Below are 461,373 nucleotides of genomic sequence, written 5' to 3'. Positions count from 1 at the left end.
TGGAGGTTTTAGATTCTTTGATAGGGCTGAGATTAAGGATACTTTAGCATATCTAAGGATAGCTGCTACAAATAGCGATAACTTAGCATTTGAGAGAATTATTAATACGCCAACGCGCGGAATTGGTAATAAAACATTAGAGATAATTAGAAATTATGCGCAAATAAATTCATTATCATATTGGCAAGCTACTTTGGATGTTATCCAAAAAGAGCTTGTAACTAAAAGAACAGCAAGTTTACTTTTAAAGTTTATTAAACTAATTAATGATATTTCTGCACAAATAAGCCAACTCAGTTTAGATAAACTCTTAGAATTAGTAATAAATCAAAGTGGTCTTTTAGCATCATATCAAGAAAAAAATAGTGAAAAGGATCGTCAAAAGATTGATAACTTAAAAGAGTTAATAAGTGCTGCTAAAGATTTTGAACCACAGATTGAGTTGCTTGATGATAATACTGATATATTACAAGATTTTTTATCATTTGCTGTTTTAGAAGCGGGTGAAATGCAAGCTGATGAGACTGCAGATAGTGTTCAGTTAATGACTATTCATGCCTCAAAAGGTTTAGAGTTTTGTTATGTGTTTTTGGTTGCTGCAGAAGAGGGTGTCTTTCCACCAAGTTCAATTGTTAACTCTGAAGAAGTATTTGACAATACAAACTCTAAAAAAATGCAAGATAAGCTCGCTGAAGAACGCCGACTTTTTTATGTGGCAATAACAAGAGCTATGAAAGCCTTAACTATAAGTTATGCACAAGTGCGCAATATCTTTGGTCGTAGTAGTTTTCAAGTTAAGTCACGCTTTGTTGCAGAGATAGACTCTCAGCATCTGAATCAAGATAAACTAGAATTTACAGCAACTAAACATCAAACTAAACAAAAAGCAAATTTTGGGATGTCGCCTTTTGATTTTCTTAAATCAAATAATACTACTAATAGCTTTAAACCAGGTGATAAAGTATTTCATAAGGTTTTTGGCAAAGGAGTATTTGTAAAAGTACAAGCACAGGGTGCAAAAGAGTTTTATACTGTAGATTTTGGTGTCGATGTAGGCCAAAAGATACTACTAGCAGATATTGCAAATTTAGTTAAGATTTAATATTTTTGACCATGTTTTTCATAATTATAAATGCTAAAACTAAAACAACAATAAATGTTAAAGTTATGCTTGTATTTGCTTGGATATTAAAATGAGCGCCGCTATCAATAGCTAACCCAGCACCAAGTTGGCCAATCTCTATAACTAAAGTTATTAGCATATTTGTAATAGCAATACCTACAGCTGCAAAGCTTGGTGGACATATTTTATTAAAGTAATACCAAACTAAAACTTGTGAAGCAGAAAAAGTTCCAAATAAAAAAGCTATGATTATTGCATAGTTTTTTAACATTTGTGCATTTATCAATATAGATACTAACAAAATACCGATTATTGAAATAGCAATAATTTTTTTATCGTTAAACCTATTACAAAGGTAAGTCATAATTGGTGAGAAAATAATCCACCCAACAAAAATGGCGGTTATCATCGTTGTTGAGTAGATACTATCAAAACCATAAGATTGTTTGAAATATAGTACACCGTATTGTGATGTTAATATAACTGTTGGTGTATAGAGTAATCCAGCCCAGATTGCATTTTTCCAGATTAAACTATTTTTGATTAGTTGCTTACCTCTGCTAAGAATTTCACTAAATTTTGGCATTAGTGTTGCAGAGTATTTCTCATGTGGAATGATAATTTGAAAAAGTAGCGCTAAAGGTATAGATATAACTCCAGAGTAGATAAAAATATTTATCCATGAAGTATCATAATGAGAAATTATAACGCTAATGTTTTGTGAGAATGCTGCTGCAAGGGTGCCCAAAGATATTACCAAACTTGTGATAATTGGAAAATACTTGGATTCGAAGTTTTCTAAAGTTAGTTTTAGTATACCAATAAAAGCAAAAGATGAACCTAACCCTACTAAGAGTCTACCAAATAGTGCTAATTCATAATCACCTGTGACAAAAATTACATTACCAATACCACACAATAAAGTAGCGCTAATAAGTACTTTTTTGCTACCAAATCTATCAAGTAGCACTCCAGCGGGGATTTGCATTAAAAGATAAGTGATATTATAGCTTGATACTAAGAAAGAAAATCCTATATGTGTTGATAGATGAAAATGCTCGACTATCTGTTCTTGATATGCGCCTGTTAATATCCTTAAAAAGAATTCGTAGCAGTAAAAGCTAATACCAACCACTAAAATCAACGAAAGTTTAAATTTTTGCATCTTAAATATAAGTGAATAATTTCTATAACTTAATTTACCTTTTTAGAAAAAGATTGTCTAATTAACTTTTTTAATATAATCAAAACATTTTAAATTGTGATAAAATTATCTATTTACTGAGGAGGAAAAATATGAAAAAAGTATTAGCTTTTTCAGCATTATTCTTTTGCTCTATTTTTAGTTATAGTGATAACAATCTAAACCCCCAAACGGGTATGTATTATATCACTGCTAATAATTTCTTTTATCGTCCAAGTACTGAAAGAGGCAATGAAGTTATTGATAGAGAAAATGCCGCAGAATTCTCAGATAGAATATCAGGTAGCGCTATTAATATCACTGATTCGCTTGTTTTTGATGCATATACAAGCTCTACTAGTCTGATTGCGCAAGGATCAAGGGGAGATCTCAAAGATACAAAGTTTTATACCCAAGAGACAAAATTAGTCAAAAAGCTATGGAATGATAAGCTTGAGCTTTATGGTGGAACAGTTTTAGGAGCAAATCCATATCAGTTAAATAATATGAACTCAGCATATGATCCTGGTTCTAGAATAGCAGCTTTCGCAAGTGGTCGTACAGGTGCTAAATATAATATTTCAAGTAACTTTGGTTTATTGGTTGAGGGACAATATAATCTCACAGGTGAGATGGCTGATAATACTGATATGTTTTCTGGCTTTAACGGCGCGCAATATCGCAATTCAACACTAGTAAAGACTGGCTTTGAGTGGAATTTCTAGTATAGATAAATAAGCTTCTAGCAAACACTACATACTTGATTGATGATTAGAGTATTTATAACTAATTGATTAGTTGGTAGTTAAGAAATTATTTATATTTACATATAAGGGCTTTTGGAGCATAATTTTGAAATATCAAAACACATTTTCAGTTACTCTATGCAAAAAGTTACTAAAGCTGGTTTTATTATATGGTTTATATGTGCATTCTTTTATGCTCTAGAATTTATCATTAGAGCATCAGGAAACTCTTTATATAATGATTTCTCGATTGTACCATATAATCTTAGTCCCAAGCAAATCAGTGTATTAAGTTCGGCATTTTATTGGGCTTATGTGGCTTCACAGCTTCCAGCGGGAATCTTGATTGATAAATTTGGTGTCAAAAAGATTATGCTAGTAAGTACTTTGCTGTTTTCTATTGGTGTTTTTATTGCTACAAGAGCAACATCGCAAGAGTATCTAATTGTATATAGAGTTTTAGCTGGTGTTGGTGGTGGTTTTGCGTTTTTGTCGGCATTGAAATCTATTGCAATATGGTTACCAAAAAGAACATTTCCATTGTTTACCGGTGCTACGCAAATGCTAATGTATGGCGCTGGCACTCTGACAGGCTTACCATTGGTTATTCTTGCAAATCATTTTAGTATCCAAGTGATTATGTCAGCGATATTAGTTGTTTCAATATTGCTATTTTTGAGTGTGATATTCTTCATACCAGCTGTTGAACCACATAATCAAAAAGATACTGATGAGTTAGCAGATACACACACAAAGATAGAAGATATCCCTATTGTATTTAAAATTAAGCAAATTCTGTTAAATGGTTTCTTCTGTTTCACTATTTATGGAACAACGGCTATTTTCGCTGATTTATGGAGTTATAGGTTTTTAAGTTTAGATGGATACTCAGTACATTATGCAGGTCTTGCCTCATCGATGATATTTATTGGTATTGCTATATTTAGTCCACTTTGGGGCATTATTGCGACACTTCTAAACAGGCAAAAATCTTTACTTACTTTAGCTTCAATCCTAGGGTTATTTATAGTTATTGCTATTGTGTATATGCATGTTAATCCGATAATAATGTGCATACTGTGTATATTATGGGGTGGTATGCAAGCTGTGCATGTGCTTAACTTTACAATTTTACGTATGCATATAAGCCCACTATATATCGCAACAGGTATTGCAGCTGTAAATCTTTTTATACCACTTAGTGGCGCGGTGTTACAACCATTTGTTGGATTTGTTGTATCTCTGCTAGAGAGTTACGGCTTTGAACAGCTTATAGCATTTAGGTATGCTTTATTTATTTTGCCAGTATTAATGCTACTATCAATAATCTTATCTCTTTTTATTAAAGAGAAAAAAAATTAAAATACTCTTTAATAATATACAATTTGTATTAATTTTTACCGAAAGGAATTTCTATTATGTCAAAAGATTTCATTTTAGCTTTAGACCAAGGTACAACAAGTTCACGTGCGATTATTTTTGATAAAAAAGGTAATATAAAAAAGATTGCCCAAAAAGAATTTACACAATTATATCCTAAAAGTGGTTGGGTAGAGCATGATGCAATGGAAATATGGGGAACTCAAAGTGGCGTAATGCGTGAAGCATTAGAGTTTGGTCGTGTCAAGCCAAATCAAATTGCTGCGATAGGTATCACAAATCAGCGTGAAACAGTTGTGGTTTGGGATAAAGAAACAGGTGATCCTGTCTATAATGCTATAGTATGGCAATGTCGTCGTACTTCGAGTATTTGTGATGAAATCAAACAAGATCCTGAGTTTGTCAAATATATCAAAGAAAATACTGGCTTGGTTATTGATGCATATTTTTCAGGTACTAAAGTTAAATGGATTTTAGATAATGTTGAAGGTGCTAGAGAAAAGGTCGAGGCTGGAAAGCTACTAATGGGTACTATAGATACATGGCTGATTTGGAATTTAACCCGCGGCGAAGTACATGCAACAGACTATAGTAATGCTTCACGCACCATGTTGTTTAACATTAATACTTTAGAGTGGGATAAAAAAATCCTTGAATATTTAGGTATTCCTGAGTCAATGTTGCCACAAGTTAAAAACTCAAGTGAGGTTTTTGGAGTGACAGATAGTCATACTTTAGGTGGTGCAGAGATTCCTATCGCGGGTGTTGCAGGAGACCAGCATGCAGCATTATTTGGTCATTGTTGTTTTGAAAAAGGTATGGCAAAAAATACTTATGGTACTGGTTGTTTTGCGCTTATGAATGTTGGTGATAAGCCAGTATTTTCTAATGCAGGGCTTTTGACAACTATTGCATGGGCAGAAAATGGTAAACCAACTTACGCTTTGGAGGGCAGTGTCTTTATTGCTGGAGCTGTTATTCAGTGGATTCGTGATGGGTTAGGGCTGGTGCGTTCTGCTGAGGATAGTGAGTACTATGCTACTAAGATTGATTCTACCAATGGTGTATATTTAGTGCCTGCATTTGTTGGGTTAGGTACACCATATTGGGATATGTATGCTCGTGGTATGATAATTGGTATTACCCGTGATACAAGGCGTGAGCATATTATTCGCGCTGCACTAGAGGCTATAGCATATCAGGCAAAAGACGTTTTAGAATGTATGAAAGAGGATACTGGACTTAATCTTGCAGGTTTGCGTGTTGATGGCGGCGCGGTGCAAAATAACTTCCTAATGCAGTTTCAATCTGATATTTTACAGTCTGAAATCTCAAAACCAAAAATAAATGAAATCACTGGTTTAGGGGCTGTTTTCCTAGCGGGGTTAGCAGTTGGTTTTTGGAAAGATAAGGAAGAACTAAAATCTATCCTTACAATAGAGAAGACTTTTAAGCCACAAAAAGATCCTCAAACAGTTATTCATGATTATAAAGGTTGGAAAAAAGCAGTTGAAAGAAGTAGGGCGTGGGCAGAGTGATAAGTGGCTACATCCTGTGGGACACATTAGATAAAAGTTTCGTTGCTTACTTCGTAAGCTGTAATGCATAAATCAACTCCTTTCAAGCTTGTTGAAAGAGGTTGACGAGAGAACAATAATGGTGATAAGTCTAGATTAAATTTTTAATAAAGATTATAAAGAAATGAAAAAAGAATACGATATAATAATAATTGGTGGGGGCGCAACTGGTTTTGGTTGTGCTATTGAGGCAGTTTCTCGAGGTTACAAAACTCTACTTCTAGAGGCAAATGATTTTGGTAAAGGAACCTCTTCAAAGTCAACAAAGCTGATTCATGGTGGTTTAAGATATTTAGAGAACCTCGATTTTGCTTTAGTCAAAGAAGGCCTTGAAGAAAGATTCTCTTTTTTACATAATGCACCACATCTGACACATAAACAATCTTATCTTATTCCAACGCGTAGTTATTTTGAGACTATTAAATATACTATTGGCGTTAAGCTTTATGAGTTTTTATCAGGTAAATATAAGATTGGTAAAAGCTATAATCTAAATAAGCAGCAAACTCTTAAAGAGCTTCCTAATATAGATGATTCGAAGTTAAAAAAAAGCTTAGTTTACTATGATGGCCAGTTTGATGATACTCGTCTTTTAATCTCTTTGATGAAAACTTTTGAGACAAAGGGTGGTACAGCGCTTAATTATCATCAGGTCGAAAAAATATACAGCTCAACAAATTCAAAATTAGATACTGTTAAAGTTATTGATGTTTTAAATGGTGGGCACAAAGAGTTCACAGCTAAGCATATAATTAATGCTACAGGTACATTTAGTGATAAAACTATAAGTCTGGCAAATCAGCAAGATGCACATAACTATGTCTCTGTTGCTCAGGGGACACATATTGTTTTTGCTAGGGATAAGTTCCCAACTGAACATGCAATTTTGATACCTGAGACTGAAGATGGTCGTGTACTGTTTATCTTGCCATGGCATAACCATCTAATAGTTGGTACTACGGATATCAAAAAAGAAGCACCATGTCTTGAGCCAAAAGCTGATAAATCGGAGATAGATTTTATATTAGGGACTTTTAATCAATATACTAAAGACAAAGCAACTATTGCAGATATTAAGTCAGTTTACTGTGGTCAGCGTCCTTTAGTAACGCCAAAAAAAGCTAAAAACTCTGCAAAAATATCACGCAAGCATGAAATTGTTGAGTCAAAATGTGGCTTAATTACAGTTGTTGGTGGTAAGTGGACTATCTTTAGAAGAATGGGCCAGGATACTCTTGATTATATTGAAACTAAGAAAATTGCTCAAAAAATCTCAAAAACATCACATCAATCACTTGTTGATGCTATTGAGCCTAAAGAGAGTTATCCTTTAAAAGTTTATGGTAAAAATGCCGAGGATATTAGAGCTATTCAGAATGAGCTTAATAATTTTGAACTTTTAGTTAGAGGTTTACCATACTATCAAGCAGAGGTTATATATCATGTCAGACATGAGAAAGCTAAAACTGTCGAAGATGTCCTTGCGCGTCGCACAAGGGCAGTATTTTTGGATATAAAAGCAAGTTTGGATGCAGCGCCAATAGTTGCTGAGCTTATTGCAAAAGAGCTTGGCAGAGATGAAGCTTGGCAAAACCAGCAAATCGAGAGTTTTATAGAGTTTTCTAAAAACTTTAATGTAGAAGAGTTATATAAGTAGGGATTGATTATGTTAGCAGCATGTATCGCAGAAGTAATAGGCACAATGCTACTTATCCTATTGGGTAATGGTGTTGTTGCTGGGGTGGTTTTGAATAAGTCAAAAGCACATAATGGCGGCTGGATAGTTATTACATTCGCTTGGGGCCTTGCTGTTTTTATTGGCGTGTTAGTTGCTGGGCCTATTAGTGGCGCCCATATGAATCCTGCTGTGACATTAGCTTTAGCTCTTGCAGGTAAGTTCTCATGGACTTGGGTGTTACCATTTATTATAAGTCAGATTATAGGGGCTATGATTGGTCAACTATTAGTGTGGATTATGTATTATCCTCATTATTCAGTTACTGATAATTCTGAGCTAAAACTAGCAACTTGCTGCACATCACCAGCAATTAAGCATTTACCATCAAATTTTGCCAGTGAAGTAGTTGGGACATTTGTTCTAGTCTTAGCTATTTTAACTATGCATGGTGTTGTTGTTCAAGTTGGTAATCATAATATAATTACAGCTTATCCAATTGATATGGGTGCTTTAGGTGGTATTCCCGTGGCATTTGTGGTTGTTGTAATTGGGATGTCTTTGGGTGGAACTACAGGTTATGCAATCAATCCAGCTAGGGATTTTGGTCCAAGACTGTTTCATGCTATTATGCCAATACAAGGTAAAGGTTCTTCACAGTGGAGTTATGCGTGGGTGCCGATAATTGGTCCTGTGGTTGGAAGTGCGATTGCTACAGCTTTTTATTTATTGTTAAAGACAAAAGGGGTTTTCTAAGAATGATGTGTGAAATAAATTTTATGCCACTATTAGCAGATGATCTTTTACGATTATTTATTTCTTTTATTTTATTCTTGTGTTGTGTAATTCTAAGCTATATTTTCACTAAAAAAAAGCCTTGGGATATTGCCTTTTGGATTTGTTTTTCAATATTTTTATTTAGCATGAGTGGCTACGGCTATATCATCCATCATATCTATCAAGAAAATACTTTTTCATATGATGGCTTTATCTCCGGAGCTGCTTTTATAACAGTTTGTGGGCTGTTATTTTCAAGAAGGAGATATATTGGTTTTGCTGATACTTTTGTAAATAAAAATACAGCTATTTTGTTTGCAACTTTTTTTGTTTTTGCTTTCATTTATATTTTAACAATAAAATATAATTTAAGCTGCGTTAAAGAACCTCATCAGTTTTTTATAGATACATTACAAATACTTATTTACCCTTTGTTACTATTGTTTGCGATCTCAGCTTTTTTATATAGGTTTTCTATATGTTGGGCGTGTTGAAAACTAGCCATATATAGAATAATATTTGTTAAAATATAGTTATATTAATTTTCATATGCTTATCTGATGAATCAACTAGAGATGATAAGTCTTAATGACTTAGTACCGAGAAATCATATATATCGTAAGTTTGTATCGATTTGGAATTTTAAAAATGTTGCTAAGAAATTAAAGAAGTTTGAAAAAGATAACCCTTATAAAGGTTATGGAATGCTACGTTTATTTAAATGTTTACTATTACAATTTATGGAAGATCTTAGCGATAGAGAATTAGAGAAATATCTACAAGAGAATAACGCAGCAAAATGGTTTTGTGAATTTACATTATTAGAAAAAACTCCCGATCATAGTGTATTTTGTAAATTTAGAAAGAATATAGGTACTCGTTTTATATCGGAAATTTTTAATGATTTAAGAAAGCAATTAAAACAACAAGGATTTATCAATGAAGTCTTTAGTTTTGTTGATGCTAGTCACTTAATAGCTAAAGCTAATCTTTGGAAAGAAAGAGATAAAGCTATCAAAGAGAAATATGAAAAGTTAAATAATGAAATACTTCCTAAAGTAGCTATAGATAAGCAAGCACGTATAGGCTGTAAAGGTAAAGATAAATTTTGGTATGGTTATAAGAAACATACTAGTGTAGATATGCAGAGTGGACTGATTAATAAAGTAGCTGTGACACCTGCCAATGTTACAGACGCAAAGGGTATAAAATATGTTTGCCCTGATGGTGGTGCGATTTATGCTGATAAGGGATACTGTACAAAATATGCTAACAAAACTGCCAGGGATAACTGTTGTGACCTTAAAGCTATAAAGAAGAATAATATGCTTGGTAAAAATCATGATCAAGACAGTTGGTTTAGTGCTATACGTTCACCTTATGAAAGAGTGTTTGCTCATCAGGATAAACGTGTTAGATATAGAGGAGTTTCAAAAAATCACTTTGCTGAACTGATGAAATCTATTTGCTTCAATCTTAAGCGACTTGTAGTGCTTGACCCACTCAATTTGTGCTTGAACTAGGATACGTGTATCCAAATATCAGAAATATTAATAAAACATAAAGAAAAACTTTAGAATAGTGGCCTAAGATGCACAGCGTTAAAGAATTAAGCTTTAAACACACAAATTGGGTAAGCTTTCAACAGCCCCATGTTTATCTGCGTTTGCTGTAAGTATGGCTTTATTTATAATAGAAAATATTTTGCTTATAGCTCATTCTCTAGCTACTCAGCATCAATATGAGGTAATATTTGAAGAGATATTGTTTGCGATTATATCGATAGTCTTAAGTACTATAGCTGTGTATATGCTCACCCGAGCAAAAAGAATATATAAGGAAAATAAGGATGTTTGATCAGGTAAGTAATAGTGATTCATTTTTTATCAATCTTTTCGTCGCAGTTGTGATTTTAGCTGTTGGTCTCTGGGCATCTAAATATATAAAAACTTTTGTGTATGGCTTGTTGAAAGAATATGATAAAACTGTATCACAATTTTTAGCTAGACTAGTTTATACAATATTTTTAGTACTTGTGATTGTGATTTCCTTAGCAAAATTAGGAGTACCAATATCGCCTGTGACAGGTGTTCTAACTGGTATAGTTTTTGGTATCTCAATGTCCCTAAAGACATCTTATAATACGATTGCCTCTGGTTTTATGTTGGCATTTAGTAAGCCTTTTGAGGTTGGCGAAAAGGTTGATTTAGGTGGTGTTAAAGGTACTGTCAAATCAATTGGTTTTTTATATACTAAGCTTGATGATGAAGATGGTAATGAAGTCGTAATCTCAAATAATCTTATTATGTCTAAAGTAATTATTAGGTTCACTCAAGCAGATAAGTAATGCAAAAAAGTTTTCTTTCTTCAGAAAAAATCCTTTATTTGTCTAATGGTCAAAAGATAGTTCTTAATGGGCAGCAATTAGAAGCGGTAATTCGGATTAAAGGTTTTCTTAAAAGTGAAGATCGTTATTTTTTATTATCAGGCTTTGCTGGTACCGGCAAGACTACTGTGGTAAAAAAAATTCTAGATGAGTATTCTGAAAAAGCTATAGTATCTGCTCCTACACGTAAAGCTAAAGCTATTATATCTCAAGTAACAGCGATACAAGGCTATACTATCCATTCATTGCTAGGTTTACAACCGGATGTAAATATTGAAGATTTTAATCCAAATGATCCTGTCTTTGGCCAAATCAAAAAAGCGACTATCCAAAACTACAATCTTGTCGTTATAGATGAAGCAAGTATGATAAATGCGGCGCTTTTTGAACTTATTGATTCAGAGGTAAACAAGTCATTAGTAACAAAAGTGTTGTTTTTGGGCGATCAAGCCCAGATACCACCAGTTGGTGGCCAGCTAAGTCCAATCTTTAAGCTTAAAAATAGCTACGAACTAACGCAGTTGATGCGTCAGGCAAGTGATAATCCATTAGCACCATTAAGCCAGCAGCTTCGTCAAGTGACCGATGAGTTACCAGAGTTCTTAATTAAAAAAGAAACTCTTTTAAGTGAATCAGCAGAAGGGATACTTTTTGTAAATTCAAAGTTAGAGTTTCGTGAGCAATTAATCGATGTATTTGGCTCTATTTATGCAAAAACTGATCCAAATTATGCTAAATTGATTGCTTGGCGTAATAAGACTGTGATGCAATCAAATCGCCTTATAAGAGATTTGGTATTTGGTGAGAATGTAAGGCTTATTGAGAAAGGTGATATATTAACAGGTTATCGGGCAATAAAGGCTAATTCAAAAGAAGCTTTTTTAATAAATAACTGTGTAGATTATAAAGTGGTTGATGTATCTCAAAGGCAAAAAAATGCAAGTGGATTATATGGTTATATAGTAAGAATTTTAGAGAAAGCAAAAATATTTAAAGGTTTTGATGAGAAAGATATTTTTGTGATAGATTCTCAAGATGAAGCTAATTTGCATGATTATGCAGAAATACATGATGGCTTATTAGCAATTGCAAGGTCGGATAAATTATGGAATACATATTATGAGTTTCGTAAAAATAATCTGTTGTTAATTGATATCGATAAATATCGTGATGGTAGACCTAGATCTAAAAACAATTTAATTAAAAAAGATCTTGATTATGGTTTTGCTGTTACAGTGCATAAGGCTCAAGGTTCAACCTATAATAAGGTATTTGTGCTACTAAAAGATATTGAGCTAAATACAAATATTAGTGAAAGAAATCAAATCTTGTATGTTGCGTTGACTAGAGCAAAAAAATTATCAATAGTTTTATAAAAAAACGGCGCATTACTTTACATTTATAGTTAGGCATAGTAAGATAAGAATAGTTTTTTTGTGAAACAATATTGTATATATGCGAAAGTAAACAATAAGTGCAAAAAAGCTTGATTTTTAGTCAAATAAACTTTATAGTTATCTAAAAGTTTTAGGGGAGGGATTCCCGAGCGGCCAAAGGGATCAGACTGTAAATCTGACGGCTCAGCCTTCGCAGGTTCGAATCCTGCTCCCTCCACCATGCGGGTGTAGTTCAATGGTAGAACTTCGGCCTTCCAAGCCGATAGTGTGGGTTCGATTCCCATCACCCGCTCCACCCTAAACTAGTTTTGTAAAATTATATAAGCTCGCATGGCTCAGGTGGTAGAGCACTCCCTTGGTAAGGGAGAGGTCACCAGTTCAAGTCTGGTTGTGAGCACCATATTTGAAGTTTTTGTTTTTTGTTGAAAAAAAATGGAGTAAAAAATGGCTAAAGAAAAATTCGAGCGTTCGAAGCCGCACGTAAACGTAGGTACAATCGGTCACGTTGACCATGGTAAGACTACTCTTACAGCAGCTATTACAAAGGTTATGGCTGAGAAAAATGGTGGTTCAGCGCGTAACTTTGATGAGATTGATAGTGCCCCAGAAGAAAAAGCGCGTGGTATTACTATTAATACTTCTCACGTAGAATATGAGTCGCCTAATAGACACTATGCTCACGTTGACTGCCCAGGACACGCGGATTATGTTAAGAATATGATTACTGGTGCTGCTCAGATGGACGGCGCTATTCTAGTATGTTCTGCTGCGGATGGTCCTATGCCACAAACTCGTGAGCACATTCTACTTTCTCGTCAGGTTGGTGTACCAAAGATCGTTGTTTTCTTAAACAAGTGTGACATGGTTGATGATGAAGAGTTATTGGAGCTAGTTGAGATGGAAGTTCGTGAGCTTCTTGATCAATATGAGTTCCCAGGTGATGACACTCCAGTTATTATGGGTTCAGCTCTTAAGGCTATCGAAGGCGATGAGGCTTATGTTGAAAAGATCGTTGAACTAGTTCAAGCTATGGATGACTACATCCCAGCTCCTGAGCGTGACACAGAGAAGCCGTTTATTCTTCCAATCGAAGATGTATTCTCAATCTCAGGACGTGGTACAGTTGTAACAGGTCGTATTGAGCGTGGTATCGTTAACGTTGGTGATGAAGTTGAAGTTGTTGGTATGCGCCCAACTCAAAAAACTACAGTAACTGGTGTTGAGATGTTTCGTAAGCTTCTAGATAGAGGTGAGGCTGGTGATAACGTTGGTATCCTGGTTCGTGGTCTTAAGAGAGACGACGTTGAGCGTGGACAAGTATTATGTAAGCCAGGTTCAATCACTCCGCATACTAAGTTTGAAGCTGAAGTGTATGTTCTATCAAAAGAAGAGGGTGGTAGACATACTCCTTTCTTCAAAGGATATAGACCTCAATTCTACTTCCGTACTACAGATGTAACTGGAGCTGTTGAGCTACCAGAAGGTGTAGAGATGGTGATGCCTGGTGATAACATTAAGATGACTGTTACACTAATCGCTTCTATCGCGATGGAAGAAGGTCTACGTTTCGCTATCCGTGAAGGTGGTAGAACAGTAGGCGCTGGTGTTGTATCTAAAATTATTGAGTAATTGATAATTTGATAAATATTGTAGGTCAGTAGTTCAATTGGTAGAGCAGCGGTCTCCAAAACCGCAAGTTGGGGGTTCGAGTCCCTCCTGGCCTGCCACATATAATTAAGGCAGTGTTGTAAAATTTATGCACTGCCTTTTTTATTTCTTGATATTATATTCTCTGTATGTTATTTTATAGGCTACATTTATAATTTCCCTATGTATAAAATTACTTTTTTTGAAGGATTGTTTTGTGAAAAAGAATCAAGGTTTTAATAATAACAAAGTATGGATAAGTGGGGCTACCAAGACCACTGAGGCTAAGAAAATTTCTAAATCAAGTAATATGCTTTTGTGGCTGGCGGCAACAGCTATTATCGTTCTTGGAGTAGCTATTACAATGTATTCTGATGTTTTAGGTGCTAGTTATAGCACTTATAATACATCTTTAGCTGTGATTATTGTATTGCTTGCTGTTGTAGTAGCTAGATTTACAAACCAAGGACGCCGCTTTTGGGCCTTTTTTCAAGCATCAAGATTTGAGTTGGCAAAAGTTGTATGGCCTACACGCAAGGAGACAATGACTATTTCTGCGATGGTGATAGTTGTGGTAATGATTTTTGCACTAATAATATCTTTATTTGGTGTTATATTTGAGAATTTTATTCAGTATTTTCTGGGTTAATAAAAGGGATATAAATATGCTTTGGTATGTTGTGCAGGTGCACTCAGGTTATGAGAAGAGAGTGAAAGCTCAGCTTGAAGAAAATATAGAAATAGCTGGATTGAAAAATAACTTTGGTAGAATTCTTGTTCCTACTGAAAATGTGGTTGAGATGAAAGGTGGCCAAAAGCGTAAGAGTGAAAGAAAGTACTTTCCAGGTTATGTTTTGATTGAAGCAGATCTAACTACTGATGCTTGGAACCTTGTCAAATCTGTCCCACGTGTTTTAACAGTGGTTGGTTCTAAAGGTAAACCAATACCTTTAAGTAAGGCAGAAGTGGAAAGAATACTTGGATTCGTCGAAGGAAGTAAATCTACTATAGAGCCAAGATTAAGAAAATCGTATCATGTTGGTGAGGTTGTACGAGTTCTTGAAGGACCGTTTAATGACTTTACTGGTGTTATCGAAGAAGTTAACTATGAAAAATCAAGATTAAGAGTTGCAGTATCTATCTTTGGTAGATCTACACCTGTTGAGCTTGAATTTTCACAAGTTGAAAAAGAATCTTAGTATCAGGCTAAGATATTGGGGAGCTTATTATTAGTTTATAAGTGCTACTAACCTAAATTTGGAGAAAAACAATGGCTAAGAAGAAAATAGAGGCTATTATTAAGTTGCAAGTTGCAGCAGGAAAAGCTAATCCAAGTCCACCAATTGGTCCAGCATTGGGTCAGCATGGTGTGAATATTATGGGATTCTGTAAAGAATTTAATGCTAAGACACAAGGTATGGAACCAGGTATGCCTATCCCTGTAGAAATATCTGTCTATAGTGATCGTAGCTTTACATTTGAAATGAAGACGCCACCTGCTTCTTACTTAATTAAGAAAGCAATCAGTGTAAAATCAGGTTCATCAAAGCCTTCTAAAGAATTTGTTGGTACTATAACTCGTGCGCAATTAGAAGAGATTGCAAAGGTTAAAGATCCTGACCTAACAGCTGCTGATTTAGATGCTGCTGTTAGAATTATTGCGGGTTCTGCTCGTAGTATGGGCGTAAAAGTAGAAGGGGTTTAATGATGGCTAAGATTTCAAAAAGAATGAAAGAAATTTCAGCAAAAATCAATGCTGAGAAAAAATATCCAGTATCAGAAGCTTTTGATCTTTTAAGAGAAGTTTCTTCTGTTAAGTTTATTGAGTCTGTAGATGTATCTGTAGCTCTTGGTGTAGACCCGCGTAAATCTGATCAGGTTGTAAGAGGTGCATCTGTACTTCCTAATGGAACTGGGAAAACTGTTAGAGTGGCAGTTTTTGCAAAAGGTCCTGCAGCTGATGCAGCAAAAACAGCTGGTGCTGATGTTGTTGGTATGGAAGATTTAGCTGATGAAGTTAAAAAAGGCAATATGAATTTTGATGTTGTAATAGCTTCTCCTGATTCTATGAGAGTGGTTGGACAACTAGGTCAAATTCTTGGTCCTAAAGGTCTTATGCCAAATCCTAAAGTTGGTACTGTAACTATGGATGTTGCTAAGGCGGTAACTGATGCTAAAGCGGGTCAGGTTAGATATAGAGTTGATAAGGCTGGTATAATTCATACTACAATCGGTAAAGTTAACTTTACTAGTGATGCACTCAAGCAAAATTTGGAGCAGTTGTTAACTGATCTGAAAAAAGCTAAGCCAGCAGTATCTAAGGGCGTTTATCTGAAAAAAGTTTCTGTATCTAGTACAATGGGTCCAGGAATAAATGTTGACTTTTCAGATTTAAACATATAACATACTGTTTTGCAATTTCTTTGGGTTGTATGCAAATGCAACGATCAAAGACCGTAGGAGCTAAGCTTGCTTGGCTTAATAATTATCCTACGCAGACGATGTTGACAACCTTTTTTGGTCTAAATATCGTGTTAATTAAATAAAGTGTGGACAATAAATAAGGAGTCGATATGGCACTTAGAATAGAGGATAAAAAAGCAATTGTTGCTGAAGTTGCTGAACAAGTGTCCTCAGCATTGTCTGCAGCAGTAGCAGACTACCGTGGTTTGACTGTTAATGAAATGACTTCATTAAGAAAGCAAGCTCGTGAGTCTGGAGTTTATTTAAGAGTTGTGCGTAACAACTTAGCACGTTTAGCAATTAAAGGAACTGATTTAGAGTGTCTTGCTGATGCTCTTAAAGGTCCTCTTGTTCTTGCTCTTTCTAAGGATGAGCCAGGTGCAGCAGCTAAGCTATTCAAAAACTTCCAAAAAGATCATAATGCTTTTGAAGTTAAGAATTTAGCTATGTGTGGTGAACTGTTTGGTCCTGAAAAGTTGGATGACTTTGCTAAGCTTCCTAGTAGGGAAGAGGCACTTGCTACATTACTTAATGTTATGCAAGCACCAGTTACTAAGTTTGTTCGTACTCTTAATGAGATTCCGTCTCAGGCGGTACGAGTATTTGCTGCTGTTGGAGATAGTAAATAATTGCACTGGCTTATTAGAAAGCTAAAAAAAGAATTAATTGTTAAGTAAATAGGAGTTATAAAATGGCTGTAACAAAAGAAGATATCTTAAATGCTGTTGCTGAAATGAGCGTTATGGATGTATGTGAATTAGTTAAAATGATGGAAGATAAGTTTGGTGTTTCTGCTGCAGCCGCTGTTGCTGTTGCTGCTGGTCCAGTTGCAGGCCCAGCTGAAGCTGCTGAAGAGAAAACTGAATTTGATGTTGTTTTAGTTGATGCTGGTTCAAACAAAATTGCTGCAATTAAAGCAGTAAGAGGCGCAACTGGTCTAGGTCTTAAAGAAGCTAAAGATGCTGTAGAAGGTACTCCTTTCACAGTTAAAGAAGCTGCTTCTAAAGAAGAAGCTGAAGCTCTTAAAAAGCAACTTGAAGAAGCTGGCGCTAAAGTTGAGCTTAAATAATAAAATTCTAAACTATAGTTTTTAGAAATTTACGACTAGTGGTCAGTTTTTGGCCCCTAGTCTTTCTAGTATTGAAAGATACATAGATATTGGTGCAAATATAGTCATATTTGCTTTTTATTTTGTGTAAACAAAATCTCGAGGGTTTTTGATGTCTTACTCATACGCTGAGAAAAAAAGAATTCGTAAAGAGTTTGGGGTTCTTCCTCATATCTTAGATGTGCCATATTTACTTTCTATTCAAACAGAGTCATACAAAAAGTTCTTGACTGCAGACGCAGCAAAAGGAAGAGTTCACTCTGGACTTGAAATAGTTTTAAAACAGTCTTTTCCTGTTGAGAGTAAAAATGGTCAATATGAACTTCACTATGTTAATTATCAAATTGGTGAGCCTACCTTTGATGAAACTGAATGCCAGGTTCGTGGTGCTACTTATGACGCACCATTAAATGTGAAGTTAAGATTAGTTGTATATAATAAAGATGCTCTTCCAAATGAGAAAATTGTCGAAGACATTAGAGAAGAGTATGTATACATGGGCGATATTCCGCTGATGACAACTAATGGTACTTTTATCATTAATGGAACAGAAAGGGTAGTGGTTTCTCAGTTGCATAGATCACCTGGGGTGTTCTTTAGTAAGGATGACTCGGAGGAAGGAGCATTCTCAGCACGTATTATTCCATATAGAGGTTCATGGCTTGATTTCGAATTTGACTCAAAAGGTATTATATGGGCTAGGATTGACAGAAAAAGAAAATTCTGTGCTACAGTTATTTTAAAAGCTCTGGGCTATACCCAAGAGCAAATATTAGAGAATTTCTCTGATAGTAAGACAATTACCTTTAACAGTAAAGGTTTTGCTCTTAGGCTTGATAACCTTTCAAATATGAAGGGTGAGCTACTTAAATTTGACATCATCGATGATCAAGAAAAAGTTATCGTCAAAAAGAATAAAAAATTAACTTCAAGAGACATTAAAAAAATTAAAGATGCTGGGGTTGACTCTGTTGCAATTGATTTTGATTTAGTAAGCACTCTTAGAGTAGCAAAAGATATCGTTAATGAAGCTACTGGTGAAGTTATAGCTTATGCAAACGATGATATCACAGAAAGTTTATTAGAAGCATGTGCAGAGATTGGCATGCTTGAACTTGAGGTTATTGATTTTATAACCACAGAAAGAGGCAGATATATATCTGATACTCTAAAATATGATCTTACAAGAAATACTGATGAAGCTCTTGTTGAAATATATAAAGTTTTAAGACCAGGTGATCCTCCTGCTGCAGCTTCAGTTAAGGCTTTATTTGAAGGTTTATTCTTTATCGAAAGTAGATATAGTCTTTCTGATATTGGTAGAATGAAATTAAATGCCAGATTAGGTGCGGATAAAGTATCTAAAGATATCTATACTTTAGAAAATAGTGATATTGTTGGTGTAATTGAGGAGCTTATAAATATTCGTGATGGTAAAGGTAAAGTTGATGATATCGACCACTTAGGCAATAGACGTGTGCGTTCTGTTGGTGAGATGGTTGAGAACCAGTTTAGAATAGGACTTTATCGTGTTGAAAAAGGTATTCGTGAAAGTATGTCTTTGGTACATAAAGATAAACTTATGCCAAAAGATATTGTTAACTCTAAGCCAATTACAGCAGCAATTAAAGAATTCTTTACTTCTGGTGCTTTATCACAATTTATGGATCAGGATAACCCGTTATCAGAAGTGACACACAAAAGAAGAATATCTGCCCTAGGCCCAGGTGGTTTATCACGTGATAGAGCTGGTTTTGAGGTGCGTGATGTTCACGCGACACACTATGGTAGATTATGTCCAATTGAGACTCCAGAAGGTCCAAACATTGGTCTGATTAACTCGTTAGCAAGTTATGCTCGTGTTAATGACTATGGTTTCTTAGAGGCACCATATAGAAAAGTTGTTGATGGTAAAGTTACAAATGAAATCGAGTACTTATCTGCCATAGATGAAGATAATTATGTAATTGCACAAGCGTCCACTAAACTTGATGAAAATAACCACTTTGTTGAAGACCTTATTCAGTGTCGTTCTGGTGGTGAGGCGATATTTACTGAATCAAGTAGGGTACAGTATATGGATGTTTCTGCTAAGCAGATGGTTTCAGCAGCTGCAGCTCTTATTCCTTTCCTTGAGCATGATGACGCTAACAGGGTATTGATGGGCGCAAACATGCAACGTCAAGCTGTACCAACTCTTAAATCTGAGAAGCCTTTAGTTGGTACAGGTATAGAGAAGATTGTTGCTAGAGATTCTGGTAACTGTATTATAGCAAGAAATGCTGGTGAAGTAGCCGAAGTAGATTCTAATAGGATCGTTATTAAGGTTGATACTGAAAAATCAAAAACTAGTAATTTAGTTGACATTTACAGTCTAACTAAATTTAAACGCTCAAATAAAAATACTTGTATTAACCAGCGTCCAATAGTAAACGTTGGTGATAAAGTAGAAGCTGGTGATATTTTAGCTGATGGTTTTGCGACTGATTTTGGTGAGTTATCTTTAGGGCATAATTTGATGGTTGCATTCATGCCATGGAATGGTTATAACTTTGAGGATTCAATCTTACTATCTGAAAGAATAGTAAAAGATGATAAGTATACTAGTATCCATATTGAAGAATTTACATGCGTGGCTCGTGATACTAAGCTTGGCCCTGAAGAGATAACAGCAGATATCCCAAATGTTAGTGAGTCAAGTTTAGCGAAACTTGATGAATCAGGTATTGTGCATATTGGTGCTAATGTTGAATCTGGTGATATCTTAGTGGCGAAAATTACACCAAAAGCAGAACAGCAATTAACTCCAGAAGAGAGACTACTTAGAGCAATCTTTAATGAAAAAGCATCTAATGTTGCTGATAGTTCATTAAGAATGCCAAGTGGTACAACTGGTACTGTGATTAATGTTCAAGTATTTGAGAATGACAAAGGTGGTAAGAGTAAGAGAGCTCTTAAAATTGAAAAAGAACTAATCGATAAAGCTCGTAAGGACTTTGATGAGGAGTTTGCAGTAATTGAATCTGTAGTTAAATCATCAATTGAGCAAGATGTAATTGGTGCTAAAATTCAAAAAGCAAAAGGCCTTAAAAAAGGCGCTATCCTTACCAAAGAGTTCTTAGAGAAGTTACCATTTGCTAAGTGGTTAGAGATTTCTTTTGAGGATGAGAAACTTGAAGAGAAAGTTCAAAACGCTAGAGAGTATTATGAAGAAGCTAAAATTGCTATAGACGCTAAATTTGAAGCTAAGAAAAAATCTATTACTCAAAGTAATGAATTATCTCCAGGTGTGCTTAAGACTGTTAAGGTTTTTGTTGCGATTAAAAAGCGTATTCAGCCAGGTGATAAAATGGCTGGTCGTCACGGTAACAAAGGTGTGGTTTCGCGTGTACTACCTGTTGAAGATATGCCGTATATGGAAGATGGTACTCCTGTTGATGTTTGTCTAAACCCTCTAGGTATTCCATCGCGTATGAATATCGGACAGATTTTAGAGGCACACTTAGGTTTAGCTTCTTACGGATTGGGTAAGAAGATAGAAAAAACTCTTGAGAAAACTAAAAAAGCAGCGGAGCTAAGAAAGACTCTAGAGGAAGTATATAATAGCGTTGGTGATAAGAAAGTTAATCTTGAGGCTTTAAACGACGAAGAAATATTAACTCTTTGTGAAAACCTAAAAGGCGGCGTACCTATTGCTACTCCAGTATTTGATGGTGCTAAAGAAGAAGACATCAAATCACTACTAAAAATAGGTGGTTTTGCAACTAATGGGCAGATGAAGCTTTTTGATGGTCGTACTGGTAAGTCTTTTGATAGGGATGTAACAGTTGGTTATATGTATATGCTAAAACTAGATCACTTAGTAGATGATAAGATGCATGCTAGATCAACTGGTTCATATAGCCTAGTTACGCAACAGCCATTAGGTGGTAAAGCACAGTTTGGTGGACAAAGATTCGGTGAGATGGAAGTTTGGGCATTACAAGCATATGGTGCTGCTTATACATTAAGAGAGATGTTAACAGTTAAGTCAGATGACATAGCAGGTAGATCTAAAATGTATAAGAATATAGTTGATGGTAAATTAACTATGAATGTAGATGTTCCAGAGTCATTCAATGTTTTAAGGAATGAAGTTAGAGCATTGGGTATAGATATGGATTTTGACTATTCATCTGAGGAAGAGTAAGCATCTTAATTAAAGCTACTTATTTTTTTTATTAAAATAAAAAGTATAGGAGAATTACCTGTGAATAACGGTATCCTACATCAAAATTACAATAGTAAAAAGTTTGATATTATTAAAATATCTCTAGCATCTCCTGAGGTTATTCGTTCATGGTCTCATGGTGAAGTTAAAAAACCAGAAACTATAAACTATAGAACATTTAAACCCGAAAGAGATGGTTTATTCTGTGCTAAGATATTCGGCCCGATAAAAGACTATGAATGTTTATGTGGTAAGTACAAAAGACTTAAGCACCGTGGCGTAGTATGTGAGCGTTGTGGTGTTGAAGTAGAACAAGCTAAAGTAAGAAGAGAAAGAATGGGGCATATTGATTTAGTATGTCCTGTTGTGCATATTTGGTATCTGAAGTCTTTACCTTCTAGAATTGGTTTATTCTTAGATATGCCATTAAAGAATGTTGAGAAGGTTTTGTACTTTGAGACTTATATAGTTACTGATCCGGGTATGACTCCATTAGAAAAAAAACAACTTCTTACAGATGAAGAGTATACAGAAGCACTAGAGAATTATGGCTATGAGTTTGAAGCTTCTATGGGTGCTGAAGCTATTAGAGATTTATTGGCAGATACTGATATTGAGTCAGAGATTGAGTTACTTCAAGCTGAGTATGAAGAAAGTAAATCTACAGCTAAGAAAGAAAAAGCTATCAAGAGATTAAGACTTCTTGAGACTTTTCAAGCTTCTGGTAATAAGCCTGAGTGGATGGTGATGACCGTATTACCAGTATTGCCACCAGATTTAAGACCATTGGTGCCGATCGAGGGTGGTAGGTTTGCTACTTCTGATCTTAATGATTTATATCGTAGAGTAATTAATAGAAACAATAGACTTAAAAAGCTATTAGATCTAAATGCTCCTGATATCATTGTCAGAAATGAAAAGAGAATGTTACAGGAAGCAGTTGATGCTTTATTAGACAATGGTAGACGTGGTAGAGCAGTAACAGGCTCTAACAAAAGACCTCTTAAATCATTAGCAGATATGATTAAAGGTAAGCAAGGCCGTTTCCGTCAAAACTTATTAGGTAAGCGTGTTGATTACTCTGGTCGTTCGGTGATTACAGTAGGCCCATCGCTTAGACTACATGAGTGCGGTTTACCTAAGAAGATGGCACTAGAGTTATTTAAGCCATTTGTATACTCTAAGCTAAGATTAGGCGGTCATGCAACGACTATCAAACAGGCCAAGAGAATGGTTGAGCTTGAAGAAGCAGTGGTATGGGATATTTTAGAGATTGTAATTAATGAGCATCCAGTACTGCTAAACCGTGCTCCTACACTACATAGATTAGGTATTCAAGCGTTTGAGCCTAAGCTTATTGAAGGTAAAGCTATACAGTTACATCCACTAGTTTGTGCGGCGTTTAACGCTGACTTCGATGGTGATCAAATGGCTGTTCACGTACCTTTAACGGTTGAGTCTCAACTAGAAGCTAGAGTGCTGATGATGTCAACAAATAACATCTTATCACCTGCATCTGGTCAACCTATTATTACTCCTACTCAAGATATTGTATTAGGTCTATACTATATCACTAGAGAAAAAGAAGGGGCGCTTGGCGAGGGTAAATTATTCTCTAGTTATGAAGATGTAAGTAGAGCTTATAACTCAGGTAATATAGATATCCATGCTAAGATTAAACTAAGAATAGATAGACAAGTATTTGATACTAAGAGTAACACTTATAATGAGAAAGGAGTAGTCAATACTACTGTTGGTAGAGCCCTTCTACTAAATATATTACCTGAAGGATTATCTTTCTCCTTACTAAACAAAGTGTTAGTTAAGAAAGAAATTTCTAAAATTATTAACCAGGCATTTAGAGTGTTAGGTGGTAAGGCTACGGTAGTTTTAGCTGATAAATTGATGTATGCAGGTTTTAAATATTCAACTTTATCTGGTGTATCTGTTGGTGTTGATGATATGACTATCCCTGATACTAAAGAAGCTAAGATTGAGGAAGCAGAAAAAGAAGTTAAGCACATTACGGAACAGTATCAGTCCTCATTAATTACTGAAAATGAAAGATATAATAATATCATTAATATTTGGAGCAAGACCTCTGATGACGTTGGAGCTTCGATGATGGATGCTATATCTAAAGATACAATTACTGTTAATGGTGAGACAAAAGAAATAGAGTCATTTAACTCAGTTTATATGATGGCTAAATCTGGTGCGAGGGGTTCTTATAATCAGATGAGACAATTAGCTGGTATGCGTGGTCTAATGGCAAAACCAGATGGTACGATGATTGAGACTGCGATTACGGCAAACTTTAGAGAAGGTCTGTCAGTATTGCAATACTTTACATCTACACACGGTGCGCGTAAAGGTCTAGCTGATACAGCTCTTAAGACAGCTAACGCAGGTTATCTAACGCGTAGACTAGTTGATGTGGCTCAAGATTTAGTTGTTATTGAAGAAGACTGTGGCACTGATGATGGTCTAATGTTCTCAGCTATCGTTGAAGATGGTGAAGTCAAAGTTGCTCTTGTAGAGCGTGCTTTAGGAAGAACTTTAGCAGCAGATGTTGTTACTGAAAAAGGAGTTATATTACTCGAAGCAGGTACTCTATTAGATGAAAATCTTGTTGAGTTACTTGATGATAACGGCATTGATATGATCAAGGTCAGATCACCAATAACTTGTAAAACGCGTAGAGGGTTGTGTGCTAAGTGTTATGGTCGTGACCTGGCTCGTGAGAGAAAGGTCAATGTTGGTGAGTCTGTCGGTGTGATTGCAGCACAATCAATTGGTGAGCCAGGAACACAGTTAACAATGAGAACATTCCACACAGGTGGTGCTGCGTCTCTAGGTATTACAGTTTCTGACATCAAAGTTAAGACTGCTGGTAAGATTAAGTTTAAGAATATTAGAACTGTAACCAATAAAGAAGGTCAAGAAATTGTTATATCAAGAGCAGGTGAGATCATTGTTTCTGATACTATGGGTAGAGTAAGGGAGCAGCATAAGATTCCTATGGGTGCAGTTGTTCCTCTAGCTAGTGGTAAAAATGTAGAGATTGGTGATGTGATTGCTACATGGGATCCGCATGCACAGCCATTAATTACAGATGTAGCTGGTAAAGTTGTTCTTGAAGATGTCATAGATGGTATAACATCTAAGCATACTTATGATGATCTAACTGGTCAACAAACTATTGAGATAACTTCGATATCACAAAGAACAACATCTAAAAACTTAAAACCAGTAGTTAAGGTTGTTGATGAAAAAGGTAATGAGCTTAAAACAATACCTCTAGCAGTTGGTGCGGTGTTAAATGTTGCTGATGACTCTAAGCTAGAAGTTGGTGATGTCGTTGCCAAGATTCCTTTAGAAGGTTCTAAGAATAAGGATATTACTGGGGGTCTTCCGCGTGTTGCTGAACTTTTTGAAGCTAGACGTCCTAAAGATGCAGCAATACTTTCTCCATGTGATGGTATGGTTAGACTTGGAAACAGAGACACTAAAGAGAAGCAGAGAATTGAAATTATAGATAAGAATGGTCATATTGTGGAAGAAATATTACTACCTAAGTCTCGTCATTTAGTAGTCTTTGACGGTGAACAAGTTTCTAAAGGTGATGTTTTAGCTGATGGGCCTACTGATCCACATGATCTTCTTAAGTACAAAGGCCTTGAGGAATTTGCTGATTATATCCTTATTGAAGCACAGTCTGTATATCGTATGCAGGGTGTTGTGATCAATGATAAGCATATTGAGACAATTGTAAGACAAATGTTGAGAAAAGCTGTGGTTCTTGATGAAGGTGATAGTAAGTTTGTTAAAGAAGAGAATGTTGAGCTAGTAAGGATACTTGAAGAGAATGATAAATTGCGTAAACAAGGTAAAAAAGAAGTGGAGTATGAGCTTGTCTTAATGGGTATTACACGTTCTTCTTTATCTACAGAGTCATTCTTGTCAGCTGCTTCTTTCCAAGAAACAACAAGAGTACTTACTGAGGCTTCGATAAATTCGCAGGTTGATAATTTAAGAGGACTTAAAGAAAATGTTCTTATCGGTAGATTAATACCAACAGGTACTGGCCTAGCAGTAAGAAAAGAGTCATCTAAAATTGAAAAAATGCGTGAAGAGCTAGGGGTTGAGGATAATATGATGTTTACTGATTTATCATCTTTTAAGCCTGAAGAAATTTCTTTTGACAGTATCCAATCTGAAAAAGAAGATAAAGATATTAATGAAGATATTGAAGAGTCACTAAGAAACGCTCTTGAGTCTTTAGATTTCTAATTTTTAGTTATTTTCTCAATTTTTCAATTCAAATAAAATTTTATTATTCAATTAATTTAAATTATAATAAAGAGCATAATCTAGTATTAATAATTGTGGTAAATGTTTAATATGTTAGCAAAGCTCTTCTGGCAAATATTCTTTGGAATTTTAATAATACTAATAGTTATATTATCAATATTAAATACTGATAAAGTAAGCTTTGATTATATTTTTGGTACTACTACGTTACCATTAATTGTCTTAATGTCTATAGCTTTTGTTTTAGGTTTATTGCTCGGTTCTTTTATAACTAAGTTTATTCAGATAACTAAAACAAGTGGTGGCGCTAAAAAATAATGCTAGTACTTGGTATTGAAAGTTCATGTGATGAGACAGGGTTAGCTATATATGATTATTCAACAAAGACTTTGATAGCTGATGCTTTATACAGTCAAGTCAAATTACATAAGAAATATGGTGGTGTTGTTCCTGAGCTTGCTTCACGCGAGCATATTGCTAAGCTTAATGTTTTAGCTAAGAAGATATTCAAAGAAACTGATCTTAGCTTTAAAGATATTGATTGTATAGCATATACTGCGATGCCTGGCTTAGTTGGGGCATTGATGGTGGGTGCTACATTTGCCAAAACATTAGGTTTAATCCATGGTATTGATACCATTGCGGTGCACCATCTAGAGGGCCATTTACTATCACCATTATTAGACCAAAATAGTGATATAAAATATCCTTTTGCAGCTTTGCTAGTCTCTGGGGGTCATACACAACTATTTGAAGTAAAAGAGTTTGGTGAGTATAGTCTATTAGGTGAATCTATTGATGATGCAGTAGGCGAAGCGTTTGATAAAACAGCTAAGCTCTTAGGTATAGGTTATCCTGGTGGAGTTGAGGTGGCAAATTTAGCTGGTCAAGCAACTGATAAGGCTAAGTATACACTGCCAAGACCAATGAAAAGCAAGCCCAATCTGGATTTTAGTTTTAGTGGTTTAAAGACAGCAGTTCTAAATACTTGGTATGATGAGCAAGATCGGTCATTAGATAATAAGGCAAATCTATGCTATGCTTTCCAAGATGCAGCTATAGATGTCTTAGTCTCTAAATGTGCCAAAGCGTTACAAAAAACCAAAAATACAAGGTTGGTTATTTCAGGTGGAGTCAGTGCTAATAAACTGTTACGTCAGCGCTTAGGTTTATTAGCTATAAATAAAGGCTATCAAATATTTTTTCCACCAATGAAATATTGTACAGATAATGGTGCAATGATTGCTCTGGCAGGGGCATATAGATATGTAAATGGTTTTAAGGATTCTAGCCTAGAGATTAATGTCAAAGCAAGATCGACAATCTAGACTTTGTATAAAGTACTATCAAAAAAAACTGTGATGTGCTATTATTAAAGTGTAAATAAATTTTCCATATCCATATAAAGTGGATCAATTCAAAAAAGGGTTACAAAGGTTCCAAATGAATAATAATCAAATAATACACCAAACCATAGAAAAAGAAGGTAGCATAGTCTGGAAAAGTGTTTTCGGGCTAATAATTATTCCGCTATTTACTTTGATAGCAGTACCTTGGTATGCTATGACTTATGGTTTTACGACTTCTGACTATGTCTGTTTAGTCGTTTTTTATGCTCTAACAGGTATTGGTATTACAATGGGGTATCATAGGTTATGGTCGCATAAAACTTATAAGGCAAACAAGATCGTTAGCTACATACTTTTAGTTTTTGGTACTGCAGCACTACAAAATAGTGTGATTCAGTGGGCTTCAGACCATAGAAAACATCATAAAGATGTTGATGATCCTGTCAAAGATCCATATGCTGCTACACGTGGCTTCTGGTTTTCTCATTTTGGCTGGCTACTAAGGCATAGTAGTCCTGATGTCCAAGAAATCAGAGGTGTAAATGATCTTCTAAAAGATAAGGCTCTAGTATTCCAGCATAATCATTACACTATCTTAGCTATTCTAGCATGTTTTGGTTTGCCGGCTTTAGTTGGTGTATTTACTGGTCATATATTAGGTTGTTTACTGCTAGGTGGTTTCGTAAGGGTTGTGCTTGTGCATCATGCAACGTTCTGCATTAACTCATTAGCACATACAATCGGTAAAAGACCTTATTCTACGAAAAATACAGCTAGAGATAGCTGGATTACAGCTATTGTAACTGGTGGTGAAGGCTATCATAATTACCATCATGCTTTTGCTGGTGATTATAGAAATGGTATTAGATGGTTTGATTTAGATCCGTCTAAATGGTTTATTGTTGGACTATCTAAGTTAGGCTGGTGTTATGATCTTAAGACGACACCTAAACACTTAATTGAAATTGCTAAAGCAAAAGTTAAGTTAGATGAAGCATTAACTAAGGAAAACAAAACTTTCCATCTTGGTATCGAAGAGAAGTATACTAAGCTTGTTACAAATGTCAAAAATATGTATAACGCTAAGCAAGAGTACTTAAAAGCTAAGAAAGACAAAGTTTTATCTAAAGCTGACATTAAAGAGATTAAATCAAAATATAAAGATTTAAAAATTGAGTTTATCCAGGCTAAGAAAAAATACAATAAAGCTAGTACTATTGCTTAAATATCAACTTTATACTTTTACTAATCTCATCAGTAGATTAGCCCTATAAAAAATTATTTTTTTATTCTTAGAGATCTTTAAACTAATAAATTATAAAGTTAGTTGGTTTATTTAAAGATTATTATAATAAAAACAACCTTGCTTAGTACAAATTGAAGCCTTATTTTATTAGATTGTAAAAGACATTTCAACAAGCTCAATGACTTTTTTCTTAATAAATCAACGGTCGCTTATCGAAGTACTCGATGCCATTTTCGGTAATAAGCACAAGAGAATGATGTGAAAGATTTAATGAATAAATCTATTATATTTTGGCTGCTGATTTAAGAATGTCAGCTTTATCGATTTTTTCCCAACGAAACTCTGGTAGTTCACGTCCAAAGTGACCATAGTTAGAAGTCTTGCGATAAATTGGTCTTAATAGGTCGAGATTTTCGATAATCTTACCAACTCTAAGATCAAAAAACTCAGCTACGAGTTTTTCTATTTGATTATCAGCAATTTTACCAGTACCAAAAGTATTAACCATCAAAGAAACTGGCTTTGCTACACCAATGGCATAAGCTACTTGTACTTCACACTTATCAGCTAATTCCGCAGCGACAATATTTTTGGCTATATATCTACCCATATATGCACCAGAACGATCGACTTTAGAAGGGTCTTTACCAGAAAAAGCCCCACCACCATGATGAGCAGCACCACCATAAGTATCGACAATAATTTTTCTACCAGTAAGGCCACAATCGCCTTGTGGGCCGCCAATTAGGAAGACTCCAGTTGGATTGATGTGATATTTGGTATCCTTAGTAATTAGTTCAGCAGGGATAACTCCCTTAACAATTTCATCAATCACCGCATCATGTAGTTCTTTTTGAGAAATTGACTCATTATGCTGCGTTGATAATACTATTGTATCGATAAATTTAGGTTTATCATTCTCGTAAGCTAGAGTTACTTGAGCTTTTGCATCAGGACGTAACCATGCTAGTTTACCAGTTTTTCTAAGCTCAGCTTGTTTTCTCATCAATAGGTGAGAGTAGTAAATAGCTGATGGCATTAATGTAGGTGTCTCATTTGTAGCAAAGCCAAACATCAAACCTTGATCACCAGCACCAAGATCCTCTGGAGAGCCACGATCTACACCTTGGGCAATATCTCTAGATTGTTTACCAATAGCATTAATTACAGAGCAAGTTCTACCATCAATACCTTTATTAGCATTATCATATCCTGTTTCTATAATAACATTTCTTACTAACTCTTCAATATCTACCCAAGCAGAGGTGGTAATTTCACCAGCAACTAAGGCCATACCAGTTTTTACTAAAGTTTCACATGCTACACGAGCATTTTTATCTTGTTTTAGAATTTCATCTAAGATTGCATCTGATATTTGATCAGCCAGTTTATCTGGATGTCCTTCTGATACAGACTCAGAAGTAAATAGATAATTTTTTGACATTTTGTGTTCCTTTTAGTTTAGCTAAAAGGCTTCTAGAAAATTTTTTAGGCAAAAATTTGGTAGAAACGCTTTAGCTTATTATTTAATGTCGCAAGCAAGTTGTTTGTTAAATACAGCGACTTGCGCTATTATATATTTATGTTTATATCAAGTCAACTATTGACATTTTAGCTAAGAGACTTTAAAGTATTGCTATTAAATTTTTGCATAATTTTTTGCTAAGTTGATGGCTGCTAAGCTTAGCTAATGAATATTAGTAATTTAAAAATTAAAATACAAAACCGGAGAATAATAAATGGTAGTAATTCGTATGGCTCGTGGTGGAGCTAAAAAGCGTCCTTTCTATAGAATCGTAGTTGCTGATAAAAGAAGTCCAAGAGATGGTAGATTTATCGAAAAATTAGGTTTCTTTAATCCTTTAGCTAAAGGTGGTGAAGAAAGATTAAAGCTTGATCTAGCTAAAGCTGAAGCATGGTTGGCAAAAGGTGCGCAGCCTTCTGATAGAGTAGCTAGCCTAATCAAAGAAGCTAAGAAAGCAGCTTAATATACTATTTTATTTCTTAATAAATTTTATCTTTCTATGTCACAGGATTTTGTAGAAATAGCTAAGATCGGTGCTACTTATAAGCTTGATGGTGAGCTTAACTTATATCCTTTGGCGAATTCAATAGAAACACTTCTAAGCTATGGTAGTTGGTATATTCAACTACCTGCAACTAACATTTGGCAACAGCTCAAAGGCGAAAGTGTACTAAAGAGAGCTGATAAAATTTATATTAAACTTGCGGATATCAATGATGTTGAGACTGCCAAGAAGTATGTAAACTCGCTGATTGGCGTGCCAAAGCAAGCATTACCAAAGCTAACTGAAGATGAAGCATATTTTAAAGATCTAATTGGTTGTAGTGTCAAAAATACTAACAATGATTCATTTGGTGTTGTAGTAGATATTATCGAAACTGGTGCTAATGAAGTTTTGGTGTGTAAAGAAGATGGTAGTGAATATTTGATTCCTTATGTTAAGCAATATATTGTTAGTGAAGATCTTAATTCTAAAAAAATAGTTGTTGATTGGGAATACTATTATTAGTCAATTATTATAATTTTATAAGGTTTCACTACTTACTGCGTAAAGTATTAGCGACATACTTTTTTCATGGCGGAAAAAGTATGCAAAACCGCCTAGCGCTACACTATCTCATTTTAAAATCAATGAAAATAGAAAACTCACTTCGCTCAAACATTTCTATTTTCTAGTTATTGATTTTATAAAATGCTATTCGCTAATGTGCATTCCTTACTATAAAAGTTTATTTTATTGCTCAAATATTTGTGTTTGCTTTCTCTAAGAACTACAATTAAGACTGTTTAGCGAAAGATTAAATGTTAGAAGATGAAATTCGGAATAATATCAATATTTCCAGAAATGTTTAAAGCTATAAATGATTTTGGAGTTACTGCACGAGCTATAAAAGTCTCTAAAGTATCGATAAACTGCTTTAATCCGCGTGACTATACCACAGATAGGCATGCAACTGTAGATGATACTAGTTTTGGTGGTGGTGCTGGCATGGTAATGAAGTATGAGCCTTTGGCAGAGGCTATCAAAGATGCAAAAAATACTTTAGGTTGTGGTGCAAAAGTAGTATACTTGTCACCTCAAGGTGGTATATTTAATCATAAAAAAGCTTTAGAGCTTTTGCAAAATGATTCATTGATACTACTTTGTGGTAGATACGAAGGGGTTGATGAACGCCTAATACAAGATTACGTTGATGAAGAAATTTCTGTAGGCGATTTCGTGTTAAGTGGTGGTGAGCTCCCTGCTATGCTAGTTATGGATAGCCTAATTAGGCTATTACCAGAAGTGTTGGGCAATAAAGAATCTGTTACTGAAGATTCCTTTTATGATGGTCTTTTGGACTACCCACACTATACAAAGCCAGCTATTTTACCGAATGGTAATGCAGTACCTGAAGTTTTGTTATCTGGTAATCATAAAGAAATAGCTAAATGGAGGCGCAAACAAAAGTTAATAAGGACTTATGAGCGTCGTAAAGATTTAATAGAGTGCCTATGCCTATCTGCACAAGATAAGCAAATTATAAATGATTATAAAATGGATAAGGTAAGCACAAAAGGAGAAGAATAATGAAAAATAAATTTGTTGAGTTAGTAGAAAAGTCACAATTAAGAACTGACCTTCCAGAATTTAACCCAGGTGATTCTATAACTGTTAATTTATGGATTAAAGAAGGTGATAAGCAAAGAATTCAGGCTTTCAAAGGTTTCGTTCTTAGAAAGAGAAATAGAGGTCTTCACTCTGCTTTCACAGTAAGAAAGATGTCTTCAGGTATGGGTGTTGAAAGGACTTTTCAAGCACATTCACCGTTAATAGACAGTATCATTGTAGAGAAGAGAGCAGATGTGCGTAGAGCTAAGCTTTACTACATGAGAGGTCTTACTGGTAAGGCTGCTAGAATTAAAGAAAAAGTATAATTCTAGGATTGTTAAAAAGTGTCTTCAGCTGTTGATGCTTTTCTTGATAATCTTTGGCTTGAGCATGGCTTAAGCCAAAATACTATCTCATCTTATCGTACCGATCTTAAATTTTTACAAAGTTATTTCGCAAAAATTGACTTGATTAGATTAGATTTTGAACAACTATATGCGTTTATTTCATATCGTTCAAAAAATGGTTATAGTAGCCGTTCTAATGCTCGGTTGATATCGACATTGCGTAAATTCTATGCCTGGCTTATCTCAACTGGTCAAATTAATAATAATCCTACAGCTAAGCTAACATTACCAAAAGTAGCTAAGAAGTTGCCGAAAGATATGACAGAAACTGATGTTGAGAGATTGCTTCAAGCTCCTGATATGACAGAGGATGTCGGTATTCGCGATAAGGCAATGCTTGAGTTGATGTACGCCACCGGTTTGCGTGTAAGTGAATTAGTTGGGTTAAATATAGGTGATATAGATATCAATATTGGTGTAATTCAAGTAATCGGTAAGGGCTCAAAAGAGCGCATAGTACCAATAGGTGAATATGCGCTAGAGTATTTGCAAAAATATTTTAATGAATCTCGCTCGAGCTTATCTAAAAATTTCAAAGAGAAAGCAGTTTTTATTAGTAAGCACGCAAAAAGGATAACACGCCAGACATTTTGGCACCGTATCAAAAATTATGCGCTTATTGCAGGTATAAATACTGATATTTCACCTCATACCCTAAGACACGCATTTGCTACTCATTTATTAAATCATGGTGCTGATTTAAGATCGGTACAGTTATTGCTTGGTCATAGTAATGTTTCAACAACAACTATTTATACACATATATCTCAAAATCGTCTACAAGAGATTTACCAAAAGCATCACCCAAGAGGGTAATATCTTTGCTGGTAGTACTTTATTTTTAAACTTCATATTTTGCTTGAACTCATAAACTAGCAGTAATTACTAAATCTAGCTAATGCAACAATAAAGCATTATTGTTATAATAATAACCGAAAATTTAATTTTTATTGAAAATAATGGAGTGATAATGAATATTCTTAGCGTTGATTATTATGCAGATGATGCGGCTGAATTGTTTACTAGATCTTTAAAAGAAACTGGTTTTGCAGTTCTTAGAACTCATCCGATTGATTGGAATCTAATTCAAACAGTTTATAAAGAATGGCAAGAGTTTTTAAAATCAGGTGCTGCTGATAAGTATATCTTTGATGTTGAGAAGCAAGATGGTTATTTTCCTAAAGATGTCTCAGAAGTTGCTAAGGGTGAAACTATAAAAGACATTAAACATTTTTATCATTTATATTTTCCAAATGGTAGATATCCAACAGAAATCAGTAGTGCTGCTAGAGAGATGTTTGAGAAAATGATGAAGCTTGGTGAAACGCTTCTACAGTGGATTGATGATCATATGGATCCTGCATTAGCAAGCAAGTTACCACAAAGATTAAGAGATACAGCATCTTATGAAAATACCTTACTTAGGATATTACACTATCCAGCTATACAAGGTGATGAAGAACCAGGTGCAGTTAGAGCAGCTGCACATGAGGACATTAATCTTATCACATTGTTACCAATAGCATCTTCACCAGGTTTACAAGTATTATCACCATTTAATAATCAATGGTATGATGTACCTTGTGATAGTGAATCTATAATTGTTAATATCGGTGATATGCTTCAAGAAATGACAAATGGAGAATATATAGCCACTAAGCATAGGGTTGTTAAGCCTGAAGATGAAAAGGAAAATCTTGATAGGATTTCGACACCATGCTTTATACATCCTAAGTCAGATGTTTATCTCTCCGATAAATATCCAAGAGCAGAGATATTTCTTAACGAAAGACTTAAGGAATTAGGTCTAAAATAGTTTTATGACACAACAACAAGTTATTAGTTATTATGAAAGACTCATGAAAATGAGTTTAGGCTATTTCTTGAGGAAGCTAAAAGAATAATCAAAGCACAATAATCATTACTACAAGATTATGTAATAGTGCTTGGTATGACTGAGACATCCCTAAACTCTTATTATCCGTTTAAACAAGGTGGTTTTCCACAAGATGAGAATCATTGTATTTAATATCAATTAACTTCAAGCACAAAAGCGATGCCAATAAAATTAACGCTAGATTTCTATTACTATGTCTTGATAAGAGAGAATTTAAAGTATTTTTTATAAGCACGCGTTTTGCACAATATAGCCTACTAGGCATAAAAGTAGTATATTCTTTCATCTTGAACTCGTTTCAGGATCTCAATAAAATCAATACTTATAGTGAGATGCTGAAATAAATTCAGCATGACATTTTTATATGTAGTTAGCTGTATCTTGACTCAATAAAACAAGCGATGTAAAAAGTTAATTATATTGTTTTTGAGAATGTGTTCGTTTTTCCTAAAAAATATTGCTGAATATAATTTCAAAGATTTTAAAAAATTTAAAGCTCAAACAAGAGCATATATAGCTAGCTGTGTATAAAATCAGTATACTACTTTTATCTGTATTTTAAGTTTTAATAAAAATTTATCAAAATGATATCAAAACGTAATTATGCTTTTAATAGCTTAGGCGCTTAGTTTTACAAAAATAATATTATCTTTTTTAGTTATAGAACCTTTTTCTGGAAAGATTGGTAGTGAAGGGCTGATTTGCCTTCCAAGCTCAATTTGTTGCTCAGTTGGTAGTTTATAGAATAAACCAAGCCATTGCATAAAGTAATATACACGATGATTTATACTGCTTGTTTGCCACATCTTATCAGGGAAAATATTACTTAGAAAATCTTCATTAGTGTTAAAGTAAAAAGGCTGAGAATAAATGTGCTTTATATAAAAGCTATCATTAGCTTTTGGGCTAGCGATAAAAACAACAGGGGTGTGATAGAGTTTATTACCGAATTTATTATGTAGGGTAGAATATATGTGTTCTAGATTATATTCATTATATTTTTGCGCCATAGTTTGACTATATGTTAGTTGGCAGATTTGTTTAAAGTTAACAAATAAACATAAACAAGCTATAGTGATAAATATCTTTTTTTTAGAAGATGTTCTAAAGAGTAAAAGCATAACTATAGCTATACTTAAAGGGATTGGAAATAGTATTCTAAGTGGTATTGGAGCACCTAAAACCACCGCAAAAGCAAATGGTAATGCTAAACATCCTAATAAAGCTAGTATTATGATGAAAGAAAATTTTCTAAAAAAGCAGATAAGTAATGCCACTGCTAACATATATGTAAAATTAAAAGGAGATATTAGAATATTAGCAAAGTAAAGTGCTAGTTGTTTTACTACTTGGTAAAAACGATCACTATACCAGCCTTCGTAAACATTAGATAGATAATGGGATTGACCAATAAAAATATAAATTAATTTAGATATTAAGAAATAGCTGATAAGCGCAATTAAAGAGACAAAGAAAATTTTTGTTAAAATATGAGTAATATCTCTTAAGCTAGGTCTTATATGATTAAATAGTTCGAGAACCAGTAAAAAAATAACTCCTTCTATAAAGAGTATTATAAACGATTGATATATTCCAATAGATAAAAATAAATAAGCTATAGATGCTAGGTAGTTTTTAAATTTCTCACAGTTATGATTAAGTATAAGTAAGAAATGATATATAGCTAATGTTGTTAATACAAACCCTATACCGATACCAATTGCTTGATTAATAAAATTAAATTGAAATATATAAATAGGTGAGACAAGGTAAAAACTACAAAAAACCGAAGTTTCGATTATAGAGAATTTTTTCTCATGAAGAATAACAATCCAAATAATTCCCGATACAAATAGTAACAACATACTTAACAGTAAAGTAAAATATGGAATAGCAACTTGACCTAATACATAAGTTATAATTGCTAGAATAGGTCTGTCTAAAAGAAAGTACTGGATATGTAAAGGATATAAATATTCACTATTTCCTAGGCCATAGGTTGCAAGTTCTGTATCCATACCAATACTCCAAGATAAAATGAAGTAGGCATAGATTACAACAAACAGAGAAAACAATACAATTATGCTATAAATAATCTGGTTTGGTAAATTTCGCAAATCTTTTATTAACTCTTTCACTATCGCTATTATTTTTTAATAATTTATCATTTAAACTCATAATAGCTGATATTCTCCGCAAAATAAAACTTTTAGTTATTTTTTAATATCTTTTATAAATGCAATATAAAACCAAGAGGAATTAGTTTAGAATAAATAATTAGTTAGAAGAAAGTTTTCTTTGAGTAATGATAGATAAAAGTGGGTATCGAGCAAATGTAGCGATAGTTTTACTTAATAAGCAAAATAGAGTATTTTGGGGGCAGAGAAGAAATCGAACATCTTGGCAGTTTCCTCAAGGTGGTGTAGTTGCTGGAGAAACGCCTCTGCAGGCAATGTATCGAGAACTGCATGAAGAGATTGGCTTGCGCCCTCAAGATGTTGAAGTAATTGCCTCAACACGAGATTGGTATAAATATAATATTCCTGATTCATTAGTTAGAACTAGAGAACCTATATGTATTGGTCAAAAACAAAAATGGTTTCTATTAAGGTTAAAGACTTCCGAAAGTAATATCGATTTAGATGCTAATGATTCACCTGAATTTGATAATTGGCGTTGGGTAAGTTATTGGTACCCAATCAATCATGTGGTTTATTTCAAACAGGATGTTTACCGCAAGGCTCTGACTTGTTTTAAGGATTATCTAGAGTAGTAATTATTCTACTTTCAACAAATGCCTTGGACCATAAATATGTAAATATTCCTATATAGGCAGCGATAATAACATCAGAAATAAAATGTTCTAATATAATAAACCTACTTACTGCAACTAAACAGCTAATTATTATAGCTATTAAGGTTATATATTTTTTGTCAAAAAAGTTAGCTACTGCTAATAAGCCAGCAAAAGTTATTGCAGTATGACCTGATGGCATAGAGTTATAAGCTCTTTTAAAAGAGAAGAAGTGAAAGCCATAGTGATTATCAAACAGCAGCATTGCAGGTCTATATCTAGCAAGTATAAATTTAAGGATAGTTGTAATTATAATAGTCATTATCAATGATAGCGACATTATATATAATTTTTCTGAAGGTTTTTTTGTTATATGTTTGTAGATGCACATTACTGTGACTATAACTGTAATAACAGTCCAGATTTTAGGAGAAAAAATCTTAGAAATTAAAGCTGCTACTGTACTAATTCCAGTACCAAAGAAATCACTAGTATGTACTAGTGTCGCAACTTTGATATCCAATAGATTATAACTAAGGATTACAATTATTAGGGTTAAAAATCCATATATAACAGTTTTTTTTGCGAGTTTACAATCAAAGCAATTCATATTTAAATTTGTTCAAAAACATCAGATTAGTTGATAAAGTATAATATTAGCATAACTAACTTCTAAAAACTAAAATGTTTAATCAAGGCTGGTACAAAAAAGCTAAATGTATTAAGAGTCAAAACTTTAATCAACGACCTAATAAAAATGATATTAGTTTAGTTGTAATACACTGCATAAGTTTACCTGAAGGACAATACGGTAATTATAACGTTGAGAAATTATTTACCAACCAATTAGATTGTAATCTGCATCAGAGTTTTGCAAGTCTTAAAAGCGTCGAAGTTTCTGCCCATTTTTACATAAAACGCGATGGTGAAATTGTGCAATTTGTTTCAGTTGATGATAGAGCCTGGCATGCAGGAGTAAGTGAGTTTCAAGGTAGACAAGGATGTAATGACTTTTCTATAGGAATTGAGCTAGAGGGTACTGATAAAACAGCTTATACTGAGCAACAGTATGTTAGCTTGAATACTTTATTAAAAGATCTTAGAAAGGCATATCCAACATTGATAAATATTACCGGTCATCAAGATATCGCGCCACACAGAAAAACTGATCCAGGCAATTGTTTTGAGTGGACTAGGATTATATGGTAGGGATTAAATTATGGGTTGATAAAAGCAGCTGAATAATATTATAATTTAAAAAAGGAGCGAATTGGCTTATTCGACTTCGGCTCTATCACCATAGTTCTCGAGCCAGTCACGACGATCTTTAGCTCTTTTTTTAGCCAAAAGCATGTCTAGCATTTCAGCATCATCGTATACATCAGAGATAGTAAGTTGTAAAAGCCTTCTTGATGATACATCCATTGCTGATTCACGCAGTTGCGTAGGGTTCATCTCACCAAGACCTTTAAAGCGCATGATATTTAATTTACCTGGTAATTTAGAGTTTTTAGCTAAGATAGCATCTCTTTCATTTTCATCAAGAGCATAGAAAGTGCTTTTGCCAATATCAATTCTAAATAAAGGAGGTTGAGCTATATAGATATGACCATGCTCAATAAGTTTTCTAAAATGTTTTAAAAACATTGCACACAGTAGTGTTGCGATGTGTAATCCATCAGAGTCAGCATCTGCAAGGATACATATCTTATTGTACCTTAGACCAGTAATGTCATCACTATCAGGATCAACTCCAATTGCTGTAGCAATGTTATGAATTTCTTGGGAGTTCATAATAGTATTAGCATCAAGCTCCCAGCTGTTAAGAATCTTACCTTTAAGAGGTAATACAGCTTGAAAGTTCTTATCACGCGCTTGTTTGGCAGAACCTCCAGCAGAATCTCCCTCGACAATGAAAAGCTCAGTAGAGTTAATATTAGAACTAATACAGTCTGTAAGCTTACCTGGTAAACGAATAGTTGTATTCATTATACGTTTACGCGTAGTTTTTTTATCAGCGTTAATTCTCTTTTGTGCAACTTTGCTGATATTCTCAACAATTTGGCGCGCTTCATCGGGATTTTGGTTTAGCCAGATAGTCAGTAAATCTCTAACAGCTGTAGTGACAAAAGTAGTAACGTCTTTATTAGAAAGTTTTTCTTTAGTTTGGCCAGCAAATTGGGGATTTGTAATTTTTACTGATATTACATAGTTTAGTTGAGCAAAAGAGTCATTTGCAGTAATTTTGATATTTTTTGCACCAAGAGAGTTTTTCTCAATGTAGGCCTTGATTGCATCATAGACACCATTTTTAAGCCCGGTAACATGTGTACCGTCTTGAGGTGTAGGAATTAGGTTTACATAGCTGTTTTTAATACTTTCAGTAGGATCTTCACACCAGCAAAATACAGCATCTAAATAAGAGTTGCCATTGGAAAAGTTATCAATCATAAATGGTTCGGCTGGTAGTGTTCCGGCAGCTAACTTATGATCAAAATAGCCTTTAAGTCCAGTTTCAAAATGCCATGTGAGTTTCTCTTTTTTTATCTCATTTGAATAATTTATTGTAAGAGCTTTGCAAAGTATCGCTTTTGCTTCAAGTAGGTTCTTAAGAGTCTTAAAGTTGACTTTGATATCATCAAAATATTTTTTGTTAGGCCAAAATCTAATCTTTGTACCAGTATTTTTCTTACCAACACTATCAATAATTTCTAAATCTTTTGTTTTAAAACCATCTTCAAAGACTATGTGATAAACATTACCATCTCTTTTAATCTCTGCTTCAAGTTTAGTTGATAAAGCATTAACAACAGATACCCCAACCCCATGAAGGCCGCCAGAATGAATATAGTTTTTGTTACTAAATTTACCGCCAGAATGAAGCTTAGTCATAATAAGTTCAATACCAGACATTTTATGCTCAGGATGAATATCTACTGGCATGCCACGACCATCATCTGCTACTTCGATACTGTTATCATCGTATAAGGTGATATTTATTTTGCTAGCAAATCCAGCAAGAACTTCATCAACACTATTATCAATGATTTCTTGGATTAGGTGGTTTGGATTTTCTGTATTAGTATACATTCCTGGTCTTTTTTTGACAGGGTCTAAACCAGTAAGGACTTCAATAGATTTAGCATTATAGTTTTGCATTGATAATTTTTAGATAAGTAAAATTAGATTAAGTTAATCTAGATTTTACCATATAATCGATTTAATTCGTAAGCTTAGGGTAACTGTAAAAACTTATTTCTTCAAAAAGTAGCAACTATAAGGTAAGAATATTATTAAACCAATAAGTGGTAATATTACAAATGCAAAAGATAAAATAAACTCACTACCTAAATTAATTTGACTCATAATAGCTGTGGTTATTGAAGCTATGCCCATTTGCATAAATCCCATCACAGATGAGGCAGCACCTGCTGTAGTAGTAAAGTTCTCTAGCGCAATAGGAGTTAGTAAAGGAACACTAAATGATATTCCTATAAATGTCAGTGATAATATCGCAGTTAAAGCTAGAGATAACTCTGAACCACTAAGCTTTTTGAAGGCATAGATACAGAGTATTCCTGAAATCAAAGTACAAAACATGCCGAAATTTACAAGATGTTTGTAGGCAATTAGGTGGCTTAGTTTTGAGCAAACAAGAGATCCTAATACAACAGCTGTAACCATTATCGTTAGTAAGTATAAAAAGTTAGATTTCTCAAGTTTGAGAATATTGACAAATATATCTGGAGCTGTGACTAGACATGCGTACATTACGCTAATATTTATCCCTAGGACAAAAGTAGCAAAGAAAAATTGATGGTCTTTAAAAAGTGAAAAGTAGTTCTTAAAGAAAGACTTAAAAGTTAAAGCTTCAAAGTTTTTTTCTCTAATTGTTTCTGGAAAAAATATTGCTACTTTTATAAATAATATACTAGCTGCAACTAATAATACCCAAAAAATTAACGCTGGGCTAAGAAATACTCCAAGTACTGCACCAAATGCTGGAGCTAGAGCAAAAGCTATATTCATAATAGCAAAAACCGCGCCTTGTTCGTTAACTTTGAAAGCATCTTTGACAGCAACTGTAGCAATAACACCACCAGCAGCAGCACCAAAGCCTTGTATCAATCTAGCATATATTAAGGTGTCAATATGGTTACTTAATATACATATTATTGAACTAATTATGAAAAAACATGATCCTACTAGCATTATTGGCTTACGCCCGAATCTATCAGAAAATGGCCCATATAATAACTGACTAATTGAGTAGCCAAGTAAATATGAAGTTATAGTAAGCTGGACATGTGGGTAATCAGTAACTAGGATATCTTTAAGCTCAGGTAGTGCTGGAGCGTAAATAGTATCGCCAAATGGCCCTAGAGAGACCATGAAGATTAAGATAAATATTGATGGTCTGATGCCTTTATACATTAGCTAGGTTTACCTTTACTAAAATCACCAATTATTATAGTAGCATTGATGCCTTTTGGTTTAGCTTCTGTTGTTTTAGCTGCTACAGTATTTGCTGCTTTACTAGATTTGTCTTGTTCAAGCGGATAAATTTGCGCAACACTCTTACCTTTGTCAACTTGATAATCACTTAGTATACTATCATAGATAACTTTATCGCTATAAGCATCAACTAAGTATGTCGTTCCATTATCAGCCTCGATAATAATTCCTTTCTCAGTTGGGACTAACTGTCCAGAGATGCCATAATCAAAAATATCGCTTTCAGGGGTTAATTTATATCTGCCAAGATACTCACCATTTAATGAGTTAAAAAAGTGTAGGTAACCTTGGTAGTCGGCAACAACTATTAAGCCTTTATAGTAGACTGGAGCAGTTATTTTACGCCATTTCAGCGTATCTTGAGTCCAGACGGTATCACCAGTTTGTATATCATAAGCTTTTAGCTCACTATTATCTTGGGTAGTAAAAATAATACCGTTGTTAATCGCCATGTTATTGATAATAGAGGCTTTTTTAGCCCAAAGCATTTTACCAGTATCTTTGTCTAAAGCAACTATAGCTCCTTGGTAAGCAGCAAAAATAAGGTAGTGATCATACAACATTGGATTGGCAGTGATATCTACCATTTTGTCAGCAGGTGATGAGCCATGAGAAATTGCTATCGGTATATTGATGGTTCTATCACCACTTTTTATAGTAAAGCCTAAAACCGCACCAAAAGCATTACCAACCATTACGGTGTTATTAAGAACTATTGGTGATGAGTTACCAGGTAATGTAATTTCAGGTATATTATTTGAAACACTCCATTCTTTAGAGCCATTTCTTGCATCAAATGCTGAAACTGAGCCATCATGGGTGTGTAGATAAATCGAATTATCATAAATGGTCGGTTGAGCAAAAATGCTGCTTGGAGCATCTGTGCGCCATAGGGTTTGGCCATCTTTATCATCTATCGCAGTCAATGTTCCTTTTATAGAGCCGAAAATAACAGCGTTTGCTATAGTGTTTGGTTGTGCTGAGAGATTTGTGCCAGTATCATTTTTCCAAATTATTTTGCCATTGGTAATTGCTAAGCCATATGCCATACCATTTTGGTTAGGGACAAATACTGTATCATTTGCGTAAGCTGGAGCAACATTATAATTTGCTAATCCACCATTACCATTTCCTGTTTTTCTCTTCCATATAACTTTTATATAAGTTTCTCGAGGAGGTTTTTCAGCTAATGGTGTAGGAGGTGGGACATTGCTCTTAGAACAACTAGCTGTTAATACAGACAACAGCAAAGGAGTTGTAATAAAAAATAGTTTTTTCATAACTAGTTTGTATTGTTTATAAGTTGACTAATAATCTGTTTGAATTCGGCAGAGCTATTAGGATCTTGTAAAGCTTTTTGCCAAATTTCAATCGCTTTTGTCTTATCTTTTTTCTCACTAAATGCTTGCCCTAATAACATCAAAGGATAGGCATTATCTTTAAAAGATTTGATACTTTGAAGTGTTTTGATAGCTTGATCAGGCTGATTTGCTACGATGTATAGCCGAGCAAGCCTTACTTTGCTAATATCACTAAGGTTATCTTTAGGGTTATTCTCTATACTTTGTTGTAGTACAGCGATAGCTTTTGGTAGATTATTAACATTTATATTGAGGTTTTTTGAGTCTGGTTTCGTTGCCGTAGTATATAAATCGACTAATTGCCAACTTGCGAATATACCAAAGCTAGTATTTGGATAGTCGTTAACAACTAGTTCAAATTTAGCAATTTTTGTTTCAGGGGATGATTTTGGATTCTCGCTAGCTATTAGCGCTTTTTGATAAATTGTTGCTGCTTCGAGCATTTTTTTATCATTGCTAGAGTTGTAAAACTGCAAAATTAGTGCGCAAATTATAGCAACTATAATTATTCCAGCTATTGTATATAGAGCTTGAGTTTGTTTCTTGGATAAGTTTTTCATATTCGTGACGTCTACAAATTTATTGAGTTTCTAGTAAACATATAACATCTTAACATAAAAATTATCAACGTTGTAAGTTTATTAATCAGATTAGAATGTAATGTCTTAGTCTTTTGTGTTAGAATATGTTTTTGTTTTTCTAGGTTAATTTATTTTATTACGTTTAATAATATTTGAATATGGCATTAATATCTTTAGCAATTGATTATAAAAAGTCTCCGATAGAAGTTCGTAGTGAGTTTGCACTCTCTGGTTTAGATGTATCTATGTTGTATAGATCAATACTTGCTATAGATGATGTTGTACATGCTGTAATATTATCTACTTGTAATCGTACTGAAGTGTACCTTGAAATATCTGATTTAAGAGTTGTCGATGATGTTTTGGTATGGTGGCAAAGCTATGTCAGAAATCCTAATTACAAAATCAAAGATTATTTTAAATTAAGACAAGGTACAGAAGTAATCATGCACCTTATGAAATTAGCTTGTGGTTTAGAATCAATGGTTTTAGGTGAACCACAGATATTAGGGCAAGTTAAAGACTCTTACACTCTTAGTAAAAAAAATCATGCCATTGGTAAAGAACTAGATAGAATTTTTCAGAAGGTTTTTGCAACAGCTAAAAGAGTACGCAGTGAAACTAGAATTGGTCATTGTCCAGTTTCAGTTGCATTCTCAGCAATCAATTTAGCTAAGAGGCAGTTAGATAATATTTCTAGCAAAAATGTCCTTATTATGGGTGCTGGTCAAACAGGAGAACTTTTGTTTCGCCATGTTACAGCGCTTGCTCCTAAGCAGATAATGTTAGCAAACAGGACTATCGAAAAAGCACATAAGATTACTTCTGCTTTTAGAAATGCTAGTGCTCATTACTTAACAGAGCTACCGCAATTGATCAAAAAAGCTGATATTATAATTGCGGCAGTGAATGTTTCAGAATACATTGTCACACGCAAAGATGTTGGTGACAAGCCTAGAGTTTTTATTGATATATCAATACCACAAGCTTTAGATCCTAAATTAGGCGAGTTAGAGCAAAATGTCTATTATTGTGTTGATGATATTAATGCGGTTATTGAAGATAACAAAGATAAAAGAAAGCATGAAAGCTCTAAAGCGCAGAAAATTATTGTAAAATCTCTTGAGGAATACCTTGAAAAAGAAAAAGCTATTATCTCAAATAGCGCGATTAAGGAACTTTTTCAGAAGGCTGATGGACTTGTAGATTTATCTTTGGAGAAAAGCTTAGCAAAGATTAGAAATGGTAAAGATGCCGAAGAAATAATTAAAAGATTTGCCTATGAAATTAAAAAGAAAGTATTACACTATCCTGTCGTAGGAATGAAAGAAGCTTCTAAGCAGGGTAGAAGTGAATGTCTTGTATGTATGAAACGTATGTTTGGTTTAAATGTGGAAAAATAAATGAAAGATTCTATTAAAGCAAAATTACAAAGTTTGATAGAAAGGCATGAGGAGGTTAGTGCCTTATTAAGTGATGCAGAGATTATCTCTGATCAAAATAAGTTTAGGGAATTATCAAAAGAGTACTCTCAACTTGAGCCGATCGTGAAAACCTTTAAAGAGTATTCTCAAGCTTTAGAAGATAAACAAGCCGCTTATGAAATGCTTAATGAAAAAGAAGCTGAGCTTGTTGAGATGGCAAAAGAAGAGCTAAAGTTAGCTAATGAAGCTATTGAAAAACTTGAGAGTGAATTACAAATACTTCTTTTACCTCGTGATCCTAATGATGATGCTAACGTTTTCTTAGAGATTAGAGCTGGGACTGGTGGTGATGAGGCTTCGATATTTTCAGGTGATTTGTTTAAGATGTATTCAAAATATGCTGAGCAAAGAGGTTGGAAAATTGAGGTGATATCAGCTAGTGAAGGTGAGCATGGTGGCTACAAGGAAATTATCTCAAGAATATATGGTGATGGTGTGTATTCTCAGCTAAAGTTTGAATCTGGTGCTCATAGAGTACAAAGAGTTCCTGCTACAGAATCACAAGGTAGAATTCATACTTCAGCATGCACTGTTGCGGTTATGCCTGAGGCTGATGAGGTTGAAGGAATTGATATTAATCCAGCAGATCTAAAAATTGATACTTTTAGAGCATCTGGGGCTGGTGGACAGCATGTTAACAAAACTGACTCAGCGATTAGGATTACTCATATTCCAACGGGGGTAGTTGTTGAGTGTCAAGATCAACGCTCTCAACATAAGAACCGTGCAGCAGCGATGTCGATGCTTAAATCAAAACTTCTACAAGCTGAAATTGATAAACAACAAAAAGAACAATCTGATACGCGTAAGAGCCTAGTAGGTAGTGGTGATAGATCAGAGAGAATTAGAACTTATAATTATCCTCAAGGTAGAGTTACTGATCATCGTATAAACTTAACACTTTATAAGCTTGATGAAGTCATGGAAGGTAGTTTAGATAGTATTATACAACCATTGGTTCTAGAGCATCAGGCCGACCTTTTAGCAACTATGTCTGATGAGTAAATATAAAATTTCATCATTTATTTCTTCAGTAGTTGAGAATTATAAAATGTATGGCTGTCTTACCTGCAAAGGTGGGCATCTTTCGAATATTTCTGTTAACTCTAGAGGTTCCCACTTGTGTGGGAATGACCATGGGATGGTTGATGATTTAGCAACATTTAAAAATGATATTCAAACTATAGTATGTGATGTTTTAAATTTAGATAAAACCTATCTCTATTTAAATCCTGATAAGATCTTAAAAGATAATCATATTAAAGAGATAGATGCTAAAATCTCGCGTCTTTTAGCTGGTGAGCCATTGGCTTATATTCTTGGGTATAAGTATTTCTGGAATCAAAAACTTTATGTAACTAAAGATACGCTTATACCACGTGCGGATACTGAAGTATTAGTATCTACAGTTTTAGATAACATAGTTGATAAAAATGCTGATGTTAAAATACTTGATCTTGGCACAGGTACAGGGGCAATAGCCTTAGCTTTAGCAGCTGAGCTAGCAAATAGTCAAGTTGTCGCGGTTGATTTGCACCAAGAGACTCTAAAAATCGCCAGTAAAAATGCTCAAGCAAATAATATTGCTAATGTTAAATTTATCCAAAGTAGTTGGTATACAAGTCTTGACGATGGTAAATTTGATATTATAGTTTCTAATCCACCATATATAGATTTAGCGGATACAAATATTGATCAGAGCGTCAAAGACTATGAACCTGCAGAGGCTTTATTTGCCAAAAACAATGGTTTGGCAGATATTAAGATAATTATATCTCAAGCAAAGAATTTTCTAAAACAAGGTGGCTGTATTTATATAGAGCATGGTTTTACTCAGGCAAATGCTGTCGCAGCGTTATTTTCACAGTATAATTTTACTGGTATTAAGAAAATTAAAGATTTAAATAATAACGATAGATGTACTAAGGCACGACTTAACTATTTATGGTAGGGATGACCTTCTAGTATTGTATAAGCCCTATAGAGTTGTTCGGCAATAATAATACGTACTAAAGGGTGAGGAAAAGTCATTTTTGAAATCGATATTTTTTCTTTAGCAATTTCTTTAATACTTTGGTCAATACCGTCAGGACCACCAATTAGAATCACAACATTTGGATTATTAAATTTCCAATTTTGCATTTTATCTGCTAACTCTTCTGTTGAGATGATTTTAGAATTAACATCAAGTATCACCAAGTGATCAGAATGATTGAGTTTATTAATAATTGTTTTAGCCTCTTGTTCCATCCATAGTTTAGGATTACCAGTTTTGCTGCGTTTAGCTATTGGCAGCTCGATTAGCTCAAGAGATATTGATTTACTTAAACGTTTCTTATATTCACCATAGCCATCACTAACCCATTTAGGTGGATTTTCACCAAGAGACATTATTTTAATTTTCATTTCTATCTATTAGTTTGTTGTTGGTTTAAGATTGTGTTTCGCTACTTACTTCGTAAGCTATAGCACCATACTTTTTTCATTAGCAAAAAAAAGTATGCAAAAATGCTAGCACTACGCTATTGTAGTTTTAGAATAAATGGAAAATAAAAAACTCTCCTCGTTCAAACAATTTTATTTTCCATTTATTCTTTTAAAACTACCTTCCACTAATGTGCATTATTAATATGGCTAGGATATTAAATAGTATATCATTCTATCAAGCGAATCACTAAGTAGATTGAAGTGATTGGCTGTGGAATATAACGAAATAGTTTGGCTTCAAGCAATTTCATCTAATAGTAATTTTATCTTAGATATGTATTACATGATTATCTTGTAAAACAGAGTAGGTTTTCTTGTGAAAAGTCTGGATTAAATTGGTAACCTGCAACATTGAAGTTTTTGATATCGGTGATATCTTCAATCCTATTTTCTAGAATAAATCTAGTCATTAAGCCTCGGGCTTTTTTAGCATGGATTCCGATAGTTTTATATGTACCAGCTTTATTTTCTTTAAAGTCAATATCTAACCATTTCGCATCTAAAGATTTTTTATCTATAGCTTGAGAGTACTCATTAGAGGCAAGGTTTATTAAAATTTTATTTTGCTGTTGGCTAAAATACTCATTTAATTGAGTTGTGATTTTATCTTGCCAATACTTATGCAGAATTTTGCCGTCAATTTTAATGTTTGTGCCCATTTCGAGTCTATAAGCTTGTATTAAATCAAGAGGGCGAATTAATCCATATAGACCAGATAGCATTAGTAAATGATTTTGTGAATACTTTATAGTTTTGCTATCTAAAGTATTTGCTTCTAAACCTTTGTAAACATCGCCACTAAAAGTAAATATTGCAGCTTTTGCATTTGAATTATCATATTGATTAGGGTCAAAGTCGTTGTGTTTAGCAAATACTTCTTCAGCTAATTTGGGACTAATTTTCATTAGTTTTTCGATTTCTTCAACTTCATAATGCTTTAGAGTATTTATAAGTTTTGTTATTTGTTGTTTAAATATTGGCTGCGTGAATTGATAGTCTGTTTTTATAGGTTCAAAATTTTGACTTTTAGCTGGTGATATTACTATAATCATTTTTGTTAGTTGTGTATTTTTTTACTAACTCAATGATACCAATTTATCTTAAATAATGGAATTTGCTTTGACAACTTGTAATTTCTAGTTATATTTAGTATTATATACATCGCTGACTTGGTTTCCACGCAATGATAGATTGTGAACCCCGCCAGGTCCGGAAGGAAGCAACGGTAACTTTTGATTCATGTGCCGTGTCAAGGCTAAGTCAGCATTTCAGAAATTTTTACCCTCAAATTTTGCTATTTATTTACGACATGCGCTTTTCCATTATCTAACTGTTTTATCGAAATTACATTGTGTGCATCGTGCTGATATAGCTAATCCGAAAGGATTATGTCATTGTGCGGCTTGATCGGAGAATCCAATTTTTAAACTATACCTAAGCAAAATAGGTGGATCCTATGGTCAAGCCATAGGATGACCAATAGGTGTTTTTTCTAAAGACTACAAAATATAGTCAGACTAACTATATGGAATATTATGTAACGGTAGGAATATGCTTTTACCCGATTGAGATTCTTTTAATTACGATTATTAAATTTGTTATGGTAATTTTTATAGGAGGAACAACCAGTATTGGCAGTAATTATTTTTGCAATAAAGCTATGCTATACCTATGTTTAATCATAGTAATGTTAAAGAGTGTAAACTAAAAGATAGATAAAGCCATTTGTTGAAATCTATCAATTGATAGTGAAGCTTCTCAAGTCGGTTTAGACGCAAAAGCTCATTATATATATAGCGCTTAATCTTATTTTTCTTTCTTTTTCCCTGTGGAAAACTTATAAATACGCACCTTATTTGCACCTTGATAAATTAATTACCACACTTTATTATTAGTTAAAGCCTTATATTTAAAGGCTTTGAGGCTATTTACTCTTATTATATCTGGCACACCCAGAGGGACTCGAACCCCCGCAACCGTCTCCGGAGGACGACGCTCTATCCAGTTAAGCTATGGGTGCTTGTATCAAGTTATCTACTTGCGGATAATTATATCAAAGTATACCTTATCAAAGATATAATTATACACAAAAGCATATATAAGGTAAAAAATAACAAAGCCAATATCAACTAAAAGAGCGGCTAATAAGCTCATATTGAGTATATAAGCTACTAATGGAATCGTGACTATGAGTAACCCCAGTTCAAAAAGCAAAGCATGTAGGGCACGTGGCAGTAGTCTTCTTTTTGATCTACACATCCCTAGTTTTATCTCTATGATGTCAAAAATGTAGTTATAAATGAAATTCCATAGCATTGCTATTAGTGAAATTATAATGGCTAAGCCGGCAATATGAAATACACCTTTATGTAAAATAAACATTGCAAAAGGTGTGAATATTACAATACCAAAAAACTCAAACCCTATTGTGTGAATTATTCGAGCTAAAAAGCTCATACTTTTTACACTCATTTATAGATCCTTATTTATAAGCTTAATCATTATATATTTTATTGCGCTAGTTTTTTATTTAAATTTGAAAGCTTCTCTATAATATTGATTAGAGACTAAGGCAATTTAACTTTAAAATAATATTAGTTTAGAGCGTTTATTTGGCAAAAAAATAAAAAATTTCCTTGAAAAATGTTTTTTTGACTCAATATGTAGAGTTGCATGAACTTAGAACTATAGAGTTGTTCTAAGATGCATAGAAATTAAAAAACATTTAAAGAAAAACAGTTAATTTAACAAAGGAGTAAGATTGTTATGAACATTCGTCCATTACAAGATAGAGTATTAGTACGTCGCGCAGAAGAAGAAACAAAAACTGCAGGTGGAATTATCTTAACTGGTAGTGCTCAAGAGAAACCTAGCCAAGGTGAAGTTGTTGCTGTTGGTAATGGTAAGAAATTAGATAATGGCTCTACACTACCTATGGATGTAAAAGTTGGTGATAAAGTACTATTTGGTAAATACTCTGGTAGTGAAGTAAAAGTTGGTGATGAAACTCTTCTGATGATGAGAGAAGAAGATATCATGGGTATTATCGGATAATTTAAATCTTATAAATTTTAAAGGAGAAATTAAAATGGCTGCAAAACAAGTTTTATTTTCAGATGAAGCTCGTACAAAAATGCTAGATGGTGTTAATACTCTAGCAGATGCTGTAAAAGTTACCTTAGGTCCAAAAGGTCGTAATGTTGTTTTAGATAAATCATTTGGTGCGCCAACTATCACTAAAGATGGTGTATCTGTTGCTAAAGAAATTGAATTAGAAGATAAATTTGAGAATATGGGTGCTCAGATAGTTAAGGAAGTAGCTTCAAAAACTGCTGATGTTGCTGGTGATGGTACTACTACAGCTACTGTACTTGCTCAAGCATTATTAACAGAAGGCCTAAAAGCAGTTGCCGCAGGTATGAATCCTATGGATCTAAAAAGAGGTATCGATAAGGCGACTGCTAAGTTAGTTGAAGAACTAAAAGCACTTTCTAAGCCATGTTCAGATCCAAAATCAATCGAGCAGGTTGGTACTATCTCTGCTAATTCTGATGCTACTGTTGGTAAGCTTATCGCTGATGCCATGGCAAAAGTTGGTAAAGAAGGTGTAATTACAGTTGAAGAGGGTAAAGGTTTTGAAGATGAGCTTGATGTTGTTGAAGGTATGCAATTTGATAGAGGCTATCTATCTCCATATTTTGCAACAAACCAAGAGAATATGACTACTGATTTAGAGAATCCATATATTCTAATAGTTGATAAGAAGATCTCTAATATTCGTGATCTATTACCAGTATTAGAAGGTGTTTCTAAATCTGGTAGAGCGTTATTAATAATTGCAGAAGATGTAGAAAGCGAAGCTTTAGCTACTTTAGTTGTTAATAATATGAGAGGTGTAGTTAAAGTGTGCGCTGTCAAAGCTCCTGGTTTTGGTGATAGAAAAAAAGCTATGCTAGAAGATATCGCTATCTTAACTGGTGCTACACTTGTATCTGAAGATCTAAGCATGAAGCTAGAAGAAACTAACATGGAGCATCTAGGTACAGCTAGTAGAGTACAAGTAACTAAAGATAATACAACAATCATCGATGGTGCTGGTGAAAAAGAAGCCATCGCTAAACGAGTAAATATAATCAAAGCTAATATTGCTGAAGCTAGCTCTGACTATGACCGTGAGAAGCTGCAAGAAAGACTAGCTAAACTTTCTGGTGGTGTTGCAGTTATCAAAGTTGGTGCTGTTACAGAAGCTGAGATGAAAGAGAAAAAGGATCGTGTAGATGATGCTTTACATGCTACTCGTGCGGCTGTAGAAGAAGGTATCGTTGCTGGTGGTGGCGTTGCTTTAATTAGAGCACAGAAAGCATTAGATGGCTTAACAGCTGAAAATGATGATCAAAACCATGGTATAGCGCTACTTAGAAAGGCAATAGAAGCTCCACTAAGACAGATAGTATCAAATGCTGGCGGTGAGTCTTCTGTAGTTGTTAACCAAGTTAAAGCTAATCAAGGTAACTATGGTTATAATGCTGCAAATGACACTTATGGTGATATGGTTGAAATGGGTATCTTAGATCCTACTAAAGTTACGCGTTCAGCTTTACAACATGCTGCATCAATTGCTGGCCTTATGATTACAACAGAGGCTATGGTTGGTGAAATCAAAGAAGCTGCTCCAGCTATGCCTATGGGCGGTGGCATGGGCGGTATGCCAGGTATGATGTAATAGTCTTTATATTATAATTAATCTAATAATACTTTTATATTATACTCAACTAGCTTATTTTTATTTAATATTATTTCTTCTATTACTTTAGCTCCAGACTACTAATTAACTAGTATTCAAATTAGATAATAATTAAGTTTTACAATAAATTACATGTTTTAACATCTTTTTAATAAGGAAAATATATACTTATCAAAAAAAGTGAGATTTAAAAAATGAAAAAAATACTATTAAGTTTTACATTACTTTCTGGAGTTGTTTTTGCTGGCGATGAACTAAAGTTCAACATAAAACTACATACTAATACGCAAGAGCAAAATAGTCTTATGCCACAAAGTAGGTATATTTCGGATAATATTAGTTGTCCACAAGGTAAATCTTGGATACAACAAGTAGGACAAAATGTATTTACTGCAAATGTACCTTTAATCTCGACATATGATTCAGAGCCATTTGGTTTATTGTGGCCTGCACTATCGCTGCATAAAAGGGTAGGTGATACTAGTTTATATTTTGTGGTGCAGGAGAAAATAGATAGGGAGCTAACGAAAGGACCAGGAGATAATGTCACAGTAAAATATCACTCACTAATTGCCGATGGTGTTAATACTGGAGTTGGGGAGCCAAATAATAAAGTATTAAAAGGTAAATTTAATCTTAGGGATTCGGAAGGTAATAGCTTAATAGGTGATTATAGAGATATGGAAGTGTCGGCACATGATAATCTTTGGTCTGGCCCAGAGAATGATGATGTATTAAGAGAAATGATTAGTAGTTATACTTCTAAAGATAATTCAGTGATTATTTCAGAACTTCTAATCAGTGATGATACTCAAAATGCAGATTTTATAGATCCTATTAATTCAGGTATTAAAAATATACTTACGGTTCATGTGCTTTTAAATGAAAAAGATTTCGAGAGTTTTGTAACAGATATGGATAACTATCAAGTTACCAAAGATGATTCTTTTCTAGAAAATTATCTAGCCAATCAAAATGCTATCCAAGCTATTCGTGATGGTTTAGAACTATATACAAAAGAAATTAACAAAAGTGATTTTCAGTTTGATGAATATTTTTATCTTAAAGAATATCCGGATGTAGCAGAAGCAGTGAAATCTGGATTTTTCAAAAATGGGCTTGAACATTATATGAAGTATGGTATTAATGAGGGTAGGAAGCCTATTTTAGATTTTAAAGAGGATTTTTATCTTAAAGAATATCCGGATGTAGCAGAAGCAGTGAAATCTGGATTTTTCAAAAATGGGCTTGAACATTATATTAAATATGGTATTAATGAGGGTAGGAAAACAAATAATGCAATCTAAGAGATAACTATGAAATTTAGTTGTCTTTAGCATCATAAAGAGTATTATTTGTAAACTCACTAATTTGGTTTTCTTACTTAATTTACATATAATATTTCTATTATCAAATGATGTTTGTAAATATTTTCTTATATATCTGTTTTTTATTACATATAATAACCCTTATCAAATTTTAAGATAAAGGTTTAATGATATGGATATAAGTTCTAATCAAGATAAAATTCTAGGTTTAAAAGATGTTACAATCATGGCTGTCACAGCTAATTTTGGTATTCGTTGGATACCTGTAGCAGCTTGCTTGGGAGCTTCAGCAATATTCTTTTGGGTACTTGGTGCTGTAATGTTTTTCTTACCTTTGGTTATAATCGCAGTTCAGTTATCCAGAAAACATCCTGATGAAGGTGGTATTTACTCATGGACTGTAAGAGCTTTAGGGCAAAAGGCAGGTTTTATGGTAGCGTGGTTATACTGGGTAAATACGATATTTTATTATCCAGCTGTACTTATTTTTTTAGCTACTAACTTTGCCTATTTCATAGGTCGGCCTGATTTGGTTGATAATCATTATTATATAACTACAGTTGTTTTAGTAGCTTTTTGGTTAGTTACAGTGATTAGTTTTTATGGCTTGAGAGCTAATAAATACCTCGTTGATATTGGTGGTATTTTAGGCTCATTTTTACCTGCTATAACAATAATTGTTCTAGGTTTTCTAGCATATTTAATCGTCGGAAAAAGCGCTACAGATTTTTCTTTAGCTAATATTGTTCCACATAATAATATTTGGCATAACTTATCAACATTGACTATTATAATGTTTGCAATGGCAGGTATAGAAATTATCCCAACTTTTGCTAATTCAGTCAAAGATGCTAAGAAAAATCTATATTATGGTCTAATGTTTTCTGCATTTATTTTGTTGGGTTTGTATATACTTGGGACAATTGCTTTGAATCTTGTTGCGTCACCTGACACAATAAATAGCACTTCAGGGTTGATGGAGGCATTTGAAATAATTGGTCATAGATTTGGTTGGGATTGGTTTCCAAGATTAATGGCATTTTTACTGACATTTGCAGAGCTGGCTGCTGTGAGTATTTGGCTTTTAGCTCCAGTTGTAATGTTCTTTAAATGTACACCTAAAGGAATATTGCCAGAGTGGTTACACAAAACCAACAAATATGATTCTCCTAAGAATGCTCTAGTATTTATGGGTGTATTAGTAACAGCTATAGTATTACTAACTAATTTCTTACCATCAGTAAATTTGATGTATCAAGCTTTAATACTTATGGCTACAGTACTTTATTTTATCCCTTACTTATATCTAGTAGTTGCTTACATCAAGCTTATGGATAGTACTTATAAGTATTTATTAGGATTTTTAGTATTTATATCGACATCACTTGGGATTATATTTAGTTTTCAACCATCTAGTGATTTAACGGGTGGATATGATATTTTTATATATGAGTTTGAATTAATTCTTGGACCAGTGATTTTTATATTTATTGGTTGGTTACTATATAAATTCAAGCGATAACTGTTCAAAAACATAGCTTTACTAATATCTATTAAGGAAATTATCTAGAATATGTGTTGGTAGTATCCTTTTTAACGATGCCATAATCCAAGTTGCTTTGGTAATATAATATCTAGGTTTTGGCTTATTGGAATTTATTATTTTCTCAACAAATTTTGCAACTGAAATGGCCGGTTCATTAAATGGGACTTTTTTATGTTGGCGTGCAAGTATTTTTTCATATTGTTGTTTATGCACCGAGGAGTCATAATCAACATTGGAGATTGTTTTGATAGAATTTTCTCTAAACTTGCTGGTAATAGGCCCTGTGTTTAGACTAGTTATAAAAATATTAGAGTCTCTTAGTTCTAGACGCATGGTATCTGTCAGACCTTCAATAGCATATTTACTTGCGTTGTATGCACCACGGTACTTCATCGCAACCAGTCCTAATACTGAACTATGTTGGATGATTTTGCCATAACCTTGCTTACGCATTATTTTCAAAGCTTTGTATGTTAAGTTATGTAATCCAAATACATTTGTTTCAAATTGTTGTTTGAGAAATTCTGTATCAATATCTTCTAAAGCACCAGCCTGACCATACCCTGCGTTATTAAACACTACATCTAGAGTGCCACCAGTTTTATTTAAAATATCAGCTAAAGCATTATCTATATGTTCATAGTTAGTTACATCTATAAGATAAGTTTCAAAGCCTTCTTGGCTAAGTGCTTCGACATCTTTTTGTTGTCTTGCTGAGGCAAAAACTCTGTGGCCTAGGTTTTTAAGATGGGCAGCTGCAGCGTAGCCTATACCGCCATGGGAGCATCCAGTTATGAGGATTGTCTTGCTATTGTTTGCCATGATATGAATTACAGTGTTTTATCTAGTATTGATTAGTTTAGGTTAAAATACCTACTATGTAAATTTATCTTATCTAAAATATTTCTAAATAACTGTTGATTTTGTGGTATTTAATAAAAATCAAACTTAAATTATCTTTTTGAATTTTCCGAGAATCTTTTTGAAAAGTCCTTTATCTTGATTGGCAGCATTTTGTTGTTGTAACTGGATTTGTCTGATTTGTTGCAGCTTTTGTTGAATCTTTATTTCAACATGATTGGTTTCAAACTGAGGTTCATTTATTACAGGTTGCTGTATATCTTGATTGATAGTTTGTTGAGTTTGCTGTGACGGATCTTTAATATCATCATCTAAGTTAAGTTTGCCAGTTTCAGGCATTCTTGGTTTGATAGAGAATTTATTTTGTGTTATAACGTAGATACTATTTTCATTTTTTCTTATGAAACCCTGATCTCTGAGTGCTCTACGGTACTTATAGATTAAACTTTTAGATACACCAAAACCATCTGCTAACTGAGCTGGGCTATAACCATGTTCAATTGCTTTTAGAATTGCTTTTTTTATTGCAAATTCTTTCTCAGCAGGAATTTTCATACCACAAAATATAATTATTAAAATACTTAGTTAATTATAACGTAGGTTTGGTACTTATACAACTTGACCAGCCGCCCAACCAGAAGCCCAAGCCCATTGGAAATTATAGCCACCGAGCCAACCAGTGACATCGACAACCTCACCAATAAAATAAAGACCTTTGACTTTATTTGCTTCAAGAGTTTTAGATGATAGCTCATCACAACTAACACCACCTAAAGTAACTTCTGCAGTACGGTAACCTTCAGTCGTTTGGGGATATACTAGCCATTGATGTGCTTTCTTAGTAATAGTATTAATCTCATCGATTGTTAAATCACAGACTCTTTTTTCGAGAATATCACTATTGAAAAAAATACCTACAAAATTCTTAGGTAATAATTCTGTTAGGTTGTTCTTTAGTGTAGCTTTTGCGCCTTGTTCTTTTTTTGTGCTTAGAAAATCAGCAATATTAGCATTAGGTGATAGATTAATCTCAATACTTTCTCCAGAGTTCCAATACGAGGATATTTGTAAAGTCGCTGGGCCGCTTAAACCTTTATGAGTAAAGAGAATATTTTCATCAAAACTAGCTTTGTGATTAGACACACGACAGAAGATTGAAATACCACGTAATCGTCCGAATTTTTGTTGATCTTTTGAATTAAATATAAAAGGTACAAGTCCTGCACGTTGTGGATTTACTTTTAGCCCAAATTTTTTGGCAATCTTATAACCAAAACCTGTAGCACCCATTGTTGGGATAGATAATCCCCCTGTAGCTATTACAAGTGATTGGCAGGTATATTCATCAGTTTGGGTCAAAATATCAAATGAATCTTGTTTTTTTATAATGTCTGCAATAGTTGTATGTAGTTGTATTTTGGCATTATATTTATTACATTCATCTAAAAGCATATTGACGATATCTTTAGCTTTGTTATCACAGAAGAGTTGTCCTAAAGTCTTTTCATGAAATGGGATATTATAATCATTCACTAAAGATATAAAATCCCATTGTGTATATCTAGATAGTGCGGATTTCATGAAATGTTGGTTATCAGCTAGGTATCTATCAGCAGCTATATTATAGTTGGTAAAATTGCAACGTCCACCACCTGACATTAGTATTTTCTTGCCAATCTTATTAGCATGATCTAGTACCAAAGTTTTACGACCTCTTTTAGCGGCTTGTATAGCACACATAAGTCCAGCAGCACCGGCACCGATTATTATTACATCATAGTTGTTGTTTTGTGTAGTCATTAAAAAAATCAAAGATACTTTGTGTACTAAATGTAACAAAGTATAACAGTTGTTTGAAATTTTTAGGAAAAAAAGAAATATGAAGAAATATAAAGAATTAGTATCTACCTTGTTGAATCATAGCTTCTGCTACTTTTTCAAAACCAGCTAAGTTTGCACCAGCAACTAGGTTGTAGCCAAGGTTGTATTTGCTACTAGCAAACTTACAAGCATGGAAAATATTAGCCATGATTTGTTGAAGTTTAGATTCAACTTCTTCAGCTGTCCAAGATAATCTAGCTGAGTTTTGGCTCATTTCTAGACCAGAAACTGCAACACCACCGGCGTTAGCAGCTTTACCTGGAGCTAGAATTATACCTTTCTTCATTAAGAATTCAATTGCTTCATTAGTTGTTGGCATGTTAGATGCTTCAACAACATACTTAACACCAGCATCAATAAGTTTTTGAGCTTCTTCAACATCTATCTCATTTTGAGTAGCTGCAGGGATTGCGATATCTGCTTTTATACCCCAAGGTTTTTCACCCGGATGCCAGCTTGCATTGAATTCTTTGGTGTAGTCTTGCATGGTTTTTTCACCGTTACGGATTTTTAGCAAGAACTCAATTTTCTCATCAGTTGTAATACCTTCAGGATCATGAACAAAACCTTTTGAACCAGAGATTGTAACAACTTTACCACCTAATTGAGCAACTTTCTTACATACACCCCAAGCAACATTACCATAACCAGATGTTACTACAGTTTTACCTTGTAGGGTTTCACCATCATGCTCAAGCATTTCATCTAGGAAGAATACCGCACCATAACCAGTAGCCTCAGGACGAATTAAGCTTCCACCTGACTCTAGTGACTTACCAGTTAATACGCCATTCTCGAAACATGCACGAATCCTTCTGTATTGTCCGTACATATAGCCGATTTCTTTACCACCAACACCAATATCACCAGCTGGTACATCGATGTCTGGACCAATATGACGTTGTAATTCCATCATAAAGCTTTGGCAGAAATTCATGATCTCAGCGTCAGTTTTACCTTTAGGGTCGAAGTCAGCACCACCTTTACCACCACCCATAGGTAGAGTAGTTAAGCTGTTTTTGAAAACTTGCTCAAAGCCTAGGAACTTAATAATACCTGAGTATACACTTGGGTGGAATCTAATACCACCTTTGAAAGGACCTATAGCACCATTAAATTGATATCTGTAACCACGGTTTACTTGTACATTGCCATTTCTATCAACCCATGGCACTCTAAAAGAGATACCTCTTTCAGGCTCTACCATACGCGCTAGAATATTTTCTTCGATATATTTAGGATTGTGTTCTAGAGCCGGTTTAAGAGTAGAAAATACTTCTTTTACAGCTTGAATGAATTCTTTTTCATGACCATCTCTTTTTTCTACTTGAGCAATTATGCTATCAATATATTTTTGGGCATTCATTTATGCATCTCCTTTATGATTTGAAATTTATTAGAATATTTTTTCATATGTTTAAAACAAGTCTCTTTATGTTTGGTATAAAGAAGCTTATGAATAAATATCCTGCTTGTACAAGTTTGCATTGAACTAAGTCAGTTTACAACTAACTTGGTTTAATTAATACGATTCTATAATAATTTTTTATTATTAAAAATCAAATAATTTAATTTCATATATAAAAAATATTTTACAAATTAGATGCTATTATTTATAGTCTTTAGATAATTAAGTATTTTCTCTGTCAAATAAGAGGATACAAACATGAGTATGTCTTTTGGTTTTAGTTTTATGAGTGTTGTTTGGAATATCTAAAAAAAGGAGTTGTCTATGCGCATGTTAAGTAATTATTTTAATCAATCCTATTCACCACTAAATATAAATCGCCTAAAGTATATACACCAACAAAATCTCTTTGAATTATCTTTTAAGTAGCAATTATAGGCAGAGGTTAGCGATTTATGAATCCTCAACAACTAGCTTTAGACAAAATAGCTCAAGCTCAACAACTGATTGTTGTAGTGGCAGATAGCTGGCAAGGTATAACGGCGAGATTATGGTACTTCAACAAAATTGGTGATAACAATTGGATAGTTGTTAAATCAGCTAGAACTGTTGTCGTCGGCAAGAATGGTCTAGCATGGGCAGATAGTTCGTACCAAAATTTAGCAAAGGCGCCATTAAAGCAAGAGGGTGATAGTAAGTCTCCAGCAGGAATTTTTAGTTTAGGTAAAATTTTTGGTGTTGCTAATATGACATTAGCTAACTATATTCAGTTAAAAACAGGCATAATATGTATCGATGATAGTAATTCAAAGTATTACAATCACATAGTTGATAGCAAACAAATTAGCGATAAAGATTGGCACTCAGCAGAAAATATGTCAAAGATTTCACTTTACAAATATGGCATAGAAGTTTTATATAACGCCAACCCAGCAATACCGAAAAAGGGTTCATGTATCTTTATGCATATCTGGAAGTCTGCAACTATTGGTACAGAAGGGTGTACAGCTATGGCTGAAGATGATATTAGCGATATTCAAGCGTCACTAGACTCAAGTAAAAAACCGGTATTAGTACAACTACCACAATATATCTATGAACAAGTTAAAAATGATTGGCAATTACCTGATTTATCATAAGGGCATAAATTAATGAATAAATATATAATTTTTGATAATACAAAATTACTTAACTATATAAGAGATAACTCTCTTACAACACCTTGCTATATCTATGATTTACAGCTTTTAGACGATACTTTTGCTATTGCAAAAAAAGCTTTGGATAAGAATTTCAAAAATGCTGAAATTCATTATGCAATTAAGGCAAATCATCATCCTAAAATAATAGCTATAGCTAAAAAGTATAATATGGGTATAGATTGTGTCAGTGGTGGCGAGCTAAAAAGAGCTTTAGAGCAAAAAATAGCTCCTGAGCATATTGTCTTTGCAGGTGTTGGTAAAGCAGACTGGGAGATTGAGTTAGCTATTGATAATGATATTTTTGCTTTTAACTGTGAGTCGTTACAAGAAGTAGAAGTTATTAATCAAATAGCCCAAAGCAAAAATAAACAAGTTAATATCTGTCTACGCGTAAATCCAAATATAGATGCACAAACTCATCATTATATAAGTACAGGGCAGTTTGATGATAAATTTGGTATCGCTTTTGTTGATATTCTTAACTGGTTAAAAAATGAATTTCAGAAATTTAATAATATAAAACTGATTGGTTTACATTATCATGTTGGCTCACAAATACTTAACTCCCAAGTTTTTCAATCACTTGCTATCACTGCAAATCAACATATTAAACTCTTAAAGCAAAATGATGTTAATATTGGACATGTTAATTTCGGTGGTGGTTTGGGGATTGATTATCAAAATCCTCAACTAAACCCAATTGTTGATTTTGCCGAGTTTTTTGCCAAATTTACTAAGTTTTTTGAATATTGTGATGAAATTAAATTACATTTTGAGTTAGGTAGATCATTAGTTGGCCAGTCAGGAATTCTACTATCGCAAGTTTTATTTAATAAAGTTACTCAAAATACACACTTTGCAATAATAGATGCAGGGATGACAGAGCTTATTAGACCAGCACTTTACCAAGCCCAGCATAAAATAGTTGCATTAGCTGTAGCTGATGAAAATCCAGCTGGAAAACAACATTATCATGTAGTTGGGCCTATTTGTGAATCAAGCGATATATTTGCAAAGCACTATCTATTACCAAAGTTAAAACGCGGTGATTTACTCGCTATCTATTCGGCAGGTGCTTATGGTAAGGTTTTAGCTAGTGAATATAATTTAAGACCAACTGTTCAAGAGTATTTTATATAAGGTTACAGTCATGCATATCTCAAACAAAAAAATCTCGACACTCTCATTAACAATGCTAAATATTTCAGCGATAATTAGTCTAAGTTCAATAGCCTATATGGCAACAATTGGCTTACAGAGCATTTTCTTTTACATAATTGCTGCGATTACATTCTTATTGCCAACATCACTTATTTGTGCTGAGCTTAGTAGTATGATTACGCAAAATAATGGCGGGGTTTTCAGTTGGGTCAAAGCTGGCTTGGGTGAAAAAGCAGGTGTGTTAGCAATGTGGTTAGAGTGGTTTAATAATGTTGTAGGTTTTCCTAGTTCAGTGACAGCACTAATCGCAACATTTTCTTATATTGGCTTTAGAGGTTTTGCTGAGGATGCTCATACAAGTGTAGCCTTTTGGTTGATAATGGTAGCTGTTTTTGTTGGCATAAGCTTATTTAACTGCTTACCATTAAGAAAAGTAGTAATCCTTAATATTATTGGTGCAGTATTTGGAATGATAATTCCGGGGGTGTTATTAGTTTCTGGGGCAATATACTTTGTAGTTACTGGACAGAGCAATTTAGAGTATCATGGTTTTAGCGATATTTTACCAGTATTTTCTTTAGGGACTTATGCACTATTAGTGAAGACATTATCATCATATTCAGGTATTCAATCGGTAGCTTTCCATATGACAAATATCGAAAAACCAGAAAGAAATATTCCTAAATCGATATTAATAGCTACTTTGATAATTGTATCTTTGACTATCTTAACAACAGTTGGTTTGACTATCATTATCCCAGTAAAAGATGTTAATGTTTTAAATGGTTTGATACAGGGTATTTCGCAAGTACTGAATATAATCGGTTTAGGTGATGTTAAGCCAATAATTGTGATAATGATAACTTTAGGTATGCTGGCGGCACTTAGCACATGGATCTTAGGTCCTGCTCGTGGTATGCAAACGGCAGCAGAGCAAGAGCTTTTCCCAAAAATTATGGCGGGTAAGAATAAATTCGGCATGCCAGTAAATACGCTGATGATACAGGTAATAATTGTAGTTGTATTATCATCGGTATTTCTAATAATGCCATCAGTATATGCCGCATTTGCTTTATTGATTGCCATCACTTCACAGTTTACTGTAGTAATGTGGATAATGGTGTTTGTCGCGGCGATTAGACTTAGATTTACACGACCAGATACTTATAGAGTTTTTCATGTAGGTAAAAGAAATTCTAATTGGCTGCTTATAACAATGTCATTAGTAGCTATATTTATGTGTAGTTTAGGTTTTATACTTGGGTTATTTCCACCTAGCTTCTCACATGTTAAAAATGTATTCCAATACACTATGATAATGGTTGTAGCGGATATTATAATTATCGCAATACCGCTTATCTGGATTTGGTTACATAGAAAAAGAATTTTGTAATTAAAAGCTTATTCTTTATTTTGTTACTTACTGCGAAAGCTATAACGACATACTTTTTCACGGAGCTCTTCGACTTTGCTCAGGAATCGGCATGCAAAATTGTCTAGCACTATGCTAACTTAGCCTAAAACAAATGCAAAATAAAAAACTCAATTTGTTCAAACCTAAAAATCACAGTTATCTTCGCGCTTGACACGGAGATCTTTATACTATTTAAGAGATTCCCACCTGCGTGAGAATGACAATAAATATTAAAGAACAGTCTTTGCTAATGCGCTTTTTACTATTAGATAGTTTTTTCTAAATTTAGTAGATATTCTTTTTTATCTAATCCACCAGTATAACCACCAAGTTTACCATTTGTATTGATTACCCGATGACAGGGGATAATTATTGGCAAAATATTTTTACCATTTGCATTAGCTACGGCTCTAAAAGCTGTTGGTTTGCCAATTTCTCTAGCTTCTTCAAGATAACTGATAGTCTCACCATAAGGAATTTTTATTAATTGTTGCCAAACTTGTTTTTGAAAATTAGTACCTGTTAGTTGTAGTGGGATTGAGAAGTCTCTTAACTCTATTTTAAAATATTTATCTAACTGATCTTTTGTTTGACTAGTTATTTTATTTGTTTTAAAAGTAATTTTTGCATTATAGGTTTTTAGTAGTTTTTCTATTGACTTAATAATTGAATCATTAGTAAAAAAACAAGCATATAGATAACTATTATCAGCAACCGCGATTAAACAGCCAATTGGTGTTAGTACTTCTTGAGCGTAAAATATAGTTTTATAGCTATTTTTGTTTATTGCAGCTAAATAAATTTGATGAGTTTCTTTTAGCATGAGTATATTATGTATTTTATGTCTCTTAAATAATAACTCAAATTATGTTTAATAGTAAATTTTATAAGTTTTTACCTCTAGCATTTTTAATTATTGGCATTATTGCATTCTTTAGCTTTGGTGGACAAAATTATTTATCACTAAATGAACTAAAAGAGAATTATCAAAGTATTATAGCTTTTACTAATAGTCATTTCTTACTAAGTATATTATTTTTCTCTTGCGCTTATATAGCTGTCGTGGCGCTTTCAATCCCAGGAGCTACTATTATGACCTTGCTTGGAGGACTATTATTTGGTTTGCTGTTAGGATCTTTTGTCGTTGTAGTTGCAGCTACACTTGGGGCTAGTGTGGTTTTCTTTGCGGTAAGAACAGCTTTAGGAGATTTTCTAAAGACCAAGGCAAAAAGAAGTATAGAGAAAATGCGCCGCGGTTTTGAGAAAGATGTTTTTAATTATCTGCTAGTACTGAGGTTAATTCCAATTTTTCCTTTTTTTATTATAAACATCTCAGCTGGTCTGTTGGGCGTTAAGTTTAGAGATTTTTTCTGGGCGACTTTTCTTGGTATAATCCCTGGTAGTGTTGTCTATATATGGGTTGGTACTAGTTTTGCCTACGTAATCCAGCAGGGTGATGAGGTCAACTTAGGTATTATATTAGAGCCACAATTTATTTTGCCAATAATCGCTTTGGCAATCTTATCAGTCGTTCCTGTGTTTATCAAAAAACTTAACAAAAAGGTTTACTAATTATGATTAAGACAGATATTTGCATTATTGGTGCAGGTTCAGGCGGGCTTTCTGTGGCAGCTGGTGCGGTACAAATGGGCGCTAAAGTTGTCTTGTGTGAAGGTAACAAGATGGGTGGTGATTGTCTTAATTATGGCTGTGTACCTTCTAAAGCAATTATAGAAGCCTCAAGAATTATCACAAAAACAAATAAGGCACAAGATTTTGGCATAAATATAAATAGTATTAATGTTGATTATAAAAAAGTCCAGCAGCATATTAAAGACACGATAGCGAAGATAGAACCACATGATTCTGTTGAGCGTTTTGAAGCTTTGGGTGTCAAAGTTATCCAAGAATATGGTCAAATAATCGATCAATATACAGTCAAAGCAGGTGATAATGTTATTAAGGCTAAGTATATTGTTATAGCAACAGGGGCAAGCGCAATTATACCTAAGATTAAAGGCTTAGATGAGGTAGATTACCTAACTAATGAAACAATCTTTGAGCTTAAAGAAAAACCTAAGCATTTGATGATTATTGGTGGTGGACCTATCGGTGTTGAGTTAGCGCAGGCTTATGCTTTATTTGGTATCAAGGTTACTATTTTTGAGGCATCAGATGCTATTTTAGGGATGCTTGATAGTGAATCTAGAAAGATTATTCTTAAAGAATTTGATAGGCTAGCTATGAATGTGATAACAAATGTAAATATTAGCGAGATAGTGCAAGATAACCAAGAGATAAATCTTTACTGTGGTGATAAGCTTTATCAAGGTTCACATTTGTTAATTGCTGCTGGACGAGCGCCAAATTTACATAAGCTTAATTTAGACAAAACTGGCATTAAATATACCGTAAGAGGCATAAGGGTTGATAAGCGCCTAAGAACAAATTACAAAAATATTTATGCAATGGGCGATGTTATAGGTGGGTATCAGTTTACTCATGTTGCTGGCTATCATGCAGGTATTGTGATTCAAAATATTCTTTTTAAATTACCAGCAAAAGTTGATTATGCTAGTTTACCCTGGTCAATATATATAAGCCCAGAAATAGCCCATGTAGGACAAAATATCGCACAAGCGCAAAGTCACGGGGCAACACTTCTAAAGCTGTCATATCAAAATAATGACCGTGCAGTAGCAAGTTTAGCAACTGATGGACTGATAAAGGTGGCTGTAAGTAAAAAAGGCTATATATTAGGTGCTACAATCATTGGTGAGAATGCTAGTGAGTTAATTGTACAATGGACTATAGCTATTAAAAATAAGCTAAAAATAAAAAACATGACATCACACATAGTTGCATATCCTACTCTAAGTGAGTTAAATAAGAGGCTAGCTGGTAGCTACTTTACTCCCATTTTGTATAGTACTAAGGTTAAAAAGCTAGTCGGTTTTTTAATGAAAGTATTTGGCAAGAAACTATGATTGAGCAAAGAATTAGACCAGTATTTCAAAAATTATTTGTTGATAGTGTAGCTAAACTTGTGATTTCTAGAGCAGATCCTAATGTGATTACACTGACATCTTTGATTTGTGGTTTATTTGCAGCAGGATTACTTTTTGTAAACGAATATTTCTGTGTAACTTTGCTTTTGTTATCTGGGTATTTTGATATTCTTGATGGTTCAGTTGCGCGGCTACAAGGTAGCTCTTCATCACTAGGAACTATGTTAGATATCCTAAGTGATCGCTTTGTTGAAAGTTTTATTATTATCGCTATTTTTATTAATCAGCCACAAATAGCTTGGGTTGGTTTATTAATGATGATGTCTATAATTGCCTGTATTAGTAGTTTTTTGCTAGTTGGTATCTTCAGTCAAAAAGAATCAACAAAGAGTTTTTATTATAGCCCTGGCTTGATTGAGAGAGCTGAAACATTTATATTTTTTATCTTGATGATTTTATTTCCTAATACAGTATTTGTACTAGGATTGATTTATACATTATTGGTTTTATGGACAACACTGTACCGTTGCTATGAATTTTATGTTTATGATAAACAAAGGAGTAATCTTGATGAGAAAATTTTTGAATAAAACTTTTGTTGGTTTTATGGCTGGCTTAATTAGTGCTTGTATCTTGTATTTTATTTTTACCCTTATTCGTCAGCATAGTATTGAACTGAATGATCAGTTTAAGTATACACTTTACCGCTTAATGGTATGGGGTGGAGTTTGGGCTATCCTATTTGCGCTACCATTACCAAAAAATATTTTTATTAAAAGCTCAATTATAGCTTTAGCGGTTATTTTATTTAATTTTCTAGTTAAAATGCCATTAGCAGGGCAAGGTTTTTTTGCTGCAAATGCAGGTGCTGAAGTATTCATTATGAATATTGTCTTTAACTACCCCTGGGGGATATTGGCAGGTCTTATATATAAAGTCGTTAGCCTTAAATGATCTTTTGGCGGATTCGCTGATAGTTGTTTTTTACATAAATCTTTGAGAATTAAGTTATATTGCTTGTTTTTTGTCAATTAACCCTTATATCTTCTAATAGCAGAAAAATTTTATAACATTAATCAAGTAGTTTATATTTAAATTAGATATATTATTACAGCATTATTTAGAGTATTTAGGAGTTTCAGTTATGGCAGATTATTATTCTTTACTAGGGGTGAGTAGAGATGCATCAGAAGCAGATATAAAAAAGGCATATAGAAGGTTAGCAAAAAAATATCACCCTGATGTTAATAAAGAAAAAGGTGCTGAGGATAAATTTAAAGAAATCCAGGTCGCATATGATGTTTTAGGTGATAAAGAAAAAAGAGCACTCTACGATAGCTATGGAGAAAACTGGGATAAAGTTCAACAAGGTGGTTTTGGTGGCCATGGTGGTGGCTTTGGTGGTTTCTCGCAAGGAGGTGGACCACAAAGTTTCAATTTTGAAGATCTAGGTGATATCTTTGGAGACCTTTTTGGAGGCGGTGGTGGCACCAGAGGCTTCGGAGGAGGACAGCCAAGAGCAAGGAAAGGTGAGGATATAAATATATTATTACGCTTAAATGTCGAAGATGCGATTAAAGGCGGTAAGAGAACAGTTTCGTATAGTTATCAAGAAATAGGTGCTAATGGTGTGCCGACAATGCAGCACCAAAGTGTTGATGTTAAAATACCACCAGCGATGGGTAATGGTAAGAAACTTCGTGTAAAGGGTAAAGGTAGTGCAGGTATTGGTGTAAATGCTCCTGCAGGTGATCTTTATATCAAAATAGAAGTTGTCGACCATAGTAACTATAAAGTTGATGGTAATGATATCTATGAGCATATCAATATTGCACCATGGGAAGCAGCTCTTGGAACATCATTAGAAATAGATACTCCTTATGGTAAGAAGAAAATGAAAGTGCCAGAAGGAAGCCAGTCAGGACGCAAAATGCGTATAAAAGGCAAAGGTCTTGGTGATGGCGATTTCTATATTGTTTATGATGTTAAGTTGCCTCTAGCAGATACAGAGGAGAAAAAAGAGTTCTATAGACAAATGCAAGAGAAGATGAATTTTGATCCTAGAGTGTGAGATTCACAATTTATAAGCTTCCCCCCCCCGTCAACAGAGATTACCTGACCAGTTATAAAGCCAGCGCTACTAGATAGTAAAAATGCTATGGTCGCTGCTATTTCATCAGAAGAAGAAATCCAAGAGATTTTAGCAGATTCGACTATGCCAGTTGCTGAAGAGTGGGCAATACATGATTATGAAGATTTTGATAGCTTAGGTTTGCCCAGAGTATGAAAGTTTAGAAACTATTTCTCAAGTAGCTGAAAACATTGTAGAACATGGTAAGCTTTTCATAGAAGCTTATAAGTATACAAATAGCATGGATGAAGCTATCGAAATGATAAAAGATCTTTTCATAGGTTTATATAACTCAGTTGAAGACCATGCAGAAGAAACTACTTATATTTCATCAGTTCCAGAATATCTAAGATACTAATCGATTTTGAATCTTTAGCTCGTGATATTGAGCTATCAGGTGACATCACAACTTTTACAGTTAATAATCAAATAGCTGTTTTCTTTTAATATTTAGTTTATCCTTTTATACAAGCTACACATCAAATTTAGGGCGTGTTGAAAACTAGCCATATATAGAATAATATTTGTTAAAATATAGTTATATTAATTTTCATATGCTTATCTGATGAATCAACTAGAGATGATAAGTCTTAATGACTTAGTACCGAGAAATCATATATATCGTAAGTTTGTATCGATTTGGAATTTTAAAAATGTTGCTAAGAAATTAAAAAAGTTTGAAAAAGATAACCCTTATAAAGGTTATGGAATGCTACGTTTATTTAAATGTTTGCTATTACAATTTATGGAAGATCTTAGCGATAGAGAATTAGAGAAATATCTACAAGAAAATAACGCAGCAAAATGGTTTTGTGAATTTACATTATTAGAAAAAACTCCCGATCATAGTGTATTTTGTAAATTTAGAAAGAATATAGGTACTCGTTTTATATCGGAAATTTTTAATGATTTAAGAAAGCAATTAAAACAACAAGGATTTATCAATGAAGTCTTTAGTTTTGTTGATGCTAGTCACTTAATAGCTAAAGCTAATCTTTGGAAAGAAAGAGATAAAGCTATCAAAGAGAAATATGAAAAGTTAAATAATGAAATACTTCCTAAAGTAGCTATAGATAAGCAAGCACGTATAGGCTGTAAAGGTAAAGATAAATTTTGGTATGGTTATAAGAAACATACTAGTGTAGATATGCAGAGTGGACTGATTAATAAAGTAGCTGTGACACCTGCCAACGTTACAGATGCAAAGGGTATAAAATATGTTTGCCCTGATGGTGGTGCGATTTATGCTGATAAGGGATACTGTACAAAATATGCTAACAAAACTGCCAGGGATAACTGTTGTGACCTTAAAGCCATAAAGAAGAATAATATGCTTGGTAAAAATCATGATCAAGACAGTTGGTTTAGTGCTATACGTTCACCTTATGAAAGAGTGTTTGCTCATCAGGATAAACGTGTTAGATATAGAGGAGTTTCAAAAAATCACTTTGCTGAACTGATGAAATCTATTTGCTTCAATCTTAAGCGACTTGTAGTGCTTGACCCACTCAATTTGTGCTTGAACTAGGATAAGTGTATCCAAATATCAGAAATATTAATAAAACATAAAGAAAAACTTTAGAATAGTGGCCTAAGATGCACAGCGTTAAAGAATTAAGCTTTAAACACACAAATTGGGTAAGCTTTCAACAGCCCCATTTATTAAAAATGTCTATAAGCTCAATTATAAATGTTTCTCTTTATTTAGATAAATTCTTTCTATCTAAAAAAGAGAAAAAGCGAAGAAAACTGGAAGTGATCAATACTTTAAATGAGGCATCAAATTTAATACAAGAGATTTTAGATTTAGAAGAAAATATTGAAGAAATGGCTCATATATTAGAATCAAATTATAAGAAAGCTAATGACTCACTTGATAAAGCCAAAGACTTGATAAGAGTATATTTCAGTAAGAGAAAAGCTAACAAAACTAAAGAAATGTATTTAAGGTTATCAAAACTTAAAATAGAAATTGCATATATAAGAGATAATAATTATGAGACAGAATTTATACAAGGATATATGTCTGAACTGATTACAGCTCTTACTAACTTCATTTATGCGAAAGATAACTATATAAATCAATACTTCTAGCAATAGCCAAACCAATTAAATATAATAAATTTATATACTTATTTTCTACTTAAAACTCAAGCAAATGGCAAAAACAAAAAAGACAGTTTCAGAGTCTATCGAAGTCACTCTATGGAAAGCAGCAGACAAACTTAGAAAAAATATCGATGCTGCAGAATATAAACATGTTGTATTAGGTTTGATATTTTTAAAATATATCTCAGATAGTTTCGAAGAGCGATACGCAGAGTTACAAAGTGAAGAGTGGGCAGATCCAGAGGATAAAGACGAGTATTTAGAGTCAAATATCTTCTTTGTGCCTACTAAAGCAAGATGGTCGTATCTTTTGGCAAATGCAAAGCTACCAGAGATTGGTAAGCTAGTCGATGAGGCGATGGATGAGATTGAAAGAGAGAATAACTCACTAAAAGGTGTATTACCAAAAGTTTATGCACGCGATAATCTTAACTCGACAACACTAGGTGAGCTAATCGATATAATCGGTAATATCTCAATTGGCGATACTCAAAGCCGTAGCGCAGATGTGCTTGGTCATGTATTTGAGTATTTCTTGGGAGAGTTTGCACTAGCAGAGGGTAAGCAGGGCGGACAGTTCTATACACCAAAATCTGTAGTTGAGCTACTTGTGAAAATGCTTGAACCATACAAAGGTAGAGTATTTGATCCATGTTGTGGTAGTGGCGGGATGTTTGTTCAATCTGAGAAATTTGTTGAGTCACATCAAGGGCAAATCAATGATCTTTCTATCTATGGACAAGAGTCAAACCAAACTACTTGGCGACTATGTAAGATGAACCTAGCAATACGAGGTATAGATAGCTCGCAAGTTAAATGGAATTCTGAAGGCTCATTTTTGAATGATGCACATAAGGACTTAAAAGCTGACTATATCATTGCAAATCCACCATTTAATATATCAGACTGGAGTGGTGAGCTATTGCGAAATGATGCAAGGTGGCAATACGGCACACCACCAGCAGGTAATGCTAACTATGCTTGGATACAGCACTTCTTATATCATTTAGCACCTACGGGAGTAGCTGGTTTTGTATTAGCAAAAGGAGCATTGACATCAAACACTTCTGGTGAAGGTGATATCCGCAAAGCTTTAGTAGAGGCAAATTTGGTTGATTGTATAGTTAATTTACCTGCTAAGTTGTTTTTGAATACACAAATCCCAGCTTCTCTATGGTTTATCAAAAGAGGTCGAAAGACAAAAGATATACTCTTTATAGATGCTAGAAATAAAGGGCATCTAATTAATCGTAGAACTAAAGAGTTTAGTGATGATGATATTACAGAAATAGCACAAACATATCATAATTGGAAAGTCGACAAGGACTATGAAGACATCAAAGGCTTTTGTAAGTCAGCAAGCTATGAAGAGGTGGCAGAGCTAAACTATGTGCTAACACCAGGTAGATATGTTGGGCTAGAAGAGGTTGAAGATGATTTTAACTTTGCAGAGAGATTTACAAGCCTAAAAACTCAACTAGCAGAGCAAATGCAACAAGAAGAAGCTCTAAACCAAAGGATTATGGATAATCTTGAAAAGATAAAAATAGCGGATGAATAAACCACCCCACCGACAAGTCGGCACCCCTCCAGCGGAGGGAAATTTGTACTAGCTAAATTTAGGACATTCCCCTTCTGTGAAGGGGTGGCAGTCGCTAGACTGACGGGGTAGTTTAGTACCTTGCTCGCAAGGGGAGGTGGTTTTGTATAGATTGTGAAGCAAGACGGGGTAGTTTTAAAATATAAAAATGGATTCTATGGTCGAGCCATAGAATGACCAAATAAAGGTTATATATGAGTGATATAGTTATTTATGAAAATGGTAATATAGAGTTAAAAGCTACTGTAGAGAATGAGACTGTTTGGTTGTCTCAGAAACAAATAGCAGAGCTTTTTGATGTTCAAAGACCAGCTATTACAAAGCATTTGAGTAATATATTCAAAAGTGAAGAGCTAGATGAAAATGTGGTATGTTCCATTTTGGAACACACCACTAAACATGGTGCAATTCAAGATAAAAAGCAATCTCAAAAAACAAAAATTTATAATCTTGATGTCATTATATCTGTTGGCTATAGGGTAAATAGTAAAAAAGCTACTCAATTTCGTATATGGGCAAATAAAGTTCTAAAAGAATACCTTATCAAAGGCTATACACTAAACAAAGACAAGCTCAAGCAACAAAAACTGCAGGAGCTAGAGCAAACTATACAGCTTATAAAACAAAGCTTACAAAATAATGCTATAGGTACAAATGAGGCAAAAGGCTTTGTAGAAATAGTCTCTAACTATGCTAAGAGTTGGGCACTACTACAAGGCTATGATGATCAAAGCTTAAAAGAGATTACACAAACTAAAGAGTCAAAATTCATACTTGATTATGATGAGGCTAAAGCAGCTATAGCAGAGCTAAAAAATACTCTAATAGCCAAAGGCGAAGCTACAGAGCTTTTTGGACAAGAAAAAGCAGGCGAGCTAAAGGGTAATTTACAAAATATCTATCAAAGTTTTGCTGGTGAGGATCTTTTACCGTCGGTTGAGGCAAAGGCTGCAAACTTACTATACTACATTATCAAAGGACATCCATTTAATGATGGTAACAAACGCATAGGTGCCTATCTTTTTGTATTGTTTTTGCATAAGAATGGCATCTTATATAAACCAAATGGCGAGACTAAGATAAATGACAATGCTCTAGCTTCTATAGCTCTACTAGTGGCGCAATCAGCCCCTAGTCAAAAAGAGATAATAATTAAACTAGTAATGAATATGCTATATGAGGGAGAGGCTAATGAGTAGTTTAGAATTACCAAATGGCTGGAGAGAATGTAAGTTAGATTCTTTAATTGAAATAAAATATGGTAAAGATCATAAACTCCTAGATGATGGAGATATACCTGTTTATGGTAGCGGTGGAGTTATGAGATATGCCAATCAAGCTTTATATGATAAAGAGTCTATTTTAATTCCAAGAAAAGGAACTCTAGGAAATATATTTTATATTGATAAACCATTTTGGACTGTTGATACTATTTTTTGGAGTAAGATAGATAGTAATAAAATTTTTGGAAAGTTCTTATTTTATAAATTAAAAACTTTAGATTTGGCTTCTTACAATGTAGGCTCTGCTGTGCCAAGTCTTACAACAAAAATTTTAAATGAAATAGAAATCAATCTCCCACCACTAGCCGAACAAAAAGCCATAGCCGAAGTACTATCTAGCCTTGATGATAAAATTGACCTACTCCATAAACAAAACCAAACCCTAGAAGATATGGCACAAACTCTATTTAGAGAGTGGTTTATCGAAAAAGCTGATGAGGGGTGGGAGGAGGTGCCTTTGAGTGAGATTGTTTATCACAGAAAAGATAATGTAAAACCCCAAAACACGCCTTCTGGCTTATTTAAGCATTACAGTTTACCGAGTTTTGATAATGGTAAAGTACCTATAAGTGAAACTGGTTCTGATATAAGAAGTAATAAATATAGATTGTATTCTTATAGTATATTAGTTTCTAAGTTGAACCCTAAAACTCCTAGGGTTTGGGATATTTATTTTGAAGTTGAAGACAATGAGATATGTTCAACAGAATTTCAAGTTTTACAGCCTAAAAAGAAAGAGTATTTTCCATTCGTTTCGATGTTCTTAAAATCTAATGAAACAACAGAAATCTTATCAATGTCTGCTTCTGGAACGAGTGGTAGTCATCAAAGAGTAACAGCAAAAGATATGCTTTCTTTAAAAATTTTAAAACCATGTGATAGTGTAATATTGAATTTTTCAGAAGCTGTATCCCCAAATTTTGAAAAAATACATCAAAATAAAAAACAAATAAAAACACTAGAACAGACTAGAGATACTTTATTACCTAAATTGATGAGCGGGCAGGTGAGGGTGTGAGTATGTGGGCTGCCATTTTTACAGGCGTATTATCTGCTTCTTTACCAGGAATATTTACTTTATTAGGCGTGTATATTGCAAATAGATCAAATCTGAAAAGATATGAGCTTGAGCAACGAGATAAAAATTTAAAATTGAGATTAGATAAGTTAGAGCAATTATATTTATTGTTTAATGATTGGGCTAAATGGCAATACTCTTTATATTTATCATATCTAAAATATACAGATATTAAGAGTGATGTCTCAAGACTCAATAAGATACTTAATGAATTTGATAAAAAAGATTTGATAGGTGACAACAGACAAAAACAAGAAATGCTAATAAGTCTGTATTTTGCTGATGAGTTACAACCGTATTATAACAATATATTAGAAATATTGGATAAGCACTTGTATAAGTACAATTTAGATTTGCCTAAAAATACAGAAGGTAACACTAATTTCCTAAAAGACCTAGAGATATTTAAACAGAGTTGTGAGATATTTAAAGAAAAGATTTCTGAGCATTCTAAGCTTATTATTACAGTCTGAAGCTAAATAACAGGATCATTCTTGTATTATAATCACAGAATTAAAAAAATATATTACGACATTCAAAGACAAGCATATAAAAGAAGATATAGATAAATCGAGTAGGTAATAAATAAAGGTTGTATATATGGTAAGAATAGGCGATTTAAACTTATATGTTGGTACTAAAGAAGAATATCTTCAAGCGAAGCTTCAAGGAATGAGAATTGTTTGTGCATTAAATAGAGCAAATGCTTTTGTTACGCATCAATCAGTAGTTGGTTGGAGTGGTAGAGGGTGTGATAAGCGAAATCCATATTATCTATTTAAAGAAGAGCAAGATGCTATATATCTGAATATGATAGATGGAGATGATCCAAACTATGTAAGTGATAAAATGATAGATTCAGCCTTAAGTTTTATCAAAAAGCATATTGATAATAATGATAATGTTTTTATATATTGTAGTTTGGGTGAGTCTAGAAGCCCTTCTATAGCTTTGATGTATCTGCTTGAATATGGTTTGTTAGCGAAAGAGAATGCCCTTTATGAATTTAGAAAAATGTATCCAAACTATAATCCTAAAGCGGGTAACTGGTTATATATACAAAATAGATGGCTATTGAAATAATCACTAATTAGATTAAGAAAAGTTGGAAATTCCGATTTTCTTAATTTGATTTATTCTCTTTATAAAAGGGGTAACCTTTTGTATTAAATAGCTTATAAATATCTGTCTTTGGATTTTCAGTATCATCTTTTCGACAATTCTCTTCCGCTAATATAGCTTTTTCTATAGCAGTATCTTGATTTTTTGCTAGTTCATTTTTATAAAAATTTGACCATGTTTGAGTATCCATAGATTTCTCATAAGATTTAAATCTATTAGTAGTTTCTCTAATGCATTCTTTTGCATTCATGGGTCTATAGCAATCTTTGTTATGATGTAATATTATCCAATATTCAAAACAAGGAAACGATGCGATAATTTCTAAATTTTTGATTTTATTAGCATCATTAATAGCTTCGTCAAAATGCTCATGTGTATCTCTATCTATAATGCAAAATGAAAGTTCTGCATCTTTTGCTTCAGCTAATTTTTTAGTAAATGAGATAACTTGGTCAGGAGCTGATTTTTTAGATGGTTTGACTTCTATATTTAGAGTATGCAATCTATTTTCTTTTCTTAAGATCTGAAAATAATTATATGCAGATTCTGTATCTTCAGTAACAATCAGAAAAATTTTATTTTCCTGTCTAGATTTGTTCTTTCTTTTATCTGTATGGTTTCTTCTTGCCACTTATATTAGCTCCTTTAAGTCATCTAATATTGGCACAGCCCCATACCTACCTTCAAGATATCTTTTCTCAAACATATTACTATCATCTTTTCTTTCGCCAAAATCTGCTAAAGAATATAGCTCACTCTCTTGATCTTTATTTCTATCAATAAACCAAACTTGTTCTCTTTCAAATATTCCTTTAGAGAGCAAAGATGTATTATGAGTCGTAAATATAAGTTGATTATTATATTTATTTAACTTGTCATTATTAAATATTTCAACTATTTGCTTAACTAGGTTAGGGTGTAGATGTATATCTAGCTCATCAATAAAAATAGGAGCAGGCATTTTATCATTTTCAAGAACCTTCAAAAATAATCCAGCATCATTGAATATGGTTCTAGTACCATCAGATTCTCGCTCAAAGTCTAAACTAAATGTTCCGTGTTGATTGGTATGAGAAGTAGATATATTAATTTGGATACTCTTATTTGCATTAGATATATTTTTGAAGTTTTGATCTGCTACTCGTGGTCTAACTTCAGTTTCTTTTTCATTAATATTAAAGTCTGTAATAGCAAAATCAGCATTTTGTATAAAATCTATAATTTTACTTTTATTTTCATTAGATTCTTTATAGTAAAAAAAAGTATTAAAAATATTATTTTTAGTATTTGATCTATTAATGACACTTAGTTTTAGAAACCAGTTAAAAATTGGCTTTAATTGTTCAGAATTAAGCTTTATAGCAGTTGTTAAAAAAAGAGAATCTTCTCTTGTGGAATTTTCCCATGTTTTTTTCTCACCTTTGAATTTTGCACTATAGTTATATTTATCATTTTCTCTTACAAACCATTTTTGTGGGAGATGACTTTCATAAACATATAGCCATTCTTCCATAATTTTATTATTTAAAATTTTAAAACCATACTGATATTTAGTTTCGCCAATAGCAAATACCACTTCAAATAGGCTAGGCTCGTCTTTTGAACAATTGTCAAAAAGATACGGCTGGAATTCATTATATTTTTGTTGTGAATTATCATCTGGTAATTTATCAGATGTTAAAACTATTTCTTTCATAGTTGCTATAGCTTTTAGAAGGTTACTTTTCCCGCCAGCATTTAATCCATAAATACAAGATGATTTATATAGTGATGTATTTTTATTAGCAATACTTTTTTCAAAAGTATTTTTGTTTTCACTTTTGCTTGAGATCATGCTAAAAGAAGTTTCCTCTTTTATTGATCTAAAATTAGACACTGAGAATTCAATAAGCATTTTATATCCTTTTTTAATCATTATTTTTGCAGAAAAAATGCAAAAATGGTATTTAAAATGAATTGTATTGACTTTTTAGCTAAATATCAAATATTTAACTAAATTTGTGATTTAGTTTTATAGTCAATAGTTTAAAATGTATATATAAGCTTTTTATTTACTCAAATATATTAATGAAAGAAGACCATATAGAAAACTACGCAATAGATTTATTTAAATCTCTAGGCTATGAGTATATATTTGCTCCTGATGTAGCACCAGATACTGATACTTCGATAGGCTCAGCAACCGTATATAAAAGAGCTACATTTTCAGATGTGGTATTAGAGAATCTTCTGCGTAATAAGCTTCTAGAAATTAACCCACAAATTCAGTCAAACTTAATAGATGATGCGATTAAAAAAGTTTTGCGTACTTCTTCTGATGAGCTTTTAGCCGATAATGAGCTTATTCACAAATATATTACTCAAGGTATAAAAGTTGAGTATACAGTAACAGGTGATACTAGAGGTGAGATTGTCAAACTTATAGATTTTGATAATCTTAGTAATAATGAGTTCACGGTAATGAATCAGTTTACAATTATTGAGAATGATAATAATAAACGCCCAGATTTAATTATCTTTGTAAATGGTTTGCCATTGGTAGTTATAGAGCTAAAAAATGCTACTGATGAAAATGCAACTATCAAGTCAGCATTTGACCAAATCCGTACTTATAAGGTAACTATTCCAAGCTTATTTAGATATAACTGTATTTGTGTAATTAGTGATGGATTAGAGGCAAAAGCAGGGACTATTTCAGCTGATATTAGCCGTTTTATGACTTGGAAATCTAGTGATGGTATAGCCGAGAGCTCAAAACTTGTACCACAGTTAGAAACTCTAATTTTAGGGATGTTAAATCCTATCACTTTGCTAGATCTTATCAAAAACTTTATCGTATTTGAGAAAGATAAAAAGCAAGATGAGAAAGGACAAACTCAAGTTTTCACAATTAAAAAGCTAGCAGCATATCATCAATACTATGCGGTTAATAAAGCTCTTGAGAGAACGTTACAAGCTAGCCATAAAGATGGCGATAAAAAAGGTGGGGTAGTATGGCATACTCAAGGCAGTGGTAAATCACTATCTATGGTTTTTTATACAGGTAAAGCTGTACTAGCTCTAAATAATCCAACTATAGTAGTTATCACAGATAGAAATGATCTTGATGATCAGTTATTTGATACATTTGCAGCCTCAAAAAGCCTACTTAGACAAACTCCAGTACAGGCAAACACTAGAGAGGATCTCAAAAGGCTACTCAAAGTAGAAAGTGGTGGTATTGTATTTACAACTATCCAAAAATTCCAGCCAGAAGATGGTAATGTTTACGATACATTATCAGCAAGAGATAATATTATCGTAGTAGCAGATGAAGCACACCGTACCCAATATGGTTTTAGTGCAAAAACTGTCGATGATAAAGATGAACAAGGCAATATAGTTGGTAAAAAGACAGTTTATGGCTTTGCTAAATATCTGCGTGATGCTTTACCTAATGCTACATATCTAGGTTTCACAGGTACTCCAGTTGAGGCTAATGATAAAAATACCCCTATGGTTTTTGGTGATTATGTCGATATTTATGATATTTCACAAGCTATAGATGATGGTGCTACCGTACCGATATTTTATGAGTCTCGTTTAGCTAAGATAAATCTAAGTGAAGAGGGCAAAGAACTTGTCAAAGAATTAGATGAAGAGATTGGTGAGTTAGATGAATCACAAAAGGCAAAAGCTAAATGGACAAGGCTAGAGGCTTTAATTGGTAGTGAGAATCGTATCAAAGAAGTAGCTAATGATATTGTTAATCACTTTGAGGCTCGCCAAGAGGTATGCGATGGTAAAGCTATGATTGTCGCTATGAGCCGTAGAATTGCTGTGAGGTTATATGATGAGATTATCAAACTTCGCCCAGCGTGGCATGATAAAGATTTAGATAAAGGCGTTATAAAAGTTGTAATGACAGCTAGCTCTAGTGATGGCCCAGAAATGGAGCAACACCATACGAGCAAGCAACAACGCCGTAATCTTGCAAACCGTATGAAAGATACCAAAGATGAGCTAAAACTAGTGATAGTGCGTGATATGTGGCTAACAGGTTTTGATGCACCATCTATGCACACTCTATATATTGATAAACCTATGCAAGGTCATAATCTAATGCAGGCTATAGCAAGAGTTAATAGAGTCTACAAAGACAAGCCAGCAGGATTAGTAGTTGACTATCTAGGTATTGCAAGTGATCTTAAAAAAGCTCTATCCTTCTATAGTGATAGTGGTGGTAAAGGTGATCCAGCACAGACACAAGAAAAAGCAGTTAGCCTAATGCTTGAGAAATTAGAAGTAGTCTCACAAATGTTTCATGGTTTTGACTATGAGAAATATTTTGATGCTGATACTAGGCAGAAATTAGCTATTATCCTAGAAGCAGAGGATTTTATTTTAGGTTTAGAAAATGGCAAGAAACGCTTTGCTAATGAAGTGACAGCTTTATCGCAAGCTTTTGCAATAGCTATGCCACATGATGAGGCAGTAGATGCAAAAGATGAAATAGCATTTTTCCAAGCTATTAAAGCAAGATTGGCAAAATTTGACTCTACAGGAACAGGCAAAACTGATGAGCAGATAGAGACAGCTATTCGCCAAGTTATTGATAAGGCTCTAGTAACAGATCAAGTTATAGATATATTTGACGCAAGCGGTATCAAAAAACCAGATATATCAGTATTGTCAGATGAGTTTCTAGCTGAAGTTAGAGATTATAAGCACAAGAATATTGCTTTAGAAACACTCAAGAAGCTTCTAAACCAAGAGATAAAAGCTCGCTCAAAAACTAACCTAGTCCAAGCAAAGACTCTTAAAGAGATGCTAGAGGATTCGATTCGCCGTTATCACAGCAAGGCTATTTCATCAGTTGAGTTTTTAGATGAATTAATAAGCCAAGCTAAAGAAATTAAAAATATGGATACTGAGTATCAAAAGCTAGGTTTGACAGAGTATGAGTATGCTTTCTATACAGCGGTAGCAAATAATGAGAGTGCTAAAGAGATAATGCAAACTGATAAGCTAAGAGAGTTAGCAATCGAGCTATTTAATCGTCTAAAATCATCAGCGTCTATAGATTGGACAAAAAAAGAATCTGTAAGAGCTAAACTTAGGGTTACTATCAAAAGGACTCTGCGTGAATTTGGCTATCCACCAGATATGCAAAAGTTAGCTACTGATACCGTCCTTAAACAAGCAGAACAATTAGCAAAAGAGCTTTTGAAATAAATATTTATATCGTTCGCCCTTAGCTGGTAGCAGGGCGTTAAAACAAGCGGGTATAGTTATATTCTTTCAAATATCTTAATAAATCTAAACTAAAAATATCGTGAGTTTCAAACTTGTTCAAAACTGTACTATTTCTACTAATGATTATTTATTGATAGTTAATATATAAAGGTTTGAAGGAATTCGATGGTAGCTATGACTGGACTTGAACCAGTGACCCCAGCATTATGAATGCTGTGCTCTAACCAACTGAGCTACATAGCCACAAATGTAAGTCATATTATACTTAATTTATGAAAATTGTCAATATAATTGATATCGATAGCAAAAAAAAATATTAGTAATGTTTTATTGCTTGCTAAACATATTAGTTTTGTAGTACGATATAACTCAAGTGTACAAAGGGGTTTTCCCTATATAACTATTAATAAAATAAAAATGTCTGAAGGTAGAAATAAATTAAACGATTTTTCACTATTACAATCTTTGTTGGGTAGCTCTTCTAAGATAGAAGAAAAAACTTCTAGAATGAAGCAAGCTAGGGATAAGAATATTTCAAAGAATAAGAATATTTCTAAGGCTCCAGTTAAGAAGGACGAGGAGAGAGATACTTCTTTTATTCGTATTCCGCAGTATGGTCATAGAATAAATAATAAAATAGTTGATGAGCTTCAAAATCCTCAGCTTGAAGATGCTCAAGAAATCTTAGTAACGGTTGATATTGAGAAAGAAAGACAGAAAGAAGAAGCTAAACTATTTAAATGGTTATGCCATCGTTTTCCTAAATGTTTTGATCCAATCAATAAAAAACCACTTAAAATCGGCATAAGCGAAGAAATTGAAATAATTTACCAAAATGAGCACTTTGCGCCAGTTGATAAGATGGTGCTTAGAAATGTATTGCGTCGTTATGTTGGTGATACGCGTTATCATAAGGCAGTTTTTGAGCTTAAGCAGAGATTTAATCTACAAGGTCAACCAGTTGAGGACTATGCTCCTGAGCATGTTGAGTACTCTAAGAAGCGTCTAGATGAGATAGCTGAGAAAGCTGAGTTTAGAGCTAAAGGCTTAACAATGAAAGACTACTATGAGTATAAAAAACAGCAACAACAGGAGAAAGTTGATACTGAGGAATAATTCGCTAAAATCACTATAAATTATTGCCTCTTTACCTATTTAGGTTTATTCTTTTATCTAGTGTCATTACAGCTTTTATTTACAAATATGCGTTCAAAAATAGCAAAAATAGTTTTCTTAAAGAAAATAATTATAATTATGTTTATGGTTTTGCTAGTAACTAGTTGCTCAACTGACAGTTATCAAGCTGAAGAACTTCCTTTGCTAAAGCATGGCTACTCAAAAAAGAAGTTAACGGCATATAATATTTTTGGGTTTCGTTTTGATAATACACCACAAGGAATTTTTAATATTATTGATAAAAAGCCAACCGAATTCTTAGTAAATGTATATGTTGGTGATAACCAAGACTGTAAGTTTATTTATACTGCAGATATAAAGGGTAAACAAGGAGAAATTACCCAAACTGGCTCATTTGTAGCATACTTATCTGGTAGAAATGAGTTATTAAAGCTAGAATGTAAAGGTAAAGGTTCTAATATAGATTATAAAATTATCACATATGCAAATGCCATTGAGTATGATAGTTTAGGTAGTCTATCTTACCTAGTTGAGTCTGGAGGACTTTAAACGATACTTATTATTTTCTCCAAAAATCTGGCATAAATAATACTAGAATTGTAAATATCTCTAGACGCCCAGCTATCATCGCAAAGTCACATATCCATAAGGCTTCTTTAGGGAGATTTTTGAAATTTGAGCCTATATCACCTAGTCCCGGACCTACGTTAGATAAAGTAGTGGCAATTGTTGAGAATGCTGTAGTAGTATCTAGGCCACAACCTAGTAAAGCTAGCCAGCCACAAGCAAAAATTATGATATAAACAGAAATAAATCCGGAAACTCTATTAAGTGCTTGTTCTGATATATGGATATCACCTAGTTTAACAGTAAAAACCCCTTGTGGGTGGATGACACGCTTGGCCTCAAGTATGGCTTTTTCTTTGAAAAGAATTGCTCTAATCATCTTTAGACCACCAGCAGTAGAGCCACCGCAACCGCCAATTATGGCGATAAACATTAGCATAATAGGCAAAAAGCTAGGCCATAAGTAATAGTTATTATCAGAAACAAAACCTGCACTTGAACTGATTGATATTACCTGAAAGATACTGTTAGTAATTATAGATAAGATATTTGAAAGGTCATTTGTATAAGCAATCATTGTGATACATACAATAAATGAGGTAAAAAATAAGAAATAAAAATATGCTTTAAACTCAATATTTTTAAGATAGTGACTTAATTTAAATTTTGAGAGAGCTATATAATGAGCTTTAAAACTAGTAGCACCTAAAAAAAGAAAAATCGCACATACGACAAGCATGCCAAGTGGTTTGTCGGTCATGCTTGCATCTGAAGGTGCAAAGCCGCCAGTCGATACTGTCGAGAATGTATAGCACACAGCATCAAATGGTTCTACTCCAACAAGTAAATAAGAGATAAAGCATAAAAAAGTGAGTAACAGATATACCATCCAAAGCGCTTTGGCGGTGCTTGAAATTTTAGGTGCAATTTTATCATCTTTCCATTGGCCTGATACCTCTGCTTTATATAGCTGCATGCCACCAACACCTAGTAAAGGTAGAATTGCCACTGATAGAACAATGATACCCATACCACCAAAAAATTCAGTTTGTTGGCGATAAAATAAAATGCTATGAGGTAGTTTATCAAGTCCTTCAATTACAGTACCACCAGTTGTGGTAAAACCAGAAACAGACTCAAATACCGCGTTAGTAAAAGATAGATTTAGACCAGGAAATGACATATAAGGTATTGCGCCAAAAACTGTTACGAACATCCAGACAAGTGTAACTATAAGAAAGCCATCTCTATTTGAAAGTTTCTTATTCGTTTTACGTGAAATAAACCAAAGCAAAAAACCGCATAAAAAGGTTACTGTAAAGCTTAAAAGAAATGGATAAGCATTATCTTCATCATATATGTAGTCAACCAATAAAGGACTAAGCATGGTAAGACTTAGGAACATTAGAAATATACCAATTATTTTTGGTTTTTGGCTCAACATCATCTGCTAATACTTAAAAGCTTAATGTTTATGGGTGACTTTGATGTTTAGTTTAGTATAATTACTCACAAGCTACAAGATAATTTATAATTGGTATCTAAGAGAGGTCGTTATATGATGAAATTTATATTGCGCTTAGCTCATTTATTTGATAATAAGAAAGATAGAGCCTATGTGAGTGAAGCAGATAAATTTTTACAAGAGTTTGATAAAGCAAATCCACAGAAATCTGAATCACAAAAAAAAGAAATATTAAAGCATAGAAATATCTTCAAGAGAGAAACAAAGCCTAAAACTGGTTTTCTTGATGGCGAGTAATTTTGCTTTTGATATTTTTCTAAGCTGTCGCTTGAGTTTGCTTGTAATTTTTAAGGAGATTTTTAGAAGCTAGTTTTAAATATCTTTGAAATAGTCGTATGCTGTTATATATCAGTTTTTTAGGTTAAAAGTTTGTGCTTGTAATCAAATTAGTTTTCTTGGTATACTCAAGTCTATAAAAGTTTTATGTTATATTTTATATGAGGAAATGCTATAAATTATTAATAGTTGCTGGATTACTTATGTCGCTAAATAGTTGTATTTGGTTGGCGGTTGCTGGTGTTGGAGCTGCTGGTGGGGCTGCTGGCGCTTATATGGTCGAGAAAAAGTAGTTAAATCTTTATGCAGATTTGGTTTCATCGATTATATCAGTACCTTTAGGTGCTTTAAAATCAAAACTTGTATCACTTATATCTACATCAGTTTTTACATTTGTAAACTCAATTTTGGTAAATTGATTTAGTGAGGTTGAAATTTCTAAATATTTAAGTTGGTTATTTGGGGAAAACTTAATTTTTATGCTATCGATCATTTGGTCATTTTTAGGTTTTAGAATATAGCTATTGTTATTTTCCTCTTTGACAGTGAAGAGTTTGTTAATGTTGTTAGTACTTTCTGATAAAAGGATAAGGTAAGGAAATTGGGCTATATCATTAGAAACTTTCTTTATGATAAGTTGATCTAAATCACCATCATAAATCCAAAGCTTTGTACCATTAGAGACAATTTCTTGGTTATTTGGAAAAGTTGTTATCCATTTAAAATATTGCGGCTTTTTGAGACTCATTTTGCCTTTTGAATTAAGATTGTTGCTACTTTGTCCATCTATGAGTTTTTGACTGAAGTTAGCAGTCATAGAGTGGATATTTTTTATCTTTTCTATAAGGTCTTTAGCTGCATCAGCAAAGCTAATATTGATGCTAAAAAAAAGTGTTAAACATACAATTATTTTTTTCATCTAAGAGTCTCTCTTTACTAGAACTTCACGCATACCATTTTGATTCATCTCTGAAACAATACCGTTCTCTTCCATTTCTTCCATTAACCTTGCTGAACGGTTGTAGCCTATTTTTAGTTTACGCTGTACTGCAGAGATTGATGCCTTTTGGGTTTTGATAACAATTTCTACTGCTTCGTTATAGAGTGGATCTTCACTACTATCACTATTTGTTGAAGTACTACTTTCAGCTTCTTCTGATGATTCTAAGATATCTTCAATATATTCTGGTTCACCATATTCTTTCCAAGATTCTACGACTCTATGGACTTCATTATCATCAACAAAGGCACCATGAATACGCATAGGAGCACCAAAGCCTGGTTTAAGATAAAGCATATCACCTTGTCCAAGAAGTTGCTCTGCACCTTGTTGATCAAGTATCGTCCTAGAGTCAATTCTTGATGATACTTGAAAAGACATTCTAGTAGGAATATTTGCTTTGATCAAACCAGTAACTACATCTACGGATGGTCTTTGTGTTGCTAGAATTATATGAATACCAGCTGCCCGTGCTTTTTGAGCAAGTCGGGCAATTAATTCCTCAACTTTTTTACCAACAACCATAATCATATCAGCAAACTCATCTGCAACAACGACAATGTATGGCATCTTGGTAAGTAATGGTGCTTCATGAGCTCTTTCTGGATTCATTTTGATAAACATTGTATCTTTAAGAGGTCTGCCAACTTTTTCTGCCTGCTCAATCTTATCATTTAGTAAGGCAATATTTCTTACTCCAGCTGCTGACATTAAGGCATAGCGGCGCTCCATTTCTTTAACACACCAACGCAAAGAGTTAGCAGCCTCTGTCATATCAGTAACAACTGGTGTTAATAGATGTGGTATACCATCATAGATTGAAAGCTCCAGCATCTTTGGATCAATCATGATGAATTTAAGCTCATCAGGGCTACATTTGTATAGCATGCTAAGAATCATAGCATTGACACCAACAGATTTACCTGAACCAGTTGTCCCAGCTACTAAAAGGTGTGGCATTTTTGCAAGTTCTGCAAAAGTTGGTTTACCAGATATATCTACACCTATTCCCATTAGTGTAGGGGCTTTAGATTTTATAAACTCAGGTGATGCTAGTACTTCTTTGATACGCACCATCTGTCTAGTTGGGTTAGGTAGCTCTAATCCCACATATGGTTTACCAGGAATTACTTCAACAACTCTAACTGCAGTAGTTGAAAGTGCTCTGGCTAAATCTTGAGCAATATTTGTCAGTTTGCTGACTTTTGTACCTCTTGCAAGATCTATCTCATATCTTGTGATTACTGGTCCAGGGTATGCTGCAACAACTTTTGCATTAATATTAAAGTCATTTAAGGTTTGCTCAAGTAATGAAGATGTTTCATCAAGCTGTGCTTGAGAGATAACAGTTTTTTTTGCTTCTGGTTCTATAAGTAGATCAAGTGGGGGAAGCATGTTTTTCTTAAGAGCTTTACTGACGCTTGAGCTTGAAGTCAATTTAGCCGTAGATGTCGTTGTTATTGCTTTTAGTTGTTCTTTTGTCATTGCTGATTTAGTTTCACTAATTAGCTCTGATGGTAATTCTGGTTCTAAATCGACATCTAAGTCTAAGACTGAATCTGATGCTAGATTTAAATCGGGTTTTTGTTGTTGCTCAGTTTTAGGATCTTTAAATGAAAGTTCATTTGCTACTTTGGTATTACCTAATACTTCTTTAAAAATGTCTTTTTTAATAGTTTCTTGACTAGTTTCAAGTGTGACTAATGTTGTTTTATTATTCTTGTCAAGTGGGCTTATTAGGTTACTTTTTCCTTCAAAAGTTTCAAAGCCACTTATGTCTGGGATATTTTTATCATTATTAGGTTTTGCTTTTGTAATATGGCTAAATACTTTAGCAACAAATACGGCAAGGCTTTTGAAAAGATATATCCATGTTGTACCTGAGTATAGCGTTAGACCTACAAATAAAGCTATTAATAATGCAAAACAGCCACCTACTGAGCCTAAATATTTGATGGTGAGTTTGGCTGTTTCATAACCTAGAATCCCGCCCGAGCGTTGAGGCACCCAGTAGTTAGCAAAGCTAAGATAAAGCTCAGCAAGCCCACAGCAAGAAAGTATGAAAACAATAATTCCAACAGTCTTTATTGTAAATAAAAGGTAACTAAGACTTTGTTGTTTTCCCTTGATAAGTAGAATTCTAACAAAATCGATAAGCAAAAATGGTAAGATAAAGCCAATAACACCAAATATCGAGAGTATAAAACTTGCTATGTATGCGCCAACTGGTCCAGCATAATTTTTTATTGTGATTTCGGAGGAAACACTACTCCAGCCTGGGTCATTAATATTAAAGCTAAATAATGCGATAAAAAGGTATATTATGCTAGCTGTTAAAATGACTACGAGAGTTATCTTTAACCTACCAACTGCATGATTAGTTTTGTTTGTATTGTTATCTGCCATACTTTTTCTAAAATAAATTACACTTAATAAGTAAAACCAATTGATAATTTTAACAAAAAAAACTCTAAAAATGTTAGACTATACTACTAATTTATTAAATTCGAAAGTTTAGAGGGATAGATTTTGGCAAGATTTCATATAATATTAGGTTTAGTTATTTGTTTTTCTGCATGGGTTTTCTTTCTTATATTTCCAAATTTAGATATACAATTAGCAGGACATTTTTATAATTCATCTGCACATCAATTTATTGGTGGCTATGGTGGCTTTTTAGGATTTTTGCATTGGTTTGCAAGATTCTTTCCAATATTTTTCTCAATAATAGTGATTTTATTTCTTTTAGGATCATTGTTTATCGATAAGTTTAAGATTAAGCATAGAAAAGCTATATTGTTTATAGCGGTGTGCTTATGGATAGGCCCAGGCTTAGTTGTTAATTATGTATTTAAAGATCATTGGGGACGCCCGAGACCAGTTATGGTCGAGCAATTTAATGGCGATAAAATCTTTCAGCCACCGTTTGTTATATCTTCGCAGTGCGACAAAAACTGCTCGTTTGTATGTGGTGATGCGTCAATGGGATTTTGGCTTTTTGCATTTATGCCACTAGTAGCTACAAGGAGAAAAAAGCTTATTGCATTTGCAGCTGCGCTAGTTGCGGGTGGAGGTTTAGGGCTGATGAGAATGTCGCAGGGTGGGCACTTCTTTAGTGATGTAGTTTTCTGTGGCATATTTGTGTATATATCTACATGGGTGGTTTATGCACTAATGTATCGTAAAAAAGAATATTGATTTATATCTCATAAACGTAGATAATTAAAAATTGAATATATTGGAAGAGGTATTTGTGATGGACTTGGGTTTTATTTTTATGGCGGAGATTTGGAATGTTTAGAGAGAAATTTAACTCTTTAATTTTATTTTTGTCGTTTAAATATTTATTAATTTTTCAAAGCTTAACTCAGTCGTTAAGAGTTAAATATACTAAGTTCTTTAATTTTTTTGATTAATACCTTTTTGGGGGTAAATAAAATAGATGTCGCAAAAACTTAAACGTGGTTTACATACTCGTCATATGTCAATGATAGCTCTAGGTGGCTGTATTGGTACTGGTTTATTTGTAGCGCTTGGCGGAGCAATTGCAGATGCTGGTCCTGGAGGAACTGTCTTAGCATATGTAATCATAGCTATAATGGTTTACTTCTTGATGGCAAGTCTTGGTGAAATGGCTGCGCATAGTCCTGTTAGCGGGACGTTTTGTGAATATGCTACACGTTATGTTGATCCAGCATTAGGTTTTAGTACTGGTTGGAGCTATTGGTTTAATTGGGCTATTACAGTTGCTACAGAAGTTATTGCTGCGGCATTAATTATGCAGTATTGGTTTCCAGGTAGCTCAATTCTGTTATGGAGTGGTTTTTTCTTTGTATTAGTTTTTGCTTTGAATATATTTTCGGTGAAGATATATGGTGAAGTAGAATATTGGTTATCTTTTATAAAAGTCTCAACAGTTATTATATTTATAATTGTCGGTTTCTTATCAATATTTGGTCTAGTAGGTAATCATGCAAGCGTTGGATTTGAAAATTGGCATATTGGTGACGCTCCTTTTCATAATGGTTGGTGGGGCTTTATATCAGTATTTATGATCGCAGGCTTTTCTTTCCAAGGGAGTGAGCTTATAGGTGTCACAGCAGGAGAGGCTAAAGATCCAAATACATCAATACCAAAAGCAATCAAACAAACATTTTGGCGTTTATTTATATTCTACATACTAGCTGTAGTGATTATTAGTTTTTTGATTCCATATAATAATCCATCTTTAATAAAAGCTGGAATGAGTAATGATGTTTCTGTTAGTCCATTTACGATAGTTTTTGAAAATGTTGGCTTAGGTTCAGCTGCAACTATTATGAATGTGATTATATTAACTGCAATAATCTCAGCATGTAATGCAAGTATGTATAGTGCAACAAGAGTATTATGGCATTTAGGTAAAATTAAGCAAGCGCCACAAGTTTTTGCTAATACGAATTCAAAAGGTACACCAATGGTTGCTCTTTTGATTACAGCAGTTATAGGGTCATCATTCTTTTTTGTAAACTTTTTTGGTAGTGGGCAGATATTTACATGGTTAGTAAATGTTTCAAGTTTAGCGGGATTTATCGCATGGTTTACAATTGCGCTTAGCCACTATCGTTTTAGAAGAGCGTATATTAAGCAAGGTAAAAGCTTAGATGATTTGCCTTATGTGGCAAAGTTTTTCCCATGGGCACCTATTATCGCTTTAGTTATGGTCAGTATAGTGATTGTTGGTCAGGGTATTACGATATTAACTATGGAAGGTAGAACTTGGCTTAGTGTAATATTAGAGTTCGTATCAACTTATATAGGTTTCTTTGCATTTGTGATACTATATTTTGTATATAAGTTTATTAAAAAGACAAAATTGATAAAACTAGAGAATTGCGATCTTACTAGAGAATCTTAATTATAACAATTATGAACACTTTTTTTATTCAAGGTAAAGCTGGCCGTATTGAAGCAGCTCATGATAAAATCAAAGATGCCAACAAAGACATTGTTGCTGTGGTATGCCATCCTCATCCATTATATCAAGGTAGCATGCATAATAAAATTGTCACTACCATTGTTAGAGCGATGAAAACTTTTAATATAGAGTCTTATAGATTTAATTATCGTGGCGTTGGCGAGAGTCAAGGTGAGTATAGCAAGGGTGTTGGTGAGTTAGAAGATTTGCTTGCAGTATGTGATTGGATTAAACATAATGCAACAGCAAAAAAGATAATATTGTGCGGCTTTTCATTTGGTGGTGCTATAGCCTATAAAGGTTTAAGTAAGCTAGATAATATTGTAAGTTTAATTACAATAGCGCCAGCTGTAGATAGATTTGATCTAAACAAATTTAGCCAACCACGGGATATTCCATGGCTTGTGGTACAGGGTATAGATGATGATATAGTTAATCCAAACTCTGTCTTTGATTTTACTCTTAAAACTATCAAATCTGATTTAACTTTGGTTAAAATGAATCAAGTTGGACATTTTTTTCATGGTAAGCTTATAGAGCTTAAGAAAGTAATAGAAAACTTTTTAACGCCAATAGTTGATAAACTTTAAACGAAAAGGACCAAAACAAATGAATAGAAAAGTAGCACTTGAAGCAGTCAGAGTTACTGAGCTAGCAGCATTAGCATCATGGAGCCAGATGGGTAGAGGTGATAAGATTGCTGCTGACCAAGCTGCCGTTGATGCAATGAGAAAAGCACTTAATGAGGTTGATATTGATGGTACAGTTGTGATTGGTGAAGGTGAGCTTGATGAGGCACCAATGTTGTATATTGGTGAGAAAGTTGGTGCTGGTGGCTGTGAGGTTGATATTGCTTTGGATCCTTTAGAGGGTACTACAATTACGTCAAAAGGTGGCGCTAATGCACTTACTGTTTTAGCTATGGCAGACAAGGGCGGTTTTTTAAATGCTCCTGATGTGTATATGCAAAAGATTGCTGTTGGTGGTATTAATGCGCCTAAGGGTATAGTTGATCTAGATGATTCTGTAACAAATAATCTAAAGAGAGTTGCTGAATTCAAAGGTGTACATATGTCTGCATTAGTTGTTTGTACTATGGATAGGCCTAGACATGAGCATATCATCAAAGAGGCTCGTGAATGTGGTGCTAGGGTAATACTGATAAATGATGGTGATGTATCAGGTGTAATAGCTACAGCAACAGAAAACTCTGGTATAGATGTGTATATCGGTACTGGTGGGGCACCTGAAGGTGTTCTTGCAGCGGCAGCGCTTAAATGCTTAGGTGGACAAATGCAAGCAAGACTGGTATTCAATGATGATGAAGAAATAAAACGCGCCCATCGTCTTGGTATCAGTGATCTTAATAAAAAATACGATATTGATGATTTAGCATCTGGAGATATTGTTTTTGCTGCAACTGGAGTAACTGATGGTAATATGCTTCAAGGCGTCAAAAGAGTTAATAGCACCCGCAGAGGTTCTTATGCTGTTACACATAGTGTGGTTATGCGCTCTACAACAAAAACAGTTAGACATATCACAGCAGAACATAGTTTTGACTTCAAAGATGGTATAGAAAAATTTATGTCATAATTGGTAGGTAGTTAATTAATTTAATTCGATTCAAAAAAATAATTCAAAAAAGTTTATTAAGTATTTGTCTAGTTTAGTAAGCAACTACTTAACGGTGTATTCTTCAGAAAACGCTATGAATTATGAAGCTCAAAGTTTTTTTATATGATTAGTTGTTTTGAGTTGCATAATGATAACAGTTAAGCTGATTAAATGAGAAACGTTGACTAGTGTTTCTTATAATTTCTAACTAAAAAGTTCTTTCAAGAAGTTCTTGTAAATTTTCTAAACAAACTTTCAAAAAGTTTATAAAGATGTTAAATTGATGTAATTGTTTTTTAAAAAATCTTTACTAATGAATCAAAATAGCATACTTTGGGTTACATTTATAATATACATAATAATCATTTTTGGTATAGGAATATACTCATATTTTCAAACTAAAAAAGTCTCAGATTATATGTTAGGCGGGCGTTCTTTAAGTGCCCCAATTGCTGCATTAGGTGCTGGAGCTTCTGATATGGGGTCATGGTTATTATTAGCCCTTCCTGGAGCTTTTATGGTATCAGGTATTAATCAAATATGGCTACCGTTAGGATTAACAATTGGGGCATTTATAAACTGGGGTGTTATTGCTAGAAGGTTGCGAATATATACTGAAATAGCAAGGGATTCTATTACAATACCTGCCTATTTTGAAAATAGGTTTCATGATAAAGGGATGATAAGATCATTAACTGCTGTAGTCGTGGTAATCTTTTTCACGATATATATCGGAGCAGGTTTTGTCTCTGGTGGGGTATTATTTAGTTCAATGTTTGGTATTTCATATCATCAAGCTTTATTACTTACAGCAGCAATAATATTTATTTATACATGTGTGGGTGGTTTTTTAGCGATATCTTGGATTGATTTTTTTCAAGGTAGTTTGATGCTACTAGCTTTAATTGTTGTTCCAATCGTGGTGTATTTTGATATTGGTAGTGTAAATATTGGGTCAGCATTATCAAACATTGATGTTAAAGGATTTTATGATGTTACATCAGGAGTACCCTTGATTACGATAGTTTCTCTTTTAGCATGGGGACTGGGATACTTTGGTCAGCCACATATTATCGTACGCTTTATGGCGATAAAAGATCCAAATAAAACTCCAAAAGCGATGATTATTTGTATGACATGGATGATTTTAGCATTAATTGGTGCTGCTTGTGTTGGTATTTTAGGAGCGGCATATTATAAAGATGGAATTGCAAATCCAGAGTCTGTATTTTTGAAATTATCTGCGGTATTTTTTAATCCATGGATGGAAGGTGTTTTATTAGCTGCAGTATTATCTGCGGTAATGAGCACTTCTTCGGCACAGCTTTTATCATTATCTAGTGCTTTTTCGGTTGATGTCTATGCTAAATTTATCCGTAACAAAGCAAGTCACAGAGAGCTTTTAAATGTCAGTAGATTGATAGTGTTTTTGGTAACAATTGTTGCAATTATTTTGTCATACAATCCAAATACTACTATTTTAAACTTGGTTGGTTTTGCATGGGCTGGACTTGGTAGTTCATTTGGCTCTGTAGTGATCTTTTCTCTTTTTTGGCCAAGAATGAACAAAAGCGGGGCTATAGCAGGAATACTATCAGGCTCATTAGCTGTTTTAATCTGGCCATTGTTTGGATATTTAGGTGGTTGGTTTAAGGTATATGCTATGGTTCCTGGTTTTGCACTAAGTAGTATATGCATAATCGTATTTAGTTTGTTAACTTCTAAACCAGTAGAGTCAGTTCAGCTAGAATATCAAAAATACAAACAATCATTATAAATTGTTATTGTTAGTCTAATTTTTTTCAAGTAAAATTCTCATCATTTGACCTTAATGATCTTTTATGAAAAAATCACTACTGTTTGTTTTGGCTATGCTAGTATTGTATTATCTTTCACTAGCTGGGAAGACTTTCGCTGGAGTAGTTATGTTATTGTTACTATTCTGCTTTGTTTTTTATCTATTTATTACTTCAAAATCTCGAGATTTTAATTTTATAACTAGTATTTATGTTGTGTTAAGTTTTGCTTTTGTGGTTTGTACCACAGAAGTTTTACTTAGTGTTGAATACAGCTCACATCCATTTATATTGATGCTGATCTTATTTATTTTATTGCCGACTTTTTTCTTGCTAGGATATCGAATAATTTTAAGTATTCATTGTTTTATTGATAGTCTCTTAGTTCCAAAAAAGGCTTTTGTCGAGCAGGCTGCTGAGCTTGAATGTTCTATAGTCATAACAACGCGTAATGAGCCTTTTGATGTTTGTAAATTGACATTTGATTCAGCCTATAGTTTAGACTATCCAGCAGAAAAACTAGAAATAGTTGTTGTCGATAATAGTGATTTAAGCCATCAAGATTTTGTTAGATGGCAACAATATGTTAGCCACCGTAATATGCTTGATGGAATTAGTTGTAAGTTTATCCATAGAAGTGGTACGGAAGGTTTTAAGCCGCGTAACCTTGATATTGCTATGCAACATATTAGTTTTAATTATGTGTTATTTTTAGATGCAGACTCGACATTACCCGAAAATGCATTGAAAGTAGCTTTACCTGAATTTAAACAAAATTCCAAACTTGGATTTGTTAGTTTCTTAATAGAAAGTACTAACTACAGTACAAATTTAGTTACCAAAGTTGCAAGTATCTTCCAAAACACAATTCGCTATTTCAATGAGTTTGTTGGTAAGTATGGCTATTGTAATTACCAAGGCCATAATGGTATATGGAGTAGAAAGGCTTTATCAGCAACATCTAAGTGGGAAGAGTATTATAGATCTCAAGTGATGGTGACAGAGGATATCGCTGCAGGGTTTAGATGCTATGAGGCAGGCTTTACAAGTAAACCAGTATTTCTTAAAACTGGAGAATGGGTTCCAACATCTCTTAAAGAGTTTGAGAAAATGTGGCTAAGATGGTCTTTTGGTGGTATGCAAGTAATGCATAAATATATGTCAAATATTATCAGTTCATCAAACTTATACTTTAGGGTAAAGCTAGATATGCTATATCTGTTGTTCAAAGTTGTCGCATCTGGCTTTCCAATATTTGCATTATTATTGGTTCTTTTCCCAAGAAGTAATTCAGCTTTTGTATCAATGGTTAATGTAACACTTGTACCATTATTGATTTTAAGTTTATGGTATTATTTATATGGTGATATAAAAGGAAGCTTTTTGAGTAAAATCTCGCAAATTTATATTGCAATGTTTATGTTATCGTCATTTGTATTTTGGTGTGGTATCAAAGCAGAAATAAACTACTACCTCAATAAACCACAAGGTTGGAAGCCAACAAGTAAGGTTTTTGATAAAGTAGATGGTTGGACAAAAGTTATTTATGATAATATTGGCAAGCTAAGCTTTTCGATATTTGGATTAATAGTGTCTGTATATTCTATTTGTAAATTTTATTCGCAATCAAATTTTTATATGTATTTGTTATGTATGTTGCCAAGTATTTTACTTTTTTTAAATACTGTTTTATGTGTTATGGTACTAGGTAGAGCAAAATATTAGCTAAATTATTATGATTGGCTACGGTATATATTTTATATAAATACTATATGGCAGCATGATAGATTTACACTCAAGGCGTATAAAGTTGATAATAGTATCTTAAAAGATATTGTCCTACGAGTTAAAGCAAGTCGTTAGATGAAACAAAATTTCACTAGCAAAAAGTGATTTAGAAAAAAGTATGCTACTATATCAAAAGAGTTTCAATATTGAAAAAGATTAAGTCGTGAAAGCTAGGTTTTCGTGTACGAGTAAACAAAGAGGATTATCGCTGGTTGAGAGTATAATTTCAGCAGGCTTAATCCTCTTTGTGTTATCATCATCTTTTTTAGTAATAAACGCAGCGGTTAAGACATCTGTTACAGTTGAGAAGAAGGTTCAGTTAACCCAGCGGTTAGATAAAAAAATAGATCAGTACATTTTGACAGGAAGATTTAATACTATAGCTATAGGTAATAGTGACTTTTTACAAGTAAAATCATCAAACTCAAAGCTAATTAAGTTTGTTGGTGTAGATAAAGACTTTGGAATTAGGATTTCCAAAGAAGTAATAAGATATGGCACAATATTCTAAGAAAAATCTTAACAGGGAGAGTACTAGAGGTTTTACTTTAGTCGAGCTTATGGTAGCAGTTACTATATCAGCTATAGTCATAGTTATGGCTATAAATATTTATTTCTCGGCAAAAAAGAATTATCAAAAGACAAAACTAGAAGCAGATCAAGATATTAAAGCACTAACTACTAAAAAAATATTTTATGATGCAATTATCAATGCTGGATTATCGTGTAAGTATGGTGCTAAACAACAATATATAAATAGAACAGCTGTGAATCAGGGAAACGCTAATTTTATCTATAATGGCTCAGCTATTAGGGTAGGTGAGATCTCTAATATAACAAATTTTATACAAAACTCTTTGGGTGATAATAAAGGATTTTTGTATCAGAATAACACAAACTATATAATGATAAAAAGTGAAAAATCATTCACAAGCTTAGCTTCAAGGCCGATAAATTTAAGTTTACCTTTAGCTACTAGTCAGCAGTGGCATAGTGGTGATTATTTAGCACTTTGTAATAATGATTATGTCGATATTGTCAAAGTAGCATCGATTGATAAAGATAAAAGTAGAGTTAATCTAGTTATTGCTCCTGCTAATGAATTTGATAGAGGTGATTATGTTGGTAAATTTAGTGTACAAATATTTTATATAGCAGCAATTCATGATCAAAAAAATTCACAAAAAATAATTTATTCGCTGTATATGTATAACAAAGAGGGTTCTAAATCTGCTGCTATATATCCACTTATAGAAGGAGTTTCTAATCTTAATATAAGTTACTCCATACTTAATAAAGATAATTTAATTTGGAAACATATCATTAAAGATACAGATGTTGATGATTTAAAAATTAAAGCGCTGAAAATATCGTTTAGATTAAATGATAAATACTTTGAGAAAATAATTTTGCTATAGAGAATATGAAATTAAAAAAATCTACAAAACTATCAGGTTCTTCGCTTGTCTCTGTAATGATATTTAGTTTTGTTATTTTAGTAGTTGTTTCAAGCCTTGTTTATGTGGTTAGATTTAATCTTCTAGGTATTAAAAGTCTAAATCAACAAGAGGCTGTGATAACAGCAGAGCAGCAATATATCCAAGATATATTTGCCAAAGGCTCAATCGAATTTGGTAAAAATAACATAGGTAATTATGATTTCGAGAATATATTAAAAAGTAGCCTAGCTGTTTTTTCTAATAAAGATGTTGATGTATTACTTTATAACGCTGAGCCTGCTGCTATAAGTAACAATATAATTCATAGTTTGTTTTATAAAAGTAACCTTAAGCTAACAAAAGATATTATCTATAAAGAGCTACCTAAGCATTCAATGATTAATTATGATTCTGAGTTTGTGCCAATTAATGTCCCTTATATTGATATTAGTAGGATGAATACTTCACAGCAGTTTTATCACCTAAATCAAGAGCAACAAATCAGCGATAATCAGAGTGGCTTTATTGGTGTTATCGAGAAAGAATATGATTGGATATTAGTATCGCTAAATGATGGTAAAACCCAAGTTATAAGTCTAAGTGGTTTAAATATCGCTGGGGATTATAAAATTGATATTGGTTGGCAACTTAGCAAAGGTCATTGGCAGTTATTATTAGCTATATATGATAGTGAGCATTTGTATATTTTTAAGACGACACTTAATGAGCTTATCAATAACTTTGATAAGGCGATACTAGATTTATCGATACCTAGAGAGGTTGTTGATTCACCAGCAAATATTGTTGCATTAAGCTGGTATTATCAGCATGATAATTCACAGCCAAGTTTAGTTGTATTATCTAAGCGTAATGATAGCGCTGGAAATACTAGCGTTATTGTAGAAGATATTGAGTATGAAAATTTTAATAATACTTATAGAGCTTCAGTCAAAGATGCTATAAATGATTTAGGAACGCTTGATGATGCTAACATTTATGTCGAAGCTTTAGATCCAAACTACACTTTAGCAAAAAGTCCACTATATGTATTTGCTGGAGATAAGTTAGTAGTATATAACTTAGCTAACTCTAATAAAACTGACAGATTAATAGTGCCACTAAATAGCATAGTTGAGCATAAACCTGTAATAGTAAAAAAAGATCTTTATGATTATTATATTTTGATTTATAGTGGAGATCGTTATTACCAATACAAATATACTAGTAATACTAATATTATAAGCCTTGCTAACACAGTGATTTATCCTCGACAAACAATCGAAAATATAATTGTCAAATATGGTTTAAAATTTATAATTACAAATAAAAATATATATGTTGATGATTTTGCTAATAAACAGCTCAGTGAAGTTGCTATATAGGTATTATTAAATGTTAAAAATAAGCTTGTTTTTTTGTGTGTTAATTGTGAGTATTTGTAATATTTATGCAGCTAATTGCCAGCTTATAGATGTGCAAAATGGTTTTAGTGGTTCAGTAGAGTTTGCTTGTGATCAAGATATTTCGCTAGATGATAATAAAGTAATTTTTTATATCCTGGGAAAAGGTGTTGATATTGATTCTATCAAGGTATCACGTGGAGATGTTAATTTTGAAATTGATCAAGTCGCTAAAAATGTTAAACGAGTAAGTTTAAATATTGTTAAGAAAACTATTTTGGATTTTGAATTAGACTACATTGCTTATAAGGAGCAACCAGTTAAATTAACGATACAAGCTAAAAAAGATAGTAGCCTTGACTATCAAATTCTATGGGGTGGGATAGTAAAAAACTCTTATACAAATAAAAATAATAAAAATAATAATTTTCAGTTTTATAGGACAAAATCAAAGCTTTTTGCAGTTAAAAATGGCTTAGAATGTTCAATCAAAGATGATTGTGATGCTAACATCAATATAGCAGACCAAAATGATCCAAGACAATCGAGAGAATTAATACAAAAACTAGCTACTTATTTCGATTTTGGCATTGTTCACCAAAGGTTAGTTTAATTAAATCTAAGGGTAAGATATATAGCCTACTAGGCATAAAAGTAGTACATTCTATCATCCTAAACTTGTTTCAGGAGCTCAATAAAATCAATACTTATAGTGAGAGGGGCTGTTGAAAGCTTACCCAATTTGTGTGTTTAAAGCTTAATTCTTTAACGCTGTGCATCTTAGGCCACTATTCTAAAGTTTTTCTTTATGTTTTATTAATATTTCTGATATTTGGATACACGTATCCTAGTTCAAGCACAAATTGAGTGGGTCAAGCACTACAAGACGCTTAAGATTGAAGCAAATAGATTTCATCAGTTCAGCAAAGTGATTTTTTGAAACTCCTCTATATCTAACACGTTTATCCTGATGAGCAAACACTCTTTCATAAGGTGAACGTATAGCACTAAACCAACTGTCTTGATCATGATTTTTACCAAGCATATTATTCTTCTTTATAGCTTTAAGGTCACAACAGTTATCCCTGGCAGTTTTGTTAGCATATTTTGTACAGTATCCCTTATCAGCATAAATCGCACCACCATCAGGGCAAACATATTTTATACCCTTTGCGTCTGTAACATTGGCAGGTGTCACAGCTACTTTATTAATCAGTCCACTCTGCATATCTACACTAGTATGTTTCTTATAACCATACCAAAATTTATCTTTACCTTTACAGCCTATACGTGCTTGCTTATCTATAGCTACTTTAGGAAGTATTTCATTATTTAACTTTTCATATTTCTCTTTGATAGCTTTATCTCTTTCTTTCCAAAGATTAGCTTTAGCTATTAAGTGACTAGCATCAACAAAACTAAAGACTTCATTGATAAATCCTTGTTGTTTTAATTGCTTTCTTAAATCATTAAAAATTTCCGATATAAAACGAGTACCTATATTCTTTCTAAATTTACAAAATACACTATGATCGGGAGTTTTTTCTAATAATGTAAATTCACAAAACCATTTTGCTGCGTTATTCTCTTGTAGATATTTCTCTAATTCTCTATCGCTAAGATCTTCCATAAATTGTAATAGTAAACATTTAAATAAACGTAGCATTCCATAACCTTTATAAGGGTTATCTTTTTCAAACTTCTTTAATTTCTTAGCAACATTTTTAAAATTCCAAATCGATACAAACTTACGATATATATGATTTCTCGGTACTAAGTCATTAAGACTTATCATCTCTAGTTGATTCATCAGATAAGCATATGAAAATTAATATAACTATATTTTAACAAATATTATTCTATATATGGCTAGTTTTCAACACGCCCTGAGATGCTGAAATAAATTCAGCATGACATTTTTATATGTGGTTAGCTGTAACTTTTAAAAGCTGTCGATTTAATTGATCAAAGACGAATCAAAGATAAGTTTTGTGAAATTTTTATCATATTTAGCCATAACCTCTATGTTTTAACCTATATCTGCTGTTTTTGGCAGGTGTAGATACAAATAGCACAAAGATTTAGCAAAAAATATCTAAATAAATTAAAAATAGAGTGAAAGTAGCTTATTTAATCAACTGTCTTTTTTATGTTAAAATAATTGTGGTTGGATGTAATTAACAAAACTAGGTTATTTTAAGATAAGCTGTAAGAGTGATACAAAGCATATGAGAAACAAAAGCAATAAAGGATTTACAATAATCGAAGTGCTTATCGTTGCAGCTTTAGGTCTATTTGTGTTTATGACAGCGTTCTATGCTATAGGTAATATATTGGCAAATGCAATTCTCACAGAAAAAAAAGTAGAACTAGTTGATGAATTAGAAACTAGAGTTGATGAATATATGCTAACAGGGGATTTTAATGATAGCTCTTTTGGCGATATTAGTTTTTCTAAGGTTAATAGTGGTGGTGGCATTCGCGAGTTTACCGCTACGAATAATAAATTTTCTATTCAAGTAATCAAAAGAGCGTACTCTAATGTAAGCCCTCTAGTAGAAATAATAAATCAACAGCTTGGAGCGTATATGCAAGCTGCTAATGAAATTTACGTTAATGCAAATGCTAGTGTAATTGATGATCCAGCCGTTCTATCAGATATAGAAGTTGCTAGAAACACTCTTTTATCGCCAAGTACAGAAAAATGGTCATCGAATACTGGTGTGCTATTAAACTTAGGAGGTACTCAAATTAATACATCTGTACCTCTAGATGATCCTCCGCTTGGTTCTGGTGCTTATATAACTGTAGCGCCATTTACTAATAATGATATAACTCCACAGGGTGTTGTATGGCGCTGTACTGCTCATGGATTTGATAGTGAGTTACTGCCTTCATGGTGTGTTTTGTAGTTTAAGGTGGAAAATTAATGTCATTAAAATTTAGTCAAAAAAAGCTAGCGGGTTTAACAATGGTAGAGCTTTTAATCTCTACTGCTATAGCTGTAATGATACTTTCTGCTTTAATCACTACTTATATTGCGGTAAAGAGTAAGTATACTGAATATAAAGATAAGACCACAACTGAAGCCAAGGAGTTATTAGTCAAAAATATACTCTTTAATTTTATCAAAGATGTTGGTTTTGCATGTAATTTTGGCTCTTCACAACAAACATACTATGATAGAACATCTGATTCTTTGGATAGCTTTTTTTATAGTCCTACTATGATTCGTGTTGGTAGATTACCTTTAGCTAATTCAGCACATATTCCTCAATCATTAGAAGAGAATTGTTCAGCAGGATGCTATCAACCTGAGACAGACTATATAATGATTAAAAAAGAAGAAAGTCATTCTAGCCTTACTCAAATAAATTCACTTAATTCAACTTTGCATCTTCGTTCTGTAGATGGAATAACGGCAAGTGATTATTTATTTTTATGTAATAAAAACAGTATTAATTTAGTTAAAGCATCAAATGTGAATAGTAACTCAAATACCATTAACCTATCACAATCACCCCAAGGAAGTGATTATTATCCAGGCGATTATATCGGTAAATATTCGCTTGAGATTCTCTATGTCAGAGATACTGGTAAACAAGATAGCCAAGGTCAAAGTATTTACTCATTATATGTATATATCAAAAATAGTGGTGCTAATGGAATGTCATATGAGCTTGTAAGAGGAGTTGAAAACTTACAGGTTGAGTATGCAACAGTTAGTAATAATGTTATAACCTGGAATAATGTTGCTGCGGATATTGATATAAATAGCTCCAATTATCCCGCATTGAAAATATCTTATAGTATTGCAGGTCAGACATTTAACAAAATAATTACTTTATAGGTTTATATAATATGATAAAGAAAATGAGAGGTTCTTCATTACTGGCGACTTTAATTTTTGCTTTTGTATTAATGATAGTAATATCAGCTCTTGCTTATAACTTTAACGCGGATTCTCTAGCTATTAATACCTTAGTAGATGGGAAAAAAAATTTAAGTGTACATGAGGGATACTTTGGTAATATTATAGGAACAGTAGACTTATCAACCACTACAGACGAAAATATTGGCGATTTTAGATTTGTAACTACACCTAATTCAATTACCCCTAGATTTGAGTATGAAAATGCAAATGCTAGATTATATAGTGCCGAACCTTATCTAATAAGCTATGATGTTACACATCAGTTTTTTGAGAATAGTGCACTTAGATATATTAGGAATTTTATTTATAATTTACTACCAACTTTTACAATGACTCAATATGAAAAAACGGTAATTCCTTTAAATCTGCCTTATGTAAATATTGATGGTATGAGTGATTCAGCATTGAGTTACAGAATAGGAAATCAAAATAATAGATCAACTAGTGAGGGAGGGTATATAGGATACCTTCAAAAACCTATAATAGATGGCTATGATGGTAGTGGATCAAAGTCAGATTATATTGTTGAGCAGGGAAATGGTAATATAAAATACATTATATGTCATAATCCTGGAGATGGTGGAAACAGAATAGTTGTTTCTGAGAATTCTTGGGACGCTCATCACGATCATGGTGATTATAGAGGTCCTTGTTTAAATAATAGCTCACAGAGTTTTACAATTAAAATTTATGAAAATATATTAAGTATTAGTTATCCTGAAGCGCTAGCTTTAAGCTATTATGATTTTAGTGTCGGTTGGGAGCTGAAAAATAATGAATGGACTCTACTTTTAGCAATACATGATTTAGATAGGGTTTATACGTCATCAGCAGCTTTAAATGATATCAAAAATAATCCACAAACTGCAGAACTTTCATTGTCTGATTGGAAAGAGGTTTCGGGTCTAGAGGAATTTGATGGTGGGGATATAGTTAATGTGAGTTGGTATTTTGATAATAATCAGAGTAGTCCAAAGCTTTTAATTTTAGAAAAATTTCTTAGAAATGGTAATTATGATATAGATGTCTACAAAACAACTTATAACACTATTACTAAAACTTATGCAGCTGAATTTACCGATAGATTAATAACTGGTACAACAGATTTTGATGAGAATGGTGTTTATGATTTAGTTCCTGATAGTTTATTTACATTACAAGGTAATGCTCCATTAATCTTTCAAGGTAAGAATATTGTAGATTTTAATTATGCTATGCCTTATAAGTTAGGAGATGGTAATGGTTCAACAAAATCAATGCTAATAGCTGATGTAGTAAATGAACCGATTTTAATAAAGAGAAACGCGACACAGTTGCTTATAGTATATTTTAACGGTAGTACATATTATAAGTATTTGTATAGTCTAGGAGTAGCTACTCCGACGCTGTTATCTTCACGAACTCTTACAGGTGAAAATATTCAAAAAATAATAGCAAAATTTGGCGCTTTGTTTGTGATTACGAATAATAATATCTATGTTGAAGATATAGCTAATAATTCTTTGATCAGTAGAGTAGCTATAGGAGGTTCAAATTATCAGATACTTAGGGATGGAGAAGGACGAATATATGCTATAGCAGATGGTTTAAGTTGTACTATAAATTCAAATTGTAGTAATGCAGCTAGAATTTATTTTGACTCTGGATGCGCTACTTATAATAGCTGTAATAGATTAGATAGTTTAAATAAAGTTCAGCCATACCTTAATATGGTTTACAAAAGTTTTCAGTATTAGGCTTAATCGTATAAAAGAAGCTTATGAAAAAGATAAGAGGATCATCATTAGTAGCAGCTTTAATTTTTGCTTTTGTATTAATGATAATAATATCAGCTCTTGCCTATAACTTTAAAATGGATTCTCTTGCTATAAATACATTAGTAGATGAAAAACAAAATTTAAATGTAGATGAAGGGTATTTCGGTAATATCATTGGTGCAGCGGATTTTTCGACAACTACAGCTGAAACTATCGATAATTTTAGTTTTGTAACAACACCTAATTCAATTGTTGCTAGGTTTGAGTATGAAAACAGTAATGCTGAGCTGTATAATGCCGATCCTTACCTTATAAGTTATGATGTCAAGCATGAGTTTTATAATAATGATGTAATTAAATATGTTAGGAATTTTATTTATAATACATTGCCTAGTAGCTTGATGACACAATACGATGATAATACATTTCCTCTAAATGTACCATTTGTTAATCCTGACGCTATGAATGGTAATTTAGCAAATTATAAACTTGATGTTGACAGCAAAGTGTTAGATAAGCAGCAAGGTTATATTGGATATATACAAAAAAACGCTAATACACTAAATATTTCTACTAGTTCAAATTTATCAGTTAATATTCCAAGCGATTTAAATGTTAATGATTATAACTTAGCTATTGGTTGGAATCTCAAGAATGGTTATTGGAGTATTTTTTTATTAGTTTATGATGGGAATAAAGCTTATACATCCTCAACTACGCTTAGTAATTTAATAACTAATACTATTCAAGCACAGACAGATCTATCTAATTGGCAGCAAATACAAGAGTTACCCATACATTATCCAACTTATGTGGCTGGTACACAGTATCAGAATGGAGATATAGTAGCTTCAGGTAATAATCTATATATATGTAAAGAATCAGGATGGTGTTCGAGTGTAGCATCATCATATTACGAACCAGGTTCTGGTTCAGCATGGCAAGAGGCATGGGATTTATATGGTAGTTTAGATCCAAATCAAGTAGGTGAACCGGGCAATATTATATTAGCTAAATGGTATCATGATGCTAATAAGCAAGAGCCTAAGCCTTTAATACTGAGAAAGACCCAAAGATCAGGTAATTATGATCTTGATGTATATAGAACTACATACAATATTACTACAAAGGTTTTTATAGCAAGCTTAGCCGATAGCTTTACTACTGGTTCAACAGACTTTGAGGATTCACAGGTACATGTTGTGATTCCGGATAGTTTATTTGTTTTAGATGCGAGAGTACCATTAATTTTTCAGGGTATAAATATTTTTGATTTTAATGCTTTGGGTACTTATTTGTTAGGTAATGGCACAGGCTCAACTAGGGGAATATTAACAGCTGCGGCTACTGATAAACCAGTGTTGATAAAAAGAAATGCGACTCAATTTTATATAGTTTACTTTAATGGAGATAGATATTATAAGTATTTGTATAGTTTGGGTATAGCAACACCAACATTGTTATCTTCTCCTGATTTTCCAGGTGAAATTATACAGAAGATAATAGCTAAGTTTGGAGCACTATTTGTTATAACTAATAGTAATATTTATGTTAGAAGTATAGAAGATGATTCTACTATCAGTAGTATAGTAATAGCAGGTTCGAACTATCAAATTTTTAGGGATGGAAGTGGGCAAATATACGCTATAGCGGATGGTTTAAGTTGTACTATAAATTCAAATTGTAGTAATGCAGCTAGAATTTATTTTGACTCTGGGTGTGCTACTTATGACAGCTGTAATAAATTAGATGCTTTAAATAATGTTCAGCCATATCTTAATATGGTTTATAAAAGTTTTCAGTACTAAGATTTTTTCCAAAAATACTAAAATTTAGTTATACTGATAGCTTATAATTATAAGATTCAAAAGATGGATTTTTTACTTTATGATTTTTTATAACTCTTTATCTGGTAAGAAAGAACAATTTAAGCCAATTGAGGCTAATAAAATCAAAATGTATGCTTGTGGTGTGACAGTTTATGATGATTGTCATATTGGTCATGCTAGGACTTATATAGCTTTTGATGTAATCAATAGATACTTTAAATACCGTGGTTATGATGTCATATTGGTGAGAAATATTACTGATATTGATGACAAAATTATCAAAAGAGCTAATGAAAATGGTGAATCTACTACTGAGTTAGTTGAGAGAAATATCAAGGCAATGCACGATGTTTTTGATAGGCTGAATATTCTCAAGCCTTCTAAAGAGCCAAGAGCTACAGAAACAATTCCGGAAATGATAGCAATGATTGAGACTTTGATTAAGAAAGGCTATGCTTATCAAGGAGCTAATGGTGATGTTTTTTATCGAGTTACTAAGTTTGCAGATTATGGTAAGTTAAGTAAGCAAAACCTTGAAGCTTTACAACAAGGATCAAGAGTTGATGTTGTTGAAGAAAAAGAAAATCCAATTGATTTTGTGCTGTGGAAAACAGCAAAAGAGGGTGAGCCTGCTTGGGATTCGCCATGGGGAGCTGGTCGTCCAGGTTGGCATATTGAGTGTTCTGCAATGTCGAAGAAACTTCTAGGTGATACTTTTGACATCCATGCTGGTGGTTCTGACCTTAGATTCCCACATCATGAAAATGAGATAGCTCAATCAGAAGCTTGTAATGGCTGTAAATTTGCAAATTATTGGCTACATTCAGGTATGGTTAAAGTTAATGCTGAGAAGATGTCTAAGTCTTTAAATAATTTCTTTACAATAGTAGAGGTATTAGAAGAGTATCATCCTGAAGTGGTTAGATATTTCTTAGCTTCGACTGTGTATAGAAGTGAGATTAACTACTCAAAAGAAAATCTTGAAAATGCTAAAGCTTCAGTTGAGAGGTTATTTAATACCCTAAGAGATATTGAACCTATTGAAGTAAATCTTCCTGATGATGCTAGCCAGTATGAGGAGAAATTTATAAAGGCGATGGATAATGACTTTAATACTCCAGAGGCCTTAGCGATATTATTTAGTCTAGCAAAAGAGATAAACACGCTAAAAATTACAAATAAATATAAAGCTAGTGGTTATGCCTTCTTACTACGTAAGTTTTGTGATGTATTGGGTATTTTATTCACTGATACTGAAGAATACTTCAAGCAGGGTGATGGCATGGATACTAGCAAGATTGAAAAGCTTATAGCTGAGCGTGCTCGAGCTAAAAAAGACAAAAATTATGCGCGTGCGGATAAGATAAGAAATCAGCTCCAACAGCAAGGAATAATTTTAGAGGATAGTGCAACTGGTACTACATGGAAAAAAGGTTGATAAATGTATAGTCAAGAAAAACAACAAGATATTATAAATAATCTGCATACGATTAGAGATTATATTCGTTGGTCAATTTCTGAAATGACAGCAAATCATGTTTATTTTGGACATGGCTCGGATTCAATGTGGGATGAGGCTGTACATCTGGTACTTAGCGCCATAAATGTATCACATGATATCGATAGCAATATGGTAGGTTCGAAACTTCTCACTGAAGAGAAAAAAACAATTATAGACTATGTTTATCAAAGAGCATTTCTGCGTAAACCATTACCTTATATTCTTAAAAAGGCTTGGTTTGCTGGTATGGAGTTTGATATTGATGAGAGAGTTATTATTCCACGATCGCCAATAGCAGAGCTTATACGCAATAATTTTTCGCCATGGATTAATGATATTGATGATGTTACAAATGTACTTGATTTATGTACTGGTAGTGGTTGTATAGGTATTGCTTGTAGTAATGTCTTTGAAGAGGCAGATGTAACTTTAGTTGATATTTCGGATGATGCTTTAGCAGTAGCAAATCACAATATAAAAAAACATCAGCTAAGTGATAGAATTAAGGCAGTAAAGTCTGATCTATTTAATAATCTTAAGGGACAAAAATTTGATTTAATAATCTCAAATCCTCCATATGTTGATAAAGAAGACTTAGATAGTATGCCAAAAGAATATCGTTATGAACCAAAGCTTGCACTTGAGGCTGGCGATGATGGTCTAGATCTTGCAAAAAGAATTATTTTAGAGGCAGATCAATACATGACAGAAAAAGGTGTCTTAATTGTCGAAGTCGGCAATAGTCAATATGCACTAATTGAAATTTGCCCAGATATTCCTTTTACATGGCTTAGTTTTGCTGATGGTGGTGATGGGGTGTTTTTGCTTACGTATGCTGAACTAGTGAAGTATAAAGATTCATTTAAAGAATATTTTCGTAACAAAAATCCGTGAGAAAATTCTTTTAAATCTTTTAGGCCTTAAGTTAAATAAAGATTAGTGTATGTTACAGGGCTATTGACTATTTACGTGTATTTTTAGCTATTTCTTTTAGGCTATCATTGATTTTGAAGAGTACAATAAGTGTCTCACAGAAAACTTTAGCAGTTAAAGATCCTATGATTATGTATAATAAACCATATATGATTTGCAATTGATTAACACCATAGTAGTAGTTAGTAAAAGCGCTCACTATAGTACCAAGTCCCGATAAAATTATAATTATTATCATAAGCCAAAAAAGAAAAGTAATAATATTTGGTGTTATCATACTATCAAAACTAAAGAATTTTTTTAGAAAATTTATAGCGCGGTTTTGGTTTGTTTTTGTTGTTTCGTTCATGTTAGTATTTCCCTTATTTCATTTAATTAATTTCAATTAATTTTTCATTATCATTTTAATAATAATTTATAATTAATTAATTTTCAATATGTATATTATTGCTGATTTAGTAAAATAGTTTTGTTCATGGTTAAGAAAAAGCTAATCCTAATCCTCAATTATATTATCTTGATTAGCAGTCCTTTTACAATAAGCTACATAGCGTTTGTCTGTAACTATTAGATAGAATATAGCCCCAATTAAACCTTCAAAGTATGTATGATCGATAGGTGATATAATACATACAAAAATTATGAAAGGCATAACTAGGATTATTAAACTCTTAAATCCAACTCTACGATATTCAAAAGCGCCGAAGATCGACATAAGAATAACAAGAATTATACTTAGATGTATATTAGTTTTTACCTCAACAGTATTTAGTAGCATGGTTAGTAGCACAAAAACAATCATGCCAAATATTCTTGCCCTAGGAGCAATCGCTCCCATACTAATAGGTGCTGCCATATAGCCAATAATGTTAAATCCTGTCACAATAAGCATCAGTGCAGCCCAGTTATCAGAAAACAGTAAGAAACCAGCACAAATTAAAAAGTTAGCGATTAGTGATCTTCTTGAAATATTCACTTTTTTGTTAATTTTGGCAAAATATCTTGGCATTTGACCTTCAGCTGACATCGCGTATAGCATTCTTGAAGAAGCACCAAGATAGCTATAACCTGTTGCAGAAGGACTTACAATACTGTCTATAATTAATAAAACAGCTATATAACCAAGTCCTATCAGTGTAGCTACTTGTAGTAAAGGAGATTCAAAGTCTAGTCCAGCCCAACCACCTTTTGAGATTAGATACTCATGTGGAACTGCTTGCATAAAAGCATATTGTAATCCCATATAAAGTATTAATACCAAAACTAGTGATAAGATAATTGCAAGTGGAACATTTCTTGAAGGATTGTTAATCTCACTACTATATGCTACGACAATCTGAAAACCGTTAAATGTATATACTAAACCACCGGCAACTATTGCAGTCAAAGCATTACTAACAGTAAAATTGTTGTTAGGTATATCTGCAGAAATCAAACTATGATGCTCGGTACTATGAGTGAAAGCATATACAATAAAGATTATGACTATTGCGGCAGGTACAAACATTTTAAATACTGTTATACCATTATTTATACTAGCAAGTAGTTTGACACCATAGAAGTTAATAATTAAGTAAATAACCAATATAAATAAAGATAATAACATTCCATAAGTTGATATAATGCCATTATGCATTAGCCACTCTAAACCTTTAATTCCAGCAAGATATTGTGTTGTTGCTTGCGCTTCTGTAGATATCATTACCACAATACCAAACCAATTAGCAAAAGCAAATGGCATCGCAAAGACACTATTATGTGATAGTGCACTTGATCTTGTTGTAGCACCTCTTACTGGAAATACTGATACCACTTTAGCCAAACATAAGCCAACCATCATAATCATAATCGCAGCTAATATCCAAGCTAGAAAAGCCCAGTTTCCCGCTGTCTTTGCTGTAAGTTGAGCACTAAATAGCCAGCCTGAGCCGACCATTGATGTCACACCAATAAGAATCGCACTAAACAAAGACATTTTTTTGGAAGTATTGATTTCCATTACAAAAAATCCTATATTTAAAATACCAATATAATTTAACTATATACATAAGTAGTTCTGATTAGCAATATAATCTCTAGCTAAAAATACTAAAGAGATTAGTATTTTGACTATAGTAATTTTAGAATAAGTATATTATCTAAGCCTGTTTTACAAAATGGCTTTTAAAGCTTTATTCAAAAAGACAAGCTACTCGTCATACCGATATAACCGCCACGAGTTTTATTTTGAGCTTGAATAGTGAAATTGTTTTTTTTATGGTCGGTTTTTAGATTATTATTAATATCAGAGTAGAAATTAGAGCTAGCTAAATATGGTGGTGAAGAATTAGTAAAATCATAATCATTGGATATTGTTGTAGCAGGAAGCTGTAAAAAACTAAAAAAGAATATCAAAAACAACAGTTTCTTCATAGCGAATAAAAAAGTAAATTTAAAGGAGAAAAGTCTAGGGCTGCCCTAAAAGGGTTATCGATACTTTTAATGTATTTTATCACCATTTTATGATGGATTTTATTAATTTTTTTTAGTGGTTTAAGCTTTTTATCAAGAGTTGTTTTTTTATAAAGTTCTAACCATTGAGTAGTTATATCTTTGAAATCTTTACTAGACATAGTTGGTGTAATTTTATTATCAAAGCTGATTTGATTGTAAAAATGCTTAGGGATACAGAAAATATGTCTAACTATTTCATTATTAGCATTTATTTGCTCAATTTTGCTACTATCAATTGCTGCAAAATCATTTAGGTATAAAGCCTTGAGAGTTTCAATACCTAAGAAATTCTTTGAGAAATGTTGTTTGAAGTCTCTTTGTGTAGCACTACTGTTATCAATAGAAAGGCTAATATCTTCAGTTAGCTTTTGATAGAGAGTTCCTTGATCAAAGATTTCTGCTAATTTTTTTAGCTGCGGAGAAGCTATATTGTTTTTATTATTGAGGTTATTTACTTCCTTTAACCACCAATTCATTTTCGCATTGGCTACTTCAAGGTTGTTATAAAGTTCGGTACATGAAATTATTTGTGATTTAATTTGGTCAAGTAAATAAATTATCTGTTGTTTATCAGTAGCTAACTTGCGATATGCAAAGTACATTACAGAACCATAGGGTGGGAGTTTTTCATTAGGGTAGCTAAAATAGTTGTATTGCATCTTTATACCTTTCTGAAAGCTATAATATAATTAACATCAACACCATTCCCAAGTTTGAAACTATTTGTAAGTGGGTTGTAATGCACACCTATTATTTCTAGTGCTGTAAAACCATATTTCTCAGCAGTTTTTATCAGTTCATAAGGCTTGATAAATTTGCTATATTGATGTGTACCTTGTGGTACCATTTTTAGAATATGCTCAGCAGCAACAATTGATAGTAGATACGATTTGAGGTTTCTATTTAAAGTAGAGGTAAAAAATAAACCATCTTTTTTTATTAACTTTGCGATCGAAGCGATGATACTCTCTGGGTCTGGAACATGTTCTAACATTTCCATACAAGTTACAATGTCAAAGTTTAAATTACATTGTATGACAAAATCTTCTACAGTTGAGTTTATGTAGTTAATTTTGAGCTTATTCTGCTTAGCATGCTCCTTGGCTATACTTATAGCTTGTGGAGAGGCATCCAAACCATAAACATCATTGGTCTTTGTTGTTAGTGATTCGCTCAGTATGCCACCACCACAACCAATATCGATAATTTTTTTATTATCAAGACCTGTGAATTTCTTGATAAATTCTAATCTTAGTGGATTGACTTGATGGAGAGTTTTTAATTCACCATTAGGATTCCACCAACTACTAGCTAAGCGAGAGAATTTATCAACTTCATTATTATCTATATTGTTCATATGATTTTGAGAGATTTTTGATATTACTCTCTAAATAATATCAAAGATAACCTGCTAAGAAAATTTTTATTAGAGTTTTGTACGCTAATTTACTATAATAGCTCTTGTATTTTTTTGCCAACCTAAATAAGAGAATAATTTTGATGAAACTAAGTGCTAAGTCTGCTTTGCTATTATCACTATTAAGCGCGACTTTGAGTAGTTGTTCGAGCTGGAAAACTACTACTGATAACCGTGATCCTTTTGAGAGTTATAATAGATCAATGTATGCTTTTAATGATAAGGCTTATGAGACTTTGACTCCTGCTGCTAATGTGTATGACGAATTTGTCCCAGATTCTTTCAAGAGCGGGATATTTAATATATTCCAAAACTTAGCTGAACCTGCTAGGGTCGCAAATGATATGTTCCAAGGTGAGTGGGATTATGCTGGTGATGATGGTTTTAGATTCTTGACAAATACTACTTTAGGTTTAGCAGGTTATTTTGATGTTGCTGATAGCTGGTTTAATAAGCCGATGAGGTATCATCAAAGCTTTGCCGTTACATTACATAAATGGGGTGTATATAAGGATAATGAAGCATCACCATATGTAGTGTGGCCTCTTATTGGTCCAGGGACACTAGAAGATATTACTACAGGTGTTGATGCATTATTTAATCCTTTAACTTATATATTTTTCTTTGCTCCTGTTGGTACTGCAATATCTTGGGGAGTCAGTGTTGGTACGACAGGTACATACTATATTAACCAAGGAGTATCTTATCTGCCGTCATACTCAAATCTTAAAGAAGTATCTATAGATCCTTATATAGCGATGAGAAATGCTTATCTACAGAGCTATGATTATGGTATGGCTAAAGTACTAAAACAGCAGTTAAATAAAGATGATGCAGCTATCCAGACTGACCAAGCAGTATTAGGAGTATTAGGATTAGATAGTGATAATATCAATGCACAAATTGCTACTACAGGTGGTACTAAAGTTAAGCCTTCTGAGCCTCCAGTTATATTCAAGAGTAGCATTAGTACTGTTAACAAAGCATCACAAGTTGAGGAAGCATTTGATCAAGTATACTCGAATGATAGTAGAGCTCTTGATTTAGCTAATGTTGACTATGATGATACAACACAAAGCGAAGCTAGTAAGCTAAAAACAGAAATCAGAGATGCCAAAGCAGATCTTCCAGGTGATGCAGACTCTCCAGCGTCAGCAATTCAAACTCTTGCAGAGCAGAGTTAGTTTTTGATTTATTGATATTCGAAAAAATTTTTTTACCTACTAAGTAAAGTTTACATAGCGTAACTTTAGTTTATATTTAGTGGTATTTTAGTTCTATAAAAATTCAAGGATAGAAAATAAAGAAGAAAAATAAAAACTTATTTAACTTCATTAGTGGCTATAGTTTTCATTGCTATAGCATGTAGCTCGCCAGAAAGGATATATTCATTTATTTTTGAGTAGACTAATTGTTGCCTTTTAACTTTACTAGCTATGTCATTAAATTCTTCGGCAATTATAGTTGCTGAGAAATGTACATTATCATCACTTTGGACATCTGCTGTACAGTTTTTTAGTGAATTCTCTAAGATATCCTTAAGTTGTTCCTTTGTCATTTTTTCTCCTAAGATACTAATTAATATATTCTTCTAAAATAGCTTTAGCACCATGTACTTTTGCTAAAGAAAGTGTCTTTTGGTCAATATTTTTAAATATGATTTGTATATTATTTTTTTGAGCATATTTTATATATTCAATCATTAGCGATAAGCCTGCACTATCGATTCTATTACATTTAGCAAAATTGATAATCCAAGTTTTATCTAATTTTTTTAGATTTTTCCTAGATTTTTTATATATTTTGGCAACGGTTTTGAATGTTAGTTCTGTTGCTATAGTCCATATATTATTATCTACAGTTATCATTGTATATTCTGAAGATTATAGTTTTTATCTAAAAGTTTTGGATATGTTTTTTCTTTGATTTTTTGAGTAACTTTTTGAGCGGCTTCTGTCATTTCTGGAACAGTCTTATAGGCTGCAAACTGTTGTTGATATGTTCTTAGAATACTTACACCAGCCACATCAAAGTCATAGATATGCCATTTATCATCTTTTTGGAACATTTTTACAGCAAAATCTGAACTTTGATTATTATCTATGTTTGTAATTTTGCCATTTACGATAACAATAGGCTTTTTTTCCCAGCTTTTATCATTGTTATTAAAAGGAAATAATGTAAGTTTGTACTTGCCAGCATATGCAACGTTTTTAGCATACATAAATGCCAGCATCTCTGTAGCTGAACGGATAAACTGTTTTTGTTCAGCTGGTGTTGCCTTTTCCCATTTTGAATTTCCAACAATAAGCTGAGCAATTACACTAGGTGCAACTATTGGAATGATTTCGTTATCAACAAGACGCAGCAGCTTGTATGGATCTTGTTTGTATTCATCAGCATGCTTTATAAGTTCATTTTGAGTTTTTACGATAGTTCCGTTAAGCATACCAACAGGATTTACTATCGCCCAAGCACTTGAGGTTGTTAATATTATTAAAGATAAAAAAATCGAAATTTTACGTAGCATAACCGAAAGCTCTCACAGTTAATTTATGACCCTAGATTTTAATACAAAAAAAATATATTTAAAAGCGGCAATTATTATTCTTTACTCTTACCATCATCCTTTCCTGCGATAAAAGTATTAATTAAAGATCCCAAATCAATCGCTGATTCAGTATTTTCTAGCGGTATCACACTTCCTTGGTGTAAATATTTATCTTGTTCTGAGGAGCTAGTAGAATCACCTATACCAGCTATAGCCATTATATCCTCGTTAGAAGGACTTAAGGCTATATAGTTATCACCTAAGATTCCTGACATGGCAATTGATGCAGAGTAATTGGCGGGGATTTTTTTGTCACTATTTATCGACATAGTTACAACAGCCATAAAACCATTGTAGCTCTTCTCAAGCGTAATTTTAGTTACTCTACCAATTTCTACACCAGCTACCTTTACAGAAGCATTTGTGCGTAATGATCCTACATTTTTAAATTCTGCTTTGACACTGTATTCTTGTGAATTAAACACTTTAAATGATGTACCGCTAACTTTAAATGTTAAAAATAATAGGCACAATACACCTATTATTATAAAAATTCCTACTGAGGTCTCAAAATATTTGTTCCTCATTAAACGCCTCCAAACATAATCGATGTTAAAATAAGATCTGCACCTAAAACACTCATACAGCAATAAACAACAGTTTTTGTAGTAGCTTTAGCTATGCCATTTGAGTCTGGTATACAATAGTAACCTTGGTATAAAGCTATCCATGCGGTTATAAAAGCAAATACAACACTCTTTATAATTCCGTTAGATATATCTGAAGCTGTAACAGACGATTGGATATTGCTCCAAAACTCTCCGTAACTGACTCCTAAAGCTGCTTCTGCAAGTATGAAACCTGCGAGTATAGCAACAGTTGCAAAGATAATTGCTAAGATTGGGCCACTTATCATACAAGCCCAGAATCTTGTTGATAAGATAAAACTTATTGGATTAACATTCATAACCTTTAAACTATTAATTTGATCTGTAGCCTTCATTAGTCCAATTTCAGAGGTTATTGAACTACAAGCTCGCCCAGCAAAAAGCATAGCTGTAACTACCGGACCAAGTTCTCTAAGGACACTAAGAGCGACCATTACCCCTAATAGAGAATGAGCACCAAATTTTGATAATGTATAATAGCCTTGTAGACTTAAAACTAGTCCTATAAAAACTCCAGATGTAACTATAATTATAATTGAGTTAACTCCTACAGCTTTTATCTGAACAATACAATCTCTAATATTTAATTTACTAATAAGTATCCTAAGTATTAAGCTAAGAGACTTTACTAAGCTATAAATTAAAGAGAATGTAAGAGTATATATTTTGCTAAATATTGTCACAATCTAGCTCCTTAAAATCTCTTTTTTAAAAAAATTTTTCTCTAAATCATCATGGTTCTCATGATTATGATCTAGTGGTTTACCAGCTAAGAAGTTTTGTATTTGTATATCAGAGCTATTTTTTATATTCTCTGGTGAGTCGCTCGCGATAATCTTTTTATTTGCGACAATAATAATGTGATCAGATATGCTAAGAGATTCTTGGATATCATGCGAAACTATTATCGAGGTCATATTTAAAGACTCATTTAAGGTAGAGATCAATTCTAATAGCTTGTTAAATGATGCTGGATCTTGTCCAGTAAAAGGCTCATCATACATCATAATATCAGGATCCATTGCAATCGACCTTGCAAGAGCTACCCTACGTGCCATACCACCAGAAAGCTCGCTTGGCATCATATTGATTGTATGAGCTAATCTGACAGCTTGAAGCTTTAGTAGTACAATATTTCTTATCAGTTTTTCATCAAGATTAGTATTTTTGCGCAATGGAAAAGCAATATTATCATAGACACTTAAATGAGTAAAAAGTGCACCTGATTGAAAAAGAAAGCCCATTCTACAGCGTAGCTTTTCTAGTTCTTTTTCTTTGGTATTTTTCTCAACAGTTGCATTATTAATACAGATTTTGCCTAAGTCTGGTTTAATTAGCCCAGCTATAAGCTGTAATATAGTAGTCTTCCCAGCACCAGAAGGACCTAGTATTGTGGTTATTTTATTAGCTGGAATTGTAAAAGTAATATCATCATAAATACAGCGATCATCTCTATAGAAAGAGACATTTTTGAAACTAATATTATTCATTATCAAAATAGTATTAGTTAAAAGGAATATTAACTTCTATAGTTGAGTTTTTGCTACTATCTTCGACTTTTAGGTCAATATCTCTAATATTTTCCTCAGATAAAGCGACATATTTTTTGACAACTTCGATGATTTCATCTTTTAGTTCTGCAAGTAAGTGGCTACTTATCTTAGAAGATCTTGGGTGTAGCTCGCTTCTTTGGTGAGCAACTATAATCTGTAGTCTTTCTTTAGCTACTGAAGCACTCTGTTGTTTTTTATTTAATCCAAAAAGTTTAGCTAACATAATTATGATTTACCTATCAATTTTTTGAAGAAACTGGTTTTTTGTTCTGTATATCTCATTGGTATATCTTTACCAAGCATTCTATCTACAGCATCAAAATATGCTTTAGCAGCAATAGAATCATTGAAATGTGTGATTGGATGGCCGCTATTTGAAGCTTCTAGGATATCTTTAGACTCTGGAATAATACCTGCAATAGGTGTGTATAGTATTTCACTAACATCTTCAGCTTTAAGCATCGCACCAGCTCTTGCTCTAGCTGCATCATATCTATTAAGTAATAAATGAATTTCTTTGAATTCACCTTCTCTTTGAGCTTTAAGAGTTTTGCTAGAAAGCATACCTAGTATTCTATCAGAGTCTCTTACAGATGATACTTCAGGGTTAGTGACTATAATTGCAGCATCTGCACATCTCATAGCCATTAATGAACCTTTCTCAATACCTGCTGGAGAGTCACATAAAATAATGTCAAAAGAGCTTCTTAATTCCTCAATGAGTCTATCAACACCTTCTTCTGTTAGAGCATCTTTGTCTCTAGTTTGTGATGCTGGAATAATATACAAATTATCAATTCTTTTATCTTTGATGATAGCTTGATTGATAGTTGCTTCTTCCCTGACAACATTTATCAAATCATAGACAACTCTTCTTTCGCATCCCATTATAAGATCAAGGTTTCTTAAACCAACATCAAAGTCAATAACAACTGTTTTAAGGCCTTTTTTAGCAAAAGCATATGCAACAGCGGCACTAGAAGTGGTTTTACCAACACCACCTTTACCAGACGTAACTACAAATACCTTGCCTTGTTTTTTTTCACTCATTTTAGCCTAAGCCTCTTTTTTTTTTTTTGAATTTTTTAAAAAAGTTAAAAACCTTCTATATGTATTTTATCATCCTGCAGATAGACTATATATCCATCAGTATTTGTTGTATTTTCTACAGGTATGCTCTCATTATTTAATGTGACATACTTACCTGCGATTGATACTAGTTCCGCTCTTAGATCTTTACAAATTATTTTAGCATCTTTGTTGCCAGAACTACCAGCAATTACTCTGCCTCCAATTCTACCATACACAATAATGCTACCATCAGCAATAATTTCAGCACCATTATTAACATTTGCGGTAACAATTACATCGCAGTCACGTGCATTTATCGATTGACCAGTGCGCACCGGGGTAGTAACAATTTTAGCAGAGGTGAAGTTTTTATCCTCATCAACGCTAGCTTCTTTAACTTTACCACTTTTTAAAATATTATGACCAGCTTTAGCTAATTTTGTTTTTAACTCTTTATTGTCAACAACAAATCCTATAGGAATCATTCCATTAGCTTTAAAAGTGGCGATTACTTTTTCTAAAAAGTTAACGGTGCACTTTTCATTTTGATCAATATCGCGAATATCAATAGCAAAAGGAGTGTTATGAAAAAATGATTTAGATTGAGAGATTTTTGAATTTAATAAACTCTCAATCTGAGTAAATTCAGTTACATTGATATTAATTGCACTGATAGTGTAGTTACCACCTTTGAAATGAAAAGCTTGCTTCATGTGTAAGGCCTTAAGATTAAGAAGGTTATTTCAATTATTTTATTTTAGCTTCTTTATACATTACATGCTTGCGAATTACTGGATCAAATTTTTTAATTTCCATTTTGTTTGGCATTTCTCTTTTGTTTTTTGTAGTAGTGTAGAAATGTCCTGTTTTCGCAGAAGAAACTAATCTGATTTTCTCTCTCATGGTATTTTCCTTATAAGAAGCTTTTATTAAATTTTATGACCTTGAGCTCTAAGGTTACTAAGAACAGTATCAATACCTTTCTTGTCGATAATTCTCATACCTTTAGAACTAACTTTTAGTTTTATATACCTATTTTCACTTTCTACCCAAAATCTATGCGTATGAAGATTTGGTAGGAATCTTCTCTTCGTTTTGTTTTGAGCATGTGAAACATTATTTCCAGTAGCAGGTCTTTTACCTGTAACTATACAAACTTTAGACATTTAGAAACCCTCCCTGGGCAAATTTTATTATTTTTATAAAATATCTCAACGATTTTATTATTTTTTGGTTTAAAAGTAAACCAGTAATATAAATAAGTTTTGTTGTTTTGTGTTAGATAATATGATTTACAGCTATAGAGTTGGCGTTCCTCCAGCATTTTGGGAGTTCTGAATATTGTTGTTATAGCTGAAGTTGTTATTTCCTTCAAATAGTTCACTAGGGCTAGGATTATTATTGTGTGCAGGGGGAGTTGGGTCATTATCAACTTTTGTTGTAGTATCACTTTGATTATTATTTGCTGAAGCGGCGCTACTTTGTTGATTTTGATTCATCATGCTAGAACCAGATTTTGCAATAGTTGATCCAGATGTGATATTTTTTTCTTTAGGTAAGTATAAAGGGCCTGTCTGACCACATGCGCTTAGTACTAGAATTGCAGCTGTTATTGAAATTACAAAAAGTTGTTTCTTCATAACTTAGATAATAATTAAATTATTGATAACTTAAAATTTAACAATAAATATTTAGTTTGGCAAATGAATTATCTATTTAAACTCTAAAATGTTAAAATTTTAGCTAGTTTATTTGTTATTAGATAATCCTATGAAGTTTATTGATTTTAGTGGAGTTGGTGAGGCAACTGTTAAGGCATTAGCTAAATATAACTTACATAGTCTAAGTGATCTTTTAACAGTTTTCCCTAAAGAGTACAAAGATACGCGTTTTATAACTCCTATTAGTTCTCTAGTTGCTGATAAGAAAAGCTTAATTCAAGGACGAGTTACTAATCTGACATATAAAAAAATTGGTAAAAAATTTTTACGCTTTATTGTCAGTGATAGTACAGGTTTCTGTAGTGTGGTGTTGTTTAAATTTTATCCTAGTCAGATAACAATGCTTGAAAAGGCAGATTATGTACGCTGTTATGGCAAGGTTGAGCTATCTTTGAATCCACAAATGATTCATCCGGAATGGGCTGTTGTTAAAGATGGTGAATGTGTTTTGAAACAGAGGTTTTCAGCAGTTTATCGCCTTAAAAAGATTTCTGATAAACTGATCACTAAGCTAGTTTTGAAGCAGTTACAAGATAATAAGGTTGAAAATATTATCCCCGCCCAGCTGTTACGCAGATTTAATTTAATCAGATTTTCTGATGCTTTATATTATATCCATGCTTTGACAAATTCTATTGATGAGAAATACATAAACAAAGCGAGATTTTCTATTAAATTCGAAGAGATGCTTGCCTACAAACTGGCTGAGCAAAGCATTTGTAAAAATACTATAAAAGCGCATGCGCCACAACTGAATTTAACTGCACCACAACAAAATAAATTTTATGATAAGTTACCATATCAACTAACTAGTGCACAACAGCGCACAATCAAAGAAATTCTCAATGATATTAAACAGCCTAATGCGATGATCAGACTTTTACAAGGTGATGTCGGAGCAGGTAAAACTATTGTTGCAACTATAGCGGCATATGCTGCGGCTGAATCTGGTTATCAGGCTGCTATAATGGCACCTACTGAAATTTTAGCTGAACAGCATTATATTTTTCTTTCTCAATATCTAGCTAATTTTGATATAGAGGTCATCCCATTGATAGGTAAATTAACAGCAAAGCAAACTCGAGAAAATTTAGAGAGAATTAAGAATAAAAGAGATTGTGTTGTCGTCGGTACTCATGCGATTTTTCAAGAGCGAGTTGAATATTGCAGTTTAGGCTTAGTAGTTGTAGATGAGCAGCATAGATTTGGTGTTGAGCAGCGTTTAGCATTGATAAATAAATCATCATCAAGCGCTAACAAACTAACGCCACATCAATTAATAATCTCAGCAACACCCATTCCTAGAACTTTAGCGATGACTTTATATGGTAATCTAAAACTCTCGATTTTAGATGAGTTACCACCTAAGCGTAAACCAATAGTTACAATTGTGTTAAATAGGACTAAAAAACAAAAATTGATCGAAAAAGTTAAACAAGCGGTATCACGCGGCGAGCAAGTATATTGGGTATGTCCATTAGTTGAAGAGTCCGAAAATATGGATTTTTTGCAAGATGTCAAAACCTTATATCAAGAATTGCTTGAAGCTTTAGGTAAAGAAAATGTCGGCCTTGTTTATGGTAGTATGAAATCTAAAGATAAAATTGAGGAAATGGCCGCATTTAAGGCTAAAAAATATGCAGTACTTGTAGCAACAACTGTTATAGAAGTTGGTGTAGATGTGCCAAACGCAACTATTATGATAATAGATAATGCTGAAAGGCTTGGTATATCACAACTTCACCAGCTTCGGGGACGGGTAGGTAGAGGTACTAAAGAAAGCTATTGTATCCTGCTTTATAGTGATAGAATTAGCGAGGTTGGCAAAAAGAGATTGTCATTAGTAAGAGGGTCTCAAGATGGTTTTTACTTAGCAGAAAAAGATCTAGAGATTCGTGGTGCTGGCGATATTCTTGGTAAGGAGCAATCAGGAATATCAACCTTTAAAACTTTTGATATCAATGAGTTTTATGATAATTATGATAAAGTTTTAACGGTTGCTAATTTGTTAGAGAAAGACTACCCAGAGTCAGTTAGCAAACTAATTCAACGCTGGTTTGATAAAAGAGTAAATTATGTGGAAGTTTAAAAGATGATTTTACTAAGTCTAGTATCTATACTTATAACCTTGTTATTTACTCTTGTGTTAGCTAAAGTGCTGTATAATTCTAGTTTTAGAAAAAACAAGCTTAATTCAACTAAAGAATTAGTTATAAATGCAACAATAGTTGCTTTTGTATTTTTCTGTGTTTGTAGTCTGATATATGTATTTTTGCTAAATGTTGTTTAGTTTTTGTTGTTAATCCTTTATTAAAATATTAATATCAACGCTTTATTATCTTACTTGATTAAGTTTGTAAAAATGTACTTGCTAATAATATTCTTAATTGTACTGCTGACAGCATTATGCTCATTGTATATGCTATATAAGTTAGTAACAGGTCATGATCAGTATCCATTGCAAAAGCTTTCACAAAAGATTGCTTTAGCATTTACTGGGATTATATCTTTTACAGCTGATACTATCGGTGTTGGAAGCTTTGCAATAAACATTGCTATCGCAAAAACTTTAAAGTTGGTTAAAGATAATGAGCTTCCAGGCTTTGTTAATGGTGCCCAAGTTATTCCAGGAGCTATAGAGGCAGTGTTTTTTCTTGGTGCGTTACATGTGGATTTTATAACTTTGATAGTCTTAGTTATAGGCGCGACACTAGGTGGCTTTATTGGGGGAATATTTGCTTCAAAAATAAACATATCAACAATTAGGTTAATAATGATTGTTGCGTTTATTTTGATGTTTTTTTTATTAATTGGTAAGCTGCTAGAGATTTTACCTATAGGTGGTTCTTTAGTAAAGTTAACTGGCTACAAACTTATATTAGGGTTTATCGGGATGTTTGTTGCTGGTTTTCTGGTTTGCTTTGGCGTTGGATTATTTGCCTTAGTTCAAGCGATACTTTTTTTACTTGGAATGTCTCCAGTGGTGGCTTTCCCAATCATGACTACGGCAGGGGCAATACAGCAACCTGTGACAACTTTTGCTTTTTTAATTAACAATACAGTACCGATTAAAAAAGTTCTGATAGTTAGTTGCTTCGGTGTAGTTGGAATTTTTATTGGCTTTAACATCGTGACAACGCTTTCTGTAAATCAGCTACAGTGGTTATTAGTGATTGTGATTACATATAATGTAGTAAGCCTAACTAGATCTTTTATCAAAACAGAGCAGCCTTAATTTATTGATTTATGCTAAAAGATAATCTAGCTTAAAAATTATGGTATTACTGTTATAATAGACAATGAATGTCAGTTTTTTAAAACAAGAGGATTTAATAAATGGCTGTTATTAAGAGCGAGGATCTAATAAATAGTGTTGCAGAAGCATTGCAATACATATCTTACTATCATCCAAAAGATTTTATCGATGCGATGTATGAGGCATATCAGCGTGAAGAGTCAAAACCAGCAAAAGATGCGATGGCGCAAATTCTAATAAACTCAAGAATGTCAGCAATCGGTAAGCGTCCAATTTGTCAAGATACTGGGATGGTGTGTGCTTTTGTCAAAGTAGGGATGGATGTCAAGCTTGATAAAACTGATAGAACAATTACAGAACTTGTTAATGAAGGCGTACGTCGTGGTTATAATGACCCACATAATCCGTTAAGAGCATCTATGGTTTTCCCTCCGCATGGAGCTAGAAAGAATACCAAAGACAATACTCCAGCAATCGTGCATATTGATTTGGTTCATGGTGATAAAATTGAGGTTGATATCGCGGCAAAAGGTGGCGGTTCTGAATTTAAATCTAAATTTAAGGTGCTAAATCCTAGTGACAGTATTATTGATTGGGTTGAAGAGATGCTGCCTAATATGGGTGCTGGCTGGTGCCCACCTGGTATTATTGGCATCGGAATCGGCGGCACTGCTGAAAAGGCAATGCTTTTGGCTAAAGAATCCCTTAGTGAAGAGATTAATATCCAAGATATTATCAAAAATGGTCCACAAAATGACACAGAACAGCTAAGGCTAGATATTTATAATCGTGTTAATGCTTTAGGTATTGGTGCCCAAGGTCTAGGTGGTTTAACAACTGTTTTAGATGTTAAGATTAAAGAATACCCAACACATGCTGCATGTAAACCGGTTGCTTTGATTCCTAACTGTGCTGCTACTCGACATGTTCATTTTGTTTTAGATGGTTGTGGGGCTGTTGATTTACCCGCACCTAAGATAGGTGATTGGCCAGTGATCGAGCAAACACAAAATGATGATGTTAAGAGAATAAACCTTGATACAGTTACTAGGGAAGAAATTCAGTCATTAAGGTCAGGGGATAATGTCTTAATTAGTGGTAAGATTCTAACTGGTCGTGATGCTGCACATAAGCGTTTACAAGATATGTATAACGCCGGGGAAGATTTTCCTGTGAGCTTAAAAGATAGGTTTATCTACTATGTTGGCCCTGTAGATCCAGTTGGTGATGAAGTTGTCGGTCCAGCTGGCCCGACTACTGCTACACGTATGGATAAATTTACGCCATTTATGTTAGAGAAAGCCGGGATTATGGGTATGATAGGTAAGTCAGAGCGCGGTCAGGCAACTATTGACTCAATCAAAAAAAATAAAGCTATCTATTTTATGGGTGTAGGTGGAGCTGCTTATCTGATATCTAAATCTATCAAAAAAGCTGAGGTTGTTGCTTTTGAAGACCTTGGTATGGAAGCAATTTATGAATTTGAGGTTGAAGATATGCCAGTAACAGTTGCTGTTGACTCACTTGGGGTATCGGCTCATCAGCAGGGTCCTAAACTTTGGAAAGCAAAAATTACTAAGATAAACAAAGGCTAATAGACTATGCAGGAATTAGTATTTTTTATTATAAAAATATTTTTTGTTTTATTAGCAGTATCCGTACTAGGTATAGTAGCAGCAATAATTATTAGGAAAGATAAGCAAGATAAACAGTATCAAGATAAAAGTCATGATATTTGATTTAACTTAGATATTAGTCAAAATGCGAGTGCTTATATGGATATTATAAAAATAGATCAAAGCAATATTCATATCTATTATAACTTATCACAAATTTATGAAGCAGAATTTGCTCCTTTAACTGGTGAGATGCCTAATCAGCAAGGTTTATATACAGTTCAAACAGAAGTTTTAAATATTAATGATACTTACGGATATCTAAAATATCAAAATCAGATACCCGTAGGCTTTATGGTTATCAAGGACTTAGGGAAATATTTTGATGTTGCAGAATTCTTTATATTGCCTAGTTTTAGAAGGAAAAAACTAGGTAGTAAGTTTGCGCAGAATATTATTAAAAGCCATAAAGGTCGCTGGCAGATAAGGCAAATACAAGGTGCTGATTATGCAGTTAACTTCTGGCTTAGGGTTATTAGTGAGTTAGTCGGTGATAATTATCGGATATCAAGTGTAAATGATTCTGAGTGGGGAAGAGTAACAAGGCAAGAGTTTTACATATACTAATGATGTTATTATGAAAGATAAAATATTTGAATTTATAAAGAAAGTCCAAGCAATAGCTCATACAGGGGTTGTTTATTCAAAGTGTCCATATGCTTTAGATAATTATCATGAGCTTTTAGAGCTTAGTTCAAAAATGCTACATCAATATATCAAATCAGATGTACAGCCTTATGATATTTATAGAGATATGTGTTATCCTACACCGCAACCTGGTGTCAGAGTGGTTATCTTTAAAGACAATAAACTTATGATGGCTGAAGATGCTGATACCCCAAACGAATGGACTATTCCAGGTGGCTGGTGTGATATTGATCTCTCGCCAGTTGAGACATGTGTCAAGGAGGTCAAAGAAGAAACAGGTTATGATATTAAGGTAGTCAAATTTTTAGCCTTGATGGATAGAAATAAGTATACTCAAAGTGAGATATATAATGTTTATAGTTTGGTGTTTCTAGCAGAAATTATTGGCGGTAAAAATAATCCAAATTTCGAAGTTAATAAGGTTGATTTTTTTGACATTGATAAGTTACCAAAACTATCACATAAGCTTACAAAAACAGAGCTTGAAATTATTTTAGAAGCATATAAGCAAGATACAATATATTTTGAATAGTAAGTGAGGAAATGAATATGATAAAGGTATTTGGGATAAATAATTGTACTAGTGTTAGAAATGCACTTAAATTCTTTGAAGAAAAGGGTAAAAAAGTTGAGTATGTCGATCTTAAGAAAGAAAAGCCAACTTGGCAAGAAATGCAAAAGATAAAGCAAATTGGTAATTTTGAGACTATTGATCTATTTAATTCAAATGGTAAGCTTTTTGCAAAAATGGGACTCAAAGAGAAATTTGCTAGTTTAGCAGAAGAAGAAGCATTTAAATTATTAGTTACTGATGCATTATTGTTTAAAAGACCTCTAGTGGTAGATGGTAACTATGTTCGAACTGGATGGAATAAAAAAGAATATGAACAAAAGTGGGGTTAAATAGATTTGTAGCTTTTTTAAATTTAGCCGTTTTTTATTCTGTGGCATCAGATTTTGCTTTCTCAATCTGAGCATCTAGACTAGCAGCTTTTGAAAGATTTTGTTCTGCTTCTGCATCTAGTACTTTTACTTGGTCTTTCTCATATTGAGATTTAGAGCTATTAACTTTAGCCTCTTTATCAAGGTTGCTAGCATCTGTAGTGAGATTATTCGCTTGTAATTGATCATCTTTAGCTTTTTGATTAAGCTCCTGTTGTTGTTGCTCAAGGTCTTCTAAAGCGCGCTCCTTTTTGCTTTGCCCGCAAGATGCAAGCAGCGTCACGCATACAAGTGATGTTAATAGTATCGTTGAAAAATTCTTTAAATTCATTGTTAATTCTCCTATAGTTAATTAAGAAATTAGTGGTAGAAAATTTCTATCAATTTTAATTATGCTAAATAAGAACTTGGTTGTAAATATAAAAAGACTAATGATTTGTCAGTTGGCTATAGTGAGAGTTTATTAACAGTCAAGAAATTTTCGCCAATGATATTAACTAAATTATTAAGAAATTCCAAAACTTACTCCGCCATCAGATGCTAAACTTGTCTCATTTTCTTGATTGTTGAAGTTATAAGCGCCATTGCTAATGAATTCTGTAGCTTGAGATGTAACTTTTCTTCTTGTGAATAAACATTATTTGCTTGTTCAACAAAGCTTGTATCTTCTTTGCTTGGACTACAATAGGTAATTAAACTTGTAATTGACAGAGTTAAAGTAGTGTTATTAATCTATTTTTATATTCATATTATCTATTCTTAGCGTGCTGTAATTTAGCGTAACAGTATTATTTTAATTAAGCTTAAGAAAAGTCTTTTAGTAAAACAAAAGTAAAACTTTTTTAGAATAGATTAACTGCATGAAGAAACATAACAATACAGAAAAGTGTAATAATTCCTGCTGTAAAGTTTAACTCTTTTTTATTACAGAAGATTGAAATCAAAAACCAGACTATAATTCCAGAGGCGATACCTGTAGATATTGATGATGCTAGAGTCATCATAATGATGGTGAAAAATGCAGGCGTAGCTTGTATAAAGTCACTCCAATCAACATTTGCCACTTGCTGCATCATCATTATACCGATAAGTACTAAAGCTGGAGAAATTACTTCTATTGGGATAGAGCTTATTAATGGCGATAGAAATAAAAAAGGTAAAAACATCAGCCCAGCAAAAATGGCTGTCAGACCTGAGCGAGCACCTTGAGCAATACCTACTCCAGATTCAACAACCACAGTTGATGGACTTGAGCCTAATATCCCAGATATCATTGCACTTGTAGCATCAACTAGAAAAGTTTTCTTTAGTTCCTTATCTCTATGATTATGTTCTTTGTTCATACTACCATATAGGCTTGATATAGTTCCAGTACCATCAAATAAGCTTAAGAAGCAAAATGTAAAAATCGTGGGTAAAATAGCAAATTTCAAACCATTAACAAAATCGATTTGGCCAATTAGAGAAAAGTCAGGCAGGCTTATTATATGTGCAGGTAGAATTACTATTTTTTCGTGAGAAAAATATTCTAAAGGTAATGAAAGTATGTATCCAAAGATAATAACAATAATAATAGGTGCAGGAATTCTCTTGATAAATAAAATTATCAGTATAATTAAGCACGCTATAAATAGTAGAGTATGTACATTTAAACTATTAAGGGTTAGTAAGCCCTGATTAGAAGTTATAAAGCCACTGTTCATAAAACCAATATAGGCGATAAAAAGTCCAATGCCGGCACCTAAAGATTGTTTGATTGATTTGGGTAAGCTAAGCATGATCTTGGTGCGGATGTTTAGGATTACTAGTAAACTAAATATTATTCCTGACCAGAAAGTTGCTCCTAAAACAGTTTGCCATGGTAAGTGGTATACTGAGACTGCGGTATATGCGAAAAAAATATTCATCCCCATTCCAGGTGCAATCACAAAAGGATTACGTGTAAATAATCCTGTCATTATACTACCAAAAGCAGAGATTAGAATTGTACTAGTAACTAGCGCATTACTGGGCATACCTGTTGTTGCTAAGATTTTGGGATTAACGACGATAATGTAAGAGATTGCTAAAAAAGAGGCTAAGCCAGCTAAAAATTCTTTTTTTATCGATGTATTATGTGCCTTTAGATCAAAAAATGACTCTATCTTATTTAACATGTTAGTTGTAGATAAATAACTAAAAGTTATATTTTAGTGATTAGTAGCAAAAAAGTCTATTTACTTTGTTATTATTGTACTTTGCCACGTAAAGTTATATCCAATATATCAAGTCTTAATTAGTAAATTTTTATTGCTGCTTTTGCAAGTTCTAAGGCTTTGTTAGGTTTCGTGATAGAAATTTCTATACTTCCATGGCCTAATTGTAATTTACAAATATCAGGACATTTGTGAGTTTTGGCATGAATTTTTGTCTCTTTATCTTTGGCTTAATTAAATTCTTGCATAAGCTTAATATTATCTATGAGTTTTATTTTACCTATGACTAGGCATGGAGTATCAAGTTCAAACTTATGGTTACCCTGATATACTGTCATTCATTTAAGTTCCCTCTGGTTTATTATGATAAATGTTTTACTAAAGTTTTATATATCCGCCAGGAATAGTCTCAATTAATGATTTAAGTTCTAGTTCAAATAAAATTGATGTTATTTGATTATATGGGAGTTTTGATTGCATAATAATTTTATCAATAGTAGTTAGTTCTTTATTTATAGTATTTAAAATTATTTTTTCGGATTCGCTGAGGTTGAAGGTTTTGTTGTCTTGTGTGTTGGAGATTGGTGTTTGAGCAGCACTTGAGGTTATATTTATCTCTTCAAGAATATCATTAATGTTACAAACAAGCTTAGCTCCTTGTTTTATAAGTTCATTACAGCCTTGGCTAGTAGTACTAAAAATACTGCCTGGTATTGCAAAAACTTCTTTATTTTGCTCTAATGCAAGTTCAGCAGTTATCAAAGAGCCACTCTTACTAGCAGCTTCTACAACAACTACTCCTTTAGATAAGCCACTAATTATACGATTTCTTTGAGGAAAATTATAACGTAACGCGCCTGTTCCTAACGGAAATTCGGAAATTACTAGACCATTGGAGTTGATTATTTTATTGTAAAGCTCTCTATTTGCGCTTGGATATATAACATCTATACCAGTACCTACAACTGCAATAGTATTAAGATTATTATCAATAGCATACTTATGAGCTAAAGTATCTATGCCGTATGCTAGCCCACTTGTTATAGATATCTGTGAGCCTTTGAGCTCTGTACAAAGCCTTGCTGTGACATTTTTGCCATAGCTAGAATGATTTCTGGCGCCAACTATAGCTAACTGTTGACTATTAAGAAGATCTATATTACCGCTGCAATATAGTATCAAAGGAGAGTTCACTATTTGTTTAAGGTTAAGTGGATAACGAATATCTAAGTATGATATTATATGGTTTTTGTTATTCTTATCCAACCATTTAGAAACTTTATCTAAATACGTCAAATATTTTTTTTCATTAAGAAAATCTAGACTCTCTTGACGCAGAGATAAACTTTTTATGTATTTGCTTGGTGAGCTAACAACTTCATTAAAGTCAAAGTTATTTTCTCTAGCCTTGAGAAACCTTATATTTCCAAAATAAGGTGTAATAGAAAGAGCAATTAAGCTTTTGGTAGTATTATCAATCATTATAAAATAGTTGTTGCCATTGATTCACTTGTGATTTCTTGTAATGAGTTGACAATCAGTGCTATAGAATAGTGTCGAGACTCTCTATAAATGAAGCCATAGCCAATATACTTGGGCGGGACTGGAAAACCATCAGTTCTAGTTTCTGGTTCATATAAAATCATTTCTGCGCCAACTTTTAAACCATCTGCAGAACCTTTATTGAGTAAGACACTGTTATAAGAGGATGAGAATGTATTTGTGTTCATTACATCTTCAAGGACATTAGCTGTTATCTTACTTTTCATTTTGAAAGTTTGTTCTGGCAGTTTTTGTGAAACAATTTCATTAGGAATTACATAATCACCAACACTAGCTTCTCGATTTAGGTTAGAGATTGTCATGGCTGTAATACCTTTGAATGTATAATCATATTTTGCTGTACCTAGTCTGTAGACTTTTTTATCATCATTAAATGCAGATATTGGTTTTGGCTCAGATATTATTATAAAGTTGCTATTATCCTTAGCTGCAGTATATTGTTTATCAGCAAAAATTTTAAAGTTAATACCTAATATCGGGCGTTTCTCTCTAGAATCATATATTCTAGAAACATTATTTAGTTGATCATTATTAAGTAAATAAACATTTGAAAAGAATTTTGTATATTCAGCAGGTTTGACATGCTCTAAGTTGTTTTGTATATTTTCAATTTGCTCAATAAGTCTACTTTTTAGCGTGATTTCAACTCTTTGATTTATAGCTCTACTTGAAGTTGAATCATTTGGTGCGATAGGATCTTGGTAGCCTAATGCTTTAATTGTGATTCCATCAACAGAATCAATCCCCTTATTTACAAGATATTCTTCAACACTAGTAGCTCGATTTTTTGATAATCTGATGTTATAATCAGTTAAAATCTTTTGATCCGTCAAAATTTTTGATTCAATTTTTCCAGCGTAGCCTCTAATTGTAAATGTTGTTGTATCAGATAGTTTTAGGTATGCAAAAAGCTTATTTAATACTTCTTTAGCTTGAGCATTTAGCGTGTAGCTATCAGCTTCAAATTTTATATTTGTTTCAATTAGATTAGGACCTGTTTGCTCTTTTACACAAATAAATGATTTACTCGATTGAAGTAACTCGGGAGTACATGGTTCTAAATTAGGAAATGTGAGCGGTCCATTGTTTTTATCTTTGTCGCCATCTAGTGATTGGCAGGCTGTGATTGTTGTAATTAATGATAACGCTAAACCTAATTTTAGTAATTTTTTCATATCATAAAACCTAAAATGGTATTTTATAGTCTTAAGTTTACTATAAACTTATGAGTGTGAATAGTATTTGTCGTAACTCTAATTAATTTAATAATCTAACGATATGAAAAACCAGCATGGATGCAAACAAAAGATGACTAAAGTATTTAAATATGGTATCTTAGAGTGCAAAAAGTATATAAATAAAATAGCATGAAAATTGCTCCAAATATTTTTGTAAAAATGCACTTTAAGTTTAGACTTAAAGATGGTTCTATTGCCGAGGATACAGAGAATTATAATAGGCCTTTTGTATTTCAGATGGGTCAGGGATGTTTTACTGAAAAAGTAGAAAATGAACTTATGGGGACATCAATTGGTGAAATCAAACGAGTAGTTCTAATGCCAGAAGAAGCATTTGGTGAAAAACATCCTGCAAGCATTTACTCGGTACCTAAATATAGATTTCCTAAAGATATGCAGTTAGAAGAGGGGCTTATAGTTTCTTTTAGCCAAAAAGATGGCTCTAAGTTACCAGGGTTGATTACAGAGATTAATGAGCAAGATGTTACGGTAGATTTTAATCATCCATTATCGGGTCAAATAATCGTGTTTGAAGCTAAAATTTTAGATGTGGCTGAGAAAGAGGAGGATTTAGGTGAAGATATTACTAGCTAATCCAAGAGGCTTTTGTGCTGGCGTAAGTCGTGCTGTCGAGACAGTAGAAAAAGTCTTAGAAGTTGAAAAATCGCCTATTTATGTGCGCCATGAGGTTGTTCATAATAAAGTTGTCGTTGATTCACTTAAGAAGAAGGGTGTAATCTTTGTTAAAGAAGTTGTTGAAGTACCAGATGATGCTGTATGTATTTTTAGTGCCCATGGAGTTTCTTTAAAAGTTGAAGAGGCTGCAGCGAAGAAGAACCTGGTGCTTTATGATGCTACATGTCCTTTAGTTACCAAAGTGCATAGGGGAGTGCGTTTAGCAAGTAATAACGATGCAGAATGTATCTTGATTGGGCACAAAGGCCATCCAGAAGTCCAAGGTACTATGGGGCAGTATCGTAGTAAAAAAGGTGCAATATATCTTATAGAAAGTGAAGAAGATCTCGATAAGCTAAAAATAAATGACCCAGATAACCTTTATTATGCAACTCAAACTACTTTATCTGTAGATGAGACACTGGGAATAATACAAGCCTTAAAAAACAAATACCCAAATATTAAAGGGCCTAAAAAAGAAGACATTTGTTATGCAACACAAAATCGTCAAACAGCAATAAAAGCAATGCTTAAGTATATTGATGTTTTAGTTGTAGTAGGTTCGCAGAACAGTTCTAACTCTAACAGATTAAAAGAGTTGGCTACTTTAGAAGGCATAGATGCGTATCTTGTTGATAATTCTTTAGATGTCGATAAGTCGTGGTTTGAGAATAAAAAAGTCTGTGGTGTGAGTGCTGGTGCTTCTGCGCCAGAATACCTGGTTCAGCAAATAATTAGCCAGATATCTAAAGTTTGCTCGGCAGAAGTTGAGGTTGAGGAGTTTGAAGGTATTAAAGAAGAGGTTTATTTCCCACTGCCAAGGCTTTTGAAGCAAAAAATTGGCTCAATTAAGGTAAACTGATATGCAAAGATCAATTAGGGGTGCTACTACTGTAGACAAAGATAGTAGAGAGGATGTCATAAATGCTACAAAAGAGCTTTTGCAACAAATTATTAAGCATAATGATGTTAGAACTAGTGATATTGTAAATATAATATTTACTGCAACTACTGATATCAAATCAGAGTTTCCAGCTGTTGCAGCGCGTGAGATTGGTTTGGTTGATATTCCATTAATAGATTGTCAACAGATGATGCGTGATGGAGCTTTAGAGCATTGTATTAGAGTTATGTTGACATATAATACTGGCAAAACTCAAACAAATATTAAACATATCTACTTGCGTGGAGCTGAAGTGTTAAGGCCTGATTTATTAAGAAAATAGAAGGTGAAATGATTATGTGGTTATTAGAAAATATAGATATGAAAAGATCGAAGTATATACTACCTAGTTTGTTTACTAGTGCTAGTTTACTATTTGCTTTCTTGGCAATTATAGCAGCTTTTAATGGTAATTTTGTCTCATCTGCGGTGTATATGCTTTTAGCAGGTTTTGCAGATGCTTTTGATGGTAGAGTCGCTAGATATACACATACTCAAACTGAGTTTGGAGCTGCTTTAGATAGCTTAGCAGATGTAGTTTCATTTGGAGCTACCCCAGCTTTAGTTATGTATTTTTGGAGTTTGCATAACATCGGAGCATTAGGTGCAGCTATTTCATTTTTATACTTACTTGCTGTAGCGCTAAGATTAGCTAAGTTTGATACTATGCCTGCTGGCGATAATTCAGAGGAAAGTATAATTGAGCGTCGTTTATACTTTTATGGTATGCCATGCCCAGCTGGTGCTGTGACTATATCAGGATTAATCTGGATGGGGCAAAGAACATTTGTTGGTGATTATGCTTTTATAACTGTAATCTTAACTGTTTTCACAGCTTTATATCTTGCTTTTATGATGGTCAGTGATATTAAATTTAGAAGTTTCAAAGATAGTGATGGTAAAGGTAATATCAGTAAGCTGTATGTGATTTGTTTTATTCTGATTATTCTTATGTTATTTACGATGCCTGACAAATTGCTTTATTTGATTATGATAGGCTATGCTCTAGCAGGTCCGATATCTCATTATAGGTATAAATCTAAAATTAAAAATAGTGATCTAAATGAAGTATCATCAGTCGATGGCAAGAAAATAATAGATATTGAAAAATAGTCTTTATTCTTTGATCGTTATAAAAGCATCATGGTTTGTGTGACCTTGCTCAGCTATGATTCCAGCCGATACTCCTCCAGGTTGCTGCATAGGTCCTGGCTCATTTGACTCTAAGTCTTGTTGAGTTGGTGGCGGAACTACATAACCAAATGAATCACCTTGAGAGCTTGCGCATGATATTAAAGCCGTAGTAATTATAGCTAAAGTCAATAAAGTCGTTTTCTTCATGGTATACCTTATAAAGTTTTTGTGCCTTAATAATAACAGATTTATATTTAATTTAGATGCATTAAATGGTTTATAATTGATAGTAGTTTTCGTATAATTAACTGCAGTGTGCTTGGGAAAATAAATAATTACAATTTTTTGGGAATATTTATGGATAATTCTATTTCTTTAGTTGAGCTAGTACTACATGCAAACTTTATAGTTCAAATTATTATGCTAGCTTTAGTTGCGATGTCTGTCTACTCGTGGGCAATCATGCTTGAAGTCAATAATCGTGTTAAAAAGTATCGTAATGAACAGGTGCAGTTTGATAAGCTATTTTGGGCTGGCCACCATATCCAAAAATTATATGATTATTATTTACAACATAAAGAAAATATTTTTGGTAAGTCAATAATATTTTGTTCGGGTTTAAGAGAGTTTAATAATCTTAAAGATACTTGTATGTTAAGGGGAGATACTATCCTAGAGGGTATGGAGAGGACTGTCAGTATAGCAATATCACAAGAAGCAAAGGAGCTAGATAAAAAACTTCCAGCGCTAGCAACAATAGGAGCGGTGGCACCTTATATTGGTCTAGTTGGAACTGTATGGGGAATTATGTCATCATTTAATACTCTTGGTGGTGTCGAACAAGCGACAATTTCGGTAGTTGCACCACATATTGCTGAGGCTTTGATAGCTACAGCATTAGGCCTTTTTGTTGCGATTCCTGCGGTTATTGGTCATAGTAAACTGTCTAACCAGGTTGATGATATTTTATCAAGCTATGAGTCATTCCAAGATGATTTGTGCATCTTACTTCTAAAGGAAGCTCACCGAGATGAAATCCAACATCAAAATCAAGAAAGTTTGTAATAAAGACTTTTGCTTATGAAAAAAAGAAATAAAAGATTTTTTAGAAAACAGCGGCCTATGGTGCAAATCAATGTAGTACCTTACATTGATGTTATGCTGGTACTACTAGTAATTTTTATGATTACAACACCTATTTTAACTCAAGGTGTAAAGGTTGATCTACCTAAAGCACAATCAGAAAAGATACCTTCAAACGATAGCAAGCCAATAGTCGTTACAGTAAATAAACAGGGTGAGTATTTTATCAATCAAGGAGTTAATGATACTAAAACACCTTTAAGTTCAGGAGCATTAGCAAATGCAGTAGTGAGTTTGTCACAGCAGAATCCTGGTAAGCCCGTTTATGTGAGAGGTGATAGTAGTGCAAGTTATGGTGAGGTTGTAAAAGCTATGGCTCTTATTCAAAGAGCAGGAGTTGATAAAGTGGGGTTAGTCACAGAAGATGGCAAATCTTAATTATCATAAATTCTTACGCTTTTGTAACAAGCAAATAGAGGAGAATCCATTTTTAGTTAAGGCTATATTAATCCATATTGCTTTGATAATTTTGTTGTATATTTTATCTTTTGTCAGTAGTCTAAGATTTGAATCAACACAGGCATCTTTGAGTGCGCAAGTTTCAAATATGCCAAAGAAATTTGAGATTATCCAAGCCACCTCAATAAGTAGCAGTGAGTTAAATAAACAAATCTCTGCTTACGAAAATCATCAGCAAGAATTAAAGCAAGCGAAAGAAGAAATCAAACAAGCTAAGCTACAAGCTTTAAAGCGTCACCAGCAAGAGATGAAGGAAAAAGCTGAAGCTGAAAAGAGAGCAAAACTTGAAGCTAAAAGAAAAGCTAATTTAGCAGCAAAACGCCAAGCAGAAGAGAAAAAGCAAAAAGAAGCTGAACAAAAGCGTAAAGCTGAAGAAGAAAAGCAAGCTAAACTTGAAGCAGAACACAAGGCAAAATTAGAGGCAGAGCAAAAAGCTCTACAAGAGGTACAACGCAAAAAAGAACAAGAACTTAAAGCAAAACAACAAGCAGAGCAACAAGCAGAGCAACAAGCTCGCCAAGAGAGATTAGCAAAAGCTAGAGCAGAAGCAGAAGCCGCTGCTAGGAAACAAATTGAGCAAAATCAGGCGCAATCAGCTATTTCTAGCTATATTGCTGAGTATCAAGATCGAGTTGGTGCTAACTGGATTAAAGACTCTTGTAGAGGAATTTATGATTTACCCCGCGCAATTATTAGAGACGGTAAATTTATTAAGCTTACAGGCACATCGGGTAATTATAGATGTGATCAATCATTAATTGATGCGATTAAGAATACTACACCGCCTGTGATTACGAATAATGTGGCAAGAAAAACTATACAAACAGAAAATATAAGCTTTATATTTAAACAAAGTTAAAGAGGAATATTATGAGAAAAATCATTGTTAGCTTTTCAATAATTGTTTTTTTTATCTCTAATCTCTATGCCAATCTTGTTGCGGAGGTAACTACTGGAATAATTCAAAAACCGTTAGTTACAGTTGTTAGTGATAATGTTGTCGATCAATTTCCACAACAGCTAAATTCTGTAATAGTTGCAGATTTAAACCATAATGCTAAATTACAGGGTAATGATACGATTAAGTATGAAATTAAGCAAAAGCAAAATATTCCTTGGAAAAGCCTAAAATCTGACTATGTTGTTTTAACAAAATATACAAAGAATTCATATAATAATTATAGTGTAGAAGTACAGATTCTTAAGAGAAATGATACAAGTTATTTACAAGCAATTACTTATAAAAATATAAATGTTGCTCTAGTGAGAACGTTGGCGCATAAGATTTCTAACTATATTTATCATAAGCTTACAGGTGAGCAAGGCTTCTTTTTAACTAAGTTAGCATATGTCAAGGTAAGTAATCCATATGCAAGATATGGTAGAGTATATGAGCTTATTATATCTGACTATGATGGTTACAATAAGCATGTTGTACTAAGACAAACTGATAACCCAATAGCAACGCCATCATGGTCAAATGATGGTCGATATATCGTTTACTCAAGTTATAGCGGTGGCAGTATGGGTGTCTATACTTTAGAAATAGCAACTGGTAAAGTCACACGTATAACTAATTACAAAGGTATAAATAGTGCACCATCGTTTTCACCAGATGGTAAAGAAATCACCTTAGCGCTATCGAAAGGGTATTCTGATCAAACTAATATCTATATCATGAATTTAGCTACAAAAGCATTAAAGAGGATCACGATAAATGGTATAAATACAGCACCAAAATTCTCTCCAAATGGACAAAGCATAGTGTTTACATCTGATAGAGATGGTCGACCAAATATGTATGTAGCCTCTGTAAACTCAAAATATCCACAATCATCAATATTAAGTACAAAAATATATCAGGCATACGAGCCAAACTATACTCTAGATGGCAAAAATATAGTATTTATGAACCAAAGTTCACGTTCAAGTGGCACACAAATTGCTGATTTTAATTTAGCTAGTGGAAATATTACTATATTGACAAATGGCAAAGCAGATAGTTCACCGACAGTTTCGCCATATGGTGATATGGTTGCTTATATCTCAACCAACACTAGAGGTTATAGCTCGTTAGATATGGTATCATTAGATGGAGATAACCATTTTAATATTGAAAGCGCTGATAATGGTAATATTCTAATACAATCACCAAGTTGGTCACCAAAAAACTTTTAAGGGATGAATATGCAAGTTGCTATTAAGATATGTTTGATTGGCTTTTTCGCTTTGTTAGTTACAAGCTGCGCATGGTATAAAGGGCCTAGTTTGATGCCTAATGCAAATGCTAGCTTAGATGGTTCTTCTCTTAATGAAAGCAGTGGTCCAGGTTTTATTAGTACACTTAAATCAGCTGATAACTATGGTGCAAGTGATACAGGGTTTGCTGATGGTGGCGGTAATTATGTTGTTTCAGGATTCGATAATGATTAAAAAATAATAGGAGTTAAAAATTATGAAAAAGAATATTATAAGCTTAGCAGTTATAGGTTCTATGCTTATGTTGGCAAGTTGCTCTAGCACTAGACCAGATAATAGTGATTTAATCAAAGATAAATATGCTGGGGTAGATAGTTCACAAGCTCTAGAAATGTCTTCGCAGATTTATGGTTCTGATAAGATGAACTCAGATCAAGTTGAGCAAATGAAAAAAGAACTTATGAATATTAACTGTAGATCAGTATATTTTGGTTTTGATAGCTATAATATTACTGATGATGCTAAAGAGTGCCTTGATAAAACCGCAGACTATCTAATAGCTCATCCTGATCAACCAATTAAGTTATCAGGTAATACTGACCCAAGAGGTAGTGATAAATATAACTTTAACCTTGGTCAGAAACGTGCTGAAGCTGTATATAACTACTTACTAGGTAAGAATGTTAATAAAGATCAAATCTGTGTAGTAAGCTACGGTAAGCTAAAACCAGCTGCAGAGCCAACTCAGTTCTATGATGAGTTCTGTAAAGATGGTGTCAATGATTCATGTATGTACAAAGCATCTGAAAAAGCTTTTTACTTAGATAGAAGAACAGAGATTGATTTTGGTGCTAAATGTGATGAAAGCAATTCATCAAATTAATCGCTAATCTAAATCTAATTTTACAATTTTATCTTTTACTATTTTTTTATCTTAAATTGTTCTAAAATAGTCGCATAATTTTTTGTTTGAATTAAATACGATGATTAAAATCCCTAAAATTGGTTTTGTCAGTCTTGGCTGTCCTAAAAACCTTGTTGACTCTGAGCGTATTATAACTAAGTTAAAAGCTGAGGGTTACGATCTAGTTGATAGCTATGATAACGCTGATATGGTTATTGTTAATACTTGTGGATTTCTAAACTCTGCTATTGATGAGTCATTAGAAGTTATTGGTGAAGCAATTGCTGAGAATGGTAAAGTTTTGGTAACAGGCTGTTTAGGTAATAAGGCAGAACTAATCAAAGAAAAACATCCAGAGGTTCTAAGTATTACAGGCCCTCAAGATTATGAGAATCTAATCGAAGCTGTGCATAATCATGCGCCGATATTTGCTAATGACTTTGTTTCACTAGTGCCACCACAAGGGATAAAACTAACACCAAGACATTATTCATATCTGAAAATATCAGAAGGATGTAACAATACATGTACTTTCTGTATCATTCCTGATATTCGTGGCAAACTCAAAAGCCGTACTATTGATAATATAATGAAAGAAGCTGAAAAGCTAAAAAATGCCGGGGTTAAAGAGCTGCTTGTGATATCTCAAGATACTTCTGCTTATGGTGTAGATATCAAATACAAATCAGGTATTTGGAATAATAAAGAATATCAAAGCAACGTTATTGACCTTGCAACAGCTTTAGGTGAGCTTGATATGTGGACAAGGCTGCACTATGTTTATCCATATCCACATGTTGATAAAATTGTACCACTTATGGCTCAAGGTAAAATCTTACCTTACCTTGATGTACCATTACAGCATTCATCGTCAGAGATTCTAAGGCGAATGAAGCGTCCAGCACATACGCAGAAAACACTTGATAGAATCAATAAGTGGCGTGATATCTGTCCAGATATAACTATTCGTAGTACGTTTATCGTTGGATTCCCGGGGGAGACAGAAGCAGATTTTGAACATTTATTGGATTTTGCTGAAAAAGCGCAGCTTGATAGAGTTGGTTGCTTTAAGTACTCCGAAGTTGAGGGTGCAAAGGCTAATCAGTTTAATAATCTGATTTCTGAAGAAGTTAAGCAACAAAGACTAGATGAGTTCATGGGTTTACAAGCTCAAATAAGTGCTGATAAGTTACAACGATTCGTTGGAACAGCACAGCAGGTAATAATAGATGGGGTAAATAAAGCTGAAAACTATGCTATAGGGCGGACTAAATATGATGCACCTGAAGTTGATGGTCAAGTAATTATTGGTGATGCACTAGAAAGAAATCTACAAGTAGGTGAATTTGCAACTGTGGAGATTACCGACTCTACTGAATATGATCTAATTGCTGATTAGTTTCTCTTTATTAAATTTTCTTAATATTCGTATTGTAATAAAATAACTTAAGCTTATTTAAATCAGGAGCTATAAGCTAACTATGTATAAGAGTAGTATGCTGATTTTATTTTATGACGTATTCTCATCATTTTATAAATAAGTTATTAAATCTCAAATTAGAAGAGCTTTTTAAAGCTATTAAATAAATTCAACATAAGTGTAAGAAGCATTCAAGAATAGTTAAAGGGCAATTTACCTAAAGGTATAAGAAATAAGCCTAATACCAAACTTGATTTAGCTATATGAAGTAAAATATTGTTCTGAAAGATGTCGTAGTTCAAAAACTAAAAAAAATCTATTGACATATGTGTCTAATTTAGAATAAAATATCTAAAAAATTATTTTTAAATATTGAAATGAGAGCCGAGTTGAAAGCATTTAAAAACATTGCAGAGGCTATAACTAAGCTGTTACATCCTTTTGCAGAGGTCGTAATTCATGATTTAGTTAAGAATAAAATAGCTGCAATATTTAATCCTATATCTAAAAGAGATGTTGGTGATATATCATATCTAGACCATATAGATTTAGATGCTTATGATGAAGCTGTAATTGGACCATATGATAAGATAAATTATGATGGTCGTAAGATGAAATGTATCATTACGGTTATCAAAGATAGTCAAGATCTAGCTATAGGAACTTTATGTATAAATTTAGATGTTTCAGTGTTTGATAGATATCAAAATTTGATAAATGTATTTCTAAAGAATAATGATATACAAATGTCGCAGCAGAAACAGAGTCTTTTTAGGGATACTTTTTATGAGAAAATTAATATTTTTGTTCAGAAATATTGCTTAGATAATAATTTATCAGTCGATAATCTAACTAGAGATCAAAAGAGGGATTTGATTCTGGAACTTAAACAACAAGGAGCACTAGACGGTAAAAACGCTAGTAAATATATTGCTAATGCATTAAATATTAGTAGAGCTACTGTCTATAACTATCTTAAATAAATCATAGGAAAAATATATGTTAATTGTATTAGGAGCAATTGTAGGTTTTGTAGCTAGTTTTATTTCTACGCTACTAGGAGGAGGGGCTGGGTTAATAGCTGTGCCAGCTTTCTACTATATTATAGTTCATACTTATGGGCCAAACTTTGCGATGCAAATAGCTATAGCAACTTGTTGTGGGATGTCGATATTTTTAGGTGCAATAGCCACATTCAAACATTATAAAAAAGGCAATATTGATCTAGGAGAGCTAAAATACTATTTATTCTATCTATCAATAGGAGCTTTGATAGGTTCAATAATAGCTAAAAATATAAATACTGAGTTGCTAAAAATAGTTTTTGCAATATTATTATTTGGTAGTGGTATATGGATGATACTGCATAATGATAATAAAATCATAAATTTGACAAGAAGTGCTAAATATACTATTTTCAGTTTTTGTGGTCTTTTAAGTGTCTTAGCAAGCTCAACAACTTTTGCAACGATGTTTTTTGTCAAAATAGGCACAAACATAAAAAAAGCTATAGCAATAACTAGTGTGTGCGTAGTAATTAATGCATCTGTAGCTACATTTATACTTATATATGGGGTTAACGTTAATGTACCACTAACGTTTGGTTACCTAAGTATACCATTATTAATCTCTTCAGGTTTATTTGCTTTGGCTGGAAGTCTTTTGGCAGTTAACTATCTAGGTATAATCTCACCAAAAATTTTAAAGAGCTTATTTATCACCTTGATGTTTGTTTCTGGTATTGTGATGATCGTCTAAAAAGTTGAAAATATAAGCTTTTACTGTATACTTAATATCTCTTTGGAGAGGTGTCCGAGTGGTTGAAGGAGCACGCCTGGAAAGCGTGTATAGTTTAACGACTATCGAGAGTTCGAATCTCTTCCTCTCCGCCATTTTTATTATATTTGGTCTGTATTTTACTAATAATATCTAAAAAGGCTATAAATAATATGATAATCCCTATAATAGTTTTAATTGGTGTTTTTATACTCATTGCGATTAGACAAATTGGTAATATAAAGCTTCAAATCTGGCAAATAATGCTTTTAGGTGCAATTACTGTCTTAATCACACACCAAATTTCTATTGCTAATGCCTTGAAGTCGATAAATTTAGATGTGATGATGTTTTTATTTAGCATGTTTGTGATTGGTGTGGCGCTTGAGGAGAGTGGTTATCTTAGTTATTTATCTTATAAAATATTTAAAAGAGCAAAAAATATAAATCAACTATTATTGTATATTTTGTTTGGAGCAGGGTTAGCTTCAGCACTTGTTATGAATGATACTTTGGCTATTATTGGTACTCCGATGCTGTTATTAGTTGCGAGAAAATATGCTATTAATCCCAAAGTACTTTTATTGACATTAGCATTTGCTGTGACAATAGGTAGTGTGATGAGTCCTCTTGGTAATCCGCAAAATTTCCTTATTGCGACACAAGCTAATTTAGATAATTCATTTATAACTTTTTTTAGTTATTTGTGTATCCCAACACTGGTAAACTTGTTTGCAGCATTCCTGCTGATAAAAATTTTCTACAAAAAACAACTTAATAATAACTATCGGCTTAATCACATCCACGAATCAATAAAAGATCCGCACTTAGCATTATTAGCTAAAGTATCTTTGACTATATTACTAAGCTTAATATTTATCAAAATTATTTTGGCATTTCTACATTTTCAAATGCAAATTAAATTAGTTTATATCACTGTTATTGCAGCCTTACCGATTTTGCTTTTTAGTAAAAACAGAGTTAGGATAATGACTAAAGTAGATTGGCATAGTTTAATTTTCTTTGCAGCAATGTTTGTATTAATGGCGAGTGTGTGGCAAAGTGGATTTTTCCAATTAGCTATAAATCATCTTGATATAAACCTTGTTTCTATTCCTGTCATATTAGTGGTAAGTGTTGTGCTTAGCCAGTTAATTTCAAATGTGCCATTAGTAACTATTTATTTACCATTACTTAGTCATTTAGGCGCAACTGACAAAGAGATTATGGTATTAGCGGCAGCTAGTACTATAGCTGGTAATTTGCTAATACTTGGAGCTGCAAGTAATATTATCATAATCCATAATGCAGAAAAAAAAGCAGACCTAACAATAACTTTCTTAGAATTTGCTAAAATTGGTATTCCGATGACAGTAATTAATATTTTTGTCTATTGGATATTTTTAGCCTAATTGTTTATATCTGTATTGTAAAACTATCTTGATAGATACTTTTTCAGAGAGATGGCTGCTATCGCTAAGCTAATCCAAGCTAACATTAAAATAGTTCCACCTATAGGAGCAAGTTTCATAACATTTTGTATATTGCAAACTATAGAGATATAAATACTAAAGCTAAAAAGTACTGTACCGATAATAAAAAGAAAACTACTTAATTTAAGCATTAAGCTTTGAGATAGATGTTTACTACTTAGTAGAGCTAGACCTATACCACTAATTACAATAGCATAGATTTGATTATAGCGTAGAGCAGTCATGATAAAATCAAAATGCTCAGCTGAGATTTGTACCTTTAGACCATGCTCGGCATATGCCCCAAAAGCTACTGATATAAAACCTAAGATTGCACCAATTATTAAGTTCATTTGTTTTCCTCTTTAAAGCTATTTTATCTTACAGTGATCTAAATGTTTAAAAAGCCATTTTGCAAATAGACTGTAGATGATTTTAGCAAAATTGTATATCAGCAGTAACTTTATATTAATCCAGCTAAAAACATCCTCTAGAGCTATCTTTTTGTAGTGGTTTATTTCTGCTTAAAGAATACATTTACCATCATAAAAACTCCTTTAACAGATATATTGTATCGCGATTATAATAAAAATCACCAAACCAACCCAATGATTAGCAGAAAAAGCATTTATACAGTTAGTAATGCCTAATTTTTTATATAAAAAATAATTTCTAATGAAAAATAAACTGCAAACAATAACACCTAGATAAAAAAATATATTAAAATCACAATAAATACCAAGAATTATCAGAAAAACCAAAGCTAACAAATTAAATAAAAAGATATATCTAAATACTTTGTCACCGAATAAAACAGCAGATGAGTTAATACCTATCTCTAGGTCAAACTCTCTATCAGCAAGCGCATAAATAGTATCATAAGCTATGGTCCAACAAATTGTCGATAGATAAAATATCCAGGCTTCTAGAGGTATTTTATTTTGTATAGCTGCGAACGCCATAAAAATACCAAAATTAAAAGCTAAGCCAAGTACTAGCTGTGGTAGCGCAAAAAATCTTTTACAAAAAGGGTAAAGGATAGCTAAAAACATTGCCACAAAAGACAATAAGATTGTAAAGATATTTAAAAAAAGCACACAAATAAAAGCAACGAGTATGAGAATTAGACAAAGGTAAATAGCATTTTTAACACTTAGTTGCCCACTTGTAAGAGGGCGAGTATTGGTGCGAGCTACATGTTTGTCAAAATCTATATCTGCTATATCATTAACAATACAACCTACAGTGCGCATCACTACAACGCCAATAGTAAAAATAACTAGATACTTAATATTTGGTATCCCATGGCTTGCTAAGACTAATGCTGTAAGTGTTGGCCATAAAATCAGTAATATTGGTATAGGGCGATGTAGCCGCATCAGCATAAAATATGCTTTTAGTTGTTGTTTATTCATAATTAGTAGTGCTCCGGTAAAATTATAAAATATTCTGTAATCAAAAATTTAAGTTTTGGATTAACTTTATATTCAAATATAGAGCTGCGTGAGAATATTTCCTTAGCTATATTTCTACCAGTTTCATTATAAAAATCTTCAACTGTAAGTTCACGGATTATAAATTCATCTCTAGCAAATTTAGCTTTATCAAAAAGCAAATTATCACCAATAGGTTTAGTACCAAGTTTATCTAACTCTTGAGTGAAATACTCATAAGTGTTATCAGGAATAATTGTCCTAGCAAAAACTAAGGTTTGGTTGATACTTGAAAGGGTAATTTGTCTTACTAGCGCGCTTTGAATTGCTAAAAGAGATTGTTCAAGAGCATTTACATCAGTAAGTTGTTGTGAAATCTTATCTAGTTTAATTTCACCATAAAATTTAGATAAGCTTGTAACTAGGTTTTTAGCATCATTAAGCCAATATCTTTGCTGTTTGCTTAGATTATCTTTGTTAATAACATTCATATATTAGAAATACCTTAAAGTTAAGGTTTCTTATTTTAATTTCGATTTGTATAATTATACACTTATAAGGCTATGAAATTAATTAAAAGGATTCTAAAATGCGTCCAAGTGGTAGAAATAATGATCAACTACGCAATCTAAAAGTTACACATAATTTTACAAAGCATGCAGAAGGCTCTGTTCTTATTGAGTTTGGTGATACTAAAGTTCTCTGTACAGCCTCTGTAGTAGCAGGTGTACCAAAATTTAAAAAAGATAGTGGAGAAGGTTGGCTAACAGCAGAATATGGGATGTTGCCGCGCTCAACTCATACTCGCATGGATAGAGAAGCAGCACGTGGTAAGCAATCTGGAAGAACTCAAGAAATTCAGCGTCTAATAGGTAGAGCATTACGTGCTAGTGTTGATCTTACAGCTATAGGGGAAAATACTATTAAGGTTGATTGTGATGTGATTCAAGCTGATGGTGGTACGCGTACTGCATCGATCACTGGAGCATCATTAGCTATAGCAGATGCTATAAAATATATGAAACAAAATGGTATGTTAGATGAGCAGGCAAAACCTCTATTATCACAGGTTGCGGCAGTATCTGTTGGTATTTACAATAACGAGCCGGTACTTGATCTTGATTATGATGAAGATTCAAACGCAGAAACTGATATGAATGTGGTTATGAATTCAAATGGCGGCATAATAGAGATTCAAGGTACCGCAGAAGGCAAAGACTTCTCTGAAGAAGAATTTGCGAAAATGCTTGGACTTGCTAAAAAAGGTATCAAGGAGATTTTTGCAACAATATTCTAATCTATGTTGTAATCCTAAAACACTTAATTTACTAATTGAGAAATTAGAGAGTATTTATAAAAGAATTAATTTTTACAAGTAGCTCAAAATCTTTTGATTTTAATTCAAATAAAAAATCTTGTAATGGTTCACTTTTAGCAAACAGTAGTCTTTGTTCTATTTGCTTGATCTGCTCCTCAAGTGTTTGTCTTTGTTGGTACAGCTCTCTAAGCTCTTTATTAGTATTTTTAAAAAAGCTTTGTATATTATCTTCTTTTTTTGTTTGTAGCTTAGTTTTAAGATTAACACTAAGACTAGACACTCTAGTTGTAGAGGGTTTTTTTCTATCGCCTAATGATAGTTTTTTACGTGGTTGTTGCTCTGACATTTATTTACTTCTTTCGTAGTTAGTTAGTGTTTATTGTTTAGAGTTATATAGTTTTGAGTAAAAATTCTTAGCTATTATAGTATATTTAGAATAGAAATTATAGTTTAAACAATCTTTCCGGGAGTGATTTTTAGAGAATTTAGATCAATAAGAGCTACATAACTTATCATCTTGTTCTGCTTCTTTTATTGATAGTTTTGAGGGATCTGCATTTTCAGCATTAGCTTTGATAATATTAGCGCCAGATTCACTAATATTTTTGGTAACTGCACTATAATCATTAACTATATATAGAATGGCCAAAGATTAGATAAAAATCCTGCCGTCTTTTTTAAATCTATATACTTGACGAGTATATGCAGTTACTAGAGATACTTGGTTAGCTATTTTTGTTCTAGTTGCATAGTTTGAGTAAGTAGAAGTTACAAATACTGCTAAAATACTAGTTATAGTCAAAGCTACAGCTAACTACATATAAAAATGTCATGCTGAATTTATTTCAGCATCTCACTATAAGCTCAGAAATTGTTACTCTTTTTTGCAAAAGCTTTAAATACTTTCTAATCATTTCTAAATCTGTTTTTTACATATTTATTATAGCGTATTTTTCTACTAACACCATGCTAAAAAAAACTAGGTATTAAGAGGTTTCTATTGATAATAAGCTTCTAGACTATCTAAGCTTAACACCAATTGAAGTGAGTCTTTTCTCGATAGATGGGTGAGTAGAAAACAAATCAGACATATCACCATTGCTAACTCCGGCACTAAGAGGATCAAAAATATATGATGCACGGCGTAGATTTTCATTTTTATTATGCTTATAGCTATATTGAGCTTCTACAGATTTGCTATCGTTTGCGATCTTTAGTAACGCATTTGCCATTGGCATATTGGTACGCATTAGTTCAACAGCGCCAGCATCTGCCATATACTCTCTTGTACGGCTTAAGAACAGCATCATAAATATGGTAAAGATCTGTAACACATATCTTAAAATCATAATTATGATAAAAAATACGGCAGCATTATTATTACGGTTGTTATTGTTGTTATTACTATTACCTGAGAAAAGCGCTGAGTAAAATAAGAAATCCATAATGATAAGCATCATATTAGACAAAACCATAGTGAATAAATTTAGCTTAATATCTTGGTTTCTAATATGCGTTAGCTCATGAGCCATTACAGCCTGTAGTTCATCACGATTAAGCGCATTGGCAAGCTTTGTTGTGATAGCTACCATCGCCGATTTCTCTGAATATCCTGATGCAAAAGCATTCATATAGTTAGCATCAATTAAAAATACCTTTGGCATATACCGCATCCCAGCAGCTACTTTCATTTCTTCAACGACATTATAAACACGACGTGCAAGAGGATCTTGATTATCTGCAGTAATCTCTTGATATTCTGTACCTGAGAGCATGATTTTGTCATACATACTAAAGGTTACAAATATCCAAATTACTGCTACAACAGAGATTATCAAAGTAGCATAAGGCGGGATCTGAAAAGTTGCTAACCACCAAAACACTTGTCCTATCGGTAGTTGAGCACCATAGTGACTATAGTAAGCATTTGCAAACTCACTATAACGCCATATTGTATCAACAAAAATTCCTAACAAGAAAAATACTACTAAAAAAGTTGCAATTACAAAATAGGTGCGATAAGTATTTTTACGCACAACTTCACGCCAATTTACAGAGCCATATTCTAAATTATCAGTAGCTGGCATTTTCTATAGTTCCACTCTTGAATCTTCTAATTGTTGTTTTTTCTCTTCAGAAATATTCCAGTAAACAAAGTCTTCATTAAGCTTTTTAAATATATTAACTACAATTCCAGCAAAAAAAGACTTTTTATGAGCATTATATCTTTCAATTGAGTCATTAAGTGCTTGTTTAGCAAAAGCTAGTTTGTTTTCAGTAGAGGTGATTTCTTCTTGTAATTGAATTACATTTTGGTTAGCTTTTAGCTCTGGATAGTTTTCAAACTGTACATTTATACCTTTAGCAAGATCAGAAATTTTATTTTCGGCATTTATTCTTTCTTGAATATCACCATTTTCCTTGGCAAGATTAGCTTGGTTTCTTAGCGCTACTACTTGCTTTAAGGTTGTTTGCTCATAGTCCATGTACTTTTTGACAACATTAACTAACGAGTCAAATACCTTAGCACGTCGATCTAGTTGGACATCTATTTGTTTTTCAGAGTTCTTAACAGTCTCGATTTCTGCTATTAGTTTGTTGTATGTTATAACCAAATATACAACTATTACAGCTACTATTATTAGTAGGATTAATCCTATAGACATTTTATTATCTCCTTACATTGAATTTTAATTACTCATATACAAAGATGGCGCTAAATGCTAAAATTTTCAAGGTTTATCTCAGCAACTATTTAATATCTTCTGCTATAAAATCACAGAATGCTTGGGTTAGGGCAGTATGATACTTCTTTTTGTGTAGTAATTTGTAGAAATTTCTCGTTAGATCAAGATCTGTAGCCTCAAGAATACTATATTTAGTCGCATCTAAAGCTTGGGTTGTAATCACTTCAGATATGCAAGCTAAGCAATCACTGTAAGCAATATATTGTTTTATAGCTTCTGAACTGCGTAATGTTATTGCTTTCTTTATACTAGAAACTTTATCTTCTAAAGCATTAAAAAATATCTCAAATGTGCCAGAGCCTTGTTCTCTTGTAGCCCATTCGTATTCTAGCAAATCTTTTATCTTTATATTTTTTTTATCAGATAATGGATGCTTCGCACGACAAATTATTTTTAAGTTATCTTTTGACCATAAAGTTGTAGCTATTATCTGACTATTACATTCACCTTCAACAAAACCAACATCACAGTTTAGTGATTCAACACTATTGATAATCTCTTTTGTATTGCCAGAAATAATTTCAAAATCAGTATCTGGATGGAGTTTTCTAAACAATGCAACATATTTAGGTAAGATATAATTTGCTATTGTTGTACTTGCACCAATAACTATTTTTCCAGATAGCAAAGTGTTATTAGAGCTAAATGTTTCAAACTCCTCTATCTCATCTAAAATCTTAATAGCTTTAGCTAATAGACCTTTACCGTTTGCATTTAGTTTCATACGCTTACCAACACGGTCAAATAGTGTTGTCTCAAGCATATTTTCAAGTTGTGACAGCGACATACTTGCCGCTGCCTGAGAGATGAAGCACTTTTCTGCACCGGCACTGATTGATTCTGATTTTGCAGTATTGACAAAAACTTGAAGTTGTTTTAAGGTGATACGCATTTGTATATTTTAATAATTACTTAAGCTATATGATTCTATTATAAGTTTTTCTGATATTCAATATCATTAATATCTATTTCAGTAGTTACCAAATACTTGGTTATAATAGTCTCTAGTTAAAATAATCGAGAAGTTGTATGAAAAATCTCATAAAATATAAATGGGCTGTAGTTGGCGCAGGCCCTGCTGGCATCGCTGTTGTTGGTCAGCTTTTAGATAATGGCATAAAAGCTAGTGATATACTTTGGTTAGATTCAAATTTTAGTGTCGGTGATTTTGGTAGTAAATGGGGCGAGGTCAGCAGTAATACAACTGTAGAATTATTTCTTAGGTTTCTTAATGAAACACAAGCTTTTGAATATACAAAAAAAACACAGAAATTTGCTATTGATGAATTTGCTAAACAAGGTTTTACGCAATTAAAAGATGTTAGTGAACCATTACAGTGGATTACAAATAACCTAATGCAAAAAGTTGATTATAGCTTTGATACTATTAGTGATATGAAAATAGCTCAAGGTGTTTGGAATCTATATGGTACGAGAAAGAATTATATGGCTGAGAAAGTTGTTCTAGCTACAGGTTCTTTAGCAAAATCTTTAAATATCCATAATTGTGAAATTACTAAAGAAATATATCTTTCTAAGGCCTTAGCACCTAGTAAGCTAAAAAATGAGCTTCTCAAGGATGATAATGTTGCAGTTTTTGGTTCATCTCATTCAGCGATGATAATTATTAGAAACTTACTTGAGCTTGGAGTTGAGGATATCGCGAATTTTTATCGTCAACCTTTAAGATATGCCGTTAATATGGGTGATTGGATCTTGTATGACAATTCTGGCTTAAAAGGTGAGACAGCTAAATGGGTTAGAGAAAATATTTCTCAAAACCTTGATAATCGAGTTAAAAGATATCTATCAACAGATGAAGAGATAAATAAGCATCTACATAAGTATAACAAAGTTATCTATGCGGTAGGTTTTGAGCAAAGAGTACCTGGTGTTGAGGGCATTGATGTTAGGATATATGATCCTGCAACTGGGATTATTGCTCCAGGACTTTTTGGCGCAGGTATAGCTTTTCCGCGTAAGGTTACTGATCCTAACGGTAATGTTGAGTTAAATGTTGGCTTATTTAAGTTTATGAAAGATATTAGACATTTTTTACCGTTATGGATGAAGTATGATATTTAGCTTATTTTAGTAATCTTAATGAGTTTATTATCACAATCAGGGTAGCTCCCATATCAGCAGCTATCGCCATCCATAAAGTAGCTAAATCAAGCATAGCTAAAGATATAAATATAGCTTTTATGGCTATAGCAAAGCTTATATTTTGTTTTATTATTTTAAGGGTTTTTTTTGAATGCTTGATAAGCCAAGCAAGCTTTGAGATATCATCTGTCATCAAGGCAATATCTGCTGTCTCTATTGCGATGTCATTACCAATTGCAGCCATTGCGATTCCTAATTTTGCTGTTGCTAGAGCTGGAGCATCGTTAATACCGTCACCAACCATTGCAACACTAGCATAGCTATTAACTAACTCCTCAACCTTAGTAACTTTATCTTGTGGTAGTAGTTCAGCATAAAAACTATTAATTCCAGCTTGTGTTGCAATAGCTTTTGCAGTTGCAGGATTATCACCTGTAAGCATTATAGTTTGACTAATTCCGAGACTTTTTAGTTGTTTTAGACAGCCATTAATGTTGTCTTTTATCTTATCTTGTATAGCTATAATACCAATTATATCTTTACTATTACCAATAAATATAAGCGTCAAACCGCTATCTTCAAGTTTCGTAGCTTTTTGGTGTAGCAGGCTATTATTACAAAGCTGTTTTTCATGAGCAAAAGCATGGTTACCAAGCCAAAAACTATTATTGTCAATTTCTCCGGTTACACCTTTACCACTGATAACTTCAGTATTACTAGCTTGTGTGAATATTATATTATTGTTGTTAGCATAGTCTAAAACAGCTTGGGCAATCGGATGATCAACTGTGCTTTCAAGACTTGCCGCTATAGTGATTAAGTATTGTTTAGAAAAGTTCTCAGCTACAACTATTTCTGTAATGCTAGGTTGCCCTAGAGTTAATGTACCAGTTTTATCAAAGGCAATAGCTTTAAGTGTAGCTGGTATTTCTATAAACTCACCACCTTTTATCAAAATACCATTTCTAGCGGCTTTTGCTAAACTTGAAACTATCGAAATTGGTGTTGATATTACTAACGCGCAAGGGCAAGCTATGACAAGTATAACTAGTGCCTGATATATCCATTTAAGCCAAGCTTGACCTAGAAATAAAGGGGGTAAAATGGCTATTAGTAAAGCTAAAACTATCATTGTAGGTGTATAAATTCGCGCGAACTTATCGACCCATTTTTCTGCTTTAGAGCGTTTTGCTTGAGCATGTTCAATCGCTTGGATTATTTTTGCAACTGATGAGTTATCAGCAGTTTTTGTCGTTTTTATTTCAATAGTAGAGCTGCCATTTATACTTCCTGCAAAGACTTCATCATTGATTGTTTTCTCTACTGGAATGGATTCACCAGTAATAGGCGCTTGGTTGATATAGCCACTACCTTTGATAATAACTCCATCTAAAGCAATTCTTTGTCCTGGCTTTATAAGTACTCTTTTACCTATATTTATTTCTGCTATGGGTTTTTCTTCAAACTGCTTATCATGGCAGCAGTAAACTAAGGCTTTATCTGGAGTTAGTTGCATAAGTTTTGTTATTGCTGAACGAGCATTATTGATACTCCATGATTCAAGTAAAAGTGAAAAGGCAAATAAAAAGCTCACTACAGCTGCCTCAAATAATTGACCGATAATTAGCGCGCCAATTATAGCAATTAGCATCAATAGATTCATATCAGCAGCAAGTCTCTTAAGCGAAGCTAAAGCCTTAGGCACAACAAACCAGCTACCAAACACTATAGCTAGTAAATAAGCCATTTGTGGTATAAAAGGAGTTACTTGCTCAGAGTTATCATTAGCAATAAAAGCATGTATAAATCCACTAGCTATACCATGATAAATATAACCAAAAACAATAAAGATACCACTAATTATTGTTGTAATTAATCTTGAATGTTTATTGTAAAAATTAGTATCGCGATTTTTTGAAATATACTCATCCCACGTTGATGCTTTTAGTCCTGATTTCTTTATCAAAGCGATAATTTCTTTTGTAGAGATATCGCTAGCATTGATTGAAAGTTTGCCATTAAGTAAATCAAACTGCATACTCTGCTCGGCAACTTTCTTAGCTAATGCTTTTTTGATGATATTGACTTCTTCGATACAATCTAAACCGTATACTTTGAATTTCAAATATTGCTGTGTATTATTCATAGGATATTCTCCTTTGCGTGTATTTCTGGTAGATGCTCAAGTTCTTGCGCTATTAGCTGTTTTACAAGCTTTTGATCAGATTGAATAGTCTCATCATCAGCAAGGATATCTAAAAGCCAATTTAACTGTTGTTGGTAGGCAGAATTAAAATAGAAGTAATGGAATCTACCTTGTTTGCGTTTATGAATAAAACCATTACGCCTAAGTATATCTAGGTGTTTTGATAGGGTTGAGTTAGCAAGTTTAAAAATATGTGCTAAATGACAAAGGCATAACTGATGTTGATAAACTACCATTAGAATTCTAATTCTAGTTTCATCACCCAAAGCTTTTTGAAAGTCGACAATATTGGCTAATTTCATTTTTATAACTATGTTTCGCTAAATAACGAAATTATATAGCTAAAAAATTTTCGTGTCAATTGGTTATATGCAGACCAATTACATTGATTTCTTATAGATATGTCGGTTTTATTAGAGTATTCCTTAATGTGGCTATAACCTAATATCCATGCTAATAAACAGCGCCTTTGGACTTTAATAACTCAGCTATATCTTTATGACCATTTTGGCTAGCTACCCAAAGAGGGGTAATGCCACTATTACTTGCCTTGTTTAGTTCTACCTTATCATTTGATATTAATAACTTAACTATATTTATATAACCATAGTAACAAGCTGCCCAAAGAGGGGTAATGCCATTATGATCTGCCTGGTTTAGGTCTACTTTATCGTTTGATATTAATAACTCAACTATATTTATATGACCAAGTTGGCAAGCTATCATAAAAGGGGTAGTGCCACTATTATTTTTTGCCTTGTTTGGATCTACTTTATCGTTTGATAGTAATAACTCAACTATGTCTGTACAACCATGTTCGCAAGCTATCCAAAAAGGGGTAGTGCCATCATTTGTTGGCTTGTTTACTTCAGTTTCTTGATCTAATAGTAATGACTTAACTACATCAGTATGATTTTTTTCAGAAGCTATGCATAGTAAGAAAGTGTTTATATGGTATTTTTTTTGAACCATATAATCTAAGTTTTTCTTGTAATTTTCCTCATCATCACTAATAAATTTTGATTGTATTTGCTTTAGTAGAGAATATACAAGCTTAGTATACTCTTGATTAGTTTCTATTACTTTATTAGATATTAAGTTCTTTTCTTCTAAAAGAATGTATAGTCATTAATATCTTTACAATTATTTTTTATCCTATTATATAGATCTTCATTAAGTTTATTATTATAGGAGCCTTGTCCAACAAGTTGATTATAAAGGCTAATTTTAAAGGGCCCAAAATCAAAATCAACTATCTGTGTGGGGGCAATAAATATAGTAACATTTAAGGCTAGTATTTCTTTTTCAGTATGAAACGACTTAAATAATTGTGTTGCAAGTTCAGCTGCTAATTTTTTATCTTCATAATAAAGAAAGCTTTTTGTTAGGTAGTCATGGCCATTGTTAAGGTAGTTAGCATCAAAGTAGTTAACTTCAAGGTATTTAGTAAAAGAATTAAATTGAGTAGTACAAGCTGTAGCATGACTATGTGAATTAAAAATAATTAAATATGGTTTTTTAGCTAACGGATTTTCAGATAACTTATTTTTCAAGTTAGTTATTAGTGGCTCAAGGTATGTCGCAGAAAAGTCAGTTTGATTACCAGCATATGGTTTATTATATATTTCTAATAAAGGCAAATTACAAGCTTCATAGATACTGTCTTTTTGAAATAAACTAGCATTTATAACGTATTTAGAAGCCTCATATCCATTCTGGAGACTTAAATTAGGATTTATTCGATCAGTAAAAAAATAAGTTTTTGTTGGGTTATGGTAAAGAAGTAAACCGTCTAAAAATGCTCTTATTGATAAAAGTAGATCATAGCCTTGTTTTAGTATACCCTCTCCTCCCTGAGTAGCGATAAAAATACAAAATTCAGGGGGACGAGGGCGGACCTTAGTCCAATTTTTTATGTTCGCACTAAGGCTTTTACTTTTTTTACTATAGTCGTCTGTCAAGATCGCTAGACGTTTAGAAAAAGTTTCTTGATCATCAGCTAAGACAGCTTGTCCCCACATATACGCTAGACCAAAACATAAACCAGCAGGTAGACCTAATTCACCGTAATAATCTCCCCAATCACAATTAACTGATATATCTTTTATATTCTCTCTTAAAAGCTCATATTTAGATTTAGGCATTGATAACACTCCAAGGTAATAAAGCTGCATAATCTTCTATAATTTTAGAATAAGGCAATCTCTTCATAATATCTACATAATATTGATATGGTTTTAAATTATTATACTTCTTGTGAATGATTTTACAAAAAAAATTATGTCTCTTTTCTATTGATTCTGTTGCAAAACTCTAAAAAAGACTATTGATTTAATCTACTGAAATCAGTTTAAATTTTATAAACTACTTCAGAAAGACTTTAAAAGGTATATATGTTATCGCATATTCTAAAATAGCTAGCTTTGTTGCTGGTGAATAACTCCTAAATTTTTTGAAATATCTTGCAGTTTATTCAGATTTTCACAATCTTTCTTAGACTTACAGTTAGTATTTATATATATTTTTTCAGCATTATTACAAGTTCTGTTTATTGTACAATCAAAGCCATTTTTTAGTAAATAGATTTTACCGTTAGAATCTCGGTAAATTTGGAAATTATTATAGCTATCATTTTGTTGTCGGTTATTACTATTTTCTTTTTTATCATTATCACTGTTATTTTTATCAGCTCCATGTTCGGCTAAGGCTAATGATAAGGTTGAGCAACATAATATTATAGCTAAAAGTATTTTTGTATATTTGCGCATATCAAACTTTTATTTTATTAAATTGTTTAGCATCAAAATCATTTATATAAATGTTTTTATTTGTAAAAATAAACAAAACTCCATATTTGGCAATAATTTTCTTTATTTCTTCATTCCTAAATTCGACAGCATATAATTGATTTAGTACACTTGTACCTAAAGTATATACATATTGTTGGTATGTATCATTATTATGAGTAATAATATAGACCTGATGTTCATTTTTTTTTACAACTAATGGAGCTGAATCTGGGATGTTATTTAATATTCCAACAGTTTTTAGTTTCTGGTTATTTACATCTGTTTTTAAAAAGTATAGCATATTTGATTCAAAAATTAGTACATCGTTAGCATTTAAATTAGAGTCTAGATCAAGACTTATAACATAATTATTTTCTTTGTTTAGGTTATCTAAGTTTATTTTGCTTATTTCATTTACAGTATATGTGTTTGGCTTGCTACCCTTGATGCTATTATCTTTATAATTGGTTGAGTATATGCTGAGAGATTCTTTTGTATTAATCAAAAAACTTTCTTTTTTCTCCTTATCTAGGATTATTAGTTGAGGGTCAGTATCTTTAGCAGAGTTATACCAAGCTACTTGTGAAATATTTTTAAAAGAATGGTTGACTTTAATATTGTTACTTAAATCTATAGTAGCTTGTGAACTATGGTTTACTAAGTTTGTGAGAGATGTTTTTAAAACATCAATCTTTTTTTTGTCATATACAGCTATTAGCAATATCCAGTGGCCATTTTCTAAATTCCAACCAAGTTTTAAGCTATAGTCTTTATCTAATTTTAAAGAAGAAATATCCAGCTCTTCAGTGTTTTCTCCAATTGAAAATCTCAATAATTTATCAGATTTATCAATATAACCTACATATCCTCTTTGAGAGTCAATTATTCTGCTAGAATTATTTAGATGATAGCTTTTTTGTTCAGGGTTCATTCTACCTGTACTAATATACGGGACATTTATTGGTATAAGGTTATCTTGATAAGCTATCATGGAATGTTTAGGTAGTTTGTTTAGTACTAAATTACTAGTTTGTTTGACAGTATCTTTATAAAGAAGTTTGTGAGATATATTATAAGTTATATATAACGGCTCTGCGTGGTAGAGCTCGATATTTGTGTTGTTTAAGTAAAAAGAAGGAGATGTTTTTATAATTGTGTTTATAGATTTGTAATCCCCAAATATTTTTTCGCCTAAATGATCTTGATCTATTTGAAGTTCTGTTTCAGAACTCATTTGAGAGTTACGTTTAATAATTAATTGGTTGATTCGGTCAGTATTATCCTTTGAAATAAGGCTTTTTATGGATGTTAAATCTGTTTTTGTAACATATGAGATAGCTGATGCAGTGGCTAACACAGCAAAACCAAATATTAGTACTGATGTTAGGGAAGAGCCTTTTAGCTTGGGTTTTAATCTCATAGTTTATACCTTATTTAAATTAGAACAACTTTGGTAAAATTTTTGCCATCTACACTAAAAGAGAACTTCAGTGCAGGCGTATTTAATGTATCTACATCCGTATCACTTGATATATTATTCCAAATAATTTGGTCATTTTTTATTGTAGCATAGCTAACTTTTAGATTCTCTACGCTACTAACTAATTCATAATTTTGACCTACCGAAGAGCCACTTTTTATATACAAAAATAACGAATAAATAGTATTGCCGGAATTATCAACTCTACCACTATCTCCTATATAAAATAAAAGTATTTCAAATTTGCCAGCATAATCATCAACGATATACTGACCAGTAGCAGGCTGAAATAATGTTATATCATTTGAGTTACCAACATGTGAAACTTTGACTAAATCAATTTGATCACTATTGCATAATGCTAGGTAGTCACCGGGATTGATACTATTAGTAGAATCAAGGTAAAGAGTTGAGTTAACTAAGTTAGCAGCTAAATAAGTCGATTTTGTTTCGGTTTTTACCATAATATAATCAGTATTGTTTTGGTAGCATGTACCCGAGCAGCTAGTACCTAAATTAGTCTGTAGATAGTCTGAAATATTCGGAGATATATTACCAATTCTTATATTCGATGAATCTGTAAGAAAGCTATGTGCAGATAAATCATCACCAGTATCATTGATATATGTTTGAGTATTTGTACCATATGCACATGATAGTCCAGAATTTATGATGCTATCATAAATAGCTTGTTTAACAGTTAGCTCTTTTATATCAATACTTGCTTTTTGAGCTGAATGGTTGTAAAAATCTTTAAAATTAAAAAAAATAATAATTGCTGTAGAAGCTGCTATAAGACTTATAGTCATTGCTACAAGAAGCTCAACAATACTTAAGCCACGACTATATTTACTAGCAGTGTAAAGCAATATTCTGTCTATCATTGTGTTGTATTTTAATTTCGTTGGAAAATAATTTTATCACTAGTAGTTTTTATTTTAAATTGGTGTTAGTCATGATTAGCTCTTGTGGTCTCTTTTGAAATAGATATATCAAAAGCAGTGTTGCTTGCTTCAAATCTGATTAGATTTGGGTTTTCATTAACATCACTTTGAGAAAAAGTTATGCTTCCAGAGGAAGTTGTATCAAAACTCCCAAGCATTGAATAATCCTCGATTCTCTGATCTAACGTATCTATAAGTTCAACTTTTTTGTCTGCAAGAGTATTATTAATAATAGTGGAGGAGATTAAAAGTGAAAAAGCAGTTAATATAAATAAAATTATAGAGATAGATATGATTGCTTCGATCAGAGATATTCCTTGTAGGTATTTATGTTTCTTTATTCGCATACTGAGTTTGGCTTATAAATCTGAGCCCAATAGTAACATATTTTCTAAGTGTTGTAGAAAAAATTATGAAGATAAAATCAATACTGCTTCTGGAAAAGATTGAGCAGAGAAGTTATTTATCGGCTGTAAGTTATAACCGTATGTTACTGAAATAATGCTAAAAATTGTCATTATTCTTAATATAATTTTTTCATTGTGATCTTCTTAACAATTTAATTAATAACTGCTGTAAGTATTATTTCGTTTAAATAGATTAAAGTTAAATATATTGCTTTTATTGAAGTGATAGAAATATGTTATATTATAGAGGTATTTACACTTTAGCAACTATAGAATATATTAGAACTAAGAGAGTAGAAAAATTCAATTTATGCAAAAAAATATACTTGTTTTAGGAGCAGGAGCTTGGGGTACAGCATTAGCATTACAGCTTGCATATAGAGGACATAACGTAAGAATTAACTCATGGAAAGCTAAGCATAATCAGCAAATGCTAGAGGATAACAACAATCATAAATATCTACCAAGTATAGAGAAATTTCCTGCTAAGTTAAAAGCTATTCAAGATTGGCAAGCTAGTATCAGTGAATTTGATGATATATTAGTTGCGACTCCGAGCTCTGGTTTTAAGAACACTATTCTAGAGTTAAAAGAGTGTATCTTACCACAGCAGAATATTATCAGCGCAACGAAAGGTTTTTGCCATGATAGCTATGCTTTATTAAGTGAAATAGCGGAGGATATTTTACCAAATACAAAGTTTGCTTTATTAACAGGGCCAAGTTTTGCTAAAGAGTTGGCTAACCAGCTCCCAACAGCTGTGGTAGTAGCCTCAAAAGATATTGATTATGCGCGCTATGTTCAGGAGCTTTTTAGTAATGAGAATTTTAGATGCTACACAACAACTGATATCATTGGCGCTCAAGTTGGTGGTGCTGTCAAAAATGTCTTAGCAATTACAGCTGGGATTGCTGTAGGTATGGAATTTGGTGTTAATGCTCATGCAGCACTAATTACTCGAGGCCTTGCTGAGATAAAAAAATTAGGACTTAAATTAGGCGCAAATTCTGAAACTTTTATTGGGCTTAGTTGTTTGGGGGATTTATTGTTAACATGCTCAGATAATCAGTCACGTAATCGTAGATTTGGTTTATATTTAGGTCAAGGTCTGACTATACAACAAGCGCTGGAAAAAGTAAATAATGTTGTTGAGGGTTATTTTACTGCAAAAGCAGTCTATAGGCTTGCTAAAAAGCATAATGTTGATATGCCTTTAGTATTTGCTACTTACAGAATTTTGTATGAGGCTGCTGACCCTAAAGATATAGCCAAAGAGCTTATGACTCGTCAACTAAAAAATGAAAATTAATTAGTCGCCAGCAACTTGTTTTGGAACATAATCTTTTAGGTTGGTTTGTTGCATTTTGACTTTGGTATTAAAAGCATAATCACCGATCTTTACAAGAGGCTGAACTAAAGTAGAGTTTTGCCATAATGAATTGTCTTTGAAAGTATCAAAAGAGTTTAGCGTTGAGCAAACTATAGCAAATATAAAGCTAAAGCGCACCAAGGCAATAACAAAAGCAAATAAGGTGTTTGAGAGGCTTTCTTTTTCTTTATTATTACGCAAAAAGACTTTCATAATGCCAAAAATTATTAAATATGCACACAGTAATACTAATACAAATGATACTACGTAAGCTGTGCCTGGGTCTTCGATTATCGAACTGATATATACTTGCTGGATTTTTTGCGCTAAGATCCCAGCCATAATAACAGCAAATACCATAAGTATTAATAGCACAATATTTTTGAAGAGTCCCTTAACAGCAGCAAATAAACTTAATATTAAGATGATTATTATTATCAAAATATCTAAAAAATTAAGGCTTGCTAGAAATTCCATTTTATTACCCTGTGATTATATCTTTTATTTGGTTTAAGTTAGTTATCCCAATAATATCAATCCCTTCATTTTTTAGTGATTTTGAAACATTTGCCTGCGGCACAATAATTTTCTTGAAACCATGTTTTTTGGCTTCATTTATTCTCTCAATGCCATATGGGATAGGGCGAATCTCACCAGATAGACCAACTTCTCCCATTATAAGCATATCATGAGGAATTTCTATTTCTTTGATACTAGAGTAGATAATTAAAATCAGTGCCAAGTCGATACTAGTTTCATTGACCTTTATACCACCAACTACATTTAAAAAGACATCTTTATCATATAAATCAATATGCATATAGCGTTGTATAATAGCTAATATCATCGCTAAGCGATTACTATCGATACCAACACATAATCTACGTGGTGGTTGATTGATATTTTTATCAACAACAAGTGACTGTAGTTCAACTAATAATGGTCTGGTTCCTTCCCACACCGAAACTATCGCGCTGCCAATCAGATTAGTGCGACCGTTATTTAGAAATATTGCCGAGGGGTTTTTAACCTCTTTCATACCTTTATCAGTCATTGCAAACACACCAATTTCATTGACGGCACCAAATCTATTTTTAAGTGCACGCATCATCCGGTATCTTCCATTATCCTGTGACTCTATAAATATCACAGCATCAACAATATGCTCTAGCACCCTAGGTCCTGCAACTTCACCTGATTTTGTTACATGACCTACTAAAAAAACTGATATCTCATATTGTTTGGCAATTTGGGTGATATAAGCGGTTGATTCTCTTACTTGAGAGACACCACCAACCATTGACTGAATCTCTGGATTGTACATTGTTTGGATTGAGTCTATCACTACGACTTCAGGCTTATGCTCTACCATATAACTAACAATTTGTTCGATATTAGTCTCACACATTACCAGAAGATTATCTTTGGCAAGATTTAGTCTCTCAGCTCGAAGTGCTATCTGTTCGAGAGACTCTTCACCGCTGACATATAAGACTTTTTTTTGTAACGATAGAAAAGACATTATTTGCAGAAGTATCGAAGACTTACCTATACCAGGATCACCACCAACCAAGATTACTGAACCTTTTACAATACCACCGCCTAACACTCTATCAAATTCACAAATATGTGTAGATACTCGAGAATGTTCTTTACCTTTGATAGCTGTTAATGAAGTTGCTTTAGAGATACTCCCAGCAAACCCAGTACGAGATTTTGGTGTTTTTTTAGGATCTAATTTAAGCTCTTCTACAAAAGTATTCCATTGGTTACAACTATGGCACTGGCCTTGCCAGCGTGGAGATATTGCACCACATTCTTGGCATATAAAAATTGTTTTTTGTTTAGCCATAACTTATTTACTTTGGTTTATATCCTAATAAATACTTTGAAAGCACTCTTTCTGTTTCTGGAGCATTAGGACCTATAAATTGTACAATATAGCGATATTTGTTATTATTTTGCTCGATTGTTGACGTAATGCTTTGAGGGAATACCGAGATAACTCTTGCTTCACATCCTACTTGTTCTTTAAGCTCAGTTAAAGTTACAGATATTCTAATAATATCATGTAAATAGAGAATTTTTGAGCTACCAACCTCCATGCCTCCATCTTTGATTAACTTAACATAATGGTTATAGAGCTGATCACGCTGATCAAAAGAGTATTCAAGCTCAAGTTTTATATCTTCTTCGCTATAGTCAACACTGATACTGCCTTCAACAATATCACTAGCTTCATAATCGTCATCACTATCATCAGCAGAGTTATCATCTAGCGCTAATTTTTGCTTAGGATATAGTGGTGAATTTTTTCGGACAGTATTTAGTCAAAAAATAGATGTCAAATTATCAAAAATATTTTCTATTTTAACTTTACTAAAATACACATCAGCAGGAGTCTTATATTCTAAACTTTGATGATATCTATCAGTATTATAATATTCAAAGTAATCAGTCAGAGCTTCTCTAACTTCAGCTACTGACTCAAATTCTTTTAGGTATATATATTCGTATTTAACACTTCTCCATAGACGCTCAATAAATATATTATCAAAACATCTACCTTTAGCATCCATACTAATTGAGATACCTTTATTTAGCAAGGTATTTATCCAAGCGTTTGAAGTATACTGTGCTCCTTGATCTGTATTGAAAATACCACAGCTACTACTAGCTAAAGCTCTCTTAAGAGTATCAATACAAAATTCTGCTTCTAAACTAATGCTCAACTGCCAATCAATTACATACCTACTATACCAGTCCATTATTGCTACAAGATATATATGCCCATGTTTCATACGAATATATGTTATATCTGAGCACCATACTTGGTTAGGGTAGTAAACACAAATATCATTTAGTAGATATGGATATATAATATGTTCTTGTCTAGATTTTGCGCTTGTGATTGGCTTTGGGTATATAGCTTGTAAACCCATTTTATCCATCAAGTATTTTACTTGATTTCGAGTAACATCGTATCCAAGGTTATTTAGGTATACCATAATCTTTCTAGAGCTTTCATGTGGCCTTGCTGTATAACGCTCATCTATTAGACGCATTAAGTTTTCAGTATGCTCATCTATACCTTTATACTGATAATAATATACTGATCTATTTAAGCCCAAAAGTTGACACTGTCTGACTATTGGGATATCTGGATTATTTGGTTCTATTAACATTTTCTTATCCCTACAACTCAAAATTAGATTTTTTTTTCATCCAGTCAAGCTCCACTTTGAGCCTACCAATTTCTTCGTATAGCTTTGATTTTTCTTTTTCGTCTAATAAATCTTGCTTAACTGGCGGAAGTTTACCTGAAAATAGTTGTTTTATGCTCTCTAAAGCCTGCTTCTTCCAGCTTGTAATCTGGCTAGAGTGAATTTCGTATTTACTACTGATTTGAGCTTGGGTTAATTCACCTTTTATGGCTACAACTGATACCTCATATTTAAATGCAGCACTATGAGATTTTTTCTTCTTCATTTATGTCTCCTTTTCTTATCGAAGACACCTATTTTACCTTCTTAGCTACCTGTCCGAAAAAACCGTACCACTATAGGATTATCATCCTCATTACTCTCATTATCTTCACTAATCAAAGTTGGATCTATATCTAATCCTTTACTTTGATCAATATCAATTTCAATAACATTAATATTTTCTTGAGATTCTTCATCATCTGTATCATCATCTATTTGATATGGAGTAATAGGGGCACCTTCTAGTTCATTCTCAAACTCAACTTCAGCTAGGATATCATCGTTTAGATCATTAATACGCTGTTGTGATTTTTGGGTTTTCTCGGTTATCATTCCTTCACGAGAATTTCTTTTATTTGAGTTTTGAGGTTTTTTACTGTTAGGAGTTGCTTTTTTTAGGAGATCTAATCTATTCATCTGACACGCCTCTTTAATCGTGATCGTAATATTCTATAGCTAAAATATATAATACTTGAAAGTAAGATAAGTATAAATATTGATAAGTGCTTATTATGAGATACCCAGTGTTTGATATCAGATTTATCAATAAATTTCAGAATAGTATTACCAGATAGATAACCTAATGAGATATATATTACTGACCAGGTAAGGCTACTGATACTATCTAAACAGATAAACTTAATTCTACTTACTTTGCTAAGTCCTACTACTAGTAGAGTTATAGTGCGTAATCCGTATAAAAACCTGATGCTGAGAATTGCTAAAGATTCATAATTATCTAGAATTTTTAGTGATTTTTGGACTTTGTAGTGCCATGCTTTTTTTTCAAAGTTTTTCTTGCTGATGAATTTAGAGAGTATAAATAAACTATTATCATGCAATATAGCAGCAACAGTTGCAGCTATAATCGCGAGAGGGTAACTAAACAATGCTGCTGCAGTTGCGATACCTACCATAATTAAGAATATTTCGCCCTCAATAAATACTCCTAACATAACAGCTAGATAACCCCAGTCAATTAGTAAACTCCAAAATTCACTTTCACTCATACTTAATTCCTATAAGATCGCGTGATTAGTAATTCATCTACTAAAACTAATGCCAGCATCGCTTCAGCTATTGGCACGCCTCTGATACCAACACAAGGATCATGTCTACCTTTGGTGATAATAGTGGTATCATTACCTTGTATATCGATGCTTTTGCCTGGTTGGAGAATACTCGAGGTTGGTTTAAATGCTAATTTAGCAATTATATCTTGACCTGTTGATATACCACCTAATATTCCACCGGCATGATTTGATAAGAAACCTTGCTCTTGAGTAATTTCATCACGGTGTTGGCTACCTTTCTGTGCAACGCAGCCAAAGCCATCACCAATGCTGACTGCTTTGACAGCGTTGATACTCATCATCGCATAAGCAATACTTGCATCAAGCCGATCAAAAACTGGTCTACCTAATCCTGCTTCTAGACCAGTTGCTACTACAGTGACCTCAGCACCAATAGAGTCGCCTTGTTTGCGGATGCTATTAATTAAATCCTCACAAGCTGTGATAGCATTTTTATCTGCAATAAAAAAGGGATTTTGATTTATAAAATCCTTATCGATAAAATCTATTTTAAGGCTGCCGATTTGTGAGCAAAAGCCGTAGATCTCGACGCCATGATGCTTGAGTATTTTTTTGGCAATTGCACCAGCTGCAACACGCATTGCTGTTTCTCTTGCCGATGATCTACCACCGCCACGATAGTCACGAATACCATATTTTTTGAAGTAGGTATAATCAGCGTGCCCTGGGCGGAATTTATCTTTGATTTCGCTATAGTCCTTTGATTTTTGATCTTGGTTTTTTATTATCAAGCCAATAGGTGTACCGGTAGTTTTACCTTCGAAGACTCCAGATATTATCTTGATCTCATCAGGCTCTTTACGCTGGGTTGTGAATTTTGATTGACCTGGCTTGCGTCTATCTAGCTCTATTTGAATATCTGCTTCGCAAAGAGGTATATTACTAGGACAGCCATCAATAATAGCTGCAAGTGAGTCGCCATGGCTTTCGCCACAAGTGGTTATGGTGAAAATTTTACCAAAAGTATTTCCTGACATTATTGATAATGATAAGTAGTTTGTTTTTTTATAATAGCATAAATACTCAGCGCTTTTATGTTATCTAATGCTGATTTTGTTACAAATAATTAATTTAAGTTAACTTTTTATCTATAATAAAATTTTTGAATTACTAAAACTGTTATAATAGGAAACATTACAAGCGCATCGATTTTAGATATTAAATCCCATGAAAGTAAAAAACTACTTACTATGTAAAGACATGTTCCAATCAATGCGATTAATATAAATCCTAAACTAAAACCGTCGAATCTTTTTTGTTTGTAGTTTTTATAGATTTGCGGAATCCAGTAGAGGGTATTAACTACAAAGCCAATATAGTAAGCAAGCTGATAAACTAACTGATGGTTTGAGCCCATTGCTAGCATAGCTATAGCAAATAAGATAATAAAACTAATATTTACTATTTCGGGCATTTTTTTGCAAAAGATAGATATTTGTAACTGCTGTATACAAACTCCAAGTAAGTAGATAATAGCAACGACAGCATACTGCCACTCATAGCCAAAGCCGATAGTTTCAACAATATTAGATAATACCGTAATAAAAATACCAAACTGTGTCAAAATACTAATATTTGACAAGGCCTGTTTATTTCTGAAATTATGTATAATTTGTGGAACAAATTGAACAGAATAAAGCAAAAGAGAAGCATTAAGTACTATTTGTCCAAAAAACTGAGTATTAATAGTTTAGCTCCAGCTTTGATAATTTAATTTAATAATACCATGTATTAGATTTTTGACAACTATTGTCAATTTTTGGCTGAATTTTTTGTTAATAAACAAATATAAATACTCCTCGCCATAGCCATCTTTCTGCAATATCTTCTTTAGGGATAAATCTAAGAGCTGTAGAATTCATAGAGCATCTCTTACCAATAGGTTGAGACTCATTATCAAAAACATCTCTTAACTGTGAGTTGGCTAGATTAACTTTGGGAAACTTTTGTTCGAGTCATAAACAGTTATGATCAGTTTTTGTTTTTATAAATGAGTTATCAATAAGTAGTTAGCTTATTTAGTGCTGGTGTTTTATCAAAATTTTGCCAGTTTTGGGTATCAGCTAATACCATAATCAGCATAAATAAAGACATGAGTATAATTTTTTTCATAAGTTTTTAATCCTAAAAACTAGTCTGATTATTAATGATTTTAGTATGATAGGTTCACTTTGCAGCTAATACTTAACTGATTAATTGCATCTTAAATATAGATAATATTTTTAAATGTTTGTATGATTAAATTGTCTATGGCCTAAATTTGGGAGGTACAAAATGCCTAATTTTTACAAGTTGTGTGGTGTAAGTATGCTTACATTTGTTTTAGCAGACTGCACGCTTTTGTCAGGAAACAAAATTTACGATCTTAATCATGATGATGAGCTAATTGTACATATGAGAAATGTCAGTACTAATAAAGAAGTTGGTACAATCACAATATCACCATATATTCATGATGGCAAGCAAGAGGGAATGCTGATCACTCCACATTTATATAACTTACCTGCTGATACTAAGCATGGTATGCATATTCATATCAATCCTAGTTGTAAAAATAATGGTATGTCAGCAGGTGGGCACTGGGATCCAGATAATACCCAAAAGCACCTTGGCCCATACAATACCGATGGTCATAAGGGAGATTTACCTGTACTAGTTGTCAATGCTAATGGGACTGCAACCAAACCTGTAGTAGCTCCAAGATTAGATTCTCTAGATGAACTAGTTGGTCATAGTTTGATGATTCACGCAAGATCAGATAACTACTCTGACAAACCGCAATCTTTAGGTGGTGGCGGTGCTAGAATGTGGTGTGGAGTTATATCAGATTAAGCTATGAATTATGAATTAGTGGCACGTCTAGGTTTTTTCTTATTGATACTCTTTATAGTAGCGTTATGGGAGTTGCTTGCTCCGCTGCGTAAGCTAAAAATTCCTAAGAAAACCCGCTGGATTAATAACTTACTTCTTGTCGTTTTAAATACGCTATTATTGAGGTTGTTATTCCCTACGGCTGCTGTTGGTGTGGCAGTATTTTGTCAACATTATAATCTAGGCTTACTGAATATTATAGCTATACCAATGTGGTTAAAAGTGGTGATAGCTTTTTTAGCTTTAGATTTTATAATATATCTTCAGCATGTATTATTTCACCACTTACCATTGTTATGGCTATTCCACAAGGTTCATCATCTTGATTTAGATTATGATGTGACTACTGGATTGCGCTTTCACCCTGTAGAAATAGTATTATCAATGTTGATAAAATTTGCTGCTATTTGTCTTATTGGAGCGCCAGCATTAGCAGTGATCATTTTTGAGATTATTTTAAATGGCACTTCATTATTTAATCATGGAAATATTCGTTTGTCGGCTTGGCTTGATAGAGTTTTAAGATTAATGATAGTTACTCCTGATACGCATAGGGTTCATCATTCAACTGTTCCAAAAGAGACAAACTCTAATTTTGGTTTTAATCTGATATGGTGGGATAAGCTAATGGGAACTTATCTAGCCCAACCTAAGAAGGGTCATATTCAGATGGATATCGGCTTAAGTGAGTATACAAACCCTAAGCAGACACAGCCTCTTATTAGTATGCTTAAAATACCTTTTTCAAGGAAATAGAGCCCTCAACTAATTTAGTATTTTTCTTTTTCGAGATGAAGAAATATACACAGCAAGGAATAATCATTGCAGGAGCACCAAAATAGAAGGCACCTCTTAGCTCATCATTAAACAATGTTAACACTAAGCATAAAACTTGTATCCATATACCAAATAATGAAATATAAGGAAATAGAGGCGCTTTAAATAGCATCTTGCTAGTAGCATTTCGTTGTATAAGTTGTTTTCTAAAGTTATATTGCGACCAACATATACAAATCCAGCAAATTGTAGCTGTAAATCCTGACATTGCTAGTAGGTTAGTAAAAGCAGCAGAAGCCGATAATTTAAACGAAAGTATTAAAAATGTCCATACAGCTACTATACTTACATAAACTGCATAGTGTGGTATAGCTGCTGAATTTAGCTTTCTAAATATACTCGGAGCCATTCTTGCTCTAGACAAACCATATAATGAGCGAACAGCTGCATAAAAACCACTATTAGCACAAGAAAATGCAGCTACAAGAACCACAAATGCAAATACTGCGGCAAATTTATCTAAATGATAATATTGCAGTGCTGTAGCAAACACAGAATCATTTAAGCTCATCTGTTGCCATGGAAAGATTGTTGCAAGCAGAAAAACTGGTATTACATACAGGCCAACTATTCTAATCGCGACATGCTTTGCAATTCTTGGCATTTGTTTTTCAGCGTTATCAGATTCACTTGCGGCTAATCCGATAATTTCTGAACCTTGGAAATTTACTAGTAGTATTACCATAGTTGTTATTAGGATAAGTTTGCCTTTAGGGAAGAAACCACCTTCTCCAACTATATAAGTGCCTCCTAGTATACTATCAGTATTGTTTTGGATTATGTCAAAAAATATCAGTATTGCAACTATACTAAATAAACCAAGCGCTATAATTTTTACCAGTGCCAGCCAAAACTCAATCTCACCAAAAATTTTTACTTTAGTAAGATTTATGATAGTTATAAATAAACCAAATAAAGTAGCCCACATATAAGTAGGTACTGCAGGTAAAAATGTATGCATGATTATTCCACCAGCAATACATTCTGAAGGGATATAAATTATCCAGTTAAGCCAATACGACCAGCCCATACCACATGCTATAGCTGGTGATACATATTTAGCAGTATAGTAAATAAATGATCCAGAATTTGGGGAATTGGCTGTTAGCTCAGCTAAGCACAAAGTCACCGCGTATACGATAATGCCAGCTAGAATATAGGCCAAAATAGCAGCAGGGCCAACTTCTGCTAATACGTAACCTGTACCTAAGAAGAAACAAGAGCCAATGATACCGCCTAAAGCTATTAGCTCTATATGGCGAGGTTTTAGAGTTTTAGCAAGTGCCATAATTTACTCCAAAGCAGCTAAGGTAAGCGAATTATAGACTTGGTTTTAGCTTTGTCAACAAAAAATGCACTTTTTGCCTACTTGAATTTATCAAATATTTATTCAATAATGATGTTTAAATCGAATTACTCTAACTAAGAAAGGTTGAAATGTCTGAAATAAACCAACTAGGCAAGGTCTATGAACGCCCGTGGGGAACTTATCAAACAATTAATTTTACTGACAAAAGCCAAACAAAAATAATTACTGTAAAACCAAAAGGGCGACTTTCATTACAAAAGCATTTCAAGAGAGCTGAACACTGGGTAGTTGTAACTGGTAGACCAACTATTACAGTAGATGATAATGTGCGTGAATATAATGTTGGTGAGCATATATTTATACCTAAAGAGGCTGTACATAGGCTTGAGAATTTCACAGATAATGATATTCAGATTATAGAAGTGCAAGTTGGTGATTACCTTGGGGAGGATGATATTGTGCGCTTAGAGGATATTTATAAGCGTAATTAATCCTTTCAAATCGTAAAAAAAATACTCATTGTTTCTCTAATCATCTACAATTATTTTTAGTAGAAGTTTTTTTAAAGTATTTAAGAGAATCTTATGACACTAAAATCTAAAGCTGCTGTAGCATATAAAGCAGCTGAGCCACTCTCTGTAGAGATTGTCAATGTAGCATTACCTAAAGATAACGAAGTTTTAGTTGAAATTAAAGCAACTGGAATTTGCCATACAGACGCATATACACTATCAGGTAGAGACCCCGAAGGACTTTTCCCTGCTATACTAGGACATGAGGGCGCTGGTGAGATAGTAGCAGTTGGCAAAAATGTAACTTCTGTCAAACCAGGGGATCATGTTATAGCACTATATACACCTGAGTGTAGAGAGTGTAAGTATTGCCTAAATCCTAAAACTAATCTGTGCCAAGCAATTAGACAAACTCAAGGCAGAGGAGTTATGCCAGATGGTAGCTCAAGATTTACCACCCAAGATGGCAAAGAGATTTATCACTATATGGGTTGCTCGACATTTTCAAACTATACGGTATTACCTGAGATTGCAGTTGCTAAAATCCGTAAAGATGCACCCTTAGATAAAGTATGCTATATCGGCTGTGGTGTCACAACTGGTATTGGTGCTGTAGTTAAAACAGCTAATGTTGAAGCTGGCTCAAGTGTGGTGGTATTTGGTTTAGGTGGTATTGGTTTAAATGTAATCCAAGGTGCTAAGCTTGTTGGTGCGGGACAAATAGTTGGTGTTGACATCAACAATGACAAAAAGGCATTAGTAGAAAAGTACGGTATGACAGACTTTGTTAATCCTAATGAAATTGATGAAGACTTGGTCCAACATCTTATCAGCTTGACTGGTGGTGGAGCTGATTATAGCTTTGAGTGTATTGGTAATACAACAGTAATGCGTCAAGCTCTAGAATGTGTTCATAAAGGTTGGGGAGTCAGTGTAATTATTGGTGTTGCAGGTGCTGGCGAAGAGATATCTACGCGACCATTTCAGCTAGTGACAGGGCGTACATGGAAAGGTTCAGCGTTTGGTGGCATGCGTGGCAGGACTGATGTGCCGATGATTGTTGATTGGTATATGGATGGTAAGATTGATATTGATAATCTTATTACGGCAAATATCAAAATTGATGATATTAATAAAGGTTTTGCAGAAATGCACAACAATATTAGAACAGTTGTTACTTTTTAGGTTTTTATATATTTTTTTAAAGAAAAAACTATTGAGAAAAAGTGATTATTTATTGTTATAAGCTTTGATAGCTTTATCTAAAAGCTCTAGAGCTCTTTTTAGTGATTTTTCTTCTAAGATATAAGCGATTCTTATCTCATCTTTACCAAGACCTTTAGTTGCATAGAAATCAGCAGCAGGTGAGACCATTACAGTTTCGCGGTTATCTTCAAATTCTGTCAATAGCCATAGTGCAAACTTTTCAGTATCATCAATTGGTAGTTTAGCAATTACATAGAAAGCGCCAGTAGGCTTTTCACAAACTACATTATCCATTTTTGAAAGAGCTTCGAAAGTGATATCTCTTCTTTTTTGGTACTCTGTGTTTACTTCTTTTAGGTAATCTTGTGATACTTCATAAAGAGCAGCAGAGCCAATTTGCTCAAGAGTTGGTACACATAGCCTAGCTTGGCATAGCTTTGTAACTTCTTTGATAAACTCTTTATTTTTTGAGCAAAGTGAACCAATTCTAGCACCACAAGCACTATAGCGCTTAGATACAGAGTCAACGATAATCACACGATCCTCAACACCTTTGATATTACCAAAAGATGTACATACAAGACCATCATAAGTAAACTCCCTATATACCTCATCACTGATGATAAATAGATCTTTCTCTTTAGCTACTTCTGCTAAAGTTTCTAGCTCTTGTTTAGTGTATACAACACCAGTAGGATTACCAGGATTAGAGATCATGATAGCTCGAGTTTTATCAGTTACACAAGCAAGTATTTCTTCTTTTGAAGGTAGATGGAAACCTTCTTCGGCTTTTGTAGTGATTGGTCTTATAGCTACATCAACTGCAGTTGTAAAACCATTATAGTTTGTATAGAAAGGTTCAGGTACAAGTATTTCATCACCAGCATTACAAGTAGCAATAGCAGCAAATATTAGCGCTTCAGAACCACCATTGGTGATTAAGATTTCATCCTCAGCGAAATCCATATCAAATCTCTTGTAGTATTTTGAGATAGCTTTAATTAAGCTTGGTTCACCATTTGCTATAGAGTAGGCGATAGTCTCTTTATCGTAAGCTCTGATAGCATTCATAAACTCGCTAGGAGTTTTGATATCAGGCTGACCAATATTAAGGTGATACACCTTTTTACCTTGTTTCTCTGCTTGAATAGAATACGGCACTAACTTACGTACTGGAGAGGCTTGCATTGCCTTTACTCTTCTTGATAATTGCATCTAATAAATCCTTCTATGTTTGATATTAGTCAAATAGGCCACAACGGATTATAATATATTTTTTTCAGGTAAAAAATATTTAATTTATTAATATTTACCTTATTGCTATAATTATTAACTTTTCTAATACTAAATATATCAGTTATAATTTAAGTTTATAAACAAATATTGATATATCTTGTTTTCAATAAGTATTTATGACCTTTAATGAGAAATTAGAGAAAAAAACTTTAAAAACTAATCTGATAGTTGCTTCTATTTATGCTTTATTTTCTATAGTAATAGTATACTTTGCTCAATCTTTGTCAGTACTATTGGATACTGGCTACTCTGTTATATCAATATTAATTTATGCTGTCTCAATATATGTTTTAAGAAAGATTAATCAACCTGCAAATAAATATTATCATTATGGTTACTATCGACTAGAGCCTATATTTATTATGCTTGAATCTTGGTTTGTATTACTTATCGCTTTTAGTGTTATTTTGATAGCGATATTTAATATTTTTACTCATACAATCAAACCAAATTATGGAATAGCATTGTTATCAGAAACGGTAGGAGTTATTGTATGTATTTTTATGTTCTTATTTGTTAATAAAAGAGCTAGAAAGACAGGTTCAAAGATTTTATTTTCTGATGCGTTAATGTGGAAAGCTGATGCATTATTAGGGGTTGGAGTTATTTTTAATATATCTATAGGTTTTATTTTAGAAAAGTTAGGTTATACCAAGCTGGCTTTATATGTCGACCCTATAGTAGCAATCCTTATAGGATGTTATATTACGATAAATCCAATAAAACTTAGCAAAGAAGCATATTCGCATTTATTAGATGCTGCTCCAGATATTGAATTTAGAAACCAAATTAGGCAAATTGCAAAACAAATTGCGGAAAGTTATTTTTTATTGATTGATAATATCAAAATTACTCAATCTGGGCGTTTTATGTTTGTAGATGTCTATTTGGAATTACCTGAAGTCATAGAAGCTAAAAAAATACTTATTTTTAAAACTCAACTACAGCAGCAGCTACAAAACTCTTTTCCACAAAATAAGTTAAAGGTCTATATTAGTTTCTAAGGATAAAATCGTCAGTTTATTACTTGTATAAGTAGGCAAGAGCATATATATTAAATAGGTGTAATATTAATCATCTATAGATCTATGCTACTACATTTATCAATCAAAAACTTTGCGATTATAAAATCTACTGAAATTGATTTTAGAGAAGGGATGACAGTCTTAACTGGTGAGACTGGCGCAGGTAAGTCGATTCTACTCGATGCGCTTAGTTTTGTGCTTGGTGCAAGGTTAGAAAAGACATTTTTACAAGATGACAAGGTAACAGAAGTTTCCGCTACTTTTTGTATCAAGGATAATCATAAAGCAAAATGCCTTTTAGATGAGCTTTTCATTGATTATGAAAATGAGGAGTGTACCTTTAGGCGCGTAGTTAATAAATCTAAGCAGAGCCGTTTATTTATAAATGGTAGTGTTGTTAAAGCTACAGATGTCAAAAAAATTTCAGATAAGCTGATAAACATCTATAGTCAAAATTCCCACCAAGATTTACTCGATCCCAAATTACAGTTAAGTTTGTTAGATAGTTTTGCAAATAATGATGAGATGCTAAAAAAAGTTACAAACTCATTTTACCAGCTACAAAAAATAAATTCTGAAATAGCTGAATTACAAGAGTATATGGATACGCAAAATAGTCAGCGAGAACTGCTTGAGTATAAGCTAGATGAGTTAGTAGTTCTAGAGCTAGGTGAAAATGAATTTGAGCAGTTAGCGCAACGCCAAAAGAGTTTATCAAGTGTTGATGATATTGGCTATAGTCTTAATCATATTGCAAGTTTAATGTATGATGATGAGATAAATATAATCGCAATGCTGACAGAACTTGAGAAAGAAGTAGCAAAGCTAGATGAAGGATCATTTAGAAATCTCCAAGAGCTGATATCTCAAACCAAAGTGTATGCCCAAGAAAGCTATGCTGAAGCACAAAACCTACTAGAATCACTAGAGCAGGATCCTGAGGAGTTAGCAAAAGTAGAGCAACGCATGAGCCAGATATATGATCTTGCACGCAAGCATAAGATTGAACCTAACTATATATATCAGTATATCCAAGAGTTGCAGACTGAATTAGATAGTTTTACTCAAGATAGTATGCGACTATCGCAGCTAAATGAGCAAAAGCAAAATCTACAACAGCAATACAGCGAGTATGCTAACCAGCTTAGTCAAGCACGTAAACAGGCTGCTAAGGAATTCTCAAAGCAAGTTGAGAAAAATATTCGTTCTCTTAATATCCCTAAAGGTACTTTTGTAGCGCAGATTTTGCCAGCTCAAGCAAAAACTTCAAAGGGTATAGATGAGTGTCAATTTATGATTAACTTTAACCTTGGTGAACAACTAGCCGCTGTCAAAAAGGTTGCATCAGGCGGTGAGCTAAGTAGGATTGGTCTATCAATACAGGCAGTATCTGCTGCAAAAAGATCATATCCAACACTAGTTTTTGATGAAGTTGATGTAGGTATTTCTGGAGCTACAGCAGAGATAGTTGGTAAGCTACTTAAGAAATTATCTGAGAAACTACAAGTTTTATGCATCACCCATCAGCCACAAGTTGCCGCTCAAGGTCAAACACATCTTCATGTATCTAAGAAATATCTCAAAGATACTACAGAGTCAAAGATTATAGAGCTAAATCAACAGCAGCGCATCGAAGAGATAGCTAAGATAGTAGGTGGAGTAGATATCTCAGAAAATACTCTATCGCATGCTAGAGAGTTGCTGGGTTTGTAAATCAAAAAACTGTTTATTTAATAGATACAGTCTAGTAGTTATAAAAGTAGTACTTGAAGGAATAGTTTTATTCCTTAGATTGGAAGGGCAGCCTGATGCAATATCATACTACTTTTAGATCTATACATTAGTTTGTAGGTGTAGGGTTAAGCTTATGTGTTAGTCCTTATATGCTTACAACAAAATGGTCATTCCGGACACAGATCCGGAATCTCTTGGTTTATGTCCATAATTCACCAGTTCCTGAATCAAGTTCATGATGACGGTTGTGGGGTTCAGGATAACTATTAAGTTTAAGTTCAGAATGACTGTTATGTATTGTGAAAAAAATCTAAGCGCTAAAAATACTTTGGCAGGTGGCTGGTACATTGTTAGTAGTTAAAGTTGAAGCGTTTGTGTTATGTGAGCAAGTCCATTGGAAAGTGTTACCACTAACTGCACCACTAAGTCTGATGATATCATTAGCATTGCTGAAATATTGTGGAGAAGTTTGACTTAAATTTATCTCAATAGTGGCTCCAGATGATGAACCGTTTATAACACTAACTCCTGTAGGAGTATTGTAAGTTTGTTGAGATATATCTTTGCTGTTATTAATATCGTCTTCAATACTGGCTTTGACATTACCAATGATATTAAAAGACTCAATAATCGCGGCACGCTCTCTATGGTTTGAATATATAGGGATTGCTATAGCAGCTAAAATCGCCATAATTGCAATTACTACCATTAATTCAACTAATGAGAATCCTTTCATGATTTTGTTTCAAGACACTGAATATAAAATTGTTTATCTTATAAAGATTATAGCATATTATTTATGTCTGTGAAATACCTGCTTTATGCTATCTGTCTATCACGCTAAGAAAGGATTTATTAAGAAAATTAATCAGAAATTATATGGTTAATAACTATTTATGCTGCAGTAGAAGTACATGGAGTAGGAAGTTGAGAAGAACCTATATCAGTACTTGCACAAGCCCATGTCATTGATCCAGCGTTTGCATCATATATAGGTGTCATAGTAATAGTACCAGCTACAGGTTGAGTTAAAACCATACTGATAACTCCATCTGTAACACTTGTCGTATAAGCTAAACTAGCGCCACTAGCTGATGGTAATGTTACACCATTTAATGATGATCCAGAACTTGAAATACCACTTAATCCACCATTAGTCATTGCTCTTTCAGAGATATCAGACTTGATGCCACCTATAGATGTTAACACTGATCCAATCTGAGCACGGGTAGTATAGTTAGAATACATCGGGATAGCAACTGCTGCTAGGATTGCAATAATCGCGATCACCACCATTAACTCAACTAGTGAGAAACCTTTTTGCATTTTCTTTTTCATAGTTTGTTTTCCTTCTTTATAGGTTGTTTACATTCTAATAATACGATAAAAACACTTTTTATCATATGCTTTTTATTTTATTAGGTAAAAATAAATCCTGCAAGTGATTTCTTGAAAACTTCACTATATTTTTATGATATTTTTATAAAGAATGTTGATTTAATGGTAAAAGATCATTGAGTACTTCGATTACGCTCAACAACCAAGTTTAGGATTGCTATTAGTTTGGGACTACTATTAATTTCCTCGTCATTCCGGACTTGATCCGGAATCTCATTGTTTTGTTTGTATTTAGGAGATGCTGAATCGGGTTCAGCATGACGGTTTTGGGGGAGTTTAAGATGACAGAAAGTATATTGTATTGGGCATAATTAAAGCAACAGCCAATCTTAGGCGAATAGGCTAATGTCTAGAGAATTGAAAGGCTCTATAGACTAGTGAAATAATAATATTTTGTTATACTAAGCTTTGTAACTATCTTTAACTGGAAACTTTTATATATGCTCAAACAAAGATTACAAACGAACTTTCAAGCTTTCAAAGATATTTTTAGAAAGCCAAAGCTACATAATGATAAATTGCCTAGATATCTACAATTGAAGTATACATTTATACCATTATTACTCTTGGTAATCTTGGTGTATTATAATTTAGATACCCCAGTTGAGAACTATATCAAGCATTCTATGCCAAGTGTTGTCGGTGTAATCTTTGGTAAAATTACCGATGTTGGTAAAGCAGAATATATTTTGGTAATCTGTGGTGTGATAGTGTTAGCACGTTTATTTAGCGATAGCGAAAAATTATCTGCTAGTGTTAGAGCTTTGTTTAACAAGCTATCGGCATATGCTGGTTTTATCTTGGCAACTGTGGCTATTAGTGGTATTTTGGGGCAGATACTTAAGATGATAATAGGCAGAGCGCGTCCTAAGTTTTTCTTGGAGTATGGTTCACATTACTTTCAACATTTTCATGCACCAGGTTATGATTTTGCAAGTATGCCGTCAGGGCACTCAATCACAGTTGGGGCGATGTTTATAGCATTTTTTTATATCTTCCCTAAGCTAAGATATCTTTGGTATGTGCTAATTGTTATATTTGCTGGGAGTAGAATCATAGTTGGTTCGCATTATCCTAGCGATGTAATCTTTGGCGTTGCTTTTGGTTGCTACTGTACGGCATATATCTACTATTGGATGAAAAATAGAGAGATTATTTAGGTTTCCAACTCAAGCCGATGCTAATAGCTTATTTTATTAAAAAATTAAAGATATTTTGTAAAAAAATACTCTCAAAAAATTCCCAAAGATAGCCTAAAATTTGTTATCATATTAACTATCATTTTTAGTTATATAGATAAGCTATCAAATAATGATTTTAATCGATGGTAAGGCTCTCTCAAAAGACCTCAAAGAGAGATTAGCAAATCAAGTTCAAGAATATAAGCATAATACAGCAATAACTCCAAAACTTGTGGCAATAATTGTTGGTAATGATCCAGCAAGTAAGACATATGTTGCCTCAAAAGAAAAAGCCTGTGCGCAAGTTGGGATAGATTCACAAGTGATTACACTGCCAGAGCATACGACAGAGTTAGAGCTTTTGGAGCTGATTAATCAGCTAAATAATGACTCTAGTGTTCATGCAATTTTATTGCAGCTACCACTACCAGCACATATAAACAAAAACAATGTGATATATAGTATAAAACCAGAAAAAGATGTTGATGGTTTTCATCCTACAAACGTCGGTAGATTGCAGCTTAGAGATAAAAAATGCCTAGAATCTTGTACACCTAAAGGTATTATGACTATGCTAAGAGAGTATAGTATAAAAACAGAAGGTGCCTATGCGGTAGTTGTTGGTGCAAGTAATGTTGTTGGTAAACCAGTATCACAGTTACTACTAAATGCTAAAGCTACTGTGACAACTTGTCATAGATTTACAACTGATCTTAAATCTCATACTACAAAAGCAGATATCCTAATTGTTGCAGTGGGTAAACCTAACTTTATCACCGCTGATATGGTCAAAGAGGGTGCTGTAGTTATCGATGTTGGTATTAACCATGTTGATGGTAAGATAGTTGGTGATGTTGATTTTGCTGCTGTCAAAGATAAGGTCGCAGCGATTACCCCAGTACCTGGAGGGGTGGGGCCAATGACAATTACCGAGCTTTTATATAATACTTTTCAATGTGCTCAAGAGTTGAATAGGTAGTAGATGTATCTAAATAAAATGAAAATAAAAAGAATGGGTCATCCTAGACCCCACAACCGTCATCAACTATGTTGCTAATTTATTTATAAAATCTTCAAATCTCTTTTTAGATCTCTAATTTTAGCATTAGCAATGACTATAATTTTTCTCATAACAGCTACAAGGGCTACCATCTTCTTTTTACCCTTTTCAACAAGGTCTCTATAAAATATTCCAAGTTTACCTTTACTTCTAGCAGCAGTTAATGCTGACATAAATAATATAGGTTTTAAATCAGCTCTACCGCCGTAAGTCTTTCTATAGCCAACTTTCTTGCCACTTTCATACGGATATGGAGCTACTCCTGCTAAAGAAGCCACTTGTTTACGGTTTAAGTTTCCTAACTCAGGCATCAAAGCAAGTAAAGATGTGGCTGTAGCATTTCCTAGACCAGTAACCTCTTTAACTAATAGATCTCTAGCTTTTGCTAAGTATTGGCAATCATCGACTAACTCATTTATAAGGCTTTCTATAATCATAATTTCTTGTTTATAGAACTCTATCATTCTTTGGTGAGAATCTTTTGTATATTTTTGGTCTGGTGCTTGATATCTATTTTTTTCAGCTGTTAACTGTTTTTTAATATCTTGTTTTCTAAGAATATATTTTATAAGCTTTTGCATTTTATCATCATTAGGTTGATAAAATTCTAGGTCACGGTGTCTTTCATACCCATACTTAGCTAGTCCAAAAGCATCAATATTATCTGATTTACCTAATTGACCTGTAGAGCGAATAAAATGTTTAACTATTCTAGTATTAGCTCTGTGAACAACTATATTTTTAGTTATTAAATATTCAAGTAAAGCTTTTTCATAGCCTCCGGTAGTTTCAACAACTACAAAAGATTTATCCTTGAGTATAGGATGATCTGATAAAAGTTCATCAAAGCCAGTTAAGTTATTAAGGTATTTAAAAGTCTTTTTCTTACCATGAATTGCTACTACAAAATCATTCTTTGATATATCAATACCGATGAAATTATGATACATTTTAAATATCTCCTTAGTATGTTTACAAATATTTGCGATTGTAAGCGGTCGTTAAAACCAAGCAACTATACAAACGTATTAAGGAGATAACCCAAGTACCTTGATGACAACGATTGTTTAAATCTATCCTGAACCGGTCGCTTGGGTTATAATCAAAACTATTAAAATAGTCTTGATTTAACTCCTTGGTAAACACATTATACTAAGAATTTAACTTACAATCCTGAACTTGATTCAGGATCTGATGAGTTGTGGACATAAATTAAGAGATTCCGGATCAATTCCGGAATGACAAATAATCGCAAGGTTATTTTTTGAATAAGGAAATAAAATGGCAGGCCTAAAATATGAAGATGCTGGTGTAAATATAGAAGCTGGCAATCAAGCTGTAGAAAGAATGAAGGATCATGTCAAAAAGACTTTTACCCAAGATGTTTTGACAGGCTTAGGTAGCTTTGGTTCTTTGTACTCACTAAAGAATATCATCAACAACTATCAAGACCCTGTACTAGTACAGTCTATAGATGGTGTTGGTACTAAGACAAAAGTTGCGGTAATGTGTGGCAAGTTTGAGAATCTTGGTTATGATCTTTTCTCAGCTGCGACAAATGACATTGTTGTAATGGGCGCTAAACCAATTACATTCCTAGACTATGTTGCGCATGATAAGCTTGATCCTGCGATTATGGAAGAGCTTGTTAAAGGGATGTCAAAAGCTTGTGCTGAGTGTGGTGTCTCGTTAGTAGGTGGTGAGACCGCTGAGATGCCTGGAGTATATCAAGTTGGTGAGATTGATATGGTTGGTGTTATCACTGGTATAGTTGATAGAAATAGGATTATTAATGGTGAGAATATCAAAGAGGGTGATATCATCTTTGGTCTTAGCTCATCAGGGTTACATACAAATGGCTACTCTTTTGCACGTAAGCTATTTTTTGATGTAGCAGCTAACAAACATACAGATACTTACCCAGAGCTAGAGGGTAGAACTATTGGTGATGTGCTACTTGAACCACATATTAACTACTCTAATATTATTCATGATTTCTTGGATAATGGCGTTGATATTAAAGGTATGGCACATATCACTGGTGGTGGCTTCATTGAAAATATTCCACGCGTATTACCACAAGGATTAGGCGCTGAAATTGTTAAAAATAGTTTTGAAACACCAACTATTTTTAGGCTAATGCAGAGAATAGGCGATATTAGTGAGTTTGAAATGTATCGCTCATTTAATATGGGTATTGGTATGACTATAATTGCTAGCCAAGATCAGCTTGACAAGATGCGAGCTTTAGCTAAAAAGCATACTAATACAAAACTATATCAAATTGGTAAAATCACAAACTCAGGGAAGGTAGAAATTATCTAATGCTTGATAAACAAATCATTGCCAATAATATAAAAAATGTTCTAAAATCGACTAATCTTGATATCAAGAATAAATATATAGGTAAAGTAAGAGATATGTACTTTACTGATGATAAGAGTATTTTGATATCTACAGATAGACAATCAGCTTTTGATAGGTCATTAGGTTTTATTCCATTTAAGGGACAAATCCTTGCGCAATCATCAGTGTGGTGGTTCAAAGAAACTGCGCATATTGTCAAAAACCACTTTATAGCCTCTCCAGATCCAAATGTTGTTATCGCGAGAAAAGCAAAAGTACTACCGATTGAGTTTGTAGTCAGAGGTTATATAACAGGCTCAACCTCGACTTCTTTATGGACACATTATCAAAACGGTAGTCGTGACTATTGTGGCAATATCCTACCAGATGGTTTAAAGAAGAATCAAAAGTTACCGCATAATATTCTAACCCCGACAACAAAAGAGCAAGATCATGATCGCCCAATCTCAGCAACGGATATTGTCAAAGAAGGTTGGCTAACTCAACAGCAATGGGATTTTGCTTCACAAAAAGCCCTAGAGCTTTTTGAGTTTGGCCAAAAAAAAGCCTTAGAACATGGTTTAATCTTGGCAGATACTAAGTATGAGTTTGGCATTGATGAGCAAACTGGAGAGATTATTTTAATTGATGAGATTCACACTCCAGATAGCTCAAGATTTTGGCTAAAGGACAGCTATGCTGAGAGATTTGCTAAAGGTCAAGAACCTGAAAATATCGATAAGGAATTTTTTAGATTATGGTTTGCAAAAAATTGTGATCCATATAATGATGAAGTTCTACCACAAGCACCACAAGAGTTAGTTGTAGAATTATCTCAAAAATATATAACTCTTTTTGAAATGATAACAGGGCAAAAGTTTGAAGTACCTAGAGATTTAGAAAATATAAATCAACGTATTGTTAAAAATGTTAAAGATTATTTGAATATGGAGAAGCCAGTGAATATTCTTTTAGTAGGATCAGGAAGTAGAGAGCACGCGATAGCAGCAGCTGTAAACAAAAGCGCTATTGCAAATAAGCTTTTTTGTATAAGCACAGCGATTAACCCTGGGATAAAAAAGTTAGCGCAAGGCTATCAAATCGATGATATTTGTAATTGTGATCAAGTGCTTGAGTATGCAAAATCACAGCATATTGATATCACAATTATCGGTCCTGAGGCACCACTTGAAGTAGGTCTAGCAGATGCTCTTAAGGCAGAAGGGATCGGTGTAGTTGGACCAACCAAAAAATTAGCGCAAATTGAAACTTCGAAAGGTTTTACTAGAGATTTGATTCGTGACTATGATATTGGCGCTAATCCTTTCTTTAAAAAGTTTTCGACAATGGATGGAGTCGAAGAAACTCTCAAAGAGTATCAAAACCAATTTGTCATAAAAACTGATGGTTTGTGTGGTGGAAAAGGTGTACTTGTCTGGGGTGATCATTTGCATAGCCTTGAAGAGGCGATTAGACATTGTCAGTCATTAGTAGATGCAGGTAAAGAGTTTGTTATCGAAGAGAAGCTTGTTGGTCAGGAATTCTCATTGATATCATTTACTGATGGTAAAAATTTTATCCATATGCCAGCAGTGCAAGATCATAAGCGTGCACACGAAGGTGACAAGGGTCCAAATACTGGCGGTATGGGAACTTACTCTGATGCTAATCATAGTCTACCATTTTTATCTGCAGCTGATATTGAGAAAGCAAAACATATCAATGAACAAGTTGTCAAAGCTTTAGCAGATAAGTTTGGTGAACCGTACCAAGGTATCCTCTATGGTGGCTTTATGGCAACTAAGGATGATACTAAAGTGATTGAGTATAACGCGCGTTTTGGTGACCCTGAAGCTATGAATTTGCTTAGCTTACTAGAGACAGATTTTGTTGAGATTGCTAAAGCTATTACCCAAGGTACACTTGATACAGTTAAAGCTAAGTTTAAAAATCAAGCAAGTGTATGTAAATATCTAGTGCCTCTTGGTTACCCAAATCAATCAGTTAAGAACTTTGAGATAGATATTTCACAATGCCCTGATAATGTTGAGCTTTTCTTGGGTGCGGTTGATTATAGAGATGGCAAACTAATTGGTACAGGTTCTAGAGCAATAGCTGTGCTTGGCTTAGGTGATACAATTGCTGAAGCAGAGCAAAAAGCTGAAAATGCTGTCAAAAATATTTATGGTAAACTATTTCATCGTCCAGACATTGGTACAAAAGAGCTTATCAATAAGCGTATCAAACAGATGAATTTGCTGCGTGGTGATAAATATCAGGAGCTTAAATAAATAATGTCTAAGCTAAATCTTGTTATATTAGGTTCTACGCGTGGGACTAATATGCAAGCTATAATAGATGCGATAGCAAGTAAGCAGCTAAATGCTCAGATAAGTCTAGTAATCTCGAATAAGCAAGATGCTTATATATTACAAAGAGCAGCACAGCACAATATTGCAGCTAAATTTATAGCAGCTAAAGGTTTAGTTAGAGAGCAATACGATCAGCTTGTCGTCGCTGAAATTCAAAAATATAATCCTGATTTAATTTTACTAATAGGCTTTATGCGTATTCTAAGCCCTATATTTATCAAAGCTTTTAAAGGTAGAATCTTAAATATTCATCCATCATTGTTACCAAACTACGCTGGATTAATGGATTTGGCAGTACATCAAGCGGTAATAGCTGCTGGTGATAGTGTTTCTGGATGTACTATTCACCAAGTAAGTGAAGAGGTAGATGGTGGCGATATTGTTTTGCAACTTAAGTGTGGTGTTACTAAAGATGATACTGCTGAGAGCCTAAAAGCTAAGGTACAGAACTTAGAAAATATAGCTTGGATTGAAGTTATTAGAAATTGGAAGAAAACTAATCTTTAAAAGTCATCCTGAACTTGTTTCAGGATCTCAATAAAATGGTAATTAAGGGAGATGCTGAAATAAATTCAGCATGACATTTTATATTAGCCTAAAAGGAGATAAGAAGTGAGCGTAGATGTTGGTGTAATAATGGGCTCTAAATCTGATTGGAGCACAATGAAAGAGTGTTGTGATATCTTAGATAATTTAGGCATTGGCTATGAGTGTGAAGTAGTATCTGCGCATCGAACTCCGGATAAGATGTTTACTTATGCCGAAACTGCTAAAGATAGAGGTCTTAAAGTTATAATAGCAGGAGCTGGTGGTGCTGCTCATTTACCTGGTATGGTTGCTGCAAAAACTGCTTTACCAGTATTAGGAGTGCCAGTTAAATCAAGTACGCTTAATGGCCAAGATAGTTTATTATCAATAGTGCAGATGCCAGCAGGTATTCCAGTGGCTACTTTTGCTATTGGAGTGGCAGGAGCAAAAAACGCAGCACTTTTTGCCGCAAGTATCTTACAACACACAGATGCAAATATTGCAAAAGCATTAGCTGAGTTTAGAGCTGAGCAAACACAATTTGTTTTGGATAATCCTGATCCTAGGGAGTACTAATAATGAGAATAGGTATTATCGGAGCAGGGCAACTTGCGAGGATGTTAAGTTTAGCAGGTACGCCTTTAGGTTTAGAGTTTCACTGCCTTGGCAAAGCTGGAGACTGTGCCGAAGAAGTGGTCAAAACTGTCACAGATATTGAGCTAACAAAGGTAAATGATGTTGTAGCTTGGGCAAAGCAGTTTGATGTGATAACTTTTGAAAATGAAAATATATCTCATGAACTTATCAAAGCGATAAATCATGAGGTAAATGTATATCCATCAGCTAAAGCTATAGCTATTTCTCAGGATCGTTTACTTGAGAAATCTTTTATGCAAGATCATAATATAGCTACAGCAAAATTTGTAAATATCGATATTTTGGCAAAATTGCAAAGTGCTGTCGTCGAGCATGGTTTGCCAGCTATACTTAAAACACGCAGATTTGGCTATGATGGTAAGGGACAGTTTGTGATTGAGTCTCAAGAGGATATCACTAAAGCATGGGATGCACTCAAGGATGCGCCAGATGGACTTATTTATGAAGCTTTTGTTGATTTTGATTATGAAGTTTCACAAATTTGTACAGCTGATTTTAAGGGTAATATTGCCTTTTATCCATTAGCTAAGAATACTCATAAGCAAGGTATTATCGTTGAATCTGAAGCTCCTTTTGAAAATGCCATACTTGCCGAAAAAGCACAGCAAATTGCTAAAATCCTAGTTAAAGAGTTTGCTTATGTTGGCACTTTAGCGATTGAGTTTTTTGTCAAGGGTGATGAGCTAATTGTCAATGAAATAGCACCGCGTGTGCACAATAGCGGACACTGGAGTATTGATGGGGCAGTTACATCGCAATTTGAGAATCATGTGCGTGCTATAGCTGGTTTGATTTTAGGTGATACGACTAGCCGTAAGACAGTTATGCTAAATTGTATCGGTACAATGCCAGCGATAAAAGATCTAGCAGCTTTAGATAGAGTTAAAATTCATAGCTATAACAAAGCACCACGCAAGGGGCGTAAAGTGGGTCATTTAAACCTTAATTTAAATGATGAAACTGATGAGTATCAACTACTGCAGGCTAGGAAACTTATAGCACTTTCTGCAGAAATCTAAAATTCTATTCTTTAATCATATTAAGCTTGTCGGAGTAACCAATCAACGCAATAAATATTATTAATTTATTCCAAAAGCGTCTTTTATCCAATTAACATCGTTATTATTTATAGCAATTACATCAAAACGACAGTCATAGTTATAATATTGAGGATTTCTTTTTAGAAAAATATTAGCTGTGTTTATAAGTTTTTTACGCTTATTGAATGTAATCATTTCTTCAGCTGTAGCAAAAGTAGTTTTACTACGGTATTTTACTTCAATAAAAACTAATGTTTCTTTGTCAGTTACTATAATATCTATTTCACCATAAGGAAGAGCCTTAAAATTTTGAGTCAAAATTTGTAAACCTTGAGATTTTAAAAATTTACAGGCTTGTTCTTCCGCTTGGTTGCCTATTTTTGTTGTTTGCATACTTCAAGTTTTGTAGTGACAAGCACATTGTGCTGTCTTTTAAAAGGTTATAAATTATGACAGTTAATTGATCTGTCACTACAGATATTAACTTTTTAGTTGTTAATGCCACTATGTCTTAACAGTGCTTCTTCATTTGGTTTTCTACCCATAAATGCAACAAAGTTATCCATAGCATCACGCGATGACCCCTTAGAAATAATATTCTCTAATAAATCATTGCCAACTTTGTTACTAAGTATTCCCTCTTGCTCAAAACGTGAGAAGACATCTGAAGATAAGATTTCTGCCCATTTATAGCTATAGTAGCCCGCAGCATAGCCACCAGCAAAAATATGTGAAAAGCCATTTTGGAATTTATTGTAGCTAGGTACGCGCAGAAGATTTATTTTTGCTCTGATATTATCTAGCTCTTTTTGTACTTCAGCTGCAGTTGTTAGTTTTTTATGGTGAATATTCATATCAAATATACCGAACTCAATTTGTCTAACCATCACCAAAGCTGAATGAAAGTGTCTAGTATCTACAAGTTTATTTATCTGCTTATTGCTGAGTGTTTTACCATCTCGTGATCCTGATATTAGTACTAGTCCCTCTTCACACCAGCAGAAATTCTCCATAAATTGACTTGGTAACTCAACAGCATCCCACTCGACACCATGTGTACCAGATATAGAGGGGATAGTCACTTGTGATAATATATGATGTAAAGCGTGACCAAATTCATGAAAGAGTGTCACAACATCATTGTGAGTTAGATTTGCACCATCTTTTGATGGCGGCAGGAAGTTGCAGTTAACATAAGCAACTGGTTTTTGTTTTGAGCCTTTAGAGGTAACAAAGGCAGTACGAGAACCATCCATCCATGCACCGCTGCGTTTGTTATCGCGAGCAAAGAAATCACAAATTATGCTACCAATGTATACATCATTTTTATAGAAACCAAAAGTTTGTTGCTCAGCTATATATTTTGTATAGTCAGTATTTTCTTTTATTTCTAAAGCATATATGTGATTGAGTATTTTAAATAATCCCTCTAGTGCTTTTTCTAATGGAAAGTATTCTCTAAGTTCTTCTTCTGTAAAGTCGAATTTAGCTTTTTTGAGTTTTTCAGAATAGTACGCTGTATCCCAAGGTTGCAGTGCATCAACAAGTCCAGCGTCCTCGGCAAATCTACGCAACTCATTGAGATCTTTTTTTGCTTGAGGTAGAGATTTTTCTAGAAGCTTATTTAATAGCTCTAAGACTTGCGCTGGAGTTTCAGCCATTTTTGTGAAAAGTGAATTCTCAGCATAATTATTAAAACCAAGTATTTCAGATTTTTCGATACGTAATTTTAGAATTTTTTCAATAATCTCATCATTGTCAAAATTTTTGTTATCAGCTTCTTTTGAAGCTTTTGTGCAATATGCTTTGTAGAATTTTTCACGAAGTTTTCGATTATCTGCTTGTTGCATTACAGCTAAATATGTTGGGATGTCTATACCTAGAGCATATTTTTCAGCGGTATTTTTTTGCTTAGCCTTAGCTTCTGCTGATTCTATAATATTTTGTGTTAAGCCTTTAAGTTCTTTCTCATCATCGGTAGTGTATAACCAATCCATAGTTGCATCTAGAACATTATTCTCAAATTTAGTGCTTAGTTGGGCAAGTTCTTGAGAGATTTGTTGCAGTCTTTTTCTTTTAGTTTCATCAAGATTTACACCTGATTGCTCAAAACTGATAATTGCTTTACGCACTGCTTGTGCTTGTTCAGTAGTTAAATTATCTTCTCGGATCTGCTTGTAGAGGTTATATAAATCTTCGTTTTGTCCTAACTTAGTATAATAATCTGTAAGTTTAGCTAAAGCATATTCATAACTTTCACGCAGCTCTTTGGAATTACAAACAGCATTCATGTGTGATATTGTTGAAAATGCTTGGTTTATTTTCTCATCATCTTCCTCTAGTTTTAGTAATGTCTGCCAACTAGGATTTTGGTCTTGTAGAGCTTTTTCAAGGTTAGTTTCTGCTTGGCTAAAGAGATAGTCTATTGCAGGCTTTACTTCGTCTACTTTAAATTCAGCAAGTTTAGGTAAGTCAGATTCTTCAATTATCGAATTCATAGTCGCCTCAAAATATTGTTTAGATATATTATTGATAAGTTATAATCTTATATATGTTAACTATATTATTATAATCAAGGTTTTTTTGCTATGATGACTTTGCAAGAAGAGAAAATACAAGCACCAGTTTTTTTTAAAGAATATATTAAAGGTAGGTTTATACTTAATATAGGTGAGTATAATCATCCGTTGATTCTATCAGCTACACAAGTACTGGAGTATCAAGATAAAATTGATGATATAGAAAGTATCAAAAAAAGCCATCTTGATATTATCTTGGCGGCAAATCCCGAAATAATACTTATAGGTACCGGTGAAAAACAGCTTTTACCTTCTATTGAAATAATTAATCAAATTGCAAAAGCAGGTAAGAGTGTTGATTTTATGGCTAGTGATACTGCTTGTAAGACATACAATCTACTTGTCAATGAAAATCGTAATGTTAGTTGTATAATCATTTGATAAAGAGCGGTTTATTTTATGTTAATTAATGTTATAATCGAGTTTGAGTATATGCCAATATGTATAAAATAGGAGTATTTTTATGAAAAAAATAATTAAGCTTAGTCTTTTAACTTTATCAATCGCAGGTTTAGCGAGCTGTTCTACTTTAGGTTTGGGAGGCTCTGATAATTCAAAAGCACCAGCTGAAGACACTGCTGCTACTCAGACAGTTACTACTAAACAAGCGGCTACATCAACAGCTGTATCTAAGCCAACTGCAAAGATAAGTTTAAAAAAACTTGGTCAGGATAAAATAAAAGCAAGTGTATATACAACATACAACAATAACCCACAAGGAAGTGTAAGATTACAATGGCAAGCTCCTCAAGGTTCTAAGTGTCATGATACTAGTTTCCCAATCACTAAATATGCTGAGAAGAATGATAAGACTTGGGCAACTGTAACAACCAAGCAAGGTAACAACTACTGTAGTGGTAAATGGACTGCTAATGTAGTTTATGATAAAGAAGTAATCGCTTCTGACTCAATAAATGTTTAATTTCTTAAAATATCTATAGTTTTTGCTTTCCTCAAAAAATAATACTCTGTTTAATTTTGCTAAGCTAAATTAGTTGTGCTTTTAGCTTTTTACTAAAAAGATTTGTTATACTTGTTTAAACATACTAATAAATAAGTAATCATAGTTTAATGAAAAATATTATATCCTTACTGTTGATATTCTCTATACTAGCTGCACTTAGCTCGTGTGCACCAAGCACAGCTAAGCAGATACAACAACTACAGCAGACGCAAAATAGCTTAAATAACCACGCATCAGCAAACCTCGCAAAGATAGATAATCTACATACAAAAATTACTAAGTATCGCCTTGAAGCAGATCAGCTACAAAAACAATCTAATAGTTTAGCTGGTGATATTGCAAATATTAATAAGGCTTATAGTAATTTTAAAGATCCTAATAGTGATAGTGCTATAGCTGTTAGTAAAGAGCTAGTTCAAAGAACCCTACAGAAAGTTAAGATTGATGAGAAAATAAATCAGTATAGATCTTTAGCAAATGATTATCAGGCACAGATAAGTGATTTAAAGGCAATTTCTCAAACACAAGCTAAACAAGCAACAAAAATATCGCAGCAAATCAGTGAGCTAAAATCTCAAGTTAAATAGTATAAATATTTTTATTATTGTAATATTAATCTTCTTTACTTAGTCAGTCTAACTGTTACAATATAGGCTTATAATAATTTAGAAATAAATTTAGTTTTATGAAAAAGTATATTTCCACTTATTTGTTAATTACTGTTACTTTTTTTAGCTTTATATTAGTTGGTTGTACATCAAAAAGTGAAAAGTTAAATGAATTAGAACAAAATCAACAGCAGGTACAAAAAGAGATGACTGTGCTTGAAAAAGAAGCAGATGAAGCTAAGCAAAGAGCCCAAAAGTATGAAAAGCTTACTGACAAGTATAAGAACCTACTAGAGAAGAAAGAACAAGAGCTTAATCAGCTCAAAGCTGCGTATGTAAAACTGAATAATAAAGATGAAGCTTTAGCAGCTAAAAAAGCTATTCAAGAAAAGCTTATAAAGGCTGCTCAAGATTCGATAAATTTACAAAAAAGATTAAAACGCTATACTGAAAAAGCAAATATCTATAAAGAGAAGTCTCAACAACTAGATGAGAAAGCAAAACAAACTCAAGAGAGCGTTGAGAAAACAACTCAAGAAATTAAAGAAATAAAAAAAGAGATTGGTGCTGAGCAAGGACAAACTCAATAAAACTAAAATAACAGGTAATAAAAATGAAAAAAATTTTACTCTTTACTTTAATGACAGCAGCTTTGGCAGGCTGTAGTAAATATAATGCTTTTATTGATAATCTTTATAATTCTGATAATTCGATAAAGGTTAATCCTGATGATAACCTTGATAATCCAGATCAAGATGGTGAGGTTGTCTCTGAAGATAAACCAACAGCTACGATAAAATTAAAATATAAAGCTACAACACATGAAATTGATGCTAGAATAATAACAAACTGGAATGGTGCACCACAGGGTACGATATATCTAACATGGGTAGCACCTAAAGATACTAACTGTTATAGCACATCTTTTCCTATTACTAAGTTTAATGAAACACAAGACTATACTGTTGATAGTCAAAGTGTTCTTAGTGATGATAAAGTCTGTGGTGGTACATGGACAGCGATGATAGTTAATAAGTCAGATAATTCAGAGCTTGCTAAAGCCTCTCTTGAAGTCAAATAATTTTATCTATTTTTATAAGAATTAAGGTGATATTTTTGCTAAACTATTACAATTAAGCTTCAACTTTGTGTGATATTTGTGAGAAATTATCTAAAAAAAATATCTTATGCTGATTGTATTTTCTATTTTTTAACTTTAGCGATTTTCTTTGTTTTTCTAATGCCTTTTATGCATTATACTGCATTGAATTTAGTTAAAGTGTCATCAGGTGGTACGGTTAGCTATTTTAATGATACATTAGCAGCTAATATCTACTTATTTATAGATAGATACTATATTTTCTATACGGCACTTTGTATCGCTAGTGTAGCTATTTTTCTACATAAAAAAATATTTTCTGAGGTAATAGAGTTATTTGGTAGTTTTAGTCGCGTACTTAGATATGCTATAACTATATTTTTTATATTTGGGATTATATCATCGGCTTTTGCGATATCGCCTTCTATAGCTTTCAAAGGTGTAAGTGTAACACTCTTACAATTTTTTTGTGTATTATTTATAGCTGTTTATATTAGAGATAATTCTAAAGCTGTACGATTTTTTTACATAATTATTTTACTCTCATTAATATTCTTTGGTGGATCTTTATTTTTACAATTATCTTTAGCTAATTATTCTATATACGGATCATATATTGCTGGTAATATCCAAAAAGTTTTACTGTATATGTATAACTGCTTAAATCCACGCTTTTTAGATAATTATTTTAGTTGGTTTATGCCATTATTACTTTTGCCTTGGTTTGTTGATCTAAGACCTATATATAAGCTTGGCTCGTTTATAGCTTTAACTTTAGCATGGTTTATCTTAATCAATCATACTTTTAGAACAATATTTGCAGAGTATATGGTTATATTGCCATTGCTTTATATTTTTGCTCGAAGAAATTTTAAAATAGCTTTTATAGTGCTTGTTCTAACTTTAGTTTGTAGTGGTTTACTAGAGCTTTTCTATAATTATTTTATAGCTGTGGTAGATCATTCAAATGTTAAATCATCCGCAGATCTTGTTAGAGGTGGCTTTAGTGGTAGAATTCCTCTTTGGAAAGAAGCTTTTTGGGTTGGGATTGAGCATCCTTTAACAGGAGTAGGACAATGGAATTATCTGGCAATTACTAAACGCCCAGATGGTTATCCACATAATCTATTGTTAGAAATATGGTCACAGTGGGGTATTCCTGCATTTATAGCTGCTGCTGTAGTTATTATTACAGCTGTTAAAAACTTATATAAGAAACGCCTAGAGATATGCTTGAATCCTTATCAATGTATATTTGTTATGATGTTAACAGCTGGAATGATTGACGGTATGCTAAATGCGATGTTTAAAACTTCTTTAGGTTTATTTGGGTGTATCTTTGTTTTTGGCTTTTGTTTATCTATTTTTGTAAAACAGCCTCGCCAAGGTTTAGATGTATCAGCTACAAGCTATGTAATAGTAGGATTATTAATATTTGCTAGTATATTTTGTATCGCTATTTTACCACTTATATTTCCTCCTTTGTGGATATGATAAGTTATTTTAATATGCAGAATATGAATAGAATTTAAAGTCAGAGAAAAAATATATTTCTATTTATTTTTAAATGGTACAGCGTAGTCACACTCTGTATTAGGACAAGCCTTCTGCTCGCCATCTTTTTTGGTTGTTTTGTGTAATAGTATTGGTGAGTGGCATTTAGGACATTCTTCTTTTATTGGCGGGTACCAATAAGCGTTTTTACATTTAGGGAAGCCTGCACAAGCATAGAAAACTTTGCCCTTACGGGATTTTTTCTCAACAATGTGATTTTTATTACATTTAGGGCAAACTACACCAGTATCTTTAGGTTTTTCAAGTGGCTCCATATGTTTGCACTCAGGATAGTTTGAACAACCTATAAACTTACCATAACGACCTTGCTTAATATGTAAGTCAGAACCACACTTAGGACACTTTCTATCTTCTACAACTATAGGTTCTTCTTTCTCAAGCTCTTTATTATCACTATCTACAGGACGAGTGTATTTGCAAGTTGGGTAGTTTGTACAGCCAATGAATCTACCATTTTTACCAAGTCTGAGTGATAGCTTACTACCACATTCAGGGCAGTCTTCATCTAACTCTTCTTGCACAACATCTTTACGTGATACATCTTCAGAAATTTTATTAATTCTCTCAATAAAAGGGTGCCAGAAATTATTTAGCACACTTAGATAATCATTTTTGTGATTAGCAATTTCATCAAGTTCTTTTTCTAAGCCTGCAGTATAAGAGTATTCAACGTATTTTTTGAAGTATTCAGTTAGGAACTTATTTACGATACGGCCTTTATCTGTGGGGATAAAACGGCGTTTTTCTACTTCAACATACTCTCTTTGCTGTAAAGTTGAGATAATTGTTGCATAGGTTGAGGGTCTACCGATACCATATTTCTCTAATGCTTTAACCAAAGATGCTTCGGTATAGCGAGGAGGAGGTTCGGTTGAGTGAGCTTTAGTAACTATATCATTTAGAGTTATCTTTTCACCTTTTTCAAATTTTGGTAAAGTTATTTGCTCATTATCATCTTTGTCATCTTCATCTTTTTCTACATTGTAGATTTTTAGGAATCCTGCATCGATAATAATTGTACCAGTAACTCTAAACTTATGTTTAGCATTTTCAGTAATTAAATCTACTGATGTACTATTTAAAGTCGCGTGCTTCATTTGGCATGCAATAGTTCGATTATAAATTAGGCTATAGAGCTTAAATTCATCAGTAGTTAAAAACTGTTTGATTGACTCTGGAGTTCTATTTGCAGCTGTGACACGAATAGCCTCATGCGCCTCTTGGGCATTCTGTGATTTTTTTTCAAACACTCGTGGCTTAGCTGGTAGCATATCCTTGTCGTACTTTGCTTGAATAAAGTTTCTGATATCATTAAGAGCATCGTTAGAAAGGTTTGTTGAGTCTGTTCTCATATATGAGATAAGACCAACAGATTCACCATTACCCAGATCTATACCTTCATATAATTTTTGTGCTGTAGACATTGTTCTCTTAGCAGTGAACCCGAGCTTTTTTGAAGCCTCTTGTTGTAGCGTTGATGTTATAAAAGGAGGGTACGGGTTTCTTCGAGTTTTTTTCTCAGTAATGCCATCAACTATTAAAAAGCCATTAGCATCTTTTAGAATATGAGCTTTAGCATTATCAGCATCTTTCGCTGTTGTAAAAGTGAACTGCTCAACTTTGTTATTATTAAACTCAATCAGGTTTGCAAGTATTTGTTTTTGTTTAAAAGTATCTGCAGTTAGACTCCAGTAGTCTTGTTTGACAAAGCTTTCACGTTCTATTTCACGCTCAACAATCATTCTTAGCGCCGGACTTTGTACTCTACCTGCAGATAGGCCACTTGTGATTTTACGCCATAGTAATGGAGAGAGATTAAAACCAACAAGAAAATCTAGCGCTTGACGCGCTTTTTGAGCATCAACTAAATCCATAGATAACTCTTTTGGGTTTGCTATAGCATTTGTTACAGCTGATTTGGTGATTTCGTTAAATGTGACACGATAAACATTTTTGTCCTTAAGTAAGCGTGCACTTTTTAATACTTCTTGTACATGCCATGATATAGCTTCACCTTCTCTATCTGGGTCGGTAGCAAGATAGATATTTTGCGCAGCTTTAGCTGCTTTTTTAATTGCATCTAAATGTTTTTTGCTTTTTTCATTAGTTGTGAATTTAATTTTAAACTTATCATTAACATCAATAGAATTATCTTTGGAAGGTATTTCGCGTACATGTCCAAATGATGCTAAGATCTCAAATTCGTTACCAAGATATTTTTTTATAGTCTTTGTTTTGGCTGGAGACTCTACAATTACTAAATTTTTTGCCATTTTAAACCTTTGAAATAATTTCTATTAAAAAGAGTATTTGTGTAAATACTCAACAGTGAATTAATAAAATATAAGAAAACAACCAGCTTATCAATAGTTAATGTACAAAAGTTGGTTTTATAGCAGACAAATATAGACTATAATTTGCTAAGTATTTTATATAATAAAATAATTTATATATTTTAAGGTTCTAAAAAATGAAGCAAAAAAATGCAAAAGTAGTTTCTTTGCTACAGCAAAAGGGTGGCTCAGGAAAAACTACAACAGCAATTAATATTGCATGTGGTTTAAAAGAACTTGGCTATAAAGTTGCCATAATTGATATGGATAAGGATAAGCCTGATGCTTACATGTGGATGACTAAAAATAATCAAGCAAGTGATTTTGTCTATAGCCTTGATGAGAAAAATGTGCGAGAGAAAGTTATTGAACTTAAGCAAAACTTAGATTTTATTGTCATTGATACACCACCTAATTTCCAAACTGCAGCATTAAAATCAGCATTATTATCTGACTTGGTGGTTATACCATGTTCACCTAGTGGTATGGATTTATCAGGGCTTATAGAGGCAAAAGATTTAGCTCTAACCGCGGAAAAACCTTATAAATTCTTCGCTAACAGAATACAAATACAGTCAAATATGGCAAAAAGCCTATTAGAGTTTTTTGAACAAGATGGTAATTTCTTTGAGGCTTATGTTTCTCAAAGTGTTAAGTTTATCGAAGCTGAAGCTGAGGGTATTTATGTAGGGGAGTACGCTAAGCAAAACAAGGTTCATGTACAGGTTAAAAAACTTGCAAGAGAAATAGTTGAGTTCTTTGGAGAGAATAATGGCTAAAAAAGTTTCTTTAATCAACCGTAAGGTTAACCATAAGATTCATGATATTGCTCAAGAGAAAAAAGATATCCTCAGAGCTATGCAATTACAAGAGCTAAATGAACAAGCAAGTAAGGTTGGTCAGCTTTTTGAATTACCTTTGAATATCGTAAAACCAGATGCTAATCAACCACGCAAGACATTCAAAAATATTGATTCATTAGCAGATAGCATTAAAGAAAATGGTGTAATTCAGCCAATCATCGTGACTGCAAAAAAAGCTGATGGTATTCACTATATAATAGCAGGTGAACGAAGGTATTTAGCAACTAAGCAAGCTGGTTTGACAACAATACCGTGCATAGTTAGACAAGAAGAGTCTGATGCAAATATCGTGCTGTTACAGCTTTTAGAAAATGATCAAAGAGAAAATGTCTCACCATTTGAAGAGGCTGATGCTTTAAGAGACTTGATAGAGAATAAAAATGTCAAAAAATCTGATATCGCTAAGGTTTTAGGTAGAGATAACAGTTGGATATCTATGCGACTAAAGATAGCTGATGCTGATGAGAATATTCGAGAGCTGTCAAATAGAGGTATTATTGAAGATGTTAGAACTTTGTATGAGCTTAAGAAGTTCGCTGAAGAAATACCTCAAGGAGCCCAAGAGTTTGTCAAAAAAACTCTAGAAAATAAAATAACAGGCTCATACCGTAGCGCAATTACTCGTTATAGAGATAATTGGAAGCGCAAAGCTGAAATTTTAGATAGTACAAAACTTGATGTGATAACTATCAAAGATATCACTAAAGATGGTAACCTTTTAAAAATAAAGGGTTTACGCTGCGGAACGAAAAGTTATACATATACTTTTGAAATAACCCAAGAATTCAAAAAAATACTATTTGATGCATTAATAAATTAATAATAAAAATCACATGAAAATAGCAATTTTACAAACAGATCATATTCCCGAATATCGTCGTGGCGTTGCAGGTGGTAATTATCCGGATATGTTTGCTAATCTTTTTTTTAAGTTATCTGTAGTGGTTGATTTTGATATTTTTGATGTGACTATACAGGAGTATCCACAAGACTATAGTATATACGATGGCTTTATTATAACAGGAAGCAAGGCTACAGCTTTTGATAATCTTGCTTGGATTGTCAAATTAAAAGCAGAAATAGTTAAACTGTATGATAATCATAAAAAAGTCATAGGTATTTGTTTTGGACATCAGATTTTAGCTCAAGCTCTAGGTGGTAGAGTTGAGCGAGGGCCCAAGGGATTTGCAGTAGGCGTACGTAACGTTGAGGTTTTAACTAGAAAGTCATGGATGGAGCCATTTCATAGCTATTTAAGTTTGTTGTTTTATCACCAAGACATGGTTGTTGAGTTACCTCAAGTGGCTGAGCTTATAAGTACGAGTGATTATTGTAAAGTTCAGATGTTTTGTATAAATAATCATATTTTAGGGATACAAGCGCATCCGGAAATGCTCAAAGTTCATAATCATGCCCTTATCAAAGAATATCAAGATGATATAAAAAATGAGTTCCATCATGCCTTAGAGAGTTTGAGGATTAGAGATAATAGTTTAATAATGGCCCATTGGATGGTTAATTTTTTCGAATACAAGGATTAAATATGCGACAGATAAATAGACTGGTAGTTTTTGGTGATAGTCTTTTAGATAATGGCAATATTATGAAGACATTAGACATACCAGGTATGCCATACCATGAAGGCAGATTTTCAAATGGCCTTGTCTCAACTGAAGTTTTAGCCCAAATGCTTGCTAAAGACCAGCAAGTACAAGAGATCGTGCATAAGAATTATGCAATAGGTGGAGCATTAACACATGGTCCTAATCCTTCTTCATTACTTAGATATCATTCATTTGCTGTATCAGAGCAAATTGTCAGGTTTGAAAACGAAGAGGGAAGGTTTGCAGATGACGATCTAGTTGTTATAAATGGTGGGGCAAATAACTTTATGTTTATGTTATATAAAGAGATACCATATATAAATTTAGTGCCAAAATTCAGGGTGGCTAGAGACCTAAATAAGATCGTCAGAAAAGCTATAAAAATGGGTGCTAAGAATATCATATTGTGGAATATCCCAGATGTTACTAGAGCTCCGGCATATAAAGATTATCTTTCTAATTGGGTAGGTAAATTCTTTAAAACATATATGCAAGTAAATATTAATCTCCAAAATGGCTTATTAAGAAATCGTGTTACAGAATTACAACTACTTTTTCCTAACGTAAATCTTAAACTATTTGATTTTTATACTTTATTAAATGATTGCGTCGATAATCCAGCTAAATATGGCTTTGAAAATGTTATTGATGTTTGTGTTGATAGTTATGGTGGAGCTGATTGTTTAGGGAACATTCAATATGATATAGAGATAATTGGTGACCCAGAGAAATATTTGTGTTGGGATTATTGTCATCCAACAGCAAAAGCAAATAGAGTAGTTGCTAATAAGATGTTTGAACTATGGAAACATAATATATGAAGCAAGATTTAATTGTACAGTTAGAGTTTTATTAAATGAGCTTGAAAAGCTTAAAAAGTTTATCGTCAAATTTGGCTACCATTTCATTTGATGATAACCACCATGAAAATAGCGCTGGCCATAGCTGGCAAGTTGCACTAACAGCTAACGTTTTGGCAAAGTATGCTAGTGTCAGTTTAGATATTGCTAAAGTTACAAAAATGCTCTTGATTCATGATATTGTAGAGATGTATAGCGCTAAAATTCTATGATTATCTACTTAAAAAGCTGCAAGAAAATTTCGCAGGAGGATTTTTCAAATAAATCAGCTAAATTAGTTAATGTTATAAAATCTATTTTAAATCATATATCTAAAAGATAAATTAACCCTTAAATCCAGTTGCAACAACATAAAATTCTCTTGACTTTGCTCTTGAAGATTTTGGTTTAAACTGAATAACCTTATTGAAAGATTCTCTTACTAGTTTGAGATACTCATCACTGCCTTGGCCTTGAAAGACTTTCGCAACGAAAGAGCCATTTTTATTAAGATTTATATTGGCAAAATCCAAAGCTAATTCAAGCAGATATATTGATTTTGCTTGATCTGAAGTTTTATTACCGCTTAAGTTTGGTGCCATATCAGAGATAACACAATCAATTTTTTGATTATTGACAAGAGCATTTAGTTTTTGGTAAGTTTCATCACTAGAGAAGTCGCCTTGAATAAACTCTACCCCCGCTATTGGAGCCATCTCTAGTAGATCAAGAGCAATAAGCTTACCATTTTTACCTAGATATTTTATCACTTGCTCAGACCAGCCACCTGGAGCTGCACCAAGGTCAACAACAAACATATTTGGTTTAAATAATTGATACTTATCTTGTATTTCAAGAATTTTGAAACTTGCTCTACTACGGTAACCAAGCTTATTTGCTTGGGTAACATAGTAATCTGAAATATGCTCGTTTAACCATTTTTTAGTACTAGAACCTTTTGACATTTATTTGGCTAATTATTTTTTTGTATATTGTATGGATATTTTTATCATAAATAAAGATTTGTAGTGTTGTTGGTTTTGTATATTCTAAAAGCTTATAAAATAACTAAGTTAGCGTTATAATTATCTCATAGATATTTTATGTTATTAGGTTTTAGTATGGACAAAAAATTTTTTACTATTTGTTTAGTCAGTTTAACGATGGCTTCATGTACTCTAAAAGAGGATGTAGAAGATAATATTGTCCATTATGAGAAACTAACAAGGTATAGTATGATTAAGCAAGTCGATTTTAGTAAGCATACTAATGACATTGAAGGGGTACGTTTCTTAGTGGCGAATTACCCAGATCAAATTATCCGTCTTAATGGTGTTAATTTTGATAATAGATATAACAAGTTAGTTACTTATTTGAAAACTAATGGTTATGCAATTATGGTAAACGAAAAATTACCTTTGACAGCTACGATTATTGCTGAAGTTAACAAGCCTCTTCCTGATGTGAGATATGTTGGTATTATCATGGAACAGGATTCAAGGATGGATCAAACAATATATAATATATCTTATGGCGGCAATGAATTCAAAGCGCGCCAATTGTATACTGATTATAAAAAGACACTATGATTTCTTTTTAGTAAACAAAGATGTTGCTATTAAGAGTATAACTCCACATGTAATAGCTGAGTCAGCTATATTAAAAGATGGCCAGTGATAGTTACCGATATGAAAATCTAAAAAATCAATTACATAACCTCGAAAAGCACGATCGTAAAAGTTTCCTAGTGCACCACCTAGAATAAGTGCAAAAGAAAATAAATTAAGTTTTTCAGTAGCTGGCTGCTTAATAATTAGGTAAATAAGAACAATAGCAGCAAGCAATGAAATTATTGAAAACATTATCATTTGCCAAGATGTTTGGTCATTACTTAAAAGACTAAATGCAGCACCGTGATTGTATAACAATGTAAGATTAAAAAAACTAGTTATCTTTACAGTTTGAGCAAACTCTAGATGTGTATTTGCTAAATACTTAGTGTATAAGTCAGCTACAATAATCAAAATTGCTAAAATAAAGTATTTAAACTTTGGTCTAAGCGAATTCACGTGATTCTCCATTTTCCGTAGTTATATTTTCAACGCAACGGCTACAGATATCTTTGTACTGTTCATTTTCTCCAACAGTTGGACTACGATGCCAACATCTCTCACATTTAGGTTCTTCAATTTTAATTATTTCAATAAATAAGCCAGGAATATTTGCAGCGATTGATTTGTTTGATTTTTCTTCAACTGCTTTTAGGTTTGCTTTTGAAGAAATTAGCAAAAATCTCAGCTCATTGCCTAGTTTTTCTAGCAGATTATAATTAGTTGTATCAGCATATATTGTAATTTCAGCTTCCAGAGATGCCTTGACAACATCTTCGTTTCTCTTAATCTCAAGTACTTTATTTACTTCAGAGCGTATTTCTTGGATTTTTGCCCAGTATTCTAGATCTAATTCAGAGTGCTTATCAAAAGATTTAAGCTCTGTATACCATTCACAAAGTTGGATTGGTAAATCAGTTGTTTTTGGCGTAGCTTCCCAGATTTCATCAGCAGTGAATGAAAGTATAGGTGCCATCCATCTTACAAGAGCATGGACGATATGATAAATAGCTGTTTGAGCAGACTTGCGTGGATGTCCATCGGTTTTTGCAGTATACTGTCTATCCTTGATGATATCTAGATAAAAACTTCCCATTTCAATAGAGCAGAAATGATGTATTAGCTGTGCGACTGTATGAGTTTGGTATTTATCATAGGCATCAATGATTTTATCCTGAAACTCTTTAGTTTTAGCTATCGCCCATTGGTCTAGTTTAACTAATTTATCAAATTCAATAAGATCAGTCGCTGGGTTAAAACCATCTATGTTTGAAAGTAAGAATCTAGCAGTATTACGCAATCTACGATAAGTATCTGCAGTCCTTTTTAGGATTTGATCAGATACCGCCATTTCACTCTTATAGTCAGTTGAAGCTGTCCAAAGGCGTAAGATATCAGCTCCAAGAGTATTATAAATATCCTGTGGTGAAGTTACATTGCCAAGAGATTTCGACATTTTGCGACCATGCTCATCTACTACAAAGCCATGAGTGAAAACTTCTTTGTATGGTTGGCTATCTTTCGCAGACATTGCTACTAAAAGTGATGTTTGGAACCAGCCACGATGTTGATCAGACCCTTCTAGATATAAATCAGCAGGGTAGCTTAGACGTTTGTCTATGTCCAAGATACACATGCTAGATGAACCAGAATCAAACCAAACATCTAACGTATCTTTGACTGAATTGTATTGATCAGTTTCTGCTATAAATTCACTGTTATCAGCATTAAACCATGCTTCAATACCGCCTTTGCCAATTTTTTCAGCTACTTTATGTAGTATTTCAATAGTGTTTGGATGTAATTTTTCTGTTTCTTTATGGATAAATAACGGTAATGGAACTCCCCAAGTTCTTTGGCGTGATATACACCAGTCAGGTCTGTCTTTAATCATTCCTTCAATACGCACTTGCCCCCAGCTAGGAGCCCAGCTAGTTTCTTTGATAGCTTGGAGAGCTTTATTACGCAGTCCTTGTTTTTCCATGCTTATAAACCATTGTGGTGTTGCTCTAAACATAAGAGGAGCTTTGTGACGCCAGCAGTGAGGATAGCTATGTTTAATCTTATCAGAATTCATTAGGCGCTTTTTTTCACCAAGAAGTTCAATAATTCTATCATTAGCTTTAAATATAAATTCTCCGGCAAATAGCTTGGTGTTTTCGCTATAGCAACCATTACCTTTGACAAAAATTTCCATAGATAAGTTATGCTCTTTTCCTAAGGTGAAATCCTCAACACCATGAGTAGGAGCTGTATGTACCATACCTGTACCAGAATCATCAGTAACATGATCACCATGTAAAATTGGTACATGACGACTATAGAAAGGGTGTTCAGCAATAATTCCAGTTAGTTTATTACCAGTTGTTGTAGCAACTACCTGAGCATTTTCTATAGCATATCTTTTAAATGTTTGCTCAACTAGGTTTTCAGCCAAGATAATATAAAAATCTTCAATTTTAATTAAACTGTAATTTAGTTGGTTATTTACAGCAATTGCTTGGTTAGCAGGGAGTGTCCAAGGAGTAGTTGTCCAAATAATAGCAAAAGTATCGTGATTTAATGAATCTAAACCAAAAGCTTGCGCAAGTTTGTCTTTATCTTTGATTTTGAATTTGACATCAATAGCAGGAGAAACCTTATCAGCATATTCAACCTCAGCCTCAGCAAGTGCTGAACCACAATCAGTACACCAATGCACAGGTTTAAATCCTTTGCTTAGATGGCCATTTTCAATAATTTTAGCTAATGTTCTAATCATATTAGCTTCATAATCAAAATTCATTGTTAGATATGGTTGTTCCCAGTCACCTAGAACACCAAGTCTTTTGAAATCTTTTTTTTGGATTTCTACTTGTTTTTTGGCATATTTGCGACATTCTTTTCTAAAGGCATCTTCGGAGATGCCTTGACCAGCTTTGCCATGCTTTTTCTCAACTTGTAGCTCGATTGGTAAGCCATGGCAATCCCAAGTAGGAATATAAGGAGCATCATAGCCACTTAAGGTCTTTGACTTGATGATTATATCTTTAAGAATTTTGTTTACCGCATGTCCAACGTGAATATTACCGTTAGCGTAAGGAGGTCCATCGTGAAGGACAAATTTCTCACGCCCAGCAAAGTGTTCTCTAATTTTTTTATAAATACCTTGCTTTTCCCATTTGTTAAGAATCATTGGTTCTTTATTAGCTAGGTTACCTTTCATCGAAAAAGACGTTTTTGGTAGATTTAGGGTGTCTTTATAGTCACTCATGTGGATTGTTCCTTAGGTATTAAAAATAAATTATATTGAAAAATTTAAAATTACTTAAAATCAAATTATAAAGTACAAAATGGATTATGTTAATAGCCTATAATATACTTATTAACTTTTTTGCAGTTTGAATATCTTTAATTATTTGCGCTTTTAATTCTTCAAAAGAGTTAAACTTCATTTCTGTCCTGATAAAACTAACTATTTCTGTGGTGATATGTTTACCATAAATATCGCTATTAAAGTTAAATATATGAGTCTCAAGGAGGTTATTTTTACCATCGATAGTTGGCCTAGTACCAGCATTACTTACTCCATAGAAAATTTCATCATCAATAAAAATTTTAGTTAGATAAACTCCCTTTAGAGCTGAATTTTTAGGTAATTTCTGATTAGCGGTATTAAAACCAATTTTTCTGCCGTTTTTTTGGCCGTGGATGACACGCGAATTAACTTTTAGTGATCCACCTAGAAGTTTGTAAGCTTCTGCTAGGTTGTGACCTACAAGAGCTTGGCGAATATGACTACTACTAATGCGGTGGTTATCTAGGTTTAAAGTAGAAACCTTATCAACAATGAAGTCATGAGTTTGTGAGTATTGGCTTAGAAGTTTGTAGTCACCGACACGGTTTTTGCCAAATTTAAAGTCATCACCAACTATTATATGCTTAGTATTTAGCTTCTTGACAAGAAATTTTTCAATAAAATCTTTCGCAGTAATATTTGCAAATTTTGTATTAAATTTTTGGCAGATTATATATTCGACGCCAAGCTTATGTAAGTTGATTATTTTGTTTCTAAAGTCATATATTCTCAAAGGGGCTCTATTTTTGAGGAAAAACTCTTTAGGTAAAGGCTCAAAAAATAAGATGTATGGTACTAGGTTGTTATCTCTAGCTATAGTTAAGAGTTTTTTTACTATTGCTTGATGACCTAGATGTACACCATCAAAAGAACCAATAGCTATTGCTTTAGGTAAAGAATCTTGGGCTTTATTTAAGTTTGTAATAATTTTCATTATAAAAAGAAGGTTTAAAGCAAGTTTGTTTAAGAGTATAATAGCTTATAGTATTCATTTTTTGTTGAAAAAAAGCAACTACTGATAGATACTTATCTGTTAGATGTTTTATTATAAGTATAACGTAAAATTTTATAAGTGGTTTGGGTCATGGAAAGACATGAAAAAAGAATAAGAAAATTAAGAAATAAGATTGGTAAAGTTTTTGCAATAGAAACCAATCTTACAGGTAGGCAGCTGTTAAATAACAGGGTTTTGAACAAGGATGTTGCTTTTAGTCAAGAAGAAAGAATTGCTTTTAATCTTATAGGTTATCTTCCAGAAAAAGTTGAAAGCCTTGAGGAGCAAGCTATTAGAGTAAGAAGACAGCTTGATTTGAAACCTAATTCTCTTGAAAAATATGTATTTTTAAACAGGCTTCATGACTTAAACACTACACTATTTTATTATTTTGTGCGTGAGAATTTAGAAGAAATAATGCCAATTATATATACACCAACAGTAGGTGAAGCAGTCGAGAAATATAGTAGCCAATTTAGAAAGCAAAATGGTTTATTTATTTCAATAAATCATAAAAAACATATCGCTAGAATACTAGAACGATATGAGTATAACAGTATTGATTTAGTACTTGTTACAGATGGTGAAGCTGTTCTTGGTATTGGTGATCAAGGCATCGGTGGTATGAATATTAGTATCGGTAAAATTATGGTCTACGTTGCTGCAAGTGGTATAGATCCAGCAAGGGTTTTACCAGTACAGCTTGATATGGGTACAAATAATGATGTTTTATTAAGCACACCAGGTTACTTGGGTGTACGTTTGCCAAGAGTTTCTGGTGAAACTTATGATGAGTTTATCGAAGAGTTTGTGACTCAAGTTAAGGCTAGATTTCCAAATGTTTTTTTACATTGGGAAGATTTAGGCCGTGATAATGCTACGCGTATTCTAGAAAAATATAAAGATAAACTATGTACATTTAATGATGATGTTGATGGTACTGGTATTGTTGCTGCAGCTAACTGTATAGCTGCTGTCAAAACAGTAAGCACTATAAGAATAAATGCTGGTGAAATAACTACTGAAGAAGCTTTTAGTAATATATGTGATATTAAAGTTGTTATTTTTGGTGCTGGTAGTGCTGGTTGTGGTATAGCTAGGCAACTTGCTGATGTAATCGCTGACAGGGCTGGAGTACCTATTGAGAAGGCTAGAAATAGTATCTATCTGGTGGATAGATATGGTTTAATTTGTGATAAGCTAAGAGCTAAAAGAATCACACCAGAACAAAAACTTTTTGTCAAAACTAGTGAAGAAATTGATAAGTGGAAAGTTGGAGATTTTAATTATATAACACTTGAAGAAACAGTTAAAAATACAAAAAGTGATATTTTGATTGGGACATCTGGTCAGCCTGGATCATTTACTAAAGAGATTATTAAAACTATGGCAAAAAATAATAATTATCCTATTATTATGCCTTTATCTAACCCTACATCTCTTTGTGAAGCATTACCTGAAGATATTATTAAATGGACAAATGGTAAGGCATTAATTGCAGCAGGTAGTCCATTCCCTGATGTGATATATAATGGTCGCGAGTATCGTATCTCTCAAGGTAATAATGCCTTTATATTCCCAGGCTTAGGTTTAGGTTCTGTAGCTGTACATGCACGAGTGCTTACAAAAGGTATGATTAGAGCAGCTTGCTATAGATTAAGTGATTTATCCCCAATGGTAATCCATGAAGATATTACCCAGCCATTACTAGCTAGGATAATAGATTTAGTTGATGTTACTAAAGAAATTACTAAAGCAGTAGCTAAGCAAGCAATTTTAGAAGGTGTACACGGTGTCGATATAGATTTAGAAGATTTAACTGAAACTGAGTTTGATGAAGAGATTGAGAGACTAATCAATTTATCTTCATGGACACCGACTTATGCACCATATATGCCAATTTAAAACAGATTGTTCTTCTGCTCCTCAATAGCAATTTGCCCATAATATTAAAGTACTTCTTGTCTTTTAAAGATGCAAAATTTATTGAAACTAAGTATAGACTTGTGATAAACTCCATAAGGTTTTTCTGTGGTTTGCTGATTTATTATTAGAGGGAAGTTTTACTGTGGTGCGTAAATTTAAAAAAACCTGTTTGTTAGTTAGTAGCTTATTAGCTTGTGGTGGTTTTGCTTATTCTGAAGATTCTACTCAGGTTGTTTCACAAGGAGGCCCACTTGGAGCTACAAGTATTGGAGATCAAACTCTTGGACAGCAGGATCCAAATACTAGTACAGCATCTTCATCAGCACAAACTACAGGTTCAAATTTAAACGACAGAGAACTTTTGCTAAAGTTGCAACAACAAGTGCAGCAGCTTCAAGGGCAGTTGCAACAGCTTAAATCACAAGGTAATGGTGGCGGTTTACAAAATACTTCTAATGGTAGTTCACAATTTACCACTTATAGTTCAAAAGTCGATGGTAATAAAAATCCTGGTGTACTTGTTGGTAATGGTGAAAGTAGAGATCTAAGCCAAGTTTTGATAGGTGGTGAGACTTCAGCAGATATTATGGAGAATGTCAATGCTAGTAACTCAATTATCAATTTAGGTGATCAGCCACTAGGAGGTGTCTTTAACCAAAAAGGTGGTATTGACGTTGGTGGAGCTCCAGCGATTACAACACAAGGTCAGGTTACATTCCTGGGTTCATACTCTGGTAACAACAGTATTCCAATTGGGCAGATTTCTTCTAACCTTTTTGCTTCAACATTATTAGGGCAAAGAGAGAAATTTGACGATTACTCAGTATTCTTTAGTGGTTTTATTGAAGCAGATGCCCAAACATGGTTTGGTAGTGGTATAACCAGAACTGGAGCAAATTCTCATCCTGGCAACGGCCAAAATATATATTTGACTAATGCTAACCTTTATTTCTTATCAAATTTAGGTCACTATGTAACAGCACAATTTGACTTTGATACTAATGATTCATCAAGTTTTAGTTTAGGGAATGCTTTTGTAATCTTTGGTAACCTAGATACTTCACCATTTTTCGTAACTGCAGGTAGAAATAAGCTTTCTGTAGGAGCATATAACGGTGGTGGTACTTGGACAAGTGGTATTACAAAGTTCTTATCACCAGGTAACGTTACTAACTTATCTATTGACTATAAAGACCAAGTCTGGAACGCTAATGTCGCAGTATTTGGTTCCGATGATACGCATGCAAACTTCTCGACAGGTTTATTCTATGCTGATAGTTGGACACCAAACTTAGCAGCAGGTTTTAACATTGGTTATGTATTTAACATAGCAGGAGCTGGTAACTCTTTGTTGGCAACCACATTGAAAAATTTGAATCGTACGGGCGATAACGTCGGTGCTTTAAACGTAGATGGTAACTTAGCTTATGCAATTTGGGGAGGTTTAGTAAACATCGGCGTAGGTTGGGCAAGCACAACAACTAAAGAAGACTTTAATAGTAATGGTGGCAGTGTACTTGCTGGTGCTTGGTATGGAGCACTTAACTATTCTGCAGTTCTTGGAGGTAGAAATACCAACTTTGGTGTTTCTTATGGACAATCTTATAATGCTGCAGCTATTCCAATGGTGACAGCAAATGCTTCACCAAACTTTGGTCAAACTGCACCAGGTATTAAACAACAGCTTATTTTCTCAGCTCAGCGCGCTTACTTTGATGATAATGTCTTGTTTGGTCCTGAATATGCTTACCAAAGACTATATAGTGGTGAGCATATGAATACAATTACGCTGGATATGTCTGTATACGTATAAAAAATATATCTTATCAATGCTTTTAAAAAAAAATACCTATTGTTATATTATTTTTTTCCTTAGACATCAGTCATGCAATAGATAATCAGTCTTTCAAATATTAAATAATTAGAAAAATATTTGTAGTTGTTTATACAGCTAACTACATATAAAAATGTCATGCTGAATTTATTTCAGCATCTCACTATAAGTGTTGATTTAATTGAGATCATGAAACGAGTTTAGGATGACAGAATGTACTTTTTATGCTTAGTAGACTATACCTGGATAGTACCTAAAGTTTAATTAACAGTCAAATTATTCTCGGCAACTTTTTATTAGCTTTATTAAAATAGTGAAATAGAGTAAGATTATCGATAAATATTATAAATTATAAAATTATCGAGTAAGAATGTCTTGTTTAGTTGCAATTGTGGGTAGAGCCAATGTTGGTAAGTCTACTCTTTTTAATGTTTTAACAAACTCGCGTGATGCCTTGGTCTTTGACTTTGAAGGTGTAACCCGAGATCGTCAATATGGGCAAGCAAAGTACGATGATTTGGATTATCTAGTAGTTGATACTGGTGGTATCTCTGATAAAGATGTAGGCTTTGACGAATTTATGGCTAAGCAATCACAGATCGCTATAGATGAGGCAAATTTAGTTTTCTTTGTAGTTGATGGTAGGGCTGGATTGACAGCTGGAGACGAGTATGTTGCTGGTCTTTTACGCCATAAAGATAAGAAAGTAGTGGTTGTGGTAAACAAGGTTGATGGTGCAGAAGAAGAAGCAGCAATGGCTGAGTTTTATAGTTTGGGCTTTGATAAGGTATTTGCAATATCTGCAGCACATCGTAGAAACACACAAAAGCTAGTTGATAAGTTTCTAAAAAAGTCATTAAATGAATATTATCAAGACTATACTCAAACACAAGAGCATAAAGAACAACAGCGTCATGGTATCCATTTTTCATTAATTGGTAGGCCTAATGTTGGTAAATCGACACTTACAAATAGAATGCTTGGCGAAGATAGGGTAGTAGTATTTGATATGCCAGGCACTACAATTGACAGTGTCAGTATCCCATTTGAGCGCCATGGTCAGAAGTATACTATAGTTGATACAGCAGGTGTACGCAAAAGAGGCAAGGTAAAACAAACTTTAGAGAAGTTTTCGGTGATAAAAACATTACAAGCAATACAAGATTCAAATGTTGTAGTTGCAGTAGTTGATGCAAGACAGGGTATCTCAGATCAAGACCTAAGTTTGATACATTTTGCTATCAAAAATGGTAGAGCATTAGTCTTAGCTGTAAATAAATGGGATGGTATGACAGAAGAGGATCGTGCTCAGGTTAAACAAGACCTTAAAAGAAAGCTTTTTTTCCTACAGGATTACGTTGATATACACTTTATCTCAGCATTACATGGTACTAATGTCGGTCATATTTTTGAGTCCATCGACACGGCCTATAATTGTGCAAATAAAAAAATAACTACAGCTGATGCTACACGTTTAATGCAGCTTGCAGTAGAGGCGCATTCACCGCCAATGGTAGGTAAGTTTAGAATTAAACTTAAGTATGCTCATGTTGGAGGACACAATCCACCAGTTATTGTGATACATGGTAATCAAGTAAGTAGACTACCGAATTCATATAAAAGATATTTAGAAAATTTTTTTAGAGAGGCTTTAGATTTTCGTGGCACTCCAATAGCGTTTGAATTTAAGCAGTCAGAAAATCCTTTTGCAGATAGAAAAAATAAGAGATCAAAAGATGAAGGCAGTAAGAGTAAAAAAGTTAAGTAAGATTGCTGATGAAATAACCATTAATATTAGTGGCGCAAAAAATGCTTTGTTGCATTTAATTTTTGCAAGCTTAATTCCTGATACTAAAACAAAATTTACTAATGTTCCAACAACTCTTTTAGATTATAAAGGTGCTAAGGAGATCTTAAAAAGTGTCGGTGCTAAGGTTATCGAAAGGGGTGAGAATGTAACAATTGATACAGCTAGCATTTCACATGAGACTCTAGAGCTATGTGGAGAGATGACATCTAAAACGCGTTGTTCATTAATGCTTTTAGGTTCATTACTTAAGAAAAAAGGCTGCGTTAAGATTGGTTTTCCTGGTGGCTGTAGCTTTAGCGAAAAAAGACCTTTTGATATCCATCTAAATGGTTTAGAAGCATTAGGTGCTGAGGTTAAATTGGCGGATGATCATATAGAGGTTATTTATAAAGAAGAAAAAAACGCAGAGTTTAAGATGCCTTTTCCGTCAGTTGGGGCAACTATGAATTTGATAATGTATGCTGTGACTGGTAACTCTGAGGTTTTACTTGAAAATGTTGCTTTAGAGCCTGAGGTTGTTACATTGATAGATTATTTGAATCAGTGTGGAGCACATATTGATTTTGATGCGGATAGCAGAAAAATAAAAATCTTAGGTGTCATGAGATTAAACGGCTGTGAGTTTGAAATTATTTTTGACCGTATTCAAGCTATGACTTATGCTGCTATGGCATATTTGTATAAAACAAATGTTACAATTACAAATATTAATACCCGAAATACATACAATATCAAAAAACCGCTAGAAAAATTGGTTAATGCTGGAGCTAAATGGGAATATGATCAAGCTAATCGTAGCATTAAATTTTTTGGTAAAGATAGCTGTATAAAAGGTGTTGATATAATCGCGGCACCTTTTCCACATTTTCCTACTGATTTACAACCAATATATGCAGTTATGTTATTTATGGCAAATAGCTCTAGTACTATCCAAGATACAGTTTATCCTGAGCGTATAAACTACGTGTATCAAATTCGTAAAATGGGTTTTAATATATCTATAGATAATAATCTTATAAAAATAAAGCCGCTTGAAGTTTTACAGGATATACGCCCAGCGGTAATGAGTGTCAAAGACTTGCGTGCTGGTATGGCATGCTTAATGGCTGGGTCATTATTGGATGAATTTTCAACTATTAATAATGCTCATCAGATATTTAGAGGTTATAATAATCTTATAGAAAATATGTCTCATTTTATGCAAATAGAGATTTTAAATGATAATGTTTAGGTGACTAATGTCAGAGTATATATCTTTAGAGCAATATAATACATATCGTATTAAGTCTTTTGCTAAATATGTTTATTTTCCTAGTAATAACCAAGAATTATTAGATATCGTTAATAAGCATGAGAAATTATTTTTCCTTGGTAATGGTAGTAATGTCATTTTTTCTAAAAAGTATTATGATGATGTAGCATTTGTGATTTTCACTAAAAAATTCAACTCTTTTAATATTACTGATAATTATGCTAATGTCCAAGCTGGAGTATTATTACAAAATCTTACATTAGCTACCTATCATGCTGGCTTAAGTGGTGTTGAGACTTTTTATGATGTGCCAGCTAGTGTTGGTGGGGCATTGATTATGAACGCTGGTGCATATGGTGATGAGATATACACTTGTGTCAAAAGTGTCACAATACTTGATCTTAATATCAAACAGATAAAAAAATATCTAAAAAAAGATATCGAATATGGTTATAGATATTCTATGTTTAAGTATATTAAAGATATTTGTATTTTGTCAGCAGAGTTTGAATTTGAACAAAAAACAAAACAAGAGATAAAAGCAAAAATTGATGATATTTATTCACGGAGATTATCTAATCTACCACAAAAACCTACGGCTGGAAGTGTTTTTAAGAGGCCTCAAGCAAATATGCCAGTAGGCATCATGGTAGAGCAATTAGGTCTAAAAGGTAAGCAAATTGGCGATGCGCAAATATCGCCAAAGCATGGCGGCATTATAGTAAACAATGGTAATGCTAGCGGTCAAAATATCTTAGATCTTATCGAGTTTATAAAACAACAAATTTTGAAGCATTATAATATCGAGTTACAAGAGGAACAAATCATTATTTAATGTGCTTTAGATAAAAGCTCTTTTTTATATGTCTAATATTTAATATACTTTGCTTAGGAAAAAATTTTTTAACAGGTTATGAAAAAAAAAGTTTTATCTTCTTTGTTAATTTTGTCTTTATGTTGGAGTGTTTCTATAGCTGATACAATTACTGCTAAGGCTCAACAGGCAGTCAATATTGATAGTAAAGATAACCCATTGCGTCAGTATGCTGCAAAAACTTCTATAAATAGTGATTCTGCTTTGTTAACTCAAAATCAAATTGCTAGTGGTTCTGTCATTAAACAAAATGAAGCGCCTAAAGCAAATGATTATGGTGATGCGTTGAGTAGTCTTGTTGATACTAGTGATGATGATTATGAAAAGCTTTTAGCTGAAGCTGAAGAGATCCTAAAAGATAATGCTCCATCAGAAACTAAAAAAAAGATAGATGCTTTCAATCTTGAACTTGCAACTAAAGCTAAACAGGAAAAGCAAAAACTTAAAAAATCAGCAACAACTGTTTTAACTGAGACGCATAATGTGATTAAAGGAAATCATAATATTGATCAGGTTTTTAAAAAATCGCAAAATTACTATAAAGCTAAGTCTGCTGAAGATTATATTGATGAGAATGTCAAAAAATATAATGACCAATATAAAATAAAAAATTATAAGAGTCTCTTAAATAATATTAGCACTCCTGAACAAATTGATAAGTCATTTGATGAAATAGATAAAGATGGAGATGAAGATAAAGATAAAGATAATTTGGGCTTTAATTATAAATTATCAGATGGTTATACTATCGAGCAGATCACTACCGTAGGGCTACTAAGTGGAGAGCAGCAGCGTTTTAAAAAATGTTTGATTATGAAAACTTATGGTGGTGGTACATGGAGGACATATTGCCAGCCGCTAAAAAAACCAACTCAATGTTCTATTTATGATTGGCAACAGTTGACTACTATGCCTGTTATGTATTGCTAAAAGAATAGAGTTAGATATTGTTGTTAGGTTTTACTATTAAAAATTATTGGTTGTATTTAAGAATTTTTTTTAAAATCAGCAATTTGTTTTTTTAGCTCTTCTAAGCTTATTCTATTCGAGTTTGCTCGAGATTTCAGAGTGTTATCTTGTGTTTTGCGTATAGCATAACCATACAGAGCTTCTATTTCTAATTTTAAGTTTTGTTTAAATTTCTCAACAAAATCATACCACATATTTTTACCAGTTAAGCCAAGATGCATGCTTGTATCAGCTAGTGGCTCATTTAGGTGTCTTATATCATTAAAAAGAGTATTTATATTCTCATAAGTAAATGTAATAAGATCTGACTCAATAGCAGGGGTTTTGTATTGGCTAGATTGTAGCGTATTACCCCAGGTGAGAAGATCAATCATATTATTAGTATGTTTATGATTACTAACACTTGCAAAAGCTTCTGTCAACGTAGCGAATGATTTATCGCCAAAAGTTGAAAAGAGTAAGATACCGTTATCATTAAGCAGTTGATAATAGTTATCTAACTCTTGAGATAGATTATCTGTTAAGTGAATAATAGAGTTTGAGAAAATAATATCAAACTGTTGCTTAAGGTTTTGATTAGTGTGAATATCAGCTTTAGGAAATCGTTTGTGTAATTTCTCAACATAATTGTTATCACTATAACCAGTGACTAAGATATCTTTAGGATCTAGCTTTATAAATTCCAAACGCTTGAGTAGTCTCTGGGCAATTTCATTTTTTATAAAAGATTGAGAATATAGTTTTCTCTTTGATAGTCTATTAAGAAAAAGATTATAATTGAACATATAAAAACTTTTTTATAATTAAGTATGAAGATTATAACAAAAATTGTTAAAATACTCTCTAATCAGAATTGTCTACTATGTAAACAAACAGCTAGTGATCTTATTTGTAATTATTGTTTTGAAAGTTTAATAGAGCAACTAAATTTTCAAAAACAACAAATAGAGCTTAATTCAAGTTTTGATTATTTTTACTTACTTAAATATACCCCTGAAGTTAGATTTTTGCTACAGAGATTTAAGTTTAATAAAGATTTGTTAGCTGGTGAGATTTTCTCTAAACTGATTAGGTGTTGGTGGGATATTATTGCACAGCAGCATTTTAAAGATGTAAATGCTATAGCGGTAGTACCAATACATAGATTTAGATATCTATATCGGGGCTTTAATCAAGCTGAAGTACTAGCTAAATCACTATCAGAATATACCAATATTAAGACAACTTTTGAAAATTATTCGAGAATTAAGTATACAAAATCTCAAGCCAAATCATCAAAGCAAACAAGGGCTTTACAGATAAAAGGAGTTTTTAGCTTAACTAAACCATTTGTAGCAAAGCATTTACTTGTATTTGATGATGTCTTAACTACTGGTTCGACACTTAGTGAGTTTATTGAGACTATTACCAAAGTTAGTCAGATTGAGCAAGTATCTATAGTTACTTTAGTTAGGCCTGAATAAATTTAATATAAGTTAATTTTATTGATATTATAAAAACTATATATTTAAAATTTTATATGTGCTTTGTAATAATAGTCACATAAAGTTTACAAAGATTTGTAGAGTAGGTGACTAAAATGAGAAAAATAATATTATCAGTGGCAGTGATTATTAGTTTAACAAGTATGAGCTTTGCACAAGGTTTACATGAAATAAATAGTTTTTCAAGTAACTCTTTCCCGCCACCAGTTTTAAGTTTAGCAAGTTAGGTTAAAGGGTTTTTGTATTCACAAAAAATAAAACTCGGTGAAATTATGACTAATATGATACGATATTTTGAATAGCTGATTTCGCAGCCTAAATTTCCAGTATTAAAAGTATCAGCTCTTAAAAAAACTTAATTATTCAGGAAGCTTAGATTTAATTCTACCACCTAAAATATGGGCATGAATATGAAAAACCATTTGTCCGCCTTCTTTACCAGTATTAAAAACAGTCTTAAAACCCTTTAATCCTATTAGCTTGGCAATTTTTGGAATACTAAGCATAAATTTACCCATAAGCTCTTGATCATGTTGGGTTAGATCGTTTAAGCTAGCAATATGCTTTTTAGGGGTAACAAGGATATGCATTTCAGCAACTGGGTTGATATCATGAAACGCAAAGATATTTTCATCTTCATAAACATTTTTACATGTTATTTCACCACTAATAATCTTGCAAAAAATACAATCTGACACTTATTTCTCCTTCTTAAAATTATAGTAAATTAAGCATACAACTCCAACAACTATAAAGCTAGTACTATGATTACTAATAAAGTTTTGTAGTTTAATTAGCGGAGTTGTGTCTTTATTTAAAGTATATATTACTCCCAAGGTTGTCAAAGCTATTCCACAACCTAGAGCAAATCGATATTTTTTCTTAGTCTCTTTTAAGTCATTAGTTTGATTTGATGAAGTAGTGTTTTTTAGATTCATTTGTGTGTGTTGTAAAATATCAAAAACCATACGTGGAAGGTCCGGTAGCTTATCACTAACTCTAGGCATATTTTCCATAGAGCGATGGTAGAAACCTCTTATACCCATTTGCTCTTTCATCCATTTTTCTAAGATCGGTCGAGATGTCTCCCAAATATTTAATTCAGGACAAAGTTTCTGTCCAAGGCCCTCGACATGAAAAAGTGTTTTTTGTAATAAAGTAAGCTGAGGCTGTATATTCATATTAAAACGACGAGCTACTGCAAAAAGTTGCATCAAAGTATAACCTAGAGATATCTCTTTCATAGGTTTTTCAAAGATTGGTTCACAAACCGTTCTAATTGCTGACTCAAGTACATCAACACGCGTATCACTTGGAACCCAGCCTGATTCTATATGTAGCTCAGCAACTTTACGATAGTCACGTTTAAAAAATGCTAAGAAATTGCCTGCTAGATAGCGTTGATCATCGCGATTGAGGGTACCAACAATACCAAAATCTATCGAAATATATTTAGGATCAGCTGGATTTGATACATCAATAAACATATTACCAGGATGCATATCAGCATGGAAAAAACAGTCATCAAATACCTGTGAGTAAAAAATTTCTACACCACGCTGTGCTAATAGACGCCGATCAACACCTAAAGCATCTAGAGTTTCTATATCAGAAACTCTCATACCACCAACTCTCTCCATTACCATGACGGTAGAGCTAGTATATTCCCAGTATATTTTAGGAACATAATGTATAGCTGAGTTTTCAAAGTTTCTACGAATTTGTGAAGCATTTGATGCTTCACGGACTAAATCAAGCTCATCAAAAAAGCTTTGGTTTATCTCTTTAACAATCTCAACAGGCTTAAATCTTCTTATTTCTTTGAGTTTACTAATTAAAGTTGCAAATAGTAGCATCAAAGAAGTATCTAGCTTGAGAATTTTCTCAATGTCAGGGCGTAGTACTTTAACTACTACTTTTTCATCATTTTGTAATACAGCACCGTGAACTTGAGCAATAGATGCTGACGCTAATGGAGTACTTTCAAAACTTTTAAAAATCTGGTTTATAGGTTTTTTTGCGGCTTTTTCAATTTGTTCAACAGCTATCTTATTATCAAAGGGTGGGACATTATCTTGGAGCTTAGAGACTTCTTTTATTACATCTGGAGGTAGTAGATCAGCTCTAATTGATAACGCTTGTCCAAATTTGATAAAGATAGGTCCAAGTCTTTCTAAAGCTTCCCTAATACGCACACCATGCTCAAGTCTGCGTATTCTTGGAGAATAGTAAAATGGATTTAGAAATAGCAAGGCTCTTAGAGTTTTCATTCTTGTCGCTCGAATTGGTTCATTGATTAGACAATATTTATTTATAATATAAAAAATATATATAAGCCTTAGAAATTTTTTAATCATTGTATAAGCCTTGTAATAAATTTAGCTTTGCCTCTATTCTATCAGTAGCCTGCTTTAGTGCTTGGACTTGACGGTAAAAGATATTAATTTCATTTTGCGATATCAAAGTTTTTTTCTCTTCTGTTAGGAAGTCTTTGATATCGACAATAGTCTCTTGTCGTGAGGTTTTAAAGTATTGTTTTGCTTTCTGAAAAGGTTTAGCAACAAATCCAGCAAATTCAGGACTGGTAAGTTCAGATATTTTATAAACTAAATCAATATCAACTGCATCTAAAAATTTATTAAAAGCATTAAGATCTTTTAAGCTACCTTGATAATCAAGTTTTTCAGCTATTAATAATTCTTGTAGGTTTTTATTGAAAATAAGTTCTAAAATATAAGCTAAGTTACCACTTAAAATGTTTTTAGCAGGTATGTTGTTAGCATGTATTTTAGAATCTTCTACTTTAAGTGTAATCATTAAGTCAATGTCCACGATATTGACACTTAAAGTTTTACCATTCAGAGGTAATAATAGCGCAGTTGCCTGAGGATCAAGTTTAGGCAAAAAACTTAAAGCTGTATTTACTAGTTTTAGCATTTTAATATTTATATCCAATATGTAGTGCTACAATACCACCAGTCATGTTTTGATATTCGACATTATCAAATCCAGCATCATACATCATCCGTTTTAGTGTTTCTTGATCAGGATGTTTGCGGATTGATTCAGCTAGGTATTTGTAGCTTTCAGCATCTTGAGTAATAATTTTACCTAAAAATGGCAACGCTTTAAAAGAGTATTCATCATAAAACTTCGAAAGCAAAGCTATGATAGGTTTAGAAAATTCTAGTACTAGTAGGCGACCACCAGGTTTTAGAACTCGGTACATTGATGCTAGAGCTTTATCCTTGTCAGTGACATTTCTAAGACCAAATGATATCGCGATACAATCAAAGTAGTTGTCAGGGAAAGGTAGACATTCAGCATTAGCTTGGACATATTCAATATTACCAACGCAACCCTTGTTAGTTAGTTTCTCTTTGCCTACTTCTAGCATTGATGAGTTAATGTCACTCAAAATTACTTTGCCTTGTGAACCTACCATTTGACAAAATTTATATGCTAAATCGCCCGTACCACCAGCAAGATCTAAGACATTGTCGCCCTTACGAACGGCAGACTTAGCAATAGTTTGTTTTTTCCAGATGCGATGAATACCGAAGGACATTAGGTCATTCATCAAGTCATATTTAGCTGCTACTGAATCAAATACTCCAGCTACCTTTTTTTGTTTTTCTTCCCAAGGCACTTGTGTAAAGCCAAAATCTGTTGTTTTATTTTCTTTAGACATCTAAACTAAATTGTAATATTGAGATATTATTTCATTATAGCAGAATATCAAATATTTGTATTGGCAAGATACCATTAATATGGGGGTTGAAGATGTATATATTATCTGGGGATATCGGTGGGACTAATACTAGATTAGAGGTTTCTCTTCTAGAGAATGGTGTGACACAAAGTATAGTTATAAGAAAGTATAAAGGAGCGAATTTCAATTGTTTACCTGATATCATCGATAAATTTTTGTCTGAAGTTGATTTGGTAGGACAGATTGGTTCTGCATGCTTAGCTGTAGCGGGTTTTGTCTTGAACGGTGAGGTTGAGGTAACCAATCTGCCATGGATGGTTTCTGAGCAGTATATCTCAGAGGGCCTTGGGATAGACAAAACTAAGGTTAAAGTAATCAATGACTTTGAAGCGATTGGTTATGGTATAGAAACACTCGATAGAGAAAAGGATATCATCACAATCCAAGAAGGTAAAAAAGATGATGACAACCTATGTGCTGTAGTTGGTGCTGGTACAGGTTTAGGAATGTGTTTAGTCAGCTACGATAAGGATGATAAGCCAAGAGTTTATAAAACAGAGGGAGGGCATGTTGATTTCTCGCCTGTTGATGATGAGCAAGTTGAGTTATTTAAATTTATGCGCAAGACTTTTCATCGTATCTCCCCTGAGAGATTCTGTAGTGGCTATGGTATTTATAATATCTATAAGTATGTAGTGCGCAATCCTTTATATGATCAGCCTGAATGTATGGAGCTACGTAGAGCATTATTTAGTGTTTCAGATTCAGATAAGGCAGCAGTAATAGTTAAGTATGCTATTGAGCATAGAGAACCATCAGCATTAAGGACGATAGATATATTTTTAAGTATATACGGTTCAGTTGCAGGAAACTTAGCACTTACAAGCTTACCTTTTAGAGGACTTTATATTGCTGGAGGTATTGCGCCAAGGCTTATCAAACAAATAAAAGAAAGTAAGTTCTTAGAGAAGTTTAGAGACAAGGGTAGAATGTCAAATATGATGAAAGATTTTCCTGTGCATATTATTATGAATACTGATGTTGGGTTGATAGGTGCGCGTACTTATGCTGCTGGTTTAGTAAATTAGCTTAGTTTTTGCTGATATTTTTATTTTTTTCTTTATAATATTCTGATAATTTCATAGTACATATTGCTGTTAGATATACTCCCCCAAAGATTGCGATAATAATATAAAAAATAGTGGATATAATAAAAATAACTGATAGTATCGCAAGCTCACTAATACAAAATATCGCAAGGATAATTACTAAAAAAATGTAGCCTAATATGTTTTTATATGAGCAGGCTTTATTTTTTGCTAAACGGGTTTTATCAATAATTAGAGTTTTTTCGCTCATGTTTTGCTTATATTGTTGTCGTGAACTAATTATACATTTATGAAATATTGCTTTGCAAACTAAATATTAAAATTATCTTTTAATATGTTTGGATAAATAGATTGACTGTATTATCAAGAATATAAAAGTTATGCCTAAAAGACCAAAAAGCTTAAATTCCATCCAAATATTTGTAGAGAAGAAATACGCCACAAATAGATTAAGTGTGCCTAGAACGGTAAAGTAAGCTCCCCACATATTGTTAATTTCTTTCCATTTGTGTTGTTTTAGGTCGATGGTATCTTTGAGGATTTTTTGCATAGGAGTTTCTTTCATTGTATAAGTGGTAATTATTAGACCAATACCCATTAACCAGTTAATTATACTTACTTTCCATTTTATAAACTCCTCATTATGAAAATATAATGTAGCACCACCAAAAATAGCGACTAATAAGGCTATAAAAATTTGTATTTTAGCAACTTTTCTATGAGCTATATATTCCCAGATCACCTGTGCTAGTGTTACTATGATTAGTGCTGCTGTAGCAAAGAAAATATCATATATTTTATAAACACCAAAAAATACAATTGCAGGAAGCAGATCATTAATCATTTTATTCATTTTTATTGATACTAAGTGTTGTATAATATCTTAGAAGTATAACGTTTGTTGTAGAAATTATGAAGAGATTAATTGAATTATATAGCTATGGTAGTAATGTTTCCGAGCTAAAAGAGCTTGCTAATATTTTAGGTAATGATGGTGTTATAGCTATACCAACTGATTCAGGATATGCCTTAGCTTGTCAAATGAAATCAAAGAAAGGTATAGACAAAATTATTAAAATAAGAAATTTAGATAGTAGTCATAATTTTACGCTTTGTTGTAAAGATTTATCAGAGATATCAGAATATGCAAAGGTTGATAATAATGCCTATAGATTATTAAAAAGATATACTCCTGGTCCATATACATTTATTTTAAATGCTACAAAAAAAGTATCATCGTTATTAGTTACTAAATCTAAGAATACTGTTGGTATTAGAGTTAGTGAGCATTATGTACCACGGGCAATATCTGCTGAAATTGGTGAGCCATTAGTTATCAGTAGCTTTATAATACCTGATCACCAGCATGTTGTCACAGACTGTACCGAAGTTGATAACCAAATAATGAATTATCTAGATGCTGTAGTTGAATCAGACTACTGTGGCTATGAGCCAACAACTGTTGTGGAATTACTAGAATTACCATATCAAATTCTAAGACAGGGAGCTGGTGAAATAGATCTTTAGTTTTAGTAAAAATATTTTGATAGGCACTATCTATTCAAAGTTAATTTTAGACTAAATTGTTAATGAAATTTAGATCTTTCTACTACTTCGGATAAGTGTATAACTTAGTGAACCTAATAGGCAAATAATACCACTAAAGGCAAATATGATAAGAAAATTATTATTTGTGACATCAAGAATAACTCCAGTAATTAAAGGGGCTAAGCCAGCACCTATGAAGTTGGCAAAGTTTTGAGCGCCACCGATTATGCCTAAAAGTTGTGGAGGTGATATATCAGCCACAAGAGCCCATGTTGGCGAAATTCTTAGTCCAAGGCAGAAAATAGTAATGCCAATGACACAGACAATTACAAAAATATCATCTATAAAAGGTATTACTAATATTGATATAGAAGCTATAAGGCAGCCTGTTATAATCGGAGTTAAGCGTGAAACAATGACAGAAAAACCTTTCTTAATCATCAAGTCTGAAATTATACCACCAAGCATTACCGAAGCAATGCCAGAAATAAATGATGCTGAGGTGGCTATACTCATTTCAGATAAGCTTAAATTTTTTACCTTTATAAAATAAAAAGGTAGCCAGGTTAGAAATAACCAGTAAGCATAAGAAGAACAAAGATTGCCAATGCATAGAAACATTACATTTTTATTTCTAAGAGCTTCTATTAGTGATATTTTTTGGGTTTTTCTATAGATTATGTTTCTTTCTAAACGTTGTTTTTTATGTATAAACCACCATATCATGGCAACAAACAAGCCAATAGCTCCAAGTAGAATAAACATTCCCCGCCAGTTGATTAGTAGCATTAGACCTACTAACAGTAGTGGAGCTAAAATACTAGCAAGCCTAGGCCCAAGAGCTACAATTGATGATATAAGCCCTCGTTGTGAAGCTGGGAAGCGTTGTTGAATTATCTTAGTAGCAACTATGAAAAAAGGTGCTTCAGCAACCCCTAATAACAGTCTTGTAATGAGGATTGAATAGAAACCCACTACTAAGCCACCAAGTACACATGCTAAAGACCATGCGATCATACTTATTAACATCACTTTATTAATACCAAGCCGGTCGATTAGGTATCCAGCTGGTAGACTAGCTAAAGCATATGGCCACATAAATGCAGAAAGTAACACACCCATTTCAATAGAGTTGATGTTAAATGCAGCTGCAATCTCAGTATTAGCGATGCTCAGTGTTGAGCGATCAAGATAGTTTAATAGTGCTAGAAAGAATAGCAATAAAATTATCAAATTATTATAGTAAGATTTTTTCATTGTAGTGATTATCTTACTTTACACGCATACCTGATTGGGCGCCATGATGAGGTTCAAGTATATATATACCTTTACCATCACCTGCAGCTAAAATCATTCCTTCAGAGATACCAAACTTCATCTTTCTAGGCGCTAGGTTAGCTACCATTACAGTGTGCTTGCCAATTAAATCTTCGGGTTTGTAAGCAGACTTTATACCAGCAAAAACTTGTTTTGTAACACCACCTAGATCTAATATTAGTTTAAGTAATTTATCCGCACCCTCAACATCTGATGCTTCGACTATCTTTGCTACGCGTAAATCTATCTTCATAAAATCATCAAAGCTACATTCTGCAGTGATATCTAGTTTAGGGGTTTGTTTTTGTTGTTGAATTTGCTCTTTTTCTAGCATTTTCTTTGTATCCTCTAAAATTTTATTAACTTTTTCTTTTTCTATACGAGTCGCCAGAGGCTTAAATTTATTTATTCTATGATTTATTAAAAACTTTGGTGCATCATTCCAGTTTGCTAATTCTACATTTAAAAATTTTTCTGCCTCGGCAACAATACTAGGGATAATAGGCTTAAGATAAGCAACTAAAATCTTAAACATATTTATACCTTGTGAGCAAACTTGATGTAACTTTTGCTCTTGACCTTGTTCTTTTGATAGCTGCCATGGCTTATGGTGATCAATAAACTGATTCGCTTTGTCAGCCAGTGACATAATCAGTTTTACCGCAGTTGCAAATTCTCTTTTTTCAAAAGCTTGTGTGATTGCTTGGTGGTTGTTACTAAATTCTTTTGCAAGTTCTTTATCAAAAACTTCAACCGCTAAAACAGCATCAAACTTTTTATAAATAAATCCAGCACAACGACTTGCAATATTAACAACTTTGCCAACAATATCAGAATTCGATTTTGTGATAAATTCTTCTAAATTTAAATCTATATCAACTATACGAGATGTTAACCTAGAAGCAAAGTAATATCTAAGGTAGCTAGGTTCTAGGTTATCTAAGTATGTTCTAGCTTGAATAAATGTACCACGTGATTTAGACATTTTCTTACCATTAACGGTTAGAAAACCATTTGCGAACACACTAGTAGGAGTTTTATATCCGATAGAAGTCAAAATAGCTGGCCAAAATAGTGCATGGAAATAGATTATATCTTTACCAATAAAATGATAAAGTTCACTATTACTAGTGTTATTGCCCCAAAATTGATCAAAATTAATATTATTCTTATTACAATAGTCTCTGAAACTTGCTATATAACCCATAGGAGCATCTAACCATACATAGAAAAATTTTTGCTCATTAGTATTAGGTATTGCAAAACCAAAGTAAGGAGCATCGCGAGATATATCCCAACTTTGTAAGCCTTGTTCAAACCATTCAGTTAATTTATTTACTAACTCAGGTTGTAGCAGGGTATTAGAGTCTATCCAATTTTTTATATCTTTTTCTAGAGCTGGTAAATCAAAGAAGTAGTGTTCAGAATTCTTTTGTATCGGAGTTTGGCCAGAAATTATAGATCTTGGATTAATAAGCTCTGTAGGGTCATAAGTTGCACCGCAAACTTCACAGCTATCACCATACTGATCCTCAGCTTTACATTTTGGGCAAGTACCCTTGACAAATCTATCTGGTAAAAACATTTTTGCTTCAGGATCATAAGCTTGAGCTATTGCTTTTTTTGAAATAAGGTTTTGTTCATTAAGCTTATTATATATATCTTCTACAATCTCTTTATTGAGGACATTATGAGTAGAGTGATAGTTATCGAAATTAATTTCAAAATCAGCAAAGTCATGTTGGTGATTATTAGAGTATTTTGCAACTAGTTCTTCTGGAGTAATGCCAAGATTCTTAGCTTTAAGCATTATTGGAGTGCCATGAGTATCACTGCCACAAACAAAAATACATTGATTCCCTTGCAGTTTTTGAAATCTAACCCAGATGTCAGATTGTATATAGCCGAGCATATGGCCTAAATGTAAGTCGCCATTAGCATATGGCAGAGCATTAGTAACTAGTATCTTTCGCATTTCGATTACTTAATATAATTTAAAATTATTAACAATGATTTTGCTATTATAAAGTTTTTTCACTATTTTGTTTAGCTAAATTTTTACAGGATTTAAGTCTATAGACGAACAACGGGGTTAAGTTTTTTGTAATAACTTTAAAAGTTTATTAAATAATACCTTATTAGAAGGTAATAAGAATTAATTCTTAGAACAAGAAATTTGTTATATATTTTTATGCTAACTCAATCTAACTTTTTCAGACTAACTTAATTAAGAGGTTTTTGCTGTATTACATGGTGTTTAAATTTAGGTTAGAAAGTTATAATGTTTATAAAGTAATAAACTTTACCATATTATTCTCATATTTTAGTTAAACGAAAAAAGGGGAAATAGTATGAAAAAAACGACTTTACTTTTAGTTACCAATACTAGCAAAGCAAAGATCTATGATATAAATGGGATTAAATATACTCACATTCAAGATTTGGAACATCCTCAAAGTAGACTAAAAACGCAACAATTAATAACCGATAGCCCTGGGGATTATCAAACCAGAAAATTTATTCCCTCATCGGATCCTCACAAGCAAGAACAACTTCATTTTGCAAAGGTTATTGTAAAATTTGTTGAAAAGATGGTAAAGCAAAAAAATTATCAAAAAATAATATTGTGTGCAGAACCTTATTTTTACGGGTTATTAAATCAATCTTTTTCTAACACTTTAAGACCTTTAATAATAAAAGTAATTGAAAAAGATTATATTCCTCTACCAGAAAGTAAGTTAAATAAAACAATTGAGGAAATAATCCATGAGTCTGTTTAGGGATCGTACCGATGCTGGTCAACGGTTAGCCGAGCAATTAATAATGTACAAGGATAAGAAAGATATTTTAGTTTTAGCTTTACCACGTGGTGGGGTGCCAGTTGCATTTGAAATTGCTAATAAATTACATCTTCCGATGACAGTTTTTCTTGTTAGAAAACTTGGTGTTCCTGGAAATGAGGAATTTGCAATAGGGGCTATTGCTGAAGAAGATATTTGTATACTCAACCAGTATTTGGTCCAACAGTTAAATATTTCTAGAGAACAAATTCAACATGTACTGCAAAAGGAAAAACAAGAGCTAGAGCGACGATTATATCGTTATCGACAGGGAGAGAAGTTACCGTCACTGAAAAATAAAACAGTAATTATAGTAGACGATGGTATTGCTACAGGTAGTACATTCAATGCTGCTATCCAATCGTTAAAGACATTAAAACCTAAAAAAATAGTTCTTGCAACGCCGGTAGCTAGTTTAGATAGCCTACAAAACCTGTCATCGCAAGTAGAAGAAGTTATTTGCTTAGCAACCCCAGAACCCTTTTATGGAGTTGCTCAATGGTACAAAAATTTTAATCAGACAAGTGATGAAGAAGTTATACAACTACTCCAAAAATCATTCTGACAGCTAAGGTAAGTCTATGACAAAACAAACCCACATTATTTCTAACAAAATAATCAAATTGTTAAATGATACAGTTGTAGCTTTTGATGCTACCAAAACATCTTCTTACCAAAAAATTGGTGACTTGATAGGAAATGCGCGTATTGTTCTTATGGGTGAAGCTACGCATGGTACAACGGAGTTTTATCAGGTCCGTATGAAATTAAGCAAATATCTTATTCAAGAAAAAGGATTCCAAGCAATAGCAATTGAAGGAGATTGGACTAGTGCGTATCCTATTCACCATTATTGTCAAGGTATAGGTAGAATTGATGACGCAAAAGAGGCTCTTAATTCTTTTGTGCGTTTTCCTCGATGGATGTGGTACAACACTGATATGGTAGAGTTTATACAACAGCTTCGACAGTATAACGACAACTATAAAGATAAATCTGATAAAATTGGTTTTTATGGACTTGACTTATATTGTTTAACTGAGGCTGCACAAGCAGTTATCAATTACTTAGAACAGCATGACCCAGAGGCGGCAAAAAAAGCAGCTAAACGCTATGCATGTTTTGATCATGCGCATATTGATCCGCAACTTTATGGCTATGCAGTTGAAAAAAAATTAAAAAAATCTTGTTCAGCTGATGTTACTACACAGTTGATAGAGGCTTATTACTTGGCTTATCAAAAACTAAATATTGAAAATGATCTTGATTCTAAAGAGCAACAATTTTACATGACGCAAAATGCTCGTGTAGTTAAAAATGCAGAGAATTACTACAGGGCTATGTTTGAGGCTAATCAAAATACTTGGAATATTCGTGACCAACATATGGCTGATACCTTGCAGAATATTATGTCTCATTTAGAAACATTAACCAATAAACCTGCTAAGGTAATAGTGTGGGCTCATAATTCTCATATAGGAGATGCTCGTGCAACAGAAATGTCAGAGCGTCAAGAAGTAAATTTAGGTCAATTAGTAAGAGAACGCTTTAATACAACTAGTTTTTCCTTAGGATTTTCTACCGCTGTTGGCGTGGTTACAGCCGCTAGTAAGTGGGGAGGGAAAGCTGAATACAAACTTATAAACTCACCTCTTAAAGGTAGTTATGAATGGCTTTTCCATCAACTTAATGAAAAAAACTTTTTAGTAAATCTCCGTGAAAAAAATTATGTAACAGAGTTGTTAAAATTGTCTCACTTACAACGTGCTATAGGAGTTATTTATAGTCCTGAAACAGAACGTATGAGCCATTATTATTTTTCACACCTATCATATCAGTTTGATGCTTTGATACATTTTGACCAAACACAAGGGTTAACACCACTTAAATAGTTAACTTAGGTAAGTTTTTATTATGAATAAATATAAGTTAACAAAATAAGTTATAACTAAAATGTCATTGATAAAGAAGTATTAATTATTTTAAGTTGAAAGATTTTATAATGTTTTACTTGATTTTATATATTATTCATATACAATTATTTTCCACATGGTTTAGGAGAGGTGGCCGAGTGGCTGAAGGCGCTCCCCTGCTAAGGGAGTATAGGCGTTAAACCCTATCGAGAGTTCGAATCTCTTCCTCTCCGCCATTTTACGATTTTTCAAATTGGGTGCTTAGCTCAGCTGGGAGAGCATCGCCCTTACAAGGCGAGGGTCGGGGGTTCGAACCCCTCAGCACCCACCACTAATTTTCAAGTTTTAGTTACTGTGCTAGATTTTAAAAGTCTTGGGTGGTCTGTATATACACCAAACATACCAATGTCCTGTGCATAAATATATTCCTTGGGAGTATTTACTGCGATCATTACGGCATTTATATTATTGTTAATTTTTTTAATATCATCTAATAATTTCTTATTCCATAAATTCTTAAAAGAAACGTTATTACATCCTTTTCCAAGGGTAAAGGATTCACAGACTTGCATGTTTCTCTCATTCTCAAAAGCTATCCATTGAATATCGCGTGAGATTAAAAAGTTCTTTTGTAATTTGTGATGAGTATAAGCATTTAAGAGCATTAATCTTGTTGTATCTCTATTTTGAAAGACTTTTGCATTAGGAATTTTCTCTTTTAGATATTTAATTATGTCTGCATTTGTTGAATAGAAAATTATTTGTTTAAGTTGAATGGCTGTTAGTGTTTTGCACAAAGAGTCTATAAGAGATTTGTATTTGTTTGTTTTGATATCAACTATTAGAATCGTATTATCTGGGATAATTTCTAGAACTTCGCTAAATGTTGGGATAGTTATACCTTTATCTCTAAATGGATAACCTACTAATCCTAATTTTTTAAAATTATATCCAGCATCTAATTTTTTTAATTCAGCAACTGTAAAATTCTCGGGATTACCATTACCATTTGTTGTTTTAGCGAGATCAAAACCATAAAAGAGAATGGGTATTTTATCTTTTGATAGTTCTAGAGTAATATTTATGTAGCTAAATCCATCATCTATATCTCTTTTAATAGCATATAAGGTATTTTCAGGATATTCACCACCTCCTGCATGATGGGGGATTATTATAGGATACTGATTCGAATAACAATTACTTGCTACTACTAATAGAAGAAATAAAATGATTGTTTTATTAAGATGAATTATTGTAATTAATTTATTCATTTATTTATTTACTATCATCCTATTTAAGTAAGTAAATTAATAGGGTAAATATTAAGTCAATTGGTTAGTTAGTCAAATGTAATTACTAGCAAAAAATAATAATTATTTAACAAACATAAAAGAAAAGAAGTTTATGTTATAAAAATTAATCAACTATTAATATTTTATTAGGTTCCATGAACAAAAAAATCATCTAAGCCAAATAAAGGTGCTTGCTAATGCTATAAAGCCGAGGAAAGCAGAACAAGTCTTATCAAACCTAGAGAAAACCCTTCTAAAATGCTTAATTTTAGAGAAAAAGTTCTCTATCAAATGTCTTTCCTTATAAATATGCCAGTCAACATTATGGCCTTTGGTATAGTTTTCTCTAGCAGGAATGACTGGTTTATTTTTATTTTCCTCAAGGAATTTTATATTTTCTTCAGAGAAATATGCCTTATCAGCAAGAATATAAGCATTTGTTATTCCTTCTAAGAGTTGTTGTGAGGGTACAATATCATGGACATTACCAGCAGTTATTATAAATCTAACGGGATTTCCTAAAGCATCTGTAAGAGTATGAATCTTTGTTGTTAAGCCACCCACACTTCTACCCAAAGCATTGATTTCATTACCATTTATCTCATAACCACTAGCACACGCATGTGCTTTAACAGATAGTGAATCTATCATGAACTGTTGTGAATCAATGTCTGAAACATAAGTCATTAGATTATTCCAAACACCTTTGTCAGCCCAGTATTTATAACGCTTATGGATGGCTCTACTATTACCATAATCCTTGTGAAGATATTTCCACTGAGCTCCTGTTTTTAAGATAAAAAACACTGCTTCTATGAATCTTCTAAGCTTAACTACATCTTTTGTATGCAATCCTTTTTGAGCTGTTAGAAAAGTTAAAATAGTTGACCAATTTGTTTCTGATATGTAATATTCCATATATGTTAAGTATGTTTTTTTGTTTCACAAAACTATTTAAATATACTTAACTGCTTTATTCAATTTTTTTGTTCATGGAACCTATTTTATTGTTTGCTTTTTGATAAGTTATTTATTGGATATCAAGTTTTATCAAAAGATTTTATAAAAAGGTAAAAAATTTTCGAAAAAGTACTTGCGTTGTTGATAGGTGATGTGTATTATGTGTCTTCACCGGCTGACGGATGATGTTAGTTGTTGAGAGGCGAGAGTTTCTAGTTGATATTTAAGAGATATATTATATACAAACACTTTGTTAAAGAATTTGAGTAACAGTAGTTAGAGTCAGAAATTGATTTAAACTGAAGAGTTTGATCCTGGCTCAGATTGAACGCTGGTGGCATGCTTAACACATGCAAGTCGAACGGTAGCAGGACTAGCTTGCTAGTTGCTGACGAGTGGCGGACGGGTGAGTAACGCGTAGGAATCTACCCATTTGAGGGGGATACCAGTTGGAAACGACTGTTAATACCGCATAATATCTGTGGATTAAAGGTGGCCTTTGTGCTGTCGCAGATGGATGAGCCTGCGTTGGATTAGCTAGTTGGTAGGGTAAGGGCCTACCAAGGCTACGATCCATAGCTGATTTGAGAGGATGATCAGCCACATTGGGACTGAGACACGGCCCAAACTCCTACGGGAGGCAGCAGTGGGGAATATTGGACAATGGGGGCAACCCTGATCCAGCAATGCCATGTGTGTGAAGAAGGCTCTAGGGTTGTAAAGCACTTTAGTTGGGGAGGAAAGCCTATGGGTTAATAGCCTGTGGGGAGGACGTTACCCAAAGAATAAGCACCGGCTAACTCCGTGCCAGCAGCCGCGGTAATACGGGGGGTGCAAGCGTTAATCGGAATTACTGGGCGTAAAGGGTCTGTAGGTGGTTTGTTAAGTCAGATGTGAAAGCCCAGGGCTCAACCTTGGAACTGCATTTGATACTGGCAAACTAGAGTATGGTAGAGGAATGGGGAATTTCTGGTGTAGCGGTGAAATGCGTAGAGATCAGAAGGAACACCGATGGCGAAGGCAACATTCTGGACTGATACTGACACTGAGGGACGAAAGCGTGGGGATCAAACAGGATTAGATACCCTGGTAGTCCACGCTGTAAACGATGAGTACTAGCTGTTGGAGTCGGTGTAAAGGCTCTAGTGGCGCAGCTAACGCGATAAGTACTCCGCCTGGGGACTACGGCCGCAAGGCTAAAACTCAAAGGAATTGACGGGGACCCGCACAAGCGGTGGAGCATGTGGTTTAATTCGATGCAACGCGAAGAACCTTACCTGGTCTTGACATCCACAGAACTTTTCAGAGATGAATTGGTGCCTTCGGGAACTGTGTGACAGGTGCTGCACGGCTGTCGTCAGCTCGTGTTGTGAAATGTTGGGTTAAGTCCCGCAACGAGCGCAACCCCTATTGATAGTTACCATCATTAAGTTGGGTACTCTATTGAGACTGCCGCTGACAAGGCGGAGGAAGGTGGGGACGACGTCAAGTCATCATGGCCCTTACGACCAGGGCTACACACGTGCTACAATGGGTATTACAGAGGGCTGCGAAGGAGCGATCTGGAGCGAAACTCAAAAAGGTACTCTTAGTCCGGATTGCAGTCTGCAACTCGACTGCATGAAGTCGGAATCGCTAGTAATCGCAGGTCAGAATACTGCGGTGAATACGTTCCCGGGTCTTGTACACACCGCCCGTCACACCATGGGAGTGGGTTGCTCCAGAAGTAGATAGCTTAACGAAAGGGCGTTTACCACGGAGTGATTCATGACTGGGGTGAAGTCGTAACAAGGTAGCCGTAGGGGAACCTGCGGCTGGATCACCTCCTTAACGGAAATACGAAGAATAAGAAAAAAGCTTTAATTGCTGATCAAGTGATTTAGCATGGTGTTTGTAGATAATATATTTTAGTGTGAATAAGATACGGGTCTGTAGCTCAGTTGGTTAGAGCGCACCCCTGATAAGGGTGAGGTCGGTAGTTCAAGTCTACTCAGACCCACCATTTTAGGTTTAGTTGGGGCCATAGCTCAGCTGGGAGAGCACCTGCTTTGCACGCAGGGGGTCAGCGGTTCGATCCCGCTTGGCTCCACCAATATTTTATTTACATGAAGATAGAGATATTTAACAATTTAGTATAGAAATAGACTTAAGAAAATAAGTGCAAGCGGTGGATGCCTTGGCATTCAGAGGCGATGAAGGACGTGATAATCTGCGATAAGCTTCGGTTAGCTGGTAAATGAGCTATGACCCGGAGATTTCCGAATGGGGGAACCCGGCTAGGATAACCTAGTCACTCACTCGATATAGGGTGTAGGGCGAACGAGGGGAACTGAAACATCTAAGTACCCTTAGGAAGAGAAATCAATTGAGATTCCCGTAGTAGTGGCGAGCGAAGTGGGAAGAGCCTGGTATGATATAGTCTTAATTATAGTAGAACAAGTTGGGAAGCTTGACGATAGAGGGTGATAGTCCCGTATACGAAATAATCGAGATGGAACTAAGCATACGAACAAGTAGGACGGGGCACGTGGAACCTTGTCTGAATATGGGGGGACCATCCTCCAAGGCTAAATACTCCTGAATGACCGATAGTGAACTAGTACCGTGAGGGAAAGGTGAAAAGAACCCTTATAAAGGGAGTGAAATAGAATCTGAAACCGCTTGCATACAAGCAGTAGGAGCATGATTTAGACATGTGACTGCGTACCTTTTGTATAATGGGTCAGCGAGTTACTTTTAGTGGCGAGGATAACTGAATAAGGGATCCGTAGCGAAAGCGAGTTTTAATAGGGCGACTAGTCGCTAGGAGTAGACCCGAAACCGGCGCGATCTATCCATGGCCAGGTTGAAGGTTAGGTAGTACTAACTGGAGGACCGAACCCAATACTGTTGCAAAAGTATGGGATGAGCTGTGGATCGGAGTGAAAGGCTAATCAAGCACGGAGATAGCTGGTTCTCCCCGAAAACTATTTAGGTAGTGCCTCGTGTATAACTCATTGGGGTAAAGCACTGTTTCGACGATGGGGGTTTTACGACCTTACTGACTCGATGCAAACTCAGAATACGATGAAGTTTAATCACGGGAGACACACTGCGGGTGCTAAGGTCCGTAGTGGAAAGGGAAACAGCCCAGACCGCCAACTAAGGTCCCTAAGTCATAGCTAAGTGGGAAACGAAGTGGGAAGGCCCAGACAGCCAGGAGGTTGGCTTAGAAGCAGCCACCCTTTAAAGAAAGCGTAATAGCTCACTGGTCGAGTCGGCCTGCACGTAAGATTTAACGGGGCTAAGCTATGCACCGAAGTTGCGGAATATATTTAGTATATTGGTAGGGGAGCGTTCTGTAAGCCGATGAAGGTGAATTGAGAAGTTTGCTGGAGGTATCAGAAGTGCGAATGCTGACATGAGTAACGTAAAATAAGTGAGATTCTTATTGGCCGAAAACCCAAGGATTCCTACGCAATGTTAATCAACGTAGGGTAAGCCGGCCCCTAAGGCGTAGCTGAAGAGTGAAGTCGATGGGAAACAGGTTAATATTCCTGTGCCGCTTATATGAACGAAGGAGGGACGGAGAAGGTTAGGTAGGCCTGGCGAATGGTTGTCCAGGTGAAAGTATGTAGGTAGAGGTGTTAGGCAAATCCGGCATCTTGTTGATCTGAGATACGAGACGAAGTCAAACTTGTTTGACGAAGCTATTGATACCATGCTTCCAGGAAAAGCTTCTAAGTATATTGTATAAGCGACCGTACTGTAAACCGACACTGGTGGGTAGGTAGAGAATACTAAGGCTATGAGATAACTCTGGTGAAGGAACTAGGCAAAATGACACCGTAACTTTGGAAGAAGGTGTGCCCTTGATGGTGATGAGACTTGCTCTTTGAGCTGTTGGGGGTTGCAGATACCAGGTGGCTGCGACTGTTTATCAAAAACACAGCACTCTGCGAAATCGTAAGATGAAGTATAGGGTGTGACGCCTGCCCGGTGCTGGAAGGTTAATTGAAGGGGTTAGCGCAAGCGAAGCTCTGGATCGAAGCCCCAGTAAACGGCGGCCGTAACTATAACGGTCCTAAGGTAGCGAAATTCCTTGTCGGGTAAGTTCCGACCTGCACGAATGGCGTAACGATGGCCACACTGTCTCCACCAGAGGCTCAGTGAAATTGAAATCGCTGTGAAGATGCAGTGTACCCGCGGTTAGACGGAAAGACCCCGTGAACCTTTACTATAGCTTTGCACTGGACTTTGAATATTTATGTGTAGGATAGGTGGGAGACTAAGAAGCAGCTACGCCAGTAGTTGTGGAGTTGACCTTGAAATACCACCCTTGAATATTTGAAGTTCTAACTCAGGAGAGATTCGAGGACAGTGTATGGTGGGTAGTTTGACTGGGGCGGTCTCCTCCTAAAGAGTAACGGAGGAGTACGAAGGTGCACTCGGTACGGTCGGAAATCGTGCCAAGAGTATAAAGGCAAAAGTGCGCTTGACTGCGAGAGTGACGGCTCGAGCAGGTACGAAAGTAGGTCTTAGTGATCCGGTGGTTCCGAATGGAAGGGCCATCGCTCAACGGATAAAAGGTACTCCGGGGATAACAGGCTGATTCCTCCCAAGAGTTCATATCGACGGAGGAGTTTGGCACCTCGATGTCGGCTCATCACATCCTGGGGCTGAAGCAGGTCCCAAGGGTATGGCTGTTCGCCATTTAAAGTGGTACGCGAGCTGGGTTCAGAACGTCGTGAGACAGTTCGGTCCCTATCTGCCGTGGGCGTTAGAGATTTGAGAAGAGTTGCTCCTAGTACGAGAGGACCGGAGTGAACGAACCACTGGTGTTCCGGTTGTTTCGCCAGAAGCATTGCCGGGTAGCTACGTTCGGACGGGATAAACGCTGAAAGCATCTAAGCGTGAAGCCTCCTTCAAGATTAGATCTCTCTGATGTAAATCGGTAAGGAACGTTGGAGACTACGACGTTGATAGGCTGGGTGTGTAAGTGCAGTAATGTATGAAGCTTACCAGTACTAATGATCCGAGAGACTTAAGTCTATTTCTATGCTGAATTGTTAAATATTTTTATGTCCAAACACAGTTTTGGCGATGATAGCTTGTAGGAACCACCTGAATCCATTCCGAACTCAGAAGTGAAACTACAAAACGCTGATGATAGTCTGGCATTGCCCAGGTGAAAGTAGGTAGTCGCCATTCTTTTGAAATATCAGAAGACTTATCGTGATAAGCAATCTAAAGCTCCTTTACTAGGGGCTTTTGTATTTATGGCTCAACAAATTAGATATATCTTAATAACTCACCTTACGCGAAATTTATTTGGTTTTTAATTTTTCTTAGTTCCTTTAAAGCGATAGCATTTGCTTTAACTATCAATTTATACTTCAAAGCAAAATGATTTAAGGGCGTGTTGAAAACTAGCCATATATAGAATAATATTTGTTAAAATATAGTTATATTAATTTTCATATGCTTATCTGATGAATCAACTAGAGATGATAAGTCTTAATGACTTAGTACCGAGAAATCATATATATCGTAAGTTTGTATCGATTTGGAATTTTAAAAATGTTGCTAAGAAATTAAAGAAGTTTGAAAAAGATAACCCTTATAAAGGTTATGGAATGCTACGTTTATTTAAATGTTTGCTATTACAATTTATGGAAGATCTTAGCGATAGAGAATTAGAGAAATATCTACAAGAAAATAACGCAGCAAAATGGTTTTGTGAATTTACATTATTAGAAAAAACTCCCGATCATAGTGTATTTTGTAAATTTAGAAAGAATATAGGTACTCGTTTTATATCGGAAATTTTTAATGATTTAAGAAAGCAATTAAAACAACAAGGATTTATCAATGAAGTCTTTAGTTTTGTTGATGCTAGTCACTTAATAGCTAAAGCTAATCTTTGGAAAGAAAGAGATAAAGCTATCAAAGAGAAATATGAAAAGTTAAATAATGAAATACTTCCTAAAGTAGCTATAGATAAGCAAGCACGTATAGGCTGTAAAGGTAAAGATAAATTTTGGTATGGTTATAAGAAACATACTAGTGTAGATATGCAGAGTGGACTGATTAATAAAGTAGCTGTGACACCTGCCAATGTTACAGACGCAAAGGGTATAAAATATGTTTGCCCTGATGGTGGTGCGATTTATGCTGATAAGGGATACTGTACAAAATATGCTAACAAAACTGCCAGGGATAACTGTTGTGACCTTAAAGCTATAAAGAAGAATAATATGCTTGGTAAAAATCATGATCAAGACAGTTGGTTTAGTGCTATACGTTCACCTTATGAAAGAGTGTTTGCTCATCAGGATAAACGTGTTAGATATAGAGGAGTTTCAAAAAATCACTTTGCTGAACTGATGAAATCTATTTGCTTCAATCTTAAGCGACTTGTAGTGCTTGACCCACTCAATTTGTGCTTGAACTAGGATACGTGTATCCAAATATCAGAAATATTAATAAAACATAAAGAAAAACTTTAGAATAGTGGCCTAAGATGCACAGCGTTAAAGAATTAAGCTTTAAACACACAAATTGGGTAAGCTTTCAACAGCCCCTTTAAAGATGTTTTTATTTTTAACATTTCTAGTTTACAAAAAGCTATTAAAGAGCAAAAGTATGGTTTCTCTGGATTTTTTCGACCTTCATAGGTGAGGCTAATAATGATGCATTTTGTTTTATTGATTTATGATAAACCTCTATTTGCCACCTTTTTTGGTAGTCATGATAAAACTGTTTAGAATCTATTTCTAAGTCATTCGTTATAAGATATAATATAAATAAACTTTGGTACCAGTTTCGTTTGTGAAATTCTTCTTAGTTAAAGTGTACAGGAAAATTTACATCTTTAAGCCATAACTTTAAAATTTCTCCATCAGCAATCTCTAGTTCACAAAGTTTAACAAAATCTTTTTGTTTCCTAGCTGTATCACTTAAAGCTATAAGTCTATTTGACTTAATTCCTAGAATAAATCTTTTAGATAAATTGTGATGTATAAAGTTTATATTATCCTTAGAGCAAAACCAGTTATCAGCTAATTATATAACTGAATTTTACATTATTCCTAACAGCTTGATTTATCATGCTTTGAAACATCTGATTTTTTGTTAGCTTTGAGCGGCGTTTATATTTCTTATCTTTCTCATCAAAATAACTTTAATCTTTTTTAACTATCTCATAGCTTATAGGAATTGATAGATTTGATGAGCCAAGCATACAAGAAACTATATTGATCCCTTTTACATGCGATGAACTTGCATGGGAATAATGCCAACATACTACATCATTTTCATCTGTACTTGGCTTTTCACTAATAGTGTCATCTAGACACAAAACATCTTGTTTCTAACTAGAGGCTTTGCGTACTTCCATAGCTCTAAGCTTGTAAAATCTAAATCTCTCAAAAAACGTGTGATTTTATCATGTGATATTTCATTATCTAATATATCTGATAGCTTCGTCGCTGTTGCTTGATTAGTCTGACTTATCAGATAATCCGTATATAAATCTAAAAGATCCTCTTTCATTTTTTGAATTAATCGATTCATGATTATATAGCTTAAGCTTTTTAGCTTAAATTGTAAATCTTGCGTAAGGTGAGTTACAAGTATACATCAAATGCTAAGTTAGTACACTACTAAATATGTTTTGGAGTCTCATCTTAATTGGTGATACTTATACACAATAAAATCTCCAAATTGATTTTGTTTTAACCCCATCATGAACGTCTCTATTCGATTAGGTAATGATAATGATCTGGAAGGTCCCCATGTTGATTGTCTAACAATACCATTTGTATCTTTTTCTATATAAGAAATATGACCAAGTTCATGATCAACATTAGATCGAATTAAAAATGCTGTTCCAGATTTTTGATTTTGCATAAATTGAAAAACGCTAATTTCTCCTTGAGGAGCAATTCCAGTCTCAACTAAATCAACGCCAAAATATTTTTGATATGCTTCAGTAGGATTTTTTTTGTAATTAAGATTTCCAGCAGGAGGTTTCCATCTATCTCCTTCATGCATTGCTTTTGAAATACTTTTTTTACTTACTTCAACATTTGTTCCTTCAAGCGCCCATAAAAGTGCTGCATGCTGACAGGATACTGCACATTTTTTGTTGTTACGATAAATTTCCCATGTTTCTTTTGCTTGAACACCCCTTTTCGTATCTGATAATTCACTTGATCTTGATACTATCGATGCTTCTGAAGCTATACTACTAGCTCTATTAATAATAGTAGGATAGTTCCATATTTTCCTCTTAATTTCATTTCTATCATGTTCTCTTGTAGTATCATGTAGCTTATTATTATTATGCAATATTGTATGAAGAAAGTCTTTTAAAATATCGGTCTTCACTAATCCAAAACTAGTATATAGCGCATGTATTATATATGTTAAACAAGAATTAGGATGCACCTTTATTAGACCTGTAAAATCTCTATATCTTCCTGTTTTAGATACAAATGATTGTAGTTCTTGAATTAGTTGGTTTTCATAAGTTGGTAATCGAGCATCAGAATCTTGTGATGCATTAACTTTTTGATTCAAATCTCTCAGGAAATTTAATAAATAATTAGCTCTATCTAAACCTGATTGCCTATGTCTATGATGAAAATGAAATATACTCTGCTTAGCTTTTTCATTGTATGAAATGTATTCTTCGACGCATTTTTCTAGTTGAGATATCAATGATGATAAATTTTCTAATAATTGTCTTGCTGACATACTATTTTTATTTTTATTTTTATTTTTATTTTTATTTTTATTTTTATTTTTATTTTTATTTTTATTTTTATTTTTATTTTTATTTTTATTTTTATTTTTATTTTTATTTTTATTTTTATTTTTATTTTTATTTTTTTATTATATATTTGTATTGCTTTAAAGTCATGTAATTTAAACTCTTTTTTAGTATATTACCCTTTCCTTGATATAATAAGGTAGAGGAAAAGTGGGCTCAATCTAAGTAAAATAAGGCTTCGACTTACGCTCAGCCAGCTTATTTCTATTAAAACAATGGTTAAATCAACAGACTTTTATAGGATATTTACCAGAACTCAAAATCGCTAATAAGAAGCGGTTGGTAGCATTAGATGGAGTTTTCCTATAATAGAGTTAGTGATAAATTACATGGTAAAATAAAAGTTTTATTTTTGATGGAAGGAAAATAGTTAGAAAAGCTTTATATATGGCTATTGTTTCTAGTCTAAGATATTCCCAAAAGCTTAAGGGGTAAACCTTAAAGTTATTTTGATAGTTATCATTAATAAACTTATTGATATTATTAGTCGCATTATTATAAAGACAAACTTATTGGGTTAAAAAAATATAAACAAATTATTGATATTTATAACAGATGCTGAAGTTAAATAAACCTCTTTGATATAGTATTCAATTAATCGTTACAGAGTTACTTATTTTATAATAGTATCTAAAAGTTATGCTGTTTCTAAGTATAATTAAAAGTAATTTTATATATTTTAGCTAATTATTAATAACATACCAAAAAAATCTATTTTTCAATATTCTTAATCAAAATAATGTTTCCATCTCCCTCTGTATGGGTAACTAAGTAGTTGCCTGATGAGTGCTTGCTATCAATAGCTCCTCCTATTACACATTTGCCGGATGCGTAGCAAGTAGAAAGTACTCCTTCATTTTTAGGATCTCTCAATTCTACCACTGCGCTTCCGTATATAGGATTTGACGCATTGATAAACCCTATGTTATTACCTTTATTATCTTCTATAGTAAATTGGATGTTATTAGGTAATATATTAGCATCACAAGTTATTTTTAATGTTTTTCCATCGTTACTTTTTACTGCACAGTCTCTTGTTATCTCACTCACAGTTGAAATTTTTGTGCCATTAACATCGTTCTTAATAGTAAATGATGTTTCTGCTATAGCTGCTGCTGGAGCGATTAAACTTAAACCTAACATGCCAACTAAACTTTTTTTCATTATTATTCTCCTATATTCTATAGTTAAAATAAATATTCACTTACTAGTTTGCAATTTAAACTTTAACATAATTTTATAAATATTAAAATATTTTATATGGCAGATTTAAAATTCATATGTTGTTGCAAATATTAAAGTAAGTTGAAGAAAGGGTTCTGTCGCAAACAGAAAACGTAGTTAACTTGACGATGACATATGGAGGTGTCAATAACTATTATGAAATTCCTTATATAATTCCTTTTGGTAAGTTATATTTTAGGATAAGATAATATCAATCAAAAGAGAGAAATAGGTTAAGAAGTAACTATTATTTTTTAGCTATTTTAGTTTTTTCTACCTTTTATTACTATGTATGTCAAGCACACCATTTTTTATATTTAGCTTCAACAAGTGCGGTTGCAACTTTGTACAAATTTGTCATTTAATTTTATAAACTTAATATTTGATTAATTATATTCTACTAAATCAATACCTATATACTAATTTTGCTAAATTTTGATAAAAATTGATTCTTGAAAAGATAGTGAAAGACAGTCAAATTCAATGTGATTTTTAGAAAATTATAAATTGAATTAAACTTATGACTGCTGTTATGAATGGTTTCATTATAAAAAATAGTAGATTTGAACCGTTAAAAGGGATAACAATCAATGCTAATATAATAAAAAAACCATATCTTTCTATACTATTATATTTATATGCTAACTTTACTGGTAATAAAGAGGAGATAATTCTACTACCATCCAGGGGTGGAATTGGTAGTAAATTTAGAACCATTAATACTACATTGATCATTATTCCATAAAAAGCCATCCCTTGAATATAAGGATGCAGAGTTACGTATTTTGCTACTATTGCCCAAATAAATACCATTATTAAGTTTGCTAATGGTCCAGCAATAGCAATTAAAGACATATCTAACTTAGGGTTTTTGAGTTTAGAGTAGTCGATTGGAACAGGTTTAGCCCAACCAAAAATAAAAGGAAAGCCAAACGAAATTGACGAAATAAGCATTAATCCTGGAAATAAAATAGACCCAAGAGGATCAATATGAGGTACAGGGTTTAATGTTACTCTGCCTAGTTTATACGCTGTATTATCACCACAAATTTTGGCTATAAAGCCATGAGCAGCTTCATGCATTGTGATTGCAAAAATAAGTGGAATAACTGCCATTAATACAGTCATTAAAATATGGTTTATATCCATCTATGAACTTCAATCCATAAAAATTTATAATCAACAAATTATAGTGGTTGAATATGTAAATATGAAGTTAAAAATAAATAAAACAATTAAAAAATATCTAAAAAATATAAATAAAAGCTTAAATTACCTTTTTTTGTATGATATAAGTTTAATTGTTAGTCTAGTTATTTGAAATTCAAGGCAATTAGACTGTAATTTAAAACTGTAAGGAGATAATTATGAAAAAGGTCATCGCGATTGTTTTAGTTTCATGCATATTAGCTTCGTGTGTATCAACATATGAGCCAATCCCTGCAAATAAACAATCTCAGCAGTAGCATATTTATAGGAGATAATAGTTATGAAAAAGAATATTTTTAAAATTATATTAATTGGATTGTTTTCAATGACTCTAATGTCATGCGTAGTCAAAAATGAATGTCCAATCAAGAAAGATGCGAATGGTAATGAATATTTAGATCGAAATGCATGTACTTCAACACCTTATTTAGCAGGTATAATTCCTTTAGCATAACCTAAATCTTACAAAATTAATTTTATTGGTTCAGGTTTGTAAGTAGAATTGTAAATAATAAACAAAATTATAAATAAATCTATCTATAAATATTTACGCTTTATTAATTTTTTGTGGTATCATTAAAGTTCATTACTAAATTTAAAATTATGCTTCACGTTATTTTGTTTTTGACTATCTATTTAAAAATTAATTTATACAATAAATAAATTTAATAAAAAGTTTAAATTGTAATAATTGCTGTAAAAAGGTTGTTGCAAATAATAAAAGCTGTAAGATGAATAATTCAGGGGGAGTCATTCACATTAAATTTTATAAGTTTGAGGAGACTCATTATATGGCGAATCAATATTCTGGTAATTTTGAGCAAATTGTTAAAAATAGATTTAAATGTTCAGCTAAAGAGATCTTATTAAGGTGTCAAAGAGAAGGCTTAAGTTATCAAGATGCTGAAAAAGTTTTAGGCTTTAAGCATGTTACTATCAGAAAATGGGCTAAAAGATTTGATATTAAGTTACCACCTAGGTTTAGATCTCTTGATGAACATATTGAACAAAAAAGAGAAATTGCTTATGTAAACCAATGCAAGGCAAATAAAATCAACAAGACAAATATTTTTAGCCGCTGCTGGATAAATATGAATCTTTATTCTGCAATTAAAGCTAAATCTTGATTGACCTGTATTTTGATGTTAGTTTGATTTTCATCAAATTTGAAATTAACATTCTTTCCAGAAGTTAAAACAATCACTGTTGAGCCAAAGTTGAACCATCCAAGAGTATCGCCTTTGTTGAATCTAACATTAAATTTATCACAACTATAGTCCCAAGTTTGTATACCTTTGTAGTAATTTGGAGCGACTTTACCATGCCATACGGTTTCTATACCTGCAACTAAAAGAGCTCCAACAAAAATTACAGCAACTTCTCCAATTACGGTATCAAAATAACAAATGAGCCTTTCATTTTTTGCAAAAAGATTATCAATCCTACTAGTTGTTGTTTTATTAACCGAGAAAAGTTTGCCTGGAACATAAACCATCTTTGTAAGCATACCATCTATAGGCATATGTACTCTATGATAATCTTTTGGTGAAAGATAAATAGTTGCAAATTTAGTAAAATCAGCTGTTGAACTTGCAGCAATTAATGATTTTAATGAAAAGAGTCTATCTTTAGCTTGAATTAAACTATTATTCTTTATAGTGCCGAATTGACTTAATATGCCATCTGCTGGTGATGAAATAATATTTTTGTCACTAGATAGTGGTCTTAAATCATCTTTTAGTTCTCTTATGAAAAAATCATTGAAAGAAGGGTATTTGCTTATATCGGTTTCTTTAGCTTCAGCTAAATTAATATTGAATTTTTTAATAGCAAGATTTATCAAATAGTTTTTAATAATTTTATTTTTTGAATCAGCAAGTTTGCTAATTAAACGTGAAGTCATAGCATGTGGAAGTAGATATTGTAAATATATAAATAAATTGTCTTTCATTGATTTTGCATATCTTATTATTTAAAGCTTTTGTTATATTATTATAGCACTGTGCTATAATGATAAGTCAATTTAATTAGCTAGTTGTATTACTAAAAAATGAGAAATACTATCAAGATTGTTATTTTAGTGAGTCTTGGCATGTTACTGCAAAGTTGTATTACTAGTAATGTTGAAAATGATTTTTCTTATGAGAACTTGACAGATACTATAAGTGGATCACCATTTAGAAATAGAAAGTATGATTACGCAAGAGTAAAAGTCTCAGAAGAACCAGCACTAAAAATTCCAACTGGACTAAATGGTGAAAAGATAAAACCGGCATTAAAACTTCCAGATGGTGATAATAATTACGCTAGTTCACAAGTAACAGAAGCACAAAAGCAAATGCTGCCACCAAACTACTCGATTAAATTTGATATGGCTAAGATTATTAGTGATCAAATATCAAAAGTTTCAATTAGTGTTGTATATGATGACACAGGTTCATTAAAGCTTGTCTTTAGAGAACCTTTGTCGATAACTATTAATCTTTTAGACAATTATTTCAAAGAGCACCCTGATAATTATGTTATCACAGCCGAGAAAGATGAGATTTTATCTGGACATTTAATAACAGTAAAAGATACTAAAAAAGATTTAATTTTTGTGATACTGGCTCGTAAAGTAGACGAATTATCAAGTTTGGTTAAGGTCAATGCAGTATTTACTAGTGATGGCAAAACTCTAGCTCCAAATCATATAGATGAAGGAGTTAGAATCTTGAGTGATATTCGTAAAGATTTAAATAATACCGAACTTAAGAATGATAATAATATTCAAATTGCTAAACAAGCTGAGGCCAATCTAGTATCTTCAGAAGCAAGTGCTAAAAATGGCAGATCTAGCTTGGGAGGACTGTTAAGTTCGAAGAAAAGTGGTTTTGGCTTTGGTTCATACGATAGAACTATTGATAACTCTTTAGAGCAACAAAAAACTAGCACTAACCAAGTTCAACAGCAAGATTACACTCAAATGACAGCGCCATCAGATGATAAAGTCTATGATAGTCAGACTCAAGCCCAAGTATTAAATACATAGGTGAATAGATGTATGATATTTCAGTTTTTGTAGGTAGGTTCCAGCCTTTTCATAAAGGTCATTTACATAATATATCGGTGGCACTTCAAAAGAGTAAAAAAATTATCATAAATGTTGGCAGCTCTTTTAATGCGCCAAATATAAAAAATCCTTTTTCTTTTGAGCAAAGAAAACAGATGATAAAGAGTGATTTGCAAATTGCTGGAATTGATTTAGATATCGTAGCGATAGAACCTTTGGCTGATTTCTTTTATCAAGAACAAAAGTGGCAAGATGTGTTGCGTAAAAACGTTTATAAGCACGCTAAAAATAATGAAAGTATTGCTATTGCTGGGTACATAAAAGATAGCTCTAGTTATTACATAAAAAGTTTTCCTGAATGGGACTATATTCCAGTTGATAATTATAAGGACTATAATGCTACTGAATTCAGGAAAAAGCTCTACAAGGGTATTATATTAAAACAATACATGTGTAGTGATGATCCTAAATTAGGCACTTATAATTTATTGATACAGTTTATGCATTCAGAGGTATATCAAGACTTGGTTGCAGAAAATAATTATGTTATAGAATATAAAAGATCATGGCAAAATGCTCCTTTTAATCCAAACTTTGTGACAGTTGATGCTTTAGTTATAGTAAATGATCATATTCTTATGGTGCAGAGAAAAGGCTTTCCTGGTAAAGGTTTATGGGCACTACCAGGAGGATTTTTAGAGTGTGATGAAACTATCTCACAAGCTATAATTGGAAAATTAATTGAAGAGACAAATATCAGCTTATCAGAGGAGCAGCTTGCTGTAGCAAAACGCTGTGAAAAAGTTTTTGACTATCCTGAGCGTTCAGTAAGAGGAAGAACAATTAGCCATGTTGGGTTGTTTGTCTTTGATGAGTGGCCAAGCTTGCCAGAAGTTAATGCCGCGGATACTAAATGGATGGCTTTAGACTCAACTATTGAAAATATGTGTGATAAAATGCTAGAAGATCATTACCAAATTATCACAATTTTACTAGAAGAATGTGGTAAGAAATTATAAGGAGTTTTTTATTATGGGGTTATCGGTTGTTATTTTGGCTGCAGGCAAAGGTTCAAGAATGAACTCAAATAAACCAAAAGTTTTGCAAACGCTAGCAGCAAAACCTCTTATCGAGCACGTTGTTAGTTCTGTTGAGAAACTAAACCCAGATAATATAGTTGTTGTTACAGGACATCTAAAAGAGCAAGTTGAAAACGCATTACAAGGAAGAAATATAACATTTGTTTGCCAACAACAGCAACTTGGTACAGGCCATGCTGTTTTACAAACTCTATCTTACTTAAAAGAACAGAAAGTTTTAATTCTATATGGTGATGTGCCTTTAATTTCGCCCGAAGTTTTAGAAAACTTAGTCGATACTACTAATGATGATGATCTTGGTGTATTGACAGCCTTTGTAGAAAATCCTCAAGGTTTAGGTAGAATTGTTAGAGATAGGTTTGGTGCGGTTACAGAAATTGTTGAAGAAAAAGATGCTAATGATATTCAGCGCCAGATAAAAGAAATTAATACAGGAATTTATTGTGTTCATAAAAATTTATTACAAAAATGGTTACCGCAGATAAAAGCAAATAATGTCCAAAAGGAATATTATCTAACTGATATAATTACTTTTGCAAAAACTGATCATGTTTCGATAAATGTAACTCATCCGATTAACGAGTTTGAAATTTTAGGTGTAAATGATAGAGCACAATTGGCTAGTCTTGAGCGAGTTTGGCAAAGAAATGTTGCTGAAATGATTATGGCTAAGGGTGTGAGCATTGCTGATCCGAATAGATTTGATGTGCGTGGTAAACTTGATGTTGGTAAAGATTGCTGGCTAGATATTAATGTAATAATTAAAGGTAATGTAAAACTTGGTAATAATGTTGTTGTTGGTGCTAACTGTATACTTAAAAATTGTATTATTGAGGATAATGTTAGAATTAAATCTAATAGTATGGTAGATGGTTCTATTATCCGTGAAGGTGCAATAGTTGGTCCTTTTGCACGTATTAGACCTGAATGTGATATTAAAGAAGGAGCAGTTATCGGTAACTTCGTTGAGGCTAAGAAAACTGTTGTTGGTAAAGGTTCAAAGGCATCGCATTTAACTTATCTTGGAGATAGTGAAATTGGTGCTAATTGTAACATAGGTGCTGGTGTCATAACCTGCAATTATGATGGTGTTAATAAGCATAAAACAGTTATAGGTGATTATGCGTTCATAGGATCTGATTCACAACTAATAGCTCCAGTCAATATTGGTCAAGGTGCAACTGTTGGTGCTGGATCAACTATTGCAAAAGATGTTCCTGCTGATAATCTTGCAATTTCAAGAGCAAGACAGCGTCATATTGATACTTGGCAAAGACCTGTCAAGAAAACAGTTTAAATAAAAAAAATAAGGTTTGTATTATGTGTGGAATAGTAGGTGCTAACTCTACAAGAAATGTTACTAATATTTTAATTGAAGGTTTAAAAAAGCTAGAGTATAGAGGTTATGATTCTGCAGGTTTGGCAATAATTGATGAAAAAAATCACATAGATATATGTAAAGAAGTTGGTAAAGTTGTTGAGCTAGAGAAATCTGTACATAATTTAGTTAACTTTAAAGGTGATATAGGTATAGCTCATACTAGATGGGCAACTCATGGTAAACCGTCTAAGAATAATTCTCACCCTCATGCCTCTGAAAGCTTTTGTATCGTTCATAATGGTGTCATAGAAAATTTTGCTGAGCTTAAAAAGACTCTTATTGATGATGATTATAAATTTAAATCAGATACTGATACTGAAGTTATCGCACACCTGTTGCAAAAAGAGTGGCAAGATAACCTTTCTATAGTTGAGAATATCAAGCATGTTATAGCTCTGCTTAAAGGGGCATATGCACTAGCAATAATCTCGCAAAAATTCCCTGATAAAATTGTTGCGGTGCGCTCAGGCTCGCCACTTGTAATTGGCTTGGGCATCGATGAGAATTTTATTTCGTCAGATGCGTTATCGCTGCTGCCGGTTACAAATAAGTTTTCTTATCTTGATGAAGGTGATATTGCAATTATTTCTAAAGATGATGTTGAAATTTTTGATAATAATGGTGTAGCAAAAAATCTTGAAGTTGAAGAGTATAATTACACATCAACAAGCGCTTCTAAAGATGGTTATAAACATTATATGCTCAAAGAGATATATGAGCAGCCAGAAGCTGTTTCAAATACTATCTTAGCATCATTAGCTGATGGCGAAATTAGTTTAGATAGTTTTGATAAAAAAGCCAAAGAGTTATTTGAGAAAACTAAACACATTTGTATTGTTGCATGCGGAACTAGCTATAATGCTGGGATGACAGCAAAGTATTGGCTCGAAAAATATACAAAAATTCCATGTAATGTCGAAATAGCAAGTGAGATCAGATACAGAGATAATGTTGTAATTGATGGTTCTTTGTTTGTGAGTATTTCTCAATCTGGTGAAACAGCAGATACTCTAGAGTCGCTTAGAAAGAGCAAAAAGCAAAATTATGTTGGTAGTATGTGTATTTGTAATGTGCCAAATAGTTCGCTTGTGAGAGAGTCTGATATCGCTTTTATGACAAAAGCTGGTATTGAGATTGGCGTAGCTTCAACCAAAGCATTTACAACTCAGCTAGTGGCATTAGCTATATTTACACTAGTAATTGCTAAACTCAAAAATACTTTATCAGACCAGCAGATAGCTAAATATACTGAAGAACTTAAAAATATTCGAGCTTTGGTCATGGGCGCCTTAAAGCTAGATGCTGAAATAGATCAGATAAGTGAGTACTTTTCTGATAAAGAGCATACTATCTTTTTAGGGCGAGGGTTATATTATCCTATAGCTATTGAAGGAGCATTAAAACTTAAAGAGATTTCTTATATTCATGCTGAAGCGTATCCATCAGGAGAGTTAAAGCACGGTCCTCTGGCACTAGTTGATAAGAATATGCCAATAGTTGCAGTTGTGCCAAATGATGAATTATTAGATAAAACTTTATCTAATCTACAAGAGGTGCATGCTCGAGGTGGTAAGCTAATTCTTTTTGTCGCTAAAACTATTAAAGAAAGAGTTAATTTTGATAACAGTATTGTATTAGAATTAGATGCAGGACATGATTTTAGCGCACCTGTAGTATTTACGATACCACTTCAATTGTTGTCATATCATGTAGCTATAATCAAAGGTACAGATGTTGATCAACCGAGAAACTTAGCTAAATCTGTAACTGTTGAGTAAAGCTTAAACAGTTTTACTTTCTAATCATTTATTTTTTCGAAGCTGCTATCGCTAGTCTGCAATTGGTTTAAACAAAACTAAGGTGGTTTTATGGAATTTAATAAATCTTTCTGTTATGAGGATGTCAGTCTTCAGATAATGACTCAAAATGATTTTGGTAAGTTATTTGACGTAGCTAAAGATCCTGAAATATGGGCTCAACATAATGACAAGAAACGATATGAGATAGAAGTTTTCAAAAAGTATTTTGAAGCTGGTTTAAACAATCTGCAAAACTGTTATCTTATCTTTTACAAAAATCAACTAGTTGGTTCAACTAGATATTATGAATATACTCCTAGTCAATCATTAATAAAAATAGGCTATACATTTTATGCTAAAAAGTACTGGGGTACAGAAATTAATAGAAAAGTTAAAAAGCTAATGCTAGATTATGCTTTTGAATTTGTTGATGACGTCTTTTTTGATGTCTGGGATAAAAACTTTCGCTCGCAAAAAGCAGTAGCAAAGCTAGGTGCTAAACTTTACAGTAAAGAAGTTGCTAAACAAAAGTTAGTGTTTAGACTGACTAAAAAAGATTGGCAAAATAGCAATATCTAGATTAAATAAAAGCTCTTCTCTGAGAAATTCTTGCTCTTTTGATAGCTTGGCGTTTTGCTATCTTTCTTTTTTCTGTTGGCTTTACGTAGTGCTGTCTATCTCTTAGCTCTTGCTTGATACCAGCTTTTTCGCAAGCACGTTTGAAGTTTCTTAAACTTATATCAAATGGTTTGCGCTCATCTACTCTAATACTTGGCATTATAGTACCTCAATATTGATAGCTTCAGGACCTTTTCTACCTTCTTGAGTTTCAAAAGTAACTTGCTGACCTTCAGCTAGAGTCTCACCATTTAATTTTGATATATGTACAAATACATCTTTTCCACCATTTTCAGGAGTGATGAAACCGAATCCTTTTTGATCATTAAAAAATTTTACTGTACCTTGTGATTTATTATTCATTTTTATTCTCTTTAATTTTTTGTTTATTTAATTTTAGCTATAAAAGCTAGTTATTGTGTATGGAATTATCAAATGACAATTTAAGGGATTAAGCAAAAACTGAAATTAAATAACGAAAATTTAAATTAAGTAGAAATTTTCTTTATCCTTACAAAATTAAATTGTAGTACAAAATACTACTAAAAGATATATATAACTGCAAAATATTCAAAGTAATCTAAAATTGTTAATAGCTATTTTGAGTAGCCTTAGACTTAATCTAACTTAGCTCTTTTAGCTTTGAGTAAATCTTTAGCTTTATTCCATTGTTGTACTCGAGGTTTTAGAGTTTGGATTTTTTCTGCAAACTCAGTCTCTAAATCTATGTCATAGACATTTGCTAGTTCAAGTAAACTTACAAATACATCTGTAAGTTCGGCTTTGATTTTTTGATTATTATTGGTTTCTTCGTAGATTTCCTTTTGCATTATTTCATTTGCTAATTCGCCAACCTCTTCTGATAAAGCAATAAAGCTAGCAAGCCTTGGGTGGGTTATATCTTTAAAAAGTTCAGCGATAGTTTGTTGTGCTTGTTTTATTTGCATACTATTGATGATTAGTTTTATTTTTAGACTTGTAATAATTTTAACATCCTTTTGTAACATCTATATATTCATTAACTGATGGTTTATAATATATGACTAGATTTTCTTAAAAAATACTGATTGCAGAATGAGTCAAATAATAATAAAAACTCCACAAGAAATAGCAAAAATGCGCGTTGCTGGTAGGTTAGCGGCAGAGGTTTTAGAGATGATTACTCCTGTTGTTAAAGAGGGAATAACAACAGCAGAGCTTGATAGAATCTGCCATGAATATATAGTCAAAGAGCAAGATGCATACCCAGCCCCGCTTAATTATCATGGTTTTCCTAAATCTATTTGTACCTCAATAAATCATGTTGTTTGTCATGGAATTCCAGCTGATAAAAAGCTTAAAAATGGCGATATAGTAAATATTGATGTCACAGTTAAAAAAGATGGCTACCATGGTGATACAAGTAAGATGTTTATGATAGGTGAGTCATCAGTTATGGCTAAAAAGCTAGTTGAAGTTACTCACGAATGCTTATGGAAAGGTATAGATGTTGTCAAACCTGGTAATCATTTTGGAGATATCGGAGCAGCTATAGAAAAGCATGCAAAGAAGTTTGGTTATTCGATAGTTGATGCTTTTTGTGGTCATGGAATTGGTGCTAATTTTCACGAGCCTCCTCATGTTATGCATCATGGTAAAGCTGGTACAGGTGCAATGTTTGAAGAAGGAATGATATTCACAATCGAACCAATGATAAATATCGGTAAAAAAGCGGTATCAGTACTAAAAGATGGTTGGACTGCTGTTACAAAAGACCGCTCACTCTCAGCGCAATGGGAGCATACAATTTTAGTTACAAAAGATGGTTATGAAGTCCTAACACTAAGAGAAGAAGAAAAAAACTAGTATGTCAAAACAAGTAGCTCAGAAGCTGGTAAATCAAAAGTGTGATCTTTTACGAGCACAAAATGAAGAGATTACCGTCAATAAAGTTAGAAAGTTGATTGGTGAGGGTGTCTCTATTATTGATTTAGTAGAAAAGGTTAGTTTGTATAAAGATGATAAAAAGCAAGCTTTAGCAATTGCAGAGCAAGAAACACTAGAGCTTAAACAGCCTGTACGCGATGAACTGCTTGAAACTGTAAGAACTACACTAAATCAGTTTGATGTTGATAGAGATGACATTGCTTTTAGTTTACGGAGTAATATTATGCAATATATTCAACAACAAATATCTAAAGGCACTACTAAGTTAAAACACAAGCAGGTTGAGCTTTCTAATAAAAATGATAGCTTAGAAATTTCTAATCTTAGTTTAGATCGTCGCTATAAAGAATTACTCGAAAAATATAATCAGCTCAAAGAAGAAGCGTATAGTTTAAAACAAAGTTATAATACAAAATCTATAAAGTTTTTAGAAAAAGAAACAACAGAGAAAATGCTCTTAGCTTGGGAAGATTTTAAAGGCATCAAAGAGCAATTAGCTAGCTTGACGATGTATTCTAAGGTTGCTGCATATGATAAAAGTGGTGTTATTGTTATTAAGTTTCCAGCAACAGATTTTTTGACTCAAGAGTGCAGAGCAGGAGTAAGTAGATACCTAAAAGCAAAAACTGTGTTTGATTATAATATTCAAGCTTGGGTTCTCTCTGGATTTAAGGATATTCTGAAAACTTTAGATTTTTTACAAAGAAATAAATTTGTATTCTCAAAAGAGTTAGAAACTATTGCTTACTTAAGAAGGCAGAAGAGTTAAGCCTAGTAGATGTTTTTGAATGCTAGTAGCTAGTTATCTAGTATAGTGAGCTTTGTTAATATATAATTTAGCAATAAGTTACTTAATATTTTCTGTAAATAAATGGATTTATTCTCAAGTTTAGAAAGTACTCGTTCTGTAGCTGAATTTTCCGAACAAGCATACCTGAATTATTCAATGTATGTGATCTTGGATAGAGCTTTACCACATATTTCTGATGGTCTTAAGCCCGTACAAAGGCGTATTATATATGCGATGAGTGAAATTGGTTTAAGTCATTTATCTAAGTATAAAAAGTCAGCGCGTACAGTTGGTGATGTCTTAGGTAAATACCATCCACATGGTGATAGCGCTTGTTATGAAGCTATGGTATTGATGGCGCAAGACTTTTCCTATCGTTATCCTTTCATTGATGGGCAGGGTAACTGGGGATCTATAGATGATCCAAAGTCATTTGCAGCGATGCGTTATACCGAGTCGCGCTTATCTAAATATGCGGTATTACTATTAGATGAATTAAAGAAAGGTACAGTCGATTGGGTCAAAAATTTCGACGGTACGATGGATGAACCTAAACTTTTGCCGGCTCAGGTGCCAAATATTTTACTTAATGGTGCTATGGGTATTGCTGTGGGAATGTCGACATATATTCCACCACACAATATAACAGAAATTATAAATGCTTGCTTACATTTACTATCTAAGCCTAATTCAACTATCGAAGCAATTCTAGAGATTGTTGAAGCTCCTGATTACCCTGGCGGTGCTAATATAATTAGTAGCAAAGAAGAAATTGCCGAAGTATATAAGTCAGGTAATGGATCGATACGCCAGCAGGCAGTTTATCAATATGATAATCATGGTAATGTTGTGATTACAAAATTGCCTCATCAGGTTTCAAGTGCAGCGGTAATAGAGCAAATTGCCAACCAACTTAAGCAACAAAAAATTACTTGGATAAAAAATATCCAAGATGAATCTGATGACAAAGAGCCTGTTAAGATAGTTTTATATTCGGCAACGACAAAGAAGAATATTAAGAAAATAATAGGACATTTGTTAGCAACTACAGATCTTGAGAAAAGCTTTCGTGTCAATATGAATATGATTGGTTTAGACAATCGACCACAAGTGAAAAATCTTTTAGATATACTTAATCAATGGCTAGAGTATCGTAAGCGTACCTTACGAAGAAGACTACAGACTAGCTTAGATAAGGTTTTAGAGCGTTTACATATATTAGAAGGTTTATTGATAGCATTTCTAAATATTGATGAAGTGATCGATATCATTAGAAACTATGATGATGTAAGTGGCGAGTTACAGAATAGATTTGCACTTTCTGAAATCCAAGCTGAAGCAATTTTGAATATCAGATTACGTAAGTTAGCAAAGATTGAAGAAATTGAGATTAAAAAAGAGCAAAAGGAATTACAAAAGGAAAGAGAATTATTTGAGGGTTATTTAAATAGCGAAGTTAAGTTTGGAAACTTAATGAAGAAAGAATTTAAGCAAATATTAGCAGATTTTAGTGATTCTAGACGCTCAAAAATTATTGCTGCAGAAAAAGCCCAAGCTCTAGAAGAAAAGGATCTGATGCCAAGTGAGAGGATGACTATTATCTTATCAAAAGCTGGCTGGATTAGATGTGCTAAAGGTGAAAATATTGATCCAGCAGGTTTAAGTTATAAGCCTGAGGATAAGCCATTTTTGGTAACTTCAGGTAGTAGTAATATTAAGCTGATATTTTTTAGTAAGCTTGGTAAGGCTTACTCTATGTATGTAGATAAATTCCCATCTGCAAGAGGTTATGGTGAGCATATCACTACATATATCTCACTGGATAAAAAAGATCAGATTATAAGTATGGCTTTTGTAAATGATGCTGAATATTTCTTAATTGTTAGTGAAGGTGGCAAAGGTTTTGTAATACCTGCTGAAGATCTTATTACAAATAAAGTAACGGGAAAAAATATTTTTGATGCTGATGATGTCTTTAAGTTTATACCATTTAATCAAGGTCATAAGATGCTAGCTATAAGTTCACAAGGCAGGATGATTGTGCGTGATTTCGCTAGTTTTGCATTACTTAAAAAGGGTAAAGGTAAATCAATCATTAAATTAGATAAAAAAGATAAACTTAAATTTATCGAGGTATTTACAGCAAATCAAGAGTTAACACTAAATGCGGGTAAGAGATTTATCCGTATTGATAGTAAAAATATTGAGACTTATTATAGCGATAAGTCATCTGGTGGTGGTGTGCTATTACCTCAAGGTTTTAGAAAAATAACCAAAATTGATATAGAAACTATAGAGAGTAAATAATGAAAAAAATTGCAATATTAGGAGCAATGGAGATAGAGGTTCAACCAATCCTAGAGAAGTTAGATGGTTATGAGATTATAGAGTATGCAAATAACAAATACTATCTAGCAAATTATAATAATAAGCAGCTTGTTATAGCCTATAGTAAAATTGGTAAAGTATTCTCTAGTTTAACAGCGACGATAATGATTGAGCGTTTTGGTGTTGAGGCATTGTTATTTACAGGTGTCGCCGGAGGGCTACAAGATTTAAAAGTAGGTGATATGATTGCTGCAACTGCTACAGTACAACATGATGTAGATATTACTGCTTTTGGTTACCCATATGGTAAGGTTCCTATTTCAGAAGTTGAGATTGCAACGTCGACTAGACTTTTAGAACAAGCTGTAAATGTTGCAAATGAGCTTGGTCTTAAACTACACACTGGTGTTATTGCTACAGGAGATCAATTTGTCCATTGTGCAGAGAGAAAAGATTTTGTAATCAAAGAGTTTGATGCAAAAGCTATAGAAATGGAAGGTGCAAGTGTTAATCTTATCTGTAAGGAGATGGGTGTACCAAGTCTAATCCTCAGGAGTATTTCTGATACTGCTGATGGTGATGCGCCTGAAAATTTTGATGAATTTGCTAAGATAGCTGCTAAAAGATCAGCAAATTTTATAATGCAAATGCTTAGTAATATATAAGTTTATCTTTGACTTGTTTATTTTTAACTGTTATTAATAAAGCTCTAGATAACTCAATAATAGATAATACTAATAAAACTGGGTCTAAGAGATAATTCCATATATTGCCCTGTAAAATACCACTAAAGAACGCGGTAGAGACAATGACAATAATAATATTAAATAATATAAATTTATTAGAAATCAAAAGTAATATTAATCCATAAGCAAATACCCAAAATAATACTAAATATGCGTTAAAGCCAATATCGTAAAGTTTATACGAAACCATAAAGAATAAACCATACAATATAATAAGCATTAACATGAATGCTGTACTGGTATATGGGAAAATAGTAGTTCTTTTATTTATAAATGTAGTTAATATAATAAATATTAGTAGGATAAATGAAGAAAAGCTAAAATAATTTATAAATCCAATAACAAAATAAAATATAGTCTGGTTATCAGAAGTTATATTTATAAAGTTAAAGCTTAATAGAATCGCTATTATTACTAGTAATAATCTTTTAGGTAAGGCAGCGAATATTCTCAGAAAAACATATATTATAAAAAGATTTGCTGCCAAAAGGTTATAATAATTAAGCATTAGAATTTTCTCCTTTAATCTCAACAACTCTTATCGTACCTTTAGCTTTATCAGAAAAAGCCAAAATAATATTATCTTTATACAAAGTAAATGCAGGATATGAGAACTCTCCTTTAGATTTATTTGGGAATGTATAGATATTTTGCCATTGTTGAGAATTATCTGCTTTGAAGGCTAAACTAAGATCTGAACGGCTATTGGTAGAATTATTGTAGGCTAAGAGGATACCATTTTGTATTTTTATTGCAGCAATACCAGAATCAGGATTATCAAGTTGTGTTGGTTTTACTTTTGACCATGATATACCACTATCAGCTGTTTCGTTTGTATATATTCTTTTTATAGAGCTATACATTTGTCTATATAGAGCTAAAGCATGTGTTTTTGTTAGTGGAATTACTGTGGGTTGTAAATTTATACCATCATTAGTCATTTCTGAAACAAATATAAGCTCACCATCATTATTAAAGACAAACCATCTACCATTGAGATTATTAAATTCTTTGTATACAGGAATTGCAAATCTATTATCATCTAGTTCGATTGCTGATCCCCTTGTCAGTGTGCTAAAATTTAGTATATTAGAAGAGATTATCATCTTAGGCTGACTCCAAGTTTTACCTAAATCATTTGAGTAGATGATATTTAAAGATGAGGTGGTCCAACCACCACTAGATGAGGTGAAAACTAACCACAATTTTTTTCCTTGAGAATATATAATTGGGTTACCTAAATGATGAATATGTTTCTTAAATATAGATTGAAACTTTTGGCGATCCATAACTGATCTGATTTTATTGAAGTGCCACTTTCCAGCTACTTTCTCAGCTACTGCAAGCATTATGTTAGTGTTAGGGGCAGTTTCTTGATCGCCACTGTACCAAGTGATAAAGAGTTTATTATCAATAGTTGTCATTGATGAAGCATGATTATATTTGAGATATTTTAGATTAGCTATAAACTTAACATCTAATTTGTTTGCAATACTATTATTTTTAGGTGTCGATATGGCAAAAGAATAATTATGTTGAATACGAGAGTAATAGAAAATTAACAACAAGATCGAGTATATAAAAGCAAATATAAAAACTAGTTTTAGCTTATTTTTCACAGTTTTAAAAAATAATTTTAGTAGCCATATCGTATTATTGTAATTTAATTGAGCTAAATATACTAACTTTTGCTTATAAATGTCTATAAAGTTTTAGAATATTGATTTTAAATTATGGTTATTACGATTGAGGCTTGATAATGATTAGTTTTTTAGTGTTAATAATGTTAGTATTTTTAGTAAAATAATTTTCTAATAGTCAAATTATTGTGATTAATAAAAAGTTTATATCAAGTTGTTTATTGATTTTATCTAGTGCTATTGGCTATAGTCTCACGACACAACAAATTCAATATTCTCAAAAAGCGATAGATGCATTGGGCAAAAAAGACTATAAATCATATTACTATTATAAGGCAAAGCTTAAAGATACTAGTATTTATCCATATTTACAATATAAAGAAATAAGTACAGATCCTGATGTTTTTCAGCAATCAACAATAGATGAGTATTTTAAACAAGACAATAATAGTTATTGGCAAAACCGCCTTAGTGGTGATTTAGCACAATATTATGCCGAAAAACAAGATTGGAAGTTGTTTGGTAAGTATTATAAAGGCGATTTGGGTGTATCTGGTAAGTGTTGGGAAATGCAGTCTCAATATGAATCAGGAGATAAAACAAAAGCGTTAAATGAGTATGGTCAACTTTGGCAGAATCGTGTGTATATGCCTGCTGCATGTAATACAATGCAAAAATATTGGGATAATTCTGATTATAAACCAAGAGCTTATCTAACAACTAAAGCATATACTCTTGCTTTTGCTAATAAGTTTGATGATAGCCTATGGTTATTAAATACTTATGTCAAAGATAACAAAGATTATCTCAATTATATAAGTGCTTGGAAACAAGCTACTAAAGATCCGCTTAAATTAGACAGTTTTATTAATAGTTTTCATAACTATAATTATTTTGACAAAGTCTTTATTGATATTTCTAGAGATTTGATAAGAAAAAATGCCGAAAGCTATGCAAAAGTATGGGATAGCTTAAAAAATAAAAGATATCTAAGTACAAAAGTAAAGCAACAGTGTATCTCAGCAATAGCAGTAAGTTTTGCAAGGTCACAATCACCACAAGCAAAACAGTGGCTAAGTAGAGTAGATAAAAAATATCTTGATACAATAGCGTGGGAGTGGTTATTAAGAGTTGATTTATACAATAACAACTTTGCAGATTATATAAAAACATATAGCCAACTTCCTGACAAATCACAACAAGACCAAGCATGGAAATATTGGCTAGCATATAGTTATGATAAGCTAGGTGAGAAACAACAAGCTGAGAAAATCTTTACAGAACTAACACAGCAACCACTTGATTACTATTCATTTCTAGCATCTGATAGACTCGGTAAAGCATATAATTTTGGCAAAGATGGTAATGCAGAATTAAGTAATAGTGCAACTAAAAAACTACTAGCACAAGATGCTACCATACAGGCTATCGATTTATATCAGATTGGGCAATACAAAGATTCAACAAGTATCTGGCAATGGGCAATCAGAAATAAGCTTAGAGATAAGCAAATTGATGAGATTAAACAACTTGCGCGTTTAGCTGAAGATAACCATATGTATTATGCGGCTATATTTAATATGTCTGTTATCGGTGGATATAATAATATTGAAATGCTCTTTCCGAAAGCTTTCATAAGCACAGTTAATCAAAATGCCCAAAATTTTGCTATTGATAAAGATCTAATTTTATCAATTATGCGTAAAGAATCATTATTTAATATTGAGGCAGGCTCTTCTGCTGGAGCAAAGGGGCTGATGCAGGTTACAGAGCCAACCGCAAAATTTATTGCCCAAAAATATAAATTATCTTTAATTGGTGATAAATCTCACGGTATGTCTAGTCAGATATTTATTCCTGAGAATAACATTAAGTTAGGTACAGCAAATTTATATTTCTTAGAGAAGCTTTTTGATAAAAATATCGTACTAGGTATAGCTGCATATAATGCCGGACCAGGTAATGTTGCCAAGTGGCTAAATGAAAAGGAAGCCCCAGCAGCAATTTGGATAGAGAATGTACCATTTGGTGAGACAAGAGACTACATTCGCAAGGTGCTTGTATACATGATTGTTTATAATAATTTTGTATTTAAAGATAGAAAAATTCAGATTAGTGATTTTTTAGATTATAAAATATCTGTTAAGCAAAGTTTTAGGAAATAACATCTAAAATTTTTTTAAAAAGAATACTGTAAACCTGATGTGACAAAATTTTGCGAGTTGCCTGAAAAAGAAATACTATATGTATAGGTTACTTTAAGGCTAAGGTTATCTATATACTTAATCGGAAACATCACACCTACAGGGAAAACTGCAAAACCTCCCCAAGCATTATTTGTCGCTAAATAGTTATTTGGAGCATTTTGTTGATTGGCTATACCATTAATATTTGTATGACCAATACCAAGTCCAGCAGCAGCATATGCTGTTATATAATCATTAATTTTATAATAGTATTTTGCAGCTCCAGCAAAATAGTTATTAACTTGAGTAGTATTGTATTGGCTAACGAGGAAATTTTGATAAACAAATTCTATAGCGTAAGATTCACTAAATCTATATCCAAGATTTGCAACTACAGTTCCACCACCTTTAGACATATTGGTTTGTTGGCCCCACCCACCATTGATAGCAATATAGAATGATGGTTTGAAGGTTTTGTTACTAATATCATCAAGATCATTAATATTATAGTAATTTTTAGGGAGTTTATAGAGACCATTAGTATCTTTTTCTAAAGATTTTGTATTAAACTCTGGACTAGATACAGTATCAGCATGTGAAATAACTAAATTAAATAGTAAAATAAAGATTAATATATACAAGAAAAATTTTTTTGTAGTCATTATTTTTATAGAGTTATAGTTTGCCAGTTAGATGCAATAGCTATTATATCAAAGCTTATAAGTTAAAGTTTAAAAGTATATACTTTTTATCAGAAATAATTATGGCATTAGCATCTGGGGAATAAATCAATTCAACAATCGTTTTATCACTTATTTTATAGTAATATTTGTAGTTAAATTCATAAATTAGGAATATCTACAATACTTTCTTAGCTTCCTGATGTATGTAATTTGTTCGCGGCAATTAAAGATTTATAAACAAGTATTAACCAATGGGATTAAGTTTATAATTGGAGTTAGGTTGGTTTTTTCTTAAATTTAATTATTTTAACCTATAAAATTTTTTAAAGTAATTTAAGCATATATTATGCTTATCAATAAACCTATCAATTTAACTTGCCTTATATAAGCATAAGCTACTTTTACCATCAAAATATTTTAGCTTGATTTAGTAACATGGTTGGGCGTGTTGAAAACTAGCTATATATAAGAATAATATTTGTTAAAATATAGTTATATTAATTTTCATATGCTTATCTGATGAATCAACTAGAGATGATAAGTCTTAATGACTTAGTACCGAGAAATCATATATATCGTAAGTTTGTATCGATTTGGGATTTTAAAAATGTTGCTAAGAAATTAAAGAAGTTTGAAAAAGATAACCCTTATAAAGGTTATGGAATGCTACGTTTATTTAAATGTTTACTATTACAATTTATGGAAGATCTTAGCGATAGAGAATTAGAGAAATATCTACAAGAGAATAACGCAGCAAAATGGTTTTGTGAATTTACATTATTAGAAAAAACTCCCGATCATAGTGTATTTTGTAAATTTAGAAAGAATATAGGTACTCGTTTTATATCGGAAATTTTTAATGATTTAAGAAAGCAATTAAAACAACAAGGATTTATCAATGAAGTCTTTAGTTTTGTTGATGCTAGTCACTTAATAGCTAAAGCTAATCTTTGGAAAGAAAGAGATAAAGCTATCAAAGAGAAATATGAAAAGTTAAATAATGAAATACTTCCTAAAGTAGCTATAGATAAGCAAGCACGTATAGGCTGTAAAGGTAAAGATAAATTTTGGTATGGTTATAAGAAACATACTAGTGTAGATATGCAGAGTGGACTGATTAATAAAGTAGCTGTGACACCTGCCAACGTTACAGATGCAAAGGGTATAAAATATGTTTGCCCTGATGGTGGTGCGATTTATGCTGATAAGGGATACTGTACAAAATATGCTAACAAAACTGCCAGGGAATAACTGTTGTGACCTTAAAGCCATAAAGAAGAATAATATGCTTGGTAAAAATCATGATCAAGACAGTTGGCTTAGTGCTATACGCTCACCTTATGAAAGAGTGTTTGCTCATCAGGATAAACGTGTTAGATATAGAGGAGTTTCAAAAAATCACTTTGCTGAACTGATGAAATCTATTTGCTTCAATCTTAAGCGACTTGTAGTGCTTGACCCACTCAATTTGTGCTTGAACTAGGATAAGTGTATCCAAATATCAGAAATATTAATAAAACATAAAGAAAAACTTTAGAATAGTGGCCTAAGATGCACAGCGTTAAAGAATTAAGCTTTAAACACACAAATTGGGTAAGCTTTCAACAGCCCCATGGTTCTAAATTTTATAGATTTTGCTGTTTTCAGGTTTTTTTATACGGCTATCTAGGTTAATATATTATAAAAATAAAATTAAGTATTTAAAACTGTAATTTAACTTTGAGCATAAAAATTTTTTAAAAACCCTTTAAGGAGTAGAATTTAAATGGCAAAATTATTTTTTTTACTAAAACACCAGTTGTCTATAATTAGGGGCAAATTATGGTTTCGACCTATAACTTATAGTATTTTAGCAATAATAAGTGTTTATAGCTGCTACCTACTTCAAAGGTATGAAATTTCTTTTTATCCGCATGAAATTAAACTTGAAACAGTAAATGACTTACTCTCAATTATTACCACAAGTATGCTTACAATAATAGTCTTTGCAGTAGGCTCTATAGTAGATGCTTATAATTCGGCTAGTAATGCTGGTACTCCTCGTATATTAAGTTTATTGCTAAGGGATAGTTCTTCACAAAATGCTCACTCTAAATTTATTGGTGCTTTTATTTATGGAGTAGTTGCTACTATTGGTATTAAGTCAGAAATATTTAATCAAAGTGGTATATTTTTTATTTTTATAACTACTATTTTAGTGTTTATTATAGTAATTTCTACTTTTATAATTTGGATAGATGATATTGTCAAACTTGGGCAAGTAAGAACCTCATTATCTAAGTCTGAAAAATATGCTTTTGAAAACATCAAGAAGTATGCGAAAGACCCATACATGGGCTGCAACAAGTTTACAGATAATAAAATGCTAAAAAGTGTTCCTATCTATGCAGGAAAATATAGTTTTTTAACTGATATCGCCTTAGAAAATTTAAATACATTATGCGAAAAAATTAACGCAAAAGTATATATCATAAGACGTAATGGAGAGCATTTAATAAGTTCCGACGTCGTAGCTTATGTAAGCTCATCTAAGCCTCTCTCTCAAGAAAACTTTAATGAAGTAGTTAAGAATTTTATATTCTCTCAAGAAAGGGATTACTCAGGCGACCCCCTTTTTGGACTTACAATACTTAGCGAAATCTCAGCTAAAGCGTTTTTTAATAATGATCCTGGTACAGTTATAAAAGTTATTGATTCTCTTACAGGTATACTAGATTGTTTATTTGAAACACAACCTAGCCAAAATGTAATTTATAAGAATTTATATGTAAAAGAAATTGCTATTGGACAGTTTATTAAAAGTGGTTTTGAGCACATTAGAAGTTATGGAAGTAGTAATATTTTAGTGGCTAAACGTCTACAAAAAAGTCTAGCACACGTTGCTAAGCAACTTAAAAATGATGACGAAAAATTTGTTTTAGAATATTCAAAAAACTGCTTTGAACAAGCAAGTGCACAGCTTTCCCAACACTTCGAAAAAAATGAATTAGAAAAATTTGTTAAAGATTTGCAATACAATAGAAATTAGTAAACTTTATGTAAACCAGCTCAATAATACTAATAAGGTGAATTGGTTTATTATTATCAGCTTTTAATGGTTTTTCCGTTTATTTTTAGCCTAAAAACACCTTTAAACTCTTAGCTTATATAATTTTGGACCTTGAGCTAAATTTAAAATAGTAAAGCCTAGGTGAACAGGTCAATTACTAAATAAGTTTCGAACTTGGGTTATTTTATAGTAATATTTATAGTTAAATATGATTATAAAATATAATTTAATGATTTCTCACCTTAGGATTCATACCGGATTTTCTGTTGTTGATAGTACAGTGCGTCTAGATGATCTTTTTGCACGGGCAAAAGATAAAAATATTGTTGCAATAGCTCTCACTGATGTATGTAATTTGTTTGCGGCAATTAAGTTTTATAAACAAGCATTAGCCAGTGGGATTAAACCTATTTTTGGGGTTGAGCTAAAGATTGATACTGAAGTTGGTATTGCTGATTTAGTATTGCTAGCAGAAAACAATTACGGCTATAAAAATATTGTTAATTTGATTTCTAGAGCATATCAACAAGCAGATAGATTTGGCTCAATTCCTCTTATACCTAAAGCTTGGCTTAAAGAGGTAAATTTAGAAAATATTATTTGCTTAAATGGTGGTCAGCAAGGAGAGTTAGGCAAAGCTATCTTAGCTAAAGATTATACTAAGGCGGATGAGATTATTAATGAAAATATTGCGATATTTGGTGTTGATAATTACGTTATAGAGATTCATAAGTTAGAGTACGAAAACGAAGGCTTGTATAATGAAAAAGCTCTGGAATACGCAAATAAGTATAACCTCATAGCTGTAGCGACAAACTTGACTGTATTTATGGAATCAGATGATTATGGTATTCATGAAATTAGAGCTTGTATCAATGAGAAAACGACAATCTTAGATGAGTTGCGTAAATCTAAATTTACCAGGGAGCAATACCTCAAATCAGCTGAAGAAATGTATGAGACATTTAGCGCATTACCTGTTTTGGTTGATAATACTCTAGCTATTGCAAAGCGCTGTAATGTCACATTTGAGCTAGGCAATCCATGTTTGCCAACTGTAGATATCCCACTTGGTTTGACGGAAAAAGAGTACTTCTCAAAACTATGCTACCAAGGCTTATATAAGCGCTTAGAAAAAATATTAGCTAATAATTCAGCTGATAAACATGAACATATTACAAAAGTCTATAAAGATAGGCTACAAAGAGAGATTGATATTATTTGTGATATGGGTTTTCCAGGATACTTTCTAATTGTTGAAGATTTTATCCGTTGGTCAAAAGAAAATGATATCCCAGTAGGACCAGGGCGTGGTTCTGGTGCTGGTTCATTAGTAGCATATTCTTTGTTAATTACGGATATAGATCCATTACCGTATGGACTACTTTTTGAGAGATTTCTAAATCCTGAAAGGGTATCAATGCCTGATTTTGATATAGATTTTTGTATCCAAGGGAGAGATAGAGTTATCAAGTATGTCGAGCAAAAATACGGCAAAGAGAGTGTCGCGCAGATTATAACCTATGGTACGATGGCTGCTAAAGGCGTTGTGCGTGATGTCGTGCGGGTAATGGGACAAAGTTTTGGTTTTGGTGATAGGATTGCTAAACTTATTCCAGAAACACCTGGTACAACCTTTAAGAAAATTCTAAAAGAGGGTGAGCCATTATATGATGAAATGCAAGCCGACGAAGAAGTTGCTGAGGTTATTGAAAAAGCACAAAAATTAGAAGGCTTGCCGCGTAGTTTAGGTAAGCATGCTGCAGGTATTGTAATTTCGCCAACGAAAATTTCAGATTTTGCACCGATATATTGCGAAGATAAAGGTGGCGATCTTGTCACCCAGTTTGATAAGGGTGATGTTGAAGATGTCGGTCTGGTTAAATTTGACTTTTTAGGGCTAAAAAACTTAACGATTATCAATAACACTGTTAAAAGCATTAATGCTAAAAGATCAGTTGATCGAAAACCTTTAGATATTGCTGATATACCTTTAAATGATCAAAAAACATTTAAACTTTTGCAAGCAGGCAATACCACGGGAATATTTCAGCTTGAATCACAAGGTATGCGTCAGATTGTCAAGGACCTCGGTACTTCTAATTTTGAAGAGATTATCGCCTTGGTGGCATTATATCGCCCTGGACCAATGGAGAATATCCCAACATTTATTGATCGTAAGCATGGTAAAAAACAGATTGCCTACTTACATCCTCTACTTGAGGACGTGCTAAAAGAGACTTATGGTATTCCAGTATATCAAGAGCAGGTTATGCAAATGGCACAAAAACTTGCTGGCTATACTCTTGGTGGCGCAGATTTATTACGTCGTGCTATGGGTAAGAAAAAACCTGAAGAAATGGAGAAACAGCGTAAAATCTTCAAAGAAGGTGCTGCTAAATACCATAATATCGATGCCAAACTTGCTGATGAGATATTTGACCAAATGGAAGCTTTTGCTGGTTATGGTTTTAACAAATCTCATGCTGCTGCATATGCGCTAATTGCGTATCAAACAGCTTGGCTAAAAGCACATTATCCAGATGAATATATGGCCGCTTTGATGTCAGGGGATATGGGTAATACTGATCAGCTCGTTAAATTTATCCTAGATTGTAAAAATATGGGCATTACAGTCTTAGCACCAAATGTTAACAAAAGTGTCTATGATTGTATAGCTATTTCAAAAGGTACAATTTTGCTTGGCTTAGGTGCTATCAAAGGGCTTGGCAGTGAAGCAATTAAGAGCATACTTACAGAAAGACAATCAGGTGGAGAGTTTAGCTCAATATTTGATCTATGTCGTAGGGTTGATTTACGCAAAGTCAATAAAAAAGCGCTTGAAGCTTTGTGTTTTGCTGGTGCAATCAAAGATATCTCTAGAAATAGAGCTACAGCATTTAATTCTATCGAAAAAGCTATCAAAAATGCAGGTTATGTTAATGAGATGAATGCTGCTGGACAGGATGATTTATTTGGTTTTACAGAGCAACAGAGCGATACTGATACAGAGCTTGAAAAAGAATGTATAGTAGAAGAGTGGAATCTCAAAGAGCTACTTATTAATGAGAAAAAAGCTTTAGGGATGTACTTTAGTGGGCATATCATTGATGAGGAGAGCCATTGGCGCAATCATGTTAGCTTTAGTGATCTTGATAAGATTCAGCAGCCTAATATGGATGGTAATTCTGTAAGAATTATTGCAAGTATGATAACGCCAGCTATACGCCGAAAAACAAAAACAGGAAAAGTCCTCTATATTATCAATATCGATGATGAATTTGATAGGGCTGATTGTTTGATTAGTGAAGATGTTTTTGTGGCTGTTAAGGATAACATTCAAGTTGATGATATCGTTGTCGTTGAGGGTAAAGTTAGTCGTGATGTACAGCGAGAGTGTAATAAACTAAGTGTAGACAAGGTCCAACCAATATCACAATATATTGATGAGAAATTTAGTAAAGTTGAGCTAACGCTAAGAAGTCAAAATATAAATCCAACTAATCTCAAAAAAGTCCTTAGTAATCTTAAAGAAAATATAGCCTCAACTAATACTCAAAAACAAAATACCTTAGAGATAACAATTTCTCTTGATGATGTTGATGGTAAGTTTGATTATTTACAAAAGCCATTCTCTATATATAAGTTTGTAAATGATATTAGTAAACTAATAGCCGAGGGCAGTACGGTTAATTTGAGTGGGATTTAAACCATATGATGACCGAATTGAAGTTATTGAATGGAATATAAATATAGCTAAAAAGATTTATTTTAGTGGAGGTATATAAATGGAATCACAATTCATACAATATAATGACCCAAATAACGAAGTCTTATACCGAAAGTGTAAACCTGTAACTGACATAAAAAGTGCTGAAATACAAAATATCATTGTGGAAATGCGTCAAAAAATGCAGGGTAATGGTATTGGGCTTGCAGCTAATCAGATTGGTTATGGTTATCAAATTTTTATGATTGAGTTTGATAGCTCTAATTTAAGTTACCCACTAGATTTTGCAAGTGTGCCGTACCAAGTATTTATAAATCCTAAGATTACAAAAGCATCAAAGCAAAGAGTTAGTTTTTGGCATGGTTGTTTGAGTGCATTAGGTGAGAAAAGAGGCAAACTAGCAACTTATAAAGAGATTGAATACCAAGCATATAATCAGTATGGTGAGGTAATTACTGGTAAACTTGATTCTATCGCTGCTGTAATATTCCAGCATGAGTTTAATCATCTGCTTGGCTCTGTCTATATTGATTTTGATACTGAGTATATGGATAGTGTAGAGCTACAAGCTAAGTTTAAAAGTGGTGAGCTTAAACCTTATCAGGAATGTGGTGAAGAGGTTCCATTATTATTAGAAAAATATCAAATAGGTGAAGATATATATGCTTTTTTGTAGCAATACTAAAACTAACAGTTGACATATAAATTAAGAAGAGTATCATAGCTTGCATTGATGATGATAGCAGTCTGGAACCACCTGATCCCATTCCGAACTCAGAAGTGAAACGGTCTCACGCCAATGATAGTCTGGCACTGCCCAGGTGAAAGTAGGTAATCATCAAACCTCTTTGAATTTTTTTATGAATTATTATTTTTCATTTGCTTAAGCTTATAACAATATAGCTAACTATGTATAAAAAAGTAGTATACTTAATTTATTTTATGACGTATTCTCAACACATTTTATAAATAAGGTATTAAAACTCAAATTAGAAGGAATGAGCTTTTTAAAGCTATCAAATAAATTCAACATACGTGAAGAAGCATTCAAGAATGGTTAAAGGGCAATTTACCTAAAGGCACACAAGTAATAGAATAGTTAATTAATTTCTCTATAGTACGAAAACCGTTATTATTACAAAAGTTATCACGATTTGCTTCGATGTTTTTTGAAATGTTTTTTCATGGTTTAATATGTTATTCTATAGAGTAATTTTTATTGCTAAAAAAGAATTTTAATGTTTAAGAGCCTACCACTATTTATCGGATTAAGATATATTCGTGCAAAAAAGCGTAATCGGTTTATATCTATTATTTCGGCAATATCATTTTTGGGTATTTCTCTAGGTGTCGCTGTACTTATTACAGTGATGTCAGTTATGAATGGTTTTGATCAGCAGATTAAAAACAGAATTCTAATGATGGTGCCACCTTTAAAAGTTTATCAATTAGGTGGAGAGGTTACTGACTGGCCAACATTAGCTAAAGATGTTGAGAAAAGTACTCCAAGTGTCACAGCAGCTGCTCCAATAGTAGAGTCACAAGGGTTGCTTAGTGCAAATACTGCTGGTAGTACTACGGCATTTGTACAAATTCAGGGCATAGAGCCTAAGTACCAAACCAAAGTGCTACCTATAGCTGAACATATCGTAGATGGTAAGCTATCATCGTTAGATGACAATCAGGGTTATAATATAATTTTAGGTAGTGCTTTGGCTAATAGCCTAGGTGTCAAAGTTGGTGATAAAGTCACTTTAATTGTGCCAAAGATTAGCTTAACACCAGCAGGAATGATCCCAAGAATTAAGCAGTTTAGAGTATCTGGCATATTCTCGGTAAGCTATCAATATGATGCTTATTATGCTTTGGTTAATCTCAAAAATGCACAAAAGGTTTTTGAAACTGGTAATTCAATATCATCTCTTCAATTAGGTGTGAAAAATATCTATGATGCGCCACTTATAAAAAATAAACTCAATGATGGTGCGATACCTGCTTATTATTTCACCCGGGATTGGACAGATGAGAATAAATCTTTTTTTGATGCCTTAAAAATGGAAAAGACAATGATGTTCTTTATCCTATTGCTAATAATTACTGTTGCGGTATTTAATTTATTATCATCTTTAGTGATGGTTGTCACTGATAAGCGTAGTGATATAGCTATCCTTAGAACTATGGGGATGTCATCGCGACAAATTATAACTATATTTATATATCAGGGTTTTATTATTGGCTTGATAGGTACAGTTATTGGTGTGTTGCTAGGTATACTTCTTTCAACTTATGCTACAGAAATCGTTAACTTTATTCAGCATGTTACTGGTAAGCAATTTTTAAGCGCAAGTGTTTACCTTATAGATTATATCCCATCACAGTTAATGTGGTCAGATGTTTTAAAAGTTACTTTAGTTTCAATGTTTTTAAGCTTCTTAGCGACACTTTACCCTGCTTGGAGTGCTTCTAAGGTTCAGCCAGTGGAGGCTTTAAGATATGAATGATGTTGTTTTAAGTTGCAAAAATGTTTCAAAAAAATACACCGAATTTAAAACTGATATAGCTATCTTAAAAGGTGTAAACCTTGAAATTAAAAAAGGTGAAAAAGTTGCTATCCTCGGGTTATCTGGATCAGGCAAGACTACCTTATTAAATGTCTTAGGTGGACTAGATAAATGTAGTGCAGGTGAAGTATATTTGATGGGTGAGAGGTTTGATAATCAGTCTGTCAATAAGCGTGCAAAAATGCGTAATAAGCATTTAGGATTTATCTATCAGTTGCATCATTTATTGCCAGAGTTTACAGCTATTGAGAATGTTATGATTCCATTAGCTATTACTAAGAAGTATGTTAAAAAAGAGTCGATAAAACTTGCTAATGATATCCTCACAAAAGTTGGTCTTGAGCATCGTGCTCATCATAAACCAGCCGAGTTATCAGGAGGTGAGCGTCAGAGAGTGGCTATTGCTAGAGCATTGGTTACAAACCCAAATTGTATTCTTGCAGATGAGCCTACTGGTAATCTAGATAGTCAAAGATCAGAGAGCATATTTGCATTGATGCAACAACTTAGCGATGATTTTGGTACTAGTTTTGTAATTGTTACACATGACGAAAAATTAGCTAGTCGCATGAATAAAATTTATCGATTAGTAGATGGCGAATTAGAACTAGTCCAATAGTCTAGCTAGATTGTGTTTGTTATATTTTTCTATTATCTATAATAAAAAATATTTTTAATTTAGGTACTTTTAGTATACTGCTTTAATATGTAGTTATCTATAAGTCCTAAAATTATGAAAACAGTTGTATTTGTCTATAAAGACACTTTAAAGTCATATAAAGAAAAATTTTTACTAAAAATTGAGAAAGATCTTAAAGAATATGACTATAACACTTTAACTATTGATGATTTATCTGAGGTTGTTGAAATACTTGAGGAGAATTCTAGGATATGTTGTATTGTTTTAGATAGAGCTAGTTTCAACATCGAAGCTTTTCATAATATTGCGCACCTTAATACAAAATTGCCAATATTTGTCTCATCTGATTATAGTCAAAGTATTAAGCTTAATTTGCGTGATTTTAATCTAAATATCAACTTCTTACAGTATGATGCTTTAGCTGGTGAGGATTCTGACTTTATTCATAAAACTATCACAAATTATTTTAATGATATATTACCACCTTTGACTTATGAATTATTTAAGTACTCTAAATCTTTTAATTCAGCTTTTTGTACCCCAGGTCACCAAGGAGGCTATGGCTTTCAGCGTTCTGCAGTAGGGGCTTTGTTTTATGATTTTTATGGTGAAAATATTTTTAAGACAGATTTGTCTATTTCAATGAAAGAGCTAGGAAGCTTACTTGATCATTCTGAAGCACATAAAGATGCTGAAGAATATATATCGAAAATCTTTAAATCAGATAGGTCGCTTATTGTCACAAACGGTACTTCAACGGCAAACAAAATAGTTGGTATGTATAGTGTTGCTGATGGAGATACTATTTTAGTTGATAGAAATTGTCATAAATCTGTGACGCATCTAATGATGATGGTTGATGTCAATCCGATATATCTAAAACCAACAAGAAATGCTTATGGAATAATCGGTGGAATCCCTAAAAAAGAGTTTCAAAGAGATACTATCCAACAAAAGATAGATAATAGCAATATTGCTGATAAGTGGCCTGAATATGCTGTGGTTACAAATTCAACTTATGATGGTATTCTTTATAACACTGATACGATACATCGAGAGCTTGATGTTAAAAAGCTACATTTTGATAGTGCCTGGATACCATATGCAATATTTCACCCGATATACAAGCATAAATCAGCGATGCAGATTGAACCAAGGCCAGAGCATATAATTTTTGAGACACAGTCAACGCATAAGCTTTTGGCAGCCTTTAGCCAGTCATCAATGTTGCATATAAAAGGTGACTATAATGAGGAAGTTTTAAATGAAGCGTTTATGTTGCATACTTCAACATCACCTTTTTATCCAATAGTTGCTAGTGTCGAGACAGCTGCGGCAATGATGGAGGGTGAGCAAGGTTATAACCTTATCGACAAAACTATTAATTTAGCTATAGATTTTAGAAGAGAATTAGTCAAACTAAAGTCTGAAGCGAATGGTTGGTTTTTTGATGTTTGGCAACCTGATAATATCTCTAATAAAGAGGCATGGCTTCTAAGAAATGCTGATAAATGGCATGGCTTTAAAAATGTCGACGGTGATTTTCTTTCGTTAGACCCTATTAAGATTACAATTCTAACACCAGGGATAAAAGATAACGATGTCCAAGACTGGGGAGTACCAGCTGATGTGGTCGCTAAATTTTTAGATGAGCATGATATAGTGGTTGAGAAGTCTGGTCCATATTCGTTACTATTCATATTTAGTTTAGGTACGACAAAAGCTAAATCAGTAAGGTTAATCTCGGTATTGAATAAATTCAAACAGATGTATGATGAAAATACATTGGTAGAAAAAATGCTACCAACTTTATATGCAGAAGATCCTAAATTTTACGATGGTAAAAGAATCCAAGAAATTAGTGAGCAACTTCATGAGTATATTAAAGATGCTAATTTACCTAACCTTATGTATCATGCGTTTAATGTTTTACCTGAGCAGCAATTAAACCCACATCGAGCATTTCAAAAGTTACTAAAAGGTAAAGTAAAGAAAGTGCCATTAGCAGATTTATATGAGCATACTTCTGCAGTTATGATATTGCCATATCCACCTGGGATACCTGTTATTTTCCCAGGTGAGAAGATAACTCAAGAATCTAAAGTGATATTAGATTTCTTACTAATGCTTGAGAAAATAGGTTCGATGTTGCCAGGTTTTGACACGGATATTCACGGTCCTGAAAGAGCAAGAGATGGTAAGCTATATATCAAAGTTATTGATGATCGATAATATCTTATTTTTTTTGAAATAAAATGCTTATAAAACACTAAAAAAAAATGTATAGTGTGATTTATCGAGCATAATTTTTTAGGGTGGATAGTTCATGCTGAAAACTCCTCTTTATGAATCACATATAGCAGCTAACGCTAAGATGGTTAATTTCTCAGGTTGGTTAATGCCAATTAACTATGGTTCACAAATTCAAGAGCATAACAATGTTAGAGAAGACTGTGGTATCTTTGATGTATCGCATATGCTAGCCGTTGATATACAGGGTTCTGAAGCTGAGAGGTTTTTACGTCATGTATTAGCTAATGATGTTGCTAAGCTAGAAGAGAATAAAGCCCAATATGGCTGCATGCTAAATCATAATGCGGGTATTGTTGATGATTTGATTACTTACAAAGTTGCTGCTGAGCATTTTAGAATTGTTGTCAATGCTGGCAATAGAGAATCAGATGTTGCATGGTTTAGAGAAAATGCTAAAAACTTTGGTGTTACAATAAGTCCACAGACTGATCTAGCTACAGTTGCAGTACAAGGACCAAAAGCTGTCGAGGTTGTGAAGCGTGTTGTTACCAAAGAAATCGCTACTGAAATTGAAGCACTTAAGCCTTTTTCATTTAAGTTTTTTAGTAAATGGATGGTAGCACGCACTGGTTATACTGGTGAAGATGGTTTTGAGATAATTCTCCCTGCAGCGCAGGTAAAAAATTTTTGGAATAGTCTACTTGAAAACGGTGCACAACCTGCAGGTCTAGGTGCTCGTGATACTCTAAGATTAGAGGCAGGAATGCATCTATATGGTGCTGATATGGATACATCTACGACACCTTTAGAAAGAGGCTTGGGTTGGAGTGTTGATTTATCTGATCAGCGTAGAAACTTTATTGGTAAAAAAGCATATCTTGCTAAAAAAGCACATGGGGTTGATACTAAGTGGGTTGGTGTAGTGTTAAAAGCAAAAGGTGTCCTTAGAGCAGGTCAAGAGATTGATTTTGATAATGGTGAAAAAGGTTATATAACAAGTGGTAGCTTTTCGCCAACTTTAAAAGTTGCTATCGCATTAGCTTATGTGCCTAAACAAGCTGACAATCCTGTGGTAAATATCAGAGGTAAAGAATTAGAAGTTGAGATAGTTAAACCAAAGTTTGTTAAAAATGGTAAATCTTTGATATAAATAAGTATTTTTCAAAACAATTAATCGTAGTCAATACGGAGGTATAAAAATGTTAAATATCCCTAAAGAATTAAAATATACAAAGTCGCATGAGTGGGTCAAAGTAGATGGTGATGAAGTTACTGTAGGTATTACAGCACATGCACAGTCTTTATTAGGCGATTTAGTCTATGTCGAGTTACCAGAAGTAGGCGAAGAGTTCGCTGCTGGTGATGACACTTGTGTCGTTGAGTCTGTTAAAGCAGCCTCTGATGTATATGCTCCTGTTGATGGTGAGGTGATTGAAATTAATGAATCTTTGGTTGATGACCCTTCACAAGTAAATCATACACCATATAAAGATGGTTGGTTATTTAAACTTAAAATCTCTGATGAATCTCAGTTAGCTGATTTGCTAACTGCTGATGCTTATGCAAAAACTCTTGAGGATTAATTGCATAAATAAAAAATCTATCTATTTAATCTTTTATAAAATTTTGTACAAAGGCATGGAGGAAATATGTCTTTTATTCCACATAAACCAGAGCAGATTAAAAAAACGCTTGATACTATTGGAGTTTCTTCAATAGATGATTTATTTGATGAAATTCCAACACAACTAAGAGCAAAAGCTTTAAAGATTCAAGATGGGATAAACGAAATTCAGCTAGCTAACCTTGCGAAAAAAAGAGCAGGTAAGAATCATCAAAATACCAACTTTATTGGAGCAGGAGCATATAGTCACTACATCCCATCAGCTATTTGGGATATTGTGGGTAGAGGAGAATTTTATACAGCTTATACGCCATATCAAGCCGAGGCTTCTCAAGGTGGCTTACAGGTCATTTATGAATATCAAACTATGATGGCAGAGCTTACAGGCATGGCAGTTTCTAATGCCTCTATGTATGATGGTGCAACTGCTTTAGCAGAGTCAGTACTTATGGCGATTCGTTCAAATAAGAAAGCAAAATCACAAAAGGTCTTGATTGCTGAAGCTCTTCACCCAACTTATTTAAAGGTTTTAGAAACTATTACAAAGCATCAAGGTATAGAGATAGATATAGTCGAGCTAGATTCAAGAAATGGAAAAACTAACATAAGTAGTTTAGAAAAGCATCAAGATCAAAACTACGCTGCTGTAGTGATTCAAAGCCCTAATTTCTTAGGTCAAATTGCTGATGTTGATAATTTAACTAATTGGGCTCATAACCAGGGTGCTTTGGTAGTGGCAGTAACTAACCCTATGTCTTTAGCAATTTTAAAACCGCCAGCAGAATGGGGTGATAATGGTGCAGATATAGTCTGTGGTGAAGGTCAAGCAATGGGAGTGCCTTTAGCCTCTGGTGGGCCGTATTTTGGTTTTATGACTTGTAAAATGGATTATGTACGCCAAATGCCAGGACGTATAGTTGGTAGAACTGTTGATCTAGATGGTAAGGAAGGTTTTTGTCTAACTTTGCAAGCTAGAGAACAGCATATCCGTCGTGCGAAAGCTACTTCAAATATATGTACTAACCAAGGTTTAATGGTAACAGCAGCAACTATTTATATGAGTTTACTTGGGGCTGAAGGTTTACAGCGTGTAGCTAGTGTATCACACGAAAATACTACAAACTTAGCTAATGAACTATCTAAGCTAGATGGTGTTAGAGTTAGGTTTAGTGAAGCATTTTTTAATGAGGTGGTTATTGATTTACCTGTTAATGCGGAAATGTTTGTAACAGAGATGGAAAAAGAAGGTATAGATGCTGGTTATTTCTTAGGTGAGTACCATAGTGATTTAGCAAACTCTATTATAGTTTGCTCTACTGAAATCCATATACAAGAAGACATTATCGATTATATCACTACAGCTAAAAAAGTTTTAGCTAGGTTAGGAGGTTAGAAAATGGTTATTTTTGAGAAAACTAGAGGTGTAAACTCACCAGCTGTAATGCCTAGCAAAAAAGGTGATGTTTCAAATATTCCAGCAAATATGCTGCGTACTAAAAAACCTAAGTTACCAGAACAAGCAGAGCTAGATGTTGTTAGACATTACACGCAGTTATCACGTAAAAATTTTTGTATTGATACAAACTTTTATCCATTAGGGTCTTGTACTATGAAATACAACCCGCGTGCAGCTCACAAGTATGCTAGTTTAGCAGGGTTTTTGGAAAGGCATCCATATGCAAGTAGCCAAAGTATACAAGGAACTTTAGAGTGCTTGTATGATCTTCAAGAAGTTATTAAAGAACTAACTGGTATGACTGGAGTTTCACTGGCTCCTATGGCTGGAGCGCAAGGTGAGTTTGCTGGTGTAGCTATGATCAAAGCATATCATCACAAGCGGGGAGATTTTACTCGTGATGAAATCATCGTGCCAGATGCTGCTCATGGTACAAACCCTGCTACTGCAAAAGTTTGTGGTCTGAAAGTTATCGAGATTCCAACTAAAAAATGTGGTGATATTGATATTGAAGCACTTGATAAAGTCCTTGGTTCTAAAACTGCTGGTATCATGTTGACAAATCCATCTACAGTAGGTGTGTTTGAGAGAAGTATAGCAACTATTGCTAAGAAGGTGCATGAAGCAGGTGGTCTATTGTACTATGATGGTGCAAACTTAAACGCTATCATGGGCAAAACTCGTCCTGGAGATATGGGTTTTGATGTTTTACATATGAATTTACACAAAACGTTTGCTACTCCTCATGGTGGTGGTGGTCCAGGTGCTGGTCCAGTAGCTGTGAATGATAAGCTAAAAGAGTTTTTACCAATACCAATGGTTGGTAAAAAAGATGATAAATTTGTATGGTTAGAAGAAAAAGATGTGCCGAATACTATTGGTAGATTATCTGCATTTAATGGTAATATTGGTGTATTAATTAGGGCGTATATTTATGCAGCTCTTTTAGGTGGCAATGGTTTGACAGAGGCGTCTGAAATAGCTACTTTAAATGCTAATTATATGATGGCACGTTTAAAACAAGAGGGCTTCACTATAGCCTACCCAGAAAGAAGAGCTTCACATGAGTTTATTGTAACTTTAAAACCAGAATTACAAAAATATGGTGTCACAGCTACAGATTTTGCTAAATGCTTGATAGATAGAGGTGTGCATGCTCCTACTATGTACTTCCCGCTATTAGTGCCAGAGTGTCTGCTAATAGAGCCTACGGAAACTGAAAATGTTGATAGTATGGAAAAATTTATCCAAGCGATGGTAGAGATTCGTGATATTGCTAAAGAAAACCCTCAATATCTAAAAGGTGCTCCGTACAATCTGCCAGTTCGTCGCTTAGATGATGTCAAAGCAGCGAAAGAGCTAGATATTGTTTGGCAGCCTAAGTAGTTTTTCTTATAATTTTTGACATTATATTTTCATCTCAAATAATCTATAATTCTGTATAGTATTTCTAACTTTTATACAAATTTTAATGACAACTCAACAATATCTAGAGCAACTTAACAGACGCTACAAAACTGGCATATCTCGCGAACATACATACCGCAAGGATTTAGAGGATTTGCTAATTTCTCTAGTCAAAGATATAGATGTCACAAACGAGCCGGCAAATGTTACAGACTGTGGTAACCCTGATTATGTGATTACCAAAAAAGATATTCCAATTGGTTATATTGAGGCGAAAGATATTGGTAAAGATCTTAACTCAAAGAACTACAAAGAGCAGTTTAATCGCTACCGTAAGGCTTTGGATAATTTGATTATTACAGATTATATCCGCTTTCAGTTTTTCAAAGAGGGTGAGTTAATTACACAGATTGAGATTGCAACAATTGAGAATGGCGAGATTAAACCAAAGCCTGAAAATTTTCAGCAATTTGAAAATCTAATCAAAGATTTTTGTACTTATATTGGGCAGACTATCCGTTCACCAAAGAAACTAGCACAGATGATGGCTGGTAAAGCAAGGTTATTACAAAACACACTAGAAACAGCACTGACAAAAGATATTGGAAATGGTGATAGTAGCGATCTAAAAGCTCAATATGAGACTTTTAAAAATATCCTTATCCATGATTTAAGCCCAAGAGGCTTTGCCGATATTTATGCACAAACCCTAGCGTATGGAATGTTTGCTGCAAGGTATCATGATGAGGTTTTGGATACTTTCTCGCGTCAAGAGGCTGCTGAGAAAATACCAAAAACAAATCCATTTCTAAGAATGCTGTTTGACTATGTTGCAGGTACAAATATTGATGATAGGATTAAGCATACAGTTGATAACTTAGCTGATGTTTTTCGTGCAGTAGATTTACGCAAGATACTTTCAAGATTTGGTAGAAGTACCAAGACACAAGATCCGATCGTGCATTTCTATGAGGATTTTCTATCTGAATATGATTCTAAGCTTAGAAAGGCAAAGGGGGTTTGGTACACACCGCAACCTGTGGTGAGCTTCATCGTGCGAGCAGTTGATGAGGTGCTAAAATCAGAGTTTAGTTTAAGCCAAGGTCTAGCAGATACTACCAAGACAAAGATAAATATCGATAGTCAAACTACTGACAAACGCGCAAAATCTGGCTACAAACAAATAGAAAAAGAAGTCCATAAAGTCCAAGTGCTAGATCCAGCAACTGGTACAGGAACATTTTTAGCAGAGGCGATTAAGTTTATCTACAATAACAACTTCAAAACTATGCAAGGTGCTTGGAGTGGTTATGTAGAGGAGCATTTGATATCTAGGTTAAATGGTTTTGAGCTACTGATGGCAAGTTATGCAATGGCACATCTAAAGCTAGATATGCTCCTAACAGATACAGGCTATAAGCCAAAATCTACCCAAAGCCAACGCTTTCATATCTATCTGACAAACTCACTTGAGGAGCATCACCCTGATACTGGGACGCTTTTTGCTAACTGGCTAAGTAATGAAGCCAATGAGGCAAACCAAATCAAAAAAGATACTCCTGTGATGGTAGTGATGGGAAATCCGCCGTATAGTGGCGAAAGTGCTAATAAAGGTCAGTGGATAATGGATTTGATGGAGGATTATAAGAAAGAACCTACAGGTGGTAAACTCAAAGAAAGAAACCCTAAATGGATAAATGATGACTATGTTAAATTTATGCGTTACGGTCAATATTATATCGAGAAAAATGGTAGTGGAATTCTAGCATTTATTAATCCACATGGTTTCTTGGATAATCCTACTTTTAGAGGTATGCGTTATAGTTTACTTAAAACTTATGACAAAATTTATACTATAGATTTACATGGTAACTCTAAGAAAAAAGAAACTTGCCCTGATGGTTCAAAAGATGAAAATGTCTTTGATATTATGCAAGGAGTATCTATAAATATACTCATCAAAACGGGAGCTAAGAAAAATAATGAACTAGCCGAAGTATATCACTGTGGTTTATACGGTAAACGGAATGATAAATATGAGTTCTTGGCTCAAAATAGCCTAAAAAATATCCAATGGTCAAGAATTGAAAATACAGCCCCTCAATACTACTTTGTGCAAAAAGATTGGGAGCTTAAAAAGCAATATGATAGTGGTTTTAGTTTAAAACAATTAATGACTCTAAATTCTCTTGGTATTTTAACGAAAAGAGATATATTAACTATTGATTTTGAAGAGGATAACCTTAAAGAAAATATTTCAATGTTTACAGATAAATCGCAAACAGTTAAAAGTGTATGCGATTATTTTAATATATCAGTTAAAGATAAAGATAAATGGGATGCAGAAAAAGCAAGACTATCTATAGATAATAATTTGGATAAGTTTGTTAAAGATATTGAATATAGACCTTTTGATAGTAGAAAAATATTTTATCAAAACCAATTTATTGCTAGGCCGAATGAAAAAATATTTAAACATTTTAAAAAAGAAAATATAAGTCTAGTCGTGTGTCGTCAAGGACAAGCAGTTGGAGGAGATGACTGGAATGTACTTTTTATTAGTAAGTCTTTCACAGACCAAAATGTTTTTAGAAGAGGTGGCGGTACTGTTTTTCCACTCTACCTCTACCCAGATGATGATTCACTAGACTCTAGCAGAGTACCAAACTTAGATATGACTATTGTTAAGGAGATTGAGAAGAGCCTTGGCTTGGAGTTTGTGGCTGAGCGACCACCCCGCCAGTCTGCGACTGCCACCCCTCCACAGGAGTGGAATACTGAATTCTCCTCCCTTGGAGGAGTACCTTGCGAAGCAAGGGGAGGTGGTTCTTATAGCAAAACATTCGCACCCATAGACATATTCGATTACATCTATGCGGTACTTCACAGCCCTAGCTACCGTGAGAAATACAAAGAGTTTCTAAAAATAGATTTTCCACGCGTGCCATATCCAACTATAGATACTTTTTGGCAACTGGTAGAGCTAGGTGGACAGCTTCGCCAAATCCATTTGTTAGAGTCGCCAGTTGTTACAAATTACACTACAAGCTACCCGATAGATGGTGATAATACCATCGATAAATTAAGCTACAAAGATGGTAAGGTTTATATCAATAAAGAGCAGTATTTTGACACTGTTCCAGAAGTAGCTTGGAACTTCTATATTGGTGGTTATCAACCAGCTCAAAAATGGCTTAAAGATCGCAAGGGCAGAGAGTTAAACTTTGAGGACATTTTGCATTATCAGAAGATAATCGTAGCCTTGATTGAAACTGATAGATTGATGCAGGAGATTGATACGATTGAGTTTTGATATTAGTTATATCGTGATATTGTTAATTGAATAGTGATTGAAAATTACCTATAAATATATTATATTTCTAATATATTAAACAGTATTTAGAGGAGTGGATTACAATGATAAATACAGTAAAAAAGATGTTTAATTTCTCTGAAAATATTGATGCATCAATGAGTGAAACTCCCTCATCTAAGGTTTCGATTGACGAGCCAACCACTTATTCTTCGAGAGTATCAAGTTCTAAAGAGGTTGCTGATAGTATGCAAAAAGTAAAAAAATCTCTTAACTTGATAGGGAGACAAGCTTATGAGCAAGTCAAGTCAACCATCTAATAATAGTAAATCAACACAGCAATTTGTTCAAAAAACACAAGTCCATAGCTCAATACTTCCACCTGCTTCTGAAATGGAGAAGCTACAAAATATTGATCCAAGGCTTGTAGATACATACATTGATTTTGTTAATAAGCAGCATGCACATCAAATAGAGTGTGATAAAGAAAAGCTTGCTATATCTAATAGACAGATTGATACCCAGCAAATGCAGTTAAAAAACGTTAACCAAGAATTTAATAAAGATGTTTCGTTAAAAAAATTAGCTTTATGGTTGGCATTTTTTATGATAGTCGCATTAAGCATTTTATCAACATTTTTAATTTATAATGAGAATGTGATAGCAGGGTCAATATTTGCATCGCCAGCTATAATTTCTCTTGTTGGAGGATTTATTGGTGTTGTAATTGATAGGTATAAGAAAATTAAAAAATAGATTTTAAAGTAAAAAAATATCTTTCTATAATCCCCAAGCATCAATAATATCTTGCTCAGTAATTTTTCTTTGAGAGTCTAAGTTCTCAAAATAAAGCTTATACTGCTTTATAAGCTGGGCAATATACATACCTTCACCATCTATATAGAAAATATTATTTTTGTTGCAGTATTCTAGTAGATAGTTTGTTTTATTATCTTTCTCAGGCATGGCGTGGCAAAATACTATTTTTGCATCTTTAACTAGATTTATAAATTGAGTATTTTGCTCTAAATCATTAGATGATGAAATAGGAGTTGCATCAACTACTAAATCATATGGTCCTTTAAAATGTGGGATATTTTCTACACCAAGTTCTTTTCTTTTTTGAGCAACTTTTTCGGGGTTTCTGCCAACGATAGTTACTTTGATACCTAAATCTTGTAGAACTTTAAAAGCAACCCCAGAAACTCCACCATTACCATAAATTATAGCTGTTTTGATATCTTGTTTAGACTCTTTGATACCTTTTGTTAGTGCAGCGTGCAAACCATGGTAATCGGTATTGTAGCCATAAAGTTTACCATCTTTATTGATGATAGTATTTACAGCTAAAGTTTGTTGAGCAAGTGGCTCAACATAGTCTAAAAATGGTATTACCTTAGATTTAAGGCCATTGTGAGCCGTAACAGTACCACCATTTACAAAAGGAGCTCTAATAGCATCGGTATAAGCTTTAGCTGAAATTTCTCCACTAAAAGTAAAATAGCAAAGATTAAAACCAAGTTTTTGTATCGCAGTATTGTGTCTATGTATCGATGAATTACTCCCAGATGTTGAGAATAATAACTTAGTTTTAGTATTTAGAGAGATTTTAAATAAACTTGACATTTTTTTACCTATTTGCTTAAAAGCTATTTAACTATGTATAATCATTAATGAATAAGATTTCAAACCTGGAAGTTCACCAGAATTTACTGTTTGGATAGTTTCAGTACCAGCTTTTTGGTGGTTTGCGACAATATGCCAAATTTTACTAGCTGGTATTGGCATAAGTGCATTGATATCATAACCATCTATAGAAGTCGCATTATAGATGACAATAATATCTTGCCAGCTATCACCATTAGCATTATTTTTAAAATGTGAAATAATCACACCAGATTTAGGATCATGGTGAGCGGTAGTTATATTTAAGTTCTTTTCTATAGTTTCACGGTCTTTCATCCTAAAAGCAGGGTGCTCTTTTCTAATTTTAATGAGCCCCGCAATATAATCAAAGAATGCTTTGTAGCAAAGCTTATCTGACCAATGAAAAGCATTGATACTATCGCCACTTTTGTAACTGTTATGATCGCCTTGCTTGGTTCTGAGAAACTCTGCCCCACCATGAATAAAAGGTATACCTTGCGCTGTTAAAACAATCCCTAAAGCAAGAGCATTTTGTCTAACAAAACGATGTTCAAAAATATTTTCAGGAAGGTTTTTACGATAATATCCATTGGGAATATCATGACTTTGACTTTTTTCAACTTGATCCCAAAGGGTGTAGTTATCATGGGCATCGACATAGTTGACAGACTCACCAGGCATCGCTGTTAAGCTATAAATTGAGCCACGTAATCCTTCAATTACATTACCAATATTACTAGGATTATGAGGATCTCCATTGATAAAACCGTTACCAGGATTGTTATTGCCGCGAATAGCATCACGGAAATAGTCGTTAAATATTGAGAATTGCTGATTTCTTTGGGTACCTCTATGAGTGCCGTTTACTAACGGCGAGTCTCCACCTTTCCATGGTTCGCCATAGATAATTACATTTGGATTGATTTGCTTAACCTTGGTGATAATATTTTTAATTGTATTGATATCAATAAGTTCCATTAAGTCAAAACGGATACCATCAATTTTGTAGTTTTTGACCCAGTGAACCACTGAGTCTTGGATAAATTTGCTAACCATAGGCTTTTCACTTGCTAATTCATTACCACATCCTGAACCGTTGGTGAAATTCCCTAGTGTATCTGTTCTGAAATAATACTTAGGTACAATTTTGTCTAAATTCGAAGTTTCTGTCATATGGTTATAAACCATATCCATTATTACACCAATACCTTTTTGGTGAAAACCTAATATCATATTTCTAGCCCCTTTAATTCGTTGCAGCGGATCATAAGGGTTTATGGAATAGCTACCATCTGGAGCATTATAGTTTTGTGGGTCATAGCCCCAGTTGCGATTATCTTTTTCGTTATTTTTTTCTTCATCAACTGATGAAAAATCAAAAATCGGTAAAAGATGAATATGAGTAACTCCAAGCTCAACTAAGCTAGTTATACCTGTTGATACTTTCTGGTTTGTTGCTGAATCTATATAGTAAGTATTATCCTCAACTGCACCTAAATATTTTCCTCTTAATTCTTCACTAACACCACTTTCTGGACTAATCGTGAAATCGCGAAGGTGTGCTTCATAGATGATAGCATCTTCCTTATTTATGCAGTTAGGATTATGTGATTGTTGCCATTGTTTTGGAGTAACTTTAGCATCATTAAGATCTACTAAAAAACCTTTTCTGCCGTTTAGACTAACTCCATAAGCATATGGATCAACTGCATACGTTGTTTTAATACATCTTTGACCTTTGTTATCTAAATCTTCAAAATGCAACCTGTAGATGTAATATTTGTTTGCGTAACTTTTACGACAAATTTCTATATGATGAGTACCATAACTTCTCTCAGCTGTTAGCTCATAGACAAAATCTGGTTGTTTTTTATTGCTGACTAAATCTTCATTATAAAGTAGAACTTCAACCTTGATTGCTGTAGGCGCCCAAATTCTTAGTGATATTAGTTCATCACTAAAGCTAACCCCGATACTATCAGTATAGTAGAAGTTATTTAGATATTCACCCATTAATACTTTCGCTGTAGAAAAAATATTGCTAGCTCTTATTTCTACAAATTCATGGGGATTTATGTGTGGTAAACCAGTAAATATAAGCTGCTTAGAGCGATGTTTTACGATTAAGTCAACATTTTCAACTTTTTTGGAATTTACCCAAAGTTCGAAAGATGTACCAATTCTAGGGATATCTGATAGATAAGCAATAATTCGAGATGCTTCATTCATCACAGCATGTATTATCCTTGGATTAGTTTTATTGATGACGTCTTCTAGAGATCTATAGATTACAGCATCGCCATGAATGATATAGTAGTTTTGATATTTTTTTGAAATCTTAAAACAGCTGGTTTGTTCTGCCCAATCATTATGCCAATTTATATCCCAAATTCTCTTTCTAGCGATGACATTTTTCTTTTGGCAAAGTCCATATAAACCAAAATCACTTCTATGTGAAAGTGAAACTGAATGCGCAGGTTTATTTTTGTTGAAATTCCATAAGTCCCAGTCGAAATTCTCACCTTTATAGTGTTGGTCTTTCTTTATAAAATGTACAAGTGAACCTTTTCTTTTTTCTTTAACAACGGTAAATGTCCTTTGAGCTGTAAGTTCGGGATTATTTTTAGCATAGCATGAGACTTTAACTTCTGTTAAATTACTAACACAAGGATCTATCAGAAGTTTACTATTAGCTAAAGTTATTTTTGAATTTTCAGGGCTAACATGCCATTCAACATCAATGATGTTTTGATAACCAGTAATTGATTTTGTTATAGCAATTAGCTCTAGGTTAAAACCTGGGACTAGATAATTTTCAGAGGCTTTAATTTCGAGAGTACCTTTTGCTACTTGCCAATTAAAGCTAAGCGGTATCAAATCATGATCATTTATAGAAACCTTAAACTCCTCACCAGCTAGATTTACTAAGATAAATGAATATTGATTTGTTCCTGCGTTAAGAGTTGATATATTAAAAACATCTTTGGTTAACCACAAACTACCATCATCATTATCAGTAGTCCAATTAAGTTTATACTCTTCAAGTTTTTGCCAATTGTTAAAATTAGCAATGACATAGCCATGTAAAAAACCATCTGCTTGGATGCGAAATCTGATGCTATTAGTTTCAAAATCCAGATAAACTTGATGAGTTGCGTTAAGTTGAGTAAAATTACCAAATTTATCTTGTATCCATATATTTTGATTTGTTGCTTGCATAAACTATTAAGTCTCTATTGTAAAAAATTAGTTATTTGATAAGTTTGAGTACGAGTGTTGCCATAGGCGGGATTTTGATTGTAATTCTCTGCTTAAAACCATGTGATAGCTGTGGTGATGTGAAAATCTCTGTAGTCATAACTTGTCCTGAGCCACCGAATTCAAAATTATCAGAGTTAAATACCTCTTTGTATGATCCAGCATCTGGAACTCCTAAATGATAGTCATAGTATAACACTGGGGTAAAATTACAAATAAAAATCAGCTTTTGTTTATCATCTTTACTACTTCTGATAAAAGATAGGATACTTTGCTGCGAATTATCGGCATCTATCCATCTGAAACCATGGTGATCATAATCACACTGCCATAGTGCAGCTTCACTACGATAAAAGTCATTTAACTTTTTGAAAAAGTGAAGAGTTTGTTTGTGAGTATCATATTCATCGACTACTTGCCACTGAAGTTGCTCATATTCACGCCATTCAACAAACTGACCAAACTCACTACCCATGAAGATAAGCTTTTTACCAGGGTGCCCAATCATGTATGACATATATAAGCGTAGCCCAGCATATTTATTCCACAAGTCTCCCCACATTTTATTGATTAAAGATTTCTTGCCATGAACTACCTCATCATGCGAGATCGAGAGAATAAATTTTTCTGAATAATGATATACCATAGAAAAAGTTATCAAGTTGTGATGATATTTGCGGTAAACGGGATCTAGCGAAATATATCTTAACGTATCATTCATCCAACCCATATTCCACTTAAAGTCAAATCCTAAACCACCTTGCTCAGCAGGAGTTGTGATATCTGGCCAAGAAGAAGATTCTTCAGCAATAGTAACAACACCTTTGCAAGTGTGTTTTAGAACCCCGTTTAGTTCCTTAAGAAAAGCTATACCTTCAAGATTTTCATGACCGCCATAAATATTGGGTATCCACTGACCATCTTCTCTATCATAATTAAGATAAAGAATATTAGACACTGCATCAACACGCAATCCATCTATATGAAACTCATTAATCCAATACATCGCATTTGAAATCAAAAAACATTTTACTTCATTTCTGCCTAAGTCGAAATTATGCGTTCCCCAACCTTTGTTGATTGCTTTTGTAGGCTCTTGATATTCGTAGCATGGACTACCATCAAAGTATATCAAACCATGTTGATCTTTACAGAAGTGTCCTGGAACCCAATCTAAAATTACGCCTATATCATCATTATGTAGCTTATCTACTAGACGCTTTAAGCCAATTATATCGCCATGACGACTATTTACAGAATAAAATCCTGTTGGCTGATAGCCCCATGAAGCATCTAATGGGTGTTCGTGTAACGGCATAAATTCAACATGAGTATAGCCCATGTTTTTGATGTATTGAGGTAGAGTTTCACTTAGCTCATCGTATGTCATGAATTCACCATTTTTAGTTTTCCACGAAGCTAAATGTAGCTCATAAACATTCATAGGATTATCATAGTATTTAGTTTTAGCACGCTTTTCTAGCCATTTATCATCATGCCAAGTATATTCAGTGTCAGTATTTACTATAGAAGCTGTATTTGGCCTTAATTCGGAGAAAAAAGCATAAGGATCACTTTTGTAAACATAGTGATTAGTATCTTTGTTAGTTACTACAAACTTATATTTATCACCGTTTTTTGCATTTGCGATAAAAACACTCCACAATCCTACTTCACTAATAGCACCCATGTAGTTGCTATCTTGAATTTCCCAGTGACTAAAGTCACCAATAATACAGATACTTTTGGCATTAGGAGCCCAAGTGGTAAATCTTATACCATTAAGACCATTTTCATAAGCTTTATGAGCTCCCATAAAATTATAAGCATATATATGTTTACCTTCATGGAAGTAATATTTATCTAATTCACTTATAAATGAGTTAGATTCTGGTGACAAGCCTTTGTTATCCATAAAATCTCCTAATAGTAAAATCCTTACTTCTTTATGCAGGTAATGAGTAAGTTTCATAAGCATTAGTTAACATTGTATACTAACTAGTAATTAACAACTACATCTAACCTATATTCTAAAGTTAAAAGATTATTGAATAAATCTAACCACCTTATTGATTGTGTAAAGTGAATTTTATTTTCCTAAAGTCGCTGAAAATACTAGTTTTTAATAACCTTTGCTGTTTTATTTTTGTATAGATTATGATTAAATCAATAATATAACTAACTGTTTAGTTATCAGTTTTTAGTTAATCAATATTTATTAAGGTAAATTTAGGATATGACAATTCAAGTAATATCAACAAAACCTTTTCTCAACCAAAAACCTGGAACATCTGGTCTACGTAATAAAGTAACATCATTTCAACAGCCTGGTTATCTGGAGAATTTTGTTCAATCAATCTTTAATTCTTTAGAGAATATCTCAGGACAAACTTTAGTAGTAGGTGGAGATGGAAGATATTATAACAAGGTTGCTATACAGACTATTATTCGTATGGCGGCTGCAAACAAATTTTCTAAGATTATAGTGGGACAGGGCGGTATTCTTTCAACTCCAGCGGCAAGTTGCATAATACGTAAATATAAGGCTTTTGGCGGGATTATTTTATCAGCAAGTCATAATCCAGGAGGTTTAGATGGAGATTTCGGTATAAAATATAATATTTCAAATGGAGGGCCAGCTCCAGAAGCCATAACAGAAAAGATTTATTTTGAGACGCAAAAAATTGATAAATATTATATAAGTGTTGCTGGTAAGTCATCAATTAACTTAGATAAGTTGGGTATTTATAAAATAGAAGATACTGAAATACAAGTCATAGATTCTGTAGTAGATTACTCAGAATTGATGCAACAAATTTTTGATTTTGACAAGATTCGTAAATTATTTGCACAAGGTTTTAAAATGCGTTTTGATGCGATGAGCGCTGTATCAGGTCCTTATGCAAAATATATTTTTGAAAATGTTTTAAATGCACCAGCTGGGACTGTAGTAAATGCAGAACCACTAGAGGATTTTGGAGGACATCATCCAGATCCAAACCCTGTAAATGCTGCTGATTTAATTAAGCACATGAGAAGCGATGACGCTAGTGACTTTGGTGCTGCATCCGATGGAGATGCTGATAGGAATATGATTGTGGGTAAAAAGATAGATGTGGCACCATCAGATAGCTTAGCAATAATGGCAGCTAATATCCATTTAATTCCAGGATATAGTCAAGGTATTAAAGGTGTAGCAAGATCTATGCCAACCTCAACTGCAGTAGATAGAGTAGCTAAATTTTTAAAAGTACCATGTTTTGAAACTCCTACTGGCTGGAAATTTTTTGGTAATTTACTTGATGCTGGAAAAATTACTTTATGTGGTGAAGAAAGCTACGGTACAGGCTCTGACCATATTAGAGAAAAAGATGGAATCTGGGCAGTACTTTTTTGGCTTAATTTAGTTGCTGCAACAAATAAAAGTGTTGATGAACTAGTTATTGAACATTGGCAGAAGTTTGGACGTAATTTCTATTCAAGACATGATTATGAAGCTATTGATAGTGAAGTTGCAAACCAAATAATTACAACATTAAGGGCGAAATTATCGCAATTAAACCAAATCACATATAATAAGTTTTTTATAGAAAAATCAGATGACTTTATTTATAAAGACCCTATAGATAATTCTATTTCAAACAATCAAGGAATTAGAGTTATCTTTGAAGATGGTTCTCGCATCGTATTTAGACTTTCAGGTACAGGTACCCAAGGAGCAACTTTACGTATATATCTAGAAAAATATGAGTCAGATAGCAAAAAATTTGATATTCCAACACAACAAGCTTTAGCTGATTTAATTGAAATTGCAGAGGATTTAATAAAAGTAAAATTACTTACCGGAATGAAAGAGCCAACAGTAGTAACTTGATTATAAAATTACCTTTTAAGGAGTTAATAAAATGGATAATCCTAATTCGACACATCAACTCTACAAAAAAGCTATGGCTTTAGTTTTAGCTGGTGGACGTGGGTCACGCTTATATAATTTAACAGATACCCGAGCAAAACCAGCAGTTTACTTCGGAGGCAAATTTAGAATTATAGATTTTGCTCTTTCAAATTGTTTGAACTCTGGTATTCGTAGAATAGGGGTAGTAACTCAGTATAAGTCACATTCATTATTACGCCATTTACAACGTGGTTGGAGTTTTTTACGTGGAGAACTAAATGAATTTATAGATCTCTTACCGGCACAGCAAAGGATTGATGAGGAGCACTGGTACAGAGGTACAGCAGATGCTGTTTACCAGAATATCGATATTTTACGCTCATATGGCCCTGAATATGTGATAGTTCTTGCCGGTGATCATATATACAAGATGGATTATTCAGTTATGCTAAGAGATCATGTTAAAAGTGGTCATAAGTGTACTGTAGGATGTGTTGAAATTGACAAAGAGGAAGCTTTTGCCTTTGGTATAATGGGCATTGATAAAGAGCGTAAAATAACTAGCTTTATAGAAAAACCACAAAAAGATGCACCTACTATACCAGGAGATCCTAACAGATGTCTAGCTAGTATGGGTATCTATATATTTAACTCGGACTACCTATATGGCTTGCTTGAGGAAGATATTGCAAATAAGACATCAAGCCATGATTTTGGTAAAGATATAATTCCAAGGATAGTTAAGGAGAACCAAGCTTTGGCTCATCCATTTAGTATGTCTTGTGTGCCAAGAGGCAAAGATGTTGAGCCATATTGGCGAGATGTTGGCACTATTGATGCGTTTTGGGAGGCTAACCTTGATTTAGCAGCAAATATGCCTGAGCTAAATATCTATGATAAAGATTGGCCAGTTTGGACAGCACAAGAACAGTTACCACCAGCTAAATTTGTTCCTGATAGAAAAGGTAAGCATGGTGTTATTACCAATACTTTAGCTGCTAGTGGTTGTATTGTTTTAGGTTCAGAGATATCAAAGTCTCTGATGTTTTCAAATGTTAGAATCTCATCTAACTGTGTTATAGATCAGTGTGTGATTATGCCTGATGTTGTCGTTGGTGAGAATTGTCGCTTGCAAAAAGTCATAGTAGATAGAGGTTGTGATATTCCTGATGGTACGATTATTGGCGTGGATCCTAAAGAGGATGCTAAAAATTTCTTTAGAACTGACAAAGGGGTGGTATTAGTTACTAAACAAATGATTGATAAATTAAACAAGTAAATTAGGGTAATTAAGAGACTATGCGAGTTTTACATGTATGTAGTGAGCTATACCCACTACTAAAAACAGGCGGTTTAGCAGATGTCACAGCAGCTTTACCTCCAGCATTATCTAAGTTCGGTGTTGATAGTAGAATTTTAGTTCCTGGTTTTCCAGCATTTATCAATGCTGTTGAGAATAAAGAGCTTTTGCTTAAGCTTCCAGGACGATTTAGCAGTGATGAAATAGCTATTTTTTTAGCTAAGATCCCTGACTCAAAGCTTGATATATATGTAATTGATGCTCCTAGTCTATATAATCGTCCTGGTAACCCTTATGCAGATAATAAAAATCAAGCTTATGCAGATAATTACTTGAGATTTGCTTTGTTAGCTTGGGTTGCGGCAAGAGTTGCTGAAGGGTTAGATCATCAGTGGAGACCAGATATAGTGCACAGCCATGATTGGCATGCTGGGTTAGTACCTGCATATATAAAGGCAACTGAGTTAGCTACGGGAATAAAAACTGTTAAAACTGTATTTACGATACATAACCTTGCTTATCAAGGTCTTTTCCCACTAAGTGTTTTTTCAGAACTGGATTTACCAGCACATTTCTTAAGCATAAATGGCTTAGAGTTTTATGGTCAAGTTTCCTTTATGAAAGCGGGATTATACTTTGCTGATAAGATCACTACAGTTAGCCCAACATATGCTAAAGAAATTCAAGGGCAAGAGCAGGGTTGTGGACTTGATGGCTTATTATCAAAACGTAAGCATGATTTGTATGGAGTACTAAATGGGGTTGATCCAAAGGTATGGAACCCCAAAATAGATCCCTTTATAGAAGCTAATTACACCATTACTACAGTAGCGGCGCAAAAACTAGAATGTAAAACGGCCCTGCAAAAAATGGTCGGCTTAAAGGTACAGAATGAAGCACCTTTATTTGGAGTAGTAAGTCGTCTTACAGAGCAGAAGGGTTTAAATCTTGTAATTACAGGCTTATCGGAGATATTAAATCGTGGTGGCCAAATAGTGCTTTTGGGTAGTGGTGATAGAGTATTAGAAGAGGCTTTTGAATTAGCTGCAAAAAACTATCCAGAGTCGGTTGCTGTGCAAATTGGCTATGATGAAGAACAGGCCCACCGTATAGTTGCTGGTTCAGATGTGATATTGGTACCATCACGCTTTGAACCATGTGGTTTAACACAACTGTATGGCTTAACTTATGGAACTTTACCATTAGTGCACAAGGTCGGAGGTCTTGCTGATACTGTTGTAGATTCATCCTTAGAAAACTTAGCGGATAAAACGGCAACTGGCTTTGTGTTTGATAAGTTTGATGTTGATAGTTTTATATTTGCTGTTCGTAGAGCTTTTGCTCTATATGATCGTAAGGCATATTGGAGAAAAGTTAGAAAAACAGCCATGCAGCAAAAAGTTAGCTGGGAGCCTACTGCCAAAAAAATATTCGATATTTATAAGCAATTAATCAAAGAAAGCAATTAAAAAAATCTTATACATCTTGTATAGAGAATGTTTTAATGACATTATATCCCCAATATTTTTAACTGAAAAAATTTCTTATTAAAGGTTTTATTAACATGAATGAAAAAAATCAAATTAAATTATACCTTGAAAAAATACTAGATTGTACTGTTAGTCAAGCAAATGATCAGGATTTGTATTATGCTTTACTAACTTATGCTAAAGATCAGACTGCAAAACTTCCAGAGCAAGACTATAAAAAGAAAATTTACTACATCTCTAGCGAATTCCTAATAGGTAAAATGCTGATTAGTAATCTGATAAATCTAGGTGTATATAATGAAATCTGCCAAATACTAAAAGAAAATGGTAAAGATATCGTACAGATTGAGGAATTCGAGCCAGAGCCATCACTTGGTAATGGTGGTCTAGGTAGACTAGCCGCATGTTTCTTAGACTCTATAGCATCACTAGGGATCCCTGGTACAGGTATTAGCTTGAATTATCATTACGGTTTATTTAAACAGAAGTTTAAAAATCATTGTCAAAATGAAAAACCAAATCCATGGATTGAGAAATTAGGTTGGCTAAATAAAAAAGATACTAGCTATAAAGTTGATTTTAATGACTTTAGTGTTGAGTCACAGTTATATGAGATTGATATTGTTGGCTATCAAAACAATTTTGTCAATAAGCTATGTTTATTCGATATCACTAGTGTTGATGCAAGTGTCATTGAAGATAATATTACTTTTGATAAAACAGCTGTTGAGAAGAATCTGACATTATTCTTATATCCGGATGATAGTGATGAGGCTGGCCATCTTTTGAGGATTTTTCAACAGTATTTTATGGTTAGTAATGCGGTGAGTTTGATTTTCTCTGATATAACTAACAAAGGCTATTCATTAGCAAACTTACCAGAGCATGCGGTCGTTCAGATTAATGATACGCATCCGACTCTAGTCATCCCTGAGCTAATTCGTCAATTGGTTGCTAATGGTATTGATATTGATAAAGTAATAGAGCTTGTAAGTAAAACAGCGGCTTATACTAATCATACAATTTTAGCAGAGGCTTTAGAGAAGTGGCCTTTGAGATATTTAGAGAAAGTTTTATCTAAAGAAATGGTAGATATTATCAAGTATTTAGACAAAAAAGTAAAACAACAATATAAACAGCCAGAGTTAGCTATCATCGATGCTAATGACTGTGTGCATATGGCGCATATTTGTATTCATTATAGCTTTAGTGTCAATGGTGTTGCAGCATTGCATACAGATATTCTTAAAAAAGCTGAGTTAAAACATTTTAATGAGATATATCCTAATAAGTTTAATAACAAAACTAATGGTATTACTTTCAGACGCTGGTTATTACAAGCTAACCCAGAATTAACTAGTTATTTGAAAAGTTTGATTGGTGATAGCTTTGTACAAGATTCTAAACAGCTCGAGAAACTATTAGCGTATCATAATGATAAAAATGTCTTAGCTAAACTTGATGAAATTAAGAAAACTAAAAAAGCACAGTTTATTGAGTTTGCTAGCTATTATTCGGGGGTTGACCTTTTAGAAAATGGTATATTTGATGTACAAATAAAGCGTATTCATGAATATAAACGCCAACAAATGAATGCTTTGTATATCATTCATAAATACCTTGAGATTAAATCAGGACTATATCCAAAACCTAAGCGTCCAGTCAATTTTATCTTTGGCGGAAAAGCAGCACCTGCCTATATAATAGCAAAAGATGTTATCCATCTTATTTTATGTTTACAGGAGCTTATAAATAACGATGCTGATGTTAATCAGTATATACGAGTTTTATTTGTAGAAAATTATAATGTTAGTATTGCTGAAAAGTTAATTCCTGCGGCTGATATCTCTGAGCAAATCTCATTAGCATCAAAAGAGGCTAGTGGCACTGGTAATATGAAATTCATGCTAAATGGTGCTATTACACTTGGTACTATGGATGGTGCTAACGTTGAGATTGCTGATTTGGTAGGAAGTGCAAATATTTATACTTTTGGTAAAGATAGTAACACTATTATTGATTTATATAAAACTAGTGGTTATAAGGCTATTGAGTACTATAATAATCCAGTTATTAAAAATGCTGTAGATTTTATAACTTCACCAACAATGCTAGCTATTGGTGATAAAGATAAATTAACTAGATTATTTAATGAGCTTATAAACAAAGATTGGTTTATGACTTTAATTGACTTGGTTGAGTACATTAAGGTCAAAGACAAAATGCTTAGAGATTATGAAAATCGCGAAGATTGGTTAAGAATGAGTTTAGTAAATACTGCTAAGTCAGGCTTCTTTAGTTCTGATAGAACTATTGGACAGTATAATAAATATATTTGGAAGATATAACTTACAATCAACTATGTTATTGGCGGTAGTAAAGATGCCTCTCTCTTGTTAAGAGAGAGGTAGGGAGAGAGTTTTTATATACTCCACCTAACCTCCTATAAAATAGAGGAGGGACTTAAAAAATTAGTAACATAGTTGATATGACAATTTATATTGGAGCTTTTGTGAAAAAGACAGGACTGTTATTAGCTATTTCAAGTTTGCCTAGTCAGTTTGGCATTGGTGATTTGGGTAAAACTGCTTATGAGTTTGTTGACATTTTAAAACAAGCAAATATTAAAATTTGGCAAGTATTACCACTTACACCATTGGGTTATGGTAACTCGCCATACCAGTCTAGCTCATCTTTTGCTGGTGATGAGATATATATAGCTATTGATAAACTAGTTGAAATTGAGTTGTTAGACACGGTTAGTCTCAAAGATTTTAATAGCAATACAGATGTGGTTAAATATGATATTGTTAGAGACTATAAAAGCCAGCTGCTACAGCAAGCTTTTGAAAATTTTAATAAATCTCAAAATACAGAGCTTAAATCTGATTATCAGAAATTTATAGCTCAAAATGGCTGGGTTAAAAATTATGCTATCTTTAAAGCTTTTAGAGAGGCTAACGATAACCAAGCTTGGAACTTATGGCCACAAGCTTATAAAAAATGGCTTAAAGAAAAAACTATAGAGCTTGATCAATTTCAAGAAGATATAGCTTACCAAATATTTTTACAATTTATCTTCTATAAGCAGTGGTTTGAGCTAAAAGATTATGTTAATAAAAATAATATTCAAATCATCGGTGACTTACCTATTTATCTAGGTTTTGACTCTGCTGATGTGTGGGAGCATCAGGAAGTGTTTTTATTAGATGAAAATCAAAATCCAACTTTTGTGGCTGGTGTTCCTCCAGACTTTTTCTCTGAAACTGGTCAGCTATGGGGTAACCCTTTATATGATTGGGATAAGCTACAACAAACAAATTTTGACTTTTGGATTGAGCGTTTAAAGGGTAATTTTAAACTGTTTGATATTGTTAGGATTGATCATTTTAGAGCTTTTGATACTTATTGGAGAATCCCAGCAGGTGAAAAAACTGCTATAAATGGTGAGTGGGTTGAGGCTCCTGGTTATGATTTCTTTGACACAGTATATAAGCGTATTCCTAATGCTAATATTATCGCTGAAGATTTGGGTGATTTACGCCCAGAAGTGTTTGAGCTACGTGATCACTATAACTTAAAGGGCATGAAAGTATTTCCATTTCATTTTGATCTTAAAACAGCTAGATTTATTGATGATGCTAATATCATTGCTTACTCAGGTACTCATGATAATAACACCTTAAAAGGCTGGTATTTTGATGAGTTAAATAGATACCAAAGAAAGTTATTAAAGCGGTATTTAAAAGCAAATGATAGAAATATATTTAGAAAAATTATTAAATATTTGCTTAACTGTGAAGCTGAATATATAATCTTGCCTGTGCAAGATATTTTAGAGTTAGGTAGTGGGGCTAGACTAAATACCCCAGGTACAGTGGGTTGGCCTAATTGGCAATGGAAATTGGTTGATTTTTCATCATTAAAATTTAAGACAGGTTGGTTATCACTGCAGATACTTAAGTCTAAGCGTTGCTAATATTTTGATACTTTTATAAGATACTTATTGATATCTAAATATGATAAAATCTTTTACAAAATTATAATTATGTGAAGATTTCAATTAGTATGCTTACATTTCAAGAAATTATTTTAAAACTACATCATTATTGGGCATCAAAAGGTTGTGCGATTATTCAACCATTGGATATGGAAGTAGGTGCTGGGACATTTCATCCAGCAACTACATTAAGAGCAATAGGTCCAGAGCCTTGGACAGCTGCATATGTGCAACCTTCAAGAAGACCTACAGATGGTCGCTATGGTGAGAATCCAAATCGTACGCAACACTATTATCAATATCAAGTTGTAATGAAACCATCACCAGATGATATTCAAGAGTTATATCTTGGTTCACTTAGAGAGCTTGGTATTGATACATTAGAGAACGATATTCGTTTTGTAGAAGACAACTGGGAATCACCAACATTAGGTGCTTGGGGTCTTGGTTGGGAAGTATGGTCAAATGGTATGGAGATTACCCAGTTTACTTACTTTCAGCAAGTAGGCGGACTTGAGTGTAAGCCAGTGATGGGTGAGATTACTTATGGTCTTGAGCGACTAGCAATGTATATCCAAAATGTTGATAGTATGTATGATATCTTATGGGCTAATACGCAAAATGGTCCTTTATATTATCGTGATGTATTTTTGCAAAATGAAGTTGAGATGTCGACTTATAACTTTGAAGAGGCAAATGTCGATGAGCTATTTAAGCAGTTTGATTTATTAGAGAAAGAAGGTTATCGCTTGGTTGAGAAAAATCTACCTATACCTGCTTATGAGTTTGTATTAAAAGCATCGCATACATTTAACTTATTAGATGCTCGTCATGCGATATCTGTTACAGAAAGACAAGGCTATATTCTAAGAGTTAGAAAATTAGCTCTAGAAGTAGCTAAAGAATATTACAGCGCTAGGGAAAAATTGGGTTTTCCAGCTTTTAAAAAGTAGTGTAGCTGAAAACTTCAACTGTCATCAACTATGTTGCTAATTTATTTATAAAATCTTCAAATCTCTTTTTAGATCTCTAATTTTAGCATTAGCAATGACTATAATTTTTCTCATAACAGCTACAAGGGCTACCATCTTCTTTTTACCCTTTTCAACAAGGTCTCTATAAAATATTCCAAGTTTACCTTTACTTCTAGCAGCAGTTAATGCTGACATAAATAATATAGGTTTTAAATCAGCTCTACCGCCGTAAGTCTTTCTATAGCCAACTTTCTTGCCACTTTCATACGGATATGGAGCTACTCCTGCTAAAGAAGCCACTTGTTTACGGTTTAAGTTTCCTAACTCAGGCATCAAAGCAAGTAAAGATGTGGCTGTAGCATTTCCTAGACCAGTAACCTCTTTAACTAATAGATCTCTAGCTTTTGCTAAGTATTGGCAATCATCGACTAACTCATTTATAAGGCTTTCTATAATCATAATTTCTTGTTTATAGAACTCTATCATTCTTTGGTGAGAATCTTTTGTATATTTTTGGTCTGGTGCTTGATATCTATTTTTTTCAGCTGTTAACTGTTTTTTAATATCTTGTTTTCTAAGAATATATTTTATAAGCTTTTGCATTTTATCATCATTAGGTTGATAAAATTCTAGGTCACGGTGTCTTTCATACCCATACTTAGCTAGTCCAAAAGCATCAATATTATCTGATTTACCTAATTGACCTGTAGAGCGAATAAAATGTTTAACTATTCTAGTATTAGCTCTGTGAACAACTATATTTTTAGTTATTAAATATTCAAGTAAAGCTTTTTCATAGCCTCCGGTAGTTTCAACAACTACAAAAGATTTATCCTTGAGTATAGGATGATCTGATAAAAGTTCATCAAAGCCAGTTAAGTTATTAAGGTATTTAAAAGTCTTTTTCTTACCATGAATTGCTACTACAAAATCATTCTTTGATATATCAATACCGATGAAATTATGATACATTTTAAATATCTCCTTAGTATGTTTACAAATATTTGCGATTGTAAGCGGTCGTTAAAACCAAGCAACTATACAAACGTATTAAGGAGATAACCCAAGTACCTTGATGACAACGATTGTTTAAATCTATCCTGAACCGGTCGCTTGGGTTATAATCAAAACTATTAAAATAGTCTTGATTTAACTCCTTGGTAAACACATTATACTAAGAATTTAACTTACAATCCTGAACTCGTTTCAGGATCTCAATTTAAAGTGCCTATCGTGAGATGCTAAAATAAACATGTGCTGAACTAGATTCAGTGTTCAGCATGACTTTCTTATATGGGAGCTCTATGAAATATAAAAATCAAATATTAAAGTTTCTTGGTTCCACAATTCTAGTTGGAGAAGATTTTCAAATTGAATCTCTATTTTTAGATAGTCGTAAATGTGATGATAAATCGGCATTTATAGCGCTAAAAGGTCAAACTACTGATGGAAATAAATATATTGATAATGTTTTGGCTAAAGGCGTAAAGCTTGTTTTAAGTGATAATTTAAGTTTAAACTACTTATCTAGCTATAATCCTGAGCCGGTCACTGAGCTCAGTCGAAGTGCAGGATCTCACAATAAGGAGTATACTTTATACAAACTAGATTCCGGATCGGAGTCCGGAATGGCAACAATTATATGTATAAAAGATTTAAAAGATAAATTACCTACTCTTGCAAAATGGTTTTATGATTATAAAAAACCACAAAATATAATTGGTATAACAGGTACAAATGGTAAAACATCGATCTCTAGTTATATTGCACAATTGCAAAAAATGCTAGGGCAGAAGTCTCTATTACTTGGTACAAATGGCAATGGGATTTATCCAGATCTACAAGAGAGTACCCATACGACATTAGATATATTATCTTTGTATCAAACTATTTCATATTATAAAAACTATCAAAATCTTGTCATGGAAGTTTCTTCACATTCATTAGATCAAAAACGTGTTGCCGGTTTAGATTTTGATATTGCAGTATTTAGTAATCTTAGTCATGATCATCTTGATTATCATAAAACTATGGAGAACTACTTTGAGGTTAAGGCAAAACTGTTTCAATTTAGTAGTCTAAAAAAAGCTGTAATAAATATAGATGATGAGTATGGCCAAAAACTTTGTGAAAATATCAAAAAACCGTCATTCCATTCCCCTGTTGAGAGGGGTGCTGGCAGGCGGGGTATGGTGGCTCCAACCACGGAATCTATTGATATTATAACCGTTAGCCTAAAATCAACAAATGCTGATGTCTATATAAATGTCAAAAATATCCATAATATGCAAACAAGTTTTGATTTGTATATTTTTCAGAAACTTATAGGTACTTATCAAACATCTTTAGTAGGTGAGTTTAACCTAATGAACTTAGGTCTAAGTCTAGCTGCATTAGATGGTTATATTGCTAGAGAACAACTTTTAGCAAATATAGCTTCAATTAAACCAGTAAAGGGACGTATGGAAATCATTGAGTTAGCTAATAATGCTAAGATTATAATCGATTATGCACATACTCCTGATGCTTTAGAAAAGGCATTACAAACTTTAAAACGATATTCAAAATCTAATTTGTGGTGTATATTTGGCTGTGGTGGGGATAGAGATGCAACCAAAAGACCTAAAATGGCACAAATAGCTGAGAAATATGCTGATAAAGTAATAGTCACAGAGGATAATAATCGCTTTGAAAATATTGAAAATATTTTTAGTGGTATTAAAAAAGGGTTTAGCAATCCTGAGAAACATACTTTTATTACTTCTCGTGAAAAGGCTATCAGATATTGTATAGAAAATACAAGTCAGGGTGACATTATCCTTTTAGCTGGTAAAGGTCATGAGTGCTACCTTGATAAAAATGGTGTTAAAGAGTATTTTGATGAAAGAGAAATCATAAAAAATTATGCCGGATTATTCTTTGAATATAGTAAATAAAGAAATATAATTTAACTTTTACATTGAGATTATAGGAATGATTAATAAAAAAGAGTTGACCGTATCAATTGTTATGATTTTATTAGCTAGTTGTTCATCTGTTCAATTAAATCCTGTAGCTAGTAAGGTAGAAATATCTAGAGCTGCTCCTGCGAAAGATTGTAAATTTATTAATACCATTACGGCCACACAAGGTAACTTCTTTACTGGTGCATTTACATCTAATAATAATTTGCAGGAAGGTGCATATAACAAAGTAAGAAATGAAGCAGCTGAAATGGGAGGTAATTATATTCAGTTAATTTCTAGCCAGGCTGGAGATACTGGTGGAGGAAGTGGATTTGATGGCGATTATAATTCTAGTTACCAACAAACAAACTATACCGTAACAGGTTCTGTTTATAATTGCCCAAGTAATAATTCTTAATATAACTTATTAGTTTTGTTTTAGAATTAATACTATAGGTAATATTGAAAAAATAAAAGTTTTAAACAATGGAAAATAGATGGGAGAAATCTATAATAACTAGCCTTTAGTCATTGATTATCTTAGAATATATCTAATTAAACCATTTGAGCTTTCATTCATGATCAAATCACTAAAACAATTAGCAATCCAAGCAGGTTTAGAATACTTGGGTGAAGATGTATCAATACAAACTGTAGCTATCAATTCAAATGAAATAAGACAAGATTGTTTATTTGTTGCCATTGTTGCTAATCGTGATGGACATGAGTTTATTCCAAGTGCTATTGCTAATGGCGTTAAAGCAGTTTTGGTTTCAAAAAAGCAAGATTTAGATATTCCACAAATAGTTTGTCAAAATACTATAAAAGGCTTACGAGCATTAGCAAAAGAGTACCGTAAATCATTAACTATGCCAATAATATCTCTAACTGGTAGTTGTGGTAAAACTTCTGTTAAGGAAATGATTGTAACTTTGCTTGGTGCAAGGGAAGTTCATTTTACTCAAGGCAATCTAAACAATTATCTTGGTGTGCCAATGACAATACTAGAAACCCCACATGACGTGGGTTTTGCGGTGATTGAGGCTGGTACAAATGTTGGTGGTGAGATAAAAGCAGCAGCTGATATTATCCAGCCAAATATAGCGATGATTACAAATGTAGGAGCGTGCCACCTTGAGAACCTTAAAACTCTTGATGATATTATGACTGAAAAAGGTGAGCTTTTAAAAGCACTACCTAAGAATGGTTGCTGTATCGTAAATCTTGATGATGAAAGAATTCCAATCTATGCTAAGCAACTTGAGTGTAAAAAGATTACCTGCTCGATGAGTAATCCAAAAGCTGATATTTTAGTTTTAGACTATCAAGTGACATCAAAAAGCTATGTTGTTAAGATTAAAATTTTTGATAAAGAATATGATTATCAATTACCAAATATTGGCAAGCATAATTTATTTAATAGTGTCTTAGCTATAGCTAGTGTAATTGCTGCAGGTATACAGCCTCAAGATTTTTTAATCAACACACAAAATATTAAAAACTATAAAGGTAGATTCTCAAGTGAGCAGCTTACAGATAAGCTAATTTTGGTTGATGATACTTATAACGCTAGTGCGGCTGCTGTTGAAGCTGCTATCGAAGATTTAGCAGAATTTGACGGTAAGAAGATTTTAGCTATTAGTTCAATGCGTGAGCTAGGTGAGGAGGCTGAAAATTATCATAGAAAGATGGGTCAATGGCTTAAAAAGGCAAATTTAGATAAGATATTTTTATTTGGCGAGCAAAAGCTAATAGATTGTGTTTTAGCAGAATATCCAAACCAAAATGCTAAGTACTATGACTCCAAAGATAAACTTAATAATGATTTAGCTAGAGTATTAGACGAATATAAATCACAAAATACTAAGCTAACTGTCAAAGGAGCTAGAAGCTTTAAGATGGAAGAGGTTGTGGCTTTTGTTAAGCAAAGAAAATAGATAAGATTCTATTTTGGAATTAAACTCTATCTTTAATAATATTTAAAGCTCGTCTCAGCGGTTCAGCAGCTCCCCACAGTAACTGATCACCTACTGTGAAGCAGTGAAATATATCATCAGCTAATAACGATGGTTTGATACGCCCTATAGCAATATCAAGAGTTCCTGAAGTAGCTTGAGGCGTTAGATACTTGAGAGTATCTTCTTTGTTATTATCTATAACTTTAATCCACTCATTACCTTGAGAGATTTTTTGCTTGATTTCATCAATAGTTAGTTTTTGTCTAAGTTTAATAGTCAGAGCTTGGGAGTGTGATCTTAAGCTAGGTACTCTGGCACATACACCATCAACAGAGATAATTTTTTTAGTATCAAGGATTTTGTTAAGTTCAGTAGCTGCTTTATACTCTTCTTTTGTTTGCCCATTTGGCATAGCAACATCTATCCACGGTAGTAGATTATAAGCTAAAGTTTGTGCTGTTTTTTGTTGAGGAATTTTTGATGAGTCTTTTGATAATTCTCTGAGAGTTTTTTCTCTAACTAGAATATCTTCATTTACATTATCAGCGTTGCTTAAAAGAGCTGTTTGTTGAAGTAGTTCTTGCATTGCTGCAGCACCAGCTCCTGAGATTGCTTGGTAGGTACTAGAGTTAACCCATTCAACAAGATCTCCTTTAAATAGTCCAGCTATAGCCAGCGACATTAAGCTAACAGTACAGTTGCTACCGATAAAATCTTTTTTATCCTCATTAATAGCTTTAACTATTTTATCGTGATTTAATGGGTCTAAAACCAATATGCTTTCTTTGTCTAAACGTAAAGTAGATGCAGCATCTATCCAAAAACCCTTCCAGCCAGCTGCTCTAAGTTTTGGATGTATTTCTTTAGTATATTCACCACCTTGACAACTTAGAAGTATATCCATTTTACTAAGTTGGTCGACACTATAGGCATCTTGTAACGTGCCATATTGTTGCATAAAACCAGTTGGCTGTTGCCCTACTTGAGATGTCGAAAAAAATGTTGGTGAAATATCATCAAAATCTTTTGATTCAATCATTCTAGACATTAAAACTGAGCCAACCATTCCGCGCCAACCAATAAAACCTACTTTAAGCATAAAACCCTCATAATTATTAGTGATAAAATTTACTGTTAAAGTATAATACAAAAGTAACTAATTTGATATTTGTTCAACATAAGAGTGTAAAGTATGATAGTGCATAAGTTTGGTGGTAGTAGTCTTGCTACGGCAGAAAAGATAAAAAATGTCTCCAATATTATAAATTGTAAAGATGAAGCCGTAGTAGTCTCAGCATCAGCAAAAACTACGAGAAATCTACAAAAAACTATAGATCAGGCTGCAGTAGCCCAAGATTATAGTGAAACTTTGGAGCAGATTTATGAGCATCATAATGAGATCATTAAGCAATTACTTCCAAATGATGAAACTTTAAGAGCTTTAATTGTTACAGATTTGGCTAATATCAAACATATTCTAAGTACTATTACTATTACTGGTTTTTGTGCCGATAGTTTAAGATTTTTTATCTTAGGCTTTGGTGAAATTTGGTCGACTAGGATCCTTACAGCTTATTTAAAGTCTAGAGGTAAAAAGGCAGCTTTTATAGATGCATCAGAGTGTTTGATTGTCAATGATCGTAGCTATCCTGTAACAGTTGATTGGCAACAAAGTCTAGAAAAGTTAGAAATTATCAAAAGTGATAATCCAGCAGAGGTTTATATTATAACTGGATTTATCGCGCAGAATAAATATGGTAAAAGAACTATCCTTGGTTTGAATTGTAGTGATTATTCGGCGGCTATTTTTGCTAAATTATTACAAGCAGATAAATTATATATATGGACTGATGTTGCTGGCGTTTATAGTGCTAATCCGCAAGTTGTGCCAGAGGCAAAGCCATTAATTCAGCTAACATACAAAGAGGCTTTAGAGTTAGCTTATTTTGGTGCATCTGTGGTACATCCACTTACAATAGCACCTATGGCGTTAGATAGGACACCAATATATATAAAAAGTAGTTATACACCTGATGAGGTTGGTACTAAAATTAGTGCTGATAAAGATGAGAACCAAGGAATTATCAAAGGTTTAACAAGTATCCCAGATGTTGCTATTGTTCGAGTCCAAGGTGCTGGGATGATTGGCGTGTCAGGTATATCATTTAAAGTGTTCGGAGCATTAGAAAAAGCCAATGTTTCGGTGATGATGATATCTCAAGCTAGTTCTGAGTACTCGATATGTTTTGCTATAGATAGTATAGATGCTGATAAGGCAACAGAGGCACTAAGACAAGAGTTTGCAAATGAGATAAAAAACAACCTTATAGAGGAAATAATTGTTCATAAGCATTATTCTCTAATTACTGCTGTTGGTGAGGGTATGAAATCTAAGACTGGTTCACTAGCAAAATTAGTCAATTCGCTTAAGTTAGCTAATATAAATATTCATGCTATTGCTCAAGGATCATCGGAGAGAAGTGTGACGTTTGCAGTAAAGGCAGAAGATGAGGCTCGCGGAGTCCAAGCAATGCACCGTCATTATAACACTGTAAGTGATGATATTGCGATTGCGGTAATTGGTGCAGGTAATATTGGCAAAGCTTTTATCAAACAGGTCAAGCAAACTTATGAAAAATGGTATGCAAAGGGTATAAACCTTGTATTAGTTGGTGCTACTAACTCAAAGAAGATGCGTGTATCTTATGAAAATCTATTATTTGAAAATGTTGATAATTTACTTGAAGAGAACACCGAGCAAGTAAATTTAGAAAGGTTAGCGGAGTTTATGTCGCATGCTTCTGCTACAAAGAAAATTGTTATCGATGCAACAGCTAGTGAAGATGTTTCAAAAAGCTATATTTGTTTCTTACAAAAAGGCATAAGTGTAGTTACACCTAATAAGTATGCAAATTCAGGTAATTATGAGTTTTATCAAGAATTAAGAAAAGTTGCTGAGTTAAATGGCACTAGATTTTTATATGAGACAAATGTTTGTGCTGGTCTTCCTCTTATAGTTACATTACAAAATATGGTCCAAAGTGGTGATTATGTTAAAACTATTAAGGGAATTTTCTCAGGAACATTAAGCTATTTGTTTACACAGTTAAACAACGGTGTGATTTTCTCTGATGCGGTTAAAATGGCGTATGATGCTGGTTATACAGAACCAGATCCAAGACAAGATTTATCAGGTATGGATGTCGCGAGAAAAACAGTGATACTAGCCAGAGAAATAGGCCTAAATATAGGTCTAAAAGATTTAGTTATCGAAAACTTAGTTCCAAAAGAGCTAAGAGAATGTAGTGTTGAAGAGTTTTTTGCAAAACTTCCAGCATTTAATCAGCAAATTATGCGACAGATAGCTGACAAAAAACAAAACTTAGCAGGAGTGCATTATGTTGGAGCTATACAGAATGGCTCTGCTAGTGTTGGTATTCAAGCTTATGATGAGTCTAGTCCTTTTGCTAATGTTAAAGGTACAGATAATATTGTGATGATAAATACCGATAGATATATCCAACCAATGGTTATCCAGGGTGCTGGTGCTGGAGTTGAAGTCACAGCTGCTGGTGTTTATGCAGATGTTATAACAGTAATCAAAGAAAAGTAAAGCTTATGAAATTTAATAATATAAAATCAGCTAAAGCATTTGCTCCAGCTACTAGTGCAAATTTTGCTGTTGGTTATGATTTGCTTGGTTTTGCTGTAGATGGAGTAGGTGATACTATAGAGCTTATCAAAAGAGATGACACAGAGTTAGTTATCAAGCACATAACTGGTGCTACAGGAGCAGATAAATTACCTTTTGATAGTGATAAAAACGTTGCTACAGCAGTTATTAAAAAATTTCTTAATGACAAAAATATCAGCATTGGTTTTGATGTTTATATACAAAAAGGCATTACTCTTGGTTCTGGTATGGGGGGGTCAGCTGCCTCATCAGTAGCTGCATTGGTTGCAATGAATGCTTTTTTTGAGAAGCCGTATAGCTACGATGACTTGATTGATTATGCTATCTATGGCGAGAATCTAATATCAGGATCATTCCATGGTGATAATGCTGTGCCATCTATGTTTGGGGGACTAGTATTGTTACAAAGCTCAAAACCATGTAAAAAAATAGACTTGCCAATAGTTGACTGTAATGTAGTTATTGTTTGTCCTGATCTTTCGATTGAGACTAAAAAAGCACGCGAGCTTTTGAAAGATCCTTATGATTTACCTACAATTGTTGAGCATAGTGCGTATTTGGCAACTGTGATAAGTGCGTTATACACTGGTGATATTGATTTATTAGGTCAGAGTTTAAAAGATGTTTTAATTGAACCAAGAAGATCTAAGTTAATAACAGGATTTTATGATGTACAAAAAGCTGCCTACTCTGCTGGAGCAATAGCATGTGGGATATCAGGATCTGGTCCAACAATGTTTGCGTTGGTAAAAAAAGAGTATAATGCTATTGAAATTGCTAAAGCAATGCAAGATAAGTTTAAAGAATTTAACTTAAAATCAGATAGTTGGATAAGTGCTATGAGTGACAAAGGCGCATATATATTAGATAAAAAATGATAAAGGTAAAGTATGAATTTTATTAGTACTAGAGATAAAAATATCAAATTTTCATTAAGCGAGGCAATGCAATCAGGATTAGCACCTGATGGAGGATTGTTTGTACCAGAGAGGTTCCCTACAGTTAATTGGCAGAGTTTTGTTAAAGATATGAGCTATCCTGAGTTTGCTGCAAGTGCTTTGAGAGAGTTTTTCAAAGGCGATGAGCTAGAAGGCTCTTTAGATAAGATCTGTAAAAATGCTTTTACTTTTGATGTGCCAGTTAAACGCTTAAATAAAAACACAGCAGTTTTAGAACTTTTTCATGGTCCAACTTTGTCTTTTAAAGATTTTGGTGCAAGATTTTTAGCAAACTGTTTAAGCTCTATAAATAGCGATAAGCCATTTACTATTTTAGTTGCAACTTCTGGTGATACTGGATCTGCAGTAGCGGCTGCTTTTCATGGCAAGAGTAATATTCGTGTTATTGTGATGTTCCCTAAGGGTAAGATTTCTAAAAGGCAAGAAAAACAGATAACTTGTTGGGGTGATAATATCCAAGCTGTTGAGGTTGAAGGTGTTTTTGATAATTGTCAAGCTTTGGTTAAAGAGGCTTTTAAGACTCTATGGTGGACAGAGAGAACAAAACTAAATACATCAAATAGTATAAATATTGGTAGATTATTACCGCAATCTACTTATTATGCTTATACATCGTGGCAGTATTATTTACAAACTGGTAAAAAAGCAAATTATATAGTTCCATCTGGTAATATTGGTAATATTACCGCTGCTTTCTGGGCTAAACAAATGGGCTTTCCAATTGATGAAATATCAATGAGCTTAAATGCTAATGATACTGTTGTTGACTATCTTGAGACTGGTAAGTTTAATCCTAAAGCCAGTGTCGAAACACTAGCGAATGCTATGGATGTTGGTAACCCTAGTAATTTTGAAAGACTTTTATATTTATTAGGAAATTATGAAAATTTCAAAAACAGTGTCAAAGCAGTTTGTGTCTCTGATTTTGAAATTATAGAAGAGATAAAGCAAATTTATCGCCAATATAATGAAATTGTATGTCCACATACTGCGACTGGCTTTGTAGCAAAAAGTCAGTTTGATGCTAATAAAGATTATATAATCGTAGCAACTGCACATCCTGCTAAATTTGAAGGTGTTATCGAGCCGATATTAGATATACAAGTGCCACCTACATCAGCATTACAAAAGCTCCTAGATAAACAGCAACATAAACTAACAATAAATAAATCTATGGATGAACTTTGTGAGGTTTATTCAGAAGCATTTGAGTTATAAGCTACTAGAAAATTATCTTAATGTAGTAACCTGCATAATTTCGCCATCTTTTGAAATTTTTATATAATTACCGTCTTTGAACCAATCACCAAGTACATATCTAATATAATCATCTGCAATGTGTATTGCCATTTTATGCGTATGGCCATGAACAACAATATCACAACCTTTACGATATTTTTCTACCCCTTTAGAGGTGACATCTACATTTGGGTGCTTGCGATTTTTTACATAACTAGCTTTACGGACATTTTTTGCAGTATATTCTCTTATAAATAGCGGTAATCTTTTAAAAATAAACCTTAAAATAGGATTGTAGGCGATCCATTTTCTATAAATTTGATAGCTTTTATCATCGGTACAAAATAGATCGCCATGTGAGAAAACTATTTTTTTATCAGCAATATTTAAATAAAAGGGATCTTTAATTAGTGTAACGCCACTTTGTTTAGCAAATTTGCTTCCTATTAAAAAATCGCGATTACCATACATGAAAAAAATTTCTAAACCTTTATCAGAAGCTAGTTTTAACCATGCTGTGATCTTGTGATAGAAGTCATCTCGATGATTATCTCCAATCCAGTAGTCAAAAAAATCACCTAAGATAAAAAGTTGATTCTGCTGTGATGTAATATTATCTAGAAACTTTTTAAAAAGCTTTGCCATCTCAGCATGATTAGCATTTAAGTGTAAATCAGAAATCAGATAAATATCTTTATTATGAGCCATATTTTTGACGGTATTGTTTAAATTTATTAATCATTGTTTCATCAAGGTTTTCTTTGACATACTCAAAAATACTTGCAAAGTTTGTCACAGCTGAAACTGGGATATTAAAATCTTGAGAGATTTTTTTTGTTGCTGAAATATCACAATCTGTGGCTTTCTCTTGACGATCAATAGCTAATACAACACCAGCTATTTCAGCATTAATACTTTTTAGTTTGTGATAGGATTCATAAAAAGCAGTGCCTGCTGTCATTACATCATCGATAAGTAACACTTTTTTGTTTGTCATATTAGCACCGACAAAAATACCTCCTTCACCATGATCTTTTGCTTCTTTACGATCAAAAGCATACGGCATATCAATATTGTATTTTAGAGCTAAAACAGTTGAAATTGCTGCAACTAAAGGTATCCCCTTGTATGCTGGACCAAATAAAATATTGTATTTGATATCACTTTTAATGATTAACTGAGCATAGTAATCTGCCAGTGTTGCAAGCTGGTTACCAGAGTTAAATAAACCAGCATTAAAAAAATATGGGCTTATACGTCCTGATTTTAGGGTAAACTCACCAAATTTAAGCACTTTACTTTCAAGAGCAAACTCTATAAACATCTTTTATCCTTAATATATCTAAATTTGGTATAAGTATAAATAATAACTTTGACAATACCAAGTCAATATAACACAAGAACTAAACTAGTATTGATATAATTAAACTTAATAAACTGCTATAATCTACGCACTTAATATAAACATTTTTTAAAAAACTCTGAATGTCAAAACATATTCATATCTTAGGTATTTGTGGTACCTTTATGGGTTCACTAGCAGTATTAGCAAAACAAAAAGGCTATAAAGTAACAGGATCTGATGCTAATGTTTATCCGCCAATGAGTACTTATCTTGAATCTCAAGGTATACAAATATTGCAAGGATTTGATTGCTCTCAGTTAGAGCTAAAACCTGATGAGATTATTATTGGTAATATTATGAAAAGAGGTATGCCAATAATAGAAAAAATACTTGCAGAAAGGTTAAACTATTTTTCAGGTCCTGAGTGGTTATACCAAAATATCCTCAAGTATAAAAAGGTTATCGCAATAGCTGGGACACATGGTAAGACCACAACTACAACAATCACTATCAAAATACTTGAACAAGCTGGATTAAATCCAAGCTTTTTGGTTGGTGGTGTTAGTAGTGATTTTGGCGTTTCCTCGCGCTACACTGATTCTGAGTATTTTGTTATTGAAGCTGATGAATATGATACTGCTTTTTTTGATAAGCGTTCAAAGCTAATTCATTATGATCCAAGTATTTTTGTAATTAATAATATTGAATATGATCATGCTGATATTTTTAAAAATATTGATGCGATATTCTGGCAGTTTCATCAATTAGTTAGAAAAATGCCAGCTACAGCACAGATTATCTATAATGCTAAGGATGAAAATGTCCAAAAAATAATATCTATGGGGTGTTGGTCAGAGCTTATTAAAGCAAATTCAGCTGATGGAGTTTTTATAACTAAAAATAGCTCCGACTACTCTAAGTTTGAACTGGGTAGTGCTGATAGTAATAGTATCCAAATAACATGGGGTTTAATAGGTGAGCATAATGCCTTAAACGCTATGAGTGCTTATGCTGTGGCAAAGCAGCTTAATATTTCTGATGAAAAGATTAGGCAAGCTTTAGAGGGGTTTAAAGGTGTTAAAAGACGCCTAGAAGTATTGTCATATCGAGATAATGTTATTTTGTATGATGATTTTGCTCATCACCCAACATCGATTAAATTGACTTTAGAAGCTGTGCGTAATAAAGCCAAAGATGCTTATGTAGTAGCACTTATCGATCCACGTTCAAATACTATGCGTCAAGGCGATAACAAAGATAATCTTCCGGCATCAATTGCCGAAGCTGATAGAGTGTTGTTGTATAATCATAGCCTACTAAAATGGGATGCTAAAGAACTGCTCAAAAACAATGATAATGTTGATTTTATCAGTAATGTTGAAGATTTTGTTACACAAATAAATGACTTACTAAATATTCATCAATACAGAAATTTACAATTTGTGATGATGAGTAATGGCTCATTTGATGGCTTAAGAGAAAAGCTAGTAAAACTTTTGGAGGCTAAATGAGTAGTTTAATTTATGGAATCCATGCTGTTGATAGTTTAGTAGTATCAGATCAGGCAAAAGAAATATTAGTATTAAAAAAACAAAATCTTAATCCTAAGATAGAAGCTATTATTGCTAAGGCAAATTCAAAAGATATAAAAGTTACTTTTATTGATGATTTAAAGCTACTTCCTAGCCGTATCAAAAAAGATGCTAATCATCAGAATATTTTTGCATTAGAAAAAAATACTTTTAAAAATTATACAGAAAATGACATTGAAAGCTTAGTTCCACAAGATAAAAAAGCATTTATTTTGGTATTAGATAATGTCCAAGATCCCCATAATTTTGGAGCGTGTATTCGCAGCGCGCATTCGGCTGGAGTTGATTTTATAATTATCTCAAAAGACAATAGCGCGCCAATAAATGCTACAGTTAAGAAAGTTGCTTGTGGTGCCACAGAGCATACAAAAATTGTCATAGTTACAAATTTAGCTAGGGCTATTGAGAAGCTTAAAAAGCTAGGTGTTTGGATTGTTGGCTTAGCTGGTGAAGCTGATGATAGTTTATATGCCATGAACTTAACTGATCCTATCGCAATAGTTGCTGGGGCTGAGGGAAGTGGTATGCGTCAACGTACCAAAGCAAGCTGTGATTTCTTGGCTAAATTGCCAATGTTAGGTGAGGTCTCTAGTTTAAATGTTTCAGTAGCTACTGGTATAGCATTGTATGAAACTGTTAGACAAAGAATAAGTGTTGTTTAGCCTCTAATAAGAGTTTTATTGTTGAAGATTTATTTTGTGGTTTGATATATACAAATTAATTAGAACTGAGACTACGATTAATATCGCAAAAAATAAATAATAGAAGTTAAAAACTCTCTAACAATTAAGCCAATAATGAAACTTAAGATTTTGGTGCTTAAGATTGTTATATCTATCTTTTTTCAGCGATCATATCGGAAAGGTTTAAAAGATTCATAGTATAAGCAACCAAATTTATTTTTGTAGAATGGAATCTATAAAGTATATTATTCATTATTACACTCATAATAGTAGCAATATTAGCAAGAATAAGAAAACCAAAACTATTATCATGTAGAGCATTTATATGTAATACAAAAGTGCCACTAAAACAATATCTAAGAACAAATAATAAAGATATAACAATACGAAACTTAATAGTCCTTTTTGCTATAAAGCCATGTACAATAACTCCAGAAATAACAAAGTTAAATAGAAGAGTTATTCGCACAAAATCAGAAAATTGTGGGTTTGTAATAAATATCAGCAATACTATATATAATGTTACCTGTCATTAATACAACGAATACTTTGTATAATAAAATCACCAAAATCGCATTATTAACATCCATTAATGAAAGCTAGCTGTTAGTGGTTTTTTATTTCTTGTTTCGTTATTTTAGCTTTTTTCGCTTATATTGTTATAATTAAGACTTAGCTTTTTCATGGCACTTAGTAGTATACAAAAGTACTATTGTGATTAAAATAATAGTTAATTGCTGTATAGGTAGGTTTGATACAAGCATAGAACCAACAGAAAAACTCATCACAAAGTTGGCAAAGCCAGCAAGTGAAAATTTGAAAAAGTTATTTACAGCTGTAGCTGCGCCAAAATGATTAGATATTAGCTGCAAAGACTGACTTAATAGTGAAGTCGAGCTTAGACTTAAACCATAACAAGTAACTAGCATTAAGACCATAAAAATATAACCATGCTTGAATTGTGTATGGCTATATATAATCATAACAAAAACACTAAGAAGTGATAAACCAAGACCGATACGTGTAAATAATTTAAGTTCAACTGATTCACTAAATTTTTTTAATGTGAGGTTTGCGAAGATAACTCCAATGATTGTTAAAGCGAAATACAACATATAAAGAGTGTAGCCAGTATTGTAAACATTAAGGTAAATTATAGAAGAGGCTCCAATATAACTAAAAAAAGCAGCAAATAATAAGCCCGAACAAATTGTATATATAGTAAAAGGTAAATTTCCAAGATGGTAGAAGTAGGCTATAAATAATTTTTTAATTGAGTTTTCTCTTTGCTCATTTGCGTGTGTTTCTGGAAGATTACTACAAAGAATCAGTAGCAATATACCGAACCCAAATAAAAAATAAAAAGAGCTTTTCCAGCTTTGTGTTGAGACTATTAATCCAGTCCCTATCATAGGAGAAATAATAGGTGAGATCAACATTATTATTGCTAGAGTAGAAATGATGCTTGTTAGTTTTTTGCCACTATAACAGTCTCTAGCAATTGCTAAGGCTATTACAGTCCCTGATGAATCGGTCAATCCCTGGATTAACCTAAATATAGCTAGTTGTGAAAAATTTTGACTATGGGCACATAATAAAGTACTTGCAGCATATAGAAACATACCTAAAATCAGACTAAGCTTTCTACCGAACTTATCTGAAAAAGACCCCCAAAAAAGCATTCCTATAGAGAAGCCAATAAAGTAGGTTGTAAAGGTGAAAATCACATCATTTGCATGAATTCCAAAATGCTCAGCAATATTTGGAATAGCTGGAGCATAAGTATTTACAGCAAATGGTGGTAACATTGCCAAAAGTCCAAGAGTAAGAATAAAAAGCTTACTATCCTTTTTAATCATGATGAAAATTCCTTAAAAAGTTTTGATTTAAATTTTTTTAAATTACTATGTAATTTTTGTATAACTATACATTAAAAATATAATGTTTTGTAACGAAAAAAATTATAACTTTTATTAAAAAAATTGATATAAATGTTTTAATTTGGTTTATGCCTTAAAATGAACTAATTTAAAATCTAGAAATATGTAGACTAATCATCGCTATTTACAAAACTAGTTATGTTTGATTTATGCTAAAATATAGAGAATGAAAATTTAGTATTTTAGTAAAACTAGATGCAGTTTGCTTTTTTAAATAGTAATAAGTATGCAGCGATAAATGCTTTTAAAGCTTGTGTAGCTATAGTTCTTGCCTACTTAATTGGCTCTTTTTTAGGTCCCATATTTGGTATAGAGCGAATGTATTTATGGATGACAATTACAGTTATGGTTGTGATGTCATCTCAACCAAACTTGGGTGGTGCGGTAGATAAGGCATTGATGAGATTCTTAGGTACAGTTATCGGTGCTATAATAGCGATAATAGTTGTTGCAGCTGTAAAAAATTATATTTATGAATTTTTGTTAATATTGCCATTTATATTTTTAGCAGTATATTTTGCTGGAGCTACTAAATATAGTTATGCTGGTACTTTAGCTGGTATTACACTAATAATTATAATGTTTAATCAACAGCCAGGTGTTCAGATTGCGATATATAGAGCTGTAGAAATATCACTAGGAGTTATAATTTCTTTAGTAGTAAATAGATTTATTTTACCAATTAGAGCGGAAACTCGATTGAAAGAAAGTTACTCAAAAACAATCGCTCAGATACATGATTTTTTTAATATTCTTTTTATCGAGCGTAATGAGTCGCATAGGAAACTTAGAGAAAGCATTTTTAATGAATTCGCTAAACATCTTACACTCATCAAAGAATTAAAATACGAGAAAACTGCAAAACAAGTACAAGAGTTTGAGAAAATTAGTCTATATATCCGTAGATTATATAGATATATGATTGTTATGTATGAGTATATAGAATTTTCTTTAGATAAACCTACTATTACAAAACTTGATAAAGAGCCTGCTTTTATAGAGTTTAAGAAATACATAATGAAGTCACTTAATAGCGTATCTGAGGAGATCAAAAAAACTAAAAGAATAAGTTACAAAGAGCTGTTGCGTTTTGAAAGACATATTTTACCACTACTTAATGAAGTAGAAGTACTAAACTATAAAGATGAGAGTTTTATCTTTTATATAAAGATGTTTCTTGATGCGCTTAAAAAAGTAGCGTTAGAGCATAACTATATCTTAAAGTTTTCTAGACTTTGATAAAAAACATCGTTAAGTTAGTATATAGTGTTGAATTTTTCTTAAAAATACTATTTTTTTTATAATTATATGAGGCCTAAAATGAATCTGCACGCAAAAAATATCTTAATACCAGTGCTTATTACAACAATCATAATAGATATAATGGGCGCAGGACTTGTTTTCCCTATTATGCCATCGTTATTTTTTGGTCAATCATGTATTACTTTTGGTGATCCAGGTGGTAATTTTCAAAACTGGTATTATTCAATAGCTTTGGCATGTTGGCCATTAGGTTTAATGATAGGCTGTCCTATTATTGGTGAGTTATCAGATAAGTATGGGCGAAAGATTATACTAATTATTGCTTTATCAACAACTTGTATATCGTATATTTTATCAGCATATGCGATATACTCACATCACTATCTATTATTTGTGGCAAGTAGATTTGTTTGTGGTTTAGCTGGAGGAGCTTTCGAAATTGCTCAAGCTGCGGTTATTGATATATCTACAGAGCAAGATAAGTCCAAAAATTTAGGTTATATTACGATGGCAGCATCTTTAGGTTTTGTTGTTGGCCCAATAGTTACAAGTTTTGTTTCAGTGATGAATGTCAGCCATACTTTACCGTTTATCTTTGCAGCGGTATTATCGCTAATTAATATTGTTTTTATAGCTATTATCATGACTAAAGATTTACCAAAGAATCCTGGTTTAGTTATCCAACTTGGGACAATATATAAAACGATATCATTTTTAATATCTGATAAGCGTGTTAGATTAATTGGAGTGGTATATTTATTAATTCAATGTGCGTGGGGTTTTTATGGCCAGGGTATAGCATTGTTTTTGAATTTGACTTATAACTATACAGTTTCACAAACTGGAGCTTTTTACGCACTCATGGGGCTATCTACAGCAGTTGCAAGTATTGTTATTCAACCTATGATTTTTGCGAAGTTGTCTAACCAAGTAGCTTTTGTGAGAGCTGCTGTTGTTTGTGGTATAGGTTTTATTTTTGTGGCTATTTTAATTAATCAAATTGCACAATGGCTGCTGGCAATAGTTTTATCAGCCTCTCAACTTATTTGTTATACAGCTCTTTTAGCAATGATTTCAGCAGCAGTTACTGATAAAGAACAAGGTAAGGCAATGGGTGCTGCTGGAGCAGGTTTTGGTTTGGCTTGGTTTTTAAACGATATTATGATGGGCCATCTTGTGTCAATATCTCCAAGTTCGCCTATTTCATTTGGCGGAGGGATGTATTTTATTGCAGTGATTATCTTTGTATTTTCTATTAAAATTTGGCGTGAAAGGGTACAATAATCAACACTGATTAAATTTAATTATTTTTCTTGAATGCAGCTAATATCTCTTAAAAATGTAAGTCTAAATTTTGGTACACAAATAGTCCTTGATAATATTAATTTAGAAATTTCAAAAGGTCAAAGAATCTGCTTAATTGGGCGTAATGGTACTGGTAAATCATCACTATTAAAAATTATTGAAACTAAAGTAATACCAGATAGTGGTGAGGTTATTGTGCATAATAATGCTATTGTTGCAAGTATGATTCAGGAAGTTCCTAATGATATTCAAGGCAGTATCACAGATGTTATACTCCAAGGCTTAGGAACGCTTGGCAAGTATTTAATTGCATATCAGCAGACTTTAGTGTCAAATCCAGAATCTGCTGAGCTTGAGCAATTACACAGTTATATTGATGAAAATCATGGTTGGGGATATCTAAATGATGCTGAAGTATTAGCATCTAAACTTAATCTTAACTCAACGGCATTGTTCAAAGATCTCTCCGGCGGGATGAAAAGAAGAGTTATTTTAGCTAGGGCTTTAATAAAAAAGCCTGATTTACTTCTTTTAGATGAACCAACTAACCATCTAGATATAGATTCTATTAATTGGCTTGAAGAGTTCTTAGTTAGTTTTAACGGGGCAATACTCTTTATTACTCATGATAGAAAATTTCTCAATAATATTGCTAAAAGTATAGTTGAATTAGATAGGGGACATTTGTATTGTTTTGATGGCAATTATACTAAGTTTGTTGAGAAAAAAGAACAAATACTCGATGCCCAAGAAAAGACTAATAGTGAGTTTGATAAAAAGCTAGCTCAAGAAGAAGCATGGATTCGCCAGGGTATCAAAGCACGACGCACAAGAAATGAAGGGCGTGTCAGAGCTCTAGAGCAGCTGCGTCGTGAACGCAAACAAAGACGTGAAAATATTGGTAAAGCAGATATTAAAGTTGTTCAAGCTGAGAAGTCATCAAAAAAAGTTATTCAAGCTGAAAAGGTCGCTTTTGAATATGTTGGTAAGTATTTATTTAAAGATTTTTCAACAGAAATTCAAAAGGGTGATAAGATTGCAATTATTGGTCAGAACGGTTGTGGCAAAACGACACTTTTGAATTGTTTGCTTGGGCTGGATAAACCATCTCAAGGTCGGATCACTCTAGCAGATAATATTAAAATTGCTTACTTTGATCAATTAAGAGATCAGTTAGATGAAACACTTAGCATCATTGATAATGTTAAAGAGGGTTCAGATTTTATTAATCTTAATGGTAAAGAGACTCACGTAATAACCTACCTTCAGAAGTTTCTATTTACCCCAGAGAGATTACATTCACCAATTACACATCTATCAGGTGGCGAAAAGAATCGACTTTTACTAGCAAAGATTTTATCAAAACCTAGCAATATCATAGTCCTTGATGAGCCGACAAATGACTTGGATATTGAGACGTTAGAAATACTTGAGGAAATGCTTATTAATTACCAAGGCACAATAATTATAGTAAGCCATGATAGAGAGTTTATAAATAATATCGCAACAAGCACTATAGTCTTTGAAGATGGTTGTTTAGAAGAGTTTGTTGGTGGATATGATGATTGGTTATCGCAGCGCAAGCAACCACAACAACCAGCTAAAATTACCAAGAATAATATTGAGCAATCAAAAAATAAGCTGAGTTATGAACAGAAAAAACAATTACGTAATCTGCCAAATCAGATAGAAAAACTGGAGGCTAATATTGCAATTATACAACAACAAATATCACAACTAGATTTTTATCAAAAGTCCCAGCAAGAGATTGCAAAAGTACAAAAGCAATTAGAAGATTTAAACCAAGATCTTGAACAAAAATATTCACTTTGGGAAGAGCTTTTAGAATTAGAATAATCATAATCTAGTTAGATATTTATGCTATCATAGATTCTAATGTAAGTTTAAGTTTATTTGTTTAGTTTAAATATGACTACCAAAGATATTAATTCTAGAGATCTTAGAGAAGAGAAAAAAGTTTTAGCAATTACATCACTAGCTGAGTTTGCTGAGCGTTATGGCTACTACATAATTCAATCATTATTGATATTTTATTTGATCGATAAGTTTCAAATTTCTCAAGATTTATCAGCATCTTTAGTTGGTACAACTCTTTCAATGGTTTATATCTCAGCTATTTTAGGTGGTTTTGTTGCCGAGAAGTATTTAGGCTATTATCGTGCTGGTTTGTTAGGTTCACTTTTTATGTTAGGTGGATTTTTTATATTAGCATATTCAACTAGTCAGAGTATGCTATATTTAGGCTTAAGTTTTGTTTCTGTGAGTACCGGCCTTATAAAATCAAATATGTCGGCTTTTATTGGCAGATTTTATGATAAATCTAGTTTAAATGATTCAAAGAGAGACTTTGGTTTTAATATCTTTTACATGGGAATTAATTTAGGTAGTTTTGGGGCTTTATTTATAGCTAGTTGGTTAAAAGACAACTATGGATATAGTGCACCTTTTTATAGTAGTATGGTGGTCAGTGTTTTTATGCTTTGTCTTTTGCTTGTCGGCTTTAGGTTTCTAAATAAGCATATCATTGAGTTTAAGCTCACGTTGACTATAGTTATAAAAGTAGCTTTATTATTAACAATATATATTATAGTTTTATTCTATATTTTTGAGCAGCCTGTAATAGCCAACCTCTCGATATTTATAGCAGTAATAGCATCTATGTTGATCCTTGTGGTATCAATAAAAAAATCTAATTTTAAAAAAGTGATTGTCTCAGGAATATTTTTCTTGTTATCAATTATATATTGGGGGCTGTATTTCCAGATATTCATAAGTGTATTACTTTTTACGCAATACTCTGTTGATAATTCGTTATTAAATCCTAGCCAGTTTTTAAGCGTAGAGTCTTTAAGTGTGTTATTTTTTGCCGGTATTCTTGGTAAGTTTTGGGTATATTTAGATAATAAGCAAACAAAAATAGGCGATATTGATAAATTTAACATAGCTTTTATCTTACTAATAGTAACATTCTTAATTATATTAATTTCAATACTTATTTCACCACAAGGGGCTAAAGTTACTGCATATGGAATTATTTTAGCTTATATTGTGCTAGGAATTTCTGAATTATCATTATCAGCAATAGGCTTATCAATGATTACAAAAATAGCTCCTAAAGGTTTTGTGGCTTTATATATGGGTATTTGGTTAGTTACATTAGGTGTAGGAGGCAAATTAGGTGGTTTTATTGCTAGTTTCTTCTATATTTCAGATAGTGATTTAGGCTTAGCTAAAGCAAATATGTGTGATGGTTTAGATACATTTATAGCCATAGCGGTGTTAACAAGTATAGCAACTTTATTACTAAGAAAATTTGTCAATAAGTACTCATAATAATAAACAATAGCAGTAGAAATTCTAAATTTTAGTTTTGTGGTGTTTCTCTACTAGATAAAATGATAATTTAACATCCGTATTCCTAAACTTATCTATGCTTTTAATGCTTGTACATTGGTGTGCCTGAAGACTAAAACCATTTTGTTTTAAGGTCATAGTGTTTTTTTGTTCATCACAATTTGCAAACACAGCAAGAATCTCTTGATTGTATGGTATATTGTGATCATTAAATTCGAGAAATACGTAAGGTTTACTTTTTAATAATGCTCCAACCGACAATGACATTTGATTATAAGCAGGACTATCACCTATGACATAGTCTATGTCATGATTTAAATTGTTTTTGACGAATTGCTCAGCCTTGACAGCAATTTTATTACCAAAGTTTCTAGTTGTTAGCTGAGGAGAAAAATATGTGAAAGCGTTATAAGTTATAAAAACGACAAACTCTATTAAAACAAAAACTAGTATAATATTATCGAATACTTTATCCTTTATATTGACTTCAAATAAATAGAATAACACCGGTAATGTTAGCGACATTATACACATTAGCCAGCCATATTCTAAATGTGTTGCATAGGTTTGCAAAATAAAAAAGACCACTAAAGGATATAAACCACACACTACTAAAGGATCAGTTAATTTTTCTAATAAAGGTTTATTTTTTTCAAAATATATTTTTTTGCGTAAAACGAGGAAAATTATAAATACTAATGGTATAGCTATATAACCTAAACTAGATAAATTAAATAGTTGTGCATAGAGTAGATTTAATATTATAGTTACATAACTATTTGCTGTGCTATTTACTTCGCCGATAGCATATCTGATAGGTGCAAAATGACTATAATATAAGCTAATAAATAATGGTATAACTAATATAACAAAAATAATTAAAGATATTAGCAGTTTAGCAAAATTTTTCTTGTTTAAAGTGATTAGTAAAAAGACAGCAATGATTAATATCAATAGGCCTATTTCAAATTTTGAGTACATTCCTAGAGCTGCTACTATAGCAAGAAGTATCCAATCTTTTAGTAAATTATATTTAGTTACTAAAATAAAGTAGTAACAAGTCATTATCCAAAAAGGTAAAAGTATTACATTTTGATTGAATTGTACAAAGCTGTAATCACCAAATACGCTAGATATCAGCGATAGTATTATCAAAAATAAAGTTATATTATGATTAAAATATAGTTTTAGAAGTTTATATAAAAATACTATTGCTATAAGCATACATATACAACTACATATAAGCCCGGCTAAAAGAGGATTAGAGGTTAGATATAGTACAAACTTCATTAGTAAAGAACCCATGATTGGGTGCTTATCGTAAACTATATTTAAGTGGTATGACCATTTGATATTTTCTAAAACATCAACATATAGCGAATACTTAGTGTATAAAGCTAAAGTTCCAAATATCCAGATACAAAAAAAAATAAAACCACATATAATAGTTTTCTTTGAGTTTGATAGCATTTTAGTATATTACCATTGAGTTAATTTCTAAGAGTTACAATGCGATTAAATACTAGCTTGTGCTGTGAACAGTCTTTTAAGTCCGCAATGAAATAACCAATTCTGTTAAACTGAAAGCGCTTTTCAGCTTTGACATTTTCAAGAGATCTTTCAACTTTGGCATTTTTGATAATTTGTAATGAGTATGGATTTAAAACATCCTCAATACGATCAGCACTTGCTGGGTTTTCATCATTAAATAGACGGTCATAAATTCTAACTTCAGCATCAAGACAATTATTAGCATCGACCCAATGGATAATACCATTAGGCTTGATACCATCATTTGGCTTTTTACCACCTAGAGTTTCCGGTAAGTAAGAGCATTTTAGTTCTATAACTTTACCATTAGTATCAGTGATTACTTCTTGACACTCAATTACATAGCCATTTAGTAAACGGACTCTACCATTTGGACTAAGTTTTTTCATACCTTTTTCTAACTCAAACACAAAGTCATCTCTTTCAATAAATATTTGTGATGATATTGTGATCTCGCGGCGTCCAAAGTCTGGATCTTGTGGATGGTTTGGCACATCTAGATGATAGCTAGGCATATCTTTTATGCTTACTTTTATTGGATCTAAAATAACATTTTTTCTTAAAGCATTTTTGTTTAAATCATCCCTAATTGCATCTTCTAAAATCGAAACATCGATAACAGAATCTTGTTTAGATATCCCTATCATATCACAGAAATTACGGATAGATTCTGGAGTATAACCTCTACGGCGATAGCCTTTTATAGTTGGCATACGCGGATCATCCCAACCATTGACAAGCTTATTATCAACCAAATATTTTAGTTTTCGCTTACTTGTAATTGTATAATTAAGGTTAAGTCTTGAAAATTCAATTTGTTGGGGTTTTATCTCGAATTCTGTTTCCTCAATAACCCAGTCATAAAATGGTCTTTGATCTTGGAATTCTAAAGTACATAATGAATGAGTGATTTCTTCAATTGCATCCTCAAGTGGATGAGCGAATGCATACATGGGGTAAATACACCATTTATCGCCTGTTTTAGGGTGATGAGAGAACTTTATTCTGTATAAAGCCGGATCTCTAAGGTTGATATTGCCAGAAGACATATCAATTTTTGCTCTCAAAGTTTTACTACCTTCAGCAAATTTACCATTTTTCATCCCCTCAAACAATTCGAGGTTCTCAGCAATATTACGTTCTCTGTATGGGCTATTTTTACCCGGCTCTTTTAGGGTGCCACGGTAAGTGCGTATTTGCTCTGCTGATAAATCACAGACATAAGCCTTACCCTTCTTTATAAGTAATACAGCTAGCTGATACATTTTGTCAAAATATTCAGAAGCAAAATGCGGTTGATTTTCCCATTTGAAACCAAGCCACTCTACATCTTCTTGAATAGCATTTATATACTCAATATCTTCTTTGTCAGGGTTGGTATCATCAAAGCGTAGATTGCATTTACCACCAAACTCTTGTGCAACCCCAAAATTAAGACATATTGATTTTGCATGGCCAATATGAAGGTAACCATTAGGCTCGGGAGGGAAGCGAGTCAAAATACTTGAGACTTTGTTTGTTTCAAGATCTTTCTTGACGATATTTTTTATAAAATTAGTTTTGTTTACTTTAATTTCACTAGTCATTTTTGTCGTAGAAATAATTCTTAAATAAATTTATTTAATAGTTTACTTTATTACAAAAACAATAACATATTTTTTTGAAAAAAAAGTATATACTAGCTATAATTTTTACTTAAAATCTAATTGCTCTGCAACCTAAAGGACTTTTGTTAATGGATCCTTCAACCATAGACGATAATAAGTATTTATATACTTGTGAAAATGTGCATAAAAACCTTTCTCTCGAAGAGTTAGCAAAATACGCACATAAGAGTAGCGGTTTTATAAGCTATGATGGTAAAACATTAGTTGTTGACAGTGGTAAAATCAAAGGTAGGCTTCCTGATGATAAATACATTGTTGAGACTAAATATGCCAAGAAAAATATCTGGTGGAGTGAAGATGGTTCAGATAATAAAAAGTTAAAAAGAAAAAACTGGAAGCTAATCAAACAAAAACTGCATCAAGAAGTAGCAACAAAAGATCTTTTTGTTGTTGATGGTTTTTATAATCATGATGAAAGATATACAATAGCAGTTAGATTAATAACTACTCAAGCTTCAGCTGCTTATTTTTTTAAGCTGATATCTATAACTCCGATTGAAAAAGAATTAGATTCTTTTGAGCCACAATGGGTAATAATGCATTCACCTGAAACTCAAATAGATGAATATCTAGAACTTAATTTAAACTCACCGCAGGTAATAGCAACTAATCTCAAACAGCGTGAAAGTATACTAGTCGGGACTATGTATCTTGCTGAGATAAATAAGGTGCTATTGTCGGTTATGAGTTATTATCTTTCATTGGATAATATTGGTGTCTTTTACTGTGCTGTCGGTGTTGATGCCGAAGCTAATAGTACAATGTTTTTTGGTTTGTCAGGTAGTGGTAAGACAACGCTAGCTTTAGATCAAAATAAGAGTCTTGTTGCTAATGAGGCAATTGCTTGGACAGAAACGCGTGGCGTGTATAGCTTAGAGTCAGGTTTGACAATTAAATCAGCAAGTTTTAAAAAAGATGACCCGCGTATTAAAGAAGCATTAGCCGGAGATCTTTTGATAGAAAATCCTAACTTTGATGATAGTCAAAATATTATATTTGGTGGGAAGAGTAGTTCACAAAGCAATACTTATGTAACTTTCCCGCGTGAGAATTTTGATAATGTTGTAAACACTGATAATCCTAGTACAATAATTTTTCTAGTGAAAGATGCAAAAGGTGTGCTACCAAGAGTTGCAAAACTTAGTAAAGGTCAAGCAATTTACTATTTTCTATCTGGTTATACTTCTACATCTATAGGTGTAGAAGCAGGTGTTACAGAGCCTAAGCCAGAGTTCACAAGTTGTTATGCGCAGCCATTTTTACTACTGAAGCCAACTAGATATGCTAACATACTACGCCAACGTTTAAAGCATAGTAATGCTAAAATTTACATGATAAATGTTGGTTGGATTGAAGGTGATTATAAGAAAGGTAGAAGAGTCCCTGTCGAAGAAACAAAAACTATTGTTAATTACTTATTGACTAAGCCAGAAAATGTTAGTTTTAAATTTACCCGCCAAAAATATTTTAATTTTAAAGCTTTAACTTCAATAAATGATAATGGTCAAGAGCTTCAGCTTAATAATAACTGGAGTGATAGCGCAGAATACAAAAAAGAATATAAATCATTAGCAAGGGCTTTTATCAAAAATTATGAGCAGTTCGAAAATGATGATTTTGCGCTAAAATACAAAAAATTTGAACCAACTATCTAGAGACTAATTTTGACTCTATAAAAAAAATAACATATCTATTATAATACTCCAAGGTCATTAAACATTTTAAATATATGCTGATTTATCTTTTTGAATGCTTAAGCTATTATTTCAAAGGCTTGGAAGTTTTTAGTAGTTATGTGTCTGTGAGAATAATTATGATTTCGATAACATCGTTACTAATTACTCTTTTTCTCGGTAGGCCAATGATTAGATGGTTACAAAAGATGCAAATAGGTCAAGTTGTTAGAGATGACGGCCCTCAAAGCCATTTCTCTAAAAGGAATACCCCGACTATGGGAGGAATTTTGATTCTTTCATCAGTTATTATTTCTTGTTTACTTTGGGGAGATTTATCGAGTATATATTTATGGATCTTGATTTTAGTAGTTATTTTCTTTGGAGCTATTGGTTTTTTTGATGATTATTTGAAGCTAGTACTTAAGCACCCTAAAGGTTTAAGAGCTAAGCACAAGTTTGCTTTGCAATCAATTTTTTCAATAGTTTTGGCTATAGTTTTGTTTTATTTATTATCTAAGAATGGTCAGATGAGTTTATCGATACCTTTCTCAAAGAGTCTATATATCCCAATGGGTATCGTATTGTTTGTAGTTTTGACATTTTTTATCATCAATGGAAGTAGTAATGCTGTTAATCTTACTGATGGCTTAGATGGTTTAGCTATTGTACCTGTTGTACTTGTCGCGGCTGGGTTAGGTGTTTATGCATACATTGAAACTAATAGTACTTTAGCAAATTATCTAATATTTAACTATTTAGGTAACCCTGGGCTTGCTGAGGTAGCAGTTTTTTGTGCAGCCTTGTGTGGTTCTGGTTTAGCATTTTTATGGTTTAATTCTCACCCAGCTGAAGTATTTATGGGTGATGTAGGCTCTTTGACATTAGGTGCTGTGCTTGGTGTAATTGCAGTGATGATACGTCAAGAGTTGATATTTTTTATTATGGGATTGTTATTTGTTGTAGAGGCTTTATCAGTGATGTTACAAGTAGGCTCATATAAGCTTAGAAATGGTAAAAGAATTTTTAGAATGGCGCCAATTCATCATCATTTTGAGTTAAAAGGTTGGCCAGAAACAAAAGTTGTAATACGTTTTTGGATAATTTCGTTGATACTTTTTTTAATCGGTTTAGCTGCTATCAAGATTAGGTAATGTTTAGTTTTTATTTTAATGATAAAAAAATAACCAAACTACTGATGGTTGGTTATGGCTCTACAGGTAAATCTGTTTGTGATTTTCTCGCAAATTTTAACGATATTATAGTTGATATATCGCAGAACGATGATGAGTTTGTTAATTATGATTTAGGTAACTATGATCTAATAACAGTTAGCCCAGGAATTCCTCTTAATAAGCCACCATATAGAGTGTTATCTAAATTCAAAGATAAAATAGTCAGTGATATTGATATATTTTATCAATATACCAAGGATACTAAAGCTAAAATAATTGCTGTTACAGGATCAAATGGCAAAAGCACAGTAGTGACAATGACTGATTTTGTCCTCAAGGATCTTGGTTATAAGAGTATTCTTGTTGGTAATATTGGTACGCCAGCTCTAAATAAAATAGATGAAAAATTTGATTACTGTATCGTTGAAGTATCAAGTTTTCAGATAGATTTATTCAATTGTGTTAGATTTGATTTAGGTTGTGTTATTAATGTTTCGCCTGATCATTTAGATAGATATCAAAATTTTGAGGAGTATAAACAATCAAAGCTTAATTTAGCAAAATTCAGTAATGATTTTTTTGTTTATGATGTACATAATAATGGCATCAAATATGCTGGGGAATATCAAACAGTAAGAGGCTCTATCTATAGGAACTCAGCAAAGTTACTAGATATTACAGAGACTAATCTTTTTGGTGAACATAACTTAGAAAATATTATTGTTGTGCTAAATATCCTTGAGAGATTAGGTATAGATATTAACCAATCAATAAACTCTATTAAAAAATTCAAAGGCTTAGAGCATCGCTGTAAGGTTGTAAAAAAAATAAATGGTATAACCTATATAAATGATTCAAAGGGTACTAATGTTGGTGCTACAGTAGCTGCTCTTAACAGTATAACAAATTCTAAAAATATAATATTATTATTAGGTGGAGTAGCAAAGGGCGGTGATTTTAGTTTGATGCTAAAAGCGTTAGATAAATATGTTAAATATGTCTATTTATATGGAGCTGATAAAGAATATATTGAAAGCTATATCAAAAGCTATTGTAAATATCAATTATGTAATAATATGAAACAAGCTTTCGAACTAGCTAGTCAAAAAGCTCAAGCTAATGAGATAGTATTATTATCACCAGCATGTGCAAGCTTTGATGAGTTTAATGGTTATGCACAGCGTGGAGAAGTTTTTCAAAATCTTGTTGCTCAGCTAGAGCAAAAAAGTTAGGAAGTAAAAGTGTTATATAGATTAAAACTGTTGTTAAGCGGAAAAAACTCAAAAAAGGAACGTGTAAGAGCCAAACTAGAGATTGATATTTCAATTGTCTTTATAATGCTTGGTTTGCTTACTTTTGGTTGGGTGATGGTGACTTCTGCATCAATGATTGTTGCTCTAGATGACTATAATAATCCTTATTTTTATTCTATTAGACAGGGCTTTTTTGCAATTGTTGCAATTTTTTTGTTTTTATTAGCTTTGTTAGTACCAACTAAGAATTATGAAAAGAATTACAATGCTTTTTTCTTTGTGATGCTGATTGTTTTGGTTGCTGTACTTGTGCCAGGAATTGGGAAAAGTGTCAATGGGGCTAGACGTTGGATACCTTTGATAATTATTAATATCCAAGTTGCAGAATTAGCCAAACTTTTAGCAATTATATTTTTCTCAGGCTATATTGCTGAAAACCTAAACAAAATGGCTAATTTCAAAGAAGGAATTCTTACACCAATTACTTTGTTAGGCTGTATTGCTATATTGTTGCTGATGCAGCCAGATTTTGGTTCTACTGTTGTTATCTCAATATGTGTTATGGGGATGTTGTTTGTATCTGGTAACAAGGTACGTTGGTATGGTTTACTTTTGGGTGCTATGATTATGACGGCAGCGATGTTGGTAATTATATCACCATACAGAATGCACAGAATTACAGGGTTCTTACATCCATGGGAAAATGCAAATAGCTCTGGATATCAACTTGTTCAAGCCTTGATAGGTTTCGGACGTGGCGGCTGGTTTGGTGATGGGCTTGGCAATGGAATTCAAAAACAGTTTTTCTTACCAGAGGCGCATACTGACTTTATCACTTCTGTAATTGCTGAGGAGTTAGGTGTTGTTGGTTTGATGATTCTACTTGCAGTGTATTTATTTATTGTATTTAGAGCTATGAGTATTGCTAAAATGGCTTTTGAACTTAAGAGATACTATCAGGCTTTTCTTGCTTACGGCGTTGGCTTTTGGATTGCCTTTCAAGTTTTTGTTAATATTGGTGTTAATACAGGTTTACTTCCTACTAAAGGACTTACACTACCGCTTATAAGTTATGGTGGAAGTAGTTTATTGATTATGTGTTATACATTAGGTGTCTTGGTTAGAGTTGATTTTGAGAACAAACTTTTAGCAGATACAATTAATCCAAGTTATGTATACAAGAAGGTAAAATAGTAGTGCGTACTACTGTAGTACAATACCCTGAGCTTTCTGATCGTTTAGAGCTTGATTGGAGTTAAAGTATGCAAATTCTTTAACGCGTGATTGTGATATCGGATCTTTTATATCAATAGCTACAGCAGGGTGGCACATTATTATGCCACCATCTTTAATCTCGGCATAAGCTTTAAGAATAACTTTTCTAAAGTCTTCAGTTTTATCCTCTAATGAGTAGACACCAGCAAAAGTTGAATTATGTTTGATATTATTTTCTACCAGCATGTTGTAGAATTTTTTTGCACCGCTACGATAGATTATTAATGATTTAAAATCTGATTTATCCATCTTATATGTTGAGCGGATATATGTTTGCTTACTATACATATTGAAATCTTTATATAGATTTATAACAGCTTTTCTAATCACCGGAAAATGATGAACATGCTGATGACCATCGATAAAATCAGGTAACTCCCCCCAACGCTCTACAAAGTTATTTATCTGAGCTTTTAATTCATTGTAAACATCCTCATAACTTATTGCTCTGAGCTTTGATTTGATAAGAAGTTTTGATACTGATAAAAAATTATCATTGCTAGTTATAGATGCTGCTTTTGTAAAAGCGGTACCCTCGGTTAAATTTAAATGTATTCCAACATGACTAAAGTCATTGTATATTTTTCTTAATTGAGTAACTCCTGATTTGAATGCTGGCATATTTGGCATACAGCTAGTGGCATTAATAATCCTTTTTTTTAAAAGATTAATAACAGCACTGTTAATGTTCTCACTCATACCAAAGTCATCTGCACAAATTATTACTTTTTTAGCCATAACTTTTATTTGCTAATATAATTATCACCTTTACTACTATGTATTTTATACTTTCATAGTTATAATAGCATTAATTAAGGTTAATATATTTTGTATTTGTGATGACAAGTAGGAATGTTGATAACCCGCGTATTTATGCGGTGATACCAGTTTATAATGAAGAAGCGCTGATAGAATCTTTTTTGAAGGAGCTAGCAGATAAGCTTAGCCAAATTACTTTAAACTATAAAATAGTTGTTGTTGATGACGGAAGTTCGGATGGCTCTAAGGGGATTATTCAAACATTAGTTGATCAGCTAAATATTAAATTTATTAGTTTTTCAAGAAACTTTGGTCAAGAGGCAGCTATTACAGCAGGATTAGAAGCATCTAAAGATGCAGATGCTGCTATTATTATGGATTGTGATTTCCAACATCCTATTGGAGTAATAGATCAGTTTTATAGCAAATGGTGTGAAGGCTACTCTAATGTCTATGGTGTAAGGACAAGAAATGATCAGAGTACTACGAGAAGTTTTTTATCTGAGACATTCTTTAAACTTAGTAATAAGCTTATGGGGGTGAAAATTCCTGCCAATGCTGGTTATTTTAGATTATTAGATAAACAATGTATAAAAGCATTTAATTCATTACCTGAGAATAGTCGTTTTATTAGAGGACTTTTTGCATGGATTGGCTTTAGCTCTTATGCTATACCATTTGAGGTTGCAGATCGTAAAGATGGTACTGCAAGTCGCTGGGGATACAAAAAACTCTTTAAGCTAGCATTTACGGGAATATTTTCTTTTTCATCAGTTCCACTTAGGTTGATATCTATTTTAGGTATTGTAATTTCAGTATTTGCATTGACTTACGGCTTTTATATTTTTGTCCAAAGCTTATTCTTTAATGGCAATGTAACAGGTTGGCCAACTATAGTTGTGAGTATTATGTTCTTTAGTGGTGTGCAGCTTATTTCTTTGGGAGTTTTAGGCGAATATATAAGTCGTATATTTGATGAAGCAAAAAAGCGCCCTAGATATATTATTGATGAAAATGAAAGTAGGAATATTTAAATGTTATTTAATTATATTAAAATCAATATTTTCATTAACTTTTTTAAACTTCTTTAAGAATCCTTGAGTCATATTACTATTCAGTAGTGACTTTACTTGATTTTGTGGTTAGGGGATAACATTAGTATAAAAAGTATAAAGAGTAATTTTTTATACCAGATTATTTGCGAAATCTAAATACTAAGATTTTAATGCTATAAAAACCCCTGATTTCGCTTTAAACTTGCTTATTTCTAAATAGAAATTAAGTTTTTTATAATTAATTCAATTAGTTTTTGTAGTATTTTGGTAATACCAATTTAGTTTAATAAACGAGATTTCAGATTGGTGTTTAGAATAACGATTATTTTTTGCCTATTGTGTTTTTAATTACAAATTTATTTTAACTTAAAAAATTGTAGTTGTTACATTAAGTATGCATAAACTTTATTAAAATTTCAATAATTGAATAATGGTGAATATATTGGTGACTATCAATAAATCTATTAACTTCTTGCTTAAATTTGGAGATGCTTTACATAGACTTATAGCGTTTAATGACACATTTTTCTGCAACATGGTTGATTAGTTTATTAATTATTTTCAGTGATACTAAATTTAACTATACATATTACTATATATTTTATAATTTCATAGTTATAATAGTATCAATTAAGATTTAATATATTTTGAATTAAAATAAAATGATGAGTAGAAATATTCAAAACCCTTATATTTACGCTGTAATACCAGTCTATAATGAAGAAGCATTAATAGAATCTTTCCTTAGAGATTTAGCTGCTAAGCTTGAAAAACTTACATTAAATTATAGAATAGTCGTTATAAATGATGGTAGTTCTGATAAATCTAAAGATATTATTCAATCACTAGCAAATGAGCTAAATATTAAATTTATTAGTTTTTCTAGAAATTTTGGTAAAGAGGTTGCTATTACAGCAGGATTAGCAGCATCTAAAGATGCAGATGCTGCTATTATTATGGATTGTGATTTCCAGCACCCTATAGAATTGTTAGATAAATTCTATCAAAAATGGTGCGAAGGTTACGCTAATATTTATGGAGTAAGAACAAGAAACGACCAAACTTTTTTAAAAAGCTTCTTATCGAAGTCATTTTATACTTTTAGTAAGAAATTTATGAAAATAGATATACCAGCAGACGCCGGTGATTTTAGAATATTAGATAAACAAGTTATCAAGGCTTTAAATTTATTACCAGAAAAAAGCCGTTTTATGAAAGGATTGTATGCTTGGGTTGGCTTTAAAGGCTATGCTATACCGTTTGAAGTTCCTGGAAGAAAAGATGGAACAGAGAGTCGCTGGAATTATAATAAACTTTTTGGTTTAGCTATAACAGGGATATTTTCTTTTTCATCAGTTCCGCTTAGATTAATCTCTGTTTTGGGTATTGTAATTTCTATATTTGCATTAACATATGGCTTTTATATTTTTGTCCAGAGCTTATTTTTAAACGTCAATGTAACAGGTTGGCCAACTATAGTTGTAAGCATTATGTTTTTTAGTGGTGTGCAGCTTATTTCTTTGGGAGTTTTAGGTGAATATATAAGCCGTATATTTGATGAGGCAAAAAAGCGTCCTACATATATTATTGATGAAAATGAAAGTAGAAATATTTAAATATTATTTCTTTAAATTTATATCGAAATATTTTTTCTAAAAGTTTAGATGCTCTTTTAAAAAAGATTCTAGTATTTAATTATAAGTTTTATTATTTACACTAACTACAACATTTTTATTATAACTGCCTTTGATTTCGAAATTTACATTAGGGTAAGTTTGTTTTAGTTTTTGTAACTGTTTTTTTGGAGTAAATATAATAATATTGTTATTATTTAGCAGTTTATTAAATTCAGAATATGTTATTAGATATTTAGGCCATTGACCATTATGTGCTTGTTTATACTGATTTATACCATAATAAAATTCTCTTGCCCAGTTATCGATCTCAGGTTTATAAGTATTCCAGTTGTAAACTATATAGATATTATCGTTTAATAATATTGGTAGGTCTTCCTCATAGCCTTTTTGTTTTAGCTCTTCTTTTAATATAAAATGCTTTGGCTGAGGTCTATTATAATAAACAAAAATAGTACCTTCATTAGAATTCTTGAGTACTTTAGCAACCAGAGACTCAGAAGTTCTTAGATCAAAATAAGGAATCACAAGTTGCCCTAAAATATTAAGAAGCATCAGCGCAGAAATTATTAGCATAATTGCTTGTTTAATTTGATTTTTTAATGACAGCTTGAGGCTAAAAGCTATTAGTAGCGCAGATATTGCCACTAAAGTAGTATATAGTATAGGAGCCTCTGTGTTTAAAAGACGCTTTTGCATTAAAGAAAATATGATAACACCAACAGCAGCTACTAGAAATATAATGCTTGCAATAATATGCATTCTTTTAAACATGATGACATTGTCATTATTTTTAATTATTTTCTCAAACGACAATGCCATTAATAGTGATAATGGTGCAAATATAGGCAAAATATAACTTACTATTTTTGAGCTAGGGATTGAGAAAAATGCTAAAATTAATAAACACCAAAGTGCTATTAAAAAAGTTGTGAAGTCTTGTTTTCTATTTTGCCAAATTATTTTTGCACCTTTGAATAATCTATTAAGAAGTAAGACACTAAATGGTAAGAATACGGCAAGAATAATTACAAAATAAAACCATGGTCCTATTGCATTATTAAAACCATGACCTACAAAGCGGTAGAACTGTTGAAAATAAAAGAAAAAATATAAAAAGTCAGGATTTTGTTGCTGCGCTAATACTAGCCAAGGTGTAACTATAGCAACAAATAATACTGTTCCTGTAGGTATGTATAATTCTTTTAGTCTATGCCAATTATTAGTTATAAGCATCCAAACAAATATAGTCATACATGGGAAGACAATAGCCATAAGCCCCTTAGTTAGAAATGCTAGGGCGGAGACAAAATATGCCGCATACATAAGCAAGCGTTTAGTCTTAATATTAGTTTGTTTTAAACTAGCTAAGCATAAAAAAAATGCAATCCAAAGTAAGTTGGCTACTATAAGATCCATATTTGCATAATGAGCCTCAAAAAAATAAAGTACATTTACAGCTAAAATAAAACTTGCTAGGATTCCAGCAAAGCGTGAATAGAAATATCTACCAAAAGTATATATTGAAATACAACCTAATATACCAAATAATGCTTGAGGTAGTCTAATTGCCCAGGGATTAATACCAAAAAAATGCATTGAAGTAGCTTCAAGCCAGTAATAAAGAGGCGGCTTATCTAAAAAAGGTACGCCATTAATAGTTGGAGTAACCCAATTACCAGAGCTTAACATCTCCCGCGCTATTTCAGGATAGCGACCTTCATCGGGTATACTTAGATGACGCCAACCAAGAAAGATAAAGAAATATACTATGTATATGCTTAGTAAAACCAAGGTATCAAAATAGTAAGAATTTTTAAATTTATTCATGTTAGTAGTATTTGTCAAGCAAAAGCATGAAGTAAATTTAGCGGTAATTAACTAAAAACTCAAGAAAATATTAGCTTTAAGCTACTGCAACTACATTTCACTGAACTGCTGTGGTTTTTCTTCTTTATTTTCAAATAAAAACTTCTGCATTTCTTCTTTGAGAAATTCCCTTGCTTTTGGATCGATTAGATTTAAGCGATATTCATTAATCAAAATAGTTTGATGTGCTAACCAGGCTTGCCAAGCTTCATTTGAGATTTCAGCATGAATTTTTTTACCTAGCTCACCAGGTAATGGTTGGAATGGAATTGCATCTAATTCTTGATTATATTTTTTACAAAAAACTTTTGTCATATGATTTTACTCCTTTAATCTTAAATACATCGTTTAGGTTTAGGCAAGCCAGCTAATTTTGCCGCTTGTACTGCTGGTGATACAGGAAATAAAGTTTGTAAATATAAACTATTACCTATTTTTTCACCGTATTTTTCTTTTAAAGCTTTTACAAGCTCTCTAATTGCTGGTGATTTATTGGTTTGTTGATAGAACTGGCGCAAAAAGTCTATAACAAGCATATGACCTTGTGTTAGTGAAATATTTTCTTGTGCAGCAGCTAAATTGCAGAAATTTATATCCCAACTTGCAAAGTCAAGTAAAAAGCCATGCTTGTCTATGTTGTAGTTATCCACAAATATGGTAAAATTTGTTTTTAATTCTTAATATCTACAATTATAGCAAACTAGAGTAATTGTTTTAATCTATTAAAAGGCATATTCGATGAAAGTTACATTATATACAACAAAGTATTGTCCATATTCTCTTAGAGCAAGGATTGCGTTAGCAGAAAAGAAAATGATTACAGATATCGTAGAAGCAGGAGATTTAGAACCAAGTATGATTAAGAAAATCTCTCCTAATGGTGTTTTTCCTGTTCTAAGGGAGAAAGACTATAGTATTAATAACAGAAAAGCATTGTTGATTTATATTGATGAGAGATTTCCTGCTCCAAGCTTATTACCAAGTGTGGTTAATGATCGTATAAAGATACGCCTATCGCTTGATAAAATTGATAATGAATGGTATCCAGTGCTTGACCAAATTCGCAAAAATAGAGTAGATCAATCAAAGCTTAAATCGATATTCAAAGATTTAAAAGAGAGTCTATTAGCAATGGAGAAAGCTTTTTCAGGTTCAGAATTTTTTATATCTTCTGGGTTTAGTCTTGCGGATTGTTATATTGCTGCTTTGATTATCTGTTTAGAAGCAGAAGGATTTATTCTTGATGAAGAGTACGGTGCAATTTATGAATATAAGAAAAGACTCTTTGCTAGAGATTCGGTTAAAAAAGCTAATCTAAAAGGCGGTGCTGGTGAGTCATTACTTAAGACTCTAAGAGCACATAGATAAGGTTATAATAATATGTGGTATCAAAGTTTTATAAGTTTCGTATTTTTTTTCCTTAGTACTTTATTAGTAGTTGTTGCCATAGTTTTTGTGATTGGTAGTTTTTTTTCATTACTAAGCAAAGCAAAACAAGAAGCCGCAAGGCTAGCAAAAGGTAAGCTTGAGATAAATAAAATAGGTGCTGAATATAAACAGACTAAGCAGCAGCTTTTAGAAACCTTACTCGAGAAAAAAGAGTATAAGAAGTATTTAAAGGAGCAAAAAAAGTTAGATAAGCAGGATAAACCAAAACAAAAAACTTTTGTCCTTAATTTCAAAGGTGATATCCATGCATCTCAGGGTGAAAATCTGCGTAATGAAGTTTCGGCTGTATTAGCAGTAGCTAATACAGAGGATGAGATTATTATTAGGATAGATAGTCCTGGTGGGGTTGTTAATGGTTATGGTTTTGCAGCAGCACAACTAGAACGCATTCGTCAGGCTGGAATAAACTTGACAGTTTGTATTGATCAAGTTGCTGCAAGTGGTGGCTATATGATGTCAGCTGTTGCACATAAAATAATAGCAGCGCCATTTGCTATAGTTGGCTCTATTGGAGTTGTTGGTACTATTCCTAATATTAGAGAATTACTTGAAAAAAATGGTATTAATGTTGAAATGCATACTTCTGGAGAGTATAAGCGTACATTAACAACAGTTGGTGTTAATACAGAAGAAGGTCGTGACAAGTTTAAACAAGATTTAGAGAATATTCATGAGCTATTTAAAAAGCATATTTTAATATACAGACCAAATCTAGATATCACTAAAGTAGCTACTGGTGAATATTGGTTTGGCAAAGATGCTCTTGAGTTAGGTTTGGTTGATAAAATTCAGACTTATGATGATTATTTAATCGATTTACTTAACAAACAGCATGATGTATATGAAGTAAGTTACGTTATAAAAAAAGAAAAAGGATTATTAAAATCTAAACTCACTATGCTTAAAAGAACTATGACAGACTTTTTGTATACACGTAAAATAATATAGGATAAAAGTGTTAACTTTAAGTACACATCAAAAACTTCTTGATAATTTTCTTGAGCAAAAAGCTAAGCACATGCTTCATCATGCTTGTATATTTAGAGTAGAAGATGCTGTGTTGCTAGATAACTTTATTAACTCTTTATGTCAATTACTGCTAGGACAGAAAATACTTAGTTATGATGACTCTCCGTATGTAAATATAGCAGCGATTGAAAATGATGAGGTTAAAGTTGCAGAAATAAAAAAAATAATTAAAAATTGTGAGCTGACAGCGCATAATGATTTAGCAAAGATTATTATAATTGAAGAGCTTGATTTATTAAACGAATCGGCTGCTAATGCATTGTTGAAAACATTAGAAGAACCAACGCAAAATACTTTCTTTTTGATGTTTACAAGAAACTACAGTGAGGTTTTGCCAACTGTTAAAAGTAGATCTTTAGTTTATGATATAAAATTTAGTCAAGATGATAAGTATAATTATCTAAGTTATACATTTGATATGTCAAAAGATGCTATCGAAAAGTCATTGCAAATGTCGCGTAATGACATAAATGTAATTGCTAAGATTAAACTTGAACAACATTTTTGGCAACTGAGAAATAACTTGATGAAAGTGCTAGCTAATCAGGTTAACCCAAATGTATTTTTGAAAGAAGCTAATCCACATTTTAAGGATACTCTTTATTGGTTAACTAGCCTAATTATAGATGTTTATTACTATAAACTTGACGAGCAAAATCAAAATATCGCAAACTATGATAAATTAGCGGTGATAAAGTATCTTGCTGCTAAATTTGATGCTGACTTTATATATAAACTATATTATAAAGCACTAGAGGCACAAAGTTATTTTGTAAACTTTAAAAATGTTGATAAGGAACTAGTCCTAGAAAACTTAATATTAGAAATTATAAAATAGGTAAAGATAAAATGGATGTAAAACAACAACAAAAATTAAAAGCTCAAGCACATAGCTTAAAGCCAGTAGTTCTTATGGGTGAAAAAGGCTTAACAGAAAATGTAATGTTAGAGGTTGACTTAGCACTAGCATCACATCAATTGATAAAAGTAAAAGCAGGCCGTTTACCTAAAGAAGAAAAACAACAAATTGCTAGTGAAATTACTAAAGCTACAAATTCAGAACTTGTACAAATTATTGGTAATATTTTAGTGTTATATAGAAAAAACCCAAATAAAGATAAAAGATAGGTAAAATATGAGTTTTCCAATATCACGTCCACGTAGACTTAGAGTTACGCAAACTTTTCGAGATATGGTTGCTGAGACAATTTTAAGTGTTGATGACTTAATGTATCCAATATTTGTGGTACATGGCCAAGGAATTAAAAAAGAAATTTCAAGTATGCCAAATCAATATCACTGGTCAGTAGACAAACTTGATGAGTTAGTTGAACAAATTGTTGAAGCTGGTATAAAAAGCCTAATGATATTTGGTATGCCAAAAATTAAAGATCTTGTTTCATCGGAGAATTATGATCCTAATGGTATAACACAGCAAGCAATTAGAAAAATTAAACAACTTGCTCCAGAGCTTGTAGTAGCTACAGATGTATGTATGTGTAGCTTTACACCACATGGTCATTGTGGGATTTTAGATGAATATGATTATGTTGATAATGATAAAACACTAGAAATATTACAAAAAACAGCCGTTTCTCATGCACAGGCTGGAGCAGATATAGTAGCACCAAGTGGTATGATGGATGGTATGATACTCGCGATGCGTCAAGCTTTAGATCAAGCAAATTTTGAGACAGTGAGTATTATGTCGTATTCTGTCAAATATGCTTCGGCATATTATGGACCTTTTAGAAGTGCTTGTAGCTCATCACTTAAGGGTGATCGCAAAACTTATCAGATGGACTATCGTAATAAGAAAGAAGCAATTCGTGAGGCAATGGCAGATATTGAGCAGGGAGCTGATTTTATTATGGTTAAGCCAGCTTTGAGCTATCTTGATATTATTAATGAGCTAAATCATATTATAGATTTACCAATAGCGGCATATCATGTCAGTGGTGAGTATGCGATGATAAAGGCCGCTGCTAGCGCTGGTTTGGTTGATGAAAAAGCAATCACTATTGAAACGCTTGTATCTATGAAAAGAGCAGGTGCTAAAGTGATACTTACATATACTGCTTTAGATGTAGCAGGTTGGATTAAGTAGGATGTTAAATATAGCTTTATATGAGCCAGAGATTCCGCCTAATACTGGTAATATTATTCGCCTATGTGCCAATGTTGGAGCTAATTTACATTTAATAGAACCATTAGGCTTTAAGTTAGAAGACAAACAACTAAGAAGAGCAGGTTTAGATTATCATGAATTTGCAGACCTTAAGCTCTACAAAAATTTTGCTGAGTTTTACCAAAACAATAAAGATAAGCAAATCTGGGCATGTACGACTAAGGCTAAGCAGTACTACCATCAGGTTAATTTTGACTGTGGTGATATCTTACTTTTTGGACCTGAGACTAGAGGCTTACCAGTAGATGTTTTAGAGCTACTTAAACAAACACAGCTTAAAATCCCAATGCATAAAAATAGTCGCAGTTTGAACTTGTCAAATTCTGTAGCAGTTATTCTATATGGTGCTTTAAATAATATTGGTTTTGAAAAATTGGGATTGTTATAGTTACAAAAAATTATAAATTTTGGTTTTTAATTTGCTTTTAGTAGTTTTTTTTGTAACCTTGATGTAGAATTATGAACCAATCCGTGTCTAACACAGCTAATTTATGCAACCCATATTTAAAAAAGCTGTAGCTGCTATAGCTATGTTCTTGCTTTCATATTTAGTTGCTTTAGCAGCTTTACCTAATGTGGATATTGTGGCAACTGGCGGTACTATTGCTGGTGTTGCAAAATCCTCAACTGATGCTGTCTATAAAGCTGGAAGCTTATCAATTGATGACATTTTAGAAAAAGAGCCTGCTTTTAGTAAATTAGCAAATATAAAATCTGAACAGTTTTATAATATTGATAGTGTAGATATGACAATGGCGATGCGAATTAAGCTTGCTGAATATATACAAAAACTCCTAAATGATCCAAAGGTTGATGCGGTAATAATAACTCATGGTACTGATAGTATGGTACAAACAGCGTTTTTTCTTAATCAAGTTTTAGATGTAAAGAAACCTGTCATTTTAGTAGGAGCTATGAGAGCTTTTACATCACTAAGCAGCGATGCCCTTATGAATTTATATGATGCGGTAGTTACTGCAGTAAATAAGCAGTCGATTGGTAAGGGTGTCTTGGTTGTAATGAATGAAGAAATCTTAACTGCAAATGACGTTGCTAAGACTAATACAACAAATATTGATGCATTTAAAGCTCCAAATTATGGTAAATTAGGTACAATAATAATCAATGATGTTGATTATTATCAAAGACCTAAATGTGTTGGTAATATAGTAAATGTTGATGATTTGCGAAAAATAAAAGCATTACCTAAGGTTGAAGTGATTTATGAATCAGCTGATATTTCACCGCAGTTTTTAGATAGTGTTTTGGCTATCAAAGGGTTAAAGGGTATAGTTCTTGCAGGTCTCGGCGATGGTAATATCCCATCTAATCAAGAAGATTTTCTCAGAAAAGCACGAGCTAAAGGCATTGTAGTAGTGCGTTCAAGTTATGTTGGTTTTGGTAAGGTTACCCATAATTACAATAATTTAGATGACAAATTTGATCTTGTATCATCGGGGATCTTTTCATCAGAAAAGGCGAGAATATTTTTGCAGTTGTGCTTAATAAAAACGCATAATGTTAAAGAAATTCAAAAACTATTCGATAGATTTTAGTAAGTTATTTAATTAAAAGTTGTTTTATTGGCTAATAAGTTTTCTCTTAAAAGATGATAAACTAAAAGAAATAAATGAAGCAATTATTGTGCTTACCTATGATCAGAAAAAGGTGAGTTTATAGCTAAATACAGATAAAAGTAGAGACGTTGATTTAATATGAAAAAGTCTTTGAGCTTGTCGAAATGTCTTTTTCAATCTAAGTAAAATAAGGCTTCGACTTAGGCTCAGCCAGCTTGTTTCTATTAAAACAATGGTTAAATCAACAGTTAGCTATATTTAACAAAGAACTAAACAAGTGATGCAGTTGATAGTAGAATGTGGGTTTCTTAATTATTCAGAGAAAATAATTATTACAACTAATTAAAGATTATCATAAGTTGGAATTTATCTCTTACATTCTCTCAGGAATAGAGATGCCTAATAAATCCGACGCGATTGTCATAGCTTTGACAGTTGCCATACATAAAGCAATTCTTGCATTTTTTAGTGATTTATCATCAAGATTAGTAATAGGACAATTTACATAGAATTTGTTAAAACTGTTAGCTAATGAATATGCGTACTCACAAATATGATGTGGTTGCGAATTTTCATAAGCTCTTGACACAGCGATTGGAAACTGTATCAATTGTAATTGAAGTTTTTCTTCATGTTCATTGTTTGCACTTAATATTCTATAATCTTTTGTTAGAGATTGTATATCATAATTTTCACCGAATATTTTTTTAAGAATCGATTTGGCTCTAACTGCAGTGTATAAGAGATAAGGGCCTGTTTTACCTTCATGCTGCGCAAATTTTTCTAAATCAAAGATATAATCATTAGCATAGTTATTAACTAGATCACCAAATTTAATAGTTGCTATAGCTATTTGATCAATAATAGTATCATCTTGCTCGTTAGGCATTCTGTTTTTGGCATATTCTTTTGCTTGAGAAATTAAATCTGCCAAGTGCATCACACCACCTTCACGAGTTTTAAAAGGGCGACCATCTTTACCATTGACTGTACCGAAGGCTACATGTTTAAGCTTACATTTTTCACTAACAACTCTTGTTCTTTCAGCAATGCTAAACACTTGTTTAAAATGAAGCGATTGCCTTTTATCGACTACATAGATTATTTCATCCGGGTCAAGATCTTTGCTGCGTTGCCATAAAGTAGCCAGGTCTGTAGTACCATACATAATACCGCCATCTTTCTTGATAACTATAAGAGGAGGTACACCATCTTTATTTGTATCTATAACCCAAGCACCTTCATCTTCATAGATAAAATTATTAGCTTTAAAGTAACTAATCATCTCATCTACAAATTTATTAGCGTCGCTTTCACCTAACCATAAGTCAAAATGTACATCCAAGCTATCAAAATCCTTTTTAATTGCATCAATCGAAATTTTTACAAAATGTTGCCACAGTGCAACATAGCCTCTGCGACCTTGTTGTAATTCAAAAGTAGCCAATCTTGCTTTTTCCATTTCAATTATGTCAGATTTACACCTTTTTGAAGCATGAGGATAGATTTCAGCTAACTCTTGAACAGTTACTGGTGATTCAGTTGGATACTCTCCAGTATAATTTTCATCGAAATATATAAGTTGTGGGGATTGCAGTTTTATTTCTTCTATAAGCATACCCATTTGCGTACCCCAATCACCTAGATGTACATCAGAGACAACAACATCATCACAGAAACTGTGGATTCTCTGTAAAGCATCACCTAAAAGTGCTGATCTAATATGGCCAACATGCATCGGTTTAGCAACATTAGGGCCACCAAAGTCGAGAACTACTTTTTTTGCTGATGAATTATTTTGTGCGCCAAATTTAATAGAGTTTAAAAACTTATCTGTAGTTTTAGCTAAGAATTTTGGTGCTAAAGTCATATTGATAAAGCCTGGTTTAGCAATTTCTAGCTTTGCAAAAACATCTTCAGCGTCAAGATGCTCTATTATTTCTTCAGCAATTATAAAAGGTGGCTTTCTAGCAAATTTAGCTAAAGGCATAGCACCATTACACTGGAAATGACCCACTCCTTCACGGGTTGAGGTTACAACTTTGGCAAAACTTTCTGCATAACCTAATTTTTGGAATACTTTTGCAAGAATTTCTGATAAATAATTTTCTATATTCATTTAAATAGCCTAATTGTTTTGTTATATCTAGAGTTTAAAGAATAGAAATATTTTTTAAATGTAGATATAATATCACGGTTATTTTAAAAAACTCAAATAAATTAAGGCTCTCAAAGGTCAATTATGTTAAAGGGGATTCATAAGTATCTATTAATGTTTTTTGGCACTGTATTGTTTACGGTGCAAGCAAATGCTGCGCGGATAATGAGTAATAACCCTATTAAAGAAGATTGGCAATGTAAGGTTGTCGATGGTGAGTGGAATTGTAAACGAGCAAAGAAGCCAAAGAATGTTTTTAGTAAAGAGCTTACTACAGCTGAAAAAGAAAAGGCTCTTGCTGATGACCTGGCATGGGTTAAGAAACCATCATATTTTGTTGGTGGTTACTACAGTAATGATAGCCAGTTTACTAAAGCATTATGTGAGTCGAAAAAGACAGATCTTAGCTATGAGAGATCTGAGTTTGATAATGATGGTACATTAATAGCATCTGGGAATGTTCAAGTCCTACAGTGTGATCAGGAATTGTACGGTAATAACGCGATAATAAACCTAAATGATGATAATAGTGCAATAGGATCATTAGTGATGACTGGAAATGTTATCGCTAAGCAACCATCCACAGGTATAGTTATACGTACTACAGAGTTAGATGCTGATATGAGAAATGGTACTTATAGTACTGATGAAGCATACTTCAGATTAGCGCGTGAAATGCCAAAAACTAGGATGTATGATAAAGAACATTTTAGTGGTTACTTACGCGGCTATGCTAAAACATTCAAAAAAGAATCTTCAGGTGAGCTAATACTTAATGATGGATATATTACTTCAGGTGATCCTTATGATAATGCTTGGAAAATTACTGGTAATAACATTGATATTGACACAAATACTGAGATGGCGTATGTCAAAAATGGTTATTTTGAAATCCAAGATATTCCAGTAATGTACATACCGTACTTTTCACACCCAATTAATGATAAAAGAAGATCTGGTTTCTTATATCCCGGTTTTGTACAAAATGCCAACTCTGGTATTGGTATATCTGTACCTTATTATTTTAACCTTGCCCCTAACTACGACTTTTTACTAAACAGCGTTGTATGGTCTCAAAGAGGCTTAATGGAGGAAGGTACATTCCGTTACATGACTAAATATTTTCAAGGCCAGTTTGAAGGATCAATAGTCCCTTATGATTTTAAGGATAAGAAAATGCGTGGTGCTTTTACTTTGTCAACTACTGGACAATATGAAGGCTTAACGACGAACTTAAATTATGAATATATAAGCGATCCAAATTATTATAATGATTTTTCATCAGGTAATGTTAATTTAGTTACAAAGACACTACTTGATAGAGAGTTTGATTTAAATTATACCAATAGCTATATTGATTCGGGAATAACGGTACTAGATTATGGCGTTGTAAATCCAATTATTGACCTTGCGAATATACCTTATGCCAAACTTCCTGAAGTCAAATTTAATATTACCTCAGCAGGATATACACCAGATTACCTTACAATTAGTGCAAATACTTTAAATACCTATTTTTACAAATCACCATGGCCAGTGAGTCCTAGTGTAAGCCCTGTACAAGGGACTAATGTTAGTGGTTTTAGGTCTTATGATGCTCCTAAAATACAAGGTAATTTCTCTAACAGTTGGAGCTATTTTAATCCGTCATTACAAGTGCCTATTCGATACTACCAATTAGATAATAAAGCTACCGATACGGTACAATTTACTAATAGTACAGTCACTAGTGTATTACCAATATTTAATATTGATGCCGGTGCTTATTTTGATAGAGATTATACTACCGAGAATGGCTCATATACTCAGACTTTAAGACCTAGGTTATTCTATACCTACATTCCATATCAAAATCAAACAGATATTCCTCTATTTGATACAAGCTTACAAAATGAACAATATATGCAGATGTTCCAAGTAAATAGATTTACTGGTTATGATAGGATTAATAATGCTAACCAGCTAACATACGCATTAGAAGCTTCTACAACAAGAAATGATGACGGAACTACTTTAGCATCTGCTAAAATTGGTCAAATGGCTTACTTTGCTGATAGAAAGGTTAATTTGTGTCAAGGAAACTCCGCTTGCCCAAATCCAGGGTTAATGGATCCTTTTTCGACAGATACTTTCTCTCCAATTATGTCTTCATTTGAATTTCAAATAATGAAAAATATATATTTATCAGCTCAAGTCAATTATAGAGTTAAGCAGGAAGTTGTTGATTACCAAGTGTATCAACTATCATATAAAGATGAAAATGAAAACATCTTTAATGTTTCGTATAACAATATTGCAAACAACTGGAATTCACTAACTGAGCAACAAATTATTAATGGACAAAAGCCTCAACCACAAGAAACTATTACTCTTTCTACGTTATTAAATATTACTGATCACTGGGGCATTACAGCTTTATGGAACTATAATTTTTTCCAGAAGAAGATTGCTAATGTATTTGCAGGCTTACAATATAATGCTAAGTCTTGGGCATTTAGAGCGTTATGGCAGGCAAGTGCATATACTAACCAAGACCCTAATAATCCAACCCAACTTGGTCCGTTAGTTAATACTTATATGTTTGAGTTTGAATTAAAGGGGCTTGGAGGTATTGGTAATACTAGTGATATATCTTCGCGTCTACAACAAATAAATGGTTATAATGTAGGAGAGTGGGGAGAAGGAGAATAATGAGGAAGTTAACACTAATTATTTTGTTGATATTTATGCTAACTGATGCTTATTCAGATATCTCTTCAAGTATGTTTCAAAATTCTTTTGATTCCGGCATTGATGACACATCGCCAGCATCAATGAGCATATCAGGTAAAAAATACCTTGTAAACAAGACGGTGGCGATAGTAAATAGTAAACCAATTACATCTTTTGAGTTAGATCAAGAGGTTGCTAAGCTAGAGGCAATGCAGCCAAATTCAACTTTTAATACAGACCCTCTAAAACTAAAAAGACAAGCACTACAAGATTTGATATCCCAAAGTGTTTTGCTACAACTTGCAGAACGTAATAATATCACAATATCTAATCAACAAATAGATACGGCAATACAAGATATTGCCGCAAAAAATGGTGTTTCAGTAGATTCTTTAAGACTTAATATCGAAGCAGCAGGGATGTCATTTGATAGTTATAAAAAAAGAATTAGAGATCAGTTGATGATAAGTCAACTACAACAGCAAGCTATAGCACAGCAAGTATATGTCTCACCTGAAGAGATACAGAAGTATATTAAAAAACATCAAAAACAGTTTGATAGAGAAATGGCACCTGTTAAGTTATATACGCTTAAAAACCTTATTGTAGCTTTGCCAGATTCTAAAAAAGCGCGTCAAAAGAAAATAGATTTATTTAAAAAACTAGCTCTTGCTGTCAATGACAGTGGTATTGATTTTTCTGAAGTTGTCAAACAATTTTCCCAAGCTCCAAATGCAATCTCCGGAGGTATAGTTAGTCAACAGGTTAAGTTTGATTCGATACCCGAGATATATAAGAAATATGTAAAAGGACTTAAAAATCATCAAGTATCACAACCATTTATAGTTAATCATACTTTACAAATGATATATATAGATAATCTCGATGAAAAAGCACCGATATTAAGTAAAAAAGTAACGAAGTATTATGTCTACGCAATAGAAATTAAGCTTGATGGTGGTATGAGCGAGGAGGGAGCTAAAAGTTCTCTTGAAAGAGCAAAGCTTGCTATCGAGAGTGGTCAAGAATTTACTAAAGTTGCGCTGAAATATAACCAAGATTATGACCATCCTAATGGTAAGTTTAAATGGGTATCAGAACTTGATAGTCCACCTTCGTTACCTTCAGCTGCATTTGCGCAACTTAAGCAATTAAAAGAAAACGAGTTATCAGAACCTTTCCAAGCAGATGGCAGAACTTGGATGATTATTAAATATACCAAAACCAAAGAGTATGATGCTGCTGAGCAGCTTAAAGAACAAAAAGCCCTGGAAGCAATATTCTCTGAAAAGGCTCAAGAAATTTATAAAACTTGGCTAACATCGATGAAAGACGATGCATATATAGAAATACTCGAAGATGATTTAAAGACACCAGAGCTTTACTAAAATGCAATATAAGATAAAAGCAAAGAAATCACTAGGACAGAATTTTCTCCAAGATGAAAATATAATTCGTAAGATTGTCCAACTAGCTAATATAAAAAAGCATGATATCGTCCTTGAGATTGGACCTGGGTTAGGGGCTCTGACAAGATACTTACTTTCAAGTAGTGATAATGTTAATGTTGTTGAGTTTGATACAAGTGTTATCGACACACTAATAGCAAATTGTCAAAAATATGGAACTCCATGTGTATATAATCAAGATTTCTTGAAATTTGATATAACTTCTTTGGAGGATATTTCAAACCAAAAAATAAAATTAATAGGCAATCTTCCCTACAACATTTCCTCGCCAATACTTTTTAAGGTAATCAAAGATAGTGAGAAAATTGTTGATGCTCATTTTATGCTACAAAAAGAGGTTGTTGAAAGAATAGTTTCTTTACCTAATAGTAAATCATATGGAAGATTATCGGTGATACTACAGTATCACTTTGATTGTAGTATGATTTTAAAAATTCCTCCAGAAGTTTTTTATCCACAGCCTAAAGTTGACTCGGCTATTCTACGACTTAAACCTAAAAATAATAAAGCATCGCTAAAAAACTACAAATTTTTTGAAGAAATTGTCAAACAAAGCTTTGCGCAACGTAGAAAAACTTTGCATAATAACTTAAAGTGTATATTAAAAGCGCAAAAGATTGATCTTAACACCTTGCCTGTAGATACTAATCTGAGAGCAGAGAATTTAAGTGTTGGAGATTTTGTCAGCTTAGCAAACTTTTTAAGTTAAGGCATACAAAATGGCTACATATGTTATTGGTGACGTACAGGGCTGTTACGATGAACTGCAATTATTATTACATAAGATAAAGTTTGATATACGAAAAGACAAGCTTATTTTTGCTGGAGATATTATTAACAAAGGTCCTAAATCTCTTGAAACTATAAATTTTATCATGTCTTTAGGCGATTCCGCACAGGTTACCTTAGGTAACCATGAAATATTATTTTTAGCGGTTAGTTATAATTATTTACCTTCAAATAATAAGAATACATTCAATGATATTATCAAAGCAAAAAATCTAAAAGAGATTCAAGATTGGTTATGTAATCAAAATCTTTTAATAAGAACGGGTAATGTTTTTATAGCTCATGCAGGAATTCCGCATATTTGGTCACCTAAAAAAGCAATGAAAAGGGCAAATGAAGTTGAGTTTGTTCTAAAAAATCAAACGACAAGAAGACTTTTATTGGCAAATCTTTTTAATAATGAAGGTGATAAATGGGATAAGGAATTAGAAGGTATTGAAAGATGGATATGTATTCTTAACTACTTCACGCAGATGAGAACAATTGATAAAAATGGTTGCTTGAATCTTAAATTTAGTTCAACTATTGATCAGATACCTGAAAACTTTAAGCCATGGTTTAAATTAAAGCATAAAAAATTTGCAGATAAGTATAAAATAATTTTTGGACACTGGGCAGCTATTAAGGGTGAGACAAAAGATAAAAATATAATAGCTTTAGATACAGGTTGTGTATTTGGTGGTAAGCTTAGTTGTTATTGTATCGAGACAGATAAAAAATATGCAGTTAAATCATTCAAAAGCTATAAGGATATTTAGAATATGAATATTTTAGTTATTAATGGACCAAATCTTAATTTATTAGGCACTCGTCAGCCTCAGTTTTATGGACATAAAACTCTAGATGATATTAATAATGATTTATTAGAAATCGCTCAAAAGAATAATCTAAGTATTGATTTTTATCAGAGTAATCATGAGGGTGAAATTGTTGATAAAATACAGCAGACAGCTGCAAAAATCATTCTTATAAATCCTGCAGCTTATACACATACAAGTGTTGCAATAAGAGATGCTTTTTTAGCTATAAATAAGCCTTTTATTGAAATACATTTGTCGAATATATATAATAGGGAAGAATTTAGGACTAAGTCGCTTCTATCAGATATAGCTTATGGGTGTATATTTGGGTTTGGGCCAAATGGTTATAAATTAGCTTTAATAGAAGCAATAAATTATATAAATATGAAAGGAGAGTAGAAAAAAATGGATTTACTAAAAGCAATTGATAAATTAGCTGAAATTCTTAACTCAAGTGATATAAAAGAAATCAGAGTTAAAGATGGTAGTTCAAGCATTTTTATGACAAAAAATAATACAGCATCTGTTACAAGTGTTGTTTCTGCAGCACCTGTGGCTAGTAGTGTTGCTCCAGCAGCGACTGCGGCTGTTACTTCAACTTCAACTGCTCCAGCAGCAACTAAAGCAGATATGGCTGAAGAAATACATGGTGAAGAGATTAAGTCTCCAATGGTGGGTACTTTCTATAGTGCATCTTCACCTGATGCAGCTCCTTATGTTAAGGAAGGCCAAGAAGTTAAAAAAGGTGATGTACTATGTATTATCGAAGCAATGAAAATTATGAATAAGATTGAAGCAGAGAGAGCAGGTAAAATTATCAAAGTTATTGCTAAAGATGGCGATCCTGTTCAATTTGATCAACCTCTATTTATTATTGAGTAATAAGCTATAAGCTGATAATTTAAATAGAGACTTCATAGCATAAACTTTTTAAAGGTAATACAAAATGATTAAAAAAGTACTGATTGCCAATAGAGGTGAGATAGCCCTTAGAATTTTAAGAGCTTGTAGAGAGTTGGGAATTAAGACAGTTGCTGTGTATTCTACAGCTGATGCTAATCTTATGCATGTTAAACTAGCTGATGAAGCAGTTTGTATAGGTCCTCCTGCTCCTAATCTTAGTTATCTAAATATCCAAGCAATTATAACTGCTGCTGAAATTACTAATGCTGATGCAATACATCCAGGTTATGGTTTCTTATCAGAAAATGCAAAATTTGCTAAAGCTGTTGAAGAAAGTGGCTTTATATTCATCGGTCCACGTGCAGAAAGCATAGAGATAATGGGTGATAAAGTTGAAGCTATCAAATACATGAAAAAAGCTGGCGTTCCATGTGTACCAGGTTCAGGTGGTCCGTTAGGAAGCGATGAAAAGAAAAACTTAGAAATTGCTGATAAAATCGGCTACCCAGTTATTATCAAAGCTGCTGGTGGTGGCGGTGGTCGTGGAATGAGTATTGTTAGAAAGAAAGAAGACCTTATTAGTGCTATTTCTCTAACAAAGAGTGAAGCAAGAATAGCTTTCAATAACGATATGGTGTATATGGAAAAATTCCTAGAAAATCCACGTCATATTGAAATTCAAGTTTTTGGCGATGGTAAAGGTAATGCTGTATATCTATTTGAAAGAGATTGCTCTACTCAAAGAAGACACCAAAAAGTTATCGAAGAAGCTCCAGCAATAGGTCTTACTGATGAGGAAAGAAAGCGTATTGGTGAGCAGTGCGTCAGTGCATGTAAGATATTAAAATACCGTGGTGCGGGTACTTTTGAATTCTTGTATGAGGATGGTGAGTTCTACTTCATCGAAATGAACACTAGAATTCAGGTAGAACATCCTGTTACTGAGTCGATTACCTCTACAGATCTTATCAAAGAGCAAATCAGAGTTGCTAATGGTGAAGGTCTAAGCTGGAAACAGGAAGATATCGTTATAGTAGGGCATGCAATAGAGTGTAGAATAAATGCAGAAGATCCTGAAAGAATGATTCCTTCACCTGGTAAGATTGATATGTATCATCCGCCAGCAGGGCCTAGAGTGCGTGTGGATTCTCATATATACTCAGGGTATGTTGTCCCACCAAACTATGACTCAATGATCGCTAAGGTTATTGTGCGTGGTCATAACAGAGAGACAGCGTTACAGAAAATGCGTGCAGCTTTAGAAGAAATGGTGATTAATGGTATCAAGACAAATATACCACTTCATCAAGAGATTCTAAATAATGAAGTTTTCATCAAGGGTGGAACTAACATTCACTTCTTAGAAAAGCTGCTAGAACAGAAAAAAGCTAAATAACTAAATTAATCTTTCTATATATCTGCATTTAATTTTTACTTTTTTTCTTATATAATTTTGGCTAGTATTATTAAATAATTAGTCAGTTGTAAAATTATGTATAATTTTCAATCTTTTCTTAAAAATGTTAGAGATTCTAAAGAGCTTAAACGAGAAACTATAGCTGACGCTATTAATTTGTCGGTAGAAACTATAAAACTCATAGAAGAAGCTGAAAATGATAGTTTATTACTAAATTCTAGTAGTGTACTTAAAAATCAAATTAGAAGATATTGTGAATATCTAGAGATTCCTGAAAAAAAAATAGTATCAATACTTAATAAAATTGATATTCTTTATTATAAAAAATCACGCTACGGTAAATTGAAGTTTTTTGACTACATTAACAGATTAGCAATACTAATAATAGCAATAGCTATAATTGTTTTGGTAACTCAACATATCAGAAAAAACATACATCCTGTAACTCCAGAAAATTCAAAATCTGCTATTATATATACTCCGATTAATTATGATATTGTTAATTCCGAGCAACAGCAGCCGTCTATATCCTCAGATACTATTAATGTGAAACCTACTGATAATACAGACCCTAATAAAGCTAGTGAGATACCAGCAACAGCTGCAGATAATTCAACTGCAACAAAAACACTAGTAGCTCACCCACCGACTACCGCAAATATCAATAATGTTGTGATTGATGATGAAACAACATCACAAAGTCAAAATAACTAGATACAAACATATAATTTTAGATATACCTAAGTTATAAAATATATTAATATATAAATATATTCTTTAAATTAAATTATAAAATGAATCTTTTAAACCATATACTCTTAAGAGTTGAGAACTATTCTACTACATATATACTTTTTATTGATTTTGTTATATGTTTAGTTCTTAGTGTGATTATATCTTTATTAGGAAGTCTTTTAGTAATTAAGCATAAAAATACAATTAGATATTCATTTGTAAAATCATTTAAGCTGACCCTGTATTTAATTATTTGGTCGTATTTTATAAAAACATGTGTTGACCTACCTGTAATAGTACATTTACCAGACTATAAAGCAGTTATTATTTCATACTCGAATAAGATTTTTGATTTTTGTATTTATTTAGCAATTATTATCAGTCTATTTAGATTTTTGTATAAAAGTAAAAACATTGCTATTGAAAAGAAAAAAGCTGAAAAAAAAGATGCTTATGATGATTTTAGAGATATCAATGCTATATTTAAGGCTTTAGAGCTTGGTGCTATAGTAATATCAGTGATATTAATTTTGGCAGCTTTTCGCGTTCCTCTTACCGCGTTAGGTGCTTTCAGTGGGGTTGCTTTTGCTGGCTTGACTCTTTCACAAAGTACTCTTCTGACAAATTTATTTGGTGGCTTATTTGTAGTATTTAATCGTAAATATTCCGAGGGTGATATTATTTCTTCAGATATAAATTCTACGATTAAATTTAGTGGCACTATCAAAAAAATTGGCATTTTAACTACTAGAGTTGATAATTATGAAACAGCGCCAATGCATATACCAAACTCTGTATTTCTTAATACTTGTATAACTACAACGTCTCGTCGAACGCATAGGCGCATAGTACAGTTTATAACTATTGATTATAAATATATTGATAAAATTCCAGTTATTAAACAAAAAATTTTAGAGATACTTAAATCACATCCAAATATTGACCAGAATAAAACTCTAGCAGTTTCATTAGCATCAGGTGGCACTAATATTTCTGGTAAGTCAGAGGGTAGTTTTGGTAGTAATGGTATTAATATACAAATTTATGCGCTGGTTAATAAAGTTTTTTTTATTGATTTTAACAATGTTCAGGATGAAATTTTTATAAATATTGCTAAAGAGTTAAATGACTTAAATATAGAGTTTGCGATAAATCCAATTACACTGCACAAATATGAATAGTTTAATCTAAAATAGTTAGATTTTTTATATTGCTAATACCCTCTAAACTCATAAGTAGTCTATCAAAGCCTAAAGCAACTCCCGAACATTCAGGAATATTTTCTAAACAATCTAGAAGTTTAGTATCAATATCTAAAAGAGCCTTTTGTTGTTCTTTTCTCGTTGCAAGATCACTCTCAAAGCGCTTTAATTGCTCTTTTTTATCTATAAGCTCATAGTAACCATTTGCTAGTTCAATACCATTATAAAAAACTTCAAATCTTGCGGCAACTAATTGTTTGTTTTTATCATTAACTTTCCTAGCTAAGGCTGACTGGTGTTTTGTATAGTCATAGATAAAATAAACAGTATTTTGCTGATTAAGGTTTTTTTCGATTTTATAGCTAAAAAGGATATCTAAGCAATCTGCAATAGTTGGATTTTTAAATCCCTGTATCTCACCAACATTTTCTCTAATTATTGCTTGTAATTCAGTTAAAGAAATATTGTGTGGGTTAATGTTATAACATTTTTCAAAAGCTTCTTGATAGCTTAAATAGATAAACTCTAAATTTGCTTTAAGCATGGTAAATAGCTTTTGCATTTCTTGCATTAGCTGAAAGTAATTTATACCAACACGGTACCATTCTATCATCGTGAATTCATGATTATGCAACTGACCACAAGGCTCGTCACGAAACGCCTTACAAATTTGATAAATGCTACCACTGCCAGCGGCAAGTAATCTTTTCATAGCATATTCTGGAGAGCTTTGTAGATACCTCTTTCCAGCTACTGTATTTATACTAAATACCTCTATAAATGGATCTGTAACTGCAAAATCATAGGCTATAGGAGTATCAACTTCTAGAATATCTAAATCTTTGAAAAAGCTGCGAATCTTTGCAAGATATTCAGCGCGTTTTTTAATATTTTCTAATCTCATTTTATAACTCTAATTTTATTAATATTCGCTAGTTCAAATTCAAAATAATTATTATTTTCATCTATAATTTTTAGTTTAAGATCTTTTGAAATACCTTTGGCAATACCTTGATAACTTTTATCAGCATAGTTAAAAATAATTTTTTTATCTAAGATATAGTCATAACTAGCTAATTGCGATAACGCAGCCACATCACTTGTATCAAAGCTAAAAATAATACTTTTAACAAGATCAACTATAACTGCTGATGAGTTTAATTGTTGGTTATTTATGCTTGATAAAGATGTCCATTCTCGATCAATATTTTCATCAATATTCGTCATATTGACATTGATACCCACCCCAATAAGGATATCAAAACTATCTTTTTTGATATTTTTGGTTTCTATGAGTATGCCAGCAAGTTTTTGATCTTGAAAATAAATATCGTTCGGTAATTTTATTTTTAGGTATTGTTGTAGATTTTTCGGAATGTATTTTTTGATAGCTGCTAAGACACTTAATGCTATTTTGACACTTTTAAGCGAGTCAGTTGTGATAGCAAAATTACAATGAAATGCTAATGTTGAGTAGATATTATCTTTACCTTCAGAAATCCATTTATCGCCACGACGACCACGACCTTTTGTTTGCTTATCTACATAACAAAAGTGGTATTTATGCGTCAAATTCGCCTCTAAGAAGTAGTCATTTGTTGAACCTATAGTTGGAAAATATTCGACTTTTATATCATCTATATACTGGCTAAGTTGCGTTGTTATGTAGCTATGATCTTTCATTTTTCGATGGTTTTAATATTAAGTGATAAATTTACTTGACCTAAGAATTCTTCTTTTTGTAGCTCATAGCAGGCTTTTATAGAATCACCAATAGTTATTTGCTTTAGAGTTTTATTATCAGCAGCATTAAACCATATTGCTTTGATTGATGATAGATCTTTATAGCGTAATACTAGCTGAGCATGATTTCTATCTTTACCAACTAAGCGTAAATTCTCAATCATAAATTGATTACAAAATAAAGGTTTTTCAAATTCTCTACCAAAAGGTTCTAAAGCATCTATTTTATCTAAAGTTTCTAATTCAAAATCACTCTCTTCAAGCTCAAAATCATATTCTATACTAGGTTCAAGAACTATATTCTGTTTAGCAGTGATGTCAGTGATTTCGATTTCAAATAATTGATAGAATTTGTCAAAATCACATTTTTTAATTGTTAAGCCTGCAGCACCTTTATGACCACCGTATTTAATCATTAGTTGTGGCTCTTTAACAGCTATGTTATCTAAGATACTTTTGATATGAATATTATCTAGGCTTCGTGCTGATCCAGATATTACAGTTGAATCATTTTGTGTTTGCGAGAAGATAATTACTGGCTTACCAAACATTTCTTTGATTCTACTTGCTGATATACCATGAATTCCAGAATGACCATCTTCTAGAAGAATACATAAAGAATTTTTTTGCTGATTTAATTGGTGGGCTTGAGCTATAGCTTCTTGAGTAAGTTTTTTTTGGATTTCTTTGCGCTGGTTGTTTTGTTGTTTAAGATTATTAAAGATAACCTCTATGTTGTGCTTATCTTCCTCGAGTAAAAAGCTAACAGATCCTAAAGCATCAGAAACTCTACCGTCACTATTTAGAATTGGTGCGATATTAAAACCGATATATTCACTTGATAATTTATCTTTATCTAGAAATTCCCAACATAAGCGTTGGTTATTTTTTAATTGTTCGATACCAATTTTTGTTACAATGCGATTGTTATGACTAGTTGCCATACTTACACAATCAGCAACTGTACCAATAGCGACAAAATCTAATAAATTACTTAAACCATATGTTTGAGATATTGCTTTGTTATTTTGAAGGTACTTCCTACGTAGTGCAGCCATAAAAAGCCAAGCAACCATACAACCAGCGATAGCTTTATCAGGGTAGTTACAGCCTTGTTGAGACGGATTAAGCACAGCTATAGCACTTTTAGGAGCACCTTCTGGAGGTATAGCATGATGATCAGTTACAATTGTATCTATGCCATTTTGTTTGAGGATAGCAATTCGTGGTTCATCTGTAGAACCATTATCTGCTGTTATAATTAAACTTGGTCTTATCTTATCTGTAAGAATTCTATTCATTAGCGATTCTGATAAACCATAACCTTCCTGTAATCTATGACCAATGTATGAGCGAATCTTTTCGTTAGGGTAGCCAAATATTTTTACCAAAGCCTCATATAAAATCGCGTGTGAAGTTTGACCATCGCAATCATGATCAGTTTCTAGACCTATAACTTCATTATTTTGTAGTGCTTGATAAAGACGTTCTACAGCTTTTTTGATATCTTTAAATAAAAAGGGTGATGATAGATCTTTGATTGAACCATTTAATACTAGATTAATATTATCTATTTGGGTTACTCTAGCTGAGATTATTTTTGCTGTAAAAGAGTCATAGCCTTTAGCTAGTAGGTTGCTAAAGATATTGTGATCAATTTTTTTTTGTTTAATTAGCATAGGTTTATATTAGACTGACTTTTTTTACCTTTAAGGTGATTTCTAAACATATTTACGCCTGAAATAAATAGTAGACCTAATGGTATTGCAAAGAATATTCCCCATAGCCCCCATATACCACCAAATATAAGAATTGCCGAAACAACACCTACAGGATGTATATCTAAAACTTCTGAAAAAAGTAGTGGAACAAGTAAATTACCATCTAGGGCCTGGATTATAAAAAATACTACCAACATTGATACAAAAGTGCCATTTAAGCCAAACTGAAGGATTCCTACCATTACAACTGGAATTGTAATAATTACCATACCAACGTAAGGAATTATTACAGATAAGCCGACCCCGACAGCTAAAAGTACCGCGTAGTTTAGATTAAAGTAGGCAAAACCAATATAAGTAACAGTAGAGACGATAATAAGCTCGATTGCCTTTCCTCTTACATAGTCAGCTAGTTTTGGTTTTAGATCATTCCAAACATAGTACAAAGCACCATTTTCTTCCGGCAAAAATGATTTAAACCAATTAATCATTTTTTCTTTATCTTTGAGAAAATAAAAAACCATTAACGGGACTAGAAACAAATAAATTAGTACAGAAAATAAAACTGGCAATGTTGTTGCGGTATTTTGCAGAATAAAAGAGCCGACATTTGAGCTGATTTTTTTCCAATCGATGCTATCAAACCAACTTACGATAAAGTTGATTCTATCTTCAGTAAGAATTGCAGGATATTTTGCTGATAGCCCCTCTAAGCTAGTTTTTAAGCTTGATAATATATGTGAAGCTTGTTTTACAAAATCAATAAGCTGATTAATAATAATTGGTAGTAAAACAAATATCAGCGATAGAAGTGCTATCAAAAACATAATATAAACAATATATACCAAAACTATACGCTTAAGTTTTGTGATTCTTTGTAAAATATTTACAAAAGTATCAAGTAAATATGCAATTACTAATGCAGCTAGTATTGGAGCGATATAGTCACCTAAAAAAGTTAAAACTAGATAAAAAAACAACATCAAACCAACAAATGCTATTGGCTCATTATTTTGATATCTGTTTTGATACCAATCTTTTATAGTTTTTAAAAGCATTTAATATAAAAATTTTGTCAGTTAAAATTGTTAATATTGTAACAGTTTTAGATAATATTTGAATATTTTTAGAGTATCAAAACTTTTTATAAACATTTAAGATTTATTTTTTAATTGTTATGACTGCGGGAATAATTAGCGCAACGACAATACCGATAATAAGCATCATATCAAAATTGAAAACTGACATAGCCATATTATCTATTGGAATAAATCCAACAATTATCGCAACTAAACAGCCAAAACAGCCTAATAATGCCATTAGTATAGTACCAAAAGATCCTTTAAATATTTCGTACTGACCCTGTTGAAGAGGCTCGCTAATCTTTAATTTCACAGCTGCGATAAACATCAATATATATGCTAACACCGCTAGTTGTGCAGTCAAATCACTAAGATACCAGTATGCTTCATTTACAGACGGCATAAAAATATAAGAGAAACAAAATACTGTAAAAATTAGTGCTTGAGTAATAAGCATAGTATCAGGAGCATCATTTTTATTAGTTCTACCAAATATTTGTGGCAAGATGTTATCATTACTGACAACCATAAAAGCTCTAGATAATCCCATAATCCAAGCAGATGTTGTTGTAAATGCACCAAATATCAACGTTATTGCAATGATATAAGTCAACCATGGCATATTAATTTGACTAAAGAAATAATGGAAAGAAACCATCAGACCTGTAACGATATCGACATCACCAATTTGTAACTGGCTGCTTACTAATATCACAGCGATATTTGATAAAATCAAAGATCCTAATATTACAGATCCTGAAATTAGTAATGCACGTGGGAAGTTTTTCTTAGCATTTTTGACATTTGCTGCGTGAATAGCACTCATCTCTAAACCAAAAAGACTAAACATAACTGTTATAAATAAAGCCCAGCTGCTGATATTGTTACCTGATGGAATAAAGTCAGAAATCTTTGGTGCAATAATTTCGGCACTATGAGACATTGACCATATTATTGCTATTATGATAATAATAAACATCGGTAAAAGTGTACCAATAATAGCACCAAGCGTACTTACTGCACTTGATGTCTTGATACCAAATAAATTAATTGCTGTTGCACTCCAAAACATCACTAAACTCATTGAAATCATATACCATGGGTTAGCGACTAATTGATTAGCGCCTTCCCCTGTCAGCGGTGCTATGACATAGGCAATTACTCCAGCAAAAAAACCACAAATAGATGGAAACCAAACTAAGTTATAAACCCACTGTAACCAGATAACTAAAAAACCTAATCTCTTACCAAATGCCTTTTTAACCCAAATATAAACACCACCAGTTTCTTGTGAAGAACCTGTAGACATTTCTGCAGTTAGTAGTGCACATGGAATCAAGAAGAAAATTCCAGCTAAAATATAAAAAGTTATAACGATCCAGCCAGCGTGAGCCGTGATAGAAATATTTCTTAAGCTATCAACAGCAATAATGTTTATCATTATTAGCCTTATAAGCCCAAATTTTTTACTACTAATAATTTGTTCCATTATTTTACTTTTTATTTCTTCAATACCACGCTTTAGTATATACTTAAAGGAATTTTATAACAACTAGAGTGTGTGTTACTTTTATGAAACGAAAGGTTTTTATTTTTGGCCTGCTTGTTAGCTTGTTTAATTTGGCATACTCAAAAGTTGAGTCATACATTTGTGATAATAAAATTCTTAAAAGTCCTATCACAGCTACACAAACTAAAACACAACTAAATTTTACTAACTGGGCAGATTACATATCTCCTAATATAGTTCCATGCTTTTCGGAGCTATCTAATACTAGAGTTAAGTATATCTATACCTCTGATGATAATATGACTCGTGCGAAAATAATGACAGGATCATCCGGTTTTGATCTAATTGAGCAAGGTGCATTGTATTTAAATAGTGAAATAGCATCTAATGCACTAGTTAAGTTAGATAAGTCAAAGTTACCAAACCTAAATTATCGTAATAAAGTAATTTATGATAAAGTTTCACAGATAAATGATCCAGGTAATAACTATGCTGTAGTGTATAGTTATGGAACAACAGGACTAGCATATAACAAACAAGAAGTAGAGCAAAGGCTTGGTAAAGATGTAGTTCCTAATAGTTGGAAGTATGTTTTTGATAAAAAATATCTCAAGCAAATAGCGCCATGTGGAGTTTCATTGCTTGATGAACCTGAACAAATATTTGGAAACTACTTTTTTTATCATGGAATTGATCCAAATACAAATAGCAAAGCTGAGTATGAAAAAGCAGCTTTAGATATTATTAGAAATGTGCGTCCATATATTAAATATTTTGATAGTAATAAATATCAAAATGATTTCACCGCAGGCAACCTTTGTTTAGTTATGGGTTACTCTGGAGATGTGGTTAGGTCTGTTGAAAGAGCTAAGTCAGTAAATCCAGATGTTACACTTGCTTATGTTATCCCTAAAGAGGGTACTAATATTTGGTTTGATATGTTAATGATACCTAAAGGAGCTAAAGATTTAGATAAAGTTTATGCTTTAATGAATTATATTATAGATCCATATGTATCAGCGCAAAATAGTAATTATTTGTACCAACCCAATGCTGTTACGCAAAACAAAAAATATCTAGATGATATATTTGATGATACTAATATCAGACCTACTGATGAGATGATTAAGAAAATGTATGTTCTTAATATCCATGATGCAGAAATGCAGAGTTTTATTAGTAGAATGTGGATGAATGTTAAATATGGTATAGAATTTACACCGAAGTACTATAAGCCTCAATAAAATAAATAATTTAAATACTATTTTTTCTTGTAGCTTAATATCAGTAAGAATTATATCCAATTTGAAGGATATTTAGCTGTAGCTGATTGGTTGATAATAATTGATGTATTTTGCTTTTTATTTTTTAATTTCTGCTAATATTCTATGGTAATTCTTAAAACGAATAAGGTTGATATTACCAAGGTTCACTTGTTTGACTATCTCACAACCTTTTGAGTCCTCTTGATGTGAACAGTTTCTGAATTGACACATGCCTTTATATTTCTTAAAGTCTAAGAAACCATCAAAAAGTTCTTGCTGAGAAATATGCCAGAGTCCAAACTCTCTAATACCTGGAGAATCAATGATAGTTGTATTGGCATTAATCTCATACAAGGTTGAGCAAGTAGTAGTGTGGCGTCCTTTCTTAGTGGAGTCTGAAACCGCTGTTGTGGCAGTGATTTTCTCACCTAAGATAGTATTTAGAGTTTCAGACTTACCAACTCCAGATTGTCCTAAAAAAATAACTGTCTTATTATTAAGAGCATCAACTAATTCATTTATGCCGGTGTTATTCTTTGCTGATATATAAAAGATCTTATAACCTATATTTTTGTATATATCTACAATATTGTGTAGATGGTGTTTATCATCTTGAGATTGATCATCAATCTTGTTGATGACTATTATAGGTTCAATATCACTATTGTGAAGAGCAGATAAATATCTATCAATGTAATGTTCAACAGGAGCAGGTGAATGTGCGATAATAATCACAGCATTCTCTATATTAGCAGCGATATTTTTATTCTTACGTTGATATTGATTTGGACGCGAGATAAGATTTTTTCTATCAAGCAGTTTAGTAATTACATAGGTGGAATTTGTGTATTCTATTTCAACTTCATCACCAACTGTAAGTTCACCCTTTAGGTGACTGCGCTGTAATGCTGAAACTTTTTCGCCACTTATGAGTTTTACACAAATATTACCACCAAAATTTGTTATGATTTTTGCTTGCAAAAAATACTAAAAAGTTATTTGTTATTAATAATTAATTATAAGCTTTATTTATAAAATTGTTAATAATAGTATTAAGTATATTTGAATAAAAACCTCTTCTTTGTTACTATCGAGAAGTTAAGCAAAGAAAATTTGTATTTATGAAAAAAGGAGAAGTAATGAAAAAATCAAAAATTTTAGCATCGATAGCAATTGCAGTTTTTGGAACTACAGCAATGTCTTTTGCAGCAGATACTGATAAGTCCAGTTCAACAGACAAACTATCGCCAGAAGGTTATTGGGTTCAGTTTGATGAGGATAATGATGCTGGTCGTGGTAAAATACAGGGCATTATTCATTCTTACTTTGCAAAAAATGATGAGTATGCAAAGAAAGGTACTTTACAAATGAAAATCGTTGTACCTATTATGAAAGTTGATAATAACAAAATGGTTCCGGCTCCTATCCATTGTGATGTTTGTGGAAAAGGAGAAATAAATGGCTTTAAGTATAACTATACTGATCCAAATACTAACTTTATGCAAGGCTTGGTATTTACAGGTAATTTACAGCCTCAAGCTGGTACTGAGGAGAAGGGTTCTAAGAGTGTGGTTTATGATAAGGGTGGAGTACTAAATCCAAATGGTGGCGAGACTTATAACTCTAAGGTACAGGTTCAAAATGGGGGAGACACAATGTTTGCTAGGGCTTATAAAGGAAGTGGATGGTTCGCAGTAGGTAAAAACGCACACTGGAAAAGAATAACAAAAAATCAATACCTGGTTTATAGACAAAAGTGTGGTTTTGATAGCTCTAAAAAAGATTCTCCTAAACATGCACCATATTTGAATGACAATGGTGAGTTAATAAATGAGAAGTTATTTAAAGAATGTTATAATTATGATTTTGGCATTCAAAACCCTGTCAAATAATTCTCTTAATAAAATTGTATAATTACAAATTTTCTTTATAATTTATTTTAAAAGCTAATCTAAATAATTTTTAATAATGTTGCGTAAGTTGATTATTTTAATCGTTGCTATTTTTGTAGTTTCTTTTGCTTATACACAAGAAAATTGGCAAAGCCTCTATGCTACTGGCTACTGGTTGCAGCGAGATAATGTTACAAAAACAAATGTTGCTGTAATCTATGCTTATGATAATCAGTACGGTAATTTAAATGCCGAAATCTATGTGCCATTATCAAATGTTGATGATGGTGTAATCCATGAACCAATTATTTACTGTAAAAATTGTGGAAAAGGCGATGCTTATGGTAATCTTTATGATTATTCAAGTGGCAAAGATAAATATCAAGGCTTAGAATTTGTTTGGAATGCCAAAAAAGCTGACTCTGGCGATCCTGCTAAAGGTAAAGGTCCGCTGTATACAGATGGTGCGGTCCTAAATCCACATGATGGTAAATACTATCATGTAAAAGCTCGAACAATAGAAAACGGTAAAAAGATATACGTAAGAGCTTATTGGGGGTTCTTAGGTAAGAGTGAGCAATGGCAAAGAATATCTGCTACTCAAGCTGAAAAGATAAAAAAACTATGCGGTTTGACAGCAGGTAATGTCTATAGCTATGAGGATAAAAACGGTAAGATCAACAATAAAAAGCTATTTAAAGAATGCGCCACCAGAGACTTTGTAAAAGATCCTTTATAACAAGCTATGCAACCACAAAAACATGATTATCGTCAAATAAAACTTCTCCCAGAAAGCCTAGCTAATCAGATAGCTGCTGGTGAAGTTATCGAAAGGCCATCTTCAGTAGTCAAAGAGCTTATCGAAAATTCTATTGATGCTGGAGCAACTCAAATAACAATCGAAATTCAAGAGGGTGGTAAGTCGCTGATTAGAATTAGAGATAATGGCAAAGGAATCGCACACCAAGATTTAGAATTAGCATTAGCTCCACACGCGACAAGTAAGGTTTATACCCTTGATGAGCTTGAGGCTGTTGCTAGTATGGGTTTTCGTGGCGAGGCTTTAGCAAGTATTGCCTCAGTTGCTAAGCTAAAGATTATCTCTAAATATCAAGGTGATCAAGATGCTTGGCAAATCAATAATCATACTAAGGAGGTTATTCCTGCTGCGCATGTCACAGGTACAACCATTGAGGTTTGTGAGCTTTTTTACAATACACCTGCACGGCGTAAGTTTCTCAAAAAAGATAATACCGAGTTTTTGCATATTTATGATTTACTCAAGAAGTATATGCTTTGCTATTTTGGAGTTGCCTTTAAGCTTATTCATAATGGTAAAGAGGTCAAAGATTTACTTGTAGCAGAAGATGCTCAACTTAAATATAATCGTGTCTTAGATTTATATAGTCGCGAGTTTATTGAAAATGCTATTTACATAGATCAACAAGTTGGTGATGCTCATCTATGGGGATGGGTAGCTAGTCCACGCTTTAATCGAGCTCGTGCTGATATGCAGAGTTTCTATATTAATGGGCGTATAATTAAAGACAAAATTGTCTCTCATGCGATAAAAAATGCTTATAAAGATGTGATGTATGGTAATCGCTATCCAGCATTTTTACTTTACCTTGATATCGATTATCGTGAAGTCGATGTTAATGTCCATCCAGCAAAAAGTGAAGTGCGTTTTAGGAACCAAAAATTTATCTATGATTTTCTCTTTGGTAGTGTCAATAAAGCGATAACAACTAGTGCAGATATCAAAATATCCAGTCATCAAGAAGTAATTGGTCAAGAGCGACATACTAGTGATAACAATCCGCTTAATATTGGTAATATGAGCTTGGATATTAGCATTGAAGATGAAGTAAAGAATGATACAAATATTAGCTTGATTGATAAATATTTTGACAAGCAAGTCACACAACAAAATCAAATTAGTATCTCACAACAACCAAAATCTACGGGTTTAGGTCAGGCTATTTGTCAGATTCATGGTATATATATTCTCTCGCAAATTGAGGATGGTATTGTGCTTGTAGATATGCATGCAGCACATGAGAGAATACTCTATGAGGAGATGAAAAAAAATTGGCACGCAGGTACGGATAAATTTAAGCAAAATTTATTGATGCCTTTAACTTGTCAGCTAACTAGTAATATAGTTGCAACCATTGATGAGAATATTGAAATTTTTGAAAAACTAGGTTTCGAGATATCTATAGTTGCTGATGATGCGATACTTGTCCGTGCAACACCAATATATATCAAAAATAAAGATATCCAAGATTTAATATCAAATGTAGCTACAGAGCTTAGCTCTTCTAGTAAGACAAAGAGTGTCGAGTTCTATTTAAATCATATTTTAGCTACAATATCTTGTCATGCAGCTGTTAGGGCTAATGATAAGCTTAGTATTCCAGAGATGAATCATTTACTTAGACAAATGGAAACTGTTGAGAATTCAGGGCAATGCAATCATGGGAGACCAACTTGGGTAAAGCTTAATTTTGCACAGTTGGATAGTTTCTTTTTGAGAGGTAGATGAAAAACAATATATATCTAGCTCATTTTAATTTGTGCAATAGCTACAAAAATATACTGCTCTTAAATTATTTTATTTAATAATTATTGATTGTTATAATAGAGAAATAGTATCTCCTGCAGTAACTTTTAACGTTCCAAAGTTAGAAATTTGAGAAATATAACCATCATCTAATTTATAGGGACTCAATTATGACAGATTATACTAATCCTCAAGGAGTTTTAAGCTTAAATAAAAGTTTCATTGGTTATTTCCTTATCTATGAATTAGCTGTCTATTTGGCAAATGACATGATCATACCAGGTATGCCTCAAGTAATCTCTGATTTCCAAAGTGAATCTTCTATGATTCCAACTTCATTAACAATTTTTATATTAGGTGGAACTACATTACAATTATTTATAGGACCTATATCTGACATTGTAGGAAGGCGCCCTGTGATGATATTAGGTTGCTTATTTTTTTTGTTAAGTACAATTTTTATTATGTTTTCACCAAATATTAGTTACTTTATTCTTGGTAGATTCTTACAAGGTATAGGATTATGTTTTATAGGTACAATTGGTTATGTCATTGTTCAAGAAATATTATCAGAAATGGCAGCCGTACGTACCACTTCAATTATGAATAATATTGCTAATGCAGCTCCATTAGCAGGTCCTTTGTTAGGCGCGATTATTGTAGAAATATTTCATTGGAGAGTGATTTTTCTAATCCTTGCGTCATTATCTGCCATAGCCTTGTGGGGTATAATAAAACATATGCCTGAAACAATAATATACAATAATACTTCAAGTCAAAACCTTAAATTAAATTTCGTAAAAATTTATCATAATTATCGTAAACTTTTGATTTCACCTACATTTCTTATTGGTGCTGTAAGCTTAGGCTTTTTAAGTGTTCCTTTTATAGTATGGCTTGGAATAGCGCCTATTATACTTATAGAAAATTCTCATCTAAGCACTATAGAGTATGGTTTATGGAATCTTCCTTTTTTTTGCTCAGTTTTATTAGGAAGCTTTATAATGAGAAATAAAAGTCGAAGCTTTTCTCTAAAGTCACTTATAAAAATAGGAGCTATATTAGTATTAACTTCCTTAATTGTGTTTTGTTTAATAGTATATGTGGCACAAAGTTACATTATAATTATTATCGGATTAATTTTATATGGATTTAGTTTAGGGTTTAGTGGAGCACCTTTAATAAGATTTACTCTTTTTAGTGTTGATATTTCTAAAGGAACAACTTCCGCTTTAATGGGCTTGATAGGGGCTTTAATTAATGCTTTAGGTAATCAAATTATCTCATGGTTATATTTTCAAAGTGGAATGAAAGTATCTATTTTTGGTTTAGCTTGTATGTTTTGTGGTTTAGTCTATTTTCTTTTACAATTTAAGCTACTAATTTTTTCAAAATAGTGGGTTTAGGGTAGTTTAGTTTATTTTTTAAATAAAATACCTAAAGCCTTCTCAGCCTTTAGTAATAAATGGTTCTACATCCTAGCAATACTAGCTTTGTTTAATTTGTGGCCACTATCTAAAGGTTTGAAAATCTTATTCTAGAAAAGTAAGATATAGCAAGTATCAATCATCATTATTATATTGTTTTTTCTGATAAGCTGATATTCCATGAATTATAAAAACTACGGCTAATAAGGCTAATAAAGACCATATTAAAAGCATTATAATACCACTATGGAAATATGGATTAAGGTTATTTGGTAATTTAAAGATTTTGTTGAAATCATATGAGATTACATCTGAGAAAATTATTTGTCCAGCCATTGCTCCTAATACTACAAATAAATTATTCAAAGCTATTATCAGTCCTTTATCTTGGCTATTAAGGTATTGTATGATAAAAAATCCTAGAGCAATTCCTGAGCCTGAAATACCACATAGAATAGTTATGACTATAATCATAGGATAGCCAAATAAAACCGGTGTGATAAAGATCAAGTGAGCTAACATTCCAAATAATGCTAATATAACTATATATTTCTTAGCTTGCACTATGGTTTTTGTACATGCACCAACTACAAGAACAGCTGCCAAAAAACTTATCCAATATATCCCTTCTATTGATAACGCATATTCTTTACTATAGTGGTGCATATTTATATAGTAACTTTTTGCCCAATATCCAGCAAAAGACATGATTATACCCCAAGTAAAGAAAGAATATGTAAATACTGCTATATTAGTAGGTTTCCGTGCTAATCTAATTATTTGATGTATAATTTGTTTAAAAGCCACTTTTATCCTATTATCTGAGGATAAATTTATTTTGATTTTGTTGAATTTTCTTACTAAAAATAAAGAGTAAAAAAATAGCAAAGAGATCATAGATATTGTAACTAAATTTGAGATATTCCAACCTAAACATTTGAATGTATATAGATAAATATTTCCTGCAAAATAGTCACCAAGTCCTACAGATATTTCACCTAAACTTATTAGTAATGGAATTATAGATTTCTTAAAATATGTTGTAGCTATGAATATTACCAATATATATGAGCTTGCACAGCCAGCGCCAATAATTAATCGACTAAAGCCTATTAGGATATAATTACCACAAAGCCAGTATATAATAGATCCTATTAAAACTAGAAAGATACAAAAAGGTAGTATCTTTTCAAATCCTTTTGAATCTATAAGATATCCATAAGGTATTTGTAATAAAGCATATGATAAAAAGTATAGTGTCGATAATTTAACAAATAAAACTTCACTGATATTTATCCTTTCTAATATAAAATCACCATTAACACTTGGAGCTATTTGCAAAAAAGCCGAAACCATTGTAAAGAGCAAGGCGACAATAAATATTTGGGTGCGAAGATAAAGTGACATTATTTTAAAATTAAATAAACTGTCATACCTGATATTTTAAAGCAAAAGTACTTATTAATTAAATATTATACTGCAGCTAATACTTAAATTAAGAAATGAAGAATTATATTTTATTGATCTAGATTATCTAAATACTTTTCAGCATCCAGAGCAGCCATACAGCCAGTACCAGCTGAAGTTACAGCTTGTTTATAAATATGATCCGCAACATCACCAGCAGCAAATACTCCTTTGATATTCGTTTGTGTAGCATCACCAGCTAGCCCTGATTTGACTTTTATATAGCCACTCTCCATCTCAAGCTGACCAGCAAAAATACTAGTGTTTGGTGTATGGCCAATAGCAATAAATACACCAGCTACTTCAATTTGAGATTCTTTGTTAGTGTTGATATTTTTAATACGCAGAGCATTAACTCCCATATCATCACCAAGTACCTCTTGTAGTGTGCTATTCCAGATGATGTTTATATTGCCATGCTGTGCTTTTTCCATTAGCTTATCAATAAGGATTTTTTCAGACCTTAGAGAGTCTCTACGATGGATTAATGTCACAGACTTAGCGATGTTTGATAAAAATAGTGCTTCTTCAACAGCTGTATTACCACCACCAACTACTGCAACATCTTTATTTCTGTAGAAAAATCCATCACAAGTAGCACATGCTGATACACCTTTGCCCATAAATTTCTCTTCTGATTCTAACCCTAGGTATTTAGCTGTAGCACCAGTTGCTATGATTAGAGCATCACATGTATATTGCTCAACTTCACCAATTAGTTTAAAAGGTTTATTTTGTAGATCTACACTACTGATAGTGTCATAGATTATCTGGGTATCAAACCTTTCTGCTTGTTTTTGTAATTTATCCATTAGTTCAGGGCCCATGATACCATCAGGTTCACCAGGCCAGTTGTCAACATCTGTAGTAGTCGTAAGTTGACCTCCTGGTTGCATACCTGTTATTATTACCGGTTTTAAGTTTGCACGAGCTGCATATATTGCTGCGGTATAGCCAGCAGGGCCAGATCCTAAAATTATTAGTTTATGATGATTCTGCATTTTAAATATTATTTAAATATGATTATGGCGGAATTATAGCATAGTGCTTGCTCAAGTGAAATTTCTCACTTGTTTAAACAGTTTATTTTCTAATCATTCATTTTTGAAACTACTAACTGCTGATCTGCTTTTTATAGATTTTATTTCTTCAAGTTGACTAATTTTAATTTCTAAAGCAGCAGCTGCAAATGCTGTAGAGTGACTACCTCGTAAAATTTTCTTAGAAGCAGAGCAATGAACATTTCTAACTTTTGTAGTCTCTAAAATTTCTTTTACATTGACAGAGTTAATTCCGCCACCTGGCATTACTTGGATATGGCTACCAAATTGTTGTTGCAGCGATTTTATAGTTTCTAAACCTTTGATTACATTGATAGCAGTTCCTGATGTCAGGATTCTATCGAAACCAAGAATAATTATCTCTTGTGTAGATTTGTATATATCTGTAGTTAGATCAATAGCTCTATGAAAAGTTAGCTCTTTACCAGTTTGTTTTGTAAGTTGAATAAATGGTTTTAGAAAATCTTTATCTACTTTATTATCTTTTGTTAATGCACCAATAACAATACCATCGACATCAAGCTCAAGCATGGTTTTTAGATCATCAAGCATAATCTGTTGATCTATTTCATCGTAATAAAAATCTCCCGCACGATGGCGAATCATAGCTTGTAGTGAGCGTGTGAAATTTTCTTTAGCAAACTTTACTAGGCTAGGTGAGGGTGTAAGTCCTTCAACACCTAATGCTGAACAAAGTTCCAATCTATCAGCACCAGCTTGTTGTGCATTTAAGATTGATTGGTAGTTATCTACACAGATTTCTAGAGTTATCATTATTTAAGAAGTTTCACAGAGTTATCTCTATATTATAGCTAGTTGCTTTTAAGAAAGTCTATAAATAATGTTTCGCTACTTACTGAGTAAGTTATAAAGTTATAGCGACATACTTTTTTCATGGCAGTCCTTTGACACTGCTCAGGAACCTATATGCAAAACTGCCTAGCACTACGCTGACTTAGTTTTAAATAAATGGAAAATAAAAAACAACCAAGTCATTTTGAACTAGTATCAGGATTTCATAAATTTAGTTATAATTAATAAGGGAATTAAACTTAGGTAATGTTTATGAGTCAATTATTTATAGTATATTTAGGCGGTAGTGCACCAAAGGCAAATATTGAGTTACATGATATACAGTTTGTAATTGGTGACATTATCGAAGACACATATGAGCAACTTAGAAAAAATTGGTTTGGTAGTGTCAAAGGTCTACATCTAGATAGTTATAAAGCTGTCAAAGGTGCTGATGGGTATAAAATATCATTACAAGATAAACCTCAAGTTTCTGATAAAAAATTATATTTTGTAAATCTTGGTGGCTATGTTAAAAGTAAGCTAAATGAGCTACATGAATTTGGGTTATTTGTTGCTACAGATAAAACACAAGCAAAAGAAAAAGCTAAAAAGAGTCTACTAAAAAATTCATTACATCAGCATAAAGATAATCTTATGGAGGTTGATGACTGTTTAGAGCTTAGTTCTATAAATGGTAAATATATTCATCTAAATCCAAATGATGGAAAATATGATCTAAAACCTGATTGGTTTGGGTATAGGGTGATTGGGTAGTTTATGATTCTTTATCAATATAGAGGTAATATACATGATAATAGTAAACAGGATAAAAATTACTTTATTGAATTAATTACAAAAGGTCATATGAAATTTACTGCTCCAACAGAGTTTAATGATCCATTTGACTGTTATCCAAATTTATGGAGTAGTGAGCTTCCTATTGGATCATTGCCACATGCGGTTACGGATAGTAATTGTTATCAACTGCAAAAAGCTCTATCTCAGAGAATTGGGGTTACGTGTTTAACACCGCATAATAATAAAATGCTTATGTGGAGTCACTATGCAAGCCAACATAAAGGTATTTGTATAGGTTTTGATACTAATATATTTATCGAAAAATGTAAAAAAAATAATCATGGTAATCCTGTGATACATTCTCTTAAAAAGGTGATTTATACAAATCAAAGACCATGTGAAAGAGATGTCGATATGGTTTTTAAAAAGTCTAATGAATGGGATTATGAAGATGAGTATAGATTGGTAAGCCATGCAGTAAAAGGAACTCCTCAATGGGGTCCAGGAGTTTGGGAAATACCTAAAGAGTCTATCAAAAGAGTTATTTTTGGAGCAAGAACAAGAATTCCAAAAAATATTCAAGAAGAATTAGTAAATGAAATAAAAAAGTATCGACCAGATATAGAATTGAAACAAGCAGTTCTCGACACTTATACCTATAAGATTATTATCGAAGATTTAGATGCGCAACCACATATTGCTCCAAGTAGTGGAACGCTTATTGGGCCAAATGGGAATATTAAATTTTAATTCGGATTACAATATCAAACTAGCTTGTTTCTTAATAGGCCAATTATATTATCTTTCCAAACCCAATAACTGGTTCGCTGTCTTTAAAACTTGCAACATATAGCTAAATCCATATAAAACTAGTACGTATAACAATCTGCTACAGCAACTTATATTTTCTTATATATGCTTTCTTCTCAACCCATTTATTTTTAATTAGATTCAAATCTGCTGGCATCTGTAATAAGCTGTAATACATCTTTGTTTTTATGAAAAGTAGCATTATCTATAACAACAACTGTTTTTATGATACAAACTGTAGCCAATTTTTAAACATTTGTCAGTTTGTGACAGAACTTTTAAGCTTGATGATAAAAATCCCTTGATTATTATAAATTTTAATATCTTTTACCTTGTTTTCCTTACAGAACTTTAAAAAAGTATTTCTAACGATACTCTCATTATCTTTGGAATGAATACCTTTGCCAGTAATGAATGTTATGGTTTTTTGTTGACCAGTAAAGTGTTTTTCCTTTAAATAATGTCTTAAAATTAAGTCTGTGGTACTTTCATTTTGACCATGTAAGTCAATTATGCCTCTTTCATACTATTTATCAATGTTAGGGTAGAGATACTGTTGTGCTAATGTCTCTGCTTCTTGTGTTTTTTTATTTTCAGGTAAATTAGAATTCATTAATACATTAATAAAGCTGTTATAAGTCACCGCATCTACTTGTTTCTTCTGCTTAGCTTTTTTAAATGCTTGTTGAGCTTGTTTAAATTCACCGTTTTTGCCAGCAGCGTCAATAAAGGTGGCATAAGTCACCGCATTTGCTAGATTATCACGCTTAGCATCATTAAATGCTAGTAGAGCTTGTTCAAATTTCCCATTTTTGCCAGCAGTATTAATAAAGCTGTTATAAGTTACTACATTTGCTAGATTATCACGCTTAGCATCATTAAATGCTAGTAGAGCTTGTTTAAATTCCCCATTTTTGCCAGCAGCGTCAATAAAGGTGGCATAAGTCACCGCGTCTACTTGTTTCTTCTGTTTAGCTTCATTAAATGTTTGTTGTGCAGCAGCAAATTTACCATATTTACTTGCAGCTTTGATAAAAGTGTTATAAGTATATTTGTCAGGATATTTTATTATTTGAAAAAATGATTGACAAGTTTCAAACGAAATAAATGATAGCTTGTAAAGCAGTTGGTTTGCGATAACCAAATTAATGGTTGGATTATGGCGTAAAAACACATTGATATCATTTAGAGATCCTTTAGATTTCAGGGTTTGGGATAGTTTTTTGTATTCCCATTCATTTTGATTAGTATAATCAATTTTTACACGCGAAAAATCAATTTTTGTTACAGTAGAGGATTTTGTGGGTAAATAATTTGATCTAAATTTTTTTTGCATGCCATAACTAAAATTATTCAAAGACAAACAAACAAGTACACTTCCTATTACAATAACTTTATTTTTTTTCATAGTTTCAATTTAATTTAAATCAGATAACCAAATAATATTTAATTTAACATAAATTTTGGTATATAAATTATTAATTAATATTAAGATATAAATTAAATGACACCAACCATGTCTAGGCTGTCTACTATTATAGCTAAACCACAGTGTTTTGTTTGGCTTAACAAATAATCTGAGTATAAATCTAAAAGATTCTCTTTCTTTTCTTAAATTAACCAATACATGATTATATAGCTTAAGCTTTTTATCTTAAATTACAGATCTTGCGTAAGGTGAGTATTATTATTTTTTTTTTGAGTTTCTAAAAGCCATTATTGATAGTAAATATAGACAAACTGCTAACTTAATGATTAACTACAGCTAACTACATATAAAAATGACATGCTGAATTTATTTCAGCATCTCACTATAAGTATTGATTTTATTGAGATCCTGAAACGAGTTCAGGATTGTAAGTTAAATTCTTAGTATAATGTGTTTACCAAGGAGTTAAATCAAGACTATTTTAATAGTTTTGATTATAACCCAAGCGACCGGTTCAGGATAGATTTAAACAATCGTTGTCATCAAGGTACTTGGGTTATCTCCTTAATACGTTTGTATAGTTGCTTGGTTTTAACGACCGCTTACAATCGCAAATATTTGTAAACATACTAAGGAGATATTTAAAATGTATCATAATTTCATCGGTATTGATATATCAAAGAATGATTTTGTAGTAGCAATTCATGGTAAGAAAAAGACTTTTAAATACCTTAATAACTTAACTGGCTTTGATGAATTTTTATCAGATCATCCTATACTCAAGGATAAATCTTTTGTAGTTGTTGAAACTACCGGAGGCTATGAAAAAGCTTTACTTGAATATTTAATAACTAAAAATATAGTTGTTCACAGAGCTAATACTAGAATAGTTAAACATTTTATTCGCTCTACAGGTCAATTAGGTAAATCAGATAATATTGATGCTTTTGGACTAGCTAAGTATGGGTATGAAAGACACCGTGACCTAGAATTTTATCAACCTAATGATGATAAAATGCAAAAGCTTATAAAATATATTCTTAGAAAACAAGATATTAAAAAACAGTTAGCAGCTGAAAAAAATAGATATCAAGCACCAGACCAAAAATATACAAAAGATTCTCACCAAAGAATGATAGAGTTCTATAAACAAGAAATTATGATTATAGAAAGCCTTATAAATGAGTTAGTCGATGATTGCCAATACTTAGCAAAAGCTAGAGATCTATTAGTTAAAGAGGTTACTGGTCTAGGAAATGCTACAGCCACATCTTTACTTGCTTTGATGCCTGAGTTAGGAAACTTAAACCGTAAACAAGTGGCTTCTTTAGCAGGAGTAGCTCCATATCCGTATGAAAGTGGCAAGAAAGTTGGCTATAGAAAGACTTACGGCGGTAGAGCTGATTTAAAACCTATATTATTTATGTCAGCATTAACTGCTGCTAGAAGTAAAGGTAAACTTGGAATATTTTATAGAGACCTTGTTGAAAAGGGTAAAAAGAAGATGGTAGCCCTTGTAGCTGTTATGAGAAAAATTATAGTCATTGCTAATGCTAAAATTAGAGATTTAAAAAGAGATTTGAAAATTTCATAAATTAAATTAGCAACATAGTTGATGACAGAATATACTACTTTTATGCCTAGAGGCTATATTAATCAAGGATGATTTTAAATACGCAGTTTATAATCGAGAATCGACTAAAATAGTATAAACAAACAACTTAGTTAAGTTTAATTCCAAACTGAGAAGCAAGATTTTGGACATCTTTTTTATTGATATTCTTTAAATCGTTGGCATTTAAATCTTTGATAGACTTGCCATTTATCCTAGTGTTGTCAATGACTTGCTGTGCTTTTTTATCTAAATCTGTTTGCTTGGCTATTTGTCCCGCAGCATCTTTGACTGTATCAACACTTAGCAAGTTTTGTAACGATGATGTATCAACAGCAAAGCTAACATTATTTAAATTTCCTGAGATAGCTCCCTTTAATGTTAGCTTAGGAATATTTTGTTTAAACTGGTTAAAACTAACACTAACATTGTTAAAGTTTAGTTGAAGTGGAATATTAAACATTATGTTTCTTATGCCACTAAACTGCCAAGTTCCCTGACCTGATATAGCTAAGCTCTCAGCATCTAAATCGACTCCTTGGATAGCTAAACCTTGGATAGCACTACCTGCAACATTTTGTAAGTTAAACTTAACCGTATTATCAACATTTGGTTTATTGGCAATAATCACATTAACATCAACATCATTATTATTTGTTGATTTAACAACTATCGTGGTTGGTAATGCTAATAACTGAGGGTTTGTTGATATATTAGTTATACTAGCATTATATACAGTGCCTGCATTCATATAATCTTTAATAGCGATATTTTGAATTACAAAACTTGGATATTTATCACGTAAATCTTCATTCTTAACATTTGCATAGCCATATACCTTAGCTTCAGCTTTTGGTGTAATACTTTGATCCTTCTGCCCCGTCTCTGAAGTATTATCACTGGTAGAGCTAAAGTTAGATAAAAATTCAGCAGCTTGTTTGATACCATTAGCAACTTCTTTAGCTTGTTTGGTATTTTCTTTTAGTTTTTGAAGATCAACTTGTTGTAGTTTTTCGCCAACCTTACTAATAGCCTCAATAGCTTGTTGTTTTACAGCCTCTGAACTAGCCTTAGATTCTTGTGTAACTAAAGATTTAGTATTGATGTACAACTCAGCTTTAGTAGCTCTTTGTTTATCTAAAGCCACTCCAGTGACAACAACATCTTTTAGCGTAATTTGTCGTGTAAGTAAATTTGAGATATTTATACTAGCACTGACAGATTGAGCGTAGAATCTATCTTTATTAAGATCAGTCGGATCTGCTGCTCCTAAACCTGTTATTTCTAGTTTGGCATTAGTTAAATCTAGATTTAAAGATTGGTAATCAACAGTTGCGCCATTAGCTTTAGTTAACTGTTGTTTGATGATATTTGATACCATTGATGTTTCTAGAAGCTTTGGTGAGTATATTAAAGCCACAACAATCAAAGCTACTAATACAACACCAGTTAGTCTAAATGGTTGTCTAAACTTACGTTTTTGCATTTCGACCCAGTCAATTTTCGCAATATTCTTGCCTAAGAAGATCCAGCTAGCAATTTTCACAAAAAAGTTTTTTGTGATTTTATTATAAAGTTCTGTACCAGACTGAACTACTGCCATTTTTGCAACTATTTTTTTATAAATCTTTGCGATAATAACACCAAAGATTAACCCCAAAACTATTGCAACAATTAATGCACCAGTTACCAGATAATAGTCAAAACCTGCATATGCAACTACAGGGGTATTTACTAAAGTTTTAAATAATGGCTGGGTAAAACCATCAAGTAAAAATGTCCCTACCGCGAAGCTAAGTCCTTGTAAAATATAAGAAAGAGCTTTCGCAATAAGAGCGATCAACACAAATACTCCGATATTTATTCTTAGGATTATAACTAAAACTAGCACTCCTATGAAAAGTAATGGTGAATACGTTATTCCTGGAATAAATCCAAATACAAAGGCTAAAACAGAAGTAAGAAGCAATTGACCTGGAGTAATTTTAGAGAAAATAGTCGCCTTGATTTTGTTAAATATATAATCAAACATTTTTAGTTACCTTTATTTTATAATTTTAACAAATTAACATTATCATATTATAAGCAAATCAAATACTAATAATAAGCATTTTTATTAGAAAAAATAACATAAATGAGTTATTATTTTATCTGTTATCTAACAAAAATTTTCGTCAAACGTTCAAATAAGGAAGAAAATCAATGAACTTACATGAATATCAAGCTAAAGATCTTTTAGAAAGCTATGGTCTAAAAGTTCAAAAAGGTATCGTAGCTCATAACCCTAATGAAGCTGCTCAGGCATTTGACCAACTAGGTGGCAAATTTGCTGTGGTTAAAGCTCAGGTACATGCTGGTGGTCGTGGTAAAGCTGGTGGTGTAAAAGTTGTTAAATCATCTCAAGAAGCGCGTGAAGTAGCAGAAAGCTTAATCGGTAAAAATCTTGTAACTTTCCAAACTGATGCTGAAGGTCAGCCAGTTAATTCTGTTGGTATTTTTGAAGACGTTTATCCTGTTACACGTGAATTATATTTAGGCGCTGTAGTTGATAGATCTAGTCGTAAAGTAACTTTCATGGCGTCAACTGAAGGCGGTGTAGATATTGAAGAAGTTGCACACAACTCTCCTGAGAAAATCCTCAAAGTAGAAGTTGATCCATTAGTTGGTCTTCAACCTTTCCAAGCGCGTGAAATTGCTTTTAAAATTGGTTTAGAAGGTAAGCAAATCAATGATTTTGTTAAAACAATGTTAGGTGCTTATAAAGCATTTATCGAGTGTGATTTTGCTCTGTTTGAAATAAACCCTCTTGCTGTAAGAGAAAATGGCGAAATTGTCTGTGTTGATGGTAAAATCAATCTTGACTCAAATGCTCTTTATAGACATCCAAAACTGCTAGCTCTAAGAGATAAATCTCAAGAGAATGCTAAAGAGTTAAAAGCTTCTGAGCATGAGCTAAACTATGTAGCTCTGGAAGGTAACATTGGCTGTATGGTTAATGGTGCTGGCCTTGCTATGGCAACTATGGATATCATTCAACTATACGGTGGTAAGCCTGCAAACTTCCTAGATGTAGGTGGTGGTGCTACTAAAGAAAGAGTAATCGAAGCTTTCAAACTAATCCTAGATGATGAGAATGTAAAAGCTGTTTTAATTAATATTTTCGGTGGTATTGTTCGTTGTGATATGATCGCAGAAGCTATTATCGAAGCTGTTAAGGAAGTAAATGTAACTGTACCAGTAGTTGTTCGTCTAGAAGGTAACAATGCAGAAAAAGGTGCTAAAATACTAGCTGACTCAGGTCTAAAACTAATACCTGCTGATGGTTTAGCTGATGCTGCTGAAAAAGTTGTGAAATCACTAGGTTAATAAATATAAAACAGTTAAAAGGATATTAAATAATGAGCGTATTAGTTGATAAAAATACAAAAGTTTTAGTACAAGGTTTTACTGGTAAAAACGGTACTTTCCACTCAGAGCAGGCTATGGCTTATGGTACAAATATCGTAGGCGGTGTAACTCCTGGTAAAGGTGGCACAACTCACTTAGGTAAGCCAGTTTTCAATACAATGGAAGAAGCTGTAAAAGCTACTGGTGCTGATGCATCTGTAATTTATGTACCAGCTCCGTTTGTAAAAGACTCTGCCATTGAGGCGATTGACTCTGGTGTTAAGCTAGTTGTAATCATTACAGAAGGTGTTCCTACTCTAGATATGCTAGTAGTAAAAGAATACCTAAAAGATAAAGATGTAAGAGTAATTGGTCCTAACTGTCCTGGTATCATCACTCCAGGTGAGTGTAAGATTGGTATCATGCCTGGACATATTCATATGCCTGGTAAAGTTGGTATCATCTCTCGTTCTGGTACTTTAACTTACGAAGCAGTTGCTCAAACTACTAAGTTAGGCTTTGGTCAATCTACTTGTATCGGTATAGGTGGTGACCCTATCCCTGGTATGAATCAAATCGAAGCTCTTAAGTTATTAGAGAATGACCCGCAAACAGAAGCGATTATCTTAATTGGTGAGATTGGTGGTACTGCTGAAGAAGAAGCTGCTGAGTACATTAAGCACAATGTCACTAAGCCAGTAATCGGTTATATTGCTGGTGTTACAGCTCCTCCAGGAAAGCGTATGGGTCATGCTGGTGCAATTATTTCTGGTGGTAAAGGTACAGCAGAAGAAAAATTCGCTGCTTTTGAAGCTGCTGGTATTGCTTACACTAGATCACCTGCTGAGATCGGCAAAAAGCTTAAAGAAGTTACTGGTTGGTAATTTCTTTCTTCTTAAAATTTCGTCTTATTATTTTTCAATTTATATCCTATATTTATTACAACTTTGATTTAAAGTTATATCCTTATACAAAATATTTTAGATGCTGAGATTACATTATATGACTATAAAAAAATAATAAACAATTAAAAGTTTTCGGAAGGGTATTTTATTGTGGTTGTGCTGAATAAAACTTATGTTTTATTGATAAGAAGTTTTATTTTATATTTAGTAGCGTAATCATAACTTAAAGTTAAAATCATTAAGATGTGGAAAATTTGATAGTTCTTATTAATTTTTGATAGTCAATTATTAAAAATTTTTTAAATGAGATAATTTTAGTTTAACTCTTAAGAATTAAATCTAGTAATATAAAATACTATCGTTTTAGTGACTTTAGTTTATATTATTTTTGTATTTTCAGGGGCTGTTGAAAGCTTACCCAATTTGTGTGTTTAAAGCTTAATTCTTTAACGCTGTGCATCTTAGGCCACTATTCTAAAGTTTTTCTTTATGTTTTATTAATATTTCTGATATTTGGATACACTTATCCTAGTTCAAGCACAAATTGAGTGGGTCAAGCACTACAAGTCGCTTAAGATTGAAGCAAATAGATTTCATCAGTTCAGCAAAGTGATTTTTTGAAACTCCTCTATATCTAACACGTTTATCCTGATGAGCAAACACTCTTTCATAAGGTGAACGTATAGCACTAAACCAACTGTCTTGATCATGATTTTTACCAAGCATATTATTCTTCTTTATGGCTTTAAGGTCACAACAGTTATCCCTGGCAGTTTTGTTAGCATATTTTGTACAGTATCCCTTATCAGCATAAATCGCACCACCATCAGGGCAAACATATTTTATACCCTTTGCATCTGTAACGTTGGCAGGTGTCACAGCTACTTTATTAATCAGTCCACTCTGCATATCTACACTAGTATGTTTCTTATAACCATACCAAAATTTATCTTTACCTTTACAGCCTATACGTGCTTGCTTATCTATAGCTACTTTAGGAAGTATTTCATTATTTAACTTTTCATATTTCTCTTTGATAGCTTTATCTCTTTCTTTCCAAAGATTAGCTTTAGCTATTAAGTGACTAGCATCAACAAAACTAAAGACTTCATTGATAAATCCTTGTTGTTTTAATTGCTTTCTTAAATCATTAAAAATTTCCGATATAAAACGAGTACCTATATTCTTTCTAAATTTACAAAATACACTATGATCGGGAGTTTTTTCTAATAATGTAAATTCACAAAACCATTTTGCTGCGTTATTTTCTTGTAGATATTTCTCTAATTCTCTATCGCTAAGATCTTCCATAAATTGTAATAGCAAACATTTAAATAAACGTAGCATTCCATAACCTTTATAAGGGTTATCTTTTTCAAACTTTTTTAATTTCTTAGCAACATTTTTAAAATTCCAAATCGATACAAACTTACGATATATATGATTTCTCGGTACTAAGTCATTAAGACTTATCATCTCTAGTTGATTCATCAGATAAGCATATGAAAATTAATATAACTATATTTTAACAAATATTATTCTATATATGGCTAGTTTTCAACACGCCCTTTCATTATAGGCTCCATAAACAAAAATTCTAAGCCTTGCTTGATTATTTGTATATAATCCTTTTTGTGATTGCAAAAATTTTAATATTGTTGACCAATTAGATTCAGATATATAGTATCTCATAAGTACTTCATGTAGTTATTTAGCTTCAGAAACTATGTTTAACTACATGTCGTACTATTTTTATAAATAATTTCGTTGATGGAATCTAGTATTTTTAATAAACTTTAGAATTTTTGCAACAGAATATCAATAGAAAAAAGACATTATTTTTTTGCAAAATCATTCGCAAGAAGTATAATAATTTAAAACCATATCAATATTATGTAGATATTATGAAGAGATTGCCTTACTCTAAAATTATAGAAGATTACGAAGCTTTATTGCCTTGGAGTTTTCATTGTAAACAAAATCTGTTAGTAACCAATGCCTAAGTCTAAATATGATCTTTTAAAAGATAATATAAAAGATATATCAGATAAATCTGATTGGGGAGATTATTACAATAAATTAGGCTTGCCTGATGGTTTATGTTTTGGTCTAGCGTATATGTGGGGACAAGCTAACTTAGCTGGTGATCAAGAAACTTTCTATGACCGTCTAGATATCTTGACAAAAGACTATAGTAACGAAGTTAAACTTAGTAAGATCGTAAGAGAGTATACTGATCTACAACGCAAAAACTCTCCATATAATAAGTCTGTTGCACGTTATAAAGAGAATCTACTAAAAGATAATTATGATCTAATTTTATCAATAAGAGCATTTTTAGACGGTTTACTTCTTTACCATAACCCTTCTAAAACTTATTTTTTTTCTTATCGAATAAATTCTAATTTAGTTTCTCAGAATGGATATGAGGCTTCTAAATACGTTATAAATGGTAGTTTATTTCAAAAGGACAGTACCTATTATGATGCTTGTAGTTTGCCTTTATTAGAAATATATAATAAATCATATGCTGGCAATGAAAAGAGTTTTGTAACATACCTTGAGCCACTAATAACTAAATTGAAAAATCCGTTATCTAAAAACCCATATTTAATTATTTTTAATACACATAATCATGTTATAGCTTGTACTACTCAATTTATTTTTGATGCTAACTACCTTGAAGTTAAATACCTAACAAAAAACTATTTTTATTATAATGAATATAAACAAGAAGCAGAACTTGCAAAACGATTATTTGAGTCATTTCTTCCTGAAAATAAAAATGGAATACTAGCTGTAAATGTTACTATATTTATTGCCCCCACACAGATAGTTGATTTTGATATTATGTCTTTTAAAAAGAGACTTTCTGAACACTTTGCAGATAAGTTTAATATTGGACTAAAAAGCTACTATAAATATAATAATGAAAGACTTTCTGAAGAATATAATAATGAGAGACTTTCTGAAGGCTACTATAAATATAATAATGAATATAAAAACCATATTTCTAAGAGTCTTAATCTTAATAGTCGGTTCAATAAGCTAAATAGCATAATAGCTACTTGTAAAAATATTAATGAATTACTATACATTTTTTTGGAAGAAAAGAATTTTTTATCTAAAGTAATAGATATTAATCAAGAGTATACTAAGCTTGTATATTCTCTACTAAAGCAAATACAATCAAAATTTATTAGTGATGCTGAAGAAAATTACAAGAAAAACTTAAAAGATATGGTTCAAAAAAAATACCATATAAACACTTTCTTGCTATTCATAGCTTCTGAAAAAAATCATACTGATGTAGTTAAGTTATTACTATTAGATCAAAGAACTGAAGTAAATCAGGCAACAAATAACGGCTTTACCCCTTTTTTGGTAGCTTGCAAAAATGGTCATATAGATATAGTTAAGTTATTACTATTAGATCAAAGAATTAAGGTAAATCAGGCAGATAATGACGGCACTACCCCTTTTATGATATCTTGCGAAAATGGTTATATAGATATAGTTGAGTTATTACTATTAGATTCAAGAACTGAAGCAAACCAGGCAAAAAATAGTGGTATTAAATCTTTGAGTAATAATCTCCTATTAGAAGTATCTAATTCTATAGCAAGCTATTTTATAGCAGGATGTTCTAATAGCTCTAACAATCTTATCTTAGAGAAATTAAAAGAGAATTTTCCTACTCATGATATTAATACTGCGTGGAAAATGCCTATTATTAATACTGTGTGGAAAATACCTGCATATGAACGATTAACTCCTTTAGTACAAGGGTGTTATTTTATGTGTAATAGAAGTATTAACTGGCTTTTAGATAATTATAATACATTAAATAAAAAGGCAGCTTTCAAGAACAGAAATGCTTTACAGTGGTATCTCACACATAAAGGGAAGGCCGGGTATGATAATGAAATAGAAAGAAAATTAAGACAGCTGTAAGCGCCTTATTCAAGCACGGTTAAAATTAGATCTCCCCTTCGCTTTGGGACATTTTTGATGCCAGAAAAAGGAGAGAACAATGTAAGCCAGCTAACTACTTTGCAACCTAAAATTATAGAATTTTAAAATATGGATGCAAAATATTTAAAATAGGTCCATAGAGAGCTAATGAACAGAAAGTTACGTTTTATAGATAGCCTTGATACCTATTAACGAATTATTTTTGAAAGGAATTTAGATGCCACATATAATTTTAGAAATACCGCAGCAGTTTGATATTACTATAGCAAAAAAAGCTATTGATTACTCACAAGAGTTTTTAGCAGATAGCTTATCTACTAGATTAGAAACCTTTAAAAGTAGGATTTATAGATATAATTTTAGTAGTGTTGGGGGTGAAGACAAACTAGATCTAATCCATATGCAAATCAAAGTTTTAGCAGGACGAAAACAGCAACATTTAAATAATCTTGCACTACAGTTAAAAAATCAGCTAACAAAATTGTTCAATACACACATTAATATGCTTAAGCATAGCTTGACGTTAGAAATTATCGAGCTATCACCTGCTTATGCTAATTAGTATTTGATTATCTTTGTGATTTTACTAATATATAAAAAAAATCTTTAAATTTTGTTAATTAATGAAAAATTATAATAGGTTGTTATTTTCAAGTTTAGGAGCAGCTTTTGAATACTATGATCTGGCAATATATTCTATATTTGCTGTGTCTATTGGAAGTAAATTTTTTGATAAAAGTAGTTCTATTAGTAATACTTTATTAGTTTTCTTGGTCTATATTGTTGGCTACCTTGTACGTCCACTTGGTGCTTGGGGATTTGGCTATCTTGCTGATAAGAAAGGTAGGGCGTTTATTTTAAGATTGAATATGATCTTGCTATTTTTCTCTACCTTAGCTTTAGCTCTGTTACCTACTATTGAAACTATTGGAGTATTAGCAACTATATTGTTTGTTGGCTTGCGTTGTATACAGTCATTGGCAGTTGGTGCTGAAATACCTGTTTCAGTTGTTTATATAATTGAGAACTATCCTCAACGGCAAGGCTTAGTGACGAGTATGGTATTTTGTTGTCTAAGTATTGGTATTATGATGACATCATTAGTGTTGTTTATTTTAAATCATTTTACTAGTCAAAGCTTTATACAAGATTATGGTTGGCGTATTGGATTTTTCATAGGTGCTTGTTTTACATTTCTATTATTTTTCTTAAGAAAAAATATTATCGATATCCCTAGAGTTGTTGAAGCATTAGATAAACAACGCTCTCATAATTATATATTTATTATAAAATTAACTATTAGTATAGCCTTAGTTGCTTGTATTGCTATGCTTACGACACAATTATATATGTTTTTACCGGCATATCATCAAATGTATATTGTTTCTGATTTTGATGTCTCTGATTTACTTTTAACAGGTTCAATTGTTATGGCAGTTAGTTGTTTGATTGGCGGCTTTATCAGTGATTATGTATCTAAGCCTAAGATGATGGCTTTGCTAATACTTATAACAATTGCTATAGTGCCATTATTTTATAAAAATATGATTGCAGGAACTGATGTTTTTGCTTGTTTCATTATTCTATCTATAATTATGGGCTTCTTTGCGCCAACTTATAATGTGATTATTGCAAATTTCTTTAGATTAGAATATAGATGTCGTGGTTATGGTATAGCTTATAACTTGGGTTATTTAGTATTTTCTGCAGGGGTTCCAGTATTGACAATATCTCTTATTACAGCAACTAGTAGCCTATTGGTACCAGTGTACTTAATCGTATTTGCTGGGGCAGTTTCTTTTATTGGAATAGCAGCGGCTAGTTGGTTTATGAAAAAGGCTTAAAAATCATTGTTGAAGGGTCAGATTTAAATTGATTATAAAGTTCGATTATATATCTATCAGTCATAGAAGATATATAGTCGCTGATTATTCTAGCTTTGCCTTGAGGACTAAGCGTGTTATAAAATATCATACTGATATCATCAGGTAGTAAGCTCTCATCAGGAGTTGATTTAATTAGAATATCAAAAATTTCTGAAATTATCTCTCTACCACGATATCTAAGAACATTTAACTTTGGTGATTTTATTATCTTAAATAATATATATTTTTTGAGAACTTCAACTTGTTTTCTGACTTGGTTATTCAGATAAACTCTTGAGAGAATCGGGATGTGCTGATTAAGCTCTAGCTCAATATTTTGGATACAACTATTAACTAACTTAGATGTTAGTTTTGTCCGTAATAGGCTATTATTGGCGATGTTTTTAGAAATTCTATAAATATCTCTACTATCAGCAGCAAAATCTATATAATCTGAGAAAATATCTTTTAGAATATTCTTAATTTCATTCTCAGTAATCTCTAAGTCATGTGGCATTGCGTTGAAGACTTTCTTAACAAGTTTATCATCAATACTAGCCATAGAGAGTGGATCAATAAAACCACCTTTAAGAGCATCTTCAACATCATAAGTAGAGTAGGCAATATCATCAGCTACATCCATTATATAACATTCAATAGTTTTAAATTCAGCATTTATAGTAGTTATGCCATAGGGTTCGAGGAGTTTATGCTTGATATCCGCTACTAGGTGTGCTTCTTCGCTATAGTAGCCTTTTGTAAGCTTACCTAAATCACTAATAGGTGGAATAAGGTGATCATACTTTATTGTTGCTGCAAGAGTTCGATAAGTCAAATTTAAACCAAAAGTTTGCTTTTGATCAATATCTTTCTTTGCGGTATGTGATATCAATCTTAGAGTTTGTGCATTGCTCTCAAAACCACCAAATTTACGCATTTTTTTGTTCAAAGCAACTTCACCGTTATGACCAAAAGGGGGATGACCAATATCATGACAAAGCGCAGCTGTTTCGATTAGATCATAATCAAGGTTAAGCTCACGTTCAGCATTAAGTTTGACTGCTATAGATTTAGCTATTTGTGCAACCTCAAGTGAATGGGTTAGTCTATTTCTAAAGAAGTCATTTTCAAAATTTGGAAAGATTTGTGTTTTTGCCTGTAACCTACGAAAAGAAGAAGAATGTATAACGCGAGCATAATCTCTTCGAAAAGCTGAGAAATTCTCTTTTTTAGAAATAGTATTATTTTGTCTTAGATAATCATTTTGATGATATAAATTTATAGCCATATAAAACCTAATAGATTGGTGTTTATATAGTTACATATTAGATTAAATGGTTACAGATGCAATAGATTTATCACTAATAAATATTTTAGAAGTTTTTAGCAGAGTTATTGTTGCACGACAAATTTGCCAAGCATCATAACTTTATGCCAAGCTTTTACGAAATCATTGATAAATTTCTGCTCATTACCATTTTCAGCATAAAATTGAGCTACTGCTTTAAGCTCTGAGTTTGAACCAAAAATTAGATCCACTGGTGATGCTGTCCACTTTTGCTTACCAGTTTTTCTATCTATGACGATGTATTTGAGCATCATTATTAGCAGACTTTTTCCATACTGTAGACATATCTAACAAGTTCACAAAGAAGCTATTATTAAGCTGACCTGGAGTAGTAGTGAATACAACTTCTTGAGAATTATTGCAGTTTACATTTAGCGCCCACCACCAACTAATACTGTCATTTCTGGGATATTTAAGTTAAGCATGCTAGCTTTTTCTGCCAAAGCTTGTGGTAATTTATCCAGACTACCATCAGTATAGTTTATGAAACCATCAGACTTGGTTTTTAGGTAGTTAAAAGACTCTATATCAGTCTGTGCTTGTGTAGCATCTTCTGCAACAGTGCTGTTAGAAGCTAATAGTATTCCAGACATTCCTAAAGCAGTTACAATTTTTTAGCATTATGGCTCCCTTGATATTATGTTAAGACTTTAATATGAGATATCTCATATATTTGCTAAATTAGCCCAATTTTATCTTTAAAATAAAATTAAAGCCTATAAGTGATTGTATTTAAACAAAAAATCTTAGTCAAATAGTAAATAATTATTTAGTGGATAAATATTTTTTATAAGTTAGCATTAATAATTATTGTTAATCTATAAAGAATATTTTTATTTTACTTACCACCAGCAATATCTATAAAAGTTCCAGTGCAATAATTTGCATCCTCTGACAGCAGCCATACCACAGCACTAGCAACTTCTTTTAGGTATCCACCACGCTTAAGAGGAATTTTATCTTTAAGTCTATCAATTCTGTTAGGATCACCTGATAGTTTATGAATATCTGTATATATAAATCCAGGACGGATACAATTTACTAAAATTCCATCATCAGCTAACTCAGCAGCTAAACCTTTTGTAAGAGTGTCAATAGCTCCCTTAGTACAGGCATAGTCAATATATTCATTTGCTGCTCCTAGTCGTGATGCTGCAGATGAGATATTGATAATTTTACCACCATTGCCTCTGTGATTTTTCGATAGGTATTTGATAGCATGTTTAGCACATAAGATATTACCAATTGCATTTACAGCAAAAATTTTTTCTAACCTTTCAAATGAAATATCTTCTAATCTTGAACTAGGAAAAATTGTACTAGCATTATTGATAAGAGCATATAAACAGCCATGATTTGTGATAAAATCATGATACATTTTTTTAATATCATTTTCATTTGCTATATCAGTATGATAAGTTGAAATTTTAATTGGACACTTAGCAATTTGTTTTTTTATTTTATCAATATTTTCACTATTAGTATGATAATGAAGACCAATATTATATCCGACCTTTGCCGCAGCTATAGCTATAGCAGAGCCAATACCACCATTAGCGCCAGTAATTAAAATATTTTTAGACATTTGAGAGCTTATTAAATTGTCATATTGCAATATTAGCAGATACTCTCAAGCAAATCTCTCTCTAAAGCAACAGCGCTTGATTTTTGTGAGTTTTTGAGGTTATTAATCAGTATTGAAAAGATATATTGTTTATTATTAGCATAGAGATAGCCAGAAAGAGTGACTGCAGTCGTCCCAGTACCAGTTTTGGCAAAAACTTTACCTTTTAATAATTTACTTGAGCGGTTTTTAAGCGTGCCAGTTTCTCCATATATTGGCAGTAGACTTTTAAAAACCTCAAAGTTGTCGTGCTGTGACATTTTTTGCAATAGGCTACTAATAAAATCAGCAGATAATAAATCATTCTCTGACATTCCGGCACCATCTTCGATTTGAATGCTATCAGTATCAACTTTAAGCTTGGTTTTTATTATTTCAATAATAGCATTTTTACCAGATACAATACTCCCAACTTGATTATGATAGTAGCCGATGGTTCTTGTGATTGTTTGAGCATAGAGATTATCTGATGTTACAAGCATATGCTTCAAAAGCTTGGTTAAATCTGCTGATTTATGCTTTGCTAAGAGTATTAGATTGTTTGGTAGTTTATTAGTAGTTTTTATCTTATTAGTTAATGAGATTTTAAGTTGTGCTAGTTGTGCTAAGATAGCTTGTTGCATAAATCGTTGTGGATCTTCGATAGCGAAACTAAAAGTATAACTATTTGAAGGCAAGCAGCCACTAAGTACCAGCATATTATCTCTATAATAGGAGTTAAACTGGCAGGTTTTTAACTGCTCTGGGCTAGCTATAAAAAGTTTATTGATAAAATTAAATTTCTCACCAACAGTTTGGCTTACTTTGAAAGTATTTGAATTAGGTGTGAGTTGTAAAGTTATCGCATTTTCATTTAGGTTATATATTGAGCTTGGAGCACCATAACCAAATATAGAGCTAGTATTACTTTGATTAATTGGTGTATCGCGACCTTCAAAGTAACGATTTACAAAGTAGATATTTTTTATATTATTTATATCGTTTTTTTGTAAGTTTATTAAGAGCGTATGTAAGTTTTCGCGAGTGAAACTTGGATCGCCTGAAAACTCAATATAGAGGTTATTAATGCTATGATTGTTAATCTTGTCATAATATATTTTAGTTTGAAACCTAAAATCTTTGCTAAGAAACAATAATCCTGCAACCCCAGTTAGTAATTTAGTATTGCTAGCAGGTGCGAAGTTTTTGTTAGCATTTCTTGACAAAATTACAGCGTTACTTTGAGAATCAATAATCTTAACTGCAACTAGAGCTGACTGAAGATTATTGCGTTTAATAGAGTTGTCTAATAGTTGATTTAATTCTATTGAGTTTAGTGGATATGCTATAGAGATTGCTAATATAAAAAATAATAGTGATTTGAGTAATTTTGTAGACATCACTGTTCTAGTATTTAATTCTCAGAAACTTGATTATAGCTAAGATTCCAGCAAATAGCTAAAAGTGTTGTAGCGATTATACAAGAGCCTAATAAGAATATAAATACAGCATTCCAACCCAACATTGTCGCGATGATACCAATCACCGCTTGTGCTCCCACTGTACCTAAGAAATAGCCAAATAACCCTGTAAAGCCAGCTGCTGTACCGCCAGCTTTTTTCGGTACAAGATCTAAGGCGAGTATTCCTATCAAAGCTACAGGACCATATATAAGTACTCCCATAGCAGATAACGAAAGTAAAAGTACCCAAGCTGTATCACTATACCAGTATACAAATAAAGCGCAAATAAATAAAAGCATACAAATAACACCCATCGGTGCTCTACGACTGCCGAAGAACTTATCTGTGATCCAACCGATAATGATAGTTCCTGGTATTGCTGGTAACTCAAATAGAGCAAAGCCTAAAAGTCCCGTAGTAGTAGACATATGCTTTACATTAACAAGATAATAAGTCGACCAGCTAAGAAGACCATATCTAGCACAATAAACAAAAGCATTAGCCATAGCAATTAGCCAAACCCACTTATTGTTTAGAACATACTTAAAAAAGATTTCTTTAGCCGAAAATTCTTGTTCATGGTGAGCTTCAGTAGTGGTATAACCTTTATATACTTCTATCGCTGGTAGACCAACTGATTGAGGGGTATCTGCACCAAATATTAATACTAATATTGATACAAAAATACACATTGCCCCAGCAACATAAAAAAGACCATGCCAGTCATCATGAAATAGTAATAATCCAATAGGCACAACAGCAATAGCTAGAAACCCTGCACCAACATTATGAGCAGTATTCCAGATACCCATTTTAGTACCACGCTCATTGGCACAAAACCAGTGTGTCATAATGCGTGCACAAGCAGGCCAACCCATACCTTGAACCCAACCATTTATAAGCATAGCTATAAACATTACAAGCACACCTAGTGATAGTAAGCTTGGTAGAAGTAAATTGATAAGACCGGTTATAAATAAACCAATTGCTAGAAATACTTTTGCATTACTTCTATCAGAGATATTTCCCATTAGAAACTTACTTATACCATAGGCAATACCAAGGCCTGCACCTATTAATCCTAACTCATCAGGAGTTAGAGTTGTAATATATTGCTTCGAGACATCAAAGCTACTGCGCCCAAAATAGTAGGTAAAGTAGCCGATATAAGCTACTAAAAACATTCTTAAACGCCACTGAGGATAAGCTTTTTGGATTTGCTCTTTTGCCAATAAGGGTAGAGCTTTTGCAGGTTTAAGGAAATTCATAATTAAAAGTAATTAAGGTTAAAGACTATTAGTAGGGTAGTTTAGTTTAATTTTTGGTGTTGAGCAATATAAATTAAGCTTTCAAACAAGAGATTTTTTTGAGAATTTTTTTAATATTTTTAGGAAATGGTACATTCGGATATGCAGGTGGTAAATCTAATCCTTTTGCGGCTTCTAGTCCTCTTAGAATATCAGGTCTATCAGTTATAATACCATCAACTTTCCAATCAATTAATTTATTGGCAATTTTATAGTTAAAGTCAGTTCCTTCAGCTTCAGTCCATCCCCATGTTACAACTTTGACACCTAATTTATGAGCTTCATCAAGGTCTTTTTTTGTTAAGTCTTTTTCATAAGGCTCCCAGAAGGTGCCACCTAGTTTATGTACCATCAGTGGGTAATTATAATTATAATCTTTAGGATCAAGAGGAGCTGTCCATTTTTGGTAGTCAGTCATTTGTTTTGCTTGTTCAGCATTCATTGGTTCTGTAGTTCGATCTGTTAGATATGCTGTTTTAACTTTTGGGTTTAGTTTTTGTAGATCTACCAAAGCTTGCCATTCAAAAGATTGGACCTCAACATTATCAGTCATCCCAGTTTTGACTAAAACTTTATTTAACGCTTCAGCCATTTCTTGAGCTGTCCAACTTTCTTTAGGGTCGTAAGGATTAGTTTTTATTTCTATTTGTAGGCGAATTCTGCTACCAACATTTGCTTTAACATAATTAATAACTTCTTCTAGTGTTGGTATATGAACATTATCCATGCCAATATGATCAGGGTACATCTTTGCGGTTGCAGAGCCTGGTTTTAGGTAACCAACAGTATATTTTTTTAGCTGTGCTAAAGTGAGGTCTTTAATTGGAGTTTTTTCTGTTATCCAGTTACCTTTCTCATCTTTTGTCAGGTCAGGATTTAGTGTCAAATCATGTGTTACAACCAAAACTTTATCTTTGGTCATATTTACATCCATATCAATAACATCTACACCAATACGCATAGCTTCAGTGTAAGCAGGTAGAGTGTTTTCTGGAGCAATAGGTCTATATCCTCTATGTGCGTATATATTAATAACATCAGCAGTAGCTATACTAATACTACAAAGAGTAAGGGCAGTAGCAGTAATTCTTTTGAACATTTAAAAGTTAAGTTAGTTTAAAATAGTGATTATAATTACTATTTTAGGGTTAAATAGCAAGATTTTTTTATTTATTTATGTTGTTTATTTGCCTTATAATTCTAATATATCGTTATATTGAAATTACAAATGTTTATAAAACTAAAGGTTATAGCCACATTAACTATTGTAGCAGTTATTATCTTAGGGTTAACCTATTATATTTTTAGATCGCATCCTAAAATTATTCCTGGTTATATTAATACAGATATTAGGTATATATCCGCAGAAGAAAGTGGTAGGCTTCTAAGTTTAAAAGTCAACGAAGGAGAGCCTATTAAAAAGGGTCAAGCTTTATTTTTAATCGATTCATCAAAGAATCAAACTTTATTAAAGTCAAATAATTTTTTATATCATGCTTCTGAGGCAGTAGTGGCGAATATGTCAAAAGGTAAAAGACAGCCATATATAGAAAAGACAGCTATTGATATATCTAGTGCTAAAGCAAATTTAGCTGTTGCGACTAAAGAATATCAGCGTCAAAAACTATTGTTAAAAGATGATAGTACTTCTCGTAAACAATTTGAACAAGCAAAGAGTAACTATATTCAAGCAAACAACCAAGTCGAAACACTTAAAGTAATGCAAATTATAAATAATTTACCTGCACGTGATGATTTGCGTGCAGCAGTTAATTTCATATCTATGTTCATAAACAGTAATTCTGAGTATTTGCAACAAAAAATTAATTCAGCTGATGTTAAGGCTCTAGAAGATGGCTATGTTTATCAGATCTTTTATCATAAAGGTGAAGAAGTCAGAGCATATAGTCCAGTTATGACAGTTATAAATCCTAAAGATGTTTATATTGTTTTTTATTTATCAAAAGATGATCTATCAAAAATACATCTTGGAGAGAAAATTAATTTTGAGACTGCTAGTGGCAAGAGTTCAGAGGCTAAAGTTAGCTATATTTCACAAAAAGCTGAATACACACCACCATTGTTATATGGAATAAATTCTGACTCGGAGATTTCTTTTGAAGTACATGCTAGAGTTGAGTATTCACCTAATAATTCTGCAATTTATATTGGGGAGCCTATTAAGGTGAAATTGTAATGACTAATGATAAAGATAATCCATTTATAATAGATGTTAAGAATTTGACTAAGGTCTATGGCGATAAAACTGTGGTTGATAATATTTCATTGCAGGTAAGAGAAGGTGATATTTATGGCTTCCTAGGACCTAACGGCTCAGGTAAAACTACCTCTATAAGAATGGTGTGTGGTCTACTATCAATCACTAAAGGTGAAGGTACTTGTCTTGGTTATGATATTGGTACACATGCTAGCATTATCAAACAGCAGGTCGGCTATATGACACAGAAATTTACACTTTATCCAGATCTAACAGTTAGAGAGAATCTAAAAATTTTTGCTAGATTACATAGCATTAAAAATATTAAAGAAGTGGTTGAGAAGACTATAGATAATTTGCAGATTGGCAAAGCTAGAGCAAATCAAAAAGCCTATGAACTTTCTGGTGGTTGGAAACAAAGGTTAGCCTTAGGTGTGGCAACAATTCATGATCCTAAATTACTACTTCTAGACGAGCCGACTGCAGGAGTTGATCCAAAAGCGCGTAGAGAGTTTTGGGATTATATTTCGACACTGTCTAGTAGAGGTATAACGACTTTAGTTTCAACTCATTATATGGATGAGGCAGAAAGATGCAATAAATTATCATATATTGCCTATGGTAAATTACTCTCAAGTGGTACTCAAAAAGACATAATTGATAGTTGTGCTATCAAAACATACAATATCTCAGGTAAAAATGTTTATAGACTTGTATTAGAATTAAAGCATAATAATAAAATTGAACAAGTATCGATGTTTGGTAGTAGTGTTCACCTAAGTGTTAAAAAAAATGCTGATCTGTCAGATATACAAAAAAATTATACTCAATTTAAATGGCAAGAGATAGAGACTTCACTAGAGGATGCTTTTATATATCTAATGAAAAGCCAACAGGATAACTTTGCATGAAGTATTTTGATATTAATAGATATTATGCGATTTTTCTTAAAGAAGTTATCCATATGCTTAGGGATAAAGTTACTATTGGTCTTGTAATAGGCATACCTTTGATTCAATTGATACTTTTTGGTTTTGCTATTAATATGAATCCAAAGCATTTGAATACAGCCTTAGTTAATGGCGATAGAACTCTACAAACAAATTATTTAATAGAGAAAATCAACAATACTAATTATTTCAATATTAAATATCAAAACCTCTCAAGAGATGAAGCTATAACTTTAATGCGTAAAGGTAAGGTACAGTTTATAATAGATATTCCTCCAAATTTCACTAAGCAAGTTTATCGTGGCGAATCTCCAGATATTTTGATAATAGCTGATGGTGCAAATGCAACTTCAAATGCTGCAGCTTTAGATGTTATTAATAAAGTTAAGAGTATTTATAGTCGCTATTTTTCTGACAGATCTTCAGATCAACAAAAGCAGCTTTTTAATTTTATAATCCATAATAAATACAATCCAGAAAGTAAAACTCAAAATAATATTGTGCCAGCTTTAGCTGGAGTAATCTTAACGATGACAATGGTAATGGTTACTTCTTTAACTATTACTCGAGAGAAAGAGTATGGTACTATGGAATCTTTGCTTGCAACACCTGTAACCTCTCTGGAAATTATCTTTGGTAAGATAACCCCATATATTGTTGTTGGCTATATTCAGCTATTATTGATTATTATTTTTGCTAAAGTAATATTTGGTATAACTATTGTAGGTAGTATTCTATTATTACTTATTGCAACATTTCCTTTTATTATTACTAATCTTTTAGTTGGTATAACTTTCTCAACTATTGCTGATACTCAGCTACAAGCAATGCAAATGACATTTTTCTTCTTCTTGCCATCGATATTATTATCTGGATTTATGTTTCCTTTTGATGGTATGCCACAATGGGCTCAAGTTGTAGGAAATATCTTACCATTGACTCATTACCTTAATATTGTCCGAGAAATACTATTAAAAGGTGGAGGTTTTTTTGATATTTTAAATAGTGTTTACCCTCTTTTAATTTTTATGTTTGTCGTGTCGATTATTTGCTTGAAAAAATATAAAAATACAATTTAGATCAGGTTCCATGAACAAAAAAATTGAATAAAGCAGTTAAGTATATTTAAATAGTTTTGTGAAACAAAAAAACATACTTAACATATATGGAATATTACATATCAGAAACAAATTGGTCAACTATTTTAACTTTTCTAACAGCTCAAAAAGGATTGCATACAAAAGATGTAGTTAAGCTTAGAAGATTCATAGAAGCAGTATTTTATATTTTAAAAACAGGAGCTCAGTGGAAATATCTTCACAAGGATTATGGTAATAGTAGAGCCATCCATAAGCGTTATAAATACTGGGCTGACAAAGGTGTTTGGAATAATCTAATGACTTATGTTTCAGACATTGATTCACAACAGTTCATGATAGATTCACTATCTGTTAAAGCACATGCGTGTGCTAGTGGTTATGAGATAAATGGTAATGAAATCAATGCTTTGGGTAGAAGTGTGGGTGGCTTAACAACAAAGATTCATACTCTTACAGATGCTTTAGGAAATCCCGTTAGATTTATAATAACTGCTGGTAATGTCCATGATATTGTACCCTCAAAACAACTCTTAGAAGGAATAACAAATGCTTATATTCTTGCTGATAAGGCATATTTCTCTGAAGGAAATATAAAATTCCTTGAGGAAAATAAAAATAAACCAGTCATTCCTGCTAGAGAAAACTATACCAAAGGCCATAATGTTGACTGGCATATTTATAAGGAAAGACATTTGATAGAGAACTTTTTCTCTAAAATTAAGCATTTTAGAAGGATTTTCTCTAGATTTGATAAGACTTGTTCTGCTTTTCTCGGCTTTATAGCATTAGCAAGCACCTTTATTTGGCTTAGATGATTTTTTTGTTCATGGAACCCAATTGGGTGAAATTTAATTCTACTTAAATACAAATTTCTTTTGTGGTATCTTTAATGCTTAAAAATTAAGATCTAAAAACTAGGAAATAAAATTGTTAAATTATAAAGAGAACTTTATTGGCAGAAATATTTAGGTAAAAAGGTTACACTTAAACATCTAAGTGAAGATTGTCGAAAAATACTTAAAAATGCAGGTCCATACTGTGTTTTTGAAGAACTAGATCCAACTTATAAACTTGCGAGGGATGTCTAATGGAAAAAATTAAAATAAATACTACTAATGCTCCACAAGCTATAGGTTCGTATGAGCAAGCTATAAAAGTGGGAAACTTTGTATATACTTCTGGGCAAATAGGTCTTAGAGCTGATGGAACAATGTCTGGAGAGTGCATTAAGGAGCAAACGACTCAAGTTATGCAAAATCTAAAGGCAGTTTTAGAGGCAGCAGGCTCTAGCTTAAATAAAATAGTAAAAACAACTATTTTCATCAAAGATATGGCTGAGTTTAAGATAATTGATGAAGTCTATAGTTCATTTTTTGATGGTAATTTTCCAGCTCGTTCATGTGTTGAAGTTGCTAGATTACCAAAGGATGTGAGAGTTGAAATAGAAGCAATCGCAATTACTAACTAGAAAATTGCTTGGTTTTATTTTTTTAATTTCAAATTAATTCAGTTGAAGATATTTTCTCTAAATCATATCCAAAGAGTTTACTTAGGGTACTAATATAAGCTATATTTTTATTATGACTTATAGATTTTAAGGGTTAGTATGAAAATTTTTCGTCACCTATATGCTCAGGTTTTGCTTGGTATATTTATAGGAGTATTACTTGGAATTTTTACACCTCACTTTGTAATAGCATTGAAGCCTTTTGCAGATGTTTTTGTTAAGCTTATTAAGCTTATGATAGCTCCGATTATTTTCCTTACTTTGGTCTCTGGTATCGCAGCAATGAATGATCTAAAAACTGTAGGTAAGATAGGTGGAGTAGCGTTATTATATTTTTTTGCGATGACTATCGTAGCTCTAGCAATAGGAATGCTTACAGCAAATCTACTTCATCCTGGTTTAGGGCTGAATATTAATCCTAATTCCTTGGATGCCAGTGCCGCAAAAGCCTACATGGGAGATGTAGAGCATGCTAGTGGAATTCAAGATTTCTTTATGGGTATTATTCCTGATTCTTTTGCGGGCGCTTTTACTAGTGGAGATATTTTACAGGTACTTTTCATATCGATATTATTTGCTGTTGGTTTAGTAATGTACGGTGAGCAAGGTAAACCAATACTTGATGCTATTCAAAGCTTATCAAAAGTGTTTTTTAAGATAATACATGTTATTATGTATTATTCACCAATAGCTGCATGTACAGCTATTGGCTATACTATCGCAATGTATGGAACTGGTACTCTGATAGGACTTTTAGGCTTATTATTATGTTTTTATATTACCTGTTTGATATTTATAGTAGTTTTTTTAGGAATTATATTAAAGTTATATTGCGGTATAAATATTTTTAGTTTGTTAGGATATATTAAAACTGAAATATTAATTGTTTTAGGAACTTCATCTTCAGAATCAGTTTTACCAAATTTGATGGAAAAACTTGAAAAACTAGGCTGTGATAAATCAGTTGTAGGACTAGTAATACCAACAGGATATTCCTTTAACTTAGATGGTACAGCTATTTATTTATCACTAGCAGCAATATTTATAGCGCAAGCTTTAGGCATAGAGCTTAGTTTTAGTCAGCAAGTTTTTATGCTGTTAATTATGGTAATTAGCTCAAAAGGAGCAGCAGGAGTTACAGGTAGTGGATTTATCATACTTGCTAGTACACTTAGTGCTTTAGGAGTTGTGCCTGTAGCTGGGATTGTGATTATCTTAGGTATAGATAGATTTATGTCAGAAGGGCGAGCAATCACAAATATGATAGGAAACACCATAGGTACAATTATTATATCTAAATGGCAGAAGAAATTAGATATTGATAGATTAAAACAAGAGTTAAGAACTTAGTTATAATTTAATAACTCTATCAAACTTATCTAAAAGCTTAGCATTATGAGTTATAAAAATAACCGTTTTATTGTGCATAAGTTCAATTAGGTTTTCAAAAACTATTCTTTCAGTCTCTTTATCTAGTCCTTCTGTAGGTTCATCTAAGATAAGTATAGGTTTATGTTGTAAGAATGCACGAGCTAAAGCTAAACGCTTTTGTTGACCGCCTGATAGTTGCCTACCAAGCTCACCAGTCCATGTATCAAGCCCTTTTGGAAGTGATTCAAGATGTTTTCTCAGCTTAACTTTTTCTAAAGCTTCTAGAAGTTCCTCTTCAGAAGCATCAACTTTAGCAATCTTTAGATTTTCTCTAATTGTTGTATTAAAAATATGAGGAGATTGATTAATGACAGTCATTAAGTTTCTAAGTTGATCTTCATTGAATTCTTTAATATTTCTATCACCAATAGTGATTTCGCCGCCATTGACATCCCAAAATCTAGCTAAAAGATTAATAATAGTAGATTTACCTTTTCCTGTGGGTGCAAAAAGAGCAACCTTTTCATTCTGCTTGATTTCTAAATAAAAATCTTTAAGCACAGTTTGCTCTGAGTTATATCCAAAATCAACTCTATTAAAATTAATATTATAGTTATCTAGCTGAATATTAGAATTTGCTGGATATTCGACATCTGCTTTAGCATCTGTAATATTTAATATTCGTTTTGAAGCAGAAAATGTTTTACCAAGATATTGATATGCTAATGGTAATGGCATAATTGATTCAAACATTGCCATTATTGCAAGGAATATTAACGCTATAAATGCACCACTAATATAGCCATTTTGAGTTAGTTTAACTGCAAAGATTGTAATCATAACAACAGTTAAACCTAGCGCTAAAGTCATTAGTGCACTACCAAAGCCACTAATAATACTAATTTTTTCTTCTTGCTTTAATAATTTAGAGTTTTGTTGTTTTATGTTCTCAAAATGCTTACCTTCTAAATCAAAGATTTTTAGTTCAGCTAGAGAGTTTACATGTTCTGTAATGTTAGTTTTTAGTTCAGCACTAGTATGATTAAGATCTTGAGTTTTTTTCATCGCCATAAAGCTACTAATCAAAGGTATAATAAAACCTATTACTAGTAAAGATAAGAATGTTAATAAAGCCAACCTAAAACTAAAAAAACTAAACAGCAAAGCTATAGTGATACTAGCTAAGATAAATACAATTGTTGGAGAGATTATACGAATATATAGATTATCTAAAGCACCAATATCATTAACTAGACGTGTAAGTAAATCACCACTTTTGTATTTGTATAAGTGAGAGGGTGCAAGAGGTTCAAGCTTTTTGTAGAACCAAACACGAATATCTGTAATTATTCTAAAAGTTGCCTCATGTGTTAGTATTCTTTCACCATATCTACTTAGAATTCTACCAAGAGAAAAAGAGCGTACTCCAGCAGAAGGATAAAAATAATTAAATGAAGTAGCTATAGCATAAGTAGTTGTTGCTAAATATCCAGTATATGAGATAAACCAGCCAGATAATGACATTAGTCCAATTCCCATAAGTATCGCTGACCAGGCAAGTAGAGTACCTAAAAGCATCCATTGAGTTTGATTTTTGAACAGCTTTATAAAAGGGATTAAATTTCTCATGCTGTTACCTCGTTTCTATAGAAATTATAGAATTCACTATTTTGAGTACTAATTAGTTCTTTAAATGTTCCTATTTCAATTATTTTTCCATCTGCTAAAACTATAATTCTATCGACATACTCTAAAAAGCTTAGTTTATGAGTTAACATGATAACAATTTTATTGTGCCAGTTTGCTTTAAGAGATTCGATAATTTTTTCTTCACTATTTTTATCAAGACTTGCTGTAGGCTCATCAAGGATAAGAAAATTATGTGGCTTGAGATACGCTCGAGCTAGAGCTAATCTTTGTGCTTGACCACCTGATAAACCGATATTTTGCTCACCAATTTCTGTAGCTAAACCATTGTTTAAAGATTCAATAAACTCTTTAAGATCAGCATTTGTGATAGCTGCGGTAATTTCTTCATCACTAGTGTTATTGTTTGCTAACAATAAGTTATCTTTTATAGATCCTTTAAATAGCGAGGAGTTTTGTCCCAACCAAGAGATGTTTCTTAGCCAAGATTTTTCTTCGAGATCCTTTAATTCGTTATTGTCGTTAATTAGAATACTGCCTTGATATTTTATAAAACCAAGTAGAGTGTTTATTAGCGTTGTTTTACCAGCGCCACTAGCGCCAACTATAGCTATTTTTTCTTTATCCTTGATTTCTAGAGAAATATTATCAAGAGCTATCTTTTTGGCATATTTGACAGTTAAATTTTTAATTTTGATATTATTGATTTTATCAGTAAATATTTTATCTCTAGCCTGATGAGAAGGTGGCATTTCAAATATCTTGGCAATCTCTAGAGCAGCGCCAACAGCTTCAGCTTTTGCGTGATAATGTGTGCTAAGTTCACGCAATGGCATAAAAAATTCTGGAGCAAGTAGTAGTATAAATAAACCGCCCTGCAAAGTAATATTATCCAGTGACCACCAGATATCATTGCCTGCGCCTGTATTTATAAAGCCCATGCCAAGATATATTGCTACCAATGCGATAGAAGCCGCGGCAAAAAGTTCTAAAATTGCTGATGATAAAAAAGCAATTTTAAGTACCTTCATAGTTCTAATTCTATAATTATCAGAAGCTAGAAAAATAGTTTGATTATGGCTTTTACTTTTATCAAAAAGCTTAAGTGTAGTTAGACCTTTGAGCGTATCTAAAAAAGTTAGGCTCATTCTAGCAAGTGACTTGAAATGCTTTTGGCTCTCAGATTCAGCACCTAAACCAACTAGTACCATAAACAGCGGAATAAGTGGTGCGCATATCAGCAAAAGAATTCCACAGACAATACTTTGAGGGAATATAAATGCTAAAACTGCTAAAGGTAATAGCCATGATAAAGTTGTTTGTGGTAGGAATTTTGTTAAGAAACCAGTTAGTCCTTCAACTTGTTCCATTGCGCTTGTAATTATATTTGCATTAGAGGTTTTATTTAACTCAATTGGACCGAGTTGATTTACATGAGCCAAGATATCTTCACGAATTTGTTTCTTAACTATTGTAGCCGCTTTATAACTTACGATCTCTCTAATCCAACTGAGACTAGCTCTAATTAAGACTATAAGGATAATTAGAACAAAATAAATACTAAGTTGGCTTAGTGTCGAATTTTGTAGATATGCATCATAGGATATATGAGCTAATAAATATAATTGCCCGATTAATAGTAAGCCACTTAAAAAAGCTATCAATACAGTTAGCTTAATCCATCTTTTAGCAGGAGATGAGATTTGTTTAAGCCATTTTCTAGCTACTTTTTTATCTTCTTTTGAAGCGTCTGAAAGCATTTAGATATTTTTTAGTTTTAGTATTGCCTAGATTATAGCATAATCAAATACTAAACTTCTTAAACCTAGTTAAACTCAGTAGTAAATTTATAAGTTTTATGGTAATTTCTATATTAGCTAGATAAAGATTAAGGGGAAGTATGCAAAACAAATATCTTTATTTATTGATCACAAGCCTGCTAATATCACCACTATTTTGTAGTGCAGCTCCTCAAGCCACATCAATGGATGTGCCTGCAGAGGTTATCAATAGTGATGCAAACGCAACTCAAGATCAATCTCAAGCTACAAAAACACTAAATGATATAGAGTCTGAAGATACGAAGGCAAATGCAGATAAAGCTAATAAAGCCGAAAAAACGGTCGAAGAAATAAGTAATATAGATGAAGCAGCTCATGGTATGGTTAGTTAATAATTTGCTGTGGGCTTGAAGATAAAAAATTAAAAGGAGTGTTATGATGAAGAGAGTAGTTTTAACATTAATTGCCACAATAGGTTTGTCTGTATCACCATTGTTTGCAAATGAAACATTGACTAATACAACAACGCAACCAGAGTCATATCAAACTGGCAAAAAATTAGGTCAAAATGCCAAGCAGGTACAAACTGATATAAAAGCAAAAGTAAATCAAGTTTCTGAGTCTCTAGATCAAACCACAGCAGAGGTTGAAAAAGATGCTTCACAAGCTGCTGATACAATAGATAATAAAGCTAAAGTTGCTCAGACTAAATTAACAACACAAGCAGATCAAGCTGCAGATGCATTAGCAAAAATGGCAGCTAATACTCAAGATAAAGCACAGAGCTTTAAACAAGGCTTTGATGATGGTAGTGATAATACATTTTAGCTGAATGAGATTAATATGTTATGGTGATTGAGCTATATGAAAAACTTCCTTAAAAAAATCATCGAAAATATAAATATTCCGCTTTTAATTTTTCTCTTGCTCATAGGGACATTACTTTTAGTAGCAAACATTAGGGGTGAGCCTATAAAAGTCGCTAAAGAAACTGTTAATAAAGCCGTTAATAATGTTTCAAAAACTCTCAACAATGCTGCTATTAGTAATAGTAATACCATTTAGAAAATAACTTACCTAAAGATGAATATAGTTGGATTTATTTTTATTTGTTTAATTACTTTGTAAAGTAGATGAATATTCCAATATATCATTGATAAGCTTGAGGCAACTGCAAGACCATATACGCCCCAATAAAGCGTAAAAATTACTCCTAGCACTATATTAATAACTAGAGCGTTATAGAAAGCAAAACAGGTGTTTTTTTCATATCCCGCCATATTAAGAATTGTAGCAACACAACCAGAGAGAATATTTATTATTTGTCCAACCATTAATATACAAAAGATAAAATACGATACGATATATTTTTTACCATACATTAAAGTAATTGGATATCCACAAATAATAAGCCCTAGAATAGCAAATATTGAGAGTATAAATATAATTCTAGTATAAGAAGTTATTTTATTTTGAAACTCTTCTCTAGAGCAATTTTTATAATCATCGGCAATTTGTGATAGTACATTTGAATTAACGGCATTTAATACAAAGCTAATTAAGGCACCAAGTTGTAGCGCAACACCATAGAGAGCAATATTTGCTGGAGTTGATAATACTTTTAAGATTATAATATCTATTTGCGATAGTAACAATAAACCCCATTGCATTAGAGCAAATGAGATGTTACTACCAATTGGTTTCGAGCTAGCAAAAGTATATTTTGATGTTTGAATAAGCCATATAGATGTTGTATATATTGTCATGATAATCATAATCGTACCAATAAGCATGGCAGTATCACTTATGTACAAAAACATAAAAACTATGGTCAACAAGAGCATAATAATTCTCAGACCAAGTTGAAGTAGGTTAGCAAGGATAACTACTCTTCTGGCAACAAAGAAAGATTGAAATATATTTGCCATAAAAAATGGTATAGCGAATAGTAGCGCAAAGTTCTCTATAGAGTTATCATGATCTTTAGAGTGATTATAAGAAATTATTATTATAAGTATTATAATAACAAGAGTAAAACCTCTTTTAAAATACCAGTTATGAACCAAAAAAGTTTCTTTGTTTCTTTGAAATTTATCGACTAAATCTGATTTACCCCAAGTGCGTGCTAAGATACCACCGCCACCCATAGTGGCGATTACAGCTAAAATAGTTGCAACTGTAACGCCAAAAATATAAAAACCATAATCACTAATAGTTAGATGTCGCGCTAAAAGAATGGCAGTAATAAAGGCACATCCTTGTCCTAGTGCTTGCACCATCATAGTCTGTAAAGATTTAGATAAAATATGATTAGAAAATATTTTTTTTATCAATTTGTGTTAGTGTTGAATTATGTCTAAAAAGATTTTAACAGTAAAGCATAGATAATATAAGAATAATTTCTACTAGATTACTGCGCTTGGGAGCTATTAAAAGTTTCTAACGCAAGAGCAAGAGATCCTTTTACACCTGTATTATCACCAAATGATGCAGGAACTATAAATTTAGTCATATCTTTTAATGCGGGGTAATCAAGGTAGTTATTTAGATATTTATTAACATTTTTGCGAATCATATCAAATAAAATTGTCTTATGCATTACGCCACCACCGAGAATAATCCTCTCAGGCGAGAATGAGCATATGTAGTTAACTAATGCTTTTGCTAAATATTCGGCCTCAAACTGCCATGCGATATGATCATCATTAAGTGCTCCAGCATGAGCAACTTTCCATCTTTGATTAATCGCTGTGCCAGAAGCAAGTCCTTCTAAACAATTGCCGTGGAAAGGACAACAACCTTCAAAGTTATCTTGTGGGTTTTGTGGTATTAATAAATGACCAATTTCTGGATGCATTGCTCCTTGAATTAGTTGGTTATTACAAATAATCCCACCACCAACACCTGTACCAACGGTAAGGTAAATAAGATTGCTAATATCTTGAGCACAACCCCATAGTTGTTCACAGATTGCTGCGGCGTTTACATCTGTATTAAATCCAATTGGAGCTGAGTAGATTGATTTCACAGCACTGACAATATCAAAATTTTGCCATGCTATTTTAGGTGTATTTGTGATATAACCATAAGTTTTCGAGCTAGGATTAATGTCAATAGGCCCAAAGCATGCCAAGCCTATAGCTTTAATATCATATTTATTTTGGTAGTTTTTTAGAACTTCTATAACCTCGTGCATCGTCTGCTGAGGTGTTGTGGTATCTGTGCGATGACGTTCTATCACATTACCATCAAAATCACCAATTGTTGTGAAAAATTTGGTACCACCAGCTTCTATACCAGCTAAATACATATGCAATACTCTTTTTTAATAAAATTAGGTACAAAGATTTTAGCATTATTTGCTAATAATATTTAGGCAATCACTCTTAAAAGAAATAAAAATATTGAGTTATAAGTTGTAATGATTTCTAGGGTTTTATTTAATAACTGAAATTCCACCCATATAATTAATAAGAGCATCAGGAACCATGATAGATCCATCTTCTTGCTGGTAGTTTTCAATAACTGCTAAAAGTGTTCTACCAACTGCTAAACCAGAACCATTTAGTGTATGAACAAGTTCAGGTTTTTTCATGCTTGGATTTTTATGTCGAGCTTTCATACGGCGTGCTTGGAAGTCACCACACCAACTACACGAAGATATTTCTCTATAAGTGTTTTGTGATGGTAGCCAAACTTCTAAGTCATAAGTTTTTTTAGCACTAAAACCCATATCACCAGCACATAGCTTCATCACTCTATATGGTAGGTTAAGCTTTTGTAAGACTTTTTCAGCATGCGATGTGAGCAATTCTAGAGATTCTTCACCTTTATCTGCTGTAGTGATATGTACTAATTCAACTTTTTCAAATTGATGTTGGCGAATCATACCCTTAGTATCACGTCCATAAGAGCCAGCCTCACTTCTAAAGCAAGGCGTATGCGCTGTATAGTATCTAGGTAAAGATCCTGTATCTAAAATTTCATCCCTTACTAGATTAGTGACCGGGACCTCTGCTGTAGGTATTAAGCTATATGCAAAATCTCCCTCAAGCTTAAAAAGATCAGCAGCAAATTTTGGTAACTGTCCAGTACCGTATAAACTATCATTATTAACTAGATATGGCACATATAACTCTTCATAACCATGTTTTTCTGTATGCATATCAAGCATAAACTGTGATAAAGCACGATGTAGTTTAGCAATCTTATTTTTCAGCACCATAAAGCGACTGCCAGTAATTTTAGCTGCAGCTTTAAAATCAATCATCTTAAGGATTTCACCAATATCAGCATGATCTTTTGCTGGAGCTTCTGGATGAAACTCACGTGGTGTTCCCCATCTTCTTATTTCTATATTATCATTCTCATCTTTGCCAACTGGTACATCATCAGCAGGGAGATTTGGCATTGATAGTAGCATTTGATTTATAGAATCTTGTAGTTCTTTAAGTTCTTTTTCAATAGCCTTTAGTTCTTCATTAATTTGATTAACTTTAGCAAATATATTACTAGTGTCTTCACCTTTAGCTTTTCTTTGACCTATTTCTTTTGAAATAGTATTACGCTGAGACTGAAGTTCTTGAGTCCTTTCTTGAAACTGTTTTCTTTTTAGCTCTTGGGCTTCAAATTCAGCTATATCAAACTGATAACCTCTAGTTGCAAGCTTTTTGGCAACTTGTTGTAAATTATCCTTAATATATTTAGCATCAAGCATTTTATCTAAAATCCTTATTTTTCAAAGTTAAAAATAGTTTTGCCAGTCATTTCTTTAGGTTGGGCTATACCCATGACATTAAGTATGGTTGGTGCAATATCAGAGAGCTTGCCATTTTCTAAAGCAACTTGAGCTTTTTTATGTCCAACATATACAAATGGTACAAGGTTTGTTGTATGGGCTGTATGAGGCTTTTGTGTTTCTGGATTAACCATCATATCAGCATTACCATGATCCGCTGTAATAAACATATTACCATCATGCTCAAGTATAGCATCCTTTAATCTAGCGAGACACTTATCAAGATATTCAATTGCCTGCATAGCAGCTTCGTAATTGCCTGTATGACCAACCATATCTGAATTAGCATAGTTGCATACTATACAGTCATATTTACCACTATTAATAGCAGCAACTAATTTATCAGTAACTTCTGGAGCTGACATTTCTGGTTGTAAATCATAAGTAGCAACTTTTGGTGATGGAATAAGTATTCTATCTTCACCTTCGAATTGTTCTTCCCTACCACCATTAAAAAAGAATGTTACATGCGGATATTTTTCAGTTTCAGCTATTCTTAGCTGGGTTCTATGATTTTTCATTAGCACTTCACCTAGGGTATTTACAGGTTGTTCAGTTGGGAATGCTACGGTACATTTAAGTTTAGAATCATATTCTGTAAGTGTAGTGAAGTTTATATTTAAATGTTTTTTCCTTGGAAAAAGATCAAAAATTTCATCTGTAAAAGCATGCGAAATTTCTCTAGCTCTATCTGCTCTAAAGTTCATAAAGATAATACTATCATTATCTTGGACTTTTATAAGGTTTCCAGCTTTTTTAATACAAGTAGGTATCACAAATTCATCAGATTGATCGCGAGCATATGACTGCTCTAGTGCTTCTAGTGCTGAATCATAGATAAATTCAGCTTCAGCATTAGCGATAGCATTATAAGCTTTCTCTACTCTATCCCAGCGATTATCTCTATCCATTGCATAATATCTACCGCAAACACTAGCAATATACCCAAGGTTTAAATCTTGTAATAATTTATCTGCTTTTTTAATTGATTTTTCTGCTGAGCGTGGTGGGGTATCTCTACCATCTAAAAATGCGTGTAAATATACTCTTTTGATGCCTTTTTGTTTAGCGATTTTTATCATTTCAAAAATATGCTCTTCATGCGAGTGAACACCACCTGGTGAAAGTAAGCCGATTAGATGCAAGTTAGAGTTATTTTTGATAACATTGTCAATAGCTGCACAGATAGCTTTATTTTTGCCAAAAGTTTTTGCTTCGATAGCTTTATCAATTTTTGTTAATTCTTGATAGACTACTCTACCACAACCTATATTTACATGACCAACCTCAGAGTTACCCATTTGACCTCTAGGTAAGCCTACTTCTAAACTAGAAGCATTAATAAGTGTTTTAGGGAATTCTTGCCAAATACTATCCCAAGTTGGAGTGTCGGCGTTTTTGATAGCGTTAAAATAGTCACTATCACTATAACCCCAACCATCTAGGATTACTAAAAGAGTAGTTTTTTTCATAATTATCCTCAAAAACTTTTAACTTTTGAAATTATTTTTTCATACGCAAACATAATTATAGCTTTATATTTAGGATTTGTCTGCTGTGATACAGGATTTTAAAGTGCTTTTGAAGCTTTTATATCTTAGTATTTCTTATTCATTATTTATGTAAAGTTGTTTTTCTTATATAATTTATTTAGTTTTTGTCCAATTTATTAGGATATTTTTTTCTATGAAAAAGAATAAGTTACCTGTACTTGATAAAACAAATACTCTAAATGCATTAATTAATACATTTGCTGAAGAGCTAAGAAGTAAGGGTTTTGAGGGCGATATTCATGCTGACTATGCTTCAAGGATATCTTCTTCTATGGATAATAGTGTATATTTTGTCGTTCCCGAGCTAGTTGTATTTCCCTATGGTAAAGATGATGTAAATAGGATTTTTGCCTTAGCAAGTAAGCAAGAATACCGTGAAGTTAAATTCTCACCTCGTGGGGGTGGTACAGGTACAGCAGGGCATTCATTATGTGCTGGAGTGATTGTTGATACAAGCCGTTATATGAATAATATCCTCGAGATAGATTTTGAAAATGAGTTTGTTAGAGTTGAGCCTGGAGTTGTTTTGGATCAGCTTAATGATAGTTTAGCTGATTCGGAATACTTCTTTGCTCCTAATCTTTCTCCAAGTAATCGAGCAACTTTAGGTGGTATGGTTAATACTGATGCTTGTGGTAAAGGTTCGAGAATTTATGGTCGTACCAGTGCGCATATCTTAGAGCTTGAATGTACTTTGGTAAATGGTCAGAAACTTACGACAAAAAAAATTAGCTTAAAAGATATCGATGAAGAGAGTCTAAGTGATGTTAAGAAAAATATTTATGCTACAGTTGTTGAGCAAATAATTGATAAATACGAACTAATACAACAAAAATTTCCTCAGTTAAGTCGTTATTTAACTGGGTATAACTTAGCTAAAACATATGATAAAGATGATAAGACAGTTAATCTTAGTTATTTAGTTGCAGGTTCTGAAGGAACTCTTGCTTTTGTCACAGAACTAAAACTAAAACTAACTAAAAAACCGCAATACAAAGCGCTGTTTGCAATTTCATACAGTAGTTTTAATTTAGCATTACAGGCGGCGAGAGATTTATTGACTTCTAACCCTTCTGCAATTGAAACGGTTGATAATAACATCATTGAAATTGCTAAAGGTGATGAAGTCTATCATAAGATAAAGTACATGCTTGAGAAAGGTAGTTCAATTAATATTGCAGCAGTGAATTTTGTCGAATTTATTGCAGATACTCAACATGATCTTGATAATAAAACATCACGATTAGAGAAGCAATTGTTGGAAAAACAAGATGTATTTCATTTTACAGAAAGCCAAGAAGATATGGATAATCTTTGGGAATTGCGTAAAAAAGGAGTTGGCCTATTAGGTGCTATGAAAGGTGAGCGTAAGCCAGTTCCATTTATAGAAGACACAACTGTTGCTCCAGCAATGCTTGCTGATTATATAAAAGAACTAACAGCATTATTAGATTCGTATGATGTCAAATATGGAATGTTTGGTCATGTTGATGTAGGTTGCTTACATGTCCGACCTGCATTAGATATGAGCTCTCCTGAGGATTCACAAAAGATCAAGCAAATAACTAAAAAAGTCAGTGAATTAGTTAAGAAGTATGGTGGTGTACTTTGTGGTGAGCATGGTCATGGTTATAGAAGCGAATATCTCAAAGATTTTTTTGGTGATGAGCTATATGAATCTTTAGGGCACATTAAAAAAGCCTTTGATCCATACAATCAATTAAATCCAGGTAAGATTACAGTTCCTAATGGTAGTGGTGATAAGCTTGTCAAAGTTGATGGACCATTTAGAGGCTACATTGATGAACAAGTTCCCAAACCAATGCGTCAGCAATTCTCTGGAGCATACAACTGTAACGGTAATTCACAATGCTTAAACTATAATCTAGATACGATTATATGCCCATCTGCTAAATCTAGTAGAAACTGGTTATACTCACCAAAAGGAAGATCAGCAGTGTTACGTGATTGGTTAAATCAACTTTCTGTAGTAGGATATTCAACAGTTGATGAAGTTATTAATACAGGCTTTGATAAACCAGAGGATTTCTTAGATGATTTTTCTCATCAAGTTTATGATTCATTAGATAAGTGTCTTGGCTGTAAGGCTTGTATTACAGGTTGCCCTATAAAGGTTGATATTCCGACAATGAAATCGCAGTTTTTATATCACTATCATTCCAAGTACAAAAGACCAGGCTTAGATTATTTTGTCAAGTATAGTGAAGCTATATTGAGAGTTAATCTATATATGCCAAAAATCTTTAATGATATTTTTAATACCCAATTTGTCAGAGCTGGTTTAGCTAATACCGCAGGATTTGCAGATACACCACTTATTAGCTCGTTAAATTTAAGAGCACAATTAAAACAAAGAGCTGCTCCTGAATTTAATTTAGAAAAAATGAAAAAATTATCGCCAGAACAAAAGAAAAAAACAGTTTGTATTGTCCAAGACGTTTTTACATCTTTGTATGATACTCATATTGTTTTGACATTGTATGATTTCTTAACTGCTCTAGGTTTTCAAGTTTACTTTGCACCATTTAAGATAAATGGTAAACCAGCACATGTTAAAGGCTTTCTTAAATACTTTAAAAAACAAGCTTTAAAAGCTACAAAATTATATAACCAAATTGCTGCAACAAAAATTGAAATGATAGGTGTTGATCCAGCGATGACTTTGGTTTATCGAGATGAGTATCAAAAAATTTGTGGCGATCAGGTAAGATTCAAAGTTAAATTAATTCAAGAGTGGCTTGTTACAAAATTAGATACTTTGCCAATAATGCAAAGTATGCTTGATAAAGAATTTAGTCTTTTTAATCATTGTACTGAGAAATCGTTATCAGCTATTTCTATAGTGCAGTGGCAAAAGATTTTTAAACATTTTGGTGTCAAAACAAAAGTTGCAAAAGTTGGTTGTTGTGGTATGTCTGGAAGTTTTGGCCATGAAACTAAGCATATAGAAATGGCAAAACATATATATAAATTAAGCTGGGAAGATAAAATTCAAGAGTGTGGTATAAGGTCAGCTATTGCTACAGGTTTCTCATGTAGATGTCAAGTAAAAAGGATGGAAGGCCATACAATTAAGCATCCAGTAGAAATTTTAGAGTTAAACCGAAAAAAACAACAAAAAGTGTTGACACTAAGAATAGGATAAGTATAATTATCAACATTCACCGGGTTGTTAGCTCAGTCGGTAGAGCAGCTGGCTTTTAACCAGTTGGTCACAGGTTCGAATCCTGTACAACCCACCACACTCATTTCTCATACTGTTTCATGCGATATCACAAAGCTAATAATAACAATGGTTTGAGATATCTTCATTGTATCAAACTGTATCATTTAGGTTTATTTAAGGCTGTTGATTTAATACGAAAAAGGTTATTGAGCTTGTCGAAATGACTTTTTCAATCTAAGTAAAATAAGGCTTTGACTTACGCTTAGCCAACTTATTTCTATTAAAACAATGATTAAATCAATAGTCTTTTAAAGTCGGTCATGATATGCCACAGTGACGACAAATATAGCCTGCATTATTCATTTCTTCATACAATTTAACCCACAGGATAATTTGGCTTTGATTTCAGGTTCCATAACAAGCTAATTTTAGCACTTATTATTGAAACTATCTCTATGAATCTTGCACATTATATATCAATGCTTTAGAAGAAAAGTTTGAACCCTGTACAACTTATAGAGAGAATATATATGGTAATAATTCTTTAGTATTAGTATATAATCTATCAGACTCATTTATATTAGTTAAAAGTATTGGGCAATCAAGATTTAGATGTTCAGACATTATTTGGCGACATGCACCACATGGAGATATTGCCTTTTCTGTATCTGCAACTACAGCTATCTTGATGATGTCATCCTTACGATAGCCCTGGCTATAAGCATAAAATATAACATTTCTTTCTGCACAAACAGATAAGCCTAGAATCGAGGTTTCTACATTTGAACTACTAATTATTTTACCATCTTTCATAAGAAGTGCAGCACCAACTTTAAAACCAGAAAATGGCGCATATGCATTATTAAAAGCTTTTTTGGCACATTCTATAAGCTGCTGATCTTGTTTTTGTGTCATTTTGAACTTTTTAGTTTAAAAGGTTTGTAATTTTTATTTTATATCTTTTATCTAAATGAAAAAACTATTTTTAATAGAATGTTTGATTATCATCATGTTATTATTCATACTCACATCATATTTACTTTTATTATCGCTATATTTCAGCACTATTTATCATATTTTCACCTAGAGTGTTATATGATAAAGGATATCAGTTTAAGTAAAGCGTTTATTAGATATATTTTATATTATTCGTCTATTCAAAAATAAAGATTATTAGCTATGTCTGGTTAATTCTTCCCTTAATAATATTTTAAATAGAATATCTCGAGTATTTTTTTTATAATTGTCACAAAAAATAATTTATAAAGCATGACAAAACAACAATATGCAGATTTTGCAACTATCGAAAATTTCCTATTGTGTGAAACTCCAAAACAATGGATACAAAAGGCTTTGACAGATATCGAGCTGATGCTCATAGATCATGCGCATTGTGAAATGAAAGCAGCATCTTCGGCAATGACATATATTTATAGACATCCAAATAAGTATGATTTGGTTAGTAGGATGTCAAAAATAGCTAGAGAAGAATTAGTCCATTTTGAACAGGTAATGCGTATTTTAAAAAAACGCACTATACAATATAGAGCCATACCTGCTTCAAGGTATGCTAGCCAATTAATTAAAGCTGCTAGAACAGATAAAGAAGGGCGCTTTATAGATGCTTTGATAATAGGAGCATATATTGAGGCTCGTTCTTGTGAAAGATTTGCAAAAATAGCGCCATTTTTAGATGAGGAATTACAAAAATTTTACAATGGCCTATTAGAATCTGAAAAAAGGCATTTTACGATATATCTTCACTTTGCTGAGAAATACTCATCGGTAGATATTGGTAATCATATAGCAAGAATAGGTGAGATAGAAAAAGAACTTATATTATCACCTGATAGTGATTTTCGTTTTCACAGTGGCATTTAAAACTTTTAAATCTTTCTCGTTGGTTAGGCTTTTTAGTATATATGCTGCATCTACATTAGATAATCGGTAACTTCCATTTATGAATTATTGACATAATTCTTACTGTTAAGCCAATACCTATTATTATTGTAGCGCTTATATACAAATTTACATTTAGATATATAAAAATAATATTCATGCCACCAACTATTGCAGCTACAGAAGCATATAATTCTGATTTAAAGGCAACTGGGATATCATTACAAATCATATCGCGCATTATCCCACCAGCAACACCGTTAATTATTGCTATGACAATACCAACTATTAAGACACTTAAAAATTGCATATGAAAAACTTGTGTGCAAATTTGATGAGCTATACTACTACCAATATATGCAAAAGCAATTAGACCAATTGAGTCAAGAATCAAAAATACCTTATAAAACTTATTAATATATTTTTGGGTAAAAATAGCTATAATTGAGAAAGATAAGCATATCACGATATAGTGTGGATGAAGTACAATAGTTACTGGTAGGTTGCCTAATAAAACATCTCTAACAACACCACCACCTAAAGCTGTTGTCAATGCAATTGCAACAACTCCAAAGGCATCCATATTTCTTCGAGATGATGATATAACTCCAGTCATACTCTCAGCAATTATGCCTAAGAGGAACATAATTGAAAAAATAAAAGGCCCAGAGATACCCACGTGATACATACTTATTTCCGACAAGCTCAATTTGGCTATATTTTAGAGATTATTTTTAGAATTTAAATCATTTTTGCTATTAATTTTGCTGAAATATTTGCATTGTTTTTCTCTTTCAAAATATCAAAGCCTTCAAGACTATATGCAGCTGTTTTTTCAGTCTCAATATATATTAATGTTTGATTTGGAATAAAAGCATTTTCTAATATTGATTTTAATGCTAGTGGGATAATATTTTTACTAAATGGTGGGTCTAAAAAGATGATTAAACGAGAATTTGAAATATTTAGATTAGCAAGAGCTTTTATGCTATCTCTTTTATATATTTCAAAATTTTCTATACCGAGAGTTTTAAGATTTTCTTTAACCTGCATTAATGCTTTAAAATTAAGTTCATAAAATATTGCTTTAGCAGCACCACGCGAGATGCTCTCTATCCCTAAGCTACCGCTACCAGCAAAAGCATCAATACAAATACTATCATGGAGAAAGGGGTTTAACCAATTAAAGATGGTTTCTTTGAGTTGATCTGATGTTGGACGTAAACCATTAATATTTGGGAATTTTAACTTACGGTTTTTATATTTACCAGAAATCACACGAATAGAATTTGTTTTCACTTATTCGACATCTCCGACCATTACAGTTATAACTTTATTGACTTGGATTGTTAAGAAAGCCTGATGTATCTCTTCAGCTGTGACATTACAGATATTATCAACATAGCTGTCAAAGAAATCTAGAGGTAGATTCTTGTTTGCTATAGATGAGAGCATATTTAGTTTAGAGCTATTTTTGACACAGCTAAGTAAATGAGTGCCTTCGATGTGTTTTTTAGAGTTTGCCAGATTTTGTTTATCTACCATAGTGCTAATAAAAACATTGTAAACATCGTTTATGGTTGCTAAAGCTAGAGAAGGATTGCTAGTTTGTGCAGATATTACAAAGCTACCGTAATCTGGATTGATGTTTACATTACTAGCAATATTATAAACTAAACCGAGCTCTTCACGAACTTTATTAAAAAGTAAAGAGTTAAGACCTTCACCACCAAATATTTCATTACCAAGCTTTAGTGGAAAATATAATGGATCATCAATATTAATAAGTAGTTGATGTCCTAATAAAATGGCTGTTTGTTTACTTGGGAAGCTTTTTTTTATGGTCAATGACTCATTTGTTTGTTGAGTAAATTTTTGGGTATTTTGTTGACCTTTTGCCAAAAAGCTTACTAGCTGCTTAGAGATATTTTCTGCTTGAGTTTGGTTTATTGCACCAACAAGACAAATATTTGCATTATTAGCACAAATATATCTGTTAAAAAATTCTTCGATATCTTTGGTGTGTATATTGCTAATAGTTTCTTTATAACCAATAGTAGGGTAACTATAGGGGTTGTTGCTAAAGAGATTTTTTGAAAATTCCAGTGATGCTAAGTAATTAGGTTGTTGGTTTAAATAATCAATATGTGTTAGCGTTTGGATTCTTTCTCTTTCTAAAATATTAGATTCGAAACTTGGTGATGTAAAAATCTCTTCTAATATCTTAAGAGTATTGTCAATAATACTACTATCGTTAAGAAGACGGATTTTAATATTAAAAAATTCTTTAGTAGTTTCTGCGTGAATCGATATTCCATTATCTGTGATTTTATTTATCAGCTCTTGCTCACTTGAATTTTGTGTCTTTGTCGCAAACATACCTACGGCTAAATCAGCTAAACCATTTAGCTTACCATCAAAAGCTGAGCCAGCTCTGAAATTAAGCTGAATATCTATCATTGGTAAGTTGTGCGATTCTTGGAAATATATTGGCGTGTTATCAATATTAAATTTATCGATCATCGTTTTTAATCCCTTAATAAATGTAGAGATGCAAGATTTTGTTTATCAAAATATTTATCAAGTACACGATTAACATCACTAACCGTTACATCATAAAGTTTCTCAAGGTATTTATAATAGTCAACATCTAGGTTGATACTAGCTAAAGAACCGATCAGATTTGCTTGAGTTTCTAGAGAATCCAAAGCAAATACTTTATCAGCTTTAATAGTTACTTTTGCTCGATTTAGTTGCTCTATGGTAATACCGTTGCTTTTAAGGTTAGTTATAATGCTTTGTATTTTGTCTTGAATGTTATCTAGGTCTTGAGCGTGATTTGCTATAGCTGTAATTGTAAAAATATCTTCGCCCTTTATGAAAGGTGAATACTCACTATCGATATGACAACATAGGTTTTCTTCTCTTACTAATTGTTGCTGCAGTATTGACGCATCAGTATTGCCAAGAACATTATTCAAAACTAGTAGAGCAAACGGGTCATTATTTTGATAATCTGTCGTTAAAGAAGGTGTAATATATCCTAATATTATTGCAACAGTATCATTCGGTGGTTTTTTTATTTTTAAGTGTCTATAGCCAATATTAACTAAGCTAGACTCTTTTTTTGTAGCTATTAGTTGAGTTTTTGGGATGCTAACAAAATAATCCTTAGCCATTGACAGTGCTGAAGCTGTATCAATATCTCCAACTAAAACAATACTTGCGTTATTTGGCGCATAATTTTGTTGATACCATTTTTTGAGATTATCAAGAGTATAGTTTTCAATATCCTCACGCCAGCCGATAACAGGAGTATGGCGCGAGTTTTTTTGATATGCAAGCTGCATAAATTGCTCAAAAGCATAACTAAAAGCTTTATCTTCAACGCGTAAGTTTCTTTCTTCTAAAACGACTTTTTTTTCAGGAATAAACTCATTCTCATCAAATAATAAATTAGTCATTCGCGATGATTCTATAGATAAGCTTAATTCAAGATTTTTCTTATGCCAAAATTGGTAATATGCAGTGTAATCAAAACTTGTGAATGCGTTTTGAATACCACCATTATTTTCAACTATGCTATTTAAGTCATCTTTTGAATATTTATCAGTACCTTTAAACATCATATGTTCAAGCATGTGAGATATACCAGTAAGCTTTTCAGGTTCGTATGTTGAGCCAACTTTGTACCATATTTGTGCTAAAACTACAGGTGCTCGTATATCTTTTTTTATATAGATGTCTAAGTTATTATTTAGGGAATACTTTTCGATACTCATATTATTTTATGTTTCTTTTGATTTTATAAATAAATATATTAACAATATTAGCGCTATAACAGTTGGGCCTGCAGCACCAAGTATTGGTGGTAAATGTAAAATTAATGCAATTGGACCAAATATTTGGTTTATGATAAAAAATGCAAAACCAAAGAATGCTCCAAGTAAAAGCTTAAGTATCAGTGTTGATGACCTTGTGGAACCAATACTAAGAGGTACAGCAAGTAAGATTAGTATCATCAAAGTTAATGGCTGAAAAACTTCTTGCCAAAACTTTAAAGATATAGAATCTTTAGCTTGGCTATCTGAAAGCATATAGCTAGTAAGTTGAGAGAAATTTAGATAATCATTATTGTTTATAGTGATGACTTTAGCTACTGAAATAGGTATTGGGTTTAACCATATAGCGTTAGTCATATTTGTGACTATACCAATGTGCTTTTGACCATCTTTAGAAGGAAAGATGATTTTTCTTATATTAAAAACATTAGCTGAAGCATCATTAATATAAGTTGCACTTTCTGCATAACGGATTTCTCTAATTTTATTATCTTGTAAGATAAATTTCCTAATTCCATAGGCTTTACCCTCAATAGGATCTATATTTGCGATATTCATAAAACCATTAGAAGTTTTCAGCCATAAGTCATGAGTATTATATGTAACCATATTGGTATCTGCTTGGCGCTGTAAAATTGGGGCTATATAACCACCAAAAATTATAGTTGTTACAGAACCGATGATGCCAACTAAAACTACACCTTTAGCAATTTGTGTTGTAGAACGACCAAAAGATCTAAGTACGATGATCTCTGAATTATTTGCAAGCAGACTTAAACCCATAAGTGCACCAACCATCGCACATGCAGGTAGCAGAGTATATAATATCCCAGGAAGTTGGATTAATGTATTTAGTATAAGCTCAAAATTACTGGCATTACCATTGTTGTTACTTACTTGAGCTAAGTATGTAAAGATAAAAAATAAAATACAGAAAATTATAGTAACTATGAGAAAGCTGCTAAATACGGTCTTAAAAATATAGCGATCGATGCGATTTAGTAACATTACTTTTCCTTCTTAGAAGATCCGTTGTCTTTTCTAATTGTTCTAACAGCAAAAATTGTAAAAAAGATATGAGGTAGCCAAAAGCCTATCCATACAGGGATACTACCATTTGCCATAAGAGTATTAATAAACATATTTGCACATAAGTATATAGCTAATACAACCACTGATGGTAGAAGCTTGGCATATTTATTTTGTCTTGGACTTAACCGACAAAGAGCAAGGGCTAATAGTGAAGATACTATCACTGATATTGAGTTGTTAATACGCCCAAAAAATTCTGCCTTATATGCGGTACCATTATCTTTATCATCAAATTTTTCAAAAAGTGTATGCATATATAATCTATCTACTCTACTATGATTATAGTCACGATCAGAATTATCAAATATGGTGTATATAGCTTTTTTAGCATTATCATAACTATATTCAGAATTTTGTGAGTTTTTGGTGTAAATATTTACGTTTGTAAAATTTATATAAGCAGCACCTTGATCTGAGACAATTTTTGCTGTTGGTGCAGTCATAACTTTATACTCACCAATTTTTGGAGTATTTTGATATAAAAAAACATTAGACAAGGTATTTCCTGATTTATTGCCTATATAAATGACTTTACGATCAGGAGTTTTAATTATTTTCTTATCAGTTATAGATGATAAAAGAGCTTTAGCAGATAAAGATGCTCTATATATATCTAGAGTTTGGTTTGAAAGCGGGTTTATATACATCACTGTTACAAATGTTATCACGGTTAGCGCAAATACAGGCTTTAGAGTATTTTTAACTATTTGCATCCATGTAACACCACCAGCTAAAGTTACAAACATTTCATTATTAGCAAAGTATTTACCAAAACAAATAACAATAGCTAAAAATATCGCAATAGGAGCGACTAAACTTACATTTCCTGGTATTGTTAGTATAACAAACTTCACGATCGAGTCGATTCCTAAACCTTGTGAATAAGCCTCTTGAAAGAGCCTGATCAGTAAATTCGCAGATACAATAGATATTATAAATAATGTGATAGATGTAAAGGTATTAACTATATCCTTATTGTAGTATTTTTCAAGAATCAAGGTATGCCACTATGTATTTATAATAATTACGCTAATATCAATTTTATATTTTTTATTGGCAAAAGTCAGTAGATAACGTAACTAGCTTTTTAATTTTAATGTGTCAAAATGTTTTTTTTGCTATTATATTTAGAAAATCATTACAAATAGACCAAATGGAGCTTTAATGAAAATAGTTGTAAATAGTCAGTCGACATTAGCTGCTGAACTACTGATAGTTGCTCAAGAAAATCTACAGAAGCTAGTTGAGCAAACAAAGTGCCCAAATTCAAAAGCATTACTAGATAGAAATGTTTTTAAAGCTAAAGCTAGCGAAGTTTTGCCTTTATTGCATGGTGATAAAGTAGTTATTCTCTTAGGTTTAGGTTTAAGACAGGATTTTATTGCTTCAGAGTATGATAAAATTATTGCTAAAGCAACAGAGCAATTCAAAAAGTTAGCTATCAAAGAAGTTTCTGTAAATATTGATTATGCTTTTGAAAATGGTAATGCCAAGCAATTTACTTTAGATACAGTTAGAGCTTTAATATCTGAAACTTATGTTTTTGATCAGTTAAAAACTGCGAAAGAGAACTATTCTTTAGAACAAATCGAACTAGTTTACTCAGGCAAACAAGATATAGAAGACTCAGCAAAAATTGGCTCAGCTATTGCTTGTGGCCAAAACTATGCAAAAGATTTGCAAAATCTTCCAGCAAATATATGTACTACTGACTATATGTTAAATGAAGCAAGGGAACTAACATCTAAGTATACGACATTTAATCTTGATTACCTTGACCAAGATGCCATGGCAGAGTTAGGTATGGGATGTGCTTTAGCTGTGGGTCGTGGTTCTGATATGTCTAATTATACTGTGTGTATGGAGTATAATGGTGGTAATGAAGGAGATGCTCCAATAGTCTTAGTTGGTAAAGGCTTGGTTTTTGACAATGGTGGTATTTGTATCAAACCACCAGCAGGTATGGACTCGATGAAAATGGATATGGGTGGTGCAGCAGCTGTTATGGGTATTATGAAAGCTTTAGCAATGCTGAATCTACCAATAAATGTTGTTGGAGTTATGGGACTCGCTGAAAATGCTGTTGATGCTAGATCTTATCGACCTGGTGATGTACTCAAGAGCATGAAAGGTATCACTGTAGAGGTTAGTAATACAGATGCTGAAGGTAGGCTGGTTTTGTGTGATACGCTCACATACATTGGTAAATATAAGCCCAAAACAGTGATTGATTTAGCAACTTTAACTGGTGCTATGATTATATCTTTAGGAGATGCTTTCTCTGGTATGTTTGCCAATAGTGATAAGTTAGCTAATAGCCTTGAGCAAGCAGCTAATGCTTCTAATGATTTGATTTGGAGATTACCTTTACATAAACCTTATTTTAAAAAATTAGAAAGTAAAGTTGCTGATATAGATAACTGTGGACGCGATAGATCCGCAGGCGCTATAGTTGCTGGATTATTTTTATCAAAATTTACTGAAGATTATGAGTGGGCACATCTTGATATTGCTGGACCTGCAATGGGCGATTTTGCAAACTGTAAAGCTTCAGGTAGGCCAGTTCCATTATTAGTTCATTATCTAATATCTCAAGCAAAGTAATAAATATATAATATTTATCTCTAGCATATTTTCTCTTATATGATAAAATAGTACTGTAATTAAATTCATACTCTTTAGATTTTAATTACGGAGATTAAAAATGTTAAGAATTACTCAACAAGCAATCACTTTTGATGATGTATTGCTTTCGCCACGATATTCAAATGTACTTCCTCATCAAGTCGATTTGAAGACAAACATAACTAGAGATATTCAGTTAAATATTCCTTTAGTGTCTGCGGCAATGGATACTGTTACTGAGTCGCGCCTTGCTATTGCAATAGCTCAAGAGGGTGGTATTGGTATCATTCATAAGAATATGTCTATTCAAGCTCAGGCACAAGAAGTTAAGAAGGTAAAAAGATTTGAAAATGGTATGGTGATTGACCCGATTACCATTAAACAAGAAAGCTCAATTAAAGGGATTATGCAGTTAGCTAAAGAGCATAACTTCTCTGGTTTTCCTGTTGTTGATGATAACAATAAAATCGTAGGTATTGTCACAAGGCGTGATTTTAGATTTGCAAAAGATTTAGATGAACCTGTTAGTTCTATTATGACACCTAGAGAAAAACTTGTAACAGTGTCTGAAGATGCTTCTCAAGGAGCAATCAAGAAGAAACTTCATGAGCATAAGATCGAGAAACTACTTGTAGTTAATGAACAAGGTGAGTTAGTTGGTCTTATTACAACAAAAGATATTGAAAGATCACAAAACAAGCCAAATGCTTGTAAGGACTCACTTGGTCGCTTAAGAGTTGGTGCTGCGGTAGGAACTGCTGCTAATACTAAAGAGCGTGTGGCGGCACTAGTGGTAGAAGGAGTCGATATTCTCGTTGTAGATACTGCTCATGGTCATTCACAAGGCGTGCTTGATACAGTTAAGTGGGTTAAAGAGAATTATCCACATATTCAGGTTATCGGAGGTAATATTGCTACAGCAGAAGCAGCTAAAGACCTTGTCAAAGCTGGCGCTGATGCTGTTAAGGTTGGTATTGGTCCTGGTTCAATCTGTACTACAAGAATTGTTGCAGGTGTTGGGGTGCCACAAATTACTGCGATAGCTAATGTTGCAGAAGCATTGAAAGGAACGGGCGTACCTGTGATAGCAGATGGTGGTATTAGATACTCTGGAGATATTGCAAAAGCTATAGTTGCTGGGGCATCTGTAGTTATGATTGGTGGGCTCTTTGCTGGTACTGAAGAATCACCAGGAGAAGTTGAGCTTTTCCAAGGGCGCTCTTATAAATCATATCGTGGTATGGGATCTCTTGGAGCAATGGAGAAAGGTTCTTCTGATAGATATTTTCAAAGCGAAACTGAAGCGAAAAAGTTTGTTCCAGAAGGTGTTGAAGGCAGAGTACCATATAAAGGCTTATTATCAGCAGTAATTCACCAGCTATTAGGTGGTTTAAAGTCTAGTATGGGTTATACCGGCGCAAAAGATATTCAAACAATGAAAACAGAACCAACATTTGTGCAAATTACTGGTGCTGGATTTAATGAATCACATGTGCATAATGTTACAATCACAAAAGAACCACCTAATTACCAGTCTTAAAACCTCTTAATTATTATTTTAATAAGTTATAATCTATTAATTTTCACTAGTAATTAATAATTTAATGTCTGAAGCAATCCTCTTTTTAAATGGCAAAATTGATTTATCTTTTTGTGAAAAATATATCCAAGAAAACTTTAAAAACCTTGATGTTTTTTGTGCTGATGGTGCTTACCAAAAAGTTAAAAAATCAACCCAATTAAATTCAAAGATAAAAAAAGTAATTGGAGATTTTGACTCATTTTCTATAGTAGAAAGTGATTTGTTTTTAATTGATACTGATCAATATTCTACTGATTTTGAAAAATCTCTTAATTATCTAATCTCTCTTGGGTTTTCAAAAGTTTTTGTATTTGGTGCTTCTGAAGGGGAGATGGATCATTTTTTATGCAATATTAGTACCGCTAAAAAACACAAACAAAAGATAGATATTGAGTTTATAGATATTTATTCAAGGTACTTCTTTATATCTAAAAATTTTGTTGTAACTGGTGTTAATGGTAAGATGTTTTCTGTTATGCCTTTTGGATATGCAGAGAATATATATTATAATGGTTTAAGGTATCCTTTAAGCGGTGAGAGCTTAAGTATAGATACTAGTACAGGTGCAAGAAATTATGCTATACAGGATAAGGTAGAGATATCTTATTCAAGTGGAGATATTTTATTGTTTATATCACATGCAAAATATAAGGATAGATTAAATGCTATTTTGTGACGATTCTAAAAAACAGTTAAAAGAGCAAAATGTAAACTTAAAAAATGAATTTAGCAAAGATGCCAAAAGAGTCGAGAAATTCTCTTTAAAACATCAGAATATATATTTTGATTTTTCTAAAAACCTTATTAATGACTATATTTTAGGATCGCTTTTAGAATCTGCAGAAAAATCTAATCTTAAGGTTAAAATTAAACAGATGTTTAGTGGCGCAAAGATTAATTCTACTGAGCATAGAGCTGTGCTACATACAGCATTGCGTGATTTATCTGATGCACCATTAGTTGTTGATGGACAAGATATTCGTCAGGAAGTAAAAAATGAAAAGCAGCGTGTAAAAGAGCTTATTGAAAAGGTAGTATCTGGTCATTGGCGAGGTTTCTCTGGTAAAAAAATTACTGATGTTGTAAATATTGGTATTGGTGGTTCAGATCTTGGACCTAAAATGGTAGTTCGCGCATTACAACCTTATCATTGCACAGGTTTAAAAGTTCACTTTGTTTCAAATGTTGATGCAGATTCGTTACTGCAAGCGTTACATGTTGTTGATCCTGAAACTACTTTGTTTATCGTAGCTTCAAAGTCATTCTCAACAGAAGAAACTCTCTTAAATTCAATTTCAGCTAGAGAGTGGTTGTTAGATCACTATGAGGATGAAAAAGCTGTAGCTAACCATTTTGTTGCGATATCGAGTAAGTTAGACAAGGTTAAAGAATTTGGTATAGATTTAGAGCATTGCTATAAAATGTGGGACTGGGTTGGTGGTCGCTATTCAGTATGGTCATCAATCGGTATGTCGATAGCTTTTGCTATAGGTTATGATAACTTTGAGAAGCTACTAGCCGGAGCGTATTCAGTAGACAAACATTTCAAAGAACAAAGTTTTGGCAGAAATATTCCCGTGATTATGGCACTATTAGCAAGTTATTATAGTTGTGCTTATAATAGCCAGTCACAAGCTTTACTTCCTTATGATGAAAGACTTTGTTATTTTGTTGATTATCTCCAGCAAGCAGATATGGAGAGTAATGGTAAATCTGTTAACCTTGCTGGAGAAATAGTTGGCTACCAAACCGGAGTTGTACTCTGGGGTGGTGTTGGTACTAATGGTCAGCATGCTTTTCACCAGCTTTTACATCAAGGAAATGTTTTTATACCAGTTGATTTTATTGCTGTTGCAACTAGTCATCATAGTTATGATGATCACCAACAAGCTTTGTTAGCAAATTGTTTTGCGCAGTCGCAGGCACTAATGTTTGGACAATCATATGATATGGTTTATAATGAACTGTTAAAATCTGGTTTAGATGAAGTCCAAGCAAAAGAACTTGCAGCTCATAAGGTTATACCAGGTAACAGACCAAGCACAACAATTTTGCTTGATGAGCTAAGTCCATTTAGCCTTGGTGCATTGATTGCTTTGTATGAGCATAAAATATTTGTTCAAGGTGTGTTGTGGGATATCAATAGCTATGATCAGTGGGGAGTTGAACTTGGTAAGAAACTTGGTAAGAATATATTAAAAGCTATGAATGATGATTTATCTGTTGAATATCAAAATTTAGATGATTCAACTAGACATTTAATAGCGAAGGTAAAAAGTAAATAAATGGTTATAAGCAAAAAGAAAGGCTTTTCTTTAATTGAGACTATGGTTGTTATTGCTATTATGACTATACTCATGATGGCTGCGATCAGCTCATTTACTTTTTACTATAAGACATTTGCTGAAACACGCTTAACTAATTTACAAAAGTTAATAGAATATGGCGTCATTAAAGCTCGTACTGATAGTAAGACTGTTATTGTATGTGCTGCGACACCAGATAGTTTTGATGGAACTGGCAAGTTAGATGAAAATAGTTTTGCATGCGCAAACTCAACTTCATGGGGCGATGATCCTATCGTAGCTTTTGAGAGTGCTGATGGTACTGATATTTATAATAGTGCTGAAGATACAATAATAGCGAATATGCCACAAGGACATGGTGGGCATATTTATATTAATCTGGCAGGAAATCCTGGCTATATCAAAATTAGTCCAAACGGATTTATGGCAACAGGTAATGGCAATATCACATATTGTGATAAATCAAACAAATATCAGGCAGCACTAATTACAAATTTAGTAGGTAGGGTCATTTATACTGATAGTCCTACTAAAGATGGTGGTGGATCATATACTTGCGAATAGTTTTATGTTTTGTTATAAAAGGAGAATTTAATAATGGCAAATGATAGAGTACCTATGACTCCAGCAGGAGAACAGGCTTTAAGAGCTGAGTTGGAAAAGCTAAAAAAAATAGAAAGACCAGCAATTATTGAAGCTATAGCAGAAGCTCGTGATCATGGCGATCTAAAAGAAAATGCTGAATACCACGCCGCTAGGGAGAGACAAGGTATCATCGAGGGTAGAATCAAAGATATTGAATCAAAATTATCCAATGCTCAAGTGATTGATATTACAAAAATTCAAGCAAATGGCATGGTGGTATTTGGAGCTACAGTTACGATTATGAATGTAGATACCGAAGAAGAGACTACTTACCAAATAGTTGGTGAAGATGAAGCTGATATAGATAATCATAAAATATCTGTTGTTGCACCTTTAGCTCGTGCTTTAATAAAAAAAGAAGAAGGTGATGAAGTTACTTTAGATACACCTAAAGGTAAAGTTACATACGAAATCGTAGCTGTAGAATATAAGTAAACTAAAAATCTAATAGATATTTCTTTATAAAAAAATTTTTATGAAAAAAATTATCATCAAGGGTGCAAAAACTCATAATCTAAAAAATATTGATGTTGAAATACCGCGAGATAAGCTAACTGTTATCACAGGATTAAGTGGCTCCGGTAAATCATCATTAGCTTTTGATACTTTATATGCTGAAGGTCAAAGAAGGTATGTTGAGTCGTTATCTTCGTATGCAAGACAGTTTTTATCAATGATGGATAAACCGGATGTTGAGCATATAGAAGGGCTTTCACCTGCAATTTCAATAGATCAAAAAACTACCTCACATAATCCAAGGTCTACAGTTGGGACTGTAACAGAGATATATGATTACCTACGCGTGTTTTTTGCTCGAGCTGGTACACCAAAATGCCCAATACATCAAATAGAGTTGAAAGCTCAAACTATTAGCCAAATGGTTGATAAAATTTTAGAGTTTGATGAAGATTCAAGGTTGATGATATTAGCACCGATTATTTCAGCAAAAAAAGGTACACATCATACTTTACTTGATAAGGTACTAGCACAAGGCTATATCCGTGTACGAATAAATGGTGAGTTTTATAACCTTGATGAAGATTATCCAGAATTAGATCGTTATAAAAAACACAATATTGATGTAGTAATTGATAGATTTAAACCAAAAAAAGATAATGAGCAACGCATTGCTGAATCAATTGAAACGGCTTTAGATCTTGGTAACGGTATTGTCAAACTAGCAGATATGGCTAATCAAACTGGTGATACCTTATTTTCGTCAAAGCATGCTTGCCCATTGTGTGATTTCGCGCTTAAAGAATTATCACCAAGAATTTTCTCTTTTAACAGTCCTTTAGGTGCTTGTAGTAGTTGTGATGGGCTGGGAGTTAAAGAGTTTTTTGATGAGAAAAAGGTCATTATAGATCCTTCAATTTCACTCAAGCATGGTGCTATAGCTAAGTGGAATAAAACCAATCAATACTATTTTTCTCAGTTAGAGTCTCTAGCAGCGCATTACAAATTCTCTCTAGATGAACCATTTGAGAAGCTGCCTAAGAAAATTCAAGAGATAATCTTATACGGTTCTGCTGATGAGGCTATTAGAATGACAGTTGACTCTATAAGAGGAACCAGACAAACACGTATCAAGCCTTTTGAAGGTGTTATACCACATTTTGAACGCAGATATTATGAGTCTGATTCAGATATGGTCAAGAAAGATCTCTATGAACTTATGAGTAATCTTGAATGTAAAACTTGTAATGGTGCGAGAATTAATGAATATGCGCGAAATATATTTATTGCTGATAAAAATATAGCTAATGTTTGTGCTTTGCCTATTGATGAGTTATTAAATTGGCTAGATAGTTTAGAGTTTGTTGGACAACAACAAGTTATCGCAGAAAATTTGCTTAAAGAGATTAAACTAAGAGTAGAGTTCTTGGCAAATGTTGGGCTAGAGTATTTAAACTTAGCAAGACAGGCTGATACTCTTTCAGGCGGCGAGGCTCAGCGTATTCGTCTAGCAAGTCAAATAGGAGCAGGTCTTGTTGGCGTAATGTATATATTAGATGAACCATCTATTGGTCTTCATCAAAGAGATAATCAGCGCTTACTTGATGCCTTGCATAACCTTAAAAACCTTGGTAATACAGTAATTGTTGTTGAGCATGATGAAGATGCAATTCGTCAAGCAGATTATATAATCGATATGGGACCAATGGCGGGGGTGCATGGTGGCGAAGTGGTTGCTACTGGTAGCTATGAAACAATACTCAAGAGCAAAAAATCTTTGACTGCAGATTATTTAAGTGGTCGTAGAAAAATTGAAGTTCCTAAAACTAGACTAAAAGCTAGTAAAAATCGTTATCTAGAAATAAATGGCGCAATCGGTAATAACCTTCAAGGAGATAACCTTAAAATTCCTCTTGGTGCATTGACATGTGTGACAGGCGTTTCAGGATCAGGTAAATCAACGCTTATAAATAGGACATTATATCCTCTAGCATCGCGTTTATTAAATAGAAGTACTCTAGTACCGATGCAGTATAGCTCACACAAAGGATTCAATCACCTTGATAAGGTCATAGATATCGATCAATCACCAATTGGTAGAACTCCACGCTCAAATCCAGCAACTTATACAGGAGTGTTTACACCGATACGCGAACTGTTTGCTGCAACATCAGAAGCTCGAGCTAGAGGATATAGTGCTGGAAGATTTAGTTTTAATGTTCGTGGAGGTAGATGTGAAGCATGTCAAGGTGACGGTGTTATAAAGGTAGAAATGCATTTTCTAGCAGATGTGTATGTTGCTTGTGATGTTTGTGAAGGTAAACGCTATAATCGTGAGACTTTAGCAGTACAATACAAAGGTAAAAACATTTACGAAGTACTAGAAATGACTGTCGAAGAGGCGCTTGAATTTTATGATGCAGTACCAAGCATCAAAAGTAAGCTTGAAGCTTTGATGAATGTTGGTCTGTCATATATTAAGCTAGGTCAAAGTGCAACGACTCTTTCTGGTGGTGAAGCTCAAAGAGTTAAATTAGCAAAAGAACTATCAAAACGCTCAACTGGTAAAACCTTATATATATTAGATGAGCCAACTACTGGTTTACATTTTTATGATATTCATCAACTTTTAAAAGTAATTATGGATCTGCGTGATAGGGGTAATACCGTAGTCATCATTGAGCATAACTTAGATGTGATAAAAATGGCAGATTGGCTTGTTGATCTAGGTCCAGAAGGTGGTAGTAAAGGAGGACAGATAATTTTTGAAGGAACCCCAGAAGATATGGTTAATTATAAAAAGTCATATACTGGTAAGTATCTCAAAGATTTGCTCTAACTAAACTAAGATATTGATACACTATTTAAATTATCAGGCTTATAAAATATTACATAGAACAAAACTACTAATAGCCCAATAGAGTATATAAACTGAACTGCTGCAAAAGCTGAGAATGATATTATTGAATTAAAATCAATATGTCTAATTCCTGAAAAAGTAGCTAAAACTATTCCAGCCCAAGAAATAGCAAATGCGTTGGTAAGTTGAATTATCGAGCTATTTATGACAGTTGCTGCGCTCATATAAGTATCATTTTGTATAGAATTATATATCCCAGCATTACTAATCATCGTGAACATGCCAAAACAAAAACCAAGTATACTGAGTAATATCGCAAAAACTAATAAGTTAAAATGGATAAAAACCCAGCCAATACCTAAATAAGTAGTTGCCATTAAGCATAAACAAATAATGAAAAACTTATAAAAATGTAGTTTAGCTAAGACTCTTTTTACAACTTTTTTAGCTAACCAAGCAGGTATTAGAAAGCACATTAAAGATAAGCCAGATTCAAAAGCACTAAAGCCTTGTTTAGTTTGCAAATATAAGGGGAAAATAAATGACGTCCCCATTATTAAAAGTCTTGAAGCCGAACTAATTATGGTGAAATATCTAAAACAGGAATTGTTAAAAATAGTTAAATTAATAACAGCATTATCTTTCAAACGCAGAGCATGGCGTGTGTATACACTAAAAAGGATAAATGAAAAGATTAGCAGTAACCATTTTATATGAGGAAGGATTTGTGTATCTACCATCAAATCTATAAAGAACATCATTAGTGCAATAGAAGTACCGATAATAATAAAACCTTTTAAATCAAATTTTTGCAATGATGAAGAGGCAATATTAGGTAGATATATGTATATAAAAGTTATAGCTATTACTCCGATCGGGAAATTAATGAAAAAAATCATTCTCCAACCAATATGCGTAGTAATAGCTCCTCCGAATAAAGGTCCAAGCATTGGTCCTAAAGTGGCTATTACAGCAACTATCGACATTGCTGTGATTACATCGTTTTTATAGATTCTAACCATCGCTAGGCGAGCGACAGGTGCTGTAAAGGCACCAAATGCTCCTTGGATAGCTCTAAAGATAACAAGGCTAATAAGATTAGTCGATAGTCCACATGCTATAGATGAGAGCATAAAACCAGTAATTGAGGCTATCAGTAGATTTTTGCTGCCAATTTTATCTGATATCCATCCAGATGCTGGAATGAATAACCCCAAAGCAAGCAGATATACGGTAATTGCTACTTTTAGAGTTATAGCATTTACATGTAAGTCATTAGCTATTTGTGGAAGTGCAGTATTTAAGGCAGAACCATCGATTAGCTCAATAAGCAGAACTAAACCTATTGTATAGGCAATTATTTTGTTTTTATCCATTTTTTGATTTTGATCCAATATAATTTATTTAGAGATAAACAAAATATAGTAGCTAATATAAAGAGTATTATCTTTTATATTACGTTATAATTGTAAGGATATTATACAATTATTTGGCAAAACGACTAGCTAATAAGGAATTTTTTTACTATAGTATATTAGTTAAATTTTAGTATTAAATCTCATAAGGAAGAAAGGATAAAATAAATATATGGCACAAAATAATGATAATAAAAATAATATGATCAAAAATATTATTTTTTGGATTTTAATCATTGGTGGGATGCTACTGCTTTTCAATGGTATTAATGACACAAATGGATCATATAAAAATATAAATTATTCGACATTTATCTCCAAACTGAAAGATAATCAGATTAGTGTTGTAAGTGTCGATGGTAGAACTATCACAGGTAAGACTAATGAGGGAGAGAGTTTTGTAACCTATGCACCATTGTTAAACGGCAGTCTAGTTAACAAGCTAGAAGATAGCAAAGCTGTAGTAAAAGCAAAAGCTCCAGAAAAGCCTAATATATTCTTGGCTTTTTTGCTTAATTGGTTGCCAATGCTGCTTATCTTTGGTTTTTTCATATATATGATGGTTAAAGCAGGTGGAGGTAGTAAGGGTGGGCCTTTCTCTGTTGGTAAGAGTAAAGCAAAACTTCTTGGGGAAGATGAGATTAAGGTAACCTTAGATGATGTTGCTGGTGTTGATGAAGCTAAGGAAGAAGTTGCAGAAATAGTTGATTTCTTACGTGAGCCAAAAAAATACGAGAAGATTGGTGGTAAGATTCCTAAAGGTGTATTAATGGTAGGACCTCCAGGTACTGGTAAGACGCTGCTAGCTAGGGCTATCGCAGGTGAGGCAAAAGTACCATTTTTTTCGATTTCAGGTTCTGACTTTGTTGAGATGTTTGTTGGTGTTGGTGCCTCGCGTGTTCGTGATATGTTTGAACAAGCTAAAAAGAAAGCCCCTTGCTTAGTGTTTATTGATGAGATAGACGCAGTAGGTCGTCATCGAGGCTCAGGTATGGGTGGCGGTAATGATGAAAGAGAGCAGACACTAAACCAAATGTTAGTCGAAATGGATGGTTTTGCTGATAATGAGGGTGTAATTGTAATTGCGGCAACTAATAGGCCAGATGTCTTGGATAAAGCATTGCTAAGACCAGGCAGATTTGATAGACAAGTTACAGTTGGTTTACCAACAGTTAAAGGGCGTGAAGCAATACTAAAAGTCCATATGAAAAAAGTTGCTTTAGGTGAAGATGTCCGAGCTGATTGGATAGCAAGAGGTACGCCAGGATTTTCCGGTGCAGAACTTGCAAACCTTGTTAATGAAGCTGCTTTATTTGCTGCAAGAGAGTCTAAAGACAAAGTTTCAATGGCTGATTTTGAAAAAGCCAAAGATAAAATCTTAATGGGTTCTGAAAGAAGAAGTATGGCAATGACTGAAAAAGAGAAAAAGCTTACAGCTTACCATGAAGCAGGACATGCTATTATTGGTCGCTTAATGCCAGAGCATGACCCTGTTTATAAAGTGAGTATTATACCTAGAGGTAGAGCTCTTGGTGTTACAATGTATATGCCAGAAGGGGATACTGTTAGCCAAAGTAGGCTGGTATTGCGTGGGCGTTTATGTAGTATCTTTGGTGGTAGAATAGCAGAAGAGCTTATTTTTGGCTATGATCATGTAACTACAGGAGCTTCTAATGATATTCAGGTAGCTACTGATATTGCCCGTAACTATGTTGCTCGTTGGGGGTTATCTGATACTATGGGAACTATCTTGTATGATGTTGAAGATGACGGACCTTTTGGTGGTAGTAGTGGTAAATCTATTAAGCTTTCAGACTCTACTATTCGAGAAGTAGATACTGAGGTGCGTAAGCTAATAGCAGCAAGCTACGCTAAGGCAAAGCAATTGTTAGAAGGTAATATCGATATTCTCCATGCTATGGCTGATGCATTGATGAAATATGAAACTATAGATGCATTACAAGTCGATGATCTAATGGCTAGACGTCCAGTGCGCGAGCCAGGTGAATATGGTGATAGTTATAAGCCAAAAGATATAGGTAAAATTATAGCCCCGGTAGCACCTGTTGAAAGTGAGTCAGAAGCAACTGATGAGCCTAATATTAAAGAAGATCTCTAATTACAATTAGCTTATAAATTTTTATCAAATTATTCAGCTGGATAAAATATGCTAACAGCTTGTTAAATTAATTATAGATTAATTTTACTTTGCTAATGTCTCAACAGAAAAATAGCTATTGAGATAGTTTTTGTGTTTTTAATAAAGTTTTTATTATATATAGATTAGTTAATGTTATAAAAGTTTATAAAGCTAAGTTTTTTACGCAACTTATGCTAATATAACCTCAAATAACTTAAGAATAAAGGGAAAAAATATGTCTTTACCTACTCCTCATATAGAAACTTTAAGAAAAGAAGAATTTGCAAAAACAGTCATTATGCCCGGAGACCCATTAAGAGCTAAGTATATTGCTGATAATTATCTAGAGAATGTTGTTAGAGTTAATGCTATCAGAAATATGTTTGGCTATACAGGTACTTATAAGGGTAAGAAAGTTAGTGTTATGGGATCTGGAATGGGTATGCCAAGTATAGGTATCTATGCTTATGAGCTTTTTAAATATTATGATGTCGATAATATCATAAGAGTTGGTTCAGCTGGATCGTACAAGGCTGAGTTTAAAGTTTATGATGTTGTTCTTATCGAAGAGAGCTACTGTGAATCTGATTTTGTTGAAATTATTACCGGAAGTAAAGTTCGTGATGTAAGGTCTTCTGAAGAACTTAATAAAGAGCTTGTAGAATCTGCAGAAAGACAAAATATAGAGCTTAAGAAAGCAAAAGCACATTGTACAGATATTTTTTATAGAAAAAATCCTGAAGACTACAAAAAAATAGTCAAAAAGTACAACTGTGATTTAGTTGAGATGGAAACGGCAGCTTTATTTGCTACGGCAAGTGAGTTAGGCAAAAAGGCATCTGCAGTTGTAACTATTTCTGATAGTTTTATAACTGGTGAATCTACTACAGCTCAACAAAGAGAGCAATGTTTCACAAATATGATGGAAGTTGCTTTAGGTACAATTAAAGAAAACTAAGAAATTTCTTCAATTCAATCTCTATAAATCTGTTTTTTAATTCTATCTAGCGCTTGTTGGGCAATCTTATTGGTTGCTGGGGGTTTTGTTTTTTTATTGTTTACCTGTGTGTAGTCTATAATTATTTCTATTTTTTCAAGCTTAGAAAATAGCGTATTTTGACTTAATTGTGCGACAAACTGATCATGAAGTTCTTTAAGCTTTGATTTCAGAATTTCTTTATTACTGTGTACGATTAACTTCTTAGGAGAATAAAAAACTATTTGAGTATCTCTTAAATAGGGTAAGCTAAGCTTGTGTAACTCTTTGTTGGCCACCTCAAGAGTTGTTTTAAGCTGGGTTGCTTTGGATATAAGTTGTTTGCTAGCATAAGTTGTATTGGTTATTTTCTTTCTGGTTGTATGTGAGTCGATACTAGCGACTTTTTCTGGAAAGATTTTTATAGACATTTTTAATATATACTCTCTGCATTATTTAGTTGAGAATAAAATATTTCAACAGCTTTGTCTATAGCAGCCATTCTCCCTTGCTTTGAGCATGCTTTGATAATATATTCTTTGGGCGATAATTGATTAGATGAGTCATCTAATGCTTGAAGCTCAACTTTTGTTTCAAGACAATACTTATCATTATTGAACTGATTATTATAATCTCTAAGTTTTAGCGTTATATTGACGTTAGCTAATTCTTTTTTATTTGTAATGTTATAGTTATTCACTTGTAAAAACTTTTCAAGTGAATTATAAAAAAAGCCACTATTTTGTTTATCAACATATATTTGTAAACTTCTTTTGAGATTTAAGAGCTGATTATCAATTTTGTTTAGTGCCTCCATTTGGCTATTAATATTGCTATCAGGTGCTAAGATTATTAATGTTCTTAAGCTACTTTTTACCAGCTGTATGTTTTTATTTAATTGTTGAGCTGTAGCAAATCTGTAAATGGAACTTTTGTTGTTTGTAGTAGCTAGTAGTTGTTGAGCTTGATTAATATTGCTGCTAATAAGTTCTTTTAAATCATTTATGGTTTGTGTTTTATTGGTTTGAACTTCGATATAGAATATTTGTTTAAGCTCTGCTTGATTGACTATATTGTAGTTAGGGATAGTTATTTGTGCAGTAGTAGTAGTGATTTGTTGAGTTAGCTTTTGAGAAATTTTGTCATTGTTTGTAGTATTTGTAAAATTAGTTGTTGTTGATACTGTAACTTGAAGTCTTTGGACCATATCAGCAAGAGCATTTTGAGTTGCTTGTTCTAGTGTTTTCGCCGCACCAAAGCCATACAAAAATTCATTGGTGTTTGATTGATCTGAGCTGAACCATGTTGGCATGACATTATTTTGTGTATCTTTTTGTAGTTGTTGTTTTATTACAGCTTGATTATTTATGCTTATATTATTTTTTTGTGCTGTACTAGAGCAACTAGATATTGCTAAGCTGATTATTGCCATAGTTAGCAAGTTTAAGTAGAAATATCTCATTTTGATGAGTTAGTTTATGATTCTTATAATTAATATCTCTATCTTAATTTAAATTTCTTATAAACTCTATATAATGTATCTTCAGAGTATTATATTTATATAAATTATATAAAAGAGTCGGTTAATTAGAAATGTTAAGTTTAGTACAGAAAATAATAGGTAGTCGTAACGAAAGATTTATAAAAAAAGTTTCTAAAACAGTTCAAAAAATCAACTCTTTAGAACCTCAGTTTGAGAAACTTAGTGATGAACAATTACAAGCAAAAACTCTAGAATATAGAGAAAGACTTGCAAATGGTGAAATACTAGATAATCTCTTGCCAGAAGCTTTTGCAACTGTTAGAGAAGCTGCAAGACGTACAAAAAATATGCGTCACTACGATGTTCAGCTGATAGGTGGTATAGTTCTTCATCAAGGTAAGGTTGCTGAGATGAGAACAGGTGAAGGTAAAACTCTAGTTGCAACACTACCAGCTTACCTAAATGCTTTGTCAGGTTCTGGCGTACATGTAATTACCGTCAACGACTATCTAGCAAGGCGGGATGCTGAGTTAATGGGGGAGATTTATGAGTTTCTGGGTATGTCTGTCGGTGTCATAGTTGCTGATTTAAATCCTGAGCAACGCAAACAGGCTTATGCTTGTGATATTACTTATGGCACAAACAATGAATTTGGTTTTGATTATCTAAGGGATAATATGGCTTATGACAAAGAGCAGCAAGTCCAAAGAAGTCGCAACTATGTAATTATAGACGAAGTTGATTCGATTTTGATTGATGAAGCGAGAACGCCACTTATCATATCAGGTGCATCAGATGATAGTTCTGAGATGTATAACCTTTTCAATAGATTAGTTCCTTACTTAGAGAAGCAAGAAAAAGAAGAAGTTGAAAATGAGCAAGAACAAAAAGATTTCTATGTAGATGAGAAGTCTAAAAATGCATATCTAACTGAAAAAGGTTATGCAAAAATTGAAAATATGCTCAAAAAAGAAGGTATTCTTGAAGAAGGTGATAACCTTTATAGCCCTCACAATATCACCAAGATGCACTACTTAAATGCTTGTCTAAGAGCGCAGTCATTATATCAACTTAATGTTGATTATATTGTGCGTGATCAAGAAGTTGTAATTATTGATGAAAGTACTGGTAGAGCAATGCCTGGACGCAGATGGTCAGATGGTTTGCATCAGGCTATAGAAGCTAAAGAAGGCGTCAAAATAAATGCTGAAAACCAAACAATGGCCTCTATTACTTTCCAAAACTTCTTTAAGTTATATAACAAAATTGCTGGTATGACTGGTACTGCTGATACTGAGGCGTTTGAACTTCACTCTATCTATGGTTTAGAGGTAATCATTATTCCAACTAATAAACCGATGATTAGAAAAGATCACCACGATGAAATATATGGCAGCGTTAGAGAAAAATTTGATGCTATTGTCGCTGATATCAAAGAGAGAATATCAAAAGGTCAGCCGGTACTAGTTGGTACAGCATCTATTGAAGCATCTGAAGTGTTATCGACACTATTGAAGAAAAAGAAAATTAAGCATAATGTCCTAAATGCTAAGCAGCATGAAAAAGAAGCTACTATTATTGCTATGGCAGGTTACCCAGGAGCTGTTACGATCGCAACAAATATGGCAGGGCGTGGTACCGATATTATTCTTGGGGGTAATTTAGAGGTTGAAATAACCCAGCTAGAAGATTCTGCACAAGAAGATATCGCTCAAATAAAAGCAGAATGGACAAAGCGTAATGAGGCTGTTAAGAAAGCTGGAGGCTTGTGTATCATAGGCTCGGAGAGACATGACTCACGTAGGATTGATAACCAACTAAGAGGACGTGCTGCTCGTCAGGGTGATCCAGGTGAGAGTAAGTTCTATCTATCTATGGATGATAATCTTTTGCGAATTTTTGCTTCTCAAAGCATGGCTGAGAGGGTTAAAAAAGGTCTAAAAGGTGGCGAATCACTTGCTTTTGGTTTTATGTCAAAAGTAATATCTAAAGCCCAAAGTAAGGTTGAAAGTTATCATTTTGATATTCGTAAGAATTTATTAGAATATGATAACGTTATTAATACACAGCGTAAAGTTATCTATGAGCAAAGACAAGCATTCTTAGATGCTGATGATGTAAGTGATATTTTAGCAGATATCCGTATTGATGTCGCTGAACAGTTGTTCCATGATTATGTGCTGGCTGGCTCTATGTATGAATTATGGGATCTGGAAGGTTTAGAAAAAGCTCTTAAATCTGACTTTATGATTGATATTGATCTACAAAAGCTTTACGAAGAAGATGATAGCCTAGGAGAGGAAGATCTTAAAAAGCTTGTTCGAGAAGCAATAGAAATTGAGTTTGCAGAAAAAACAAAAAATTTAGATTCAGGCGCTGTGAGACAATTTGAGAAATTCTCATTATTACAATCTCTTGATAGTCATTGGCGTGAGCATCTAAGCTCTATCGATCATTTACGTAATAGTATAAACTTACGTGGTTATGCTCAGAAAGATCCTAAAAATGAGTATAAGAAAGAAGCGTTTGAGCTTTTCTCAACTATGCTGGATAATTTTAAATATGAAGTTATATCTTCACTTGCTAAAATTAGAATCGCTACAGAAGAAGAAACACAAAGAGCTCAACAAGAATTACGAGAGTCTATGAGTGATATTAAGGCTGAGCATGAAAGTGTTATTGATAACAATCAAAGAAATGATGAAGATGAACAAGAAGAAGCTCCTAAAGTTCAGCAAGTCAGAAGGGAAGGTCCAAAGGTTAAAAGAAATGATCCTTGTCCTTGTGGTTCTGGTAAGAAGTATAAACAATGTCATGGTAGGGTTGAGTAATTTTGTATTGTAAAATCTTTTCACTACTTAGGTTCCATGAACAAAAAAATCATCTAAGCCAAATAAAGGTGCTTGCTAATGCTATAAAGCCGAGGAAAGCAGAACAAGTCTTATCAAACCTAGAGAAAACCCTTCTAAAATGCTTAATTTTAGAGAAAAAGTTCTCTATCAAATGTCTTTCCTTATAAATATGCCAGTCAACATTATGGCCTTTGGTATAGTTTTCTCTAGCAGGAATGACTGGTTTATTTTTATTTTCCTCAAGGAATTTTATATTTCCTTCAGAGAAATATGCCTTATCAGCAAGAATATAAGCATTTGTTATTCCTTCTAAGAGTTGTTTTGAGGGTACAATATCATGGACATTACCAGCAGTTATTATAAATCTAACGGGATTTCCTAAAGCATCTGTAAGAGTATGAATCTTTGTTGTTAAGCCACCCACACTTCTACCCAAAGCATTGATTTCATTACCATTTATCTCATAACCACTAGCACACGCATGTGCTTTAACAGATAGTGAATCTATCATGAACTGTTGTGAATCAATGTCTGAAACATAAGTCATTAGATTATTCCAAACACCTTTGTCAGCCCAGTATTTATAACGCTTATGGATGGCTCTACTATTACCATAATCCTTGTGAAGATATTTCCACTGAGCTCCTGTTTTTAAGATAAAAAACACTGCTTCTATGAATCTTCTAAGCTTAACTACATCTTTTGTATGCAATCCTTTTTGAGCTGTTAGAAAAGTTAAAATAGTTGACCAATTTGTTTCTGATATGTAATATTCCATATATGTTAAGTATGTTTTTTTGTTTCACAAAACTATTTAAATATACTTAACTGCTTTATTCAATTTTTTTGTTCATGGAACCTATATTATTATTTTTATAACATTCTTTATATATTTATCGGGAATATTTAAATGAAATAACTCTTGAATTATTTTAAGGACTTTTATGGATTGTAAAAATCGTTGTTTTGGTAATAAAAAAGGTCAAGAGCTTTATGCTGATTACCATGATAATGAGTGGGGTATTCCCAAGTATGATGATAGAGAGCTTTTTGAGCTTCTGATATTAGAAGGAGCTCAAGCTGGTCTAAACTGGGAAACCATTTTAAAAAAACTACAAGGTTATCAAGATGCTTTTTATAATTTTGATACGGTTAAAGTAGCTAGTATGACAGACTCAGAGCTTGAATCTCTGCGGACTAATCCGGATATCATCCGCAATAAATTAAAAATTTATTCTGCTAGAAAGAATGCACGCGTATTCTTATACATCCAAAAAGAATTTGGTAGCTTTAGTGATTATTTATGGGGTTTTGTAAATCATCAGCCGATTAAGAATAACTGGCAGTCTTATAAAGAAATACCTGTATCTATAGATATTAGCGAGAAAATTTCTAAAGATCTGAGAAAAAAGGGCATGAGTTTTGTAGGGCCGACTATTATTTATGCTTATATGCAAGCAGCTGGGTTAGTAAATGATCATTTAGTTGATTGTTGGTGTTATTCACGCGAGTAGCTTGGCAATATTTTTGTCACTGTTTGTTCGATATTTTTAGAAGCATCGCTCTAAGGATAGTTTCTAGGTCTGTATATATTACGGTATAGATGAAAATACAGCATCTATAGTTGAATTGCTAATATTATTATCATCAAGCTCACAACTGCCGACTATATTAATTATTTTTTAACATTATATTGTTTTGCTCTTTGTGCAACTGTAATAGGAATTTTACCATATAAACTTTGCTGATTCATTTTCCCTTCACCAACATACAATATCACAATTTTTGAGAAGTCATCAAAATTAATTTTATCTAAAATCAGCTCAGCGCCTGAGACTAGTTCAGCATCAACAAAAGTTGCAAGAGCAAAACTAACGCCTTCTGCAGCACCACTACCAGCTTTATGAGATAAATCTCTATCTACAGCTAACTACATATAAAAATGTCATGCTGAATTTATTTCAGCGTTTCACTATAAGTATTGATTTTATTGAGATCCTGAAACAAGTTTAGGATGATAGAATGTACTACTTTTATGCCTAGTAGGCTATAGAGTTCTTTGGCAAAGTTTAGCAAATGTTTATATTTTATTTTAAACAATATTTCATCTGGATTTTATATTAATTGTTAGTAATGATGTTTGTTGAAATATAAGCCTAATCTTCAAGCTGGTATTTGAGTTTTTAATTATTTTTGTTATAATACGTTGTCTAGTTTTGTAGCTAGATGATTTGTAATAATAACAAAAAGTCAGAAGTCTATTAGTTTAGGCAGTTCTGAGGATTTAAATCTAATAAATGGAGTTTAATAAATGTACGCGATAATTAAAAATGGCGGTAAGCAATACAAGGTAAAAGAAGGTGAAGTAGTAAAGCTTGAGAAGTTTGATCTTGGTATTGGTGAGAAAGTTGAGTTTGATACAGTTTTAATGGGACAAACTGCAGCAGGAGAAGTTAAAATTGGCGCTCCAACTGTAGCTGGTGCTAAAGTAGTTGGTGAGGTTGTTGAGCAAGGTCGTCATAAGAAAGTTAAAATTATGAAGTTCCGTCGTCGTAAGCACAGCATGAAGCAACAAGGTCACCGTCAGTATTTTACAGCGGTTAAAGTTTCATCTATTAGTTTATAGTTTTTTAAAAGAATAATTTAAGGAGTATACAATGGCTCATAAGAAAGCTGGTGGTAGTACTAGAAACGGAAGAGATTCAAATCCTAAGTATTTAGGTGTTAAAAGATATGGTGGTGAGTTTGTTAAAGCAGGTACAATTATCATACGCCAAAGAGGTACTAAAACTCATCCTGGTGTAAATGTTGGTTGTGGTAAAGATCATACATTATTTGCACTTAAAGATGGTACAGTTAAGTTCCATACAGGTGGTGCTTTAAACCGTAAGTTTGTTTCAATCGAAGAATAATAATTAGTCTTTATATTATTTTTCTTGATAAATTCTCTATAATCTTCTATAACTTATAATATCAATAATTTAATTATGCGAAGATTTATATTTAAATTAGATATACTTTTAATAATTTTATTGCTTAGTTTATCTAATCTTCTATATGCACAGCTGATAATCAAACAAATGAAGCAGTACTAATGTTTATGTGCATGTAGATTAATTTTGCCAAAAATGGTTTTTTACTGGGTATTTCCAATTATAAATTTCTAGTCTTAGCCATTTTGTCTTTTTTGGAATTTAGCTGAAATAAACATGCCTAGTAGCACACCAAAGACGATAATTCCAATCATAATTGTAGCTAAGGCATTTATCTCAGGTGTAGGGCCATTTTTTACAGTTGAATAAATATACATCGGTAGAGTAGGGTTATCACTGCCTGCAACAAATTCTGTGACAACTAAATCATCAATAGATAGTGTAAATGTAAGTAAAGCAGAAGTAATTAGTGCTGGTATCAGTTGTGGTAGGGTTATTTTAAAGAATGTCTCTATAGGACCAGCTCCTAAATCTAGTGCAGCTTCCTCTAGAGATATATCTACACTAGCTATACGTGATTGCATTACTATCGTTACATAAGCAGTACACATTGTTACATGAGCTATAACAACAGTAGTTGTGCCGCGCTCATGTGGCCAGCCGATTAAATGTTGTAATGTTGAGAACATTAGCAGTAAAGCAACCCCTAGAATAATGTCAGGCAGTACAAGAGGTGTAGCTACAAGACCATATAAAAAACTTCTAGATCTAAAAAATTTAAATCTAGTCATGGCATAAGCAACTATAGTACCTAGTATTGTCGCTATTGCGGAGGTGATCGTAGCTATTTTAAGGCTAGTAAAAGTAGCATTAATAATGTCCTCATCATGAATAACCTCATGATACCAGTCAAAAGTAAAACCACCCCATAAATTAATAATTTCAGAATTACTAAACGAAAAAACTACCAAGATTATTAACGGAATATATAAAAATATCAAACCCAATATAAGCATTATTTTACTAAATGAAAATCTCTTCATCGCTTATATCCTCCTAGACAAAAGTTCTCTTTGCTTGAATGCGTTGCATCCATAGGATAGGTAAAACTAGGACAACTATTAATACTACGGATATCGCAGCAGCCATACCCCAGTTATTAGAGGTAAAAAACTCTTCCCAAATAACATTACCAATCATTAACGAATCCATACCACCCATAATTTGCGGTACAACTACTTCACCAATAGCAGGAATAAATATTAGTAAGCTGCCAGCAATTAGCCCAGGCATTGATAATGGTAGTGTTATCTTAAAGAAAGAATTAATAGGCTTAGAACCTAAATCTTCAGCTGCATCGTAGATACTAGGGTCGATTTTAATTAGGGTACTATATAGTGGTAATACTAGAAATGGTAAGTAGCAATAAACCATGCCTAAATACATCGAAAAATCATTATAGAGTAAAGCCATGCTTGGCAAGCCTAAATCCATTAGAAATTGATTTAGAGTGTGGTTACCTAATAATGTTACCCAAGCATAAGTTCTAAGTAGGAAAGAAGTCCAGTATGGAATAATAATTAGAACTAAAAAGAAAATTTGCGTGTTTTTTTTGGCTTTTGATAATGCTAATGCCATCGGATAACCGATTAAAATACACAAGACTGTAGTTATAAAAGCAACTTTAAAAGATTTAAGTAACGAAATAAATATTAGATTATAATGAATCAACTCAATATAATTACTTAAATATAATGTAAAGTGTAGAGCTGATTGTTTATAAGTCATCAGTGAAGTCACTGGAGGAGTGCCATCAGCAGGCAAAGTAAAACTAATACCTACCACAAATAAAAATGGTATAAGCAGAAAAACTACAAACCATATAAAAGGAACTAGATAAACTAGAGTATGTCTAAAGCTTTTTTCTAAGTTTTGCATTATGAGTAAAGCACCATAATATTTTGTGATTCCCAAGTAAGATATACTTCATCATCCCAAGAAGGATGGTCAGCATTTCTTTCGATATTAAAGTCAGTTGATTTGACTATACTACCATTCTCAGTCCTTACATGATAAGTAGATAATCCACCCATATAAGCAATATCTTCAACAATGCCTTTAATACAGTTTACAGGGCGATTAGGATTATAACCTTCTGGTTTTTCTTTACTAATGACTATTTTTTCAGGGCGTAAACCTATCCATATCTCTTGGTCTTCGATAGCTTCGATATTTCTTCTTAATACAAAATCTGTACCAGCCTGTTCAGAAGTTATCACGCTACGAGTTCTACTAACTTCTTCGACACGACCTTCAAAAATTGTACTTTTACCAATAAAGTTAGCAACAAACCTACTCTTAGGGAACTCATAAATTTCTGAAGGAGTACTTACTTGCTCTAACCAACCATCTGTCATGATGCCAATTCTTGTAGACATTGTCATAGCTTCCTCTTGATCATGAGTTACCATTATAAATGTACTACCAGTTTGCTCTTGAATATCAACAAGCTCAAATTGCATTTGATCGCGTAAGTTTTTATCTAAAGCTGATAATGGCTCATCAAGTAAGATTAATTTTGGTCTTTTAGCTAAGCATCTTGCCAAAGCTACACGCTGACGCTGACCACCAGATAGTTGATGAGGTTTTCTTTTAGCAAGATGATCCATCTTAATAATTTTTAAAGCGGCATCTGTAGCTTTCTCAATTTCTTCTTTTTTTAAAGATTTCTCTTGCTTTAAACCAAACATGATATTCTGTTTTACATTCATATGTGGAAATAACGCATAAGATTGAAACATCATATTTACAGGTCTTTTATATGGTGGAGTGTTTGACATATCAACACCATCGATAATTATTTTACCATCAGTTGGTCTTTCAAACCCTGCCAGCATTCTAAGCAGGGTACTTTTACCACTTCCAGATCCGCCTAGCAAAGAGAAAAATTCTTTTGGATAAACATCAAGATTTACAGAGTCAACTGCTAAGTGACCATCATCAAACTGTTTAGATAGGTTCTTTATAGAAACCAAAGGTTTTTTTGAAGATTTTTGCATCTTTAGGTTCTATAATAAGTTAGTTAAGATGTATAATAATAAGCAATTTTTAGATAGAAAAAAAGTAAATTATTAATATTCTTTAATATTATCAAACACTTTATTAATTTTTTTTGAAATTACGAAGAAAATGATTGTTAAAATAGTAGCAATAATTGTTAGACAAACAAAGATGTTTGAGTACATTTGATTTGTGCCTAAAGCAGTAATATCTTCAGCTTTTAGTTTGTTTCCGATAGCATAATTAGAAACAGGACCAGAGATTACAATACCAATAGCAACATTTACAAACATATAGCCGGTAAAAATTCCCTGGTGAACAGGTTTGATTAGATCACCAACTAAAGCATAACTAGTAGCATTTACATGGATTTCACCTGCTGCAACGATTAAAAGTAATAGTATCGGAAAGATAACATTAACAGTACCTGTAGTCTTATTAGCTAATAAAATTCCTATAGGTATCATCATAAAAGCTACTATATATAAGCCGATACCTCTAGTGATTAAGCTGCCTGGAGAAAGTGTAGTACCGTTTTTTTGTCTTCGCTTGGATAATATTGCTAACAAGAAACCAAAAATAATTACTCCTAAACTTTCAAAAGTATTTATAGTTGCTGGCTGCATAGTTATACCAAATAAAGATTTGTTGGTATTAAACTCAACAAAATTTTCTAATGCTGAGCTTTGCATACCTTGAACAAATGCAAAAATCATACATGCTGAACTTAATAGCATAAAGGCGATTATGCGTTCTCTATACTCACGCTCCTGTTTTAAAGTGATAAAAGCTAAATATACAAATACTGAAATAAATACGCATATGACAAGGTTGCTACCAAATTCTGCATGTCTAATTAGAAATATTGAGAATAAAAAGCATACTAAGATTACTCCAGGAGCTACTAAATAACGTGCTTTAGACTTAGAAAATTGGTTATGGAAAAATGTATCTTTATCCTCAACATTTTTAAAATTTAGTAGATGCAAAATCACTGTTAGTGCTAAACACGCAGCAGCTGTATAAAATGCGATAGTATAAGCACCATAACTCTGTATAACTCCAGCTAAGATAAAGCTACCAACAAAACCTATATTCATACAACTATAGTTTATTGAAAATGCAATCCTACGACTGTGATCTTCTGGCTTAAAGAGTTGAGTTAACATCATATTAAGGCAGCTGACATTAAGTCCAGCGCCAGTGATAAATAGTGCCATGCCGTAGACTATCAGTGTTTGATTATGTTCGGCAATCATAAACATACTGGCTACCTGTAAAGATATGCTAACTAGAAACAAACCTCTGAAACTAAAAAATCTACCACCTAAAGCACCACCTAAAAAATGTAGTAAAAAGTTTAGAGCAAAAAAGCTCGCAGTAAGAGTATTTGCTTGAGTTTTTGTAAAACCACCGTGATCTGTGAGGTAGAAATTAAGTAGCCCCATTAGCACTGCATAACCAACAGTTGAGAAAATTTGAATAATATTTATCTGTAATTGTACCTTGCGGCATTTGTTTATAACTAATCATTTATTGCTTAATATTACAAAATAAAGCGTAGAAAAGAGTATAATATAAATTATTGGCGTTTGGTATTTATTAAAAGCTTATATGAGTAAACTAAATTTAGCATTTGCTAATGTAGCCGAAGAATTCTCGCAACATCTTCTCAAGCCACAAGTTTCAAATTTACCTGACTGGTTTGGCGGTCAGATACTTAGAGTTGGTCCTGCTAAATTTGAATATGGTAAAGTTAAGCTAAATCACTGGTTTGATGGTTTAGCAATGCTATATAGTTTTGAAAGTAGCAAAAAAGATATTTATTTTTCAAATAAATATTTAAGATCTGAGCAATATTTCGCAGCTAATAATGGACGTATGAAATATGATGAATTCGGAACTATGCTACCTTCTAAAATTACATCGATAATAAAAACTATATTAGGTTTTAAGGTAGAAAAGCCAAGTTGTAATGTAAATATTTTTAGCCTAAGTAATAGATTATTAGCAGCTACTGAAGCCACTACGCTAATTGAGTTTAGTAGCAATAATCTTGAGACATTAAAAGAATTTAGATTTAATGATAAGCTCAAAGGGCAGTTTAGTTGTGCCCACCCTCAGCTTGATCCTATTACTCAAGAGCAGTTTAATTTTGTAGTCGATATATCAAGAAACTGCAAATATATTATTTATAAAATCTCTAAAAATAGCACCAAAAGAGAAAAGCTCTATCAGTTTAGCGATAAGCAATTTATATACAATCATACTTTGTTTGTCACAGATAATTATGTTGTCTTATATTTAGGTCCATTAAGGGCAAATCCTTTAGAATTTTTGACTAAGCCTATTGCTGAAGTTATTAGCTATGATAAAAATGCTAGTTGTAAGTTTTTGCTTTTAAATAGAAATTCACTTAAAGCCACTTTTATACAAGCACCAACTATGGTTTTTCTTCATAGTGTTAATGCTTTTGAAGTTGATAACCAGATTCATCTAGATTTTATTGAATATACTGATAGCTTTGATCCCTACAAAAAGTTTTATTTTAAAAATATTAAGACTAATGATTGTAAGCTTAAAACCCAGCTTGTTCGCACAACTATAGATATTAGTAATGCTGAAATATCTAAAAGGGTAGTTGCAGATTATAATGTTGAGTTTCCTAGAATTAATCAAAGCTTTTTAATGAAATCTTATCGCTATGTATATCTAGCAAATAGAGAGACTGAAGCAGATTTCTTTAATAGTATAATTAAATTTGATATTACCGATGGAAGTATTGATAGATATAGCTTTGGAGACGATCATTTTGTTTCTGAACCAATATTTATTGCAAATCCGCAAGCTCAAAGCGAAGATGATGGTTTGATTTTTGTTAATGTCATTGATATACAAATGCAGCTTAGTTATATTGCCTATTTAAATGCAAATGATTTAACACTAGTATATAAAGCATATTTACCAATTCTAATTCCACCTGCATTGCATGGAATTTACCTAAAATAATTAATTTTATGAAAAATATAATTTTTGATTTTGATTCAACATTAATTAAAAAAGAATCTTTAGAGCTTATTTTAGAGCCAATATTACAAAAATCTCCAACAAAGCTAAAAGAAATAGAGCATATAACTAACTTAGGTATGCAAGGAGATATCTGCTTTAGAGATTCTCTAGCGAAAAGACTTGCAATTGCTAGCCCAACTAGACAGAGTATAAAAGAGTTTAGTGACAAATATTGCCCTAACTTATTAACAGATGGTATCAAAGAGCTAGTTCAAAAACTCAAAAACAAAGGCTTTGAAATATGGGTTTTTAGTGGTGGATTAACCGAAAGTATCCAGCCATTTGCTGATTATTTAGCTATTCCAAGGCAAAATATCTTCGCTGTAGAGGCTATTTGGAACAGAGATGGTAGCTTCAAAGCGCTTGATAACTCTAATGGTGCTTGTGATTCTAAGTTAAGTGCTTTTGAGCAAGCTAAAGATTTAATTAACGGTGAGGTTATAGCTATTGGTGATGGTTATACTGATTATCAGTTGTATGAAAAAGGCTATGCAGCTAAGTTTATTGCTTATATCGAGCATGTTGAGAGAGAGAAGGTAATAAATTTGTCTAAATACCTAGCTAGAAATGTTACTGAGTTAGTAAGTTTAATTATGTAGTTTTTTATGAGATATTATAGAATGAATAAATGCTACAGTCAGTACTAATATACCAATTGAGCCACTAAACAATTCAGGGATATGCATAAATATTTTTAGTAATAATACTAGCGCTAGAAAGCCAATTGCATAGTGTGCACCATGCTCTAGATAGATATATTTTGCTAAGGTTTCTTTCTCAACAAATAGTATAGTTAAAGATCGTACAAACATCGCGCCAATACCTAGACCAATCATAATAATAATGATATTAGCAGTAATAGCAAATGCCCCAATAACACCATCAAAGCTAAATGAAGCATCTATTATCTCTAAATAGATGAAACCGATTAAACCATTACGAGCGACATCTGTAGTACTAACTTTAGCTGTGTCAAATAATGAGTTAAGCAGGCCAATACTCTCATGAACTATTATACCTAAGAGAAAAGCAAGAGCTAAACTACCTTGATGGTTCGAATCAGCATAGTAGATTGTAATAGCACCAATGATAATCGCAAAAAAAATGTAGCCACCATCATAATTACGGATTTTTTTTGTAACTATGTTGTTTTCAATAAGTGGTATCCAATGGTGTCCTTTATTTTCACTTAGAAAGAAGTTTAAGAAGACCATAAGTAGGAAACTACCACCAAAGCTACAAATATAAGGCATTGAATGCTCTAATATTGCCTGGTATTTTTGTGGATTATCTAGAGCAAGAGTAACTACACTAGCAAAATTGATACCACTAGCCACACTTACTAGTAAGATTGGAAATATTAAACGCATGCCGAAGACAGCGATAGGTAAACCTAGATAGATGAAAATTTTTTGCCATCTTTGTGGCATCTGGCCAAGAATCTTTGCGTTGATTACAGCATTATCAAAGCTAAGCGATATTTCAAGTATCGCTAATATTAATACCGAGTATATTGTTTCTAGCGGTGCAGTTGGATAGATAAATACAGCAATAGTAATACCAATTAGTGTCACAAACAAAGATCCATAAAAGTATTTTAAAATTTTCAAAGTAATCTAACTGTTATGTTTTTAACGGATAGATTTTAACATATAATAATCTGTTAATAGAGATTTTAAGGCGCTAGTATGTCAATAGCTTTATATACACTAATTTTTCTAGCTGGATGTTTTTTTGCATGGCGCAACTTTATGAAAAATAAAGAGTACGCTATAAGCGTAGCAGAGCGCACAGCAGTTAAATACAATTTGGACTTACTTGATGATACCGTTTGTCTGCGTAAGATAAATTTACAATTTGAGAATAAAAGACCAGCTTTTTATCGAGTGTATTCATTTGATTACAATACACAAATTTCAGATGACAGATACAGAGGTTATATAGTTATTAGAAATGGCAGGTTTGATGATATTGTTGTCTCAGAATTTGAAAAAGCTGATATTGTCAAAGAAAGTATCATATCTGAGCAGGTTGTTAATACTTCATTGCCTCAGCCAGCAAATAATATTATAAATTTTGACGAATAGGAAAAATTATGATTATTCATTTACATCAGTTACCGAAGTTAAAAGGTAGAAACTACAGTTGTAGTCCTTTTTGTTTAAAATTAGAACTATATTTAAAGGCTATGGATTTGAATTATCAAAACCATTTTAGTCTTGAGTTTAATAAATCCCCGACAGGAAAAATGCCTTATATAGAAACTATGGGCAAAAAATTTGCTGATAGTAACCTTATAATCGCGATGTTAGAAAAACACAATCAACTTAATTTAGATCAGCATCTAAGTGCTGAGCAAAAAGCTATAGCTCATGCTTTTATAAGATTATGTGAAGATAGTTTGTATTGGGTTGGTATTTATAGTCGCTGGGCAGATAAAGATAATTATACTTGGAAAAAAGAATTTATAGAATCTACTGGTTTACCAAAAGCTATGGCAAATATTGTATATCCAGTTGCTAAAAGAAATATCTTGCGGCAACTAAAAGCTAATGGCATAAGTAATTTAACCAATAATGAGATTTATTCTAAAGCAGAAAAAGATCTCCAAGCTATAGCTAATTTTCTTGATTCTAGACAATATTTTTTTAATCATAAGCTTTCCATAGTCGATATCGTGGTTTTTAGTTTTATTATAAATATGATTGATGGCAGTTGTGGCAAAAGATTAGAGAAATTTTTGGTGAGCCTTAAGCTTGATAATTTTATCAAAAATATGCAAGATTTTTTTAATAATAATTTCTAACGTTATTCTAGTTTTTACTAGAGATAATATGTTTATAATATTCTTTTAGCTATGAGATGCTTTAAAGCTTTTGTGGTCAGTTTTTGTCAGCTGATTTAAACAAAAGAGTTTTTATAATAAAGAAAGATAAATGATTTCAAGGATAAAATATGAATATTTTAGAGATTAACGTACAGACTCTAAGAAATAATATTAAGGTGATAAAAGAGTATGTTGGTAATGTTAAGTTTTGTTTTCCAGTTAAGGCAAACGCTTATGGGCATGGTTTAGAGCTAGTAGTTAAACACAGTCATGATCTGGTTGATTTTTTTGCTGTAGCTAATGTTTTTGAGGCTTTCAAGGTCTTAGATGTTGTTGAAAAACCAGTAATGATTTTTGGAGTAATTGAGTATAACTATATTGATAGAATTTTAAATAAAAATATCCGAGTTAGTATTCAAGATTATAGTGATATTGAGAAATTAGAAAAATTTGCTAATTACTACAATAAAAAGCCTTTTGTTCATGTTAGTCTTAATACAGGAATAAATCGTATGGGAGTAGACTATAAAGATGCTTGTAGAACGATACAGAGAGCTTATGAATCGGATTTTTTAATTTTAGAAGGAGTGTATAGTCATCTAGCATGTGCTGATAATAGAGATCATCCAACAAATATTAAGCAAAAAAATAGGTTTGACAATATTGTTGAATATACTAAAGGATTATCTCAAGATATAATTTGTCACTTGTCTAACTCTTATGGCTTTGTAGGTCAAAAAGGAATCTGTTATGACATGGTAAGACCAGGAATTTTAAGCTATGGTTTCTTACCAGAGTTTTATGTTGATAGATCTATAAGAGAAATAAAACCAATCGCAAGACTACTCTCAGAAGTAGTTAAAATAATTACACTACAGGAAGGTGAAGGGGTTGGCTATTCATTGATATATAGAGGCTTTGAAGGTGAGCAGCTAGCTGTGGTTCCTATTGGTTATGGTGATGGCTTTCCTCGGGAGTTAGGTGATAGAGGTTTTGTCAATATTAATAATGTGATGTACCCTATGGCTGGCAGAATGAGTATGGATGGTCTGACAGTATCATTAGGGGTAAATGAATACGATGTCAAAGTAGGTGATACAGTCGAGCTGATATCAGATATTCCACGTAACCGAAATAGTGCTTTTTCAATAGCAAAACAAACAAATACAATCGAATATGATATTATGAGTACATTAAATGATCGTGTAATAAGAAAGGTCATATAATAATCTAAACTGTTTACTTAATGAATTAATAACAGTAAACTCATTATTAAAATTTGTTAATTTATTAAAGATAAAGGGTGATAATGGAAAAAAAGAGTCTTTCTACTTTTAGCCTTGTGGCTATGGGTGTCGGTGCTATTATGGGTTCTGGCTGGATGTTTGCAGCGCAATATACGTCTCAAGAAGCTGGTCCAGGATCTATCATTTCATGGATAATAGGCGCAGTTTTAATGGTTTTTATAGCTTTGGTTTTCGCTGAAGTTTGCACAATTGTTCCTGTTGAAGGTTCTACATCACGGATTCCACATATTACGCATGGAACTATGATAAGTTATATGTTTGCATGGATTACATGGATATCATATTTAGTTTTAGCTCCAATTGAGGTTCAAGCAGTTATTCAGTATTTAGCTGTTTTTTATCCATCATTAATCGATACAAGTAGAGATGGTGCATTATCAATGGCAGGCTTACCTTTGGCAATGTTTTTTCTTTTAGGTTTTTGTGTAATTAATTTCTATTCGCTTAAATGGTTGGCTAAAATAAACAATGTCGTGACTTTATTTAAGGTTGCTATACCAATATTTATATCGATTGTTTTTATGGTTTTTTGTTTTACATTGCCTGCGTTAAAGGATATAAAAGCAGAAGAACTTTCATTAATGCCATTTGGTTTTAATGGTGTTTTAGCTGCAGTTTCTGTTGGCGGTATTGCATATGCTTTTACTGGGTTTAAAACTATCGTTGAGTTAGCAGGAAGTACAAAAAATCCTAAAAAATCTATACCTATGGCAACTGTGGGCGCAGTAGTAATTTGTTTAATAATATTTTTGTTTTTACAGTTTGCTTACTTATTAGTGATGTCTAAGTTTGTTCATAACAATAATTGGCATCATGTGGTTATGCCCGGTGCAAGTTCATCTAGTTTTGGGCCTTTTGCAATTATGGCACAAAGTTTTGGTGTCAAATGGGTGATGTATCCGCTTTATTTTGGAGCTATCATCTTCCCATTAATGGCTGGATTAATCTATTTTAGTATTGCTTTGAAGTCTCTTGGAGCTATGGTTCATAATGGTTATCTGCCAAGTATCTTAGGTAAGCTAAGTCCAATTATGAAAAAACCTATCTATGCTATTGGCTTAAATTTTCTTATAGCATTAATTATGTTTGCGCCATTTCCTGGCTGGAAAGAGATGGCAACTTTCCTCACATCATTGATAGCTCTTACTTATATCACCGGTCCTACATCAACGATGGCGCTTAGATATCATTTACCAGAGCTTCATAGACCATTTAGGCTTAGAGGAGCTTATCTATTATCAACTTTAGGGATGTTTGCTGCTACTTTAGTATTTTTATGGAGCGGTTGGGCTATAGTTTCAAAAGCAGGTATTGCCCTAATTATTGCGTTAGTGATGTTAGGAATATATAGAGCTTTTAGGAAAGATAGAACTGAAGAAATACACTGGAATTTTAGAGAATCAATATGGTTTTGGGTTTATATTATATTGGTGACAATAGTTTCATATTTTAGCTCTTTTGGTGGTGCTGGTGACCTTAATTTATACTGGAGTGCTGGGTTGTTACTGGTAATTAGTTTTATTGTTGTTACAATCGCCAAAAATTTATGTTTGCCAGCAGCTGATATGCAGGATGGTATCCAAAAAGCTATTAGTGACGATAATTATATATAAGCAAATATTGCTATTTTTATCTCCTATTTCATAATGTATTATATGTAGTAGTTGAGTCAATTTTAAATGTATTATGATTAAAGTATCTTTTCAGGGTGAGCATGGTGCTTACTCTGAGCAAGCAATAACTAGTTTTTTAAATCAGCAAAATATAAAAGATTTTCAAACAGTTCCATGCTGGTCTTTTTCTGATGCTATCGAAAGCACTATAACTGATAAATCAAATTTTGTAATGATTCCAGTAGAAAATTCCTTAGCTGGTTCTGTTGTGCCAGCATATGATGAGTTGATTAAGAGTAATCTAAAGGTCAAAGCTGAGGTGGTTTTGAAAATAAAACATTGCTTAATGGGGCTAGATGGTGTGGAGATCTCAGAAGTTGAAAGTGTTATATCGCATCCACAGGCATTATCGCAATGTGCCAATAGTCTAAAAAAATTAAAGCTCACTCCCGAGGCGTTTATCGATACAGCAGGAGCCGCTAAGTATATTTTTGAGAAAAATAAAAGAAATCACTTAGCTATTGCAGGAGAGTTAGCAGCTAAAACTTATGGTTTAAAGATTTTTCAGCGTGAATTTGAAGATGAGCAGTTTAATTATACACGCTTTTTGTTAATGGGTTATGATGATATCAAATTTAATTCAGCTGACAACAAATATAAAACATCTATAATATTCTCGGTTGAAGATAAGTCTAATGCTCTGGTAAATACATTAAATGTTTTCGGTAAACATAATATTAATCTGACAAAGATAGAATCTCGACCATCAAGAAATAGAGCGTGGAATTATTTATTTTTTATTGATTTTGAGGGTTGTGATGATGATCTTAATGTACAGCAAGCACTACTAGAGGTTCTCAAAAAAAGTACATTTCTCAAAGTTTTAGGTTCTTATAAAAGTTATCATTTTAGTTAGTAAAATTTTATAAATAGAATTAAATAATGAGTTATAAAGTTGATATTATTTATAGAGATGTTAGAAGTTTAAAGATTTCTCTAAATAAATATGGTTTAGTGACCGTGATATCACCGAAAAAGGTAACTAAAAAAGAAATTTTTAAAATTCTTGAGTCTAAAAAAGCATGGCTTGATAAACATGCTAAAAGATTATCAATTAATCAAAAATATGATTACCAAAATTATACTCTTAGTGATGGTGATTATATTTATTTTCTTGGGCGTGAATATCAGATTAAACTTATAGAGTCAAAACATAATATTATAAATTATTATGATGACCACATACAATTTTTATTAAATTCAAGTATTATTGCAAATAGAGAATTTAAGTTACAGTTATTAGAGGAATTTTATAAAGATCAAGCGGATATTATTCTTAATAATCTAGTAGCTAAATATCTCAAGATTACTAATCAGGAAATCAATAGAGTTACGATAAAAAAGACAAAGACTCGCTGGGGTTCATGTAATTATGTCAAAAAAACTATCAACCTTAATTTTAAACTTGTTTTGCGAGATATCCAAGCGATTGAGTATGTGGTACTTCATGAGATAGCTCATTTGACTCATCCAAACCATTCAAAAGAATTTTATGCCTATATAGCTAATTATATGCCTGATTGGAAAGTTAGAGAAAAAAGGTTAAAATAGATTATAATTAGCTAGTTAGCCAAAATCATTTTTTAAACTTTCTGGAGACACGTTATGGAAAGTACATTTGAGCTTTTTTCTATAGGAGTTGGTCCATCCTCTTCTCATACTATAGGTCCAATGAGAGCAGGTTGTAATTTTATAAATTTGTATAAAGATAATTTGCCTCAAACTACGCGTGTTAAGATTGATTTGTTTGGTTCTCTTGCTTTAACTGGTAAAGGCCATAAAACAGACTATGCTGTTGTTTTAGGAGTGATGGGTTTTTTACCAGAGTCAGTAGATATTGAATTAGCAAAAAAGCTTTATGAGGACTGCTTAAGGGATAAGAAACTTAACCTAGGTCAAAAGTTTGAAATTGATTTTGATTATGCTAAGGATTTGATATTTCATTATAATGAGTTTTTACCAGAGCATGCTAATGGTATGCGTTTTTCATTATTTAATGGTGGCGAGCTACTTTGTGAAAAAGAGTATTTTTCAATTGGCGGTGGTTTTATCGTCGATAAAAAGCAAATTAAAAAAGATGCTGTTCCTACAGAAGTTCCATGTGACAAACCTTACAAGTTTTCAACTATGGCTCAATTAAGAGAGCTTTGCCAGAGAGATGGCAAAACTATTGATGAGATAATGTTTGAAAATGAAAAGGCAGCTTATGGTGAGCAGGAATCATTAAATAAGCTAGCTGAGATCTGGAATGTCATGGAAACATCAATTGAAAAAGGTTTAACTTGTGCAGAAGCAGCACTGCCAGGAGGTCTCAAAGTCAGAAAAAGAGCTCCAAGTATGATAAGAAAACTCAAAGCCAACAACATTGTCAATACTGACTTTAATTATTTAAATGCTTTTGCAATAGCTGTGAATGAGCAGAATGCATGTGGTGAAAGAGTAGTTACAGCACCAACTAATGGAGCAGCAGGTATTATCCCAGCTGTACTTAAGTATTATTTACAAACTCATGAGATTGTCAATCAACAAGAGCTTAAAGTGGTAGTTAATAAATACCTGCTTGTATGTGCAGCTATTGGTATTTTGTATAAATCAGGGGCATCGATTTCAGCAGCAGAAGTAGGTTGTCAAGGTGAGGTTGGTGTTGCTTGCTCAATGGCAGCTGCTGGATACTGTGCTTTACTTGGAGGAGATCTTGATTCTATTGAGTCAGCAGCTGAAATTGGTATGGAACATAATTTAGGGCTTACTTGTGATCCGATTGGTGGTTTGGTACAGATTCCATGTATAGAGCGTAATGCTATGGGAGCTGTGCAAGCTATAAATGCAGCTAAACTTGCATATCTTGATACAGGTGAGAAGCGTTTTGTTGGTTTAGACTATGTAATCAAGGTTATGTATGAGACCGGGTTAGATATGTGTAGTAAATATAAAGAAACTTCTTTAGGCGGTTTGGCTACTAATGTTCCGGTATGTTAGTTAATTTATAGTATTGAAACATCTTAGTTTTAAGTTAGTTTGGCAAAATTATACTGATTTGGTATAATTTAAGCTGTATAAGTTCTATAGAAATTTTTTGATATGTATGATGTAAATAAAATTAGACAAGACTTTCCATTTTTAGCACAAAAAATAAATAATAAATCGATACTTTTTTTTGACACAGGTGCCTCAGCACAGAAACCCAAAACTGTTATCGAATCTACAGCTGAGGCTTATGCCTATAATTATGCTAATGTACACAGAGGTGTATATTCACTTAGCCAAGAAGCTAGTGAAAAGTATGAAAATGTGCGTCAAATCGTGCAAAGATTTCTAAATTCTAAATCAGCAAATGAAATAGTTATAACAAAAGGAGCTACAGAAGCCATTAATCTGGTTGTTAGAGCTCTTGGCAAAAGTATGCTCACATCTGACGGTGAAATAGTTGTCACAGAAATGGAGCATCATGCTAATTTTGTACCATGGCAGATGCTTTGTGAAGATAAAAAGCTAGCTTTTAAAGTAGCTGCAGTTAAAGATAATGGTGAGCTAGATGTAGAAAGCTTATTATCTTTGATTAATGCTAAAACTAGAGTCTTAGCAATTACATTATGCTCTAATGTTTTAGGCACAATTAATCCTATAAAAGAAATTATTAAGCAAGTTAGAAAAGTTAGTCCAAATATAATTGTTTTAGTGGATGGTGCTCAAGCAGTTATTCACACTAAGGTTGATGTTCAAGATTTGGATTGCGACTTTTTTGTTTTTTCTGGGCATAAGCTGTATGGTCCAACGGGAGTAGGTGTTTTGTATGGTAAATATGAGCTGCTAAATCAACTTCCGCCTTATAATTATGGTGGCGATATGATTGAAGAAGTAACTATAACCAAAACTACATTTGCGTTACCACCGTACAGATTTGAAGCAGGAACACCAAATATCGTTGGAGCTATTGGACTTGGTAGGGCTATTGAGTATGTTGATTCAATTGGTATGAGTAATATCGAGAAACACGAGCAAAAATTGCTAGAGTATGCGACAAAGGAGCTTAATAAGATTGAGGGTTTGTCTATAATTGGACAGGCAAAGCATAAAGCAGCGGTGATAACTTTTAATATCGAAGGCTGTAATGCTGGTGATATTGGTGAGCTTCTAGCAATCAAAGGGATATGTGTCAGAACTGGCAAGCATTGTGCTCATCCTTTGATGTATCGAATGGGAGTTACCTCAACAGTACGTATGTCTTTTGGGATGTATAATACTTTTGAGGAAATAGATTTGTTCATAATAGCATTGAAAAAAGTAATATCTCAATTAAAATAATTTAGCAAAAAGAGGCAAGTATGGTAGAAGTTTTTGATCCAAATGCAAGCAGTGTTTTAGAGGTTACAGATGCTGCCGCTAAACATTTTAAAAAACATCTAGAAAAGCATGAAGGCTGTATAGGCATTTACTTGGGAACTAAAGTTATGGGTTGTTCTGGTTTAGCTTATGATGTTGATTTTGTTAAACAGCAACCTGAAGATACACAAAAAGTACAACAACATGGTATTAGTTTTTTTGTATCTAATAAATCTATGGATTTCCTTAATGGCCTAAAAATTGATTATGTTAAGCATGATTTTGGATTATATAAGTTAGAGTATACAAATCCAAACGAGTCAGCACGTTGTGGTTGCGGTGAGAGTTTTACAGTTTAGGAATATAATAAGTAATGAAAACAACAGATGTAACAATAGTAAGAAGGCAGGTAAAAGCCATTGCTGTGCCATTTGGTAATGAGATTGAGCTGATGCCTGGTCAAGAAGTTTTAGTAACGCAAGACAAAGGTGGAAGCTTTACTCTAAATGTAAATGGTAATCTACTTCATTTAGATGGTAAAGATGCTGATGCTATAGGTAAGCAAATTGTTAAATATCCTGTAGAAGGATATGATATTAAACCAGGTGATCCTATTAATATGGATGCTATTTGGGATCAAATGAGAACGGTTTATGACCCAGAAATTCCTGTCAATATTGTTGATCTTGGTTTAATTTATAATATTATTACTAGAAAGCTAGAAAATGGTAATTTTCATGTGATTATTGATATGACATTAACTGCACCTGGATGCGGTATGGGCCCAGTGCTTATGACAGATGTTGAAAAAAGAGTAGCAATGCTTCCTAATGTAGATAAGGTTGATGTGGTGATGGTTTTTGATCCACCATGGAATTCAGAAATGATGACTGAAGCAGCTAAGTTAGAGTTAGGATTATTTTAGTAATTTAGCTTATGAATAAGGTAGCAATTTATCCAGGGACTTTTGATCCAATTACCAATGGGCATGTTGATCTAGTTGACCGCGCGCTAAACATTTTTGATCAAATAGTTGTTGCAGTATCTACAGCTTCTGGTAAAAATACTCTTTTCGATATCTGTACTAGAGAACAAATGATAAAAGAAGTTTTCAAAGATAATCATAGAGTCAAGGTTGTGAGCTTTCAAGGGCTACTTGTTGATACAGCCGCAAAACATAATGTTTGTGCAATAGTCAGAGGCCTCAGAGCGGTATCTGATTTTGATTATGAGTTTCAGATGTCAAGTATGAATAATAAACTTAATAGTAATATTCAAACTATATTCTTAACTCCAAGTGAAAAATTTTCGTGTATTTCTTCAACGTTAATTAGAGCTGTGGCAATACATAATTATAAGCGTGTTGATGAGTTCGTGCCTGAGTGTGTCTTTCGTGAGATAAAACTTAAGTATTCTAAGGAATAAAAAATTATGGCTTTACTAATTACTGATGAGTGTATTAATTGTGATATTTGTGAGCCTGAATGCCCTAATGAGGCAATATCACAAGGTGAGGAGTATTATGAGATTGACCCAAATAAGTGTACTGAGTGCGTTGGGCACTTTGAGGAATCTCAATGCACTAAAGTTTGCCCAATTAGATGTATAATTACGGATCCAAATAATATAGAAACAAAACAACAGCTTTTAGATAAGTATAAAAGACTGGTATCATAAAGCCGTAAAAAAACCTTGGAAAATATTTTTTATTTATGTAGAATAAGTCAGTCTATGTTTCAGCATGTGAATAATAAAAAGTATTTAAAGGAGTTTTTGATGAGATTAAAAAGTATTGTTATAGCTACATCTGTGCTACTAGGTACAGCTACAGTATCAATCGCGGCAGATTCTGATAATATGGATATATCAGCAAATACAAATTCAGCCACTACTCAAAGCAGTGATTTTACTTCTAATACTTTCATTGCTCCCTTTGCAAATACTTATAGTTCTTTAACTAATAAGGATAATACTTGGGGCCCTCAAGATAGAACTGGTCAATGGTACTTAGGTGTTCAGGCTAATGGTCTTGCAGGAACTCCTAATTCACCGTCAGGTGCAGGAGCTAACTTTATCTTAGGTTACAATATTAACAAATACTTTGCAGTTCAATATAACCAGTTAGTTGGTAGAGATTTTGCTGGGTTAGGTGAAGGTGTTATTAACTTTAGTAATAATACTATGTTTACTCCATATGCTGCAGGTGGTGCTGGTTGGGCAAACCTAGCAGGTCAAGCAACTGGTGCTTGGGATGTTGGTGGAGGTCTTAAGTTTGAACTTTCTAGAAATGTTCAAGCAAGTGTTGACTATAGATATATCCAAACAATGGCACCTAGTAATATTTCTGGTGCTAATGGTAGAGCAGGTACTAATATGATTGGTGCTGGTTTAACTTGGTTCTTCGGCGGCAAAAACACTACTAATAATGATACTGGTAAAATCCAAGATAATGGTGCTACTACAGCTGCACAAACTATTGCTATGCCTACTATTGATGAGTCTAAGTATGTTTTGCCTGAAGGTATTAAACAGTGTGAAGGTAACTTTAACCTAACTGAAGATGGTGTTGCATGCTATACAGTTAATGGTAATGATGTAACAGTTTATTTAGATACTAAGTTTGCTTACGATGAAGCTACTTTAAATGCTAAAGGTAAAAATGCTATAGCTTCTTTTGTTAAGTTTATCAAAGATAGTAACATCGCTTCTGTGACGGTTAAAGGTTATGCTTCTCAAGGCCAAACTGGTAGTGAGTTTGATATCTATAACCAAAAACTTTCTGAGAAAAGAGCACAAGCTGTTGCTAATTACATGAAGCAGTTAGGTTTAGATAGTGAAAAGATAATCACTAAAGGTTTCGGTTATAATGACACTTTAGGTGGTATTCATAAGTCTGACCCTCGTAACCAACGTGTAGAAGCTAGTGTATCAGCTCCTCTTAAAGAAGATAAATAATTCTTTCACTTAAACTTTTCTAATTTCCTCTTATCACATATACTTTTCTCACCAATTAATTGAAATCTTATAGCACTGTTTAGTAAGCATTATTTGGATTTTATTTTATGACGTATTCTTATCATTTTATAAATAAGGTATAGCCTACTAGGCATAAAAGTAGTACTAATTGAAATAGCTTAAAACCAAGCTAATTCAGTAGATTCCGTGGTCAAGCCTGACGGAATGACGTACTACTTTTTAGTATGGTTAGCTATAGTTGCGGCACTAGATACTGAAATAAATTCAGCATAATATTTTTATATGTAGTTAGCTGTAGTATCTATGAATACTGAATATCTAACTAAAATCATTAAGATAATTTAGATGCGTTTACCCTGACAAAATAGTTATTTAATTTTATCAAATCCTTAAAAATAAAAATCTTGAATGTCTTATATCGCATCACCCATCTGAAACATTGGCATATACATACTAACTACTAGAAAACCAACAACACCGCCTAAAACAATCATAATTAAAGGTTCAAGCATTGAGCTTAAGCTTCCTACTAATGTATCTACTTCTTCTTGATATACTCTATTTAGGTTACCTAACATCGTTTCTAGAGCACCTGATTCCTCACCTACAGCAATCATTTGTTCAACTAGAAATGGAAAGATTCCTGTCTCAACAATCGCCTCTTTAAATGATGCACCTTCGTTAATACTTTTTTTAATATCTAAAGCAGCTTGATCGTACTTTGCATTTCCTGTTGCGAGAGATACCATGTCTAGCGCACGTGTCAAACTCATGCCAGATTGAACGGTTATTTCTAAAGTGCTGGCAAATCTTGCTAGTGATGATTTAAATATAACTTCACCAATTATTGGTATCTTTAACATAAAGTGATCTTGGGCAATTTGGATTTTAGGAAATCTAAACTTTAGTGATTTGTAAACTGATATCGTAATAAATATTGCCAAAATAATTTTCCACCAAGAGTTTTGCATAAAGTTAGAGGCATCAACAGTCAATTGCGTAATTGCTGGTAGCGGTTTACCTGAGTTTATAAACATTGCTGAGAATGCAGGCACAGCAAATGTTAATAAGATACCTGTCACACCAGCGGCGATAATACATACTATAATTGGGTAAGATAGAGCTTTTTTTACTTTCTTTTTGATACTCTGTAGTGCTTCACGCTGATCAGCAATTTTATTAAGCATCAGGTCAAGATTTCCTGACTCTTCGCCAGCTGTAATAAGACCTACATATAACTTATCAAATATTTTAGGAAAGTTACTGAGAGCTTTTGAAAATGATTCCCCACCTTCGATTGCTTGTTTTATTTCAATAGCTAATATTTTAAGGCGCGGATGCTTACGAATACCTATAATAAATACCTCAAACGATTTAATTATGGGAATACCAGCTTTAGTCATTGTAGCTAGCTGACGAGTCATCTCAGTAATATCTTGATAAGATATCTTCTTAGGTAGAAGATCTTTAGGTTGTTTTTTGATTTTAATATCAGAATAGCCTTTTTGTCTTAATTGAATTTCTGCTTTTTCTTTGGTATCAGCATCGATACTTCCTTTAGTTTTTTTGCCACTTTTTAATTTGGCCTTATAAATCCATGAGGTAATAGTTATTTTATTTTTATCTTTTTTGCCAAATAGCATATTATTTTATTCCTTTTAACTTACGCGGTATGCTTCTTCCATTGATGTTAGGCCTTCAGCAACCCTAACTAAAGCCGATTGTCGTACAGTAGCAATTCCTTCTTTTTGCGCTTGTGCTGCAATTTCCATAGTGTTCTTGTCTTCTAATATCATTCTTGATATTTGTCTAGATACAGGCATGACCTCATATAAACCAATCCTTCCTTTGTAACCTTTGAAGCACCTTGGACAACCTTTAGGATTAGCTTTGTAAATTTTTGCGTTTTTTACTTTATCTAGTGGTAAACCAAATGTTTTTGATAATATCTCTTCATTAAGCCTACTATCTTCGACAAGAAGTGAGAATTCTGTGTCAGTATCTGGTAGTTTACACTTAGGACAGAGTTTTCGAGTTAGACGTTGGGCGATAATTAACGTTACAGATGTAGCAATATTATACCTAGGTAAGCCCATATCAACTAGTCTGTTTAATGTCTCTGGAGCACTATTGGTATGTAGTGTCGACATAACTAAGTGACCTGTTTGAGAGGCTTTGATTGCGATCGAGCCTGTTTCAATATCCCTAATCTCACCGACCATGATTATATCTGGATCCTGACGTAAGAAAGATTTAAGTGCAGCTGCGAAAGTGAGACCTTGCTTATTATTAACGTTTACTTGGTTAATACCTTTTACAATAAGCTCTACTGGATCTTCTGCAGTTGAGATATTTTTTTCTGGCTTATTTAGAATATTAATACCCGTATATAAAGTAACAGTTTTACCAGAACCTGTTGGTCCTGTTACTAGCACCATGCCTTGAGGTTGCTGAATATACTTAAGATATGTTTCTTTTTGTGGTTCTGAGAAACCTAATTGTTCTATCGGGATTTGTGTCGAGCTTGAATCAATAATACGTAGGACGACTTTTTCACCAAAGCTAATCGGACATGTACTTACACGAAAGTCGATAGCTTTTTCATGAGAGAGAGATATTTTAAACTTACCATCCTGAGGAATTCTCTTTTCAGCAATATCTAAACTTGACATGATCTTAAGTCTAGAAATTACCTTTGGAGCTAAATTCTTCTTAGTATTAAAGGTTTCGATTAGAAGACCGTCTATTCTATAGCGAATACGGAAGTTTTTTTCATATGGTTCAAAATGTATATCCGAAGCTCCTTTTTGAATAGCATCAACTATAGTATTATTGATAAATCGAATAATAGGAGCTTCTTCATCCTCACCGCTGCCTATTATAGCATCGCCTTCACGCTCTCCTTCTTCAACGAAGTCAATATCAAGCTCAGATCCAGCATCAATTCTTTCATTAAGCTTCGAGTCATCTTCTTTCTGTCCTTCATCTTTAAGGTATTGCTCATACTCTTCTATTTTCTCTTTGAGATGATTTAGCTCTGTTACTACTGGAGTAAAAGCACAATCATACTTACTCCGGAGTTTTTTTAGAATTCGTTGACTTTCAATAGGGTTAGCAATTGCGACATGAGTAGTCCTTTTACGTGTAAAAAGCGCTAAGCATTGATTTTCGCGACAAAAATCAATGTCAAAGTATTCTTGAGGTAAAAATTTTACATTTATAGCTGTTAAGTCAATATATTGCAAACGCAGTAATGTTGCGGACTCTATCATGAAAGATTTACTATCAATGATCTCATTTTCAATCAAGTATTCTAAAAAGTCTTGTTTTGCTAAAGACTTGTCGTGGCTTATTTCTTCAAGCTGCTGCTTTGTGATAAGCTTACGGTGAAGTAATAGCGAAGCAAGTTTTTTGCAAATATGTGGATTTTCAATCATCTATATAAAATAAACCTCAAATATTAGCAAAATTATAACATGTTTAAGATAATTATTAAAAAACAAAATATTTAAGTTAAATTGATTAAAATAGCTTATGCAATTATAGCTTTTGATGTATAATCAGCGACGTAATTTAATAATGTGAAAATATATGCATGTAGACAAATTTATCTCTCATAGAGGTGCTAACAGTTATTTCATTGAGAATACACTCGAAGCTTTTCAAATTGCTAAGGATGCTGGTTTTAACTGGTTTGAAACTGATGTTCAAATGAGTAGTGATGGCGAGTTGTTTCTTTTTCACGATAAAACCCCAAAGAGATTTGCTGATTGTGATAAGAATGTTATAGAAATGTCACTAACTGAACTAAAACAAATACAACTTGTTCACCCAGTTTTAAAAGTAAAAGCTAAGATTCCAACTCTGAGAGAATATCTTGACTGGGCTAGTGAAAACAACGTTTTTTCAAATCTTGAGCTTAAGATAAACACTCAAGACAAAAATTACCAGCAAAAGCTAGTAGCAAAGGTTTTTGAAATACTTCAAGAGTACCCTAAGCTAAAAACAAAGATATTAATATCAAGCTTTTCAAATTTTGTAATGAAAGCTTTAAGAAAATATAAAAACTATCCTCAAGGGCAACTTTTTTATACGACAAATTGGCCTAGGCACTTTGATTATATTGACAAAAAATTACATAAGAATTATAAACGAAATGCTTATCTGGCGATTGTTATTAACTACAGTTGTTTAAACCAGCAAAGAGTCAATTACTTAAAACGTAAATTTAACAAAATATTTGTGTATTCTGTTTATACTGATTCTGAAGTTAAACAATTACTCGCATGGGGGATAGATGCAATTTTTGTTGATAAAAAAGAGCAACTAAATTTAAGTTTATAAGTGATCTTTGAGAATGTTTTCTACATTTGTAATTATCTCTTGACTATAAGGACAATCTTCAGGATAGAAGTATTTTAGTTCTATAAAACCATCTGCAATTCGATATTTAAATGTAACAAAAGAATAAACCTCTTTAATTGCTTGTAATTTTTCAGCTAACAAGCTTTCACCAATATTATAGATATTCCACCTGTTGCGGATGATTTTTCTACTTTGTTGGATATTTGCTAATTTTAGTGCTTCAAGCATAGGGATACATTCTTTAGGCGGGCCAGGAAAAACATAGATATATCTACCTGTTTCAAACTCTAGTTTAAAACCATTAGCAGTACCGTTGTCATTTATCAAAATGTGAGAATCTTCAGGGAACATAGCCTGTTTTTTAGTTCCTAAAGTGATTTTGCTATACTTAGCGAGCGTTCGTTGCTCTAATTTTTGCCAAGAAGATGGGTCTAGGAGGAGTTTTTTATCAAAATATTTCGCAATTGTTTCTGTGGTTAGATCATCTTCTGTAGGCCCCAAGCCACCTATGGTTATAATATTTTTGTGCGTTGATTTTAAGAAGTCTAAACTAGCTACAATGTCATCATAACTATCTTTACAACTTAGATGAAAACCAACGTGAAAATCTTTATTAACAAGGTATTTTGCGAATGCACTTGAGTTAGTGTTGACAATATCACCATCAGTTATTTCATCACCAATTGCGATAAATCCAAAGTCATACTTCATGATATTCCTTATAATTTTTGTGGTTTTATCAAAATCCGCTATTCTTGATCATATTTTTTATGTATTATGTTTTGTGAAGTATATCTTATGTGTATACAAGATTGAATATCTAAGGAGCCTTTAATGAAAATACTATCTACTAATGTTTATGTGGGACCTAATATTTATGCTAATTTTCCTGTTATAAGACATGTAATCGATCTAGGTATACTAGAGAATTGGTCTTCTGCAAAAATTGGTGACGAGTTTATAAATCGACTTGTAGAAAACTTGCCAGGGTTAGAAGAGCATGGTTGTTCTTATAGAGAAAAAGGCGGTTTCATCCGTAGATTAAGAGAGGATGAGGGCACTTGGATGGGGCATATTTGGGAGCATGTGATTTTAGAGCTTCAAAGTATGGCTGGTAGTGATGTAACATTTGGTCGTACTAGATCAACTGGTGAAGTAGGCCACTACAATATGGTTTATGAGTACAAGCAAAAGGATGTCGGACTAAGAGCTATGGAATTAGCTAGAGACTTATTGATATCTTTATTGCCTGAGAAACTTAAAAAGCAAGTAGAATCCACAAATGAAGAGTTTGATTTTGAGTATGAAAAAGTTAGATTTATAAAATTTGCTCAAAGTAAAGAGTTTGGACCTAGTACAGCTTCATTGGTAGAAGCAGCGAAGAAAAGAG

General features: G+C 32.8%; 410 protein-coding genes, 12 tRNA genes, 4 rRNA genes, 1 other RNA gene and 16 pseudogenes (2 of these 443 running past the window's edge). 274 read left to right on the top strand and 169 right to left on the bottom strand.

The genetic code is table 11. The annotated features are described in order from the left end of the window. Positions 1-1,102 carry the 3' portion of a UvrD-helicase domain-containing protein gene (locus tag CGC45_RS07945; RefSeq protein ID WP_071629758.1) on the top strand. Its footprint begins 1,121 nt before the window's first position, so 1,102 of the gene's 2,223 nt are visible here — the last part of the coding sequence; its start codon lies off the left edge, out of view; its stop codon occupies positions 1,100-1,102. Here the strand turns inward: CGC45_RS07945 and CGC45_RS07940 are convergent. Continuing rightward, entirely contained in the window at positions 1,092-2,288 is a 1,197-nt protein-coding gene (locus CGC45_RS07940) for an MFS transporter (RefSeq protein WP_071629757.1), read from the bottom strand. The genes CGC45_RS07945 and CGC45_RS07940 overlap by 11 nt on opposite strands. A 131-nt stretch (positions 2,289-2,419) precedes the next feature. Here CGC45_RS07940 and CGC45_RS07935 point away from each other — a divergent pair, with 131 nt between their 5' ends. The 26 genes and pseudogenes from CGC45_RS07935 to CGC45_RS07810 all read left to right on the top strand — a co-directional run bounded on the left by CGC45_RS07935 (position 2,420) and on the right by CGC45_RS07810 (position 28,560). Further along, complete coding sequence (locus CGC45_RS07935; protein WP_071629756.1) at positions 2,420-3,031, top strand: hypothetical protein; 612 nt, start codon at positions 2,420-2,422, stop codon at positions 3,029-3,031. Between the two features lie 159 nt (positions 3,032-3,190). Continuing rightward, positions 3,191-4,414 (top strand): MFS transporter, encoded by a 1,224-nt coding sequence (locus CGC45_RS07930; protein ID WP_071629755.1) that lies wholly within the window; start codon positions 3,191-3,193, stop codon positions 4,412-4,414. Positions 4,415-4,470: 56 nt separating this feature from the next. Then, complete coding sequence (glpK, locus tag CGC45_RS07925) at positions 4,471-5,970, top strand: glycerol kinase GlpK (RefSeq protein ID WP_071629754.1); 1,500 nt, start codon at positions 4,471-4,473, stop codon at positions 5,968-5,970. A 163-nt stretch (positions 5,971-6,133) separates the two neighbouring features. Further along, on the top strand, positions 6,134-7,666 hold the full coding sequence (locus CGC45_RS07920; RefSeq protein WP_071629753.1) for a glycerol-3-phosphate dehydrogenase/oxidase: 1,533 nt from the start codon (positions 6,134-6,136) through the stop codon (positions 7,664-7,666). A 9-nt stretch (positions 7,667-7,675) separates the two neighbouring features. Further along, positions 7,676-8,440 carry an MIP/aquaporin family protein gene (locus CGC45_RS07915; RefSeq protein ID WP_071629752.1) on the top strand — a complete coding sequence of 255 codons (765 nt, stop codon included), beginning with the start codon at positions 7,676-7,678 and terminating at the stop codon, positions 8,438-8,440. Positions 8,441-8,445: 5 nt separating this feature from the next. Then, positions 8,446-8,943: pseudogene (locus CGC45_RS07910) on the top strand (hypothetical protein); the annotation flags it as partial. Between the two features lie 78 nt (positions 8,944-9,021). Further along, on the top strand, positions 9,022-9,984 hold the full coding sequence (locus tag CGC45_RS07905; RefSeq protein WP_071628504.1) for a transposase: 963 nt from the start codon (positions 9,022-9,024) through the stop codon (positions 9,982-9,984). 124 nt (positions 9,985-10,108) lie between these two features. Then, positions 10,109-10,318: pseudogene (locus tag CGC45_RS07900) on the top strand (hypothetical protein); the annotation flags it as partial. Next, on the top strand, positions 10,311-10,808 hold the full coding sequence (locus CGC45_RS07895) for a mechanosensitive ion channel domain-containing protein (protein WP_071629751.1): 498 nt from the start codon (positions 10,311-10,313) through the stop codon (positions 10,806-10,808). The pseudogene CGC45_RS07900 and the gene CGC45_RS07895, both read left to right, overlap by 8 nt. Next, positions 10,808-12,223, top strand: a complete 1,416-nt coding sequence (locus tag CGC45_RS07890) for an ATP-dependent DNA helicase (protein WP_071629750.1) — start codon at positions 10,808-10,810, stop codon at positions 12,221-12,223. Before CGC45_RS07895 ends, CGC45_RS07890 begins: the two co-directional genes overlap by 1 nt. 156 nt (positions 12,224-12,379) lie before the next feature. Continuing rightward, a tRNA-Tyr gene (locus tag CGC45_RS07885) sits at positions 12,380-12,464 on the top strand. A 1-nt stretch (position 12,465) separates the two neighbouring features. Then, a tRNA-Gly gene (locus tag CGC45_RS07880) sits at positions 12,466-12,539 on the top strand. 29 nt (positions 12,540-12,568) lie between these two features. Then, positions 12,569-12,644: transfer RNA gene (locus tag CGC45_RS07875), tRNA-Thr, on the top strand. A 44-nt stretch (positions 12,645-12,688) separates the two neighbouring features. Then, positions 12,689-13,873, top strand: a complete 1,185-nt coding sequence (gene tuf, locus CGC45_RS07870) for an elongation factor Tu (protein WP_071629749.1) — start codon at positions 12,689-12,691, stop codon at positions 13,871-13,873. A 22-nt stretch (positions 13,874-13,895) separates the two neighbouring features. Further along, positions 13,896-13,971, top strand: a tRNA-Trp gene (locus CGC45_RS07865). 137 nt (positions 13,972-14,108) lie between these two features. Beyond that, positions 14,109-14,540, top strand: coding sequence for a preprotein translocase subunit SecE (gene secE, locus CGC45_RS07860; RefSeq protein ID WP_071629748.1), 432 nt, complete (start codon positions 14,109-14,111; stop codon positions 14,538-14,540). A 16-nt stretch (positions 14,541-14,556) separates the two neighbouring features. Continuing rightward, positions 14,557-15,090, top strand: a complete 534-nt coding sequence (gene nusG / locus CGC45_RS07855) for a transcription termination/antitermination protein NusG (RefSeq protein WP_084387453.1) — start codon at positions 14,557-14,559, stop codon at positions 15,088-15,090. Between the two features lie 71 nt (positions 15,091-15,161). After that, positions 15,162-15,596 (top strand): 50S ribosomal protein L11, encoded by a 435-nt coding sequence (gene rplK, locus CGC45_RS07850; RefSeq protein WP_071629747.1) that lies wholly within the window; start codon positions 15,162-15,164, stop codon positions 15,594-15,596. Positions 15,597-15,598: 2 nt separating this feature from the next. Beyond that, positions 15,599-16,294 (top strand): 50S ribosomal protein L1, encoded by a 696-nt coding sequence (gene rplA, locus CGC45_RS07845; protein WP_071629746.1) that lies wholly within the window; start codon positions 15,599-15,601, stop codon positions 16,292-16,294. Between the two features lie 170 nt (positions 16,295-16,464). Further along, on the top strand, positions 16,465-16,983 hold the full coding sequence (gene rplJ, locus CGC45_RS07840; protein ID WP_071629745.1) for a 50S ribosomal protein L10: 519 nt from the start codon (positions 16,465-16,467) through the stop codon (positions 16,981-16,983). Positions 16,984-17,045: 62 nt separating this feature from the next. Further along, complete coding sequence (gene rplL, locus CGC45_RS07835) at positions 17,046-17,423, top strand: 50S ribosomal protein L7/L12 (protein ID WP_071629744.1); 378 nt, start codon at positions 17,046-17,048, stop codon at positions 17,421-17,423. A 151-nt stretch (positions 17,424-17,574) separates the two neighbouring features. Beyond that, positions 17,575-21,651: a DNA-directed RNA polymerase subunit beta gene (gene rpoB / locus CGC45_RS07830; protein WP_071629743.1), complete on the top strand. Its 4,077-nt coding sequence runs from the start codon at positions 17,575-17,577 to the stop codon at positions 21,649-21,651. Between the two features lie 60 nt (positions 21,652-21,711). Continuing rightward, complete coding sequence (gene rpoC / locus CGC45_RS07825; protein ID WP_071629742.1) at positions 21,712-25,965, top strand: DNA-directed RNA polymerase subunit beta'; 4,254 nt, start codon at positions 21,712-21,714, stop codon at positions 25,963-25,965. Positions 25,966-26,067: 102 nt separating this feature from the next. Then, positions 26,068-26,304 (top strand): lipopolysaccharide assembly protein LapA domain-containing protein, encoded by a 237-nt coding sequence (locus CGC45_RS07820; RefSeq protein WP_071629741.1) that lies wholly within the window; start codon positions 26,068-26,070, stop codon positions 26,302-26,304. Then, positions 26,304-27,314: a tRNA (adenosine(37)-N6)-threonylcarbamoyltransferase complex transferase subunit TsaD gene (gene tsaD, locus CGC45_RS07815; RefSeq protein WP_071629740.1), complete on the top strand. Its 1,011-nt coding sequence runs from the start codon at positions 26,304-26,306 to the stop codon at positions 27,312-27,314. Before CGC45_RS07820 ends, tsaD begins: the two co-directional genes overlap by 1 nt. A 115-nt stretch (positions 27,315-27,429) precedes the next feature. Then, positions 27,430-28,560, top strand: coding sequence for an acyl-CoA desaturase (locus CGC45_RS07810; protein ID WP_071629739.1), 1,131 nt, complete (start codon positions 27,430-27,432; stop codon positions 28,558-28,560). A gap of 304 nt (positions 28,561-28,864) precedes the next feature. Here the strand turns inward: CGC45_RS07810 and metK are convergent, their stop codons facing one another. Further along, entirely contained in the window at positions 28,865-30,025 is a 1,161-nt protein-coding gene (gene metK / locus CGC45_RS07805) for a methionine adenosyltransferase (RefSeq protein ID WP_071629738.1), read from the bottom strand. 295 nt (positions 30,026-30,320) lie between these two features. Between metK and rpsP the strand changes: the two genes are divergently transcribed. From rpsP to CGC45_RS07775, 6 genes are all read left to right on the top strand, one after another. Further along, on the top strand, positions 30,321-30,569 hold the full coding sequence (gene rpsP, locus CGC45_RS07800; protein WP_071629737.1) for a 30S ribosomal protein S16: 249 nt from the start codon (positions 30,321-30,323) through the stop codon (positions 30,567-30,569). A 36-nt stretch (positions 30,570-30,605) separates the two neighbouring features. Further along, positions 30,606-31,115: a ribosome maturation factor RimM gene (gene rimM, locus CGC45_RS07795; protein WP_071629736.1), complete on the top strand. Its 510-nt coding sequence runs from the start codon at positions 30,606-30,608 to the stop codon at positions 31,113-31,115. A 303-nt stretch (positions 31,116-31,418) separates the two neighbouring features. After that, positions 31,419-32,177 carry a tRNA (guanosine(37)-N1)-methyltransferase TrmD gene (gene trmD, locus CGC45_RS07790; protein ID WP_071629735.1) on the top strand — a complete coding sequence of 253 codons (759 nt, stop codon included), beginning with the start codon at positions 31,419-31,421 and terminating at the stop codon, positions 32,175-32,177. Next, positions 32,177-32,524, top strand: coding sequence for a 50S ribosomal protein L19 (gene rplS, locus CGC45_RS07785; protein ID WP_071629734.1), 348 nt, complete (start codon positions 32,177-32,179; stop codon positions 32,522-32,524). Before trmD ends, rplS begins: the two co-directional genes overlap by 1 nt. A gap of 18 nt (positions 32,525-32,542) precedes the next feature. Beyond that, positions 32,543-33,421, top strand: a complete 879-nt coding sequence (gene xerD, locus CGC45_RS07780) for a site-specific tyrosine recombinase XerD (protein ID WP_071629733.1) — start codon at positions 32,543-32,545, stop codon at positions 33,419-33,421. Between the two features lie 154 nt (positions 33,422-33,575). Further along, a complete protein-coding gene (locus CGC45_RS07775; protein ID WP_071629732.1) occupies positions 33,576-34,421 on the top strand; it encodes a 2OG-Fe(II) oxygenase family protein in 846 nt (281 codons plus the stop codon). 698 nt (positions 34,422-35,119) lie between these two features. Here the strand turns inward: CGC45_RS07775 and CGC45_RS07770 are convergent. Further along, positions 35,120-36,640, bottom strand: a complete 1,521-nt coding sequence (locus CGC45_RS07770) for a glucosyltransferase domain-containing protein (RefSeq protein WP_071629731.1) — start codon at positions 36,638-36,640, stop codon at positions 35,120-35,122. Positions 36,641-36,807: 167 nt separating this feature from the next. Here CGC45_RS07770 and CGC45_RS07765 point away from each other — a divergent pair, with 167 nt between their 5' ends. Continuing rightward, the gene (locus tag CGC45_RS07765; protein WP_071629730.1) at positions 36,808-37,275 is read left to right on the top strand and encodes an RNA pyrophosphohydrolase; all 468 of its coding nucleotides are present in this window, start codon (positions 36,808-36,810) and stop codon (positions 37,273-37,275) included. Here the strand turns inward: CGC45_RS07765 and CGC45_RS07760 are convergent. Continuing rightward, positions 37,256-37,906 carry a phosphatase PAP2 family protein gene (locus tag CGC45_RS07760; RefSeq protein ID WP_071629729.1) on the bottom strand — a complete coding sequence of 217 codons (651 nt, stop codon included), beginning with the start codon at positions 37,904-37,906 and terminating at the stop codon, positions 37,256-37,258. The two genes, CGC45_RS07765 and CGC45_RS07760, sit on opposite strands and share 20 nt — an antisense overlap. Positions 37,907-37,980: 74 nt before the next feature. On the opposite strand from CGC45_RS07760, the gene ampD reads away from it, so the two are divergent. Further along, positions 37,981-38,505 (top strand): 1,6-anhydro-N-acetylmuramyl-L-alanine amidase AmpD, encoded by a 525-nt coding sequence (ampD, locus tag CGC45_RS07755; RefSeq protein WP_071629728.1) that lies wholly within the window; start codon positions 37,981-37,983, stop codon positions 38,503-38,505. Between the two features lie 66 nt (positions 38,506-38,571). Here the strand turns inward: ampD and parE are convergent, their stop codons facing one another. The 4 genes from parE to CGC45_RS07735 all read right to left on the bottom strand — a co-directional run bounded on the left by parE (position 38,572) and on the right by CGC45_RS07735 (position 43,732). Continuing rightward, positions 38,572-40,455, bottom strand: coding sequence for a DNA topoisomerase IV subunit B (gene parE, locus CGC45_RS07750; RefSeq protein ID WP_071629727.1), 1,884 nt, complete (start codon positions 40,453-40,455; stop codon positions 38,572-38,574). Positions 40,456-40,548: 93 nt separating this feature from the next. Continuing rightward, a complete protein-coding gene (locus CGC45_RS07745; RefSeq protein ID WP_071629726.1) occupies positions 40,549-41,730 on the bottom strand; it encodes a multidrug effflux MFS transporter in 1,182 nt (393 codons plus the stop codon). Continuing rightward, the gene (bamB, locus tag CGC45_RS07740) at positions 41,730-43,091 is read right to left on the bottom strand and encodes an outer membrane protein assembly factor BamB (protein ID WP_071629725.1); all 1,362 of its coding nucleotides are present in this window, start codon (positions 43,089-43,091) and stop codon (positions 41,730-41,732) included. Before bamB ends, CGC45_RS07745 begins: the two co-directional genes overlap by 1 nt. A gap of 2 nt (positions 43,092-43,093) precedes the next feature. Then, on the bottom strand, positions 43,094-43,732 hold the full coding sequence (locus CGC45_RS07735; RefSeq protein ID WP_071629724.1) for a YfgM family protein: 639 nt from the start codon (positions 43,730-43,732) through the stop codon (positions 43,094-43,096). 179 nt (positions 43,733-43,911) lie between these two features. Here CGC45_RS07735 and CGC45_RS07730 point away from each other — a divergent pair, with 179 nt between their 5' ends. The 3 genes from CGC45_RS07730 to prmC all read left to right on the top strand — a co-directional run bounded on the left by CGC45_RS07730 (position 43,912) and on the right by prmC (position 47,188). Further along, on the top strand, positions 43,912-45,156 hold the full coding sequence (locus CGC45_RS07730; protein ID WP_071629723.1) for a glutamyl-tRNA reductase: 1,245 nt from the start codon (positions 43,912-43,914) through the stop codon (positions 45,154-45,156). Further along, a complete protein-coding gene (gene prfA, locus CGC45_RS07725; protein WP_071629722.1) occupies positions 45,157-46,242 on the top strand; it encodes a peptide chain release factor 1 in 1,086 nt (361 codons plus the stop codon). It begins immediately after the preceding gene. A gap of 136 nt (positions 46,243-46,378) precedes the next feature. After that, complete coding sequence (gene prmC, locus CGC45_RS07720) at positions 46,379-47,188, top strand: peptide chain release factor N(5)-glutamine methyltransferase (RefSeq protein WP_071629986.1); 810 nt, start codon at positions 46,379-46,381, stop codon at positions 47,186-47,188. On the opposite strand, the gene rlmH is transcribed toward prmC, so the two are convergent. Both rlmH and yaaA read right to left on the bottom strand, forming a co-directional pair. Continuing rightward, positions 47,176-47,643: a 23S rRNA (pseudouridine(1915)-N(3))-methyltransferase RlmH gene (gene rlmH / locus CGC45_RS07715; RefSeq protein ID WP_071629721.1), complete on the bottom strand. Its 468-nt coding sequence runs from the start codon at positions 47,641-47,643 to the stop codon at positions 47,176-47,178. The genes prmC and rlmH overlap by 13 nt on opposite strands. A gap of 368 nt (positions 47,644-48,011) precedes the next feature. Then, positions 48,012-48,776 (bottom strand): peroxide stress protein YaaA, encoded by a 765-nt coding sequence (yaaA, locus tag CGC45_RS07710; protein WP_071629720.1) that lies wholly within the window; start codon positions 48,774-48,776, stop codon positions 48,012-48,014. Positions 48,777-48,891: 115 nt separating this feature from the next. On the opposite strand from yaaA, the gene ffs reads away from it, so the two are divergent. Then, positions 48,892-48,988: signal recognition particle sRNA small type (gene ffs, locus CGC45_RS07705), an RNA gene on the top strand. Positions 48,989-49,668: 680 nt separating this feature from the next. On the opposite strand, the gene CGC45_RS07700 is transcribed toward ffs, so the two are convergent. Next, positions 49,669-49,744 (bottom strand) — tRNA-Arg (locus CGC45_RS07700). A gap of 14 nt (positions 49,745-49,758) precedes the next feature. After that, on the bottom strand, positions 49,759-50,196 hold the full coding sequence (locus CGC45_RS07695; protein WP_071629719.1) for a PACE efflux transporter: 438 nt from the start codon (positions 50,194-50,196) through the stop codon (positions 49,759-49,761). Positions 50,197-50,490: 294 nt separating this feature from the next. Between CGC45_RS07695 and CGC45_RS07690 the strand changes: the two genes are divergently transcribed. The 4 genes and pseudogenes from CGC45_RS07690 (at position 50,491) to CGC45_RS07675 (ending at position 55,318) form a co-directional block, all read left to right on the top strand. Next, the gene (locus CGC45_RS07690; protein ID WP_071629718.1) at positions 50,491-50,778 is read left to right on the top strand and encodes a co-chaperone GroES; all 288 of its coding nucleotides are present in this window, start codon (positions 50,491-50,493) and stop codon (positions 50,776-50,778) included. 34 nt (positions 50,779-50,812) lie between these two features. Continuing rightward, positions 50,813-52,447, top strand: a complete 1,635-nt coding sequence (groL, locus tag CGC45_RS07685) for a chaperonin GroEL (RefSeq protein WP_071629717.1) — start codon at positions 50,813-50,815, stop codon at positions 52,445-52,447. Between the two features lie 215 nt (positions 52,448-52,662). Beyond that, positions 52,663-53,493, top strand: a pseudogene (locus CGC45_RS07680) (hypothetical protein); the annotation flags it as partial. Between the two features lie 475 nt (positions 53,494-53,968). Then, positions 53,969-55,318, top strand: a complete 1,350-nt coding sequence (locus CGC45_RS07675) for an APC family permease (RefSeq protein WP_071629716.1) — start codon at positions 53,969-53,971, stop codon at positions 55,316-55,318. A gap of 21 nt (positions 55,319-55,339) precedes the next feature. Here the strand turns inward: CGC45_RS07675 and CGC45_RS07670 are convergent, their stop codons facing one another. The 4 genes from CGC45_RS07670 to gdhA all read right to left on the bottom strand — a co-directional run bounded on the left by CGC45_RS07670 (position 55,340) and on the right by gdhA (position 59,450). After that, positions 55,340-56,164, bottom strand: a complete 825-nt coding sequence (locus tag CGC45_RS07670) for an SDR family NAD(P)-dependent oxidoreductase (protein WP_071629715.1) — start codon at positions 56,162-56,164, stop codon at positions 55,340-55,342. A gap of 126 nt (positions 56,165-56,290) precedes the next feature. Continuing rightward, entirely contained in the window at positions 56,291-56,758 is a 468-nt protein-coding gene (locus CGC45_RS07665) for an FTL_1293 family small RNA FtrC-regulated protein (protein ID WP_071629714.1), read from the bottom strand. A 54-nt stretch (positions 56,759-56,812) separates the two neighbouring features. Then, entirely contained in the window at positions 56,813-58,003 is a 1,191-nt protein-coding gene (locus CGC45_RS07660; RefSeq protein WP_071629713.1) for a BaiN/RdsA family NAD(P)/FAD-dependent oxidoreductase, read from the bottom strand. Between the two features lie 97 nt (positions 58,004-58,100). Continuing rightward, the gene (gene gdhA, locus CGC45_RS07655) at positions 58,101-59,450 is read right to left on the bottom strand and encodes an NADP-specific glutamate dehydrogenase (protein ID WP_071629712.1); all 1,350 of its coding nucleotides are present in this window, start codon (positions 59,448-59,450) and stop codon (positions 58,101-58,103) included. 497 nt (positions 59,451-59,947) lie between these two features. Between gdhA and CGC45_RS07650 the strand changes: the two genes are divergently transcribed. From CGC45_RS07650 to CGC45_RS07640, 3 genes are read left to right on the top strand one after another with little or no spacing between them, the layout of a single operon-like run. Beyond that, positions 59,948-60,631: a L,D-transpeptidase family protein gene (locus CGC45_RS07650; protein WP_071629711.1), complete on the top strand. Its 684-nt coding sequence runs from the start codon at positions 59,948-59,950 to the stop codon at positions 60,629-60,631. A gap of 12 nt (positions 60,632-60,643) precedes the next feature. After that, the gene (lysA, locus tag CGC45_RS07645; protein WP_071629710.1) at positions 60,644-61,834 is read left to right on the top strand and encodes a diaminopimelate decarboxylase; all 1,191 of its coding nucleotides are present in this window, start codon (positions 60,644-60,646) and stop codon (positions 61,832-61,834) included. Positions 61,835-61,844: 10 nt separating this feature from the next. Beyond that, positions 61,845-63,248 (top strand): APC family permease, encoded by a 1,404-nt coding sequence (locus CGC45_RS07640; protein WP_071629709.1) that lies wholly within the window; start codon positions 61,845-61,847, stop codon positions 63,246-63,248. Positions 63,249-63,534: 286 nt separating this feature from the next. Here the strand turns inward: CGC45_RS07640 and CGC45_RS07635 are convergent, their stop codons facing one another. Then, the gene (locus CGC45_RS07635) at positions 63,535-64,092 is read right to left on the bottom strand and encodes a methylated-DNA--[protein]-cysteine S-methyltransferase (RefSeq protein ID WP_071629708.1); all 558 of its coding nucleotides are present in this window, start codon (positions 64,090-64,092) and stop codon (positions 63,535-63,537) included. 29 nt (positions 64,093-64,121) lie between these two features. Here CGC45_RS07635 and CGC45_RS07630 point away from each other — a divergent pair, with 29 nt between their 5' ends. From CGC45_RS07630 to CGC45_RS07610, 5 genes are all read left to right on the top strand, one after another. Beyond that, complete coding sequence (locus CGC45_RS07630) at positions 64,122-64,841, top strand: TVP38/TMEM64 family protein (RefSeq protein WP_114702122.1); 720 nt, start codon at positions 64,122-64,124, stop codon at positions 64,839-64,841. A gap of 2 nt (positions 64,842-64,843) precedes the next feature. After that, on the top strand, positions 64,844-66,256 hold the full coding sequence (locus CGC45_RS07625; protein ID WP_071629706.1) for a dihydrolipoyl dehydrogenase family protein: 1,413 nt from the start codon (positions 64,844-64,846) through the stop codon (positions 66,254-66,256). Beyond that, the gene (locus CGC45_RS07620) at positions 66,253-66,867 is read left to right on the top strand and encodes a CDP-alcohol phosphatidyltransferase family protein (RefSeq protein WP_071629705.1); all 615 of its coding nucleotides are present in this window, start codon (positions 66,253-66,255) and stop codon (positions 66,865-66,867) included. Before CGC45_RS07625 ends, CGC45_RS07620 begins: the two co-directional genes overlap by 4 nt. After that, on the top strand, positions 66,848-67,231 hold the full coding sequence (locus tag CGC45_RS07615) for a membrane lipoprotein (protein ID WP_071629704.1): 384 nt from the start codon (positions 66,848-66,850) through the stop codon (positions 67,229-67,231). Before CGC45_RS07620 ends, CGC45_RS07615 begins: the two co-directional genes overlap by 20 nt. A 190-nt stretch (positions 67,232-67,421) precedes the next feature. Continuing rightward, entirely contained in the window at positions 67,422-68,348 is a 927-nt protein-coding gene (locus CGC45_RS07610) for a DnaJ C-terminal domain-containing protein (RefSeq protein WP_071629703.1), read from the top strand. 14 nt (positions 68,349-68,362) lie between these two features. On the opposite strand, the pseudogene CGC45_RS09390 reads toward CGC45_RS07610, so the two are convergent. Beyond that, positions 68,363-68,458 (bottom strand): annotated as a pseudogene (locus CGC45_RS09390) (SDR family oxidoreductase); the annotation flags it as partial. Between CGC45_RS09390 and CGC45_RS07600 the strand changes: the two are divergent. From CGC45_RS07600 to CGC45_RS07565, 8 genes and pseudogenes are all read left to right on the top strand, one after another. Continuing rightward, positions 68,457-68,855 (top strand): annotated as a pseudogene (locus CGC45_RS07600) (antirestriction protein ArdA); the annotation flags it as partial. The pseudogenes CGC45_RS09390 and CGC45_RS07600 sit on opposite strands and share 2 nt — an antisense overlap. A 118-nt stretch (positions 68,856-68,973) precedes the next feature. After that, positions 68,974-69,936, top strand: a complete 963-nt coding sequence (locus tag CGC45_RS07595) for a transposase (protein ID WP_071628504.1) — start codon at positions 68,974-68,976, stop codon at positions 69,934-69,936. A gap of 140 nt (positions 69,937-70,076) precedes the next feature. Continuing rightward, on the top strand, positions 70,077-70,502 hold the full coding sequence (locus CGC45_RS07590) for a hypothetical protein (protein WP_071629702.1): 426 nt from the start codon (positions 70,077-70,079) through the stop codon (positions 70,500-70,502). 64 nt (positions 70,503-70,566) lie between these two features. Next, positions 70,567-72,078, top strand: a complete 1,512-nt coding sequence (locus CGC45_RS07585; RefSeq protein ID WP_071629701.1) for a class I SAM-dependent DNA methyltransferase — start codon at positions 70,567-70,569, stop codon at positions 72,076-72,078. Positions 72,079-72,311: 233 nt separating this feature from the next. Further along, positions 72,312-73,316: a virulence RhuM family protein/type II toxin-antitoxin system death-on-curing family toxin gene (locus tag CGC45_RS07580; RefSeq protein ID WP_071629700.1), complete on the top strand. Its 1,005-nt coding sequence runs from the start codon at positions 72,312-72,314 to the stop codon at positions 73,314-73,316. Next, positions 73,309-74,418 carry a restriction endonuclease subunit S gene (locus CGC45_RS07575; RefSeq protein ID WP_071629699.1) on the top strand — a complete coding sequence of 370 codons (1,110 nt, stop codon included), beginning with the start codon at positions 73,309-73,311 and terminating at the stop codon, positions 74,416-74,418. Before CGC45_RS07580 ends, CGC45_RS07575 begins: the two co-directional genes overlap by 8 nt. Before the next feature lie 2 nt (positions 74,419-74,420). Further along, complete coding sequence (locus tag CGC45_RS07570) at positions 74,421-74,951, top strand: hypothetical protein (RefSeq protein WP_071629698.1); 531 nt, start codon at positions 74,421-74,423, stop codon at positions 74,949-74,951. Positions 74,952-75,078: 127 nt separating this feature from the next. Next, positions 75,079-75,561 (top strand): protein-tyrosine phosphatase family protein, encoded by a 483-nt coding sequence (locus CGC45_RS07565; RefSeq protein WP_071629697.1) that lies wholly within the window; start codon positions 75,079-75,081, stop codon positions 75,559-75,561. A 40-nt stretch (positions 75,562-75,601) separates the two neighbouring features. Here CGC45_RS07565 and CGC45_RS07560 read toward each other — a convergent pair whose 3' ends face one another. Next, positions 75,602-76,231 (bottom strand): RloB family protein, encoded by a 630-nt coding sequence (locus CGC45_RS07560; RefSeq protein ID WP_071629696.1) that lies wholly within the window; start codon positions 76,229-76,231, stop codon positions 75,602-75,604. Then, a complete protein-coding gene (locus CGC45_RS07555) occupies positions 76,232-77,494 on the bottom strand; it encodes an AAA family ATPase (RefSeq protein ID WP_071629695.1) in 1,263 nt (420 codons plus the stop codon). 173 nt (positions 77,495-77,667) lie between these two features. Here CGC45_RS07555 and CGC45_RS07550 point away from each other — a divergent pair, with 173 nt between their 5' ends. After that, a complete protein-coding gene (locus CGC45_RS07550) occupies positions 77,668-80,814 on the top strand; it encodes a type I restriction endonuclease subunit R (protein ID WP_071629694.1) in 3,147 nt (1,048 codons plus the stop codon). A gap of 187 nt (positions 80,815-81,001) precedes the next feature. Here CGC45_RS07550 and CGC45_RS07545 read toward each other — a convergent pair. Next, positions 81,002-81,078, bottom strand: a tRNA-Met gene (locus tag CGC45_RS07545). A gap of 174 nt (positions 81,079-81,252) precedes the next feature. Here CGC45_RS07545 and CGC45_RS07535 point away from each other — a divergent pair. Then, the gene (locus CGC45_RS07535) at positions 81,253-81,951 is read left to right on the top strand and encodes a ProQ/FINO family protein (RefSeq protein WP_071629693.1); all 699 of its coding nucleotides are present in this window, start codon (positions 81,253-81,255) and stop codon (positions 81,949-81,951) included. An 87-nt stretch (positions 81,952-82,038) separates the two neighbouring features. Then, positions 82,039-82,521, top strand: a complete 483-nt coding sequence (locus CGC45_RS07530) for an FTL_1709 family lipoprotein (protein WP_232310092.1) — start codon at positions 82,039-82,041, stop codon at positions 82,519-82,521. Between the two features lie 10 nt (positions 82,522-82,531). Here CGC45_RS07530 and CGC45_RS07525 read toward each other — a convergent pair whose 3' ends face one another. Further along, the gene (locus CGC45_RS07525; protein ID WP_114702121.1) at positions 82,532-83,986 is read right to left on the bottom strand and encodes a potassium transporter TrkG; all 1,455 of its coding nucleotides are present in this window, start codon (positions 83,984-83,986) and stop codon (positions 82,532-82,534) included. Between the two features lie 111 nt (positions 83,987-84,097). Between CGC45_RS07525 and CGC45_RS07520 the strand changes: the two genes are divergently transcribed. Beyond that, a complete protein-coding gene (locus CGC45_RS07520; RefSeq protein WP_071629691.1) occupies positions 84,098-84,301 on the top strand; it encodes a CBU_0585 family protein in 204 nt (67 codons plus the stop codon). 340 nt (positions 84,302-84,641) lie between these two features. Here the strand turns inward: CGC45_RS07520 and lolA are convergent, their stop codons facing one another. Beyond that, positions 84,642-85,259, bottom strand: a complete 618-nt coding sequence (gene lolA, locus CGC45_RS07515; RefSeq protein WP_071629690.1) for an outer membrane lipoprotein periplasmic chaperone LolA — start codon at positions 85,257-85,259, stop codon at positions 84,642-84,644. Further along, positions 85,260-87,746: a DNA translocase FtsK gene (locus CGC45_RS07510; RefSeq protein ID WP_071629689.1), complete on the bottom strand. Its 2,487-nt coding sequence runs from the start codon at positions 87,744-87,746 to the stop codon at positions 85,260-85,262. 123 nt (positions 87,747-87,869) lie between these two features. Here CGC45_RS07510 and lpxF point away from each other — a divergent pair, with 123 nt between their 5' ends. From lpxF to CGC45_RS07460, 10 genes are all read left to right on the top strand, one after another. Further along, the gene (gene lpxF / locus CGC45_RS07505; RefSeq protein ID WP_071629688.1) at positions 87,870-88,538 is read left to right on the top strand and encodes a lipid A 4'-phosphatase LpxF; all 669 of its coding nucleotides are present in this window, start codon (positions 87,870-87,872) and stop codon (positions 88,536-88,538) included. Between the two features lie 244 nt (positions 88,539-88,782). Beyond that, positions 88,783-90,237, top strand: a complete 1,455-nt coding sequence (locus tag CGC45_RS07500; RefSeq protein WP_071629687.1) for an amino acid permease — start codon at positions 88,783-88,785, stop codon at positions 90,235-90,237. Positions 90,238-90,248: 11 nt separating this feature from the next. Then, positions 90,249-90,887 carry an alpha/beta hydrolase gene (locus tag CGC45_RS07495; protein WP_071629686.1) on the top strand — a complete coding sequence of 213 codons (639 nt, stop codon included), beginning with the start codon at positions 90,249-90,251 and terminating at the stop codon, positions 90,885-90,887. A gap of 19 nt (positions 90,888-90,906) precedes the next feature. After that, positions 90,907-91,893, top strand: coding sequence for a class II fructose-bisphosphatase (gene glpX / locus CGC45_RS07490; RefSeq protein ID WP_071629685.1), 987 nt, complete (start codon positions 90,907-90,909; stop codon positions 91,891-91,893). Between the two features lie 334 nt (positions 91,894-92,227). Then, positions 92,228-93,691, top strand: a complete 1,464-nt coding sequence (gene putP, locus CGC45_RS07485) for a sodium/proline symporter PutP (protein WP_071629684.1) — start codon at positions 92,228-92,230, stop codon at positions 93,689-93,691. Between the two features lie 64 nt (positions 93,692-93,755). Then, entirely contained in the window at positions 93,756-95,435 is a 1,680-nt protein-coding gene (locus tag CGC45_RS07480; protein ID WP_071629683.1) for a glycosyltransferase family 2 protein, read from the top strand. Between the two features lie 226 nt (positions 95,436-95,661). Continuing rightward, positions 95,662-96,009, top strand: coding sequence for a type II secretion system protein (locus CGC45_RS07475; protein ID WP_071629682.1), 348 nt, complete (start codon positions 95,662-95,664; stop codon positions 96,007-96,009). Then, positions 95,993-96,916 carry a PilW family protein gene (locus tag CGC45_RS07470; protein ID WP_071629681.1) on the top strand — a complete coding sequence of 308 codons (924 nt, stop codon included), beginning with the start codon at positions 95,993-95,995 and terminating at the stop codon, positions 96,914-96,916. The genes CGC45_RS07475 and CGC45_RS07470 overlap by 17 nt, the downstream gene beginning before the upstream one ends. Next, positions 96,913-98,319, top strand: coding sequence for a hypothetical protein (locus CGC45_RS07465; protein ID WP_071629680.1), 1,407 nt, complete (start codon positions 96,913-96,915; stop codon positions 98,317-98,319). The genes CGC45_RS07470 and CGC45_RS07465 overlap by 4 nt, the downstream gene beginning before the upstream one ends. Positions 98,320-98,329: 10 nt before the next feature. Continuing rightward, positions 98,330-98,950 carry a hypothetical protein gene (locus CGC45_RS07460; protein WP_071629679.1) on the top strand — a complete coding sequence of 207 codons (621 nt, stop codon included), beginning with the start codon at positions 98,330-98,332 and terminating at the stop codon, positions 98,948-98,950. A 234-nt stretch (positions 98,951-99,184) separates the two neighbouring features. Here the strand turns inward: CGC45_RS07460 and CGC45_RS07455 are convergent, their stop codons facing one another. Continuing rightward, on the bottom strand, positions 99,185-100,147 hold the full coding sequence (locus tag CGC45_RS07455; protein ID WP_071628504.1) for a transposase: 963 nt from the start codon (positions 100,145-100,147) through the stop codon (positions 99,185-99,187). A 418-nt stretch (positions 100,148-100,565) separates the two neighbouring features. Between CGC45_RS07455 and CGC45_RS07450 the strand changes: the two genes are divergently transcribed. From CGC45_RS07450 to prmB, 6 genes are all read left to right on the top strand, one after another. Then, positions 100,566-101,249: a type II secretion system protein gene (locus CGC45_RS07450; protein WP_084387450.1), complete on the top strand. Its 684-nt coding sequence runs from the start codon at positions 100,566-100,568 to the stop codon at positions 101,247-101,249. A 17-nt stretch (positions 101,250-101,266) separates the two neighbouring features. After that, positions 101,267-102,187 carry a photosystem I protein M (PsaM) gene (locus CGC45_RS07445; RefSeq protein ID WP_071629677.1) on the top strand — a complete coding sequence of 307 codons (921 nt, stop codon included), beginning with the start codon at positions 101,267-101,269 and terminating at the stop codon, positions 102,185-102,187. An 11-nt stretch (positions 102,188-102,198) separates the two neighbouring features. Next, positions 102,199-104,007 (top strand): hypothetical protein, encoded by a 1,809-nt coding sequence (locus CGC45_RS07440; protein ID WP_071629676.1) that lies wholly within the window; start codon positions 102,199-102,201, stop codon positions 104,005-104,007. 23 nt (positions 104,008-104,030) lie between these two features. Continuing rightward, complete coding sequence (locus CGC45_RS09165) at positions 104,031-105,836, top strand: hypothetical protein (RefSeq protein ID WP_071629675.1); 1,806 nt, start codon at positions 104,031-104,033, stop codon at positions 105,834-105,836. Positions 105,837-105,915: 79 nt separating this feature from the next. Continuing rightward, a complete protein-coding gene (cysS, locus tag CGC45_RS07430; RefSeq protein ID WP_071629674.1) occupies positions 105,916-107,295 on the top strand; it encodes a cysteine--tRNA ligase in 1,380 nt (459 codons plus the stop codon). A gap of 3 nt (positions 107,296-107,298) precedes the next feature. Then, positions 107,299-108,252 carry a 50S ribosomal protein L3 N(5)-glutamine methyltransferase gene (gene prmB / locus CGC45_RS07425; protein ID WP_071629673.1) on the top strand — a complete coding sequence of 318 codons (954 nt, stop codon included), beginning with the start codon at positions 107,299-107,301 and terminating at the stop codon, positions 108,250-108,252. Positions 108,253-108,319: 67 nt separating this feature from the next. Here prmB and CGC45_RS07420 read toward each other — a convergent pair whose 3' ends face one another. The 5 genes from CGC45_RS07420 to ubiG form a co-directional block, all read right to left on the bottom strand. Beyond that, on the bottom strand, positions 108,320-108,640 hold the full coding sequence (locus tag CGC45_RS07420; protein ID WP_071629672.1) for a DUF4282 domain-containing protein: 321 nt from the start codon (positions 108,638-108,640) through the stop codon (positions 108,320-108,322). A gap of 147 nt (positions 108,641-108,787) precedes the next feature. Then, positions 108,788-110,290 carry an APC family permease gene (locus tag CGC45_RS07415; RefSeq protein WP_071629671.1) on the bottom strand — a complete coding sequence of 501 codons (1,503 nt, stop codon included), beginning with the start codon at positions 110,288-110,290 and terminating at the stop codon, positions 108,788-108,790. Between the two features lie 176 nt (positions 110,291-110,466). Further along, a complete protein-coding gene (locus CGC45_RS07410) occupies positions 110,467-110,703 on the bottom strand; it encodes a hypothetical protein (RefSeq protein ID WP_071629670.1) in 237 nt (78 codons plus the stop codon). Continuing rightward, positions 110,700-111,443, bottom strand: a complete 744-nt coding sequence (locus CGC45_RS07405) for a hypothetical protein (protein WP_071629669.1) — start codon at positions 111,441-111,443, stop codon at positions 110,700-110,702. Before CGC45_RS07405 ends, CGC45_RS07410 begins: the two co-directional genes overlap by 4 nt. A 2-nt stretch (positions 111,444-111,445) precedes the next feature. Then, positions 111,446-112,141: a bifunctional 2-polyprenyl-6-hydroxyphenol methylase/3-demethylubiquinol 3-O-methyltransferase UbiG gene (gene ubiG, locus CGC45_RS07400; protein WP_071629668.1), complete on the bottom strand. Its 696-nt coding sequence runs from the start codon at positions 112,139-112,141 to the stop codon at positions 111,446-111,448. Between the two features lie 143 nt (positions 112,142-112,284). Between ubiG and CGC45_RS07395 the strand changes: the two genes are divergently transcribed. Next, a complete protein-coding gene (locus CGC45_RS07395; protein WP_071629667.1) occupies positions 112,285-113,385 on the top strand; it encodes an MlaA family lipoprotein in 1,101 nt (366 codons plus the stop codon). A 137-nt stretch (positions 113,386-113,522) separates the two neighbouring features. Here CGC45_RS07395 and CGC45_RS07390 read toward each other — a convergent pair whose 3' ends face one another. From CGC45_RS07390 to lptM, 12 genes are all read right to left on the bottom strand, one after another. Next, entirely contained in the window at positions 113,523-113,759 is a 237-nt protein-coding gene (locus CGC45_RS07390; protein WP_071629666.1) for a BolA/IbaG family iron-sulfur metabolism protein, read from the bottom strand. A 16-nt stretch (positions 113,760-113,775) separates the two neighbouring features. Beyond that, a complete protein-coding gene (locus CGC45_RS07385) occupies positions 113,776-114,069 on the bottom strand; it encodes an STAS domain-containing protein (RefSeq protein WP_071629665.1) in 294 nt (97 codons plus the stop codon). Next, a complete protein-coding gene (locus tag CGC45_RS07380; protein ID WP_071629664.1) occupies positions 114,066-114,731 on the bottom strand; it encodes an MlaC/ttg2D family ABC transporter substrate-binding protein in 666 nt (221 codons plus the stop codon). Before CGC45_RS07380 ends, CGC45_RS07385 begins: the two co-directional genes overlap by 4 nt. 74 nt (positions 114,732-114,805) lie before the next feature. Beyond that, positions 114,806-115,339 carry an outer membrane lipid asymmetry maintenance protein MlaD gene (gene mlaD / locus CGC45_RS07375; RefSeq protein WP_071629663.1) on the bottom strand — a complete coding sequence of 178 codons (534 nt, stop codon included), beginning with the start codon at positions 115,337-115,339 and terminating at the stop codon, positions 114,806-114,808. After that, positions 115,339-116,103 (bottom strand): MlaE family lipid ABC transporter permease subunit, encoded by a 765-nt coding sequence (locus CGC45_RS07370; protein ID WP_071629662.1) that lies wholly within the window; start codon positions 116,101-116,103, stop codon positions 115,339-115,341. The genes mlaD and CGC45_RS07370 overlap by 1 nt, the downstream gene beginning before the upstream one ends. A gap of 3 nt (positions 116,104-116,106) precedes the next feature. Further along, positions 116,107-116,910 carry an ABC transporter ATP-binding protein gene (locus CGC45_RS07365; protein ID WP_071629661.1) on the bottom strand — a complete coding sequence of 268 codons (804 nt, stop codon included), beginning with the start codon at positions 116,908-116,910 and terminating at the stop codon, positions 116,107-116,109. Positions 116,911-116,923: 13 nt separating this feature from the next. Then, complete coding sequence (gene minE / locus CGC45_RS07360) at positions 116,924-117,196, bottom strand: cell division topological specificity factor MinE (protein ID WP_071629660.1); 273 nt, start codon at positions 117,194-117,196, stop codon at positions 116,924-116,926. A gap of 2 nt (positions 117,197-117,198) precedes the next feature. Continuing rightward, a complete protein-coding gene (gene minD / locus CGC45_RS07355) occupies positions 117,199-118,023 on the bottom strand; it encodes a septum site-determining protein MinD (protein WP_071629659.1) in 825 nt (274 codons plus the stop codon). 44 nt (positions 118,024-118,067) lie between these two features. Further along, positions 118,068-118,757 carry a septum site-determining protein MinC gene (gene minC, locus CGC45_RS07350; protein WP_071629658.1) on the bottom strand — a complete coding sequence of 230 codons (690 nt, stop codon included), beginning with the start codon at positions 118,755-118,757 and terminating at the stop codon, positions 118,068-118,070. 34 nt (positions 118,758-118,791) lie between these two features. After that, positions 118,792-118,947 (bottom strand): 50S ribosomal protein L33, encoded by a 156-nt coding sequence (gene rpmG, locus CGC45_RS07345; protein WP_071629657.1) that lies wholly within the window; start codon positions 118,945-118,947, stop codon positions 118,792-118,794. A gap of 26 nt (positions 118,948-118,973) precedes the next feature. Then, the gene (rpmB, locus tag CGC45_RS07340) at positions 118,974-119,210 is read right to left on the bottom strand and encodes a 50S ribosomal protein L28 (RefSeq protein ID WP_071629656.1); all 237 of its coding nucleotides are present in this window, start codon (positions 119,208-119,210) and stop codon (positions 118,974-118,976) included. A gap of 132 nt (positions 119,211-119,342) precedes the next feature. After that, positions 119,343-119,684, bottom strand: coding sequence for an LPS translocon maturation chaperone LptM (gene lptM / locus CGC45_RS07335; RefSeq protein WP_071629655.1), 342 nt, complete (start codon positions 119,682-119,684; stop codon positions 119,343-119,345). Positions 119,685-119,814: 130 nt separating this feature from the next. Between lptM and CGC45_RS07330 the strand changes: the two genes are divergently transcribed. The 7 genes from CGC45_RS07330 to CGC45_RS07300 all read left to right on the top strand — a co-directional run bounded on the left by CGC45_RS07330 (position 119,815) and on the right by CGC45_RS07300 (position 126,248). Then, positions 119,815-121,854: an ATP-dependent DNA helicase RecG gene (locus tag CGC45_RS07330; RefSeq protein ID WP_071629654.1), complete on the top strand. Its 2,040-nt coding sequence runs from the start codon at positions 119,815-119,817 to the stop codon at positions 121,852-121,854. A gap of 273 nt (positions 121,855-122,127) precedes the next feature. Next, a complete protein-coding gene (locus CGC45_RS07320) occupies positions 122,128-123,000 on the top strand; it encodes a sulfite exporter TauE/SafE family protein (RefSeq protein ID WP_071629652.1) in 873 nt (290 codons plus the stop codon). A gap of 101 nt (positions 123,001-123,101) precedes the next feature. Then, positions 123,102-124,616 carry a fumarate hydratase gene (locus CGC45_RS07315; protein ID WP_071629651.1) on the top strand — a complete coding sequence of 505 codons (1,515 nt, stop codon included), beginning with the start codon at positions 123,102-123,104 and terminating at the stop codon, positions 124,614-124,616. A 6-nt stretch (positions 124,617-124,622) separates the two neighbouring features. Next, positions 124,623-124,760, top strand: coding sequence for a hypothetical protein (locus CGC45_RS09095; protein WP_165437521.1), 138 nt, complete (start codon positions 124,623-124,625; stop codon positions 124,758-124,760). Positions 124,761-124,796: 36 nt separating this feature from the next. Then, entirely contained in the window at positions 124,797-125,264 is a 468-nt protein-coding gene (locus tag CGC45_RS07310; protein WP_071629650.1) for a hypothetical protein, read from the top strand. A gap of 10 nt (positions 125,265-125,274) precedes the next feature. Then, positions 125,275-125,877, top strand: coding sequence for an NUDIX hydrolase N-terminal domain-containing protein (locus tag CGC45_RS07305; RefSeq protein WP_114702118.1), 603 nt, complete (start codon positions 125,275-125,277; stop codon positions 125,875-125,877). Between the two features lie 17 nt (positions 125,878-125,894). After that, positions 125,895-126,248 (top strand): arsenate reductase family protein, encoded by a 354-nt coding sequence (locus CGC45_RS07300; protein ID WP_071629984.1) that lies wholly within the window; start codon positions 125,895-125,897, stop codon positions 126,246-126,248. A gap of 34 nt (positions 126,249-126,282) precedes the next feature. Here the strand turns inward: CGC45_RS07300 and CGC45_RS07295 are convergent, their stop codons facing one another. From CGC45_RS07295 to CGC45_RS07275, 4 genes are all read right to left on the bottom strand, one after another. Continuing rightward, positions 126,283-126,618, bottom strand: coding sequence for a hypothetical protein (locus CGC45_RS07295; RefSeq protein WP_071629648.1), 336 nt, complete (start codon positions 126,616-126,618; stop codon positions 126,283-126,285). 511 nt (positions 126,619-127,129) lie between these two features. Next, on the bottom strand, positions 127,130-128,443 hold the full coding sequence (locus CGC45_RS07285; RefSeq protein WP_071629647.1) for an NCS2 family permease: 1,314 nt from the start codon (positions 128,441-128,443) through the stop codon (positions 127,130-127,132). A gap of 417 nt (positions 128,444-128,860) precedes the next feature. Continuing rightward, positions 128,861-129,964: a DNA-processing protein DprA gene (gene dprA, locus CGC45_RS07280; RefSeq protein ID WP_071629646.1), complete on the bottom strand. Its 1,104-nt coding sequence runs from the start codon at positions 129,962-129,964 to the stop codon at positions 128,861-128,863. Further along, the gene (locus CGC45_RS07275) at positions 129,964-131,220 is read right to left on the bottom strand and encodes an OmpA family protein (RefSeq protein WP_071629645.1); all 1,257 of its coding nucleotides are present in this window, start codon (positions 131,218-131,220) and stop codon (positions 129,964-129,966) included. Before CGC45_RS07275 ends, dprA begins: the two co-directional genes overlap by 1 nt. A 192-nt stretch (positions 131,221-131,412) precedes the next feature. On the opposite strand from CGC45_RS07275, the gene CGC45_RS07270 reads away from it, so the two are divergent. From CGC45_RS07270 to CGC45_RS07255, 4 genes are read left to right on the top strand one after another with little or no spacing between them, the layout of a single operon-like run. Next, positions 131,413-131,877: an FKBP-type peptidyl-prolyl cis-trans isomerase gene (locus CGC45_RS07270; protein ID WP_071629644.1), complete on the top strand. Its 465-nt coding sequence runs from the start codon at positions 131,413-131,415 to the stop codon at positions 131,875-131,877. Next, positions 131,858-132,820, top strand: coding sequence for a 4-hydroxy-3-methylbut-2-enyl diphosphate reductase (ispH, locus tag CGC45_RS07265; protein ID WP_071629643.1), 963 nt, complete (start codon positions 131,858-131,860; stop codon positions 132,818-132,820). Before CGC45_RS07270 ends, ispH begins: the two co-directional genes overlap by 20 nt. Position 132,821: 1 nt before the next feature. Next, positions 132,822-133,184 carry a chorismate mutase gene (aroH, locus tag CGC45_RS07260; RefSeq protein WP_071629642.1) on the top strand — a complete coding sequence of 121 codons (363 nt, stop codon included), beginning with the start codon at positions 132,822-132,824 and terminating at the stop codon, positions 133,182-133,184. Between the two features lie 8 nt (positions 133,185-133,192). Continuing rightward, on the top strand, positions 133,193-134,014 hold the full coding sequence (locus CGC45_RS07255; RefSeq protein ID WP_114702117.1) for a CDP-alcohol phosphatidyltransferase family protein: 822 nt from the start codon (positions 133,193-133,195) through the stop codon (positions 134,012-134,014). 3 nt (positions 134,015-134,017) lie between these two features. Here the strand turns inward: CGC45_RS07255 and CGC45_RS07250 are convergent, their stop codons facing one another. Continuing rightward, positions 134,018-134,242, bottom strand: coding sequence for a hypothetical protein (locus CGC45_RS07250; protein WP_071629640.1), 225 nt, complete (start codon positions 134,240-134,242; stop codon positions 134,018-134,020). A gap of 150 nt (positions 134,243-134,392) precedes the next feature. Here CGC45_RS07250 and tolQ point away from each other — a divergent pair, with 150 nt between their 5' ends. From tolQ to CGC45_RS07195, 11 genes are all read left to right on the top strand, one after another. After that, entirely contained in the window at positions 134,393-135,100 is a 708-nt protein-coding gene (tolQ, locus tag CGC45_RS07245; protein ID WP_071629639.1) for a protein TolQ, read from the top strand. 15 nt (positions 135,101-135,115) lie between these two features. Next, positions 135,116-135,556, top strand: a complete 441-nt coding sequence (gene tolR, locus CGC45_RS07240) for a protein TolR (protein WP_071629638.1) — start codon at positions 135,116-135,118, stop codon at positions 135,554-135,556. After that, the gene (tolA, locus tag CGC45_RS07235) at positions 135,543-136,496 is read left to right on the top strand and encodes a cell envelope integrity protein TolA (RefSeq protein ID WP_071629637.1); all 954 of its coding nucleotides are present in this window, start codon (positions 135,543-135,545) and stop codon (positions 136,494-136,496) included. Before tolR ends, tolA begins: the two co-directional genes overlap by 14 nt. 11 nt (positions 136,497-136,507) lie before the next feature. After that, positions 136,508-137,815 (top strand): beta-propeller domain-containing protein, encoded by a 1,308-nt coding sequence (locus CGC45_RS07230; protein WP_071629636.1) that lies wholly within the window; start codon positions 136,508-136,510, stop codon positions 137,813-137,815. Positions 137,816-137,824: 9 nt separating this feature from the next. Continuing rightward, on the top strand, positions 137,825-138,070 hold the full coding sequence (locus tag CGC45_RS07225) for a hypothetical protein (protein WP_071629635.1): 246 nt from the start codon (positions 137,825-137,827) through the stop codon (positions 138,068-138,070). A gap of 19 nt (positions 138,071-138,089) precedes the next feature. Beyond that, positions 138,090-138,719, top strand: coding sequence for an OmpA family protein (locus CGC45_RS07220; protein ID WP_071629634.1), 630 nt, complete (start codon positions 138,090-138,092; stop codon positions 138,717-138,719). Positions 138,720-138,819: 100 nt separating this feature from the next. Further along, a complete protein-coding gene (gene rimO / locus CGC45_RS07215; RefSeq protein ID WP_071629633.1) occupies positions 138,820-140,139 on the top strand; it encodes a 30S ribosomal protein S12 methylthiotransferase RimO in 1,320 nt (439 codons plus the stop codon). 398 nt (positions 140,140-140,537) lie between these two features. Continuing rightward, positions 140,538-141,143, top strand: coding sequence for a helix-turn-helix transcriptional regulator (locus tag CGC45_RS07210; RefSeq protein ID WP_071629632.1), 606 nt, complete (start codon positions 140,538-140,540; stop codon positions 141,141-141,143). A gap of 16 nt (positions 141,144-141,159) precedes the next feature. Beyond that, on the top strand, positions 141,160-141,918 hold the full coding sequence (locus CGC45_RS07205) for a sulfite exporter TauE/SafE family protein (RefSeq protein WP_071629631.1): 759 nt from the start codon (positions 141,160-141,162) through the stop codon (positions 141,916-141,918). A 44-nt stretch (positions 141,919-141,962) separates the two neighbouring features. After that, a tRNA-Ser gene (locus CGC45_RS07200) sits at positions 141,963-142,052 on the top strand. 57 nt (positions 142,053-142,109) lie between these two features. Beyond that, the gene (locus tag CGC45_RS07195; protein ID WP_071629630.1) at positions 142,110-143,348 is read left to right on the top strand and encodes an ArsB/NhaD family transporter; all 1,239 of its coding nucleotides are present in this window, start codon (positions 142,110-142,112) and stop codon (positions 143,346-143,348) included. 23 nt (positions 143,349-143,371) lie between these two features. Here CGC45_RS07195 and CGC45_RS07190 read toward each other — a convergent pair whose 3' ends face one another. From CGC45_RS07190 to CGC45_RS07180, 4 genes and pseudogenes are all read right to left on the bottom strand, one after another. Next, the gene (locus tag CGC45_RS07190; RefSeq protein ID WP_071629629.1) at positions 143,372-143,761 is read right to left on the bottom strand and encodes a DUF423 domain-containing protein; all 390 of its coding nucleotides are present in this window, start codon (positions 143,759-143,761) and stop codon (positions 143,372-143,374) included. Between the two features lie 18 nt (positions 143,762-143,779). Beyond that, a pseudogene (locus CGC45_RS09555) lies at positions 143,780-143,872 on the bottom strand (DUF393 domain-containing protein); the annotation flags it as partial. Positions 143,873-143,965: 93 nt separating this feature from the next. Further along, positions 143,966-144,823, bottom strand: a complete 858-nt coding sequence (gene ubiA / locus CGC45_RS07185; protein ID WP_071629628.1) for a 4-hydroxybenzoate octaprenyltransferase — start codon at positions 144,821-144,823, stop codon at positions 143,966-143,968. 2 nt (positions 144,824-144,825) lie between these two features. Next, positions 144,826-145,332: a chorismate--pyruvate lyase family protein gene (locus tag CGC45_RS07180; protein ID WP_071629627.1), complete on the bottom strand. Its 507-nt coding sequence runs from the start codon at positions 145,330-145,332 to the stop codon at positions 144,826-144,828. A gap of 98 nt (positions 145,333-145,430) precedes the next feature. Between CGC45_RS07180 and rph the strand changes: the two genes are divergently transcribed. After that, positions 145,431-146,138: a ribonuclease PH gene (rph, locus tag CGC45_RS07175; RefSeq protein ID WP_071629626.1), complete on the top strand. Its 708-nt coding sequence runs from the start codon at positions 145,431-145,433 to the stop codon at positions 146,136-146,138. Between the two features lie 43 nt (positions 146,139-146,181). Here the strand turns inward: rph and CGC45_RS07170 are convergent, their stop codons facing one another. The 6 genes from CGC45_RS07170 to CGC45_RS07150 form a co-directional block, all read right to left on the bottom strand. Continuing rightward, the gene (locus tag CGC45_RS07170) at positions 146,182-146,505 is read right to left on the bottom strand and encodes a hypothetical protein (RefSeq protein ID WP_071629625.1); all 324 of its coding nucleotides are present in this window, start codon (positions 146,503-146,505) and stop codon (positions 146,182-146,184) included. A gap of 144 nt (positions 146,506-146,649) precedes the next feature. Further along, entirely contained in the window at positions 146,650-146,808 is a 159-nt protein-coding gene (locus tag CGC45_RS09385) for a hypothetical protein (protein WP_232310091.1), read from the bottom strand. 3 nt (positions 146,809-146,811) lie between these two features. Continuing rightward, entirely contained in the window at positions 146,812-146,961 is a 150-nt protein-coding gene (locus CGC45_RS09380) for a hypothetical protein (protein WP_232310090.1), read from the bottom strand. Between the two features lie 217 nt (positions 146,962-147,178). Then, entirely contained in the window at positions 147,179-148,246 is a 1,068-nt protein-coding gene (htpX, locus tag CGC45_RS07160; RefSeq protein ID WP_071629624.1) for a zinc metalloprotease HtpX, read from the bottom strand. Between the two features lie 3 nt (positions 148,247-148,249). After that, positions 148,250-148,825 (bottom strand): LemA family protein, encoded by a 576-nt coding sequence (locus CGC45_RS07155; protein WP_071629623.1) that lies wholly within the window; start codon positions 148,823-148,825, stop codon positions 148,250-148,252. 85 nt (positions 148,826-148,910) lie between these two features. Then, complete coding sequence (locus tag CGC45_RS07150) at positions 148,911-149,798, bottom strand: LysR substrate-binding domain-containing protein (RefSeq protein WP_071629622.1); 888 nt, start codon at positions 149,796-149,798, stop codon at positions 148,911-148,913. 137 nt (positions 149,799-149,935) lie between these two features. Between CGC45_RS07150 and CGC45_RS07145 the strand changes: the two genes are divergently transcribed. After that, positions 149,936-150,991 carry an FAD-dependent oxidoreductase gene (locus CGC45_RS07145; protein ID WP_071629621.1) on the top strand — a complete coding sequence of 352 codons (1,056 nt, stop codon included), beginning with the start codon at positions 149,936-149,938 and terminating at the stop codon, positions 150,989-150,991. Position 150,992: 1 nt separating this feature from the next. Here CGC45_RS07145 and CGC45_RS07140 read toward each other — a convergent pair whose 3' ends face one another. From CGC45_RS07140 to CGC45_RS07110, 7 genes are all read right to left on the bottom strand, one after another. Next, positions 150,993-153,158, bottom strand: coding sequence for a heavy metal translocating P-type ATPase (locus CGC45_RS07140; protein WP_071629620.1), 2,166 nt, complete (start codon positions 153,156-153,158; stop codon positions 150,993-150,995). Further along, complete coding sequence (locus tag CGC45_RS07135; protein WP_071629619.1) at positions 153,155-153,520, bottom strand: ArsR/SmtB family transcription factor; 366 nt, start codon at positions 153,518-153,520, stop codon at positions 153,155-153,157. The genes CGC45_RS07140 and CGC45_RS07135 overlap by 4 nt, the downstream gene beginning before the upstream one ends. A 151-nt stretch (positions 153,521-153,671) precedes the next feature. Beyond that, complete coding sequence (locus CGC45_RS07130; RefSeq protein ID WP_071629618.1) at positions 153,672-154,190, bottom strand: ankyrin repeat domain-containing protein; 519 nt, start codon at positions 154,188-154,190, stop codon at positions 153,672-153,674. A 137-nt stretch (positions 154,191-154,327) separates the two neighbouring features. Then, entirely contained in the window at positions 154,328-155,362 is a 1,035-nt protein-coding gene (locus CGC45_RS07125) for a hypothetical protein (RefSeq protein WP_071629617.1), read from the bottom strand. Further along, positions 155,355-155,429 carry a hypothetical protein gene (locus tag CGC45_RS09550; protein ID WP_371665001.1) on the bottom strand — a complete coding sequence of 25 codons (75 nt, stop codon included), beginning with the start codon at positions 155,427-155,429 and terminating at the stop codon, positions 155,355-155,357. Before CGC45_RS09550 ends, CGC45_RS07125 begins: the two co-directional genes overlap by 8 nt. A gap of 206 nt (positions 155,430-155,635) precedes the next feature. Further along, positions 155,636-155,986, bottom strand: a complete 351-nt coding sequence (locus CGC45_RS07115) for a hypothetical protein (RefSeq protein ID WP_071629616.1) — start codon at positions 155,984-155,986, stop codon at positions 155,636-155,638. A gap of 1 nt (position 155,987) precedes the next feature. Then, positions 155,988-157,241 carry a hypothetical protein gene (locus tag CGC45_RS07110; protein WP_157092988.1) on the bottom strand — a complete coding sequence of 418 codons (1,254 nt, stop codon included), beginning with the start codon at positions 157,239-157,241 and terminating at the stop codon, positions 155,988-155,990. Between the two features lie 67 nt (positions 157,242-157,308). Here CGC45_RS07110 and CGC45_RS09035 point away from each other — a divergent pair, with 67 nt between their 5' ends. Next, on the top strand, positions 157,309-157,464 hold the full coding sequence (locus tag CGC45_RS09035) for a hypothetical protein (protein WP_157092987.1): 156 nt from the start codon (positions 157,309-157,311) through the stop codon (positions 157,462-157,464). Here the strand turns inward: CGC45_RS09035 and CGC45_RS07105 are convergent. Next, a complete protein-coding gene (locus CGC45_RS07105; protein WP_071629614.1) occupies positions 157,442-158,371 on the bottom strand; it encodes a PilW family protein in 930 nt (309 codons plus the stop codon). The genes CGC45_RS09035 and CGC45_RS07105 overlap by 23 nt on opposite strands. A gap of 65 nt (positions 158,372-158,436) precedes the next feature. Then, positions 158,437-158,778 (bottom strand): hypothetical protein, encoded by a 342-nt coding sequence (locus tag CGC45_RS07100; protein WP_071629613.1) that lies wholly within the window; start codon positions 158,776-158,778, stop codon positions 158,437-158,439. A gap of 370 nt (positions 158,779-159,148) precedes the next feature. Between CGC45_RS07100 and CGC45_RS07095 the strand changes: the two genes are divergently transcribed. Further along, positions 159,149-160,147, top strand: coding sequence for an NAD(P)H-dependent glycerol-3-phosphate dehydrogenase (locus CGC45_RS07095; protein ID WP_071629612.1), 999 nt, complete (start codon positions 159,149-159,151; stop codon positions 160,145-160,147). Here the strand turns inward: CGC45_RS07095 and CGC45_RS07090 are convergent, their stop codons facing one another. From CGC45_RS07090 to CGC45_RS07055, 8 genes and pseudogenes are all read right to left on the bottom strand, one after another. Continuing rightward, positions 160,148-160,684, bottom strand: coding sequence for a CvpA family protein (locus tag CGC45_RS07090; protein WP_071629611.1), 537 nt, complete (start codon positions 160,682-160,684; stop codon positions 160,148-160,150). A gap of 4 nt (positions 160,685-160,688) precedes the next feature. Continuing rightward, positions 160,689-162,059 carry a DNA repair protein RadA gene (gene radA, locus CGC45_RS07085; RefSeq protein ID WP_071629610.1) on the bottom strand — a complete coding sequence of 457 codons (1,371 nt, stop codon included), beginning with the start codon at positions 162,057-162,059 and terminating at the stop codon, positions 160,689-160,691. A gap of 7 nt (positions 162,060-162,066) precedes the next feature. Beyond that, a pseudogene (locus CGC45_RS07080) lies at positions 162,067-162,504 on the bottom strand (PilZ domain-containing protein); the annotation flags it as partial. A gap of 33 nt (positions 162,505-162,537) precedes the next feature. Then, a protein-coding gene (locus CGC45_RS07075) for an IS3 family transposase (RefSeq protein WP_114702015.1) occupies positions 162,538-163,696 on the bottom strand; the annotation gives its coding sequence in 2 pieces (ribosomal slippage) (positions 162,538-163,419 and positions 163,421-163,696; 1,158 coding nt in all). A 74-nt stretch (positions 163,697-163,770) separates the two neighbouring features. Next, a pseudogene (locus tag CGC45_RS07070) lies at positions 163,771-164,109 on the bottom strand (PilZ domain-containing protein); the annotation flags it as partial. Beyond that, positions 164,106-164,702, bottom strand: coding sequence for a DedA family protein (locus CGC45_RS07065; RefSeq protein WP_071629608.1), 597 nt, complete (start codon positions 164,700-164,702; stop codon positions 164,106-164,108). The pseudogene CGC45_RS07070 and the gene CGC45_RS07065, both read right to left, overlap by 4 nt. 2 nt (positions 164,703-164,704) lie before the next feature. Further along, a complete protein-coding gene (gene aroC / locus CGC45_RS07060; RefSeq protein WP_071629607.1) occupies positions 164,705-165,763 on the bottom strand; it encodes a chorismate synthase in 1,059 nt (352 codons plus the stop codon). Positions 165,764-165,870: 107 nt separating this feature from the next. Next, on the bottom strand, positions 165,871-166,473 hold the full coding sequence (locus CGC45_RS07055) for a PQ-loop repeat-containing protein (RefSeq protein ID WP_071629606.1): 603 nt from the start codon (positions 166,471-166,473) through the stop codon (positions 165,871-165,873). A 587-nt stretch (positions 166,474-167,060) separates the two neighbouring features. Between CGC45_RS07055 and CGC45_RS09160 the strand changes: the two genes are divergently transcribed. Together CGC45_RS09160 and CGC45_RS09155 are read left to right on the top strand one after the other, a co-directional pair. Continuing rightward, entirely contained in the window at positions 167,061-167,618 is a 558-nt protein-coding gene (locus tag CGC45_RS09160; RefSeq protein ID WP_114702114.1) for a superoxide dismutase family protein, read from the top strand. A gap of 3 nt (positions 167,619-167,621) precedes the next feature. Next, positions 167,622-168,413, top strand: coding sequence for a sterol desaturase family protein (locus tag CGC45_RS09155; protein ID WP_114702113.1), 792 nt, complete (start codon positions 167,622-167,624; stop codon positions 168,411-168,413). On the opposite strand, the gene CGC45_RS07035 is transcribed toward CGC45_RS09155, so the two are convergent. After that, positions 168,388-169,782: an amino acid permease gene (locus CGC45_RS07035; protein ID WP_071629605.1), complete on the bottom strand. Its 1,395-nt coding sequence runs from the start codon at positions 169,780-169,782 to the stop codon at positions 168,388-168,390. The two genes, CGC45_RS09155 and CGC45_RS07035, sit on opposite strands and share 26 nt — an antisense overlap. Before the next feature lie 149 nt (positions 169,783-169,931). Here CGC45_RS07035 and CGC45_RS07030 point away from each other — a divergent pair, with 149 nt between their 5' ends. Both CGC45_RS07030 and CGC45_RS07025 read left to right on the top strand, forming a co-directional pair. After that, a complete protein-coding gene (locus tag CGC45_RS07030; protein WP_071629604.1) occupies positions 169,932-170,294 on the top strand; it encodes a phosphomannose isomerase type II C-terminal cupin domain in 363 nt (120 codons plus the stop codon). Between the two features lie 93 nt (positions 170,295-170,387). Then, a complete protein-coding gene (locus tag CGC45_RS07025) occupies positions 170,388-171,500 on the top strand; it encodes an S-(hydroxymethyl)glutathione dehydrogenase/class III alcohol dehydrogenase (protein WP_071629603.1) in 1,113 nt (370 codons plus the stop codon). Between the two features lie 45 nt (positions 171,501-171,545). On the opposite strand, the gene CGC45_RS07020 is transcribed toward CGC45_RS07025, so the two are convergent. Next, complete coding sequence (locus CGC45_RS07020) at positions 171,546-172,736, bottom strand: pyridoxal phosphate-dependent aminotransferase (protein ID WP_071629602.1); 1,191 nt, start codon at positions 172,734-172,736, stop codon at positions 171,546-171,548. Positions 172,737-172,933: 197 nt separating this feature from the next. Between CGC45_RS07020 and CGC45_RS07015 the strand changes: the two genes are divergently transcribed. Together CGC45_RS07015 and recN are read left to right on the top strand one after the other, a co-directional pair. Beyond that, positions 172,934-173,821, top strand: coding sequence for a cation diffusion facilitator family transporter (locus CGC45_RS07015; RefSeq protein WP_071629601.1), 888 nt, complete (start codon positions 172,934-172,936; stop codon positions 173,819-173,821). An 84-nt stretch (positions 173,822-173,905) separates the two neighbouring features. Beyond that, the gene (gene recN / locus CGC45_RS07010) at positions 173,906-175,555 is read left to right on the top strand and encodes a DNA repair protein RecN (protein WP_071629600.1); all 1,650 of its coding nucleotides are present in this window, start codon (positions 173,906-173,908) and stop codon (positions 175,553-175,555) included. 331 nt (positions 175,556-175,886) lie between these two features. On the opposite strand, the gene CGC45_RS07005 is transcribed toward recN, so the two are convergent. Continuing rightward, positions 175,887-176,312: a prepilin-type N-terminal cleavage/methylation domain-containing protein gene (locus tag CGC45_RS07005; protein ID WP_071629599.1), complete on the bottom strand. Its 426-nt coding sequence runs from the start codon at positions 176,310-176,312 to the stop codon at positions 175,887-175,889. 158 nt (positions 176,313-176,470) lie between these two features. After that, positions 176,471-176,914: a pilin gene (locus CGC45_RS07000; RefSeq protein ID WP_071629598.1), complete on the bottom strand. Its 444-nt coding sequence runs from the start codon at positions 176,912-176,914 to the stop codon at positions 176,471-176,473. 500 nt (positions 176,915-177,414) lie between these two features. On the opposite strand from CGC45_RS07000, the gene lpxE reads away from it, so the two are divergent. Both lpxE and folD read left to right on the top strand, forming a co-directional pair. Continuing rightward, positions 177,415-178,134, top strand: a complete 720-nt coding sequence (lpxE, locus tag CGC45_RS06995) for a lipid A 1-phosphatase LpxE (protein WP_071629597.1) — start codon at positions 177,415-177,417, stop codon at positions 178,132-178,134. 151 nt (positions 178,135-178,285) lie between these two features. Further along, positions 178,286-179,134: a bifunctional methylenetetrahydrofolate dehydrogenase/methenyltetrahydrofolate cyclohydrolase FolD gene (gene folD / locus CGC45_RS06990; RefSeq protein WP_071629596.1), complete on the top strand. Its 849-nt coding sequence runs from the start codon at positions 178,286-178,288 to the stop codon at positions 179,132-179,134. Positions 179,135-179,217: 83 nt separating this feature from the next. Here folD and CGC45_RS06985 read toward each other — a convergent pair whose 3' ends face one another. Further along, positions 179,218-180,165 (bottom strand): IS110 family RNA-guided transposase, encoded by a 948-nt coding sequence (locus CGC45_RS06985; protein ID WP_114702063.1) that lies wholly within the window; start codon positions 180,163-180,165, stop codon positions 179,218-179,220. 331 nt (positions 180,166-180,496) lie between these two features. On the opposite strand from CGC45_RS06985, the gene purM reads away from it, so the two are divergent. The 5 genes from purM (at position 180,497) to CGC45_RS06960 (ending at position 186,137) form a co-directional block, all read left to right on the top strand. Then, positions 180,497-181,540 (top strand): phosphoribosylformylglycinamidine cyclo-ligase, encoded by a 1,044-nt coding sequence (gene purM / locus CGC45_RS06980; protein WP_071629595.1) that lies wholly within the window; start codon positions 180,497-180,499, stop codon positions 181,538-181,540. After that, the gene (locus CGC45_RS06975) at positions 181,540-183,852 is read left to right on the top strand and encodes a phosphoribosylaminoimidazolesuccinocarboxamide synthase (RefSeq protein ID WP_071629594.1); all 2,313 of its coding nucleotides are present in this window, start codon (positions 181,540-181,542) and stop codon (positions 183,850-183,852) included. The genes purM and CGC45_RS06975 overlap by 1 nt, the downstream gene beginning before the upstream one ends. A 3-nt stretch (positions 183,853-183,855) precedes the next feature. Continuing rightward, on the top strand, positions 183,856-184,440 hold the full coding sequence (purN, locus tag CGC45_RS06970; RefSeq protein WP_071629593.1) for a phosphoribosylglycinamide formyltransferase: 585 nt from the start codon (positions 183,856-183,858) through the stop codon (positions 184,438-184,440). Positions 184,441-184,545: 105 nt separating this feature from the next. After that, on the top strand, positions 184,546-185,037 hold the full coding sequence (gene purE, locus CGC45_RS06965; protein WP_071629592.1) for a 5-(carboxyamino)imidazole ribonucleotide mutase: 492 nt from the start codon (positions 184,546-184,548) through the stop codon (positions 185,035-185,037). 2 nt (positions 185,038-185,039) lie between these two features. Next, positions 185,040-186,137, top strand: coding sequence for a 5-(carboxyamino)imidazole ribonucleotide synthase (locus CGC45_RS06960; RefSeq protein ID WP_071629591.1), 1,098 nt, complete (start codon positions 185,040-185,042; stop codon positions 186,135-186,137). Positions 186,138-186,197: 60 nt separating this feature from the next. Here CGC45_RS06960 and CGC45_RS06955 read toward each other — a convergent pair whose 3' ends face one another. Further along, positions 186,198-186,551 (bottom strand): YraN family protein, encoded by a 354-nt coding sequence (locus tag CGC45_RS06955; protein WP_071629590.1) that lies wholly within the window; start codon positions 186,549-186,551, stop codon positions 186,198-186,200. Positions 186,552-186,646: 95 nt separating this feature from the next. Continuing rightward, on the bottom strand, positions 186,647-188,656 hold the full coding sequence (locus CGC45_RS06950; protein ID WP_071629589.1) for a M3 family metallopeptidase: 2,010 nt from the start codon (positions 188,654-188,656) through the stop codon (positions 186,647-186,649). 90 nt (positions 188,657-188,746) lie between these two features. Between CGC45_RS06950 and CGC45_RS06945 the strand changes: the two genes are divergently transcribed. The 6 genes from CGC45_RS06945 to CGC45_RS06920 all read left to right on the top strand — a co-directional run bounded on the left by CGC45_RS06945 (position 188,747) and on the right by CGC45_RS06920 (position 192,902). Next, on the top strand, positions 188,747-189,118 hold the full coding sequence (locus CGC45_RS06945; RefSeq protein WP_071629588.1) for an Mth938-like domain-containing protein: 372 nt from the start codon (positions 188,747-188,749) through the stop codon (positions 189,116-189,118). An 82-nt stretch (positions 189,119-189,200) separates the two neighbouring features. After that, complete coding sequence (gene lpnA / locus CGC45_RS06940) at positions 189,201-189,659, top strand: outer member lipoprotein TUL4/LpnA (RefSeq protein WP_071629587.1); 459 nt, start codon at positions 189,201-189,203, stop codon at positions 189,657-189,659. A 149-nt stretch (positions 189,660-189,808) separates the two neighbouring features. Further along, the gene (locus tag CGC45_RS06935) at positions 189,809-190,288 is read left to right on the top strand and encodes a hypothetical protein (RefSeq protein WP_071629586.1); all 480 of its coding nucleotides are present in this window, start codon (positions 189,809-189,811) and stop codon (positions 190,286-190,288) included. A gap of 98 nt (positions 190,289-190,386) precedes the next feature. Continuing rightward, the gene (locus CGC45_RS06930; protein ID WP_071629585.1) at positions 190,387-190,899 is read left to right on the top strand and encodes a hypothetical protein; all 513 of its coding nucleotides are present in this window, start codon (positions 190,387-190,389) and stop codon (positions 190,897-190,899) included. Between the two features lie 23 nt (positions 190,900-190,922). Next, the gene (gene lpnB / locus CGC45_RS06925; protein ID WP_071629584.1) at positions 190,923-191,390 is read left to right on the top strand and encodes a TUL4 family outer member lipoprotein LpnB; all 468 of its coding nucleotides are present in this window, start codon (positions 190,923-190,925) and stop codon (positions 191,388-191,390) included. A 69-nt stretch (positions 191,391-191,459) separates the two neighbouring features. After that, positions 191,460-192,902: an O-antigen ligase family protein gene (locus CGC45_RS06920; RefSeq protein WP_071629583.1), complete on the top strand. Its 1,443-nt coding sequence runs from the start codon at positions 191,460-191,462 to the stop codon at positions 192,900-192,902. A 59-nt stretch (positions 192,903-192,961) separates the two neighbouring features. Here CGC45_RS06920 and topA read toward each other — a convergent pair whose 3' ends face one another. Further along, on the bottom strand, positions 192,962-195,256 hold the full coding sequence (gene topA / locus CGC45_RS06915; RefSeq protein WP_071629582.1) for a type I DNA topoisomerase: 2,295 nt from the start codon (positions 195,254-195,256) through the stop codon (positions 192,962-192,964). Positions 195,257-195,453: 197 nt separating this feature from the next. Here topA and CGC45_RS06910 point away from each other — a divergent pair, with 197 nt between their 5' ends. From CGC45_RS06910 to CGC45_RS06890, 5 genes and pseudogenes are all read left to right on the top strand, one after another. After that, the gene (locus CGC45_RS06910) at positions 195,454-196,095 is read left to right on the top strand and encodes an AAA family ATPase (RefSeq protein WP_071629581.1); all 642 of its coding nucleotides are present in this window, start codon (positions 195,454-195,456) and stop codon (positions 196,093-196,095) included. Beyond that, positions 196,088-196,999, top strand: a complete 912-nt coding sequence (locus CGC45_RS06905) for a ParB/RepB/Spo0J family partition protein (RefSeq protein WP_071629580.1) — start codon at positions 196,088-196,090, stop codon at positions 196,997-196,999. Before CGC45_RS06910 ends, CGC45_RS06905 begins: the two co-directional genes overlap by 8 nt. A gap of 13 nt (positions 197,000-197,012) precedes the next feature. Beyond that, complete coding sequence (locus tag CGC45_RS06900; protein WP_071629579.1) at positions 197,013-197,720, top strand: glutamine amidotransferase-related protein; 708 nt, start codon at positions 197,013-197,015, stop codon at positions 197,718-197,720. Between the two features lie 2 nt (positions 197,721-197,722). Beyond that, positions 197,723-198,604 carry an SGNH/GDSL hydrolase family protein gene (locus CGC45_RS06895; protein WP_071629578.1) on the top strand — a complete coding sequence of 294 codons (882 nt, stop codon included), beginning with the start codon at positions 197,723-197,725 and terminating at the stop codon, positions 198,602-198,604. Further along, positions 198,601-198,840, top strand: a pseudogene (locus tag CGC45_RS06890) (HD domain-containing protein); the annotation flags it as partial. The gene CGC45_RS06895 and the pseudogene CGC45_RS06890, both read left to right, overlap by 4 nt. A 126-nt stretch (positions 198,841-198,966) precedes the next feature. Here CGC45_RS06890 and rlmE read toward each other — a convergent pair. Beyond that, the gene (rlmE, locus tag CGC45_RS06885; RefSeq protein ID WP_071629576.1) at positions 198,967-199,587 is read right to left on the bottom strand and encodes a 23S rRNA (uridine(2552)-2'-O)-methyltransferase RlmE; all 621 of its coding nucleotides are present in this window, start codon (positions 199,585-199,587) and stop codon (positions 198,967-198,969) included. A 156-nt stretch (positions 199,588-199,743) separates the two neighbouring features. Between rlmE and CGC45_RS06880 the strand changes: the two genes are divergently transcribed. Continuing rightward, positions 199,744-200,211: a hypothetical protein gene (locus CGC45_RS06880; protein WP_071629575.1), complete on the top strand. Its 468-nt coding sequence runs from the start codon at positions 199,744-199,746 to the stop codon at positions 200,209-200,211. On the opposite strand, the gene lspA is transcribed toward CGC45_RS06880, so the two are convergent. The 3 genes from lspA to ribF form a co-directional block, all read right to left on the bottom strand. Then, a complete protein-coding gene (gene lspA / locus CGC45_RS06875) occupies positions 200,206-200,691 on the bottom strand; it encodes a signal peptidase II (protein ID WP_071629574.1) in 486 nt (161 codons plus the stop codon). The genes CGC45_RS06880 and lspA overlap by 6 nt on opposite strands. Next, positions 200,678-203,485 (bottom strand): isoleucine--tRNA ligase, encoded by a 2,808-nt coding sequence (ileS, locus tag CGC45_RS06870; RefSeq protein WP_071629573.1) that lies wholly within the window; start codon positions 203,483-203,485, stop codon positions 200,678-200,680. The genes lspA and ileS overlap by 14 nt, the downstream gene beginning before the upstream one ends. A gap of 97 nt (positions 203,486-203,582) precedes the next feature. After that, a complete protein-coding gene (ribF, locus tag CGC45_RS06865) occupies positions 203,583-204,503 on the bottom strand; it encodes a bifunctional riboflavin kinase/FAD synthetase (protein ID WP_071629572.1) in 921 nt (306 codons plus the stop codon). Positions 204,504-204,653: 150 nt separating this feature from the next. On the opposite strand from ribF, the gene CGC45_RS06860 reads away from it, so the two are divergent. The 6 genes from CGC45_RS06860 (at position 204,654) to CGC45_RS06835 (ending at position 213,189) form a co-directional block, all read left to right on the top strand. Further along, on the top strand, positions 204,654-206,468 hold the full coding sequence (locus CGC45_RS06860) for an NAD-dependent malic enzyme (RefSeq protein ID WP_071629571.1): 1,815 nt from the start codon (positions 204,654-204,656) through the stop codon (positions 206,466-206,468). Between the two features lie 163 nt (positions 206,469-206,631). Continuing rightward, on the top strand, positions 206,632-208,302 hold the full coding sequence (locus CGC45_RS06855) for a DUF3573 domain-containing protein (protein ID WP_114702112.1): 1,671 nt from the start codon (positions 206,632-206,634) through the stop codon (positions 208,300-208,302). Between the two features lie 391 nt (positions 208,303-208,693). Then, entirely contained in the window at positions 208,694-210,091 is a 1,398-nt protein-coding gene (gene der / locus CGC45_RS06850) for a ribosome biogenesis GTPase Der (RefSeq protein WP_071629569.1), read from the top strand. Next, complete coding sequence (locus tag CGC45_RS06845; RefSeq protein WP_071629568.1) at positions 210,060-211,364, top strand: UDP-N-acetylglucosamine 1-carboxyvinyltransferase; 1,305 nt, start codon at positions 210,060-210,062, stop codon at positions 211,362-211,364. Before der ends, CGC45_RS06845 begins: the two co-directional genes overlap by 32 nt. Before the next feature lie 7 nt (positions 211,365-211,371). After that, complete coding sequence (murB, locus tag CGC45_RS06840) at positions 211,372-212,220, top strand: UDP-N-acetylmuramate dehydrogenase (RefSeq protein WP_071629567.1); 849 nt, start codon at positions 211,372-211,374, stop codon at positions 212,218-212,220. 78 nt (positions 212,221-212,298) lie between these two features. Continuing rightward, on the top strand, positions 212,299-213,189 hold the full coding sequence (locus CGC45_RS06835) for a hypothetical protein (RefSeq protein ID WP_071629566.1): 891 nt from the start codon (positions 212,299-212,301) through the stop codon (positions 213,187-213,189). A 56-nt stretch (positions 213,190-213,245) separates the two neighbouring features. Here the strand turns inward: CGC45_RS06835 and CGC45_RS06830 are convergent, their stop codons facing one another. Then, entirely contained in the window at positions 213,246-214,013 is a 768-nt protein-coding gene (locus CGC45_RS06830; protein ID WP_071629565.1) for a methyltransferase domain-containing protein, read from the bottom strand. A 24-nt stretch (positions 214,014-214,037) separates the two neighbouring features. On the opposite strand from CGC45_RS06830, the gene CGC45_RS06825 reads away from it, so the two are divergent. Continuing rightward, positions 214,038-214,691, top strand: coding sequence for a ComF family protein (locus CGC45_RS06825; RefSeq protein WP_071629564.1), 654 nt, complete (start codon positions 214,038-214,040; stop codon positions 214,689-214,691). A 116-nt stretch (positions 214,692-214,807) separates the two neighbouring features. Beyond that, positions 214,808-214,939: a hypothetical protein gene (locus CGC45_RS09375; protein ID WP_114702110.1), complete on the top strand. Its 132-nt coding sequence runs from the start codon at positions 214,808-214,810 to the stop codon at positions 214,937-214,939. Positions 214,940-215,071: 132 nt separating this feature from the next. On the opposite strand, the gene CGC45_RS06815 is transcribed toward CGC45_RS09375, so the two are convergent. The 4 genes from CGC45_RS06815 to ubiE are packed head-to-tail and all read right to left on the bottom strand — an operon-like array spanning position 215,072 to position 218,403. Continuing rightward, positions 215,072-215,410, bottom strand: coding sequence for a histidine triad nucleotide-binding protein (locus tag CGC45_RS06815; protein WP_071629563.1), 339 nt, complete (start codon positions 215,408-215,410; stop codon positions 215,072-215,074). Then, entirely contained in the window at positions 215,411-217,069 is a 1,659-nt protein-coding gene (gene ubiB / locus CGC45_RS06810) for a ubiquinone biosynthesis regulatory protein kinase UbiB (protein ID WP_071629562.1), read from the bottom strand. After that, positions 217,062-217,649 carry a ubiquinone biosynthesis accessory factor UbiJ gene (locus tag CGC45_RS06805; protein WP_071629983.1) on the bottom strand — a complete coding sequence of 196 codons (588 nt, stop codon included), beginning with the start codon at positions 217,647-217,649 and terminating at the stop codon, positions 217,062-217,064. The genes ubiB and CGC45_RS06805 overlap by 8 nt, the downstream gene beginning before the upstream one ends. Position 217,650: 1 nt before the next feature. Next, the gene (gene ubiE, locus CGC45_RS06800; RefSeq protein ID WP_071629561.1) at positions 217,651-218,403 is read right to left on the bottom strand and encodes a bifunctional demethylmenaquinone methyltransferase/2-methoxy-6-polyprenyl-1,4-benzoquinol methylase UbiE; all 753 of its coding nucleotides are present in this window, start codon (positions 218,401-218,403) and stop codon (positions 217,651-217,653) included. A 92-nt stretch (positions 218,404-218,495) separates the two neighbouring features. Here ubiE and glk point away from each other — a divergent pair, with 92 nt between their 5' ends. Next, positions 218,496-219,512 (top strand): glucokinase, encoded by a 1,017-nt coding sequence (gene glk, locus CGC45_RS06795; protein WP_071629560.1) that lies wholly within the window; start codon positions 218,496-218,498, stop codon positions 219,510-219,512. A gap of 1 nt (position 219,513) precedes the next feature. Here glk and CGC45_RS06790 read toward each other — a convergent pair whose 3' ends face one another. Both CGC45_RS06790 and CGC45_RS06785 read right to left on the bottom strand, forming a co-directional pair. After that, positions 219,514-219,783 (bottom strand): hypothetical protein, encoded by a 270-nt coding sequence (locus tag CGC45_RS06790; protein ID WP_071629559.1) that lies wholly within the window; start codon positions 219,781-219,783, stop codon positions 219,514-219,516. A gap of 72 nt (positions 219,784-219,855) precedes the next feature. Further along, entirely contained in the window at positions 219,856-220,386 is a 531-nt protein-coding gene (locus CGC45_RS06785) for a septation protein A (protein ID WP_071629558.1), read from the bottom strand. Positions 220,387-220,445: 59 nt separating this feature from the next. Between CGC45_RS06785 and CGC45_RS06780 the strand changes: the two genes are divergently transcribed. Continuing rightward, positions 220,446-221,060 carry an L-threonylcarbamoyladenylate synthase gene (locus CGC45_RS06780; RefSeq protein WP_071629557.1) on the top strand — a complete coding sequence of 205 codons (615 nt, stop codon included), beginning with the start codon at positions 220,446-220,448 and terminating at the stop codon, positions 221,058-221,060. A gap of 69 nt (positions 221,061-221,129) precedes the next feature. Here CGC45_RS06780 and CGC45_RS06775 read toward each other — a convergent pair whose 3' ends face one another. Both CGC45_RS06775 and metG read right to left on the bottom strand, forming a co-directional pair. Continuing rightward, on the bottom strand, positions 221,130-222,338 hold the full coding sequence (locus CGC45_RS06775; RefSeq protein WP_071629556.1) for an MFS transporter: 1,209 nt from the start codon (positions 222,336-222,338) through the stop codon (positions 221,130-221,132). A gap of 13 nt (positions 222,339-222,351) precedes the next feature. After that, positions 222,352-224,373 carry a methionine--tRNA ligase gene (gene metG, locus CGC45_RS06770; RefSeq protein ID WP_071629555.1) on the bottom strand — a complete coding sequence of 674 codons (2,022 nt, stop codon included), beginning with the start codon at positions 224,371-224,373 and terminating at the stop codon, positions 222,352-222,354. Positions 224,374-224,749: 376 nt separating this feature from the next. Here metG and CGC45_RS06765 point away from each other — a divergent pair, with 376 nt between their 5' ends. The 5 genes from CGC45_RS06765 (at position 224,750) to CGC45_RS06745 (ending at position 227,482) form a co-directional block, all read left to right on the top strand. Then, positions 224,750-225,178, top strand: coding sequence for a host attachment protein (locus tag CGC45_RS06765; protein ID WP_071629554.1), 429 nt, complete (start codon positions 224,750-224,752; stop codon positions 225,176-225,178). Beyond that, positions 225,165-225,803 (top strand): phosphoribosyltransferase, encoded by a 639-nt coding sequence (locus CGC45_RS06760; protein ID WP_071629553.1) that lies wholly within the window; start codon positions 225,165-225,167, stop codon positions 225,801-225,803. Before CGC45_RS06765 ends, CGC45_RS06760 begins: the two co-directional genes overlap by 14 nt. Positions 225,804-225,819: 16 nt before the next feature. Beyond that, complete coding sequence (locus CGC45_RS06755; RefSeq protein ID WP_071629552.1) at positions 225,820-227,130, top strand: erythromycin esterase family protein; 1,311 nt, start codon at positions 225,820-225,822, stop codon at positions 227,128-227,130. 165 nt (positions 227,131-227,295) lie between these two features. Continuing rightward, positions 227,296-227,387: transfer RNA gene (locus CGC45_RS06750), tRNA-Ser, on the top strand. A 19-nt stretch (positions 227,388-227,406) separates the two neighbouring features. Continuing rightward, positions 227,407-227,482: transfer RNA gene (locus CGC45_RS06745), tRNA-Val, on the top strand. Positions 227,483-227,489: 7 nt separating this feature from the next. Here CGC45_RS06745 and CGC45_RS06740 read toward each other — a convergent pair. After that, on the bottom strand, positions 227,490-228,422 hold the full coding sequence (locus CGC45_RS06740; protein WP_071629551.1) for a glycerophosphodiester phosphodiesterase family protein: 933 nt from the start codon (positions 228,420-228,422) through the stop codon (positions 227,490-227,492). Positions 228,423-228,611: 189 nt separating this feature from the next. Then, complete coding sequence (locus CGC45_RS06735) at positions 228,612-229,361, bottom strand: IS5 family transposase (RefSeq protein ID WP_071629399.1); 750 nt, start codon at positions 229,359-229,361, stop codon at positions 228,612-228,614. A 338-nt stretch (positions 229,362-229,699) separates the two neighbouring features. On the opposite strand from CGC45_RS06735, the gene CGC45_RS06730 reads away from it, so the two are divergent. The 6 genes from CGC45_RS06730 to CGC45_RS06705 all read left to right on the top strand — a co-directional run bounded on the left by CGC45_RS06730 (position 229,700) and on the right by CGC45_RS06705 (position 235,837). Next, positions 229,700-231,233 (top strand): 16S ribosomal RNA (locus CGC45_RS06730). A 95-nt stretch (positions 231,234-231,328) separates the two neighbouring features. Next, positions 231,329-231,405: transfer RNA gene (locus CGC45_RS06725), tRNA-Ile, on the top strand. A 14-nt stretch (positions 231,406-231,419) separates the two neighbouring features. Further along, positions 231,420-231,495, top strand: a tRNA-Ala gene (locus CGC45_RS06720). Between the two features lie 52 nt (positions 231,496-231,547). Beyond that, positions 231,548-234,434 (top strand): 23S ribosomal RNA (locus CGC45_RS06715). A gap of 44 nt (positions 234,435-234,478) precedes the next feature. Continuing rightward, positions 234,479-234,593: ribosomal RNA gene (gene rrf, locus CGC45_RS06710) — 5S ribosomal RNA — on the top strand. Together the 16S, 23S and 5S rRNA genes with 2 tRNA genes alongside form the textbook arrangement of a ribosomal RNA operon. 281 nt (positions 234,594-234,874) lie before the next feature. After that, on the top strand, positions 234,875-235,837 hold the full coding sequence (locus CGC45_RS06705; protein WP_071628504.1) for a transposase: 963 nt from the start codon (positions 234,875-234,877) through the stop codon (positions 235,835-235,837). 86 nt (positions 235,838-235,923) lie between these two features. Here the strand turns inward: CGC45_RS06705 and CGC45_RS09590 are convergent. From CGC45_RS09590 to CGC45_RS06685, 4 genes and pseudogenes are all read right to left on the bottom strand, one after another. Continuing rightward, a pseudogene (locus CGC45_RS09590) lies at positions 235,924-236,936 on the bottom strand (IS701 family transposase). A gap of 129 nt (positions 236,937-237,065) precedes the next feature. After that, the gene (locus tag CGC45_RS06695) at positions 237,066-238,142 is read right to left on the bottom strand and encodes a hypothetical protein (protein ID WP_071629550.1); all 1,077 of its coding nucleotides are present in this window, start codon (positions 238,140-238,142) and stop codon (positions 237,066-237,068) included. 787 nt (positions 238,143-238,929) lie between these two features. Beyond that, positions 238,930-239,382, bottom strand: a complete 453-nt coding sequence (locus tag CGC45_RS06690; protein WP_071629549.1) for a hypothetical protein — start codon at positions 239,380-239,382, stop codon at positions 238,930-238,932. A gap of 552 nt (positions 239,383-239,934) precedes the next feature. Further along, positions 239,935-240,591, bottom strand: coding sequence for a site-2 protease family protein (locus tag CGC45_RS06685; protein ID WP_071629548.1), 657 nt, complete (start codon positions 240,589-240,591; stop codon positions 239,935-239,937). 851 nt (positions 240,592-241,442) lie between these two features. On the opposite strand from CGC45_RS06685, the gene fevR reads away from it, so the two are divergent. After that, positions 241,443-241,778 carry a transcriptional regulator FevR gene (gene fevR, locus CGC45_RS06675; RefSeq protein ID WP_071629547.1) on the top strand — a complete coding sequence of 112 codons (336 nt, stop codon included), beginning with the start codon at positions 241,443-241,445 and terminating at the stop codon, positions 241,776-241,778. Here the strand turns inward: fevR and asd (CGC45_RS06670) are convergent. Continuing rightward, a complete protein-coding gene (gene asd / locus CGC45_RS06670; RefSeq protein ID WP_071629546.1) occupies positions 241,751-242,602 on the bottom strand; it encodes an archaetidylserine decarboxylase in 852 nt (283 codons plus the stop codon). The two genes, fevR and asd (CGC45_RS06670), sit on opposite strands and share 28 nt — an antisense overlap. A 99-nt stretch (positions 242,603-242,701) precedes the next feature. Between asd (CGC45_RS06670) and CGC45_RS06665 the strand changes: the two genes are divergently transcribed. The 5 genes from CGC45_RS06665 to CGC45_RS06645 all read left to right on the top strand — a co-directional run bounded on the left by CGC45_RS06665 (position 242,702) and on the right by CGC45_RS06645 (position 248,562). After that, positions 242,702-243,682 (top strand): hypothetical protein, encoded by a 981-nt coding sequence (locus CGC45_RS06665; protein WP_071629545.1) that lies wholly within the window; start codon positions 242,702-242,704, stop codon positions 243,680-243,682. 8 nt (positions 243,683-243,690) lie between these two features. Beyond that, the gene (locus CGC45_RS06660; RefSeq protein ID WP_071629544.1) at positions 243,691-244,722 is read left to right on the top strand and encodes a bifunctional nicotinamide-nucleotide adenylyltransferase/Nudix hydroxylase; all 1,032 of its coding nucleotides are present in this window, start codon (positions 243,691-243,693) and stop codon (positions 244,720-244,722) included. A 13-nt stretch (positions 244,723-244,735) separates the two neighbouring features. After that, entirely contained in the window at positions 244,736-246,100 is a 1,365-nt protein-coding gene (glmU, locus tag CGC45_RS06655; RefSeq protein ID WP_071629543.1) for a bifunctional UDP-N-acetylglucosamine diphosphorylase/glucosamine-1-phosphate N-acetyltransferase GlmU, read from the top strand. Between the two features lie 23 nt (positions 246,101-246,123). Beyond that, positions 246,124-247,962: a glutamine--fructose-6-phosphate transaminase (isomerizing) gene (gene glmS, locus CGC45_RS06650; RefSeq protein WP_071629542.1), complete on the top strand. Its 1,839-nt coding sequence runs from the start codon at positions 246,124-246,126 to the stop codon at positions 247,960-247,962. 90 nt (positions 247,963-248,052) lie between these two features. Further along, entirely contained in the window at positions 248,053-248,562 is a 510-nt protein-coding gene (locus CGC45_RS06645; protein WP_071629541.1) for a GNAT family N-acetyltransferase, read from the top strand. A gap of 1 nt (position 248,563) precedes the next feature. Here the strand turns inward: CGC45_RS06645 and rpsU are convergent, their stop codons facing one another. The 3 genes from rpsU to CGC45_RS06630 form a co-directional block, all read right to left on the bottom strand. Continuing rightward, positions 248,564-248,761: a 30S ribosomal protein S21 gene (rpsU, locus tag CGC45_RS06640; RefSeq protein WP_071629540.1), complete on the bottom strand. Its 198-nt coding sequence runs from the start codon at positions 248,759-248,761 to the stop codon at positions 248,564-248,566. Further along, complete coding sequence (locus CGC45_RS06635) at positions 248,761-248,964, bottom strand: cold-shock protein (RefSeq protein ID WP_070083777.1); 204 nt, start codon at positions 248,962-248,964, stop codon at positions 248,761-248,763. The genes rpsU and CGC45_RS06635 overlap by 1 nt, the downstream gene beginning before the upstream one ends. A gap of 254 nt (positions 248,965-249,218) precedes the next feature. Continuing rightward, entirely contained in the window at positions 249,219-249,548 is a 330-nt protein-coding gene (locus CGC45_RS06630) for a MazG nucleotide pyrophosphohydrolase domain-containing protein (RefSeq protein WP_071629982.1), read from the bottom strand. A 127-nt stretch (positions 249,549-249,675) separates the two neighbouring features. Here CGC45_RS06630 and map point away from each other — a divergent pair, with 127 nt between their 5' ends. From map to CGC45_RS06610, 4 genes are all read left to right on the top strand, one after another. Beyond that, positions 249,676-250,446: a type I methionyl aminopeptidase gene (gene map / locus CGC45_RS06625; RefSeq protein ID WP_071629539.1), complete on the top strand. Its 771-nt coding sequence runs from the start codon at positions 249,676-249,678 to the stop codon at positions 250,444-250,446. Between the two features lies 1 nt (position 250,447). Continuing rightward, positions 250,448-251,296, top strand: a complete 849-nt coding sequence (locus CGC45_RS06620) for a hypothetical protein (RefSeq protein ID WP_071629538.1) — start codon at positions 250,448-250,450, stop codon at positions 251,294-251,296. 102 nt (positions 251,297-251,398) lie between these two features. After that, positions 251,399-253,624: a DNA topoisomerase IV subunit A gene (gene parC / locus CGC45_RS06615; protein ID WP_071629537.1), complete on the top strand. Its 2,226-nt coding sequence runs from the start codon at positions 251,399-251,401 to the stop codon at positions 253,622-253,624. After that, entirely contained in the window at positions 253,624-254,310 is a 687-nt protein-coding gene (locus CGC45_RS06610; protein WP_071629536.1) for a 5'-methylthioadenosine/adenosylhomocysteine nucleosidase, read from the top strand. The genes parC and CGC45_RS06610 overlap by 1 nt, the downstream gene beginning before the upstream one ends. Here the strand turns inward: CGC45_RS06610 and CGC45_RS06605 are convergent. Beyond that, positions 254,297-254,899 (bottom strand): hypothetical protein, encoded by a 603-nt coding sequence (locus CGC45_RS06605; RefSeq protein WP_071629535.1) that lies wholly within the window; start codon positions 254,897-254,899, stop codon positions 254,297-254,299. The two genes, CGC45_RS06610 and CGC45_RS06605, sit on opposite strands and share 14 nt — an antisense overlap. Next, a complete protein-coding gene (locus tag CGC45_RS06600) occupies positions 254,892-256,010 on the bottom strand; it encodes an exo-alpha-sialidase (RefSeq protein WP_071629534.1) in 1,119 nt (372 codons plus the stop codon). Before CGC45_RS06600 ends, CGC45_RS06605 begins: the two co-directional genes overlap by 8 nt. Before the next feature lie 209 nt (positions 256,011-256,219). Between CGC45_RS06600 and CGC45_RS06595 the strand changes: the two genes are divergently transcribed. Continuing rightward, positions 256,220-258,196 carry a lytic transglycosylase domain-containing protein gene (locus tag CGC45_RS06595; RefSeq protein WP_084387449.1) on the top strand — a complete coding sequence of 659 codons (1,977 nt, stop codon included), beginning with the start codon at positions 256,220-256,222 and terminating at the stop codon, positions 258,194-258,196. A gap of 14 nt (positions 258,197-258,210) precedes the next feature. Here the strand turns inward: CGC45_RS06595 and CGC45_RS09370 are convergent, their stop codons facing one another. Then, positions 258,211-258,879: an outer membrane protein gene (locus tag CGC45_RS09370; protein ID WP_232310088.1), complete on the bottom strand. Its 669-nt coding sequence runs from the start codon at positions 258,877-258,879 to the stop codon at positions 258,211-258,213. 540 nt (positions 258,880-259,419) lie between these two features. On the opposite strand from CGC45_RS09370, the gene CGC45_RS06585 reads away from it, so the two are divergent. The 16 genes from CGC45_RS06585 (at position 259,420) to CGC45_RS06515 (ending at position 279,689) form a co-directional block, all read left to right on the top strand. Next, complete coding sequence (locus CGC45_RS06585; protein WP_218937049.1) at positions 259,420-260,151, top strand: transposase; 732 nt, start codon at positions 259,420-259,422, stop codon at positions 260,149-260,151. Then, positions 260,126-260,383: a hypothetical protein gene (locus tag CGC45_RS09225; RefSeq protein WP_198150407.1), complete on the top strand. Its 258-nt coding sequence runs from the start codon at positions 260,126-260,128 to the stop codon at positions 260,381-260,383. The genes CGC45_RS06585 and CGC45_RS09225 overlap by 26 nt, the downstream gene beginning before the upstream one ends. A gap of 282 nt (positions 260,384-260,665) precedes the next feature. Continuing rightward, positions 260,666-261,928 (top strand): DUF2254 domain-containing protein, encoded by a 1,263-nt coding sequence (locus CGC45_RS06580; RefSeq protein ID WP_071629530.1) that lies wholly within the window; start codon positions 260,666-260,668, stop codon positions 261,926-261,928. A gap of 250 nt (positions 261,929-262,178) precedes the next feature. Then, complete coding sequence (dnaE, locus tag CGC45_RS06575) at positions 262,179-265,658, top strand: DNA polymerase III subunit alpha (protein WP_071629980.1); 3,480 nt, start codon at positions 262,179-262,181, stop codon at positions 265,656-265,658. A gap of 79 nt (positions 265,659-265,737) precedes the next feature. Then, entirely contained in the window at positions 265,738-266,355 is a 618-nt protein-coding gene (locus CGC45_RS06570) for a peptide deformylase (RefSeq protein ID WP_071629529.1), read from the top strand. 53 nt (positions 266,356-266,408) lie between these two features. After that, a 5S ribosomal RNA gene (gene rrf / locus CGC45_RS06565) occupies positions 266,409-266,523 on the top strand. Positions 266,524-266,917: 394 nt separating this feature from the next. Beyond that, positions 266,918-268,180, top strand: coding sequence for a lipoprotein-releasing ABC transporter permease subunit (locus CGC45_RS06560; protein WP_071629528.1), 1,263 nt, complete (start codon positions 266,918-266,920; stop codon positions 268,178-268,180). Further along, a complete protein-coding gene (gene lolD / locus CGC45_RS06555; RefSeq protein WP_071629527.1) occupies positions 268,173-268,859 on the top strand; it encodes a lipoprotein-releasing ABC transporter ATP-binding protein LolD in 687 nt (228 codons plus the stop codon). Before CGC45_RS06560 ends, lolD begins: the two co-directional genes overlap by 8 nt. 114 nt (positions 268,860-268,973) lie before the next feature. Further along, positions 268,974-271,112: a lysine decarboxylase LdcC gene (locus CGC45_RS06550; protein WP_071629526.1), complete on the top strand. Its 2,139-nt coding sequence runs from the start codon at positions 268,974-268,976 to the stop codon at positions 271,110-271,112. Between the two features lie 94 nt (positions 271,113-271,206). Next, the gene (gene gcvT, locus CGC45_RS06545) at positions 271,207-272,283 is read left to right on the top strand and encodes a glycine cleavage system aminomethyltransferase GcvT (RefSeq protein ID WP_071629525.1); all 1,077 of its coding nucleotides are present in this window, start codon (positions 271,207-271,209) and stop codon (positions 272,281-272,283) included. Between the two features lie 49 nt (positions 272,284-272,332). Next, entirely contained in the window at positions 272,333-272,716 is a 384-nt protein-coding gene (gene gcvH, locus CGC45_RS06540) for a glycine cleavage system protein GcvH (protein ID WP_071629524.1), read from the top strand. A gap of 66 nt (positions 272,717-272,782) precedes the next feature. Further along, positions 272,783-274,150, top strand: coding sequence for an aminomethyl-transferring glycine dehydrogenase subunit GcvPA (gene gcvPA, locus CGC45_RS06535; RefSeq protein ID WP_071629523.1), 1,368 nt, complete (start codon positions 272,783-272,785; stop codon positions 274,148-274,150). A 3-nt stretch (positions 274,151-274,153) separates the two neighbouring features. Beyond that, entirely contained in the window at positions 274,154-275,599 is a 1,446-nt protein-coding gene (gcvPB, locus tag CGC45_RS06530; protein WP_071629522.1) for an aminomethyl-transferring glycine dehydrogenase subunit GcvPB, read from the top strand. 85 nt (positions 275,600-275,684) lie between these two features. Next, positions 275,685-278,933 (top strand): type ISP restriction/modification enzyme, encoded by a 3,249-nt coding sequence (locus tag CGC45_RS06525; protein WP_071629521.1) that lies wholly within the window; start codon positions 275,685-275,687, stop codon positions 278,931-278,933. A 104-nt stretch (positions 278,934-279,037) separates the two neighbouring features. Further along, positions 279,038-279,253: a hypothetical protein gene (locus tag CGC45_RS06520; protein WP_071629520.1), complete on the top strand. Its 216-nt coding sequence runs from the start codon at positions 279,038-279,040 to the stop codon at positions 279,251-279,253. Beyond that, positions 279,228-279,689: a hypothetical protein gene (locus CGC45_RS06515; RefSeq protein ID WP_071629519.1), complete on the top strand. Its 462-nt coding sequence runs from the start codon at positions 279,228-279,230 to the stop codon at positions 279,687-279,689. The genes CGC45_RS06520 and CGC45_RS06515 overlap by 26 nt, the downstream gene beginning before the upstream one ends. Before the next feature lie 24 nt (positions 279,690-279,713). Here CGC45_RS06515 and CGC45_RS06510 read toward each other — a convergent pair whose 3' ends face one another. From CGC45_RS06510 to glgB, 3 genes are read right to left on the bottom strand one after another with little or no spacing between them, the layout of a single operon-like run. Then, a complete protein-coding gene (locus tag CGC45_RS06510; protein ID WP_071629518.1) occupies positions 279,714-280,559 on the bottom strand; it encodes a shikimate dehydrogenase family protein in 846 nt (281 codons plus the stop codon). 27 nt (positions 280,560-280,586) lie between these two features. After that, on the bottom strand, positions 280,587-283,799 hold the full coding sequence (gene pulA, locus CGC45_RS06505) for a type I pullulanase (RefSeq protein WP_071629517.1): 3,213 nt from the start codon (positions 283,797-283,799) through the stop codon (positions 280,587-280,589). A 31-nt stretch (positions 283,800-283,830) separates the two neighbouring features. Continuing rightward, positions 283,831-285,753: a 1,4-alpha-glucan branching protein GlgB gene (glgB, locus tag CGC45_RS06500; RefSeq protein WP_114702106.1), complete on the bottom strand. Its 1,923-nt coding sequence runs from the start codon at positions 285,751-285,753 to the stop codon at positions 283,831-283,833. 321 nt (positions 285,754-286,074) lie between these two features. Here glgB and CGC45_RS06495 point away from each other — a divergent pair, with 321 nt between their 5' ends. From CGC45_RS06495 to glyQ, 6 genes are all read left to right on the top strand, one after another. Next, a complete protein-coding gene (locus CGC45_RS06495) occupies positions 286,075-287,712 on the top strand; it encodes an alpha-D-glucose phosphate-specific phosphoglucomutase (RefSeq protein ID WP_071629515.1) in 1,638 nt (545 codons plus the stop codon). A gap of 31 nt (positions 287,713-287,743) precedes the next feature. Continuing rightward, complete coding sequence (gene glgC / locus CGC45_RS06490; RefSeq protein WP_071629514.1) at positions 287,744-289,012, top strand: glucose-1-phosphate adenylyltransferase; 1,269 nt, start codon at positions 287,744-287,746, stop codon at positions 289,010-289,012. Between the two features lie 20 nt (positions 289,013-289,032). After that, positions 289,033-290,502 (top strand): glycogen synthase GlgA, encoded by a 1,470-nt coding sequence (glgA, locus tag CGC45_RS06485; protein WP_114702105.1) that lies wholly within the window; start codon positions 289,033-289,035, stop codon positions 290,500-290,502. A 95-nt stretch (positions 290,503-290,597) separates the two neighbouring features. Further along, entirely contained in the window at positions 290,598-292,871 is a 2,274-nt protein-coding gene (locus CGC45_RS06480) for a glycogen/starch/alpha-glucan phosphorylase (RefSeq protein ID WP_071629512.1), read from the top strand. A gap of 164 nt (positions 292,872-293,035) precedes the next feature. After that, a complete protein-coding gene (gene malQ / locus CGC45_RS06475) occupies positions 293,036-294,502 on the top strand; it encodes a 4-alpha-glucanotransferase (RefSeq protein ID WP_071629979.1) in 1,467 nt (488 codons plus the stop codon). An 89-nt stretch (positions 294,503-294,591) separates the two neighbouring features. Beyond that, on the top strand, positions 294,592-295,476 hold the full coding sequence (glyQ, locus tag CGC45_RS06470) for a glycine--tRNA ligase subunit alpha (protein WP_071629511.1): 885 nt from the start codon (positions 294,592-294,594) through the stop codon (positions 295,474-295,476). A 45-nt stretch (positions 295,477-295,521) separates the two neighbouring features. Here glyQ and CGC45_RS06465 read toward each other — a convergent pair whose 3' ends face one another. Continuing rightward, complete coding sequence (locus CGC45_RS06465; protein WP_114702063.1) at positions 295,522-296,469, bottom strand: IS110 family RNA-guided transposase; 948 nt, start codon at positions 296,467-296,469, stop codon at positions 295,522-295,524. A gap of 308 nt (positions 296,470-296,777) precedes the next feature. On the opposite strand from CGC45_RS06465, the gene CGC45_RS06460 reads away from it, so the two are divergent. The 3 genes from CGC45_RS06460 (at position 296,778) to CGC45_RS06450 (ending at position 300,379) form a co-directional block, all read left to right on the top strand. Further along, positions 296,778-298,433 (top strand): UDP-N-acetylmuramoyl-L-alanyl-D-glutamate--2,6-diaminopimelate ligase, encoded by a 1,656-nt coding sequence (locus CGC45_RS06460; protein ID WP_371664999.1) that lies wholly within the window; start codon positions 296,778-296,780, stop codon positions 298,431-298,433. A 31-nt stretch (positions 298,434-298,464) separates the two neighbouring features. Beyond that, positions 298,465-298,860 carry a DUF4156 domain-containing protein gene (locus CGC45_RS06455; RefSeq protein WP_306669152.1) on the top strand — a complete coding sequence of 132 codons (396 nt, stop codon included), beginning with the start codon at positions 298,465-298,467 and terminating at the stop codon, positions 298,858-298,860. A gap of 160 nt (positions 298,861-299,020) precedes the next feature. Further along, a complete protein-coding gene (locus CGC45_RS06450; RefSeq protein ID WP_071629507.1) occupies positions 299,021-300,379 on the top strand; it encodes a UDP-N-acetylmuramoyl-tripeptide--D-alanyl-D-alanine ligase in 1,359 nt (452 codons plus the stop codon). Positions 300,380-300,398: 19 nt separating this feature from the next. On the opposite strand, the gene asd (CGC45_RS06445) is transcribed toward CGC45_RS06450, so the two are convergent. Further along, a complete protein-coding gene (gene asd, locus CGC45_RS06445) occupies positions 300,399-301,499 on the bottom strand; it encodes an aspartate-semialdehyde dehydrogenase (RefSeq protein ID WP_071629506.1) in 1,101 nt (366 codons plus the stop codon). A gap of 93 nt (positions 301,500-301,592) precedes the next feature. Between asd (CGC45_RS06445) and thrA the strand changes: the two genes are divergently transcribed. The 3 genes from thrA to thrC are packed head-to-tail and all read left to right on the top strand — an operon-like array spanning position 301,593 to position 306,271. Then, entirely contained in the window at positions 301,593-304,013 is a 2,421-nt protein-coding gene (gene thrA / locus CGC45_RS06440) for a bifunctional aspartate kinase/homoserine dehydrogenase I (RefSeq protein WP_071629505.1), read from the top strand. Positions 304,014-304,018: 5 nt separating this feature from the next. Continuing rightward, entirely contained in the window at positions 304,019-304,972 is a 954-nt protein-coding gene (locus CGC45_RS06435) for a homoserine kinase (protein ID WP_071629504.1), read from the top strand. 12 nt (positions 304,973-304,984) lie between these two features. Beyond that, on the top strand, positions 304,985-306,271 hold the full coding sequence (gene thrC, locus CGC45_RS06430) for a threonine synthase (RefSeq protein ID WP_071629503.1): 1,287 nt from the start codon (positions 304,985-304,987) through the stop codon (positions 306,269-306,271). A gap of 12 nt (positions 306,272-306,283) precedes the next feature. On the opposite strand, the gene CGC45_RS06425 is transcribed toward thrC, so the two are convergent. After that, complete coding sequence (locus CGC45_RS06425; protein ID WP_071629502.1) at positions 306,284-307,000, bottom strand: UDP-2,3-diacylglucosamine diphosphatase; 717 nt, start codon at positions 306,998-307,000, stop codon at positions 306,284-306,286. Continuing rightward, positions 306,990-307,616, bottom strand: coding sequence for an orotate phosphoribosyltransferase (gene pyrE / locus CGC45_RS06420; RefSeq protein WP_071629501.1), 627 nt, complete (start codon positions 307,614-307,616; stop codon positions 306,990-306,992). The genes CGC45_RS06425 and pyrE overlap by 11 nt, the downstream gene beginning before the upstream one ends. A gap of 161 nt (positions 307,617-307,777) precedes the next feature. On the opposite strand from pyrE, the gene mpl reads away from it, so the two are divergent. Together mpl and rlmB are read left to right on the top strand one after the other, a co-directional pair. After that, positions 307,778-309,148, top strand: a complete 1,371-nt coding sequence (gene mpl, locus CGC45_RS06415; RefSeq protein WP_071629500.1) for a UDP-N-acetylmuramate:L-alanyl-gamma-D-glutamyl-meso-diaminopimelate ligase — start codon at positions 307,778-307,780, stop codon at positions 309,146-309,148. Continuing rightward, the gene (rlmB, locus tag CGC45_RS06410; protein ID WP_071629499.1) at positions 309,145-309,891 is read left to right on the top strand and encodes a 23S rRNA (guanosine(2251)-2'-O)-methyltransferase RlmB; all 747 of its coding nucleotides are present in this window, start codon (positions 309,145-309,147) and stop codon (positions 309,889-309,891) included. The genes mpl and rlmB overlap by 4 nt, the downstream gene beginning before the upstream one ends. A gap of 15 nt (positions 309,892-309,906) precedes the next feature. Here rlmB and CGC45_RS06405 read toward each other — a convergent pair. Then, a pseudogene (locus CGC45_RS06405) lies at positions 309,907-310,506 on the bottom strand (DUF1275 family protein). 71 nt (positions 310,507-310,577) lie between these two features. Next, positions 310,578-311,771, bottom strand: coding sequence for a multidrug effflux MFS transporter (locus CGC45_RS06400; RefSeq protein WP_071629498.1), 1,194 nt, complete (start codon positions 311,769-311,771; stop codon positions 310,578-310,580). Positions 311,772-312,047: 276 nt separating this feature from the next. On the opposite strand from CGC45_RS06400, the gene CGC45_RS06395 reads away from it, so the two are divergent. The 4 genes from CGC45_RS06395 to CGC45_RS06380 all read left to right on the top strand — a co-directional run bounded on the left by CGC45_RS06395 (position 312,048) and on the right by CGC45_RS06380 (position 317,774). Beyond that, positions 312,048-313,091, top strand: a complete 1,044-nt coding sequence (locus tag CGC45_RS06395; RefSeq protein ID WP_071629497.1) for an FUSC family protein — start codon at positions 312,048-312,050, stop codon at positions 313,089-313,091. Between the two features lie 81 nt (positions 313,092-313,172). Further along, positions 313,173-314,399 (top strand): MFS transporter, encoded by a 1,227-nt coding sequence (locus CGC45_RS06390; RefSeq protein WP_071629496.1) that lies wholly within the window; start codon positions 313,173-313,175, stop codon positions 314,397-314,399. 33 nt (positions 314,400-314,432) lie between these two features. Next, positions 314,433-316,277 (top strand): ATP-binding cassette domain-containing protein, encoded by a 1,845-nt coding sequence (locus tag CGC45_RS06385; protein WP_071629495.1) that lies wholly within the window; start codon positions 314,433-314,435, stop codon positions 316,275-316,277. A gap of 72 nt (positions 316,278-316,349) precedes the next feature. Beyond that, on the top strand, positions 316,350-317,774 hold the full coding sequence (locus tag CGC45_RS06380) for a peptide MFS transporter (RefSeq protein WP_071629494.1): 1,425 nt from the start codon (positions 316,350-316,352) through the stop codon (positions 317,772-317,774). 24 nt (positions 317,775-317,798) lie between these two features. On the opposite strand, the gene CGC45_RS06375 is transcribed toward CGC45_RS06380, so the two are convergent. Further along, the gene (locus tag CGC45_RS06375) at positions 317,799-319,265 is read right to left on the bottom strand and encodes a glycosyltransferase family 39 protein (protein ID WP_071629493.1); all 1,467 of its coding nucleotides are present in this window, start codon (positions 319,263-319,265) and stop codon (positions 317,799-317,801) included. Positions 319,266-319,285: 20 nt separating this feature from the next. Further along, entirely contained in the window at positions 319,286-320,932 is a 1,647-nt protein-coding gene (locus CGC45_RS06370) for a glutamine--tRNA ligase/YqeY domain fusion protein (protein WP_071629492.1), read from the bottom strand. Positions 320,933-321,081: 149 nt separating this feature from the next. Between CGC45_RS06370 and CGC45_RS06365 the strand changes: the two genes are divergently transcribed. From CGC45_RS06365 to ftsW, 4 genes are all read left to right on the top strand, one after another. Further along, positions 321,082-322,668: a phosphoenolpyruvate carboxykinase (ATP) gene (locus tag CGC45_RS06365; protein WP_071629491.1), complete on the top strand. Its 1,587-nt coding sequence runs from the start codon at positions 321,082-321,084 to the stop codon at positions 322,666-322,668. 74 nt (positions 322,669-322,742) lie between these two features. Then, positions 322,743-323,840: a phospho-N-acetylmuramoyl-pentapeptide-transferase gene (gene mraY, locus CGC45_RS06360; RefSeq protein ID WP_071629490.1), complete on the top strand. Its 1,098-nt coding sequence runs from the start codon at positions 322,743-322,745 to the stop codon at positions 323,838-323,840. Beyond that, positions 323,840-325,093, top strand: coding sequence for a UDP-N-acetylmuramoyl-L-alanine--D-glutamate ligase (gene murD / locus CGC45_RS06355; protein WP_071629489.1), 1,254 nt, complete (start codon positions 323,840-323,842; stop codon positions 325,091-325,093). The genes mraY and murD overlap by 1 nt, the downstream gene beginning before the upstream one ends. 9 nt (positions 325,094-325,102) lie before the next feature. Beyond that, entirely contained in the window at positions 325,103-326,308 is a 1,206-nt protein-coding gene (gene ftsW / locus CGC45_RS06350; protein ID WP_071629488.1) for a putative lipid II flippase FtsW, read from the top strand. Positions 326,309-326,317: 9 nt separating this feature from the next. On the opposite strand, the gene naxD is transcribed toward ftsW, so the two are convergent. Further along, positions 326,318-327,127: an N-acetylhexosamine deacetylase NaxD gene (gene naxD / locus CGC45_RS06345; protein WP_071629487.1), complete on the bottom strand. Its 810-nt coding sequence runs from the start codon at positions 327,125-327,127 to the stop codon at positions 326,318-326,320. A 98-nt stretch (positions 327,128-327,225) separates the two neighbouring features. Between naxD and CGC45_RS06340 the strand changes: the two genes are divergently transcribed. Next, the gene (locus tag CGC45_RS06340; RefSeq protein WP_114702102.1) at positions 327,226-328,182 is read left to right on the top strand and encodes a glycosyltransferase family 2 protein; all 957 of its coding nucleotides are present in this window, start codon (positions 327,226-327,228) and stop codon (positions 328,180-328,182) included. A gap of 683 nt (positions 328,183-328,865) precedes the next feature. Continuing rightward, positions 328,866-329,819 (top strand): glycosyltransferase family 2 protein, encoded by a 954-nt coding sequence (locus CGC45_RS06335; RefSeq protein WP_084387448.1) that lies wholly within the window; start codon positions 328,866-328,868, stop codon positions 329,817-329,819. Between the two features lie 75 nt (positions 329,820-329,894). Here CGC45_RS06335 and CGC45_RS06330 read toward each other — a convergent pair whose 3' ends face one another. The 3 genes from CGC45_RS06330 to CGC45_RS06320 all read right to left on the bottom strand — a co-directional run bounded on the left by CGC45_RS06330 (position 329,895) and on the right by CGC45_RS06320 (position 332,356). Next, a complete protein-coding gene (locus tag CGC45_RS06330; protein WP_071629484.1) occupies positions 329,895-331,667 on the bottom strand; it encodes an ArnT family glycosyltransferase in 1,773 nt (590 codons plus the stop codon). A 90-nt stretch (positions 331,668-331,757) separates the two neighbouring features. After that, positions 331,758-332,021, bottom strand: coding sequence for an oxidative damage protection protein (locus CGC45_RS06325; RefSeq protein ID WP_071629483.1), 264 nt, complete (start codon positions 332,019-332,021; stop codon positions 331,758-331,760). A 20-nt stretch (positions 332,022-332,041) separates the two neighbouring features. Further along, entirely contained in the window at positions 332,042-332,356 is a 315-nt protein-coding gene (locus CGC45_RS06320) for a TusE/DsrC/DsvC family sulfur relay protein (RefSeq protein ID WP_071629482.1), read from the bottom strand. Positions 332,357-332,444: 88 nt separating this feature from the next. Here CGC45_RS06320 and sspA point away from each other — a divergent pair, with 88 nt between their 5' ends. The 7 genes from sspA to CGC45_RS06285 all read left to right on the top strand — a co-directional run bounded on the left by sspA (position 332,445) and on the right by CGC45_RS06285 (position 337,928). Next, complete coding sequence (sspA, locus tag CGC45_RS06315) at positions 332,445-333,074, top strand: transcriptional regulator SspA (RefSeq protein WP_071629481.1); 630 nt, start codon at positions 332,445-332,447, stop codon at positions 333,072-333,074. A gap of 12 nt (positions 333,075-333,086) precedes the next feature. Next, positions 333,087-334,103: a protease SohB gene (gene sohB / locus CGC45_RS06310; protein ID WP_071629480.1), complete on the top strand. Its 1,017-nt coding sequence runs from the start codon at positions 333,087-333,089 to the stop codon at positions 334,101-334,103. Positions 334,104-334,110: 7 nt separating this feature from the next. Next, positions 334,111-335,022, top strand: a complete 912-nt coding sequence (locus CGC45_RS06305) for a DNA polymerase III delta subunit-related protein (RefSeq protein WP_071629479.1) — start codon at positions 334,111-334,113, stop codon at positions 335,020-335,022. 11 nt (positions 335,023-335,033) lie between these two features. Beyond that, positions 335,034-335,312 (top strand): ribosome assembly RNA-binding protein YhbY, encoded by a 279-nt coding sequence (gene yhbY, locus CGC45_RS06300; RefSeq protein WP_071629478.1) that lies wholly within the window; start codon positions 335,034-335,036, stop codon positions 335,310-335,312. Between the two features lie 7 nt (positions 335,313-335,319). After that, positions 335,320-336,291 (top strand): porphobilinogen synthase, encoded by a 972-nt coding sequence (gene hemB, locus CGC45_RS06295; RefSeq protein WP_071629477.1) that lies wholly within the window; start codon positions 335,320-335,322, stop codon positions 336,289-336,291. Position 336,292: 1 nt separating this feature from the next. After that, on the top strand, positions 336,293-336,760 hold the full coding sequence (gene trmL / locus CGC45_RS06290; protein WP_071629476.1) for a tRNA (uridine(34)/cytosine(34)/5-carboxymethylaminomethyluridine(34)-2'-O)-methyltransferase TrmL: 468 nt from the start codon (positions 336,293-336,295) through the stop codon (positions 336,758-336,760). 103 nt (positions 336,761-336,863) lie between these two features. Next, positions 336,864-337,928: an asparaginase gene (locus CGC45_RS06285; protein WP_071629475.1), complete on the top strand. Its 1,065-nt coding sequence runs from the start codon at positions 336,864-336,866 to the stop codon at positions 337,926-337,928. A gap of 394 nt (positions 337,929-338,322) precedes the next feature. Here CGC45_RS06285 and argS read toward each other — a convergent pair whose 3' ends face one another. After that, positions 338,323-340,068: an arginine--tRNA ligase gene (argS, locus tag CGC45_RS06280; RefSeq protein WP_071629474.1), complete on the bottom strand. Its 1,746-nt coding sequence runs from the start codon at positions 340,066-340,068 to the stop codon at positions 338,323-338,325. A gap of 123 nt (positions 340,069-340,191) precedes the next feature. Here argS and CGC45_RS06275 point away from each other — a divergent pair, with 123 nt between their 5' ends. The 9 genes from CGC45_RS06275 to CGC45_RS06235 all read left to right on the top strand — a co-directional run bounded on the left by CGC45_RS06275 (position 340,192) and on the right by CGC45_RS06235 (position 350,113). Next, positions 340,192-342,798 (top strand): LPS-assembly protein LptD, encoded by a 2,607-nt coding sequence (locus tag CGC45_RS06275; protein ID WP_071629473.1) that lies wholly within the window; start codon positions 340,192-340,194, stop codon positions 342,796-342,798. Beyond that, positions 342,798-344,207, top strand: coding sequence for a SurA N-terminal domain-containing protein (locus CGC45_RS06270; protein ID WP_071629472.1), 1,410 nt, complete (start codon positions 342,798-342,800; stop codon positions 344,205-344,207). Before CGC45_RS06275 ends, CGC45_RS06270 begins: the two co-directional genes overlap by 1 nt. Position 344,208: 1 nt before the next feature. Next, positions 344,209-344,997 carry a 16S rRNA (adenine(1518)-N(6)/adenine(1519)-N(6))-dimethyltransferase RsmA gene (gene rsmA / locus CGC45_RS06265; RefSeq protein ID WP_071629471.1) on the top strand — a complete coding sequence of 263 codons (789 nt, stop codon included), beginning with the start codon at positions 344,209-344,211 and terminating at the stop codon, positions 344,995-344,997. Between the two features lie 10 nt (positions 344,998-345,007). Next, positions 345,008-345,835 (top strand): symmetrical bis(5'-nucleosyl)-tetraphosphatase, encoded by an 828-nt coding sequence (locus CGC45_RS06260; RefSeq protein ID WP_071629470.1) that lies wholly within the window; start codon positions 345,008-345,010, stop codon positions 345,833-345,835. A 3-nt stretch (positions 345,836-345,838) separates the two neighbouring features. Continuing rightward, positions 345,839-346,276, top strand: a complete 438-nt coding sequence (gene aroQ, locus CGC45_RS06255) for a type II 3-dehydroquinate dehydratase (protein WP_071629469.1) — start codon at positions 345,839-345,841, stop codon at positions 346,274-346,276. Between the two features lie 6 nt (positions 346,277-346,282). Further along, the gene (gene accB / locus CGC45_RS06250) at positions 346,283-346,759 is read left to right on the top strand and encodes an acetyl-CoA carboxylase biotin carboxyl carrier protein (protein WP_071629468.1); all 477 of its coding nucleotides are present in this window, start codon (positions 346,283-346,285) and stop codon (positions 346,757-346,759) included. A gap of 64 nt (positions 346,760-346,823) precedes the next feature. Then, the gene (gene accC / locus CGC45_RS06245) at positions 346,824-348,176 is read left to right on the top strand and encodes an acetyl-CoA carboxylase biotin carboxylase subunit (RefSeq protein ID WP_071629467.1); all 1,353 of its coding nucleotides are present in this window, start codon (positions 346,824-346,826) and stop codon (positions 348,174-348,176) included. 96 nt (positions 348,177-348,272) lie between these two features. After that, a complete protein-coding gene (locus CGC45_RS06240; protein WP_071629466.1) occupies positions 348,273-348,911 on the top strand; it encodes a helix-turn-helix domain-containing protein in 639 nt (212 codons plus the stop codon). A gap of 80 nt (positions 348,912-348,991) precedes the next feature. After that, complete coding sequence (locus CGC45_RS06235) at positions 348,992-350,113, top strand: mechanosensitive ion channel family protein (RefSeq protein ID WP_071629465.1); 1,122 nt, start codon at positions 348,992-348,994, stop codon at positions 350,111-350,113. Between the two features lies 1 nt (position 350,114). On the opposite strand, the gene epmA is transcribed toward CGC45_RS06235, so the two are convergent. From epmA to gadC, 5 genes are all read right to left on the bottom strand, one after another. Further along, on the bottom strand, positions 350,115-351,038 hold the full coding sequence (epmA, locus tag CGC45_RS06230; RefSeq protein WP_071629464.1) for an EF-P lysine aminoacylase EpmA: 924 nt from the start codon (positions 351,036-351,038) through the stop codon (positions 350,115-350,117). Further along, a complete protein-coding gene (locus CGC45_RS06225) occupies positions 351,035-351,817 on the bottom strand; it encodes a biotin--[acetyl-CoA-carboxylase] ligase (RefSeq protein WP_071629463.1) in 783 nt (260 codons plus the stop codon). Before CGC45_RS06225 ends, epmA begins: the two co-directional genes overlap by 4 nt. Then, the gene (gene recJ / locus CGC45_RS06220) at positions 351,814-353,556 is read right to left on the bottom strand and encodes a single-stranded-DNA-specific exonuclease RecJ (RefSeq protein WP_071629462.1); all 1,743 of its coding nucleotides are present in this window, start codon (positions 353,554-353,556) and stop codon (positions 351,814-351,816) included. The genes CGC45_RS06225 and recJ overlap by 4 nt, the downstream gene beginning before the upstream one ends. Beyond that, positions 353,550-354,656 carry an AI-2E family transporter gene (locus CGC45_RS06215; protein WP_071629461.1) on the bottom strand — a complete coding sequence of 369 codons (1,107 nt, stop codon included), beginning with the start codon at positions 354,654-354,656 and terminating at the stop codon, positions 353,550-353,552. Before CGC45_RS06215 ends, recJ begins: the two co-directional genes overlap by 7 nt. A 103-nt stretch (positions 354,657-354,759) precedes the next feature. Next, positions 354,760-356,169, bottom strand: coding sequence for a glutamate transporter GadC (gene gadC, locus CGC45_RS06210; RefSeq protein WP_071629460.1), 1,410 nt, complete (start codon positions 356,167-356,169; stop codon positions 354,760-354,762). A gap of 83 nt (positions 356,170-356,252) precedes the next feature. Between gadC and CGC45_RS06205 the strand changes: the two genes are divergently transcribed. Continuing rightward, positions 356,253-357,434, top strand: a complete 1,182-nt coding sequence (locus CGC45_RS06205; RefSeq protein WP_071629459.1) for a polyamine ABC transporter substrate-binding protein — start codon at positions 356,253-356,255, stop codon at positions 357,432-357,434. Positions 357,435-357,551: 117 nt separating this feature from the next. Here the strand turns inward: CGC45_RS06205 and rsgA are convergent, their stop codons facing one another. Then, positions 357,552-358,436, bottom strand: a complete 885-nt coding sequence (rsgA, locus tag CGC45_RS06200) for a ribosome small subunit-dependent GTPase A (protein ID WP_071629458.1) — start codon at positions 358,434-358,436, stop codon at positions 357,552-357,554. A 158-nt stretch (positions 358,437-358,594) separates the two neighbouring features. Here rsgA and CGC45_RS06195 point away from each other — a divergent pair, with 158 nt between their 5' ends. The 4 genes from CGC45_RS06195 (at position 358,595) to CGC45_RS06180 (ending at position 363,310) form a co-directional block, all read left to right on the top strand. Next, positions 358,595-359,347: a DUF2147 domain-containing protein gene (locus tag CGC45_RS06195; RefSeq protein ID WP_071629457.1), complete on the top strand. Its 753-nt coding sequence runs from the start codon at positions 358,595-358,597 to the stop codon at positions 359,345-359,347. A 76-nt stretch (positions 359,348-359,423) separates the two neighbouring features. Further along, a complete protein-coding gene (locus tag CGC45_RS06190) occupies positions 359,424-360,086 on the top strand; it encodes a DUF2147 domain-containing protein (RefSeq protein WP_071629456.1) in 663 nt (220 codons plus the stop codon). A gap of 6 nt (positions 360,087-360,092) precedes the next feature. Continuing rightward, the gene (mutL, locus tag CGC45_RS06185; protein ID WP_071629455.1) at positions 360,093-361,895 is read left to right on the top strand and encodes a DNA mismatch repair endonuclease MutL; all 1,803 of its coding nucleotides are present in this window, start codon (positions 360,093-360,095) and stop codon (positions 361,893-361,895) included. A 188-nt stretch (positions 361,896-362,083) separates the two neighbouring features. Then, on the top strand, positions 362,084-363,310 hold the full coding sequence (locus CGC45_RS06180; RefSeq protein WP_084387447.1) for an MFS transporter: 1,227 nt from the start codon (positions 362,084-362,086) through the stop codon (positions 363,308-363,310). A 165-nt stretch (positions 363,311-363,475) separates the two neighbouring features. On the opposite strand, the gene CGC45_RS06175 is transcribed toward CGC45_RS06180, so the two are convergent. The 3 genes from CGC45_RS06175 to CGC45_RS06165 all read right to left on the bottom strand — a co-directional run bounded on the left by CGC45_RS06175 (position 363,476) and on the right by CGC45_RS06165 (position 366,642). Beyond that, positions 363,476-364,747, bottom strand: coding sequence for an MFS transporter (locus tag CGC45_RS06175; protein WP_071629454.1), 1,272 nt, complete (start codon positions 364,745-364,747; stop codon positions 363,476-363,478). A 110-nt stretch (positions 364,748-364,857) separates the two neighbouring features. Further along, positions 364,858-365,808, bottom strand: a complete 951-nt coding sequence (gene trxB / locus CGC45_RS06170; protein WP_071629453.1) for a thioredoxin-disulfide reductase — start codon at positions 365,806-365,808, stop codon at positions 364,858-364,860. Between the two features lie 93 nt (positions 365,809-365,901). After that, positions 365,902-366,642 carry a copper homeostasis protein CutC gene (locus CGC45_RS06165; protein WP_071629452.1) on the bottom strand — a complete coding sequence of 247 codons (741 nt, stop codon included), beginning with the start codon at positions 366,640-366,642 and terminating at the stop codon, positions 365,902-365,904. Positions 366,643-366,933: 291 nt separating this feature from the next. On the opposite strand from CGC45_RS06165, the gene CGC45_RS06160 reads away from it, so the two are divergent. Beyond that, positions 366,934-367,437 (top strand): DUF1543 domain-containing protein, encoded by a 504-nt coding sequence (locus CGC45_RS06160; RefSeq protein ID WP_071629451.1) that lies wholly within the window; start codon positions 366,934-366,936, stop codon positions 367,435-367,437. 3 nt (positions 367,438-367,440) lie between these two features. Further along, a complete protein-coding gene (locus tag CGC45_RS06155; RefSeq protein ID WP_071629450.1) occupies positions 367,441-368,211 on the top strand; it encodes a DUF2971 domain-containing protein in 771 nt (256 codons plus the stop codon). Positions 368,212-368,797: 586 nt separating this feature from the next. Here the strand turns inward: CGC45_RS06155 and CGC45_RS06145 are convergent. Beyond that, on the bottom strand, positions 368,798-369,679 hold the full coding sequence (locus tag CGC45_RS06145; protein ID WP_071629449.1) for a pentatricopeptide repeat-containing protein: 882 nt from the start codon (positions 369,677-369,679) through the stop codon (positions 368,798-368,800). A 667-nt stretch (positions 369,680-370,346) separates the two neighbouring features. Between CGC45_RS06145 and CGC45_RS06140 the strand changes: the two genes are divergently transcribed. Then, positions 370,347-371,294 carry an IS110 family RNA-guided transposase gene (locus tag CGC45_RS06140; protein ID WP_071629448.1) on the top strand — a complete coding sequence of 316 codons (948 nt, stop codon included), beginning with the start codon at positions 370,347-370,349 and terminating at the stop codon, positions 371,292-371,294. Positions 371,295-371,421: 127 nt separating this feature from the next. Here CGC45_RS06140 and CGC45_RS06135 read toward each other — a convergent pair whose 3' ends face one another. Further along, positions 371,422-373,344, bottom strand: coding sequence for a TIGR03546 family protein (locus tag CGC45_RS06135; RefSeq protein WP_071629447.1), 1,923 nt, complete (start codon positions 373,342-373,344; stop codon positions 371,422-371,424). Positions 373,345-373,514: 170 nt separating this feature from the next. Here CGC45_RS06135 and sucC point away from each other — a divergent pair, with 170 nt between their 5' ends. Both sucC and sucD read left to right on the top strand, forming a co-directional pair. After that, positions 373,515-374,678, top strand: a complete 1,164-nt coding sequence (gene sucC / locus CGC45_RS06130; RefSeq protein ID WP_071629446.1) for an ADP-forming succinate--CoA ligase subunit beta — start codon at positions 373,515-373,517, stop codon at positions 374,676-374,678. A gap of 32 nt (positions 374,679-374,710) precedes the next feature. Then, complete coding sequence (sucD, locus tag CGC45_RS06125; protein ID WP_071629445.1) at positions 374,711-375,583, top strand: succinate--CoA ligase subunit alpha; 873 nt, start codon at positions 374,711-374,713, stop codon at positions 375,581-375,583. Between the two features lie 549 nt (positions 375,584-376,132). On the opposite strand, the gene CGC45_RS06120 is transcribed toward sucD, so the two are convergent. After that, positions 376,133-377,095, bottom strand: coding sequence for a transposase (locus CGC45_RS06120; RefSeq protein ID WP_071628504.1), 963 nt, complete (start codon positions 377,093-377,095; stop codon positions 376,133-376,135). Between the two features lie 413 nt (positions 377,096-377,508). On the opposite strand from CGC45_RS06120, the gene CGC45_RS09545 reads away from it, so the two are divergent. From CGC45_RS09545 to CGC45_RS06100, 4 genes are all read left to right on the top strand, one after another. Further along, positions 377,509-377,607 (top strand): hypothetical protein, encoded by a 99-nt coding sequence (locus CGC45_RS09545; RefSeq protein ID WP_371664998.1) that lies wholly within the window; start codon positions 377,509-377,511, stop codon positions 377,605-377,607. Further along, positions 377,600-379,558 carry an ankyrin repeat domain-containing protein gene (locus tag CGC45_RS06110; protein ID WP_114702100.1) on the top strand — a complete coding sequence of 653 codons (1,959 nt, stop codon included), beginning with the start codon at positions 377,600-377,602 and terminating at the stop codon, positions 379,556-379,558. The genes CGC45_RS09545 and CGC45_RS06110 overlap by 8 nt, the downstream gene beginning before the upstream one ends. Before the next feature lie 238 nt (positions 379,559-379,796). Continuing rightward, positions 379,797-380,141 carry a tautomerase family protein gene (locus CGC45_RS06105; RefSeq protein WP_071629442.1) on the top strand — a complete coding sequence of 115 codons (345 nt, stop codon included), beginning with the start codon at positions 379,797-379,799 and terminating at the stop codon, positions 380,139-380,141. A gap of 61 nt (positions 380,142-380,202) precedes the next feature. Further along, a complete protein-coding gene (locus CGC45_RS06100; protein WP_071629441.1) occupies positions 380,203-381,423 on the top strand; it encodes an MFS transporter in 1,221 nt (406 codons plus the stop codon). Here CGC45_RS06100 and dgt read toward each other — a convergent pair. The 6 genes and pseudogenes from dgt to CGC45_RS06070 all read right to left on the bottom strand — a co-directional run bounded on the left by dgt (position 381,407) and on the right by CGC45_RS06070 (position 388,264). Beyond that, on the bottom strand, positions 381,407-382,732 hold the full coding sequence (gene dgt, locus CGC45_RS06095; protein ID WP_071629440.1) for a dGTP triphosphohydrolase: 1,326 nt from the start codon (positions 382,730-382,732) through the stop codon (positions 381,407-381,409). The genes CGC45_RS06100 and dgt overlap by 17 nt on opposite strands. 104 nt (positions 382,733-382,836) lie before the next feature. After that, positions 382,837-383,343 (bottom strand): annotated as a pseudogene (locus CGC45_RS06090) (peroxidase family protein); the annotation flags it as partial. Between the two features lie 287 nt (positions 383,344-383,630). Beyond that, positions 383,631-384,416: an SDR family oxidoreductase gene (locus CGC45_RS06085; RefSeq protein WP_114702099.1), complete on the bottom strand. Its 786-nt coding sequence runs from the start codon at positions 384,414-384,416 to the stop codon at positions 383,631-383,633. After that, positions 384,410-385,795, bottom strand: a complete 1,386-nt coding sequence (gene dacB, locus CGC45_RS06080; protein ID WP_071629438.1) for a D-alanyl-D-alanine carboxypeptidase/D-alanyl-D-alanine endopeptidase — start codon at positions 385,793-385,795, stop codon at positions 384,410-384,412. The genes CGC45_RS06085 and dacB overlap by 7 nt, the downstream gene beginning before the upstream one ends. A gap of 14 nt (positions 385,796-385,809) precedes the next feature. Then, a complete protein-coding gene (locus CGC45_RS06075) occupies positions 385,810-387,126 on the bottom strand; it encodes an MFS transporter (protein WP_071629437.1) in 1,317 nt (438 codons plus the stop codon). 73 nt (positions 387,127-387,199) lie between these two features. Then, on the bottom strand, positions 387,200-388,264 hold the full coding sequence (locus CGC45_RS06070; RefSeq protein WP_071629436.1) for a glycerophosphodiester phosphodiesterase: 1,065 nt from the start codon (positions 388,262-388,264) through the stop codon (positions 387,200-387,202). A 129-nt stretch (positions 388,265-388,393) separates the two neighbouring features. On the opposite strand from CGC45_RS06070, the gene CGC45_RS06065 reads away from it, so the two are divergent. From CGC45_RS06065 to dctA, 6 genes are all read left to right on the top strand, one after another. Continuing rightward, the gene (locus CGC45_RS06065; RefSeq protein ID WP_071629435.1) at positions 388,394-389,362 is read left to right on the top strand and encodes an HlyD family secretion protein; all 969 of its coding nucleotides are present in this window, start codon (positions 388,394-388,396) and stop codon (positions 389,360-389,362) included. Beyond that, entirely contained in the window at positions 389,362-390,294 is a 933-nt protein-coding gene (locus tag CGC45_RS06060) for an ABC transporter ATP-binding protein (RefSeq protein WP_071629434.1), read from the top strand. The genes CGC45_RS06065 and CGC45_RS06060 overlap by 1 nt, the downstream gene beginning before the upstream one ends. Then, positions 390,291-391,412, top strand: coding sequence for an ABC transporter permease (locus tag CGC45_RS06055; RefSeq protein WP_071629433.1), 1,122 nt, complete (start codon positions 390,291-390,293; stop codon positions 391,410-391,412). Before CGC45_RS06060 ends, CGC45_RS06055 begins: the two co-directional genes overlap by 4 nt. A gap of 86 nt (positions 391,413-391,498) precedes the next feature. Then, positions 391,499-392,248, top strand: coding sequence for an IS5 family transposase (locus tag CGC45_RS06050; protein WP_114702098.1), 750 nt, complete (start codon positions 391,499-391,501; stop codon positions 392,246-392,248). A gap of 272 nt (positions 392,249-392,520) precedes the next feature. After that, on the top strand, positions 392,521-392,901 hold the full coding sequence (locus CGC45_RS06040) for a RidA family protein (RefSeq protein WP_071629431.1): 381 nt from the start codon (positions 392,521-392,523) through the stop codon (positions 392,899-392,901). Positions 392,902-393,039: 138 nt separating this feature from the next. Further along, positions 393,040-394,290, top strand: coding sequence for a C4-dicarboxylate transporter DctA (dctA, locus tag CGC45_RS06035; RefSeq protein ID WP_071629430.1), 1,251 nt, complete (start codon positions 393,040-393,042; stop codon positions 394,288-394,290). Here dctA and cydC read toward each other — a convergent pair whose 3' ends face one another. Both cydC and cydD read right to left on the bottom strand, forming a co-directional pair. After that, complete coding sequence (cydC, locus tag CGC45_RS06030) at positions 394,291-395,940, bottom strand: heme ABC transporter ATP-binding protein/permease CydC (RefSeq protein ID WP_071629429.1); 1,650 nt, start codon at positions 395,938-395,940, stop codon at positions 394,291-394,293. Further along, positions 395,937-397,718, bottom strand: coding sequence for a heme ABC transporter permease/ATP-binding protein CydD (gene cydD / locus CGC45_RS06025; protein WP_071629428.1), 1,782 nt, complete (start codon positions 397,716-397,718; stop codon positions 395,937-395,939). The genes cydC and cydD overlap by 4 nt, the downstream gene beginning before the upstream one ends. Before the next feature lie 140 nt (positions 397,719-397,858). Between cydD and CGC45_RS06020 the strand changes: the two genes are divergently transcribed. Beyond that, on the top strand, positions 397,859-398,131 hold the full coding sequence (locus CGC45_RS06020; RefSeq protein WP_071629427.1) for a hypothetical protein: 273 nt from the start codon (positions 397,859-397,861) through the stop codon (positions 398,129-398,131). A gap of 46 nt (positions 398,132-398,177) precedes the next feature. Next, positions 398,178-398,567, top strand: coding sequence for a hypothetical protein (locus CGC45_RS06015; RefSeq protein WP_071629426.1), 390 nt, complete (start codon positions 398,178-398,180; stop codon positions 398,565-398,567). A gap of 32 nt (positions 398,568-398,599) precedes the next feature. Here CGC45_RS06015 and CGC45_RS09540 read toward each other — a convergent pair. The 5 genes and pseudogenes from CGC45_RS09540 to gpmI all read right to left on the bottom strand — a co-directional run. Continuing rightward, positions 398,600-398,704: pseudogene (locus tag CGC45_RS09540) on the bottom strand (hypothetical protein); the annotation flags it as partial. A gap of 108 nt (positions 398,705-398,812) precedes the next feature. After that, positions 398,813-400,072 (bottom strand): lipopolysaccharide biosynthesis protein, encoded by a 1,260-nt coding sequence (locus CGC45_RS06005; RefSeq protein WP_071629424.1) that lies wholly within the window; start codon positions 400,070-400,072, stop codon positions 398,813-398,815. Positions 400,073-400,149: 77 nt separating this feature from the next. Next, positions 400,150-401,049, bottom strand: a complete 900-nt coding sequence (locus CGC45_RS06000) for an ROK family protein (protein WP_071629423.1) — start codon at positions 401,047-401,049, stop codon at positions 400,150-400,152. Between the two features lie 126 nt (positions 401,050-401,175). Continuing rightward, entirely contained in the window at positions 401,176-402,456 is a 1,281-nt protein-coding gene (gene serS, locus CGC45_RS05995) for a serine--tRNA ligase (protein ID WP_071629422.1), read from the bottom strand. A gap of 14 nt (positions 402,457-402,470) precedes the next feature. Next, the gene (gene gpmI / locus CGC45_RS05990; protein WP_071629421.1) at positions 402,471-404,009 is read right to left on the bottom strand and encodes a 2,3-bisphosphoglycerate-independent phosphoglycerate mutase; all 1,539 of its coding nucleotides are present in this window, start codon (positions 404,007-404,009) and stop codon (positions 402,471-402,473) included. A 214-nt stretch (positions 404,010-404,223) separates the two neighbouring features. On the opposite strand from gpmI, the gene CGC45_RS05985 reads away from it, so the two are divergent. Both CGC45_RS05985 and CGC45_RS05980 read left to right on the top strand, forming a co-directional pair. Next, complete coding sequence (locus CGC45_RS05985; protein WP_071629420.1) at positions 404,224-407,256, top strand: FAD-binding and (Fe-S)-binding domain-containing protein; 3,033 nt, start codon at positions 404,224-404,226, stop codon at positions 407,254-407,256. Between the two features lie 21 nt (positions 407,257-407,277). Beyond that, positions 407,278-407,353: transfer RNA gene (locus tag CGC45_RS05980), tRNA-Lys, on the top strand. A 437-nt stretch (positions 407,354-407,790) separates the two neighbouring features. On the opposite strand, the gene cdd is transcribed toward CGC45_RS05980, so the two are convergent. Next, positions 407,791-408,192, bottom strand: coding sequence for a cytidine deaminase (gene cdd / locus CGC45_RS05975; protein ID WP_071629419.1), 402 nt, complete (start codon positions 408,190-408,192; stop codon positions 407,791-407,793). 354 nt (positions 408,193-408,546) lie between these two features. On the opposite strand from cdd, the gene CGC45_RS05970 reads away from it, so the two are divergent. After that, entirely contained in the window at positions 408,547-409,158 is a 612-nt protein-coding gene (locus CGC45_RS05970) for a MiaE family protein (protein WP_071629418.1), read from the top strand. 55 nt (positions 409,159-409,213) lie between these two features. Here the strand turns inward: CGC45_RS05970 and CGC45_RS05965 are convergent, their stop codons facing one another. The 6 genes and pseudogenes from CGC45_RS05965 to lptF form a co-directional block, all read right to left on the bottom strand. Beyond that, positions 409,214-409,864 carry a trimeric intracellular cation channel family protein gene (locus CGC45_RS05965; RefSeq protein WP_071629417.1) on the bottom strand — a complete coding sequence of 217 codons (651 nt, stop codon included), beginning with the start codon at positions 409,862-409,864 and terminating at the stop codon, positions 409,214-409,216. 33 nt (positions 409,865-409,897) lie between these two features. Then, positions 409,898-410,475, bottom strand: a pseudogene (gene rsmD, locus CGC45_RS05960) (16S rRNA (guanine(966)-N(2))-methyltransferase RsmD). Next, on the bottom strand, positions 410,476-411,699 hold the full coding sequence (locus CGC45_RS05955; protein WP_071629416.1) for a M16 family metallopeptidase: 1,224 nt from the start codon (positions 411,697-411,699) through the stop codon (positions 410,476-410,478). 5 nt (positions 411,700-411,704) lie between these two features. Continuing rightward, positions 411,705-412,958: a M16 family metallopeptidase gene (locus CGC45_RS05950; protein ID WP_071629415.1), complete on the bottom strand. Its 1,254-nt coding sequence runs from the start codon at positions 412,956-412,958 to the stop codon at positions 411,705-411,707. Positions 412,959-412,964: 6 nt separating this feature from the next. Further along, positions 412,965-414,026 carry an LPS export ABC transporter permease LptG gene (gene lptG / locus CGC45_RS05945; protein WP_071629414.1) on the bottom strand — a complete coding sequence of 354 codons (1,062 nt, stop codon included), beginning with the start codon at positions 414,024-414,026 and terminating at the stop codon, positions 412,965-412,967. Then, positions 414,026-415,108, bottom strand: coding sequence for an LPS export ABC transporter permease LptF (gene lptF, locus CGC45_RS05940; protein ID WP_071629413.1), 1,083 nt, complete (start codon positions 415,106-415,108; stop codon positions 414,026-414,028). The genes lptG and lptF overlap by 1 nt, the downstream gene beginning before the upstream one ends. A 166-nt stretch (positions 415,109-415,274) precedes the next feature. Between lptF and CGC45_RS05935 the strand changes: the two genes are divergently transcribed. The 7 genes from CGC45_RS05935 to uvrA all read left to right on the top strand — a co-directional run bounded on the left by CGC45_RS05935 (position 415,275) and on the right by uvrA (position 424,563). Beyond that, positions 415,275-416,714 carry a leucyl aminopeptidase gene (locus CGC45_RS05935; RefSeq protein WP_071629412.1) on the top strand — a complete coding sequence of 480 codons (1,440 nt, stop codon included), beginning with the start codon at positions 415,275-415,277 and terminating at the stop codon, positions 416,712-416,714. Positions 416,715-416,814: 100 nt separating this feature from the next. Continuing rightward, the gene (guaB, locus tag CGC45_RS05930) at positions 416,815-418,275 is read left to right on the top strand and encodes an IMP dehydrogenase (protein WP_071629411.1); all 1,461 of its coding nucleotides are present in this window, start codon (positions 416,815-416,817) and stop codon (positions 418,273-418,275) included. Positions 418,276-418,339: 64 nt separating this feature from the next. Next, entirely contained in the window at positions 418,340-418,993 is a 654-nt protein-coding gene (locus CGC45_RS05925) for a thiamine diphosphokinase (RefSeq protein ID WP_114702096.1), read from the top strand. Next, positions 418,980-420,602, top strand: coding sequence for a glucose-6-phosphate isomerase (gene pgi, locus CGC45_RS05920; protein WP_071629409.1), 1,623 nt, complete (start codon positions 418,980-418,982; stop codon positions 420,600-420,602). The genes CGC45_RS05925 and pgi overlap by 14 nt, the downstream gene beginning before the upstream one ends. Beyond that, positions 420,603-421,187 carry a pilus assembly FimT family protein gene (locus tag CGC45_RS05915; protein WP_071629408.1) on the top strand — a complete coding sequence of 195 codons (585 nt, stop codon included), beginning with the start codon at positions 420,603-420,605 and terminating at the stop codon, positions 421,185-421,187. A 33-nt stretch (positions 421,188-421,220) separates the two neighbouring features. Further along, positions 421,221-421,703: a transcription elongation factor GreA gene (gene greA / locus CGC45_RS05910; protein ID WP_071629407.1), complete on the top strand. Its 483-nt coding sequence runs from the start codon at positions 421,221-421,223 to the stop codon at positions 421,701-421,703. 40 nt (positions 421,704-421,743) lie between these two features. Then, positions 421,744-424,563 carry an excinuclease ABC subunit UvrA gene (uvrA, locus tag CGC45_RS05905; protein ID WP_071629406.1) on the top strand — a complete coding sequence of 940 codons (2,820 nt, stop codon included), beginning with the start codon at positions 421,744-421,746 and terminating at the stop codon, positions 424,561-424,563. Between the two features lie 5 nt (positions 424,564-424,568). On the opposite strand, the gene CGC45_RS05900 is transcribed toward uvrA, so the two are convergent. Continuing rightward, a complete protein-coding gene (locus CGC45_RS05900) occupies positions 424,569-425,960 on the bottom strand; it encodes an MFS transporter (RefSeq protein WP_071629405.1) in 1,392 nt (463 codons plus the stop codon). Positions 425,961-426,171: 211 nt separating this feature from the next. Here CGC45_RS05900 and ftsH point away from each other — a divergent pair, with 211 nt between their 5' ends. Together ftsH and deoD are read left to right on the top strand one after the other, a co-directional pair. Further along, a complete protein-coding gene (gene ftsH / locus CGC45_RS05895; RefSeq protein WP_071629404.1) occupies positions 426,172-428,118 on the top strand; it encodes an ATP-dependent zinc metalloprotease FtsH in 1,947 nt (648 codons plus the stop codon). A 256-nt stretch (positions 428,119-428,374) separates the two neighbouring features. After that, positions 428,375-429,097 (top strand): purine-nucleoside phosphorylase, encoded by a 723-nt coding sequence (deoD, locus tag CGC45_RS05890; RefSeq protein ID WP_071629403.1) that lies wholly within the window; start codon positions 428,375-428,377, stop codon positions 429,095-429,097. Positions 429,098-429,111: 14 nt separating this feature from the next. Here the strand turns inward: deoD and CGC45_RS05885 are convergent, their stop codons facing one another. Together CGC45_RS05885 and CGC45_RS05880 are read right to left on the bottom strand one after the other, a co-directional pair. Next, positions 429,112-429,546 (bottom strand): hypothetical protein, encoded by a 435-nt coding sequence (locus tag CGC45_RS05885; RefSeq protein ID WP_071629402.1) that lies wholly within the window; start codon positions 429,544-429,546, stop codon positions 429,112-429,114. Between the two features lie 2 nt (positions 429,547-429,548). Beyond that, the gene (locus CGC45_RS05880; protein WP_071629401.1) at positions 429,549-430,577 is read right to left on the bottom strand and encodes an LPP20 family lipoprotein; all 1,029 of its coding nucleotides are present in this window, start codon (positions 430,575-430,577) and stop codon (positions 429,549-429,551) included. A 131-nt stretch (positions 430,578-430,708) separates the two neighbouring features. Here CGC45_RS05880 and secA point away from each other — a divergent pair, with 131 nt between their 5' ends. Continuing rightward, positions 430,709-433,429 (top strand): preprotein translocase subunit SecA, encoded by a 2,721-nt coding sequence (gene secA / locus CGC45_RS05875; RefSeq protein ID WP_114702094.1) that lies wholly within the window; start codon positions 430,709-430,711, stop codon positions 433,427-433,429. Positions 433,430-433,478: 49 nt separating this feature from the next. On the opposite strand, the gene CGC45_RS05870 is transcribed toward secA, so the two are convergent. Further along, positions 433,479-434,228: an IS5 family transposase gene (locus CGC45_RS05870; protein WP_114702093.1), complete on the bottom strand. Its 750-nt coding sequence runs from the start codon at positions 434,226-434,228 to the stop codon at positions 433,479-433,481. 166 nt (positions 434,229-434,394) lie between these two features. On the opposite strand from CGC45_RS05870, the gene CGC45_RS05865 reads away from it, so the two are divergent. Beyond that, positions 434,395-434,964: a DNA-3-methyladenine glycosylase I gene (locus CGC45_RS05865; RefSeq protein WP_071629398.1), complete on the top strand. Its 570-nt coding sequence runs from the start codon at positions 434,395-434,397 to the stop codon at positions 434,962-434,964. A gap of 161 nt (positions 434,965-435,125) precedes the next feature. On the opposite strand, the pseudogene CGC45_RS05860 reads toward CGC45_RS05865, so the two are convergent. Further along, positions 435,126-435,311, bottom strand: a pseudogene (locus CGC45_RS05860) (glycerate kinase); the annotation flags it as partial. A gap of 450 nt (positions 435,312-435,761) precedes the next feature. Between CGC45_RS05860 and rplU the strand changes: the two are divergent. Next, entirely contained in the window at positions 435,762-436,076 is a 315-nt protein-coding gene (gene rplU / locus CGC45_RS05850; RefSeq protein WP_003016753.1) for a 50S ribosomal protein L21, read from the top strand. A 31-nt stretch (positions 436,077-436,107) separates the two neighbouring features. Then, positions 436,108-436,362: a 50S ribosomal protein L27 gene (rpmA, locus tag CGC45_RS05845; RefSeq protein ID WP_003020646.1), complete on the top strand. Its 255-nt coding sequence runs from the start codon at positions 436,108-436,110 to the stop codon at positions 436,360-436,362. A gap of 257 nt (positions 436,363-436,619) precedes the next feature. Here rpmA and CGC45_RS05840 read toward each other — a convergent pair whose 3' ends face one another. The 4 genes and pseudogenes from CGC45_RS05840 to CGC45_RS05825 all read right to left on the bottom strand — a co-directional run bounded on the left by CGC45_RS05840 (position 436,620) and on the right by CGC45_RS05825 (position 440,976). Then, complete coding sequence (locus CGC45_RS05840) at positions 436,620-437,426, bottom strand: ABC transporter permease (RefSeq protein ID WP_071629397.1); 807 nt, start codon at positions 437,424-437,426, stop codon at positions 436,620-436,622. Positions 437,427-437,439: 13 nt separating this feature from the next. Then, positions 437,440-438,321, bottom strand: coding sequence for an ABC transporter permease (locus CGC45_RS05835; RefSeq protein WP_071629396.1), 882 nt, complete (start codon positions 438,319-438,321; stop codon positions 437,440-437,442). After that, a complete protein-coding gene (locus CGC45_RS05830) occupies positions 438,321-439,442 on the bottom strand; it encodes an ABC transporter ATP-binding protein (protein WP_071629395.1) in 1,122 nt (373 codons plus the stop codon). Before CGC45_RS05830 ends, CGC45_RS05835 begins: the two co-directional genes overlap by 1 nt. 72 nt (positions 439,443-439,514) lie before the next feature. Then, a pseudogene (locus CGC45_RS05825) lies at positions 439,515-440,976 on the bottom strand (MFS transporter). Positions 440,977-441,057: 81 nt separating this feature from the next. Between CGC45_RS05825 and CGC45_RS05820 the strand changes: the two are divergent. After that, positions 441,058-442,452 carry a carotenoid oxygenase family protein gene (locus tag CGC45_RS05820; protein ID WP_071629393.1) on the top strand — a complete coding sequence of 465 codons (1,395 nt, stop codon included), beginning with the start codon at positions 441,058-441,060 and terminating at the stop codon, positions 442,450-442,452. A gap of 8 nt (positions 442,453-442,460) precedes the next feature. Next, positions 442,461-443,111 (top strand): HAD-IB family phosphatase, encoded by a 651-nt coding sequence (locus CGC45_RS05815; RefSeq protein ID WP_071629392.1) that lies wholly within the window; start codon positions 442,461-442,463, stop codon positions 443,109-443,111. Here CGC45_RS05815 and CGC45_RS05810 read toward each other — a convergent pair. Then, positions 443,100-444,122: a DUF475 domain-containing protein gene (locus CGC45_RS05810; RefSeq protein WP_071629391.1), complete on the bottom strand. Its 1,023-nt coding sequence runs from the start codon at positions 444,120-444,122 to the stop codon at positions 443,100-443,102. The two genes, CGC45_RS05815 and CGC45_RS05810, sit on opposite strands and share 12 nt — an antisense overlap. A 78-nt stretch (positions 444,123-444,200) precedes the next feature. On the opposite strand from CGC45_RS05810, the gene CGC45_RS05805 reads away from it, so the two are divergent. From CGC45_RS05805 to CGC45_RS05745, 13 genes are all read left to right on the top strand, one after another. Next, positions 444,201-444,599: a DUF3301 domain-containing protein gene (locus CGC45_RS05805; RefSeq protein WP_071629390.1), complete on the top strand. Its 399-nt coding sequence runs from the start codon at positions 444,201-444,203 to the stop codon at positions 444,597-444,599. Positions 444,600-444,610: 11 nt separating this feature from the next. Beyond that, positions 444,611-445,318, top strand: a complete 708-nt coding sequence (locus CGC45_RS05800; RefSeq protein ID WP_114702150.1) for a glutathione S-transferase family protein — start codon at positions 444,611-444,613, stop codon at positions 445,316-445,318. Positions 445,319-445,467: 149 nt separating this feature from the next. Further along, positions 445,468-446,565 (top strand): alanine racemase, encoded by a 1,098-nt coding sequence (gene alr, locus CGC45_RS05795; RefSeq protein ID WP_071629388.1) that lies wholly within the window; start codon positions 445,468-445,470, stop codon positions 446,563-446,565. A gap of 83 nt (positions 446,566-446,648) precedes the next feature. Beyond that, a complete protein-coding gene (locus CGC45_RS05790) occupies positions 446,649-448,259 on the top strand; it encodes an APC family permease (protein WP_071629387.1) in 1,611 nt (536 codons plus the stop codon). A 73-nt stretch (positions 448,260-448,332) separates the two neighbouring features. Further along, positions 448,333-449,175, top strand: a complete 843-nt coding sequence (pheA, locus tag CGC45_RS05785; RefSeq protein WP_071629386.1) for a prephenate dehydratase — start codon at positions 448,333-448,335, stop codon at positions 449,173-449,175. 26 nt (positions 449,176-449,201) lie between these two features. Continuing rightward, entirely contained in the window at positions 449,202-449,870 is a 669-nt protein-coding gene (locus CGC45_RS05780; RefSeq protein WP_071629385.1) for a M48 family metallopeptidase, read from the top strand. A gap of 54 nt (positions 449,871-449,924) precedes the next feature. After that, complete coding sequence (locus tag CGC45_RS05775; protein WP_071629384.1) at positions 449,925-451,298, top strand: L-serine ammonia-lyase; 1,374 nt, start codon at positions 449,925-449,927, stop codon at positions 451,296-451,298. 102 nt (positions 451,299-451,400) lie between these two features. Then, a complete protein-coding gene (locus CGC45_RS05770) occupies positions 451,401-452,624 on the top strand; it encodes an aminotransferase class V-fold PLP-dependent enzyme (RefSeq protein WP_071629383.1) in 1,224 nt (407 codons plus the stop codon). A 20-nt stretch (positions 452,625-452,644) separates the two neighbouring features. Then, positions 452,645-453,001 carry a HesB/IscA family protein gene (locus CGC45_RS05765; protein WP_071629382.1) on the top strand — a complete coding sequence of 119 codons (357 nt, stop codon included), beginning with the start codon at positions 452,645-452,647 and terminating at the stop codon, positions 452,999-453,001. A gap of 14 nt (positions 453,002-453,015) precedes the next feature. Beyond that, positions 453,016-453,567: a putative Fe-S cluster assembly protein SufT gene (sufT, locus tag CGC45_RS05760; RefSeq protein WP_071629381.1), complete on the top strand. Its 552-nt coding sequence runs from the start codon at positions 453,016-453,018 to the stop codon at positions 453,565-453,567. A gap of 11 nt (positions 453,568-453,578) precedes the next feature. Next, positions 453,579-454,067 carry a pantetheine-phosphate adenylyltransferase gene (gene coaD, locus CGC45_RS05755; RefSeq protein WP_071629380.1) on the top strand — a complete coding sequence of 163 codons (489 nt, stop codon included), beginning with the start codon at positions 453,579-453,581 and terminating at the stop codon, positions 454,065-454,067. Positions 454,068-454,073: 6 nt separating this feature from the next. Then, the gene (locus CGC45_RS05750; protein ID WP_071629379.1) at positions 454,074-454,319 is read left to right on the top strand and encodes a YfhL family 4Fe-4S dicluster ferredoxin; all 246 of its coding nucleotides are present in this window, start codon (positions 454,074-454,076) and stop codon (positions 454,317-454,319) included. Between the two features lie 99 nt (positions 454,320-454,418). Further along, positions 454,419-455,597 (top strand): OmpA family protein, encoded by a 1,179-nt coding sequence (locus CGC45_RS05745; RefSeq protein ID WP_071629378.1) that lies wholly within the window; start codon positions 454,419-454,421, stop codon positions 455,595-455,597. Between the two features lie 434 nt (positions 455,598-456,031). Here CGC45_RS05745 and CGC45_RS05740 read toward each other — a convergent pair whose 3' ends face one another. Together CGC45_RS05740 and pilB are read right to left on the bottom strand one after the other, a co-directional pair. Continuing rightward, positions 456,032-457,261: a type II secretion system F family protein gene (locus tag CGC45_RS05740; protein ID WP_071629377.1), complete on the bottom strand. Its 1,230-nt coding sequence runs from the start codon at positions 457,259-457,261 to the stop codon at positions 456,032-456,034. Positions 457,262-457,276: 15 nt separating this feature from the next. Beyond that, entirely contained in the window at positions 457,277-459,055 is a 1,779-nt protein-coding gene (gene pilB, locus CGC45_RS05735; RefSeq protein WP_071629376.1) for a type IV-A pilus assembly ATPase PilB, read from the bottom strand. Positions 459,056-459,209: 154 nt separating this feature from the next. On the opposite strand from pilB, the gene CGC45_RS05730 reads away from it, so the two are divergent. Continuing rightward, positions 459,210-459,962 carry a glycerophosphodiester phosphodiesterase family protein gene (locus CGC45_RS05730; RefSeq protein ID WP_071629375.1) on the top strand — a complete coding sequence of 251 codons (753 nt, stop codon included), beginning with the start codon at positions 459,210-459,212 and terminating at the stop codon, positions 459,960-459,962. On the opposite strand, the gene CGC45_RS05725 is transcribed toward CGC45_RS05730, so the two are convergent. Continuing rightward, positions 459,957-460,694, bottom strand: coding sequence for a competence/damage-inducible protein A (locus tag CGC45_RS05725; RefSeq protein ID WP_071629374.1), 738 nt, complete (start codon positions 460,692-460,694; stop codon positions 459,957-459,959). The genes CGC45_RS05730 and CGC45_RS05725 overlap by 6 nt on opposite strands. A 123-nt stretch (positions 460,695-460,817) precedes the next feature. Here CGC45_RS05725 and cphA point away from each other — a divergent pair, with 123 nt between their 5' ends. Then, a protein-coding gene (cphA, locus tag CGC45_RS05720) for a cyanophycin synthetase (RefSeq protein ID WP_071629373.1) crosses the window boundary here: on the top strand, positions 460,818-461,373 show its 5' end (the start). Its footprint extends 2,282 nt past the window's final position; 556 of the gene's 2,838 nt are visible here — the first part of the coding sequence; its start codon is at positions 460,818-460,820; its stop codon lies beyond the right edge, outside the window.

Origin of the sequence: Francisella opportunistica (assembly GCF_003347135.1) — a bacterium.
Classification (GTDB): domain Bacteria; phylum Pseudomonadota; class Gammaproteobacteria; order Francisellales; family Francisellaceae; genus Francisella; species Francisella opportunistica.
This window is presented reverse-complemented; position numbering and strand designations above follow the sequence as displayed.

Coding starts and splice junctions, on each gene's coding strand:
- CGC45_RS07940 (WP_071629757.1), bottom strand. CDS start 2,288: ATGCAAAAATTTAAACTTTCGTTGATTTTAGTGGTTGGTATTAGCTTT.
- CGC45_RS07935 (WP_071629756.1), top strand. CDS start 2,420: ATGAAAAAAGTATTAGCTTTTTCAGCATTATTCTTTTGCTCTATTTTT.
- CGC45_RS07930 (WP_071629755.1), top strand. CDS start 3,191: ATGCAAAAAGTTACTAAAGCTGGTTTTATTATATGGTTTATATGTGCA.
- glpK (WP_071629754.1), top strand. CDS start 4,471: ATGTCAAAAGATTTCATTTTAGCTTTAGACCAAGGTACAACAAGTTCA.
- CGC45_RS07920 (WP_071629753.1), top strand. CDS start 6,134: ATGAAAAAAGAATACGATATAATAATAATTGGTGGGGGCGCAACTGGT.
- CGC45_RS07915 (WP_071629752.1), top strand. CDS start 7,676: ATGTTAGCAGCATGTATCGCAGAAGTAATAGGCACAATGCTACTTATC.
- CGC45_RS07905 (WP_071628504.1), top strand. CDS start 9,022: ATGAATCAACTAGAGATGATAAGTCTTAATGACTTAGTACCGAGAAAT.
- CGC45_RS07895 (WP_071629751.1), top strand. CDS start 10,311: ATGTTTGATCAGGTAAGTAATAGTGATTCATTTTTTATCAATCTTTTC.
- CGC45_RS07890 (WP_071629750.1), top strand. CDS start 10,808: ATGCAAAAAAGTTTTCTTTCTTCAGAAAAAATCCTTTATTTGTCTAAT.
- tuf (WP_071629749.1), top strand. CDS start 12,689: ATGGCTAAAGAAAAATTCGAGCGTTCGAAGCCGCACGTAAACGTAGGT.
- nusG (WP_084387453.1), top strand. CDS start 14,557: ATGCTTTGGTATGTTGTGCAGGTGCACTCAGGTTATGAGAAGAGAGTG.
- rplK (WP_071629747.1), top strand. CDS start 15,162: ATGGCTAAGAAGAAAATAGAGGCTATTATTAAGTTGCAAGTTGCAGCA.
- rplA (WP_071629746.1), top strand. CDS start 15,599: ATGGCTAAGATTTCAAAAAGAATGAAAGAAATTTCAGCAAAAATCAAT.
- rplJ (WP_071629745.1), top strand. CDS start 16,465: ATGGCACTTAGAATAGAGGATAAAAAAGCAATTGTTGCTGAAGTTGCT.
- rplL (WP_071629744.1), top strand. CDS start 17,046: ATGGCTGTAACAAAAGAAGATATCTTAAATGCTGTTGCTGAAATGAGC.
- rpoB (WP_071629743.1), top strand. CDS start 17,575: ATGTCTTACTCATACGCTGAGAAAAAAAGAATTCGTAAAGAGTTTGGG.
- CGC45_RS07820 (WP_071629741.1), top strand. CDS start 26,068: ATGTTTAATATGTTAGCAAAGCTCTTCTGGCAAATATTCTTTGGAATT.
- tsaD (WP_071629740.1), top strand. CDS start 26,304: ATGCTAGTACTTGGTATTGAAAGTTCATGTGATGAGACAGGGTTAGCT.
- CGC45_RS07810 (WP_071629739.1), top strand. CDS start 27,430: ATGAATAATAATCAAATAATACACCAAACCATAGAAAAAGAAGGTAGC.
- metK (WP_071629738.1), bottom strand. CDS start 30,025: ATGTCAAAAAATTATCTATTTACTTCTGAGTCTGTATCAGAAGGACAT.
- rpsP (WP_071629737.1), top strand. CDS start 30,321: ATGGTAGTAATTCGTATGGCTCGTGGTGGAGCTAAAAAGCGTCCTTTC.
- rimM (WP_071629736.1), top strand. CDS start 30,606: ATGTCACAGGATTTTGTAGAAATAGCTAAGATCGGTGCTACTTATAAG.
- trmD (WP_071629735.1), top strand. CDS start 31,419: ATGAAATTCGGAATAATATCAATATTTCCAGAAATGTTTAAAGCTATA.
- rplS (WP_071629734.1), top strand. CDS start 32,177: ATGAAAAATAAATTTGTTGAGTTAGTAGAAAAGTCACAATTAAGAACT.
- CGC45_RS07775 (WP_071629732.1), top strand. CDS start 33,576: ATGAATATTCTTAGCGTTGATTATTATGCAGATGATGCGGCTGAATTG.
- CGC45_RS07765 (WP_071629730.1), top strand. CDS start 36,808: ATGATAGATAAAAGTGGGTATCGAGCAAATGTAGCGATAGTTTTACTT.
- CGC45_RS07760 (WP_071629729.1), bottom strand. CDS start 37,906: ATGAATTGCTTTGATTGTAAACTCGCAAAAAAAACTGTTATATATGGA.
- ampD (WP_071629728.1), top strand. CDS start 37,981: ATGTTTAATCAAGGCTGGTACAAAAAAGCTAAATGTATTAAGAGTCAA.
- parE (WP_071629727.1), bottom strand. CDS start 40,455: ATGCAAAACTATAATGCTAAATCTATTGAAGTCCTTACTGGTTTAGAC.
- CGC45_RS07745 (WP_071629726.1), bottom strand. CDS start 41,730: ATGTATAAAGGCATCAGACCATCAATATTTATCTTAATCTTCATGGTC.
- bamB (WP_071629725.1), bottom strand. CDS start 43,091: ATGAAAAAACTATTTTTTATTACAACTCCTTTGCTGTTGTCTGTATTA.
- CGC45_RS07735 (WP_071629724.1), bottom strand. CDS start 43,732: ATGAAAAACTTATCCAAGAAACAAACTCAAGCTCTATATACAATAGCT.
- CGC45_RS07730 (WP_071629723.1), top strand. CDS start 43,912: ATGGCATTAATATCTTTAGCAATTGATTATAAAAAGTCTCCGATAGAA.
- prfA (WP_071629722.1), top strand. CDS start 45,157: ATGAAAGATTCTATTAAAGCAAAATTACAAAGTTTGATAGAAAGGCAT.
- prmC (WP_071629986.1), top strand. CDS start 46,379: ATGGTTGATGATTTAGCAACATTTAAAAATGATATTCAAACTATAGTA.
- rlmH (WP_071629721.1), bottom strand. CDS start 47,643: ATGAAAATTAAAATAATGTCTCTTGGTGAAAATCCACCTAAATGGGTT.
- yaaA (WP_071629720.1), bottom strand. CDS start 48,776: ATGATTATAGTAATATCACCAGCTAAAAGTCAAAATTTTGAACCTATA.
- CGC45_RS07695 (WP_071629719.1), bottom strand. CDS start 50,196: ATGAGTGTAAAAAGTATGAGCTTTTTAGCTCGAATAATTCACACAATA.
- CGC45_RS07690 (WP_071629718.1), top strand. CDS start 50,491: ATGAACATTCGTCCATTACAAGATAGAGTATTAGTACGTCGCGCAGAA.
- groL (WP_071629717.1), top strand. CDS start 50,813: ATGGCTGCAAAACAAGTTTTATTTTCAGATGAAGCTCGTACAAAAATG.
- CGC45_RS07675 (WP_071629716.1), top strand. CDS start 53,969: ATGGATATAAGTTCTAATCAAGATAAAATTCTAGGTTTAAAAGATGTT.
- CGC45_RS07670 (WP_071629715.1), bottom strand. CDS start 56,164: ATGGCAAACAATAGCAAGACAATCCTCATAACTGGATGCTCCCATGGC.
- CGC45_RS07665 (WP_071629714.1), bottom strand. CDS start 56,758: ATGAAAATTCCTGCTGAGAAAGAATTTGCAATAAAAAAAGCAATTCTA.
- CGC45_RS07660 (WP_071629713.1), bottom strand. CDS start 58,003: ATGACTACACAAAACAACAACTATGATGTAATAATAATCGGTGCCGGT.
- gdhA (WP_071629712.1), bottom strand. CDS start 59,450: ATGAATGCCCAAAAATATATTGATAGCATAATTGCTCAAGTAGAAAAA.
- CGC45_RS07650 (WP_071629711.1), top strand. CDS start 59,948: ATGAATCCTCAACAACTAGCTTTAGACAAAATAGCTCAAGCTCAACAA.
- lysA (WP_071629710.1), top strand. CDS start 60,644: ATGAATAAATATATAATTTTTGATAATACAAAATTACTTAACTATATA.
- CGC45_RS07640 (WP_071629709.1), top strand. CDS start 61,845: ATGCATATCTCAAACAAAAAAATCTCGACACTCTCATTAACAATGCTA.
- CGC45_RS07635 (WP_071629708.1), bottom strand. CDS start 64,092: ATGCTAAAAGAAACTCATCAAATTTATTTAGCTGCAATAAACAAAAAT.
- CGC45_RS07625 (WP_071629706.1), top strand. CDS start 64,844: ATGATTAAGACAGATATTTGCATTATTGGTGCAGGTTCAGGCGGGCTT.
- CGC45_RS07620 (WP_071629705.1), top strand. CDS start 66,253: ATGATTGAGCAAAGAATTAGACCAGTATTTCAAAAATTATTTGTTGAT.
- CGC45_RS07615 (WP_071629704.1), top strand. CDS start 66,848: ATGAGAAAATTTTTGAATAAAACTTTTGTTGGTTTTATGGCTGGCTTA.
- CGC45_RS07610 (WP_071629703.1), top strand. CDS start 67,422: ATGGCAGATTATTATTCTTTACTAGGGGTGAGTAGAGATGCATCAGAA.
- CGC45_RS07595 (WP_071628504.1), top strand. CDS start 68,974: ATGAATCAACTAGAGATGATAAGTCTTAATGACTTAGTACCGAGAAAT.
- CGC45_RS07590 (WP_071629702.1), top strand. CDS start 70,077: ATGTCTATAAGCTCAATTATAAATGTTTCTCTTTATTTAGATAAATTC.
- CGC45_RS07585 (WP_071629701.1), top strand. CDS start 70,567: ATGGCAAAAACAAAAAAGACAGTTTCAGAGTCTATCGAAGTCACTCTA.
- CGC45_RS07580 (WP_071629700.1), top strand. CDS start 72,312: ATGAGTGATATAGTTATTTATGAAAATGGTAATATAGAGTTAAAAGCT.
- CGC45_RS07575 (WP_071629699.1), top strand. CDS start 73,309: ATGAGTAGTTTAGAATTACCAAATGGCTGGAGAGAATGTAAGTTAGAT.
- CGC45_RS07570 (WP_071629698.1), top strand. CDS start 74,421: ATGTGGGCTGCCATTTTTACAGGCGTATTATCTGCTTCTTTACCAGGA.
- CGC45_RS07565 (WP_071629697.1), top strand. CDS start 75,079: ATGGTAAGAATAGGCGATTTAAACTTATATGTTGGTACTAAAGAAGAA.
- CGC45_RS07555 (WP_071629695.1), bottom strand. CDS start 77,494: ATGCTTATTGAATTCTCAGTGTCTAATTTTAGATCAATAAAAGAGGAA.
- CGC45_RS07550 (WP_071629694.1), top strand. CDS start 77,668: ATGAAAGAAGACCATATAGAAAACTACGCAATAGATTTATTTAAATCT.
- CGC45_RS07535 (WP_071629693.1), top strand. CDS start 81,253: ATGTCTGAAGGTAGAAATAAATTAAACGATTTTTCACTATTACAATCT.
- CGC45_RS07530 (WP_232310092.1), top strand. CDS start 82,039: ATGCGTTCAAAAATAGCAAAAATAGTTTTCTTAAAGAAAATAATTATA.
- CGC45_RS07525 (WP_114702121.1), bottom strand. CDS start 83,986: ATGATGTTGAGCCAAAAACCAAAAATAATTGGTATATTTCTAATGTTC.
- CGC45_RS07520 (WP_071629691.1), top strand. CDS start 84,098: ATGATGAAATTTATATTGCGCTTAGCTCATTTATTTGATAATAAGAAA.
- lolA (WP_071629690.1), bottom strand. CDS start 85,259: ATGAAAAAAATAATTGTATGTTTAACACTTTTTTTTAGCATCAATATT.
- CGC45_RS07510 (WP_071629689.1), bottom strand. CDS start 87,746: ATGGCAGATAACAATACAAACAAAACTAATCATGCAGTTGGTAGGTTA.
- CGC45_RS07500 (WP_071629687.1), top strand. CDS start 88,783: ATGTCGCAAAAACTTAAACGTGGTTTACATACTCGTCATATGTCAATG.
- CGC45_RS07495 (WP_071629686.1), top strand. CDS start 90,249: ATGAACACTTTTTTTATTCAAGGTAAAGCTGGCCGTATTGAAGCAGCT.
- glpX (WP_071629685.1), top strand. CDS start 90,907: ATGAATAGAAAAGTAGCACTTGAAGCAGTCAGAGTTACTGAGCTAGCA.
- putP (WP_071629684.1), top strand. CDS start 92,228: ATGAATCAAAATAGCATACTTTGGGTTACATTTATAATATACATAATA.
- CGC45_RS07480 (WP_071629683.1), top strand. CDS start 93,756: ATGAAAAAATCACTACTGTTTGTTTTGGCTATGCTAGTATTGTATTAT.
- CGC45_RS07470 (WP_071629681.1), top strand. CDS start 95,993: ATGGCACAATATTCTAAGAAAAATCTTAACAGGGAGAGTACTAGAGGT.
- CGC45_RS07460 (WP_071629679.1), top strand. CDS start 98,330: ATGTTAAAAATAAGCTTGTTTTTTTGTGTGTTAATTGTGAGTATTTGT.
- CGC45_RS07455 (WP_071628504.1), bottom strand. CDS start 100,147: ATGAATCAACTAGAGATGATAAGTCTTAATGACTTAGTACCGAGAAAT.
- CGC45_RS07450 (WP_084387450.1), top strand. CDS start 100,566: ATGAGAAACAAAAGCAATAAAGGATTTACAATAATCGAAGTGCTTATC.
- CGC45_RS07445 (WP_071629677.1), top strand. CDS start 101,267: ATGTCATTAAAATTTAGTCAAAAAAAGCTAGCGGGTTTAACAATGGTA.
- CGC45_RS07440 (WP_071629676.1), top strand. CDS start 102,199: ATGATAAAGAAAATGAGAGGTTCTTCATTACTGGCGACTTTAATTTTT.
- CGC45_RS09165 (WP_071629675.1), top strand. CDS start 104,031: ATGAAAAAGATAAGAGGATCATCATTAGTAGCAGCTTTAATTTTTGCT.
- cysS (WP_071629674.1), top strand. CDS start 105,916: ATGATTTTTTATAACTCTTTATCTGGTAAGAAAGAACAATTTAAGCCA.
- prmB (WP_071629673.1), top strand. CDS start 107,299: ATGTATAGTCAAGAAAAACAACAAGATATTATAAATAATCTGCATACG.
- CGC45_RS07420 (WP_071629672.1), bottom strand. CDS start 108,640: ATGAACGAAACAACAAAAACAAACCAAAACCGCGCTATAAATTTTCTA.
- CGC45_RS07415 (WP_071629671.1), bottom strand. CDS start 110,290: ATGGAAATCAATACTTCCAAAAAAATGTCTTTGTTTAGTGCGATTCTT.
- CGC45_RS07410 (WP_071629670.1), bottom strand. CDS start 110,703: ATGAAGAAACTGTTGTTTTTGATATTCTTTTTTAGTTTTTTACAGCTT.
- CGC45_RS07405 (WP_071629669.1), bottom strand. CDS start 111,443: ATGCAATACAACTATTTTAGCTACCCTAATGAAAAACTCCCACCCTAT.
- ubiG (WP_071629668.1), bottom strand. CDS start 112,141: ATGAACAATATAGATAATAATGAAGTTGATAAATTCTCTCGCTTAGCT.
- CGC45_RS07395 (WP_071629667.1), top strand. CDS start 112,285: ATGAAACTAAGTGCTAAGTCTGCTTTGCTATTATCACTATTAAGCGCG.
- CGC45_RS07390 (WP_071629666.1), bottom strand. CDS start 113,759: ATGACAAAGGAACAACTTAAGGATATCTTAGAGAATTCACTAAAAAAC.
- CGC45_RS07385 (WP_071629665.1), bottom strand. CDS start 114,069: ATGATAACTGTAGATAATAATATATGGACTATAGCAACAGAACTAACA.
- CGC45_RS07380 (WP_071629664.1), bottom strand. CDS start 114,731: ATGCTACGTAAAATTTCGATTTTTTTATCTTTAATAATATTAACAACC.
- mlaD (WP_071629663.1), bottom strand. CDS start 115,339: ATGAGGAACAAATATTTTGAGACCTCAGTAGGAATTTTTATAATAATA.
- CGC45_RS07365 (WP_071629661.1), bottom strand. CDS start 116,910: ATGAATAATATTAGTTTCAAAAATGTCTCTTTCTATAGAGATGATCGC.
- minE (WP_071629660.1), bottom strand. CDS start 117,196: ATGTTAGCTAAACTTTTTGGATTAAATAAAAAACAACAGAGTGCTTCA.
- minD (WP_071629659.1), bottom strand. CDS start 118,023: ATGAGTGAAAAAAAACAAGGCAAGGTATTTGTAGTTACGTCTGGTAAA.
- minC (WP_071629658.1), bottom strand. CDS start 118,757: ATGAAGCAAGCTTTTCATTTCAAAGGTGGTAACTACACTATCAGTGCA.
- rpmG (WP_071629657.1), bottom strand. CDS start 118,947: ATGAGAGAGAAAATCAGATTAGTTTCTTCTGCGAAAACAGGACATTTC.
- rpmB (WP_071629656.1), bottom strand. CDS start 119,210: ATGTCTAAAGTTTGTATAGTTACAGGTAAAAGACCTGCTACTGGAAAT.
- lptM (WP_071629655.1), bottom strand. CDS start 119,684: ATGAAGAAACAACTTTTTGTAATTTCAATAACAGCTGCAATTCTAGTA.
- CGC45_RS07330 (WP_071629654.1), top strand. CDS start 119,815: ATGAAGTTTATTGATTTTAGTGGAGTTGGTGAGGCAACTGTTAAGGCA.
- CGC45_RS07320 (WP_071629652.1), top strand. CDS start 122,128: ATGTACTTGCTAATAATATTCTTAATTGTACTGCTGACAGCATTATGC.
- CGC45_RS07315 (WP_071629651.1), top strand. CDS start 123,102: ATGGCTGTTATTAAGAGCGAGGATCTAATAAATAGTGTTGCAGAAGCA.
- CGC45_RS09095 (WP_165437521.1), top strand. CDS start 124,623: ATGCAGGAATTAGTATTTTTTATTATAAAAATATTTTTTGTTTTATTA.
- CGC45_RS07310 (WP_071629650.1), top strand. CDS start 124,797: ATGGATATTATAAAAATAGATCAAAGCAATATTCATATCTATTATAAC.
- CGC45_RS07305 (WP_114702118.1), top strand. CDS start 125,275: ATGAAAGATAAAATATTTGAATTTATAAAGAAAGTCCAAGCAATAGCT.
- CGC45_RS07300 (WP_071629984.1), top strand. CDS start 125,895: ATGATAAAGGTATTTGGGATAAATAATTGTACTAGTGTTAGAAATGCA.
- CGC45_RS07295 (WP_071629648.1), bottom strand. CDS start 126,618: ATGAATTTAAAGAATTTTTCAACGATACTATTAACATCACTTGTATGC.
- CGC45_RS07285 (WP_071629647.1), bottom strand. CDS start 128,443: ATGTTAAATAAGATAGAGTCATTTTTTGATCTAAAGGCACATAATACA.
- dprA (WP_071629646.1), bottom strand. CDS start 129,964: ATGATTGATAATACTACCAAAAGCTTAATTGCTCTTTCTATTACACCT.
- CGC45_RS07275 (WP_071629645.1), bottom strand. CDS start 131,220: ATGAAAAAATTACTAAAATTAGGTTTAGCGTTATCATTAATTACAACA.
- CGC45_RS07270 (WP_071629644.1), top strand. CDS start 131,413: ATGAAAATTGCTCCAAATATTTTTGTAAAAATGCACTTTAAGTTTAGA.
- aroH (WP_071629642.1), top strand. CDS start 132,822: ATGCAAAGATCAATTAGGGGTGCTACTACTGTAGACAAAGATAGTAGA.
- CGC45_RS07255 (WP_114702117.1), top strand. CDS start 133,193: ATGATTATGTGGTTATTAGAAAATATAGATATGAAAAGATCGAAGTAT.
- CGC45_RS07250 (WP_071629640.1), bottom strand. CDS start 134,242: ATGAAGAAAACGACTTTATTGACTTTAGCTATAATTACTACGGCTTTA.
- tolQ (WP_071629639.1), top strand. CDS start 134,393: ATGGATAATTCTATTTCTTTAGTTGAGCTAGTACTACATGCAAACTTT.
- tolR (WP_071629638.1), top strand. CDS start 135,116: ATGAAAAAAAGAAATAAAAGATTTTTTAGAAAACAGCGGCCTATGGTG.
- tolA (WP_071629637.1), top strand. CDS start 135,543: ATGGCAAATCTTAATTATCATAAATTCTTACGCTTTTGTAACAAGCAA.
- CGC45_RS07230 (WP_071629636.1), top strand. CDS start 136,508: ATGAGAAAAATCATTGTTAGCTTTTCAATAATTGTTTTTTTTATCTCT.
- CGC45_RS07225 (WP_071629635.1), top strand. CDS start 137,825: ATGCAAGTTGCTATTAAGATATGTTTGATTGGCTTTTTCGCTTTGTTA.
- rimO (WP_071629633.1), top strand. CDS start 138,820: ATGATTAAAATCCCTAAAATTGGTTTTGTCAGTCTTGGCTGTCCTAAA.
- CGC45_RS07210 (WP_071629632.1), top strand. CDS start 140,538: ATGAGAGCCGAGTTGAAAGCATTTAAAAACATTGCAGAGGCTATAACT.
- CGC45_RS07205 (WP_071629631.1), top strand. CDS start 141,160: ATGTTAATTGTATTAGGAGCAATTGTAGGTTTTGTAGCTAGTTTTATT.
- CGC45_RS07195 (WP_071629630.1), top strand. CDS start 142,110: ATGATAATCCCTATAATAGTTTTAATTGGTGTTTTTATACTCATTGCG.
- CGC45_RS07190 (WP_071629629.1), bottom strand. CDS start 143,761: ATGAACTTAATAATTGGTGCAATCTTAGGTTTTATATCAGTAGCTTTT.
- ubiA (WP_071629628.1), bottom strand. CDS start 144,823: ATGAATAAACAACAACTAAAAGCATATTTTATGCTGATGCGGCTACAT.
- CGC45_RS07180 (WP_071629627.1), bottom strand. CDS start 145,332: ATGAATGTTATTAACAAAGATAATCTAAGCAAACAGCAAAGATATTGG.
- rph (WP_071629626.1), top strand. CDS start 145,431: ATGCGTCCAAGTGGTAGAAATAATGATCAACTACGCAATCTAAAAGTT.
- CGC45_RS07170 (WP_071629625.1), bottom strand. CDS start 146,505: ATGTCAGAGCAACAACCACGTAAAAAACTATCATTAGGCGATAGAAAA.
- htpX (WP_071629624.1), bottom strand. CDS start 148,246: ATGCCAGCTACTGATAATTTAGAATATGGCTCTGTAAATTGGCGTGAA.
- CGC45_RS07155 (WP_071629623.1), bottom strand. CDS start 148,825: ATGTCTATAGGATTAATCCTACTAATAATAGTAGCTGTAATAGTTGTA.
- CGC45_RS07150 (WP_071629622.1), bottom strand. CDS start 149,798: ATGCGTATCACCTTAAAACAACTTCAAGTTTTTGTCAATACTGCAAAA.
- CGC45_RS07145 (WP_071629621.1), top strand. CDS start 149,936: ATGAAAAATCTCATAAAATATAAATGGGCTGTAGTTGGCGCAGGCCCT.
- CGC45_RS07140 (WP_071629620.1), bottom strand. CDS start 153,158: ATGAATAATACACAGCAATATTTGAAATTCAAAGTATACGGTTTAGAT.
- CGC45_RS07135 (WP_071629619.1), bottom strand. CDS start 153,520: ATGAAATTAGCCAATATTGTCGACTTTCAAAAAGCTTTGGGTGATGAA.
- CGC45_RS07130 (WP_071629618.1), bottom strand. CDS start 154,190: ATGGTTCAAAAAAAATACCATATAAACACTTTCTTACTATGCATAGCT.
- CGC45_RS07125 (WP_071629617.1), bottom strand. CDS start 155,362: ATGCCTAAATCTAAATATGAGCTTTTAAGAGAGAATATAAAAGATATA.
- CGC45_RS07115 (WP_071629616.1), bottom strand. CDS start 155,986: ATGCGCAAATATACAAAAATACTTTTAGCTATAATATTATGTTGCTCA.
- CGC45_RS07110 (WP_157092988.1), bottom strand. CDS start 157,241: ATGAGTTCTGAAACAGAACTTCAAATAGATCAAGATCATTTAGGCGAA.
- CGC45_RS09035 (WP_157092987.1), top strand. CDS start 157,309: ATGGATGTTAAATCTGTTTTTGTAACATATGAGATAGCTGATGCAGTG.
- CGC45_RS07105 (WP_071629614.1), bottom strand. CDS start 158,371: ATGATAGACAGAATATTGCTTTACACTGCTAGTAAATATAGTCGTGGC.
- CGC45_RS07100 (WP_071629613.1), bottom strand. CDS start 158,778: ATGCGAATAAAGAAACATAAATACCTACAAGGAATATCTCTGATCGAA.
- CGC45_RS07095 (WP_071629612.1), top strand. CDS start 159,149: ATGCAAAAAAATATACTTGTTTTAGGAGCAGGAGCTTGGGGTACAGCA.
- CGC45_RS07090 (WP_071629611.1), bottom strand. CDS start 160,684: ATGGAATTTCTAGCAAGCCTTAATTTTTTAGATATTTTGATAATAATA.
- radA (WP_071629610.1), bottom strand. CDS start 162,059: ATGGCTAAACAAAAAACAATTTTTATATGCCAAGAATGTGGTGCAATA.
- CGC45_RS07065 (WP_071629608.1), bottom strand. CDS start 164,702: ATGAGTGAAAGTGAATTTTGGAGTTTACTAATTGACTGGGGTTATCTA.
- aroC (WP_071629607.1), bottom strand. CDS start 165,763: ATGTCAGGAAATACTTTTGGTAAAATTTTCACCATAACCACTTGTGGC.
- CGC45_RS09160 (WP_114702114.1), top strand. CDS start 167,061: ATGCCTAATTTTTACAAGTTGTGTGGTGTAAGTATGCTTACATTTGTT.
- CGC45_RS09155 (WP_114702113.1), top strand. CDS start 167,622: ATGAATTATGAATTAGTGGCACGTCTAGGTTTTTTCTTATTGATACTC.
- CGC45_RS07035 (WP_071629605.1), bottom strand. CDS start 169,782: ATGGCACTTGCTAAAACTCTAAAACCTCGCCATATAGAGCTAATAGCT.
- CGC45_RS07030 (WP_071629604.1), top strand. CDS start 169,932: ATGTCTGAAATAAACCAACTAGGCAAGGTCTATGAACGCCCGTGGGGA.
- CGC45_RS07025 (WP_071629603.1), top strand. CDS start 170,388: ATGACACTAAAATCTAAAGCTGCTGTAGCATATAAAGCAGCTGAGCCA.
- CGC45_RS07020 (WP_071629602.1), bottom strand. CDS start 172,736: ATGCAATTATCAAGAAGAGTAAAGGCAATGCAAGCCTCTCCAGTACGT.
- CGC45_RS07015 (WP_071629601.1), top strand. CDS start 172,934: ATGACCTTTAATGAGAAATTAGAGAAAAAAACTTTAAAAACTAATCTG.
- recN (WP_071629600.1), top strand. CDS start 173,906: ATGCTACTACATTTATCAATCAAAAACTTTGCGATTATAAAATCTACT.
- CGC45_RS07005 (WP_071629599.1), bottom strand. CDS start 176,312: ATGAAAGGATTCTCATTAGTTGAATTAATGGTAGTAATTGCAATTATG.
- CGC45_RS07000 (WP_071629598.1), bottom strand. CDS start 176,914: ATGAAAAAGAAAATGCAAAAAGGTTTCTCACTAGTTGAGTTAATGGTG.
- lpxE (WP_071629597.1), top strand. CDS start 177,415: ATGCTCAAACAAAGATTACAAACGAACTTTCAAGCTTTCAAAGATATT.
- folD (WP_071629596.1), top strand. CDS start 178,286: ATGATTTTAATCGATGGTAAGGCTCTCTCAAAAGACCTCAAAGAGAGA.
- CGC45_RS06985 (WP_114702063.1), bottom strand. CDS start 180,165: ATGTATCATAATTTCATCGGTATTGATATATCAAAGAATGATTTTGTA.
- purM (WP_071629595.1), top strand. CDS start 180,497: ATGGCAGGCCTAAAATATGAAGATGCTGGTGTAAATATAGAAGCTGGC.
- CGC45_RS06975 (WP_071629594.1), top strand. CDS start 181,540: ATGCTTGATAAACAAATCATTGCCAATAATATAAAAAATGTTCTAAAA.
- purN (WP_071629593.1), top strand. CDS start 183,856: ATGTCTAAGCTAAATCTTGTTATATTAGGTTCTACGCGTGGGACTAAT.
- CGC45_RS06960 (WP_071629591.1), top strand. CDS start 185,040: ATGAGAATAGGTATTATCGGAGCAGGGCAACTTGCGAGGATGTTAAGT.
- CGC45_RS06955 (WP_071629590.1), bottom strand. CDS start 186,551: ATGCAAACAACAAAAATAGGCAACCAAGCGGAAGAACAAGCCTGTAAA.
- CGC45_RS06950 (WP_071629589.1), bottom strand. CDS start 188,656: ATGAATTCGATAATTGAAGAATCTGACTTACCTAAACTTGCTGAATTT.
- CGC45_RS06945 (WP_071629588.1), top strand. CDS start 188,747: ATGATGACTTTGCAAGAAGAGAAAATACAAGCACCAGTTTTTTTTAAA.
- lpnA (WP_071629587.1), top strand. CDS start 189,201: ATGAAAAAAATAATTAAGCTTAGTCTTTTAACTTTATCAATCGCAGGT.
- CGC45_RS06935 (WP_071629586.1), top strand. CDS start 189,809: ATGAAAAATATTATATCCTTACTGTTGATATTCTCTATACTAGCTGCA.
- CGC45_RS06930 (WP_071629585.1), top strand. CDS start 190,387: ATGAAAAAGTATATTTCCACTTATTTGTTAATTACTGTTACTTTTTTT.
- lpnB (WP_071629584.1), top strand. CDS start 190,923: ATGAAAAAAATTTTACTCTTTACTTTAATGACAGCAGCTTTGGCAGGC.
- topA (WP_071629582.1), bottom strand. CDS start 195,256: ATGGCAAAAAATTTAGTAATTGTAGAGTCTCCAGCCAAAACAAAGACT.
- CGC45_RS06910 (WP_071629581.1), top strand. CDS start 195,454: ATGAAGCAAAAAAATGCAAAAGTAGTTTCTTTGCTACAGCAAAAGGGT.
- CGC45_RS06905 (WP_071629580.1), top strand. CDS start 196,088: ATGGCTAAAAAAGTTTCTTTAATCAACCGTAAGGTTAACCATAAGATT.
- CGC45_RS06900 (WP_071629579.1), top strand. CDS start 197,013: ATGAAAATAGCAATTTTACAAACAGATCATATTCCCGAATATCGTCGT.
- CGC45_RS06895 (WP_071629578.1), top strand. CDS start 197,723: ATGCGACAGATAAATAGACTGGTAGTTTTTGGTGATAGTCTTTTAGAT.
- rlmE (WP_071629576.1), bottom strand. CDS start 199,587: ATGTCAAAAGGTTCTAGTACTAAAAAATGGTTAAACGAGCATATTTCA.
- CGC45_RS06880 (WP_071629575.1), top strand. CDS start 199,744: ATGGACAAAAAATTTTTTACTATTTGTTTAGTCAGTTTAACGATGGCT.
- ileS (WP_071629573.1), bottom strand. CDS start 203,485: ATGAGTGACTATAAAGACACCCTAAATCTACCAAAAACGTCTTTTTCG.
- ribF (WP_071629572.1), bottom strand. CDS start 204,503: ATGAAAATTATTACAAACTTAAATAAAGCCCAAGATTCTTTACCTAAA.
- CGC45_RS06860 (WP_071629571.1), top strand. CDS start 204,654: ATGGAAAGACATGAAAAAAGAATAAGAAAATTAAGAAATAAGATTGGT.
- der (WP_071629569.1), top strand. CDS start 208,694: ATGTCTTGTTTAGTTGCAATTGTGGGTAGAGCCAATGTTGGTAAGTCT.
- CGC45_RS06845 (WP_071629568.1), top strand. CDS start 210,060: ATGAAGGCAGTAAGAGTAAAAAAGTTAAGTAAGATTGCTGATGAAATA.
- murB (WP_071629567.1), top strand. CDS start 211,372: ATGTCAGAGTATATATCTTTAGAGCAATATAATACATATCGTATTAAG.
- CGC45_RS06835 (WP_071629566.1), top strand. CDS start 212,299: ATGAAAAAAAAAGTTTTATCTTCTTTGTTAATTTTGTCTTTATGTTGG.
- CGC45_RS06830 (WP_071629565.1), bottom strand. CDS start 214,013: ATGTTCAATTATAATCTTTTTCTTAATAGACTATCAAAGAGAAAACTA.
- CGC45_RS06825 (WP_071629564.1), top strand. CDS start 214,038: ATGAAGATTATAACAAAAATTGTTAAAATACTCTCTAATCAGAATTGT.
- CGC45_RS09375 (WP_114702110.1), top strand. CDS start 214,808: ATGAGAAAAATAATATTATCAGTGGCAGTGATTATTAGTTTAACAAGT.
- ubiB (WP_071629562.1), bottom strand. CDS start 217,069: ATGATTAAAAAATTTCTAAGGCTTATATATATTTTTTATATTATAAAT.
- CGC45_RS06805 (WP_071629983.1), bottom strand. CDS start 217,649: ATGCTAAAACTAGTAAATACAGCTTTAAGTTTTTTGCCTAAACTTGAT.
- ubiE (WP_071629561.1), bottom strand. CDS start 218,403: ATGTCTAAAGAAAATAAAACAACAGATTTTGGCTTTACACAAGTGCCT.
- glk (WP_071629560.1), top strand. CDS start 218,496: ATGTATATATTATCTGGGGATATCGGTGGGACTAATACTAGATTAGAG.
- CGC45_RS06790 (WP_071629559.1), bottom strand. CDS start 219,783: ATGAGCGAAAAAACTCTAATTATTGATAAAACCCGTTTAGCAAAAAAT.
- CGC45_RS06785 (WP_071629558.1), bottom strand. CDS start 220,386: ATGAATAAAATGATTAATGATCTGCTTCCTGCAATTGTATTTTTTGGT.
- CGC45_RS06780 (WP_071629557.1), top strand. CDS start 220,446: ATGAAGAGATTAATTGAATTATATAGCTATGGTAGTAATGTTTCCGAG.
- CGC45_RS06775 (WP_071629556.1), bottom strand. CDS start 222,338: ATGAAAAAATCTTACTATAATAATTTGATAATTTTATTGCTATTCTTT.
- metG (WP_071629555.1), bottom strand. CDS start 224,373: ATGCGAAAGATACTAGTTACTAATGCTCTGCCATATGCTAATGGCGAC.
- CGC45_RS06765 (WP_071629554.1), top strand. CDS start 224,750: ATGAAAAAAACGACTTTACTTTTAGTTACCAATACTAGCAAAGCAAAG.
- CGC45_RS06760 (WP_071629553.1), top strand. CDS start 225,165: ATGAGTCTGTTTAGGGATCGTACCGATGCTGGTCAACGGTTAGCCGAG.
- CGC45_RS06755 (WP_071629552.1), top strand. CDS start 225,820: ATGACAAAACAAACCCACATTATTTCTAACAAAATAATCAAATTGTTA.
- CGC45_RS06740 (WP_071629551.1), bottom strand. CDS start 228,422: ATGAATAAATTAATTACAATAATTCATCTTAATAAAACAATCATTTTA.
- CGC45_RS06735 (WP_071629399.1), bottom strand. CDS start 229,361: ATGGAATATTACATATCAGAAACAAATTGGTCAACTATTTTAACTTTT.
- CGC45_RS06705 (WP_071628504.1), top strand. CDS start 234,875: ATGAATCAACTAGAGATGATAAGTCTTAATGACTTAGTACCGAGAAAT.
- CGC45_RS06695 (WP_071629550.1), bottom strand. CDS start 238,142: ATGTCAGCAAGACAATTATTAGAAAATTTATCATCATTGATATCTCAA.
- CGC45_RS06690 (WP_071629549.1), bottom strand. CDS start 239,382: ATGAAAAAAAGTTTAGTTGGCATGTTAGGTTTAAGTTTAATCGCTCCA.
- CGC45_RS06685 (WP_071629548.1), bottom strand. CDS start 240,591: ATGGATATAAACCATATTTTAATGACTGTATTAATGGCAGTTATTCCA.
- fevR (WP_071629547.1), top strand. CDS start 241,443: ATGGCGAATCAATATTCTGGTAATTTTGAGCAAATTGTTAAAAATAGA.
- asd (WP_071629546.1), bottom strand. CDS start 242,602: ATGAAAGACAATTTATTTATATATTTACAATATCTACTTCCACATGCT.
- CGC45_RS06665 (WP_071629545.1), top strand. CDS start 242,702: ATGAGAAATACTATCAAGATTGTTATTTTAGTGAGTCTTGGCATGTTA.
- CGC45_RS06660 (WP_071629544.1), top strand. CDS start 243,691: ATGTATGATATTTCAGTTTTTGTAGGTAGGTTCCAGCCTTTTCATAAA.
- glmU (WP_071629543.1), top strand. CDS start 244,736: ATGGGGTTATCGGTTGTTATTTTGGCTGCAGGCAAAGGTTCAAGAATG.
- glmS (WP_071629542.1), top strand. CDS start 246,124: ATGTGTGGAATAGTAGGTGCTAACTCTACAAGAAATGTTACTAATATT.
- CGC45_RS06645 (WP_071629541.1), top strand. CDS start 248,053: ATGGAATTTAATAAATCTTTCTGTTATGAGGATGTCAGTCTTCAGATA.
- rpsU (WP_071629540.1), bottom strand. CDS start 248,761: ATGCCAAGTATTAGAGTAGATGAGCGCAAACCATTTGATATAAGTTTA.
- CGC45_RS06635 (WP_070083777.1), bottom strand. CDS start 248,964: ATGAATAATAAATCACAAGGTACAGTAAAATTTTTTAATGATCAAAAA.
- CGC45_RS06630 (WP_071629982.1), bottom strand. CDS start 249,548: ATGCAAATAAAACAAGCACAACAAACTATCGCTGAACTTTTTAAAGAT.
- map (WP_071629539.1), top strand. CDS start 249,676: ATGAGTCAAATAATAATAAAAACTCCACAAGAAATAGCAAAAATGCGC.
- CGC45_RS06620 (WP_071629538.1), top strand. CDS start 250,448: ATGTCAAAACAAGTAGCTCAGAAGCTGGTAAATCAAAAGTGTGATCTT.
- parC (WP_071629537.1), top strand. CDS start 251,399: ATGGATTTATTCTCAAGTTTAGAAAGTACTCGTTCTGTAGCTGAATTT.
- CGC45_RS06610 (WP_071629536.1), top strand. CDS start 253,624: ATGAAAAAAATTGCAATATTAGGAGCAATGGAGATAGAGGTTCAACCA.
- CGC45_RS06605 (WP_071629535.1), bottom strand. CDS start 254,899: ATGCTTAATTATTATAACCTTTTGGCAGCAAATCTTTTTATAATATAT.
- CGC45_RS09370 (WP_232310088.1), bottom strand. CDS start 258,879: ATGACTACAAAAAAATTTTTCTTGTATATATTAATCTTTATTTTACTA.
- CGC45_RS06585 (WP_218937049.1), top strand. CDS start 259,420: ATGAATCAACTAGAGATGATAAGTCTTAATGACTTAGTACCGAGAAAT.
- CGC45_RS09225 (WP_198150407.1), top strand. CDS start 260,126: ATGCTAACAAAACTGCCAGGGAATAACTGTTGTGACCTTAAAGCCATA.
- CGC45_RS06580 (WP_071629530.1), top strand. CDS start 260,666: ATGGCAAAATTATTTTTTTTACTAAAACACCAGTTGTCTATAATTAGG.
- dnaE (WP_071629980.1), top strand. CDS start 262,179: ATGATTTCTCACCTTAGGATTCATACCGGATTTTCTGTTGTTGATAGT.
- CGC45_RS06570 (WP_071629529.1), top strand. CDS start 265,738: ATGGAATCACAATTCATACAATATAATGACCCAAATAACGAAGTCTTA.
- CGC45_RS06560 (WP_071629528.1), top strand. CDS start 266,918: ATGTTTAAGAGCCTACCACTATTTATCGGATTAAGATATATTCGTGCA.
- lolD (WP_071629527.1), top strand. CDS start 268,173: ATGAATGATGTTGTTTTAAGTTGCAAAAATGTTTCAAAAAAATACACC.
- CGC45_RS06550 (WP_071629526.1), top strand. CDS start 268,974: ATGAAAACAGTTGTATTTGTCTATAAAGACACTTTAAAGTCATATAAA.
- gcvT (WP_071629525.1), top strand. CDS start 271,207: ATGCTGAAAACTCCTCTTTATGAATCACATATAGCAGCTAACGCTAAG.
- gcvH (WP_071629524.1), top strand. CDS start 272,333: ATGTTAAATATCCCTAAAGAATTAAAATATACAAAGTCGCATGAGTGG.
- gcvPA (WP_071629523.1), top strand. CDS start 272,783: ATGTCTTTTATTCCACATAAACCAGAGCAGATTAAAAAAACGCTTGAT.
- gcvPB (WP_071629522.1), top strand. CDS start 274,154: ATGGTTATTTTTGAGAAAACTAGAGGTGTAAACTCACCAGCTGTAATG.
- CGC45_RS06525 (WP_071629521.1), top strand. CDS start 275,685: ATGACAACTCAACAATATCTAGAGCAACTTAACAGACGCTACAAAACT.
- CGC45_RS06520 (WP_071629520.1), top strand. CDS start 279,038: ATGATAAATACAGTAAAAAAGATGTTTAATTTCTCTGAAAATATTGAT.
- CGC45_RS06515 (WP_071629519.1), top strand. CDS start 279,228: ATGAGCAAGTCAAGTCAACCATCTAATAATAGTAAATCAACACAGCAA.
- CGC45_RS06510 (WP_071629518.1), bottom strand. CDS start 280,559: ATGTCAAGTTTATTTAAAATCTCTCTAAATACTAAAACTAAGTTATTA.
- pulA (WP_071629517.1), bottom strand. CDS start 283,799: ATGCAAGCAACAAATCAAAATATATGGATACAAGATAAATTTGGTAAT.
- glgB (WP_114702106.1), bottom strand. CDS start 285,753: ATGGATAACAAAGGCTTGTCACCAGAATCTAACTCATTTATAAGTGAA.
- CGC45_RS06495 (WP_071629515.1), top strand. CDS start 286,075: ATGACAATTCAAGTAATATCAACAAAACCTTTTCTCAACCAAAAACCT.
- glgC (WP_071629514.1), top strand. CDS start 287,744: ATGGATAATCCTAATTCGACACATCAACTCTACAAAAAAGCTATGGCT.
- glgA (WP_114702105.1), top strand. CDS start 289,033: ATGCGAGTTTTACATGTATGTAGTGAGCTATACCCACTACTAAAAACA.
- CGC45_RS06480 (WP_071629512.1), top strand. CDS start 290,598: ATGAATGAAAAAAATCAAATTAAATTATACCTTGAAAAAATACTAGAT.
- glyQ (WP_071629511.1), top strand. CDS start 294,592: ATGCTTACATTTCAAGAAATTATTTTAAAACTACATCATTATTGGGCA.
- CGC45_RS06465 (WP_114702063.1), bottom strand. CDS start 296,469: ATGTATCATAATTTCATCGGTATTGATATATCAAAGAATGATTTTGTA.
- CGC45_RS06460 (WP_371664999.1), top strand. CDS start 296,778: ATGACTTTCTTATATGGGAGCTCTATGAAATATAAAAATCAAATATTA.
- CGC45_RS06450 (WP_071629507.1), top strand. CDS start 299,021: ATGATCAAATCACTAAAACAATTAGCAATCCAAGCAGGTTTAGAATAC.
- asd (WP_071629506.1), bottom strand. CDS start 301,499: ATGCTTAAAGTAGGTTTTATTGGTTGGCGCGGAATGGTTGGCTCAGTT.
- thrA (WP_071629505.1), top strand. CDS start 301,593: ATGATAGTGCATAAGTTTGGTGGTAGTAGTCTTGCTACGGCAGAAAAG.
- CGC45_RS06435 (WP_071629504.1), top strand. CDS start 304,019: ATGAAATTTAATAATATAAAATCAGCTAAAGCATTTGCTCCAGCTACT.
- thrC (WP_071629503.1), top strand. CDS start 304,985: ATGAATTTTATTAGTACTAGAGATAAAAATATCAAATTTTCATTAAGC.
- CGC45_RS06425 (WP_071629502.1), bottom strand. CDS start 307,000: ATGGCTCATAATAAAGATATTTATCTGATTTCTGATTTACACTTAAAT.
- pyrE (WP_071629501.1), bottom strand. CDS start 307,616: ATGTTTATAGAGTTTGCTCTTGAAAGTAAAGTGCTTAAATTTGGTGAG.
- mpl (WP_071629500.1), top strand. CDS start 307,778: ATGTCAAAACATATTCATATCTTAGGTATTTGTGGTACCTTTATGGGT.
- rlmB (WP_071629499.1), top strand. CDS start 309,145: ATGAGTAGTTTAATTTATGGAATCCATGCTGTTGATAGTTTAGTAGTA.
- CGC45_RS06400 (WP_071629498.1), bottom strand. CDS start 311,771: ATGATTAAAAAGGATAGTAAGCTTTTTATTCTTACTCTTGGACTTTTG.
- CGC45_RS06395 (WP_071629497.1), top strand. CDS start 312,048: ATGCAGTTTGCTTTTTTAAATAGTAATAAGTATGCAGCGATAAATGCT.
- CGC45_RS06390 (WP_071629496.1), top strand. CDS start 313,173: ATGAATCTGCACGCAAAAAATATCTTAATACCAGTGCTTATTACAACA.
- CGC45_RS06385 (WP_071629495.1), top strand. CDS start 314,433: ATGCAGCTAATATCTCTTAAAAATGTAAGTCTAAATTTTGGTACACAA.
- CGC45_RS06380 (WP_071629494.1), top strand. CDS start 316,350: ATGACTACCAAAGATATTAATTCTAGAGATCTTAGAGAAGAGAAAAAA.
- CGC45_RS06375 (WP_071629493.1), bottom strand. CDS start 319,265: ATGCTATCAAACTCAAAGAAAACTATTATATGTGGTTTTATTTTTTTT.
- CGC45_RS06370 (WP_071629492.1), bottom strand. CDS start 320,932: ATGACTAGTGAAATTAAAGTAAACAAAACTAATTTTATAAAAAATATC.
- CGC45_RS06365 (WP_071629491.1), top strand. CDS start 321,082: ATGGATCCTTCAACCATAGACGATAATAAGTATTTATATACTTGTGAA.
- mraY (WP_071629490.1), top strand. CDS start 322,743: ATGCTGATTTATCTTTTTGAATGCTTAAGCTATTATTTCAAAGGCTTG.
- murD (WP_071629489.1), top strand. CDS start 323,840: ATGTTTAGTTTTTATTTTAATGATAAAAAAATAACCAAACTACTGATG.
- naxD (WP_071629487.1), bottom strand. CDS start 327,127: ATGGCTAAAAAAGTAATAATTTGTGCAGATGACTTTGGTATGAGTGAG.
- CGC45_RS06335 (WP_084387448.1), top strand. CDS start 328,866: ATGATGAGTAGAAATATTCAAAACCCTTATATTTACGCTGTAATACCA.
- CGC45_RS06330 (WP_071629484.1), bottom strand. CDS start 331,667: ATGAATAAATTTAAAAATTCTTACTATTTTGATACCTTGGTTTTACTA.
- CGC45_RS06325 (WP_071629483.1), bottom strand. CDS start 332,021: ATGACAAAAGTTTTTTGTAAAAAATATAATCAAGAATTAGATGCAATT.
- sspA (WP_071629481.1), top strand. CDS start 332,445: ATGAAAGTTACATTATATACAACAAAGTATTGTCCATATTCTCTTAGA.
- sohB (WP_071629480.1), top strand. CDS start 333,087: ATGTGGTATCAAAGTTTTATAAGTTTCGTATTTTTTTTCCTTAGTACT.
- yhbY (WP_071629478.1), top strand. CDS start 335,034: ATGGATGTAAAACAACAACAAAAATTAAAAGCTCAAGCACATAGCTTA.
- hemB (WP_071629477.1), top strand. CDS start 335,320: ATGAGTTTTCCAATATCACGTCCACGTAGACTTAGAGTTACGCAAACT.
- trmL (WP_071629476.1), top strand. CDS start 336,293: ATGTTAAATATAGCTTTATATGAGCCAGAGATTCCGCCTAATACTGGT.
- CGC45_RS06285 (WP_071629475.1), top strand. CDS start 336,864: ATGCAACCCATATTTAAAAAAGCTGTAGCTGCTATAGCTATGTTCTTG.
- argS (WP_071629474.1), bottom strand. CDS start 340,068: ATGAATATAGAAAATTATTTATCAGAAATTCTTGCAAAAGTATTCCAA.
- CGC45_RS06275 (WP_071629473.1), top strand. CDS start 340,192: ATGTTAAAGGGGATTCATAAGTATCTATTAATGTTTTTTGGCACTGTA.
- CGC45_RS06270 (WP_071629472.1), top strand. CDS start 342,798: ATGAGGAAGTTAACACTAATTATTTTGTTGATATTTATGCTAACTGAT.
- rsmA (WP_071629471.1), top strand. CDS start 344,209: ATGCAATATAAGATAAAAGCAAAGAAATCACTAGGACAGAATTTTCTC.
- CGC45_RS06260 (WP_071629470.1), top strand. CDS start 345,008: ATGGCTACATATGTTATTGGTGACGTACAGGGCTGTTACGATGAACTG.
- aroQ (WP_071629469.1), top strand. CDS start 345,839: ATGAATATTTTAGTTATTAATGGACCAAATCTTAATTTATTAGGCACT.
- accB (WP_071629468.1), top strand. CDS start 346,283: ATGGATTTACTAAAAGCAATTGATAAATTAGCTGAAATTCTTAACTCA.
- accC (WP_071629467.1), top strand. CDS start 346,824: ATGATTAAAAAAGTACTGATTGCCAATAGAGGTGAGATAGCCCTTAGA.
- CGC45_RS06240 (WP_071629466.1), top strand. CDS start 348,273: ATGTATAATTTTCAATCTTTTCTTAAAAATGTTAGAGATTCTAAAGAG.
- CGC45_RS06235 (WP_071629465.1), top strand. CDS start 348,992: ATGAATCTTTTAAACCATATACTCTTAAGAGTTGAGAACTATTCTACT.
- epmA (WP_071629464.1), bottom strand. CDS start 351,038: ATGAGATTAGAAAATATTAAAAAACGCGCTGAATATCTTGCAAAGATT.
- CGC45_RS06225 (WP_071629463.1), bottom strand. CDS start 351,817: ATGAAAGATCATAGCTACATAACAACGCAACTTAGCCAGTATATAGAT.
- recJ (WP_071629462.1), bottom strand. CDS start 353,556: ATGCTAATTAAACAAAAAAAAATTGATCACAATATCTTTAGCAACCTA.
- CGC45_RS06215 (WP_071629461.1), bottom strand. CDS start 354,656: ATGCTTTTAAAAACTATAAAAGATTGGTATCAAAACAGATATCAAAAT.
- gadC (WP_071629460.1), bottom strand. CDS start 356,169: ATGGAACAAATTATTAGTAGTAAAAAATTTGGGCTTATAAGGCTAATA.
- CGC45_RS06205 (WP_071629459.1), top strand. CDS start 356,253: ATGAAACGAAAGGTTTTTATTTTTGGCCTGCTTGTTAGCTTGTTTAAT.
- CGC45_RS06195 (WP_071629457.1), top strand. CDS start 358,595: ATGAAAAAATCAAAAATTTTAGCATCGATAGCAATTGCAGTTTTTGGA.
- CGC45_RS06190 (WP_071629456.1), top strand. CDS start 359,424: ATGTTGCGTAAGTTGATTATTTTAATCGTTGCTATTTTTGTAGTTTCT.
- mutL (WP_071629455.1), top strand. CDS start 360,093: ATGCAACCACAAAAACATGATTATCGTCAAATAAAACTTCTCCCAGAA.
- CGC45_RS06180 (WP_084387447.1), top strand. CDS start 362,084: ATGACAGATTATACTAATCCTCAAGGAGTTTTAAGCTTAAATAAAAGT.
- CGC45_RS06175 (WP_071629454.1), bottom strand. CDS start 364,747: ATGTCACTTTATCTTCGCACCCAAATATTTATTGTCGCCTTGCTCTTT.
- trxB (WP_071629453.1), bottom strand. CDS start 365,808: ATGCAGAATCATCATAAACTAATAATTTTAGGATCTGGCCCTGCTGGC.
- CGC45_RS06165 (WP_071629452.1), bottom strand. CDS start 366,642: ATGATAACTCTAGAAATCTGTGTAGATAACTACCAATCAATCTTAAAT.
- CGC45_RS06160 (WP_071629451.1), top strand. CDS start 366,934: ATGAGTCAATTATTTATAGTATATTTAGGCGGTAGTGCACCAAAGGCA.
- CGC45_RS06155 (WP_071629450.1), top strand. CDS start 367,441: ATGATTCTTTATCAATATAGAGGTAATATACATGATAATAGTAAACAG.
- CGC45_RS06145 (WP_071629449.1), bottom strand. CDS start 369,679: ATGAAAAAAAATAAAGTTATTGTAATAGGAAGTGTACTTGTTTGTTTG.
- CGC45_RS06140 (WP_071629448.1), top strand. CDS start 370,347: ATGTATCATAATTTCATCGGTATTGATATATCAAAGAATGATTTTGTA.
- CGC45_RS06135 (WP_071629447.1), bottom strand. CDS start 373,344: ATGTTTGATTATATATTTAACAAAATCAAGGCGACTATTTTCTCTAAA.
- sucC (WP_071629446.1), top strand. CDS start 373,515: ATGAACTTACATGAATATCAAGCTAAAGATCTTTTAGAAAGCTATGGT.
- sucD (WP_071629445.1), top strand. CDS start 374,711: ATGAGCGTATTAGTTGATAAAAATACAAAAGTTTTAGTACAAGGTTTT.
- CGC45_RS06120 (WP_071628504.1), bottom strand. CDS start 377,095: ATGAATCAACTAGAGATGATAAGTCTTAATGACTTAGTACCGAGAAAT.
- CGC45_RS09545 (WP_371664998.1), top strand. CDS start 377,509: ATGAAGAGATTGCCTTACTCTAAAATTATAGAAGATTACGAAGCTTTA.
- CGC45_RS06110 (WP_114702100.1), top strand. CDS start 377,600: ATGCCTAAGTCTAAATATGATCTTTTAAAAGATAATATAAAAGATATA.
- CGC45_RS06105 (WP_071629442.1), top strand. CDS start 379,797: ATGCCACATATAATTTTAGAAATACCGCAGCAGTTTGATATTACTATA.
- CGC45_RS06100 (WP_071629441.1), top strand. CDS start 380,203: ATGAAAAATTATAATAGGTTGTTATTTTCAAGTTTAGGAGCAGCTTTT.
- dgt (WP_071629440.1), bottom strand. CDS start 382,732: ATGGCTATAAATTTATATCATCAAAATGATTATCTAAGACAAAATAAT.
- dacB (WP_071629438.1), bottom strand. CDS start 385,795: ATGTCTACAAAATTACTCAAATCACTATTATTTTTTATATTAGCAATC.
- CGC45_RS06075 (WP_071629437.1), bottom strand. CDS start 387,126: ATGAATTTCCTTAAACCTGCAAAAGCTCTACCCTTATTGGCAAAAGAG.
- CGC45_RS06070 (WP_071629436.1), bottom strand. CDS start 388,264: ATGTTCAAAAGAATTACTGCTACTGCCCTTACTCTTTGTAGTATTAGT.
- CGC45_RS06065 (WP_071629435.1), top strand. CDS start 388,394: ATGTTTATAAAACTAAAGGTTATAGCCACATTAACTATTGTAGCAGTT.
- CGC45_RS06060 (WP_071629434.1), top strand. CDS start 389,362: ATGACTAATGATAAAGATAATCCATTTATAATAGATGTTAAGAATTTG.
- CGC45_RS06055 (WP_071629433.1), top strand. CDS start 390,291: ATGAAGTATTTTGATATTAATAGATATTATGCGATTTTTCTTAAAGAA.
- CGC45_RS06050 (WP_114702098.1), top strand. CDS start 391,499: ATGGAATATTACATATCAGAAACAAATTGGTCAACTATTTTAACTTTT.
- CGC45_RS06040 (WP_071629431.1), top strand. CDS start 392,521: ATGGAAAAAATTAAAATAAATACTACTAATGCTCCACAAGCTATAGGT.
- dctA (WP_071629430.1), top strand. CDS start 393,040: ATGAAAATTTTTCGTCACCTATATGCTCAGGTTTTGCTTGGTATATTT.
- cydC (WP_071629429.1), bottom strand. CDS start 395,940: ATGAGAAATTTAATCCCTTTTATAAAGCTGTTCAAAAATCAAACTCAA.
- cydD (WP_071629428.1), bottom strand. CDS start 397,718: ATGCTTTCAGACGCTTCAAAAGAAGATAAAAAAGTAGCTAGAAAATGG.
- CGC45_RS06020 (WP_071629427.1), top strand. CDS start 397,859: ATGCAAAACAAATATCTTTATTTATTGATCACAAGCCTGCTAATATCA.
- CGC45_RS06015 (WP_071629426.1), top strand. CDS start 398,178: ATGAAGAGAGTAGTTTTAACATTAATTGCCACAATAGGTTTGTCTGTA.
- CGC45_RS06000 (WP_071629423.1), bottom strand. CDS start 401,049: ATGTATTTAGCTGGTATAGAAGCTGGTGGTACCAAATTTTTCACAACA.
- serS (WP_071629422.1), bottom strand. CDS start 402,456: ATGCTTGATGCTAAATATATTAAGGATAATTTACAACAAGTTGCCAAA.
- gpmI (WP_071629421.1), bottom strand. CDS start 404,009: ATGAAAAAAACTACTCTTTTAGTAATCCTAGATGGTTGGGGTTATAGT.
- CGC45_RS05985 (WP_071629420.1), top strand. CDS start 404,224: ATGAAAAAGAATAAGTTACCTGTACTTGATAAAACAAATACTCTAAAT.
- cdd (WP_071629419.1), bottom strand. CDS start 408,192: ATGACACAAAAACAAGATCAGCAGCTTATAGAATGTGCCAAAAAAGCT.
- CGC45_RS05970 (WP_071629418.1), top strand. CDS start 408,547: ATGACAAAACAACAATATGCAGATTTTGCAACTATCGAAAATTTCCTA.
- CGC45_RS05965 (WP_071629417.1), bottom strand. CDS start 409,864: ATGTATCACGTGGGTATCTCTGGGCCTTTTATTTTTTCAATTATGTTC.
- CGC45_RS05955 (WP_071629416.1), bottom strand. CDS start 411,699: ATGATCGATAAATTTAATATTGATAACACGCCAATATATTTCCAAGAA.
- CGC45_RS05950 (WP_071629415.1), bottom strand. CDS start 412,958: ATGAGTATCGAAAAGTATTCCCTAAATAATAACTTAGACATCTATATA.
- lptG (WP_071629414.1), bottom strand. CDS start 414,026: ATGTTACTAAATCGCATCGATCGCTATATTTTTAAGACCGTATTTAGC.
- CGC45_RS05935 (WP_071629412.1), top strand. CDS start 415,275: ATGAAAATAGTTGTAAATAGTCAGTCGACATTAGCTGCTGAACTACTG.
- guaB (WP_071629411.1), top strand. CDS start 416,815: ATGTTAAGAATTACTCAACAAGCAATCACTTTTGATGATGTATTGCTT.
- CGC45_RS05925 (WP_114702096.1), top strand. CDS start 418,340: ATGTCTGAAGCAATCCTCTTTTTAAATGGCAAAATTGATTTATCTTTT.
- pgi (WP_071629409.1), top strand. CDS start 418,980: ATGCTATTTTGTGACGATTCTAAAAAACAGTTAAAAGAGCAAAATGTA.
- CGC45_RS05915 (WP_071629408.1), top strand. CDS start 420,603: ATGGTTATAAGCAAAAAGAAAGGCTTTTCTTTAATTGAGACTATGGTT.
- greA (WP_071629407.1), top strand. CDS start 421,221: ATGGCAAATGATAGAGTACCTATGACTCCAGCAGGAGAACAGGCTTTA.
- uvrA (WP_071629406.1), top strand. CDS start 421,744: ATGAAAAAAATTATCATCAAGGGTGCAAAAACTCATAATCTAAAAAAT.
- CGC45_RS05900 (WP_071629405.1), bottom strand. CDS start 425,960: ATGGATAAAAACAAAATAATTGCCTATACAATAGGTTTAGTTCTGCTT.
- ftsH (WP_071629404.1), top strand. CDS start 426,172: ATGGCACAAAATAATGATAATAAAAATAATATGATCAAAAATATTATT.
- deoD (WP_071629403.1), top strand. CDS start 428,375: ATGTCTTTACCTACTCCTCATATAGAAACTTTAAGAAAAGAAGAATTT.
- CGC45_RS05885 (WP_071629402.1), bottom strand. CDS start 429,546: ATGTCTATAAAAATCTTTCCAGAAAAAGTCGCTAGTATCGACTCACAT.
- CGC45_RS05880 (WP_071629401.1), bottom strand. CDS start 430,577: ATGAGATATTTCTACTTAAACTTGCTAACTATGGCAATAATCAGCTTA.
- secA (WP_114702094.1), top strand. CDS start 430,709: ATGTTAAGTTTAGTACAGAAAATAATAGGTAGTCGTAACGAAAGATTT.
- CGC45_RS05870 (WP_114702093.1), bottom strand. CDS start 434,228: ATGGAATATTACATATCAGAAACAAATTGGTCAACTATTTTAACTTTT.
- CGC45_RS05865 (WP_071629398.1), top strand. CDS start 434,395: ATGGATTGTAAAAATCGTTGTTTTGGTAATAAAAAAGGTCAAGAGCTT.
- rplU (WP_003016753.1), top strand. CDS start 435,762: ATGTACGCGATAATTAAAAATGGCGGTAAGCAATACAAGGTAAAAGAA.
- rpmA (WP_003020646.1), top strand. CDS start 436,108: ATGGCTCATAAGAAAGCTGGTGGTAGTACTAGAAACGGAAGAGATTCA.
- CGC45_RS05840 (WP_071629397.1), bottom strand. CDS start 437,426: ATGAAGAGATTTTCATTTAGTAAAATAATGCTTATATTGGGTTTGATA.
- CGC45_RS05835 (WP_071629396.1), bottom strand. CDS start 438,321: ATGCAAAACTTAGAAAAAAGCTTTAGACATACTCTAGTTTATCTAGTT.
- CGC45_RS05830 (WP_071629395.1), bottom strand. CDS start 439,442: ATGCAAAAATCTTCAAAAAAACCTTTGGTTTCTATAAAGAACCTATCT.
- CGC45_RS05820 (WP_071629393.1), top strand. CDS start 441,058: ATGAGTAAACTAAATTTAGCATTTGCTAATGTAGCCGAAGAATTCTCG.
- CGC45_RS05815 (WP_071629392.1), top strand. CDS start 442,461: ATGAAAAATATAATTTTTGATTTTGATTCAACATTAATTAAAAAAGAA.
- CGC45_RS05805 (WP_071629390.1), top strand. CDS start 444,201: ATGTCAATAGCTTTATATACACTAATTTTTCTAGCTGGATGTTTTTTT.
- alr (WP_071629388.1), top strand. CDS start 445,468: ATGAATATTTTAGAGATTAACGTACAGACTCTAAGAAATAATATTAAG.
- CGC45_RS05790 (WP_071629387.1), top strand. CDS start 446,649: ATGGAAAAAAAGAGTCTTTCTACTTTTAGCCTTGTGGCTATGGGTGTC.
- pheA (WP_071629386.1), top strand. CDS start 448,333: ATGATTAAAGTATCTTTTCAGGGTGAGCATGGTGCTTACTCTGAGCAA.
- CGC45_RS05780 (WP_071629385.1), top strand. CDS start 449,202: ATGAGTTATAAAGTTGATATTATTTATAGAGATGTTAGAAGTTTAAAG.
- CGC45_RS05775 (WP_071629384.1), top strand. CDS start 449,925: ATGGAAAGTACATTTGAGCTTTTTTCTATAGGAGTTGGTCCATCCTCT.
- CGC45_RS05770 (WP_071629383.1), top strand. CDS start 451,401: ATGTATGATGTAAATAAAATTAGACAAGACTTTCCATTTTTAGCACAA.
- CGC45_RS05765 (WP_071629382.1), top strand. CDS start 452,645: ATGGTAGAAGTTTTTGATCCAAATGCAAGCAGTGTTTTAGAGGTTACA.
- sufT (WP_071629381.1), top strand. CDS start 453,016: ATGAAAACAACAGATGTAACAATAGTAAGAAGGCAGGTAAAAGCCATT.
- coaD (WP_071629380.1), top strand. CDS start 453,579: ATGAATAAGGTAGCAATTTATCCAGGGACTTTTGATCCAATTACCAAT.
- CGC45_RS05750 (WP_071629379.1), top strand. CDS start 454,074: ATGGCTTTACTAATTACTGATGAGTGTATTAATTGTGATATTTGTGAG.
- CGC45_RS05745 (WP_071629378.1), top strand. CDS start 454,419: ATGAGATTAAAAAGTATTGTTATAGCTACATCTGTGCTACTAGGTACA.
- CGC45_RS05740 (WP_071629377.1), bottom strand. CDS start 457,261: ATGCTATTTGGCAAAAAAGATAAAAATAAAATAACTATTACCTCATGG.
- pilB (WP_071629376.1), bottom strand. CDS start 459,055: ATGATTGAAAATCCACATATTTGCAAAAAACTTGCTTCGCTATTACTT.
- CGC45_RS05730 (WP_071629375.1), top strand. CDS start 459,210: ATGCATGTAGACAAATTTATCTCTCATAGAGGTGCTAACAGTTATTTC.
- CGC45_RS05725 (WP_071629374.1), bottom strand. CDS start 460,694: ATGAAGTATGACTTTGGATTTATCGCAATTGGTGATGAAATAACTGAT.